This is a genomic window from Taibaiella lutea, from assembly GCF_008629695.1.
GTDB lineage: Bacteria > Bacteroidota > Bacteroidia > Chitinophagales > Chitinophagaceae > Taibaiella > Taibaiella lutea.
In genome coordinates, this window is record NZ_VWSH01000002.1 from 146,753 (window position 1) to 608,125 (window position 461,373).

Genomic DNA, 461,373 nt, shown 5'->3' on the forward strand with positions numbered 1-461,373 from the left:
TTTCATTTTGCTGTTAAGACATATTCTTAGTGGAGAAGTTACTTGCGGAGGCAATGGAAACTGAACGATATTAATATAAACGGAATCTTTTACAGAACCGCAAATTCCGCCGTCTACGGTAAAAGTATAAGTACCCGATTGAGGTATGACAGGATCCGGAAGAGATAACTCTCTGTTTGTTGTACTAAATCCTTGCGGACCATTCCATAGATAAGTAAAATCAGTATTATCGGGAACTATAGCCGGATTAATCAGTATGGGGGAGTGTTCACAAACATTAATGTCGCTTCCTGCATCTGTAGACCATGGTGTAACCAGTACATTAATAGTAACATCACCTGTAAGTGTGTCACAACCACTATCAGGAATATATGCACGCATAATGTAAGTCGTATTTTCTTCAGGATCTGCGATAGGATTTTTAATGTTTTCATTATTTAACCCCTGAGAAGGCGTCCATTTATAAGTAAGGTTATCGTCGCCGTCAACCTGCATTTGAAATGTTGCACCCTGACAAATTGTTGTATCCTGAGAAAGCAGAATAGCATGTGGCGCATCAAAAATCTGCATTTCAACAGAATCAATTATTTCAGTCATGCCATTGCAGCTATAAGGAGCATTCAGGTAAAGCTTAAGCGTTTTCATTCCTGAAGGCGGCGTTATGAGTCCGCTTATCGAAAGTGCCGCCTGTGTTGCATTTGCAGGAATTGTTATAGTATTTGTAATAGCTGAAAAATCTATTCCGTTGACTGCCGTACCGGAGATCTGATAAGAAAGCACTTGTGGTGTCGGTTTTGCAACGGAGCGACTGAATGTAATGCTGCCTGATGAACAACCTTTGTAGATAGATGGTATGCCTGCAACATTTACAGCACCTGCAATATCAAGACCAAAACTGGCTGACTGCAAGCTTCCTGCTTTAATGAAAACCCCTGAATCGTACAAGCCGTTCAATGCATCTGCAATGGTAAGTTTCAAATGATAAGTATCACATGGGTTAACGGCATGAGAAGCCACCAGGACATTTGTCAGCCCGCGATAAGCTACCGTAGCGCCATTCTGATTGTTGTTGTAATAAGTTGTGAATGGCGCTCCCGGTCCCATGGAGGTACAATTGACAATATTGCCATATAGCCCGGGAGTGCCGCTGTTAATGGAATTGACCGCAACCGGAATGGTAGTGCCGGGCACTTGTGCCATATTTTGCAAGCCTGATATTCCGGGACCTGAAATGAAAAATGCAAATGCATCATTATAAGGCCCGCATATAGAGTTGATATACTCTTCAGAACCAAATACATAATCGAACTTAATTGTATCTCCTTTTGGTATCAGATCGAACTGTAGTATACATGCATCGCGAGTTGTAGCAGCTCCGGATAGCGCCTGTAACGCAGGATCGCCATTCGTATTGTTATTAGAACTGGTAAGCCCGGGTTCGCTTCCTGCAACAAATATGGCCTGACCGGTAGTAAGTAATATACCTGTGTCTATGCCAAGATTGCTGGCCACAGCGGTAAACTGTCCGTTTGCCTGAGCAGCACATGTAAGCGATGCATTGATAATTGTAATACCTGAGCCCGCAAGACTTTGTGCCAGCGTATTTGCGCTTTGTGCGGGTGTAATAGTAAGCTGCCCAAAGCTGTGGTTGCAAGCTAACAGCAAAGTCATGCATGTTGTTACAACCTTTAGTAAATATAGATGTGTTTTCATAAGAAATATTGGGAACTGGATGCTGAAAAACCCGGATTGTTATTTAAAATGCTTATTACTTTAATATTGTGTTTGAACAAAATGATGCTATAAATAGGATCTCAATAGATTAAGCCGGTCACTCTTCTTCAGAGCTTCCAAAGCCTTGTCTTTAATTTGTCTTACGCGTTCTCTTGAAAGATCAAAGCGACATGCTATGTCTTCAAGAGGCATAGGGTTTTCACCTCCTATGCCGAAGTATAATATCAATATATTACGTTGTCTTGCAGGCAATGCATTTAAGGAGCGGATAAGGTCTGTGTTTAATGATTCATCGTGTGTAAGTGCTCTGTCAGTATTGGCTGCATTGGAATTAATTAATATATCCATTAATGTGCCTTCTTCGTTTTCAATAATAGGCTCATCAATACTTTTGGGCTTAAAAGTTGTACTGAGCAAGTCTTCCACCACATCTTTCTTTAGTTGCAGATGTTGTGCCAGTTCAGCGACAGAAGGAGTGCGTTCATATTTTTGTTCGAGGACATTGTATTCTCTTGTAAGCTTATTTTTAAGAGAAACTTTATTGAGTGGCAGGCGTACCAGACGGCTGTTCTCGGCCAAAGCCTGTAAAATAGATTGTCGAATCCACCATACAGCATAAGAAATAAATTTGAATCCCTTTGTTTCATCATACCTTGAGGCGGCAGTTATTAATCCTACATTACCTTCATTGATAAGATCACTTAAACTAAGTCCCTGGTTCTGATATTGTTTTGCAACTGATACAACAAATCGAAGATTGGCCATGGTTAACTGTTGCAGCGCTTCCTGATCTCCATTCTTTATTCTCTTTGACACTATTTCTTCCGCCTCCGGAGTAAGCATCGGCACTTTTGAAATTTCCTGTAAATACTTTTCCAAAGAGTGGCTTTCTCTTATGGTAATAGATTTGGAAATTTTCAATTGACGCATGGACATAATAATTGTAACTTTTATAATGCTGTATCAGAAGACCGAGGTGTTATTATTTTCGTTTGAGAAAAAACGACTATTAATAATCACATAATATCAGCACTCAGATAATGCAATTTCTTTATTTATAAAAGCATGTTTTAACAATGCTCTTTGATGGACAAAATTACTTTGGCTTGTATCCCTGGCATATAATCCGTTAGTTATGTAAATATTTTACAAACATGTAGATACGCTGTTAATCAGTTAATTGAATCATTGATTTTTTATTTAGTAACACAACCATAATACTCAAAAATCTATATGCTTTGAGCTATGATTATTTTTAGATTATCATTTGATATCAATGCTGTTAAATGGGTCTTTTAGTGGTTAATTTCGCAGTTGCTACAACTATAAATCTGTTCTCTAAATCTTTTAAAAACATAAAAGAAGTGCCGTTCTCAATCAAGTATTTTTTAAATGGAAACTATCATTCCGGTATCAAAAACAAAGTCGAGAGGCTTCGTCTAAAATCCTTTTTTGAAGGAGAACAGGAAGAACGGGCAAGAGTAGGGCGTGAAATCCATGATGGTATCGGCGCTATGTTATTAACCATGACCCGCCAGTTGGAAGATTACAGGTCCAGGCATCTTACGAATGAAAAGGATAAAGAGATTGAACTTATTATTTCAACAATCCGGGCAACTACAAAAGAACTCCGCAACACTGTTCATAACCTTATACCCGAAGCGATAACCTTGCAGGGACTGGAAGCAACTATAGATAATTTTTGTAAGGAAGTAAGCAAAGGAAAAGGATTGGAGATTCAGTTGTATATCAATGGTGACTGGGCTACGGTGAATCAAACGATCTCTTTTAATATATTCCGTATTGTTCAGGAATCCGTTCACAATATTGTAAAACATTCTGCTGCAACAATTGCGGCTATTAATATTGTGTTATCAGAAGGAGATGTTAAAATAATAATAGAAGATAACGGTAAAGGCATAAGCAGACAATCAGACCGTAAAGGAAACGGACTCAGGAACATAAGCTGGCGTGTAGAATCATTGAAAGGCATCATGAGCATTGAATCATCAAAAGGTAAAGGAACTATTATTCATATTGCCATACCATATAAGCCAACATTTTAATGATAATACCTGTCTTTTTGATGGTTTCTTTTTATAGAAGAACATAGTAATCAACAAACCCCCGAAAACCAAATTGAATCAAATGAAGATTAATACAGCAATACTGGACGACCATCCGGTGGTAGTAAATGGTATAGTGAAGATGTTTGAAGAGGATGAGTTGATTGGCATTACACATACCTGGTCTAATGCTGCTGAATTTTTTGAAGATATCGAAAAAGGAATTCAACCGGAAGTCTTGCTGCTGGATGTTTTATTGCCGGATCAAAACGGAGACCTGATAGCACAGCAACTACAAAAAAATCATCCGGAAATAAAGATTCTTGCCATCAGTGTACTCGACAGTGCCATCAGTGCGAATACAATGTTACGGCTTGGGGCACAGGGCTATATTATGAAACATGCAACTGCAGCAGAATGGAAGAAAGCAATTATAGCAGTCAGCAACAATGAAATCTACATAGAACCCACATTACAGGAGAAGATGGCAAACCTTGGCGAGGGCCGTACCCGGGAAGCTTCTGTTAAAACAACTTTGAGCCCGAGGGAGAAAGAAGTACTTCAATTGATTGCATCCGGCAGAAGTAAAAAGGATATTGCCAAAGAGTTGGGTATCAGCACCAATACCGTAAAGCAATATCAATTTAATCTCTCTTTAAAATTGGAAGTAAATAGTACGGCGGCGCTTGTCGGACATGCTTTGAGAACCGGACTTGCCCAGTAAAATTATTTGTGTTGTGTTAAAGGACATAATAAAAAAGCATGGCAATTATGCCATGCTTTTTTATTATCAATATTCTATTTCAATAAAATAACATCAAGGCTTCTCCATTATTGATTGATTACTATTCGGTTGGCTTATTTCTTTTATCAGATATACATAGGTTGGAAAGTGATCACTGTAACCGTCAATCCAATTACCATTGGAAAAGGAACGATGCGGATATCCTGCATATTGGCCTGATTGGGTTTTCATGAAAGGGCGGTTAAATATCTCTGCTATGTAAAACTGCCATGTTTCTTTTTCAGGTTTTATGAAACCATTTGAAAGAATAATCTGATCAAAAAGATTCCAGCTATCGTTGTAGCCTAAAGTGCCAATCCCTTTTTTATAATAGGCAATCCATGGATTAAAAAAATGCCCTGATTTCATGGCCTTATCCTTTTCCTGTGCACCTATTACTTGTGCCACACTTGGGCTGATAGGATCATCATTCAGATCTCCCATGATAATAATTTTGGCTCCGGGTCTTTGTTTCAGAATAGAGTCTGCTTTGTTCTTGCAAACAGATGCTGCAAGTTTTCGTTTCCACATGCTGGCGCTTTCTCCGCCAAGCCTTGAAGGCCAGTGATTGACCATAACATGTACCGTATCGCCATTGAGCAATCCTTCGACATACAGCACGTCTCTGGTAAATTCATTGCTCCCGTTTCTGGATATATCAACCTTAATCGGCATAGCATTTAATACCTTGAAAAATTTAGGATTATACAGGAATCCAACGTCAATACCTCTTAGATCAGGCGATTCAAAATGTACGATGCGAAGCTTTCTGTCTTTCAATTCCGGCTCCTGGATAAGATCCTGCAACACTTTTTCATTTTCTATTTCTGAAACACCAAAGAAGGCAGGTCCATCAGGCACTTTATCGATTGCTATCTGAGAAAGTACCGTGGCAAGATTATGCAATTTCCTTCTGTAAATCTTTTCGGTATAATGATTGCTGCCGTCAGGTGTAAATTCTTCATCATCCTTGTTCGGATCATCAGCAGGATCAAACAGGTTTTCCAGGTTATAAAAGGCAACCGCATCTATCTGATAGTTTTTCTTTTGCCCGAAAGCCAGATGTGTTGCTAAGATGAATGCTATAAAGTATAGTATTGCTGATTTGGAAATCATAATAATAGTTGTAATACTTCGTGTAACGAAGCGGAAATTATTGATTTTTTATAAGATGGCAGCTTTGTATAGAAGCTCCGTCAATTAATATTTCACGAACTTTTTGTGATACTCTTTTTTGTCTGAAAGCACGCTTAACACATAGACACCGGCAGGTAAACCGCTTACATTCAAACTTACAGCTTCATCATTTCCCTTGACAACTGTAGTCAGTATTGTTCTGCCGTATATATCTCTTATCAGAATGGTTTCATTTAGTCCGTAATTATAGGCAGCTAATTTGAATTGCAGCAACGAACCTCTTACCGGGTTACCATAAATAACTAAAGACAAATCATCTTCAGCAGATATTTTTGGTATGGATGTAACAGCATTATCATTACGGTGATACCAGATAGGAGAGGATATTGTTCTTTTATTTCCAATGGAAATGTCGGTAAAATAATAAGCCGAAGAGCCGTCAGCAAGGTTTTCATCTGTGTAACTGAAAGAATTTGAATTACCTGTGGCAATAAGCGATGCTATGTTGCCATCATTCGTACCTTTATAAATCTTTATTACCGGTTGCTGGCTTGTTGATGGGTCACTGATGGTAACTACCATAGCCGGAGCATCTGCATGTTCCATTTCACTTCCCATATTCTTTCCAAACAACTGGAAATCCATTACAGCAGTACAACTATGTGTAGCATAGAAATTTCTGGAACGCATTGCCTTCATAAAATCATCCTTATTCAGGGAAGGGCTTAATACGACTAACCGTGAACGACTGGTATGGCCGAAAGTAAGATTATGATTATCATGATCTATAGTCGGGCCAATATGATAACCTCTTGCAAGCATGCCTTTATAGTACTGAAGATAGCTCATTGTTGAAGGATGATCATTATAATTGATTTCATCAGAAAACGCAGGGCCGTTTTCCACAGCAGAACCTACTATAGCACTGTCAGCCAATGGTTGATACTGTACAGTTAAGAGGTCTCCGTAATCTGTATCTTCAGGATGTGCAAAGCTGCCGAATGCATTCGTGTTTTTAAATCTGTTGATGGTGTTGAATAATCCGTTATTGCCTGAATAATCATATTTGCCGACATATATGTTATAATTCGGACTGCCGACTAATGTTTCCCAGCCCAATAAACTATCTATGCCATATACAACCACGTGGCCGCCATTGCTTATGACACCAAACTCCATGCCATATAAAGCAAGGAAATTAGCATTATTATTTGTAAATGTATTAGCCTGTTGCAGCCCCTTTGCATAATCGGCTACATGCATACCCGGATTATGTGGCGAAGAATAATGATTATGTTCTGCAATGCCCAGAAAATCCATACAAAGCGCTTCTTTTGCGAAAGCATAATCATCGGAAGGTATAAGACTTGTGTTATCCTGATTACCATCGGAATAACTGCTGTGGCTATGGAGATTGCCAAAATAATGGTTCAGCGACGAAGGGTCCGTAGGCTTCATTGAGCCTGAATAAACGGGGACTTCATTATATCTGATACCTTCAACACAATTAGTGTTGGCAGCATAAATATTAATACGGTAGGTTTTTGAAGATTTTAGATTTAAAGCAACAAATGCAGTAGCTTCATTGCTTGACACAACTGTTCCGGTGCCTAATGCAGTACCGGCTTTGTAATATACACCATCTTTGGGAAGAGTGGGGGACAGATGTTCTTCATCAAAAACGACGAGGTATAGATTTGCATTTTCAACACCTTTAAAGAATCCGTATATCTTATCGTTCTGTAAACTGAATTCTGCGTTTACCGCAGCAAGAGATGGCACTGCACATGCTGTTGTCGGAACTGTTTTTGCCGGTACGAAATTTGCCAGCTCTATGCTATCTGCTAACAACAATTTATACGATCTTATTGCATTAAGGGAATCATTAAAATCACAATCATCTTTTGAATGTTGGGTCTGTGCATTAAGTTGATTCTTGGCTGTAAAACTACATAAGCCTAAAAGGGAAAAAAATACTATTCTTATATTCATGTTTCGTCAATAATTTTTAAACTTCAATGCACAACATTCATTTAACGAAGCAATGTCACATTTCCCTGATAAGATTCAGTAGCTCCATTGATGAAAGTCGCTTTGATTAGATATATATACACGCCTCCGGGTTGGTCTGTTCCATTAAGCTTTCCGTCCCAGCCTCTGCCATTTATTTGTGTTGTTTCAAATATCTTCTGACCCCAGCGATTTACTAATTGCATGGAGAAATCAACAACTGAGGAAGACAATAATTCTCTTGGGAAGAAGTAATCATTCTCTCCATCGCCATTTGGTGTAAAAGCGTTTGGAATATCTATGTAGCAATCCTTTGCAATATGAATCACGTCTGAATTACTGCAATACGGCGTACTTACAGTTAAAGTTATATCACCATGATGTTTTGCTAATATTTCAGGTGTCGTTTCGCCGGTACTCCATTCATACGTTTCGCCGAGACCTTCTCCGTATGTGTTCTTCAACAGAATAGGCGCTCCATGCAGGCAAAGTGATGTATCAGGACCAAGATATACCTTAGGCAATGCATATACATTTACGGAATCATGACCGTTCTTTGTCTCACACCCCGGAGTTGATGCCGTAGTAGTAAAGAAAAAAGTTCCTGCCTGATCATAAGCATGTCTGAGCTCGGTTTGTACAATGTTTCCTCTTTCCTGCACATTATCCCTGTCATCCAGCGAAGCACCTACGCCATCTCCGAAATTCCAATTGAACAACCCGAAGCCTGCCATGTATTTTAAATTGAAAATAACATGCTCACCAGTACAAATGTCCCTTCTGTCCAATGATACCTTAAGGTCCGGCACCGGCGATACCCATATTGATTTTACAGCAGTATCTACGCAGCCATCACTATTGGTTATTGCAAGTGTCACATCATAAATTCCGGGTACTGTATATTGGTGTATATGATTCAGGTCAACATAACTAAAGCCGTCACCGAAATTCCAGTGATTGATGTAATTGCTTCCGAGAGAAAGATTATTGGTTGATAAAGAATCGATGATGCAAAGTGTATCGGCACTCAATGTAAAATCTGCATGAATGCTGCTTACATTGACTGCAATAAGCGCGCTGTCACTCTCGCATCCGTTCACTGTTTGCGTTATATACCATGTCTCAGTATGGCCGGTGCTTGTATTAATAACCGGCGCAACAGGAGAACCTGTTGAAGCCAATGGTTGATTATACCACAATAGATTTTGCCCCTGTGCTGTTAAAGTAATTGCCGGAGCATCCTGACAAATCAATTCCGAAGAAGATGAAACAACAGGTGGCAATGGCTTAGGCTTGATATCAACTTTAATTTCGGCTCTTGGACTTTCACATCCTAAAACTTGTTGTGAAACATAGTATGTATAATTACCTGCGGCAACCGTTGAAGGAGAAGGAGCAATGCTGCTGCCTGTTCCTCCTGTCGGAACATCATACCATAAAAGCGATGTTCCGGTTGCTGCAAGCACAGGTGCAATCGCCTCTTCGCAATAAGAAAGAGGCGAAACAACCGCCGGAGCAGCAGGTATAGGATTTACTATCAGGTTTAATGTCACGATAGAATCGCATCCTCCGCCTGAGGTGAATGTATCTGTATAATATCCCGTAACACTATAGCTGGTTCCATTGAACAGATAGCTTGAACCCTGACAAATCGCAGCATCTGTAGTATCATTATTAGAAGCTCCGCCGCCACCTGATGCATTTAACATGCCATTTATCCATGTTGCATTCGCAGGTGTATTCGGTGCGCCCGGCGTTTCGTTTGCCGGTACGTTTCCTGCTATCCATGAAGCGCTTATATTATATTGGGCATCATTAAGATAAAAAACTTTTTGAGAGCCTGAACCACTCATGTGTACAGGAGATGACACACCGCTACCATAACTTACAGCATGATAAGACGCTGTAAGATTTGCAGGATCAACCGTCTGTACCACATCATTGCTGTTGTTCAAAGCCATGTTTGTCCATGTTGTAGAAGCGCCAAAGCCACTTGAAGGATACGTCATTGACCCGCTGTTTGGCAATGAGTTTTGTAACTCAAGTAAAGCAGACGTGATGGGTACTATATAGACGTGATCATTATTGGCATCAGTAGGATCATCTGCAGGTAAGTTTGCATTGATGTCTCCGCTATTATAAACTACTATAATCGATCCGTAAGGTACACAGGCCCAGTTGGGATCATTCTTAAATCTGTAACAACCCGGAGAAATGGCAACACTGCCATACCAACCGTTATTATCATCAAATATCCATCCTCTCAGGTCTGCACAACTATTGGTGCATGTAGGCTGTCCTTTAACAACAAATTCGAGATATTCCTTATTGCCTGACGCTCCTTGTGAAAATTCATTGACAACAATCTGAGCCTGAGCCCCGCGACTGAAAGCAAGTAAACCAAATAAGACAAAGGCAATAATATATTTGCGATACATTACAAAAGAGATTTAGAATTTGTAGCTGATATTTAAGAAGTAATTAATACCGTAACCATAGAAATATTTATTGGGATAACGATTTGCGTCCTGAGTAGAATAGTCAAAACGTAATTGCTCGAAACCACCATTAATAGACTGGTTATTCAATATGTTATTTACACCTGCATTGATATAGATAAAGGAATTCTTTGAAGCAGCATGAATATATTTATTCACCTTTATAGATATTCCTGCAAAGACGTCCATGGTGAAAATACCCGGAAGTTTTTCCTGCGCCAGAATAGCAGATTTTTCTACGCCGTCGGCTAATAATCCTACAGCTTCGGCAGTACGTCTGCTTGGGTTAATGTCAATGTAATTCCTGTCCATATAATTGAAGTTCACATTGGCATACCAATACTTTGGTGATTTATAATTAAGCCCTAAAGTATAAGCAGATTGCGGCCCTGCAGCAACGTAATAATTCTTGATATAAACTTTGCTTGTGCCAACTTTGCTTGATGTGTCATCATCACGATAGATACTTACATCAGGTTCGTTGGTATAAAAAGCCTGCATCCAGGTAGCAACCGCAGTAGCGCTAAAACTCGGACTAATCTTTGCCTGTAAAGCTAACTCGCCACCTAAATTTCTCATATCCACATTACGCATCACATAGTTTACGAAAGTCTGATAGTCATCATGATAGAAACGTTTGATATCTGTCAGTCCGGTCATATCCGTAACAAAGCCGGATAATCTTCCCGTCAGATTTGGCGAATGAAGCAGATAACCCGCTTCCACTGTTTTTATCATCTCTGTTTTAGGTTCAGAGATAGCATCATTGCGGGTACGCGGCGAAATGAAAGTATTATCAAATGAAGGTGCATTTGTCATTACTCCACCATTTGCATACAGATAATTACGTCCGTCAATTTTATAAGTCAGGCCCCCTTTAACAGCGTATGTAAGGAAATTGAATGTTTCTGACGAACCAAAAGATTTGGTAGGGAAAAGGCCATTCTTGAATTGACCGTCTCTCATGAAACCCTCTGTCCCTACTTTTGCTGTAAGGAACATATCTACCTTATTAAATACAAAAGATGATTGTCCCCACCAGTAAGCTTTATAAAATTGTGATTTATAATCGTAGCTGTATTTATCGCCTACTTTAACTATACTGTTTGGATTATTAAGGTCATTTTGATTGAACTGCACATTACCTACATAAGTACGCTCCGCAAATTGGTTAAGATTCACAAAATAGTCACCACCCAATAAATCATCTACTTTACGGTAACTTTCTGTCATTTGCAACATACCGGCTACCCCAGTTCTGATAGTAATATGTTCGTTTATATTTTTCAATAAATTAGTTGTGAAAGAATAACGATTTACATCATCACGATCTTCGCCAAGTATTACAAGCGATCTTCTGCCGGTAACGCCATTCACCGTTCTTTGATTCATCATGTTATTCTGATAAATTCTGTTCCAGTCAATCTGCATCCTGTTCGGATCTGCTGTCAGATATTCTCTTGTAGCCTCGGCCTGTTCGTAATTAGGGCCATTAGGATCATTTAAGAAATAACTTGGTAAGTATCTGTAATAATCAGGGCGCGGATCAGGATTGTTGTACCAGTCTAAAGAAGTATTGCCATTGTAACCTGTCTGAAAAGCAAAAGCTGCATTCAGGGAAGTTTTCATATTCGGCTTGTATTGATAACTTAAAATCGTCGTTGGCTGAAAGGAATTATTTACTTTGGAATTCCTTACTTCACCATCCTGCATACCCCAGTTAGGATTATAGTAATTATCTCCTGCAAGCGCAATAGCTTCCTTGGTTACAGGTGCTGCTTTTCCTCTGCTTGTCGGCGCGCCGAACGTAGTAAGGTGTATAGAGCTTTTATCATTAAGCTGTTTGCTGACGCCCAGATAGTAAGAATACGCATTGTAATAAGTTCCGGGAACATAACCATCATCAGACCAGCGTTTGGATGCCGAAGCAGAAAATGCCCATCCGTTACGCATCATACCTGTGCTGTGTGTCACCATTACCCTGTTACTGTAAGTTCTGTTGGATGCAGAATAAGAAATGCGCGTTTGTTGCCTTTGAGAAGCTGCAGTAGCATCTATTTCAGAGGAGCCTATAAGGCCGCCAAAACCAGCTTCGCCCGGTTCAAGCCCAAAGGTTACAGACTGATTACGGAAGATATCATTCAAACCTCCCCATTGGTTCCAGGAAGCATAACCCGATTCTACATCATTCATCATAATGCCATTCAGATAAACTTCCATTTGGTCGCGTTTATAACCCCTCAGTTGATATCTTAACGGACCAAAAGTATAAGAACTTGCTGCAAGGAAAGGATCGCGTGAAGCTGTCAAAGCCCCTGAAATATTCTGGTCACTAACGCCGTCATCATCAGAGCTGATAGCGCTTTCTTCCAGGGCAATAGTAGGCAATTGCTGGCTTTCCATAGAGGTAGCCGCGTCGTCTATGGAAACTTCTATCGTTTCGACATCTACGATTGCTTCATTAACGGTAAGTGGAATTGTATCTGTATGGATAAAGCCTGTGGTGGCAATAAGATGGTAATTACCAAAAGGCACATTGCTGAAAACAAAGTCTCCAGAACCATCTGTTATAGCCTGAAGGTTAAGTTCCGGTATATTAACCGTTACTTCAGCTATCTCTCTTTTAGTGCCGGATGAAATAATTTTTCCTTTGATAAGTGCCTCCTGTTGTGCAAACAGACAGTAAGAGCAGAGTAAAAGCAATCCCGTAATAAAGGAATGTTTCATATTGTAAAAAGTGAATAATTTGATTGAAATAGTATGAATATGCCTGTCTTCATTTTCATCAGTTCAGCTTGTTGATGAATGTTTGTTATTACTGGATGTCTGTAAGGTTTCGTACCTGAATTTGTTTGGTAGTACCAAACTGACCTGTAATACCTGTTATGGTTTTTGTACCTGTCGGCAGGTTATCATTAGCAAAAGTTGCGGTGGCTATTGTGTATAATGTTATAGAACCGGAGCCATCACTTATTACTTTATTGCCCGAATAAGAACCTGACGGGAAAGTTACATTTGCAATTTTCACCAAAGTAGATTCCCATGCTTCGAAATTCGAATTGATTTGTGCAATTGTTGTAACACGCGGTACTATTGTACCGGTACCCGATTTAAAAGCTGCGCCTGTTTGTAATCCGCTTATCTGCAGAAGGCTGTTGTATTCTGCCAACGCACCACCGGTAACATTCACAGTTAAAGAATCACCTAAGTTAAAAGTATGCGTTCCTGTAAAACGTAAAACGATACCGCGATCACCTTGTTGCAATACCAGGTTCTGTGGTTGCTGATTTCCTGTCGATTTATCACTGATTACCACCCCTGTTATTTTATAGGTTTCCAGCGTAACAGTACCACCTGTAAACAATTTACGTACACTGTCAATTGTAATTAATGAAGTAGCACCATTACCGCAACGTGGGTTGTACATTCTCACATCAGTTGTATCTCTGATGATCAATTGCGCTGCATCATCATATCTTGTGTACAGACCTACTATTACACCTTGACCTGTAGGAGTCAATATCGGCTGGAAGTTGGCGTAGTTACTGGAGCGGACCACAATACCGCCTGAAGCGGAACATGTAGCAAGGCTTCTGTTGAAAGTGGCAGTTGGCGGTGCATAAGGCACACCTGCGTCCGCATCAGCAAATTGTACGTCTCTTATGGCAACAAGCGTATTAAGCCTGTTTACATTTTGTCCCGGTACCTTTAAGTCACTATAACTTAAAGTATCTACCTTAATCTTGTTCGGGAAAGTTGCTTTGACAATATAGTCACCTACAGTTGTACCATTAATCATTGTAAGCGAGCCTTGTGCATCAGGCGCATTACCTAACTGAGACAAGCCATGATAGCTTCCAAGAGAAAGCCCTTTACATTTAATGTATATCTTACGTCCTACAGGGTAGTCCGTATAGAGATTAGTTTGGTCTATCAATACTTCTATACCACCTGTTGAATCCTGTATTACTATTTTTTTGTAATAATTGCCGCTTCTGTCATCCATACATACAATGCCGGAGATAACAACATTGCTGTCAATCTGTGTCTGGGGAAGGCTCTTCAGTTGCGCAATAGTATGCGTAACCTTCAGATGCGGGTCAACGCTGCTTTCATCAGGCGGCGTATCAAAATCTTTTTTAAGGCATGATGAAAGATTTACTGCCATACTTGCCAGTAACAAAAAGCTTAGGATTGGAGAAAAAATCCGTTTCATTTTATAATGTAATTTTTTTGAATTAAGAGTATAATAAAGGCAAAAAACACCCCACAACCCTTTCAGATTGCAAATGCAGGAACTTTGATGATAGCAGCGTTTTGTAAGATTTAAGCTAATCTCTTGTTCCGGTAAAAAAAGTATTCTTATATTCTAAGAATGAGCACACATTAATGAATTGTGCGCTCATTCCGGTTTTGTTTTGAATCTGATAAATCTTATTGTACAGCAGCTTTAATCACACCTGAATGTGTTGTATCGTTTACACGAATAACATAAAGGCCTTTAGTCAGGTGTACATTTTGAATCCTGTATTGGTTAGCACCTTGTTGCATGTGTTGGCTTGCTTCGTAAACCTTACGGCCTGTAATGTCATAAACGGCAATATTCAAAGTTGTACTCTCTTTCAATGCGATGCCTAACACTATTTGTTCGCTTGTAGCAGCACCCAAAACAGCCAGCGTCATACCATCCGTTTTTCTTTCAGAAATGCCTGTTCCGCTACCTGAACCTGCAGAAATCTTAATATCATCTACTGACCACTCTTGTGCACCACCACTTGTAGCAGCAGAAGTATATTTGAAAGCCAAGTAGAAAGGAGTTGTTTGGTAAGTGCTTAATGATATGTTTGAGAACGCTGTCCAGTCAGTTGAAGTTTCATTGGTAACATCTTTAATAGTTGTCCATATAGCCAAAGCCGGATCTCCTGAACCTGCATAGTTTGTAGAAACAGCTACAATTTTTGTAGTCAAACCTGTATATCTTATTTTTTCCCAGAACTCCAGAACAGGGTTAGTTGTGCTTGAAAGATTTATCGGAGCATTCGTGATCAACCAGTCTTCGTTATCGTTAGCGCCACCTGAGAAACCGCCATTCATGTAAACAGAGTTAGCATCTGTATGTCCTTGTGTACCGCATCTCCAGGTTTGAGAACCTGTTTTGGAAACATATTTGAATGTACCCAACGCAGGATCAAGACAAGTAGAGAACGTTTCGTTCAAGGAAGTCATAGGAGGTGCAATCGCAGTATCTTCTGTTGAGAAGATCCACGCGCTGTTATTGTAAATACCGGTACTCTTAAGGTTTCCTGTAGTACTTACAAATGCAGTAGAATCATAAGTTACATAGTAATGCTTGTTAGAGCCAAGTGTAATGTTATTAATGGTAACATCTTGTCCGCTCACTACAACATCAGAAGAGGTAACAGCTTTATTTTGTACAGAACCATCAGTAACATTATGTAAAATGATATTACCCGTTCCTTTATTTATAGTCTGATTGAATCTGAAGCTCAATGTATCGGTAGCCAAAGGGACATTAGCACCAAGCGGTGTTCTTGCTACAGTTACAACGTTGGTTGCATAACCGTTAAAACCTGTGATAAGAATATCATCTATATCAATTCTTGATGCAGAAGTATCAGCCTTTCTGATGCTTATTCTTGCAGGACCTGAAACGTTGATTGGAATGGTTACAGCTGTTAATGTGCTGCCCGGAGTAATATTGCTGCCCGCTTGTGTCCATGTAGAACCCATATTGGTACTGTAATAAACGCCAAATGTGCTGCCTGTTTCAGAACCGTATCTTCCATGCGACAATGTTACGCTTCCGATACCTTGTTGTAAATCCTCGTTCAATGTCATTGAACCGTTTGCACCTGTCGTGTTATCCACACGGCGCATTCTTGCTGCATGCTGTCCGTTATACTTGTCACTTGTAGGCACCATATCTCCTAAAAACACACCGGGCATAACCCAGTTTCTTCCATTCAGCAATGTAGGCGTCGCTGTTGCATAAGCCTTGATGCTGTCTGTTTCAAAATCTACGAAGTAAGGATATACCTGTGCACTTGCCTTCATTCCCGTTAGTGCAATGCTTGCCACTAATACGCCGGTTTTTAAAAATTTATTCATTGTTTTATTGATTGTATAGTTTGACTATTGTTTTAGATCGGTTTTAATAATAGCTGTCTTAGTTTCTGTTTGAAGGCCAAAATTAGATGCGTTATACATGTTGACCTATAATGCGATTGTTATGTAAAAATTTGCGACATATCTATATTGTTACTTATCAGTAGATTGAACCTATAAGAAATAATTTGGTAACATTTTCATAATAAGAACTTTGAATTACCGAATTATTAAATTCATCAAATGATATTGATATGTTCATTTTATCAGGCGTACATTGTACGCCATTTATTTATATTGGCATCAACCAAAAACGCGGGGCTTTGGATGGCATCCAAAGCCCCGCGTTCTTTTTTTAAAACAAGCAATTGACCAGAGTGCTTATTATTTATTCATGGACAAACCTAATGACATAAACTTCATATCCTGAAGTAACACGTAATAAGTAAATACCTGCAGCAAGATTATCGGAGAGATGGATACGATGGTTTAGTTTGCCATCAGGAGTAGCAGCTTCGTTACGATAAATAATTCGTCCCGACCTGTCTATAATATCTATACCTGCCTTATTTTCAGATACTGTACCTATAACATTAAAAATGCCATTATTTGGATTAGGGTAAAGTGTAAGTTCTTTATTGTTCGCATTGATATCAGCAGTTCCTGTACTGCCGTTACCATCCTGAATAGTAATTGTAATAGTTATCCACGGAGAATAATCCCCATTTGTACAACGTGTCCTTATATGGAAATAATGCACACCCGGCAACATAGCAGATGCATGATAAACAGTATCTGTAGTGAACATGCCTGATGTCGGATTTGTCGGCTGTAAATCCAATACTACCTCATAGCCCGACGCTGCTGCTACATGCGCCCATTTGAATACAGCAGAAGAAAACTGTATATCTGTTGAAATAAGCGTAACAGGCACAAGACATGGCGGAGGAGGTGTTACTACCACCATCGTTACAGGATTGCTTGTTACATCATTCGGGAAAGCGCAGACTATACTACTTGTCAAAACGCAGGTTATGACATCCGCGGAATCTATATCGAAATCTGTATAAGTAGCGCTGTTAGTGCCAACATTGATACCATTCTTCTGCCATTGCAATACAGGCGCAGTGCCGCCATTTGTTATAGTCGCAGTAAAGGTTGCAGGCGTCCCGTTTGGAATTGTACTTCCCGGGAATACCGTAACAGTAATAGTCGGAAGAATAGTTGTAGTCACATTAAGGTTAAGCGTTACAACACTGTCGCAACCAACCACATTCTGTGTATCGTAAACAGCTGCCGCCGGGCCTCCGGAAGTAACAACGATGCCATTCCAGGTATAAGGTAATTCGCTGGCGCAGATAGTAATGTTCTCCGTAGATGCAGAAGTATCTTTTACTGTTAAGTTCAAAGTAACCACACTGTCGCAATTCGCTGTATTATCAGTGGTATAAACAGCTATTCCGGTTCCGCCCGAAGTAACAATAATACCATTCCATGTATAAGGCAATTGATTATTACAAATAGTGATTGCCTGTGTATAAGCAGAAGTGTTATGTACAGTAAGATTCAATGTAACAACACTATCACAGTTAACCGCGTTCGGTGTAGTATAAACAGCTGCAGCAGGCCCTCCTGTTGTAACAGTAGTACCATTCCATGTAATTGGCATCTGATTGCTGCAGACAGCTGAATCGACCGTATGCGCCGATGCGTGTTTAATAAATAAATGCAATGTTACAATACTGTCGCAGCTATGCACCGATTGCGTATTATAAACAGCAGTCGTCGTATTTCCGGAAGATGGAGCAGGTACGGAAATACCATTCCATGTAATCGGAAGCTGATTACTGCAAACAGTATCATTGACTGAAACCGCATATACCTCATTTACAGTAAGGTTTAGTTTTACGATACTGTCACAGCCACCCGCATTGACAGTATTAAAAGTAGCGTAGTTAGGATTTGAATTAGCTGTAGCCGGGATGGTAATACCATTCCATACAACAGGCAACACATTTCTGCAATAAGTTTTATGATCTGTTACAGCAGACGTATCTCTGATAAAAAGTTGTAAAGTAACAACACTGTCACAAAGGTTTGCAGCTGTATCCGTATATACCACAGTAGCTATATTGCCCGTTGGAGGAGCATTTACAGTAATGCCATTCCATATAACCGGAAGGTTGTTACGGCATGTAGTATCATGAACGATAAGCGGTGTAGGCGCGGTTTTTACAACCAGATTCAATAATAATATACTGTCGCAGCCGCCTGCATTTGTTATCGTATCGCTTGCCACTGCCGTTCCGCCTGCTGTAACACTGACGCCATGCCATATATAAGGCAGGTCATTACTGCACACCGTGTCTGTAACAGTCGTAATGGAACTGGCACCTGCAATTACAAGATTAGTACCGTTATTAGGTGCAATTATAACCGGGCTGCTGCTCACAACACGGATGCGGTAACCTGTGCCCGGTGGCGTGTTTAATGGAATAGTTGCATTAATACTACCTCCCGTTGTTCCCACAAATGTTCCGATGTTTACCGGAGCTGCAAAAGAACCCGAAGCATTTGATAATTGAGCGGTAAATACATTGCTTGCATTATAAATCCCGCTTATAGTATAAGGTACGCTGACTGCCGAGCCCGCACAAAAAGGGCCTGTAATTGTAGTACCTGTTATAAGATTTACATTACCGACCTTTACAAGGAAGCCGTCGTTGCTGCCGCCATAAACAGGTTGGTGTGTTCCCGGAATGGAAATACCGGCCGAAGAAGAGGCACCTCCCACCATGTAAATATTATTAAGCGAATCAACAGCGCAGCCATTTCCTGTTTCTGCGTCCGCACCTCCGAAATAACTGCTCCATACAAGACCACCGGCAGGATTGAATTTTGCAAGAATAGCATCATTATCGAAACTGCTGCCCAATGTGTTCTGAAAGCCGCCGTTTGCCAGACCGGAAGAACCGGAAAATCCTGTAGCAATCACATTTCCTGCATAATCTATAATGCCGTTTGAAAATCTTTCCTGACCGGTTCCGCCGAAATAAGTACCCCATAAAATAACAGTACCGAGCGTATTGAATTTTACAAGAAAAGCATCATAAATTCCACCTCCGAAAGTATTCTGTGCACCTCCACTTGCAATGTTCGCTGTGGAGGATGTCTGTCCCATCAGGTACACATTTCCTGCTGAATCAGGAAGGCACCTGTAACTATTTTCGGCCTGATTGCCGCCATAATAGCTGGCCCATACCCTGGTACCCGCAGAATTGAATTTCACAAGGAAAGCATCATAAACTCCACCTCCGTAGGTATTTTGTACGCCTCCGCTTGCAATATTTGATGTGGAGGCTGTCTGTCCCGACAGGTACACATTTCCGGAATCATCTGTAGCCACATTACGGCCAATGTCTTCGGCATTTCCACCATAATAAGTAGCCCATACTCTGTTTCCCGCTGCATTGAATTTAACCAGAAAAGCATCTCTAATACCTCCTGCAAATGTATTTTGATATCCACCGCTGGCCACATCCGGGGCATTTGTATAGCCCGTCAGATAAATATTGCCGTCTTTGTCTGCATCCACTCCCTTGAAGCCGCCCGATACCGTACTTGTATTACTGTTTGCCGCACTCGCTGTGCCATAATAAGTTGCCCATAGCCGCATGCCTGTTGCAGCGTTGAATTTTACCAGATAAATAGTGCCGGCTCCTCCGATTGCGTTTGCATAAGTCACATTTTGAAACCCGCCACTGGCGATGTTTGTAGAGTAAGCATCTCCCGACACTAAAATATTTCCATACCTGTCTGCAGCGCAACTGAAACCATAATCATCTTGCGCTCCCCCGTAATAAGTAGCCCAGATAAGAGTACCGGAAGCATTAAACTTCGCAAGGAATGCATCATTATTGCCGCCAATACTATTCTGAAAGCCGCCATTGGCTATAGCTGTGGTAGAAGCCCCATATCCCGTAACATATACATATCCTAACGAATCCACACTGCAGTCTTGTGCTATGTCATATTGATTACCGCCATAATAAGTAGACCACATAACAACAGGATCAATTGTAAGTGTAGTGCCCGGAACGGTTGTTACATCAAAACCTATAGTCCCGTCGCTGTTTTGTTTAAACCTGCTGGGAACCTGCTTTCCATCCGCAAAGCTCGAAGGCGCATCTTCGCGTATCTCTCCAAGCTTTGTTTGCATCAGCAATTCCCCCTTCTCCGTAATGCTTACCTTTTCGGCATCTTTTATATTCAACCTTATTTGCGAAGGGTCGCCACCCGGATGCACTACAAAGTCATACTTCAGGCCTTTACCCATACTGTATATAACCCAGTCTATATGCGGATATACATTTTCATACACAACCTTTTTATAAGCATCCGCTCCCGTAACCCCCTCAGGTGTATTCCCCGGGTAAAAATTATAAGTCGTTGCACTCTTGTCCTCTTTACGGATGACAACATCCTCATTGGCTCCTGCCAGTTCTAAGGAAAAACGATGCGTTTGTACCTCTCTTCTTTTTGCTAATGCTGTCTGTGTTTTCACATCATGATTCGCAATTGAAGCAGTATAGCCTTCCGGATAAATAATTTTGGTAAACTGATAATAAATACCGGTATGAGAAAGAAACAAACCCGTATTGCCGCTGTTTGCCGTAAACACAATATCCGGTCTCGGTTTGCCGGCCTTATCTGTAATCTGGCCCTTGTTTTCAGTAAACAATAATGGCATCTCATGCATCAGATTTTTTTTATCCGGCATTTTTGTCTGGGCGCTTGCAGCCAGTCCTATGATTAATAATATTGGAAAAAGAAGAAGTATTTTTTTCATCATTACAGTCGGGATAAGTATCGATTGATATGGTTAAAAAGCATAGCGCTTTGGAGTGCAAAAGTATTTTATGGCCTGTTTCCTGCCTATAAGCCGTTGGCTATGTATTTTCCATTCAGATATTTAAACGTTTTAAAAACAGATAGTTGTAATTCCCTTGCTTCCATTAATAACGTTATGATAATATTGTATCATAGATGTTTTTTTAAATACACATTATCTGCTAAAAAAAATGATGACGTGTTGTAATGAAGTATTCAATTCCCGTTAGCTCAGGTCAGTAGAAAATAAACAACCTGTTTTTCCGCTGCAGACAATCAATTTTTTTTAATCCCTTCGTTTGATCTGTATAGTTCTGTTATTAAATCATCATGCTGAACGGTAAAGAAAAATGCGCAAGCTCTTCACAACTACTTTAAGTGCCGGGAATATAGAGTCATTTTTGTAAATGAAATTAAAGACGCGACAATTTGATATCAAAACTTAGTACGACGCATATTGGCATATCCGGACTTTTACTTTGTATCAAATGCTGTAAATGATGTTATGGTTTCACGCCGGCAAACATAACAGACTGATTTATCAGTTTTATCAGAAACCCCATTCAGTTACTCTTTTAAATTGTGCGCACAAGAATTCATTTTTTTCATTTTAAACTTTAAGCTATGATTTTACAAACAATTGCAGATTTGCAAGCCTTATCAACCATTCCTTCAGACAACCATGCACATGTGCTCGGTTACAACACTCCGGCAGACGGCGGTGGTGGTGATTTTTACTGGGATGCAGCTTCTCAGGAACCTTTGAACTACGGAACAGTATTCGACGGGGCTGCCACAACTCTCGTTTCAGGGGTTCCTACTGGAAAATGGGTCAGGTACTACTCTGAATCCATCAATCTTAAATGGTTTGGGGCAGTGGGTGATGGCGCTACGAATGACAGCTCTGCTTTGCAAAAGATGATTGATTTCTGTGAACGGACCGGTGTTAAAGATGTTGTTATTCCATTTGGTTACTTTTATCTGGAAGAATCTGTTCATGTAAAGATTGGCGGCATAAAATTTACTGGACAAGGGAGTTTGCTTCGAGAAGAGAGCGCATGGGAAGTAATGAAAAATGGAGGAAATTCAGCACTGTATCCGGGAGCGGGCTTCCCATTTTATAGCACCTATAATTATAGTGATACCATTGCCTACAAAGGCTCCATGTTTATTGTAGAAAATAATATCTCCGGTATTATTTACGATGCCTCAGTATGTGATTCAGTATATTGGAGAGGCATTGGATTTCGTGCGAAGAGTGGAAGACAGGCAGGCAACACGTATGCTATTGATTTCAGGTCACAATTTAAAGGGCCTACATGGCCATTTAATGTGCATGAATGCTATTTCTCGGGTTTTAACAGGGTCTTTAATTTCAGCAGCGGCGCTGGTAATTTGTATGATATTGCTTCTATTAATATCACTCATTGTGCATTTAAACAAAATGATGAGGTGCTTTATCAGGGATTTTACATTAATCCCGGCAACGGCGTAGAGACAAATGATAGATATATTTGTTGGGGGCTTAATTTTCAAAACAATAAATGCCACGATAACAGCCGCATTATTTATGGATCTTTTGCAAAGGATTTGGTAACTATCAGTGATAACAATCTGGAAGGCAACATTCATTATTCAGATAGCGCAACTCACTATGCCCCTTATGTTATTGATCTCGAGATTAGTTTTTGTTCTGTTAAGTTTCATGGTAATCACTTTGAAGGACAGGCAAGTGATTGTGTTTCCATTTCCTCGCTGCAAAAAAAAGCAGATGATACTTACAAAGGAACAGAGACAAGTACGTACCATTACGTAGATATTTATGGCAACAATTTTGATGGAGTAGTCTGGTATACCGGCTTTAAACCATATACCTTAACCGGCTGTGTCGTTAAAATTAATGAACGTACGCCTATTTATGTTCATGCCTGTGAAATTTTGGAGAATGGTAATTCGCCGGTTTATATGACGCCTTATGCATTGACAAATGGAACCATTATTAAATTTTCCGATAAAAAATGGCTTTCATCCAACTTCGTTAAAGGGATTAATAGTTATGGAATTACCAACAATAGCAATGAACAATCTTTTTTGGAAAATGGTGAACAATTCATCAGAACAACAAGAGATACTTTTGGCTTGGGAAGTCCCCATTCTTTTATTGGTGATGTGAAATATTGCATTTCTGTTTACAAATCAAGAAGCAATCTGCCGCGTACTATAACGCATTCTGCATTATGTTCCTTTAAAAAAGACGGCGTTATTTTAAATCCCGGTTTTAACGGGGCATACGGTATCGGTGGCCCGCCACGTGGGGAAAGTCTCATTGTCTGCATTTTTCCATCCGATGGATTATTTACAAATACCTCAAGTAACAGTTTTGCTGTTGGACTATCTTCTCAGGTAGGTTCATCAGAGTTGGTAGAGTTTAGTTCTTCTACATTTATGTACACAACAAAAGAAAGCAATCCTCTGATTGTTCCTTTATTTGAACCTTCGGAAATTATAAATGAGATTGGAACTTTCGAAAAAGGGCAAACCTGGTTTAATGGCACAGAAACAAGAATAGCAACCGGCTCTGGTACTGTAGGAGCATTCTCCATCCCCGTTACTGTCGAGGAAATATCAGATAACAAAATTCGATTAAACTATGCCTATTTCATTGCAAAAGGACAATTTATTGAAATAAATCATAGTGAATATAGAATTATTGAATTAATAGAAGTGCCCGATACCATAAATGTGCCGGCGCAACCAAGTACCTTTTGGATTACACTTGATGCAATACCATCCGGTGTGAATGTTGGCGATGAGATAACATTTCATGCTCCAACGTTCAGTAACTTGGACTCTGCACCTGATATTTCCTTTCTAAGGATGCCTCCAAACGGAGATTATACGGCTTCAAGATCTGTCTTCTTTACACCTAGCACCACAAATTTTGACAATTTACTTACATCTGGTGTATTCTTTGATGCCAATAATACATCCGGAACTTCTCCTTTCGGTGACCGTTACGGAATATTTTACAATGCTTATGCTGCTGTTGATACCGGATATGGGTTCCAGTTTGGAGCAGATACACACTATGCTTCTATTGATGGAGATAAATTTGTTTATAGAAACAGAGTTGGGACAACCTGGCAACCCTGGAATCAGGTTGCCAGCAGAGAATGGAGTAATCAGGCTTTTATCCAAAATCAAAATACATCTGCTCAATCGGCAAATGCATGGATAAGCGGAAATTTTATAACAGATAGTAAAATTGGCATCGGGACAAGTTCACCCGCGGGAGTCTTAGACATTTCAGGTAGTGGTGGCAATACTGTATCCATAATCAGAAATACTACTGCAACAGGATATTCCGATCTTAGAATAATGAATGACCTGAATAGTACTGTACACATGTTAGCCGTAGGATATACCGGGAGCAGTTATCCCGGTTCATATTGGTCTGGTGGTATTTCCGGTGAAGTTGGCGCAGTAGGTACCATCGGTAATTATCCTTTTGAAATCGGTACAAATAATACATCGAGAATATCTGTTCTTACAAATGGTAATGTTGGTATTGCAACAACTTCTCCTGCACAGAAACTCGATGTAGATGGTACCATCAGACAAAGTGAGGTTACCTCTGCCATGCTGAAAGCCAACAGCAGCGGCGATATTGTTGCTGCTGTATCGGGTACTGATTATGCAAATCCTGCTGATATTGAAACCGGCACATATAACCCAACTATTACGGGCTCTGATACCTATACAGCATCTAAATTCTTATATACAAAAGTAAAAAACCATGTCCATGTTTCCGGGCACGTAGATGTTACACTTAGTGGTCCGACAGCAAACCATAGCTTCGTTATGGATTTGCCTATTAGCGCAAATATAACTGTTGAAGATGACCTTACAGGGACTGTATCTGGTACTTTTTCTTCTTATTATTTGTTGAATATCCTAAGTAATTTTATTGAAGGTAATGTAGCTTCAGATAAAGCAACAGTGCATTTTGTCTCAGGCGAAACAGCTAAAGTTTATGTACAATTTGATTACATCATTCAATAATTGTCTTTATACCAGGAAGGCATGAATTGATTAAAAAGAAAAAACAAAGAACAATAGCACCTGCTTTTAAGCTGGGTGCTATTGTTTTACAGGTTACCGCAACAATATTTGTCATTATCGTAAATATTGTTGCAATTTTCGCAATTATGTTTTGTTTTTACCGTAACACAATTGTGTAACACTTAATCAAAATTGTGTACCTCTTATGTGTAATTGTATAGTTCCTAAGTGTAATTGTATAGTTTGTAAGTGTAATTGTATAACGCTTAATCCAGATTGTGTACCTCCTATGTGTAATTGTATATCTCTTAAGTGTAATTGTGTACCACTTAAGTATAATTGTATAGTTTCTAAGTGTAATTGTGTACCTCTTAAGTATAATTTTGTACCTCTTAAGTGTAATTGTGTACCTCTTAAGCGTAATTGTGTACCTCTTAATCGCACTGATAATTGTAGCAGCTACATTATTAGTTTTAACATTTGCATTTGAAGTTTTAGGTATAGGCTTGCAATTTTTGGCATGATTTTTGATTGTATTACAATATACTATCAAACTAAAAAGAATATTGCAATGCTTATACTCAATCTTAAACCCATTTTTCGGGCAAGAGGAATAGAAGAACCCACAAGATTTCTGATTAAAAACGGTATTCCACGCGATGCGGCATTTTATTTTGTCAATGCACATAGGCCTTATATCAAAATTGCCTACATAGAACGTCTTTGCGAGATATTAATCTGCGAACCAAACGATCTTTTCCTTTGGCAACCCGATAAGGATGTCAGGGTAGTTGAAGACCATCCGCTTTTTGCCTTGTTACGTCCTGCTGAAACGACTGCTGATTTCAAAAGGCTATTGGCCAATGTGCCTTACAGAAAGCTGAACAATCTTTCTCAAATGCTTTCAAAAGAAATTGAAGAAAAAGATAGATAGGCCTTAATGTAATCAATAAAAAAGGCTGCCCTGGAAAGGGCAGCCATAAGAATAACATAAAGAGAAAATATAAACTGCTAAAGCTTATTTTTTAACAAACTTGTCAGTTTTCAACAACATGTTGTTAGTGTCAGACACTGTAACGATATACATACCGCTTACAAGAGTACTAACATCTACGCTCTTGGTATTTTTTACTTCCAACAATTTTTTACCGTCAATGCTGAAGATAGCAACATTAACTGCTTGTGTAGCATCGATATTCAATGTGTTCTCAACAGGGTTAGGATACACTTGTACGTCGCTTGAGTTAATTGCACGGTAAACACCTGTACCTTTATTCAATTCTGCACCGTTACCGATAACGCTGATTGAATTCACCTGGAATGTTGTTGCCGGAGGACCTGCAACGCCATTGTATGCAAATACAACAAAATCATAAGTACTAACATTGTCAACAGTAACAGCAGCAGGGAAAGAAATTTCGCTGTGACTGTAACCGCAATCATCATCCTGTACATTTACCGCAGCAGAAGTTGTCCATGGACCTGCATTTTTTCTGTAACCAAGGTAAGCTTTATAAGCGCCGGAAGGTTGTTTTCTTACAGTAGCACGGATTTGTGTAGTAGTGAAAGAACTTGTCGCTGCTGCTATAGACACACCAACAAGTCCGTTAGTAGCGTCATTCTTAGCTATATCAGTATTAACAAGACCTGAAATACCACCATTACCGCAAGTAGCGCCGCTGGTCCAGTTAGCAGTGATCAGACTTGCTGAAGTACCATTTGCTACGCCGGTTGCACGATATATATTTGTACTGTTACCATTTTCACCAACATAAAGCGCTTTTGTTCCATTATACAATGCAATTGCAGTATCTTTTGATGAAGCAGTGCAACCGAATGGTGCAACACGGTAAGTAAAGATAGCATCACCAGGGATATGAGGTGTAGCTACACCACTGGTTGGATCGATTGATATAACGCTTGTGTCGTTACTGCTCCATGTACCACCGGGAACAGAGCTTGTCAAGGTATAAGTAGAATCAATGAACATACGGCCTTTACCTGCAAGAGCACCTGTACCGTTTATTATACCTGAAATAGTACCGCCATTAGCAGGAGCAAGGCTATATACTACTATTGTTGGGACAGATTGAGCAAAGTTATCACCACTACATGCAACTTGATATCTATAATACATTGTATCGGCAATCGGGCCGGGAGCCAAAGTATCAGTTCCTAAAACAGCGCCTGTTGCACCTGTAATATTAGTATATGAACCAGGAGCATTAGTTGTAGATCTTTGCCATTGATAAGTTATGCCAGGGCCAACAGAAGCGCCAGTACCGATATTTGCATTAAGGAACGTCGACATAGTATCGCAGAAATAAACAACAGAAGGGCTTGAAGAATCAGCCGCATCAGCTTCGTCACAAGCTGCAGAACTTGTTACAACGCCATAAACTTCCAATTGATTCAACTGGAATGTACCACCTGAAGTACCAGGAGCAAATGGATATACTGCAACTTCAAGGCTGTCCATACCAAATACAGTAGGATTAGGATTAACAGGAATACCTGTATTAAAATCCCAGTCATTTTTAATAACATTACAATCACTGCTTACTAAATTAATAGTATTAGCAGCAACTACCCAACCTGATGGTGTGCCCATCTTCCAATATTGGTAAGCAATAACAGCTTTTTGAGCGCCGCTGCTTGAAGTACGTGCACGTGCATGGATACGATACATATTCAAGGCTTTACCTGAATTTGCATATACTTTGTAACCAATGTGTGGACCGTTAGATCTGTAAGCAGTATCTACAGCAGGGTTTAAAGTCAAACCGCTGTAACCACCAGCACCGCATTGTGAAGCAAGTGTACCAAAACCAACAGGAACCAAAACAGTTGTTGTATCACCAGGAACATTGATAACATTTGTATTAGATCCTGTTGAACCTGCATACAAAGCCAATGTATTAGGCCATACTGTATTTACAGTAATAGTTTTAGAAGCAGTACAACCTGTAACGATATCAGAAACCTGATAGCTGATATCAGAAGTACCACCGAATAAACCTGTCATAACACCAGTTGTTTCATCAATGCTTGCAGATGATTCGTTGCTGCTAACCCAGATACCATTAGAACTTGTATCAGCTAATGTTTGAGTAGTACCTACGATCAATGGATTAGTATAACCAGTGATAGGACCAACAGTAACTGTAAGTACATCAAGTTCAAAAGTATTAGAAAATGTAGAACTAGCGCCACAACTTGTTTTTACACGATAGAAAATTGTATCGTTAAGTGTAGTTGGTGTAGTATAAGTCAAACCTGTTTCAGCAGGAACAATATCAGCCCATAAAGTAGAGCCATTTGGAGAAGACTGCCATACATAAGTGATACCGGCACCACCTGAAGCACCTGTAAGTGAAAGCGTAGCAGAAGTTCCTGCACAAACAGGATTAATATCTGCAGAAACAGTACCACCGACAAGTGAAGGACATGTTGCTGAAGCTGTACCGCTAAACACGTCATCAGAAGTGATACGGTTTGTTGCAGTGTTAGCAGTAGCACCTGTCATTACAGCTCTTACGTACAAAACTGATTGGCCTTCAGCTCCTACAGGAAGATCAATGTGCTTCGCTGCGCAACTTGTGCTTACAGTATAGGTATTTAAAGAAAATGTAGTCCATGGGCCGTTAGGGCTAACAGTGCTATAAGAAACAGTACCGGTAGTAGGACCTGCTGCTGCAGATTTCATAGTGCTGAAATCCATATCAATACTTGTGTAACCAGTAGTATTGATTTTGTATATCCAGCATTTGTTGGAACCTACCCAGTTATTTGCATTAAAACCTACTCCTACGCAAGTACTGATAGGGGTTGGAGTTTGTGTACAGCCAAAAGAATCGGTTGGGATAATGGTTGCATTAGCATTGCCGGAAAATAATTGCAAAGCAAGCATAAGCATGCTTCCCAAAAACACGCCGGAAATGCGATTTGTTTTTTGAATTTGGTTCATAAATTTGGTTTTTGTGATTTTCACCATAATGCTGATTTTTTGTTTTTTTCAGCATCTTACTTGAACGCGTATTTTGGTCGGATACTTTATATCGGGGGTCGGATACGATGTAAAAATAGGCAGGATGTTTGCGTAAAGCCTAATTAAAGAATTATGATTGGAACGTTACCAAAAGTGTAAATATGTAATCTATATTTAAAGATATAATTTTATAATTGTTGATAATCACGATAGTGTTGGTAATCCTTCTTGCCTTTATATTTTTGATTTCAGGCACTGTCAACTATTGTGTTTTATGAAAAATTTAGCATCTGGATGAATGTATATTTCGGTCTTATTAAAAAAACATGAGTTACCCTTTTTACTTGTTTTAAAATTCAAAACATCTTTAAGGGTGAGTTCCAGCAGTTGGCTTAATAAGCAGACTAGCAAGGAAATAGGGATGATTTTAAACAAGATTTATAGGGCAACTCATGGCGTATCCGACCGAGATACATGGTAAAGATAGAATGGCTTTTTATCATCAATACAATACGTTAGTTATGTATTTTAAAATGCTATTTGTAATAACTTATATTTGCAATGATCTAAAATTCAGTGGTAACAATAAAACAACATTCGGAAAATAATACTTATTCAAAAAAATAATTACGCAACATTCAGTTGATGCAGGCATAATGCATTCATAAGATTAATTTAAAAAGGCAACTATAATTGATTATGTCTTCAGTAGTGTTTTATTTCATCCTTTTAAAGATGAATAACAAAAACGGCAAGCTATTTAAGCTTGCCGTTTGAATAGTTCAATGTTTTTTAATACTGATTTTTACAGCATATTAATTTGCCAGCGTAACGTCACCTTTTATTACCGACTCTTTTTTCAGTGGATCCTGTAAAGAAAGAATATAATAATAGGTTCCTACATCACATTTTTTGCCGTTAAAGGAGCCATCCCAACCATCACCAAGTTGTTGTTTGGTATAAATGCCATACACCTTTTGTCCCCATCTGTTGAAGATAGAAAAGTTGCGTATGTCATAATCCCTGATGAATTGCGGTCTGAAGTAATCATTCATGCCGTCACCATTCGGTGTGAATCCGGTTGGAATAAAAACAGAAGGCGACTGCAAAATTTTTATGGATAACGTAGCAGTGTCCCTGCAATTACTTTCCGTCTCTCCGGTTACTGTAATGTATGCTGTTCCCTTTTCATGAAAGGTGATACTCTGCTGTTTCAGGGTTTGATTGGGAAAAAGATTTGCAGGCTGCCAGCTTGTTACTTGAAAATCCTGATTTCCTGTAACAGTCAGTTCTACAGGAATACCAATCTCGGCTTCCGTTGTTGAAGCGTTTAATGATAATGTAAAATTCTCGACGTAAACGGTTACGCTTGCATTGCCTTCACAATTAAGTTCATTGACCACACGCGCTATATATTCAGTCGTTTCTTCCGGCATTACATTAATAGTTGCGCCCTGCGGGTAGCCGTCCCATGTTACGGGAAAAGCAGCATTTGCTGTCAGCGTTATACTTGCTCCTTTACAGATAGTTAGATTATCAGAGACGTCGACCTGTGGCGTAGGCAATACATTCAGGTAAACTTTTTTATACACGCTGTCGCAACCCGCCGCAGTCTTAATCGTATCTGTAATCTCCTGGCTCATTGTATAAGGCACGCCATTGTAAACAATAGACTGGCAACCGGACACAGTATCTCTTATTTCAGTTGTAGTTATTGTTTGAATTTGTATAATCATGTTCACAAAAGCGCTGTCACAGCCTAACGCAGACAATAATGTATCGTTTACAACTGTCGATGACGTATAAGTAACCCCAATAAAAACCACAGGTTGACAACTACTTATTATTCCATTTACAACAATAGGAGTTACAACATCCAAATGTAAATGAATGATGCTGTCACAACCCAATAAAGTATTAAAAGTATCGGTATAAATACCTGTTGTGGTTAGTACACTGCCATTAAAATTGTAGGAATTGCCCTGGCCGATGCAGGCATAAATATCATAATCAGCAGAACCGCTCACATTGGTCAACATGCTGTTAATCCATGTTGCATTTGCTGCATTGTTTGGTGCTCCGGGTGTTTCGTCCGTAGGAGCATTGCCTACATTGTAAGCAGCAGATGATGTATATTGATCATTAGTGAGATAATAATTTTTTGCACCGCCCGAAGTCGTTTTATTAATAACAGCGCTTGTAGCGGAAGTCAGGTTGCCATAGGCAATAGAATGTACCGCAGTGCCGGGAGCAGCAGGATCAACAACAATAACAGCATCACCTGTATTGGCAAGGCCTATGCAGTTCCATGCCGGAGAAGCTGTATAAGCAGTGGTTGATGGATAGGAATAGGTAAGCGAAGATGGTGAGACCGGTGTTGCTGTTGTGCCTTCTATTAACGGAGAGACAGAAGATAATACATATACATTGTCATTATTGGCATCAGTAGGATCATCTGCCAAAGTTATTACCGGATTTTTATCACTCATATTGTACAACAATATAATAGAGCCGTAAGGAACACAGGACCAATTGGGATCATTGGAAAAACGTATATGGCCCGGTGCAATTCCTTGTCCTCCCGAAGCGCCGTACCATCCGTTATTATCATCTACAATCCATCCTCTTATATCTATGCAGCTATCGCCTGCGCAGCTTCTTTGGCCTACAACAACCAACTCTATATATTCCTGTGCACCATTGGCCCCCTGTGAAAATTCATTGATAATAAGCTGTGCTCTTGCCGTACTGAAGAAAACAGATAATACAAGTAAAAAGAAACGGAATTTCATAATGATATTTATTGCGCAAGCCTTTAATCCTGATAATTTGATTAGGTTTTAACTTATTGGCTTATTGCAGTTGCATAAGAAAATTTACCTAACGTTGATTTTTTATTTGATACATTGATCTCGCTTAACTCCAGTGTATTCCCTACATTTTTATTGATGCTGAACAGTATCTTGGTCTTAACCAACGGAGCAGATGTCTTTTTTCGGTTCCTTGCTTTACGCAGGTTCTTTTTTGTACAATTCTGTACCTGATTGTACAGTTCCACTAATTCGCGTACTTCTTTAACCTTCTTTGTGTATTCGTTGTAAATCTGTTTTAATGTTTCCAGATTGGTTCTGAAAACAATTAAAACATCTTCCGCTTCTTTAGTTTGTTGATATGTTTCAATATTGTTCAGAATTAATTCACTAAGCCCCTTATGTGTAGCGGGAGTTATATTTGTCATTGCAATTGGTTTTTAAAATAGTTCAACACGAAATCATACACATCAAATGGCCGGGTTGAAATTGAAAACAATCATTTCATTTAACGCAGGACATCTGAGTTCTTTCGTGCAAAATTCACCAAAAGGCAAGCACATACCTATAATTCACTTGTTATGTTCTTAATAGTTGCAATTGTATTTTTTTGTAATTCAATGCATTACAAGAATTAATTCGTGCAACTTAACAGTAACTTAATGTTGATATTGTATTTATCATCCAAGGCTTACAGCTATACTATAAAGCAAAATTCTGCTTTATCAATTTTAATTTGACAGGCTAAAAGAAGACTATATAAGTAATTTAGTTTGGTATGGAAATGAAATTCAACGTTGATGAGAATGTTTATTGTAAAATCATTTGAATATTAAATAGAAACCGGAAAGGAAACCGTAACAAGAAGTTAATCTTTTCTGCCCGAAAAATTGAATCAATTTTGTATCCGTTCTCTTCGAATACTCAATTGAAAATATCTTAAATAAAGCATCATGTTACCTGATGAAAATAGCGCCGGTACAAGGTTGCAAACTGAAAGGCCATGCCCGAAATGTAAAACAGGGACTTTGGATCAACGCCTTCCAAGGTCAGGATTTGTCAGGTTTTTTTTCTTCTGGCTAAACCTTCAACGTTACCAATGTTATAAGTGCATGAAGAAATCTTATATTCTTGTCTGAATCTGTTTTTCAGAATAAGTTGTTACGGAGATAAGAGAAAAGCAGACACCCATAAATCCCTTGCCGGCAAGGGTTTTATGGGTGTCTGCTTTAATATTGATTACATATAAGGCTATTGGAAAAGCTGCTGATAATGGTTAACGAATGGCCTATACTCCCGATATTCAAATCCTGATAATGTTCCATTCTTCATCAATTACTCTTTTATAAACTTTCTGCGATAAGTATTTCCTTTATCATCCGCAAATTCAATAATGTAAATACCTGCAGATAAATTACCGGTATAGGTCGTACTTACGGTAGCTTTTTTATTGGTAAAGATGTTATCCATCTTTTGCCCGTTTATATTCCATACACTTATGGCTTCTACCGGAATGTTGTGTGCCGATGAAATGTTTATATGATCTGTAGCCGGATTAGGATAAAAATTCCAGTCACTTTCTGTAAGTTCATTTATACCCGTTGCAGGATTATTGAAACAAGCCTTAACAGCATGTGTTGCCAATCCAAAGCTGGTATCATTTACGATGGTTGCCCCATAAGGCATCAAAGTATTAAATTGCCCGTCTGTCGGAGCGCCTGGAGTATTGGCGGTCATGTTTCTTATACTGCATTCATCCCTGTTCCATGTCCAGGCAAGCCATCCCACATGATCATTCTGGCAATATTGTAACAGGTAATTATACCAAAAGAGTGTGTCACAATTTGCATCTGCATTGCCTGTTTCGCCCAATATGATTGGGAAGGCTGCCTGGCTTATCTGCCCGGCCATTATACTCATTGTTTGAAGCGTGTTATTCCAATATCCGTGTACACTGATGATAATGTTATGCAAAGGATCGTAGTCTTCCAACGTTGCTCCATTATTTAATGCCATATTTAAGTCAATGCCATAGTTTGTGGCATCAATCATTATAGGAACGGTAACACCTGCATTGCGCATACTGGTTATCGCATTTTTATAATTGCTTACCCATGCCGGTATTTCGGCATTGTAATTAGTATCTAAATTATAATCCGGTGGCGGATACATTGCAGGGCCAAACTCATTGGCAAGGTTTACAATAAGATGCGATTTATGCGAATGAATAAATTGCAACACCTCAGGCTGCAGCCACCATGATAATATCCGGTTGTTAAATTCAGTATAATCCTTAGAGCCCGTCAAATCGTGCAACTCAACAATAGATACAATATTTGCACGATCAAAACGGCTGACCACACTATCCAGATCGCTCAGCGAATAGGCAGGGCGTGAAGATTGCCCGTAATCAGCGTACCATTGAATACGTACGGTGTTAGGGTTTGCCTGTATAATTTGTGAACTCAGTTCACCATTGTTGAGGTTTGAAGGAAAGTTCCAGTCATCCAGCAGGGAATAATTGATACCTCTGGGGATAAAGATATTGCCACATGGATCAATAATGTTTTTCCCGCTTACGGTAAAAGTAACATTGGTTTGTGCAGTAACGATGCTACCTGAAAAGCAAAACATGGCGGCACAGATAAATAAAATTTTCATGGTATTTTATCTTTGAAAGATGGTATTGGTTTTTTTAGGGTGTAAAGATAGGATAGGGGTTTTTAGAAAAACTGTAATTAAAATGGAACCATCGTTAATAAGTAGTAAAAATAGCTACGTTCATAAAATCATTATTAAATCGTTTTTGTAACAGAAAAAATAATATCGCATACGTAAGAGCAAGGCTATAGGCACATTAAAAAACTGCCGGATTTTATACCATTTTCTCCCGCTGATTTAGTCTTTTCATCTTATTTTTATGGTTCAACGACCAGATAATGAGTGAAAGAATCCGTGAAAAATTATCCATTTTAGCAGACGCCGCAAAGTATGATGTTTCATGTGCTTCGAGTGGAAGCAACCGCAAAAATAATAATGGTGGGGTAGGCGATACCGGCAATGGTATCTGCCACAGCTATACCGAAGACGGGCGTTGTGTTTCTCTTTTAAAAATATTGCTGACTAATTTCTGTATCTACGATTGTAAGTTTTGCGTATCGCGCAAAAGCAACGATGTAAAAAGGGCCGCATTTACGGTTGAAGAAGTGGTATCCCTGACAATGAATTTTTACAGGAGAAACTATATCGAAGGACTGTTCCTAAGCTCCGGCATTTTTAAAAATGCAGATTATACAATGGAGCGTATGCTGGGCATTGTAAAGAAATTAAGATTAGAAGAAAAGTTTAACGGATACATACATTTAAAAACCATTCCCGGTGCGAGTGAAGCATTGGTTACGGAAGCCGGCCTTTATGCAGACCGTATGAGCATTAATCTTGAAATGCCTACGGAACAAGGACTGCAAATGGTTGCGCCTGAAAAATCGCATAGGGAAGTAGAGAAGGAATTAAATGTCGTAAGAAATAAATCCATTGAATATAACAGTGAGCGGAAGCTTATAAAATCGGTACCGAAGTTTGTGCCTGCAGGACAGAGCACGCAGATGGTAATCGGCGCTACGTCCGAAAATGATAAAGAAATATTATTAACGGCGGATAGGTTCTATAAAGACTTTTCGTTGAAGCGGGTGTATTACAGCGGTTATATTCCTATCAATAATGATGACAAAAGTTTGTTACCCCTTATCGGTACGCCTCCGCCCGTTATCCGCGAAAACCGTTTGTATCAGACGGACTGGCTGATGCGCTTTTATGGTTTCTCGGTACATGAACTTGTGAATGACGAGCATCCGGACCTCGATCTGGATGTGGATCCGAAACTGAGCTGGGCATTGCGTAATGCGCATTTGTTTCCGGTAGATATTAATTGTGCCGATTATAAACTGATATTGCGTGTACCGGGCATTGGTGTACGCTCGGCGCAGAAGATAGTGGCTGCACGGCAATTCGGTAAGCTTCATATCTATCAGATAAAGAAGATGGGTATTGCTTATAACCGGGCGCAACATTTTATCAGATGTGCAGATTCGCCTTTCAGCCTGAAGAATAAAAATGCCGCTGAAATCAAGCAGACTATTTTGCAGGAAGGGCAAAGCAAATGGGTACCGAAAGCGCCGGCACAGCTTTCACTGTTTTAATACGCTTCATATGATATCTTATATTTTTGACGGATCTTTTTACGGATTGCTTACATGCATTTTTGAATCTTATGAACGCAAACATAAGCAGGTGAAGCTTTGTATGGAAGAAACGTTTGCGGCTGAGATGTTTGGCGATGCTATAACTGTTTATACCAATAAAGAAAAGGCACTGAGGGTGTGGAAAGGATTAAATGAAAAGACAGATGCCACACACCGCCAGGATTTTTATACAGGGTGGTATGCCGATGATATCAGGGCCTGGCAGTTGATGTTTGATTATGCTTTATACATCTTCGATAATGTTGCAGGTATTGATAAGAATTACGGGAATGATTTGGTGCTGGGTTTAAGCCGGATTGCAAAAAAGGTATCGCGCGAGCGGCATAGAATGAAAGCGTTTATACGTTTTCAGAAAGGGGCAAACCGGTTGTATCATGCAGTTGTGAATCCTGACTATAATGTATTGCCATTGGTGGCGGAACATTTTCAGCGGCGCTATGCCGATCAGCCCTGGGTGCTGTATGATGAGCGGCGTCATTATGGTTTGTATTATGATTTAAAGCAGGTGCAGGAGGTTATTTTTGAGGATGCAGAAGCCAATGCCATAGCAGTACCGGAAGATGTGGTACTTGACGACTGCGAATCACTATATGCCACACTTTGGAAAGATTATTTCAATAACACCAATGTCAAAGAACGGAAAAATATGAAGCTTCATATACAACATGTTCCCAAACGGTATTGGAGATATCTTACAGAAAAGCAATGAAGCGCTGTTGCCCTTCATAATGTCACGGTTAAAATCCGGACGTTATTCTTATAGCAGGCGGTGTAAGATGTGTCCGACACCTCAAAAGTGCCGGACGCATTTTAGTTTTATACTGTTTACCTCATCTGCTATACACCCCCGACGACATATACAAATACCTTGGCACGAGATATATAGACCATTGACAACAGATACAAAGACTTTAGCACGAGGTACATAGACCATTGACAGCACATACAAAGACTTTGGCACGAGGTACATAGACCATTGACAAAAGATACAAAGACTTTAGCACGAGGTACATAGACCATTGACAACAGATACAAAGACTTTAGCACGAGGTACATAGACCATTGACAACACATACAAAGACTTTGACACGAGATACATAAACCATTGATAGCACATACAAAGACTTTGGCAAGAGATATATAGACTATTGACGACAGATACAAAGACTTTGGCAAGAGAGAGGTAAAGCATTGACAATATATACAAAAAACCTTCGCATGAGACACGTAGGTAATTTAATGTGTATTAAGGTTAAATATATATTCAATTGATTTTGTCAGCTTGTTTGTTGATGTTCATTCAGCACATTCAACAGATATTGGATTTCTGTTTTTACAGCCTGTTCCATATCCGTTATTTTTTTATCTTCAAACAGAGTCAGTTGCTCTAATTCATAAGCTAATTGCGATAAAATTTCCATACCCGACATCAGCGCGGAACCTTTCAGTTTGTGGGCCTGTTGTTTTAATTCCGGAAGGTTTTTATCCCTGACAGATACGGCAATAGCAGCCATAGACTTTGTCAGTTCCTTTTCACAGATCTTCATCAATTCATGTAAGGCCGGAATATCATCGGGGAAATAAGCTTTCATCACTTCTATATCAAAATGCTTTTTTCCGCTTTTTACGGAAGCTTTCCGGACAGGAGCAGCGGAGCGGGTTTTCCTATGAATTTTGCCGGGTATCTCATTGGTTTTTACCAACCATGATGCTATCAGTCCGACCAGTTTTTCTTCTTCGAAGGGCTTGGCAATAAAGTCGTTCATGCCTGCGGCAATGCACTTTTCCGATTCCTGTGCAAATGCATTGGCAGTAAGGGCGATTATCGGAATCGTATTATCGATATGCTTCCGGATATAGCGTGCGGTTTCCAGGCCGTCTTTGCCTGGCATGTGAATATCCATGAGTATCAGGTCAAATTGCTGTTTTTGGGCCTCTAGAATTTCAATAGCTTTATACCCGTCTTCCGCTTCGGTTACCTGTGCACCGTAATGACTTAAAATGGTTCCGGTCAGCAAGCGGTTCATTTCATTGTCTTCAACGTGCAGTATAGATTTGCCATCCAGCATATTCACATTAACAGGCCTTTGCACTGTAGCTTCTATGTCTTCTCTTTTTGCAACAGGGAAGCTTAAGCTAAAGGATATATTGGTGCCGACGCTTTTTTTGCTCCGGACATGAATGATGCCGCCCATTATTTCAACAAGCTGCTGCGTAATACTCATGCCCAGTCCTGTTCCACCGAATTTCCGTGTGATGCTTTCGTCTTCCTGGCTGAATTTATCGAAAAGATGATGGAGAAATCCGGGAGACATGCCGATGCCGGTATCTTTTACAGAAAATAAAATCTGCTGTTTATTATCGGTTGTTTCTTGTAACTGACAATCCATTTCAACCATACCTTCATCCGTAAACTTAATGGCGTTGCTAAGTAAGTTCATCAGGACTTGGTTTAAGCGGTAAGGATCGCCAAACAGGGCGTCCGCGATATTGTTATCGTAATGCAGCTGAATAGCGACGTTTTTTTCTTCTGCTTTATATTTTACTATTTGTGCAGCATTGCCGAGTAATGTTTTCAGATCGAAGGCTATGTACTCAAGCTTTACGTTACCGGATTCTATTTTCGAGAAGTCCAGCACATCGTTCAGTATGATGAGCAGATTATTAGCTGCATTTCTTATGGTATCGAGATACAGCTTTTGCTGCTTATCGAGCTGCGTCTTTAGCAGCAAACCGCTAATGCCCATAATGCCATTCATAGGCGTACGGATTTCGTGGCTCATATTTGCCAGGAATATCTCTTTGGCTTTTGCTGAGAATTCCGCATCGGCTTTTGCTTTGCGCAATTGCTCTTCCAGTTCTTTATGTGCCGTAATATCGAGGTGGATGCCGATGGAGCCTTTGAATTTTCCTTCTTCGTCGAACGAAGGCGCGCCGCTTATCAGCCACCATTTCAATTCGCCTTTCTTGTTTTTAACCCTGAGTTCGTTGGCATCTGCCTGACCTTCCTTTCTTCTTTTTATAATGTCGGCTACCAGTTGTGTAGTTGTTTCGCTCAATAATAATCGAGTTGCATTTTTGCCTATTAATTCTTCCTGACTGTATCCGCTCATTTTGCAGAAGCTATTATTGGCATAGATAATTTCTTCTTGCGGGTTAACTTCCACAAGCCCCAGATTCATATTTGCAATAATGTTGCGGTACTTTTCTTCACTTTTTTTCAGTGCGCGCTCAGCTTCAATACGAGCCGTTATATCTTGTGAGAAGCCAATTACATAAGGCGCTTCCTTATCGTTGTTGACAAGGTAATTCTGGTAAAGAAGATACAGTTTTTTGTTTTGTTTACTCAAAGTAACCATGATACCTTCGGCTTTGCCTTCCTTTTTTATAACGTCAAGATAGCTTTCTTTAAATGCATCTTTTTTATCTTCCGGTAACAGGTCGAATAAGTAGGTACCTACAAGTTCGTTGGTTTCGTATCCCAGGCTTTTAACAGCCGAACGGTTTACTTCCAATATCAATCCGTTCAGGTCATGCGTGCATATCAATGCCTGGCTATTGTCGAATATGCTGCGGTAGCGGCTTTCATTCAGCTTTACTTTTTCTTCTATTTTTTTTCTTTCGGTAATATTGAAACCATAAATGATCATGATTTCAAATTCGCCCAGGCTGTTGTACACAGGATGTAAAATGCGCAGATGGTATTCTTCCCTGCCGTCTTCGGTAATAAGCTTTTCTTCCCACTCCTGCTTCTTGCCCGACTTTATTACTTCATCGAAATGCTGCCTGCGCTTAATACTGTTTTCTACAGGCTTTCCACGGTACCTGTGAAAGTCTTCATCCGTCCTGCCGATTATCCATTCCCTCACTTCAGGGTTACTGATAGCGGTTGGGTTTACGAATAAATACCGGTGATACTGATTGATGATGGCAATATCAGCCGGTATCTGATTTAAGATCTGTTCATAAAAGGTTTTCTGATCTTTTAATAATTGTTCGGCCTCTATCCTGAGAGATACCTGTGTCTTAAGATAAGAGGCTATATTTAAAAGTTCATTATTGTTTTCAGATAATTGTGTATTGCTTATTTCTGCTACCGCGCCCTTTAATTGAACAATAGAGGCTTCTTTTATTTTGATTTCATTTTTCAGCTGCGCATTGATTTGCCCGTATTCTTCTTCCGTTGTGCGAAATGCTTTTTCTGAAAGCTCTATATCTTTTTCAAAAGCGTCAAAAGAATTACTTATTGCATCCAGGAAGGGTTGCAGCAATTCATTATTACGCAACGCTTCCGGCAATAATTCCTGAAGCTGTGTTTCCAGTAATTTATTCCTCTTCATAAAAAGTAGTTATAGTCATCGCCTTCATTTGTTCCCGACCTGACCAGCGATTGAAGCCTATAAAAGGTTTATTGGTGGTTCTATAAAGATAACAATACTTATATCAAAACAGACATGCAAGCAGCTATTTCATCATCCCGTATTTTTAAAAATTGATTTAGAGGAAACAACGATATGCATACCCAATTGAAGATCAACAAAACAACCCGGAATAAACAGATGTGTATAAGAATAAATGGATGCTTACAATTACTTCTGAATGCAATACAAAAAGAAAACCCTTGACGAGCAAGGGTTACAAGACTAAGTTGCAATGCTTATGTGTATAAATTACTTTCCAATACAGACTTAAGACTCCGCGCAGAAGCTGCCGTTGAATATTGTTAGTATGTGCGGGTTATGGAAAAATTAGGCTACAGAATATCAAGTTAATATTTTCCTTCAACAAATTATTGAATCGAATCATTTCTTAAATTCTTAGCGAAGCATCATAGTCATAATAAGACATGTTTCACTCCTTACTATTTATCTTAAAGTATACATTTACTACTTCCTCAAATTCTTGCAGAGTGGTGTCAATCCTTAATAAAATCATTTTACATTGCTCCTCTGTTAATACTTTAAAATTGTGAGCGAAATCATTTCTTATAAAACTGAAAATCGTCCTTAATTCTCCTCGATAACACTTAATCTCAGCTGAATTAAAATATTCATTGTTTTTAATTATTTCCTCTAAGTGAAATTCAACCAGTCTATGACCAAACAAAGAAACTTTATTATGAAATTGTTTAATAATCGTTTCTAATAATAATGAAGCCTCTCTGATGGCTGTATCAAACCTTCCTATTTTAATTAATGGTTCAGTTAAGTTATGCAGTTTTTCAGAAAGCTTATTTTCATTAGACAGCTTAATTAATTCTTCAAAGCCACATTTTGTCAAGCTTATAGTTCCGGTAATTATTGCACAGCCTTTATTATTCAAGCCATCTTCGTTTTCAGGTATTGGCTTCATATATTTTGTCTCTATCAATTGTCCATTACTACCTTTGGCATAGAGAATAATATTTCCATCTTTATCTTCGTGTAAGTTCTTTCCAACAATCTTCTTGAAATTTTGAAAGCGAATTAATTCAAAATCATAGTCACTTTTTTCGACTACGCCGTCAACAAAACCGCGCCTTTTTAACTCTATCAAGTCACTATGCCATATTGCCAAATGATAATATTTGATATCACATGGATTTGATAGATTTAATGGACTTTGATTAATCAATAATTTGCACCTGTCAATATCATCTATTTCATAGAAGGTTGTATTTGAGGGAAAATTACCTAACGCTTTTAAGGCGAACTGCCACCCAATGCCTGATGGATAATTTGGCCAATCGGCATGAATGGCAATTACTCCACCATAACCCAATAGCCCAGGAAATTTATTAAGCATAGATTATTTTATTGGGTCATTACTCTCAAATTTAGACAAAAAATAACATCTGTAATTCTTCTATCAAACTTTACGGTTTTATTTGAGAGTTTAAATACAGATTATTATGTGAATTCACAAGCAGTTGGTATAAAACAATATGAATATAATTCTCGCAAATCGCCTCTTAAAACAATACAAACCTAATGTAACATTAGATAATTACATTTGAAAACAGAAACTAATAACAATTAGCAATCGTATATTATTGAATTTATCACTTATGAGAAATGTAAAATGCAAGCAATTAGAAGAATATTATAAGTGAAATGCTATTCTTTTTCAGGACTTGTCAAATCAATACCATCAAACAAAGAGCCATATTGATTCCCCGTTTTAGGTGAACCTTTTCCTTCGTTCAAAGTTCCGGATCTATATTCTTCTTCAATTGATGCATTAATCCTAACTGGGTTTTTCGCAGTATGAATTGGATTGATACTAGATTCTCCATATTCATTTTTATCCACCAGCACCATCTGGTCTCTCCTGAGTTTCTTATTCATCAAAATCGTATTATGGGCAATAAATATAAGTTGAGATCCAACAACATTATTTTTTGGACTGTTAAAGGTTTCTATTAAAGTAACAATTAGTTTGGTATCTAAACTCGCGTCAAATTCGTCAACCCATATTAACTGCCCGTTTTTTAATGCAGATGCAAGAAAGCACGCTAAGATAAAATACTTTATTGTGCCGGACGATTCACTTTTTTGAAGATTGAAGTCAATATTTCCTAAGAATTTCTTTTGCTCATCGAAAAGTTTGTGTCCGGTATAAAGCTCAAAATTCTTTTGTTTATCTTCATAGATAACGTTTAATAAATCATTGTGGATATTAGTACTTGAATGAACTTCAGCAATCTTTTCGAAAATAGATTCAAATTCTAAATGAGCACCTTTGATAAATTTCAGAATAACATTTCTGTATTCTACATCGGTATAAATCTGGTATGCTCCGTTATTTACGGAATTGGCATAACTTCCAGTTAAAATAATATTCCCTTGAAACCATTTTGTAATCTCCGTAACCCTAGGAGGCATATTGTCTTGCGAAAGAAGGACAGACAAAAACAAATTTTGTGATGTTGTAAACATCTTCGCATTCTCGATCATATTTTGAGATTCTTTATTCCAAGACTTACTAATCTCGAAAATCTGTTGGCCGACGACCCTATTAAAAAGTAGATTTTCCCTTACGGCTCCATCAGCATAATAAAGCCATTCTTCAGATACACCGTGTCTCGTTATTTCGAAACCATATCTATACTTTGTCTGCTTCAAAATAAATACTGCTTCAAAATGGCTTGGCTTATTTACCATCGAAGTATTTAATCTAAAGGGTTCAACATCGAATTCCGTATTTTTTTTCCCAAAAGAAAATGAGTTAATAATCAGATTCTTATAAAAAGAATAAGCTTTGATCAAATTACTCTTGCCATAAGAGTTATGGCCATAGATTGCCATCGACTTTAACAAAGTCAACTTGGGGTTGTGATGATATGGTATATGCAAATTCCCTTTCTTCTCTTTTAATGCCTCCGCTGACATATCAAGAGTCGTCTTTTCTTTAAAAGAAAGATAATTGCCAACTGTGAACTTTAATACCATATGCCAAACATCAAAATTATGCATAAAATTCGATTTTCCACACCCTGTGCATAAGTATTCATTACAAAGTAAATGATTTGTAATTATTTTGCAAATAGAATACCCTGATAGCAATAAGAAGAACTTAAACACTATACATTTTGACTTAACTAATGTAATCAATGAAAATCACAATGAGATGCCTCCAATTTTATTCCTAATACTTGCTACAGGTCTAGCAATGAAAATATTCAATAAACATAAACTTCAAATCAATAATTCTATGGCAAATTGTCACAATTTATTTTACAGGTTCAACGAGGAAATTTCTATTACGACATCAAAGCGTAATAGACTTATTGACTCCAAGGAGAAATTGCGTGAACGTATTCGCAAATATTTCAAAGAGAATTATCCTGACTACGAACCGAAATTTTTTATTCAAGGTTCGTATAAAATGAAAACTATTATTCGCACAAAAGATGACATCTGTGATCTTGATGACGGTGTCTATTTCTTTCGGGAGCCTGATGTAACTGCTACAACCTTACAAAGTTGGGTTTATAATGCAGTCAATGGCTATACGTCGAATCCTTCACAACACCGAAAAAAGTGTATTAGAACAATTTTCTCTGCCGATTATGAAATTGATATGCCCGTCTATTACAAAGTAGACGGATCAATATATCAAATTGCTATAAAGAACGAGGGGTGGCGAAATGACGATCCAAAAGCCATGGTTGATTGGTTTAAAAGCAAAAAAGGAAAAGAGAAGTATTTATTAAGTGCAGTAAAATATCTCAAAGCGTGGTGTGACAATAAACGAAATGCAATGCCAAGTGGTTTATCTATGACTATTCTTGCCGCAAATGCAAAAGATAAACTTGTACTTGGTGAACGTGATGATATAAATTTAACTGATGTTTTAAAAGAGATTAAGAAAACACTTAATAAACAGTTTGAGTGTATTGTTCCCGTTGCCCCCAATGATAATCTTTTTGCAGATTATGACGAAAAGCGTAGAAGCAATTTTCTGACTGCATTAGACGATTTTATTATGGATGCAGATGCGGCTTTAAAAGAAGATAACCAACTTAAAGCAAGCAAACTATGGCGGAAACATCTTGGAGATCGCTTTCCTCTTGGTGAAGATAAATCAGAGGATAAGAATTCTAATACAAAGCTTATTTCTGGAATTGGACTTTCTTCACCTTATGGAACACTATAAACAATTTTTGAATGACATTAATGAGGTTCTTGAATACTTTCCTGAATTAAATCATATAGATAGAGATGGAGTACCAATTCTTTTAGGTTCTATTAATCTCATTGCAGAGGATGGAGAAAAATTGGACAGGTATGAAATTGAAATCCATCCACCTGCCAATTATCCGAATAGCTATCCATTAATATATGAAACTGGCGGGCGAATACCTCATAACATTGATTGGCATGTATACTCAGATGGCCACTTCTGTATAGCTGTGCCAATCCAAGAACGCCTGGACTGTTTAGATGGAATAAATTTAAAAGGTTTCATACAGAAACAAATAATGGGCTTCTTGTTCAATCAAACATTCAGAAGAAAAAATGGATATTTTTACAGGGAACGGGCTCATGGATTACTTGGCAGATTGGAGTTCTATAAAGAATATTTGAAATTAGAAGATATTAAAGCTGTATCTACTTCCTTACGAATAATTGCAACAGGGCTCGAATTAGGTTCTGATTCCAAATGTTTTTGTGGTGAAAACAGAAAATTTAAAAAATGTCACCGAAGAATACTGCGTGATTTAGAAAAAAAGGCTTCCAATTTGGTAAAAAACGACTTTAACGAGTTTAAGACTATGTTGCTCTATAAAGGGGACAGAAAATAATAAATAAAATCAAATTCTATGCGATCACAAATATTTATTGGTTCATCTGCAGAAGGACTTAGATACGTTGACCAAATATGTACCTATCTTGAACCTGTTGGTGACGTTGTCAAATGGACGACATCATTTACCCAAAACCGCAGTGCTTTGGATAGTCTTATTAAAAAAACAAAGCTATCAGAATTCGCGATTTTGGTTGCCACATGTGATGACCTTACGCTAAAAAGGGACGATATAAAGTCTACACCACGAGATAATATAGTATTTGAGTTCGGATTATTTGCAGGAGCAACAGGCATAGATAGAGCTTTCTTACTGGTAGAAGAAGCCGCAGAACTTCCTTCAGATTTGGAAGGGATTGTTGTTTCACGCTTTTCCGATGACAAGTCCAAGTACAATTCCCTTGAGAAGAAGTGTGCCGAATTAATTGAACATATTCGTAAAGAACAAGAAACATCTCAACTCGGATTGCTTCCCTCAACTGCATTAGCGCTTGGGTATTATCATTCTTTCATTAAAGGTGTTTGTGAGCAAATACGTGATGCAGGTATAATTAGTGTTGACAATCAAACGCTAAAAATAAAGAACTTTGAACTTTACATAATTATTCCTGCTGAGTTAGATAATAATGGTGTTGTAGACTTTAGGCATCAATACAATAAGGCTAAGGGGCTTGAACAAGCCCAAACACTTGCAGCCGCTAATACGCATAGGGGCTATCCCTTTCATTTTAAGATTGACCCCTCAGAGCAAGATCGAACAAAAGAAGTAGAGGTAAAACTATTTGACATTCCCACGACTCTTAATACCATTGTTGAAGCAGTAAAAATTTTCGTGCCAACTGAAAAAATTGGTCAAAATAGTGAACATGAATATTTGGAAAATAGAGAACTAAAGAACTTTGCAAAGGTTTTGAAGTATCTTGTTAAAAAGAATAGCCTCACACGCTCTTTAGTTATTGTCTCTGACAATGTAGTGTTGTAATAACTAATCTAATAGCTCCAAAAGAAAACTCAAATGAACCTATAATCAATTAGGTCATTTCGGTTTAATGTTTTATCGAAATACTGATTGCCATATTCAAATATCAATTGAACGTACAATCAGGGCAATATAACTTCATTAATTATAGAAATAATAGAGCAATCAACCGCCTCACGTATCAGTAGCAACTTGAGTATTGTTTTGTTAGATTACCTTATCCTTCACGACGATTACCCAACCAACATAAAAGAAATTCTAACGGACTTCAATATTATGTTCGATTTGCTCGATCTACTATCAAAGCTTGACACAACTAAATCAGAGAGCCCTCCTCATTAGCATTCCTGATCTTATTTCTCAGTTGTTTTTGATTGATAAAAGAGGGGAAAACCGTCTCACAAAAATGTCAGCAAAAAAAATACAACATAACCTCCTGCCATATTACTATTGGCTAAATAAAGATTCATGTCGTATCATAATGTTTTCAACATGTTTTGGTCCGTCTGAGTGGCCTATATTTTTCGTACCGGTCCATATCTACTTCAAGAAACTGTATCTAACGGATTATTGCGACAACTAGGCACAAAAAGAAAACCCTTGGCGAGCAAGGGTTACAAGACTAAGTTACAATGTTCACAAGTTACTTCCCAATACAAAACTTCCCGAAAATAGTTCCTAAAATATCTCTGTCCACATCTACCTGTCCCGTGATACTACCCAGATGATACAACGCCAGGCGAATATCCTGCGCCAGTAAATCACCGCTGAGATTCATGGCCATGCCTTGTTGTATCTCTTTGATATGTTTCAGTGTGCTTTTAAGGGAGGCCAGATGACGGGTATTATTTACAATGGCCTGATTTTCGTGGGGCAGATTTTCAACCTGCGCCGTCAACATCATTTTTAAGAGGTTAATATATTCCGCATCTTTGGTTGACATACGCATAGCGCCCATTAAATAAGGCATGATGGCGTCATCTGCCTGAATATTTTTTCTGGGTTTTGTATAATCGTGCAGGTCGACTTTGTTTTCAATCAATATGATAATCAATTCTTCCCGGTAAAAGCTTTTCAAATCTTTTAGCACCTCTTCTACAGTTGTATCATTTTCGTCGTACAGATACAACAATATCTTTGCCTGTGCGACTTTTGCTTTGGCCCGCTCCACGCCGATAGCTTCAATAGTATCGGTTGTTTCCCGTAATCCTGCTGTATCAATAAAACGGAATTTATATCCGTTGATGAAAAGGACATCTTCAATGCTGTCGCGCGTAGTGCCGGCTATTTCTGAAACAATGGCTTTTTCCTCGTTGAATAAAGCATTCAATAAAGATGATTTACCGGCATTGGGTTTGCCGGCAATGGCGACCGGTACGCCTTCTTTGATAACATTACCATATTGAAAAGAATCAATCAGTTGCTGTATAACGGTTTCAAGTCTTTCTAATGTATTGAAGAACTGTGTACGGTCTGCAAATTCAACATCTTCTTCCGCAAAATCCAGTTCAAGTTCAATCAATGCAGCAAAGGTTATAAGGTCTTCACGCAGCCTGGAAAGCTCTGATGAAAAACCACCCCGCATCTGATTCAATGCCAGTTCATGTGCAGCTTTGGAATCTGCTGCAATCAGATCAGCAACGGCTTCGGCCTGCGACAGATCCATTTTGCCGTTGAGGAAAGCGCGTTGCGTGAATTCCCCTGCCATGGCAGGTCTTGCGCCGGATTCGATACAGGCATTCAATATTTGCTGTAACACATAGGGCGAACCGTGCCCGCTGATTTCTACGGTTTCTTCTCCTGTATAACTTCTGTTTCCTTTGAATATGGATACAACTACTTCATCAATAATGCTGTCATCTTTCGGCGATACTATTTTACCAAAATGAATAGTATGCGAAGGCTGTGCGGCAAGGTTTTTGCCTTTGAAAATAGCATCCGTAATAGCAATAGCTTCAGGTCCGCTAAGTCTTATAACGCCAATTGCTCCTACACCCGCAGCAGTAGCAATGGCAGCAATGGTTTGTTCATTGGGAATCATGGCTGCAAAGGTAGGTTTTTAGTGGTTAGTTGATAGTGGCTGGTGATTTAGTTGATAGTGAATGAGGGTAATTCGCTATGTTAATATTTTGAAGGTATCTTTTAGCTGTGCCGAAGCAATATTGGAGCATATTATTAGTATAAGGAAGATCTAAAGAGGAAAAGCACCTGTTTTTCTATACATAGATGATTTTTACTAAAATTAAAGACAAAAATTAACGAATAAAATTATAGTTAAGGTTTGTACGAACGGGAAACATGCTTTACCTTTCCTTATTCAAAATTGCAATTGCATATATGTCATCAATATTGATTGCCGATAGTGGCTCATCCAAAACAGATTGGAGCCTTATCGGAAGTAACCATAAAACCAAACATTTTCAAACACCGGGACTTAATCCTTTTTTCAGGACAGAAGCAGATTGCCTGCAGCTGTTGAATGACGAATTGAAAATAAATCCGAAAAAGGAGTCCATTTCAAAAATCATTTTCTATGGTGCGGGTGTTAAGACAAAAAACGAAGCTGACTTTGTTGAAAAGATACTGAAGAAGCATTTTGGTGTAAAAAAAGTGGAAGCTCATTCAGATATGCTGGGTGCGGCAAGAGCTGCCATGGGAGACAAAAAAGGTATCTGTTGTATTCTTGGAACAGGAAGTAATTCCTGTTATTACAACGGTAAAAAAATAATGCAGCAAAATCCTTCTTTAGGGTTTATTATCGGAGATGAGGGCAGTGGGACCTATCTTGGAAAAAGGGTGTTGCAATATTTTTTTTATAACACTTTTGATGATGAGTTAAGAGAAGCTTTCAGGAATAAATATGGAGATGATCTTTCGGATATATTAAAGAAAGTTTATAAAGACCCGTTGGCAAACCGTTACCTGGCTTCATTTACACAATTTCTTATGGAGCATAGAGGACATTACATGGTAGAGAATATCATTGAAGATGCTTTTATCGATTTTCACCAGAGACATGTTTTAAAATACAGGGAAAGCTGGAAACATCCTATTCATTTTATTGGTACTGTTGCCTACGAATTCAAGGATATTATTTACAGTCTGCATGAGCAATATGGATTGGAAACAGGTAATATCATGAAAAGCCCGGCAGAGGGTTTAATAAAGTTTCATAAAGAAGAATTGGAGAAATCCTGAAAGTGTAGATGATATAGGTTTTAGTCCTATCTCTGATTCAATAAATATTACATAAAAGAGAAACCCGCAAATTAATTTGCGGGTTTCTCTTTTATGTAAACTCAATTATTTTATAACGGTCTTCATTGTTTTATCGTCCACTTTTACAGGATATTTTGCTTTGAGACTTGCATCCCATTGCTTTTCAAGATAATCCTGATAATCGGCAACTACAAAACCACGGGCTTCGTCCAGCGTTTTTTGTTCTGAACCAGGATGTAGTTTATTTACAAATACCATTGTGTAAGTTCCATCGTCGTTACGGAATACGCTGCTTGCTTTATCTGCCGCAAAATATTCTTTACCGACAGGGAAACGGGTAAACTCATAACGGCCCGATTGCTGACTAACCTGAATGCCTTCTGTTGTTTTACCTAAAGAGTCCAATGCCGCGGAAGCATCCAAACCTTTATCCAGAAGCGCTTTCAAACGAGACAAATCAACTTCGCCGTTTGCCTGGTAAACAGTTCCTTCAAAACCAGGCTGCCATTGATATTTGGCTTTATTGTTTTCATAAAAAGAAGCAAGGCCTACAGTATCTTTTGATGCTTTTGTCCAGACATTTTTATCCATTAAATCAAACAACAAGATACCATCTCTGTATTCCTGTACCAGATTACGGAAATCTGCATTGTTCTTTTCCAAATCAGATTGCTGTAAATCATTGATAGTCGAAGTCTGATACATTTTATACAAATCACGCAGCGTATTAGCGCGGTTGCCCATTAATGTACCTCTTGTAATACCGGAAGCATACACTACAAAATCATACTGCGTATATTTCTTTCCGGCCAATTCAAACAGGGTAGCAGTCTGTGTTTTAAAACTATCCGCATTGAAGGCATTGGTTTTGTTATCCTGAGCAGGCATTGTAGCAATCAGTTTATCAAGATTCTCCGGATAATCTTTGAAGTTATATTGCTTCTTCACTTTTTCCATGTAAGCTTCTTTGGCAGCTACGGCACGGCCGTCATTTTCTACCTTGCGTGTAAGGTTATCCAACATGCTGTCCAAAGGTTGTAATGGCATTTTCTTAACCAATTTAAGGATGTGAATACCATATTCGGTTTGTATAGGCTGGGATATGTCGCCGGCTTTTTTCAAACCAAATGCCGCGTCTTCAAATTCAGGAGAATATTTACCAACAGAAAACGGATCTAACAAACCACCTTTTTCATTTGAGAATTTATCGTCAGAATAAGTCTTGACAAGTTCTTCAAATTTATCACCTTTTTTCAATGCAGCGAGTACTTCATTCATTCTTGCTTTAGCATCGGTAATGCCTTGCTCACCTTTCGACTTTGGTGCCGCAATCATAATTTGTTCTACCTGTACTTGCCCTTTCGACGGACGACGGTCAATAACCTTTACAATATGAAAACCGAATTGTGTGCGGAATGGTTTTGAAACCTGACCAACAGCAGTTTTATAAGCAGCAGATTCAAAAGGATAAACAACCTGTAATGCAGTAATATAGCCTAAATCGCCACCTTTTACAGCAGAATATTTATCGTCGGAAAACGCCTTTGCCAACTGCCCGAAATCTGCTTTATTGTTTACGATAGCCTTATACAGGCTGTCAATTTTCTGATAAGCCCTTGCAGAATCATCATTGGGACGAAGCGCCACAAGGATGTGCTGTACATGCAGCTCTTCCTTCATACGGTTGTAAGCCTCGTTCACCAATTGTTTGGTCACTTCTTTATCGGATAAATAAGTGCGTGCCAACTGACCTTTATAATTATTCAACTCACTTTTCACGGCTGCATTCGTATCCAATTGCATTACCTCAGCTTCTTTAACCTTCATTTTGAACAAAGAATAAAGATCAACATATTGATTCACAGAGGTTGCACTGAAATCAGGTTTCTTTTGTGAATTATTTTTTTGATAAACTCTTAGAAACTCCTCTTTGCTTACCGGATTAGGGCCGTAAGTAAACAAAGTTTGTGCCTGTGAAGAGAGGGCGGTAAATACCGTACTCACGCCAATGGCCATTGAAAAGATTAAACGCATATTTCTATATTAATAGTTTTTAAATTGGGCGTAAAGATAAAGAAGTATTTATTTTGATTTTGCCATAGGTGTTAACAAGAATGTTAAGGAAAGTTGACATATTTGTTATCAGGTCTATATTATTAAAATGCCCTGCTTACGCCAATAAGCCATCTTGCTCCTAAGTATTGAGGCCTGTCAAACGTAGGCCTGTTAAGCAACAGCGGCATATCAAACCTTAAAGTCAATGGTTTTGCTTTGTCAAAAACACCCCATTTGTAAATCGTAAAAGCCGCTCCTATACCTGCATCCATCCTGAAATCAGAAATATTGCCGGTTGCTTTTATATTCTGGTCTATCGGGTTAATACGGCTCAACTGAATGATTCCGGCATCGGCAAACGCATAAACATTGGCTTTTAACCAATTGCAGCTGATGGCAGGTCTCCACCTGAAATAATTTGTGAAATCAAATTCGGCATTGACAGCTGCCCCGCTTTGGCCTTTATATGCAATATAATTTTCATTATTTCTCCTGTCGGTAACATAATAACCGTTATAACCTCTCAGGCCTAAGCCACCTCCGTATTGAAAATGGCCGGTTGAATATGGATCATAACTCCCCACCCAATCATTTGGAATAAAACCCATACTGCGTACATATTTGTTTTCCATCATTTCTTCAGGACTTGCACCTGCGAGGAATAATGCGCTTTCGGAAGGCATACTATTACCCAATCCGTAACGACCAATCAATCTGGTCCGGATAATCATTCGTCCCAAAATATGGGTGTTTTTCCACTCTAATTGTATGTAATTGTAATTAAAACTATCCGACAGGAAAGGTGCATGTGCAGTGAACAATAAAGAACCATAACCATTAAAATAATTATAAGAATGAGTGTAGTCCAGCTCCAACGCAGTATTGGGATGTGCTAAAGTACTGTTCCATTCTTTTGGATAAAGCAGGTAATCAGTATAGCCTTCATTCCGGTAAAAGGTATGCAACGAGAAATCAAGATTGTTTTTATTATTGATAGCCCAGGTTGTCCCTATTTTATGATACCACAATCCATCTAAAAAGCGGGAATTGAAATAAACACCAAAATCAGGATTGGAAAGGCTTAGCGGTGTACTGAAGTTAATGGTATAATTGACCCAGGGTTGAATGCCGCTTTTTGCAAGGTTGGTCTTAAACCTGTTCCATTCGCCCAATTGGGTATTTGCCCAGACCGTACCATCCAGTTTCAGGTAATTGTTTAAATAGCTACCTTCCCAATGTACGCCAAGCTTTATACCGTCAATAGCATTGTACCAGATATCAGGCCTGATATAGAGCTGATAATGTTTCCAGTCGACGCCTGTATAATATCCGGGATCCCATTTTGTTTTTAAGGACGTGATACGGGGAAATAATCCGGTGGTTCTGTAATTATCCAACATATACCTGTCGGCAAAGCGATGCGTTGTATCTATCTCAACCAGAGCAATACCTTCAGGCGCCTGAATATGTGCCGTGTAAGTTTCATCTAATTTTCCCCAGCCTATCCATCTCGGAAGCCTTACTGCGTCTGTTTCTTTATCAAACCAGGTATTGGGTATATAATAGCTGTATTTATTGCCTTTTCTGGTTGTGACGGTAAAATCAATAGGCATGTGCATTGCTCCTTTGCGCTTGAAAACGATTGCGCTGCTGTCTGTTCCTTTAATTGTATGAATCGATTGGATGCCGTAATTCAGATCTTTTGTAGTTTCCAGCCATTCATCAAAAAACCAATTAAGATCTGCATGTGTGAATTGAATAATGGAATTCCTGAAATCGTCAAAATACGGATGCGCAAATTTCCATTGGGAAACATAGTGCTGCATGGCTTTTGCAAATAAACTATCCCCTAAAGTATATTGCAGGTTATACAGCATTGTTGCTGTTTTAAAATATACCATAGCATAGCCTCCGCCGTGGCCCAATGCACTGTTGAAATCATCGGAATGTGTGTTCAGTTGATGATCGTTCCCGTTGGCAACTTCCTGAATGTATCTTGATAGCACATTGACATCCATCGTTAGCTTGGGCTCGTCAAAATGTTGTTTCCATTTGCTTTTAGGTTTTTCATAAACCATAGTGTCACCCAGAATGTTTCGCAAACCTTCGCTTGTAAGAAATTGTGTGAAACCTTCATCCAGCGATGCCCTGTAAGTTTCATTGCTGCCAATCATGCCATAAAACCAGTTATGTCCGATTTCATGCACCAATAATTTTCCATAATCAGGATTGCGGCCGCCATCCATAGTAATCATCGGATATTCCATGCCGTCTCTTGCATCTGCAGCCACCATTTTCGGATATTCATACATGCCATAATTTTCCGAAAAAGTCTGAACAGTTTTAGCAACCAGTTCTGCGCCATTCTGCCAACCCGAAGCATGTGGCTCCTGAGCAATAGCTACACATTCAATGCCTTTCCAGTAAGTTGTTCCAAGCCTATAACTCGGGTCGGCAGTAAAGGCAAAATCATGTACATTCTCAGCGTAGAAAATCCATTTTTTTCTTTCTCCTTTTTTATAAGGAATAATGGTCGATGGTTTTTCTTCCCAGGGCTTATTTGCAAAGTTCTTAAGATCCAATTGTTCTCTGAGTTCCTTTGGAAGTACTTCTTCACGATTCTGAATGGCTCCTGTTGCTTCTACGACATAATTGGAAGCAAAATCAAGGCTTACGTTAAAAGTTCCGAAGTCACCGTAAAATTCTTTTCCTAAATGCTGATCTGTTTCCCAACCGAACTTCGCATCATATACACATATTTTCGGAAACCATTGACAGCCATTGTAATGCATAAAACCCCAGGCATTGTACATCTGCATCCTGCGCCTGGTGCCACCCATATCAAAATAAGTGTTAAACTTCATTTTGAATGTTACGGACTGGTTTGGTAATAATGGTTTTGACAGGTACACTTTCAGGATAGTGTTATCCAGTTCGGTTTTAAGCGGGACATTTTCAACCGTCAAGTCTTCGATGTTAATACCTAATCCGGCTGCTTCATATTTTCCCAACCTGGACTTCACCTTATTTGCTTTTTCCAGTTGATGCGTATAAGAACCTTTTACAAATGCATTCTGGTATAAATGGAAATACACAAATTCAAGCGTATCAGGGGAATTATTGGTATAAGTTAATGCTTCAGATGCATTTATCTGATTGGTTGTTTCATCAATTCTGGCATCTATATTATAAGCCACATCCTGCTGCCAATAACCGCTGTACGGCTTTCTGTTTTTCCAGTAAAGTTTATTTTCAGGAGAACTGTATTGTTGTGCTGTGGCCTTGTCTTGAATAAAAAGGCCCGTAATAAAAAATAATAATAAAAATCGGTTCATGTATATTTTTAAAAATATTAGGGCTTGAAAATACAAAAAGATAAGTTCTTCAGGAACAGAATCTTGCTGATATAATAAATAGATACATGCTTTCCTTGCTATTTTTATAGTTAAGCACTGCGTTCCGTAATTAATTGTTCATTATCTTTGATCCGATTTTGTAAATCGGAGTTTTATTATTTATCAAACTGTAAAAATGAAAAAAACAATTTTGGCGTTAGCGATTTTGTCTTCTTTGGGGGGGATTTCTTCATACGCACAAGTCAATAAAGGTGGATTGCCTTTAAGCATGATTTTGAATGAAAGTACTCTTCGGGATCAGAAAGTTGAAACAATTTTATATCAGGCACCTGATCTTAAGACTGTTTTGAAAAATGATATTGCGGCTCAGACAATTAATCCGAGGCTGGACAGATGCGGTATTGCGGTATCAACCAATGTATCATTTCCTGAATCAGGTAAGTTTGTATTTGTGAACGGTGCAATGGTTTGGAGAGCGCAAATTGAAATTGCAAACGCACCGGCAATAGGCTTATATTATAATGCCTTCAAATTGCCGGAGGGTGTGAAATATTTCATAACAAACGAAAACAAAAAGCAAGTATTAGGAGCTTATACTAACGAAAATAATCCTTCTGATGGTCTTTTTGCAACGGAAATGATGGAAGGAAATGTTGCTAATCTTGAAATTGACATTCCTGCAGGAACTAATATCAATGATATTCAGTTGCATGTTGACAGAGTCGCTTATTTCTACAAGGGTATTAACTTCCTGAGTCAATATTCAGATAAATCTATTGACGATGGTACAGCACAAAAGCCAACGGACGATCCATGGATTAACGGGTCTGCTCCTTGTCATATTAATGCTATATGCCCGGCAGGTGCAAGTTTGCCTATGTCCAGAAAATCAGTGGCAAGGATAGTAGTTGATGCAGGTGGCGGTTTCTTTGGTTTTTGTTCAGCTACGCTTATAAACAATACAACTGAAGATTGTACGCCCTATATGTTGACTGCAACACACTGTGATGAAGATAACAGTACAGAAAACAGTCATTTCAGCACATGGACATTCTATTTTAATTTTGAATCTCCTCTTTGTGGAGGTGGTGGAAACATTAAAGAAACCAATACCATGTCCGGTGCTGACTTCGTTGCCCGTGCAGATTATGATTCTTCCAGTATTACTATTATCGGTGATTTTATGCTTTTGAAATTGAGGTCGAAAGTACCTGATACTTACGGCGCTTATCTTGCCGGTTGGAACAGAAGCTCAATTTTATCCACTGCAGATTCGTTTATTGGTTTCCATCATCCGAATGGTGACATTAAGAAATTATCTGTAGGTAAAAATATTTCCTCAACAGGTGAATTCAACCAAAATCCTGTAACAACTCCTAATACACACTGGTCATTGAATTTCTTTACAGGTGGTGTTGAAGGTGGATCATCAGGTAGCGCATTATTTGATAAAAACGGATTAATCGTAGGTGATTTAACCGGTTCTCCTCCAGTTAATGCATGCCCTGAAGATACGCGTCCTGATGGCAAATTCAGTAAAAATGGCATTTTGTATAGTAAACTAAGCCGCAATTGGGAATATCCTGAAGGAAATGGTATAACTACAAAACAACTTAAACCGTGGTTAGATCCGATAAATACAAATTCAACTACACTTCAACCAAAGTTGTTTACAGCAGCTTGCCCTACAGCTCCTACTACAGGTATTTCAAACACACCGAAATCAGAGTTGTCAAATGCTGTTTCAATCTATCCTAACCCTGTGACTTCCGGTGTTGTGCGTATGCAGGTTAATCTGGTAAAACAAGCTGATTTGGTAGTAACAATTTATGATATTACCGGAGCTGCAAAAGCAACGTATAATTTAAATAATGCTTCAAAAGGTGAATTTACTTTTGACCTGAGCGGATATGCTAATGGCACTTATTTGATGAAAGTTAATTCAGGAGATGCATCAACCTTGAAAAAGTTTGTGGTACTTCATTAATCTTTTATAATAAAGTCTTTAAAGCAGCAATCATTTGATTGCTGCTTTTTTTATAAATGAAAAACTATAATTGCAGATCATTGCATGACATCATTACATAAATCCGAATATTTTTCAGAAATTTTTACAGTTCATTTCTCCTTCATCTGTTACAAAGACACCTTATCTCATTAAAACATGACGGCTTTACCGTATGTATGTTTTTGGTTTGATTTTTGTGGTACTAATTGAGTTAATTAAAATCTAAACAAAAAGAGAATGAATATTGTTTTAAAACGGTCAATATCATTCTTTCACAATAAACAGAAAGAACAAAGATGAACTTAAATAATTTCACTATTAAAGCACAGGAATCCCTGCAACAAGCGCAACAATTAGCGTTTAATAATGGGAATCCTACAATAGAATCCGGGCATATTCTAAAAGCAATTCTTGAAGATAAGGATGGACCTATCGAATATTTATTAAAGAAGAGTAACGCCAACCTGAACATTATTCATTCAAGACTGGAAGATTCCTTATCGAAGCTTCCAAAACAAAGCAACGGCGATGCGGGACAAATGTTGGGACGTGATGCAAATAATGTTGTATTGCGTTCCGGTGCTGCACTTAAAGAGTTCAATGATGAGTTTGTAAGTGTAGAACATATGTTGCTGGCAATTCTTCGGGGAAATGACGAAACTTCTAAAATCCTTAAAGATGCCGGTCTTACAGAAAAAGGACTTATAGCCGCTATAAAAGATTTAAGAAAAGGCGGCACGGTAAATTCTCAAACCGCTGATACAAATTATAATGCATTGCAGCGATATGCAAAAAACCTGAATGAGCTGGCGCAAAACGGAAAGCTTGATCCGGTAATCGGCAGAGACGAAGAGATTCGCCGTACGCTTCACATTCTTTCACGCAGAACCAAAAACAATCCTATACTTGTAGGCGAGCCCGGTGTAGGTAAGACCGCTATTGTAGAAGGTCTGGCGCATCGTGTCATAAATGGCGACGTTCCTGAAAACCTGAAATCAAAAATCATTTTTTCATTAGATATGGGCTTGCTGATTGCAGGTGCCAAATATAAAGGTGAGTTTGAAGAGCGTTTGAAATCAGTCATTAAAGAAGTGACGGAAAGTGATGGTGCTATTATTCTCTTCATTGATGAGATACATACGCTTGTCGGAGCAGGCGGGGGTGGAGAAGGGGCAATGGATGCTGCCAATATCCTGAAACCTGCATTGGCAAGAGGTGAACTGAGAGCTATCGGAGCTACAACTTTAAATGAATATCAAAAATACTTTGAAAAGGATAAGGCTCTGGAACGCAGGTTCCAAAAAGTAATGGTAGATGAACCAAGCGTGGAAGATGCTATTTCCATTTTAAGAGGATTGAAGGAAAGATATGAAACCCATCATCACGTTCGTATCAAAGATGAAGCTATTATTGCAGCAGTAGAGCTTTCGAGCCGCTATATGTCAGACCGTTTCCTGCCGGACAAGGCTATTGATTTGATTGATGAAAGCGCTGCAAAACTAAAATTGGAAATGAATTCCATGCCTGAGGAATTGGATGAACTGGAACGCAGGATAAGGCAATTGGAAATTGAGCGAGAAGCTATTAAACGTGAAAATGATGAAGAGAAGGTAAAATCACTTTCAACCGAAATTGCAAACCTTTCTGTAGAGCGCGATACATTCAAAGCTAAATGGAATGAGGAAAAAGAAGAGGCAGAGAAGATACAATCGGCTAAGGCTAAAATTGAAGATCTGAAACTGGAAGCCGAAAAAGCAGAGCGTGACGGTGACTATGGAAAAGTAGCTGAAATACGCTATGGCAAAATGAAAGAACAGGAAGAACTGATTGCTGAGTTGACCAAGGAAATGGAATCTTTTTCAGAAAAAAGATTGTTGAAAGAGGAAGTGGATGCAGAGGATATTGCAGAAAACGTGGCACGTGCAACCGGTATTCCGGTTCAAAGAATGATGACCAGCGAAAGAGAAAAGCTGATGCATCTGGAAGACGAATTGCATAAAAGAGTTGTAGGTCAGGATGAAGCGATTGAAGCTGTTGCCGATGCTATCAGGCGCAGCAGGGCCGGTTTACAGGATGTTAAAAAACCAATAGGCTCTTTTATTTTCCTTGGAACAACCGGTGTAGGTAAAACTGAGCTAGCAAAAGCATTAGCCTCTTATTTGTTCGATGATGAAAGTATGATGACCAGAATTGATATGAGTGAATATCAGGAAAAACATAGCGTAAGCCGTTTGGTGGGTGCACCTCCGGGATATGTAGGGTATGACGAAGGAGGACAGCTAACAGAAGCCGTTCGCCGTAAACCTTACTCTGTAGTGCTTTTAGACGAAATTGAAAAAGCGCATCCTGATGTTTTCAATATTATGTTGCAGGTACTGGATGACGGCAGGTTGACGGATAATAAAGGTCGCGTAGTGAATTTCAAGAATACGATCATCATTATGACAAGTAATCTTGGTAGTCACCTGATTCAGGAAAATTTTGATGATATTAAAGAGGGTGATGATATTGATGAAATAGTGGAAAATACGAAGAATGCGGTAATGGGTTTATTACGGCAAACTTTAAGGCCTGAATTTCTGAATCGTGTAGATGAAATTATCATGTTCCATCCTTTGATGAGAAAAGAAATAAAAGGTATTATCCGTATTCAGTTAGACGAGCTTAAAAAGCGCTTATTGCAACAAGGTATTCAACTGGAGTTTTCTGATTATGCACTTGATTATTTCTCTGAACAGGGTTTTGATCCTCAATTTGGCGCAAGACCTTTAAAAAGGTTGATTCAAAAAGATATCATCAATTTACTGAGTAAGAAAATTATTTCGGGTGATTTGGATAAAACAAAACCTGTTTTGATAGATGTATTCGATGGGGTAGTGGTAGTGAGGAATGACGGTGAATAATTGAAAAGTCAAAAGTGAAAATTCAAAAAGGAAGGGTGATTTCAAAAATTGAAATCACCCTTCCTTTTTATAAATTATTTATCTACTCCTGATGCAAAGCCAGTACAGGCGCATTGCTCACATGTGTCAGCAATTTAGTGCGGCTTTTGTGAAACAGATTTTCAAAGAAGCCGTATTTTTTAGGGATTACCAACAGCCAGCCTATTTCATGTTCCTGTAAAAAAGAAGCCACGCCCGTTTCTATATTTTCATCTATAATAGTATGATAAGTAGGCTGAACAGAGCTTAGCATATTGGTTAATTGAGCCGGAGCTTCTAAAACCTGTTCCGGTTTATCAACATGAATAACATCCAGCGTAGCACCTAATTTCTTTGTCCAGTTAATAATTTCAGCAGATGGCGTATGTTCTGAAACCTGGCTATAATCTGCTGCAAAGCAAATTTTCCCTACGGGCTTCCATGTAACATCTGAAGGAACGGCCAATACGGGCGCTTTAAGGTTCCTTAATGATTTTACAGCCATGCTTCCCCACAGCATAGATTCTTCACTATTGCCGGAAGTGCCCATTACAATTAATAAAGGTGGATTTTCATCTATCAAATCTGAAAGGCAATCCACGATTTCGCCTGGTAACACCTTTGAGCTTATTTCAATATCCGGCGCTATGCCTTGTAATCTTGTAAGCTCTGCATTAATGCTATTTTCCGATATCTTTTGAATCTCTTCGAGATTAAGCAACGGAACCGGACTATCTGTATAGGCAAATGGGATAATATAAGCGTGTACCAATTCCAGTTTGACATTCAAAAGCTTTGCCAGATGTAAAGCATAGACAGCTGCATTTTGCGAAGCCGGCGAAAAATCCGTTGCCATTAATAGCGTGTTATTCATATCGGATATTTAGTTTTAGAGAGAATGATATTTATCTGTCCGGTAAAATTGATTGGAACAGAAAAATATTTATTCTTTTGTATTACGCTGAAAATTATGAAATTGTTGCATCACTTGTATGTTAAAAATAGAAGAACATTTCAAATAATTGTTTGTTATTCAAATAGAAAAAGGGTAAAAGCGTAATTTTGCCGGTCAGGCATTTAAAGAATTTTCATACAAGGATAACAGCGCAATAAATCAATGGCATTATTAGGCAATCTTATTTCCCGTTCACTCCGTATCCGAAAAAGTTTTCGAATCAAGGTCGCATCTCCAAGAACTTATCAACGCAATACTTTGCGCAATCTTCTGGAGCGCGGGCAATACACTTCATTTGGTAAACATTATGGTTTCGGAAAAATGCTTTCTGAGTCGGTTGACTGGGAAACGGCCTTCAGGGAAGAAGTTCCTTTCCATAATTACAATAGCATGTTTGCGCAATGGTGGCATAAATGCCTCGAAGGGGAAGAGAATGTAACATGGCCCGGAAAAGTAAAATATTTTGCATTGAGTTCGGGGACTTCAGAATCGGCAAGTAAGCATATTCCTGTAACGCAGGATATGATACGCTCGACCAAGAAGGTAGGTTTCAAGCAATTTTACAGCATGACCCATTTTAAAATTCCTTCTAAAACTTTTGAGAAAGGCGTATTGATGCTGGGTGGTTCTACCTCTTTGATGAAACAAGGCGATTATTATGAAGGTGATATGAGTGGCATCAGTGCAAAAAATATGCCCCGTTTCCTGTCTAACTTTTTTTATAAGCCGGGGCAGAAAATTTCACGTCAGCCAAGGTGGGAAAAACGTATAAAACTGATCATTGAAAATGCCCCGAAATGGGACGTGGGCATACTTTGCGGCGTTCCGGCATGGGCGCAGATAGTATTGGAAGAGATTGTAAAAAAGTACAACCTTAATACTATTCATGACATGTGGCCTAATCTTAGAATATACATTCATGGCGGTGTTGCATTTGAACCATATCGTGAGAATTTCAAGAAATTAATGGGCGTACCAGTAACCTATATTGAAACCTATATGGCCTCTGAGGGTTCTTTCGGATTTCAGGCCAGGCCGGGCGTTCCGGGCATTAAACTGGTTTTGAACGCGGGTATATTCTATGAATTTGTACCCTTTAATTCAACCAATTTTGATGATAACGGCGATATGATTGGTAAACCGCAATCTTATTTCATCGATGAGGTAAATACAGAAGAAAAGTATGCTGTTGTATTAAGTACATGCGCCGGAGCATGGCGTTACCTGATTGGAGATGTTGTCCAGTTTACGGATGTAGAAGAATATGAGATCACCATTGTTGGCCGTACCAAACAATTCCTTAGCCTTTGTGGCGAACATACTTCTATTGATAACCTGAATAAAGCAATTGATGAAGTAAACAAGCAACTGAAAGTTCAGATTAAAGAATTTACGGTTGGCGGTTTCCCTTACGGCACTTTGTTTGCCCATAAATGGTTTATCGGTTGCGATGACCCGATTGATGCAGCCAAAGCAAAAGAAATTATTGATGCCACATTATGCGATGTGAACGATGATTATGCAGTCGAAAGGACTTCCGCATTGAAAGAAGTCTTTGTGGAAATCCTTCCCACTCACACTTTTATTGATTACCTGAAGCATATGGGTAAGTTTGGTGCGATGAATAAATTTCCAAGAGTTATGAAAGGACAAACATTGAAAGAATGGGAAGATTTTCTGAAGGAATATAATAAGGACTGACCGGCAGAAATAACAAATTGCTGTTATTGATTTGAGAAAAGAGGTACAAATAGTACCTTAGCCCAAATTTTTTATTTTGAAACAGTATATACTTTATATATCCGCTATCAGTATTTTGCTTGCTTCCTGCGGAGGCGAAAAGTCGACATCGAAAGGCGGGGCTATTATTCTGGGAGATAGTTCTACCATCGTTACGGAAAAAGATTCTCAGTATCTGAAAGATGATATTTTAGATTTTGAACCTAATAATGTTGTTTCAACGCAATCATCAAAAGCTGATACAGTTGTAAAAGCTGCTGCACCTGTTGAAAAACCTCAGGAACCCGTTCAACAACCTTCAAAAGCTACAGCAGCAGGCTACAGTATTAATTTCGGAAATGTCAAAATTGTATTTGAAGGTATTGCTGCAAATGATGCTACCAGACAAAATGCCGAAAAGCAGGATGGCCTTTCTTATGTAATTAAATCCGGAAGCCTTGCAGGCGCGAAGATTCATGTGTACGGTGCTAAAAATGCAACAATAAGGCAACGTTATCAAAGCAGGTTAATGCTGAACTCAAAATCAGGTTCTGTTGATTTAAGGAATTTAGGTTTATACACTACAGGATGGAAAAATGTGAATGCTTCCAAAACAGGCGCTGAATACGTCTTTGCACTAACGGATCTGAATAACATCTCTTTCTCGAATGTAAACAATGCAAAAATTAAAAATGCTACAGATAAGGAATTACGTAACCGACGCACCAGTAAAAAAACGATTCAAAGCTGGATGAAGGAAATAAGTAAAACAAACAGCGCCAATGATAATCCTTGTGATATTATTTTGGATAACCTTCAATTGCAGATTTCAGGAACAGGTGCCGATGGAAAATCATTCCGGAAGAATATAAGAATGAGTGCATAAGAATATTTATTATGTTTAAAGGGAGATTCAGGTTTTAAAAGCCTGAATCTTTTTTGTTTCAGGAATTCACTATTTTTATAATGGAAACAATCTCAATTTTTCAAAACAAATTATTATCTCATGAACATTTTTGATAAGATGGCTAACGGCTGGGAAATCAGCAAGCTTAGTTTCAGAGTATTAAAGGCTAATAAAAGCCTCATTATTTTCCCTATACTTTCAGGCATTTCTTTGATGGTGATACTTGGTACGTTTTTCTTCGGTATTGTGTCAGCATACGGCTGGGATTTTGGTAATATAGATTTAGGTTCTTCAAATCCTTTGTATAAGTATGGCCTGATTTTCATTTGTTATCTTATAAACTACTCTGTTGTGGTGTTCTTCAACATGGCGTTAATGCATTGCGCCAAACTTTATTTTCAGGGTGAAGAAGTTACCGTTGCAAAAGGATTGGCATTCAGCAGTAGTAGAATTGGTGCAATCCTTTCCTGGTCTGTATTTGCAGCAACAGTAGGGCTTATTTTGAAAATCATTCAGGATAATGTCGGCTGGATTGGAAAAATAATAACCGGTTTGATTGGAATTGTCTGGAGCGTTGCGACTTTCTTTACGGTTCCAATTCTTGCTTATGAAAACGGAACGCCATGGGAGGCGCTCAAGAAATCTTCTCAGATGATGAAAGAAAAATGGGGCGAAAGCCTGGGTGCCACCTTCAGCTTCGGCTTAATGCAATTTGTAGCATTTATATTATTGCTTATTCCTGCTTTTTTAATAGGTTATATGAATGTATTTGCAGGTATTGCAGTTGGCATTATTGGAGTTGTTTTAATAGCAGCAACATTCAGCGCTTTGAACAGCATTTTCGTAAGTGCTGTTTATAACAAAGTAAGAAACGATATAGATGTGCATCTGAATGATTCCATGTTTGATACTTTATTTGAAGCAAAGTAGCATGTTTTAAATGAAGTCAACCAGCATATCATCAATAACACAGAAATAAATATAATCATTGCAAAATAAAAACGGGAAGTACCGGATAATAGCACTACTTTTGCACCCGCATCGCGAGGTAGAGCAGCGGTAGCTCGTCGGGCTCATAACCCGAAGGTCTCAGGTTCGATCCCTGACCTCGCTACTTCAGAAAAGGAATACATTAAACTGTATTCCTTTTTTTTATTGATTTGTGATATCATCGGTTGTGCTTATATCCGCCGTGGCGGACTCAGGTTCGATCCCTGACCTCGCTACTTCAAAAAGGAATACATAAACTGTATTCCTTTTTTTATTTACTGATTTGTGATATCATCGGTCGTGCTTATATCCGCCATGGCGGACCGAGGTTCTATTGCTGAATTTGCTACAGGATTATCTGCCTATTGTGTTTCACATGCGAATAATGTGATGGAGGATTCGAGGAAATTTGATTTTATAGAATAATTCACATATTATTCCTTACAAAGGTGTTTTTTTATCTCACTATAAAGACTATCTTGGCTAAGGCAAATAAACTTTACTATATAGGTGAGCTCCTCTTTTAAATTCTATTCGCAATTAGAATCGATGGACTGCGGTCCGGCTTGTGTGAAAATGGTTGCATCGCATTACGGTGCCTCTTATTCACTCGACTTTCTTAAAGAGCTTACCGACTTCAACAAAATCGGTACCAACTTCCTTTCCATCCGACGTTGCCTTCTTCATTTAGGTTTTAAGGTTACTGCCGTTCAGATTCCGTTTTATTCCACTGACGATCTTCCGGGCTTAAATGAAGCGCCATTGCCATGCATTGTCCACTGGAGGGGAAATCACTTTGTAGTGGTATATGAAATTACAGATAAATACATCCGTATAGCCGATCCGGCGCAGGGTAAAATCAAGTTGACCATACCGGAATTTATAGATAGCTGGTCTGAAAATAAAACGGAAGGACTTCATGGCAAGTCGGGGCATGCATTGATAATTATTCCGGGAGGGGAACTGCTCAAAGAAACGGGCCCTAAAAAAGACCATAGCGTAAAAGCTTTTCTCTGGCCTTACCTGAGATTGTATAAAAAAACAATCGGGTTACTGATATTGGGAATCCTTGCCATCTCGCTTTTGCAGTATGTTTTACCCTTCTTAAATCAATTCCTTGTTGATAGGGGAATTGTGGGGAAGGATATTTCATTTGTAAAGCTGATCCTTTTAGGTATGTTAGGGCTTTTTGCAGGCAGGATCACTATTGAGCTTTTTCAGAACTGGCTGATACTGAATCTCGGTACCGGGTTGAACAATACAATGATTTATGATTTCCTGAAAAAGATCTTGCGGCTGCCCATTATCTTTTTTGACCAGCGAACCAAAGGTGACTTCCTGCAAAGGCTTCAGGAATTTTCAAGGATAGAGCAGTTTATTACCAATCAATTGATCAACTCACTGATTTCTATTTTATTTCTGTTGATTTTTGGAGTTGTTCTCTGGATATACAATAAGTTCATTTTTGTCATTTTTGTGGTTTCAACCATATTATACATTGTCTGGGTTTTACTTTTTATCCGGAAAAGAACCATACTGGATTATAAGCTTTTCGGAAAGCTTTCGGGGCAGCAAAATAACGTGTATGAAATACTGGAAGGTATTCATGACATAAAGATCAACAACCTTGAAGAAAGCAAGTATAACCATTGGAAAAAGGAACAGGATGATCTGTTCCGCATTCAGAAGAAAAACTTCCGGCTTTCGCAGCTTCAGAAAAACGGAGCCACTATTTTATCACAGTTCAAGGATATTATTATTACTTTTTATTCTGCCAGAGCTGTTATAAACGGTGAGCTTACGCTTGGTATGATGTTGTCTATACAATATATCATCGGCCAGATGAATGTGCCGGTAATGCATGTGATTACCTTCATACAGGAATATCAGAATTCGGTGAACAGCATCAGACGCATTGAGGATGTGTTCAGTAAAAAAGAAGAAGCTGCTATTGTCAAAAAAAGTTCTGATGCTGATATATCAGGACTGATGCAGCAGGATATTGTCATCCGGGAATTATTCTTCGGATACAACGAAGAAGTAAACATCCTTAGCAGAATAAACCTTCGCATACCGGCAGGCAAAACAACTGCAATTGTAGGAAGCAGCGGCAGCGGCAAATCGACGCTGTTAAAAATATTGATGCGTTTTTATGACCCGGCAGGCGGGGAGATAATTTTGGGCGACCAATCTGCCTTCTCTATTCCGTTGGAGGACTGGCGGGCAAATTGCTCGGCAGTTTTACAGGATGGTTTTCTTTTCTCTGAAACCCTGCAATATAATATTACACTTTCAGACGGAGCTATTGATAAAGAACGGTTACAGGATTGTTTGCATTGGGCGCGTTGCGAAAGCATAGTGGAAAGATTACCGCAGGGAGTAGATACGAAAGTAGGAAATGACGGTGCGCAGCTGAGCTATGGCCAGATACAGCGGATTCTCATTGCCAGGGCACTATACAAGAATGCACCTTTGATTCTGCTGGATGAAGCCACCAATGCATTAGACACGATCAATGAATCGGCTATACTTATTAATATGAAAGAGCAGTTGAAAGATAAAACGCTTGTAATTGTAGCGCACCGTTTAAGCACTATTAAGAACGCTGATTTGATTGTGGTGCTTGACAGGGGCTTTATCGTAGAACAGGGAACACATACATCGCTTATGGAACTGAAAGGCACTTATGCCGATTTGGTAAATGCACAGGTAAATCTTAATCTCTAAACCTGATATTAATATGATTATTATTTTCTCAGAAGCGTTTGACATGTCAACAGATGAAGTCTGTGACTGGCTTGCATATTATGGAGAGCCCTTTGTAAGGATTAACGGAAATGACTTTTCTGATGAAAGTTTCTCTTATAGTCTTGTTTATGAAAACGGGAAACCGGAAGTCTATTTCAATATGAAGGGGAAGACAATTCATCATACCGACATTTCGTATGTATGGTTCCGCAGGGACGAAATGGTTTCGGAGCCGAAATCCTTCCGTAATATCACTGACCGGAAGCTAAGGAACAAGGTTTCCGAACATGCTTTGCGGGAGCTGACAAGAACTAAAGATTACTTCTACGCCACCATGTTACATTTACCGCATTTGGGCAACCACTTAAAGAAGGAAGTCAATAAGTTTACTGCACTGTTTTGTGCAGCAAAGAACGGCCTTAAGATTCCGGAAACAATATTGTCTAATGATCAGGCGCAGCAGCAGGCATTTTTAGATTCGCACGCCAGCATTATCAAATCCATAAAGGATACCGATTTCTTTACAACCGGTACCGACGTGACTTTCATTAGTTATACTGCTACTGTTGACAAAGATGAAGTCGGCAAAAATGTTTTCCCGAATCTGATACAGCAAAAGATTGATAAGGAAGTTGAAATCCGAATCTTCTTTGCAAAAGGAAAGTGTTATCCGATGGCTATTTTCTCTCAGCTGGATTCAAAGACCTCTGTAGATTTCAGAAGGTATAATTATAAAAAGCCTAACCGCTATGTACCTTATAAATTGCCGTTGCATATAGAAACTGCTTTGATTAAAACCATGCAGGAGCTTGACCTTGATACCGGATCTATAGATTTAATCAAAGCTACGGACGGGAGTTTCTATTTTCTTGAAGTCAATCCGGTCGGGCAATTCGGAATGACATCCAAGCCTTGCAATTATTATATTGAAAAGGATATTGCTCAATTATTAACGCTTAAATAAACCTGCTATGGAAAAGGATATATCAAAACACCTGAAAGATTTTTTAGAACAGAAGGAGCAGTTTGATGACCTGCCGCTTTTTTACCGGAAGCTGGAAGTATATACAGATGATATGGGTACGGCAATGGGCGTGGAAAAACTGAATATGGCGCCTTCGGGTTTTTATCAGACTTCTAAAATAAGTATTGGTTTCTTTTTTAAAAAGGCGGCACATATTGCCTGGGAGGAAGACAAGCTTAAGTTCAGACAACTTTAAATTTAACCAATGAAGACTTTCTTTAAATTATTTGCATGTTGCATACCTGTGAGGGGCTATAGCCGAAGCGTCATCTATGATGTACAGAGAAATGCATTTGAATATATACCCAATGTGTTTTTTGAATTGTTGCAGGAATGCAGGCAATTGAGCAAAGAAGAGATGCAACAGCATTATTCAGCAGAAGATTTTGAAGGCATCCTTAAGTTCCTGGATTATTTAGCGGAACATGAATATGGCTTCTGGACAAGATGTCCGGAAGAATTTCCCGACCTTGACTTACAATGGGATTATCCGGGTAATATCAGTAATGCAATATTGGAGTACCATACCGGCCAAAGCAATTATAACCTGGAACAGGTGCTGAATGACCTGGCGCAATTGGGTTGCAGGTATGTACAACTCCGGATATTCGGAGAAGGGAGCCTGCAGTTATTGGAATCCATAGCAACCATGACAGCCGGCTCCGCCATTAAGGTGATGGATATAATGATGCCTTACTGGCAAAGCCTGGATTGGGAAAGCATCTTTGCATTAATGCGGCAACACCATCGTATCATACCGTTCTCGGTGTACGACTATCCGCAGGATTGTTTGTATCCTGAGCAGATAAAGGATGATAATTTTCTTTCAAGCAGGGTTAATATTACCACTGAGTCTTTTGCTGCGGGCAATGTTAAAGAAGAAAGTAAAGAGGCCAATTTTACTGTCAATACAGATTTCTTTTGTGAGGCGGTAACATACAATACGGGGCTTAACAGAAAAGTCTGCATTGATATAACGGGCGCTATTAAAAATCATATCTCACATGAGGCAGTTTTTGGAAATGCAAGCGTAGACGGCCTTAGCGAGGTTGTAAGCCAATTATCTTTTCAGGCAAAATGGAAAATAAACAATGATAAAATTGAGCGATGCAAGGATTGCGAGTATCGTTTTATGTGTATGGATAACAGCGACATTGAATACCGGGAGGACGGCATTTATAAAAAACAGGATTGTGGCTATAACCCATATACGCAAACATGGGATGCACAGAAAACTGCTGCGATACTTTAACCGGGCAACGAAAAGAAATAAAGTAACTTTTCAAGATCTGCTGCGCTGAAAATGTGCGGAATAAAAATATCATTTATAAAAACAGCAGGTAACTCCGCATAAGGCAAATCCTGTTTTGGCAAACAAAAAGCAGGGAGTGCCTTTTCGCTTATAGCCCTTGCAGAAGCCTCGTTCTGGTGTCCCTTGTCGTTTTTATACCAATCAATCAATAATGCCATCACTGTTTCATCGGAAGGGGCCTGCTCCAGATCGTGGATAAACTTTACATCGGCAGGATCTTCATTGGCGGTATAAAGATATACTTTCAGTTTACTGATTTTTTCTTTGAGATTCTTTTGGACAATGGTTGTAATAAGTGCCGCACAGAAATGACAATGTGTACTAAGCACCAGGGTCAATTCCAAATCGTTCTCTTCAGAAAAATAAAGCGATAGAGGCTGATACAATGCATTTGTTCTTTGCAGGTTTTCATCTTCCGGTTTTGCCAATACATTTTCCAGCAATGCTGACTTTAGGCTCCCTATTTCATCGCCGTTTGCTTTCTCTTTTTGAAATACATTTATAAAGCGTATAGCCTGATGCAGCAATATGGAAGTGATTATAAGGCAGGTTACCCACAGCAAAACTGCGTTATAATTAATCCGAAATGCATTTTCCGATGGAGCGGATAAAAGTAAATACAGGCCGAGGAAAGAAAGAAGATTGATACTGTGTATCCATAAGCACAACCTGCAAAAAGTGCGGATGACAATCATTTTTATGATCAGCAGCAACGAAGCTATCACGGCTACCGCAGATAGGGTTATTGCCCAGTGAATATATGTTTCGGAAGAACCGGCTAAAAGGCTGTAAAGAAATATTGTAAAGTATATAGCCGTGCCGAATGTTGCCAGGCTCAGATTGCCAAACAGCATAGATGTTTTTGAATGCAGCAGCTTGTTGCATCCTGTATATTCCTCCGAATTACAGAACTGTTCGGTAAAGGCATTGAAAATATTATGTTCTTTAAAAAGAATGATACCGGAGATGGCAGCATTCAATAAACTGCTTATTTGTACCAGCAACATGGGTAAGGCAATGCTTTTAAAAATGTCGGCGTATAATATTACTGCAAGAATGGAAAGTGTAATCAGTGAATATTTCAGCTTCGGGCCTGAGGAGGCGACGGTTGAAGCATTACTGATAAAAGAGGCCGCGGCAAGGGCATCTTTATCATATACCATAAAGCGGGCTGTAGTGTTAAACTCGTAAGAGCCTTCTGCAGTATGATTCAGGGAAAATAACAATTGACGGTGGCCGTTTTCCCAATGATAGTAAAAGGTTTGTCCCTGATCGTCCGTTTGTGCCGCAATGCCTGCCATGCTGCTTCCGGATAACCGGTTTACTTCAATGTTTGTGATAACATTGCTTACATTATTTTGAAAGAGGAAAAAAGAGATTCTTGCCAGGGCATCTTTATTCCAGTAATCGTCTGTGGCGCGCGTATAATCCTGCCGGTTGATTGCTTTCCGGTAAAGACCTAAGAATTTATTTAGAATAGGGTAGTCAGGTTGCATAGCTAAATATAAAAAAAGGCCGGAAAATTCCGGCCTTTTTTAAGTTCAATATTTTAAGAACCAGGATTAGGCGGGTCAGCGTCTAATCCGCCTCCGGTAAAAGTGCAATCATCGGTGTCGCAATCTCCGTAAGAGCAGGAAGAATAAAAAATACATGTACCACCACTAACTTTTTGCATTTCTGCAACCTGAATGCGAGTGTTTTTTTCAAATTTCTCGAATTCGTTTAGAAAATTCTTTTTCATAAAACAGTTTTGTATTGGTTAAACAATAATATGAAATTATAAAAATATTATTAATGAAGCCTTTTTTTGTTGTTAATGTTTTGTTGATTGCCTTATACAAATAGATGTGGTATTCAGCGCAGACAAATAACATAGATAAATAAAAAAAGGCCGGAAGTTCCGGCCCTTAATTTGAAAATCTGAGATTTCAGGAAGTTGGATTTCCGCCACCTTTAATCGGATCAGCATCTAAGCCGCCTCCCGTAAAAGTGCAATCATCGGTGTCGCAATCTCCGTAAGAGCAGGAAGAATAGAAAATACATGTACCACCACTAACTTTTTGCATTTCTGCAACTTGAATACGAGTGTTTTTTTCAAATTTCTCGAATTCGTTTAGAAAATTCTTTTTCATAAAACAGTTTTGTATTGGTTAAACAATAATATGAAATTAAAAAAATATTATTAAAGAAGTCTTTCTTTATTGTTAATGTTTTGTTGATGTTTTATACGCAAAACATGTAGTACAAATGTAAATTGCCTGATGTTGAAAGTTTTATGAAATGGGTAAGGCTGCAATGAATGTCTGTTTATACCAGCTCAATGTCCATTGTTTTAATCAGGCCATTGTCGAAAGTATAAATGTGCTTTACAATGCCGTCAAACATTACGTTATCCTGCAGATCCTTTACTATTTGATGGACTTCCACTTCCAGGCTTCCATTCTGCCTTTCGGTAAATACGGTGGGTGCTACCTTTGGGTTTATCTCCTTCCATTGCCTTGTCCAATATTCCTTTATTGCTTCGTGTCCGCTTATATAGCCGCCTTCCCAGGCTTTTGACCATTGCACGTCGGGCTGCATTGTTGAAAGCGCCTTGTCAATATCTCTGTCGTTGAATGCAGCGTATGCTTTTTTAATTAAATCTTTGAATGGTGTTGTCATAATGTTTGTTGGTTTGTAAGCTGACGATGGGTTTGTACCCATCGCTATTGTGTTTCACCCTTTCAGGGTTTTCCTGAACGGGTTGAGCATCTATCAGATTTTCTTGTCCGAAAGGGATTGGTTATCTGATTTAATTCCAGATCTCGTTCATCTCCGTAAGGATAATAGGCTTTCCGTCGGTAACTACAATGGTATGTTCATGTTGCGCCATAAAGCCGCCTTTATTGCCAACCATGGTCCAGCCGTCATTCAATGTTTCGGCATAGGTTGATGTTGTTGCAATAAATGTTTCGATTGCAACGACTGTATTTTTCTTAAATCGTGTCAGATTATACTTATCTCTGTAATTGGCTATTTCATTTGGCTCTTCGTGCAGGCTTCTGCCAACGCCGTGCCCTGTCAGATTCTTAATCACTTTGTAACCGCGTTTCTTCGCTTCTGTTTCAATCAGGTGGCCTATGTCTGCAATACGGACGCCGCCTTTTATGTTATAGATTGCTTTGTGCAAAATCTGCTTTGAAGCATCCACAAGCTTTTGATGCCGGTTAATATCTTCTCCAAGCACAAAGGAATTACCATTGTCCGACCAAAACCCGTCAAGCTCTGCCGAGACATCAATATTGATCAGGTCGCCTTCTTTCAGTATGTTGTTGTCGGAGGGGATGCCATGACAGAATTCGTTGTTTACGCTGATGCAGGTCCAGCCGGGAAAGCCATAAGTAAGGTAGGGCGCTGATTTGGCCCCGAAATCCGAAAGTATTTTTGCGCCGTATTCGTCTAATTGCCTGGTGGTCATGCCCGGGCGGGCATAGTTCCTCATTTCCTTTAAGGTACAGGCTACGGCTTCACTTGCCTTCTTCATTCCCGTTAGTTCCGCTTCGTTTGTTATCGACATATAGGTTGTTATCTGTTCGTTGATTTGAATTTGTAAATATGGCCTGATGGCTAATCCGCAAATATACAGATAACCGCCAAGGGATGGAATGGTATTGCTTGCTGTCTGAGTGTTGAAGGCCGCTGTTCAGGTGTTTAATGCCATGGTCAGAGCGGTGAACGCCATGGTTCAGATGATAAACGCCATGGTAGAGGTGTTAAATGCTATGGTCTTGATGCTGAATGTCTTGGTTCAGCTGCTGAATACTGTGGTTGAAATGTTGAATGCTGTGGTTCAGGTGATAAACGCCACGGTCGAAATGTTGAACGCCATAGTTCAGGTGTTGAACGCCACGGTTCGGGTGTTGAACGCCATGGTCGAAGTAATGAATGCCACGGTTGAGTTGTTGAAAGGGACGGTTTAATGTTAGAAAATACCTTGCAGTTTATCAGAATGAGCGATGCTACTGTTGCTGAACCCATAAGGGTTAACCCTGATATTGATTTTATTTTCTGCTTCTAAGAGGCAAACAACAACGTTTTGATGTTTCAGGGAAAATTCTGGCATGGTTTTTGGTATTGTAATATTATCAATAATTTCTTAAAAATTAAAAAAACCTTATCATGCGTTTAAGAGACAGTAATTATCTGAATATGGCTTTGGCCGTACAAAAAATTCTAAGCGGACACGCAGAGGAAGTGGAAAACCGCAACGTGCTTCCAAAGAAAGTGGATGATATGACCAAATGCATCGAAGCGATACAATATCATCAGGCGGAGGCGGAAGAAGATTCCAAAGGCGCTACGCAATCGAAAAAGAATGTAGCGGAAGAGGCCGTGGAACTTGCCTTAATGCTTGCCGGCAGTGCAGTGGAATATGCCAAGGAAGCAAAGGATGCGGTGAAAGAGGCTCAATTTGATGTGTCATTGCGCGACTTTAATAGTGTACCGGGGGTAGTGGCGGTAGCAAGGCTTATGGAGCTTGTGAAAAATCTGAAGGCGGTGTCTACAGCATTGCAGGAATGGGATGTTACGGAAGCGGAAATCAGGGAACTGGATACGCTGACAGGCCAATTCAACAGCCAACTGGCCGATCCGCGTGAAATAATAGTTATACGCAAGAGCCATAATGATATGGTGCGTCAGGAGCTGAGCAGGTTGAAGAAAATAATAAAATCGATCGATAACCTTATGAGCAGATTCAAGGATACGAAGTTTTTGATGGAGTATGTCAATGCACGTATCGTAGTGGAAGTCGGCACCCGCAAAGGCGGTAAAGACAAGGATGATAAGCCGGAGGGCGATGAACCAAAGGAGCTATAAGTATGTTGCTTAACGAAAACGTGTCGGACACCTCAGAGGTGTCCGACACGTTTTTTACGTTTTTGTTGAGTTACAAATTCGGTAAAAATAGGTGTCCCACACCTCGAATGTGTGGGACACCTATTTTTAACCCATCTTCTCTATCAGCCTTTTCATCAGGGCTATCAGTAATTGCTGTTCTTCACTGTTATTAATTGCCTGATGGAAATGTTCCACCTTACCATAAGTATTAATTTCTTTATTATTACTATTGTTGTGCACTTCAAAATATATCTCACTATCAAAATGTAATATCTTTTGTACGCTTGTCTCCAGTATTTCTGCAACCCTGAAAAGATATTTGGTATTGATATCCTCGCTATGCTCCAGTTTGCCGTACTGTACTGTGCTCACGCCTAAGTTGTCGGCCATGTACTGTTGGGTATAGTTTCTGAGCTCGCGCAGCTTGCGGATATTGTCGCCTATATTGGGGTGTTCCTGTTTCATCTGCATGTTATAAAAGAATAGGATGCTAAGATAAAAATTATAATGGCTTGTAGCGGCATAAGCGTAATACTTTTTACAGTCTTAAAGATGTGTCCCACACCTTCGAGGTGTGGGACACATCGTCCATTATAATTTAGTAAGTTTTGTTTGTATTTTTTAACCTGAACGATTAGGAATTATTTATGAATATGGTTAGTTTTGTTTTAATATCAATAACGATTATTAAATGTAATGATTGATTGTTGTTGTTTATTAAAAGAAAAAACTGATTTTTATTATGGAAAAAGTAATTGCTCCAAGTACAACAACTGCAACGACTATTAGAAAAGCCTATTTTTTATGGCTTTTGCCCTTATTTTTATTTTTATGGATAACGGGTTGCAAGAAGAAACAGTTTAATGAAGAAGATAAAGCAATAGAGAGAATGAGTACCATGAGCGGACAGGCGGCTACCGGAATCCGCATGTCGGACATCATGAAAAAATTACCACAAACCATTTTGTATGCTCTTGGTGACAGCGTCAAATTCTATACCGGAAAATATGAATCGCGGATAACAGATTCGACACTAACGGTAAGGATACCCACAACTACAGACGGCAATCATTTTGTGTATGCCGTACGTTTTTTTAGCAATCCCGCAGATGTAAAAGTATATCTCATCAGCTTTGAGCCTGAACGGGGGTCTACTCCCGCTAATTTTACAGGCAAGCAGATATGGCTGGATATGCAGGACTATAATTATTATGGCATACAGTACGCTAATAATGTAGCACAGGGCTACATGACGCCTGTTAACCTCGCTGACCCGGGCTGGGAAGAGTGTATGATATCAAACGGTTATTTTTCACTGGGGGAAAACGGGGAATTAAACGTAAGCGATGAACCTGCGCAAACAATGAGCATACCAAAATATGGTTGTTGGGAAGAGGGTGGTATGAGCTTTTTCCAAAGATTGAAGAACGCAATTAAGAGGATTCTTGATGCTATTCCCGACGGAAACTCTAACGGTACAATTTTTGGAAGCGGCGGTGGAATCTATTATGGTGGTGGCGGAGTAGGTGGCAGTGCAGGAGGAGGTCCCAACGGCAATTTTGGAGAGGGCGGCAATATTGGCAACGGCCCTGCATTTATGGATGAAAGCGGAAACGGTGGCATGGGGGCACCAATAACGGCTGCACCATCTATTATAAACACCCTTAATCAATATGGTTTTCCTTTAACACAGGTAGAAGTTAACTGGCTTGTGTTCCATAATAATCCGGAGGCTATTGAAATAGCAGGGTATCTTTGGGGGCTTCCGCAAGGATTTTCTCTAAGTCAAAAAACTAAAGCAATAAAAATGCACATTGCGTTAATGACATTAAATTCAAATTATAACAATTTCATTAGTGGTTATAAACAGAATAATAATGGTAGTTGGAATTGGTGGAATAATGAAATTTTGCTTGAACCACGCGGAGGTCTTCCATTTGGACAATGGGCTATAAATTATCTAATACAGAATCCCACTGCTTCTATACAATACATTCTGGAAAATAAAAACGATTTTGATGATACACAAGGAGAAGTAATAGACGATTATGCTGATGGTGGCTACGACAATACTATTTTTCCCCAATCACCTCCAGAACAAAACTGGCCAACTATTGCTCCTGTAATACCAGTGAATCAGTTTGTTGGCTGGGGCTATGTTGGAGTAAGAATGAATTGTATGGATTATGCTAAAGCTCAAATTGCAAAAGTAGGTTATCAAATCTCAAGTTACTATTCTACAGGTCAAACCTATCAAATATATAAGGAACAGACAGGCGTGAATAATACTGCCCTTATACAAGGGTTAAGTTATATTAAGTACGCTTTATCTGCGGGCATTCCAGTTATAGTAGGAGTTGACGATCAACTTGGGAGTCCTAATCCTGGTACAGATAATAGCACCGATCATTTCATTGTAATTGTTGGGATGGGTACTGATGCAACAGGGAAATACTTGCAGTTTTATGATAATGCATCTAAATATGCTACTCAAGGCGCCCATTCCATGAATCGATTGTATTATAATTCTAATACAGGGCAAATAAAAGGTAAGTCTCAAACAGACTATGCTCAAAATCCGGCACTTCACGATTATATTCTTACGATGATTAGAAAAAGCAAACTTATCTAAATCAAAAAAATAATGAAGAAAAAATTTTTCCATATTATAGCATTTTCTCTGTTTTCAGCATATTCGTTTGCTCAAAAAGCAAAGCAAGACAGCGTTATAATATTAAAAGTTCATGACTTTGGAAAGTGTGGTTATCTGGACAAACACTTTTATTTAACTACCGGAATTTCTTCTCGGTATATAACTACTGCGTTCTATTTTCAATCAGAAGGTCAAAAGAAATTCAGGTTTATACCTGTTAATGATAAAGTCTTTAATTATGATTATTTCAATAAATTTATTTACCCATATCTAAACCAAGATGATTCCGTTAAATTAGTAGTAAAAAAATATCTAATAAATGGCGAAGAAATCTTGGTAGCCCAAAAAGTAGAAAAGATGGAATAGAGTTTAATCTATGAAAAAGATATTGACAATATTATTTTGCATTATAATATTTACTCCATATGAATACCTGGCAAGTGAGTTGATCAAGCACTTAATTTTGTCGGGTTACTATACCGCATTAGGCTTTATAAAAGTTTGGGATTTTTGTATCATTTTTAGTTCAATTACAATTCTTTTGATTTTACTATTTTCATACTTAATAAGAAATCAGGCAGCCAATAATTCGATTCAAAAAATAGGTTTGAAATTGGGACTATTGTGTTTTATAGTTTGGTTCTTGTTTTCAGGCTCTGTCAGTTTTGGCTCCTATAATTTTCCATTGGTATTTAGTTTCGCTTTAGCTCATTTTATTATAGGGTTTACATTTCCTATCATATACAAATGGCTTAACAAAAAGCCACTCTTTAATGAAGAGTTTTATTAGTAATCTTAGATTGCTTCGAAACGGAAATTGCGTTATTTCAATAAGCTTTTATCTATGAAAGCAATATTATTTTTCTTTATTAAAACTAATTGCACTAATTGCATTTGCTATTTATAACAGGTTTTGCAGAACCATTTTTACATCATGGGTTCAAATCGTTTTTTAAGAAATAATGTTTATCTGCTGTCTTTTTTACTATTGGCTCCCGGTTTTTGTATTGCTCAAAAGTTTACGATAGAAGATATTCCGCTTACGTGGAATAATTTTACCAGAAAATCAAAATATACGGCAGGAAGTCATACTGCTGCCATCTGTTACTCTATACTTAAAGATTATGAGAGAAAAATCGTTAACGATACATCTGTTTACTACATACGCCTGAACCTGATGCTTCGTCGCAGTTGTTCCTATGTGCGGGAAGAGTTTATGCAAACCGCTTTGCCCGGTGAAAAAGAATTACTGTTGAATCATGAAAAGGGACATTTGATTATTGTTTTAGTGCAGCTTAAACAGATGCAAAATGCGTTGTCGGTTTTTCCCTTTACTATCTTGTATAAAAAAGAAGCAGACAGCATTTGCATGCACTTTGCGGAGAAAATAAAATCGATGGGAACAGACTACGATAACAATACGCATCATGGTACAGCGGGAATGAGGCAACTGATTTGGGAAACAACTGCCATGCTCTATTTTAATGAATTGTATGCAGATGATACCGTCATTAAGTTTGAAACGATCATACCACTTTCCATATCATATTAACAGACCCCAATAATGCAACCTAAAAAAAGTCTTTTTTACTGTCTTGGTCTGTTGTGTTTCACAGCTGTTGCAAATGCACAAAAAGCGCCGGACATCAATCCGAAAGAATATAATCTGCAAAAGAACCTTGTATTTGAAGACAATTTTGATGATGATAAAAACGGATGGCTAAAAGAAGAGGCGGAGGATAGTACGGATACAGACACTTCATTTGTAAATTCAGCGGAAACAAAAATCGCCAAAGGCTATTTAAAATATGATAACAGAAGTAAAAGCGGTGTTTTTGCTGCCGGAATTGAAACAAATATTGATTTCAACCGCGATTTTGAAATTGAAATTAAAGCATTGGTATTTTACGCATCAGATGATTATGCCGGTGTCGGGGTACTCTTTTGGGGAAGAGACAGTGCAAAAAATGCAACCTATCTGTATTTCAATAATTACCAATATTTCGAAATGGTTGATTGTAATTGCAATGATTGGAAGAATTGTAAAGGGAAGGGAAAGAATACAAAAAATCAAAACTTAAATGATTTCAACAAGATAACCATCCGCCATATTGGTAAATACTATTACTTCTTTTTAAATGAGCGGTTTCAAAAGAAATTTTCTTTTCGTCCATTGATAGGACATAGGATTGGGCTTGGTTCTGCTAAAAATTGTACGATGATTTATGATTACATAAAAGTTTATTACTTAAACTGAGTTTGTAAATGTCTCCGCATCGTCTCTCGCAGGGAACGTTGTGGGGGCAAAAATAAAGTTTTATGAAAAAGTGGAATCAAATATTATTGTGTTTTTTTCTTTTCTCTTTGTACAGCTGTGGTAAGAAAACCAAAGAACAATATTCGACTTGGTCGATAGATAACCAACAATATTCAGATATTGCCATTGCTTCTGTAGGTAAAGCAGTAGCTATACTTGGTAATAATAACACGAATGAAGGCTTTAAATTGGTTTTCTTTTTAAACCATTTGCCATTGGGCGATTACCAAAAAGAATGGACTATTATTGGCGATAACCCTGATCAAGATCCAACAGTTGCAGGCCTTTTCTTTTATTTAAGCGGAAACGCTTATTATATCTCTGAACACAATACGACACCTCTAATAGCATCAAGCATTAAAGGTAAAGCTAAGTATGCTTTAAGTGGAGCGTGGTTTGTGAACTATAATAATGCAGGAGACAGTGTATTTATAAAGGCTACGCTTAATGAGCCTTAAGTCTTGGCCTTGTTTGAATAATCACGTTTGTGCCTTCGCAACATCCGCTTTGGGAGACGGTATGGGAACGAAAAGATGTGCCTCACACCTCAGAGGTGTGGGATACGTGAGACCTCGAAGGTGTGGGACACCTCTTTTATAATGCGTGATTTTTGAATTTTGTTTTCAACATGGTTGCAGCCATAGTATAGCCGCCATCGGCTCCGTCCACGAAATGTATGTGGCCGTCTTTCATATCGCGTACATAGCATGACATTATGGATTCGCTGCTCAGATGCAAACCGTATAATATCTTTCCTTCCTGCTCCAGAACATCCAGTGCAGCCTGTAGCTTTTTTCTTTGTGCTTCCGTACCGGATATGACGGTGTTTATTTTACCATCAATAACCAAAGTATCTGACATCTTCACCAGCAGGTCGAGATAGGTTTTCCCTTTTTTGCTTCTGAGATAGAAGTAGCCGATTATATTAATAATCCAGTTCTGAATCAGTTTAAGTGCTTTTATTTTTCCTATCCTGGCAAGCATTTCAAGGCTCAGTCTGTTAAAGGTTGTTTTAAGCTTTAGTTTTGAAACGGATATAGGCTGCCGTTTTTCCGGCGTTCCGTAAATTTCATCTATCAGGCTTATCACACTGCTGAAAACTTCTGATTGCGGTGTGCCGGCTGTTGCAACGACGAGCAAGGTTACTATTTCATTTGTATTATCTGGCGGCGCAATTTTATCCCAACGGCATTGCATTCCGCTCAGATCCGGTTCTTCTTCCGAAGGCGTATGATGCGATAATAAGTAATCTTCTCCCTTGATAATTTTTTCGGCATAGTCTAATCCGTTGCCCAATAAAACGGGAATTGAAAAGTATTCTGAAATGCTGAATTTACTGATGTCGAGGGTATGGCCATGTTGATAAATATCTGCTACGGTAACGGAGCCTACGCGCAATTCAAGATTAAAGTTTGTTTTGGTATTGGCTTTGAATAATAACAAAGCTTCCAGTGATTTGCCGGCAATGGACGGGGGAACAAGGAAAGTTGCGCCGTCGCCGCCAAAGAAAAAAGGTACGCCAATGTTATGCTTGAAAGCAAGGTTAAGCACAGTAACAATACTTCCTGTGGCAATGAGATTCACATTTTCATGCGAACCGTTGAATACTGCCTGAGTTGAATTCCTGATATCTGTAATAATAACGTGCCAGTCCTCAGGTACTTTATGAAACAATTTATTTTGCTTCAGAAGGCTGCTGAGAGAAAGATGGCTGGATTTTAATTTATTGTAGTATTGGCTTGTGTCTATAGGCATGTAATATTGGTTGTTGTATGATTGGCGGGAATATCAAAGTTAAATGGTTTATTGAATCTTTAATTTTTTCACCATTATCCGTTTGTCCTGATTTTTAATATTTTGGAGTGTTTTTAGCAAATCGGTTCCTTAATGAACATAATGCATTAATAATTGTTTAATATTGTTCTCCGCTATAAAAAGAATACATGAATGGTTATTAAATCGATCGGCTTTACCGATAAAGACAGCAAAATAGTAATGCTGTTTCAAAAAGGCGATAAGAGAGCCTTTGGGTTGCTTTATGACCAATTTGCACCGGTATTGTTCAGCGTCATTTCCCGCATTGTCAAAGACGGAAAAATTGCCGAACTTGCGCTTTCCAAAGCATTTATACAAATCTGGCAAAACAGAAAATCTTATTGTACGCAGAAAGGCAGCATAACTGTATGGCTGCTGCAGTTTGCCAGGAATGCGGCATTCTCTTTATCGGAGAAAGGTAATTCCGGCGACCCGGCGAATTTTCATACCGGGGATAAAGAAAATTGTTCGCCTGAATTATTAGATTTGATGCTTATTTATGGAAAAACACCTGTTGAAATCTGTCAGTTATTAAATATTTCACGGGACGCTTTCGGTGCAAGATTAAAATCAGCTATTCAAATAAGCCATACAAAGATTTAAGATGGACGAGGTACAAAAATTACTGGAATCAGGTTTACTGGAATTGTATATAATGGGGGCTGCATCAACTGAGGATGCAGCTTATGTGGCGTTAATGGCTGAAAAGCACAACGAAGTAAAAGCCGAACTGGAATCAATAGAAATTGCATTGGAAGCGTATTCCATGAAGCATGCCATTGCTCCGGATCCTGTTGTCAAGCCTTTTCTTATGGCTACTATCGATTACATGGATCGTCTGGAGAAAGGGGAAACACCGACTTTCCCGCCGTTATTAAATAAAAATTCAAAAGTTTCAGACTTTAAGCCCTGGCTTGACAGGCCTGATATGAATCCGCCGGAAGGCTGGGCTGATATAGCAGCTAAAATAATAGGCTATACTCCTGAGGTAACAACTGCTATAGCATGGATTGAAAATGCCGCGCCTCCGGAAATACATACGGACGAACTGGAAAGCTTCCTGATAATTGAAGGTAGCTGTAACATCCGGCTGGACGGGGAAGACAATTACTTTTCAGCGGGAGATTTCTTTACGATTCCGTTATATGTTTCGCATACCGTTTTAATTACGTCTGACATTCCCTGCAAGGTAATTATTCAAAGAGGGAAGGTAGCTGCATAATTTGCCGTGCTTTCGTTGACAGATGGGATTTGCATCCCATTGTGTTTTGTGTCGTCTTTACAGGGCTTGTAAAATAAATTGTCCCGACAGCATTCTCCGAAAGGTAATATTCCGGCAATCATTAATCGGTAATTTCGTTTTATGCGGCTTATCATTTTCTTTTTGTACTTATGCCTGTTTTCAACTGTTGCAAGGGCTTCTTTAGTTGTTGTAACTGTCGGCAGCGGCGGTAATTTCTTTTCTCCTGCTAATTTCACTATTAATCCGGGTGATACTGTAAGATGGGTTTGGATAGATGGCCATCATAATGTTTCAGGTTACTCGCTCCCGACAGGAGCGCCCACACTATATGGAGATATGACTTTTCTTGACACCGTTTTTGAATATGTGCCTGTCATGAGTGGCTTGTATCAATATACCTGTACGCATCACTCAGGTATGGATGGAACATTTTTTGTATCGGGCTGTTCCTATCCGTCAAAACCAATTGTAAATGCCAATAGCAATACGGGATGTACGGGCGATACGCTTACCTTAAGTGTACCATCTCAGGCGGGAGTCACCTATCAGTGGTTAAGCAACGGATTCAGTATTCCGTTTGCCAATAGTGATTCGCTGAAAGTTGGTGCTACAGGCTCTTATAAAGTTGTTGTAAATCGCTGCGGTATGGATTCGATTTCTGATGCATTTCCCGTTATAATACAGGATCCGCCTTCGGCTTCATTTACTCATACTTCTGACGGCCTTCATTTTATTTTTAATAGTACTGCTGTTGCCGACAGCTATCATTGGACGTTCAGTGACGGTTCGCCTGCTCAAAATACAGCCCAGGCAAGCATTACTTTTGCAGTGCCGGATGCCTATACCGTATCATTGAAGACCATGAATTTTGGTGCTGCGTGTTCAGATTCTTTTACTGCCACTGTTATTGCGCATGCTGCCGTAAGGGTGGAATCGCCTGAAGCGAGGGAAGTTTCCGTTTATCCCAATCCTGCGGATAAGGTAATCAGGGTATGCTGTGAGGGGCTAAGGACGGTAGTTGTTACAGATATGTATGGCCGCTCTTATAACCTGCCTTTCAAAAAAAGCCGTCTGCTGAATGATATAAAAACAGATAAGTTGCCCGATGGGTTTTATAGCATAAGGTTGTTTTCCGATAAGAATATCTATAAAGTTTGGGTCTGTATTAAACATTAATAGACGGTACTATCTGAAAAGCGTACGGGCAATCTGATAATTGCCCGTACGTTTTTAATTTGATTATTATTTCCGCTATTATTTCTTCACAAAACGTTGAACTATTTTCTGATCACCGATGCTGAGTTCTGTAATATAAACACCGGGAGCCAGGTTATTCAATGGGATGTTGATGTTGCCATTCTGATAAGTACCTATTTCTTTTGCATAAACTTTCTTGCCTGAGAGATCAACGATTCTGACATTTACTTTACCTGCTTTATCTGCTGTAAAATCAATATAAAGTTTATCATAAGCCGGGTTAGGATAAATGGTGGCGTGTATGTTGTTATAGTTGGTTACAGTAATTGAGGTAGCTCCTTGTGCCGCTCCTTTGGCACCTGTCGGTATGATAGTACCTTCTATAATGAAGCCATTCACACCTGAATCGGCAGATGTAAAGCCCCAGCCTCCTGTAGTTGTCTGACCGCTGGCATAGTAGCGCAGTGTAACTGTAGCTGTAGACGGTAAGTCTTGCAGGGCTGTGATACCAGACAAATTAATGGGCCCGATGGCTAAAGAAGTAGAGGTGACAGGGCTGCCTATAAGCGTAAAGTTAGTGCCATCAAGGCTGTATGCAAACTGTGATGTAACACCTGTACCGGCAAAGAAAGAAGCGGTACCGCCGAAAGCTGCATTAAGACCTGTAAGTGAAAGCTCATATCCTGACTGCGCTTTTATCTGCGTCTGAAAATAATCGGTATTGGCAGTAGAGATGCCATTATTTTTAAAGCCTGTAGTGCGGAATGAATGTGCACCGGTGCTGGCCGCTGCTGTGGCGCCACGTGTCAGGTTTTTCTGAGATGCAGTTGTATCCAGCTTATCGTCGTAAGTAGTGGCTGCGAAGGTAGCAACATTGTTAGCTGCGGTAAAATTCCAGGCAGCGATTGGTACAGGGCCATTGTCGGTGCTGGCTTCTATAACCGCCTGTATGGGTGCGGCAACATTAGAAAGGTAATCGTAACCTGTAATTGATTCTATGGAATCGACCGTAGTACGGTAGTAGTCCCAGGTGTGGGCATTGGCAGCCTGTGTATTTGGCATTATTACGGCTATGACACGCGTATTAGTATCAACACGGGAAAGATCGTTTGAACCTACGGGCAATACAACTACTATTTTATAGAAATGATCGGGTACGTTGATCTTTCCGGAAGCAATATTATTTGTAGTCCCGCCTGTATCGCCGGAACCACCGGTTCCGTAAGCGCCCGCTATGATGTACGTTTCATAACCTTCGAGTGTGAGCTGGCGGCAATAATCTTCAAGCGCGGCCCAGGTCTGTTCGTTCAATATAGGCGCCTGCGGACTAATGTTTGTCATCTTATAAGTAACGGCATTGTCTGTGTCATTGCCATTACGATCGGCAGAAGGACACAGATGGCCTCTGTCGAAACCTGTATTAGTGTAGTTGCCTGTTGAAGCTTTGTAATAGCCTGCAGGCAATGCTGCATCTTGTGTAAAACAGTTGCAACGCGTGCTTGTGCCTGTCCAGGCGCGGCTCAGGTGCCAGCTTACCCAGTTGGCCATGCCGTTGTGATTATTGTAAGACAGCGTGTACTGGTATTTTGTTATCAGATAATTGTTGCTGTCTGTAGTAGCTGTGGTGGCGCCACTTGGGTTACCCATAGCCAGATTGTTGTCGCGGGTAGGGATAGTGTCTGTTGGAGAAATGATAGTTACGGTAGCTGACTGTCCGCTAATGCTTTGCGTACAACCGAAAGACGAAGTGGCACTGGTAATAGAATAAGTGGTGCTGACTGTCGGTGATACGCTCACTACTGAACTCATACCTGAAATAACAGTAACTGCAGGTGTAGTGCCATCTGTATAGGTTATGGTATCGCCTGTGGTACCTGTAAAGGTAAGATTGGTACTGGCACCTGAGAATATAGATGCAGTACCGCTGATAGAAGGTGCAGGTAAAGGATGGACGGTAATGGTATCTATATTTGAATTACCTGAAAGGCCGGAATTTGAACAAGTAGTTGTGCAGCGATAATAAGCATTGGCGCTGAGTGCAGGTGTAGTGTAAGTAAGACTGTTGGCGCTGCTTATATTTGACCATGCGCCGGAAACAAATGACTGCCATTGGTAAGATATACCTGCGCCTGTTGAAGCGCCGAACAGTGTAAGGGTAGTGGTGTTCCCGCTGCAAAGACTTGTAATGCTTGCGGTAGCCGTACCGTTAGCAGGTGTGCCGCTGCAACCACTGGTGGTGGTGGTTCCGTTCAGGGTAAAATTGTCAAGACGACCTGTGCCGGTACTGCCATGCGTGCCGCCACTCCATACGAGATGTACATTTACAGATCCGGTCAACGCGCTTACTGCTGTTAAGGCCGGGCCTGAAATGCTAATGGTACCTGTACTGGCGCCGGAAGCAGAAACGCTACCGCTGCCGATGACGGTGCCATTTACATCTAATTGCCAGTTGGTATAGCCTGTGGCGCTTGCCCGGTTCCAGAAGCTGAAAGAGGTAAGAGCCAGGCTATGAGCTGCGGTTACGGTAAGGGGGAGCATCCAGGTATTGGTAGTGGCTGTTGCGCTACTCATAGACAAAGCTTCACCGGTAGCACCTGCCAGTGAAGAAAAAGAGCCGGATGCTATAGTCCATGAACCGGTTGAAAGATTGGCATCAAGAGTTGAGGGCGGATCGGCAGGTGATGCAGTGCTTGCGCCAAAGCCATTTACGTACACAGACTGTGCCTGGCTGAACATAGCGATGAGAGCTATGAGAAATGTAAACAATAGTTTTTTCATATTTTTGGTTTATAATGTGAATAATAAAATTCGATCTCTTGTATTAATTAATAGTTTATTTAATATCAATTAAACATTATTTATTATACACCAAGCGGATATTGAAAATTGCACGTAATCCAAAAATGTGCTTATGTAAAAAGGTTGCCGATCTTCCGACCGGCAACCTTTGATTTTATAAAATAAGAGGTATTAGAAGCTATAGCGTAAGCCAACCTGCATTCCCCATGTACTGTTTGTTGAGAATGAACTTCTGAATGGCGACGTAGGCAGAACCACTTTGCCGTTTGCATCCAATATATAGTTCATATTGAAAGTAGGAACACCGTCTGCAGAAGTGCTGACAACTTTTAATAAACCATAATTATACAAACTTCCGTTATTAAGCTCTTGTCTTATGCCCCAGTTTTTGTTAAGCAAATTACCTAAGTTCAGAATGTCTAAGCTAAACTGTAATGTATGGCGACGGCCTTTATTATTGTCAGTTACAAATATGTCCTGCAACAAACGGAAATCCCAACGGTTTAGCCATGGCAATAAGCCGTTATTACGCTCTGCATAACCACCTAAGTTATTGCTAAGGTTTCTGTCGTTGTTTACAAACATCTGATAAGCTTTGTACTGAGTTGCCGCATCGACTGTAACAGACGAACCATCAGAATTTTTAGCAGTGTAATCAACAAATTTTAAATCCAAAGGATTGGTCGGCAGGTATAATAAATCTAAAGTAACTCCATCGTTGTTGATATCATTTGAATAAGTGTAGGCAAAACGGCCCTGGCTTGATCCGGTATATACCAATGAAACGGTAGTAGCTAAATGGTTAAGATATTCTTTGCGATAAGATAATGAACCAACGATACGGTGAGGTACTGCGAACTGCGAATAGCCTAAGCGTTGCTCGTTAGGATCATTTACAGAATAATTATTGCTCCATGCTGAACCTGCTGCAGAGCCCGGATTGCCTGAAATATCTTTCGATAAAGAATAGGTATAAAATAAGGTACCTGAGAATCCTTTCCAATTGGTTAACGTAATACCCGCTGTAGCAGCCATTGAATAACCTTTGCTTGTATTGCTTAAAACCGGAATGACTGCGCCAACGGCATTGTTATATCTGGCAGCATTTGTATTTGTCCAAAGGTCGCGGTCATCACCAGAATAGTTCAACGTCTCTGTTGCTGCTTTCCTGTTGGCATTAAACTGATAAATGGCATTTATGTCTTTAGAAAAAATAACATCGCCTGTAGCTATCAATGGCAGGCCTGGCAACTTGTAATCGGCACCTATATTGGTACGCCATACCTGAGGCATTTTAAAATCAGGAGAAACATAGTTTACGCCGCTTGGTGGCTTGGAACTCGGACTGTTGGGGAAACTGTTTGTTAAATGATTCGGCCAATAAGCAGGGTCAGCTTCCAGATGGGTAATCTGGGCAAGCGTGCCTTTATCTACCGGCTCAAACTGCGCTTGTATTACACCTGCATTGGTAGGCATATTGGTAAACCATACGAAAGGAATGTTTCCGGTAAAGATACCGGTACCACCGCGAACTTTTAATTTGCCGTTACCTAATGCATCGTAGTTAAAGCCTACGCGCGGCGACAATAATGGTACTGATTTAGGCCAGTTGCCGGTGCTGTAATGTGTCGGTTTTCCTTTTTCATTCAATAAGGTAAGCGTATCTGCCGCAGGATTTGATGGAGGATTGTCTAAGAACAATTGCATATCTGCACGTAATCCTATTGTTACATTCAACTTAGGATTCACGGCAATCCTATCCTGTACATAAGCGCCCATCAGGCCAAAATTTACCCTTGCATAGCCATCATTTCCTGCATAAGGATAAGTTGTGGCATAAGAAATAGGAGCTGCGCCTGCAAGGAAATCCGATACATTGTAATAGCGATAGTAAGAAGCTCCTTCACGCATATAGCTATTGCCGTAATTCATCAACTGAAAGCTAAGGCCGGCTGTAAAGTTATGTTTGCCTGTTGTGTAGGAAAGGTTATCGGTAACGGAATAGTTGTTATTGATAACATCGTTATTGTAGGAAAACAATTCCGTACCGAAGCTCATATAGTTGGTGTAATTTCCCTTAACAGTGTCACCGTTTCCAATATCTACAAACGGGAATAAACTGCCCGGAGTTGCACGTGTATCCTGTATTCTGGAATAAGTAGCAATAAGTTGATTGGAAATCTTACTGGTAATAGTACTGTTTAACTCTGCTGTTAAAGAGAAAACTTTGTTCTTATTGGTGTAGTTACCGTTTTCGAAAGTTACGGATTTGTTGCTGACACGGTTTACGCCTGAACGCGGGTTGGGACCTGAATTTCCGTTGGCTTCTCCAAAGCTGGAACCCAGCATCTGGTTATAACGTATGGTGAATTTATTTTTTTCGTTGATGTTCCAATCTAAACGAACCAATGCTTTGGTATTTTTTGTAAAATAGTTATTGGCATAGTTCTCATAAGCACCCGGATCATAACCGTACTTTGTTTTTAAGTAATTGCTTACAGCCTCTAAATCTGAAGCCTGTACTGATGTAACATCAGAGCCTGTCAATCCCGGTCTTGCTGCTAACCAGTTATTACCATTGGATTGCCTGTTTTCATATTCGAAATTGGCAAAGAAAAATAGCTTGTTTTTGATAATAGGACCGCCGATTCTAAATCCTGCGTTAACGTTCTTGTTCCTGCTTCTGTCGCTTAGTTTATTATCTTCAACGTTTAAGCCGGTAAAGCTGCGCGGACGAAGGTAGCCATAAACAGAACCTGTGAATTCATTTGTACCCGAACGCGTAACGGCATTGATACCTGCACCTGTAAAGCCCGTCTGGCGTACATCATAAGGTGCAATGTTTACAGATACTTCTTCAATAGCATCTAATGAAACCGGTTGATTACCTCCTCCCGGTAATGCATCCGAGCTCAATCCGAACCCGTTATTGAAATTTGCACCATCTATCTGCATATTGTTATAACGGCCGTCCCTTCCTGCAAAGCCATTCCCGTTTGCCTGAGGCGTCAATCTTGTAAAGTCAGTAAGACTACGGTTGATTGTAGGTAACTGATTCAGCGTTTTGTTATTAAGCCTTGTAGATGCTCCGGTACGGTCTCCTGCCAATATCGGATTATTATTAGCTACAATTGTTACACCTTCCAGATCAGATTCTTCTTCAACCATTTTTTCGTTAAGGATAAAATTCTCACCTAAAGACAAGTAAACGTCTTTTGCTGTGTCCGGGGAAAATCCTATATTGGTAAGTACTACCATATATGGCCCTCCCGGACGCATGCCCTGAATAGAATAATTCCCGTTTGCCTGTGTAATGGTATTATACACGGTTCCGGAAGATTGATGAATGGCTTTTACGGTTGCTCCCGGAACAGGTTGATTACCGCTGTCACTGATAAAGCCTGTAATACCCGAAGTGGTAACCTGCGCCGACGAGCTAATGGCAAATGCCATAAAAACGCTTGTTCCTAATAGTAGCTTGTGTAGTTGTGTTTGCATGCTTTACTGTTTTAAATAAGCTGCAAAGGTTTGTACCTAATGTATTTAATGTGTTACCAAAAAGTACAATTTTTGTTAAGAATCAGCAGCCTGAATTACTATGTAACTTTTATATCGATGAATTTTAAACCTATAATCCCGGCCATAATCATCATCATAAATAGCACTTCAGGGACTGAGGTTTTTTGATGAAAGAACAATACTTCGCAAATTTTAATAAATAATAGACTTGCGCCTGTCCATACGGCAAATGCTGTTGCCAAAGGAATCTGGCGTGTTGCCAATGAAAAGAAAAATACATTGGCTATACCAAAAACGACATAGCCCGCAAAAGGTGCAAGAATTGTCAGGCCTATATCCGGAACAAAAAAGTTACTCAGGTTTAATTGTTTCAAATTTTTGAATTGCATTGATTTCAAACAATAAGTCCATACAGCTTCAAAGACAGCAGCAAGTATTAAATAAAACCAGGAAAGCCAATTGGCCATATATGTTGTTATTTTTTCAATGTTATGTTGAGTGATGACGATGAATTCAGAATGTTTCAACCTCTTCTGTATTTATCTTTTTATGTTCTGAAAGGCCTGATGCAGCATGTCTTTCGGGGCTATTTGTTTTTTTGAGTGTCTTCCATATTTTTGAAAATATCATCATCAATATATTAGGACGCAGATAATAATACCATCTGAACCAGGCGTATTTTAATAATTTCCTTTCTTCAAACCGCTTAATTGAAAATGCATGTTGCAGGAAATAGTCTTTGGGATAATCATAATACAGACCCCAGTTTTCATTTCTATTGCCGGGCCTGTTTTTTGGAAAATATACTGTTTTGAATAAATAATCCCACAGCGAAAGCTTTGTTGCAAAGTTTGCGTGAAACACTTCCTTATAATTTGCATGATGCCATAAATGCAGCTCAGGGGAATTGAAAATATATTTCAGTTTCCCCATCCGCACATTAATATTCCCATGGATAAACATTCCATACATAGAATCAATCAAAGCCTTTATCGGGATGACTTCAGGAGAAGCCCCCAATAGTATTATAGGTCCGAATTCGATAGTCTGGTTTATAATAATTTCCAGAACATGTGATCTTGAACCGGATAGAAAATCCACTTCTTTGCCGGAATGATGGGCTTCATGTATTCTCCAGAAATATTTATTGCTATGCTGAAATCTATGAAACCAATAGATATAGAAGTCATGCATAACAAAGAAAAATAAAACCTGTAGTGCAACAGGCCACTTGCTTATACCCTGCCATGAACTCCAGTCAAAATGTAGCTGGATGGGGGCAATAATGAAATCAAATATTACAATTTTCAGGACAAAGCTCTGAATGATGGTGTACCATATCAAATCTATCCAAAAGCCTTCCCTGAAAAGAGGAAGGCCTTTGCGATAGGGAGCTTTACGTTCCCATGTTATAATAATGATTGTCCAGATAGCAAGAATAACCGAAGTAATAATTAATAATCTGTCCTGGATCATGCCATTTCTAATGCCGGGTTAATTTCTGTTTGAATGGGATTGATGTTTACGCGCAATCTTTTCATCGGGCCCATTTCTGATTCATATACCTTTTTGATGCCGTCTCCTGCTGCCGTTTCAACATCTCTGATATCTCTTACCAAACGGTGAAAGCCTTGTGGTTCAACAGATGCAGCATGGTCTGAACCCCACATTGCTCTATCTAAAGTAAAGTGACGTTCAACAAAAGTTGCTCCCAATGTCACCGCAGCTACAGTAGTGGATAGTCCTGTTTCATGACCTGAATAACCCACAGGTATGCCCGGGAATTTCTTCATCAGTGTCGGAATCATCTTTAAATTTAATTCTTCCAGCTTGCAAGGATAAGCAGACGTTGAATGCGCAATAAAGAAAGGATAAGATTCATCATAGCTCTTAATCAAAGCTACTGCATCTTCAATTTCTTTTATTGTGCTCATACCGGTTGAAAGCATAAGCGGCTTTCCTGTCAGTAATATCTTTTTTATAAGGTCAAAATCTGTAAGGCAGGCAGATGCTAATTTATACATCACTGTATCAAATTTTTCCATGAAGTCAACAGAGTCAACATCCCATGGAGATACAAACCAGTCAATGCCCTTCTCCTTACAATATTGGTCTATTGCAGCATATTCCTCCACACCGAATTCTGTTTTTCTTTTATAATCTATATAGGTCATCCTTCCCCATGGTGTATCACGCATTACTTCCCATTGATCTTTAGGAACACAAATTTCAGGAGTACGTTTCTGGAATTTAACGGCGCAAGCCTTTGCAGCCACAGCTTCGTCAATTAATTGCTTGGCAATATCCAATGATCCATTATGGTTAATACCAATTTCTGCTATAATATAGCAAGGTTGGTCCTGGCCGATTATGCGCCCATTATTTAAAGTGACTTCGCCTTTGTAATTGACAACGGTTGAACGTGCCGTATTGGCATCAATAATCAATTCTGCAAATTCACGAAAGCAGCCATGACCGCCCATGTGTGAGCATATGTAATCTGCCTGTTCTTTAACTGCATGCAATGCATCTGCCGGGCAGGCAGTTAAGCCGACAAGTTTCATGATTTCAAGATCATTGTGATCATCGCCTATGTAGGCAACGTTCTCTCCTGAAATTTCAAAACGTTCCAGCATGGATTTCAATAATGCGGCTTTATCTTTAATGCCGCCATGTACTTCCACAATATTCAGCTTCTCTGCTCTTTTGAATAACGATGGAGAGTCTTCTCCGGAAATAATGCCTGTTTCAATGCCTGCAAATTGTCTCAGACGGTTAACGGCCATGCCATCGCGAAGATTGAACTTTTTCATGGCCTCGCCTTGCTCATTATAATATACACCGGCATCGGTAAGAACGCCATCGCAGTCAGTAAGCAACAATTGGATTTGTTTTGCTTTTACTTTAATCATTTCTTTGTTCATGTGTATAAATTTTAAAATTAAATTGCTGTCCAGCCACCGTCCACCACCAGATTCGCTCCTGTCATATATTGAGAGGCATCGCTTGCCAAAAAGACTAATGCTCCTTGATAATCGGATGAGGTTGCCATGCGACCCAACAACGTTTTGGCAGCATAGTTTTGAATAAAAAAATCGTCCTGGTTATTTGAAACTCCGCCTGGTGACAATGTGTTTACACGGATGCCTTTGTGTCCCCAGTAAGCGGCAAGAAATCTGGTGAAACTAATTACCGCGCCTTTTGTAACAGGGTATGCAGCCGATTTGTAAAAAATCTGTTCGCCAAATTCATCTTTATAAATATTTTGATCCGGGCCTACTATACCATAAGTTGAAGCAATATTGATAATGCTTCCTGATTCCTGTTCTACCATAATCTGGCCTAATATCTGAGAACAAAGGAAAACGCCTGTAATATTTACGTCTATTGATTTCTGGAAGGCGGACAAAGGGTAATTTTCAAATGCGGAATGTTCTCTTGCCAAAGCCGGATTTTCGAACATGTCGTTTATAGCGGCATTATTTACCAATACATCCAATCTGTCATATCGCTCTATTATGACGTTTTTTAAATCCTGTATGGAAGCTTCGTTTGTTACATCCAGATAAACTCCGGTATGCTCTCTTCCCAAGGATGCCGCAAATGCGATGGCCTTTTCTTCATCTATATCTGCGACTATGACACTTGATCCCGCATCAGCCAAAGCTTCACAATGTTTCTTGCCAATCAGACCCAATGCGCCCGTTACGACAGATACTTTATCTTTTAAAGAAAATAATTCCATCTTATTCTACTGTTGAAAGGGTTCTTGGTTTGATGTTGTAGTCACTTACTTTGCGGAACACGGCTTCAAGTATTTCGCCCTTTAAATAAGATTCAATTTTTCCGTTTTCTATGGCGGTTTTAATTAGAGGTATTACATCCTGGTACGCTTCAATAGTATAGTTGATATCTTCATCTGTATGGCTGAAACACATGTTGTGAAATCCGGCCCACAGAATACCGCGTTTGATCATTTCCTGCTGCATCAATGTTTTCAATGCCAATGCATTTCCGGCTTCAGGAGAAAAAGTAATCATGGTACGGCAATTGTAACCGATACAGGAGGTCATGTTTTCCATACCGTTTTCTCTTGCAATTCTATTGTACGCTTCTTTTATGATCTTTCCTTTTGCATCCAGGTATTCCGGTACCTGTTTGTCTTTTAACTCATTGATTGTTGCGATACAGGCAGCAAGCGATAACGCTTCGCCGCCAAAGGTTGTATAACTGAATACTTCGTTATTAAACAGTTCCATGACATCAGCACGACCAGTCAGGAGTGCAATCGGCATACCATTGGCACATGCTTTGGAATAAACAGCCAAATCAGGTTTTACATTGAAATACTCCTGAGCGCCGCCCAGTGCAATACGGAAGCCGGTCCACATTTCATCAAAAATTACCAGCGTTCCGTTTTCTTTGCAGATGGCAATTAATTCCTGCAGGTAACCTTCGTTGGGTGCTGCAAAAATGAAAGGCTCAAGGATAATAGCGGCAACATCTTCATCCAGCGCAGCTTTCAGCGATTCTATATCATTGTATTCAAAGGTATAGGTCAGCGACTGCGTTGCCTGGGGAACGCCTGAGTTACGGCTTGTGATACCGATATACCAATCATGCCAGCCATGATAACCGCAGCAATAAACCTTATCTCTTCCTGTAAATGCCCTTGCTACGCGAATGGCTGCAGAGCATACATCCGCACCTGTTTTAGAGATTTTAACGGCTTCTGCATTTGGTATTATCTGTTGAATCAATTCAGAAAGTTCTACCTCCTGCGGATGCATTAATGAAAAAGTAATGCCATCCTCCAATTGTTTCATAATAGCCTGATCAACGGCAGGGTAGGCATATCCAAGAGAAATGGGGCCTATAGCACTGTTAAAATCAATATATTCATTTCCGTCAACGTCCCATACATGCGAACCTTTGCCTTTTTGTAAGTATTTAGGAGCAATGCCTTTGGTAAATTGTCCGGGACCCTTTGCAAGTGTTTGTGTTACCGGTTTCTGAACTTTCAATGCTCTTTCGTAAAGTGCATCGGATTGCGTTATCTGCGGAAAATCTGAGTTGAACGAAACTGTATTTGGCATGTTGTTTTTTTACTTTTAAATGAGGTGTTTTATTCTGCAAATGCAGGAGCTTGCATTACTGTTTCTTCTGTATGGATTTTATAGCCTAAAATTTCTTCGGCTATTTGTTTTCCGGTAAAGCCTTCGTATTTCAATACATCGGGCAATAATGCAGGCTTAAACCATTTTTCTGCCAATGCAAAAGGTATTACATCAGCCGTGGTTTTATGTTTCAGTAATGTTTCTGCTACAATAGTGTAAAGCCCTCCGGTTAAGAAATGGTCTTCAACCGTAATCAATAATTTACTGTCTGCAACGGCTTGTAATAAAGCGGATTCATCAAAAGGTTTTAATGAGCGGAAATTAATAAGCCCGACAGATTTTCCTTCCTGTTTAAGGTGTTTCATGGCCTGTAAGCATTGCTCAAACATCAAGCCATAAGTAAGAAATGTAATGTCGGTTCCTGTTGCTACTATTTCGGCTTTACCGGGTTCGTAATCACTATGTATATAATCTGTTGTCCTGGTGTTGATTCTGACATAAGCAGGGCGTGGTGTTGACCATATATATGGCAACATTTTAACTAAATCATCTTCATCGGCAGGTGCATAGACTTCCATGTTCGGAATGCCACGCATCAATGAAATGTCTTCTAAAGCCTGATGTGTAGGCCCATTGCCATCTGACAGGAAACCCGGTATGAAACCGCTTAGTTTTACAGGTAAAGAAGGAATGCCAACGTCGGTTCTGATAAATTCAAAGGCACGCATTGTAAGGAAGCTTGTCAGTGCGTGTACAACGGGAACACGACCTCTTAATGCAAGCCCTGCTGCTGCGCCCACCATAGTCTGCTCGGTGATGCCCGTATCCACGAATCTGTTGCCTAAAACACTGGGAATATTTCTTACCAATGCTCTGTTTTCGGCGGTCATTACAATATATTTATCATCTGCTGTTGCAGTTTGCGTCAATAATTGTTCGTAAGTCATATTATCGTACTACTAAAGTGTTAGATGTAAGAAAGGCCTGCGGTTCTCCGTATAGTTCCTGGAGTAATTGTTCTATTTCGTCGGTGGTGAAGTTGCAAAACCATCTGTCGGCCCTGCGTTCAATACTTGGCAAGCCTTTTCCGCGAATGGTATCGGCGATGATTACCTGAAGTTTACCTTCTTCAAATGGCAAAGCAGAAAATGCTTCATCTATTTGGGCGAAATCATGTCCGTCTATTCTTCTTACCACTGCGCCAAACGATTCAAATTTGTCTTTTAAAGGTTCTAAGGGGATTAAATCTTCGGTTGCCATATTGGCCTGAAACTGATTTCTGTCTATAACAAAAATCAAATTATCCAGCTTGTATGCGTTGGCTACCAGAGCGGCTTCCCAGCAGGTACCTTCGTTTAATTCACCATCGCCAAGTACACAGACTACTTTGTTTTTACCGTTTCTCAACTTGATGTCAATGGCAATACCTATAGCTACGGAAGGTAAGTGTCCCAGTGAGCCTGAATGAAATTCCACACCTTTTATTTTGACATTCGGATGCCAGTAAATATGGTCGTCTAACAACAAATGGTTACCCAATCTGTCACCTTCCAATAAACCCAGCTCCACAAATGTTCCATATAAGGCCGGTACATCGTGTCCTTTGGACAATAATAAATAATCACGTTCCGGATCATTGAGGTTGGCACTGTGGATATTCAGATATTCTGTATAGAGATAAACCAATACATCTACAGCAGAAAGAGAAGCTCCGATAAAGCATCCTCCGTTTGTAGCCATTTTAACTACATGGCTGCGTACTTTCAATGCAATATCTTCAAGATGTTTAAAGGTAGTAGTAGTATGCAGATTCATATTCTTGCAATTTTTTTAAATCAGTTTTGTTTGTCCGGCAGAGACGGTTTTAAGGTCAGAGAGATGATTTCTGTACCAGTTTACACCTATATATTTTTCATTTAGCTGATAGATTTCAGGATGCTCTTCCAGTAGTTGTAATATGTCGTTACAACTAAAGTGTGGCTTAACGGGATAAAGCATTTCGAATACTTTCAGAATGAAGGCATAATCTTCTATATAGTCAATGGTAAAGCGATGTGTCATAGAACAATCAAAGCCTGTCTGCCATATATGATTGCCTATATTGAAATGTTCCGGATGTTCCCATATAACAGGAGTTGTATGCTCCAGCTCCCACGGATTCTTAGCCATTTCCTGCGCCCTTTTCAGGCAATCCATCGTCATTATTTCAACATCATTTCCGTCAGGGTATGTTGCAGGATGAAGGTTACTTACATAATCATATATCCTGCCGTGTTTATAATAAACATCTATGGTTTTGTCAATGACTTTTGCGTCTATCAAAGGGCAGTCTGATGGTATTTTAATAACTAAATCAGCATTATGTAGCTGAGCTGCCTCATAGTGACGTTCCAGAAGATTGTCAAGGCTTCCTCTATAACATGCAATATCATTTCGCTTTGCTTCATCTTCAATTACATCATCGCTCTTGTCTGTAGAGGTTGCTATCACAACAGTTATGGGATATGTTGTCCTTTTAACCCGCTCAATCATCCGCATCAAAAGGCTTTTACCAAGAACAGGCATCAGAACCTTTCCCGGTAATCTGCTTGACGTCATGCGCGCCTGAATGACAACTACGATTTTATCCTGCATACACACACTCATTTTTGATGGATGAATCAAATAATGCTTCCGCATGCTGAGACTTGTATATAGGCATGCTATGGATATTGCTTTGCTGCGTGATCATGCCGGAACACAATGCTGCTATATGTTTTGCAGAGCTTCCATTGTTTTGTACAGGCGCGAGTTTCTTTAACCTTTCAACATCAAACCAGGAATGAACTTTCTTGCCAAGGCTTATCCCTGTATAAACCACTGTCGAGTATTGAGTTATAAGCTCTTCGCAGTTGGCAATCATTTCCTGTGTATTGCCAACTGTAAATATCATGGCGTTGTCCGGTGCGTTCTGCCTTATTTCTTTTATGGCTCTTTCTGTATCCTCATTCGGATGGAGTTTAAACAATAACTGTCTGCCATTAGCAATAGCCACGCATTTCTTTATAAATGCAGGCCTGTTTTCAAATCTTGCAGTTTCGCGCATGTCGCTTGTAGCAACCATTACATAACCATAATGCGGGAAATCGTTGTCTGAATATTGTCTTGCATTGTCATAATTGGGAATGCCGGTTACTACCACTTTCGATGCATCCGTCCCCATTTTAGTAATATATTCTTTGTACCCTTCTGAGGCAGTGCAGTACAGATCGCATTTATTACTTGTGCCGTTCAATGATGTATTGAAAGATAATATAGAAGGTAGTTTGAATAATTTTATCAGGTAACTTATCCATGTTATTTTGTCAATCATACCCTCCTGTACCCAAACCGTTTTTTGTTGCAGCATCCTTTTAGGAACCAGCATATCACTGCAAAATATTACCAGATCATATTGATTCAGTTTTGCTTTGTAATCTATCTTGCAATTATTTTCCTTAAGGTATTTCTCTGTTATGGCTTTAAATGGTTTTGAGATAACTGTACCATCTAAAAGGCGGGTCTTATTGATGAGGAAATTAATGATCCTGTTATCCGTAAATAATTGACTGAACCAGCAATCATAATCTTTAAGCTGGTTGGCGATGCCAATCATCTGAGTTGTTTGATTCATGGATCCGGTAATCAGCAATATTTTCTTTCGATTCACCATGAGGTTGCATTTACTGAGCGCAAACTTATAGCCGGAAATCGTTAGAAATTTCGCAGAAATCAAACATAATGTTTAATTGACATTGCGCTAATGCGGTGTTTCCAATTCGGTAATCAAAACGTAATATTCTGTTTAAAATATATTCATTCAACAATTGTATTTCTTTAGTTGATTTTATTGAAATTCAATGCAGTAAAGGGTTTTACTGAAATATTATTAGTTTAACACAGGGCTCATATTTCGGTTACATTGTCTTGGTTTCTTTGATAAACCAAAAGATATGAAAACATTTCTATCCTTACTGTGTGTATTGGGTTTTGTTTCCTTAAATGCCCGAACAAACACCCAGGTCCCTCCTAACTTATTTATCATTACTATCGACGGAATCAGATGGCAGGAGTTATTTCAGGGCGCCAATGAGGCCATTTTAAATGATGGTTCTTATGTGGAGAATACTGACATTATACGTTCTTTGTTTTGGGATACTGATACATTAGCAAGAAGAAAAAAATTGATGCCTTTCTTTTGGAATGTTGTTGCCAGTAAGGGGCAGGTATATGGTAACCGGGTTTATGGCAATAACATGGATGTTACTAATAACTATAAATTTTCCTACCCCGGTTATAATGAAATATTCACCGGCTATCCTGACTCAAAATTTGTACCCAATACTCCGGTGTTGAATAAGAATACTAACGTGCTTGAATTTTTAAATAAGCAAAGCCATTATCACGACAGCGTTGTTGCATTTACGTCATGGAATATCTTTCCTTTTATTTTAAATGAAGGCAGAAGCAATATACCGATAAACAGCGGTTACGAACCCATTGCAGAAGAAGATAGCCAGGTTGTGAAAATCAATCAGGTTCAGCAATTATTCCCCCAGGAAGATAATACACGATTGGATGCTCTGACTTTTATAGGTGCCAAGAATTATATACAGGCACATCATCCTAAAGTAGCGTTGATTTCGTTCGGAGAGGCGGATGAATTTGCTCATCACGGCCATTACGATAAATATCTGCAATCAATGAATCAGGTAGACCGCATGATTGCCGAGTTATGGTATTATATTCAAACGGATGAATTTTACAAAGACAATACGACGATCATTATAACAACAGACCACGGTCGCGGTTTTAAAACCAATACATGGACAGACCATTTGTTTTTTATTAAAGGGAGCAAGGAAATATGGATGGCGGTATTAGGCCCTGATATTTTGCCATTGGGCGAAGTGAAAACGGAACAAACCATTTATCAAAAGCAACTGGCTGCTACCATTGCCGAATTGCTGGGATTTGAATTTACATCAGAACACAAAACGGGTAAATGCCTTAATCTGCCGCTGAAGGGGCATAACAGATTTGAACGTCAGGATTTGCTTGTACAAAGCCGGTAAGCTGTTTCAATTTTATTTAATTGGCAAGCCATTTGTGTCGGTTGATAACGCATCGCTCATATAATCAAAGAAAGGCCGCATATTCTTATAAGTTTGGTTTACTTCTTTCAAAAAGGAATTGCTTAACACTTCTTCATCGGTAAATCTTCTTATCAGTATGAATTGCTTGTAGCGTAACAAGTCTATTCCATCATTGTTTGTGTCAAAGCCTTTTGGGCTTGTCTTTAGTTGTTCGCCCTGCAAAGCCCCGAAAGTTGTAATAAAGGATTTGCTTTTTAATATCTTTCTTAAGGGTTGGGCATCGTAACCGATATCTTCACGTATGCGTTTCAGATCGTCTGCATTGGGGCCGTGGAAGCCTCCGGTAACATAACTGTTGCCCTGCTCTATATGAAAATAATAACCGCCCCGCCGTTGCTTTGTAGCTCTTCTGAAGCTGCCGCTCCAATTGGTTTTATAAGGTGTTTTATCATTGGAGAAACGCGTATCGCGATAAATGCGGTGAAGGCTTTTTTTGCCGGATGCAGTTTCAATCAGGTCATGTACATTCATTTCGGCCAATAGTGAGTCTGCAAATGCTTCGATAAACGATTGCTGTTTTATAAACATTTCTTTATGTTCATTGAACCATTCCCGATTATTATTTTGTTTTAATAATTGAAGGAATTCAAAGCTGGATGCGGGAATGTTTGCTGCTTGCTCTGGCATGATGACGGAATAATGATTTGTTGCAAAAATCAGGAATATTAAGCAAACTGTTATTGATTTTCCGAATTGAATTTAAATACTGTTATTAATATTATCAATGCTTCCATCTTCAATTGCAGGCATCTTAACTTCTAACTTAGCAGGCAAATCTGAATTAAATCTAAAACAAAACTACAATGCAAGATTCAACAATTGTACAAAACTATACGGAGCAGGTTATCCAACAAGCTATTAACGTCTGGGCTGCACAAAACAAAACTGTTACAAATTTTTTCAATAAATATGACGATGCGGCTTATATGAATGAAATTGCACCGGGTAAAAACAGGGCAATCTATTTGTTAGGCCATCTTATTGCAGTGAATGACGGCATGCAACAGTTGTTTATGCTGGGAGAAAGATTGTTTCCGCAATATGATGCAATATTTATTAAAGCTGCAGATAAAACAGTTACTGATTTGCCATCTATCCAAACATTAAAAGAGGACTGGGAAAAGCTCAATATTGCACTTGCCGATCATTTTGGTAAAATGACCACGGCAGAATGGATAGGAAGGCATGCTTCCGTTTCAGAAGAGGATTTTGCAAAAGAACCCTTAAGGAATAAATTAAATGTGCTTTTCAGCAGAACCAATCATCAAAGCTATCATATGGGACAATTAAATCTTATGCCCGTATAGACGTTTTTGTTTTATAATAAAGCCTTGCAAAATATCTTGCAAGGCTTTATTATAAGATAGGTTGGTGTGATTTAATAAAAACTATCGCAAAAATCAACTAACCTTTTATCAATATTTCATTGCTTATAATTGCGGTACACCCGGCGTATTGCCTGATGATAAAGCCGACGATTTAAGCATCTCTGCCTTATTTGCCTGCTTTAATACTTCCGGCATCCTTTTCATTGTACTGATACTAATATGCGGCCACACAATAGGTGTTACATTGCCTCCAAGTGGAAATACAAGATTGACGGTTTGTGAATATTGCAATAATTCGGTTTCACTACCACCTGAGATATTTTCAAGCCATAACGTGAAATCCATTGTGGTAGCGGTAACATTGGATTGTATAAATGGAATATTAAGTATACCGCCGGTTGCATCCGGATTTTTTGTTGTCAAATCGAATGTGGTCATACTTGTAACTGATCCTGAACCTACAATTTGTTCGAGTGTCGATTGCAGGAAAGTATTAGGGTCAACCTGATTAAACTCGGCAAACTGCGGATCAAGTGTAATATTTTCATTATAACCAAGGCCGCCCGGAGCCGAGCCATCAAGGTTAAATGCCAGGGCGCTGCTTTCAGGGAAAAAAGTTGTTCCCGGATCTGTACTATCTGTTGCATTACCCAATGCCAGTAATGCATTGCCGTGTGGTACCGTACCTAAGCGGGCAATATTAAGACCACTGCTATAATTCGTAATGTAGAGAAACAAACCGGTTTCGGCATGAATGACTGTTCCATTTTTAAATCCCCGCTCATTGCAAAAATCTGTATCGCAAACGCTGATAATCTGCTGCTCGTAAAACAGCCCTGTAATTTCCTGGTTGAACTGCGTGCCGTTGATGACCGGACCGCGGTTTCCGGCTTCTACTGCTACTGCTGAAAATTTAAGGTTTTCCTTGTAGGGGATAACCTCAAATATAAAGCCTTTTTCTGCCGGTACGGATATCACGTTCCATCCACTTGCGGTGGGAGTGGAAGAGCCGGCTTGCGGAGGTAAAACAACACTTTCCCATTGCCCTATTAATTGTCTTAAAGGACCGAGATCGATTTCATCTAACTGGTTTGGCGGAATAAAGCGTGCACCCATTCCGAACTGGTTTAATTGTTCTGTCATGATTGTAGATTTAATTGAATTGATGTGAATACTTGTTATGTTTTGGAGCGATAGCTAACCTTTTATGAAGCAATACTTCACTTGAGTTGTCGATACCTTATGCGTTGAAGCAAAATCGAAAGATTATCAGACTGAACCCAATAATGTGTTGAGTAGTGGAATTTACTGGCTTTCATGGTGGTGATAGTGGTTTAGGGGTTATGGTGTTTTACTAATCACGACACTAATATAATTATTTATTATTAATTTTAAAAATTTCATAAAGATTTTTTTTGATAAAAATATCCTGACATCAAAATAAAAAGCCTTCCAACAATTAAGTTGGAAGGCTTTTTATTTTGTGTCGTTGAGGGCATTGAAATCAATGGCACAAATGATTTTCAATCTTAGTTAAATAGTTTAGATTCATTTACGAAGATTATGGTTTGCTTTCCAATGCAACATAATCCAAAGGCGCATTTATCTTTTTTAATTTCGTTTTTCTCACAAATGAAATGGTTATGGCACAACAAACACAGAGTATTGCAATGACCAAAAAGATATATGAAGTGTTGTGTGTAACATCTATGACTCTTCCCAGCAAAGGTTCACCTAATGCGGCAAATACATAGGCTGTCATGTTCATAATTCCTACACCGGTTCCTACGAATTGTTCACCTAAAAGTTCCGGGCTCATGGGCCAGAAGTTGGCTTGAGGGCCGTACACAAAAAAACCTGCAGAAAGCAACAAAATAGCAATCACTCCAATATTGCCGGCCGGCAGGAAGAAAATAATCAGAGAAATCAGCGCACTCATTGAAATGCCGAAGCGTATAGAAGCAGGGCGGTTAGACTTAAAAATAGTATCGGAAATGTTGCCAAAAGTAAGCGCACCTATAGCCATGCCCAAAGGCACTAAAACGGTCACCCATAAGTAATGTGGGTTGTTGCTCCAGTCTTTGCCCAGATAATGAATAGGCACCCAGAATACCAATCCATACCGGGCCATGCTTTCAAACCCCATAGCAATACAGGCAATCATAAATTTCCGGTTACTGAAAACAACACGGTATCTTTCTTTCCAACTAATTCGGTTTGCTTTGGAGGTTTCTTCATATAAGTCGTCAAAACCAATGTCGGACGGTTTACTTCTTGCAAATAAGAAAAAGACAATGATGCCCAGTAAAAGAAACAGAACCGGCACCCGGAAAAGCCAGCGCCATTCCCAGCCCTGCTGCAATAAAACCACTGACAATAAAAAAGTTATAACTGAAGAGAAACCAGCTGCCATTGTATAAAAACCAAATGCCTTTCCCCGTTCTTCCTTGCCCCACCAGTTTGAAATCAATCTGCTTCCCGGTGCCCATGCCATTGACTGAAAATATCCGTTCAATGCCCAAAGAATCAATATCAACCAAAAAGAATGCGCAAAACTGATTGCAAAATTGCTTGCAATGGAAAGAATACCTCCCAATGGAATCATATAGCGCGGGCTAAACCGATCTGATAAATTACCATTTATAAGTTGCCCGATGGCATAACCAATAAGCATGGAAAAGCTTACCCAACCTATCATTTCAAAAGAAACATGTAATTCCAAAGCCATTGACTTTGCCGCCCATCCAAAATTGTGACGGCCTGTGTAAAAGAACATGTAACAAAACATAGTAAGCAATAGCATCTGCCATTGCCTTTTTCTAAATGCGCCCTTTTTCATATAGTTTTTGTGTTGCTCTTTATAATCGGATGCCGACTCTTAATGGCTTGTGTTTTAATGCGTATTCAAAAGCTTCAGTAGCCTGCTCCAAAGAAAAGTCTTTCGAAACGACATCCATAAAAGGATAATCTTTCCAATGTTTACCAATGAAGGTTACTGCATTTTTAAGATCTTCGAAATTGTAATTATGTAAGCCTTTTATACTAATCAGATTCCTGATTATTCTCTCGGCTTCCACTTGTATTTCCCTGGTATTAAAAACAGCACCCACCCAAACGGCTACACCGCCAATACCCAAATGCTGCAAGCCAAATTCCATTGCATCAGGCGAACCACTCATGTCAAAAGCTATGTCTATATCAGCTTGTATAGATAACGCATCATTTGTTTGAAGATTCAGTTTTTGATGAGCACCAAACTTAAGAGCAGTGTTCAGGCGTTCATGGCTAATGTCAGCTGCTATTACATACGCAGCACCGGCTTCCCGGCACATAGCTGCACAGGTAATACCAAGCAAACCCATTCCTGTTATCAATACTGTTTTATCTTTTACATTACCTGCCAGACGTAATGCTCCCGCAACGGTTGCAATGGCACAATTAATGGTAGATGCTATTTCCAAAGGAAGCTCATCAGGAATTTTAAATACAGCAGTTCCTTTTTTCAGAATACAATACTCAGCAAGTCCGCCATGAAAAATGTCCTCTCCGGAAATTTGCGCATGACCGTATTTAAAAAGATCGTCGCCTTTTTGAGGCATTCCTTCAAGGGAATGTTTTGAATCAGGATCGCTTGAAAAGACAGACCATGTTATTTTATCTCCGATATTTAAAGGAAGGCCGGCTCCGTCCTTACCCGAATGCCGGCTTCCTATCTCTTCAATACAACCTGTTATTTCATGTCCCAGTACAGTGGGGCATTTTTCCTTTCTGATGCCACAATAAGTATGAAGGTCACTGCCGCAAATAGTGGTGTAAAGATTTTTCACCAATATTTCATCGGGACTAATCTCCCTTACCTGTTTTTCCATTGTAATCAATGGTTTTTCCGGCCCTTCGAAGGCAACAATATTTCCAGTCTTCATTATCTTATTTTAATTGCAGAACAACCTCTTCCTCAGCCACGATATCAAGAATATCTTCCAGTTTGTTTATAAGATGTGTATGCCGCTCTCTTAAGAGTTCTGCTTCTGTGTAAGCACCGGTGGTAATGCCAATAACATATTTGCAACCGGCTGCATTGCCTTCCTGCAAATCAGAAACGGTATCACCCACTTTAGCCACTTCTTCAATCGAAGCTATCTGTAGTTTTTCCATAGCCTTATAAATCATATAAGGATAAGGCCGGCCTTCCATTACTTCATCGCTGGTAATGCTGATATCGAAATGTTCGCCTTGTATCCATCCCAGGCGATTGATAATTGCATCTGCAATTTCTCTGGAGAATCCGGTATCTAAAGCTACTCTGATATTCATCTCCCTTAATTTCCTGAATACATATCCTGCACCTTCCTTTTCACGGATGCTTTCATTCATTTCGTAAAAATGAATGATTTCTTTTACAAATACGTCATGGATGCGTGTTACTAAATCATTATCTGAAGCTATTTCGCTGCCTGCATACTGCTCCAGCAAACTCCTGATGGCTATCGGTTTCGGATAACCCATCACTATATTTATATCTTCGAATGTTACCTGGTAATGAAATACAGATAAAGCTTTTTTCAAAGCCTGAGCCACATTTTGATTGTCCTCCACTGTTGTACCCGCCATGTCAAATACAATTAACTTAATCGCCATACTAATGCTGTTTTTTACGTTTATAAATGAATATTTACTTTATGGCAACTATTCATCGAAAGTGAATAGTTGCCATAAAGCCTACTTATGTCTTACTACAATGGCCTTATGCATACGGCCATTTCTTGTATTAAATTCTATATGATAAATTCCGTCAGAAAGCTCTTGTGTCTTTAATTCCACTTTAACTTCTTTCGTTACGGATTTATCAAAAATTACCATGCCAAGATTGTTATACAACGTTAACTTGTAAACACCTGCAGCATTATTGTCCAGTAATTCAATATTTACCTTACCATCCGTCGGGTTTGGATAGATACGTAATTTGCTGTCGGCTCCTGATACCTGGGAAATAGAGGTGGGTGGGGGAGGAGGTGTATGTACACTATCTGTTGTAAATGTGTACGGCCCTTCCCAGCCACTATTAGGCGTAGAAGCGTTGCAATTTGTTTTCACATAAAAGTCATACGCTGTAACAGGCTGTAATCCTGTAAATGCATACCTCGGTTCTGTAGTGTTTTGAGTAATTGCAATCGTTGGATCAGTAAATGTTTGTGATATACCCCATGCAATTTGATATCCTGTGGTTACGGAACCATTATCAGTCCATTTCAAAACTAAAGAACTGGGAGTAATGCTGTCAGCATGAATATTTACGGGAGCAGGACAGGCGTCTACAGTAGTAAACGAGTAAGGTCCGACCCAGGCGCTGCCATTACCATTACTACATGAATCCTGTACATAGAAGTCATAGCTCGTAGCAGGTTGCAATCCGGAAAGTGTTTGAGTATTAACTGTAATAGTTGCTGCTGTGCTGTCTTGTAAATTAAACCCGGCAGGACCATACTTTGTAGCGTGTGTTGATGCTGTTGATGTCCAGGTAACAGTTGCAGATGTTGTATCAAAACCATTCAGGGAAATATTAGATGGAGGCAAACAACCTGCAGGACTGAAATCTGCAAGCAAATATTGTCTTACACCTAAAGCAGCATTTTTTTCAATAGTGTTATTCGTTATATTTTGTACAGCAGGTAACTGTGTCCAGATGTTGATTGCATTGTTTGGCCTGTTATATAAATGTAGGTTGGCATTGCTTGTTGTAGCATTCGTATAATTGCTGTAATCATATTTTACATGATAAGTAGCTGACGCATTATCTGATGTGAAAACACCAAAGTATTTGTTTGTACTACCTATATCGCTGATTCCATTTGCAAAATTCGGAGTACCATTAATTGCATAAATATGTATGCCGGGAACAGCAGCGTCAACAATACTGTCGACAGTAACCATTCCTCTGTCAGAACTATTTAATGATAAAGAAACACCATTCCAACCATTAACAGGATAAACGGTTACACTTGTGTCACCAACAGGGGCAGCACTTATAACATGTGCAATGTTGTCTATATCAGTACCGTTCATCAAACCGGCAGTAGCAATAGCATTATTGATAACAGTTGGTCCTGCCGGTTGGTCCATGCGATAATAAGCAACCAGGCCGGAATCATTTCCTTGTAATTTATGACACATGCTTTCGCGGATTTCAGTTTCGGAAAGCACTCTTTTGAAAATACGTACTTCATCCATGTCTCCGTTAAACGGTACACGGTAGTTGCCCGTACCATCTGTACCTAAATATAATGGCATTGTACCTGCCAGTGTTTTACTTGAATCAGCAGCTACAGAGCCAGCGCCTGAAGCATAAGTACTTGGTTTGTAAACACCGTTTATATAGCCTTTAATGAATCCTTTGCGATCTACTGTGATAGCAAGGTGATTCCATGTAAATTCATTTGCGGCAATCATATCATAATCGCGTCTGGTGCCGCCATTAGGCTTAAAGTTGAAACGGAATACATGTTTTGCAGCATCTCCCCATAAAACAGATGCAGTATAAGTCCAGCAGATACCTGTATTTGCTCCGCTTACATAATCCTTGTCAGCTATCAAAGGAGGGTTACCTGTGTTGGTAGCGCCTACTTTAACCCACATTTCAATTGTAAAATCGGTCTTTGCCAATGAATCGCGCAATACGCTTCCAAGGTTCACGGCTTGCACGGTACTGTTTTGAACGCCTGTACCATTAAAATGCAAGGCATATCCGCTGCCTGCGTTTGAATAATCAGGCAAAGTTGTAAACGTATAAGGTCCGGCCCATGTGCTGGCACCGATACCCGTACATGTGTCCTGAACATAGTATTGATATGTGGTGTTGCCTTGTAATCCCCCTAAAGCATAAGGATTGGTATTTACAGCAGCTACCATAGTGCCGGAACCTAATACGAAACCGGTTGTTCCATACTGAATATTCCACAAAGCAGACCCGCCGCTTGTCCAGGTCAATTGAGCTGTTGTAGCCTGGATATTTATAGCGCCAAGTGCCGAAGGAACATTACAAGTACTTATGAAATTAGCCAGGAAAAACTGTCTGCTACCTTTAATACTATCCAGGCGCATTTGGGTTGTTGTACCATTATTATACAAGTTAGTTTTAGAGCTCCATAAAGCATCTGCATTAAATTGTCTGGTAAAGAAGCCAATAGAATTACTATAAGTTACTGCGTTAGTAAAGTTCCCGTAATTGTATTTTGGATAGTAAGTAAATGTATCGCCGGAAGCAAAAGTTCCGAAATATACGTTATTGTTACTGTAAGGTGTAAGGCCTGAAGTTGAATCCGGAACAGCATTGATTTGGTACAGGTGTAAGTAAGAACCTGCATTTGAAATGCTATCTATTGTGAAGATTCCTTTATTAGCCGTTGCAAGCTGAAGGCTTTGACCGGCCCATGTAGATGTATATAGATTAACAGAAGTATCACCTACCGGAGCACCGCTGCCAATATGACTTGTGGCGTTTACAAAGGTACCGTTAAAAGAACCTGTTGTGGCTGTAGCATTGTTGCTGATTGTTGTGCCGGTTGCCTCATCCATTTTGTAATAAGCCAACAGGTTTGCTTCTGTACCTGTAAGTTTATGACACATATTATCGCGTAATTGTTGCGGTGTCCTTACACTCTTCCAGATGCGGACTTCATCCATTGTACCATTGAAAGGCGCTCTGTATCCGAAAGGTTTACCATCGGTGCCTAATCTTACAGGAAGTGTTCCGGCAAGTGTTTTGGCCGAATCTGCAGATATGTTTTCAGCACCAACGACATAAGCATGACCTGTTGCCACGCCATTAAGATAGCCGATAATGCTTCCTGTACGGTTGACAGTTACTGCAATATGATTCCAACGCTGCGCTATAGACGCGGGAAATACGATATCGTAATCCACACGCGTACCACTGGCAGGTTTGAAATTAAAGCGAAGCGTGTTTGCTGCTGCTGTTCCGCTGGATGCATCGGTAGAAGCATAATAGGATAATACAAAGCCTGTGTTAGAACCGCTGGCCCAATCTTTATCGCCAATAATAACCGGATTCACACTATTGGTTGAACCCATCTTTACCCATAGCTCAATTGTAAAGTTGGTTGTAGCCAAAGAATCTTTTAAGGCTGTACCAAGATCTACATAACTATTGGTAGTTGCGACAGGCGTGGGAGTAAGCACACCCGTTCCAGGGAAGTAAACAGCTCTGACTGAACCTTGAGCTTGTGCTTTTTGTCCGGCAAAGCAGAACAAAAGCGTTAATGCCAACAAAGATTGACAAATAGATCTGATTTTCATTTCAATTTTTTTATTTGGTTTTTTATAAGAAATGGTATTGCATTTTTAAGCATCACTTCCTGTCTTCAAAAGCAGAACAAGATGCCCGTCTATTTTTTAATCATTTTAATAGTAGTCTTAAAATTTGATTGTTGATCCTGCACGTTTATGAAAAATATACTATTTGAAATACCGGAGATGTCAATAGGATATTGAGATAAGCCGGATATTATCTTCACATTTTGACGATTTATTTTCTTCCCGCTCAGATCGTATATAGTTACATTCAACATCGTATTGATTGGCGACGTATAGTTAAGTGTCAGTTGGTTACTAACCGGATTGGGAAATAAAGAAATGTTATTTCCGCTTGTGTTAAATCGAACTGATTTAACAGGGAAATATTTAAACATACCATTGCCCTCAATAGCCTTGATTCTGTAAAAATTGATGCCGGAAAACGGAGCAGTGTCTGTAAATTGGAAAATGTCATTTCCCTTTTCGTTTTTATTATTTGCATCCGCATTTACATTTCCAATGTTTATAAAGACAACCGCATCATTACTTTTTTCAATTTCAAAAGATGCTTCATTTAGGGCATCCGTAACAATCCAACTTAAAAGAGCCTTTGATTGGTCTGCTGTTTTTTCAACATTGAAAGCGATCAAATCAAGGGGAAGCGGATTGGTAATGAAATTGCCGAGTATAAATTCCGATGCTCCTGTCTGTGCAGAATTGCTGAAAGTCTTTAGAAGAGTATCTTTCGCAAAACCTGCTGATGCCCAGGCTAAATCGGCAGTTCCGCGGCGATATAAATCAATGATGCTATTGCTATTTACTGCATCAGGATAATTAGCATAGTTATAAGCTACGCTGTAGGCTGCTGTGCTGCTAACAGGAAACACTGCATAATACTTATTGTCCGGATTTGTTATGCCCGTAGCATTTGCAGGAACATCATTGATTTCATATACCTGTATGCCTTGCATCGAGTTATCCATATTGCCAATGGAGAAACTGCCATGTGTCCCTGTATTAATGGTAATTAAGCTGTCGGATAAATTTGCAGTGTACATAGATACAGATGCATCGCCAACCGGCGCGCTACTGTTCACACGTGACATACTGTTGATCCATGTTCCACTGAATGAGCCTGATGTTGCTGTAGCGCTGTTTATAATTCCATTCCCCGAAGTTTCATCCATTTTATAATAAGCCAGTAAATTGCTCTCCGAGCCGTTGAGCTTATGACACATATTGTCGCGTAATTCCTGCGGTGTTCTTATCGCTTCCCAGATACGCACTTCATCCATTGTGCCATTAAATGGCGCTCTGTAACCGTTTGTTTTACCATCAGTGCCTAATCTTACGGGAAGTGTGCCGGCAAGTGATTTAGCAGCATCAGCCGATATGTTTTCTCCACCCGAAACATAAGCATGTCCTGTAGCCACACCATTCAGGTATCCAATTATGCTGCCACTCCTGTTTACTGTAATGGCAATATGGTTCCAGTGCTGCGCAATAGCTGACGGGAAAGGAATATCATAATCCACCCGTGTGCCACCGGCCGCCCTGAAGTTAAAACGGATATCATTGGCGGGAGCGGTGCCGCTACTGGCATCTGTAGAAGCATAATAAGAAAGAATAAAGCCTGTATTACTACCGCTTGCCCAATCTTTATCTCCGATAATAACCGGATTAACGCTATTGGTTGCACCCATTTTTACCCATAATTCGATAGTGAAATTGGAAAAGGCCAATGAATCTTTCAACGCCGTTCCAAGATCTACAAAACTGTTGGTTGTTGCTGTCGGGCTTGGCGTTAGCACGCCGTTGCCCGGAAAATACAAAGCACGTAAAGAACCTTGTGCATGGCTGCCATTAGCGCAATACAGTAGCAGCAACAAGGCGGATAAGGCCTTGACGTGATGTTGACGTTTCATGAATGTTTAAATTAATTACTGTTGAATATGGTTATTTTGAAAGAACAACTTGCTTAACTGCTATCTTGTCGCCCGCCTGTATTTTAATGATATAATTACCTGCTACCTGATTGCTGAGATCGATGTTAAGCTTTTCGCTCATGCTTACTTTGTCTGCTGCTTTGACTATTTGACCGATTGCATTGATCACTTGATAACTTACAGATTTTCCTTCAGGATTAAACCATAGTGTTATTAAATTAGTAGCGGGATTCGGGTAGATTTTCAATTCCAGATTATTGGACACATTCTTTATTGCTGTAGGTGGTGGCGGTGGGGGCGTTGTGTTTTCTATCATAATAGAATCTAACCACGATTTACCATCAAGATTCCATGCTAAACCCGGAGCAACGGTTTTATTATCCGGGCGCTTACCTGAATCGTAAATAAGATGGTGCAATGCAGTTACCGCAATGTCAGCCTGCACAGGGGCCTTTGCTAATTTGGCTGTATCAACAGGGTTTGAGTTCATGGTGTAGCTACCGGGATCTTGTGCAAAAAGCTGCGCATGTTTTACGTTTTTTCCGGAAGCTACCCACCATATATGGCGTTCCTCATTGGTATTGCCACCATGGGATGTACCAATTCCGCCATGATCTGTAATAACAAATACCAACCAATCTTCATCGTTATAAGTAGGACGGCTTTTCAATGCGGTCATAACCTGGCCTACCCAGACATCCACATTGTTTATAGCTGTCATATAAGATGGATTTGAAGGACTAAAGCCCGAAGAGTGACCTGCCGCATCTATGTTATCAACGTGAAGTACCAACGCATCCAAATCGGGGTTTTGCAACTGAACCTGAGTAGCGGCAAGCATTGCAGCTAAATCATTTGTTGTACGGACGATTTTTTGATTATAGCCTTCATTGTAAACAAGATCGCTCATAGGTGCCCAATCAATAATTTGTACCGCATTAATATTAGGATAAACCTGTTTGGCAAGATTTGGGAAATAAGGATATTGATCGTAATGGCTACCTGCATAACTGTTGTCCGTTACACCGTGTTTAGGATACCAGACACCTGTAAAGATAGTTGACCATGAAGGGCCGGAAACCGTAATACCGAGGCACCATGAATCGTAAGTGTAATATCCTCCTGCAATCAAAGAATCAATATTGGGCGTATTTGCCATTTGTAAAGCGTCGGAACGTACACCATCAAGCCCCAGAATAAGCACTTTACGCTTTTGAGAAGCCGAAACGTATCCGGATAAAAGAACAAGCATAATACTTGCTGCAATTGTGATTTTTTTCATTTTAATTTTTTTTAATTGAAGTTAAATTCTATTGGCAACGACTAATTACTGTTGCTATTTAAAAACAGATCCGGATTCTGAATCATGTATTTCTACAACTGATGACTGTGCAAAGGTGCTTAATATTTGATTAGTATAACTTAACTTTAGTTTACTAAATTGTTAAGTATGTTTAATTTTAATAAACATTGTTTACTGATTATTGGGTGAAGCCCTGAGCAATGAATACAGGAATGACTATTTCAAAAAGTCAAAAATGAAAACAGAACGATATTCAATTATCACCATACGCGTCTTAAAATTAAAACAGACATATAATTCAGATATCAACACATCTGACTCTTTAATAATTACGGTATAGATTTATTTCTTATTGAAAAAGGAACAATTAATACAATGTATTTTGAAAGCCGTATTTAGTAGTATATACAAACCCGTTTTTCATAAACATAAGGCAGCAGAAGCCTTTCAGCACCTTTTTCTAAAAGGAGCATGTATCTATAAACATCAGAGATATCGGTATTATTTAATTGTTATCAGGCAAATTTGATTACCATAAAAAGCAAGTTTAAGCTTAACAATTTGGTAAACGTAAGTTCAATTACACTAAACAATTGTTCACTAATTTTGCTTCATTCAAAATCATAAGATGAAACATTTATTAATAATAACTGCCGCATTTTTTGCTGCAGGAAGTGCTGTTGCGCAGAAGGGTAATATTAAAGGTGTCATTGCAGACAAATCCGATCCGCTTCCCGGTGTTTCGGTATCTGTCGAAGGTAAAGCAGGTACGCTTACTGACATGGATGGCTCTTTTCAATTGATAGCCGTAGATACAGGTACACAAACTATCAGGCTGACTTATTTGGGATATAGCACACTGGAAAAAAAAGTGCATGTACAAAATAATGAAACGGTTGATTTGGGAAGCATTGCTTTAATGCCATCCAATAGTGTGATCAATGAAATTTTAATTACAGGAAATTATCGCCAGGGTGGTCAGGCAAAAGCTATTAATATGACTAAGGTTTCTGACAAGTCTGTTACAGTTCTTTCTTCTGAAAGTATTGGTAAATCGCCTGTGAAAAGTACTGCTTTCGTAATACGGCAGGCTCCCGGTGTTTCTGTTAAAGATGATAAGGTTTCACTACGAGGTACCCCTGTGGACTGGACAGCTTCTTTATTAAACGGGGACAGGCTTCCTACAGCCGACGAAAAAGATGCTTCACGTGTTTTTAATTTTGAGGTATTTCCATCCAGCCTGATTGATTACATTATAGTGAATCGTACTGTAACACCCGACATGGAAGGAGATAATATAGGGGGTGTCATTGACTTTATGACAAAAATACCAGCCAGTGAAAAAACATTCAATTTTGACATATCAACAGGATATGATATCATGACACGTAAACCATTATTGAACGGTAGCCTGGCATTAGGTAATATATCTGAAAACAAGAAGCTTTCTTATACATTAAACGGAAGTTACAGTGCTGATAATTATGGAAAAGATGCTCCCAGCGTGGCTTACGGTACAAATTATAATCATAGCCTTGCGCGTTTGCAACTGGATAGAGACAGAGGGTTAAGACAGACGGGAGGCGTGAATGCAGCTGTCGATTATCAGGTAAATGAAAATTTTAAATTAGGCGCCAATGTAATGGGCGGCTATATGACCGAAGATGAGCGCGGCGACAGGATGAGTTATAATTGGTCTGACGGATCGGGAGCCAGGATAAGGCTTCAGGATAAAAGAGGGAAGTTTGATCACTTGTTATATGGAGGTGCCCTGAACGCTTCATGGAAATTGTCCGATAAATTCAAGGTCGATGCACGTGTAGCTTCTTACTATAACCGGTTTCAATACGGCCATACTCCTCAGGCAGATCAAGGCGGCCCTGATGGAGATTATACGGTTGAATTTATAAGTCCGTTATTGCATTATACGGATATGATTCAGACTAATTTCTTTGGTGGTACTTATGATCCTAATAACGCTAAAGATCCTAATCCATATCCTTATAAGATGCTGGATATTGATAATCCTTATCATAATGGTGGGGATCATTATGATAACATTCAGCCTAAATATGAAAACCTGGATGGAAGCAAAAGCACATTGACGGCTTCCGATTATTACCTGAGCAGTGTTTTTGCTGATCTTAACACTACATGGGAAAGAGATCCGATTGTCGGCAGATTAGACTTTTCCTACAAGGTCAATAATAATTTGAAATTTAAAGCAGGCTTTAAATACAGGGATAAAAATGGCGCACGTAATATAAGCTTCTTTGAATATCAGATTAATCCTATGGTGCCGTTTATGTACTTATCTGATCAGCAAACAACCAGCTATGACCCGCATAATAATTATCTTAGTGAATGGGGAACGCCGTATAGCGGCACATTCTTACCGGTGCTTACAAACCAGCAACTTAATTCTTTTGTAAGCGACAATATCGGGAATTTCAAGGCGAAGCCGATGGATATTAACAACAATAATTTCAGGCAATGGGCGGGTTCTTCTTACACCTATTCTGAACAAACAATAGCTGCTTATGTAATGTCGGAATGGAAGCCATTTGAAAGACTATCGCTTACAGGTGGTGTCAGAATGGAACACACGATTCTTGATGAAACCTCTGACACTCTTGTAGATGATAACAATACCGCTATTGGTATCAACAAAGAAGCGGTAAGCATTCACAAATCTTATATGGCAATTTTGCCTTCACTAAATGCTTTGTTTATTCCCGGTGATAATTCAAATATCCGGGCCGCTGTTTCCAGAACTTTCCACAGGCCAAACTTCGAACAAACAAAACCGGGATCGGCTCTGTTCAACAGAGACCAGTACATGTATATATTTGGCAACTCAGCCTTAAAGCCTACTTATTCACTGAACTTTGATTTCTCTTACGAACACTACTGGGGAACTAAAGGAATGTTCTCTTTGGGCGCTTATTATAAAAAGGTAACAGATCACATTTTCCGCACCAACCAAATTGACGGCAGTCAAAGTATTGACGGATATGTAGTGAAGAGTTATGAGAATGCAAGCAATTCTTATGTTACAGGTTTTGAAGCCTTGATAGACCGTAGATTCGAGTTCCTGCCAGGCTTTTGGAAAGGCTTTGGCGCATCCGCCAATATTACGCTTTCATATTCGCGTATGAATGTGCCCGGCCGTACAAAGAGTCAGCCATTGACAGAGCAAACGCCTTTAATGTATAATGCTGCTTTGTTTTATGAAAAAGGAAAAGTTAGTACAAGAGTAACATTGAATTATACCGGTGCATACAGCACGGAACTGAATTTATTTTCTGACATCAATACTAATGCAGTTGTACATGATAATACCGATTACGATGTGTTTATGGGAGCAATGTATTCATTGGATTATCAATTTGCATATGCTGTGTCCCGCCGCATTAATGTCTATGGAACTATTAACAACATTCTGAATGCGCCTTACAGAACCTATATCGGGATGCCGGAGCGACCATTGTTGACAGAATATTACCGTCAAAAAGTTTATTTGGGTGTCAAGTTCCACCTGTAGGTTTGTTTAATATTGCCCTGATAATACAAAGGCCTTACTATTATTGGTAAGGCCTTTGTATTTGTTTCTTCTTAAGTTCAAAAATTAGTAGCATTATTTCTTCGGAACAAATGATAATGTTGTGAACGTCGTTAAAAAGTATGTTTCCGACTGTGGAAGGCATGTAGTAATTGATCTTTTTTTCTTACAGAAACCTGAAGTACAACTTTATCTTTCATTACTACATAACCACCGCCAATCTTTCCTTTATTGTACTCCGCTACCTGTCTGATGTTGATCAGATGTTTGTGATGTATTCTGATAAACCCGTATTCCCTTAATTCCTCCTCATAAGTTGCCAGTGTTCGGGAAACTGTTTTAGGCCCCTCCTTGTCAAAATACAAAATGGTATAATTATCGGTAGCCTCGCAACGGGTAATGTCATCAATATCAGCAAGAATAAATCCGTGCAGCGTTGGTAATTTAATTTTCCTGATAATCATCTGGTTATGGAATCGGGTAAGCAGTTCGGAGAAATTATTTGCCGGTTTGTCGTTATCCCTGCATTTTGCCAGAGCCTTATGAACTGCCTGTCCGAATTCATTTTCACTTACCGGCTTCAATACATAGTCAATAACAGAAGCTTTTATTGCTTTAAGCGCATAGTTGTCAAAGGCTGTGATCAGAATAACCTGTGAGTTTAAAGAAATATGCTGCCTTAGGATGTCAAAACCGGTGCCATCAGGTAATTCTACATCCAGGAAAATAATATCAGGTACTGTTTCTGAAAGTAATGCCACAGCGTCTGCTACTGTGCTTGCCTGGCCTGTAACATGAAGCTCGGGGAAAGATGCTTTTATAAGGTGCAGGATGAATTGTTTGCTATATTCATCGTCATCAATGATAAAACAACTGTAAATGTGTGTGCTCATGATATAATTGGTATTTTTATTTGTACAATAGTGCCGCTCTCATCGGAACGGATATGTTTTTTATTATGAAAGATGATTTGAATTTTCATGTCGAATAACTGATTATAGGTTTCGGCGCGGCTGCCGGAAAGCCGAAGCCCAAGGGAATTTTTGTCGGTATTATATTCCGGCGTAAAACCCATTCCGTCATCCTCTACACTTATTTCCAGCAGGGTCTTTTCAGACTTAGCAAAGCGGATAATAACGTTCCCTCCTTCTTTTCTGGCTGCAATCCCATGTTTCAATGCATTCTCAACATAAGGTTGTACCAACATAGCCGGTATCATAAGTTGCCCGTCAATATCATCAGCAACTACTATGCGGTATTGGAGACGTTCCCGAAATCTCATTTTCTCCAATTGCAGGTAATTTTCCAGATACGCTATTTCCTCAGTTATCGAAATAAAAGTCTGGCGCGAATATTGTATTGTGAAGCGTATCAGCCGCGCAAAAAGATCAAGATATTGCCTCGATAAATCATGTTGTTTCTCGTAATTAAAATATTGAATCGAGTTAAGGCAATTATATATGAAATGGGGATTGATGTGCGCTTTAATGGCCTCCAACTCCAGTTCAGCCAACCTCCTTTCCTGCCTTGCCTGCTTGTATTTGCGCGATGCCAACCGGTTAATCCTTCTCCTGATAAAAAAGTAAAACAGCAAAGCTGTTACTAAGCAGACAACAGCTTTAAAAAGCAGTGTTTGCCAAAATGCTGGTAAAATACGGATACTGAGGGTTACGGGCATTTTACTGCTAACTCCTTTTGCATTACTTGCATAGGCTTTGAACAAATAAGTCCCTGGTGAAAGCCCGGAAAAATATATTTCAGCATTATTGGTTTCTGTCCATTCATCGCTAAGCCCCTCCAGTTTATAATGGTAACTTATATTACCGAAACTTTCGTAGGAGATAGCGCTTAGCGAAATCATGAACTCATTTTGGCGGTAAGAAAGCTTATTCAGGTTTACCTGCCGGTTCGGTAATGTATCCCGCAAATGAATGGAATTTATATATACAAGCGGTGGGGTCATTTGCAATATGGTAGTGTCTAACAGCGGTATGATACCCGGCCCTTCCGTAGTTGTGATAAAGGCGGTATCTCTGTACACATATACGCCGGTAATATTGTTGGATGGAAGCCCGTCATAAAAAGTATAGTTCCGGATATGTTTTACATTACATTCCTTATCCAACTGCACTTCATAAGCACCTTTTTCTGTTGCCAGCCAGTACAGGTTATCGTTTTGTTTAAATATCCGGCGAACAATTATTGCATCATGAAACAACCGGATAGCTCTGGCTGTTCCGTTCCGGGAATTGAAATAATAAACTCCCTGGCCGTTTGTACTGAGCAAAGCGCCATTGTCACCTTTGCCTGAAATGTCGGTAATGTTGATATGGCTCAGTTCGGGATGGTTAATCCTGAAAGCCTTTGCCCGAAGGTCCTTTTTGATGAACAGGCCATCGGGAGTACCTACCAGTACCGTACTGTCAGATAAGGATGCGATTGAAGAAGTTCTGCCTTCAAAAATGATTTGTTTATTGCTGTCCGTCAGGCCCGATGTCATGTTCTCGGGACGGAGATAAAATGCATTATTCTGGCTGGCTACCAACAGGCCTCCGTCTGCATAAAGAGACATGTCTTTATAGGTAGACGGGCTATTGAAGTAATGAATACTGTTCTTGTGGCCATCTACCAAAGCAAGATCCTTATCCATAATCAGAAAGCGGTTGTCACCTAAAGGGCAAATGCAGCGCACGCCTTCATAAAAATTCTGATTAAGCCGGTAATGTTTCAGTTTTCCGTTTTTCCTGATGGAAAAAATCTTTTCATTTACATAGCCGAATGCAATGTTCCCCTGATTATCGCCATTAATAGATTTCGGAATTGCGGGACACGGTAGTACATCATGTACCCGAAGCGCATTCTGAAAATGGTTATAAGATAGAAAGTACAGGCTGTTATTTTGCCCCGTCATCCAGATGTTTTTCTGCTGATCAACAAATACGTAATTGATCACTGTTTTGTCCATGAAATAGAAAGGATGAGCAAAGGAGCTGTCCTTCATGCCTGAATAAGCGACGCCGCCATTCAGTAATTTAAACCAGATATTCAATGAGGGATCTGTAAAAATCACTGATTTTTTGCGGGAAGGTAATGGAGGAATCGTTTTTATAAGATATAGCGTACTGTCATTTGTGAATGTATAGATATCCGTTTTTTGTTCAGACGATCCAGTTACAAAAATATATCTGCCGTCTTCCCTCGTTTCAACCAATCCTTTACATAAAACCGGTTTCATCCGGCTATTATAGATTGGTTTGTAGCGCTGCTCTTTAAGATCATATTGCTTGAGCAGTCTTTCCTTCCTGCTGTAGCAGATAATACGGTTATCCCTTACCGCAACTATAAGTGCGCCAGAATCGGGCACATCAATTCTTTTTATATCATTTGCTGAAAAAGAGTATAAAGTCCTCAGTCTGTTCTCGTCGCTTAACCAGATATTTCCGGTGAAAATATCAGTAAAAATATTGTTCTGTCCTATATTCCGTATAAGGGTTAAGCGGTGGTCCCTGCGACCGGAAATGACCTCACCATCTTTGTAATAAGCAATATTATTGAGCAGGGGTACCAGAAGAACCTGATCCTTTCCGTAAGGGTTACAAGACAGTATTTCCTGATCTGCCGGCATGGACCTGTCGCGGAAAACCTGAAATTTTTTTCCATCAAACCGCAGGGCGCCGTTGTCGGTACCAAACCATATATAACCTCTTTGGTCTTGTTTAATTACGTAACCGTTGGTAGCTGTGTAACCATCAAGTAAAGTGTACTTACGCATAACAGGTGTCTGGGCTTTTACTGTAAAAGCTTGTCCGGAATAGATATAAGCAAGAAGAGTTAAGAAATATATTTTAATATTAAAATATGATATATTCACTAAGATTTGGGTTTGGTCCTGTCAATTTACAATAACTTTTTTTTGAAATTATCTCATTAGTTTAACTTTTCACACTTAACCTATTCCATATGTATATATTGTAATTTGTATTGACATTGTATAGCAAGGTTCTCTTGTAAGAATGCTGTTAAACAGTGAGATCAACAATTAACAACTGTAAAAAAGTTTGCCGTATTTATGACTATAATTATCTGCTCTGATGCCGGATAAATTAATCAACGTTATAAGGATTAACGAAAATCGTTTTGCCAATTTCCGACACTTACAAAGACTAACACGACACTTGCTCATTAGTGCTTGTATGACCACTATCTAATGATCTACCTTGTAAATATATTTTCCGGAAATATAATTCATTAACCAAATCTAAAAAACCATTCATTTCTTTTATGAAACTTCATTCACTTATTTCAAAATGTACCATGGCTGCATTGCTGCTTTCCGGTACTTTGTTTCAGGCGGCAGCTCAAAATCCCCAACCAGGCTGCCCTGTTCCTCCAACCACACTTATTAACGGCGAATTGAGCATGGCTACAGCCGGAAATGTTAACACCGGCGGTGGTACTGATGTAACAGGCTGGTATGTTTCCCATGGCTCGCCAAGCACCGGCGCACCGGCACCCGGCGGCGGTTCCAACGGTATTTGGATGTGGTCGTACAGTGGCAAAGGAGAAGGTATATATTCCTGTTATAAATTCGAACGCGGCAAAACATACCGTATTTGTTTCTGGGTACAAAACACCCGTAATTGCAGTAACAATCCCGGCAATCTTATGGTATTTGCTGCCAACGGACTTACCGGTTATGGTCCGGGCAGTACCGCTATAGCTGTTCCTGCTTCTTCTCAACTCATCAGCAGCAGCTTTACTTATAGCGCCAGCTGGGTATTGGTAAGCTATACCTTTACTGCCAATAATAATTATAGTCAATTATGGATCTATCCTTACCGTTCAGGACCATCCATTGATTACCTGCAATATGAGCTGAATATTGACAGAATCCAATGTTCGCCTATAAGCCAGGGCCAGGAATGTCAGACTCCACCGCCGCCATGTAACGCACATTTCCAAACCACTATTTCCGGACTTATCATAAACGGCAATCCTACCAGGATCTTTACCGTCGATTCTTATGATCCAAGTGCGACATACACCTGGGATGTGGATGGCACGACATACACTGTAGCAGGTTCCAGCTTCAGCATGGATTTCACTCAGGGTATTCATACCGTTTGTCTGACCGTAATCAACAGTGACGGTACCGAATGCCGCTATTGCCAGACTTTCTGTGTTATCTTAGAGGAAATAATACTGCAACCTGGTGACGGAGACAATCCGCAAGGCCGTCCAGCTGCTCCTACAGGTATTATACAACTCAACGGTGATGATGCAAAAGCTTACAGGCTTTATCCTAATCCTGCAAGCACTGAGCTTTCACTGGAATATTTTACCAATAACAACGAAAAGGTAAAAGTGCAGTTGATTGATATGACCGGACGGTCCCTGAAAACTGTAGAAATGCAGGCACAAAAGGGCAATAACGTTATTAAAATGGATATCAATGGCGTATCTAATGGTAACTATACCATTAAGGTAGACAGCGATAACAGCAGCAAAGCGCTACCGTTTGCTATTGCAAAATAAAATATAACCGACCTGATACCGTAGGGCTGCCTGTTAACAGGTAGCCCTACGTTTTTTTGAAAATATTTTCTTGTTTCGGATTCCAATTGTTCAGTCATATTTCACGAATGATAAAAGCCTTTCAGCAAAATGATGCTGAAAGGCTTTTATATGGAAACAAGCGGGAAATTGCTGAACAGACGATATTGAAACAGAACGACAAAGAAAGAAGTGTCTGACATCTGGACTTTTCAACACAATAAATTTGGACTTTTCAACAAAATGAGTTGCTTTTTTTAGGTTGACCTTTGCAGTATAAATTTAAAAGAAATGATAAATTCAAATAGTACTCAAACAGTTTTAGTAACAGGCGGTTCAGGATTTATTGCGGTTCACTGTATTTTAAAATTGCTTCAACAAGGTTATACTGTAAGAACAACCCTTCGTTCACTGAATCGACAAAGCGAAGTAAAAGATATGTTGAAAGTTGGTGGCATCAATTCGTTTGACAATCTTTCATTTGTTGAAGCAAACCTTTCTGAGGATAAAAACTGGAGTGAGGCTGTTGATGGCTGCGAATATGTATTACATGTTGCATCGCCGACGCCGGCCATCAAATTTAAACATGAAGACGAATTAATTATTCCTGCAAAAGATGGCGTATTACGGGTTTTAAAGGCTTCGAAAGATGCAAATGTAAAACGGGTGGTGCTCACTTCTGCTTTTGGCGCAATTGGCATGGGGCATAAAAATCGCACAACTCCATACACTGAAAAGGATTGGACAGACATCAACAGCGACATTCCGCCTTATCAAAAATCTAAAACCATTGCAGAGAGAGCAGCATGGGATTTTATAAAGAATGAAGGAGGCAACCTTGAATTATCAACTGTAAACCCGGTTGGAGTAATGGGGCCGGTTTTGGGAACGGACTATTCTCATTCCAATCAATCGATAAGGCAAATGTTAGAGGGTGAAATCAAAGTTTGCCCTAAAATATCTTCTTGTTATGTTGATGTACGCGATGTTGCCGATTTACATTTACTTGCAATGATACATCCGGAAGCAAAAGGTGAAAGATTTTTGGCATCTTCAGGGGAGGCGCTCTCAATGTTGGATGTTGCGAAGATTTTGAAACGCAGATTAGGCGATGACGCAAAAAAAGTACCGACCAAGGAAGTTTCAAACTGGCTAATGCAAATTGCGGCGTTGAGAAAACCATCATTGAAAATGTTGGTTGCTTTGTTGGGACAATATATGCAAGCCAGTTCCGACAAAGCAAAGAAAGTACTAAATTGGAAACCGATTTCAGCCGAAGATGCAATAATTGCAACGGCTGAAAGTTTATTGAAATTAGGGTTGATTAAAAAGTAAAGGATAAAATGAGCTATGTAACGAAGTTAATTCCAATTGAATTTTTTATGGCGAATTCCATAATCTATCCCTATAATTCAGGGATGGTAAAAAAATAAAACACATGAAAGTTATTATTACGGGCGCAACAGGAATGGTGGGTGAAGGCGTTTTGTTTGAATGTCTGGAAAACCCAAAGGTAAAAGAGGTGCTGATAGTAAGCCGTAAACACTACGATTTGAATAATCCTAAATTAAAAGAATTGCTTGTGCCGGACTTTTCACATCTGGAAATTTTTTCAGAAAATCTAAAAGGATACGATGCTTGTTTTTATTGTGCAGGTATCAGTTCGGTTGGGATAAAAGAAGCGGAATTTAGTCGTATTACTTATGATACCACACTTGCTTTTGCAAAGCAACTATTGCAGCTAAATCCAAATATGGTATTCAATTTTATTTCAGGAAACAGGACAGACAGTTCTGAAAAAGGGAAAGTAATGTGGGCAAGAGTAAAAGGCAAAACAGAAAATGCATTGATGAAATTACCTTTTAAAAGCCAATTTAATTTCCGGCCGGCGCTTATGAAAGCAACGAAAGGACAAGTAAATGTAAAAAGGATTTATAAAATACTTGCTCCATTGATCGCCCCATTCTTTCCCCAAAAGACATTAACGTTAAAGCAAGTCGGACAGGCAATGATTAATTCAGTTTTGATAGGTTATCCTAAACAAGTTTTGGAAATTAACGACATTGAACAATTAGCTAAACAATAATTTATGACGAAGGAAACGGCTATCTCTGCCTGCTATGTAAGCCCATCATTGTCCACAGAACAGTTTGTGCCCGATCATTGTTTTATGTATCTCATATCCGGATCAATGCTCGCTTATGACGGAAGCAAAGAGTATAAAATAAAAGCCGGGGATTATGGAATTGCAAGAAGGAATCATTTGGCAAAATATACCAAGCAGCCTGACAACGGTGCGTTTAAAAAAATCTATATCTTGTTTGAACAAGAGTTTCTAAAAGAATTTAACAGCACTTATAAATTTCAGGTAGAAAATAAAAAAATAGCCGGCGGAATTATACCGTTAAACAACAATGTTTTAGTAGAAAATTTCATCCAATCGCTGATGCCATATTTCAATGATAAAGGAACAATTGATGAACATTTGTTGAATGTGAAGCGTAATGAATTGCTTTTAATATTGTTGAAAGCCAATCCTGAATTGGCAAATATTTTCTTTGACTTCAACAATCCTGAAAAAATTGACCTTGAATCATTTATGAACCGAAATTTTAAATTCAATGTAAGCATAGAACGATTTGCCTATTTAACAGGACGTAGCCTGTCAGCTTTTAAAAGGGATTTTGGAAAAATATTTAATGCTACGCCAGGCCATTGGTTGGTGCAAAAGCGATTGGAAGAAGCCTACTATCTGATGGATAAGAAAAACAAGAAACCGTCTGATATCTATCTTGATTTAGGCTTTGAAGACTTGTCACATTTTTCGTTTGCATTTAAAAAGCTCTTCGGGCACTCGCCGACAGACCTTATCAAAACGAAAAAAAACGATAGCTAACATGGGATTGGCGTGCTCCTTGATTCATGGATTTTAAAGGAGTCTGCGTTTGTTGTATCTATTTTTGACCCAAAGAAAAAGCCTTTCAGTTTTTACGCTGAAAGGCTTTTATGTGGTGTGGGCCGGGATCGAACCGGCGACACAAGGATTTTCAGTCCTTTGCTCTACCGACTGAGCTACCGCACCATTTTTCTTTACGATTTTGCAAAGAAACAGTCATGAAACTTTTGAAAACAAAAGCCTTAGATTTCTCTAAGGCTTTTATGTGGTGTGGGCCGGGATCGAACCGGCGACACAAGGATTTTCAGTCCTTTGCTCTACCGACTGAGCTACCGCACCATTCCTTTCTTTCGGTATCCGAATCGCTTCGTTGTTGAAAGGAGTGCAAAGGTAAACGGAATTTTTATTCTGCCAAATTTTTATTTTAGTTTTTTTGAACGATACGGGTAAAATTGTACAGAATAGTAGCACCAAAAAAACTATCTTTGCACACGATTTCATAACCCTTTATTCTAAATCTATTTATGCACTTTATTGTTTCCTCAACTTCATTGTTGAAAAATTTACAACTTGTAGGCGGCATTATCAGTGCCAATGTGGTACTTCCGATTCTTGAGGATTTTTTATTTGAATTAGATGGAAATGGCTTAACCCTTACCGGTGGCGATATGGAGACAATGATTAAGGTGCAGATGGAAATCCAGCGTGAAATTACAGATGCTGAAGGCGATAAAACCGGCCGTATCTGCATTCCTTCCAAAATCTTATTGGAATATCTTAAAAATCTGCCGGAACAACCGGTGCATTTTACCATTAATAAAGATGATAATTCAATAGAAATTTCAAGCAATACAGGTAAATATAAAATCGGTGGCGAAAAAGCAGATGAATATCCTAAAGAGCCGCAACCGAATGATGCAACTTCTTTTACATTGCCATCTGTACGTCTTGCAGAAGCTATCAATAAAACATTATTTGCTACAAGTACCGATACTTTGCGTCCAGCAATGACAGGGGTTTATTTTGAATTGGCACAGGATGGTATAACATTTGTAGCAACCGATGCACATCGTCTGGTGAAATTAACCCGCAATGATATCAATTGTCCTGAAGAAGGTGGCATCATTGTACCGCGTAAGCCATTGCAACAACTAAAGAACATTATTCCGGGCGATGACAGTCCTTTGGAAATATCTTATAACAGCAGTCACCTGTTCGTTCAAAACAACAAAATAAGATTGAGTTGCCGTTTGATTGAAGGTAAATTTCCGCCGTATAAAGCGGTCATTCCTGCCGATAATCCATTTAATCTTATTATCAACAGAAACGACCTAATCAGCTCTTTGCGTCGCGTGAGCATTTTTGCAAACAAAAGCACATCACAGGTTGTGTTCGATATTGTTGGAAATACCGTAAGCATCAGCGCTCAGGATATTGATTTCTCTTACGAGGGTAAAGAGCAATTGAACTGCCAATATAATGGTGAGGATATGAAGATTGCTTTCAATGCGCGCTTGCTGATTGAGATGCTAAACAATATGGAAGGTGAAGAAATCAAACTGGAATTGAGCATGCCGTCCCGTGCTGGTATTTACCGTCCTGTTGAAAAAACAGAAAACGAGGATTTGCTCATGTTACTAATGCCTTTGATGGTTGGGATTTAATAGTTGTTAGTAAATATAGTCGATAGTTGATTGTGAGGTGGTGGTGAATAAAGAAAAAGTAAAACCAAACCGGTGGATTGCCGGTGAACTATAAAAATAGAAATGTTACAGAACGAATCCATTCCTTCTAAAAAGAAAAAAATCATTGTGTTGGGCAGCGGCCCGAATCGTATCGGACAAGGTATTGAGTTTGATTATTGCTGCACGCATGGTTTATTGGCCATCAAAGAATGCGGCTATGAAGCTATTATGATCAATTGCAATCCTGAAACGGTTTCTACAGATTTTGATATTGCAGATAAGCTTTATTTTGAACCTGTTTATTGGGAACATATCTGGGAAATAATTGAACATGAGCAACCGGAAGGTGTGATTGTACAGTTGGGTGGACAAACAGCACTAAAACTTGCAAAAAAACTGCACGAGAAAGGCGTAAAAATAATAGGTACTTCTTTTGATGATATGGATATTGCAGAAGACCGCGGCCGTTTCAGCGATTTGTTAAAAGAGATGCATATTCCTTTCCCTAAATACGGAACTGCTTACTCCACAGATGATGCAATTGAAGTGGCGCAGGAAGTTGGTTATCCTGTCCTGGTGCGTCCTTCTTATGTTTTGGGTGGTCAGCGTATGCGTATAGTTATCAATGATGATGAGCTTGAGAAAAGCGTTTTAAGTTTATTAAGACATTTGCCTGGCAATAAAATTTTGATTGACCATTTTCTTGACCGTTGTCAGGAAGCAGAGATTGATGCTATATGCGATGGCGAAGAAGTTCACATCATGGGTATCATGGAGCATATTGAACCTGCAGGTATTCATAGCGGCGATAGCCATTCTGTCTTGCCTGTATTCAATCTTGGTAAATTGGAAGTGGATGAAATGGTAGACATTGCAAAGAAGATTGCTTTGAAATTAAATATCAGAGGGCTTATAAATATCCAGTTTGCAATTAAAGACGGTAAGGTTTATGTAATTGAAGCCAACCCGCGTGCAAGTCGTACTACGCCATTTATAGCAAAAGCTTATGGCGTTCCGTTCCTGAATATTGCAACACAGGTGATGTTGGGAGAAAAGAAACTGAAAGATTTTGTGATTGAGAAGAAACTGGAAGGTTATGCTGTAAAAGAACCCATATTCAGCTTCAATAAATTCCCGAATGTAAACAAGGACTTAGGTCCTGAAATGAAAAGTACAGGTGAAGCAATCCGTTTTATTAAAGACCTGCGCGACCCCTGGTTCCGTACTTTATACAAAGAACGCAGCATGCACTTAAGCTAAGTAGTTTAAGCAACTATAAAAACTAAAAATTCCGAAGAACATAATGTGCTTCGGAATTTTTATTACGGTAAGATTAAATTGAAATTGCCATGCAATCGTTTAAAGAAAAAGTAAGCCACTTTTATATTGTGTCTGTTTCTGATAAAATTAAAGCGCTTCAAAAACAGCAGGAAGATTTATTAGATAGCTTAAAGCATGAAACAAAGAGCACAGCCGGGGATAAGTATGAAACGTCGAGGGCTATGTTGCATCAGGAGCAGGAAAACATTGCAGTGCAATTGTCAGTACTGTTCAGGCAAAAAGCAATACTGGAAAGCATTTCATTAAATAATGATTCTCAGGCCGGCAAAGTTCAATTTGGAAGTGTTATAAGGACCAATAAAGGAATTATTTTTATTGCCGCAGCTTTGGGAAAGGCATTTATTGAAAATCAAACTGTTTTTGCAATATCGCCCGAATCTCCTTTAGGCAAACTATTGATGGAACAATCTATTGGCCAAATCATAAATGTCCAGTCTGCAAACTATATTATTGAAGCTATTTTGTAATAAACAAAAGGGTTGCCAATATTTTAAAAGTTGGCAACCCTTTTCCTGCTCTTTGTTATCTTACCAGAGTAACATCTCCTTTAAAGGTTATTTCTTTTTTCAGCACATTTCCGCAAAGAATCCTGACATAGTAGAAATAAGTACCTGCATCTACAGGCTTGGCATTAAACGTTCCGTCCCAGGATTTATTAATATTGGAACTTGAGAAAATCCTTTGCCCGTAACGATTGTAAACATACATTTCTTTCAACTCCATATCGCCTTTAAATTCTACTTTAAAAGTTTCATTATTATTGTCTCCGTTAGGAGAAAAGGCATTTGGTATAAACGGCGTACAGCAATTATTGTATAGAATTTCTACAGTGGCCGATTCGCTGCAGCCATTGGCATCAATGATTTCTATAGAATATTTACCATTCACCAGACCTGTTATTCTGGGCGTATGTAAATCGGCATCATGCTTCCAGTTATATTGGAACGGAGCTGTTCCACCGGTAACTTTAATGTCTATGGTACCTCCATTGTCCACGCCATTGCAATCATTGCCGGTTAATGCCGTGTCTATATTAAGTTTGTCAGGTTGAGACAGAAAAACCAATGTATCCTTCATACACCCGTTTTCATCTTTAACGCTGAGTGTATAATTACCGGATGATCTGCTCGAAAATACAGGGCTTGTATTCCATATATTGCCGTGGTCTATATTATACATGAATGGTGGCTTACCCCCTGATGCATTCAATGTCATTTGTCCATCTGCAGTGCCGTTACAGGTAGGTAATTTAAAAGAAACGCCATCCAGGATAATATGCGGGAAGCCTGTCAGCGTTATGCTTGTATCTATTTCGCAACCATTATTATCTCTGGCTTTGAAAGTATAAGTGCCTTCTGCAATCAAAGTAAAGTTTGCGGTACTCCCAAACGAGCCGTTGTTAAATGAATATTGATACGGTGACGTACCGCCTTGTGCAGCCATTGTTACGCTTCCGTCCGTAAATGCTTCACAAGTAGGATACACCAGATTAAATGTTCCGAAAGTAATGGCTGTAGCGGGTTGAGTGATTGTAATGGTTGTATCTTTTGTACAATTGTGTGCATCTTTCAAATGAATGACGTAGGTGCCTGCATTTAAACCGGTAAACTGATTATTGGCCTGAAAAGCATTTGTACCAATAGCATATTGATAAGGCAAAGTCCCACCTGTTGCATTAACAGTTACCAGACCTGTATTTTCATTGAAACATAAAATGTTGTTTACATCTAAGCTGAAATTTAAAAGTGTGGGTTGCACCAATGCAATACTCGTATCTTTTAAACAGCCATTCTGATCGCTCGCATGCAATACATAAGTTCCCTGACCAAGATTATTAAAAGTGTTGGTAGTACTGAATGTACCTGTGCCTAATGCATAGTTATAAGGTGCTGTAGCGCCTGATGCTGTTAATGTAATAGCTCCGTTTGTATTTCCAAAACATTGAATCGGTGTAACAACTGTTTGCAGTGTCATTTGCATAGAATCAACCAATGTTATGATAGTATCTTTAGTGCAATTATTTGCGTCCTTTACATGGATCGTATAGGTTCCCGGCGCAAGCGAAGCAAAGGATGCATTGCCTGAAAAGACACCTGTATTGATGGCATATTGATAAGGTGCTGTGCCGTTTATAACATTGCTGACCGCAATCTGGCCATTAGTAACGGGTGTACAAACCGGTTTCTTCACACTCATATTCAATACCATTTGTAAAGGATTGATAATAGTAATCGTTGTATCCTTAATACAAAAGGCAGTATCTTTTACATGTAACACATACGTTCCGGCAGCAAGTCCCGTAAAGCTATTGTTGGCCGAATAAGGCTGTGTGCCAATGGCATATTGAAAAGGGCCGCCATGATTTCCACTACCAATAATTGTGGCAGTTCCGTTGTTCCCGTTGTAGCAAACCGGCGCTGTCCAGCTTGCCTGAGCATTCAATATTGAAATAAAATTAATAGAGATGGCCGTATCTTTTGAACAGCCATCCGCATTGGTGATGGTAAATATATAATTACCCGGCGCAAGGCTGTCTGTAACAATGCCGTTAATATTAGTAAGGTTTAAAACCGTAGTTGCGCCTTGCGTTACATTCAATGTATAAGGTGCTGTTCCGTTTAATGGAGTGACATTAAATTTTGCCTTTGCTACACAATTAGCCTGACTGATTAGACCGTATGTAAGATTAGGTTTCGGTGCTATAATGATGGTAAAAGCTTTGGTTTGCTTACTTGCTAAAGGACAGCCATCATCTGAAAAAGTCAAAAAGAAAGTGTACGTACCCGGCGTAGCATTGCTAATGTCCCAGCTTAATGAAAAAACAGGATTGGGCGACCCGTTATTTGTGAAGTTGGTTATGACACCTGCAGGCAAACCTTGAGTAGAAAGTGTAACATTATCACCGTCAGGATCGGAGGCATTTATGTTGAAAGATATAGTTCCGTTAAATTTGCAAACCTTCAGCGTTGAAGCATTCACAATCGTCGCATTAATTACAGAAGCAAATACGCCGTCAGGTGGTGTGTTTGTGCAAATGTCCAATACTACAAAAGTCATTTCACGCATACTCGTGCCAATTAATATTCCATTCCTGTATTCAGATACTTTGCTTACAACCAATGCCCGCTGAACAATATTCGGTGTGAAACTTAACTGGCCGGTAGTGTTGCTGAAAACATAAGTGCCCGGAGCGCAGCCTAACGGTGCAGTAGCAGTGAACGGCGCTATATAAGCAACATTTGTACTCGGAGTGGTACTTGCATCTAAGCCGGGCACAAGACTATAAGTTAAGCTGTCTCCGTTTGGATCAACCGCGCCCTGGTTATATTCCTGAGGTTTGTTCACACAAAAAAACGGGGTGGGAATAGTGGTGTAGGTTGGTGAAGAATTGGTGGCGAATGTATTATTCAGCGTGGCTTCCAGGGACATAAGCGAACCTGCGAGCGGAATAGTAACATTTGTCATAGAATTGCTTCTGCCTGCCAATGTGCTGTTCTGCATTTGCCCTGTGGTTCTGAACTTCCAGTTTGCAGATGTCCCGGTAAAAGTATAAGAACTTGTGTACACATATTTCTTGATGCCGGGTAATGTGCCGTTTGGCGTACAGGTAGTGTTATTTATTTCATCGGGACAAACAGGCGATACCAATACTCCCGCACCCGATTGTGGTTGCAGATAGATAGTTGATACCAATGCAGCTCCGTTATAAACCTGTACTTCAGGCGTGGCAGTTATCAATCCCTGAAATGCAGCAGGAGAACCTGCACAATCACCATATATGATTAAGGAAACGTTATAAGTATTGCCGCTGACATAAGTGTAAAAAAGCTCACCCCCTAAAATGTGAGATGCTCTGGCTTGCAAACAACCAAAAACCAACAAACATGTGATGAGTATTTTTGAAAGTAATAAATGGAATCTCATTTTCAATTTTATATTGACTGTATAAAGTTAATGTTTTATTAAATGAAGTATGAAAATAAAGCTTAAATTAATTGCTATATGATTGAAATAGAGGTAAACCAATTAAAATTATAGGTAAATTTTGTTGTAAAGACTACCTTGAACGGTACGCCGGTTTGGCAAGCCGGTAAAATATACCTGAGAAAATATTAGATTCTTATAGAAACGTTGGCCCTGTTTAAGATAAAAAAAAGACGCATTGTTATGCGTCTTTCAAATCAATCAATATTTTTAAAATTGTTCATACAGCTTTCGTAATCGTTCCCTGCTCATTTGCTCCTGCCAGTTTTTGCCTAATGCATTTTCCCATAACGGCACCAGGCCCAAAGATACATCTATCATTTTCTCAAAATCGGCATCAGTCAGACCTTTTGTGATACCCTGCGGAATTTCGATATTATGCAGTTTCACCATCTCCTTAAATTTGGCCACACCTTCCGGATAAAATTCTTCCAACTTATCAAAGACAATGCAATTACCTATTCCATGCTTGGTGCCCAATACATAAGAAAGGCCATAGCTTACTGCATGTGCCACGCCAACCTGCGAATAAGCAATGCTCATGCCGCCTGCATAAGAAGCCATCATCAGTTTCTCATCCGATTCTTCATCCCAGTCAGAACGATGCAGGAATATTTCTTCGCACATGTCCTGCGCCTTTTCGCCATAAGCTTTGCTGAATGCATTTAAATAAGTGCCGGTCAAAGATTCCACGCAATGAATAAAGCAATCCATAGCCGTGTAAAAACGCTGATTTACCGGAACTGTTTTGCACAACTCAGGATCCAGCAAAATCTGATCAAATGGGGTGAAATCAGAATTCATGCCCAATTTACGAACCGGTCCCGTAAGAACAGTGGTGCGGCTTACCTCTGCGCCTGTACCTGAAATAGTGGGGATTCCCGCTTTATAAACTCCGGGAAATTTCACCAGATCCCAGCCCTGATAATCGGCAGATGAACCCGGATTAGTCATCATCAGCGAAACAGCTTTGGTCATATCCATAACACTGCCGCCACCAATACCAATAATGCCGCTGATAGTGCCGAATTCATCCTTTAAATCGTCACGTAACGCATCAACATAAGTTGTCTTCGGTTCATGTGTAACATCAATATAAACTACTTTATCTTTTCCAAGCAATGGAATACGGGCAAGGAATGCAGCATCATTCTCGAAATAATGATCGACAAAAAATATCATAGGTGCATCGTCTTTGCGTTGCGGCGCCAGTATTTCGTTTAGTTGGTTGAATGCACCACGACCATACACCACGTAGTCAACCATTTTAAAATTTCTGAATGTCATATTTGGATTTGAGATTTGTATTTGAAAATTTGAGCTTTGACCAACCCACTATATCCGGGTTGAAATTTTATTCACGTATTTTTTTAAGATACGCTTCTGCCTTTATTAAATCTTCCGGTGTATCAATTTCCACACCCATGTATTCTGTAATAACCATTTTCATTTTGATGCCGTTTTCCAGATAACGTAAGCATTCTATCTTTTCGGCTATTTCCAGCGGGCTCATGGGCATTTGTGTGAAATCTATTAAAGTCTTTCTCCGGAAAGCATAAATCCCGATATGTTCATAATAGACCGGTGTCAGGTTCTTCTCTCTCGGATATGGAATAACAGAACGTGAAAAAAACAAGGCATTCATTTTTAAATCCACAGCCACCTTTACATAGTTAGGATCCTGGATAGCCGATTCCTCTTTCAAAATCTGCATCAGAGAAGCTACGCCAATCTCCTTATTGTCTTCCTCTTCAAAAACCTGCAATAGTTTTTGCATTGGTTCCTTTTGTGTAAAAGGCTCATCTCCCTGCACATTCACAATAATTGAAGCATCGGGAAAATAAGGTAACGCTTCGGCAATTCTGTCCGTCCCGCATTCATGCTCTTGCTGACTCATAATAGCTTTACCGCCGTTGGAAGTTATTTCATCGTAAATAATCCTGCTATCGCAAATGACAGCGACATCATCAAAAAGGCCTGTATTCACGGTTGATTCATACGTGGTAAAAATGACCGATTTGCCATTCAGCTGCTGCATAAGCTTTCCGGGGAAACGGGTTGCGGCATATCGTGCAGGTATTAAAGCTATTTTCTTCAAAAAGGAATTATTTTTTTATTATTATTCAAATGAATCCAGTTGGCAAAGGTCGTAATTTAAGTAGTATTTCTGCAATGGAAAATTGCAATCTATAATAATGTATATCTCATGCTCCCCATGATCTCTAACATGTAATTATCCGATTTTAATTACGTTATTATGCTTTGCGAAGACATTATAAATATGCGTTATTTATGAAAGACATGTTTATGTTGTATTGCCGGTAATTTTACTACAAATCCGATTAAATGGTCTTATTTAATCAGTAATCCACCTTTTTTATTTTATGATATTGTTATAAAAAATGTCATTTGCTCATAATGATTTTCTTCAACTACTTTACTCCCAACCAATTAGAGTTAAAGAAATGTCCATGTGTGGTATAAAAGGATAAACCATGCCAAAACTTTTCTATTATTTAACCATTTGCTGTTTCGTTCTATTTTCTGCGGCTGCCGAGGCCCAGATTTCAGGTACTGTTTTTAACGATGTTAATGGCATTACTGACAACACAGTGAATGGCACCGGTGCCAATGCCGGTGGACTAAATGCAGTATTGGTTAATGTTACTACAGGAAACGTAGCTGCTACAACAGCTGTTGCTGCTAACGGAACTTATTCGTTTGCTTCAGTTACAAGTGCAAACTACAATGTGTTAATCACTACGAACACTGCAACTGTAGGCAGTGCGCCGCCAATTGTGGCTTTACCTGCCAACTGGGTTGTTACAGGTGAATATCTGGGAACCGGAACAGGTAATGATGGTACCGTTGATGGTATTTTACCTCTTGGCACCACTGCTTCTGTTACGGATGCAAATTTTGGCATAGAACAAATGCCAAGCACAACTACAAATACAGCTTTGGCCCAACCCAATCCCGGAGGAACAGTGGCTGTAACACTTCTTGCAACAGATTTTGGTGCGACAGATCCCGATGCCGGTACAATCGATTCCATTCAGATTCCTTCTTTTCCTACCAATACGACTACACTGGGAGTTAATGCCGTAAATTATACTTCTGTAACCTTTCCTGCAGGCGGTATTAAAGTGCCTGCAAACACAAACGGCCAGCCAACACAAGCAATAACTTTAGATCCGGTGAATGGCGGTATCAGCGCTGTAATTACTTATGCCGCTATGGACAATGCCCGTAAGCTGGATGCTACTCCTGGCACGCTCACTGTTCCATTTACCGATTCAATCAGCGGTAAAGTTTTTAATGACATAAACGGACTTATCGGTACTCCGTTAAATACCGTTGACGGGACAGGCACTAATGCCGGCGGACTGAATGCAGTATTGGTTAATACAACAACAGGAAATGTAATGTCATTTTCGACCGTTGCAGCCAATGGTTCCTATTATTTAAATGCGCCCAATGGTTCTTATGCCGTTTGGATTACTACCAATACGCCAACAATCGGTAATCCTCCGCCTGCTGTGGTGTTGCCAACGAATTGGGTCAGCACAGGTGAAAATCTTGGCACCACTGCCGGTAACGATGGTACAGTAGATGGCACATTGGCTTTACCTACAATCACCGGAAATGTTATTAATGCAAATCTTGGTATCGAGCAATTGCCAAACACCAATATCGATACGGCAGCGCTCCAGGCCGATCCGGGCGGTACGACTCCCGTTCCTGTTCCTGCAAATAGTTTTGGCGGTACCGATCCCAATGGCGGTGATATGGACTCACTTCGTATAATAAACTTTCCAAATAATACAACCACAATAGTTATAAACGGTGTTACTTATACCAACCTGACATGGCCTGCAGGTGGCGTGGTAATCCCGACCAATAATGCAGGTCAGCCAAGCTGGGCCATAACTTTAGATCCGGAAGGGCCTGGTTATGTAACTATTGATTATGCCGAAATTGATAATGCAGATAAAGCCGATGCGACACCGGGCTCCCGTACATTGGTATTTGGCGGTATGCAGGTTACCGATAACCGGACTGCACTGCAATTGGCTCAAAGCCTTACCGGTTCCGGTGTCGTGGTATTGAACCCAACTTTGAATTGTGCAGGATTGGCTAATGGCATTTTTGATGTAATCGGGGTGCCTCCGGCTTTGAATAACCTGAATCTCGACAGCGGTATTGTGCTTACAAGCGGTTGGGCGAAAACCACAGGCCCCGCTCCTAATATCGGTGTGAACGGACCTCAGGTGAATGCCGGTCCCGACCATGCTTTCTTCACGCCCGGCGATCCGGATTTGAATACGGTTTTGATGGGTATTACAACCAATGATGCATGTAAATTGGAATTCGACTTTGTGCCGGCAGGAGATACTGTTAAATTTGATTATGTCTTTGCTTCTACAGAATATGAAGGCTGGTCCTGTTCGCAATTTAATGACGCTTTCGGTTTCTTTATCAGTGGTCCGGGTTATGCTACTCCATATAATATAGCAAAAATACCGGGTACCACTATTCCGATTTGTGTGAATAGTACCACAGGTGTTACTTCCGGCGGCGGTTGCGCCAGCATGGGGCCGGGTTCGCCATTCAGTCAGTATTATGTAGATAATACCGGCGGACAGTTGGTAACTTACAAAGGCTTTACAACTGTATTTACCGCCATTGCAGGTGTTATTCCTTGCGATACCTTCCACTTAAAGTTGGCAATTGGTGATGGTTCGGATGAAGCTTTAGACTCAGGCGTATTTTTAAAAGCAGGTAGTTTGAGCTCTACAGCCTTGGCGGTACATACTTATGGTGGTGCAGGTCTGGAAAGGCCATTTACAAATACCGTGCGTGGATGCCCTCCGGGTGTTATCCGTATAAGCCGTAACGGAGGTTTGAGCCAGCCAATAACTTTCCCTGTTACTTATACAGGTACGGCTGTAAACGGAGTGGATTACAATCCGTTGCCGACCACTGTCGTTATTCCTGCAGGAGATAGTGTTATTTCTTTAAATATCAGTGGTATTCCTATTACTCCTGCTACCGGACCTAAATCAGCAATCATTTCAATTATATCTCCTTATACCTGCGGTAATGGTGATCCGATTATTTTGAGCAGTGATACCATTATGATTTATGATTCTATCTACGTTAAGATTCCGACTCCTGATACTGCAATATGCAGAGACAAGCACGTGGATATTAATGCAGATGCTGATTCTTTCTTAGACGTTGCGTGGACGCCTGCTGCTACAGTAAGCGATCCTACAGCCCTTGATGTAACCCTTTCACCGACTCAGCCTACTAACTATACACTTACCGTAATGATTCCGGGTTCTTTAGGCACTGGTTGCAGTGCATCATCGGCGCATATATTTGTGGATGTAAAAGATACACCGGTGGTAGATTTGGGGCCTGATAAAGTAACCTGTGGTACAGGTGTTCAGCTGAACGCGGCTACCACGCCATTAAATGATGATGAGACGTTCTCCTGGACGCCCGTCACGAACCTGAGCGATCCCGAGATCCGGAATCCTTTTGCATCGCCGACAGCCACTACCCAATATACAGTAAAGGTAAATCCGGGTGCAGTGGGTTGTGATGGTTATGACTCTATTATTGTCCGGATATTACCCGATCATATAACGGTGCTGAATAATGATTCCGTAGTCTGTGCAGGCTCGCAGGTAGTCTTACGGGCAGATGCAGATACCAACTTCAGTTTTAACTGGACGCCTGAAAACGATATTGTAAATCCTATTGCTGCAAATACAATATTGAATGCACAGTCTTCCGGGTATTATACGCTTACCGCTTCTTATCCGGGATGTTTGCCGATGCCTGACAGTTTCTATCTGGAAGTTCAGCCTGTACCGAGAGTAAATATCGGCGCAGACAGATATATATGTTCTTATGATACCATTCAGTTCATAGGTTCTGTTACTCCTGCCAATTACGGTAATTATACATTTGACTGGACGCCCGGTCTGGATCTGAACGATTCTACTATCCAGAACCCGGTATTCAGCGGCGATAACTATGTTCCTGAAATGACATTGAAAGTAACCACTCCGATTGGTTGTACCGGTTCCGATACTATGATGATTGTTGTTTATCCGGGAGATTTCCTTACTGCATCTACAGACACTGGAACTTGTCCTCCGGCTATGATTCAGTTAGAGTCAAGCGGAGCACAGACTTATTCATGGTCGCCGTCTTATGGCTTAAATGCAATAGATATACCAAATCCTGTGGCGACTCCGGTTACTTCTACCGAATACACTTTACTGGGAAGTAAAACATACAACGGCCATGTTTGTTACGATACGCAAAGAGTGGCAGTGAACGTTTATCCTGCGGCAAGCCTTAATTTGCCTGACAGCGTACAACTCTGGCCGGGTGAAAGTTATCAGATGAATCCGGAGGGCAATGGTTTGTATTATACATGGTTCCCGCCTTCGGGTTTAACTGCTGCCAATATTTCCAATCCTGTAGCAAGCCCTGAAGTGCGCACACGTTACTTTGTTACATCAGTTACTGAAAATGGTTGTATCGTTAAAGATTCTATTGATATCCTTGTAAATACAGAAACCGCTCTGGATGCGCCTAATGCATTCTCGCCAAGCACCGGGCCATTTAAAATTGTAAAAAGAGGTATTGCAACACTTCAATATTTCAGAATCTATAACCGTTGGGGCAATAAAGTTTTTGAAACCAGCAATATAGATGAAGGGTGGGATGGCAACTATAATGATAAGCCGCAACCGATGGGTGTTTACGTTTATACTATCGAAGCTGTTTCCAGTACCGGTAAACCATTTAAGAAAAATGGCAATGTTACTTTGTTACGATAAACAGATGATTTAAAATAAAAGAACGGGGCTTTGATGTAAATATCAAAGCCCCGTTTTAATTTGATTTAATTGACTCCCCGCATGTAGGAAACAAGATCGATCTTTATCCCCAAGGGATGCAATATCAGTAGCCTTTGAAAATATTAATGATTGCAAAACCATATTGCACCTCAATACGTATATGCCGTGATTAGGAATTGCCGTTAATCACCATTACGAAAATACTCTCCGGAGTAGTAAAAGACGGAATCATCTGGTGTTAAGCCGGATGGTTCTCATTCTTTATTGGGATATATAGGTAAAATTGTCTATGAATGTTTTTAAGTAACCCGAACTTTTACATCATTTCGATGTTGCTTTAATTCAAATTTCCGGATAATAGTGCAGTTTAAGTATTAAACTCTATATTTACAAAGAATCCTAAAACGCTTGCAGCCAAATCCTAAACATACAGAATCCGAACTTGTGGCTTTGCTTAAAAACAAAGACCAGCAGGCATATAATTATCTTTATGATAATTATGCAGGTGCGCTGTATGGCATTATCATGAATGTAATTGGCGAAGAAGAAATGGCCAAAGACGTTTTACAGGAGGTGTTTGTGAAAATATGGAAGAATATAGAACATTATGACGAATTGAAAGGCAGGCTATATACCTGGATGTTGAATATTGCCCGGAACAGCGCTATTGATGTGTTGCGTTCTGCAAAATATAACAGAGATAAAAAAACTGCCGGCATAGATAATAACGTACATATGGATAACAGCTCATTATCTGTTACGATTAAGACCGATCATCTTGGCATAAAAAAAATCGTTGACGGGTTGAAAGATGAATACAGGCAGATTATTAATCTTGCCTACTTTAAAGGATATACGCAGGAGGAAGTGGCAGAAGAGTTGAACATACCTTTGGGAACCGTAAAGACTCGTTCAAGAAGTGCTCTAATACAATTAAAGAATTTAATGCAATAATTTAAGGTGGACGTTCAGCAATACATATCATCAGGCATCATTGAGACATACGTTTTAGGTATGGCCTCGGAGGAAGAAGTGCGTGAGCTAATGATGTTGTGTGAGCAATACCCCGAAATTAAAGAGGCTTTGTTATCCGTGCAGGCTGATATGGAACAATATGCAACCTTGCATGCTGCCCAACCTCCTTCCGGTATGAAAGAGCAGATTTGGAATGTGTTGCAGGAGAATAATAATATTAATTCAGACAGTCCCGCAGATAGCAGCATAGTAAGTAATGTTATTGCCTTTAAAGAACCTGAAAAGGAAAAGAAAGCCTTCCGTTCAATGATGGCAGCAGCTGCTGTTATTGTAATTATTGCAAGTGTGGGGCTTAATTTCTTTTTCTGGAATAAAACACAAAGCACGCAACAGGAACTGGCATCGATGAAAACCGAACAGCAGCAAATGCTGGCATCCAACAAAGCCTATCAGGAAAAACTGGCACAAATCAACAGTATGTTGCTTGATCCTGCCATGAAATCTATGGTGCTTGCAGGGGTAGGCAATCATGTTGGTACGAATGCCATGTTGCTATGGAATACCAGTTCCAAAGAAGTATATCTGTCGCTTAAAAATATGCCGCCGCCGCCAACTGGTAAGCAATACCAGTTATGGGCCATCGTAGATGGCAAGCCCGTTGATGCAGGCGTATATGCTTTGGATTCCAAAGATGACATGCAGAAAATGAAAGTTATTCCAAGTGCGCAGATGTTTGCCATAACAATAGAAAATGAAGGTGGCAGTGCTGCGCCAACCCTTGACCAAATGGTGGTAGCAGGTAAGGTTTAAAAGAGAAATAATTATAGGAATTAAAGACGGCTTCAAAATGAAGCCGTCTTTTTTTGTGATTGTTCAGCAATGTTTTTTGAAATTCCACGCTTCTGTCTATATTTATTGCGCAAACCAATACTAACTATGATATCTATACCATCATCCATTATCCAGGTACAGCAATTGCTGAATACAGAACAACTGCAGCAAATTGACGCCCTCTTACAGCAAATACCCTTTGAAGACGGTAAAACTACAGCAACAGGTACCGCTAAAGAAGTAAAAAACAATTTGCAGGCTACCCGCGAAGAAAATCCTTATAAAAGACAGTTACAACAAATTGTGTTTGCCGCCGTTGCAGGGCATCCGCTTGTACAAACGGCCGTCATGCCTAAAAATATATTGCCGCCTATTATAAGCAAGTACAGTAATGGCATGGAATACGGCTGGCATACAGATAGTCCGGTTATGACTATTGATTATACCGTACGTGCCGATCTCAGTATGACTTTGTTTTTATCCGATCCGGATACATATAAAGGCGGCGAACTTGTGATTCACACGCCTTCGGGTTATGTAAGTTATAAGCTCGCGAAGGGAGATGCTGTTATTTATCCGACTACAAGATTGCATTGTGTAAATCCGGTAACAGAAGGTGAGCGTGTGGCATGCGTTACCTGGCTGCAATCATTAGTAAAAGATACGGAGAAAAGAGAATTGCTGTTTCAGGTAAAAACAATACAGGAACGCATTGCGGCAAAAGATATGAAATCGGAAGAAAATCTTTTGTTATTACAGGTTTATAGCAACCTTATGCGCATGTGGACTGATTTATAAACACGGAAAACAATGGAAGGGCGTGAGGGGATTGTCTATAATCCCTTCCTCCTTTTGCCTTGAAAAGAGATAAATGCTCCGCTTATCTTACCTTTTCTTAGGTGGTACCTTACAATTTCTTAGGTATCACCTTACTTTTTCTTAGGTATCACCATATAATTTCTTAGCAGGACCTAACCTTTTCTAAAATATCACTTAACCTCTTTAATAGGCACCACCTCGTATTTTAGCAGGTATTGCCTTCGAATTTTGTAGGCAATACCTAATACTCCTCATAGGTGCCACCTCCTGTTTTTTTAGGATATGCCTCGTTTTTTCGTAGGTATCACCTAATGCCTTTCATAGGTACCACCTCGTTTTTTCTTAAGTATCACCTTGCCATCTTGATAAGTACTGCCTTGTTATTTCTTAGCTGGTACCTCCCGGTTTTGGAGGGGATACCTAAGGAAACCTTAGGTAGTCATATTTCAAATCCGGATGTAAATAATCTGGTTCAAAAAATATTAATAGACTTTAAAACCATGAAGTATAAACACTCGTATATGCCATTAACTAAAACGAAATTTTATGAAAATGAATCAGCTTAAATTACTTGGAGTTATAGTAATGGCTTTGGCTTCCTTTCCTGCAGCACATACTTATGCCCAGAAGGAAAAAACTGTAATGGTTGGCGGCGCCGCAATGTATCCGTCAAAAAACATTGTTGAAAACGCAGTCAATTCTAAAGATCATACAACATTGGTTGCTGCGGTAAAAGCTGCAGGCCTTGTTGAAACATTATCAGGCCCGGGACCATTTACCGTGTTTGCCCCGACAAATGCCGCATTTAACAAATTGCCCAAAGCCGCAGTAGATAAGTTAATGATGCCTGAAAGTAAGGCAATGCTTGCAAACGTATTGACTTATCATGTTATAGCTGGTAAGCTGGATTCTAAGGATCTCATGATGAAAATTAAAGCAGGAAAAGGGAAAGCTGTAATTAAAACCGTACAGGGTGAAAATCTGACATTCATGCAAAAAGGTAATGAGCTATGGTTGATGGATTCGAAAGGTAATAAGGCGTTGGTAACTATTAAAGATGTTTATCAGTCCAATGGCGTAATACATGTTATCAATACAGTATTGATGCCGTAGGTTTTATTTGGTGGTTATTAAAGATTGTGTGTTTGTTTGATTTGTGTTTATAGCAGTGGCTGCCTTACAGCCGCTGCTTTTTTATTACCGAAGAAACATTATTGACTGTAAAGTATTGTTAATAAAAAATTGATTTATCAAAAGCAAAAACTAAGAGTTATTTCTCCTCGTATATCATGATTATGAATTAACTCTATAAAATAAATTTTATGAAAAGACTCCAGCTTAATTTCAGGCGTTTATGCAAAAGCATAGCCTTGATGAGCATAGTTGCTGCAAGCCATTCGGCCCTTGCATCGAGCCACAGAGAAGCACCGCTTATCTCTAACGACCCGCAGGCAGATAATACAGATCTCTATGCTTTCCGCAGTCCGGACGATCCCACAACTATTACCATCATTGCAAACTACATTCCATTTCAACTGCCGGAAGGCGGACCTAATTACTACACATTCGGCACCAACGTACGTTACGAGATTCACATCAAGAACAAAACAACCTCAACTGGAGACGATATTACTTACAGATTTACATTCCAGCAAACCAACCAGGATAACACTACGTTTTTCAATATCAGGTTGGGTCAGCAAAATTTAAAAACTACTTACACCTGTGAAAAAAGTACAGATGGTGGCGCTACCTTTACTACCATCCTTTCAAACGGAATAGTGCCACCGCCAAATATCGGGCCACGTTCTATAAACAGTACACCGGTAGGTCTTGGCGCTCCTTCTTATGATGATTTGATTCAGAATGCCATCACTACTTCTTCTACAGGCGAACGCTTGTTTTGCGGACCGGTAGATGATCCTTTTTTCGTTGATCTTGCAGGCGCGTTTGACGTAGGTAATTTCAGGCCCAATGGCAATACCGTTAATGCCCCTAAAGATGGCCTTGCACGTTTTAATGTAAATACAATAGCAATAAAAGTACCAATTGCACTGTTGCAAAAAGATGGTAAAGATGTTTCGCAGGCAGTGAATATTCTTGATCCTGATTTTGTGATAGGCGTATGGGCTTCTGCAAGCCGCTTGCAGATTAAAACACTTAACAACGACGGTTCAACTTCAGAATCAGGCAACTGGGTACAGGTTTCGAGATTAGGTATGCCTTTAACCAATGAAGCCGTGATTCCTGTAGCAAGTAAAGACAAATGGAACGCTACAACTCCTTATAATGATCTGCAATTTGCTGCAAACTTCAGTAATCCTGAGTTAGCGCTTTATATGGACGATTCTCAGTTTGGCGGTGCAGTACCTTCATTAAGCGCATTAAGAATCCAAAAAGCATCGCTGGGTTCTTATGATTTCAGAAACGGTAAAACAGGTTTGTTCCCGCTGAAAGGAACAGCTGCAGTTGCCGGTACTGCATTGGACGAGGCTTTGTTTGGAGGCGTGTTATTGCCCGACAATCATAGTCCGAGAGCAGTTGACCTTTTGCCTATCTTTTATACAGGCGTTCCTAATTTGAGCCCGTATCAATTGGCAACAGGCAAAAACGGCAATCCGCTTGCAGCAGGAAAACCTTTTGTAAATAACTTCCTGCCCACCTTAGGCGACATGCTTCGTTTGAATATGGCCGTTCCTGTTACGCCTCGTAACGATCCTAACTTTAGCTCTTTGGGATTAATTCAGGCAGCAGTACTCGGCCTTACCAACCCTGCTTATAATACCAATACCAATCTTGAATTTATTCCGAACATGGATGGCTTCCCGAACGGACGCAGACTGGAAGACGATGTAACTACTATTGAACTTCAGGCTGTATCAGGCGCAGCCCTTGCTGCTATTGGTTTGTGGTATGATGATTATAGTGCTGCTTCCGGTAATCCTGTTACACCGCAGCTATTAGGCGTTCTTGGATTTACAGCAGGTGTTACACATAATGATACTACGTTTAAGGCTTCATTCCCCTATGTTCAGCAACCATGGAGAGGATATGATTACACTTTGCAAAGCAGATTCTAAAATCAAATTACTTACTCAAAATATTCCAATATGAAAACTTATATAAACAAACTCATGGCCGGGCTTGCTATATGCATGCTGCCTCAGGTGCAGGCTGTGGCTTCTTCGCATAGAGAGGCTCCGCTTATTTCCAACGATCCCTTAGCGGATAATACGGATTTATACGCTTTTAAAAGCCCTTGTGATTCCAATAAAATTGTATTGATTGCCAACTATATTCCATTTGAACATCCTGCCGGAGGCCCTAACTGGTACACCTTTGGAGAGAATATACGTTATGAAATCCATATAGATAACAACAGTGCTACACCCGGCGATGATATCATATACCGGTTCACGTTTCAAAAGACCAATGAAGACGGCTCTACTTTTTTTAATATCCGCTTAGGCAAGCAAAATATTAAAACAACGTACACTTGCGAGAGAAGTACAAACGGCGGCGCATCATTTACCACTATAATAGCCGGTGGTACAGTGCCTCCTCCGAATATCGGACCACGTTCCATCAATAATGCAACCGTTGGATTGGGAGCAAGCTATACAAGCCTGATGAATGCAGCTATTCAAACGCCTTCAACAGGTGAAAAGATTTTCTGCGGCCCTATTGATGATCCTTTCTTTGTTGACCTTGGTGGCGCATTTGATGCGGGTGGCTTTCGTCCTGCTTCTGAAGCAAGAGACGGTCTTGCAAAATTTAATTGCCATTCTATTGTAATTGAAGTTCCTGTTGCTACATTGCAAAAAGATGGCAAGAATCTTTCTCAGGCTTCAAATATTCTTGACCCTGATTTTGTAATAGGCGTATGGGCATCTGCAAGCAGACAACAAATTACTACTTTAACTACAAACGGCGACGCACCTGCAACTTCAGGAAGCTGGGTTCAGATAAGCCGTTTAGGCATGCCGTTGACTAACGAAGCCGTTATTCCTATCGGAAGTAAAGATCAATGGAACAGGACCAATCCTTATACCGGCGATATGGCTTATGCTGCGAATTTCAAAAATCCTGAATTAGCATTATACATGGATGACAGCCAATTTGGTGCTGCCGTTCCGGGTTTAGCTACATTAAGAATCCAGACCAATTCTTTAGGTGCATTCGATTTCAGAAACGGTCATCCCGGTTTATATCCGCTTAAAAATTCATTACAGGTTTTAGGTACTGCTTTAAGTGACTTGTCTTATGGTACTATACTGTTACCCGATAACTCAAGCCCGCGTGCAGTTGATATTCTTCCTATCTTCTATACAGGAGTACCTAACATGCGTCCTTATCAACTGGCTACAGGTAAAAACGGTGATCCTCTGGCAGCAGGAAAACCATTTATAAATAACTTTTTACCTACACTTTCCGATGCATTGAGATTAAACATGGCCGTTCCTGCAACACCAAGAAACGATCCGAAATTCAGCTCATTAGGAATTGTATCTGCCGCTGTTTTAGGTCTTACCGATCCGGCATACAATACTAATTCAAATCTTGAATTCATTCCTAACATGGATGGATTTCCAAACGGAAGAAGATTGGAAGATGATGTTACGACTATTGAATTACAGGCAGTATCAGGCGTAGCGCTTGCAGCCATCGGATTGTGGTATGATGATTATAACGGAACAGGCTCGCCCGTTACGGCACAGCTTGCCAGCGTCTTAGCATTTACGGCAGGAGTAACTCATAACGATACTACCTTCCAGGGTTGTTTTCCTTATATACAGGAACCATGGAGAGGCTTTGTGGGAGATTCTTACACAGGCCCTGCCCCTACAGGCATACATGGTGTAACAGGTGCTAAAGAGTCTATCATGGTAGCTTATCCGAATCCGTTTACAAATACGGTAAGCTTACGTTATAGAATTGCAAGCAAAGGAACGGTAATTATCCAGGTTGCCGACCTTACAGGTAGAATTGTTTCTACCATTACTGAAGGTAATAAAGCTCCGGGTGAATATACTGTAAGATGGGATGCTGCCAACTTAGCGGCAGGAACCTACTTCGCTAAAATTTCACTGAATAATCAATCATTCGAAGGTGTTAAAATAGTAAAGAGTAAATAATATCAGTACCAAATTCAGCGGCGCTGCAAAGCGCTGCTGAATTTATATTTCTACAAACACAAATCACACAAACAATATTTTTATGAAAAAACTTACTTTTTATCTTAGAAACTTCTTGCTATACGGCGCACTGTATTTATTGATAAGCATGAGTTTCAGCGCATGTTCGCAAAACAGGGAAGACAACGAAGAAGTTGTTATCAATGATGCTGTTTCCGTTCCGAAACTATTGCCGAGAAAAACTGCAACCGGTACACAAGAGGAAAATGCTCAGATTGTCAAAACATATAATGAAGCGCTCGAAGCATTGAAGGTGAATGCCGGCGATTCAAAACAATATTTAAAACTTGCTTCGGTATATATCACGGAAGGACGTGTTACCGGTAACAATGGTTATTACAGTGGCGCTGCCCTGAAAATGCTGGACAAGGTTATCAGCAGTAAACCGGAAGACAGCAATATCCTGTTTGAAAGCCTTAGCCTTAAATCTGCCGTATTATTGAATTTACATCAATTCAGAGAAGCATTGGCCGTTGCGGAAGAAGGCAGGAAGCTGAATGCTTATAATGCAGGTATCTATGGTGCTTTGGTTGATGCAAATGTGGAGATGGGTAATTATAGCGAAGCGGTGAAAGACTGTGACCAGATGCTGACCATTCGTCCTGATTTGCGTTCTTATTCACGTGCTTCTTATTTAAGACAGATATACGGTGATAACAAAGGTGCAATCACAGCTATGCGTATGGCTGTAGAATCGGGTGTTCCGGGTATGGAATCAACAGAGTGGAGCAGAGTAAATTGGGGCAACTTATATTTAAATACGGGACAGCTGGATACTGCCAGAATGATTTACGAAACAACCCTGAGCTATCGTCCCGGCTATGCTCCTGCAGAAATGGGATTAGCAAAAGTATATGCCGCTCAAAAGAAATATGATGCAGCGGTAATACATGCCAAAAATGCAATACGGGTTCTGAGTGAAGCGTCTTATGTAGCATATCTTGGTGAATTATACATGATGATGGGCGACAAGGCTAAAGCTATGGATGTCAATAAAGAGGTGGTTCGCCTGTTGGAAGAAAATGAAAAAGAACAGACTAAAGGGACAATTGCAAAACATAACGGTAACCGTGAACTGGCATTGGCCTATCTGAATGTCAACGAATATGATAAGGCATTGGAGTATGCAAGTATCGACTATAAAATGCGCCCGAATAATATTGATGCCAATGATTTGATGTCATGGATTTATTATAAAAAAGGGAACTATACAGAAGCCAAAAAATATAGCAGCGTTGTATTTCAGACAAAAATAAAGAATGCCGATATGCTTTATAAGTCAGGACTTATATATGCTGCAGCCGGCGATCAGACTACCGCCGCAAAGCTGAAAAAAGATGCGATATCTGTCTCTCCTTATATTGACGCAAGCTATCAATAATCAATTCTGTATCATGAAACGTTTATTCATTCTCTTGTTATGCCTTACGTTGGGAAGCATTGCTTTGCACGCTCATGTAATTAATTACGAGCTTGATGAAATGAAGAGCCATCAGGTAATCTGGAATTATATTAAGATTGGCTACCAGCATATTATTCCCTTTGGATTAGACCATATACTGTTTATACTCTGTGTCTTTTTCCTGAATACGAATATAAAGCAGATTGTGTTGCAGGCTTCCATGTTTACCGTTGCACATACGCTTACATTGGGTCTTGCTATGTATGGCATCATTCATCCTCCCGGCAGGATTATCGAACCCCTGATTGCATTATCTATTGTATTACTGGCTCTGGAAAACATATTTTCAAAGAAAGTAAAACCCTGGAGACTTGTAATGGTATTCATTTTCGGGCTTGTGCATGGCATGGGTTTTGCAGGCGCCTTGTCTCAATTAGGTTTACCGTCTTATGCATTTGCCACTGCACTTATCAGTTTTAATGTGGGTGTTGAGTTAGGGCAGCTCAGTATCATATTGTTGATGTATGCTTTGGTGGCAAAGCCATTATCGCATAAAATGTATTATCGGAAAGTCATCGTACTCCCTTCCTCTATTCTTATAGCAGCTGTCGCGGCCTTCTGGACTATCGAAAGGATTTATGCCTCTTTCTAAAAAGAAAATCTCATGAAAAAGACTTCTACCTATTTCAGATACTTTTTATTTCTATCCTTTTTTATACTGCCTTGCATTGGCTTTGCCCATGAGGGAAGTATGAGGGGAAACATATCTGACAGCCAATCGGGAAAGCCATTGGAAGGCGTAAGTATTTATATAAAGGAATTGCGCAGAAGCGCCGTTACCAATAGTTTCGGGCAGTTTATGATAATGCATGTGCAGCCCGGCGATTATAACATTGCTGTTACACATATTGGTTTTGAATCAATAGAAAGGAGCCTTCATATAGACGACGGTGTTACTACAGACCTTAATATTTCAATGAATACTATATCGGCAAACCTGCAGGAGATAACCATCAATTCAGATAAGCCTCAAAGTCTTACAACCATTAGTGACATTGATATTAAGCTGCGACCCATTAATTCATCACAAGACATGATGCGCATGATTCCGGGTTTGTTTACATCACAACATCAGGGTGGGGGAAAAGCGGAACAAATGTTCCTTCGTGGCTTTGATATCGATCATGGCACAGATATCAACGTAAGTGTGGATGATATGCCTGTCAATATGGTTTCGCATGCGCATGGCCAGGGTTATGCCGATTTGCATTTCCTGATTCCTGAGCTAGTGCAAAACCTGAATTTCGGTAAAGGGCCTTATCAGATTGACAAAGGTGATTTTGCTACTGCAGGCTTTGCGGCATTTAAGACTTATGATTATCTGGATAAGAGCTTTGTAAAACTTGAGGGCGGCATGTATGACCATTTTAGAACAGTTGCGGCTATAGATTTATTAAACGGGCATAATGGCGATGGTAAAAACAGTGCATATATAGCCGGTGATTATACCTATAACAAAGGCTATTTCGATGCGCCGCAGCATTTTAACAGATTGAACCTTATGGGCAAATTCAGTTCTCAATTATCAGAAAATAAAAGACTGAACATTACTTTATCCGCTTTTGGGAGCCAGTGGGATGCATCGGGACAGATACCGGAAAGAGCTGTGGAGGAAGGTTTGATAAGCAGGTTCGGGCAATTGGATCAGGAAACAGGAAAGACCAGCCGTTACAATTTAAATATTGAATATTTACAGTCTGTCAATGCAAACAGCATTTTTAAAAGCAATGCTTATGTAAGCTATTATGATTTCGATTTGATATCTGATTTCACTTTTTTCCTGAAAGACCCCGTTAATGGCGATCGTATAAGACAGAAGGAACAACGCTTATTAACCGGCTACAATGCAAAATATACAACTGATTATCATATCGGTAATTTAAAGACAACAACAGAAGTAGGTATAGGCTTCCGGCATGATGATGTAAATAATGATGAACTCAGCCATGTAGATGCAAATTATCAATTACTTGACAGGCTTGCATTTGGTGATGTCCATGAAACCAGTATTTTCGGATATGCAAACCAGACAATCTATTTGCTGCCGCAATTAGTGCTGAATGCGGGTGCGCGCCTTGATTATTTTGTTAATGAATATAATAACAAAATGCCGGATGATATTTCAGTACAAAGTTATTCGGTAGCCAAAGTCAGCCCTAAAATGGGGCTGTATTATAATTTCAATAATAGCGCACGTGTTTATTTTAACTATGGCTCCGGTTTTCATAGTAATGACACCAGAGTGGTTGTAGCTCAGAAAGGAGAGAATATATTGCCCAATGCCAATGGTTATGATTTGGGAGTAGTTCTGAAACCAATACCCAAGCTTTTATTTTCCGGAGCATTATGGATGCTGGACCTGCAATCTGAATTTGTGTACGTAGGAGATGAAGCAGAGGTTGAACCAAGTGGAAGAAGCCGCAGGATGGGTTTTGAAACTTCATTGAGATATGAAGTCTTCAAATGGCTATACCTTGACGGCGATTTCAACTATACCCGTGCAAGGTTTACAGATGAAATGAAAGGGAATGATTTTGTTCCCCTTGCTGCGAAAGTTACGGCCATTGGCGGAGTAACTTTTAAGAAAAACAGTTGGACAACAAGCCTCAGGTTCAGGCACCTGGGCGATCGCCCGGCTAATGAAGGCAATACGGTTATCGCAAAGGGCTATACCGTATTTGATGCTGTGTTGAGCTATAAAATAAGGAAGTTTGAATTTGGCGCACAAATAGAAAACCTGTTTAATACGGAGTGGAATGAAGCACAGTTTGACACGGAGTCCAGATTGCAAAATGAAGCAATGCCCGTTTCAGAAATCCATTTTACGCCGGGAACGCCTTTTGCGTTCAAGCTGACTGCGATGGTTTCATTTTAATTTTCAATAAAACTCAGGAAGGCATTTTTGTAAGCATCCCGCTGTAACATCTTTCTCATTTCCATAAAGCTGTCAAGTGGTCCTTGTGAAGATAAAGCATTAACTGCCCAGGCCGGGATAATTCCGCCCGGATCTACCTGCAGGCTATAATCTACTTTTACTTTTCCGTTCCCAAGTGGCGTTATAGTCCAATATCCCAAAGAGTGACTCACTCTGACTATGCCTTTTTTGACGCCAACGATGCCGGGAATTGCCGGTGCATCAACGGTCACTACTTTGGTAGTTTTATCCTGCGTCACTTTTACATGCGCTACAAAATCTCTGTTTTCTAATGGCCAGGGCAGGCTCACTTCGGAATAATAATATAATTCAGCTGCTGATACACGCTTTAATAAAGTGCAGGATTTGGTATGAGATACCCATTGTACGGTGGCAGGCACATCAAGCAATAAAGTAACCAGGGCGGATAGCGTTGTATTTAGCGTGCAGGTTACCCTGAGCGCCTTGACTTTTGATTCCGGAACAGATTTAGAATAAACTTTTATCCCGTCTTTTTCCGTCATAAACTTCCATGAATCCTGTGCCGATGTTTTTGATAAAGAAATCAGTAATGCAAATGAAAAACAGAAAAATACTTTGATTTTATGAAACTTCAACTCAATTAAAATTTTAATGAGCCGCAAAAATATAAGAAAAAATACTGAGCATTATAATGGTAAACAATGATTTATTTGATAGCATCTTTGAAATAAATGATTAGTATTTAACATAAATCATTTGAAAGCAACCTAAATATTTATTGATTTAAGACAATTTTTCTTTTTATTTCCTCTGTTTTTATTCTTTGGTATGAATTTTGCAATACATAGTATGGTTATGGCGCATAACTATTTTTTTTACCACATTAGAAAAAGATACTATGGATTCCTCGCAAATAAGAAGAAATATTAAGCGTTTACGAAATGCAAAAGGGCTAACGCAGAAAGAAATGGCGAAAGCGCTGTTTATGGATGAACGCACTTATTCAAATTTTGAAAGAGGCATAAAAAAATCAATAGATGTAAAATTGCTTTTTGCTATTTCAGACATTCTGCAAATGGATATATGCAACCTTATTATCAATCCTGCAAAAGAAAAAGAGGTTCTTGCCGAAGAAAGGTTTCAAAACATACTCAATGAAATCAACAATCTGAAAGCATTGTTTTTATCGGAGCTTAAAGAGATAAAAAAAGAGCTGGGAATAGAAAAAACAGCTTAGCTTTCTATATATTTTGGCGTCTAAGGGGTAACCCTGATTTAGTCCGGAGGCCTTTAATAATCGGATTCTTTGTGGTTTCTTTGCTTCATAATTATCAATCAGTGCAACGCTTGATAATTTATTGAACCAACAAAACCGAACCAACAATGCGAGTACAACCAACAACCAAACCGATTAAAGTATTTATCGCAAAAGATTACGAAACAGCCGGAATTATCCAGGATGAAGTTGTGGCGATAGGCGAAAACAAATATAAAAGCATAAAATTCAGGCATACCATTTACAATGAAACCGACTTCAACTACAGCCTTGCTGAAGCAGAAGCATTTGTAAATCAAAAGTTTGCTTCATATACACCACCTATTCTTATCAGGCTGGAAAAAAGTATTTCTCTTCTTGCAATTTAAGAGAAATGGGGGTTTAATGTTATAATTGCAAAATGGTTTTGATGTCCCGCTTTCGGTTGGCGGGACATTTTTATGCCATAACGTCCCGGACTTAATGTTTTGTATCTTTGAAGCATCTTATAATAAGTGCTAAAACTAAACATTATTTCAAATCAGGTTATAATCTCCCGGACACAGAAATGGCTCAAGACCGTTGTAATCGGCTGCCATTTTTGTCCTTTTGCAGCACCCGTGTTTCAGGCCGATAATATTCACTACGACATAGTTGCTAATGGTACTGTACGGCATTACCTCGATACATTATTAAGAAATTTAAGGCATCTTGATACGCATCCGGAAGCAGAAACTACTTTAATTATCTTTCCGGAAAGCTTAGGTATGTTTCAGGAATACCTCAACTTCGTAAAGCGGGCAGAAAGTTTTCTTATTTCCAAAGGCTATGAAGGAAAGTATCAATTAGCCAGTTTTCACCCCGACTATGTATTTGCAAATGCATCGCAAGATGATGCGGCTAATTATACCAACAGGTCCATTTATCCTATGTTACACATCTTGCGTGAAAAAGGCATATCAAAAGCTTTGCATAGTTTTCCTCAGCCTGAAAACATTCCCGAAAGGAATATGGCTTACGCAAGAAAGAAGGGATTGGAGTATATGAAGCAATTACGGGAAGATTGTTTTGATATAAATGAGACATCCTGATGAAAATTCTCTTTGAATTTTCATCAGGATGTCTATATGTGTTTTAATAATCTTTTTAGATTTTCTTTACCAAAACCGCAGATAATCCGCGTTTTCCGTTTGCTACCTCAAAGGTTACTTTATCTTTTTCTTTAACCGGTCCGTTAGTCAGTTCATTAGCATGAACAAATATGCTTTCCTGGCTTTTTAAGTCCTTTATGAAGCCATAACCCTTTCCGTCGTTAAAATAGGTAATAATACCATTGCGTACCGCCTCCTCTTCTTCCACATCTCTGCTCGGAACTCCCAGCATAATGTCTTCCGCTTTAATTACTTTTTTCTTTTTAGGATCCGGTGGTGTATCGGTAATGTTTCCGTATTCATCCACATAAGCCATCATATCGTCAAGACTCTTGCCTTTATCCGAGTTGGCTTTGCGCATCTCTTTTTTCTCTTCTTTGTCTTTCCTTTTCTGGATTTTTTGTTTGGTTTTTTCTTTTTTACCTGTGGTTTCTTGTGATCTGCCCATTTGTATGTTTTAATTAAAAAATGTCCGCTATTCCTGAAGGATGGAAGAAATGAAACAGATGTGATGGAGAGAAAGATAATGAAAGTGTTTTCTCAAACAAGAGCGTCAAATACTGCGGAATTCGAAATAGGGTACAAAGTTCCTATAATTATCCCGTATTTCCTATTCGATTAAAAAGCTTACTATTATTGTATTGAAATATTCTATCGGTCGGAAACCTTTATTGAAAAATATTTTTCATCGTTTCCAACCACTGAGTCCGGAACGTACTCTATATATAAAAGATTAAGACGTGATCAATGAAACATTAATAGCAGCATGCAAGGCAATGGACCGAAGCGCCCAGAGACAGCTTTATGAATATCTGGCTCCCAAATTATACCAGACCTGTAAACGTTACCTGAAACAGCAGGAAGAGGTGGAGGAAGTTCTGGCAGATACTTTTTACAGCATTTTTACCAAGATGGATCAATTAAAGGAAACAGCTGCTTTCGAAGCATGGGCACGCCGTATAGCCGTTAATGGCTGTCTGGCGGCTTTGAGAAAGAAAGGCAACTTACTGGTATATCTGGAGGAATTGCCGCAGGGAAGTTCGCATTTTGAAAAGCCGGCAAGCATGGGAGAAAAAGATTTGCTGAAGCTGCTGGATCAGTTGCCCGATGGCTGCAGAACGGTCTTTAATCTTTTTGCTATTGAAGGTTACAGTCATAAAGAAATTGCAACGATGCTGAATATTTCGGAAGGGACATCCAAATCGCAATTGAATTTCTCGAAGACGAAGTTGAAAACCTTAGTCAATCAATTTTATTATCTAAACGAAAACTAATTTATGGAAGCCCAGGATAAAATAACAGAGCAAATGAAAGAGGCTGCCCGTAATGCAGAATCGCAGCCATTTCCGGGTATGGAACGTGTATGGGAAAAAGTTACGGAAAGGTTAGACGAAAAATCTGAAAATAAAGCAATGCCTTTTTTCTCCTATAAAAAAATTGCAGCCGCTGCAGCTATATTAATTGCCATTAGTGTAGGCACCGCTTATCTTTTAAACGAAGAGAAACACGAAGTCAGTGTGGCAGTCAATAAGCCTGCTGCAACTATCAGCACACCGGAGAAGGTATCAGTTGATACGGACAAAGCTATTGCAAGCATAGAACCCGTTGCGCACCCGCCAAAGAATCGGCTTGCAGCACAGCATCGGATAAATGATAACAGCAGTATCAGCATGGCTGAAAACAGCGGGATAACTGAGAATGCTTCCGAAGCGGTTATAAGTTATCAGTCACCCACCCAAGCTGCGCCCCCGCTTACAATCCCCTATGATGGCAAAATTAAAGGACAGGTTGTTGATCAAAACGGAGAGGGTATTCCCGGTGCATCCATCAGGTTGAAAGGTACCATTGCGGGAACTATGACAGACGTTGACGGAAACTATGAATTGGAGGTAGCAGATTCCAATCCGGTGATTGAAATAAGCGCCATGGGAAGTGCAACAAAAGATATCGCTATTGCCGGAAATTTTAATGTTGGTATTACAAAACTGGAACCAGGTAATAATGCATTATCAGAGGTTGTTATAGCTCAGCCTTATGGACCGCCTATACAAAAAAGAAGTTACGTAGGCGCTGCAGATGTTGTAACAGCTGAACAGATTCAGAAAATGCCGGTAGCGGATATAACTAAAAGCCTTGAAGGTGCATCGCCGGGTGTTCAGGTTACAAATGGCGGCGGCATGCCTTCAGGTACTCCAAATGTGGCAAGCAATTTTACTGTAAGTGATATTAATCCATACAGAGGCAATCAGTATGCTTTAAACCAGAATTATAATCTTGGTTATAGCACAACTCAACCCAATAACTATTCTGCTTACAAGAAAAAGCAAGATGCAAAATCGAAACCGGTTGCAGTAACTACCGGAAATGGCCAGCCAGGCTCCGGCTCATCTATCAGCGTTAGAGGAATGGCTTCTCTTAATAATTCAACAGCTCCATTAATTATTGTAGATGGCGCCCCTTATGATGGTGATATAACTAATATCAACCCGACAGAAGTTGCAACGATGAATGTTCTGAAAGATGCTACATCCACAAGTTTATATGGCTCAAGAGGCTCGAATGGAGTTATTGTTATCACTACAAAAAATGGTTTGAAACAGGCTGAGAGCAATAAGAAGAAAAAATTCAGCATCTGGGATTTATTCGGGAAGTCAAAACCAACGACTTTAGTTCCACAGGCGGCACCGCCGGTAGCAATAATAGTTCCGCAGGCTGAAACACCTACACAGGAAGATTATGATCCTTATATTGAAAACCCTTTTGAAAGCCCTGCACAGTCGCCGCTTTCAACCTTTTCTATTGATGTAGATAATGCTGCTTATACAAATGTGAGAAGGTTTATAAACAATGGGCAAAAAGTGCCGAAAGATGCAGTGAGAGTAGAAGAGATGATTAACTTTTTTCATTACAGATATCCGCAGCCCGAAAGCAATGATCCTTTTTCCATCAACACGGAATACAGTGATGCGCCCTGGAACCCGCAACACAAGTTATTGAAGATAGGCTTGCAGGGAAAAATTATTCCGCCGGAACAGCTGCCTGCTTCCAATTTCGTTTTTCTTATTGATGTTTCCGGTTCAATGGATGAACCTAATAAATTGCCTTTGTTAAAGTCATCTTTAACCATGTTGGTTGACAAGCTAAGGAAAGAGGATAGGGTAGCGATTGTTGTGTATGCGGGAGCAGCAGGCCTGGTATTGCCATCCACGAGCGGAGAAAACAAAAAGGCAATCCTTGATGCGTTGAATAATTTACAGGCGGGCGGCAGCACCGCAGGCGGAGCGGGTATTGAACTGGCTTATAAAATTGCACAGGAAAACTTTAAGAAGGAAGGCAACAATCGCGTAATACTTGCTACAGACGGAGATTTCAATGTAGGTGCATCTTCCAATACAGATATGCAGACATTGATTGAAGAGAAACGTAAGAGCAATATTTTTCTGACCTGTTTAGGATATGGTATGGGCAATTATAAAGATTCGAAAATGGAAATACTGGCAGACAAAGGCAATGGTAATTATGCCTATATCGACAACCTGCAGGAAGCGAACAGATTTCTGGTGAAAGAGTTTTCAGGTTCTATGTACAGTATTGCGAAAGATGTAAAAATTCAGATTGAATTTAATCCGTTGTTTGTACAGGCTTATCGTTTAATCGGGTATGAAAACAGAAAACTTAAAGCAGAAGATTTTGCAAATGATACCATTGATGCCGGAGAGTTGGGCAGCGGACATACGGTAACAGCTTTATACGAAGTAATTCCCGCAGGTGTCAATAGTGAGTTTACAAAAGCATTGCCATCGTTGAAATATACACCTGCTGCTGCTTCGGGACAGAACTATAAAGATGAATTGGCAACTATCAAGTTCCGGTATAAAAAGCCCGACGGAAATAAAAGCATTGAAATGACAGATGTGATCAGACATGAACCAGAAAGTTTTAGCAGCATAAGTAAAGATTATAAATTGGCTGCTGCTGTTGCCTGGTTCGGGCTTAAACTGAGAGATTCCAGATTTATTTCCAATAAAGGTAAAAAGGCCATTCTGGATTTGGCAAAGCAAGGTGTTGATAATGATACGGATGGATATAAAGCAGAATTGGTAAGATTAATAGAAGCAGCCCCTTAAACGTGAGCGTGTGTGTGAATGAAGAAGAGATCCGGTATAATACCGGGTCTTTTTTTGTTCGGATATTGCGACTCTCCCTTGTTTCGTCTTTGACCAATAAATAATGTCGTACAGAATGTTTTTCAATTGTATTTAGAATTTACTTATGAATTCTTTGGGTTTTCCTTAAAAACATATTCAGGTAGCAGGTGTTCTATATTCGAATCAAATGAATTGAAAACGATGAAAAAGTTATTGATATTTATGGCTGTAGCCACATCTTGCGGATGGTTACTTACTTCCTGTAATAAAGATTATGATTGTGTTTGTACTTATAACGGTGTTGAAACCAATCGTTATTCTGTACGTGCAAGCAATAAAAATGCTGCCGAAGATGAGTGTAATGAAAAACAATCATCTCTGGGAAATACTTATCAATGCAGAATTGAATAATGCTATTATATCAACAGGTCATTTCTTTGTTCCTGTTGGAATGGAAGATAAAATAAAGCTGCCGGCAAATTTTGCCGGCAGCTTTATTTTATTATTTGATTTATTTAATGAATTCAACAGAACCATTGGCATATACGATTTCCAGCTGTATCAGATTCAGCGTTGCAAGTTGCTGATTTTTAAATACTTTATCAATAACAATCGTTTTTGTTTCATCAGGCAGGATGCTTTCCGTCACAGACTTCCTTCTTATAGTACGTATGCCACTGCTTTGCAGTATTACGCCATTTTTTGCCTGGCCGGTAAAAAGCGCCGTTATTGATTTTATTTCCAGTTCTGAATTGTTAGCAATAATGATGCTTGCCCGTGCAATACCTGTTGTTTTGTCAAATGTCCATTCGAAGCTATTTATGACTATTTGTTTTGATCTTAAATGTGTCTCTTCTTTATGTACCTGTGCGCATATAGTTGCACAATAAGTAAAACTAAGGGTGATAACAAGACAAGAAACCTTCAGAAAATTAAACGTCATTATTTATTTTGATTAATTATAAAAACCGGATAACGCAAATATATTTCAAAATTTTTTTGAAGCGCGAATCGTTGACTCTGAAAAGGTATATGACGATGTTAAAATGATGCTTATCAATAAGTGAAACTATCAATTATTCAAGCCTTAAAGATTCTGTAAATCAGCGGCAGTGCGATTTTTTAAAACAATACCTGCTAAAGGCAGCATCTTGATCGACACAAAAAAACAGCAACAAATTTGTTGCTGTTTCTCCATGAATTTCTATTTATTCCACTCCGTGGTTGGTATTTCTTCTATCGGTTCGCTGGTATCGCTATTCCTGACAGGGTTTCCGGCGCTGTCAACTTCTGCGTTAGGGTCACCGTAATATTCGCCGCCTGTTGCACCAAGATCGCCACAATTATTGAAGTTAGGCGGCGGCACAAATGTGGCTGTTCCCGTAATGCCTGTTTTACTGTCTGACCTTAATTTTTTAAAGAAGTATGCCCAGATAGGTAATGCTGCTGCAGCGCCTTGTCCCTGTGCTTCACTACTGAATCTTAAGAACCTGTCATCGCATCCGACCCACGCGCCTGCCAATAGTTGAGGGGTATAGCCAATGAACCATGCATCGGACTGATCATTAGTAGTACCTGTTTTGCCTGCCATATCGCCATCAAGGCCGTACCTGTAACGAAGCCGCTTTGCAGTACCTATTTCGGTTACGCCTTTCATCATCTGTACCATCTTGTAAGCCGTTTGCGCATTGACAATCTCCTTTTGGATAGGTGTATAATTCTGCAGCATATTGCCATTCTTGTCTTCAATCTTTGTGATGAAAATGGGTTCGGTATTAATGCCTCTGTTGGGGAACATGCTGTAAGCCCAGACCATTTCAAAGAGCGAAATATCAGACACGCCTAAAGCAATGGAAGGCACCTGTTCTATATTGCTGCTGATGCCGCATTTATGGACAAAGTCGATAAAGCTGTTAATGGTTACCTGATTAAGCAGATATAAGGAGGCATTGTTGACAGACATTGCCAAAGCGAATTTCATGGAGATATTACCGTATTTGGAACCTCCGGCATTATAAGGCGCTTTTTGTCCTGCAAACTGTTGCGGTTCGGTGCTTACAGAGCTACAGGGCGAATACCCGTTATCTACTGCAAGGGTATAAAGCAAAGGTTTTATGGTAGAACCTACCTGTCTTTTGGTGCCGATGTTTACGTGATCGTATTGAAAAAAGTTATGATCGATACCGCCTACCCAGGCTTTTACTTCGCCGGTGAAAGGATCCATTGCCATAAAACCGGCAGATAAAAAGGCTCGCATGTATTTGATGGAATCCAAAGGCGACATAACAGTATCAATAGTATGCGTTTTGCTTTTCCATGAAAATATCTTCATGCTTACAGGTTTATTGAATTCTTTCATGATATCTTTTTCGCTCATGCCGTCTTCCTTCATGTTGAGGTACCTGTCAGAGCGTTGTACCATGCTTTTCAATGCTTCCTGCGGATGGCCTGAGTTCCAGATGGTTCCGTTTTTTATTTTCGGTTGCGCAACGAAAGCAGCCTGCAAATCCTGCATATGTTCTTCCACGGCTTCTTCGGCATAACGTTGCATACGGGAGTCGATGGTGGTATATATCTTCAGGCCGTCTTTGTATAAATCATAATTGTCGCCGTTATCCTTCTCATGTGCCTTACACCATTTCTTTACTTCCTGCTCTACCACCTGGCGGAAATAAGGAGCAGGGCCTTCATGGTTATCTATGCGTTGGTAATGCAGTACCAATGGCGTCTGTTTTGCATCTGCCGCAGTCGATTCATTTATATAGCCATATTTCAGCATCTGGTCTATAACCGTATTCCTTCTTGCCAGCGATCTGTCCGGATGCCTTCTGGGGTTATAAAGCGTATTTCCTTTAAGCATGCCCACCAATACGGCTGCTTCTTCGAGCGTTAGCTTATCAGGGTTTTTATTGAAAAAGGTAAGCGATGCGTTCTTGATGCCGTAAGTATTGTCTCCAAAGGGTACAGTGTTCAGGTAAAGCGTAATGATCTCGTCTTTGGTAAGGTTTTTTTCCAGCTTAACAGCCACTACCCATTCCTTCAGTTTTTGTACTATTCTTACTATTTTATTGGAAGACCGCTGGTCGTTAAATAAATTCAATGCCAGTTGCTGCGTGATGGTGCTGCCTCCGCCTTTTGTTCCTAAAAACACCACAGCTCTTAATACTGCCATGCCGTCAATGCCGGAATGCTCCTTGAAACGTTCGTCTTCGGTTGCTACCAGGGCATTGAACACATTAGGCGAAATTTCTGCAAAGGTAGAGTTGGAACGGTTCTTGATATAATATTTACCCAGCAAACTGCCATCGGAAGCATATACTTCGGATGAAACGGCGCTTTGCGGGTTTTCAAGTTCTTTCATAGATGGCATATAACCCAGCCATCCGAGGCTGATAATGGTTATAAGCACCACAAAGAAGGCTAAGCCGCCAAGAAACACACGCCATAAAATTTTTACAGACCTCGACATAGATATTCCGATATTTTATTTTGCGCGGCAAGATTTAAAAAGTGACGCACAAATGAAGATGTAAAAAAAACACTTTTTAGCCTAACGGCAAAGAAAATGAAGCAAAGGCAATTGGTTTAACGTTTAATGGGGTGATAATGGTTAAATGGTTTGATGGTTAAGAATGGTTGAGATGGATTGATGATTAAGAATGGTTAAATGGTTATGATGGTTGGATGATTAAAATGGCCGGTGATGCTGTGTTGTTATTATATTTTAGCTTTTCAGGGTCATGAATAGCTGTTACACAAAGTATCACAAAGATTCCACAAAGTTTCACTAAGAAGGTGGACAATGGCTTTCAATGCATTGCTATTATATTTCAGCTTTCATAATTCTCTTTAACAGAAAGAGTCAGTTATCTTTGCAGACTTAAAACAAGATAGAAATAACGGCAATGTCTTATCAATATATAGGAAAACTTTCAGGGTCGCATGGTTTGGACGGAAAACTGGTGCTCAGGCATCAGCTGGACGGGAAAAATATATGGAGTAAAATACCGCATATTTTTGTGGAGGTGCGCAGGGAAAGCTATATCCCCTATTTTATTGAATCGCAAAGCGTGCTTAACCACGAAGAGGTATTGCTGCAACTGGATGAAATAGATTCTATGGAGCTTGCCAAGACGCTTGCGGGCAAGAAGGTGTATCTCGAAAATGAGGTGTATGCCAAATTAAAACCAAAAGCGGTGAGCGGCGATATGATAGGTTTTAAGGTTATTGATGAGGCATTAGGTGAGCTGGGCATTATTGAAGATATGTTTGAAACGCCCGGCCAGGTCGTAGCTACTATTCAATACCAAAACAAGGAGGTTATCATTCCGCTGATAGACTCTACCATAAAAAGCATTGACGGCGTTACAAAGACTATTGTGGTTTCTTTACCGGATGGTTTACTGGATGTATATTTATAAGTGTGTACAACAAGGCTGTTTGTAATAGTTATTAATAATCTTGCCTTTTAACCCCTGCTATTGGTGCTATTACTACATCGTCAACACTTTTAACCCTGCTTTTATAGTTCGGAATATTGCATCACGATGCAGTTAAAACATATAAAAAGATAAAGCGAAACAGCCAATCCAGCTGTTTCGCTTTATTGTAAAACGTTTAAATTCAGTCTTATTTGTCTTTCAGTTCCGCTTTAGCAATATATTTCTTTTCTCCTTTGGCGTTAATGTAATAGTATTTACTGTGATTGTCTATGTACACAGTCTCGCCGTTAGGGCCTTGTTTACCGTCATAAGTTTTGTCAACGATTTTTGCAACACCTTTCTTAGTGGTCGTCTTCGTTTTTAAGGCAACCGTATCGGCGGTATTGGAAATACGCTTACCTACTGATTTACTTTTTGTTTGTGCATCAGCGGAAAAAGTAAAAGAAAATGCAATTGCACAGATAAGGATAGTGAGCTTTTTCATAATAAAATATTTTTTAGAATACGTTTAATGGCGTAAAAAGTTCATTTTAAAATCTGATCGATGCCTATATGAAAAAATCGCCGGGCATTAAAAATATCCGGCGATTTTTTTTATTTCTTAAAAGTGTTTAAACAAACAGTACGCAGTACTTAAATCTCCCCTCTATACGCTTTGCTGATTACTTCTGCCTTGCTGTTTACATGTAGCTTGCGGTAAATATTTTTGATGTGGAAACGAACCGTGTCCATAGACATGCCAAGCTTGTCGGCAATCAGCTTATAACTTAAGCCTTCTGTCAGGGCCTCGATAATTTGCTTTTCTTTTGGCGTAAGGTTTTCTGTTTTGAATTTGCGTTCAGGCATGAAGTGGTTCATTACCTTTCTTGCAATGGATGGCGACATATAGCTGCCACCTGCCTTGATTTCAAGAATGGCTTTATATATATCGGGCATCGGTGTGCCTTTCAATGCATAGCCGGTTGCGCCTGCGCAAATGGATTTGAATATCTTATCGCCGTCACTGAATACAGTCAGCATAATAATATCTGTTTCAGGAAACAAAGTACGAATCATTTTAATGCCTTCAATGCCATTCATGCCAGGAAGGCCTATGTCATTCAGGACAATGTCCGGCGGGTTTTCCGAGCTGCTTTTTGCAAAAAATTCTTCCATGCTGGATGCCGCCAGTACAGAATTGATATCGTCCTTGCTTTCAAGATATTCCCTCAGGTTTTCTCTGATATCTTCTACATCCTCTATTATTGCAATGTTCAGCTTATTATTTGTCATTTGGTTCTTTTTTGTATGCTGGTCTTATAAGTTTAGTCCTTTAACTCAATAATGAAATTATCATCTCTTTTTTCCACTGTAATCTGCGCCCCGATCTTTTTAGCCCTCATCTTCATATTGTCCAGGCCCTGACCGGTTGAAATTTCGCTTACCGACTCTTTTATGCCGTTGTTGGAAATCTTCAGATGGAAATGCCTGTCATGGAAACTGTAATAAATTTCTACATGCGTAGCGTTGCTGTGTTTAGCTATATTATTTATGGCTTCTTTAAATATCAGGTATATTTCCCCCCTGGTATCGGAGTCAATATGCCTTTTAAGGTCGTTTACAGCCAATACAAAGTTAACATCTATTCCTAAAGGAAAAAGCATTTCCTCTGCATGTTCGCGCATCCTGTCAAGTAAATTGCCAGCAAAATCATTGCGCGAGTCTATGGTCCAAAGTACGTCACTCATTGATGCTACTGCATTCCGGCTCAGCACCGCAATTTTTTCGAGCTTGATATTACGTTGTTCTTCATTGTTTTTGCTGTATCTTAAATTCTCTGAAAACATGGTTATGCGGGTTAGCAAACTGCCCACTTCGTCGTGCAAATTGCTTGCAATCTTCATTCTGAGGTGAAGTACCTTCTTAAAAGACTGATATTTGATGAGATAAGCGCCGTAAAAAAGCAGACCGACAGTTAGTAACGCCAATGCAAAAAACCACCATGTTCTGTAAAAAGGTTGACGGATATTCAGGTTGTAAAGCAGGATATTGGAAGATGCGCCGCCACGTGCATTGGTGGCTTTTACTTCCAGTGTATATTTACCATAAGGCAAGCCGCCGATATTCAAGGTATGTCTTTCCTCCAGCGAAATCCAATTATTCGAAATTTCCCTGATGCGGTAGCTGTAAGCATTTCTTTGCGGATCGGAATAATCGGAACAGCCAAAATGTAATTCCACTAATTGATCCGAAGGGCTTTTCTCGATATTACTGCCCGTTTTAAGGTCCTGCAGGAATAACTGTACAGATTGTGATTTTTCGTCCCATCTTGAAAGGCCCGCAAAATAAATATGGAATGGGACCTGCCGTACAAATTGTTGCGGCCTGAAAGTGGTAATGCCGTTGATGCTTCCGAAATAGAACTGGTTTTCTTTTGTTTTGAGAAAAGAATTATGGTTAAATTCATTGGAGCTTAATCCGTCTTCTTCAAAGAAATTGGTGAACGAATTTTTATCTTTCTGGTACCTGTCCAGTCCGTTAAAAGTTCCGAACCAGAAAATATTATCGCTTTCCTGGATCATGCTGTATACCACTTCTGAACTCAGGCCGTCTTGCCTGCGGATATATTTTATTTCCTTTCCGTTTGCGGAAATCATATTGATACCTCCGCCGTTCGTGCCAATCCATATATTATTTCTGTTATCCTTACTTACAAAAAACACATCATTATTGCTGAGCGCCGGAACGCTGTTGGTAGTATAGTGTTTTATCAGGCCCTTATCAACATCCAGCACAAACAAGCCATATATACTGGCAGCATACATTTTGTTATTGGCCTTGTCATGATACAATTGTTTTACCCTGATCCTGCCTATGTCAAATTTATCTTTCCTGTGAAAAGTAATTGTATTTGTCTGAGTATCATAAATTGCTAATCCGTCTGAATTGGCCAGCCATATCTTACCGTTCTTATCCATTTCCATGTCGGCAACGCTGTTCAGCACTTCAGTTGAATCGGCATAATTGATTTCCAGGTCTTCGAACATTTTTTTCTTAATGTCGAACTTTAAAATATTATGTGCATCCAGGCCAACATAAAAAAAGTCGCCCGCCGGATGTAGCAGCAGAGATATGGGTTGTATATAGCCGCCGCTGACAACCATGTTTTTAATATTTACCGAGCTTTGGGTGCCGTATTTTTTCCAGACTTTGGAACCATGCTGCAAGTACCAAAGCCCTGCATAAGAACAGGCATACATATCTCCGTTGCTGCATTGGTAAATTTCTCTCGTGCTTACCCTCTCCGGAATATTGGATAATTCTTTGCTGAAACTGATGGAGCGCTCCTGAACTTTAATAATACCTTTATTGGTACATATCCAGGCAATATTATTTTCATCTATAGAGAGGGAAGCAAATACTTTTCCTTCAAATATATCGGGATATTTACGTGAAATGTCATCAATTTTATTGGTTGCAAGGTCAAGAATGAGGAAACTATAATTTTCACAAAGACAATAAAGCTTGTTATCATTTAATGATGCTGTGATGAGCTTATACGGAAGCTTATATGACTTAATAGTCGGATTGGAAACCGGATTTCCTGCTATGCTTTTGATATTTGCTATGTAAACCTTAGAATCTTCTCCGCAAAATAGCAGGTTATCTCCCTTTTGTATCAGAGAATGCAGCTTCCCCAATTTCTCAAAAGCTTTTATGGATTCTGACTTACCGGTTCTTAAATCAACTAACTGCAAAGAACCGTTATTGGCAATTAAATGGTCTTTATCGTAAGGTACTAATTCGTTGATGACCGAGCCTGAATCGGGAAGCCTGCAAACTATCTTGAAAGCCTCATTATTAATGACCTTTGCTATATAACCACGGCCAAAAGAGAAATAGACTTCCTGATCGTTCAGGCAAATAGCCTGCGTCTGGGAAATAGAATAAATAGATTTACGATCGCCAAGATAATTGACCTTGCCGGTTTTCAACGTACTGAGATTTATTTTGAAAATTCCAGTAGCGGTACCTACCCAAAGCTCATTGGTCTTAGGATTGTTTTTGAGTTTTGTAATAAACTTATCGGATAAAGGACCCTGAAATTTTGAGAAAGCATACCCGTCAAAGATATTGAGTCCATAAAAAGTTCCTATCCAGATAAGTCCTCTGGTGTTCTTTGAAATACATTTTACGTCATTACTGTTCAATCCGTCTCTTCCGTCATACAGAACAGCTTTGGCTTGTAATACCGAAGGATGTATAAGATGAATTAAAAAAAGGAACGATACAATAATCAGATATTTCAGGCCTGCACCTGGATGTCGGAAACATGGAATCATCTTTGGAGTACAATTGGCGTTTTGGCTAAGATAAACAATTGTGAGATGATAATGAAATGTACTAAATCACAAGTCCTTTATAAACAACGTGATAACAATAAAAAAGACAGAAAGTTTTCACGTTATAGCAAAAATTTTCTGTCTTTTTTATTTTAAATAATACTATATCTGCCCTGCCAGCTCGGTAAAGATAGCCGACAGCTTGGGAGCGGCAATATTTGCTGCAGCCAATACTTCTTCATGGGAAACTTTTTCAGGAATCTCCATGCCGCCCATATCGGTGATAATGCTTGCCGCAAAGACTTTCATGCCACCGTGAATGGCCACAATCACTTCCGGCACCGTGCTCATGCCTACCGCATCGCCGCCAATGGTATGGAGCCACCTGTATTCAGCCGGTGTTTCAAAAGTAGGCCCCTGTAATCCGATATACACACCTTGCTGAACGGGGATGTTTAATTGTGCGGCGATAGAAAGGCCTTTGGTAAAAAGATTCAGGCAATAAGGTTCGCTCATGTCAGGAAAACGTGTACCAAGCCTTTCATCATTTTTACCACGTAAAGGATGCTCGGGAAACTGGTTGATATGATCGGATATAAGCATAATATCACCCACTTTGAATGCAGGATTCATTCCGCCTGCCGCATTTGAAACCATCAGCGTCTGCACGCCCAAAGCTTTCATTACCCTTACCGGAAATGTTACTTCCTGCATATCATATCCTTCATAGTAATGGAAACGGCCGGCCATCATTATCACATCTTTTCCATTCAGTTTTCCAAACAGTAACTTGCCGGCATGGCCTTCTACTGTGCTTTGAGGAAAGTTGGGTATTTCGGAATAAGGGATTGTATTTTCTACAATCAGCGCATTTGCCAGTTCTCCTAAACCGCTACCCAGTATGATTCCGATAGTTGGTGTTGATTGTATACGGGATTGTATAAATGCTGTTGTTTCTTTTATTTTATCAAATAGCATGAGTGTGAAAAAATGTGTGTGTGATTTATATCTTTATTTTACAATAAAATATCGTTATGTGGTTTTGGGTTTTGTATTACAATAGAATCTGTGTCGGAAGGTAATTCCAGTTCGTAGCGTTGCTCAAAAGAATTTATGACTGCTTTACGATGCAGCATTTGTTCTGCCAGCGATTTCATATTACGGCCTGCTATGTTCAATACCGTATTCTTCATTCTTATGGAAGCAAGCATTCTCGTAATTACGAAAAACAAAATTCCCGCGAGCGCTACCAGAGCTATAATGGCCCAATGCAATAAATCAAAATCTGCGAAACTATAATGTTCTCTTAAGCTTGAATCATGGATAAGGCGATTCAGGATATGAAACGGTGTAATCCGATCCATTAAGAATATTAAAGCAATACAACCGAGAAACAGGAGCCAGGCAATTATTTCAAGCAGAATGATTACACCATTGTGAAAAAGTCTTTTGGCGGCAGGTTTGCGCAAAGAAGCCGCCATGGGGTCAATAAGCAACAATTGTTCATTGATGCTTTTTTTCTGATCCAGAAAATCACGGATTAAGTCTTCCTTTAAATTATTTGACACCATAGAAAAAACGTTTTGATACAAAACAATGAGCGAAAATATTTATACTATGATGAATTATCAAAAGAAACGTTAAGAAGTTATACACATATTTGAGCTATTCTTTAAGAAAAAGAGAAGGAGGATAATTCAACAGGAAATTTTTTCTAAAAATGAACGTTCATTCATTTTTTTGCTTAATATTGTTTTATGGATAAAAAACAGGCCATTTTAAAAAGTGTGCTCAAGCTGGTGAACCGTGAAGGGTTTTATCATTTGAACATGAAAAACATTGCAAAAGAGGCAAATGTGGCTGCAGGTACCATTTATCTTTATTTTAAAGGTAAAGAGGATTTGATAAATGCGTTGTATTCCATGATAGTAAATGAATTTAACCAACACGTACTGCAAGGTTATGAAGATGAAAAGCCTGTAAAAGAAAACTTCTATGATATGCTGAACAATGCCATAGAATTTTACCTGACACAACCCGATAATTTCAGCTTCATAGAGCAATACACCTATGCCCCTTTCCTGTTTAAAGAAAATCAAAATGATAATTTCCTGTTGCTTTCGCCCATATATAAAATGATGAGCGTTGGTAAAAAGGAAGGTGTCATCAGGAATATCCCTGATTCCATTTTACTTTCTTTGATTCATGGCCCGATGAACACTATTATAAAATTGCATTTGGCACATAAAACAGATTTGAATAAAAGAGGTGCAAAGCAGAAATTCTTTGACGCAGCCTGGAGTGCGATAGCTGTTGTTTAGAAGAAATAACAAATTCCAATTTCAAAATTCCAATTTCAAACATAATGAACAGAATAATAAAGAAAGTTGCAGTATTAGGCTCCGGAGTGATGGGGAGCCGTATTGCATGTCACTTTGCCAATATAGGCCTGGAAGTGCTTTTGCTTGATATCGTTCCAAAAGATGTAAAAGAGGGTGATGCAAAATCAAGGAACAAAATCGTGAATGATGCGCTCGCTTTTGCATTAAAGTCGAATCCTTCGCCGATATACAGTAAATCTTTCGCGAAAAGAATCAGTACCGGCAATTTCGATGATGATATGCCGAAAATTAAAGATTGCGATTGGGTGATTGAGGTAGTGATTGAAAGACTTGATATTAAAAAGCAGGTTTTCGAAAAGGTGGAACAGTTTCGTAAACCCGGCTCTCTGATTACTTCCAATACCTCCGGTATTCCCATTCATTTAATGGCAGAAGGCAGGAGCGAAGATTTCAAAAAGCATTTCTGCGGCACACACTTTTTTAATCCGCCGCGCTACCTGAAATTATTGGAAATCATTCCTACAGCGGACACATCATCTGAAGTCATTGACTTCCTTATGCATTATGGTGAGAAGTATTTAGGTAAAACAACTGTACTTGCAAAAGATACGCCTGCATTTATAGGCAATCGTATAGGTGTTTTCAGCATGATGAGCTTATTGCAATATGTGGAGAAAACAGGCATGACAGTAGAAGAAGTTGATAAGCTTACGGGGCCTGTTGTTGGTCGTCCGAAGTCAGCAACTTTCAGGACAGCAGATGTTGTTGGTATAGATACATTGGCTTTGGTCGCAAACAGTCTGGTTGAAAATGTTCCTGATGATGAAGCTAAAGAAATGATTAAAGTACCGGCCTTCGTCAATAAGATGATTGAAAACAAATGGCTTGGAAGCAAGACGGAGCAGGGATTTTTCAAGAAAGTAAAAGGTGAAGGCGGTAAAAGCGAAATTCATGCTTTGGATTTAAAGACATTGGAATATAAGCCATCTCAAAAAGTAAAGTTTGCAGCGTTGGAAGCTACCAAACCAATAGATGATTTAAAGACGCGTCTTAAAATGCTGATAGCGGCAAAAGACAAAGCCGGTGATTTTTATCGTGCAACTCTATTCCCTTTGTTCGCTTACTCCAGCAACCGTATTCCTGAAATATCGGATGAACTTTATAAAATTGATGATGCTATCAAAGCCGGTTATGGTTGGGAATTAGGCCCTTTTGATACATGGGACGCATTGGGTGTGGATGCTACTGTCAAGGCAATGGAAGCATCCGGTAATAAACCTGCGCAATGGGTTTACGATATGTTGTCAGCCGGTAATACGTCATTCTATAAAATTGAAAATGGGCATCGTTTGTTCTACGATATTCCGACCAAATCATACAAAGTAATTCCGGGTACGGAAGAATTTATATTGCTGGAAAATATAAGAGAAAGCAAAACGGTCTGGAAGAACAGCGGTACAACACTTACTGATATCGGTGATGGTATTCTGAACCTGGAATTCCATACCAAAATGAATAGTATCGGTGGTGAAGTTATTGAAGGAATTAATAAGGCAATTGATATCGCAGAGAAGGATTATAAAGGGTTGGTCATATCTAATGAAGGCGCCAATTTTAGCGCCGGAGCCAATGTAGGCATGATTTTTATGATGGCGGTAGAACAGGAATATGATGAGTTGGATTTTGCCATCCGTCAGTTTCAGAATACCATGATGCGCGTGCGGTATTCGGCAATACCAGTCATAGTTGCACCACATAACATGGCTTTAGGTGGTGGTTGTGAAATGTGTATGCATGCCGATGCTGTTGTAGCACATGCAGAATCTTATATCGGATTGGTAGAATTCGGCGTTGGCTTAATCCCCGGCGGTGGCGGTTCCAAAGAATTTGCTGTCAGGCTTTCCGATTCATTACACGAAGGCGATGTAGCATTGAACACATTCCGTGACAGATTCCTCACCATAGGACAGGCAAAGGTTTCAACATCAGCGCAGGAGGCATTTGAATTAGGCTATTTAAGACCAGGGAAAGATAAAGTTGTTATTTCATTGAATCGCTTATTAGCAGAGGCTAAAGCTACTTGTCTGGAAATGGCCAACGAAGGATATGTACAACCCGCGCACAGAAAAGATATTAAAGTACTTGGCAAAACTGCATTAGGTTTAGCTTACCTCGGTGCCAACTCTATGTTGACAGGAAACTATATCAGCGAACATGATGTGAAAATCTCTCAGAAATTAGGTTACGTATTAGCAGGCGGCGATTTATCGCAACCAACCGAAGTCAGTGAACAGTACCTGTTGGATTTGGAAAGAGAAGCTTTTTTGAGTTTAACAACAGAGAAGAAAACATTGGAAAGGATACAGTCGATATTGACAGGTGGAAAAGTGTTGAGAAATTAATAATAACCGCAGAGGACATTAAGTATTACGCAAAGAACACAGAGACTTTGCGAACTCTGCGGAAGTCTTTGTGAACTCTGTGGTAAAAAAACATCTAAAAGATATGAACGCATATATAGTAGCAGGATTCCGCTCGGCTGTAGGGAAGGCCACCAGAGGAGGTTTCCGTTTTACACGACCTGACGTTTTAGGGGCAGATATAATAAAGCATTTAATGGCTTCTGTCCCACAAATTGATGCAAAGCAAGTCGATGATTTAATTGTCGGGAATGCGATGCCGGAGGCAGAACAAGGTTTGAATTTTGCGCGTTTTGTTTCGCTTATGAGTTTCAATACGGACAAAGTTTCGGCCATGACGGTAAACCGTTATTGTGCTTCGGGGCTGGAAACCATTGCCATTGCAGCTTCCAAAATCCATAGCGGTATGGCAAACTGTATTATCGCAGGCGGTTCTGAAAGCATGAGCCTGATTCCAATGGGTGGCTGGCGTGTAGTACCCGATGCAGATACAGCATTGGCGCATCCCGATTATTACTGGAACATGGGACTGACTGCAGAGCAGGTTGCAAAAGAATATAAAGTAAGCCGCGAAGATCAGGATGCTTTTGCTTATAACTCCCATCAGAAGGCAATAAAAGCGATTGCTGATGGTAAATTCAACGAACAGATTGTTCCATTAACCATTAAGGAAACTTATATCGGAGCTAACTGCGGAAAGAAAAAAGAAAGAGAATTTACGGTTGCTATGGACGAAGGCCCGCGCGCAGATACTTCATTAGAAGCACTTGCAAAATTAAAACCGGTGTTTGCCGCAGGTGGAAGTGTAACTGCAGGAAATTCGTCGCAGACAAGTGATGGAGCTGCCTTTGTGATGATTGTAAGCGAACAATTCCTGAAAGAAAATAATCTTACTCCTATTGCACGTATGGTCAGTTATGCTTCGGCAGGTGTTCCGCCACGCATTATGGGTATTGGTCCTGTTGAGGCCATACCAAAGGCTTTGAAGCTTGCAGGCATGAAAAAGGATGATATTAATCTGATTGAATTGAATGAAGCATTCGCATCACAATCTATAGCTGTTATCCGGGAGTTGGGATTGAACCCTGATATAGTGAATGTTAATGGTGGCGCAATTGCATTGGGACATCCTTTGGGATGCACCGGCGCTAAACTGACCGTTCAGATATTGGATGAATTGAAAAGAAGAAATCAGAAATACGGTATGGTAAGTATGTGTGTCGGAACAGGGCAAGGCGCTGCTGGAATTTTTGAAATGATGTAAATGAATAACCGCAAAGAGCTTAAGAACCGCAAAGAAATTATTTAAGGTATAAGTTTTTTTAAAAAAAAAGACCACAAAGATTAATTCCTTTAAAAAAACAATGAACTAATGAAATGACCGAGAATGAATTATCAAATAAAGTGATTGGACTGGCATTGGATGTACATACAGCTTTGGGGCCTGGTCTCTTGGAAAGTGCCTATCAAGCTTGTTTGTATTATAAACTGAAAACGGCTGGATTGTATGTTGAGATTGAAAAACCGATGCCAATTTCATTTGAAGGGGTAGAATTGGATTGTGGATACAGGATTGATTTATTAGTTGAAAAAAAGTTAGTATTGGAATTGAAAAGCGTAAAAGAGTTGAATGATTTGCATTTGGCACAAGTCTTGTCTTATTTGAAACTTGGTAGGTTCAAGCTCGGCCTATTAATGAATTTTAATGTTCTAAGATTGAAAGATGGAATCAGAAGAGTAGCTAATGGAATTTAATAATGATGTTAAACCGCGCTAAGCGTTAAAGTAGGAGCTGTAAAAAATGAGTCAAATAATGCTATAGCATTCCTTTGTGGACTTTTTTTCTGTCTAATAAATCATCTTACCTCTGCGTACCTTAAAAGAACTTTGCGGTTAAAAATAAATAACTAAATAACTACAAAATATAAAACAAGATGTCAGATAATAATCTCAATTCTCAAACCTCAAATCTTACTTCTATCAAAGGAGGCGAATTCCTCATTAAAGACACTTCCGCACAAGATATTTTTATTCCTGAAGATTGGAGTGAAGAGCAGGTCATGATTGCTGAAATGTGCCATGATTTTTTAAAGCAAAATGTAGACCCAAACCTCACCCGCATTGATGAACAGGAAGAAGGTTTGATGCCATCATTGCTTGACAAAGCCGGTGAATTGGGATTGTTGGGTATGAGCGTACCCGAGGAATACAATGGCATAGGAAAAGATTTTGTAACATCTATGCTTACAACTGAAATCCTTGGTGCCGGACATTCCTTTGCTGTAGCTCTTTCTGCACATACCGGTATCGGTACTTTGCCTATTCTTTATTACGGCAACGAAGAACAAAAGAAAAAGTATGTCAGCAAATTAGCCACCGGAGAATGGAAAGGATGTTATTGTCTTACAGAACCAAGTGCAGGTTCTGATGCTAATTCCGGTAAAACAAAAGCGGTGCTTTCGGCCGATGGCAAACACTATATTCTGAATGGTCAGAAGATGTGGATTACCAATGCAGGTTTTGCAGATATTTTCACCGTATTTGCAAAAATTGATGACGATAAAAATTTAAGTGCCTTTATTGTTGAGAAAGGATTTGAAGGGCTTTCTCTGAATGCGGAAGAACATAAGATGGGTATTAAAGGAAGCTCTACCCGTCAGGTGTTTTTCAATGATTGTAAAGTGCCTGTGGAAAATCTTTTATCCACAAGAGAGAACGGATTTAAGATTGCGGTTAATATCCTGAATCTGGGCCGTATTAAATTGGGTGGTGCCGCCATTGGTGCAAGTAAAGCCGTTATTTCCACTGCGGTAAATTATGCGAATGAACGCGAACAATTTGGTCGTCCTATCTCGAAATATGGTGCTATAAAATATAAACTGGCAGAGCAAGCTATTCGTACGTATGCTTCCGAAGCAGCCACTTATCGTGCTTCCCAGAATATTGAAGATGCTACCAACGCCTATATTTCCGGCGGCATGGATGCTGCACAGGCAAAATTGAAAGGCACCGAACAATTTGCAATTGAAGCGGCCATTATTAAAGTTCATGCATCCGAAGTACTGGATTATGTTACAGACGAGGGGGTGCAGATATATGGAGGGATGGGCTACAGCGCGGAAGCGCCAATGGACAGAGCTTACAGAGATGCGCGTATCAACCGTATTTTTGAAGGTACAAATGAAATCAACCGTATGCTTTCCGTTGATATGATGCTGAAACGTGCGATGAAAGGTGAATTGGATTTGATGGGGCCTGCTCAGAAAGTAGCTGGTGAGCTGATGAGCATTCCTGACTTCGGAGCTGCGGAAGAAGGAATGTTTGTAAAGGAACATAAATACATTTCAGGGTTCAAAAAAGCAATCCTGATGACTGCCGGTGCAGCCGTTCAGAAACTGATGCAATCCTTAAGCAAGGAGCAGGAGGTTATCATGTATCTTGCGGATATGCTGATAGAACTTTATGTAAGTGAATCTGTGCTATTACGTGTTGAGAAATTGGTTGGAAAAATCGGTGAAGCTGCTGCTGCAGAGAAGGTTGCAATGGCTAAAGTTTATATTTTTGATGCTGCACAACGCATCCATACGGCAGGACGTAATGCATTGAATACATTTGCCGATGGCGATGAGCGCCGTATGATGCTGATGGGCTTGAAACGCTTTACCAAAACAGATGAATTCAATACTACTGAAGCGCGCAGAATCATTGCAGCAAAGCTTATCGGGGCTAATAAATATTGCTATTAAATAAATTACAGAAGGAATACTTTTGGTCATTCCTTCTTTTTTATTTTAAAAATTGCTACCTTGATTATTATCAAAGCAAATTAATATCACTCATTAATAAACAATCAGACAAATGAAAAAAATCTGCACATTAACTGCAGCCGCAATTGTTGCCTCATCAATGGCATTTGGCGGTAGCTTTCAACTCAATTTGCAAGGTATCCGACAAACAGCGATGGGCGGTACGGGAGTTGCCTGGCCATGGGATGCATCAACCATCTTTTTTAATCCGGGTGGTCTGGCAAGGCTTCAGGGAATACAAGCTTATGGAAGTGTAAATTTTGTACAGCCTAATGTAAAATATATTCAAACGCCTACCGGTGGCTATTCTTCTTCAACACAATCTCATACCTCTACTCCTTTTGCAATTTACGTGGGTGGGCCTTTAATGAAAGACAGCAGGCTGGCTGTAGGTGTAGGTGTTTATACCCCATTCGGTAGCAGATTGGATTGGGGAAATAATTGGGCAGGCCGCTTTATTGTTGAAGATATTTCTTTGCACAGTATATTTATTCAGCCGACAGCAAGTTATGCCATCAATGATTATGTTTCAATTGGTGCAGGGTTTGTGTATGCCATTGGTACCGTAGATATCAATAAAGCGATTCCTTTGCAGGATTTGAATGGTAATAACGGACAAGCAAGACTCAACGGAAATGCAAGTGGCTATGGTTACAACCTTGGTGTGCAGGTCAAAGCGACCAAAGATTTGCAGTTTGGCGTTTCTTACCGCTCTAAAGTAAATATGGAAGTAAACAACGGCGATGCAACTTTTAATGTTCCTTCTTCTGTTGCAGGTAATTTTCCTAATACAAATTTTGCTACAAAATTGCCTTTGCCTTCTATTCTTACTGTTGGGGCAGGATACAGGTTTTGTGAAAATTTCATGGTGCAGGCTGATGTTGTTTTTGCAGGTTGGAAAACATATGATTCTTTAAGTTTTGATTTTGCTGAAAACAAAGCCGTTCAGGATACACATGATCCCCGTTCTTATAAAAATACAGTTGCTTACAGGTTAGGTGTACATTATGATGTCAGCAAGAGTTTCGCTGTAATGGCCGGTGGTGCTTACGATCCTACTCCGACAAAAGATAATTTATTGTCACCGGATGCTGTAGATGCAGACAGAATTACATTGTCTTGCGGCGCTACTTATCAGCCATTACCGAAGTTAACGATTATGGCTGCGCTAAACTATACTACAACACCAAAACATGAAGTGAGTTATGATCCTGCAAGCTTTTCTGGTGCTTATCAAATCAAAAGCTTATTGCCTGCTATCGGACTTTCTTATTCATTTTAATTGCTCTACAAAAATACTACAATGAAAAAATCATACCTTCTAATAGCAGCAAGCGCTGCACTTTGCATAGCCTCATGCAAATCAAAAATCGAACCGGAAAAACCAACTGCCGGCGATGCTGATTTTTCCAATTATATCGCTATCGGTAATTCATTGACATCCGGTTTCTCAGATGGAACTTTATACAGAAGCGGACAGGAAAATTCTTATCCCAGTATGCTTGCAGCACAATTCCAGCTGGCAGGCGGCGGTGAATTTAAGCAACCATTGTTGCCGGGTGAAGCCGGATGGCCTATCGTTCCTGCGGCAGGCTACAACCCAAGACGTGTTATGGGATATAGTACCGATTGTCTGGGTGTTAAAAGTCTGAGCCCTGTTTTTTATGCCTTGCCGATTGATACTGCCGGAAGCTCTGCAAGCATTGCTTCACAAGGGCCATTCAATAACCAGGGCGTGCCGGGCATCCGTTGTATTGATTATACTTTGACTGGTTATGGCATCTTTAATCCTTATTCAGCAAGGTTTTATACAAATCCAGGTTCTACAAAACCACTTGATCAGGCTTTATTGGCTAAGCCTACATTCTTTACAATGTGGTTAGGCAGCAACGACGTGTTAGGTTATGCTACATCAGGCGGTACTGGTGCCAATGGTGGCGTTGCAATTGGTGATATTTCTCCTTTGTCTGTATTTAAAGCAAGCTATGAAGCTTCTGTTAATGCTTTGATGGCATTGAATGCAAAAGGTGTTTTGATTAACATTCCGGATGTTACGGCTATACCTTATTTTACGACCGTTCCAATTAAAGGCCTGGTATTAACTCGTCAGGGACAAGCAGATTCATTGAATGCTGCCTATGGCGGATTGAATGGTATTCATTTCAATGTTGGCGCCAACTATTGGGTAATAGCCGATTCTTCTGTTACCGGAAATATAAGGCAGATTAAAGAAGGTGAATACGTTTGTTTATCCATTCCTCAGAATAATCTGAAATGTTTGGGATGGGGTAGTGTAGTGCCTATTCCTGACGGTTATGTTTTAGACATGCAAGAGGTAAATAATGTTAAGTCTGCTACCACAGCTTTCAATTTGGTAATTGAAGATGTTGCAACCAAAAACCATCTGGGATATGTAGATGCCAACGCTTACCTTAGTTCGCTTCAATCAGGCATTACCTGGAACGGTGTGAGCTATAACCCTACTTTCGTTACCGGCGGTGCATTCTCTTTGGATGGCGTGCATTTAACACCTCGTGGTTATGCATTGATTGCCAACGAAATTTTAAGAGTTATCAATACTACCTATCATTCCACATTACCAATGGTTGATATCAATAGTAAGAACGGCGTATTGTTTCCATAAATTATCAGATAAGTGTATGGGAGCTATTTCCATAGCATGCCCGTTTTTAATTTTCGTGCGGATCAAAGAAGAACAGATGAATAAAGTGTTTCTTAAATCTAAAGTTTTATGGTCGCAGATAGATGCCAATATGCATCTGCGCCATAGCGCTTATGCTGACTTTGCTGCACAGGCAAGGGTCGAAATGCTGGAAACATTGGGAATGACAGCCGGCGTAATGCAACAAAATAAGATAGGCCCTATATTGTTCAGGGAAGAAAGTATTTATTATAAAGAAGTAAAACCGGGAGATACGGTTAGCGTAACCTGTTTATTGACGAAATGCCGCGCCGATGGCTCCCGTTGGTCATTTACACAGGAAATTTTCAGGGAAGATGAGGTACTTGCTGCAAGAGTGAATGTTGACGGTGCATGGATCGATATGATGAAACGTAAGCTGGCGGCTCCGCCGGGTGATTTTAATAAAAAATTTCTGGAAGAATTACCAAAGGCTGAAGGTTTCATTTTAGAAGCTGTAACAGAGAAATAGCATCCACATGAATTTAAAACAGCAATTCGGCAAAGCCCGAAAAAGTAGTTTCCATTTGTGGTTGCTGAATGCAGGATTATTGCATGCTGTGCCTTTCAATAAACCGCATGGCATAAAGATTGTTGAAATAAATGATGATGGCGTTTTGGTAAAAGCAAAAAATGTCCGCAACAACCAAAATCACATAAAGAGCATTCATGCATGTTTATTGGCAACACTCTGCGAATATGTTTCAGGGCTGAGTTTGTTGACGGCATTGAATCCTAAGGAATATAGAATTATCCTGAAGAATATTCAGATGACTTATCATTACCAGGCAAAAACAGATGTCTTTGCCGCGTTTGGATTAACGGATAAATTCCTCAATGAGGAAATAATAACCCCGCTTCAGCAGGAAGCAGCCATTTTTAAAGAATTTACGGTTGAAGTATATGATGAAGCAAAAAATCATATTTGTACCGGGCTTATTAATTGGCAGATAAAAGCATGGAAACATGTAAAGACAGTTTGAATATTGATTTATATTGTTTGAGAAAATAAACACGTTGTTACCCGGCAATTAATCCTGTTTGTTCCCTGACATCTAACTTCTAAAATCTAAAATATTATGACAAAGAAAATTTCGGCATTTATATTAAGCAGTTTATTGTTGCTGTTGGGAACCACATTTGCTGCCAATGCCCAAAAAGAAAAAGTGGAAGGCAATTGGCTGAATCAGGAAAAGGATGCCAAGATTGAAATTTATAAAGCGCGGGATGGTAAGTTCTATGGTAAAATCGTATGGCTAAAAGAACCAAACCGTGACGGGAAGCCCAAAACAGATATCAATAATCCGAAGGAAAACATGAAAGCCACACCCATCATGGGATTGCTTATTCTTAAAGGATTTAACAAAGATGACGATACTTCTTATGAAGACGGAACTATTTACGACCCTAAGAACGGCAAGACCTACAGCTGCAAGATTACCGTTAAAGATGCCAATACCTTGTCTATCAGAGGGTATATAGGTATTTCTTTAATTGGCCGCACAACAACATGGGTACGAAGCAACTAAGATTACATTATAAAATAGTGACTGATGAATTTAAAGGAAAAGTTTGACCAGGCTGTAACGGACAGCAAAACACTGACATCCAAACCGGACAATGACACTTTATTGAAAATATACGGATTGTATAAGCAGGCTACAGCAGGCGATGCACCTGAAGAGACTGATTTTGGCATGTTTGATTTTGTAGCGAAAGCAAAACACGAATCATGGAAAACGTTGAAGGGCAAGGGTTTTGATGAGGCAATGCAGGAATATATTGATTTGATTCAAGCTTTAAAATCCGAATAACAAGAATAATATAGGTTTCGTTGATAGAATTGTTTCGTCATTTGAACCGCATTTCGACAATTCTACATTATCTTCGACGCACACAAATTTTAAGCCTACTTAATGTCCATTATTATTTCCGGAACGGGAAGCTATATACCTGAAAAAGTTATTGATGAAAAGGAATTTCTGGATCATACATTTTATGATATCGATAAATCCCGGATTGATCAAGACAATGAAAGGATAATCAGTAAATTCAAATCTATTACAGGTATTGAGCAAAGGCGGTATGCGGAAGATGAACAGCAAAATTCAGACCTCGGTACAATTGCCGCTCAACGTGCACTTGCCGATTCCGGTGTTGATCCCGAAACGTTAGACGGTATTATTGTTGCTCAGAACTATGGAGATGTTAAGTTTGGTAATAAACAATCGGATACGGTTCCTTCCCTTGCTTCAAGAATTAAATTCAACCTTAAGATTAAGAATTCTAATTGTGTTGCTTTTGATATTATGTTTGGCTGCCCCGGATGGGTGGAAGGCATGATTATTGCGCAGCAATTTCTTCAGAATGGCACTGCGAAAAAGTTTATGGTTGTTGGTACGGAAACATTATCAAGAGTAACCGATCCGCACGACAGGGATTCTATGATATATGCTGACGGCGCAGGTGCAACCATATTGGAACATGTGGAAGGCGAAGGCGAAGGCATACTTAGCATGTCGCACCAGACACATACTTATCAGGAAGCTAACTATTTATACTTTGGTGAATCGAATAAAGAAGGCCATGAGCCTGAAACCCGCTATATAAAAATGCTGGGCCGTAAGATTTACGAATTTGCATTGATAAACGTTCCCGCCGCAATGAAAGATTGTTTTGATAAAACCGGTCTTCCCATTCAGGAACTAAAGAAAATATTTATTCATCAGGCAAATGCAAAAATGGATGATGCCATTATAGAACGCTTTTACAAACTCTATGGCATTGATACCCCACCGGAATCCATCATGCCAATGACCATTCATTATCTGGGAAATAGCTCTGTAGCAACCATTCCGACCTTATTCGACCTTGTTCGCAAAGGGAATATGGAAGGGCATAACCTGAATAAAGGCGATGTTGTTTTGTTTGCATCAGTGGGTGCGGGCATGAATATCAATGCGATTGCCTATCGTATCTAACCTCTTAAAAACTCCAATATGGGTTTGTTTGAAAACAGGACTTTTTTTATCACAGGCGCCAGTCGTGGTATAGGTAAAGCAATAGCATTAAAACTTGCCGGAGAAGGCGCCAATATTGTAATTGCAGCAAAATCAACAGAAGAAAACCCGAAACTGGGCGGTACTATTTTTTCTGCGGCAAAAGAGGTAGAAGATGCCGGAGGAAAAGCGCTGGCAGTTCAATGCGATATCAGGAATGAAGAAAATATTCAGGAGGCCGTTGCAAAAGCTGTAGCTCATTTTGGCGGCATAGATGCTGTAATCAACAATGCTTCTGCAATATCACTCACAAATACGGAAACTACCGAATCCAAACGTTTTGATTTGATGCATGATATCAATGTAAGGGGTACTTTTCTGGTTACCAAACATTGTATTCCTCATTTATTAAAATCAGGTAATGCGCACATTCTTACGCTTTCTCCTCCGATTGATCTGAATCCGAAATGGCTTGGAGCGCATATAGCTTATACCATGAGCAAATATAACATGACCATGATGGCAATGGGATGGGCGGAAGAGTTTAAAGGCAGGAATATTGCTTCCAATTCATTATGGCCGGTAACCACAATTGCAACCGCTGCAGTTAATAATCTGCTTGGCGGCGATTACCTTATTCAGCGCAGCAGGACTACCGATATCATTGCCGATGCAGTATTTTATATCATGCAGCAGGCATCCGGAACCTTAACCGGAAGGCAATTGCTGGATGAAGAAATACTGAAAGAAGCCGGTATTACAGATTTTACGCATTATGCAGTGAATACGGCAAACGGACTGCAAAAAGATCTTTTCCTGTAGCATAAAGGAATCCTATTTGTTGCCTTTGTGAAAAAAGGTACATTTACAGCCACAAAATCTACAATCATGTCCGTACACAGCGAAGTAAAACGCGTTACCACACATACTTTACAAAAGATGAAAGAGCGTGGCGAGAAGATTTCCATGCTCACAGCTTACGATTTTTCCTTTACCAAAATATTTGATGAAGCAGGAATAGATATCCTGTTGATTGGCGATTCTGCATCCAACGTAATAGCAGGGCACGAAACTACTTTGCCTATTACATTAGAGCAAATGATCTTCCTTGCATCAAGCGTAGTACGTGGTGCACAACGTTGCTTTGTAATCTGTGATTTGCCGTTCGGAACCTATCAGGGTAACAGCAAAGAGGCGCTTAATTCTTCCATCAAAATCATGAAGGAAAGCGGGGCCCATGCAGTGAAGCTGGAAGGCGGCACCGAAGTTTGTGAATCTATTGCACGTATTGTTTCTTCCGGTATTCCGGTGATGGCGCATCTGGGCTTAACGCCCCAATCTATTTATCAGTTCGGTACTTATAATGTACGTGCGAAAGAAGATGCGGAAGCTGAATTATTGTTGAAAAATGCACATGCGGTGCAGGAAGCCGGTGCATTCGCATTGGTCCTGGAAAAAATTCCGGCAGCATTAGGCAAACGTGTTGCAGAAGAATTGAAGATACCCGTAATCGGTATCGGTGCAGGCATGCACGTTGACGGACAAGTATTGGTAATGCATGATATGCTGGGCATTACAAAAGATTTCTCACCGCGTTTTTTACGTCGTTACCTGGAATTGTATGATGCCATTAAAGGTGCTACAGCACAATATATAGCCGATGTAAAGGCGAAAGATTTTCCGAACGATAAGGAACAATATTAATTCAATTCATTATTATGCAAATGGCTGTCAATATTTTTATTGACAGCCATTTGTATCTATATCTATTAACCCTTTATATAAGGCATCATCTCATCCTCGATATCTTTCCTCAGTTCCATCAACTTCAATGCATAATCCCGCATGGCAATCTCCGTTTCGGTTTTCGGCGTGAATTCTTTAATGGCTTTTGGTTTTCCTGCTTCATCCAACGCTACAAAGACAATAACACAATGTGTGTTTTTTACGAATTTATCTTTTCCCACTTGTTTTGAAAAGGCATCTACAGCAATATGCATGCTGGTCTTTCCTGTATAAATAATCCGCGCTTCCATCTTTACCAGATGGCCGATGCTGACAGGATGATAGAAACGTATACCGCCTACGTAAACAGTTACGCAATAAGATTCGCTCCATTGCACCGCGCAGGTATAAGCCGCCTGGTCAATCCACTTCATCATCATGCCTCCATGTACTTTCCCGCCAAAATTTACGTCCGACGGTTCACTTAAAAATTGAAGCTCGATATGATTTCTGTCTGCCGGCATGTTATTTACATTTTGTATTGTTATTAAAATCAGGAATTCTTATCCGTGATAAACCCTTGAAGCTACAATTTTATCATTCTTTATTTCCAGCACTTCCGCCACTAACATATCTTCTTCACCCGGCACCTTTCTTATATACTCCATGAATACTCTTTCATCATTTGCAGTCAATGTAGTATAGCTGTAATGCAATTCAGGCAAGCGTTCGAAGGCATCTTTCCACCAGGCACGCAACGCATCTTTTCCTTTCACCAATCCATTGGTTTCAGGTTGCCGTATTTTTAATTTAGGGCTGTAATGTTTTGCATCCTCCGCATATAAAGCTAAAAGATTTTCAAGGTTATGTTCGTTAAAAGCATCAAACCACTGTTTTGCAATAGCTATAAATGTATCATTCATTTGCGTGCTGTTTTATATTTCGTAAAATTCAATCGGCAAATCATCGGGATCTGCAATAAAGGTAAATCGCTTTCCGGTGACTTCATCTATCCTGACCGGTTCTGAAACTATATTTTTTTCATCGAGGAATTTTATGGTTTTATCCATATCATTTACCTCAAAAGCCAGATGCCTTAAACCCGTAGCTTCCGGTCCGGAAATGCGTTTTGGAGGATTGGGAAACGAAAACAATTCAATCATATAATTATCGTTTAATGCCAGATCCAGTTTGTAAGATGCCCTTTCCTGCCTGTACGTTTCCTTTATGATAGTAAGCCCTAAAATTTCAGTATAGAATTTTTTAGAAGTTTCATAGTCAGAACAGATAATTGCAATATGGTGGACTTTATTGAGGGATAGCATATCAGATTTTTCAGTGATTAAGATTATTCAGAACAAATAGTTAACACCTATTTGCAAGGACCTGATAGTTAAAGAGTAAGCGAGGTAATTAGAATTGTTTGAAACAGGTAAATTGTATTTCCCAAAAATGTCTATTTTTTTATTAAGTATAATGCCTGCCCTGATTGGTGCTGACAATGAAAAATGCTGGTATTCAAACGGCGTTTTCAATTCGTGTGAAATGCCATAATAAGTATTGATTGCGTAACAATCGTCATTAGTGAAAAAGGAATAATCAAAACAAATACCTACACCTATATTGAACTTAAAGCGGTCTTTATTATAGATATTCATTAAGAATTGTGGGGCAAAGCTAATTTTATATTGATCAAATTTGTGGTAATACACGTGAGATTCTTTAGGGCTGACTTCATTAGTTTTTTTAGTTTCAAAACTTGAGCTACTAACGCTAACCTCCATTCTCATCATATATCTTCTGATTACAGCATTTGTATAGAAGTCTAATCCTGCATTAATGCCCGGCCTGTAACTTGGCGTACGGGGAGCGTCAGCCAATGGTGTTTTTTCTGAATAACTTGCATCACTTCTTTGTAGAAACAAACCAGCAAAAGGCTTCATCTCGAATTTGGTATTGGTTTTTGTTGCATTTTCAGCATTCAGTAAATTCACAATTTTCGTAAGCGCATCATACGAATAAGTAGCACGTTCGAGTAATCTCATTACTTTATTTTGATTATTTGCCATAGAGTCATGAGCGAATATTGATAATTGGCCTTTGTATTTATTATTGTATTCAATATTAAACATGGTTCCATCCGGATAAAATTCGTCGTAAATAAGTTCGGATGTCTGCTGCTTATAGTTATCTTTTATAAAGAATTTTGTACAGTATTTATTTTCATAAACATATAAATTCAAGAACTTACCTGAAGTGACGAGCCTTATGAAAATAGTGTCTGTTAGGGGTTTCTGGTTGCCTATTTTAATATCACTTATGGATTTGGCTTTGCCTGAAGTTTTAGTTGTAAAAATAAATCGCTCAAATGTTTCAAGCTTATTAATTGTAAAAGATTCAACGTCCTGTATGCCTAATGTTTGCTGCCCCTTGTCATCTTTGAATGAAAAAGATTTCGGATTGCTGTCCCATTCTTTGTAGTTAATATAACCAACCAATTGTTGGTGATTTAGTAAAATAACTGTTGCAGGTTTGTAATTACTTTGTGCAAAAAAGCGGAGGGGTAATAAAAGTAAAAGAAAACTCAATGAAATAATTCTATTCATATTGACGATGTTTTGAATCAAAAATAGATTTTTAACACTATAAAATGATTATTCTGGTGATAAATGGAATGTTTTTGTAGATTCGTGAGATATAGTTTAAAGTTTTTTTCATGAAAATATCTTTCCTTTTATTCCTGATAGCAATCGCTATGCCCGGATTCGCGCAAACAAAAAGCATACATCCATGTGCTGCAATGAAAAAGCATGCTTATAATGATGTTGCAGGGAAACCGACTGTAGAAGACGCGAGAGAATATGATTACGATGTCAAATATGTGCATCTTAACCTTGACGTGAACAATCTGAATACGCAGATTAATGGTATTGCGACCACCAATGCAATAGTAATAGTTCCTTCCATGGGCGAATATGTCTTTGAGCTGACGCAACAGATAACAATCGATTCCTTTAAGTTTAACGGTACCTTATTACCCGTTACAGGTTCCGGTTATCTGAGAGTTGTCAGTCTCCCTCAATCTGTAACGCAGGGAACGTCATTCACAGCTGTAACTTATTATCATGGTGCGCCTTCCGGAGCTTCAGGCTTCTATGGCGGCGGTATCCAGAACGCGGTTTCTCCTACATGGGGCGCTCATGTAACCTATACCTTAAGCGAATCTTATGCTTCAAGAGACTGGTGGCCTGTAAAGCAGGCTTTACAGGATAAAATAGATTCATCTGATGTATGGCTGACCGTAGGTGCGGGACTGAAAGCCGGCAGTAACGGTATGCTGAATCAGGTAGTTAATTTGGGCAATAACAAATCGAGGTATGAATGGAAAAGCAGGAATGCTATTGATTATTACCTGATATCTTTTGCAGTTTCCACTTATACAGACTATTCCCATTACATGCATTTTGATAATAGTGCTGACTCTATGTTGATTCAGAATTATGTGTACGATAATCCGCAGACACTTCCTTTCTGGCAAGGTGAACTGGATTCTACAAGCCTGATGGTAAATCATCTTTCCGGTTTGTTCGGACGCTATCCATTCTGGAAAGAGAAATACGGACATTGCATGGCGCCGTTGGGTGGGGGAATGGAACATCAGACTATGACGACGCTCGGTACTTTTGAAACCTCGCTTATCGTGCACGAATTAGGGCATCAATGGTTTGGAGATAATGTTACCTGCGGTACATGGAGCGATATATGGCTGAACGAAGGCTTTGCCAGTTATATTGAATATCTGTTTGAAGCAAATTTTCACGGTGCCGCCGCGGCTACTGCCAAAATGAATAGTGTGCATTCCAATGTAATGTCTGAACCGGATGGCTCGGTATATTGTACCGATACTATAGATGAGAACCGTATATTCGACTCAAGGCTGAGTTACGATAAAGGCTCGGCTGTAATACACACTTTGCGGTTTGTAGCAGGCAATGATGATCTGTTTTTCAATATGCTGAAACATTATCAGGTTCAGTTTGAAAGAGGTACGGCAACTACAGAACAGTTTAAAAATTTTGTTGCAGGTGAATACAACATTAATATGGATACCTTTTTTAATCAATGGATATATGGAGAAGGCTATCCTACCATTTCTGCCAAATGGAACCAGGTAAATAATCAGGTAACAGTTGCGTTAAGTCAGCAAACTTCCGCTCCGGCTTCTGTAAGTTATTTCAATACACCTTTAGAGCTTAAGCTTAAATCTGCAAACGGCGACACTGTTGTTAAAGTGAATTTTAATGCAGCCAATAAGACATTTGCTTTTTCATGGGATAAAAACATGAATGGCATAACCATTGACCCTAACAACTGGATATTAAACAAAACCGGCACAATAGTAAAAGACCCCGCTTTAGCAATAAACGAATTGCAAGCCTCCGCTTTTGTAGTCTATCCTAATCCTACAAACAATTTCTGGAATGTGAAGAACTTGCCGGAAGGATGCGATATGATAGTGAGCGACCTCAGCGGACGAGTTTTGCTTAACATTCAATCGGGCAATAAGAAAGAAATAAGTATTGATTCCAAATCTTTGCCCAGTGGAATTTATTTATTGCGGATATCTAAAGCAGGTTATAGCAGCGAAGCTTTTAAACTTGTAAAAATGCATTAGCAGAAAATCAGGTGGTTTTGAATAAATTAGAATATGCTCAGATTGCTTATTAAACACATTATGATGAAAAATTGCAGATACATCACTATTTCCATCATTGCACTATGCTTAGTGATAGTGCTTCCATCCTGTGCTACGTCACGCAAAGCGCGTGGCTGCGGCTGCGGTATGTCTGAAAATATGAGACAAAGAATATAGCTGATACCAATCTTATTATCTCTTTATGGCTACAATCCGAAAGGAAAAATAATACAGGAATCTATTTCCTTAAAAGCAAAAACGCCCCGATAAAACCGGAGCGTTTTCTTTTTGATTTATATGAAGAAGGCATCTTGTATCTATTGCTAAATACAGTATACCTGAATCTTCTATTAATAACCCATATCCATTCCACCACCCGGCATTTGCGGCATAGCGGCACCTTTTGGTTCCGGTTTGTCAGCAATTACGCATTCAGTAGTCAAGAACATAGAAGCGATGGATGCAGCATTTTCCAATGCAACACGGCTTACTTTAGTAGGGTCTATAACACCTGCAGCAAATAAGCTTCCGAACTCTTCCGTACGGGCATTGAAACCGAAGTCTTTTTTACCGTCTTTGATTTTCTGAACAATGATAGAACCTTCTAGGCCTGCATTTTCAACGATAGTGCGGATTGGAGCTTCCAATGAACGACGGATGATAGCGATACCTGTATTTTCGTCGGTGTTATCACCTTCTAATTTAGCCAAAGCTTCAATAGCGCGGATGTAGGCAGTACCACCACCTGCAACGATACCTTCTTCAACCGCAGCACGGGTTGCATGTAAAGCATCGTCAACGCGGTCTTTCTTTTCTTTCATTTCAACTTCAGAGCCACCGCCAACGTACAATACAGCTACACCACCGCTTAATTTAGCAAGGCGCTCCTGTAATTTTTCGCGGTCATAATCAGAAGTAGTTGTTTCAACCTGAGCTTTGATTTGATTTACGCGGGCAACGATATCAGCTTTTTTACCTTTACCACCAACGATTGTAGTATTGTCTTTATCGATAGTAATGCTTTCTGCAGTACCTAAGTAAGCAAATTCAGCATTCTCCAGTTTGTAGCCTTGTTCTTCGCTGATTACAGTACCGCCCGTTAATACAGCGATATCCTGTAACATTTCCTTACGGCGGTCACCAAAACCCGGAGCCTTAACAGCAGCGATTTTCAAAGAACCACGTAATTTGTTTACCACCAAAGTAGCCAATGCTTCACCATCTACATCTTCAGCAATAATCAACAAAGGACGACCTTGCTTAACCACGCTTTCCAGAATACCGATGATGTCTTTCATTACACTGATTTTTTTATCAAAAATCAGGATATAAGGATTGTCCATTTCTACCTGCATTTTCTCTGTATTGGTTACAAAGTATGGAGATAAATAACCACGGTCAAATTGCATACCTTCCACTACTTCAACAGTAGTATCTGTATTTTTAGATTCTTCAACAGTGATAACACCTTCGTTACCCACTTTAGCCATAGCCTGAGCGATTAACTTGCCGATTTCGTTATCATTGTTAGCAGAAATAGTACCTACCTGTTCAATTTTTTCGTTGTCGTTACCTACTTTCTGAGCTTGTTTTTTCAGGTTAGCCACAACAGCAGTAACCGCTTTGTCGATACCGCGTTTCAAATCCATCGGATTAGCGCCTGCAGCAACGTTTTTCAAACCTTCGCTGATAATAGATTGAGCCAGGACAGTTGCAGTAGTAGTACCGTCACCTGCAATATCAGCAGTTTTGGAAGCTACTTCTTTCACCATCTGAGCGCCCATATTCTCGATTGGATCTTCCAGTTCGATTTCTTTAGCAACCGTTACACCATCTTTAGTAATAGAAGGAGCGCCGAATTTTTTCTCGATAACAACATTACGACCTTTTGGTCCTAAAGTTACTTTTACGGCGTCAGCCAATGTATCAACGCCTTTCTTCATTCTGTTGCGGGCGTCTATATTGAAAAGGATTTGTTTAGCCATTTTATTATTGTTAGGATTGTTTTATTGTTAAATTGATAAATTGTTTTATTGCTGAATTGCTTTATTGTTTTCTGCGTAATGATTTATTTCTAAATAAAATCAACCATTCAGCCATTTAACCATAAAGCCATTAAACGAATTAAACAATAGCAAGGATATCGCTTTCACGCATGATCAAAAGTTCTTCACCGTCTAAAGACAATTCAGTACCCGCATATTTACCATAAAGAACAGTATCGCCTGTTTTTACAGTTACCGGTTCGTCCTTCTTGCCAGGTCCTGCCGCAACTACAACACCACGTTGTGGTTTTTCTTTTGCTGTATCAGGAATAATAATGCCGCCGGCAGTTTTTGTTTCTGCAGCAGCAGGTTTCACGATCACTCTGTCGTGAAGAGGGGTAATGCTTGCTTTTTTTGCCATAATTGAAATGGTTATTTATTTTTTTATTGTTTAAATGTTTGAACATGCCGAAATGTGAAATCCGTTCGACAAGTAACTCCCCGCTAAAAATGTGCCAATCATTGAAAATTGACATAATTGCAGGAAATGGCTTAAAATTTAAAGTTCCCGTAAAATGCAACGGTCAAAATTACATCTAATTTCAAAACAAGGAGGTGAAAATGGCAGTTGGAATATCTTCAGATGATTTGTTCTGACTTCGTCTATTCGTTTTAGAGTTGTGCATATAAAATACTATTATTGAATTAAAAGTTTAAAAATAATACAACTATCAGCATATAAAAATGCTAATTTTACATTTTTAATTAAAATTTACTATATTTACACTGATATTAGACAATACAAATGCATTTTGATTCATAAATTCAAATTTTCTGTATGAATTAATGTGCTTATTTAATTAAATTAAAATCATATAATTATGAAGAAAAAAAACACACCCTGTCTGTCAATTATTAAAAAAGGGCTAACAATAACTTTGATTGCTGCTTTTTTATGGCCGGGACAGGTATTCGCACAGGACACACTGCTTTTGTCGCCCACAGGTGACGGCGGCTTCGAAAACGGTATGGACTTCGCTTCCAATGGCTGGACGGTGGAAAATTATACCGCCAACAATACAAATAAATGGGCAGTAGGCGGCGCCAGCGCGCCCACCCAAGGTACGATGGCTGCGTATATTTCAAATAACAACGGAACGAACTATACCTATACCACAAATCAATTCTCAAGAGTCCTGTTTTGGAGAGACATAACATTCCCTGCCGGTTACACAGTCATAACATTAACTTTCAAGGTGAAAGTACAGGGAGAATATGGCGGTACCGCGACTTCTTATTATGATGTGTTATTTCCTTTTTTTCAATCATCGAATACAGCCCCCTCGGTTACGCAGCCGGCTTATTCTTCATCAAACAGCCAACCTGCCATTTCCAACGCCACCAGGATTGCCAGCTTAACAGAATTGGGCACGGGGTATGTAACGCGGACGTATACACTAAATGCAGGAAATGCAGCAGCTGCCACCACCCGGAGGCTTCTCTTCTATTGGCGTAACGATAATACCGGTGGGGCTCAACCTCCGGCAAGCATAGATGAAATATCCATAACAGCAACAATGCCACCTGTAAATGATAATGCCACCGGAGCAATAATGCTTACTCCCGGAGCAGGATGCGGTACTTTTTACGATAATACTTTAGCTACGGCAAATACGGGCGAACCTACAGCCTCCTGTAGTTGGCACCCGACCAGAAAACCGATATGGTTTAAGTTTATAGCGCCTGCATCAGGCGCAGCCAGGATCTCGTCCGACAATGGCGGAACACTGATATCGACAAGGATGGCACTTTTTACTGCGACTGATTCCAGCAATTATACCACATTTAATATTATACACTGTTCCAGAGAAAACGGCGTTACCGCCGCCGGCAACAATATTATGTATCCTACAGGACTCACACCGGGGGCTACTTATTATATAGCACTGGACGTTTATGACGCTGCCACTTCAGGTACCGTTTGTATAACGGTCGATGAATTCAACAACACCATGCTGTCGACCACTACGGCAGACTGCGTAGCCGGAAAAGTTTTAGATAACACAGGAGCCCAGAATTACAATGGCTGGATATCGCTTACCGACAATCAAGGCAAACTGAATGCCAACGTACGTCCCGTTACAGGATATGACGCCGATTTTTCAAGTAGCCTGACAGTTAAGTCCGGAGCGCCGCGGACAGACATAAACGGACAGGCATACCTTAACCGCAATTACCTGATAAATAGTTCTGACCCGATAGGCACTGGCCTGACTTCAGCAGACGTTCAATTTTTCTTTACGGATGCGGAGCTAACCAATTTGGGCGTATCACTTTCAGGCCTGAATGTAACGAGAGTAAGCGGCACAACATGCAGCGCTGATTTCATGGATGGCACCGGCACAAACAGTCTGCTGACCCAAACGGCAAATGGTTCCTTTAATGGTGTTCATTATATACAAGTGAATACACCGGGCTTTTCCAATTTCTACATCCATCAAGGTACTACTCCCTTGCCAATTGTATGGAACAATGTTTCTGTCACCTTAAACCGCCGGCAACAAGCGGTCATCAACTGGAGCGTTGCTGAAAAAGAAACGGCAGAATACCGAATCGAAAAAAGCGTGGATGGCAATAAGTTTGAAAACCTCTCTACCTTAAAAAGCAAAGGCAATGGCAACAATACTTACAGCTTTACGGAACAAACAGCATTGTCAGGGAAAGCATGGTACAGGATAGTGCAGGTAAGTAAAGAAGGCAAAGGTGAATACAGCAGGATCATGGAACTACAAAACAGCAACATCTATGGCCTCATCAGCGTTTACCCGAATCCTGCAACACAGGTATTGACTGTAGAAACAGCATCTAATGCTTCCTACAACATATACGACTTGCAAGGCAAAGTTATCATGAAAGGCAATTTACAATCAGGCAAAAACACTTTGAATGTATCAGGGATTGCCAAAGGTTTTTACACTATAAAAATCGGCGACTACAACCAGAAGATTGTGTTGCAATAAAAGAGCAATACCATATTAAAAACGAGGGTTGTCCCAAAAGGACAGCCCTCGTTTTTAATATTAGAAAACCATTAAAAATGTCTGCTTCTGCATGCTTAGGTAAAATTCCAGGCAAATAGTTGCAACATAACTATTGATTCATTCAGAAAAATCATTTTAACATTTTGAATAATTTTTACATAAAAATGTGGTTTTTGGTTTATAACATCATATATTCGTACCATAAAGATGTAGTTTTAGTTAAATATTTTACAATGTACCACATCTTAATGTGATTGATAAATAGCGAAAACTAACCACTACAATACTGATTTACCATTAGTCAATAATTTAACAAAGGATAATAGTACTGACAAAAAATTTAACCCAGTATACCCTGACATTTTAAAATTCCAACCTTTTTGATTTAGAGCTGCATTAAAGCGAATAGCTTTTAAACCTCTTTAACTAACAGGAAATTCATGTCCGTTCCCAATAAAGCGGCATATTTTACTTGTCGGGTAATATGAAATATTTCTTTCATTATTAACTTCAAAAAACGACTGACATGAAGCAAATTAACCTATGCTTTTTATTGCTCATTACCCTATTGGGGATCAGGGCAAATGCACAAACCAATATAGATATTGGTACTGGCAGTAGTACTTCCGACAATTCGCCAATTCAAAGGAACGCAAACTATTCTGCCAGTCAATTACTATATCTGAGTTCAGAAATAAATAATTCCGGATTAATCAGCGGATTAGGTTTTTATAAAGCAAGTGGGCTTAGTACAGTAACTATCGACAGTGTTTACATTTATCTAAAAACTACTACCGATACTTCTTTCGGAACCTCCACTACCACAGCATCAACTAATGGTTACACCTTGGTATATCAAGGCCCATATCCAAATACAGTAACAGGATATTCAACTGTAAATTTTAATGTAGTTCCTAATTTTAGCTACTACACTTATATGGGTAATCTTGCAGTCCTTATCGTAAGACCTTATCAGGCTTCCACAACAAGTCGCCCATATTATCGCTATACAACTTTTGCCGGTTCTTCGAGAAATGCATGGTATGCAAACTCCTATGCATTTTCTGATACAACAACTTTAGCGATTTCCAATTGGAGACCTAATATAAGGTTAAGAATTACTGCTACCTGCCCGGCACCAACATCGCCCACAGCAACAAATCTTACTGCATTTACCGCAGACCTTAACTGGACTTACGCCAATAGTCCTATGACTTATGAAGTAAAATACGGCCCGCAGGGATTTAACGTAAATACGGCCGGAACTTCCGTTTATACGGCAACAAAACCTTACACCTTAAATCCGCCGCTGACGCCATCCACCTCTTATAGTTATTATGTAAGAGCAATCTGTACTGTTGGCGATACCAGTGCATGGTCGGCTGTTACCAATTTTGCGACACCGGCAACCTGCGTTGCGCCTTCGGCTCCAACCTCAACCGGCATTACAAAAAATTCAGCCATATTAAACTGGACCAATACCGGTTCACCCATTAATTTTGAAATAAAATACGGAGTACAAGGCTTTGATGTAAATACAGCCGGAACTTCTGTTTTTACCACTACTAAGCCTTATATCTTAAACCCGCCGCTGACGCCTTCCACCAATTACAGCTATTACGTAAGGTCGGTGTGTACGCCAGGCGATACCAGCGCATGGTCTCCTGTAAAAAACTTTACTACTTTATGTGACTATCCTTCCATCCTCTCCGCTACTGACGGCACGGCCTGTAGTGGTGGCACGGCTACTTTACAGGCAACAGCAGATGCAGGTGGATCATTTAAATGGTACAATGTTGCCACAGGGGGTACCGCTTTAGGCACAGGCAATAGTTTTGTGACACCTGTTTTGACAACTTCAGATACTTTCTTTGCTGAATCTTCCCAATTGACTACTGCCGGAATTGCAGGCGTTCAGAATTATTCAACTACTAATGGCGGATTTATTACTGTAGGAACAAATATCGGCATGGGTATCAAATTTAATGCATTAAAGAACATTATTGTTGATAGTATAGGTATGTGGGTGAATGATACTATAGCAAGCCAGATGATCCTTCGATTGTACAGCAACACTACTACAGTGGTACGCACCGATACAATACAGATAGCCGCTTTTAATCATCCTGACGCTTCTAATCCTATAAGTACTGCTAACCCATACAAACTATACATACCTCTGGGCTATTCCCTTTCGCAGGCAAACAATTATGTCTTGGCAGCTTTACCGGGATCGACCACTGTTTTTCACAGACGAGGTGGCAGTGGTAATAGTCTATCTTATCCGTACTCAAATACCGCAGTATCCATAACTGCTAATGTTGTAGGTGGGCCTTCAAGTACTAATACAACCCAGGTGTATTGTATTTATGATTTAGCAACATCTACAGCCTGCACCAACCCGACCCGTCAACCTGTGATCGCAACCGTAACTCCTAACCCATTAGCACTGTTGCCTGATACATCAGGTACTTGTAACGGCATTGCAGCAACATTAAACAGCGGTTCTGCCAATACTACATGGACACCTGCAAATGTGTTATATACCGATGCAGCCGCTACTACAGGTTATACAGGAGCTGCATTACAAACCGTATATGCTAAAGTTACTACGCCGACAACTGTTTACGCAAATACTACTTCAGGCGCATGTGCTTTCAACGATTCGGTATATATAGACCTTCAGACAGGTACAGCCGTAACTATTACACCGGCTACAGCTGCCATGGCTTGCGGCGATGTAACACCTGTAGCATTAACGGCTAATACCCCTGTAACCTGGGCTTTGAATGGCGGCAATTTATATACGGATGCCGCTGGCACTACTACATATACAGGAACAGCAACCACCGGTATTTATGCTAAATCCAACAATAACCGTAATGTAATAGGTGCCTATGAAATCGGTGGCTGTACATTTGCAGATACCGCTGTTGTAATAGTTAACAACCCTGCATCCTCTGTAACCATAGCCAACAACTCAGGAGCCGGCAATACAGATTCAAGTGTAGTTGCAGGAACAATGGCAAACCTGCATAATGCTGATTGCGAGCTGATGGCATCTGTAACGCCGACAGGAGGCGCACCGCTAAATGGTGTATTGAACGGAAAAATTATTATGGATGGTTCTGTACAAAATACAGCTACCGGTCCTTATGTAACACGTCATTTTGAGTTGACACCTGCAAATAATGCAGCTGCAGCCACGGCCAATATCACCTTGTATTTCACACAAGCTGAATTTACGGCTTACAATACTTTTGTAACGAACAATGGCAACCCTGCGGTAAATCCATTATTGCCCACAAATCCGTCCGACCCGACAACTAATATCCGGATTGATAAATTTAATGCAGCAAGCGGCAGCCCAAGCCCGACCAATAATAACAGCGTAGTCGTTATCTCTCCGACATCCGTTACATGGGATGCAACGAACAACTGGTGGGCTGTTACTTTTCCTACAACCGGTTTCAGCGGCTTCTTCCTGCATACTAATATAACAGCAACACCATTGCCGATTGTCTGGAAAAATGTTTCAGCTACATTGAACCGCCAGAAACAAGCAGTCATCAACTGGACGGTTGTTGAAAAGGAAACAGCCGGATACCGTGTCGAAAAAAGCATGGATGGCAATAAATTTGAGAACCTTGCTGCCATAAACAGCAAAGGCACCGGCAATAATGCTTACAGCTATACAGAACCTGCGGCATTAAACGGCAAAGCATGGTACAGGATAGTACAGCTAAGCAAAGAGGGCAAGGAAGATTACAGCAAGATCATGGAACTGCAAAACAGCAGTATCTATGGCCGTATCAGCATCTATCCTAATCCTGCTACACAGGTATTGACCGTGGAAACAGAAACAACTGCAGCTTATACTATCTATGACCTGCAAGGTAAAGTTGTATTGAAAGGTAATTTGCAATCAGGCAAAAACACGTTGAATATCTCCGGTCTTGCCAAAGGTTTTTATACCATAAAAATCGGTGATTATAACCAGAAGATTGTGCTGCAATAAGAAACAGCAATATTTAATATTAAGGCAAGGGCTGTCCGGATTTTCCGGGCAGCCCTTGTTGCTTGTTTTTCATTCGTTCAGTCAATCGTTTAGGTCTCTTGATAATACATTTAGCTGTTTCAGTCAATTGTTTAGGTCTTTGGATGATGCATTTAAGTCTTCCGATGCTGTTTTTAAGCCCTTTAATAATGTTTTTAAGTCTTTTGATGATGTCTTTAGCTTATTTGAAGGAGTGTTTAGGTCTTTCGAAGAAGTGTTTAGCTTTTCTAATGAAAGGAAATGCTCTCGTACTTCAAAAAAGCTAAACAATTAAGGCCCGCAGCTAAATTTTTAGCTGCGGGCCTTAATTGTTTGAAAACAGGCTTGAAAATTTAAGCATTGTCCTCTGTCGGCTCTTCGGATTTTTTCCGGCTGCTACGCGGGAAAAACTGCTTAAGGTCTGCTACCTTTTCGGCAAATCCCGGAAGCCCTCTTCCTTTCTTGTATTGCGCATAGGCATAATCTGCCAGGGCATCTGAATAGTTATCATTATCATGCATCATTTTGGTGCTTTCCATCTGATAAACAAGGCTTGCAAGGCGGGTTTTGCGCGTCTCAAGGTATTCCCTTGACTCAAAATCCGATTCAAACTCTCTCCAGTCTACATCGTCGGCACTTAAACCGGGTTTGTTTCTGTTGTAATCATGTACTTTGTTAACAAACAACTTATTCTGTTCGTTAATCATCCCTACGGCCTGACGTTGCTCTTCGGTGAGCGCCACCAGGTTGCCGTTCAGGAGGTTCTCCAGCTCTCCTATTTTTTGGTCGATTTGTTCACGCAATTCAGGTTCCAGTTGCGTTCTGATTAGATCTTTCATATTCAATGTTTTTTTAAAATTGTTTATAATATTCTATTAACTGCATTTTATTTATTTTATTATGTAGTAATAATTATTTTTTTAAACAAAAAAATACAGTTTTAAATATTCAATGAAGTTCTTTTAAGCGTTTTTTTAGAATTTATCAAGGTTACACTTTTTTATAAAGAAGAGCCGGATAAGGTTAACATTGGTTCTTTGTCTAAAATAAAATAATATGTTTATTGGTTGTAAACAGTATTTTTTTTTCACTATTACGTATTTTTTATAGACTGAGTAAGGTTTTTGAAAATGTGCACGCCTTGTCATTTTTAAAAAATAGCTCACGCTATTTCTTTCATCTATCTGGGATGTTGCCTTGTAAGTTTTAATTTTAATTGTTTTCAGATTAAAAAAATAATGTACTTTTATGCTTAAAGTATAATTAAAAGTGTTATTTTTGATTTTAAGGTTATATTAAATCAGGCTTTTTATTCCTGAAAAACAGATAATCGTTGGGAAAAATACAAATATGATTAGGTGAAACTATAAATTTTACATATCAATCGTTTTTTTTTATTGCGTATTTTATACCTCTTCCTAAATGGTATTTGTTGACACCATTTACTGTTAGCTCTAATCTTATAATAATTTTTTTCATATTTTTTAATCTATAATTTAATACTTATGATTTCACTCACTACAAAAAAAAGGGCGAGATTACTGCCCTTTCTTTTCGGATTCTTACCTGCAGTTTTTTGCAGTGATATAACCCATGCGCAAAGTGCCGAGGTACCGGTCACGGGCTTTAATGCAGATTTTGTTGCCGATGGAACTGACAGCCTGGCCTCTGTTTCCACCACAGCAACCTTTGGCAACTATGTTGTGGTCAGCTCCACTTTTGGCACAGGGGCAACTGCCTGCGGTACTGCGGCTAATACCCTGCCTGCCAATAACCAGGTGACGAGTACCAATACCACCAACAATACAGGCATAACCTATACTTTACAGCCATATGGTAATGGGGCAGCAACCCATAATAATACCTTAAATGTCATTGCCGGAAGCTCGGGTACATTCACATTGGTTACGCCTGTATCGGCCGGTGTGTTATACCTTGTAGGTATGGGAAATGGCAGCTTCACCGCAACCATCAATTATACCGATTCCACCACTGAAACAGTAGCCGGACTTTCTATGCCGGACTGGTGCTCCGGTGCGGCTACTTACAGGCTTACAGGAGCCGTACTAAACAGGATAAGAGTGGACCAAACTAATTGTGGGACCTGCCCTTACCTTTTTGAAGTGCCCGTAGCTATTAGTCCTGCTAACTTTAGTAAGACAATCGCTTCCATTACGATAAACAATACAGGTGCTAACCCAATTTTCATATTTGCAGTCGGAAAGAAAGACCCATGTACCACTCCGGCAGCGCCCACAGCGTTAAGCTTTGGCACACCTACCTATACAAGCATAAGCGGTTCCTTTACTGCAAGCGGGGCAACCAACTATCTGGTAGTTCGTTATCCGTCAGGAAGCATGCCAACTGCGCCGGTTGATTTTACTACTTATTCAGCGGGTATGTCCTTAGGTACCGGAACTGTAGTCAGTGCGGGGAACACAACCGGCTTTACCGCAACAGGATTGTCCACCCAAACGACGTACGATTTTTATGTTTACGGCTATAATGGCGGCGCTTGTGCCGGCCCGGTTTACAGTACAATGACACTTATGGGTTCACAAGCTACAGCGTTTTGTGCTGCAATAACAAGCACGACACCTGATACCATTTGCGCAGGGATGCAAGCCGGTTTACAAGCTACTCCTGATGCAGGAAGCACAATAAAATGGTATTCGAATGCAACGGGCGGCACAGCGTTGGCAACGGCAAATAGCTTCACGACCCCTGCGTTGAATGCTACAACCAATTATTATGCCGAGGCAAGCAAGATAGTACCTGAAGGCTTTGCAGGCAAAACTCAGGGAGGGGGAACTTCTAATTCTGCGCAATTTGGTCTGCAGTTCAATGCTTTGACAAACATCAAGATTGACAGTGTTGCCGTATGGGTAGGTGGCAACGGCCAAATCGCAATCGAAGTAAGGAATGGAACAAATACGACTTTGATGCAGAAAACTGTACAAATTACCAATTCAGGTGGCACTCCCGGCACCCCTGTCAAAATCTATGTCCCCCTGAATTTCAATGTACAGGCAGGAACCAATTACAGGTTGGTAACAGGTACTTCCAACGGTGTTGCAATGCTCAGGGAGTCAACCGGAGTAACAGGTTTTCCATATACCATCCCTGATGTAATAAGCCTGACTGCAAGTATAAGTAGTAATGGAACTAGTATTTTATCTAACAGATATTATTACTTCTATGAAGTACACGTTTCCACGGCGTGTACTAATCCGACCCGCCAGGCAGTTACAGCTACCGTAACCGAAGCTACCGTTGATGTGACAGCTGCAACTCCCAATATGAATTGTGGTGCGACAGCTGTAAGCATAACATCGAACTCAGCCGTTACATGGACCATGGAAGGCGGCAACCTTTATACAGATTCCGCTGCAACCATGCCTTACACAACAGGAACGGCAACAACGGATGTTTTTGGAAAAGCTGTAAACAACAGGTATGTAAAAGGGACTTATATTCTTGATGGTTGCAGCTTTGCGGATTCCGTCCTGGTAACCGTAAGTAATCCTGCTGTAGCTCCGATGCTGGCTAATAACACAGGCGCAATAAATACAGATTCAAGTATAGTAAGTAATACTGCAGCAGACCTGCACAATGCCGATTGTGAACTGATAGCAAGATTAACACCCGCAGGCAGCTCGCCTGTAGCAGGTTGGCTTACAGGAAAAGCAATTATGGATGGTTCTGTACAAAACACCGCTACCGGACCTTACGTAACACGCCATTTTGAATTGACGCCGAAAGCTAATGCCGCCGGTTCCTCTGCCATGGTCACTTTATATTTTACCCAGGCAGAGTTTGATGCTTATAATACTTATGTAACAACCAACGGCATGAATGCTGTCCATCCACTGTTACCGGCAAGTCCCGCCGAAAGTGGCAATACAGCTAATATATGGATAGACAAGTTTAATGCTGCAAGCGGAAGCCCGGGCCCTGCTAATAACAATTCCGTTATAGTTATTGCACCAACGTCGGTTACATGGGAGACAGCCAATAACTGGTGGGCGGTAACTTTCCTGAGCACAGGTTTCAGTGGCTTCTTCCTGCATACCAATGTAACGCAAACGCCTTTGCCGGTTAACTGGATTGCTACATCAGCTACTCTGAACCGTCAGAAACAAGCAGTCATCAACTGGAGTGTTGCTGAAAAAGAAGCAACCGGATACCGTATCCAAAAAAGTGTTGACGGCAATAAGTTTGAAAACCTCGCTACTGTTAACAGTAAAGGTAACGGCAACCATACTTATAGTTATATGGAAGAAAGTATCCTTAACGGCAAAGCATGGTACAGGATAGTACAAACAGGTAAAGATGGCAGGGAAGATTACAGCCGTATCATGGAACTGCAAAACAGCAGCATCTATGGCCGTATCAGTATTTACCCTAACCCTGCAAAACATGTACTGACCGTAGAAACAGAAACAGTTGCAGTTTATGGTATCTATGACTTACAAGGCAAAGCTGTAATGAAAGGTAACCTGCAATCAGGTAAAAATACTTTGAATGTATCGGGTCTTGCAAAAGGTTTTTATACCATTAAAATCGGCGATTACAATCAGAAGATTGTATTGCAATAAAGAAGACATCTCTGTTTATTCCAAGCGGCTGCATTCCCTGAATGCAGCCGCTTTTTTCTTAATATATATCAGGCAGATGTAGCATTGCCTTAAAATACATATATCAATTACGATAACAGCAATTTTCCAATAAATATTCAGCATCGCTTTAACGAGCCACAAAATTCAATTTCCTATCTTTGCCGTCCTTAAATAGATACTATGCTTTCCAATGATGTTTTATTGAAAGCCTATCGCCTGATGATGACCGCCAAAGCGATGGCCGATATATACGAGAATAACAGACCCATTTGTAAATACGTTCATTCCACTTCAAGAGGCCATGAAGCCATACAATTAGCCACAGGCTTTTTATTAAAGGATTATGATTGGGTAAGCCCTTATTATCGCGACGAGAGTCTGATGCTGGGCATGGGTTGGAGGCCTTATGAAATGATGCTGCAATTACTGGCTAAAGGCGACGATCCATATACCGGAGGCAGGGCATATTACAACCATCCGAACAGCCGCAAAGAAAATCTTCCTAAGATTATTCATCAAAGCAGTGCAACCGGCATGCAAGTAATCCCTACAACCGGAGTGGCACAAGGCATTGATTATATTGAATCACAAAAGTTAAAAGAATATCCGGAACCGCCTGTTGTCATTTGTTCACTGGGCGATGGCAGTGTTACGGAAGGCGAAGTGAGTGAAGCATTTCAATTTGCCGTATTAAAGAAACTGCCGATTATTTATCTGGTACAGGACAATGATTGGGGTATCTCGGTAAGCAGTGACGAAGCGCGTACGATGAATGCTTATGAATACGCAGCAGGTTTTAAAGGCATGGAGCGTATGAGCTTTGATGGCAGTGAATTTGAAACCTCTTATAAAGGCATGCAGGATGCCATAGCTTATGTCAGAAAAAACCGCGCTCCTATATTAGTGCATGCAAAAGTGCCTTTGCTCGGACACCATACCTCCGGCGTACGTAAAGAATGGTACAGAACGGAAGAAGACCTTGCGAAGCATTATAAAAATGACCCTGCTCCGAAATTAAAATCATTACTGATAGAAAGAGGCATCACGCCCGATGCTTTAAATAATATAGAAGCGGAAGAAACTGCTTTTATCAAAAATGAATTTGACCTGGCAGTAGCGGCTCCGGAACCTGACCCATCAACGGTTTCAGATCATGTGTTTGCACCAACTCCCGCAACGGAAGAGAAGGGCCACCGTTCTCCTGAAGGAAGGGAAAAGGTTGTAATGGTAGATGCGGCTTTGCATGCGGTAGAAGAAATTTTAAGAAAACATCCCGAAGCATTGTTCTTTGGTCAGGATGTAGGACGCAGGCTGGGCGGCGTTTTCAGAGAGGCGGCTACATTGGCGGATAAGTTTGGCGATGAGCGCGTTTTTAACACCGCCATTCAGGAAGCTTATATCGTTGGTTCTACAGCGGGTTTGAGTGCCGTTGGTTTAAAATCCATTGTTGAAGTTCAGTTTGCAGATTATATATATCCGGGCATCAATCAGTTGGTGACGGAATTAAGTAAGTCCAGTTATTTAAGCTGCGGTAAGTTTCCGGTAAACATGATTTTGCGTGTTCCGATCGGTGCTTATGGCGGCGGCGGTCCTTATCATAGCGGCAGCGTGGAAAGCACTATTGCTACTATTAAAGGTATCAAGATTGCTTACCCTTCCAATGCAGCCGATCTGAAAGGCCTGATGAAAGCGGCTTTCCTTGACCCTAATCCGGTAATTATGTTTGAGCATAAAGGGTTGTACTGGAGTAAGGTACCGGGAACGGATGAAGCCAAAACCATTGAACCGGATGAAGATTATGTATTGCCGTTTGGTAAGGGCCTGCTTGTATTGGAAGCCGACGCAGCACAGGTTGATAATGGTAATTCCATTTGTGTCATTACCTATGGAATGGGTGTGCATTGGGCAAAAGCCGCAGCCAAACATTTCCCGGGAAGTGTTGATATCGTTGACTTACGTACTTTATTCCCACTGGATGAAAACCTTGTTTATGAAACCGTAAGGAAACATGGTAAATGTCTGGTACTTACGGAGGAGCAATTGAACAATTCTTTTGCAGAAGCCCTTTCCGGAAAGATTGCACAACATTGTTTCACGAGCCTGGATGCACCGGTTCAGACATTAGGTGCGTTGAATCTTCCCGCAGTGCCAATGAATATCGGCCTGGAAGCAGAAATGTTACCAAATGCAGAGAAGGTGAAAGAAAAGATGGAATGGTTGTTGAATTATTAGTTTTCAATAAAGGAAGTATCCCATAAAACAAAAACCGGCGCAAGCCGGTTTTTGTTTTATGATTATTACGAATTTAATCGACGTGAATACATTATACTTTTATTAGTTATTTTTGCAGCAATAGCCTTTTCCTGCTTCTCTTTCAATAAATCTGTTAAGAATGAAAAAAACTTTACTTACACTTATCTTATTAAGCTCCGTTGTTTATGCTGTTTATGCTGCTAAGCATGAAACGATTTCCGCACCTGCTACATCAACTATTAAAACGGCAGAAAATGACGATGAGGCAAGCGCTGATAATAGCGATGACCAGATGTCTGCAGACATAACGTCTCAGAACATTGTCAAGATGAATTTTTCATCTTTAGTGGTAAAAAACTTTTCATTTCAATATGAAAGAGTGCTTGTACCAAAGTTGTCTGCCTGTCTGGGCATCAGGTTTATGCCTAAATCCGGATTGCCTTTTTCGGGTACAGTTGCTTCTAAAATAGAGGAGGATGATGATAACGATGATGCAACAACACAATTCATCAAAAAAATGGATATGGGAGGTTGGGCCATCACACCTGAACTGCGTTATTATTTTGGCAGGGGCAACGGAAAAGGCTTCTATGCAGGACTTTTCGTGCGCTATGAACGTTTTGACCTGAATTCTGTTTATGTGTATAAGGACGACAATAATGTTACTACCAATATCGGATTCGATGGCCATTATTCCTCAGCCGGCGTTGGTTTGATGATAGGCAGTCAGTTTATGTTGAGTAGTCGCTTTACTTTGGATTGGTGGATATTGGGGCCTTATTATGCAAAGCCTAAAGTTGAATTGAGTGGTTCCGGTTTCAATTTATCTGATAAGGACAGGGACCAGCTAAACGAAAATCTTAATGGAATAGAAATAGATTTTTCCTCTTTTAAGACAACTTCGGTAGTCAGCAATACAACAGCCAGCCTTAAAGTAGATGGAGGTAGCCTGCCACTTGTTCGTGGGTTTGGCTTGTGTCTTGGCTTTAGGTTTTAGATGTTTAGATTTTTTGATAGATAGATAAAATATTGTGTTATGAAAAAGATCCTTTTCCCGCTTACGCTTGTTGCTGCAATATTATTGCTGACGTTACAGTCGTGCGATAAAGTTAAAGACATTGTAAAAGCCAATGTTCCTGTTACAATGGAGTATGATATTGTTATTCCGCAGGTAACAGATGCAAGTCAGCCCGCAAGTGTAACAACTGATCTTGCTTTTGATATAGATGCTGCCATTAAAGATGCCAATAAGCAATTGGGCGTAGGTAATGTAAAATCAGCAAGCCTTTCTTCCGTTACTTTAAGCATCCTGCCTGAAAACCAGGACCCACAGGATAATCTTACAGCTTTGTCTATGCTGAACTTAAGCATGTCTTCTGATCAGAAACCTGAATGGGTTTCAATCTGTAGTCTCAACCAGGCACCGACAGAACCTTACGAATTGAATTTACCCGTTAATCAGAATGCTGATTTGTCGGGCTATTTTACTTCCGATAATTTTCATTTCAAAGCTGATGTAAAAGCGAACCGCACTACTACCAAAGTAATCAAATGCAAGGCTACCATCAAGTTTATAGTAGTGGCTTCTTTGTAAGTGAACATTGATTGAATCAAGAAGAACAACAGTAATAAAAAGATTTACAGTTTTCCTGTAAATCTTTTCTATTCTATAGATTTATAAAGCGGGTTGAATATTTTGGAGGGTAAAATTCTTTGGCCTGTGTGACGACACAGGTCAAAAAAGGTCTTTTAATCATGTCTTTCCTGCTATTTTATTTAGAAAATGAGGAAAGAGAAGTAATAACGTTAGTGCATCTTACTACGCTTCATGCTCCAGGAAGCGTAAGCACCGCCTGCAATTACTGCAAGAATTACAATACCCAACGTAATCCAGAATTCAGATGGTAAGCCTTCAGAAGATAAAAGAACATTTCTCATTTTGAAAAATTTTTTGTTGAGTAAAGTTATTCTTTATTTATTCCGATTTTTAATAAATTAAAAAATTAAATTTTCATTAACTACTCAACGCTAGGTATCATGCATAACTCATATTTGACAATTGGTTTTATTTTTTAATAAATAATCAACCAATTGTAAGACGATTATATGATTTTTGTCAACTTTTTTGTTTTATCCGGCGCGTAAATAGCTATAATTTTTAAGCCTGAATCATTCTCTTTTATAGCTTGAATTATGAACGAACGTTCAGTTTGAAAAAGGATCTTAGCGAGAATAAGGAAGGCTTATTGGTTTCCGGAATTCATAAACCGGGAATTATGAGTGCTACAAACTATATTTTCTAAACGACTATCTGCATGCAGGAAACAGCAGACGATAAACCGAATTTATCCCCGTAGGGATTTAATATTGGTAGTAATGTAGATTACGTATTATTGGTTTGTCCTGTAGGGACAAGATCGGATAGCATTGTCCATTTGTAATGTTGCAATGTGACCCCGCCGGGGTCTTAACAGAGCGGTTTAATATATTCTACCAATATTAAATCCCTACGGGATAATCTGAATATTTTGTTTCCTGCATGCAGATAGCCAATTTTTCTAAATGAAAAAACCTTACAGAATTTCAAATCCTGTAAGGTTCCGATATTGATTATTCAAATAATTACATTCCCAGCAAATAAGCAAAAATCAAAGGAGCTACAATGGTAGCATCGCTTTCAACAATGAACTTAGGTGTATGGATATCTAACTTGCCCCAGGTAATTTTCTCATTCGGAACAGCGCCGGAATAAGAACCATAAGAGGTTGTGGAATCAGAAATCTGGCAGAAATAAGACCAGAACGGAACATCATGCCATTCCAAATCCTGGTACATCATGGGAACGACGCAAATCGGGAAATCACCTGCAATACCGCCGCCAATCTGGAAGAAGCCTAAACCCTTGCCGGTGCTCATTTCACGGTATAATTCCGTAAGCCAGACCATATATTCAATGCCGCTTTTAACGGTGCTTGCTTTCAATTCGCCTTTGATGACATAGCTTGCGAAAATATTACCCGTAGTGCTGTCTTCCCAACCCGGAACGATAATCGGAAGATTCTTTTCGGCTGCCGCTACAATCCAGCTGTTCTTAGGGTCAATTTCATAATATTCTTTCAACTCGCCGCTTAATACAATTTTGTATAAAAATTCATGCGGGAAAAAACGCTCGCCTGCTGCTTCTGCATCTTTCCATGCTTTTTCCAGATGTTTTTGTAAACGACGGAATGCTTCTTCTTCAGGAATACAAGTATCTGTAACGCGGTTGTAATGGTTTTCCAATAAATCCCACTCGTCTTGCGGTGTAAGGTCGCGATAGTTCGGAACACGTTTGTAGTGCGAATGCGCCACAAGATTCATTACGTCTTCTTCAAGGTTTGCACCTGTACATGAAATCATGTGAATCTTATCCTGGCGAATCATTTCAGCTAAGGAAATACCTAATTCGGCTGTACTCATGGCACCTGCAAGCGATACCAGCATTTTACCGCCTTCCGTCAGGTGTGTTTCATATCCTTTGGCAGCATCCACCAAAGCGGCTGCATTAAAGTGACGGTAATGATGTTCGATAAACTGAGAAACGGGACCTTTACTCATATTGTGAATTTTATTTTAATGTAAATTTGGTTTGCAAAAGTATGATTTTGTAAGTTCTCTGCCATATTACCTTCCTTAAAATTGTTTTGCACTGTATTAAAGAAAAAAGCGCAACCCATACAGGTCGTGCTTTTCGTCGAATATTAAATTTTATTTTACCACAATCTTAATTGTTCCGGATCCATTATTGGTAAGCATTTTGATTATATACAAACCTGCATGGATATTCGCATTTTCAATCAGGATTTGCCGATGTCCGGCTTTGCCTTTATTGTTTTGCTGATAAACAATTTTTCCTGTCATATCATACATCCGGATGCTCAAATCAGTATCCGAAGTCAGGTTAAAGTCGAGGATAATTTTTTCGGAAGTCGCTTCCCCCAGCACTTTTAAGCCAATGTTTCCGGTTGCAGGCGTGATGATATTAAGCGGATTATCTGTCACTTTAATATCATCATAAGACAATTCATAAGCTCCGCCCGTATCGCAGGCATAAGTAAAAGCTAAAAAGAACGGCGTACCCTTAAAGTCTGTTAAGTCAATGCCATTTACTTGCGACCAGATATCGGCATCAGGCCTGTGGCTCATATCCTGCACCTGAAGTATGGTCCAAGTTGCACTGTCAGGAACCGTACCTGAAATATAATTTGTTGAGATTTTAATGGTTCTGATGACGGTTCCTTCAAATCTTCTTTTTTGCCAAAAGCTAAGTACAGGCTTTGTCATCCCTGAAAAATCATAAGGTTCGGCAGAAATAAGCCAATCTTCATTTGTGTTTGAAACAGCTATAGCTACTCCACCGCTCATGCTGATTGCTGCGCTGTCATCATGCCCGTTGACATTGCATTTCCATGTTTTTGTTCCTGAGACATTATACTGTACAAAAGTTCCGATAGCTGTATCCGAACAATCCGAAAAACTTTCGTTCAGCATGGATGGCAATACAGGAACGGGTGGCGGGGTAGTATCGACTGTGGAAAATGTCCAGTAAGCTGTGTCTGTAATGGCATGGTTTGGTAAAGTATCACTTTGCTTTAAAAATGTTCCTGCCGGCATCAGCACATAATAACTTGTATTGTTTTCAAGGTTGATGCCATTAACTATTGCGGTAGAATCATTGATAGTAATTGCTGAAGAAGGTACGGTAAAACTTGTTGGTAATAGATTTCCTGTTTTATATAAATCAATTTGTCCTGAACCGGGCTGAATGAGATTATCATAATGTAAAGTCAGTTGGTTTGTGGAAAGCGATATTGCGGTATCTGTAGGCGTTTTTGACAAAAGTTCTATATTGGCCTGTGGAGGCATAATGCTCCACGATAAACTAAAATTGTCAATGGCAGATGTTGTCCTGTTGCCTGTTCCTGTTGTCGGGAGCAAGGAAACGATTCTTATATAAACAGGTTGTGATTTGTTATTCAATGCATTTCCGAAATCAACCGTAATCGTCTCTTTTGAAAATTGATTGCCACCTGTAGTCATTATTCCTGTGGTTGAAACAGGTATAAAAGACGCAGGATTGTTGCCAATACCATAATCTACACTCCATGTGGTAACGCGACTTGCATTGGAATCCAGCGATTGCAGATTGAAGGATAGCATGAAATTCTCGAAACCTGTTGTGTTGGCTATTTTTAAAACAAAACCTGCATTTTTGTCGATTGCGGTATTTTGACGGACACCCAATGCTCTGTTGCTTTGCCCGGATTGTGAAGCGCTTGTTGCGTCGGCAAAAAATGTATAAGGAATGCCGGATGCAACATTCTTGAATCTGCCTGTAGTATTGCTCCAGCCAGTATTTGCAGCAGGTACATTATTAAAGTAAGTGGTGCTTACATCATTGCCTGAAAACGAAGCAGTCATTCCTGTGTCAACTGTCCAGCCGGTAGGCATAACATTAGCAATGCTGTCAAAATTTTGTGTATAAATAGTGCCTGTAAGTATAACCTGTGCTTGCAGGCTTGTTTGGTATAATATGAAAATCGGAAATAGCCAGACTACAAGCCTCATTCCTTCCAAATATTTTGCTGATTTTTTCATAATGAAATAATTTTATTTATAGTACTGTTTAATGAGCAATTTTATTTAAATATTTTCATTTAACCATAAATAATGCATTGTTTTTTATTTTTCGATAACATTGAATTTCGTTGCTGTGGAAATAATCCTGATAGAAAGCATTATGCTTCCCAGTCTCAATTCCTTATTTTTGCGCAGCGAATCATTTTATATTATGGCAGAAGAAAAAGTAATGGTAGAGTATAACGAAGACAGTATCCGGTCGCTGGACTGGCGCGAGCATATACGCCTGCGTCCCGGTATGTACATTGGTAAGCTGGGCGATGGCAGCAGTATGGATGATGGTATATACGTGCTTGTGAAAGAGGTGGTGGACAACTGTATTGATGAATATACTATGGGACACGGGAAGCAGGTGAATATTACTATTGCCGATGGTTCCGTAAGCGTACGCGATTATGGCCGCGGCATTCCTTTGGGTAAAGTAGTGGATGTTGTAAGCAAAATAAATACCGGTGCAAAGTATGACAGTAAAGCCTTTCAGAAATCTGTAGGTCTGAATGGTGTGGGTACCAAAGCGGTGAATGCATTGAGCAGCTCTTTTACCGTGACATCTTACAGAGAGGGTAAAGCAAAAACCGCCGAGTTTACACAGGGCCAGTTAATCAAGGAACATAAAGAGGTTAATACCACAGAAACAAACGGGACTGAAGTAAACTTTACGCCGGATGCTACTGTATTTAAAAACTACCATTTCATCAACGAATATGTAGTCAATCAAATATGGAACTATTGTTACCTGAATGCAGGCATGGCCATTGTTTTTAATGGCAAAAAATATGTTTCCAAAAATGGTTTGCTGGATTTGTTGAGCAATAAGACAAATGCGGAAGATATACGTTATCCTATCGTTCATTTGAAAGGCGAGGATATTGAAGTGGCATTTACACATACCGGCGATTACGGCGAAGAAATTTATTCTTTCGTAAACGGACAACATACAACGCAGGGTGGTACGCATCAGGCTGCTTTCAGAGAGGCTTATGTAAAAACCATCCGCGATTTTTATAAGAAGGATTATGAAGCTTCCGATATTCGTCAGAGTATCTGTGCAGCTATTTCTGTAAGAGTACAGGAACCTGTTTTTGAATCGCAGACCAAGACCAAATTAGGTTCCATTACCACTTATGAGAATGGCCCTTCCATGAAGTCGTTTGTGTTGGATTTTCTTTCAAAAGAGCTGGATAATTTCCTGCATAAAAATCAGGCTGTTGCAGATGCTTTAAAGAAAAGAATTGAGCAGAGCGAGCGTGAAAGAAAAGAACTTTCGGGCATTCGTAAACTGGCAAATGAACGTGCCAAAAAAGCCAATCTTCACAACAAGAAATTACGGGATTGCCGTATTCATTTAAATGCGGAACCTCCCGCAAAAAATAAAGAAGAGTTTCAGGAAAAGCAATTGCTTTCCACCATATTTATTACGGAAGGGGATTCTGCAAGTGGTTCCATCACAAAAACCAGAAATGTAGAAACGCAATCTGTATTCAGCTTGCGTGGTAAGCCTTTGAACTGCTTTGGCCTTACTAAAAAAGTGGTGTATGAAAATGAGGAATTCAACCTCTTGCAACATGCTTTGAACATTGAAGAAGGTATGGATGGATTGCGTTATAATAATATTGTAATTGCTACCGATGCCGATGTGGATGGTATGCACATCCGTTTGCTGATAATGACTTTCTTCCTTCAGTTCTTTCCCGATTTGGTACGAAATAACCATGTCTATATTCTGGAAACGCCGTTGTTTCGCGTAAGAAATAAGCAGAAAACTATTTATTGCTACAGCGAAGAAGAAAAGCAGAAAGCGGTGGCAGAATTAGGTAACAAGCCTGAGATTACCCGATTTAAAGGCTTGGGTGAGATCTCTCCGGATGAGTTTGGCAGGTTTATTGGCGAAGACATGCGCCGTGAGCCTGTTTTGATTACCAAAGATGCACATATCCAAAAGTTACTTCAGGATTTTATGGGTAAGAATACACCGGAAAGGCAGAAATTTATTATTGAAAATCTGGTAGTGGAAAAAGATATTGTAGAAGCAGTATAGTTATTAACAAGTTTAATATTTAAATAAAAATGTCGGCCTTAAGGGCCGACATTTTTATTTAACCTAAAATGACCAATTGCGTAACAATCGGTTAATGGTGATTTCACATCGGCTTAATATAGCTCGGCTACTTTCGCATCCAAATAGACTAAATTTTTTATGATAAAAGTTTACAAAAGCTGTACGGTTGCGTTTGCGTTAGCATTAAGTGCCTTTAGTGTAAATGCACAAATGCGCATAACCGAATACCAATATGATGGTTCTGAATTTATAGAGTTTACCAATGTAGGCTCAACTAATATAGACATGACAGGCTGGAAGTTCTCTGATAATAGCCGTGCTACCAGTGGGACTAATGCTACCAGCCTTAGCGCCTTTGGAGTTGTAACCGCAGGAGAATCTGTTATTCTTACGGACGTTACGGCAAGTTCGTTTCGTACCACCTGGAATTTATGTGCCGGTGTGAAAGTTATAGGAGGCAATGCTGTTAATCTCGGAAGAAGCGATGAAATTAATCTATATGATAATACTGATGCTTTAATAGACAGGCTTACCTATAACGATCAAGGTACAGCTCCTCTTGGCGGCCCTCGTACCAATACTAAAAGCGCCTGGGTACCGGCAACAGCACTTGGTACCAATGTGCACAACCAATGGGTATTATCAGCACTTGCTGATGCTGAAGGTTCTTTTACTGCCGCCTCGGGTGGTTATATAGGAAGCCCGGGGAAAAGTGCCAGAGCAACGGTTTATTATAATCCCTGTGCGCCGAAAATGCGTATAACCGAATACCAATATGATGGTTCTGAATTTATAGAATTTACTAACGTTGGTTCAGTTGACATAGATATGACAGGTTGGAAGTTCTCTGATAATAGTCGTGCTACCAGCGGAGTCAATGCCACAAGCCTTACTGCATTTGGGACTGTAAATGCAGGAGAATCTGTTGTACTTACAGATGTTACCGCAAGTGCGTTCCGTACAACATGGGGATTATGTCCTGGTGTGAAAGTTATAGGAGGCAATGCCGTTAATCTCGGAAGAAACGATGAGATTAACATATATGACAATAATGATTCACTGATAGACAGGCTTACATACAACGATCAGGGTACAGCTCCTCTTGGCGGCCCGCGTACTAATACTAAAAGTGCATGGGTACCGGCAGTTGCAATGGGTATCAATGTGCACAACCAATGGGTATTGTCAGCAGTTGCTGATGCCGAAACTTCCTTTGCTGCTACTACAGGTGGTTTTATAGGAAGCCCGGGAAAAAGTGCAAGAGCAACGGTCGTATATGATCCTTGTGCCCTTCCGTCGGGTGGTAATCCTACCATTGTGATGGATACGGCTACTACAAGCAATTTGATTGACGGAGGTGTAAGTACTTTACCGCTTACTCCATTCGCAATAAGCGGCGTTATGAATGATGCAACAGACCCGTTGAGCACTGTCGGAATTAATTTTACAATCGGAGATGATGCTACTGCGGTTAATAGCCTTACGGTTACTGCTGTCAGCAGTAATATCACTGTTGTTCCTGCGACTAACATTATTTTATCCGGAACAGGAAGCAGCAGAAACATTAAGATAAACCCGGCTGCTGTTGGCTATGCCGATATTACTGTAACCGTTAATGACGGTACCAATAATACTATTTACGTCATTAACTACGCAGCTTCTGCTGCTGCCACGGATCCTGCCAATGCAGTTTATCACACCGGTTATTCGGATGCTTCTACTGCTGTTGCTTTGGATGATAATTACATGATTATTTCCGACGATGAAAAGAATATATTGAATGTGTATAGCAGGAGTCAATCAGGTTTGCCAGTAAAATCATTTGATTACAGCACACTTTTAGGACTTACAGATTTAAGTAGTGGTGCACCAAGGGAGATAGATCTTGAAGCTTCTGCAAGAAGCCTTACGGATAACAACAAAATTTATTGGTTAGGTTCGCATAGTAATAAGAGCACACCAAGTTTTGATCTGCGCCCGAACAGGAACCGCATTTTTGCTACAACCGTTACAGGTACCGGAGCAACTACTGCTTTCACTTTCGCAGGTTATTATGAGGGTTTGAGAAATGCCGTAAGCACCTGGAGCAATACCAATAGCCTTGGCTTGGTAGCAAGCATGACCGCTGGCTTTGACCCAAAACAAATTGATGGTTTTAATATGGAAGGTATGGCATTTGCTCCTGATAATACGACGATGTATATTGGTTTCAGGGCGCCTTTGGAACCAACTACCAACAGAGTAAATGCTTTGATAGCACCGATTCAGAACTTTGAAACATGGTTTGGAACAGGTACAACAACTGACCCTGTTATCGGAACTCCGATTCTTCTTGATTTAGGAGGGAAAGGTATCAGGGAAATCACCCGTATTTCTCAGAATTCATTTGTGATTGCCGCCGGAGATTATGGCGATGACGGACTTATTGCAAGTGCTCTGTACAAATGGAATGGTAATCCTTCAGATGCACCTGTATTGCTTTCTGATTTTAATGTAGCCAATTTTAATCCGGAAGGTGTGCTGCCTGTATATTCCGGTGGAAATTTGTTGACGAACCAATTGGAAATTATCAACGACAACGGAACGGTTAATTATTATAATGACGGAACTGCTGCAAAAGATTTAAGCATAAATACTTTCAAAAAGTTCAGTTCAAACAAACTGATAACTTTAGGTTCACCGCTTCCTATTGTCTTCCAGAATTTTAATGCAACATACGCGGGCAAAGGAATCGCGGCATTAAAATGGAATGTTGATAATGCTTCAAACTATAGCAGCTTCGATGTAGAGCGTTCTGCTGATGGTATTTCGTTTGAAAGAATTGCAAGTGTAAAAACAGATAATACAACTACTTCATACACTTACAATGATAAAGTTTGTTGTGTTGAAAGTTACTTGTACCGCATAAAAGCCATTACAAAATCAGGTGACAATGCCTACTCTGCTATAAAATTGGTTCGTTTACCGGATGCTGCAAAAGCTGCCAATATAGTGCATGCCTTAAACAGCGATTGGCTGGAAATTACTACATTGGGTAATGACAATATGAAAACCCTGAATGTTTATAACATGAATGGTCAGCGTATCATCGGACTTAATTTTGCAGATACCGAAAAATCAATCAATATATCCGGTATTGCACAAGGTATGTATCTGGTAGAAGTAATTCAGGACGGAAACGTTACCCGCAAGAAAATTGTGAAATAAATCTAATATCATCCTTAATAAAATAAGGCTGCCTGAATTCAGGCAGCCTTATTTTATTAACTTTTATAATTGAAAATATCATTTCCTGAATTTGCTATGGAGTGTTCCTGCTCATCGTCTTTATTTAAATCATTTTTCATTACACGAATATAAAACACAGCAATTAAAGCTATCAACACAATTGTTGAGGCAATTGAAAGTTCTTCCCTGTAACTCCAATGCAATATCCAGAACATAGATGCAACAGCTTTTATAAATACAGCAAATACTTTTATCCAATCCAATAATTTCTTTTTCCGTTTTATAATAAAATGAATAGTATACATCACCGTGATCGCAGTGAGGCCAAACAGGATTAAAATTCCGCTATACGGCCAATGCTGTAATTTGAAGAATAAACCGATAATAAATATTGAAATGGCAATGTAAGAAAGTCGTCCTAATACACTATTTTTTATTGTCCCGATGGAATACATATAAAAGAAAGACAGTAAAAAGCATGCATTCAATAAAATATCTGCTATAAATAATCCAATTAAAAGAAACCGGCAGATAAGCGCAGCAAAGAATAATATGGGAGTTGCAACTAAAAAGAACTTTCGCATGGTAATATTATTATTTCGTTTGGAAAGATAATAAGCATCTCCCATCTTTTCAAAGAAATAACGAATGTTCAAACGAAGGGTATGTATTTTTGCAGAAAATAACTCCCTTGTCAAATTTTCTTACGAAGAATCCTTCGCTTCAAATTAAGGAATTCAGATATTATCTCGCTATTCGCTTCGGATTGATTTTTGCTTTGGCAATGCAATTTACTATTGTTTCTTACTGGGTATATCATCTTACCAATCAAAGCAAGATGGCGCTTGGTTTTGTGGGCCTGGCAGAAGTGGTTCCGGTAATCAGTTGTGCGTTGTTTGCAGGGCATTTTGTTGATCAACAGGAAAAACGCGGTTTGCTTTTAAAGCTGTTAATTGGTTATATTGTTCTGGCCTCGGGGTTGTTCTATTTATCGACGCCGCTGGCTTTTTCTCATCTTGGCAATAGTGTAAGATTAGGCGCTGTTTTCTTTGTCGTTTTTTGCGGAGGGATTTTAAGAGCTTTCTTAAGTCCCACCTCTTTTTCGTTATTGGGGCAAATAGTACCGAGAGATTTATATCCGAATGCTACTTCATGGAGCAGCATGTCCTGGCAGATAGGTGCCGTATTAGGGCCACTGATTGCAGGCGCTGTCATCGCTGTTTTTACCCCTTCCATACCGGTAGATTTATCGCATCATATTGAAGCTGTAAGCTTGTTGATGGCTAATAGTAAGGGAATTGTTTTCGCTTCAGGTGCGGTATTTGTTATTGAATTATTGTTGCTCCTGCCTTTAATGCGCATTCAACCCAAACCTATTTTAAAACAAACGCGCGAACCCATATTGACAAGTATCGGCGAAGGGCTAAAATTTGTTTTTAAAACACCGACTTTGTTAGGCGCACAGTGTCTGGATATGTTTTCGGTTTTGTTTGGTGGTGCGGTTGCCTTGCTACCGGCCGTACAGCAGGAATTTTTCCCTGATAACGGAACATTTTTCAGCGGTGCCAATGCATTTGGTTTTTTACGTGCGGCGCCGGGAATCGGAGCATTATTGACTTTAGGCTTGCTGGCTTTTATTCCTTTAAAAACAAAACCCGGTAAGAAACTATTTGTATGCGTAGCAGGTTTTGGCCTTTGTATTATTGCTTTTGGCTTGTCCAGAAATTTCTTTTTGTCATTTGGTATACTGATTCTTTCAGGCATGTTCGATGCCGTAAGTGTTGTAATCCGTGGTACCATACTTCAATTGGTAACACCGGATGCGATGCGGGGCAGGGTATCGTCTGTAAATACCATTTTTATCAGTTCTTCCAATGAACTGGGTGATTTTGAAAGTGGCGTTATGGCAAGTGCATTGGGTACAGTGACGGCTATTGTAGTGGGTGGCTGTATTACTTTAGGAGTGGTTGGCATTACTTATTTTACTGCACCGACTTTACGTAATTTTTCCTTTAAGGACAGGGATGATAAGAGTTAGGCCTATATCAATTCGGCTACATGCTTCCTGATGTTCTGCGACATTTTCTCCATTGGTAAATCATTGGGGTCTTTGCCGAAGGGTTCTTCAATTTCTTCCGCAATCAGCTCCAGGCTTGCCAAAACGTAAAACACAAAGGTTACAATAGGTGCAACAAAATAACCTAAGGTAAATACATAACCCAATGGCAAAGTCAGCACATACACAAGAATGAATTTTTTGATGAACGAACTGTATGAGAAGGGAATAGGTGTATTTTTAATACGTTCGCATGCGCCGCATATGTCCGTAAAGGACGAAACTTCTCCGTTAATCACAATAAGTTGGTCGCCGCTTATTTTCCCCTGACGATAAAGCTCCTGCACTTTTGAAATCATTAGCCCCGCTAACTGGTTGGGAATATGTTTTTCAGTATCAATCCGCCCTAATTCGGGATGATCAGTGGCATCAAGGCTTAATCTGGTTGATTCAGATTGTAAATGGTCTTTTAATGTAAATGCATACAAGGCAATTGTTTCTTTAAAAAAGAGCCTGCTGTCCAGATCGTTTTCATCTAATATAGCATGAAGCTTCATGGCAAGATTTCGACTGTTATTTACCAGAGAGCCCCATAATTTACGGCCTTCCCACCAACGATCATACGCAGTATTTGTCCTGAATACCAATAATAGCGAAATAACAAAACCCAGTAGGCTGTGCATGGCAGGTAATCCTTTTGCCCAACTGTTTTCGCTCAGCTTCAGGTAATGAATTTCCCAATAGGCTATTCCGAACGAGTATAAGCAGATAACAATCAAAAGCGGGAACAGCTTTATCAGTGTATCTGATTTCTGTATGAAAAACAAGATTTTATACCATTCTTTTGGATTGTAGGCTTTCATGTATCTGAATGTTAGAACGAATCAAATTTATATAATTTGGAGGAATGTCGTCCTTAAATTGTTCATTTAATATTGATTGTCGGAATATAAAAAGACTCCGGTTGTATCATACAACCGGAGTCTTTTTATGTAATTTCTAAAAAAATTAATTTTCACTTACATCACCCAAACGAGCCAGGTATTTATCAGCCTGATTGCCTTGTTGTGAGTAAGGATATTTTTCTTTTACTTCTTTATATAATTTTTTAGCTTCGTCAATTTTACCTGCCTGTTCAGATGCTAATGCAGCACGAAACAAGTATAAAGGAGAAGTATAAATATCTTTTTCATTTCCGGCAGCTTTCTTGTACATGTCAATGCCTTTATCAGCCTGACCCTGATCCATATAAGCATCACCCATTGCACCATAAGCCAGATATTCCAAAGGTGTTCCTTTACCGTCAAATTTTTCTAAATGCTTTACCGCATCCTGAGGTTTACCTGTACGCAGGTAACTCATGCCGGCATAATACTGAGCAAGGTTTCCTGCTTTTGTACCATCATATTTTTTGATAACATCCAAAGCACCTTTATGTTGACCATCGCCGTTCAAAGTATAATTCAGTGAATCTACTTCAAACCAACGTGCAGCGCTGAATAAAGCGTTTGCAGCTTTTTCTTCATTTGGTTTCTGGATAAATTCTTTATATCCGAAAAAGCCACCAACCAATACTACCAAGGCTACTACAGCTCCAATAATAACTTTTTGATTTTTTTCAAAAGAAGATTGCATGTTCCTCAATGTGTCCACGCCACTGGTTTCTTTTACAACTTTAATGTTTTCCGTGTTTGTAGTATTTGCCATTATTCAAAAATAAAATAATATAAATGTGCGCAAAGGTAATTTTTTTTCTCAATTTGTCATGCACAAAAACGCATTGAGCCAATATTTTTTTGAGTAGCGAATGTAAGTAAATTTTTAACTCAAAAGAAAACCTTACAGGTTTTTGTCACCTATAAGGTTTAATATTTTATTTTGTAATAAGAATGTAATTAATCTTTAATAAAAGGATAATCTGCTTGTACATAAATATCCTTATATAATTCGCTGTCGTCAGGATAAGGGCTTTCTTCTGCAAATTTTACAGATGCTTCCACTTCTGCCTTGATTTTTTCATTGATTGCTTCCAATTCTTCTTCTGTAGCCCAATTATTTTCTTTAATCTTTACCAAAGCCTTTTCAATAGGGTCCTGCTCCTTATATTCTTCCACTTCTTCTTTGGAACGATATTTCGCAGGATCACTCATGGAATGTCCTCTGTAGCGGTAAGTCTTAATTTCCAGGAATGTAGGGCCGCCTTTTTCTCTTGCACGTTTTGCTGCACGTTCAATGGCTGTATGTACCGATTCCGGATCCATGCCATCAACAGTATCTCCCGGCATATCATAAGCATCTGCAATCTGGGCAAGATTCAAAACTTTGGAAGTACGTTCTACTGAAGTTCCCATTGCATAATGATTATTCTCACAAATGAAAATAACAGGTAAATTCCATAAAACCGCCATATTGAATGCTTCGTGTAACATACCCTGGCGGGCAGCACCATCACCAAACATACAAATAGTTACACGGTCGTTGTCGTTGTACTGGTCTGCAAACGCAATACCCGCGCCCAAACCGATTTGTCCGCCTACAATACCATGACCGCCAAAAAAACGGTGCTCTTTGGAAAAGAAGTGCATGGAGCCACCTTTACCACCTGTGCATCCGGTTGCTTTTCCGTATAATTCAGCCATACAAGCATCGGCAGTAATACCTTTTGCAATGGCCAAACCATGATCACGGTAAGCAGTAATAAGATTATCATCAGGACGGATGGCAGACATGATACCTACTGAAACAGCTTCCTGTCCTATATATAAATGACAAAATCCGCGGATTTTTTGCATACCATAAAGCTGGCCTGCTTTTTCCTCAAAACGACGTTGAAGCAACATGCTTTCGTACCATTGCAGGTAGATCTCTTTTCCGAATTGTGTTTGCAACTTGATTAATTTTGTGCGAAAATATAAAAACTTTACAGAAATGCCTTCGCATTTCGCAAAATACTACAGCATGTTTACGCAAATGATTGCGCTTAACATTTACAGGCCATTTTCATTCCTATTAAATTTTTGTTCTTTCATTTTTAAAATGGATAAACGATGTAACCATTTTAAATGGTGAAAGAGGATTACAAATGTAACCCTCTTTCTCTTGATGGCAATTAATGCTTTTTAATTACAACTTTGTCCTTAAATAATGATTTATCATTACTCCGGATTTCATATATGTATATACCATTTAAATACGGTTGGATATCAACACGTAATTTATTGTTATCAGTTATCTCTTTATTAAAGACTTCTCGTCCACTCATATCATATAGATACAATGTAAAACTATTAGTGCCCATTTGATTGTCTTTATTGTGCACTTCAAATTCTATATATTCAGATGCGGGGTTGGGTATAGCGGTTGCGAATATATTTTTGCCGATAGTAGTTTTACCTTCTGTTGTTTTGGGTTCATCTTCATTTCTACCGGGCTTTCCTCCTGTTTTTGTGCATGAACACTTTGTTTCCGATGAAATCGATTCTGTTCCATTTGCCATTACAGCCACAACTCTCCATGAAAAGCAAGCGGCAATTGTACTGGGGACAAAACCTGAGGTACTGGTAGTTGTAATCATTCCACTGGTAGGGCTGGTTCCGGGACAGCACAAAGGATCATTTTTAATATAAAACACCTTATATGAAACCGCTCCGGCAACAGGATTCCAGGAAATCACACTGCCATAGCTGCCATTCATATAATTAGGAAAGCAGTTTAAACCGGTCGGGGGCATTTGAACGCAGGAACATTTTTTCTCTGACCTTTCCGAACTTGAACTATCTGACATTATAGCCGTTACCCACCAGGAAAAGCAATAAGCAAATGAATAAGGTACAAAGACGTTTGAACTATATGAGGTCCACACAGCGGAAATAGGATAAGGGATTGGTGAAGTGTCACAACATCCGGGATCATATTGATTAAGAACTACTTTATAATAAGCTGCACCAGGAATTGGAGTCCAGGAAAGCATATTACCACCAGCCGATGCATTACAGTCTAAGCTGTCAGGAGGCGGAGGAGGTGGTGTGCAGGAACACATTTTAAAGGAAGTCGCTTCACACCTGTCCGGCATTACTGCCACTACTGACCAGGAAAAACAATGAGCGTAAGAATCAGGTACAAAGAAATTTGTGAGGCTTACGTTGTCAACTGTTGATATAGGATTAGGAGGATGCGGGCCTTCGCAGCAAGATGGATCATATTGGTTCCTGATCAATTTATAGTATGATACTCCGGGAACAGGGTCCCAAGAGAGCTGACTTCCGTTTATGGACGGAGTGCATCTTAAATTAACTGGTTTGGAGGCATCGCAACATAAGACATCTGTGCATATATCATCTACATAAGCATAGCCAAAATGGCCACCACCGCCACAATCTGCTACGAAAAATTCAATAGTATAAGTTTTATTTGCAGCAATATCAAACTCAATAAAATCACAGCCCCAATCCCTCCAGCTTACAGGATAGCCTTGCTCACATCCGGGCACATTTGCGATTACAGTTTGAATTAATGGATCAATACTATTAGGGTGTTTGCAAATTCTTGTACCAACTTCCACTCCGAGGTTATTCAATACCCTTGCTACAAAAAAAGGATTTCCGTCATCTGGTTTTTCCAAAACCAGCGCATAGGAGAAGTTGATTCTCGCAGTTCCTGATACAGATGATGAAAAAGATTTTTGTAACATGTCCAAGCCATTATCCCGCCAGCAAGGTGTTGAAGCATTTATTCTAATGGCATGATTGGAATAATTATGAGTTTGATTGAGTGATGGAATTATAGGATCCGGAGCATTATTAGTTAGTAAGAAGTCATCCGGGTTACCAAACCCAATATTAGTGTAAGCAACATTTGTCGTCGGAATGAAATTACATAGGAAACCATTATAGTTTACCGGTGATTCATAACCATGAAAAGATGCTCCTATTCCCGATTCAAAATTACCTTCACTACATTGAATGCTGATTGCAGATTCATCTCCGGGTTTGGCATTGTTTTTTTGATCTGTTGCTACTCTGCCCGGATTATATATTTTCTGGGTATCAGGGTGTAATTCAAAATATTTTTTACGATAATAATCCTGAACATATTTATCCGCAAATTTGGGTAAATCAGCTTTGCTTATTTCATCGTGTTTTTCAGATATTAAGAATGATCTTTTCAAAGAATCGTTTAATGTTACATTCTTCATCTGTTCATTTACATAAGCTGTTATTTTTTGTTCTTCTATTTTCATTTGTTGCAGCCACTCATCGTTAGTTATGCCTTCTGTTTGAGCATGCAGAAAAGATGATAAAATTGATGAAAATAAAATACCGATAATAACTAGTAGTTTGAGTTTTTTCATAAATGGTTTGTTTTTAAAAAGCAAATAATCATAAATGTAATTTATAATTATTGATAATGAATGTCTGTTTTGAATACGCATGGAAATATTTTGATAACGTAATCCGGTACTTTAAAACACCCTTATTTTTCGGTTACTCTTTCTTTCTCTCTTCGTAAATGTGGTTATCTTCGCTCATTGTTTTAAATAGAAATATTCCATTGCCATCACTAAAAAAAATATCCCTTACCCAATTCCGGAATTTCGATTTTCAATCCTTTCAGTTCAATGCAAAGGTTACAGGCATCACGGGCTTGAACGGTGCAGGAAAAACAAATTTGCTGGATGCCATTTATTATTTGTGCTACACCAAGAGCTATTTTCAGGGAAGGGAAATCAATAATGTAAAATACGATACAACCGGTTTCAGGATTGAAGGCGAATTTGAAAATGAAACGATTGTATGCAAATGGAAAGAAGGCAAAAAATCCATTGAACATGATGGCATCGTGTATGAAAAAGTAACGGAGCACATAGGAAAATACAGTTCCGTAATGATTGCACCGGATGATATAGAATTGATTAATGACGGCAGCGAATTACGAAGGAAATTTATGGATGGCCTGCTTTCCCAAAGCGATTCCAATTATCTGGAATATTTGCTTTTATATCAAAAGATATTGATACAGCGTAATGCTTATTTGAAGCAAACGGCAACTCCCAATATTTCGCACGACTTACTGGATGTTTATGATGAACAATTGGCGCAATATGGTTCTTACCTGATTCAGGAGCGGAAAAGGTTATCATTGCAATTACCACATTGGGTGCAGGAATATTATGGCATATTAAGCAATGACGCCGAAAGGGTGGGGCTTATCTATAAAAACAATGCTGAGCCGGAAGACATTAAAGAGGCTTTGCATAAATCCAGGAGGCGGGATCTGGAATATAAACGTACGTTGGTAGGTCCTCATACCGATGACTGGCATTTTCAGATCGGAGATAATCCTATGAAAGCACATGCTTCACAAGGACAGAAGAAATCGTTTCTTATCAGCCTGAAACTGGCACACATCAAATGGCTGGAGCTATTGAATAAAAGACCCTTTCTTTTATTGGATGACATTTTTGAAAAGCTGGATCGTAAAAGGTTATTGAAATTATTTGAAATGCTGGAACAATTCAAGTTGAGCCAGATTTTTTTGACACATACTTCAGAAGCGGATTTGTTGGAAACCTTACAGCAATTTTATAAAGATATTCAGATAATAAAGCTATAAGAAGACTTTAATTATAACACGTACCATTAAACTTCTGTAGCAATTTATATTCTAAGCGGGGGATGCAATTCTTAGCTTTGCGATATTTTAAAAATTATTATAAGCAATCAAAAGCCTAAGCTATTCAGTAGTTTTTCCTATCATTGTACCTCTAAATTATAAAAAGCAAAGAAGTAAATGACATTATTATCTCTTTTCGGAGCCGATAAAATTCCGATGGACTTAATTCATCAGGTTGAGAAAAATGCACCAAATCTTATTGTCTGGGCTGTACCGGCAATGGTTATTTTTTCGGTTTTGGAAATGTATATTTCTTATCGCCAGGATAGAAAATATTATGAAAAAGCAGAAACCATTGGTTCTATTTTGGTAGGCCTTGGTAATCTGATAGTAAGTGCCGGTGTCAAAGTTGTCCTGCTTTATCTGGTAGTTTTTTTATACAACCTTGTTCCCTGGCGTATGAATCTGAAATGGGATGAAGCTCCCTGGAAATTGGATTCTTATTGGTGGCTGTTCATTCCCTGCTATGTTATTTATGATTTGTGCAGTTACTGGGCGCATCGTGTTTCGCACGAACAACGTTTTTGGTGGGCAACACATGTAGTGCATCACAGCGGTGAAAATTATAACCTTGCCGTATCTTTCAGGTTAAGCTGGATTCAACATATAAAAGTAATTTTCTTTTTACCTATTGTCCTGATGGGCTTTCATCCTATTGTGTTTTTTGTAACCAATCAGGTTGCCGTTTTGTTTCAATTCTGGGTACATACCGAGTACATCCGTAAATGTCCGAAATGGATGGAGTATATTTTTGCAACGCCTTCCAACCATCGCGTACATCACGGTTCTCAGGAACAATATATCGATAAAAATTACGGCGCTACTTTTATTTTCTGGGACAGAATATGGAAGACTTACGAACCTGAAGATGAAAAAGTTATTTATGGAATTACTACCAATATTCCGAACAAAGCCAATCCGATCTTTATTAATTTTCATGAAATAAAGGACATGATTCAGGATGTGAAGCATGCAAAAGGTTTCAAAAGGAAATGGTTTTTTATTTTTGGCAGCCCGGTTAAGATTATGATGGAAAAAGAAAGACTGAAAGCTGAAAAGCAATTAAAGCAAATGCCGGAACCCGTAGAGAAAGACCAACCCGTTTATGCTTAATCCTGTCTTTTAAAATAAATTCATTCCCTGTTTGTACTTTCAAACAGGGAATTTTTGTTCAATCGTAATAACTACGGTACATTTACCGTTATTATTTTTTGTTACATTTTTTGCAAATATGCTATCCGTTAAATTTTATAAACGCCTTTTCCCTTTAGTTCTGATAAGCTTTGTTATCATCCTGTCGGCATCATGCAGGAAAACAAAAATATTGACAAATGGAGGCGAAGTTGCTTTTTCGATTGATACTTTATTGTTTGATACCGTATTTACTGCACAGGGCAGCGCTACCCGCAGCCTTAAGATTTACAATAAACAGAAAGAAGATATAACCGTCTCAAGTATCAGGCTTAAGAATGGTGTTAATTCAGCTTACCGGTTGAATGTAAACGGTATCTCGGGAACTGAAATTAAAGATGTTGATATTGCAGGAAATGACAGTGCATGGGTATTTGCGGCCGTTACCATCGACCCTACCGATGAAAACAAACCGTTTGTTGTGGACGATAATCTGATTGTTACCTTAAATGGAAAGGAATTTTCTATTCCTGTAATGGCTTATGGCCAGAATGCTTACTACATAAGGGATTCTACGCTTCAGACACAGGAATGGAAAACAGATAAGCCTTATGTTATCGTAAATAATGCTTTGGTAGATGAAGGCGCGACATTAACTATTCCTGCTGGTTGCCGTGTGTATGTGCATCAGGATTCTCGTTTGTTCGTATTGGGAACACTAAAAATTACGGGAACACAGAGTGATTCTGTTGTTTTTCAGGGCGACCGTTTAGATCCCTTGGTTTGGATTGGCGAATATGCCGATGTTCCGGGACAATGGGGTGGGCTTTATTTTTTCGATAAAAGTCATGATAATGAAATTAATTACGCTGTTTTTAAAAACGGCGGCGCTCCTACCAAACTTGTTATAAATGATACACCTCAGGCTGTGCAAGGCGCTACCATTCAGTTAGACCCTTCCGTTCCGTCAATAACCGTTCCTAAATTAAAAATGACCAATTCCGTTATCAGAAGCTCATTAGGATATGGTATTGTGGCTTATAACAGTTCGCTTTATATGGAAAATTGCAAAATTGTGGAATGCGGTGCTGAAAACGTTTGTTTGTTCCAGGGCGGCAGGTATGATATCTTCGACTGTACCATTGCTACTTATGGCGGCACCTATCTCAATCACTCCAAAAATATAAGCCTTGCGGTTTTGAATTATCTCCCCACTTCCGAAACAACTTATATAAGCAATGATTTAACGGCTACCATCAAAAACTGTATCGTTTATGGGTCGTTGGAAACAGAAACCGTTTTCGATAAAAAGGATGATAATGATGCCAATGTGGTTTTAAGTAATTGTATATTGAAGTCGAAAGACCCTTTGCCGTCATTTGTTCAGCAGACTGCAATTAAACTTAATGAGGATCCGATGTTCAAAGATTATTCAAAAAATGATCATCATTTGCAGGCGGGTTCTCCTGCAGTTGGTACAGGTATTAACGCAGGAACCATACCTGAAGATTTGGATGGTGTTTCCCGTTTAAATCCCACTTCAATGGGTTGTTATGAATTTAAACCTTAAATAGCTATTTTTGCTTTCTTTAGATTGCTCCAAAAAATATTTTATAATCAGAATTAAGAATTAAAGATGAAGAAAATTATCAGTGTACTGGCCTTAGCTGCCATTTGTACTTTTTCGGCCAACGCACAATATTCCAATGAAACTATTAAAGTAGGACAGGTTGCGCCCGAGCTATCTTTTAATACGCCTGAAGGCAAACCCCTTTCTTTAAAAGCTGTTGGTAAAGGTCAATACGTTTTGCTGGATTTCTGGGCAAGCTGGTGTGGTCCTTGCCGCGCATCCAATCCTGCTGTTGTGGCTACTTACAATAAGTACAAGTCCATGAAATTCAAGAATGCCAGTGGTTTTACGATTTTCAGCGTTTCCTTGGATAAAAACAAAGATGCATGGATGGCAGCTATAAAGAAAGATGGCTTGGTATGGCCTTATCATGTTTCCGACTTAGGCGGATGGCAAAGCCAGCCTGCTACCATTTACGGCATTCAATATATTCCGCAGGCTTTCCTTATCGGACCTGACGGTAAGGTGATTGGTAAATATAATGATGCCCGTGAAGCTGCTGCCGATCTTGCAAAATATGTTAAGTCATAATTCATCTTGTATTTAACTACAGAGTATTATAAAGTCAAGAATCATTTAACTTTGCAATCAAATAATTTGAAAACCTGTTTTATCCAAAACAGGTTTTCCTTATAATAACAGCACCTGTTTTCGGTATTATAACTACAATAACATTGAATAAGATCATTATCATTACAGCACCTTCAGGTTCCGGTAAAACCACTATAGTTAAACAATTGCTGCAACGCTCACCCAAACTGGCATTTTCCATTTCGGCCTGCACGCGCATGCCAAGACCGGGTGAAGTGGATGGTAAAGATTATTATTTTTTGACGGAAACAGCTTTCAGGAATAAAATTGAGGAAGATGCTTTCATCGAATGGGAAATGGTTTATACCGGTAAATATTACGGGACACTTAAAACAGAAGTAAACCGCATCTGGGATAATGAACAGGCGCCGCTGGTGGATATTGATGTGATTGGGGCCTTGAATATCAAAAAGCAATATGGCGAAAAATCTATCTCTATTTTCATAAAAGCCCCTTCTGTAGAGGAATTGCGTAACCGCCTGGAAGCAAGAGGAACAGAATCGCCGCAAACCTTGCAAGAACGACTGGATAAAGCAGCTTATGAATTAAGCTTCGCTGAACAATTTGATACGATTATTGTAAATGATAATCTGGACAGAGCAATAGAAGAAACATTGCAGGTTATTGATGCTTTCATCAGGCAATAATTTTTTTCATTTTGAAAACCGATGTTTATGAAAAAGTACATTCTTTTATTTGTTACAGCCTCCTTCCTGATACTGACTTCATGCGGTTCCTCATCAGATACTAATGAACAAGAACGGACTCCGGGGCAAAATTTAGACACAGCTATACACGATGTAAAGCAGGCATCGGACCAAGGCAAACAAGATATTAAAAATGCGGCTTCAGATACCAAAGATGCTGTGCAGGACGTTGCGCATGATGTTAAAGAAGGCGTAAGCGATGCTTATCATGATACCAGGGAGGCTGTTAAAAAAGGCGCGAAAAAGGTGGATGAAAAAGCAACAGAGGTAAAAGAAGATATGAAAAAGGATAAGTAAAATCGCCTGACATTTATAAGTATGTTTTTGGGTATGAATTGATATTTTAAATATATATATTTTGCAGCTTTTCCCAAATATAGATTTGACAACTTTTAAAAAGTTGTCAAATCTTAAAAGTTATTAACTGATAAAGTTGTCAAATCTTAAATCTTAGATTCGTCAAATCCTGATTTTTATTAAACCTATTTCAATATCCAATCCAGACTCCCGAAATTATAAGCCTCAATGCCCATGTGGCTTAATAATATCAATTGTCCGTTCGCATTTACCTCCTGTACATAAGCCTCAAAGTGTCTGCCATTACTTCTTTCTATAAAGCTAATTTCCTTTCCTTTTCTGAAAAGCAGGTTATTGTAATCGTTCAGTAGTTTGTTATTATTATCGGTTTTTGTAGTTCTTATTAAGTTCAGCAAACCTGTTCTGATATCTGTGAGCATTTCCTTTAAATTATATTCCTGTCCTGAAATCATCGACATCGATGTCGCTGTCGGTAAATATTCGGTGAATTTCTTTTGGTTCACATTCACCCCGATACCGATTACTGCATATGCCCAATTCATGCCACGAAATACATTTTCAATCAAAATGCCGCATGTCTTTTTGTCATTCAGGTAAATATCATTAGGCCATTTTATGGCAACGTGCCATTGTGCCGATAATGCCTGTAAATATTTTGCAATCGTAACTGCTGTTTGCATGCTCAGCGTGAATTGCTTGTCAGCATTGATTTCCGGCTTTATAATAAGGCTCATCAGCAGGCTGCCGGCATTATTTTCCCATGTTTTTCCTCGTTGACCCTTGCCTTTTGTCTGATAATCGGCCCAGATCACCTGCCCGTGATATGCCAATCCGTCGTCAATCAACTGCATGGCATAATTGTTGGTACTATCTATAGTATCAAAATGATGGAGCCAGGCAGGAAAAGTAGTTTCTGCGTTTTGTGCCAAAAGTTTCCTTAATTTTGAACGCAATATAATTCAATAACGAATATTAGCATTAGCATTGGAGAAAATTATCAGTTCACTGAAAAGCCGCACCAAATCCGAAGTAAGAGTAAGCCGCGACAGCAGTTTATTTCAAACCATCTTAAAAGCCATCCATGATAAAAAAGGAGAAAATGTTGTTTCATTAGATTTGAGAAAAATCGATGAAGCTGTTGCCGACTTTTTTATCCTTTGCGAGGCACAATCTCATATCCAAATCAATTCGATTGCTTCTAATATTGAAGAAGAAGTAAGATTGCAATGTGACGAAAAGCCCTACCATGTTGAGAATGGACAGTTGTGGACTTTGGTGGATTATGTAAACATTGTTGTCCATGTATTCCAGCGTGATGAACGTAAGTTCTATGATTTGGAAGGTTTGTGGATGGATGCCGAAAAAATGGAACATCCTGCGTCTTAGGTAAAATCTATTGTTTAAGTAATTCTATTTTTTGGATTTAAACAATAAAATTTAATCGTTGTTGTTTTAAAGGATGACAGAAATTACAGCGAAGTATAGTTTATAGGTTTTTGCCCGTAAAAAAATCGATAGAAGGCAAAAACAAAGTTTGGAAATCATGGAAGATAATAAAAGAGGTGGCGGGTTGCCGCCGGGATTTGATAAAAACAACCCGAAAAATAAAGGTCCGAAATTCAATATGTATTGGATTTACGGGCTTATTGTTGTTGCATTGATTGGATTGAACCTTTTTGCACCAAGCCTTCAGGCACCTGAAAAACAAACTTCATTTCTCGATTTTAAGAGAGATTTTCTTGATCAGGGAAAAGTTGCAAAGGTTATTGTTGTAAACAAGGAAAATGCGGAAGTCTTTCTTACGCCTCAGGCACGTGCAACACAACCGAAGCCGGGTAATCCCATGTTTGGCAGCAGGTCGGAAAATGAACCCGACTTTTCGTTCAATATCGGTGATTATGAAGTTTTCGACCGGAACTTTCAGGAAGCAATGAAGCCTTTGGTGGCAGCAGGACAAAAAGAAGTACCCGTTTTTGTAGAAAACCGCGGCAGCTTTTTGCGCGATTTTTTTGCAGGTACTTTCCCGATTCTGTTAATAATGGTAATCCTGTGGATTTTTGTTTTCAGGAAAATGGGACCTGCCGGCGGTGGCGCCGGAGGCGGCATCTTCAGTATCGGTAAATCCAAAGCTCAATTATTCGAAAAAGGTACAAAAGTAAATATCACTTTTAACGATGTTGCAGGTCTGGACGAAGCCAAAGTAGAAGTAATGGAAATTGTGGATTTCCTTAAAAATCCTAAAAAATATACTACACTTGGTGGTAAAATTCCAAAAGGCGCCTTATTGGTAGGTCCTCCGGGAACCGGTAAAACTTTATTGGCAAAAGCAGTGGCAGGCGAAGCGCAAGTGCCATTCTTTTCTATGTCGGGTTCTGATTTTGTGGAGATGTTTGTGGGTGTAGGTGCCAGCCGTGTACGTGATTTGTTCAAGCAGGCAAGAGATAAAGCGCCATGTATTGTATTCATTGACGAGATTGATGCCATTGGTCGTGCCCGTGGAAAGAATGCCGTAATGAGCAATGATGAAAGGGAAAATACACTTAACCAGATGCTGGTTGAAATGGATGGATTTGGCGGAGATAGTGGTATCATCATCCTTGCAGCAACCAACCGTCCTGATGTATTGGATTCGGCTTTGTTACGTCCGGGTCGTTTCGACAGGCAGATTACAATTGATTTGCCGGATGCAAAAGGCCGCGAAAGAATTTTTGAAGTGCATTTGGGACCTATCAAAAAGTCTAAGAACCTGAATGTTAAGAAACTGGCTCAACAGACACCTGGCTTTGCCGGTGCAGACATTGCGAATGTATGTAATGAAGCTGCTTTGATTGCCGCCAGAAATGGTAAGTCAGAAGTGGATATGCAGGATTTCAATGATGCAGTTGACAGGATTATCGGTGGTCTGGAAAAGAAAAACAAAATCATTCAACCGGATGAAAAGCGTGTTATTGCATTTCATGAAGCCGGTCATGCCGTTGCAGGATGGTTCCTGGAACACGCACACCCATTAGTAAAAGTTACTATCGTGCCTCGTGGTACTGCCGCATTGGGTTTTGCCCAATATTTACCAAAAGAAAAATACCTTACGCTTACTGAAGAACTGGAAGATGATATGTGTATGACACTTGGGGGCAGAGCCAGTGAAGAGATTTTCTTCGGAAAAATTTCGACAGGTGCATTAAGCGATTTACAACAAATAACACGTACTGCTTATGCTATGGTTAGCATCTATGGTATGAACGAGCAGATTGGTAATATATCTTTTTATGATCCGGCAAGCGAAGGCAGTTTCCAAAAACCTTATAGTGAGGAAACAGGAAAACTGATAGATCAGGAAGTTAAAAAGCTATCGGATGTAGCTTATAAGCGTGCAAAAGCATTATTGGAATCCAAGAAAGAAGAAGTAAGGATTATTGCAGAGGAATTGCTTAAAAAAGAAGTTCTTTATAAAGATGATTTGGAACGCCTGATTGGTAAACGCCCGTTTGCCGAAGCGCCGACGGATGATGATGACATCATGTTGGCTCCGGATAATCTTCTGGCAAATGAAAACGCACTTTTGAAAGCTAAGCCATTCAACCCTGAAGATACTGCAAGTGCAGCTGATACGGCGGCTCTTGATAGCTAATGAGTAGTTATAACACTGATATTTTTATTATAAAAGCGAAGTCGTCAGGCTTCGCTTTTCTGTTTAACTTATTTTGTCAAATGAAATCAATAATTGCCTGGTTTTTGTTTCTGTATTTTATGATAACAAACATAGGAAATTACCAAAATGATAAACAGTATAATTGCCAATCCCGCATCAGGGCCAAAACCGTCGATATATAAATGTCCTATAAGCGCGGAAATATATACAATGCCCAGCGCAACATATGCCCATTCTTTAAGACGCGGACCAACGAATGGCAATATCAATAATAAGGCACCGATTGGTTGGCCATAACCTACTTCCAGAGAAAGCCATTTGGGTATCTGCATGTGAGCAATACCATCCAATGCCACCTTGCTGTTCAGAAAGAAAACACCGGGGATGATAAATAATGCTAATAGAGAAGTTGTAATCCAATAAATGATTTTTGCTGCTTTGTTGTTCATAATGGAAAGTTTTGATTTGTAGTTCAAATATAGAAAAACGAATTGCAAAGTTCAATAGCGAGTACCTGATTATAATTGAATTTATATTAGCCTAAATAATAAAGCAGATTCTATTCAGGAATCTGCTTTATTATTTAGGCTATGCATTTGGGAACAAACTATTGATAAGTCCTGAAAGGACGATATAAAACAGGATAGGAGTTTTAACCCTATCATTATTTCACCTGCTGCAAGTAATCTTCCGCCATTTTCCTGTAATAAGGACGCAAAGAAGGCGGAACCGTTTTATACAAATCCAGCAAAGCCTGATGACTTTGCAGATATTGTTGTAATTCAGGTGGCATAGGCCGTTGCTCATCCTTACCTGTATTCGCATTGCGTTTATTGTCTTCTTCCTGGTTGCGGATGGATTTTTCCGCTTCCAGTAACCTTGTCATGATTTCCTGCTGACGTTGAATCAAAGTTGAATTCATTCTGCGGTTTACCATGTCTGTTTCATTTTTGTCCATTGCGTCCTGAATGGCTTTAAGTTGTTGCGCATTTCCGCCCATGCCTTTGCTGTTCAGCAGGCTTGATAATTCCTGAATTTGTTTGCGTAATGCCGCCTGTTGTTGTGCCATGCGCGCTATCTGTTCCGATTCGCCCTCTCCATCACTGCCTTCGCCGCTACCGCCGTTTCCTGATCCGCCCGGGCTATTGCCACCTTGTTGCTGCCCGCCGGGTTGCTTTCCCTGTCCGGGTTTCATACCCTTACCCAACTTTTGCTGCCCTGTAATAATATCTTTCATCATCCCCGAAGCATCGCCTTTTCCCTGACCCGGTTTAGGTTTGCCCATGCCCGAGCCCGAACCTTGCGATTCTGCCTGGCTTTGCATCAGATTACTCAATAATTCATTCAATATCAATGCAAGATTATTGGCGCTTGTCATGGCATATTGTTGTCTTGTAACGCCTTCGCTTAATCTTCTGTTTTCAAGCGCATCAATAGTATTATCAATATTCGCAGTCAGGTCAGAAGTTTCTTTATTGACCGATGCAGCTATTTGAAACACACGCTTGCTCAATGCAAACAAGCTGTCTCTTATCATTTTTGCATTCCCTTTCAGCCTGTTTTCTTCCTGAATGTTTAGTGTATAATTAGGACTGCCTGGCGAAGTCTGTTTCACTTTAGACATAAGCTGCTCCTGATCAAATGAAAAGCGGATTAAATTAGTAAGGATTTGCCTGGTGGCTTTGATGTCAATGTCAATCTGTTCCGGATCCATGTCCTGAGCCATCTTTTTCATGCCTGCAGCCATTTGTTGCAATTGTTTCTGAGCTTTGCTTTGCGATTGACTTGCCTTTGAATTATTTTTTTGTTGCAATTGATCACTGCTCTCCTCCATGCTTTCCTCTGCATCTTTACCTTGCTCCTTTGCTTTGTCCAGATCTTCAGGTTTCTGCTGCTGCTTGTTTAGTTTATCCAGTTCTTTCATATCCTGCTGAAGCACGTTCTGCAGGTCTTTTTGGATGTCCTTTTGTTCCTGATTTAATTGCGCATTGTCTTTGCTTTGGGCATCCGTATTCTTTTGCAAATCACTTTCCTGTTTCGCCAAATCCATAAGCTTGTTCGCCACGTCCTCCATCTTCATTTGCATTTCCAACTTGCGCATCAATTCCTGAATACGCTCCATGTCCATATTAAACAATTTATTGTCCTGCTGCATTTTTTGAAGATTCTGAAAAGCATTGTCCTTATTCATGTTCTTCATCATCTCCTGCAATTTCTTTAATTGCTCTGCCAGCTCTTTGTTAAGCAAATTATCTAATTGTTTCTGAACCGCTTCCTGTTTGTCTTTTACATCCTGGCTATAATTTTTTTGTTCGCTTTGCTTTTTTTGTTCTTCAAATCTCTTTTTGATGGCCTCCACCTGATGCTTTAATTGCTCCTGCTTATCCACCAGCGATTTCATTTGTTGCTGGCTTTCCCAGTTCATATTGTCGGATTGCAGGATCTGGTTTTGCATTTCCTTCATGTCATTCTGTAACTTCTTCGCCTGGTCTGCACTGTTGCTTAAACCCTGATTGATTTGCCTGGAATTCTGATCCATAGCGCTGTCCACCTGCTTTAAATCCAGCATGCGGTAAGTATGGATTTCGCTGCGGCCCATTTTGCTGCCATTCACTGCATCATTGTCCCAGCATTCTATATAATAATTTACCTCCTGCCCCGGCGAGAGATTCAGGCTTGCAAAGTCAAAATATTGCTGAAAAGGTACAACGGCTCCGGGAGTCATTTTTACAGGAATGATTTTGTTTGCCAGCAATTGCTTTTTCCCGTCGTAAATAGCGTAATGAAAATTTAGTCTTGAAATACCGTAATCATCACTTGCATTTCCCGTAAGCAAAACCTGTTGTCCCGTAATGCTGTCCTTCATTTCCTGCATCTGAACCTGTGGATTCAAATCAGGAATCACCTCCATGTGATACGTGAACGAGTCGGAACGTGGCATAGCCTTGTTACCAAGGAAAATAGTATACGAAGTATCTCTGTAAAAACGCGCCATCGCCTTCCACCTGTCATCTGTTTTTTGAATAGGAACACCGCTGCCAACGGCTCCCATACGAAGACTGATGCTATTCGTGTGTTTGGCCTTCAAAGCCCATCGTAATATAGTTCCTGCCGGAACGCTCATGTCGCTGAGGCTTTGCAATTCCTCGTTCTTCTTACCCGTATATGACGGATATTCCACGCTTACGCTGAACGATTCCAGCATCGGTTTTTCTATAACAGACAATTGGTAATTTTCCGAATAAACATCAGCTGCTGTCAGCTTGAAATCTATTGGCTGTGCCACCCTTGAGAAAGTATAACTATACCGGTTCTTGCTTATTTTTTGCATTTCAAGTTGCTCATCGCCAACTTGCACATACACTTGATTAGGAAGTTTAGAACCATTCACCTCTGCTTCCAGCTTATAATCGCTGTACATCGGTACTTTCATTTCATTGCTGATAATATGGAAAGCAAATGGTGCCGGCGGTGCAAAGTTTTCAGAAGGTTTCAATAATCTTTCGGAAGCATCGCGAAATACGGAAGGCACGATTATTAAAATACCAAGCCCCAATATTACAGGTATCAAAAGATAAGGCAGGTACTTTTTGTTTTTTCCGAAATCGACTGCTTTATTAAACGGTATTACGGAAATCTGTTCTGCTTTTTGTTGAATGCTGGCTTCAATTAAAACCTTGCTGGCATAATTATTCTGGTCTTGCCTCAGTTGAAGGATATTCAGCAATTTGTCGCTTACCTCGGGGAAATGTCTGCCTATTATTTGTGCAGCCTGTTCATGCGAAATAATCTTGCCCAGACGTTGCATTTTCATCAAAGGAATAATGATCCAGATGATAAGCGTGACAATACCCGCAAAAATTAAAATCCCAATGATGGATAGTTTCAGCCAGGCAGGGAAATATAAAAAATATTCGCCGATGCTGATAAGTAAAAGATAAATAATTAAACAGGAAAGAAAAATAAGCACTCCGCGAATCAGTCGGTTCGTATAGAACTTACGTGTAAATGCATCCAGTTTTTGTATCAGTAATTCGTAGTTATTCATGTATAGCAGGAGTAGTCCCGGTTGCGGGGGGGCAAAATTAAAAACTCAGATAAATAGGATCTGTTTTTATGACATTGCTTTTATGCTCCTTGTCATCTTTAATATAAACATTGTATGTCAAGGTATCTTTTCCCATTGCAAGATGAAATGAATCAGGCAATATCCTGGCGAAATATTCACGACCCAGATTGATAAAAATGCTTCCTTGCAGACTGCCGTTATCAGGGCGCATATTGGCGGAAACATATGGGAAAGGATATGTAAAAGTAGAATCGCCGGCAGTTGTGTCACGGGAATCTTTAATATAAATTCTGTTTTTTAATTCCTGTTGATCCGTTCCCAAATCCCCGTCGCCATCGTTAAATTCCAGAATAATACGGACATATGCAGCTGTATCTGAAAAATTCACCGTATCGGGTTTAATTCCTTTATAGTAAATTTGTGGTTCAGGCGGGAAATAGTTATATGGTTTTTTTTGACAGGCAGTAATTATTATCACTGAAACAAGCAAAAGAAATAATATCCTTTTCATCTTTTTATTTTTCTTTAATTCCTATTTATAAATTTGCTTAGAGCTTTACAGGTATAATAAAACGTACTACAAGAGCAGACAAGTATATTCCAATCAAATTTAGTAAATGTATATCAATATTGAACAGTTAAAGGAAAAGGATTCCTGGCTTGCCGAAGTAAATGATAGAAATTTTGAAGAACATGCTATCGCAATGTTTCATTTTCAGTATGTTAATTGTATTATTTACAGGGAATTTGTAGATGCGTTGCGCATTAACCCATTCGATGTAAACTTTCTTCACCGCATTCCCTTCCTGCCTATTTCTTTCTTCAAAACTCATGAAGTGATGAATGGCTTCTTTAAGCCTCAGGTTACCTTCGAAAGCAGCGGTACAACGGGCATGCAGAGCAGCAAACACTATTTAAAAGATACAAGGCTTTATGAGCAAAGCTTTATGCTTGCGTTTGAACAGTTTTACGGCGAGCCGGATGATTATGTTTTTCTTTGTTTACTGCCGTCATATCTGGAACGGGGAAACTCTTCATTGGTTTTTATGGCAGATGCATTGATTAAAAAAAGCAGGCACAAGGAAAGTGGTTTTTACCTGGACGAGTGGGCGCAACTGGCTGGAACGTTACAGGCGTTGAGGATTTCGGGAAGGAAAGCAATGTTGCTGGGCGTAACATTCGCCTTGCTTGATTTTGCGGAAAAATATCCGATGGATTTAGAAGGCATTGTCGTAATGGAAACCGGTGGAATGAAGGGGAGGAGAGAAGAATGGACGAGAGAGCAGGTACATGCTTTTTTAAAGCAGCAATGGAGCCTGAAAGAAGTACATTCCGAATATGGCATGACGGAATTATTGTCGCAGGCATATTCTATAAGAGGCGGCCTTTTTAAGCCTTCCAATACAATGCGCGTATTTGTAAGAGATGAGAATGATCCTCTGGATATTAAATTGACAGGTACAGGATGCCTGAATGTTATTGATCTTGCCAATCTACATTCCTGTTCTTTTATTGCAACAGACGACATTGCAAGACTTTACATAGATAACAGCTTTGAAGTTATGGGTCGTCTTGACCATTCTGCTTTAAGAGGCTGCAGCCTCATGGTAGTGTAATGCCTTTATTTAAGAGCAACATAGCCTGGCATTGCCTGCCGCTTTATTCATAAGTTTTATTCCAGCCCCAGGGTTCTGTCTTTTTACCTACGTTGAAGAACTTATTTAACTGAAAACTTAATCCTAATTCATTGTAAGCACCCGCAGAACCATAATACGAACGGGCATACCTTACTACCATTTTATTAAGGTTGATGCCTGCACCAAAAGAAAAACCTGCCGTTCCGGTTGCATCTTTAACACCTAATTCTCCTCTGCGCAGATGATTGTAAGCTGCCGAAACAGTAATGCGTTTACCCAAAATCAATTCTGCTCCAAAATTCAGGTGTCTGAAAATCCTGTCAATAGTATGGCTTCCTTCCGCTGTATCTGAACTTGAGCTGATAATGGTTGTAACGACCTTATCGGCAGGATTATTGTAGTAAACATCCCATTGATATAAGTGGTGTGCCGTAACATATAACCTCAGCGGAACATTCTTTAATCGTTTCGATATACCCAGTTGCAAATCGAAAGGTAACGGTTCCATATCATTTTCAGGATTATACTGCTTTAACTGGATGCCCATGTTTTTTGCAACTACTCCTATATTCCAGCCATTGGCAGTGTCTTCGTAGCTGATACCTACATCAGCCAATACAGCCATGCTGCTTCGGTCAGATAAGAAAGAATGTGCCCACTTTACAGTTGCACCATAACGCCAGCGGTTTAAGTACTTTCTGGAGGCAGAGAAATTCAGTGAATAATCTGCTGCATATATCCTGCCCAAATCATTGCCCTGCGCATCCGTATTCGTCATGTTTCCATAATTCAGATATTGAATACCGACACCGAAATCCGTGTTTAACGGCTCTACATGATAGCCATACTGAAGATTGGCAATACCGATGCCTGCGTAATAAATATTATAATTAACCGCAAGCTGGTTGTGCATGGAAGGCCTTAGCAAAGCGGGATTCTGCAAAGTGAAAGAAACATCATTATCCTGGCTTGCAGGCACATAGCCACCCAAAGCCGTTACATGCGGACTATTGCTCATGCGCAGATATTCAAAAGCATTCTGTCCTCCTGTTACTTGTGCACCGGCCTGAAAAGCAGCTGATGCCAGTAATATTCCTCCTAATAATCGGAAAATTCTACTCATGGTCCTAAAACGAAATTACGTCTCTAATATTGTATAAATTTAGGAGATTACTCCGTATGTTTATTAAAAAACCTATAAGGTTTTGGACCTTACAGGTTTTTAATAGATCTATATCCTTTCGGGAAAATTATTTACCCTGAGTCATTTCCTGCATAATGCCGTGGCTCACACCCGTAAAAGAGAAACCTCCGTCGTGGAAAAGGTTCTGCATTGTAACCATTTTGGTCAGATCACTGAACATTGCAATGCAATAATTTGCGCAATCTTCTGCAGTGGCATTACCTAACGGCGACATTTTTTCGGCATAGCTGTAAAAACCGTCAAAACCCGTAACGCCCGAACCTGCTGTTGTCGGAACCGGAGATTGGGAAATAGTATTCACCCTTACTTTTTTATCAAAACCATATTGATATCCGAAGCTGCGTGCAATGCTTTCCATGAGCGCTTTGGCATCAGCCATATCATTATAACCCGGGAAGGTACGTTGTGCAGCTATATAACTCAAAGCTAATACAGAAGCCCATTCGTTCAGCGCATCCAGTTTCTTTGCAGTTTGCAATACTTTATGGAAGGACAGAGCAGAAATATCTAAAGTCTTTTGGAAATTGTCATAATTGGTAGCATCATAAGCAAAACCCTTACGCATGTTGGGAGACATGCCGATGGAATGCAATACAAAATCCATTTTACCACCAAAATGTTCGGTAGCTTGGTTAAACAGACTTTCCAAATCTGCAACGGATGTGGCATCAGCGCCAATTACAGGAGCATTATTGCAAAGGGCAGATAATTCTTTAATAGTACCCATACGCAATGCAACCGGAGCATTTGACAATACGATTTCAGCGCCTTCTTCTACTGCACGAAGTGCTACTTTCCATGCGATAGAACGCTCATCCAATGCACCAAATATAATTCCTTTTTTACCTTTTAAAAGTTGATTAGCCATAGTAATTGTTATGTAATTTATGGCGGTAAAGGTAATGAAATTTAGATGTAACGGAAAAAAATGCTCATCAGAAGTGGCTGAGGCTTTGTACGCAAAGGCAATACACTTTTATCCTAAACGGAATCCAATAGCCAACCGGAAATTCAGAGGTGGCCCGGGGGCATAAACCCAATCAGTATCATTGTATTTTGAACCGAAGTTGATATATTTTCTATTGGTAAGATTATATACATTGAAATTCAAATACCATTGCCTGTATGCGTAACTCAATCCGGCTTCCAGTAAGGTATAGCCGGGCAGGTAAGAATTTTCAGAGTACGAACTGCTGAATTTATCTTTATACTGCAGTCCCGCTGAAAATGACAAACCCTTTAATGCCTTATCTGTAAACTTATATTTAATAAACAAATTAGCAATATTGTGCACAGGCGAATTGAAGGTATAAAGGCCTATTTCTGCTAGATTATTGCTTTTTGTAACACGGGAATCCGTGTAGGCGTAGTTGGCAAGAATGCTGATGCTTTTACTTATCTGTCCAATTATATCCAGTTCTATGCCTTTAGTAACCGACTGACCTGTAGCTTTCTGAAAATCGGGATAATCAGGATCGATGGCCAGTGCATTATTACGCACGGTGCGATATACAGTAAGGTTAATACAAAATTTTCTTTCAAACCAAAAAGATTTCAAACCTATCTCTTTGTTATTGCCTGTAAGCGGCTCAAATTGCCTGCCGGCAAAGTTTCTGCCGATTTGCGGCACGAATGCTTCGTCCGTTAACGCATATAATGATAGATTGCTGTTGATTAAATAAGTAAGCCCCAGTCTTGGTGTGATTTTTTTATCAGTTTGTGTCAGTGATTTATCAGAAGAGGACGGTGTACGACAAATGGTATAACGCATAGCCAGCGTAAGAATCACTTTGTTGTAAATTTTCAGATGGTCTTGTAAATACAATGCTTCATAGTGGCTGGAAGCAATATTTTCGTATATCGTAGCCTCAAAATGATTTAGCGCTTGGGTTGGTATGTGATAAGCCGGGTCTGGATAATAAAGGTTATGCTTGTTGTCCGTTTTTACAAAAAATGAATCTCTTGCAAACCTTTTACCAAAATCTAACCCTATGAGGATATTGTGTTGCAAATGCCTGCCGGTATTATATTCACCTTGCAAAAAAACAATCGCATTGTAAAGCTTATTGTCATATTTGTCTTTGTAAGTATAACGGTAAATTGTATCATCCGAAACTATATTGTTATGGTGGATCTCATCCAGCTTCATTCCATTGGCATGCCATTTTCCAAAAACAACACCGGCATGTGTATTCAGGCTCCAGTGTTTACTAAATTTATGATATAGGTTCAATTTAAAATAATGGTCATGGCTGCTGACGCCCGATGCATTCGGATCGGAAATAAGGATGTCATTCGGCACAACGAAGAGTTTGCCGTTAACACTTGGCAAATATCTTACATCATCAAGGCTTTTGCCTTCCATGAAGTTATATTCAAATACAAGGTTGGTGCTTTGTTTGATGTCATATTGAAATGCGCCCGCTATAAAATATTTGTTGAAATATCCGTAACGATAGTGACGCCTCTGACGCTGCACGCCTGCATTGAACCTGTAAGTGAATGCCCTCCTTTTTTTAATTTCACCTCCCAAATCAATTGAAGTCCGCAGCATATTCCAGCTGCCATAGCCTGCTTCAACACGCAGCGTTTTTTCATGAACCGGTTGTTTTGTAATGATATTTATGATCCCTCCCGGGTTGGCATTGCTGATCATGAAGCCTGCTGGGCCTTTTATAAATTCCACCCTGTCAATCATAGCAGCATCGGGATTCATGTTGTAATAATACCCCGAACCAACGCCATTGCGCAAAATGCTGTTCTGGGTTGTTGAACCGCGTATCATTGTATAAATATCCTGGCCCGCATTATTGCCGGGCAATACACCTGCTGCAGTTCTGAGAATGTCATCAGTGGTATTGACTCCGATGTCTCTTATCGTTCTGGCATTTATAACTGTAATATTTTGAGGAACCTCTATCAATGGGCTTCCTATACGCAAAGAGCCGGAGGGCTTTTCCGTGACATACTTTGTATGCGAACCATTAATCATTATCTCTGATAAATATTGCGAATCAATGCCAGGAATAACAATGTTTGTCTCTGCGATATTATTTGTAGTAACAGATATTGTTTCAGTTTTAATTAACTGCTCATCTGTGGATATATTAATAGTATAATCTCCGGATTTCAGGTTCAGAATTTCAAAACGACCTTTAGCATCTGTTAATGTACTTGAAGAATTTTCCGGTAACGTAATCCGTAAATTACAGACCGGCTTTCCATCCTGTAGCATGACATATCCGTTTATGCAGCCTGTTTGGGAATAGCAAGGAGTTAAACCAGATATAAACAACGTTAATGTCAGAATAAACTGGTATATAGTTTTTATTTGAGCATAAATATGTTTCATATTGACATTTTGAATGAAACCTTTCATCACTGCAGATCACTGCATTTTGCAACGGATGTAAACCTTAATTGGCATTAGATTAAGATGTAGGGGAGTAACTATTTGTCAGGGCCAATAAACAGGTCGTATTGGAGTAATAAACTTGTCTTAAAAATACGAAATAATACTTAATGCAATATTGAGAATGAGAATATTTAGTAATTGTACTAATCAAGTACAAATGCATATATTGTTTTTATGCAAGGAATTGTAAGGTACAACAAGTCTCATCACCGTTTATCGTTTCAAAAGTTATATTGACTCCTATTTTCCTGCTTAATTCGTCAATTATCAATAATCCCAGTCCATTTGTCAATAATTCTGAAGTATGTGCCCGTTGCAGCGCTTCCAGATAGTTTTGCTGAGTAAATAAAGCACCTTGATTTATTATTTTAAGACAAGGTTTAGTACAGGCCGATTGTTCGTATTGAACAACAATAGAGCCTTTTTCAGGTGATGCTTTGATGGCATTGTGCAAAATATTGCGCATGATAGTCATCAGAAAATTGACATCCGTTTCCAGGATTGCATCCGGAGCCATCCGGATATCGATGGTTAATTGCTTATCGCGGATGATGTTCTCCAATAAACTTATGCTTTGATTGCACAAACTGTAAATATTTACCGGTTCCTTTACTACATTAAGTAAAAGCATCTGGGTTTTGCTCCATATAAGCAGATCCTCCATATTGTCTAATAAGCCGGAAGCGGCTGTTTGTATTTGCTTTTCAAGCTTGGCCTTTTCATCAGTTCCGATTAATGTGTTTTGAGATTGCTGAAGCTTAAGAAATTGGTATATCTGGCTTATCGGCGACCGGAAATCATGGCTTATAATGGCGAACAGCTTAGCTTTTGTTTGGTTAGCTTCCTTAAGTTGCTCATTCAAATGTTGCAAGACGGCATTCTGCTTGTCCAGTTCAAGTGCGGTTTTTCTTTTGTTCTTATAAAAAATAATCAGCAAAACAGACAAGCATAAAAGTGCTGCCGCCACTGTAAACAACCAAAGCCGTTGCTTCCGGACATTTTGTATAATCAGGCTTTTGATATATACGTTGTCCTGCGTTATTTTACGTTGATATTCAGATTCTATATCTGTTATTATTTTCTTTTCGTTGACAACAAGCAGGCTGTCTGTATAAAGCATATACTTTTTATAATAGAAAATTACCGAATCCTGATTGTCGAGTTTTTCATGGCAATCAGCAATGGAGATGGTGTAATTTATCAGCTGATTCAAAGTAAACATTTTAGCTGTGCCTGCTATATTCATGAATGTAAATAAAGCACTGTCATACTTTTGATCGCGTAGCAACAAGTCTCCCTTTAACCATTGTAAATAACCACTGATGACAGGATTTATGAGGCTGCTGTCATACTTGATTGCATCGTTAAAGTATTTCCAGCTGCTATCGGTTTTATAGTTGTTTTTTGAAAGAAAGAAATGAACATCACTTATAAGAATATTGCTTTGAATAATAAGGTCGTTAAAATTATGTCCTGTTTTTTTTGCCAGATTGATCAGGCTATCCCGAAATGTAACAGCATTGTGTATATTATTTTTGGCTTTTATGGAATGAATATATATAACCCCGTGGTAGTATTTGGCAAGCAGGTAACTGTTGCTGCCCATCCATTCTCTTGCCAGAAGTAAGTATCGTAATCCTTTTTCTATATTGCCATGTTCAACATAACGTGTTGTGTTCAAATATATGGAGCTTTGCCATAAATAAGGATCGGAAAGTCGAAGGTAACACAGCGCCATATGGAGAGAGTCTTTATGGCTTACAGTGCGATTCAAAAGATGTGCTTTCAGAAGGTTTAATTCCTGGGAAGAAACATATACGCTCATCTGATACCTTCTGTTTTTGAAGTAGAATTCAGCCAAACCATCAAGAATCAACGCCTGTGTTGAAATATCCAATGTCTTTCTGTTGATATTACTTACAATGTCAAACAGTTTTTGTCTTTCGGTTGCATACGCTTCAGATTGGGAATATACTTTCAGCAACCAGACTGCCTGTTCAACCCGAAGTTCTTTATTATTTATTTTCAGGCTTAAATCATAAGCAGCTTTTGTATAATAAACTGCTGAATCAAAATGAAAGGAATATTTGTAACTCTTGCCGATATAGCCATACAAATACGATTTTTTGTAGTAATCGTTTTCAGAGGTTGATCCCAGCATCTCAAAAGAAATAGCCCTTGCTGCATCATTCTTTTCATATTGTAACAAGGAATCGATTTTTTTAAGGTTTTCATCATTCAATGATGTTACATTTTTTGAATGATCTTCCTGTAAGTTGCAGGAAAACAGAAGGCCGAGAAAGAAGCATAAACCGTATAAATGGCGTCTCATAATTTTAATTTCGAGATGTCAGTACGGTAAGTTTTGCCGATAGGCAATTCAAAATTCTCTCCAATGATTCTGTCTTTCTTTAGTATTTTTATCTGGCTGCTTAACATAGCATAGCTACGGTGAATGCGGATGAAACCAAAATGAGCATTTTTATTTAAAAAAGCAGAAAGAGTGCTGTTGGCCAGATAATTTTTATTAACAGTTACAATTTTAGTGTAATCCTGCATAGCCTGCAGGTATAAGACTTGCTGCACCGGCAATTTGATTTTGTTAAACCCATCCTTAAATACAATGGTTTCTTTTTCTGATTGTTCTACTTGTAAACTGGCCAGCATACTCATTTTATGATACCCCATTATATGCCTGTAAGTAAGTGCAAAACGTTCTTCGGATATTGGTTTAAGTAGATAATCCAACGCAGAAGTTTCAAAGCCTTCCAAAGCAAATTCGGAATGAGAGGTGACGAAAATAATGATTGGCTTTTCATTTTTCATCCTTTTGGCAAATTCAATGAATAAGCCATCAGGCATTTCTATATCCGCGAAAATAATATCAGGTTCCTGATGTTTAATGAAAGTTTGAGCCTCAATAATGCTGCCCGCTGTAGCAGCATGCTGCAAGAGAGGATATTTGGATAGAAGGTCAAGTAAAGATAATTCATCCAACCTGTTATCTTCTATAATTATATATTTGAGTGGTCTCATGGCTTGTTCCGGTTAATAAAAGCCATTCAAATATACATAAATTTTGTAGTATTTAAGACTGAAAAATGGATTATTTTATTATTTTATGATTAATTGGATGATTGGGATATATGTATCTATTGATAATTACAGGGAAACTAAAGCTCTTCAACGTTTACTAATTTGTGCTTTATAGCGTAAACTGCCATACCCACAATGTTTTTCACATCCATTCTGGCCATTATTTTCTGACGATGGTAATCCACCGTTTTCTCACAGACATAAATAATTTTACCAATTTCTTTTGCTGTTTTTTGCATGCAGCAAAGTTTTATAATTTCAATTTCACGCGATGAGTAGCCTTTATATTGTAACTCATTCGCCATTTTTGGGGATGCATTCATGCAATATTCCAGAATAATTTGTGAGGCGGGTTGCATGTAATACTCCTTGCCTTGTTTAATACAACAAATAGCTGTCTTGAAGTCATTTAAATCACAGTGTACTGATATTAAACCATTTACACCGGCCTTAAATTGACCGATAAGCCGTTCCTTGTTCTGAAATCTGGAAAAACCAATGATGGATGCTTTCATGTTCATCCTTCTTATATCCACTATCTGCATTTCTGCATTGTTTTGTGTATCGTCCAGGTCCATTACCACATAGTGTGATGTGTGTAAACCATTTCCGTTTTCTATTGCTTTTATGTTTGTTGCTTCCCCCACTATTTCACAATTGCCCATAGATTGTATCATATTTTTCACTCCATTTCTGAAAATAGTGCTGCTGCCAATGGTTAAAAACTGTTCCATAATCTTTCGTTCTTATTGAATCAATATCGGATTAGATATAATTGATGCGCCACCCGGTACTTAATCTTAGCCCCAATATTCGATGTAATTATGGATGTAAGATTCCCGAATGTGGTTAATTGAAACAAATAAAATCGATGAATGGCATTTTAAAAACTATGAACGGAGGTTATATAATCATTATTTTTATTTTTTGTTAATGTTGATTAACCATATATCTTATGCTATGTTAACGATAAAGTAAAGTATTAAGTGTTACAAAGAGTATTCAGTTCTAAGATCCGGGGCGGTATTTTTTGAAGCAAAAAGATTTATAGCATTTTCTGTAAGTTTATTTTACAATTAATGAAAAAATGATAAAATAAAGGTTGAATGATCTCTGAATGTTGTTTTCATAAACTGGCGTTTTGACTGTTTTTTTATTTTCTATTCTGATATTTTAAACTATGAAATGAAGTTTCGGTCTTAATAAAACATATTTCAATAACGCTTAAACATTAATTACATGAAAACAAAAGCCTTTTCTTCTGCAATGCTTTGCAGTGCTTTCTTAACAATGACTACACTCGTTGTTAATGCACAGCAGAAATCTGTTTCCACCACCGAGCCGCAAATTTCAGTTTCAAAGAATACCTCAGTTCCTCCTGTTAATAGTACTGTTTCCGCGCCATCTATATTGCCGGGTCGTACACAAAACCCTCAGCCTGCGCAACAAGCCATTTTATCGGATGCAGAAATAAGAAAAACGGCAGCAATAAATAAGAAAAAAGCTATTGAAATTGAAAGAAGCGCAGTAAAAGATAACCGCCAGGGAATGATCACATTAAATTTCGGCGCAGTTAAACAGGGGGAAAGCATTACTACATTCTTTCCGTTTAATATTAAAACATTGGAAAAAGAAGCAACAATACAAACACCTGTATTAGGACCGGGCTCATTTATCAGGTATTTCAATTATAACAATCCGAGCGGAATATCGGATGTAAGGTTAGCTTTTGGGAAAGTAAAACCATTAAACCTGACAGAAACAGGTGGTACAAAAGGAAATGGATTTAATATCACTTATTCGCCAACCACCCAGTCAGGTGCTGTTGATGAAACGATTATGGTTTATACTACAATGGGAAATTTACAATATAGATTAATAGGCTATGTATATGGAGCGGATGCAGAAATAACTGTTAGGAAGTAAATAATCTTAATTCAGTTTATCAGAATAGAAAGCCTGATCAATGCTTAATAGGAATGGATCAGGCTTTTTATTTAAGAAAAGTCTTTTACGCTACACTTAAATTCATTTTCTGATATTAATTTAAAATCCCTACCTTTGCACCCTCAAAATCTAATTTTAAGTTTTAATAATTCTAAACTGTCATGGCAGATTTACGCTTACAGCGCAATTTCGGTATCGCCGCGCACATTGATGCGGGTAAAACCACTACCACAGAACGTATTCTGTACTACACTGGTGTAAACCACAAAATAGGTGAAGTACACGAAGGTGCAGCTACAATGGACTGGATGGCTCAGGAACAAGAGCGTGGTATCACCATTACTTCTGCAGCTACTACTTGTTTCTGGAATTTCCCTACCGTTCAAGGTAAAGCGCTTCCTGATTCTAAAAAATACAAATTCAATATCATCGATACTCCGGGTCACGTGGATTTCACTATCGAGGTTGAACGTTCTATGCGTGTATTGGATGGTCTTGTTGCTTTGTTCTCTGCGGTTGATGGTGTTGAACCTCAATCTGAAACTGTATGGCGTCAGGCTAACCGTTATAAAGTACCGCGTGTAGGTTTCGTTAACAAAATGGACCGTATCGGTGCAGACTTCTTAATGGTTGTTCAGCAGGTACGCGATATGCTTGGAGCTAAAGCAGTTCCATTGCAATTGCCAATCGGTGCTGAAGATAATTTCAAAGGTGTTGTTGATTTGATCACAATGAAATCTCTTGTATGGGATGACGCGACTCAAGGCATGACATATGTTGAAGGTGAAATTCCTGCTGATATGATGGAAGAAGCACAACAATATCGTGCTGAATTGGTAGAAGCAGTTGCTGAGTATGATGATTTATTGATGGAGAAATTCTTCGAAGATCCAAACTCCATTTCTGAAGAAGAAATTCACGAAGCAGTACGTAAAGCTACGCTTGACTTAAGTATCATTCCTATGCTTTGCGGTTCTTCTTACAAAAATAAAGGCGTTCAAAAGATGTTGGATTGCGTAATCCGTTACCTGCCTTCTCCTTTGGATGTTGACGCTATCACTGGTACTGATCCGGATGATAATGAAAAAGTATTGGTACGTAAACCGGATGCAAAAGAACCATTCGCTGCATTGGCGTTTAAAATCATGACCGATCCTTTCGTAGGTCGTCTGGCGTTCTTCCGCGTATATTCAGGTGGATTGGATGCAGGTTCTTACGTATTGAACGTACGTTCCGGTAAAAACGAACGTATCTCCCGTATCATGCAGATGCATGCTAACAAGCAAAACCCTATCGACCGTATTGAAGCGGGTGATATCGGTGCGGCTGTTGGTTTTAAAGATATCAAAACAGGTGATACCCTTTGCGATGAGAAAAATCCTATCGTATTGGAAAACATGTTCATTCCTGATTCCGTAATCTCTATCGCTGTTGAGCCTAAAACTCAGGCTGATGTTGAGAAAATGGGTATGGCTATCGCTAAATTGGTTGAGGAAGATCCTACATTGCGCGTTAAAACAGATGACGAAACAGGTCAGACTGTATTGAGCGGTATGGGTGAGCTTCACCTGGAAATCATCGTTGACCGTATGCGTCGCGAGTTTAAAGTAGAAGTAAACCAGGGTGCGCCTCAGGTTGCTTACAAAGAAGCATTGACTTTGAAAATAGAACACCGTGAAGTTTACAAGAAACAATCAGGTGGTCGTGGTAAGTTCGCAGATATTCAATTTGAGATCGGACCTGCTGACGAAGAATTCTTAGCGCTTGATAAAGGCCGTTTCCAATTCATCAACGATATCTTTGGTGGTTCTATTCCAAAAGAATTTGTACCTGCTATCCAAAAAGGTTTTGAAACCTCTATGGCTAACGGTGTATTGGCCGGTTTCCCATTAGAAAACATGAGAGTTCGTGTATTTGATGGTTCTTTCCACCAGGTCGATTCAGATTCTATGTCATTCGAGCTTTGTGCTAAACAAGCTTACCGTGAAGCTGGTCGTAAAGCAAAACCAATCATTCTTGAGCCAATCATGAAAGTGGAAGTTTTGACTCCGGATCAATACATGGGTGATGTTACAGGTGACTTGAACCGTCGTCGTGCCATGTTGGAAGGTATGGATACACGTAACAACTTACAGGTAATCAAAGCAAAAGTTCCGTTGAGCGAAATGTTTGGTTATGTAACGCAATTACGTTCTCTTTCTTCCGGTCGTGCATCTTCAACAATGGAGTTCAGCCACTACGCTCAGGCTCCTAAGAACATTGAAGAAGAAGTAGTAACAAAAGCAAAAGGCAAAAAAGCTGCTGAGAACGCATAATTTTCAGATAGCTGATTTATAGAAAAGCCGTTTCCGAAAAGGAAACGGCTTTTTGTTTATTTACGTATTATCATTTTATCGTGAAATAAGATTCCATTTTCATCTGCTATCTGAATAATGTACATGCCTGAAAGGAGTTTACTGATATCCAGCGGTTTTTTAGATTGAAAAGTTGTTTTTAATAAAACCTTTCCGGATAAATCCAGAATAGATATAATGTACTTTGAATTTTTTACTCCTGAATAATCAATTGTAATTTCTTCATTAGCAGGATTTGGATAAATATGGAAATATTGGTCACCTGATTCTCCCAACTCACTTACAGCAGTAATATGGTTACAGTCAGTTAGATCTGACAAAGGAGTAGTATTGTTATTCTTGAAACAAACTATATAATGCAATCCTGTTGAAGTCACCCATTGACTGGTTATTATTGGCCCCCAATATGTTCCAATTCCTTCAATAAACTCATAATAGCCATCAAAACCTGATATTGGGTTCATGTGAAAGCGCTTGTGCCATGTATTATTTATTTCCGTGGAATCTATTGAAAGAACAACATGTTTACTAAACATTTGTGAAGAAGGTACAGAGCCATCTGTAATCGGTAATGTCAATGTATCATTGACTTGCAGATCATAATCGAAATATAAAAACTCATTTGTGGTATCATTAAAATAAGTAGCAATTGAGTAATATCTCTTATAAGCTCTGAGAAAGACTTTATTTCCTTCTTCTCTGATTGAAAAATTAGAGTTATTCCCTATTTGAAGGTAATTGTATGTGTGGCCATTGGTATTTACAATTGTGTCCTTGTATTTGAAATTAATATAATCATAGTAGTCCGGCTCCAAGCCCCCGTCTACAAATCTACGGGTAATCCACAGGTTTGATGTATCTGTTATATGTATCTTTTGTCCTGAGGCACAAAGAGAACAGAGCAAGCATATAGGGAAAGCTAAAGTAAACAGGGCGTTTTTCATAGTATAGGTATTTAATCAATACGAATTTAATAGAAAACATGTAAATATCATAGAAAATCATAAGTATATTTCTTGCCTGTACAGGATTTATATAAAACAATACCAACGATTTGAATAATTGCCATGTCTTTTACTATATGTTTATGTAGGTATGTTTATTTACATTTAACTTGTGTAAGAACTGCAATGACGTAATAATACATTATTGCAGTTCTAAGCCAAATTATTAATCAGATAACGTCACGCTTATGATAAAGAGAGCTTTGTTTACAATACCGTTAATATTATCATTTCAATATTCATTTTCGCAAAATTTAGTTCAGAATGGCGATTTTAATGCCAATGCTGCGAACTGGACTTTCTTTGCTCCTGCAACAGATGCCGAGTGCAGTAACTTTGAAACCACTTATGGTGGTGCAGTTGCAACAAACCATGTTGCTGAAATAGATTATGGTTCTAATATAAGACAAAGCAACATTGCCGTAACACCCGGAAATACTTATGTTATTTCCCTTCGTCATTCCAGAAGAAATATTGCATCCAATCCCAATAATATCAACCTGAAAATTTATAATGGTGCGACCACATTTCTTACTCAGGATATTGTTTCAGCCAACGCAGCCTGGCTTTGGCAATGTAAAACATTCACTTTTGTACCTACTACTGCCAGTATAGATTTGGACATTACGAACGTAACACCCGGTAATACGGCCACATTGGGTACTATTATTGACGATGTTACTATTACGCCCCAACAACAAATCATTACTTCCAGTGGCGCAGTTTGCCCGGGAGGAAGTATTACGCTTACGGCGCCTGTATCTACACCCGGAGCTGCTTATACAAATTATTCATGGACAGGCCCCAATGGTTTTGCAGCAGCAGGCAATACAGCTACAATCACTAATGTACAAGCCGGGCAAACAGGAACTTACACCTGCACCATGAATGTAAATGGATGCGCCAGTGTAAGTGGCACATTCGATGTGCAGTTATTGCCGAAGCCCGATGTTACTTTAACAAGTACGGACACCATTAATATTTGCCCGGGTGGGAGCGCTGATATCTCATTGGCCAACCCTAATGCCAATAATGCTTATCAATGGTTTAAAGATGATGTAATAATTGCAGGAGCTACAAATTCTATGTACACAGTAACCGCTTCCGGCAATTATAAAGTTGTTGTGACAAGTGCTGCGGGATGTACTGACACTTCTCAGACAGTACATGCTACTTTTAATTCGTTGAATATTGATTTTACCATTACAGTCAATAAAGCCTGTACCAGTGATACTGTTGTATTTCATAACTTGAGCGATAGCGGGCAATATTTTTGGAATTTCGGAGACATGACACCCGAAAGCAATGCAACTGATCCGACTCACATATACCAAAGCCAGAATATCTATGTTGTAAGATTAAAAGTCATTTCTCACGAAGGCTGTTTGGATTCCGTAATTAAAACAGTGGACGTAACGCACCCTTTGAATGCTGTCTTTACGCAAAGCGCCGATACAATCTGTTTGAGTGCAGGAATGCCGGTAACATTTACAGATGCATCGGTTGGCAACATAAGCAACTGGAACTGGAATTTTGGAGAAGGGGTTTCCTCAACAGCACAAAACCCAACGTATATATTTACGCAGGCAGGAAGCCACACCATACGATTGGTTGTAAAAGAAGATAACCTGCCTTGTTATGATACTGCTTACAGTACGGTTCAGGTAGATGCAGTACCTTTTTTCAACATTACACAGGATAAACATGTCATCTGTGCAGGGGAAGCTGTGAATTTTGATGCTGATTATGATGTAAATACTATCAGGAGCCTTGCATGGGATTTTGGGGACGGCACTCAGTGGAACCAATTCGGCGCATCCACACACCATTATGAAAATCCGGGCATTTACTGGATTACGGCTGATGCCGACTTCGGTGCCTGCGGCATAAGCCATGCTACAGACTCTATTGTAGTAAATGCGTATCCTTTTGTGAATCTTGGTCCGGACAGTGTGCTTTGCCTTGACGGCCCTGCTCTTACTGTGTCAGATTTAAATAATGCTTCGGATCCTTCTATAACTTGGTATTGGAACACAGGAGCTACAGCACCTTCTATAAACATTGCTCATCCCGGAACATATTCGCTTACAGCAACGAAGAATGGATGCGCTACGACTGAAACTATTGAAGTTAATAAAGATTGCTATACCGATGTTCCGAACGTATTTACGCCAAATGGTGACGGTGTAAATGATTACTTTTATCCAAGGCAACTGTTAAGCAAAGGTATTGTAGGATTCAGCATGACCATTTTCAACAGATGGGGACAAAAAGTATTTGAATCCAACACAACAAATGGCCGTGGATGGGACGGTAAGTTTAACAGCAAAGACCAGCCGGTGGGCGTTTATATTTATCAGATAAGTGCCACTTTGAAAAATGGACGTAATGAGAATTATACCGGAAACGTAACATTGATGCGATAGGTTTTTAAATCATGATTAAAATAAAGCGACTTTCTTATCACATAGAAGCCGCTTCGTTTTTAAAAATTAAACCATCGTGATTTCATAATGAAAAGTTATTAGATGGCTCTAACCTAAACTTTTCCACTTAATTTAAATCTATAATACGCAACTTTGCAGCCGAAAAACTGTTAAGCATTTGTAGGGTAATAGAATAGCCCGTCATTTATTTTTAAATTTAAAAGAAGAATATGAAAAAGCTCCTTTCTTTATTATTAGTCGCAACAACATTTATTTCCTTTCAATCTCAGGCACAGGACGCAAAAGCAAAAGTCGTATTAGATAAGCTGAGCTCCAAAGTAAAGTCAATGACGTCTTTAAAAGCAAACTTCGTATTTACCATGAATGATGCAAAAGGTGCTTCAAAAGGCAATAAAAGCGGTACCTTTCTGATGCAGGGCAATAAATTCAGGGTGAATATGACGGGACAGCAGATTATTTGCGATGGCCGCACACTTTGGACATACCTGGTTTCTGATAAAGAAGTACAGGTTTCAAATTATGACGCCAACTCTCAGAGCATTTCTCCTGCAAAATTATTTTCGGGCTCTTATACCAAAGATTATAAATATACCTATGGAGGTGCAAAGACCGTTGCAGGTAAATCTGTTGACGTAATTGAACTTACTCCTGTAAACGGAAAATCTTTTAAGAAAATACTTTTATACGTAGATCAAAAGACTTCTATGGTGAATGGCGGTATCATGTATGATAAAAGTGGCAGCTCTTACGGCTATACTATTTCAGGTGTAACGCCGAATGCAAAAGTTGCAGCAACTGATTTTACTTTTGATGCAAAGAAAAATCCGGGTGTTGAAGTAATTGATTTGAGATAATTAAAAATGTTTTAATGAAAATGCGGCTTCTGATTGGAAGCCGCATTTTTTTATTGTTAGAATCCTTGGCAGGACACGCTATTACACAATCACTCTTTCCACCCAATTTTCTCCAAAGCTGTAAGGCAGATAAGCCAGTGAAGAAACAGGCTTTGTAATAATCAGGCTTGCTTTTTTACCAATAGCAATTGTACCCATTTCATGTTCCATTTCCATTGCCGCCGCTCCGTTAATTGTTTGAGCATTAATAGCCTCTTCAGGTGTCATTCTCAATTGTGTACAAGCCAGAGACAACAGGAAATTCATATTTCCGGAAGGGCAGGAGCCGGGATTGTAATCGGTGGCCAACGCTACAGGCAATCCGGCATCTATTAATAAACGCGCCGGCTGATAATGCATATTCAGAAAAAAGGCTGCACCGGGCAATAAAGTTGGAATAGTATTGCTGCCACGCAATGCTTCAATTTCCTCCTCACCCATACTTTCCAGATGATCAACGCTGATAGCATTATATTTTACGCCAACCTGCACACCGCCTGAACGGTGCAATTGATTTGCATGGATTTTTGGTTTTAAATTATATTTCAGGCCCGCTTCCAATAATCTTGCAGTTTCATCTACAGAGAAAAAGCCTTGTTCGCAAAACGCATCCATATAATCTGCCAGCCCTTCATCGGCAACCCTTGGCAGCATTTCATTGATAATAAGGTTAATATACCCTTCATGATTTTCCTTATACTCCGGAGGAAAGGCATGTGCAGCTAAAAAACTTGCTTTTACGGGAATAATGTTTTGCTCTTTCATCTTTCGTATGACACGCAACATCTTCAATTCACCTTCGAGGCATAAGCCATATCCGCTTTTGATTTCAATAGCACCGGTGCCTTGTGCCACTACAGCATGCAATCTTTCAAGCGAATCATCATAAAGTTTTGACTCGTCCGTTTCATTCAATTTTCCAGCCGAATTTAATATGCCACCGCCTCTTGCTGCAATCTCTGCATAAGTAAGTCCGTTTATCCTGTCCACAAACTCCTGTTCGCGCGGAGCTGCAAACACCAGATGGGTATGGGAATCACACCAGGAAGGTAAAACCAGTTTTCCCGTAGCATCCATAACTTCATCAGCACGTATTTCAGGAATATCTTTCATGCTCCCGAAATCTTTTATAATTCCGTTTTCTGCCAGCAGCCAGGCATTATTGATACCCGGTAAATGAGCCATTTCCTTTCCATAAACCCTCGATTTACGTTCCGATCCTTCCTCTGTTTGGAGAAGGGTTTTAATATTTTTAATAAGGATGTGCATAAATATTTAATAATTTGGAGATTTTTGGCACACTTTTTGCAAAGTAAATAAAGATAACCGACAAATAACTTTTAATTACCTCATTTTCAATTTAATCATTAAATAATATGACAATAATTAACCAACTTTGCGCGTTAATTTCGCGTCTATAAGATAACTAAAATCAAAAAAAGCCGGATTTTAATATATTTTTAAAAGAACAATTTATCATTTAGTTTAAATACCATTTCATGCGTTTTCTTAGTTTTTTATTATTGGCTTCGGTTGGGTTCGTATTACCCGTTCAAGCGCAATTATTACCTGTTAACCAACCCGAACAAGATGCCTGCAACGCTTTGCAGCTTTGCGGAAATACCTTTACAACACCCTTTAGCTATCAGGGCAACGGTTTGGAAGCAGATTTAACACAAACTCCCTGCGGTGACGCTTTTAACCCTTGCGGCGAAGATAATGTTGTATGGTTGAAATTAGTTGTTAGTACTGCAGGTTCTATTGTCTTTACTATTACTCCGGTTGATCAGCAGGATGACTATGATTTTGCCATTGTAAATGCAACCGGAATTAATTGTAACAACATTACTACCGCCAATGTGATAAGATGCAATTTTAATAACAACCAGCCTGTATTTAATAATGGCGTTTTGGGTCTGAATACCACCTCAACATTGACATCTGTTCCCGGCGGTACTACAGGAAGTCCCTTCCTTCAACAAATAACTGCTGCTGCAGGTGATGTTTACCTTATTATGATAAATAATTTCGGTGCAGGTGGCGGTCCGAGTTCCGGCTTTACCATCAATTTTGCGGGCTCTACAGCTACCTTTAATGATAACACTCCGCCGCATCTTAACAGCCTTACTTCTGCAACTTCATGTACTTATAAAAACACTGTTACCGTTCATTTGAATACACCGGTTGCCTGTAACTCCATTACAGCAACAGGTTCTGATTTTCAATTGACGCCGGCCGGCACAATAGTAAGTGCTTCGGGCGTAAACTGTAACGGTGCGAATGGCTATACCGAAAATATAGTTTTAAATTTTGCGCCCGCCTTGGCTCCCGCCAATTATACCTTAAAACCTAAGCTCGGAACAGACGGCAATACGTTGCTGAATCTCTGCGGAACTGCAGTACCTGTAACAGATGCCCTGACTTTTTCAGTAAATGCAAATGCTGCTTTTGCGACTGCCGCTTTAAACTGTACCACACTGACACTTACAACCAATGTTCCTGTTCAATGCGGTTCTGTTGCTGCCAATGCATCTGATTTTAATATTACAGGCCCTGGAGGCCCCGTAACAATTACAAATGCGGTAGGCGTCAATTGCAATCCTGCAGGTTTTTCAAATACAATAAACATTACGCTTGCTAATCCTGTTACAACCACAGGCACTTATACCATTCATGCTCAGAACGGCACAGATGGCAATACTTTACTGGATGATTGCAGCACAGGTATTCCTGTAGGCAACTCGGTTACATTTAATGCTGTTGCAAAACCGGTTCTTACATTACCCGCTACCCTTACTACCTGTATTAATGACGGCGTAGTGCTTCCCCTGCAAATCACTAATCCCTCACCGGGAGTTGTTTATACTTATAACTGGACGCCTGCCACAGGATTGAATAACGCTACAATCGCACAGCCATTGGCAGATCCTACAGGCGACCAGAACTATACCGTTACCGTGGGCAGTACCAATACAAGCATGTGTACATCAACTGCAACAGTTGCGGTACACAGCCTGCAAGGCTTTGATATTACGAACAATAATGCCGTAGTATGTGAAGGCGCCACTGTTCAGATAAATGTTACAGGCAGCGATGAATATACTTATACCTGGACACCTACAACAGGTGTGTCAAACCCAAATATTAAAAACCCGGTTATTACGCCGCCATTGGGCTCTACCATATATATGCTGACTGCATCGCATCCAGGTTGTACAGACAGTTCGCAAACCATTACACTTCAGGCCGAGCCTAACCCTGATGGTATTGAGATATTTGCCGATAAGACTTCCGTTTGTAAGTATGATACAGTAGCATTACATGCCATAGCAAGCCCTTCTACTTTTAATTTTACATATACCTGGGCGCCCGCTGCCGACATGTTATTTAACGGCGGACCCAATAACGCTTATATCGGAAATACGTCCGGAAACATTACAGTTACAGCTTCAACTCCCATTGGTTGCACCGCTTCTGCAAATCTTTTCATAACCGTATTTCCAGGCGATTTTTTACAGGTTAACACAAACGATACCGGCTATTGTGTTACCGGCGAAATACAACTCGAAGCAAGCAATGCCGTTTCTTATAAATGGAGCCCCCCTATGGGTTTGAGCGCAACTGATATTGCCAATCCCGTTGCATCACCTCATACCACAACCAACTATATGGTTATCGGTAAAGATGTTCACGGTTGCAGGGATACGCAGAATGTTGTGGTAGGTGTTTATCCTGCTGCGGCCGTTAATATGCCCGACAGTGTAAGGTTATATCATGGTGAAACATATCATCTGGAGCCAAATACCAACTGTACTTATTTCAGCTGGTTCCCCCCTGCAGGAATTGACGACATACACAGCGGCGATCCGACCTTTAATCCGGAAGTGCGCACCCGTTATTTTGTAACGGCTTCTACAGGACATGGTTGTTCTACTGTTGATTCTATCGATATCCTGATTGAAGAAACCGTTATAGATATGCCTAATGCTTTTGCTCCCGGTACAGGAGGCCCTAATGGTGTTTTCAAACCATCAAAAAGAGGTGTTGCAAAACTTAAATCATTCAATGTTTATAACCGTTGGGGACAAAAAGTATTTGAAAGCTCTAACATTGACAAAGGCTGGGATGGTACTTTCAATGACAAGCCACAACCCATGGGCGTATATGTTTACACAATAGATATTATAACCGATTCAGGAAGCGCCTTTACAAGGCAGGGAAATGTTACGCTGGTAAGATAATAATTGCAAATAGTAAGAAGCCGCCCATCGGGCGGCTTCTTTAGTTTAATCCGGTTATAATTCTCTTTGAATCCCCCATAAAGATTTACTGGCGGTATTTCTGTACCATAAACAACCAAATGCCGCTATAAAGTTCTCCGTCTTGCTTAATAAATAGCCAAACCGATGAACAAAATTATTTTACTATTTACACTCTTACTAAGCTCTTTATTATCAAGAGCACAAACATTTACCTTAACCGATTCAATGCGTCAGGGCGCTTACGGTACTGCCGCATGGGGAGACTATGATGGCGATGGCCGTAAAGACTTTGTGTATATAGCACAAACTATGAATGTGGACAGTCCGGATATATTTCTCGTCTATCATAACACAGCAACCGGTTTCGTCAGACTGCCCCAGGCATTTCCCATGATGTTTACACCCGCCGCTTCCTGGGCCGATCTCGATAATGACGGCAAGGAAGACCTGATAGCTTCCGGCCTTGTGGACAGTAACAAAATTCATATTTACAAAAGCAATGGTGATGGTACTTTTGAGCTTATCAACGATACTTTACCGGGACTTTCCGCCGGAAGCATTGCTGTTGCCGATTATAATAATGACGGTCTGAAAGATATACTGGCAACAGGTTTCAATAATGCCGGTACAGCATCCGCTTATTTGTTTAAAGGCACGGGCGGCTTTCATTTTGACACAGTCCCGGCAACATTACCCGGCATATATTTCAGTGATGTAAAATGGCATGATTACGATCATGATGGCAGGCCCGATATAGCCATGACAGGTATTGGTCTTTTATCCCGCACCTATATCTATCATAATGAAGGAAATGACAGTTTTAGTCTTGCAAGTCCTTATATGAATGGTGGGGCAGGTACCGTTGATTGGCTTGATTATGATGGCGATGGTTGGTTTGATTTATTGACAGCAGGCAATGATAGTTCCGGTGTGCAGAACTTCACAGATATGTATCATAATAACGGCAACGGAACCTTTACGATGGTAACTACAAATTTGCCTGTCTTTGGAGAACCAGTTGCTGCAGATATCGCGGATTTTAATAGCGACGGTAAACCTGATATTTGCCTCAGTGGCGGAAATCCTGATTTTATTGCTACATTTTCTGCTATGGCTTTAGGTTCCGGGACTACCAACTATAATACCACAGCTTTCAAACAAACGGATATTACCAATTGCATTGTAGCTGCTGCCGACTATGATAATGACGGCGATCCGGACGTGCTATTCGGCAATTATATTTATAGAAATGATGGTGTCCCAACAGGTACAAAAGATGTGGCCAATCCGGCATCTGATGTAAGTGTATATCCTAATCCGGCAAAGGAAGATTTATTTATCGAAACACCCGAAAAACACTTGCAGCTCATGCTTACTGATAGAAGCGGCAGAGTATTGCAGCAGCAAAAGCTGCTTCCCGGCAAGAATAAGATACCTCTGCAGCAGCTGGCTGCCGGAACTTATTTATTAATATTCAGCAATGAAAACAAGATAAATGTTCAATCTTTTGTAAAGCAATAAATGTCCGGCACCTTGAGGTGCCGGACATTTATTTTTTGGGTACATCCAGGAACAAAAGCAACTATTTTTTCCTTTCCCTTAAGGCCCTACACTGCCTGTCTTCACCTCGCCTGCCCGCTTGTAATTAGCCATAATCACTCCAGCAGGCGTAACGGAGCTATCTGTTAATTTAAATGCTGCCGGAATAGCATTGTCATTAAACAAATTTTTTCCTTTGCCAAGAATCAAAGGATAGATTTTAAGCCGTAGCTCATCCACCAAATCATGCTTCAGCAACAAATGAATCAGTTCGCTGCTGCCCCAGACCTGAATGTCAGGGCCTGTTGAATTTTTCAGCTCTTTGATGTCTTCAACACTTTGCAGAAAAACGGAGTTTGCCCAGTCCGATTTTTTCATCGTATTTGACAGGACGTATTTTGTACCATCGTTTATGCCCGGCCAGAAATCTGCATGTTCAGGCCAGTAATCAGCCCATATATCAAATGTTTTCCTGCCTAAAAGATAATCCGCAGGTTTTAGCTCTTCTTCAAGAGCCTTGTCATAAGCTTTGTCGCCATACGGAGCGGTCCAGCCGCCATACCCGAAACCTCCCGATGTATCTTCTTCGGGCCCGCCCGGCGCCTGCATCACTCCATCCAGTGAAATCATAGATAAGACAGTTATTTTTCTCATATTGATTTACCCCCTTTTTCTTTTGGTTTAAAACGCGTTATCAGAATTTCTTTTATTCTAATGCAAATTCTGATAAAAAAGTTCACTCCGTTGATTAATGGAACTCTTTGTTTTATAGCAATTAAGCCCTTTTTAGATCCCACTTCAACGAATATTAAATGGAACCCTACGAATATTGATTGAGTCATTGTGTTCGTATCGGCGCGTAATACTTTCGCATCAGGAAGACAAGCCAAAACCTGATTTAACTAATTTATTTTCCTCAATATTTAATTTCTGGCACGGTATTTGTAAGTACATATACTAGTCGGATACTTTGATAACTAATTGATAATTGCTACTGAAAGTAATTTCAATAAGAGGTAATGTATGCGGCAAATAACCAACATGTAATGAATATGAAATGTTTTAATGATTTTTCTTTGCTCCGTTTTAAATATGGGTTGCTGTGTTTGATTTTCATAATCGGATCAGTAACATCCGGTTACGCACAAGTTAAAATAGGCGATAATCCGACGGTTATTAATCCCAACTCGTTACTCGAACTTGAAAGCAATATGAAAGGCTTGCTTTTGCCGAGGCTTAACCTTCTTTCTACCAATAATCCTGCCCCCATGACTGTATTCGTGGAAGGGATGTTTGTTTACAATTTGGCTGTTAACGGCGCCGCAGATACAGCAGTTTCCCCCGGCCTGTATTATTGCGATGGTGTAAAATGGATAAGATTAGGCGGCGGACAGAATAATGCAACTCAGGTACTAAAAACAGAATATACCGCCACTGCCGGTCAGTTGCAATTTCAAACACCCGCAGGCATAACCGATATGAATAAAATTACAGTTTACCGCAACGGCATTATCATCAACAGCATACAGGTAAACGTAAATACGATTGCTACCGAAGTCAGCTGCATTCAGAATGACAACATTAAAATAGTCCAGATTCTTTAATAACCATCTTAACCAATAAATCTTAATCAAATTTTAAAAAAAACAACAAATAGAAAATGAAAACTTCAATGACACAACTGACTAAACAATTATTGCTGGTAGCAATAATGTTATTTTCCGCTCAGGCTTTTGCCCAAAAAGTAACCACTAAAGCTGTGGATAATAAAGGTACCATTGTATGGGTTATCGACTCGACATCTACCTTTATCACGCCGGCCGACACCGCCGGTATGCTTGCCAACTATCTTGAAAATGCATCGAACGGTGTACGTAAAGACGGCGATACCGTTAAACTTGGCGGTACACTGACAGAAGTTACCACTATTACCACAACAGCTACGGAATTCCTGCAAATCATGGGGCTACAAGGTGGTACAACAGCCGACAGCCTTGTTGTAATTGATCCGGCAACAGGTCAATTGAAAAGAATGTCTGTTCAATCATTATTAGGCAACATTACCTACAAAAATGGTATAACCCGTAGCGCTGACAGCGTAAAATTAGGTGGAGCTTTAACAGAACCAACAACCATTACTACCGACGGCACCAACACATTATCCATCCCGGGATTACAGGCAGGTTCAGGTACGGACAGCATTGTAGTAACCGATCCGGCAACAGGTGTTTTGAAAACCGTATCTGCATCCACTTTAATGAATAACCTAGATGTAGCCAACGGCCTTACCAAAACAGGCGATTCCATTAAATTGGGCGGAACGTTGAATCAGGCTACCACTATCGGAACAAACGGCCACAACCTTACCATTGGCGTTGGCGGTGCGGCAGGCGATTCACTGAATATTACAGGTTTGTCTTCAGGTAACCTGGCTACCGACAGTATCGTAGTAGTGAACGGTGCTACAGGTAAAGTGGCAAGAGTTTCTGCAAGTACTTTGTTGCAAAGCGGTGAATCTGTATTCAATGCTGCAGGCGGTGCTTCTGAAATGTATGCAGTACCTGGTTTGCCTGAGAACGTTACAAAAGTATGGGTATTCAGAAATGGCGTTAAACTACTGACAACTACAGATTATACTGTAACAGGCGGAAATGTTACCGTTGCAATACCGGGTGTTAGCCTTGTTGCAGGTGATGTTATCGAAGTTCAGTGGGTTAAATAAAACAATATGACTATACGCATGTAGGAAACAAAACAGCAAACAATAAACCGAATTTATCCCGTAGGGATTTAAATATTGGTAGCAATGTAGATTACATATTATTGGTTTGTCCTGTAGGGACAAGATTAGATAGCCGCATTTGTTTTTGTCCATTTGTAATGATGCAATATGACCCCGATGGGGTCTTGATAGAGCGGTTTAATATATTCTACCAATATTTAAATCCCTACGGGATAATCTAAATATTTTGTTTCCTACATGCGGATAAGCAATTAAAACAAAACAAAGCAATAGCATGAAAAACATTTGGGCATATATCTTTTTACTGGTTATTGGTATAACGGCACAGGGAGCATATGCCCAGATGTATAACTATGGTTCGCTCTATATTGATACAGGAGGAAAAATAGGTATCCATGCTGATTTTACGAACACCGGTACCGCTACCCTTACAGACAAAGGCAACATTTATGCCTTAAAGAATGTAAAACAGGACGGTATCACAGGTTATGACGGCGGCACGCTCCGGTTAGTGGGCAGCAATTTGCAGACCATAAGCGGACAGGAAGCCTTTAAGACAACCGGGTTACAGTTCTCAAATACAGCAGGCTTTCACCTGTTGAAGAAAATAAGTGTATCGCAGGATGTTGAATTTACAGATGGCATTGTTCTGGCCGTTGACAGCCTGGAGCCACTCGAATTTAATCCCGACGGAACGGGCGCCACTGCTATATTGCCGGTTACGCCCTCCGATGCCTCCCATGTGAACGGATATGTTTCGCAGACAGGTACGGGAAATTTCGATTATCCGGTAGGCGACGGCACAAGGTATCAGCCTGTAAAAGCCAATATCAGTATGAATCCCGAAGGGCTTATGGCAAGGTACTATCCTGATGACGGAGGAGATGCACCCCGTTTGACCACCGGACTTGAAGCTGTTCCCCTGCTTCATTACAATCAGATGGAATATTGGGATTTACAACCCGTAAACAATGCCGGTGTTACAGCAGTTGTCACCGTATATTACGATGACTATCACAATGCCGGAATCGGTACCGATTATCTTTCTGCTTTAAAGGTGGCACATAAAATCGTTCCCGGATGGCAGAATGAGGGCGGTGTTGTCAATGGTACACAAGCCTCCGGAAGTGTAAGCAGCATAGGCGCACTCTATCCGCAAGGCAAGTTTACCTTAGGCAGCATTACAGAGCAGACTCCCTTGCCCGTCGTTTTGTCCGGTTTCGAAGCATTGGTTGTGAACTGTAATGTAATACTGAAATGGCACAGCGGTTCGGAAACAAACGTTGCAGGTTATTACATTCAGTACAGCACAGATGGCATCAGTTTTGCCGATATAGACAGCACGGATGGACAGGGCGATAACAGCAGTTACAGCTATACACACCAGCCGCAGCAAAAAGGCATGTTGTTATACAGGATAGCCGTTAAAGATAAGAACGGCAACCTTGCCTATACCGATGTTGTGAGCGTAATGGTAAACTGTGGCAGCCGCAGTATAAGCATTTATCCGAATCCTGTTACCTATGGCAGCAATCTGTATGTGGTATTGGATGGTTATGGAGCAGCAGCGGCGGAAATATATGATATGCTCGGCCGCAGGATACTGGACCACTTACCGCTGAATGATGGTAAGAACGTAATTGATGTCAATACCCTTGCTGTTGGCGCCTATCACCTTATTGTCTATTCAAAAGACAGCAGGGAATCCTTTAAGATAGTGGTTGAAAGATAACAGCCGGTTATTAAATTTGTAAGATTCAATTTTATATTATGAGAAAAGCCATTATACTACTGCCGCTGATATTACTCAGTTTGTTAGCCAACGCACAGCGCGTTGTCGACAATAAAGGCACCAGGCAATTGGCAGATACCACCAATGACAGCTGGAAGAACAATGCAGACAGCACACGGGTGGAACTGACCTATAAATCCGACGGCTCTTCAGGCAGGCCCGCAGGAACGGAATTTATAATTAAAGATAACGGTAGAGTAGGTGTTGGAACGACCAATCCTGCTTGGCTATTAGATGTTCAGGGGTCGGGTGCTATTGGTCAGTTTAAGCGTTTTTCAACCGCCAACACCTCTGCTGCAGGTTTATTCTTAGCACGTTCACGCGGTTCAATCGGTTCGGAAGCAGATATTGTTGCGGGAGATTATCTGGGGAAAATACAATTCAGGGGCCGTACGGGAAGTTCTGATGAGGATTACGGTACATTAACATACATAGCAAAAAGCACCACTCCAGAAGATGGCCGTTTCGCTTTTTTTAATGGAGATGCTTTAGGTGGAAACGCAGAACTGATGAGCATTCTTAGTTCCGGCAATATAGGTATAGGCAGGATTAACCCACTTAATAAGCTAGTTATTCGGGGTACACATAATCAACCCACAACAGGTATTTCAGAGCAAACCAATGCTACATTCAGGATAGAGGGAAATTCCTTTCACAATCTGGATTTTGGGACTTTTGCAGATAGTCCGTATGGAGGCTACATCCAATCGCACAATAATGTTTCTGCCATCGGCTTACCATTAGTATTGAACCCAACGGGAGGGAATGTGGGTATAGGCACTGTTTCACCTTCTGCTAAATTGCATGTAGCAGGCCAGATACGTGCAGACAGCACTGTGTCGGCACCTAATTATACGGCCACCGTACAGACGACCGCTACCGGCAACGCTTACACCTGGGATTTGAATCTGGGAGCCAATACCGCATGGACCCTTGCGGGCGGCGCCAATACGCTTACCATTGCCAATGCCAAAGCAGGGATGTTCGGGCTTATCAGAGTGATTAATAACGGTACAAGCACCATAAACCTTCCGTCCGGTTCTAAAGTGATCAATGGCGGTACAGGAGTGGTATCTTTGACACAGACAGCTTCCGCAGTTGATATATTGACTTTCTATTACGATGGTACTAATTATTGGTGGACTTACGGAAATAATTATAACTGATGAAACCATTACAGATTCTTTTTTGTCTTTGCTTTTTCCTTTCAGGGACTTGCTTTGCACAAACCCCCATACAGAAGTTCTGGGCTTTAAACCAGAATAAAACGAAGAAGACAGCATTGGATTCCATAACAGGCGCTTCAATGGCTTACAGCGTACGAAAATTGAGAGGAGGATATACCGGCCCGGCAATGAGAGTACGTAAAGGTACAGGAACGGCCCTGGCCAGAGCAAATGTTAGCTTTAATGCTGCCGGGGTGGTGGATACCAACAGCATCATTACAATAGATTCTGCCGGGACAACCAGTGGTTATACCGTTGGCGCTACCATGTCGTTTAAAACATTTTACGGCACCGCATCTATCTTTGTAGATACCTGGTATGACCAGAGTGGAAATGCAAGGCATGTCAAACAAACTATCGAAAATAGACAACCCCGGATTGTAAATGCAGGAGCCATAGAAGTTGAAAATTCAAGAACAAGTATATGGTTTACCAGTTCCTACCTGCAGGCCACCACAGCGGCAACGGCTGTGTTTGGATCAGGATATATCGGTACTGCGGCAGCAGTTTTAGAAGCATCCAATTCAGGGTATGCCTTTGGTTATTCATCAGGAAATTCAAGGTGGCTGAGCATCATTAATTTTTCAGGGAGCTGTTACCTGGATGTAGGTAATACATATAAAAGAATTTCGGGAGTAAATAATACAGTCGGAAGTTTAAGAAATTATATGATGCTGGCATCTTCCACATCTCCTTATTTACAGATATTAGTAAGTGGAGCAAGTATTGCCAGTACCACTACATTGATTCCGGCATCACTTGCCGGCACTGCCACCACATTTACCATTGGCGGCGATGACATTGGAGGAGGGTACCATGCAGGGCATGAATCGGAGTTAATTATTTTCCCCACTGTGCTGACATCAACAGAAAGAAATATTATTGATAACAGCCAAAGCACTTTTTTTGGCACGCCTTAAAGAATGGCTATCGTTTAATTGCAGCCCGGCACAAGTCTGTAGTTAAGCCTTTGCAGCGCAGGATAATTGTGCCTTTTTTATTGCAATACCATCCTGTTTGCCTAAAATAAATTCAGCTGGGTGCGTGCTTGTAAAGGCTATGCTGTATACCTGAATTGATTTTTTTTAAATTATTATACACTCGTTCCAATGAGATGCAGGTCGCTGTCTTTCAGAATTGCGATTTTATTTAAGGCATCTCAGAGAACGGACTAAAGCTATCCTGTTTTCTTTGTTGCAGCAACCTCAATTAAACGGCTGGCAAAATCCTTAAAAGATTGCTGTGCATCAGGCATCAGTATTTCTGAAATATTTTCATGCTTTCCTCCGGGTATCAACCTCTCTATCGTATTGATATTGCCATAATGAAAAACATAAGCTTCATCAAAGGTTTCAGATACTGCTTCGTCTATATATTGCTCCACTTCAAATATTACTTTGATGGTTGCCGGGCTGATTGTTTCGATGGATTTCACATGGTAAGTCATAGCACAGCCGCCACCGCAGCTTATCACAAAGTCGCCCAAAATGCCTGCAATCGGTTTTTTACCGGATTGGCCTGTTATCTTTTTTGTAGTATCAGGATGGTTTTGCACAGTGTCGGCCTTGTCCGATGTTGAGTCGTTGCAGGCTGCGAACAGGAAAAGCATCGGAAGCAGTATCGCTATATTTGGTTTTCTCACAATCATTGTGTTGTTTTTTACCGGTTTATTTTTTCTTCAGGAATATTGATTACACCACAGCCATCCACCAGCCATATATCTCCTGCACGCTTTACTTTTGTTACCAACAAATCCTCCTTGTTTTCTGATATAGTGAATGTAAAATAATAATCCCTTAAACCGATGGACTGTAATTCGATTTTTTCAGGGCAATCCTGTGCACTGAGTACAGGGTCAAAATCCGGTTCCGGATTTTCCCGGTAAAATTGCTGATAGGCCGATTTGAAACCATCTGTAACATCAGTGCTTGCCAATACCCAATTCATGGTTTCTTTCAGGTTCTTATTTTGATTGCACAATTTAATATATCCGTTCAGAAACTGCATCAGATGTCGTTGGTTTTGTTCCGATGTTAAATCATCTTTATCGTTCATGAAATTTTCCCATTCAGCATCCGAGTTAAAAATCATCCACTCGTTCCATTCCTTTTTTTCTTCAGGATATTCCTTCCGGCTTCCGTCAATCAACAAGGAACCGTCATCCAAAACCACATAAGTGCCCATTGGCTGCATCTGTAGCATTCTTTCTACGCTACCGGGATAAGGGTCGCAGCGGGGGCAGCCCACAACTGTACCGTCATTGAAGTAACCCACCAATCCTCCGTTCGAATAAAACAAATAACGCAATCTGCGTAGCTCCGGGTTTATATGATTGACAAATGGCTTGATGTTTAAAGGCTTAAAGGATTTCATATAAGCCTGTTTGTACTTGACTTCACTATCTCCGCCGGAAGTAATTTCTTTTTCCTCCCATTCGCAATAGAACATAGCACTGCTTTGCAGGCCGGAAGGCCTATCCCATACAATCGCAACTGTATCCGCTGTTTTAGTAAGAAAGAGTCCATAATGATTGTCTTCGTTTTCTCCTTCCATCAGATATTGTAAAGTATCCGTCTGAAGATTTACCGGCACAAAACCGGTTGTATCCGTTACAACCGGTTTTCCTTGCTGCTGTTTCCCATTGCAGGCAGCGAGCAGTAATAGTATTGGAAGCAGTGCCGCTGTACTTCTTATGTTTAAAGCGTTTAAAATCATTGCAAGTGTTTTAATGTCATTTGTATAAGGACTGAAGCAAAGCATTGCTTGTATTTATGGTATTTACAGGAACGTTTCGCACCGTCTGCTTTGAGAGACGCCGCGGTACGGAATCAATTATCCAGTAGCTTTAAGAACCTTCTGTCTCCGGTTCTTTTTACAGTCTCCGTAATCATATCGGGAACGGTTCGGCCATAAATATCAGCCACATCAGTCCTTGCTCCTTTTTGCAGTAGCAGCACTGCAATATCGTACAGATTATACTGTATTGCTTTTAACAGCGGCGTTTGCTTGTCTGCATCGGCATGGTTTACACGGGCACCCCGGCTTATAAGCAAAGCAACAATATCTATGCTGTTTTCACTCAGGATAGCTTCCAGCAAAACCGATTTACCATTATCCTTTTCGATATTTGCATCAGCGCCATTGTCAAGTAAGTATTTGGTAATATTAAAATCCACATTAAAAACCGCTTCCGTAAGCGGTGATACACCACCGAAGCCAATGCTCTTTTGATTAATATCGGCATTATGTGCAACTAAAAATTTTACCTTCTCTATACATTTGCTGCCTGCCGCTTCTATCAATGCAGAACGCCCGTAGGTATTGGCAATATTTACCTGCGCTCCATGGCCCAGCAATTCCTGCATCAGCTTCACAGAACAAGAGTCATTTCCGGCAACAGATGAAAGTGCAGTGCTTCCATTTTTGGAGATAACACGGACATCTGCACCCTTATTAAGCAATACGTTTATAACTTCAGCATAATTCCCGGAAGCCGCAAACATCAGTGCAGTCTCACCTTCCGGATTTGTATAGTGAATGTCCGCACCTTTGGAAATAATATCAAGAATCACATCTGTTGAAATGGAATCACTATAAATTGCATCCAGCAACGTATTCCGCCCTGTGCTTTTCGAAATGCCGTTTACAGACGCTCCATTTGCCAGCAACTTCCGGGCTATGTTATCCCAGTCATAATTAAGTGCCCATTGCAAGGTTGTTGTACCATCATAATCTTTACAGCCTATGTTTGCATTTGCTTTATGTTCCAGCAAAAATCCTGCCATAGCTTCACTTCTGTTGGCACACGCAAGATATAATGCAGTATGCCCGGCGGCATTCCCGTAGTTTAAATCTGCACCATACTTGAGCACGACTTTCGCAACCGGCACTTTATCATAAAATGCCGCTATCATCATCATAGTCCATCTTTGATTCGTATTATCATCGTCATTGATGGCGCGTCCGCCCCGGTAAAATCCTGTCATAGGACTGTTGACATTCAATCCTTCCTCCAGTAATTTCCTGAGGCCCGTTGTGTCTCCGTCACTGATGAGCTGAACAATTTTATCTCTTTGTATTGAGTCAAGTATGACCGCACTATTATTGGCCGGAGCTACTGCGAATGTATCATTAGCAGTTATATATGCAGTTGTAGTGCTATTATTACAGGAAACCATTAAAAGCGTTAGTAAACTAATGCTGAGCAATGCATAAGTATATTGCCGGAAGCGGAATTTTAATATCATAAGATTTAAACACTCAAATATCGTGCCAAATTAGAATAACCTCAATTTATATCAGATAAGCGCTGAATTTCGCCTTTGTTGGCATGGTCACCAACAAAAAACGGATTGGATAATTTCAGTATGATGTGAATGATCTGTGTTAATTAATTAACGTTAAATTCGTCAAAGTCGTGATAACTGTAAACTTTAATTTCAGGGTGATTATTATGAATCTTCTAATTTTATTGAGCGTTACTAATCTCAATTCATTATTATCTGCTGACATTTTTGCTAACTCGTTTACAGGATGCTGCTTGTCATTAAGTTCTATTCTCATGTAATAGGCGTCTGCTATATAAAAAAGCCATTTGTCATTTACTTTTAAGGAAACACCGCAATGTCCTAATGTGTGTCCGAAAAGAGGAATAAGATAAATTTCCGTTTCAATATCTGCTTGTATTTTTCTTGCTTCAAATCCAAACCAATTAAAATCTGTATTTTGATATGTTTTGATAATCGGGTTGTGATTTAGTGGTGTTTTCAAATATCTCGGATTGTCTGACTTGAAATTTTCAAACTCCTCTGCCCCAAGATGAACAGTTGCATTCGGAAAGTCTGGAAGGCCGCCTATATGGTCGTTGTCCAAATGCGATATGATGTAGTCTGTTACTCTTTTTGAGTCAAACCCTAACTTTTCAAGTTGCCTGATTGCGGTTAAATTTTCATCAAACTTATAACCTACCAAATCAATAAGATATTGCCCAATTCTCTCGTTTGGGTTAATGGTATCTTGAAGCCCGATACCTGTATCTATTAATATTAATTGTCCTTTTTCATTAATCAACAAACAGTGCCCGCAAACATTGTCGTTAAATGGCGAAACTATTTTTACACAGTTTAGATGATGTATTGCTGTCATGTATTTTTATTTTGCGTTGTTTAGAAAAACAACCGGAGCTTCAAACCACCCCGATTGCTTTTACATCATCCTTTAAAAACCTATCCCTCCTTATCCTCTGGCCCGTCATCCTCAGCATCCTCATCACTTCCTTTACCCGGCCCGCCTTTACCGTGGTCTATTACGATGCGTGCGCGTGTATACTCACTTTCAAATTCCGTCTTTTTAAATTTCGAGATCAATTTGTCCATATCCTTAAAATTGCTTTTCAGCTCCACTACAGTAGCAGCCACAATTTCGTTGCTCTTTGCCCTGTCCACAATAAAAGCCCTCGGGCCTGCCACCTGACCTTCATAATCTTTAATAGCATTGGCCAAAGCGTCTAATTCCTCTCTTGAAACATAGTCTTGCACATCGTACTCAATGGCTTCCATATTTTTCAGCAATTCCTTAAGCTTGCTTACACTCAGTATTTCCTGTACATGCGTCAATTTCTTTTTGGGAATGTAAAACTGTGCTTTAAGCGTCTCACTGTCAATCGACTTGGCATAAACATACGCGCTTCCTGCCAGGTCTATTCCCATCTCAATAGCACGATTCGCTGCATGGTCTTTGTCCAGTGTCACACCTCCCGAACCGTCTTCCGTGTTTTGTTGTTGCAGCTTTATCAGGTCAAGATATTGCCGCATTAGCCCCACATGTTTCGAGAAACCATTGTGGCTGCTCCACAGATTCTCATACTTGTCAATTACTCTTTGCACTGCCAGTGCCATGTTGATTTGATTACCGTCTGCTGTTCGCATAAGATTTTCGGATTTAATAGTTTAAAAAAATTATTTCATAATAGATATATACCAAAAATCGTGCCAAACTCATCCTCCATCCGAAAAATTATCCGGAAACCCCTCTATTTGGCCCAAAATGAATGATTTATCTAAAATATCTTCTCCAAGAAATCCTTCTCAACCGTAATCTCCGCTCTTTTCAATGCTACTGCATCCTTCCCAATCACCACACACAGTTTATTGAACAGATATCAATACCATGCTTCCAACTGCTTTTACCACGCTTCCAATCTCTTTTACCACGCTTCCAATCTCTTTTACCACGCTTCCGACTGGTTTACCATGCTTCCAACTGGTTTTACCACGCTTCCAATCGACTTTACCACGCTTCCGACTGGTTTTACCACACTTCCGATCGGTTTTACCTTGCTTCCAACCGGTTTTACTATGCTTCCAACTGGTTTTACCTTGCTTCCAACTGGTTTTACCATGCTTCCAACCGGCTTTACCACGCTTCCAACTGGCTTTACCGCGCTTCCAACTGGTTTTACCACGCTCCCAACTGGTTTTACCGCGCTTCCAACTGGTTTTACCGCGCTTCCAACTGGTTTTACCACGCTTCCGACTGGTTTTACCTTGCTTCCAATCGCTTTTACCGCGCTTCCAACTGGTTTTACCTTGCTCCCAATCACTTTTACCATACTTCCAACTGGTTTTACCACGCTTCCGATCGGTTTTACCTTGCTCTCAACTGCTTTCGCGATGCTTCCAATCGTTATCGTCACGCTTTCAAATATTCCTGATTCCGGGCTATTACCACAAGCCTTTAGAACGTTATCCGGTTTCTGTAGTAACCAGAACTATTTTGGATAGCCGCACCCAATGTTAACAAAACGGCCTATCGGCACATTTTTTTTGGTTAATTCAATTATTTGACAGTTATCTATGCTATACATTTTAATATGTGTAGATATAAATCATTATTTTTCAATGTAAAACACCTGAATTTTTTAAATCTGTTCCTTTTTTTGTAAAAAAATTCTTAATGCTCCCGTAACCATTCCTTAACGTTCCCTTTCTTATTTGGAAACATTGGCCCGATACTTTTGTCAAAAAATTGTCACAAAATGAATAAAGTTTTACGAGCGATTTTGGTAGGCACTGCTGTTGCCTCCATGACCTCCGTCAGCACTTTTGCACAAATTACCCTGTTGCAGGATTATCAGAATAACAATTCTGCAACCATTGGTACTTTTCAGGGTATTACCTTTAAAGAGGCTGGTTTCTCTACCTTATTTCCCATTGCCGGCACAAACGGCAAGGAATTCTGGTTATGCTCGGACAGGGGCGTAAACGTGGATTGCGCAAGCGCTAATCCCGCAGCTTGTCATCCCACTTACGACAAGATGTTCCCTTTCCCTGATTATTCTCCCAAAATTCATCGTATCCGTATTCAGGGCGATTCAATCCAAATCATCCGTACCATCACAATGAAACGTCCGGACGGTACAGGTGCAACCGGAAAAATCAACCTTGTTGGCTTTGGAAGTACTGTTGCTGAAGTTGTTTCTACAGACACCGTAACCAATTGTGCTGATTTCAGTACTAAAACATCTCCTAAAGATATCTGGGGTATTGATCCGGAAGGATTGGTAGTAGATAAAGACGGTAACTTCTTTGTAAGTGAAGAGAACGGCCCTACTATCTGGAAGATCAATCAGAATGGTATCGTTACAAAAAGATATTCACCTTATGCAAACCTTCCAGGTGCCCAACCACAGGATGTTGCAATAGATACCGTTTTTAAATACAGAAAAAACAACCGTGGTTTTGAATCAATGGCGCTTGCGCCTAATGGTAAGCTTTACACCATTATCCAAAGCCCTTTATTGTTCCCTAACGCTACAGTTGGTAATGCTACACGCGTTCACCGTATTCTGGAAATAGACCCTGCTACAGGTAACCAACGTATGATGGCTTACCTGAACGACGGTGTAATAGGTACCGGCGCAAACCAGGTAAAAATGAGCGACTGGAAAATCGGTGATATGGCTGCTATCAATGACAGCACCTTTTTGGTGATTGAAGTTGCGGCAAAAGGAACGACCGATATTAAACGTGTTTACAAAATAAACATCAACAACGCTACTACGGTAACTTCAGGTTTATATGGCGGTCTTGCTTTGGAAGCTTTGGTTGACTCTGCAGGTCTTGCATCTAACAGTATTGTTCCGGTAACTAAAACATTAGCTATCGATTTATTGGCAAATGGCTGGCCTGCCGTATTGGATAAAGCAGAAGGTATTGCTATCCTGAACGACAGCACTGTTGCACTTGTAAATGATAATGATTACGGACAGGTTTCTGCAAATGCCGATGGTATTGCAACTGCTACAGGAAAGAAAAGCCACCTTTTCCTTTACCGCTTGCAAGGTGCAAACAAATTAAACAATTTTGTACCTACAAGCCCTACTATTTTACAAGGTATCACTGGTCCTACAAGCAGCCAGGCTCCATATTTAGTACCTACTATTCCTGGTGTTGATTATACAGCCATTCTAACTGCAGGCGATAAAGTGAACGGATATATGATGGCAGGTTTGCCTGATGGATTAGGTGCTTATGATAACAACGACGACAGTACATTTACTTTGTTGATGAACCACGAATTCGGAACTGCTACAACCGGTGCTACACACGCATGGGGTTCAAAAGGCGCTTTCGTTTCAAGATGGAAAATCAGAAAATCTGACCTTGCCGTATTAAGCGGTCAGGACATGACAAACACCGTTAACCTTTGGAATCCGCTTACATCAAGCTATATAGCTTACAATGCTGCTTTCCCTTCTGCAAATGCAGGTTTCGGACGTTTCTGCTCTGCTGATTTGGCTGCAGTTTCTGCTTACTACAATGAAGCTACAGGAAAAGGTACTACAGAACGTATCTTCCTTGACGGAGAAGAAACAGGTAACGAAGGAAGAGTAATGGCGCATATCGCTACAGGCCCTGAAGCCGGTATCGATTACGAATTGCCTTACTTTGGTAAAGCTTCATGGGAAAATCAGGTAGCTAACCCACGTCCGAGCGATAAAACTATCGTTGCTGGTATGGATGATGCTACTCCGGGTCAGGTTTATTTCTATGTAGGTGAAAAACAAACTACAGGTAATACAATTGAGAAAGCAGGTTTGAACGGCGGCCATTTGTACAGTATTGCTGTTGACAATATGTTGCTGGAAGATAATGCTGCGCCTTGTGCTGCAAACACACATTTCTCTACAATTGATTTAGGTCTGGTTCAGAACATGACCGGTACTGCTGTAAACACAGCGAGCAATAATGCAGGTGTTACCAACTTCTTACGCCCTGAAGACGGCGCATGGGATCCAAACAATCCAAATGATTTCTATTTCAATACTACCAATGCTTTCAATGCTAACAGCCGCTTGTGGAAAGTGCATTTCAGTAACCTTGACAGCATTATGGGTGGCGGTACTGTAACAGCAGTATTGGATGGTACGGAAGGTCAGCAAATGCTGGATAACCTTACTATCGACAACTCAGGTCATATCTTGCTGGTAGAAGACGTTGGTGGTAATGCACATTTAGGTAAAATATGGCAGTACACTATTGCAACTGATGCAATGACTCAGATAGGTGTTCACGATTCTACCCGTTTCTTAACCGGTTCTGCTAACTTCCTTACAATAGATGAAGAAGCATCAGGTATCCTGGATGTACAACACATTTTAGGTAGCGGTAAATTCTTAACTGTTTGTCAGGCACACTATACCGTTGCAGGCGATCAGGTAGAAGGTGGTCAGTTATTGGCTTTCAATAATCCTTCATCTGCTTTAAGCAATCCTAACATGCTTGTTCAGGGTAACAACGTTACTATCCAGAACGGAGATGCAACACCTGCAATAACAGATAACACTGATTTCGGTTCTATCAATACTGCAACCTCTGTAAACAAAACATTTGTTATTAAAAATGATGGTCCCGGCCCATTGTTGATTAACGGCATGAATATTACAGGAGCCAATGCAAGTGCATTTACTTTTGTTACAGCGCCTGTTTTCCCGATGACTGTAGCAGCAAATGCCACACAAAACGTGGACGTTAAATTTACAGCAGCAGCAGCAACAACTTACAATGCTTCATTGAAAATTATGAGCAATGACCTTAACAACGGAAGCTATGTTTTCGGAATGAAAGGTACAGGTGTAACGCCTCCTCCTCCTCCAACAGGTGTTGAAGACGTAAAAGGAAATGTTGCTGATATCAAATTGTATCCGAATCCTACAGGTGACGAAGCTACTATTGCAATGTTGTTAAGCGATGCACAACAAGTTGTTGTAAGCGTATTTGACATGAACGGCAGAGAAGTAATGCAACCGGTAATTAAACAATTCAGTGCAGGCGAGCAAAAAATGACTATCAGCACTAAGTCGTTGAACAGTGGTATCTACTTCGTACAGGTAGCATCTGCTAACCAGACTGTAAAAGTGAAATTGGCTGTAAGACATTAATCTTCCGGCAAAAGATAATAGTGCCCATCCCATTGAAATGAAAGTAATTGTCCTATAAGGTTCTTTAACCTTATAGGACTTTACAATAAAATCAGGATGAGCAAAATGTTCTTTTCATAATAGTTATTAAAAACACCGTCATCTCAACCGGAGTAAAATCATGCAGCGACAGCAAATGATTTTACGAAGCGGAGAGATCTCCCAAGGGCTTAGTTTAGCTCATCCTTCAGTATTTATTGGGTGAATAGGAAGGAGTTTTTTTTACCAAGGGCCGAGTTAAACCCATCGTTCAGGAGATATCTCGACTACGCAGTTTTATTACGCTTTCGCTTCATAAAACAGCTTCGCTCGATATGACGAAATAAAACGGCATCGCACGATAGGGCGAGTGAGTGAAGAGAACTCAGATAATAAAATTTAAACAGTACAATTAAACGTCAGAACGGTGAAGAGAAAAATTACAATTATATCCATTATTTTCAGTCTTGCATTTGCATTGTTATCATTCAACAGTATAAATGACAAAACACCTTATGAAGCGGAATACTTCAATAAGCTCAATGACCTGAAGACAGAACAATCCGATCTGCTGCAGCTTATACAGCAAAGCGAATTGACACCGGATGGCATAGCACATATAAAAGGCCGGATTCAGCTATGCCGCAACAAGATGAAAGGTATTGATTTCTGGTTGCGCTATTTAGAACCTGTTTCCTACAAAAGCATCAATGGCCCGCTACCTGTTGAATGGGAAACCGAAGTATTCGAAAAATTTGAAAAACCTTACAGACGTGATGGGGCAGGTCTTACATTAGCCTCGCTTTATCTGGATGAATCAGACATAAACAAAGACACATTACTCCATCTTATACAGACATCTTTGAATGTCATGGATGTTTACAAAGCAGATACCGTTGTAAGCCATTTAAAAACACCCGACCATTTCTTTTTGTGTAACAGGTTATACCTGCTTAACCTTGCTGCCATTTACACCACCGGCTTTGAATGTCCCGATCCTGCGCAGGTAGTACCGGAGTTACGATTGATGATGCATGAAGTGAAAAACATTTACAGCATTTACAACCTAAGCTTTCCTGATAAAGCCTTGCCTGATGAATATCTTGCTCTTTATGAGAAAGCATTAACCTTCGTTGATGCTCAGAACAATGACATGAATAAATTCAATCATTATGACTTTATCCGTGAATTTGTAAACCCCTTGTTTACATTGAACCAGCAATACATTCAGCAATACCATGTCTTCTCCAAAAGCATGGTCGATTACTCCCTGAATAAGAACGTAACCTCTATCTTCAGTAAATCACTTTACAACGGACAGAATGCCAAAGGCATTTTCCTGAGAGTAAAAGATTCTGCTACTCTTGCAGAGATAGACAGGGTAGGGCACCTGTTGTTTTTTGATCCTATTCTTTCGGGTAATAACCGCAGAAGCTGTGCTTCCTGTCATAAGCCCGAACAATATTTTGCCGATACACTTGGCAGCAGCAACCTGCAATTTAATAATACAGAGGCATTGCCCCGTAATACCCCCTCACTGGTCAATGCAGGATATAACCACCTGCTTATGCTGGATGGCAAGCATACAAGCCTTCAGAACCAGGTGCATGATGTAATAACCAATAAAGTTGAAATGGGCAGCGATGAAAACGAGGTATTGCAAAAAGTATTAAGCTGCAAGGAATATAAAAAAGTATTTACAGCGTTATTGAAGCTTACGCCGCAGGAAAAAGAAATCACTATCGAACATATTGCTTCCGCTATCACCTATTATTATTCTAAATTCAGCCAAACCCAGTCTCCGTTTGACAATGCGATGAACAATAAGAGCAGCTTAAGCGCCAGCGAAACAGAAGGATTCAATCTTTTTATGAGCAAAGCGCAATGCGGCACTTGTCATTTTGTACCCATGTTCAATGGTGTAAAGCCGCCTTATGTCGGTTCCGAATTTGAAGTATTGGGGGTACCGGCAGATACTAACTTCAAAAAGTTAAGCCCTGATAATGGCCGTTATGTTGTATTCCAGGCTGATGAAACCAAAAATGCTTTCCGGACCGGAACCATACGTAATGCCGCAATGACAGCGCCTTATATGCATAATGGCGTGTTTAAGAATCTGAATCAGGTCATTGATTTCTATAACAACGGCGGTGGTGCCGGTAAAGGCCTTAACGTGCCGAACCAGACATTGTCAAGCGATTCCTTAAAGCTGACAGTGATGGAGAAAACGAAATTAATAGCATTTATCAAAACATTGAACGAGCCGCTAAGGCCTGAATTACCACCAAAGTCTTTACCGAAATCAAGCAATCCTCTATTGAACAATCGTAAAGTCGGTGGTATTTATTAAAACATTAAAAGCATGAAATTAATCGTTACAATTTTTATTTTATTATCGGGCATTTACAGCCTTCAGGTTTTTGCAACAGATAAGAAAGACAAGACAGCAGAGCTGTATGAATTCCCTGATGCCATGGCGCAGCCTGTCCGTAACCAGTTTATGGTGCTTTGCGAAAAGGGCCGGATTTTATATGATATCAGTTGCGGTAAATGCCATAACACCAAAGTAAATGGCAAGACAATCATACCTGATTTTACTATCGAGCAATTAGGGGCTTATTCCATTCGCGTCGCCAATCAGAAACATGAAATGAATGTTTCCGAAGAAAACGTTTCTGCCGAAGAATTGGCGCTGATAACAACTTATCTGACCTATAAGAAGAAGAATCATTAGAACTTACTTATACTATTCCCTTTTACACTAACCCAATATTTCATAGCAAGATATCTATTCTTCTTTCCGGCATCTCCTTATCATCCTTCTTGTGTGATTTTGGACTATTTTGAATTAAGTAATAGTATTACACCATAATAAAAGGGCGCAATAATTGCGCCCTTTACGTTTGTAGAATTATTGCGCTCAACTTCTTTGTAATAAAATTGTTTATAATGCTGTGTTTGCTCAATCCTCATTATTTGTTTTATGAAATATCTGTTCTTATCTATAGCTTCCACGGTATTATTAGCATCCTGTTCGGGTAATAAATCCTCCGGCCAGGACAGCAGTGTAAAAACATCGACAGGCGTAACTGATTTACCAAAGCCTTATGACACCAAGTCTTCCGTCAACTTTTCAAAAGTACTCGGATGGCCGGAAGGTCTGACGCCCAAAGCTCCGGCAGGATTTACCGTTACTCCCTTCGCATCCGGACTTAATAGTCCCCGATGGATTTATGTTGCGCCCAACGGCGACATATTTATATCGGAAGCGCGTACACAGAGAAAAGGCGTAAAGAAAGTAGTTGCAAAGGTTATTGGCCAGGCTTCTTCTTTAAATGAAAATGACCAGCCAAGCGGCAATGATATTGTTTTGTTGCGTGATACCAATAATGACGGGGTTGCGGATTTTTCCGCTGTTTTCCTGAGTAACCTTAATCAGCCCTTCGGAATGTTGGTAATCGGCAATTCCTTTTATGTTGCCAATACCGACGGCTTGTGGGTTTATCCTTACAAAGCCGGCATTACTAAAATGACGGAGGCAGGCAAGAAGATAGTTTCATTACCCGCAGGTGGCTATAACAATCACTGGACACGGAATATTATCACCAATAAGGACCAGTCAAAAATTTACATTACAGTTGGCTCGGGCAGCAATGTTGCCGAACACGGTATTGCTAATGAAGTAAGGCGCGCCAATATACTGGAAGTAAATCCTGACGGTTCAGGTGAAGTTGTTTATGCTTCCGGTTTGCGTAATCCTGTAGGCCTGGCCTGGGCAACAGGTACACAGACATTATGGACGGCAGTAAATGAAAGAGATGAATTGGGCGATAATCTCGTTCCTGATTATCTGACAAGCGTGAAAAGGGACGGATTCTATGGCTGGCCTTATTCTTACTGGGGGCAGCACCCAGATCCGAGGATGAAAGGCGCAGGTCAGGAATTTGTCCGGAAAGCTATTGTGCCGGATGTGGACCTCGGCTCGCATACTGCTTCTCTCGGGCTTGCGTTTGATACGAAAATGCTTTTGCCGAAACCTTTTACAGGTGGCGCTTTTATCGGGCAGCATGGCTCCTGGAACAGATCCGAATTAGTTGGCTATAAAGTAGTTTTTGTTCCCTTCGCTAATGGTAAGCCAACAGGTAAACCTCTGGATTTTCTTACAGGATTCAGAAAAGATGCGAGTAAGGATGAGGTTTACGGAAGGCCCGTAGGTGTTGCGATTACACCAAAAGGTTTCATGCTTGTAGCAGATGATGCAGGGAATACTATCTGGTGTGTACGCGCTGTTAAGACTAAATAACAGATATTCAATTTTCAAACTATCCCGTCATCTCGACCGAAGTGCTTTTATACAGCGATAGCGGAATAAAAACACGTAGTGGAGAGATCTCCCAAGGGCTGAGTTAACTCAACGCCTGGGAGATCTCTCCACTCCATAAAAATCAATCGCTGCCGCTGCCTGATTTTTACTCCGGTCGAGATGACGGGACATATATAAATAAATAGAGCCGTTGCAATCGCAACGGCTCTATTTATTTATATAAAAGAATTTAACGGCAGGAATTATCCCATTTCCGGATACAAACTGAATCCTCTCATAAACTCATTCACTTCTCCTTTCACAGCAGCAATAACCGTTTCGTCATCAGGATTCATCAACGTCTTATCCAGCCAGTTAACAATAAGTTTCATGTCATTTTCCTTCAAACCACGGGTTGTAATTGCCGGAACACCAACACGGATACCGGAAGTTACAAAAGGAGACTTGTCATCAAACGGAACCATGTTTTTATTTAATGTAATATCGGCTTTCACCAAAGTATTTTCTGCTTTCTTACCTGAAATATTTTTATTGCGAAGGTCAATCAACAACAAGTGATTGTCCGTTCCTCCGGAAATAATATCGTAACCTTTTTCTAAAAATGCATTTGACATTGCCTGCGCATTGCTTTGCATCTGACGTGCATAAGCTTTGTATTCATCCTGCAATATTTCGAAGAACGAAACCGCTTTGGCAGCAATCACGTGTTCCAACGGACCGCCCTGTAAGCCCGGGAATACAGATAAATCCAGCAAAGAACTCATCATTCTTACGTTGCCTTTTGGATCTTTTATGCCCCATGGATTTTCAAAATCCTTACGCATCATAATAATACCGCCACGTGGGCCACGTAAAGTTTTGTGTGTGGTAGAAGTTACGAATTGGCAATGCTCGAAAGGGTCGTTCAGCAAGCCTGCAGCAATCAAACCCGCAGGATGTGCGATATCAGCCAATACTAAAGCGCCAATTTTATCAGCAACAGCGCGGATGCGTGCATAATCCCAATCACGGCTGTAAGCGGAAGCGCCACAGATAATCAATTTAGGTTTTACCTCCAGAGCTTTAGCTTCCAGAGCGTCATAATCCACACGTCCATCTTCTTTCTTAACGCCATAATGATGGGCCTGATACATCTTGCCGGAGAAGGTTACCGGAGAACCATGCGTTAAGTGGCCTCCCATGCTCAAATCCAGGCCAAGTATGACATCGCCATGCTGCAATACCGCGAATTGTACTGCTGTATTGGCTTGCGCACCGCTATGCGGTTGCACGTTTACATATTCAACATTGAAAATCTGTTTGGCTCGGTCAATAGCCAGCTGCTCGCTTTTATCCACCACTTCACAACCACCGTAATAACGTTTGCCGGGATAACCTTCGGCATATTTATTCGTCATTACATTTCCCATAGCCTGCATTACCTGCAAACTTGTAAGGTTTTCAGAAGCAATCAATTCAAGGCCGCGGCGTTGACGATCCAGTTCCTCACTAATGAGGCCAAATATTTCAGTATCTTTTTGCATGATTTGAATTTGGTTGCAAAAATAGATTAGAAAGAAGGGAAATGCAAATTAGAGTTTACGGAATAGTTATACTGTTTCGTTAATTTGCAAAGCCTGTGTTTCTTAATTGAAGCTATTTTAAATATAAAATGTTTTACTGTTTCGGTTATATTTGTAAGCAGAATAAACCTCTGAACCTTACCAATATATCATACCATGAAGCAAAACCTGTTTGTTCTTTTCTTTCTGTTTTTTTTGAGTTTTGCAGGCAGTATTGCAGCCCAGCCAAGCAGAATATGGGCCAGTTATGTTGGCCAGGGATTCAGCAATAATGCAGTCAGCTGGCCACCGTCAGGTACCAATATTTCACAGACCATTTATCATAAAGGATATATTTATATTGCCGGAACAACACTGGATACAATTCATATTGCTACTGCCGGTACTTTCCGGCCATCGTTTAATAAGGCTGATTATAATGAAGCATTTGTAGCTAAGTATGATACTTCGGGACACTTAATATGGGGCACATATTTTGGCGGTACTTCCCCTTATATCAATGATATTTTTAAGTACAGCCATCTGAATATTAAGCCGCAGATAGCAATGGATAATAGCGACAATATATTTCTTACCGGTTACACAACCGATAGTTCCGGTATTGCAACAGCAAATAGTTTTCTTCCCGATTTTCCTGCCGGTGCCGCACCTATAACAAGCTACATTGCCAAGTTGAATAATAACGGACAATTACAATGGAGTAGTTACTTTCCTGATTTAATATTTGCTATTGCATGCGACGGAAATGGCGATTTATATGTATCCGGAAGTTCTACCAGAGACACAGGCATTGCTACCGCCAATACATTTAAACCTGACCGCACCAATGGTCTTTGTCAGACGTATCAGACTGCTGATGCTTATTTAGTGAAATTTAATACCAACGGGCAGCGTATCTGGGGGACTTATTATGGTGGTACTTCAAGTGATGCCGGACTATGTATCGGTATTTTGCCAAACAATGATGTTATATTAGGCGGTACCACTTCAAGCTCTGATCAGATAGCCACACCGGGCACCCACCAGACATTTTCAGGTCCTGCAAATTGTGTTCAACCTAAGAACTTCATCGCCCGGTTTACCGGCAATGGGCAACGTATTTGGGGTACTTATTATTGCGATACTACAACCTTTGTCTCTAATAACCATCCAATGAAAATTTTGTGCGATAAAGATGAGGATGCGTTTTATATTGCAGGTTACACTTACGATACTTTTGGTATAGCAACTCCCAATAGTTTTAAGTCTTTTAATAGTGGAAAGGGAGATTTGTTTCTTGCAAAATTCACTAATCAGGGTCAGTTAGATTGGGGCACTTATTACGGAGGAGACGGCTTTGAAACGCTTGTGCCTGAAAATGATTTTAATGCCAACATGGATTGGCCAAGGGTATCACTTGATTTTAATGAGGTTGGTGAAATATTTTTATCATCCGCAACAACAAGTACGGACAATATCAAAACCAATTGTTCTTATAATCCTGTTGATACAAGTTATGGTTTTATAGCCAAGTTTAATGCACAAGGGCAAAGGCTGTGGGGCAGCTATACAGATGCCAATGCAGGAGGTGTTACATTGGCAGTAGGAGAGGGGAAAACGTTTTATGTTTCAGTCAGCACGCGCATAGATGGAAAAGCAACATCAAATGCACCGATGACCACAAAATTACCCGGACTTATGGCAGGCTTGTTAGCTAAATTTGAAGATACATTTGTTTGTGTTCAAAGGAATATAACCATTCAGGCAAGTGATTCTATGTTGCGTGTTGATTCCGGTTTTATGACTTATAAATGGTATAAAAATAGCACAGAGCAAAACAATCCCAATGGCCCCGTTTTTCAATTGCATGATTCAGGAACTTATTACGTTGTGATAACTGATAGTTGCGGATGTGTGTACACCAGTAATACAATTAATGTAAATCCTCACGGGGCTACCGGTATTCATGAATCAGATAACAGTAAGAGCTTGACTCTTTTCCCAAATCCTAATACAGGGCATTTTATCATAAAGCTTAATCAATGGCATCAACTGAATAATAAGGGGTCTGTTCAGGTAATAAACGTTATCGGAAATACGGTTTATCAAGCTGAATTTAAATGCTCATCTGAGATACCTTTTGATCTCTCTTCTTTAATACCAGGCGTATATACAGTCAAGGTGAAGATTGGGGACAGTTATAATGTTTTGAAAATGATGAAGCAATAGTTTTTTGTTCAGGATAGCATTAAACACCTAACCTCAATTTTGATAGTTTTCATATCATACAACAAATACCCCGAAAACGTTATAGTCTTCGGGGTGTTTGTCTTCTCTAATGAGGGAGGCTAAAAAAAGGTATTAATTTTTCAAATAAAATTTCAGGCATCGGAATCTTTCTTTTTGTTTTAGGATCAAAAAAGACAAGCGTTACAATACCTTCATTCAATAACTTGCCTGCTTCGTTGTATAAATCAGAATGGAACTGTATCTGAGAGCTTTCTTTATCTAAAACTTTCAGGCTCGTTTTTACAGTTACCAAATCATCATACAAGGCCGGACGGTAATATTTTGCATTCATTTCAACAACCGGCATCATAACTCCGGCTTCTTCCAATTCCCTGTAAGTAAAGCCCAACTGGCGAATTGCTTCCGCTCGTCCCTGCTCATAATACAAAGCATAAAAGCCATAATACAAATAACCCATCTGATCCGTTTCGCCGTATCGTACTCTTATCTGGGTTGTTGAGGTGTACATTTATTTAGTAGATAGTTGTTAGTAAATAGTCGATAGTTAATTGAATTGCTATACTAACAACTATACACTATCGACTAACCACTAAAATTAAGCCATATTATGAAACACACGCTGAACATCATCATCCTGCTCAACACGTTCTATTAATTTGAAAACATCTTCAGCTTGTTCATCAGTTACTTCAACGGTATTTGATGGAAGCCATTCTGTTTCAGAAGAAATAGGCGTGATTCCTTTTTCTTCTAATGCTTTTTGCATGTTGCCAAAATCGGCAAACTCACAACGAATAATCAGATTTCCGTCACTGTCTTCACCTAATTCATCCAGTCCCGCATCAATCAATTCCAATTCAAGTTCATCGGTGCTCAAGCCTTCGGGGTTCAATTTAAACATACCTAAATGACGAAATGTAAAGGCTACAGAACCACTATTTCCAAGGGTTCCGCCGGTTTTATTGAATAAGGAACGGACATTGGCAACTGTTCTGGTTGTATTGTCTGTTGCAGTTTCTACCAGTATAGCAATGCCATGTGGAGCATAACCTTCATACAAAACCTCCTCGTAACTGCTGGTATCTTTTCCCAAGGCATTTTTGATGGCCGCTTCCACACGGTCCTTAGGCATGTTGATGGCTTTGGCATTTTGCATACAGCGGCGCAATGCTGGATTTGTTTCAGGACTTGCACCACCTTTTTTTACCGCGATAGCGATCTCCTTTCCTATTCTGGTAAAGCCTTTCGCCATTTTATCATAGCGGGCAAACATTTTAGATTTACGAACTTCAAATATACGTCCCATAAATATGGATGAATTTTTTTAATAAGGTTGCAAAAATAATTAAAATTTGGCGGCATTCAACCTCTTATCCCTTTTTTCGTGAACAGGATAAAAGATGCTATTTAGATGGGACAAACATCTTATTATTTATCAAAGCGCCATTATAAATCTGTACAAAAGCTTCCCAGTTCCGCATTGCTTTTTGTGCTTCTTTAATTGTGTCAATGGCATTGACAAGATTGTTTTTTCCCAAAGAATCCACCGGATACTGGTATGCCTCAATAATCTTATTATCTGAAATTTTTAATTGATAACCATTGTTCACCCAATTATAAATGCCGCTCAGTTTTGCAGCCATGAATTTAGGTTCATTGGTTGCGAAAGCGCTGCTACCGAAGGAAAAGAAAGGCTTTTTATAGCCTAAATAATCTAAAATACTTGGCTGGATATCGATTTGCTGCATTAAAGTCTTGTTCATGCCCTTTAAGCCTGAATCTCCCGGTGCAAAAAATATAATCGGAATCTGGTAGCGGCCTAATCCTGAAGCATAATAATCATTGCTTGCATAAGGAGAGCAATGATCGGCAGTTATAACAAAGAGTGTATTTTTATACCAGGCCTCTTTGCTGGCTGTTTCAAAGAAGCGACGAATAGCAAAATCGGTATAACCGATAGATTCCTGCACCGGCATAGTGCCTTTTGGAAAGGTATTTTTATATTTTGCAGGTAATGGGAAAGGGTGGTGGGATGTAACCGTAAAAACCGTTGTCATAAAAGGTTGTGGCATATTATTCATGCCCTTTATGAAATACTGCAGGAAAGGTTCATCATAGATTCCCCAGCTTCCGTCGTAGTCTTTTTCATTATTATATTCTGTCCTGCCGAAATACTTTTGATAGCCTGCTTCCTTCGAAAAAATATCAAAGCTCATGGAGCCATTGGTAGCGCCATGATAAAAGGCCGTTGTGTAATTTTCTGCATCAAGCAAAGCGGGTAGGGCAGTGAAATGATTATTGCTGTAAATAGAGGTCGTAATCGGTTCTTCCATCAATGCAGGAATACTTGCGACAATTGCAGGCAGGCCTTCATTAGAATGCAAACCATTGGCATAAGCATTACTGAAAGTCATGCTTTGGTCCATCAGGCTATCTAAAAACGGCGTATAGCTTTTAAAGCCGCCTAATTTTGTAAATTCCTTGGAAAGCCCTTCCACAATGATTATTACAACATTTTTTTTCTGAAAATCCTGGTTATTATTATATTGCTTAACCGGATTTATGAGTTGCCTTGCTGCTTCATCAGGCATAAAATGCATTTCTTCCAACCTGTCGCCCTGCCAGGAATTGATGATGCTGAACGGTGTATTCAGCACAATAGCTGTATATTTTGGCGGACTGACTTCTATAGCATTTCTTATATTGATTGGAATGAACTGAATACCACCGCGTATGCCAACTACAATCAATGCTGAAGTAATTAATAATATGCAGAAACGCAATAAAAATAGTAAAGGTGTCTTTAGTTGGTGCTGTTCAGGCTTTATGTTTGAATGTGCTTTTTCAAATTTTCTGTCGATGTTTTTATACAGCCTTGCATATAAATAAATGACTGCAATGATAGGTATCAGCAAATACCAGTACAACCTGATAAAGTCAGGTAATAAAGAAAGAAAATCGCCTTTGGATGTTATTAATGCAAGAATATCTATAGTCGCACGCTTATGATTAAAAGCAAAGTAAATCCAGTCACTTGCTTCAAACAACAATGCAATACTATTAATTATTATAAAAAGCAGGCCGATGATTTTTTGAAAGTTCCGGTATTTTAAAGTGTCGAAGGGAAGCAATAAAAGAAACGCAAGTAAACCATTCAGTGCAAGAATGGCTGAAAGATCAAATCTTATGCCATGAAGCATTAAGGCTATAAAATCGACGAAAGATAAATCTGTAAAGGTATTTTGATTAAAAAGAAAAAAGCAGATCCTGAATACAGCATAGAATAACAATAAGCTGAAAATAAGACAACAGGCTTTTGAAAGTGCTAAAAAGTAACGCGACATTGATGATTAATATCGTTAAAGTAAATTTATTGGTGAAGTTTTGATAAAATAAAGGTAAAGCTATTCTATAAATTGTGTCCTGATTTTTGAAGCAGGCACTCTTTTCTGACAAAGTAAAAATTTGGATTTTGAAAAATGCCTTTGTATAAAACCTTACATTTGCAGCTATTATTGCACAATTATAAATGAATAAAATTAAAATAAACGATCGCTCCGAATGGAATGTTTCTGTTGAGAACGATATAGCACAATTAAACGAATCTGCTGTTTCATGGGACATGAAAGCATTGCCTGATGGTACTTTCAGCATTCTTGCAAATGGAAAGAGCTATAATGCCATTATTGAAAATATTGATCGCGATGCCAAACAAATGAAGCTGAAGATTAATGGAAATATATATGAACTTTCCATTAAAGAACCGATTGACCAGCTTTTGCAAAGCATGGGCCTTAATATTTCTACCGTAAAGAAAGCAGATACCATTAAAGCGCCAATGCCGGGCCTGATATTAAAAATATTGGTGGAGGAAGGCCAGAACATTAAGAAAGGAGAGCCTGTATTGATTCTGGAGGCTATGAAAATGGAAAATGTTTTTAAAGCTCCGGCAGATGCAATTGTAAAAGCTATTAAAGTTGAAGAACGTAAAGCTGTGGAGAAAGGTGAAGTGCTGATTGAATTAGCTTAATTGCTATGACGCAAAAAGATGAACCGATGAAAAAACATATCCTGTCTATACTTTTATTGTTGGCCTTTTCTGTTAATACCTTGATGGCCAAAGATTATGCTTATATATATATAGAAGGTGATAAGCAAACACCTTTTTATGTAAAGCTGGAAGGACAAATGATGCCAAGGTTAGGTAAGAATTACTGTATTCTTCCCAATCTTGATGCGGGTGTAACCAATATAGAAATCTTATTTCAGCAGAATTTGTTTCCGCCTCAAAAGTTCGTTGTAAAAATCCCAGAAGGTGGCAGCAGAGGTTTTCTGTTGAAGAAAATAAATGACCGCCAGTTTGCTTTGTATGATATGCAGCAGGGCTTTTCATTGGTTTCGGGTAATGATATTAATGATGATCGGCTATTGCCCGTAAACACCGCAGCCGTAAATGTACCTCCTGTTACTTCATCGCAGGTAAATACGACGGAAACTTTACCTGCATTTGTACCTTCTGCAAAAACCAAATCGAAAAAAACGAAAACCGATGATGCCGTAAATCAGGCGGAAACTCCGAAAGAGCGCAAGTTTATTCCTGACATGGAACTGAACACTGCCGGTGGAAGCATACCTCCTGCTACTGTTCCTGTAGCAACTGTTCCCGTTGCAACCAGACCGGGACGTACTATAGAACCTGATACAGATAACAGGCTTGCTGCTGCAGATGCCGATGAATTTGAAGAAGATAAGAAAGAGGCCGGCAATAATACTTTAGTTGCTCCTGGTATTCCGAATTCAGATTGCAAAACCGCAATGTCAAATGATGCTTTTGAAGATTTTGCAACGAAAATTCTTGATCAGGTAACCGATGATGACAAATTGAAAGTGCTGAATAAGGACAAGAACAGATACTGCTTCACAACAGAACAGGTACGGATTATAGCTAATAATCTTGAGACGCAGTCAGGAAGGTATGAAGTAACGAAAATCCTGTTTTCAAGAACAAGCGACCAGGATAATTATCCAAAACTGGAAGCGCTATTCAAAACAAACTATCTGAAAGAGAAGTTTAAGGAGATAATTAACCCGAAATAAAGTTCATCGCCTTAGATTTGACAACTTTTGAAAGGGATAAACAATCTAAAAAAGGTTATCACTGTAGAATTTGAGATTTGACAACTTTTTAAAAGTTGTCAAATCTGTAAAAAATAATAGATTCACTTCTCGCAAAAAGACGCTTATTTTTTGTTTGCTTTAAAATTCAGTCCGAAAAACAGGTATTCTTTTCTGAGTTTGCTTTTTTGCTGAATTTCATTTTCCATTTTCAAAAGAGTTTCAGGATCCGTATTCTTATACCTGTAAGGTAAAAAGTAACGTACATATTGTATCGACTTTTTATCAACTTCAAAATGATTGTTTGTCATCAGATGGTTCCATTCTTTAAGGCTTCTGATGTTTTCATTGCCGATTAAGATATCCTTCTGCAACTTTTCATCCCAATGCTTGATAATACGTTTATTACCTCTGTATTTATAAAGCTTAATATTTTGGATAATGTTGCTGCCGTTTTCCTCGATGGCAATTATATTGCCTTCCTTTTTTAAAGCTTTATGAAAAATCCCTAAAGCATCGTCAATTGGTTCCAGATGATGAAGCGTATCCTGAACTATGATGCAGTCGTAGCTTTCAGCCGGTGGTGGCGCATCAAATAAGTTTTCATACGAACAGGTAAATAAATTGGCATTCCCGAACTGATTCCAGTATCCGTAACGTTCATTTACACTTTCAAAATAAAACTCCAGGGTTGTACCATGTACTTTTATGCCATTCATGGCAAGGAACAGACCTGTTGTTCCATAGCCTGAACCACAATCCCATACCGCTTTTGCCGGATTATTAATATGCGCGGCTATGTATCTGAGTCTTTCTAAAAAATAATTCTTTCTGAAATGAAAAGAGGAAGGCTTACCTAAAAATTTATAATAACGATGCATCTCTTCATGCTGCTCCAGCTCTTTCAGGAATAGCTCAAAAAAATGTTCGGGGGTCATTTGCATTGGTTTTTACGATTTTTGCAAATCTAAGGAATAGGCTTTGAATCAATGGTACTAAGTTTGTCAGGAATACTGCTTCGTGTTTTAGCTACGTGCTTTTATTCTGTTTTGTTTAATGCGTTGTACAGCTATAATTATTTATTCAATCGTTATTTGCAATCTTCCTCACTGTTTTGGAAAGAGAAGTACCTTTTAAAGGTATAAAGAATGAAATTTATACACTATTTTTGAAGGCTTAAAAAGAACAATTTCCATCATAGATTATATATTCTGTGAAATAACTTATATGTCCGTTTCAAGATTCCTCTTTCATTCGTTGTCCAAAATATTAGCGACTAAAAGCTTATACCTGACCAAATCGCTCAATTATAAATCGAGCCAAAGTCTGCCGCCTAATTATGACTATGTGCGCTTTTCAACTTTGGGGCTTTGCTATGAAGAAATTATTAATAAAGGTGTGAAGGGAAATATAGCGGAAGTAGGCGTTTATAAGGGTGTTTTTGCAAAGCGCATGAATAAGTTGTTTAGCGACAGAAAACTTTATCTCTTTGATACTTTCGAGGGCTTTGACGGAAAAGATGTGGAGGTTGAAAAAAATAGCGGGTATTCAAAAGGTGATCAGGATTTTTCCGATACAAGTGTGCAAATGGTAATGAGTAACATGCCTTATCCTGAAAAGTGTATTGTGAAAAAAGGCTTTTTCCCTGATACAGCTTCAGATGTAGAAGATTCTTTTTGCTTCGTTAGTCTGGATGCAGACCTTTATGAGCCCATTCTTCAGGGGTTGATTTTCTTTTATCCCAGACTTGAAAAAGGTGGTTATATTTTTATTCATGATTTTAATAACGATGAATATAAAGGCGCCCGCCCGGCTGTTTTGAAATATTGTAATGAGAATGGAATCAATTACGTTCCTATTCCCGATAGCGGAGGAACGGTTATAATTACGAAATAAGACGATTTTTATTCTTCACATCCTCGATTATTTATATCCTCGATTAACGCTATATAGGAATAAACAATTATCTGTTTCTTAACAAACCGATTCTTTATCTATGGGATAAATTTGTATTTTGTTTTTCTAAATTTTCAAAATATGAAAAAAACGTTCCTACTTTCATGTGCGGCAGCACTATTATTGGTTTCCTGCAACAATAATGGAAATCAGAATGAGGCAGTAAAAAATGATACTGTAACTACTGCAACTAATGATGCGAAGACTGAAGAGGCCTGGGTTCCGGTTGATTCGGCAACTATGATGCAAAAGTGGATGGAATATGCTACTCCCGGAGAAATGCACAAAATGCTTGCTTCCTGGGAAGGATCATGGGAAGGCGATATGACTTCCTGGGATTATGAAGGTTCGGCTCCCAGGCAATCAAAAGTACATGCCGAATATAAAATGATTCTGGGTGGCAAATATCTTAGCAGTACCCATAAAGGAGATATGATGGGAATGTCTTTTGAAGGTCATGATTTGTTAGCTTATGACAATGCAACTAAAAAGTTTGTGGATATATGGGTAGATAATTTTGGTACAGGTGTGATGCATTTAACCGGTGATTATGATGCTTCTGCTAAAACTTTAACGCTTTCGGGAATGTCTCCTGATATTTGCCATCCGGGTAAAGAATGTGAAACGAAACAAGTAATTAGTATTGTTGACGACACACATCATAAAATGGAAATGTACGGCCCGGATCCTAAAACGGGAAAAATGTTTAAAATGATGGAGATTAGTTCAACAAAGAAAATGTAATTACTCCTGTAAATAAAAGAAAAACTCAAGCTTTAAAGCTTGAGTTTTTCTTTTATAACAAGTATTGTTATGTGCTTATAAATGCGCACCATGGCACGCTTTGTATTTTTTGCCACTACCGCATGGACAAGGATCATTACGGCCAATCTTCGGTTCTGCAACCATTGGCTGACGCTTTACCGGTGGTGCAGTCGGTTCTGTATAATAATCATTTTCATCAGCTGCATATGCACTTCCAGCCGCATCAATCTCTGCTTTATTGTTATGCATCTGGCTCATGTCAGTACGTTGCTGAGGCACTTGCTGAACCGGTTGTGGTGGCGCTTCCTGCATAGGAATACCTGCACGGAACAAGAACGAAATGATATGCTGATTGATTTCCAATAAAGCTTTCTTGAATAATTCAAAGGCTTCGAATTTGTAAATCAACAACGGATCTTTTTGTTCGTAAGAAGCCATACGTACGGACTGGCGTAAATCATCCATGCCGCGCAAATGGTCTTTCCAGGCTTCATCAATCATGGAAAGCGTGATATTTCTTTCCAATGTTTCAACGATTGGTTTTGCTTCTCTTTCAATAGCATCCTGCAGTCCGACATACAATTGCATGCCTCTGATGCCATCTGTAAATGGTATAACTATGTTTTCAACACGACCGCCTTGTTCTTTCTGGATATTTACAAATTGCGGATGTAAATGCTCACGCATGCTATCCATTTTGCGTTGATAGAATTCCTTAGCCTGATGATATAATTTATCGCCTGCTTTCGCGCTGTCTTTCAAATCTTCAGGCTTCATATCCGGCTCCATAGCCAATTGCTTTACCACTTCCAGTTTGAAGTTTTCGAAATCTCCGCCAAATTCTTCAGCAATATTTGCGCAAACATCATACATGGCATTATCCAAATCTATAGCCAGACGTTCTCCGAATAAAGCATGGCGGCGACGTTTGTAAATTACATCACGTTGAGTGTTCATTACATCATCGTACTCCAGCAAGTTCTTACGGATACCAAAGTTGTTTTCTTCTACTTTCTTTTGTGCTCTTTCAATGGATTTGGTAATCATGCCATGTTGCAATACATCACCTTCTTTATGACCCATTTTGTCCATCATGGAAGCAATACGTTCTGACCCGAATAAACGCATCAAATCATCTTCCAGAGAAACAAAGAATTGAGAAGTACCCGGATCTCCCTGACGACCGGCACGACCACGTAACTGCCTGTCCACACGACGGCTTTCGTGGCGCTCTGTACCAATGATAGCCAAACCACCCGCTTCTTTTACGCCTGCACCTAATTTAATATCCGTACCACGACCCGCCATATTGGTAGCAATAGTAATAGCGCCTGCCAAACCTGCTTCGGCAACTACTTGTGCCTCACGGGAGTGCTGTTTTGCATTCAGTACATTGTGCTGAATTTTCTTTTGCTGCAACATACGTCCCAGTAATTCAGAAACTTCAACTGAAGTTGTACCCACCAATACCGGGCGGCCTATTGCTCGCATTGCTTCAATCTCATCAATAACAGCTTTGTATTTTTCACGTTTAGTCTTATAAACCAAATCCTGACGGTCATTACGTGCAATAGCGACATTGGTCGGAATTGTTACCACATCCAGTTTATAGATTTCCCAGAATTCACCTGCTTCTGTTTCAGCCGTACCTGTCATACCGCAAAGCTTGTGGTACATACGGAAGTAATTTTGCAAAGTAACTGTAGCAAAGGTTTGTGTAGCAGCTTCTACCGTTACATTTTCTTTTGCTTCAATCGCCTGGTGCAACCCATCGCTGTAACGGCGGCCTTCCATAATACGACCGGTTTGTTCATCAACGATTTTTACTTTTTCATCCATTACCACATACTCTACGTCTTTCTCAAATAAAGTATAGGCTTTCAACAATTGCTGAACGGAATGGATTCTGTCAGCTTTGGCTGCATATTCCTGAAGTACCGCATCTTTGCGTTGTAATTTTTCTTCAGGAGTGACATCAGCCTTTTCAATATCAGCTAATGCCACACTGATTTCAGGAAGTATGAAGAAGTTAGGATCTTCACCGGCACCTGTAATCATTGCAAGGCCTTTATCTGTAAGGTCAACGCTGTTTTGTTTTTCATCAATATAGAAATACAATTCTTCGTTTACTTTAGGCATATTGCGTTGTTGCTCGCCTATGAAATGGTTTTCTGCTTTTTGTAAAATTTGCTTGTTACCTTCTTCACTCAGATACTTAATGATTGCAGTATTTTTAGGTAAACCTCTGTAAGCACGATATAAATGTAAACCACCGTTATCCTTATCTGTTTTACCTTCTGCAATTAATTTCTTTGCTTCGGTCAAGCTTTGGTTTACGATGCGTTTTTGAGCTTCAATTATTTTTTCAATTCTTGGTTTAAGGATATGAAATTGTTGTTCATCGCCTTTTGGAACCGGGCCGGAAATGATAAGCGGTGTACGTGCATCATCCACTAATACGCTATCCACCTCATCCACCATTGCAAAATGATGTTTGCGTTGCACCATTTCTTCAGGATTATGCACCATGTTATCACGCAGGTAATCAAAGCCGAATTCGTTATTGGTACCGTATGTAAGATCCGCCATATAAGCTTTACGGCGTTGCGGAGAGTTTGGCTGGTGTTTATCGATACAATCAACAGTAAGTCCCAGCCACTCAAATACAGGTCCATTCCATTCCTGGTCACGACGAGCCAGATAGTCATTCACCGTTACAACGTGCACGCCTTTGCCCGCTAAAGCATTCAGATAAGCAGGTAGGGTAGAAACCAATGTTTTACCTTCACCTGTCGCCATTTCGGCAATTTTACCCTGATGCAAAACTGTACCGCCAATCAACTGAACATCATAGTGCAGCATGTTCCAGGTTACAGGAACGCCGGCAGCCGACCATGTATTATTATAAATAGCTTTATCGCCTTCAATACGAACATAATCTTTGGTTGCAGCTAAATCTCTGTCTAAATCTGTTGCTGTTGCAATGACTTCAGTATTTTCCTTGAAGCGGCGGGCTGTATCTTTCATTACTGCAAAAGCTTCGGGCAAAATGCTTTCCAAAGCTTCTTCCAGTAATTCGTTACGTTTCTTTTCTAATTTATCAGCGTCATTATAAATTGTTTCGCGTTCATGTAGATCTGTGATGCTATCTGCTTCTGCTTTTTTAGAAACGATTTGTGCATCAACATCAGCTAAATGCTTTGCTATACGATCACGAAAAGATTGTGTTTTTGCACGCAATTCATCATTGGATAAAGATTGATAGCTTTCAAAATGCTGATTGATTTCCTTTACTAAGGGCTGAATTTTTTTTACATCTTTTTCGGATTTGCTACCACCGAAAATTTTATTGATAAAACCTAACATTGTTTGTGTTTTGAAATTTGAAAATAGAAATTTGAGTTGGCAAAATGCCACTGACTCATTAAAGCGTATAATAAAATTACACTTCAACAACGGTCCGTTTCTGATGAACCCTAATGAAATTCTATATCAATAAAATAAGATTTCTGCACGCAATATCTTTTCGGATATCGGCTGCAAAAAAAGGAAGAGATATTTTGTCAGATTGACTATATGACTTGGAGTGCCGAAAGGAAATATGGTCCGGATAACTGTCAAAAATGGCAGAGCCTACATGGCCTCTGTAGTTTTTGTCAACAACCAGAATAAGGTTGAGTACTTTTTCTTTTCCCGAAGACGCCGCCTTTATTTGAAAAGTGCCGGCTTTGAGACCTTTATTTTTTAAGAGCCTTTGAAGTTTAAGGTTATAGTCTGTTGAAGCGTCTTCATACTGAAAACCAAAATCAAATAACTCATGTTCGCTTAGTGCAGCAACAATCGTATTAAAATCTTCGGGAGAAATTGTATTCGCATTTGCTTTCTGACACGAACTTACGGTAGCCATCGTGGTGATAGCAACCATAAAGGTGAAATAAGAAATACGTTTTACAATCATTGTTTAATTTAAAATTCAAAATTGAGATTGACCTTTTGAATTTTGCCTTTTTTATTATTGATCAAATATCGTGCAAAAATACTTATTGCTGACAAATAGACATTCCTGCAGAAGGGTCACAAAGGTAGGAAAAGATTGAAAATGGAGACGTAGTTAATTATTTGGTTATTTTAGATAAAAAAGAGACAACTTTAAAGTAGTTGTCTCTTTTAGCTTTATCGAATAAAAATACCGTCAATCTCTATTATGATTTCGGCACTTTGAAATATCCTTCTGTAATATTAAAAGTAGTGTCACTGTTAGATGGAGTTCCGTAAAAATAACCTTCTACTTCGGTTGAGTTATTAGTAATAATTTTAACTTTTCCTGGTCCATGAATGCTTACATTAGGCAATTGGTATTGGACTGTGCAAGAATAGATATTGCCAGCCGTTGCGCTAGAGTTAAACCAAAGACTCAAATGGGTACTGGTATTTATATCCCAATAGCCAACATTAATTTGACCAAAGTTATTGCCATATGGCATGAAACTTTCTGGATCAATCACAAATAAAGTACCATCAACTTTCGCTGAAAAAGGCGCAGTTCCCGTCCAGTCAAATTTGCTGGTATTATTATTTGAGCCATTGGAATTATTCCCTGCACTACTTCCACTACTATTATTGCTATTATTGGCATTCATATCAATAACGGTTTTTTTGCAGGAGACAATTGCCAAAATGCTAAGTGTAGCAAAAGCTAAGTATGTAAATTTCTTCATGTGATTTTAAAAATTTCAGCTAATTTATAAGAAATTCTGTATAAATGAAAATTTGATCTGCAAAATGATTTCTATAGTAATGGTATTTGCCAGGATTAAGAATGTCAAACACATTTTATTGCTATCTTAACTTAATCCTCGGATCAATTTTTGTATAGAGCAAATCTGTTAACATATTTACCAGAACAAAAATGGTAGCGGTTATCAGAATGGCGCCCATTACAATCGGAAAATCAAATTTGTCTAAAGAATCGACTGTTAATTTACCAATACCTTTCCAGCTGAATATAAATTCCACAAAGAAAGAACCTGCCAGCAATTCCGCCAGCCAACCGGAAATTGCAGTTACAACAGGATTTAAGGCATTTGGTAAAGCGTGCCTCCATATTACCTGATATTTTTTCAGGCCTTTGGCATAAGCGGTTCTGATATAATCCTGTGAAAGCACGTCGAGCAGAGAACTCCGGGTTAATTGCGTAATAATAGCTAAAGGACGGATGCCTAAAGTTAAAGCAGGCAAGATCAGGTTTTTCACAGAAAGATAGCGTCCGCCGAATGTATCATATTCCCAAAGGCTGCCAACCATACTTAAGCCCGTAATATCGCTCAAAACATAACCAAAAATATAGGCAATCAACAACCCGGCAAAAAATGACGGTGCCGAAATGCCTGCTACACTTGCCAGGATAGCAGATGTGTCGAGCCAGGTGTCTTTTTTTAAAGCTGCCAGAACACCTAAAGCAATACCGAAAATGGTTGCAAAAACAATGGCGGCAAAAGCAAGGATAATGGTTCCGGGCAATGCATCAGACAAAACATCCCATACCAGTCTTTTACTTTGATAAGAGCGGCCGAGATATGGATTTTTAAGAAGAAGTTCTTTGTTTTTACCAATATGAAAAGAAAGGTAGGGTTTGTATTTCGCAGTATTGTCTTTTATGTTCTTATGAAGACTTACCGGAGACAAATCATTTAAATACAGCAAATAGCGCATGCCGACGGGCTTATCAAGATTTAGTTCCTTTCTTACATTTTCTACAGAAGCCAAATCACTTCGTTGTCCCAGAGTAAGCCTTGCCGGATCATCAGGCAATACATTGAAAAGCAGGAACACTAAGGTTACGATACCCCAGATTACGGTGAAGCCATAAAAGATTTTCCGAAGGAAATAACGAATCGTCAAAACACAGGTTTTATTATTGCAGCAATTTAAAGGAAAAAAACAGAATGATATTAATAAGAAACGGATTGGCTGTTTCGTTTCCGTTAAAATAAATAATAATTGGAGCCATTTTTTTTGAAATAGCGGAAAAGGCATTATCTTACCCTTCCATTTTATATGATAACGAAACCTCATATTTCTCCGTCCTTTTCCTACATTCCATTGGAAGAAACGCTGGAAATCATTCCACGCCGGAAACGTCTGTTTATTGGTATTCCAAAAGAAACCTCTTTTCAGGAAAACAGGATTCCGCTGACGCCCGAATCGGTTAATATTTTAATTCAGAATGGCCATGAGGTCGTTGTGGAACATAATGCAGGCGAGCATTCCTTTTATTTTGACAATGATTTCAGTGAAGTCGGCGCGAGAATTGTCTATGACAAGGCTGAGGTGTATAAAGCTGATATGATTATAAAATCAGCTCCTATTTCAGAAGAAGAAATCGGACTATTACAACCCAATCATGTTATAATTTCACCTATACACCTTCCTTTTCTGAAAGCATCTATGGTAGAGGCTTTGATGAAAAAGAAAATTATTGGTATTACTTTCGATTCTATTAAAGATGATTCCGGCATTTATCCTATTGTCCGTTCTATGAGTGAAATTGCAGGAAGTTCTGCTATACTGACTGCGGCCAAATATTTAGGTAATGTACATAATGGTAAAGGTATATTGCTTGGCGGCATTTCAGGCGTGCCACCGGCTAAAGTAGTTATTATAGGTGCAGGTGTAGTGGGTGAATTTGCTTCGCGTACAGCTCTTGGCCTGGGCGCTTCTGTAAAAGTTTTTGATAATTCTATTTACAGATTGATGCGTTTGCAAAATAATATCGGCAGGAGATTATTTACATCTGTCATTGACCCCAGAGTGCTTAAGGAAGAATTGGTAAATGCGGATGTGGCGGTAGGTGCGCTAAAGCCGGTGAATGGCATAACGCCGGTAGTCGTAACCGAAGAGATGGTGAGTCATATGAAGTCAGGCTCGATTGTAGTGGATGTAAGTATTGATCGTGGTGGCTGCTTTGAAACTTCAAGAGCTACCTCACACGAGCACCCGACTTTTAAGAAATACGATGTCATTCATTACTGTGTTCCCAATATCGCATCGGGTGTTTCCCGTACAGCATCAAGGGCTATCAGCAATGTTTTAATGCCCATTGTGCTGGAATGTGCCGACATGGGAGGCGTGGAACATTTATTGCAAGCCAAGCCCGGCATCAGAAATGGCGTCTATCTATATAAAGGTTGCGTAACGAATGCTCCGATTGCCAAAAGATTTAATATCAAATTTACAGATCTGAATCTTTTAATGGCAAACCCGATTTAGGATAAAGATGTATTATTTGTTTGGAGTTCAATATTGGTGCCAACCGACCAATTAATAACCGTTAACCCCCAAGAATTTATTGAATGCCGAACAACAGGACGAACAAAACGATAGCAGGTTACCATTTATTGATGATATTAGCAGCGGCGGATTTTAGATTTAAGACTTCAGAAGATATGGTAATAAGGGCTTATCTGGAACAGGAATTTCCCTTCCACGTAAGCCTCGATAACGAAATGGCCATTATCAGCAACTTGACTCCCGATCAATGGGAAAGCCATTTCATTAAGTATATGGATGATTTTTATGACGATGCTACTCCGGAAGAAAGAAATAATTTACTTCAATTTGCATTAGATCTTACAAAGGCCGACGGTATTATTACCGTTGAAGAAAATCACTATCTGCAATTATTGTTTGATAGCTGGCATAGCGAATAGGAAGGAAATTTATGAATGGCAATCGTGTTTCTTATTGAAATGATTGAAACAACAGCAATGCCTAAAAAAGAATCAAAGTCAGACAAGCCTATTCCAAAGGCAAATCACTGCTGTTAACAGGAATGGAACCACGTTGGTTCTTTATGATGACGTGGCTAAAATCCTGATTAGCTTCAAGCCCTTCGCCCCAAACTATTTGATCTTTGGTGGTAATCCTGACAAACTTTTCGGTATAGAATTTTTCCAGTTTCCGGTTCCAGATTAATTCTTCAGATTGCAGTTTTTCACCCTTTGCATTACGGGCCACTACGCTGTCTTTGGCTATCACATTGCCATCTTTGTTGTAATAACGGGCCGTTTTGGCTGTAACTATATTTTCAATCTTAAGATTTTCATCAAAGAGTTCCATTCTTACACCTTTCTTAAAATCAATATAAGGCGGTTTTGCATTTTCATTGCCAACAAATTCTTTGGTATATAGCTTTGCTTTTGTCTTTCCGTTTTCGCTGTAAATAAAAGTCACTTCCGAAGCTCTGTCTGCATCCAGATCTTTAAGGTCGCTATTGCCGGGCAATTTCGATAAATCATTTTCACAACTATTAAATATAAACATGGCAGGAAGCAAAATCAGGATCCCTGTTTTTTTAATAAGATGGAATAGCCGCTCGGATGATATCATGATTGGACAAAGATATTGGGTTTAACAATAAAAAAACCACTCTTCAAAAGAGTGGCAGAACAACGGATAATTCCATATAGATATTATGTTGCAAATTCCAGATATCCGGAATCTATCTCACATTATGTCTTAAGATCACATCCAGGCCTTTTAGTAAAAGCTGCGAATCGTGTGCAATCTGATTTTTTATTTTATCTGCAAATAAAGGAGCATTGCCGCCGGTCAGTGTTACGTTCAATGTCGGATATTGCTCTTTATAGAAATTGATCATGCCATCTATTTCTGCTGCAATACCCATCATAACACCACTTCTGATGCTGGTTTCGGTATCGTAACCCAATAAAACCAAATCACCTTGTTGGGCTACCAAAGGTAACTTGTCGGTGAATTCATGCAGCGCTTTAAAACGCATTTCCATACCCGGAGTAATATTACCGCCTCTGAAAGCACGGTTTTTAGGCAGGAAATTATAGGTAATAGCTGTACCAAGGCTGATGACAAGATTGTCATATTGAGGAAACAAATGATTGGCAGCAACTGCCAGTGCCAAACGATCAGCGCCCAAAGTATCGGGACTGTGATAGGCATTCATAATCGGCAAAGAAGTATTGCTGTTCAGGATTATAAGTTTGGCATGATCCTGAAGCAACATTTTCAATTCAGGCGGATAGTTTGCAACTGCACTTAAAATAACAGCCTTAGGCTTATGTGTCTCCATCAGACCGACAATACCTGTAAGGGCTTCATCTTCTGAGAAGTTGTAATCTTTTACTATTTTTTCATCCTGAAAAATGGCTGCTTTAATACGGGAATTACCCCAATCGATACAAAGGCGCATATTGATTGATTATTTAAGGATTGGTAAGATATAATTTTATGCCGGAAATATCCAATAAAAACCTTTTTAATTCAGGTTCATTCTTGATTTAATGAGTTCAATATCATCCACCTCCGGCATAATGCCATTCATATACCTCCGCAAAAATTCCATCCTTTGCACTTCATTAAAAATAGATAACAATTCGTATTCCTGCTCTCTGGTCAGCCCCAGTTTATGTGCAATTTCATAAGAAGACCAGTCCTGCATTTCGGACGGGAGTACATTCTCAATATTTAATTTTTCAAACAGGTTTTTAACCTCGTCAATGATAAGTTTGGAAAGGCTTGGATGCACTTTCATCTTATCGTTTTCAGGATAAGATACTATAGCGCCGGAATATTTTTTTTCAGGAATATCATGAATCGTTTCTAAAACCCTGAATACTTGTAAACCTTTTGCTTTAACGTTGATGTAATGTTCTTCCTGATGTTTTTCCAATTGGGTTATTTCAATCAAAGTACCATATTCCATGGTTTTCCCATCAATAATTACCTGAATACCTAATTCTTTTTGCTCTTCAAAACAATCATTTATTAATTGAATATATTTATGGTCGTTAATGGTTAATTTGATTGTCTCTTCAGGATAGACAACTGTTTCAAGCGGATAAATAGGAACGAAATTGGTCATTGTAAAGGCACTGAAAATAGTAACGAGTAATTATGGTTTGTCAAACCGCAATATAAAACAAAATCAGTAAATTCAACTATAGGCGAATGTTATAAGGGTTTGGTCCGGTGTAAATAATGCAGATTTGAAAGCCTAATTTTGCAGCCTGATGTAATAGAAACATGGAACAAACGGAGATTAATAATTTACAGACGATACAGGATTTTTGGAACAAAAGGCCATGGGTCATTGCCGGACCATGCAGTGCCGAAACAGAAGAACAAGTAATACGCATAGCGCAACAATTAAAAGCCACAGGCAAAGTAGATGTTTTGCGGGCAGGTATCTGGAAGCCGCGTACGCGTCCCGGTAATTTTGAAGGTGTTGGCAGTAAAGGCTTGCCATGGTTGCAAAAAGCTAAACAATTGACCGGGTTGCCATTCGCAATAGAAGTAGCAACTGCAAAGCAACTGGAAGATGCCTTAAAACATGATACCGATATTATCTGGATAGGCGCACGTACAACAGCTAATCCCTTCAGTGTGCAGGAAATGGCCGATGCTTTTACGGGACTGCAGTTACCGGTGTTGATTAAAAATCCTGTCAATCCTGATTTGGAGCTCTGGACGGGTGCAGTAGAAAGAGTATTAAAGTCGGGCATAGAAAAAGTTGCATTGGTGCATCGGGGTTTTTCATCTTATGGCGATACCGAATTCAGGAATGCGCCTATGTGGCAACTGGCTTTGGAAATGAAACGCAGGTTCCCTGATTTACCTTTTATAATTGACCCTTCTCATATCTGTGGCAACAGGCATATGCTGCAAAGTGTTACTCAAAACGCTATTGATCTTGATTACGATGGTCTGATTATCGAAAGCCATATTACACCTGATGAAGCCTGGAGCGATGCAAAGCAGCAGATAACTCCTGAAAAACTGGATGAATTATTAAATGCTATTGTATGGAGAAAAGAGCGTGTTGAATCACCTTTGATTCATGAAGAGTTGGAGAAACTCAGAAGACAGATAGACAGACTGGATGATGAATTGCTGCAATTATTATATCACAGAATGAAAGTATCTGAAGAAATCGGATTCTATAAAAAAGAACATGATATTACTATTCTCCAAACGGAAAGGTGGAATCAGATATTGGAACGTGTTTGTCGTAACGGTGCATTGGCAGGACTTAGCGAAGAATTTATTAAAAGATATTTTGATGCTATTCATCTGGAAAGTATCAAGCATCAGGATGCCGTGATGAATAAAAAATAATCAATAACAAGTAAGGCTATTAATTAATTTAAATACATGCATCATCGGACCTATAACATTTCAGGCAATACAACGCAGCTATATTTTGATGCTTCATTTGATTTATTAAAGCAATTGGCGCCACCGGAAAGCAGTTTTATCATTACTGATGAAAATGTAATGCTGCATTATCAAAAGCAATTCAAGTCCTGGAAAGTAATTACAATCCCTGCCGGTGAAGCATCTAAAAATCTGGAAGCTTTAGATGACATTATTCGTCAGTTGATAGCATTAGAGGCAGACAGAGATGCGACGATTATAGGAGTCGGAGGTGGCGTTGTTACAGATATCGCGGGGTTTGTTGCAGGCATTTATAAACGTGGCGTAAAATGCGGGTTTGTACCAACTTCGGTATTAGGAATGGTAGATGCATCATTAGGCGGCAAGAATGGTTTGGATATTGGCGAATATAAAAACATGGCAGGTTTGATTCGGCAGCCTTCATTTATTTTATACGATTTTGATTTGCTGAAAACCTTGCCCAAAGCAGAATGGATAAATGGCTTTGCTGAAATCATTAAGCACACCTGTATTCTGGATGCTGATATGTTTGACAATTTGAAAGAACATTCCATTGAATACTTTCAGAAAGACAAAGAAGCTTTAGCATTATTGATTGAAAGAAATGCTTTGCTGAAAATGAAGGTAGTAGAGGAAGATGAATTTGAAACCGGCATTCGTAAAATATTGAACTTCGGCCATACTTTGGGCCATGCTATCGAAAATGTATATGAACTGCCGCATGGTTATGCTATAAGTATCGGAATGGCCTTTGCAGCAAAACTTTCATCAGCATTAACGGGATTTGAAAACACAGAAGATGTGATAATGCTTTTGAAGAAATATCATTTGCCTGTTCATTTCGGTTTTAATATAGAAACAGCATTGGCTAATATTCAGAAAGATAAAAAAAGAAAAGGAAGCGATATTCAGTATGTATTGTTGACTCAGGTAGGAACGGCCACGGTAGAACCTCTCGATATAGTAACGATAGAAGGATTTTTAAGAAAAGATATTCATGCAGATAACCATTAATCCTACATTAATAAAGGGAACAATACATGCGCCTGCGTCGAAAAGCGTAATGCAACGTGCTTGTGCGGCCGCTTTACTTAGAAACGGCATTACCATTATTGACAATTACGGACAATCAAATGATGATAAAGCAGCTATAAATATCATTCAGCAATTAGGCGCTAAGGTGACTTATACAGACGCACAAAAACTGGAAATTACTTCAGATGGCCTTCCCAAGGTATCTTCGTTTTCCATGATTGATTGTGCTGAAAGCGGTTTGTCATTGCGCATGTTTGCTCCTATTGCTGCATTACTAAATACTGAAGTTACATTCGTCGGACATGGAAGTCTGTTGAAAAGGCCTGTGCATTTTATCGAAGCATTTTTATCGGGTTTGGGCGTAACTGTTTTTTCGAATGAAGGCTTGCTCCCTTTGGAGATTAAAGGTCCTTTGAAGCCTGTTAATTGCAATGTAGATGGCAGTATTACATCACAGCTTCTTACCGGAATATTATTTGCATTCGGAACAAGCGCAAAAGAAGATGTCAGTATTGAAGTAGATAATTTAAAGAGCAAGCCCTATATTGACCTGACGCTGAAGGTAATGGAGGATTTTGGTATGAATGTCCCTGTAAATGACCAATACCAACGATTTATTTTTAAATATAAACCTTCAGATAGCATCGTTAAAAAGACTTTGAATTATACAATTGAGGGAGACTGGAGTAGTGCTGCTTTCTTTATGGTAGCCGGAGCCATTGCCGGAAATGTCATTATAAAAGGTCTGGATGTTTTTACAACGCAGGCGGATAAGAAAGTGTTGGAAGCTTTACAGGACTGTGGTTGCAGGCTTTCCATACAGATGGAGCAGATTGAAGTTACAAAGCATGAGTTGAAAGCATTTCATTTCGATGCAACCGATTGCCCTGATTTGTTTCCGCCATTAGTTGCGCTGGCAGCACATTGTAATGGTACCAGTGTTATTGAAGGTGTCCACAGGTTAGAACATAAAGAGAGTAACAGAACATTATCATTGCAAGCAGAGTTTGAAAAATTAGGTGTGCACATTACCATTCAGGATGATAAAATGATCATTGTAAGGCAAACAAAAATATCAGAGCCTTTAACGCTTAACGGGCATAACGATCATAGAATCGTAATGGCTTGCGCCATTGCTGCACTGGTTGCAAAAGCACCTGTAGCTATTGATGGCATTGAAGCAGTAAATAAATCTTATCCTGATTTTTTCAGGCACCTTATGTCAATTCAAAAGTAAAAAGCAAATAAGTTACGAATCAACTATAATCCTAACATCTATTTCCTAATATCTAAGAAATGAATTCATTTGGCAATATTTTCAGAGTAGCTGTTTTTGGCGAATCGCATGGAGCTTGTGTTGGCGTGACGCTGGATGGCGTTCCTCCAGGTATTCCGCTTACGACAGAAGATTTTTTACCTGATCTGGAACGAAGGAAAGGCGGCATCCAAAAGGGAACTACACCGCGAAAAGAAGACGATTTGCCCGTTTTTAAAAGCGGTATTTTTAATGGTTTCACTACAGGCGCGCCGATTACTATTTTATTTGAAAACAGTAATATCAGAAGTCTGGATTATGAAGCCCAGAAAGCGATTCCACGTCCCGGGCATGCGGATTTTGTTGCCCATGAGAAATTTAACGGATTTGAAGATTACCGGGGCAGCGGACATTTCAGCGCAAGATTGACGGTTGGTTTAGTGGCAGCCGGTGTTATTGCAAAGAAGATACTTTCAAAAATTGATATTAAAGCGACAATTATAGAAGTAGGCGGCGAAAAGAATATAGAAGCAGGCCTGCAAAAAGGCATTGATGCAAAAGACAGTGTAGGCGGCATTATTGAATGTATTGCCAAAAATATTCCGGTTGGTTGGGGCGAACCCTTCTGGGATAATATGGAATCAATGATAGCACATGCTATGTTTGCCATTCCGGCTGTAAAAGGTGTTGAATTCGGCGCAGGCTTTCAAGCTGCAAAAATGTTTGGTTCCGACCATAATGATGCTATTATAAATGAAGAAGGTAAAACAAAGACGAATAATGCCGGTGGCATTGTGGGCGGCATTTCAAACGGCAATGACCTGATTTTCAGGATTGCAGTAAAGCCCACTTCTTCTACGCCTAAAATGCAGGAATCTTTTAATGTTGAAACCAGAAAGATGGAATCATTTTCTGTAAAAGGCCGTCATGACTTATGTGTTGCATTAAGAGCGCCTGTTATTGTAGAAGCTATGACAGCACTGGTTTTGGCAGACTTTTATATGATTGATAAGCTAAGGAAATAGATAATAAACCGGCATTTTTACCGTTTTTAGCCAATTGTATTGTTTCTGTAAAATCATCATTAAATAATAAGCCTTAATTTCGCAGCCTATATGAAGTCCATCCGAATTGTTACTGTATTATTGGTTTGTGCTATTTTACCGTCCCTGACAGGATGCGGTGTGTATAGTCTTACAGGGGCAAGCATTACAGGTAAAACTATCAATATTCATAATCTGGAGAACAGGGCGCCTAATGTGGCTCCTTCTTTAAGTGCGGTAATGACCGGTAAGATGAGAGAAAAAATCCTTTCTCAAACAGGGTTGGCGTCTGTTAATACAGATGCTGCGGATTACGATATGGAAGGGACGATTACTGCCTATAATGTAAGTTATACCGGTGTGCAAACAACAGCGGCAGGGCAGACTCAGGCATCCCAAAACAGGTTGACCATAACGGTTGAAGTGGATTTTAAGAACAAAAAAGATGATAAGGCGAGCTTTAAGCAATCTTTTACCAGGTTTGCAGATTTTCCGGGCGACCAACAGTTGTCTGCAGCAGAACCAAAGCTAATTGATGATATTTCTACTTTGCTTGCACAGGATATTTTTAATAAAGCGTTTGTAAATTGGTAGCAATCTTTTCTTCAGGAATTAAAATATTTGAACTTGATTAATACAGAAAGAATATCGGCATGGCTACAGGAGCCGCATCATTTACAGGAAATTGCTCCGGAAGCTATTTTGCAATTGGCTGCAGATTATCCTTTTTTTGCCCCGGCTTCTTATTTTTTATTAATTAATGGAAATAAGGACGCAGCTGCTTTTACACGCTTGCAACAAATGCATCCCGTAAATCCGGTTATGTTGCATCACCTTAAAGCAGGGGCAGCGGCGAAACCGGAACCACTGGAAATTACAATTTCAAAAGAAATCCATATTAACGCCGGTAATCTGGTAATCGAAGAAAAACAAGAAATAAATATTGAAATGACTGATGCTGCGGCAAAAGAAGAAACATTAGTGATTCAACCTGCATCAAGCGAAGATTATTTTTTACAGCAAGGCATTGTCGTTTCAAATGATATGCCGGAAATGGATGATATTTTACCGGAACAAACAGAGGAAGAAAAAGCACTTATGGTAGTAATGAGTTTTGCGGAATGGTTGAAGCATGTCAGCGTAAAAAGCAGGAAAGCAAAAGAAGAAGAAGCAGATCAGAAAGCATTGAAAGCCATGTGGCAACAACAAAAACTGGCAGAGGCAATAGAAGAAGAAAGCGAAGAAATTCCTGAACAGGTGTTTGAAATGGCTGTTAATTCCATTGCGCGGAAAGAAGAGCTGGTAAGCGAATCATTGGCGAAAGTTTATGCAAAACAAGGCAAAATTGGAAAAGCCATTGAGATGTATCAAAAATTAAGTTTGCAGAATCCTGAAAAAAATACTTATTTTGCTACCCAAATCGAAAATTTACAAAAAGAAATATAAAAGATGACAAGTGTTTTAATCATAGTAATATTAGTGGCTTGCGTGGTATTAGGCTTTTTCGTTTTGGTTCAGAAACCAAAAGGTGGTGGTCTTTCAGGCTCTTTCGGAAGCATCGGTTCTCAGGTGATGGGCGTTAAGCAATCCGGAGATGTTATGGAAAAAGGTACATGGTACACAATGGCTATTATTGCTGTATTGTGTGTCGGAACTGTTTTTACATTAGATATCGTTAGCCCTGAAAAAGCGGCTAAACAAGAACAGCAACAGCAGCAAGGTCAACAAGGCGCCGGCCAGCAACAAGGCGGTGCACAACAAAATGCTCCTCAAGGCGCAGGTAAATAACCCGCCTAAAAATAAATTGTTAAAGGCCCGTCGTTTCGACGGGTTTTTTTATGCCTGTAAACCATTAAACAAATCTTTTGTCTATATTCGTACTGCTTCTAATTACATTAAATATTAAAATAGTTTTTGCAATGCGTGTTTTTTTGAAATATATAATTGTTGTTTTGTTAGTCTCATTATGTGTAAATAATAGTAATGCTCAATTTGGTTCTGCTCCTCCGCTTAAATCCACACCTCAGAATCCTGTCAGCTGGCAGTTTTCGATAAAGAAAATGGATAACGGGGCCTACAGGCTTGAAGCAAAGGCAACACTTGCAAATGGATTTCATATCTGGGCGCAAGATCCCGGTGGCGACGGCAGTTTAATTCCGACAAGCTTTACGTCCGAACAAATGCAAAGTGGGAAATGGATCAATGACTGGAAAGAAATGGAATCGCCCAAATCAGAGAAAGTATCAGTTTTTGGTGATGCCGTTGTGCGCTGGTTTGAAAAAACAGTGACTTTTTACAGAGATTTCAACGCTAAAAAAGGAGATAAAATAAAAGGTGCGGTTCAATACCAAAGCTGTAATGACCAAATGTGTTTTCCTCCCGCTATTCAGAATTTTATGGTGGTTGTGGACTAAAACAACCTGAAACTATATTCAGACAGGCTTTTCGATATACGAAAAGCCTGTTTTTTTATTGTAGAAATTATATTGAATTTAGATTTTTCTTCCTTTTACCATTTCCCAAAGCACTACGCCAACCGTTACGGAAATATTCAGGGAATGCTTTGTGCCCCATTGCGGAATTTCAATACAGCCATCGCATAAAGCCAAAGCTGCATCGCTGACGCCGGTTACTTCATTACCGAAAATCAAAGCTATTTTTTTATCGTTGCCAAAACTACAGTCCTGCAGCGAGATGCTGTTATGCGCCTGTTCCACAGCCCAGATTTCGTAACCTTCCTTTTTAAGTGTCTCTATTGCCATTGTAATATCTTCTTCAAATTTCCATGGAACTGTTTCCGTTGCGCCCAGGGCCGTTTTGTGAATATCCCGATGGGGCGGACGGGGAGTGAAACCGCAAAGAAAAATACCTTTGGCATGAAAAGCGTCGGCAGTGCGGAATGCAGAACCTACATTATGCATACTTCTCACGTCATCCAAAATAACAAAAACAGGAAACCGGGATGCATCTTCAATGCTGCCGGCTTCGGCTCTTTGAAGTTCATCCATCGTTTTTTTGCTAAAATTTAATTTTTCCATAAGAATGCAAAGAAAAGAAATGTTGCAATCATAATAGGATTGTTTCCTAATTTTGTAGGACTGAAAGAATAACCAAATTTAAAAAAATCGTAAATCATGGAACCGTATCAAAAAACAATGTTGGAATTCAATCCCTGGAAACAGGAGCAATTGGATGCCGATGTGTTGGATGCGCAATTGCATAATATCATTATCTGGAATGATGATGTAAATACTTTTGATTGGGTAATCGAATCCTTAGTGGAAATATGTGAGCATAGCCCCGAACAGGCTGAGCAATGTGCTTTGTTCATTCACTATCAAGGGAAATATGCGGTTAAAAAAGGAGATTTCGAAACCCTGCGACCTAAGTGCGAAGCGTTGATAGACAGAGGCATTAATGCCACAATTGATAACTAATAAAAAGAGAGACGCGAATCAATCGCGTCTCTCTTTTTATTGCAGTACATTACATTGTGTAAAATTAATTTACGGCTGCATTCTGCAAACCGGGAACAGGCTGAAAAGCTTTACCTGATGATTTTCCGGAAAAAAGAAACAGAAATAAAAACGTAAGCGCCGCATTTATAATCAGTAATTCCACACCAATTTTATAGCCGCCGAAAATGTTTTCGGAAAGCTTAGTAAGCATAGCTTCTGTTGAAGGAGACAAACCAAACTTTGGTACATACCAACTATAATTATTTACCATGTCTATTGCAAGTGTAAGCAACATTGCAATCATACAAAGTATGAATGGCATTTGCTTCTGAACAGTGCGGCGTGTAAGTATTCCGAAAGCAAATAAGCCAAGCAAAGGGCCGTAAGTAAAGCCTGCCAGTTTCAATAATACATCAATCAGTGAACCATTATCAACAACCCTGAAAAAGAAAATACAAAAGAGGAATACCACTGCAAATGCATTGTGAACAATAAGCCTTGTCTTTGTTTTTTTCTTTTCTTCCTGCAAGCTGTCGCCTTCAATTTTTGCGCCATGCTTGCCCATCTTCATCCCCAGAATATCAATGCAGAATGAAGACGTCAATGCAGTTAAAGCGCCGTCAGCACTTGGAAATAAAGCAGAAATCAGTCCGATTACAAAACATATTGTTATAAAGAAAGGCAAGCCGCTTTGCAATGCAATGGCCGGAAATAATTGATCGCCCTTGGCATCAATGCCATTTTGCGCAGCATAAATACTAAGTACGCCACCTAAAAACAAAAAGATGAAAACAACGATCATTTGCATAGTTCCCATCACCACCATGTTTTTTTGTGAATCTTTCAGGTTGCTTACGCTGATGTTTTTCTGCATCATTTCCTGATCCAATCCGGTCATGGCAATAGTTATGAATGCGCCGCCCAATATCTGTTTCAGAAAGAAATTGCCGGGTAAAGGATCTGTTGCAAATATTTTTGTCATTCCGTTCTTTGAAACAGCAGCCCAGGCTTCGGATAAAGAGAAATGCAACTGGCCCGAGATATAAAACAAGCTTACCAGTAAAGCCAGCAGCATGAATGTGGTTTGTAAAGTATCGGTCCAGACAATGGTTTTTACGCCGCCTTTGTAGGTGTAAAGCAATATCAATACAAGAATGATAACAGCTGTTGCTTCAAAAGAAATACCCAAATCCTTTAAAACAAAAAGCTCCAGTACTTTAATTACCAGATATAAGCGAAGCGTTGCCCCTAATGTCCTTGATAGAATGAAAAAGAAGGAACCCGTTTTATGGGCATTCACGCCAAGCCTTTTTTCCAGATAAGTATAAATTGAAGTAAGCTGCATTTTATAATAAACAGGCAGCAACACATAAGCTACAATAAAGTATCCTATCCAATAACCCAATGTTACTTGAAAATAGCCGAACGCCCCGCCGCCAACCGTTCCGGGAACACTGATGAAGGTCATGCCTGATAGCGACGTGCCTATCATTCCGAAAGCCACCAGCCACCATTTACTGCTCCTGTTACCAACAAAGAATGATTCGTTGTTGCTGCCGCGTGCTGTATAAAACGCTACACCGAGCAGTAAGGCGAAATAAGAAAGGATAATTATAAGTAAGATGTGTTGCTGAGACATTGCAGTATTAAAATAAATTCATTCAGAATACAAGGACGCAAATGTAAGGCTAAATAGAAAATAATATAAGCTTAAAGCTAATGAATGGAAAACATCATCAGCAAGACAAACCCAATCATCAAAACCGTGAATACTATTGAATTAAGGAAAATAATAATGGTCGCTTTGAAAAAAGATGTCCCCATGCTTTCTTTATATAATTTCCGGTGACCGCGATAAAAATAATATACGCTCCAGAACCAGCCGATAATGAAAGTCAGGAATGTTATTACAGCCGGATTTACAATATAATGCCAGGGAATTAAATGACTGATGACCGTAAAAATGGTAGAAATTAAGAGCAGGAATGAAAAATTATGCAATGTGAAAATGGCATGATCAAAGTAATACCATCTTTTTTTACCATGAAACAGCCAGACTATAAATGCAAATAATGGAAGATAGATAAAGAGTACTTTAGGAAAATTATGTTTTACACCTTCAATGAATTCCTTTTTCGTTTCTTCGGTTGACAGGTTATGGCCCGCATCAAGGAATTGCCTGTTAAGGAAGTATGTCAGGCCTTTATCCCTTTCCTTTACAGGTAAGGCGTTCTGCGCCGAATCATACTCTTCTGCCGTCTGGAAGCCGCCTATATTGGAAGTCGTGATTTTTGCATCTTCTCCTAAAAGATTTATAGTGTCATGTTCTATCCCTTTCAATGAATCCAATTCCTTCTGAACAGTACTGTAAGTACTTCTCGATATTTCCGGATTTAGCTTTCTTTCATACTTCTCGTTTAAATTCGGGATGATAGCCGGCAAAAAGAAAGCAATAAAACTTATGAAGAGATACAGCCTTACCGGTGCAACATAAGTCATTCTTTTACCTGACAAATAATGTTGGGTCAGCAATGCCGGACGAAATAAAAGGTACTTTATGGTTTTCCAGAAATTGCTTTCATAATGCGTCAGGTCTTCCATAAAATGCCTTACCAGATGCCCGAAGGTCTGGCGTGTTTCCACGTTTTCCTGTCCGCATCTGCTGCAATAACGTTCCTCTACAGTATGGCCGCAATTTTCACAGGTTTTATCTTTTCTTAAATGGTGTTTGCCCATTGGTTTTTTGGTTCTTGGATTACTTCAGAAGAAGATTCAGCAATAAAGGTCCCAAATTAGAAAATTACCCTGTAAAAAAAGAAGCCAGGCTTTTAACCTGGCTTCTTTTTTATGCTTCAATAATTTTAAATGCCTATCGCAAACCCTACTCTCAGAAAAATGCCGCCCGCATAAGGACTTAGAGAAACCTTTTGTCCCTGAAAGTCTCTGGTATTGGAAGAAATATTCTGAAGCACATCATACATCGCCATCATAAAAAGATAAGACCCATTTCCCAATGGCTGGCGATAACCGCCGCCTAATAATAAACTTGGAATAGTAACCCTGTGTACATCGGGAATAGCCCAACCATCTTTGTCAAATTTGGATCCGGAAGTCTGGTAATCTCCCACATTATTCATTTCAAGCTCTGCCTGAAGCAAGATGTTTTCAATGATGGTATAACGTGTCCAGATACTTGCCGAATAAATAGACTGCGACAGATTCATAGATTTCTGGGCACCGGTATTGGCATTATAGCTGGTATAATAATCCTTTATATTCAGGTAATTATACCCTAAAGAAATACCTGCCGCAAAATTGTCTGTAAGTCTGTACCCTACAGATGGTGCAACATATATGTTTGTATAAGTACCGAAGCCGAGGCCGAGGCCGCCGCCAAAAATAAGGCGGTGCGGGTCAAATCCTTTTTGTTCCGCATTTTCCTTATATCTTGCCTTTCCGGCTTTTCCGCTGCTGTTGTATGTTTCCTGAGCAAATGCCGAGCCTATGCCCAGACATAAAATGCTTAATAATATTATCTTCTTCATTTGTTTTTCGTCAAAATGATATTTGCAAAGTTAGTCTAAATCAGCATTAATACGTTTAATCATGTCTTTTACGGGATGCAATTTTATAAATGCATCTATAGCTAAAATATTTTTCCCGGATTCAGGATGCCTTTCGGGTCAAAGATTTGCTTTATTTGCCGCATCAGGTTCATCTGAACTTCATTGAAAACGATATTCATATAAGGCTTTTGCACATAGCCAATTCCATGTTCGCCCGAAATGGTGCCTTTTACAGAATGTACGTATTCAAAGATCTCCCGGATTGCAACAGGCAGCCCTTCATTCCAGAATTCATCAGACAAATCGCCTTTCACAATATTCACATGCAGGTTTCCATCTCCCGCATGACCATAACAAACGGATTTGAATCCATATTTATTGCCTGTTTTCTTTACGAAATGCAACAATTCAGGTAAGTAAGAGCGTGGCACAACCGTATCTTCTTCCTTATAAACAGAACTATGCTTTACCGCTTCGCCAACAACACGCCTTAGGCGCCAGAGCTCATTTTTCTGTTCGCTATCCTCCGCAAAAAGAATTTCACCCGTTGCAAAATCTTCCATCAAAAATGAAATGTTTTCCATTTCTTTAAACAACACCTCTTTATCGTTACCATCCACTTCAATCAGTAAATGCGCCTGGATATTTTCAGGGACTGTAACATTGCTTCCTGAATAATGGATAGCACAGGTTAATGCATCCTTTTCCATAAATTCCAGGGCAGAAGGCGTATGGCCTGAAAGCATTATTTTATTGACTGCTTTTGCGGCATCTTCGGCAATTTCAAATGGTACTAACATCAAAAGATTTTCCGCAGGGTAGGGAATAAGCTTCAGTACAATCTGGGTTACAACAGCCAATGTACCTTCGCTGCCGACTATTAACTGTGTAAGATTATAACCCGTAGCATTTTTCAATGTATTAGCCCCCGTCCAGATGACCTCACCATCGGGCAACACTATTTCCAGGTTCAGTACATAATCTTTTACGGTGCCGTATTTCACCGCCCTCGGGCCACCGCTGTTTTCCGCCACATTTCCGCCGATGAAGCAGGAACCCTTACTGGCAGGATCTACAGGATAAAACAAACCTTGCTCCTTTATAGCATTCTGCAATTCTTCCGTAATAATGCCGGGTTGCGTTATCACCTGAAAATTATCGACATCAATAGATATGATTTTATTCATCCTGCGCATATCCAGGCAAATGCCGCCGTGGACAGGCAATGCGCCGCCGCTAAGTCCTGTGCCTGCGCCGCGTGGCGTAACCGGAATATTATGCTCATTGCAATAACGCATGATTTTACTGACCTCTTCAGTTGAAGCGGGTTGCAGGATTATTTCAGGAGGGAAAACAAAATCCTCCGTATTATCTGAAGAGCATCTTTCGATATTCTCCTCATCCGCAAGAATGAAAGAAGCCGGAAGTACTTCCCTGAAAAAATCAATATCGGAGGGTGTTATTTTGTTGAAAGACATGTTTTGTGCGGACATTAATATAAATGGCTGTATTCCTGCAAAAGTCGATAAAAATTGCATTAAACGATAGATGCTGTCCTGCTTACTGTATCTGAATGAAAATAAAGGCTGCATAAACCGGCAGTCCTTTGGTTGTTTGTGGTTTGCGTTTTTATTTAAACCCTAATAATTGCCTTAAAAGGGGCTTTCAGGGACGTATTAATGGTAATTTCGTTAACGTTTCAGGAAGGTACTGCAGTTATGGTTGTATAAGATTTTTATGCATTTCAGGACGATCCTATTAGGGCAATATTCCGGATTAAAGAAAATAATATTGTTAGAGGTTGCTTTTAATTAATGCCTTTTTTCATTTTTTGTTGCTGTAAGCCTTACCTTTGCAGCCTTAAAAAAAATCTGAAAATAATTTTACGTGGAGTTAGAACTCGAAACTACTATGCAATTTAATCCCTGGCACACAGTAAACTATGGCGATATTTCAGGAGATGTGGTAAACGGCATCATTGAAATTCCAAAAGGTTCGCGTGCAAAATACGAACTACACAAAGAAACAGGCTTGCTGATGCTTGACCGTGTTTTATATTCATCGGTATATTATCCTGCCAATTACGGCTTTATTCCCCAGACTTATTGCGATGACGGCGATCCGTTAGACATTCTTATTTTGTCTCAGATTGACATTCAGCCGCTTTGTATTGTTCCGGCAAAAATTATCGGCGTAATGCGCATGTTGGACCAGGGAGAAGCGGATGATAAAATCATTGCTGTTTGTGCAAACGACATGAGCGTTGCCCATATCAACGATATTTCCGAATTACCGCAGCATTTCCTTGCCGAAGTGCGTCAGTTTTTTGAAGAATATAAAACGCTGGAGAAGAAGGTAGTTAAGATAGAAGAATTTCAGGGGGCAAAACTGGCCAAGAAAATTTTCCAGCATGCTGTGAATGATTATAATGAGAAAATCAGGCCTACTTTAGAAGATTAGTAAGCTGAAAATACGATTACAATAGATTTTTTGGAATGTCAGCAGGTCTGAGCAATTTCAAATGCCATAAATACTAAGCGACAGTCTACAACTGTCGCTTTTTTCATTTGATTTGCTGTTGGTCAAAGACCCGTATTGTATCGAAGGTCAAAAGACATAACGGCCGCGTTGCCGCCCGAATATTATCCGTAAATTCGCACACTTGTTATTTTTATTGAACAAATAATAGAAATTACGATGCCTGATGTCTAATATCCAACATCTGACATCTGATATCTAAAATCTAATATCCAACATCTGACAATGTCTGATAATAATAAAAAACTATTCTTACTCGATGCGATGGCATTGGTGTACCGTGCTTATTATGCCCTGATTCGCAGCCCGAGGATTACAAGCAAAGGCCGCAATACCAATGCACAATTTGGTTTCACCAATACATTGGTAGATTTAATCAATAAAGAAAGGCCGACACACATGGCTGTGGTTTGGGACACACATGCGCCAACGGAAAGGCATATTGATTTTACCGATTATAAAGCCAACCGCCAGGAAGCGCCTGAAGACTTGATGAGCGCTATTCCCGATATTAAAAGAATTGTTGAATCCTTTAATATCCCATGTGTGGAACTGGATGGCTATGAAGCTGATGATATTGTCGGCACGCTTGCCATAGAAGCTGCGGATATGGGATACACGGTTTTTATGGTTACACCGGATAAGGATTACGGGCAGATTGTACGTGAGAATATTTACATGTATAAACCAGGCTTTAAAGGCGGCACATTTGAAATATTGGGCGAGAAGGAAGTTTGTGAGAAATGGGGTATCAATAATGTAAACCAGGTAATAGATATGCTTGGTTTAATGGGCGATGCGGTAGATAATATTCCCGGTATTCCCGGCGTGGGCGAGAAGACGGCAGCAAAACTGCTGGCTGAATACGGAACGCTTGAAAATATTCTGGACAATGCGCCGCATATTAAAGGCAAATTAGGCGAGAAAATAGCTGCAGGAAAGGAAAGTGCGCTGATGTCCAAGAAGCTGGCAACTATTATTACCAATGTCCCGGTTGAATTTCACGAAGAAAACTTCAGGATAAAGGAAAAAAATGAGGCGGAAATGAGCGCCGTTTTTGCCGAACTGGAATTCAGGACCTTGGCGAAGCGTATTTTAGGAGAAACGCCGGCGCCTGCCAATGCAGCAGATTCTAAACCTGTAGCATTGGACTTGTTTGGAGATCCGATTGAAGAACCTGTAACAAGCAGCACTGCATCATTCGGGCAGATAGATTTGTTTACCGAAGCAGAGAATTTCAAAAATATAAGCGATACAGCACATCAGTATCATCTGGTTCAGTCCGAAGAAGATTTGCAACATTTTATTGCACAGGCATTGCAACAAAAGGAAATTTGCTTTGATACGGAAACCACCGGAACTGATGCCATGCAGGCGGAATTGGTAGGCCTGAGCTTTAGCTGGGAAAAAGGTGAAGCGTTTTATATTCCCTGTACCGATAAAGAAGCAGAAGTTAAAGAGTTGCTTGAAAAACTGAATGTACTCTTTACAAAAGAAGATATTCTTTGGATAGGTCAAAACATAAAGTACGATTTACTTATGCTGAAAAATTATGGTTTCGACTTAAAAGGCAAGCTTTTCGATACCATGATTGCGCACTATTCGTTTGAGCCGGAAGGTAAGCGTGGTATGGATTTGCTGAGTATGCGCTATTTGCAATATGAACCTGTAAGCATTGAAACCCTGATAGGCAAAAAAGGCAAAGGCCAGGGCAATATGCGTGATGTGGAAGTGGAATTGATAAAAGAATACGCTGCGGAAGATGCGGATATTACATTGCAATTAAAACAGCAGTTTGAGCCATTATTGAAGGAAGCCGAGGTAGAAGATTTGTTCTATAAAGTAGAGAATCCTTTAGTGCCGGTTTTGGCGCAAATGGAATTTGAAGGTGTTGGCCTTGATGTCGATTTCCTGAAAAACTATTCGGATGCATTAGGCACAGCTATTAAGGAAGCAGAGCAAAAAGTATATGAACAAGCCGGTGTACAGTTTAACCTTGCATCGCCCAAACAGTTGGGAGACGTGCTTTTTGACAAGATGAAGCTGGATGAAAAAGCCAAGAAAACAAAAACCGGTCAATATGCCACCGGCGAAGATGTATTGCAGAAGCTGCGCAATAAACATGAGATTGTTGACAGCATTCTGGTATTCAGGGAATACAGTAAACTGAAATCAACCTATGCCGATTCGCTGCCTTTGATGGTAAATCCTAAAACAGGCCGTATCCATACTTCCTTTAATCAGTCTGTAGTTGTTACAGGCCGTTTAAGCAGCAATAATCCCAATCTTCAGAACATCCCGATTAAGACCGATATGGGACGTGAAATAAGAAAAGCATTCAAGGCTTTTGACGATAATCATGTATTGCTTTCGGCAGATTATTCGCAGATAGAACTAAGGGTAGTGGCGGCTGTAAGCGGCGATGTAAGCATGATTCAGGCGTTTAAAGATAAAAAAGATATTCACCGGGCAACCGCTGCAAAGGTTTATGGTGTGCCGGAAGAAGAAGTGACTTTTGAACAAAGAAGGAATGCAAAGGCTGTAAATTTTGGTATCATATACGGCCAGTCGGCTTTTGGGCTTGCAGAGAATTTAGGCATCAGCCGTACGGAATCGAAAGAAATAATTGATAATTATTTCAAGGAATATTCCTCCGTAAAGAAATACATGGACGATTCGATTGCTTACGGGAAAAAGCATGGCTACGTCAAAACATTGATGGGCAGAAAAATCAAGTTGGCAGATATTAATTCCTCCAACCAGACAGTGCGTGGTTTTGCCGAACGTGTTGCCATTAACGCGCCCATACAAGGTTCTGCCGCCGATATGATCAAGCTGGCTATGATTAAAATAAGTGATGCTATGAAAGCGGCAAATGTAAAATCGAGGATGGTATTGCAGGTGCATGATGAATTGGTATTTGAAGTGCCATTGAATGAAGTGGAGCTGATGAAAGCTTTGGTAGTGGAAAACATGCAATCTGCCTTAACTTTGCCAAACGATGTTCCTGTTATTGCGGAATCCGGAACGGGCAGGAACTGGCTGGATGCGCATTAGGGATTGTTTTATTATTGAATGGTGAAATGGTTGAATGGTTCAATTTAACCATAAAACCATAATTATAAATTGAGAAGAAATGAGTGATGTAGTTGAGAAGCATTTAAAAATAGTTCAGGAGCCGTTTTGCGGAATTGCAGGGCATTTTCTTTCCTGTGCAAGAATGTGTGAGTTTAAGAAGTGCTGCAAGAAATACAAACATGGCAAGCGCTGCAAGAAATGCCCTAAAGGAAAGGACGAAAAATAGTTTCCGGCTTAACAGGCGGTAAAAATTACAGACTCTTAAAAAATTTTTCAGGAATCTTTGCGTTTATATATGATGCAATCAAAGACAAAATTGGTATTTATTATATTGGCCTTGCCGGTTATTATCCTTTATGCCTGCAAGAAATACAAAGATCCGCCCAATGCAGAACCCGACCCCCGATTGGCGGAAAGAGGTTTTTATTGTAATGATCCGAGAGCTATAAACTATAATTGGAATTTCCCTGCAATTTCAGATAGTTCTATTTGTATCTATCCTGTCGATTCTTTTGTAGGCACATGGACTTTTCACGATACCATTTATTTACAAAGCGGCGATACGGAAAGCGTACAGATAAAGCAACTGATCTTTACGGCTACCGAAGATACTTTAAAAGCCCATCTGGCTGTTAATGGCTGGTGTGGCGGAAATGTTCCTTTTTATGTTACTGCTTCCAAATATAACAGGGCAGATGTAGATACTATTCCCGGCGGAACTTTCGGACAATTTTTATGTGGTGTACAAACCGATACCTTGAACGGCTTTATTAATAAAAATACAGGGGACCGTAATACCATGAAAATTGATTTTACTATTAACAGCCCCGAAGGTATAAAGTATCACAGAGGAACCGCCGTAAGAATGTAGCGATACAAGGAAATCAGCATCTTTTTTTTAATCAAAATCAATTCCAGGTTATAATGTTTACCGGTATTATAGAAACCTTAGGTGCTATAAAAGATATTCAACACGAAGGCAGCAATATTCATTTTACTATTGAAAGCGAAATCAGCAAAGAAGTAAAGATAGATCAGAGCGTAGCGCATGATGGTGTATGCCTGACCGTAACTGCCTGCAATGCTGAAAGCCATACGGTGACCGCCGTTGCCGAAACCTTGCAGAAGACAAATCTTGGTTCCTGGAAGGCCGGCAAGACAGTGAACCTCGAAAGAGCTATGAAACTGGGCGACAGGCTTGACGGACATATTGTTCAGGGCCATGTAGATACCACAGGCAAATGTCTGGAAAGAAAAGAAGTCGATGGCAGTCATCTGTTTCATTTTGAATTTCCGGGAAGATTTGCCGCGCTTGTGATTGAGAAAGGCTCTGTTTGTATAAATGGTGTAAGCCTTACTGCATTCAATGTGGGCAAAAATACTTTTTCAGTTACCATTATTCCTTATACCTTGGAACATACAACGTTTGGAAACCTTCAGCCAAACGATATTATTAACCTTGAGTTCGATATTCTGGGGAAATATATGTTGCGTATGAAAGAAGTGGAAATTTCCAATTCTAACATCTAACATCTGATATCTAATATCTAATATCTGAAATCTGATTACCTAAAGTCTAATCATCTAATACCTGAAATAATGTTACACCTGATTTATCCTCCTCATGATTTTAAAATCAGACAGCAGGAAAATGGCAGGTATATTTTTGATTTTATCAGAAAAAAATATGTGATGTTGACACCGGAGGAATGGGTGCGCCAACATATTCTGGTTTATTTGTGCGAAGTAATGGAATATCCCAAAGGGCTTATTTCTGTCGAGAAAGAAATAAAAATCAACAACCTGAAAAAACGCTATGATATTGTTGTTTATGACTATGATCATAAACCCTGGATGCTGATTGAATGTAAGGAGCCCGATGTTCCTGTAAGTGATATCACGCTTCAGCAGTTATTGCGTTATCATCATGTCTTACAATGTCCTTATTGGTTTTTAACGAACGGTGCGAATCACTTTTGCGCAGCGGTTAAAGACAATACGGTAAAATGGTTAGAGGCCATTCCTGCCCACAATAGCTGAATATTCGTTGGAATTCAAAATCCTTAAGGCCCTTTGAACCATATTGTCATCCTTATTTATTTCCTGATAATAGCCATTGGTACGGAACAGCATTCTTGCAATAGTGGCTTTTATATCGTTTTGTAAAGTAGCCATGGCTGCGGCATCATTCCATACTTTATTGCTTTGCGTACTGTATTTTACAGACAGATTGTTTTTAAGCGCCTTTAATAAGGCGTCATTTATCTTAAACGATTTATCAAACTGAGCAAAGGTTTTATAATAAGCAAACTCTGCGGCATGCCTGGAGAAATAATCGTAAATGGTATTTGGTAAAATTTCGGAAGAAAGCAGATCGTACAACTCACCTGCATACCGTTTGCTTTCATAAGGCACTACAATATCCGGTTTGATACCGCCTCCGCCATATACAATCCGGTGCAGGGCTTTTGTAAAATACCGCATGGTATCAGATGACGTCAACGTATCATCACTCGTCAGCGAACCATTGGTAAACCTGTTTTCAAAATCATTTTCATAAGCCTCTTTGCCTTTGCTGTAAGACCTTTGAATGCTTCTGCCTGATGGTGTATAATAACGTGCCACCGTCAGCCTTAAAGCAGAGCCATCGCCCATATCAAATTGTTGCTGCACAAGGCCCTTGCCATAAGTCCTGCGCCCCATAATTACACCTCTGTCCCAATCCTGTACAGCGCCCGATAAAACTTCACTTGCAGACGCAGAACCTTCATCTACCAAAACAACCAATTCGCCTTGTTCAAATTTTCCTTTCTGCCCTGATAGATATTGTTCCTTTTCGCTTGCTCTTCCCTGCGTATAGACCAATAATTTTTCACCGCTTATTAATTCGTCCGCGATAGCCGTTGATGCATCCAGATAGCCGCCGGGATTATCTCTCAGGTCAAGGATCATCTTTTTCATGCCTGACTTTTTCAGGACATTCAGCGCTTTCATGAATTCACGGTAAGTAGTTGCACTAAATCTGTTGATTCTGATATAACCCGTTGAAGCATCGAGCATATAAGCCGCATCCAGGCTGAAAATAGGAATGGTGCCGCGTTTTACTTTAAGATCTATAAACTCGTTATTGCTCGGCCTGTATAATTTAAGATTCACAATACTTCCTTCCAGCCCGCGAAGCTTGGTAATAATATCGTCGCCATTTATACCGATCCCGGCTACAACACTATCGCCTACTTTAATTATCTTGTCACCGGGCAATACGCCCGCATCTGATGAAGGACCGTTTTTTAAAACAGAAGTAACCATTAAGGTATCGTTCAGAATATGAAATTCTATACCGATGCCCTGAAAGTTCCCTTCAAGGCTTTCTGTAACAGAAGCCAATTCTCTTGCCGGAATATAAACTGTATGCGGATCCAGATGTTTTAAAATGCCCGAAATAGCATCTTCATAGAGAGAATCGGTTGAAACCGAATCGACGTATTTGGCGTTGATAACATCGATGATTTCTTCCAAACGGTCATTGCGGTCTGCGTCATTGATGATGGAGCGTTTATTGAACAAATATTTATTAAGCTGAAAACCGATAAGTATGCCTAAAATCAGTATTACAGAAAAAGTAAGAGGTGTCCAGATGTTAAATCGCTTCGGGGAATCGGCCGGCATGACGCATTAAAAGTATGCTGCAAAATTAGGTATTATAATGTGGATTTTTTGAAAATGTTTACCGGGAGGAACGTAAACCTTAAATGTTTGATGAAAAAAAGAATTGCTTCTATTTGTTACTTAATTTTGTAATGTTAGCCTGTGGAGTTAAAGAATTGTTTTAAAAGCAGCAGATGATAATTAAACAAATAAAGACTTATGCAACACTTAATGCTTCAAATACCGGACAATAAGATGGACTTTTTTATGGAACTCGTAAATAGTCTTGGTTTTGTGAAAGTGAATAAAAAGACATCAAATATTTTGTCACCGGAGCAAATAGAAACGATAGAAGAAACGCGCAATAAGATTAAAGAGAACCCCGATAGTCTTATTGATTGGGAAACTGCTGAGAATCAAATTGATTGGGACGCATGTTGAAGTTAAAAGTATCTACAGATGCCATTCGGGATTTGCAGGAAGCTGTAAAATATTATAATACACAACAAGCTGGCCTTGGTAGAAGATTTGAGAAAACTATAAAACAATCATTTGAGAAAATACAACAAATGCCCCAAGCTGCTTCGTTTGTTTATGATACGGTAAGATATAAAGTTGTTGATAAATTCCCCTTTATAATCACCTATGAAGAAACTGAGGTTGCAATCATTGTTCTTCGTATTTTTAATGAACAACAAAATCCGGAAAAATTAAAATAGGATTAGAGCTGCTCTGTTGTATTTATTTGAAAAATGTGGATTTTTTGAAAATGTTTATTTGTTGAAATAAAAAAGCCATGACATTCATACATGTCATGGCTTTTTGAATTTATTTATTGAAGGTTATTGTTGCTTTCCCTGTGAGGAAATCCTTGAATTTTGAGCAACCGACATTAATTCTTTCATGGTTCTTTGCATACCATCGTTGCTGCCGTCAAGGAAGATAGTATTACCTTTCCCGTTTTCCGCAAAGTGTTTGATAGCGTCCGTCCACATGGAATACAAAATAAAAGAAGCATCCAGGTTAGCCTGTTCCATTTCTTTTGCCGCCTTCGCCATACCATGTGCAACCTCTTCCCGGAATAACGCAACACCCTGGCCACGCAATTGTGCTGCCTGCCTTTCCGCCTCTGCCTGAATTTTGATAGCATTACCGTCGGCCTCTGCAGCTTTGGTTTTTGTAATTAATAAAGCCTGGCCTTCGTTTTCTGCAGCAGCTTTCAGGTTGTTGGAAGAAACCACCTGTGCCATAGAGCGCATAATGACTTCATCAAAAGCAATATCATTTATCTGAAGGTCGATTAGATGGTAGCCCCATTCCTCCAGTATTTTATCAAGCTGATCTTTTACGTGCAAAATAATTTCGCCACGCAGGCTTAATATTTCCGCCTGCTTTTTTGTAGCTACAAATGCACGTATAGAACCTTCTACAGAGCGCACCAGGGCCTGCATCAGGCTGCGTTCATCCATGAACTTAAAAGCTACATTTTTGATGGTTTCATCTTCCTGTCCGAAAACAGCATAAAGCAACATGGCCGAGAAGTTTACATTGGCCTGATCCATTGTAATGGCCTGAAATTTCAACTCTATAGAACGGTTTTGAATGCTGATTCTTCTGAAAATCTTTTCAATAAGCGGAATCCTGAAGCTCAGGCCAGGCCTTAATATCCTTCTGAATTTTCCGAAAACAGTAATAACGGCAACAGTACCCTGTTGCACCGTTACAAAGCAAAAGGCTAAAAGGACTATAAGGATAATAACTACGATAATTCCGGGTGACATACTCATTTCATGTTTTATTTGACCGGAAAATTAGCAAAAAAGATTGAATGCAGATTTCCAATAAAAAGAAACAGGAGAATATCACACCCAATATGCCAAATAATTGCAAACTTTGCACACGGTAATTATGGCAAAACTTATACTCAATACGGAAGACGTTGAAGAAGATTTTTTCTCGGACTGCAGGCTGTTGGCTATAGGTGCAGCATTGCCGGGTTATACCTTGTGTTGGTGGCTGAATCATGTATGTGATTTTGATTTTGTCCGTGAACCGGAAATGGATGTTTGCGTTCAGGAAGGAAGGACTTTTTACAAAAAGGGCGGGAACCTTTTTGATGAAGTGCCGGAAGTACAGCAAGAGCTTTTTTATTTTCCGGTTTACAAGCATAGCCTTCCTTATTACGATTCTTGTGTTTTACTGTACACTAATACGGTAGATAATAAGAAACTGATGCCTGATGTGCGTTTCGCAGATTTTCTGATGCTGATTCCTTTTGCATCTTATATTGAACCGGATACAAATGTGTATAATGATTTGATTAAAGTTCCTGATATCTCGTGGGTGCGTGAAATTGATCTGGAGCCATTGAAGCACAAACGAAATCTGATAGTGTAATAAATTTGTTTTAACTCCTTTTTGCGTTTATAATAATGATTTAGCCTCTTAAAATGTTTAAATTTGTAATAAAGTAAAAATAATGATACAGGCACTAGACAAGCAGATACTGGCATATTTGCCTTTATTGGGAACAGAAGAAAAGGAATCTCTAATCAGTGTGATTAAATCCTTTTTGCATTTGAAAGAAGAGGCTTCTCTGGGAATCAGTATTGAACAATATAATAAAGAACTTGATGAAGCCGAGGCTGCATTTGAGCGAGGTGAGTTTATTAATAATGAAGAAATGCTGAAAGAGATTAGGAAATGGTAGATAATAAATTTTCTATTGTTTGGACAAAACAGGTACAATTTTAATTAAAACAGATACACGATTATATAAGTAAAGATTCTACACAAAACGCCGCAAAAGTTTTAGAGGATATTTATTTCGCAATGAAAAAAGCTGTGACTAATCCTGAAATATATAATTCAGATAAGTTTAAAATCAATAATGATGGCAGCTATCGGTCCTTTGAAAAACATCATTACAGAATTTCTTATCGGTTTAAGGGAAATATAATAAGGGTTTTACGTGTCAGGCATACAAGTATGGAGCCCAAATCTTATTAAAATTAGAATATCCACATAACTCTCCATTAGTGGTTTTCGCTGCTGATTCCACATATTGTGCACTACCGTTATCCTTTGCGTCAAAACTTTTTGACGAATTGTGCATTCAGTTTCATTTTTATTACTTTTGTCCGATTATTTTTCAAAACACATCATTAAATATTGTTTAGCGTTATGGCTGAAAAAATTAAAGTAGCCAATCCGGTTGTTGAATTGGATGGTGATGAAATGACACGAATCATTTGGAAATTCATTAAAGACAAATTGATCCTTCCTTATGTGGATGTGGATGTAAAATACTATGACCTTGGCGTGGAACACCGCGACGCTACAGACGATCAGGTAACGGTTGATGCTGCAAACGCTATCAAACAATACGGAGTAGGTATCAAATGTGCAACTATTACTCCGGACGAAGAACGTGTAAAAGAATTCAGCTTGAAGCAAATGTGGAAGTCTCCCAACGGGACTATCCGTAATATCCTTGACGGGACCGTATTTCGTGAGCCAATCGTAATTGATAATATTCCTCGTCTGGTGCCAAACTGGACAGCGCCTATCTGCATTGGCCGCCATGCTTTCGGTGACCAATACCGTGCTACGGATTTTGTTACAAAAGGCAAAGGGAAACTGACCGTTAAGTTTGAAGGTGAAGACGGAACAACCCAGGAATTTGAAGTATATAACTTTAAAGGTGATGGTGTAGCATTGACCATGTACAATACCGATGAAAGCATAGAAGGCTTTGCACGCGCATGTTTCAATCAGGCATTAAGTAAAAAATGGCCTTTGTATCTTTCTACCAAAAACACCATTTTGAAAAAATATGATGGTCGGTTCAAAGATATTTTTGAAGGCATTTATCAGAATGAATTCAAAGCTAAATTCACCGAAGCAGGTATTACTTATGAGCATCGTTTGATTGATGACATGGTTGCTTCTGCTTTGAAGTGGAACGGCAATTTCGTTTGGGCTTGTAAAAACTATGATGGTGATGTGCAGTCCGATACTGTTGCGCAAGGTTTTGGTTCTTTGGGCTTAATGACCTCTGTATTGGTTACGCCTGATGGTGGAACTATGGAAGCAGAAGCAGCGCATGGTACCGTAACCCGTCACTTCCGTGAACATCAGAAAGGAAACCCGACTTCAACAAATCCAATCGCATCTATTTTTGCATGGACACGTGGTTTGGAATTTCGTGGTAAATTAGATAACAACCAGGCTTTGATAGATTTCTGTCATGCTTTGGAAGCAGTTTGCATCGAAACCGTATCAAGTGGCAAAATGACTAAAGATTTAGCAGTTTGTATTCATGGTAATAAAGTAAATCATGGAGAACATTATCTTTATACAGAAGAATTCCTCGATGCTTTGGATACTAATTTAAAAGCTAAATTAGGATACAACTAATCTGAATTTAATATTTTGGGTGAAAATGCCGGAACCATTTATGGTTTCGGCATTTTATTTTATTGAAATAAATTATGTCAATATGAATTAAATATGTAAATAGTTTTTTATTTTGCATTTGCAAACAAAGTACATGAAACTATTTCCGGTTATTTTTTTTAAAATCATTTTCTGCATTTTTCTATTTGCTTTTTCATCCTGCCTGAAAAAGAAATATGAAGGCCCGCCCGATACCTCAGGCTATGATCCTGAACTAAAGGTTACATCAACTATTGCTGAATTAATAACAACGCAGCAAGGTATTGCTATTCCCGGCGATATCATTATTGCCGGTCTGGTGGTGATGGATGATAAAAGCGGTAATTATTCCAGAAAAATAGTGATTGAAGATAGCACCGGAGGCATTGAAGTTCTGTTGGACCAAAGTAACCTATATAATGACTTCCCTGTAGGAAGGAAATTATACATTAAATGCAAAGGACTGTATGTCGGAAATTATGGTGGTAATCCTCAATTGGGGTATACGCCTGATAATACAGGAAGCGTCTCAAGCATTCCTGCTCTTTTAATAAGCGACTTTGTTGTTAAGGCAGATTATCCCAACAAGGTTATTTCTGATACATTAACTATTGCAGATCTTTCGAAAACCAGTGCGGCCAAGTATTTGAATAAGTTAATAACTATCAGGGATATAGAATTTGTGGACAGTACTGTTGGTATTCCTTACGCTCAGTTGGCAAGTATTGCTTCTGCGACAAGCCTGAGCATGAAAGATTGTAATGGGAATTTAATAATGCTCCGGACAAGTGGCTATGCAAGATTCCAACCGTATTTGACGCCCGGCGGAAATGGTACGATTACAGGCATTTTCAGTAAGTACAAAGATGAACTGCAGCTTTCCATCAGAGATACAACTGATGTATATTTCAGGAATGTCCGGTGCGATGGAAGTTCCGGTGGTGAAATATTATTTAGTCAGGACTTCTCGGCTTTAACTGATAATGCTGAAATAGCGTTGACAGACTGGATAAACTTCTCAGAGATTGGGGAAAGGAAATTTACAAAAGGTACTTTTCAGTCAGATGTTTATGCAAAGATTACTTCCTATGGCGGAACTGTTCCCGCAATTGTAAAAAGCTGGCTGATAACACCATCTATTAATCTTGCCGGGAAGTCTAATTTGAAACTGACATTCAGGACCAAAGACGGTTTTGATAACGGAGCGACATTGAAGGCTTATGTTTCTACCGATTATTCCGGTTCTGGTAATCCTGTTGACGCAACATGGACTGATTTAAATGCCGTAATAAGTAGTGGTCATGTAAGCAATTATGCAACAGAATGGACTGTTGCAAACGTCCATTTGAATGATACCGGATCCATACGGATAGCTTTTAAATATGAAGGAGGAGATGATAAAACAACCACCTATGAATTAGGCTATATAAAAATAACTACAGATTAGTTCCCAATAAGATGGCGCCGCTTTCAGCGGCGCCATCTTATTGGGAACAGAAATTATATATCATTCTATTTTTCTTCCAGAGAAAACAAACTATCTACAAATTCATATTTATTGAAGATCTGTAAATCCTGCATTCTTTCACCAACGCCGATATATTTTACCGGAATTTTGAATTGATTGGCAATAGCCAATACTACGCCGCCTTTTGCCGTTCCATCCAGTTTGGTAATAGCTAATGATGTGACATCTGTCGCAGCAGTAAAATGTTTTGCCTGTTCCAATGCATTCTGACCGGTAGAACCATCTAATACCAACAAAACTTCATGCGGTGCATCAGGAATATTTTTGCTCACTACACGTTTGATCTTTGTAAGTTCATCCATCAGGTGTGCTTTGTTGTGCAAACGTCCTGCCGTATCAATGATAATAACATCAACGCCCTTCGCAATACCGCTTACAACCGTATCATAAGCTACCGAACTCGGATCGCTTCCCATTTCTTTCTTTACAATAGGCACATCTACACGCTCGCTCCAGATCGTTAATTGATCTACTGCCGCAGCCCGGAATGTATCTGCCGCACCAAGCATCACGCTTTTGCCATTCTTTTTGAAGTTATAAGCCAGTTTACCGATTGTTGTAGTTTTGCCCACACCGTTTACGCCAACCACTAAAATGATATACGGCTTTTTATCGGCAGGAACATCAAAGGTTTCAAACTCATTAGTGGGCGCTTTTGTCAAAACGCCGGCAATCTCTTCCTGTAAAATGCGGTTTAAGTCCGAAGTACCCAGATATTTATCTTTGGCAACACGCGCCTCAATCCTTTCAATAATAGTAACAGTAGTTTCCAGGCCAACGTCAGCCGTAATCAGCGCTTCCTCTACATTATCCAGCACTTCTTCATCCACAGTGCTTTTACCTGCTACAGCTTTTGTCAGTTTAGAAAAGAAACTTTGTTTGGTCTTTTGCAAGCCTTCATCCAGGGCTACCTTTTGTTCTTCCTGCTCTTTGTTTCTCTTAAATAATTTATCGAAAAATCCCATTTTCTATAGATGCGCTGCCGGATTTGATATAGGCATTGCGGTTGCAAAAATACTTTTTTAACGGGTAAGGAAAAATTTTCTTATTTGTTACTTTTGAAGCCTAATTTAGAATATGGAACAAGAAGAATTTATACCGGTCACATTATGGATTGCCGGACGGGGATACCGCATCCGGATTAAAGCAAAAGATGAAGCAGCAGTGAGACTGGCCGTGAAAATTGCCGACGAACGTGTGACTGAATTGCGCAGCAGCTTTGCAGGGAAGGACGATCAGGATTTTATTGCTATGTGTTTGCTCATGTATGCCACAGATCAGGTTACGGACAGCGGCGAGTTAAACCCTGTACAAAAAGAAATGATAAGTGACATGATTGGACGTATTGATAAAGTAATAAAAGAATAATGAAGTATTCATTTCTGAAATTGCCGGTCATTTTTTTATTGACATGCCTGATTTCTTCTAAAGTCTTATTTGCTCAGGATTCTGTTAGCCTGCGAATGCATTTAAATACATTATGTTCAAAGAGCTTTTCCGGACGGGGTTATGTTAACGACGGCATGGGAAAGGCTGCTGATTATATTGTAAATCAATTCCGGTCAGATAGCCTGCAGTCTTTTACAAAAGATTACCGGCAGGCTTTTACCTATCCGGTCAATACCTTTACAAGTGTGATGGATGTTAAAATTGATGGCAGAACCTTGCAGCCCGGTGTGGATTATTTGGTTCATGCTGCAGCAAGTGGCTATTATAAAGAATCGATGAAGGTAAAAATCATTGACGGCCTTGATTTTGCAGAGAAGGTGAAAAAGAAAGATACGGTTCTGATTAAGGATTGGGAGAAATGGTCGAAACAACTGACAAAGGAAAAGTTTGCTTTTGTTTTGCAAAATATCGATACTATCAATAGTCTCATGCAGTGGAAAGGCAATAAGGAATTTGTAAAGCATTTGCCCAAAGGTGTTTTCTTTATTCCTTATCACAAAAAGCCTATCTGGACTGTATCTCAGGCTGCTATGCCTGCAACGGTCATAGAGTTTTATGATACAAATTTTGTTTTCAAAAAGAATAAAATATCTGTTGCTGTTGATAATAAGTTTCTAACAAAATTTGAAGCTGATAATATAGCAGGTTTTGTGCCGGGAAAAGAAAGCACCGACAGCTTTATTGTTATTACAGCACATTACGATCATCTTGGGAAAATGGGTAACAGGACAATGTTTCCCGGAGCAAGTGATAATGCAAGCGGCACTTCCATGATGCTGGAACTGGCAAGATATTATGCTGCCAACCCGGCAAAATACACAATGGTATTTATAGCTTTTGCGGGAGAAGAAGCAGGTTTGCTGGGCTCAAAGTACTTTACCGAGCATCCGTTAATGGATTTGGGTAAAATAAAATTCCTGATAAATATTGATATTATGGGTGATGCCACCAGTGGTATCTCTGTTGTGAACGGCAAAACACATGAAACCGAGTATAACATACTTGCCGGTTTGAATAAGGCAGGTATAGATGGATTTTCATTTAAAGAGGTACGTCAGGGTGGGGCAGCAGCAAACAGCGACCATTATTTTTTTACAGAAAAAGGCGTGCCTGCATTTTTCATTTTCTCTATGGGTGGCAAAGGTTATTATCACGATATATGGGATAAAGCCGATAAGGTTACACTTCAAAACATTCCGCAATTCGGAGAATTAGTAAAAAGATTTATTGCAACGTTTTAAGATAAGGTCAACGATGTGAGATTTGGCAACTTTTTTAAAGTTGCCAAATTTTTATAAAAATCAAAACTTATTTTCAGAAAATTTTGAAAATAAAGAAATGTATCTTACTTTTACATTATGGAATTACAGGAAGCAAAACAGCATTTTATACAGAGTTGGGGCGTATTTGGTTCTTCATGGGGCATTAACCGGACCATGGCACAAATTCATGCATTGCTATTGATTGCTCCTAAACCATTGAATGCTGACGATATTATGGAGGCCCTGCAAATAAGTCGTGGTAATACTAATATGAATGTAAGGGACCTGATGAACTGGAATATTGTGGATAAGGTTTTGATACCGGGAGACAGAAAGGAATATTTTGTAGCGGAGAAAGATATCTGGAAAGTGGCAATGCGCATTATGAAAGAGAGAAAGAAACGCGAATTGGACCCTATTATTCAAACAATGGAGCAGATTAAAAATATTGAAGGCGATAAAAAAGATGCCGAAACAAAAGCTTTCATTGATATGGCTAATCAGATTCAGAAGTTTGCCAAACAAGCTGACAGCGCATTGGCCGGATTGATTAAAGCCGATGAAAACTGGTTTACAGGTACTTTATTAAAGATGTTTAAGTAGATAATTTTTTTTATAAAACCGGTTCGCCGGTTTTTAAAAGCAAAATAAATTTCAATATTTTCTGAAAATATTATTTTTATAGAATTTAAAATGTTGTTTTATGAATGCCTTCAGACAAAAAATGAATCATATCGCTTTCTTCAAGCAATTAGATGCCGGCTTACAAGTAATTGCATTTGTGTTTTCCATATGGGCAATGTTCCAAACAGGTTACATTGTTCTTGGATTTTTGATATTAACAGGGCTTCAATTAATAAGTAGTACTATCTGGAGTTTATTTTTTCTGACTGCTATTCCTAAACGCAGATTGGGTTTATGGACAAGGAGAATTTATATCATCTCAATATTATTTGCTTTTTTGGCCGGCGTGTTAAATCATGGTGCGTTTGGAGGGTTATTAATGATCTGGATTTACCTGGCTCCCTTTCTTTGTATTGCTTATTTTTTAGTTACTATGAAAGAAATTGTCTATTATTTGAACATCAGAAAGCCTTATTATTTACTTTAACCCATATTTTAAAATAAGAAGCCAGTCACAAAATAAACAAAGCCCTCATTTTACAATGAAGGCCTTATCTACAATTAACCAATTAAAAAGAATTACACTTGCACGTGTGCCCAGTTCTCTCCCGTCTTAATACGATGTAATTGCATCTCGCTGATGCCGAATTTTTTTGCCAGAATCTTTAAACGTGTTTTACGATTAGGATCGAGCAATTCCTTTTTTATAAATTTTACTTGCGTAAGCGTAAGTTTATGTCCGTTTTTAAATTTCTTCTCTTCCAGAACTTTTTCTCTGGCAGCTTTCACAAACGGGCTTGTTCTTTGGTGTTCCAGCATTTCTTCTTTTGTTGCCCATCTGAGATTTTCCACAAAATCATTGGCACGGTTGCGATCTAAATGAAGCACATACACCTGGTCATCCGATTTTTTCTCCAGAAAATAAGCGGCAACCAGTTTCGCCATGAACAAATGCTTGTTTTTTATCTTTCCATCCACTCTTGTCTTATATCTGAACAGCCTGTAACCATCCTGGGTGCTGCCTTTTATGAGACGACCTTCTTCCATCTTGTTCAAAAAACTTATCAGCCTGCCATAGTTGGAAACTGCATAACGTAATTGAAGCGGATCTTCAATCGTAATTTCTTTAAACTTTTCAGTAGCAAAAAAACGAACCATAAGACAATAGTGTAAATCTTAGCAAATGAGTAAACAGAGAATTCCAACAAAGGTTCTGATTGGTTAAATCGTTGGTTAATAATATAGACTTGAAAGGTTTAACTAAGTTTAACGTTTCTTTATATAATTATGGTTATGATACGAAAATTGTTGAATCCGAGCAGAAGCGGAAATAAAAACGGCCATCTATATTCAATATAGATGGCCGTTTTAAGTAGATTGAAGCGTTATTTTACAGGAACAGGCGGTTCCATAACCGTACCGCATTTTTCGCATGTTCTTTTCTTTTCGTCAGCATAAAATGCATTCATAACCGGAGGTAATTGATTTACGATATCATTCACCGGCATGAATTCCTCATATAACTTGTGTGAACAATTTTCGCAATACCAGGAAAACGAATCCATCATATTGCCGTCACGTACTTTTTCAATTACCAATCCTACCGTATTGGGTCCGCGTTGCGGAGAGTGCGGCACCTTGGCAGGCAGCAAAAACATATCGCCCGCTTTTATTTCTATCGGAACTATTTTTCCGTCTTCAATAATCCTTACAACGATATCGCCTTCCAGCTGATAAAACAATTCTTCTGTTTCATTATAATGAAAATCTTTACGGCTGTTAGGCCCGCCGACTACCATTACTATAAAATCCTGTACATCTTTATAAACCTGCTGATTGCCAACCGGCGGCTTCAATAGATGACGATGTTCATCAATCCAGTTTTTAATATTAAAAGGGCGTATTACTGACATAATATGATATTTGGCCTAAAGGTAGAAAATTTTGAAAAAAGGATTAATAGACTTATTTTTATTTTTAAATGGAAGAGCAGACACAAAAGAATGCAAACAAGTATGGCAATGCCATGAAATACGCTGCTGTAGGCACCCAAATGATGGTGCTTTTAGGTTTGGGCGTTTTCGGTGGTATGAAGCTGGATGAAAAATTAAATACTTCACCGCTTTTCCTTGTTGTATTTCCTGTTGTCGCTTTGTTTGTCAGTCTTTACCAGTTATACCGCCAATTGGTGAAGAAACAATAATCCGTTTAATGAAAGATAATTGAACCATATACTGCGCTGAATTTTTTAAATCTAATTCAGATGCAACAGATTTTTGATGATTTTCATCTCACCCGCAAGACCAGAGCCGGAGCTTTGGCATTATTGATAATATTGATTTTACTGGTTTTGGTCTGGCGTATCATGCCGGTTATAACGAAACCTAAAGTCGATAAGGATGAAATTGCCCTGCAAAAAGCATGGTCTGAATTTCAGGAAAAGCATATTGATACACCCGTAAGTAAGTCTGAACCTGCTTATGCCCGTTCTGATACAGATGAAGGAGCTTCTTCATCTGCAACGCAGCAGGCCGAACTATTTCCCTTCAATCCCAATACCGCTTCGGAAGCCGATTTACTAAAATTGGGCTTACCCAAACACACCGTTAATACCATTCTGAAGTATCGTGGCAAAAATCCAACTGCCTTTAAAAAGAAGGAGGATTTGCAAAAACTTTATACCTTAAGGAAGGAAGACTACGAGCGTATTGCACCATATATCAGTATTCCTGAGAATGCTAACGTTCCTGTTGAAAACTATATATCACGTTCTGCTCCGCAAAAAATTGCCGCTGTTGAACTGAATACTGCCAATCCGGAACAGCTTATGTCCTTGCGTGGTATTGGTCCGGCATATTCCAAAAGAATAGTCAACTTCAGAGATGCCTTGGGTGGTTTTCTGAAAGTGGAGCAATTGAAAGAAGTGTATGGTTTCCCCGACAGCACATATCAGCAATTGAAAGATAAGTTTACAATAAATTCATCCCTCGTTAGAAAAATAAACCTCAATATCGCAGATGAAAACAGCCTGGGCAGGCATCCGTACATCGGTAAGAAGCTGGCCGTGGCCATTATAAAATTTAGAAATGATATTGGTCAATTCAGCGATTTGGAACAATTAAGGCAAGTTCCTTTGATAAATGAAGAAAAATATCGTAAAATTGCGCCTTATTTGAGTACTCACTAACCGGAGTATATTTAATTATTTAAAAATATGGATTTTCAAAAGACCGAAATGCAAACGCAAATCACAGAAATGATACGTGATTTCGCAAACAAACACATTCGCCCTGAAATGATGGAATGGGATGAATCTCAAACTTTCCCTGTCGAAGTGTTCCGCAAGTTGGGTGAACTTGGTTTGATGGGCGTGTTGGTACCAACCGAATATGGCGGTTCCGGCTTAAGTTATTTTGAATATGTAACTGTTGTAAGTGAAATTTCAAAAGTTTGCGGTTCTATCGGTCTTTCCGTTGCGGCTCATAACTCACTTTGTACAGGGCATATTTTGTATTTCGGTAATGAAGAACAAAAGAAAAAATACCTTCCCAAGCTGGCAACCGGCGAATGGATCGGCGCATGGGGCCTGACAGAAGCCAATACAGGAAGCGACGCAGGCAATATGCAATGTGTTGCTACCCGCGATGGTGATGATTGGGTTCTGAACGGAACCAAAAACTGGATTACACACGGTAAAAGCGGTAACGTAGCTGTAGTATTGGCACGTACCGGCGAACCCCGCACCAAAAATAACGTAACAGCCTTCATCGTTGAACGCGGCACACCGGGTTTCAGCGCAGGTAAGAAAGAAAATAAATTAGGCATGCGTGCTTCTGAAACCACAGAGCTTGTGTTTGATAACTGCCGTATCTCCGATGCACAACGCATGGGTGAAATAGGCGAAGGATTCAAGCAAGCGATGAAAGTATTAGACGGCGGCCGTATCTCTATTGCAGCATTATCTTTAGGTATTGCAAAAGGCGCTTACGAAGCTTCTTTGAAATACAGTAAAGAGCGTCATCAGTTCGACCAGCCAATCTGTAACTTCCAGGCTATTGCTTTTAAGCTGGCTGATATGGCCGTTAAGATTGAAGGCGCCGAATTATTGATCTACCAGGCGGCAGATATGAAAAACCGCGGCGTGAAAATGACAAAAGAATCTGCAATGGCTAAATATTATGCTTCTGAAGTTTCTGTTGAAGTTTCTACCGATGCGGTTCAGATACACGGCGGTTATGGCTATACCAAAGATTTCCCTGTTGAAAAGTACTACCGCGATTCCAAGCTTTGCACTATCGGCGAGGGAACTTCCGAAGTTCAGAAACTCGTTATTTCAAGAGACATTTTAAGTATGTAAGCATTGAATAAGTTATATGAAGCGTCCCGAATGGGGCGCTTTTTTTGTTTGATACTGATTGCGCTACAGCCAATATAATGATGTCTGCCTGTTTTTGATTTGTATTGAATTCGTAACCTATGAGGTTTTCAAAACCTCATAGGTTTACAAAACTTCACAGGTTTTCAAACCTTCACAGGTTTACAAAACTTCACAGGTTTTCATTGGCGCCCGAGTAAATAACATCGAGTTACAATTAATTCAGCACAAAATACAGACACCTAAAATACATTTTCCGATCCCATCGGTAGTGCCATGAAGGATAATTGGTTATCTTTAGACAATAACAATCGCAATGCTTAATGTCTCTATTTCGGCTCATACCTGACAAACACGATGTACTGCAGGACCAGAATATACCTGAAGAAAAATATGCTTTAAGGAGAAAAATCTATATTATTATCTTTCAGAGCAGCACCCCTGCCGGCAAAGCATTTGATGTCGGGCTGTTCATCCTGATCATTGCCAATATTATCCTGCTGATACTCGAAAGCGTAGCTTCGCTTGCAGCAAGATACCATGAGCTGTTCCGTTTTCTGAACACTTTTTTCATGATTGTTTTTACAGTCGAATATTTATTGCGGTTGTATTGTGTAAAAAAGCCGAAGGTTTATGCAAAAAGCTTCTATGGCATCGTTGATTTGCTTTCCGTCATTCCCCCTTATGCCGAATTTTTCCTGCCCAACTGGCACATGCTTATGATTATCCGTTCCTTCAGGCTGCTAAGGGTATTCAGGATATTCCGGATGGTCAGGTTTCTGGACGAAAGCAGGTATATGGTCTTATCGCTGGTGCGCAGCTTCAATAAAATACTCGTCTTCCTTTTCTTTATCGTATTGCTTACCGTTTTTCTGGGCACCCTGATGTATGTACTGGAATATGAGCATAATCCCGGCTTCCATAGCATACCGCAAAGCATTTACTGGGCTATCGTAACCATTACAACAGTAGGCTATGGCGATATAGCCCCCATAACTGCTGTCGGAAAGATAGTTGCATCCTTCATCATGATTTTGGGTTATGCTATCATAGCTGTGCCCACAGGTATTATGTCTGCATCGTTAGTGTCCAAATACAGGGAAATGGATAATGACGATAAAACCTGTCCCAATTGTAAGAACAAAAACCATGCTTCGGATGCATTGTTCTGTAAAAAATGTGGCACTAAGCTTGCTTAGATAGGATACGATTGCATAGCAGCAGCTTGGTTTTAACCTTAAAATGCGAAACCGATGCTGAAACCAAAATAGGGCAGGACCGCAAAATTATTTACGACAAGGTTGGCCTCCCATGTGTAAGTTACCTGTCTTTTAGCATTTAAATGTCTGAACCCTAATGCCGGAATGTAATTTATATAGGCGTTTTCGGGCTTATCCCGTTTATCCCGGTATTCAATAATCGCATATAAGGTTACATCTGCTTTACAATAAGTAGCCGATGCACCGATACCAACATAATTTCTATTATGCTTCGATAAAGGTTGCCAATATCTTACACCCAGTGGCAATGTTAAATACGTTTCTCCGCTCTGAACATAATAGCCTATTCCTCCATTCAACCATAAATTGAAATCGGGCAACACTTTTCGTTCGTACTTTATAGACATAAGCAAACCATCACCTAATAATTGATAGTTTACTACGTTTGAATTGGATTGCGCTTGCGTACGTAAACAAAACAACGTACTTGCTGATAGGAGTGCCAGAAATGAAAGTCTTCTTATTTTTTCCATAAATAAATTCTGAGTTTAGCATATGGAGATAATAATCTCAATACAGGTAAACGCTTTTGGTTCTTGTTTGCTGTTCGTTTCCGTTTTTGAATCTGACCTTTATATCAAATTGAATATTAGGGTTGAGCGTAGGTCTTGCATTTAAATAAAGCGGAAAATAATAACCGGGATAATAGGAATGGGAAGGCTGATTTGAATAAAAATATGCAACAGTGTTCTTCCGTACTTTATTGTTGGTGTAATCGTTATCTACATACACAAAATAGCCGGTCACATCTTCCCCTGAAAGGTGCTGTTCATCAAAATCGTTAATCGTTGTAATTGTTACAGAAGATACGGAATCGTGGAAGAAGTAATCATCATCTATATAACACTTACAGGCATAAGCAGTGTTGACCAATGAAAACGATGGTTCCGCTTTAACGATAGTCCCTATGAAATTCAAATTAATTCCGTAGCTATCATACTTCATGGAGTCAGTCTCTATCGGCGTGAAGTTAAACGATGTATCGGCCTGAAAGCTATAAATAAGCATGCTTGTGTTAATCTCGCTTACTATTGCGTTGAAGTTTTCTGTAGGCTCGCAATTACATGTGCATGCACTTACAAAAATGAGTACATAGTATCCTGTCAGAATGAGGAGCAATTTTTTTATCATTTTACGAATGTTTTGATGTGATAGATACAGATCATAACGATCTTGTTTAAGCGTGGCAAAGAATCCTCGAGATTAGTTTTATTGCCTATTCCCTGGCATCTAAATAATCTTGTTCTGTGAAGATGTATTTATGCACATTAGTGTAATTATCATTTTTATCTTTTATTCTGGTGAATTCGTAGCTAATTGTCGAATTCCATAAATTACGTGGATTATCATAGAGATAATAATTGCCTTTTAAACTATCAGGTACATAAGTATAATGCATCATTTTATATTGATTGTCAAATAATACTAAGGTAGAATCAACTGGGCCATTAAATCTGTTCGAAACAAAACCGGGATTTAAGACATCTCCGTCGAAGATACCTTCAGCCAACAAAAAACTATCTCCTTCATTTAATTTAATGGTATCTGTTGAGTTCACAATTCCATAGATGAATGGCAAAATTGTAATCTTGTGTCCGGAAGAATTGTAAATAGTTGCTGTATAATAGGTCATCTTTTCTTTTATACAACCAGTTATCACTTGCACAATTAAAATTATACTTATTTTTTTCATCACTTAAATAATTAATAACTGTTTAAAGTGGGCTTATTTGCGCATCTGTAACTCCATTGGGCTTATTAGCCTTCAAATACTATAGAACAGAATAAGAAACAGGACTGTCCCGAACTTCGGGACAGTCCTGTTTATATCTAATCCTTGGCATCTAAATAATCTTGTTCTATGAAGAAGTATTTATGCACATTAGTGTAATTATCATTTTTATCTTTTATTCTGGTGAATTCGTAATTATCTCTGTTGATAATGTTTCTACCTGATGAAAATGCATAATATTTTTCAGGCAAATTAGACGGTAGAGTAACGAAATGCGATATTTTATAGGCGTTATCAAAAACAACATTAATAGAATCGTTTTCACCAACTGCTAAATATTCCGATTCAAAAAAAGGTGTTTTAACTTCTCCTCTCATCCAACCTTCACCTACTAAAAAACTGTCACCAGCATTTAAAATAACTGAATCAGAAGAATTTACAGCTCCTCCCTTAAATGGAAGAATCATGACAGAGTGTTCTGTACGATTATAAAGTACTGCTATATAATTGGTGATTTTATCTTTAGCACAACTTGACCATATTATGCTAATAGTTAATAACCTAAAAAATAATTTAATTTTCATAGTTTTTCTTTTTTTAATAGCTACTTAATAGTAAGTCTATTTGTGCATCAGTTACTCCATTGGGTTTATTTATTTTTAAAAGTTCGGACAATGAATTAGGATAGGGCCCGCCGCTGGGATGCGTTCTCGCTACAAACTTCAGTATAGATGATTCTATGCTTTGCAGCGTATAGCCTGAAACTTGATCATTAACTTGACCAAATAAAGCTACATTCGGAAACCAAACCCCATTTTCATTAAAATCATCTATCAAATTTATGAACAAACTGGTGTAATCATTGCCCAGGTTTGCGTTCCAATATTGATAAGCGAATCGGTTAGGATATTGTGGCGGGTTAGATGGATCATATTTTCGCTCTCCGTAACCATCGAATGCGCCGGGCGAGGTAGCTACAAGGCCGTTTTCTTTATATTCCATACCGGTAACAAACCATTCTACCGCCACACACCAGCTCTCGCGTATCTGGTCGGTAAGATAGACGTAATCTATCGAGCCCAGGTCCATCGTTTTGACATGTGCGGTATGCGCCAGCTCATGTATAGTGGTGCTGAAAATTTCATCCGTACCACATTCCGACCCGTTGTTGTGATAGCGCCACACTTTTAGTTTCGGCCATGCAATGTTGTTTATGCCCGAACCGCCTGTGGCGATTGCATCGGCGCCCACAAGTATTTGCTTGAAAACAGGCCGTGTCGGTCTTTGTAGGCCTCCCACATCGCCATAGTTATATCGGTATGCCGCGCGGAACATGGTGGCAAACATACGTTCCATGCCGCTTTGTATGTCAATATCGCAATAGGTTCCATTGGCCTGCCTTGCTACGTAAGCATTGTCAAAAAAGTTCTTCCTGATGGTAAAATCATTTTTCCGCATTTTTACCAGGACGATAGCGTTGCCCGAATACCAGTTGTCAAGCCAGTATTCTCCGTTGTTGTCCGTAGTGCCGTGGTAAAATGCCATGCCGTTTAATGTAAGGATATCGGCTCCTTTTAATGGTACCATCCGGTTCAGCCTTGTATCAAATACCTGTACAAAACCATCTGAACCGCCGCCACCGCTGTCCATAAGCTGGTCATCTACTCGCTTAAACCTTGTAAACCTGTCGTTGGGTGCATTCATGCCGTAAGTTTCATACAGCAGTTGCTGTATATAGGTATAATCATCTTCAAGTTCCGGGTCCAGCTCCGGCAGGTACAGCCGGTCAAGAATTTCGAAGTTTATATTTTCATTAAACCGGAAGCCTGAAGGAAGAGTGGCGTATTGCGGGGTAGGCGTGGATTCGTCCAGCCCCGGCTCGCGGTACCCGTTACCAACTACCTGAATGTCATAATCCAGCGGGAAGTCAACAAGGTCAAGAGAATTGTCGGACATCAATTCGTTGTATTCATCCTCATTTGCAGGCTTGAATTTTACATACAGGTGCGTTTCTTTTACCGTAAAAGTCTGTTGGGGGTGAATGCCTTTGGCCGCCAGGCTGCGCTTTCCCTGTTCCATATTGGCAACGGTATATGGGTTTATCAATTTGTTGCCCAGTACGGTCGGACCGTCATTTGCCGCAGTGCCACCGCCGCTCATAAGCTTTGCTGTTGCAGGTGTTTCGCCGGGTTCGGCAGTATTGCGTTTTTTACAACCTGCAAGGCTAAGAGCCACAATGCCGCCAATAACTGCGGCACACCATAATTTTTTCCTCATTCTGAATGTTCGTTTAAAAAGATTAAAAAAATCGGTCTTTTTATCCGCCATTATCTCTTCGCAGAATTTGGTTTATTTTTTAAAAAAACAGCCGGCTTTCTAATCTCCAATCCGGAATATGCTCCCCGCATCCCCTCACTGTTCCGGACTTTGATTAACGAACCGATATTGCTATCTTTTAAATTTTGGTTTTCCAAATGTAACTGTTAAAAAAGTATCATATTGCATAATATATTTTTTTAACAGAGATTTTTATTTTAAAAATGCCGAAAATGTTCTCCAAATCCGTTTTTAAAAACATAATGAATGTAAAAAAGATAATAATGTCCCCCGTTTTTATATTGGTTTTTTAGCATCCGTTTTTTTTGGCATGAAATTTGCCATAGTTATAGATACAGGAATCTCCTGAAATTTTTGGTCCGCGTTCCGAAACCTTAACTATAAAAAAATAAAAAATTAAAATGGCAAACATTATGCAAAACCGCATTGACGCGGTAATGGCTCCCGATCAGATAAATCAGATCAAAGCGTATTTTCAATCTATCATCAACGCATTGCCCGAAAGCGGGAACCTTACGCTCAACGACGACGAAAGGGGCAGCCTTACATCCCTCGATGTGGACAACAAGATCTTTGTGGAAGACGCCGTAAACGAAATACGCAACAACGGCCAAAACATTATACCTCCTTTTATCAGTGCAGAGCAATTGCAGAACGACCTGACGCTTTTTGAACAAATGGATGAATTGCGCAGCATACAGAACAATGTTCAGGAATGTATTGAAGCTATACTGCGCATAGCTGCCACAGAAGCTTACGGCGTAAGCAATGCGGCTTACCAGTTCTTCAAATCGGCTGCTGAGGCAGGCATTCCCAATGCACAAAGCAGCTACGATAAATTAAAGCAGCGTTATAAGCCTAAGGGCGGTAAGGGTAACGAAGAAAAACCTTTAGAAAATCAATAAGAGCATTATTCATTGCATTATTATCAATCAAATACTGATCGGTTTTGTCAATGACAATCTATAATAGCTGTAAAACACGGTTATTATGACTATGAAACACGGCTATCATGACTATGAAACACGGCTATCATGACTATGAAACACGGTTATTATGACTATGAAACACGGCTATCATGACTATGAAACACGGTTATTATGACTGTGAAACACGACTATCATGACTGTGAAACACGGCTATCATGACTGTGAAACACGGCTATCATGACTGTGAAACACGACTATCATGACTGTGAAACAGCGGTATTATAGTAAAACGTTGCGATTATAATTAAGAAATAGATTTTCAAGACATCTTATTAAAATGCATGTATGGTAAACAGGTCACCTAAATATGTAATGAATCAGGTTGAAAAGCAATTTCCTTCAACCGGCCACATATTGTCAGAGGTTATTAAAAAAAGGAAAATAAATATAGCTGCGTTGGCAAGAATATTGCAAAGGAGATATAGTACCGTAAGGTTTTATTTTAAAAACGACAGTATCCAGACTGCTATCCTGTGGGAGATCAGCCTGATATTAAAGCACAATTTCTTTGCCGATATAGCAGCACAGTTGCCTCCGGATTTTGCCGGTGGTACAAAAAGCGAAGTGCTGGCTGCGAGAGATGCGGAAATTGCGGAACTGAAACAAACCGTAGCCAGGCTGCAGGGCGAAAAGGACTTGCTGATGCAGGTAATGAAAAATAAGTAACAAAAGATTGAAACATGTTGGCCTGTAATGCATTAAAGCCCTTGTGCTGTATCCTGACGGCTGGGTTAGACATAGTGTACCTGCTTTGCTTTTGTCTACAGGTAAATACTCATTGAAGTAAAGGTACATACAGGGGAGTGGCGGCTGCCAGAGTGCCGCCATTTTTATAAAAGAAATTACAAGCGGATGAATAAATGCCGGTTAAAAATATATTTTTTCGATTGCCAGCCTACAGCAATTCATGCATAATCCCTTGTGCTGCATCCTGGCGGCTGGGTTAGACAAAGTGCGCCTGTTTTTATTTCTGCTGTAGGGTTCTGTTTGTAGGATAAAAGGCGCATACAGGGGCGGGTGGCTGCCAGAGTGCCGCGTGGTTTTGCCTGCAATTATTTGCAGACAAAAACGGCCCCGGTATTCCGGGGCCGTTTTCTTATCGGATATTCAATTGAATATATTGGAAAGCTGCAGGTTAGTTTTTTACGAAAGATTTTGTAACCATAATATTTCCTTCCAGTTGAATCTTCACATAATAAACGCCATATTGCAGGGCTGTAATATCAATTGTTTTTGAATTGCCGGCCCATACCTGCTGGCCAACCATGTTGAACATTATTACTTTTTCCACTTTTTGTTCCGTACGTATATTAATCTCCTGTTTAGCAGGGTTAGGATACAATGTTGTATTTGCTGCAATTTTATTGATATCATTGACACCGACAGGCGCTATATATTCTGTTTTACCCTGTACGTAAAGCGATAAGGGGAAATTACCTTGCCCACCTACAAATTTGGCATCGGGTACGGCTATTTTAAACGTGTGTGTACCCGGTGCAAGATTGCCGACATTAATCACGCGAATTGGAATATAAGCGCCGGGGCACCAGTTACTGAACGATTGCCATTGGGCATCTGACCTTGGAGCACTTCCGTAAATACCATTTCCCTGCGTATTATAAATCCTGTATGGCTCACAGGTCGGGAAACCCGGTTTGTATTGCAATACCTGTGTGCCGTCAAAATACACAAAATGGTTGCGCCTGTTATATTCTTCACCACCGCTGTTAGCGCCATGATTGGAAGTAATCAGGTAGATACTGGTATTATAACTACTGTCAGAAAGATTGAACGTAACAGTCTTAACGGTAGTAGTCAATGAATCGGTTGCATTGGCCTGGTAATTATTAAATGACTTTTGATTGTAAATAGGTATGATGATATTATTATTTTCTCTCGGGGCGCTTGCATCTGTTATCAAATCAAGCGTGCCGTAAAAAACATCGCTTCTTCCGCTGCAACCCGGAATTTCATTATTGGCAGCATAAGGCACACCAAAAATTTCAAGCTCCATCCATATATCATAAATGTCTGTAATCTTATTTTCTTTTAAGATAGATGCTACATTATTGATTTCATAATTATAGGGAACCGTATCAGGCTGCAGGTTCTTATTCATAAATGGCGTAATAAACCTGGCTATCTCAAGGCGTTTTACTGCCGTGTCGCCGGTAGTGTAGGTAGTGTCTCCTTTCGGCACAAATGCAAGGCTTACGTGTCCGCCTCTGTCATAATTATCGCAGGAGGCTTTTACAAGCACTTTCATAGAAAGTGAATTGCCTATTTGACCTAAAACAGCTTCCGAAAGTTTTTTAGAATAAAGTGATGTTTTGAGCCTTACTGTGCCCGGAGGAGCCGGGGTAGTTGCAGTGCTAAGACCGGCATAACCATCATAAAACAACGCAGTATCATAGATTCTGATAGTTGTTTGCGCATTTGTCTTGTGTGAAAAGGCAGCTATAGCCGCAAGGGAAAGAAGTGCAAATATTTTTTTCATAACTACATTTTTATGGAGTAAATATACATGAAAATGTGGGTATTGAAAAATATTTTTACTTGTTTATAAGGTAAGATATTGCAGATAAACAGCCCTGTCCATCATTTCTGCGCCCATGCTCATCAAGTGTGGATTCGGAATCTGGCAGTCGATCAACCGGTAGTTCATTTGTGTACAAAGTGCAATTAAAGCAGCTTTTGAAGCATTTGGATAAGCGCTGAACATGCTTTCACCGCAAAAAATATCATTGATTTCCACACCGTACAATCCGCCAGCAAGCTCATCGCCTTTCCATATTTCTATGCTTTTCGCTATTCCTTTCCGGTTCAATTCAATATAGGCCTCCTGCATATCATCGTTGATCCATGTACCGTCCTGTCCCGGCCGCTGTATAGCTGCACAACTGCGGATAACGGATGAAAAAGCTTTATTGACCGTAATATTAAACACCTCTTTCCTGAACAGCCGCTGCATGCTCTTACTGATATTTATTTTATCAGGAAAAAGGACGCAACGCATGGGTGGCGAATACCAGAGAATAGGATCATCATCGCTGTACCAGGGAAAAATGCCGGAGGCATAAGCCAGCGTCAGCCGCTCTGCCGACAAATCGCCGCCAATGGCTAAAAGGCCGTCATCCTCCGCCAGCGCAGGATTGGGAAAGGCAATAACATCGTTTCTAAGCCGGAATAACATGGTTAAAAATTCAAATTCCAAATTCCAAATTCCAAAAGATCAGATTTTGAACGGTGTCTTGAAGAGTAATCACAGGAATTTTAGTGTTATCTGTAAAAGCTCTTTATGGTAATTACTCAAAAAAGACAGATTCCCGTTTTAAAAATGGAAATCTGTCTCTTTTATTAATATTGATTCAAAAATGCAACCGCTTTGGTTCTTGATTTTTGGAATTTGCTTCCTGGAATTTTAATCCAATGTTGTCTTTTTGATGTTTACAACATTGGTAGGTGTTGTAATCCAGTCAAACATAACATTTGCTGTTTCTGAAAGATAAACATCTTTCTGCAATGCTTTCAACCAGTCTTTATTTTTTGCTTTAGACGTAGTATCCACATTGATTCTGCTCATGTCTGCATTCAGGTTGCTTACCGTAATCGGGCTTGCAATTTTATCAAGATCTTCAATTTTCTTTGATAATGCCTGTGATTCTTTTTGTTTCTCAATGTATTTTGCTTCATTCAGCGAAACCACATTGTTGTCTTGTTGTTTCTTCAGTCTTTCGCCTGTTTGCTGAATGATTTTGAATGTTTCATTATCTGCAACTCTTTTTTCGCTGTTCTTTCTTAAGAAATCAAGCGCGGGCGGGGCAGACCATAAGCTGTATTCAGACGGATTAATTTTGTCCCAGGGCAATGCGGCAGGATCTTTGCGTTCGCCTATATTATCCAGTTGCTCATAAGGATCGGGCAGGTTTACATCGGGAGCCACACCTCTTAACTGTGTGGAACCGCCGTTTATCCGGTAGAATTTCTGAATAGTTAGTTTCAGTGAACCGATGCCATTGTATTGTGCATCGCCGCCTTTGGCTTTATTGAATGCTGCAATAATCTGATCTCTGATGTCGCCGTTTACAAACTGATCCAACGAAACCAGTTTTTGTACGGTACCCTTCCCGAAGGTATTGGTACCGATGATAACTGCGCGACCATAATCCTGCATAGCAGCAGCCATAATTTCAGATGCTGAAGCGCTTCCGTTGTTGACCATAATGGCAAGCGGACCTGTATATATAGGTTGTGAAGCCTGACTTTTCAGCGTTACGGACTGGTTGCCGCTGCCTCTTACCTGCACCACAGGACCTTTACCTATAAAGATACCCGCCATATCCACCACATCGGTCAATGAACCACCGCCGTTATTTCTAAGGTCTAATACGATGCCATCTACTTTTTCAGTCATCAGTTTTACAACCTCATTTTGTACATCGCGGGCACTGCTGTGACCACTTCCGTTGCCGTTAAAATCGGCGTAGAATTCAGGCAGATAGATATAACCTATCCTTTTGCCTTTGTTTTCAACAATTGCAGATTTTGCAAAAGTGTCTTCGAGGTCAACTTTACCGCGTATAATCGGAATAACTTCCGTTGTTCCATCGGCGTGTTTAACGGTTAACCTTACTTCCGTATTTTCTTTTCCTCTTATTAGTTTTACCACCTCATCGGTTTCCATTCCGTCAATATCAACAGGTGCCTGTTCGCCCTGTGCCACTTTAAGAATGATATCGTCTGCTTTCAGGTGGCCTTGTTTCCATGAAGGGCTGCCTGTAATAATAGCAGCTACTTTTATTTTGCCGTCTTCCTGTTGTTGTAAGGATGCACCAATACCTATAAAGCTACCTGACATCATCTCATCAAAGCGTTTTTTATCTTCAGGCGGTAAGAAATCAGTATGCGGATCTTCCGTTCCCGTAATGCTGTTGATGAACAAAGCAAAACGGTCATTGTCATTTAATTTTTTCAGGCGTTTGAAGAATCTGTCCTGTATTTTTAAAGTATTGTCGCGCGCTTCTTTTTCAAGTGTTGCAAAGTTTTTCGCTTTGTAGTTGGCTGAATCTTTTACTTTTTTGTCTTCGGCATCTTTCAGGTCTATGTATTTAGCCAGTACATTGTATTTCAGGTATTCCTCCCAACGATTTTTCATTTCAGCATCGTTTTTAGGATAAGTCGTTTTCTTGCTGTCCAGCTCTAATTGTTCGTTGCCGTTAAATGTAAAGGGCTTTTGTAAAATGGCCTTGTAGTAACCTTCGGCATCGTTGACGCGTTTAACGAAAATGGCATTTACGGCATCAAAGAATTCCAATGAATTATCTTTTATTTCATCGTCAATCTCGTTCCTGTATTTCTGCAGGCTATTGATATCTTCCTGTGTGAAAAATTTCTTGCCGTAATCAAGGTTTTCTAATGTCTTGTCATAAACGGATTGGGAAAAAATATCGTCAATAGCGCGTGGTGCAAAATGGCCTTTATCCAATACGGCCATTACGGTATTTAAAATTACTTTGTTTTCATCTTCGTTACCGGTCGTCTTTGGATCATCGCCACCTAAATACCTGAAAGAAAAAAATACAGCAAGGGCTGAAAGTATTAAGGTAGGTATCAGAATCTTGTTTCTCATGAATCGCAACATATCTGTATTAATAATTGTTTTTTTGATTAAACGTCAATAGCAAATGTAAAGTATTTATGCGTTAAGAAAAGGTGAAGCAGCAAAATACCCCGATTAGGGGTATAGCCTATATCTATCATAGCTTTAACGCAATAAGACTCAATGGTTTTGACACGGTTTTAGAGACAAATTCTATTAAAAATTGTTTAAACAAAAAGGTTAAATAGCCGCATTTTGGAAGAATTAAATTATCTCTTTGCTTTATAGGATGCAAAATCTGCGATAATCAGTTATTTGCTTAAAGTGAAAAGCAGGGATATCAAAAAGCCACGCAATCGCGTGGCCTTACAACTATTTTGTTTTGATTTTAGTTATCATCATCATCATCTTCCATCACTTCATCGTTCCCAATAAACATTTCTTTCAGGATGGCTTCTTTTTCCTTTGGCAATTCCTTGTTCAATTTGAATTTCAGGTAATGAATCCGGTTGCTGCCCGCAATATCAAGCCCTTCATAATGTGTTTTGATAGAAAGCTCCGCAGATGCATCGCCTTTGGCATAAATATTGTCGTCATCGACCAGAATTTCTAATTCATACAGATCAATTACAGCTTTGGTGAAATTATATAAATCGGGACTGTCAGTTTTCAGGTTGATGGTAGCGTCAGGTGTTGTGATTTGCTGATACAAACGCAGGAACCTTGGGTAAGTAAGGCGTTTTTTCATCCTTGAGGCACGCAATTGCGGATCTGGGAATGTTATCCAGATTTCATGCACTTCGCCGGGGGCAAAATAATCGGTAATTTTATCTATATGCGAACGCAAAAAAGCAACATTGGTCAACCCGTCGTCTATAGCTGTTTTGGCGCCGCGCCAAATCCGGTTGCCTTTTAAGTCTATACCGATAAAATTTCTGTCAGGATATAAACGTCCCAGTCCTACAGAGTATTCACCTTTGCCGCAGGCCAATTCAAGTGTAACCGGATTATCATTTCCGAAATGATTTTTCCAATTGCCCTGCATATCTTTAGGATATTCCAATACATTGTCAAAGCCCTTTATAGCTTCAAAGCGGATTAATTTCTTTTGTCCCAATCTTGATTATTTTGAAGAAGGGCAAAATTAGTTTATAGTTTTTGAATTTTGAAGATTATGGATAATTGTTAAAAACCTAAACGTTTTTCAATGTAATACAATAGTAAATGATGATAAACAGATATTGCTTCATTTCAAAGATGATTTTAATACAAATCCTCGATCAGATATTTTCTGTCGTTAAACTGAAAAGTATCGCCCTTTTTCAAATCTTTCATCTCCGCGTAAATCGGAGCTTTGGTAGAAATGCCAAATATTGTTTTTTCGCCAACTTCTACTTTTTCACTCGACACGGCAATGAAGAAAATCAAATGATTGGTAACCACTATTGCGCCGGGAGCTACAACGTTGTTTTCTGTTTTGTCATCCAATAAGGTAAGATATGCCATCTCCTGTTTTGCAAAAGCAAGCTCATTTTCCAATGCAGCTAAAATGTCCAGCTTTGTTCCGCTCCGGTTTTCAGTTTGACTGGCAGATTCGTTGCGGCTGAATGCATCTATATTTCTATCAGCAACTCTTTTGGTGAAATTTTCTATCAAATCCTGTTGTTTTTGAATGCATGCCTTCAATGCCGTCGATTTACTTATTCTATGTTTCATTTTGCTTTATTTATTTAAATTTAGGCATAAAGATATATTGTTTTAGATTATCAATGTTTTTTGAAAAATAAAAAGCGACTCTATTTAATTGCATAGCGCGTTTTGAATCTGATCGAAGTGCTTAATCAAAATGATTTCTTATGCTTAATAAATGCTGTGCAGTTATTGCATAAGTCTTGTTTGATGCTGTATAGTTTCTTGCTATTATAAGTTGGAAGGTTCGTCTTTTGAAAAATTTGTGTTTGAAAAATTTTAAAATTCGAATTTTAACCAGGTTATTTCCTGATTTTAACTTTTTCTAAAATACAATGCAGGCTTATATCTGACTGCTACAAATGTGATTTTTTTTTTAAAAAATTTTATGAGTAAATAATTGTCTATCAAACAAAATTAAACACTTTGCGTTTTGTAGATAAATGATTCAGAATAGTGAACAGGAGATTTAGCCAAACATTTGGGGGATCGCTTTCTTAATTTGATTTTAAAAGATAAGAAAGTTGCGGACAGCTTAAATTTCCCTCCAGATTCAGGTAAAAATAAAAAGCTCGATTTGTGGATTTATTCACTATTTTTAAAAGTACAAAAATTTAACCGCGTCTCTATTTTATGTTTATGGCAGTAACTGATGCAAATGAAAATCATGCATTCAGACATGAATCTTTGCAAAAAACTTTAACCGGTATTCCGGGATTGGATGATATAACGATGGGAGGCCTTCCCAAAGGCAGGCCTACATTAGTCTGTGGCGGACCTGGCTGTGGCAAGACTTTATTTTCATTAGAGTTTATAGTAAAGGGTGCTTTACAATTTAATGAACCGGGTGTATTCATGGCTTTCGAAGAAAAAGCCGACGAACTTGCTGCGAATGTGGTATCCTTAGGATTTGATTTGGAAGAGTTGCAGCGAGAGAAGAAAGTGAAGATTGATTATGTCCATGTTGATAAATCAGAAATAGAAGAAACGGGAGAATATAACCTGGATGGTCTTTTTATAAGATTGGGCTACGCAATTGACAGTATTGGCGCCAAACGTGTAGTACTGGATACTATTGAGAACCTTTTCTCAGGATTATCGAATGAAGGGATTTTGCGTTCAGAATTAAGAAGGCTGTTTCAGTGGCTGAAAGAGAAGGGTGTGACGGCTATCATTACCGGTGAAAGAGGTGAAAATACGTTGACACGTCAGGGTTTGGAAGAGTATGTTTCCGATTGCGTTATATTGTTGGATCACAGAGTCATCAATCAGATATCAACCAGAAGATTAAGGATTGTAAAATACCGCGGTTCTTTACATGGAACAAATGAATACCCTTTCCTGATTGATGATGAAGGGATTTCTGTTTTACCTGTTACATCTCTTACATTAAACAAGAAAGTTTCAAGCGAAAGTATTTCATCCGGCATTGATGAGCTGAATAATATGATGAGCAAGAATGGCTTTTTCAGAGGTTCAAGTATTCTGGTATCAGGAACGGCCGGTACGGGGAAAACAAGTATAGCAGGCAGCTTCATTGATGCTTCTTGTAAGAACAAAGAAAAATGTCTGTTTTTTGCCTTTGAAGAATCTCCGGCACAGATCATACGTAACATGTCTTCCATCAATATAGATCTTCAGGCTCATATTGACAGCGGATTACTGGAATTTTTTGCGTCGCGGCCAACGCTATATGGTTTGGAAATGCACCTTGTAGCTATTCATAAAGCTATTAAAAAAAGCAAGCCTTCCGTTGTTGTGCTGGATCCGATTACAAACCTTATAACGGTAGGGTCGGTAAGTGAAGTAAAAGCAATGCTGGTAAGGCTTATTGACTTTTTACAGGAAGAACAGATAACAGTAATGTTTACCGCTTTGAGCATGAATACTATTGTGAACGACCAGACAGATGAAGGCGTTTCTTCATTGGTAGATTGCTGGCTTATGATTAAAGATATAGAAAGCAATGGTGAACGGAACAGAGGGTTGTATATCATGAAATCGAGAGGAATGCAGCATAGTAATCAGATTCGTGAGTTTGTTATTACTGACCACGGACTTGAATTGATAGATGTTTATCTTGGCCCTGACGGAATATTGACAGGTTCGGCGAGAGAAGCTCAGATATTGCAGGAAGAAACGGGTGAGGTATTGCATACAAATGCTTTGGGAAGAAAAGACAGAGAATTGCTGCGCAGAAGGAAGGTGCTGGAAGCTAAGATCGATAGTTTACGCTTTGAGTTTGAGTCAGCTGAAGAAGAATTGAATAAGGTATATATAGAAGAAGAACTGAAGAAAGAGTTTATGGAGCAGACACGTCAGAAAATGACGGACATCAGAAAGGGTGCAGGTTACAGAAATGAAAAATAGTGGGGATAATTATTACAGCAAAAAATGAATAACGTGGATAAATCGTATGAACTAAGGTTATATGTTGCAGGTAAGACATCGAAATCAATAGCTGCTTTGAACAATCTTAAGCGTTACTGTGAGGAACATCTTAAAGGCATATATAGTATCGAAGTAATTGATCTTTTAGAACATCCTCAATTGGCGGAAGGAGATCAGATTCTTGCTGTGCCGACATTGGTAAAAAAAGTGCCGGAACCGGTTCGCAAGATTATCGGTGACCTGTCGAATGAAGAGAAAGTTTTGGTGGGATTAGATATCCGGAGTAAAATTCAAATTTAAAAGGTATCTATGACTGAAGGTGATCTGTTGACAGCAATGCCCGAAAATGAAGATGAGCAAAAATATGTGCTAAGACTGTTTGTTACAGGGGCTTCGCCTGTTTCTGTACGCGCCATCAATAATCTGAAGGTTATTCTGGAAAAACATTTGAATGATAATTACGAACTTGAAATCATAGACGTGCATCAGCAACCTTTGATGGTTAAAGATGAAGATATAACTGCGGTACCTATGCTTTTAAAAAAGTTTCCTTTACCATTCCGAAGATTGGTTGGCGATATGTCGGATTACGAAAAAGTATTAAGAGGATTAGGATTAAAATAACCGGAACTGTTTGAAGTCAACAAAAACATATCAGGAACTCTTACAAGAGAATGAAGAATTGCAGCTTCGTCTTGAAGAAGCTACAGATACGATTGATGCTATCCGTATGGGTAATATCGACGGTCTTATTGTACAGACCGATAAAGGAACGCAACTTTATACGCTCAGGAATTCAGACCAGACTTTCAGGATATTTATAGAGCAAATGAATGAAGGTGCTGTAACGCTTAATCATGATGGCGTAATTCTGTACAGCAATTCGCGTTTTGCCGATATGATATGCCTTCCTCTGGAAAAAGTTATAGGGCAGCCGTTCTTTCTTTTCGTAATGCCGGAATTTAAAGAAAGGTGGAAGACGCTGATGACGGCAGGATGGGAGGACAATGTGAAAGACGAAATAATACTTGCAGGCAATAATATTCAGTTACCGGTATTAATGTCATTGAAAACATTGATGCTGGAAGATGGCGTTTCCCTGAGCGTTGTGATTACAGATCTGTCCAGCCAGAAAGAAGCACAAAGGATACTTACAAGAAAGAATGCAGAACTGGAGCATGCACAGAACATTGCGCTGCATTTGAATACTACATTGGAAAGCACAGTTCAGCAAAGAACCATAGAGTTGAAACAGAGGACGGAGGAACTGGAGCGCAATATTATACAGAAATCGGATGTAGAGAAACAACTGCGCAGTAATGAAGAACATCTTCAGCTTATTCTGGAAACAATGGCGGAAGGCATCGGCATTTTCGATAAAAAAGGCAAGATGACGTATGCCAATCCTATGGCCAGAAAGATATTGAGATTAGGTAAGAATGAACTATACAATTACAAAAAAGAGCAACACTTTAAATTAGACGGGAAACCCCTGGAAATAAAGGAACATCCGATTGCGATTACACTTTCAAGTGGCAGCCTTCTGTTTGACTTTGAGATTTCCATTATTTCTGAAAGCAAGGAAGCAGCATATATATCCATAAATGCTGCGCCGTTAAAAGATACTAACGGAAGCATTGACGGATGTATCGTCACATTTATGGATGTTACGCACAGGCGTAAGGACATTCTTCAGAAAGACGAGTTTATAAGTATAGCAAGTCATGAATTGAAAACACCTATCACCAGTCTTAAAGCTTCTTTACAATTCATGAATCAGATGAAAGAGCAACCTTTTTCCTCTGTTTATGTTGAGATGCTTAATATGGCAAACAGAAGTGTGGACAAGGTTTGCGATCTCGTAGAAGACTTGCTGAATGCCACAAAGATGAAAGAAGGCCAGATTACATTAAAGAAAGGCTCTTTCAGCATGTATGAAGCTATTGAAGAGATTGTGCCGAGAATCGGTACTAATACAAAACAAAAAGTGATACTGAGCGGAAACAAGAGTTCCATTGTGTTTGCAGACAGAAATAAAATAGAACAGGTTATTGTCAACTTTTTAAATAATGCCATTAAATATGCTGCTTCTTCTGAAGAAATTATGGTGTCGATAGAACCATTAAATAATGCGATTAAAGTGAGTGTTATTGATAAAGGACCGGGTATACCGCCTAATAAATTGCCTCATTTATTCGACAGGTATTTCCGGGTGGATTTTAACAGCATCCAATATTCAGGATTAGGATTGGGTCTGTACATTAGCTCCCAGATTATCAAAAAACATGGCGGAGACATTGGCGTGGAAAGTGAACCCGGAAAAGGCAGTTGTTTCTGGTTCTCCATTCCGGTATAATTCTACATCAAAATCCCTGCAATGCTTGCAGAAAGATAAGAAGCGAGCGTGCCGCAGAATAAAGCTTTTAACCCCAATCTTGCCAAATCTGCCCTGCGTTCGGGAGCCAGTGCGCCAATTCCCCCAATCTGCATACCAACACTGCTGAAGTTTGCAAAACCGCAGATGGCTGTGGATATAATTACAATGCCTTTGGGTGTTTGTATATAATTGGGAATAGCAGTAAGGTTCTTAAACGCAAGAAATTCATTAACAGTAAGTTTTTGACCCAATAAAGTTGCAGCATGGCTCACATCGGTTTCCGGAATACCCATTGCCCAGGCAAAAGGATAAAATATCTTACCGAAGATCCAATCTAAAGTCAAGTCAAAGTGCGGATTGAATAAATGACCTATATGCAACAGCGTAAAATCAATCAATGCTATCAATGCAATAAATCCAATCAGCATGGCAATGACATTCATAGCAATCTTAAAGCCGTCGCCCGCACCATGACTGATGGCATCTATAAGGTTGGTATATTCTTTGTGGACGTTTAACTTTATAGTCTGCATCGTTTCTGAAACTTCAGTCTCGGGAAATACTATTTTTGAAATAACAAGCGCCCCCGGCGCGGCCATCAGGCTTGCCATTATAAGCGTAGGAGCAAGATCCATACCTGCCTGTGCGCCCATATTGGCATATACTATAAGAATACCACCGGCTATGCAGGCAAGGCTGCCGCTCATAGAAGCCAGTAGTTCGCTATTGGTCATGCCTTTTAAGTAAGGACGAATCATAACCTGTGCTTCTATCTGGCCTACGAATGCGCTTGCCACATTACTCAAAGCTTCAGCACCGCTTACTCTCATTATGAAATTCATGGCTTTGGCAATAATGGCAACAATACGCTGCATGATGCCCAGATGATAAAAGACAGCCACCAGTATGCAAACCAGGATAATAGTTGCCGTAACATTAAAAGCAAAGACAAAAACATGCGGTGTATTATAATTTTGTACGCTCCCGTCAAAACCAACAGCAGCCACTCCGCCATATACAAAATCCACACCTTTTTTTGCAAATTGCTCGATATGCTGCATGCATCTGCCAAGGAATCCAAAAACATCGCGTATTGGCTGTACTTTCAGAATCAGGATTGCAATAACAATCTGCAAAGCCAGTCCGGATATTACAAGACGCAGATTTATCTTTCGTTTATTGTTTGATACAAGAAATGCTAAGCCTAATATGAGCGCAATGCCTATCAGCCCGGTAAATCGTTCCATGAATGCAGGAGTTTGGTTGGTTGTTCTGGTGTATTTTAGTTCAGAAAAATAAAGTTTTTTATCAAGAATACCACGTTCGGATTATTATAAAATCGTTTCTACAAAAGATTTACGAACTTTGCTGCCTTTTTGGGCTAATAGCCTCAGGAATTATTTATAAAGTAGCGAATCGAAAAATGAAATATATAAACGAAATTAATCGTCGTAAAACCTTTGCCATTATATCTCACCCCGATGCCGGTAAAACTACATTGACAGAAAAGTTTCTGTTGTTTGGTGGTGCTATTCAGGTTGCCGGTGCGGTAAAAAGCAATAAGATTAAAAAAGGTGCAACTTCCGATTTTATGGAGATTGAACGCCAGCGTGGTATCTCGGTGGCTACTTCGGTAATGACTTTTGAGTATAAAGACACATTGATTAACCTGTTGGATACACCCGGCCACAAGGATTTTGCCGAAGATACTTACAGAACATTGACCGCGGTAGATAGTGTTATTCTTGTAATCGACAGTGTGAATGGGGTAGAGGAACAAACAAAACGTTTGATGGAGGTTTGTCGTATGAGAGATACGCCGGTTATCGTTTTTATCAATAAAATGGACCGCGACGGTAAATTTCCTTTTGATTTGCTGGATGAAATCGAGAAAGAACTGAATATTTCCCTGCATCCTTTGACATGGCCTATAAATAGCGGTAAGGAATTTAAAGGTGTTTATAATTTGTATGATAAAAGCCTCAACTTATTCACCGCAGGACAAAAATCTACGGAAGAAAATAGTGTTCCGATTCACGATTTGGCGGAGTCTTTATTAGATAAAACGGTAGGTGAACGCAATGCAAATCAATTGCGTGAAGATGTAGAGTTAATTGAAGGTGTGTATGGTGAACTTGACCCGGAAGATTACCTGCAAGGCATTGTAGCTCCGGTTTTCTTTGGTTCTGCCGTTAATAATTTTGGCGTAAAGGAAATGCTGGATACATTCATTCGTATTGCACCGACACCGGAACCCCGCCATACAAGTATTGAAACAGATATAAAGCCGACTGATGATAAATTCAGCGGGTTTATTTTTAAAATACATGCTAACCTTGATCCAAGGCACAGGGACAGAATTGCTTTCTTACGAGTTTGTTCCGGTAAGTTTGAGCGTAATAAAAGCTATCATCATGTCCGCCTGGATAAAGATGTAAGGTTTAATGCCCCCTATAGCTTTATGGCGCGTCAGAAAGAGGTTATTGATGATGCCTTTCCGGGTGACGTGGTGGGTTTGTTTGATACGGGTAATTTCAAGATTGGCGATACTTTGACTGAAGGTGAAAATTTCTTCTTTACAGGGATGCCGAGTTTTTCGCCCGAGATATTTAAAGAGGTAGTGAATAAAGACCCGATGAAGACCAAGCAATTGGAAAAAGGCCTGCGTCAACTGACAGACGAAGGTGTGGCGCAATTATTCACCCAGCATGGCGGCAACAGGAAAATCATAGGTTGTGTGGGCGATTTGCAATTTGAAGTAATTCAATACCGCTTATTACAGGAATATGGAGCATCTGTAAATTTTGTTCCGTTGGCATTCTACAAAGCATGCTGGATTACAGGCGATAAAAAGAAAGTAGAAGATTTTGTACGCTTTAAGCAAGCTAATGTAATGGAAGATAAAGACGGGAATCTGGTATATCTGGCGCAAAGCGAATGGTTCCTGAATACGGAAAGGCAAAACAATCCTGATATTCAATTCCATTTTACCAGCGAATTCTAAACTTCTTTGTAATCCGGATGTATAGAAGATATGAGGTTGTGTTTAATTAACGACAGGCCTCTTAATGAGTTCTTAAAATACAAACCGCAGAAAACTTAATTTTCCATGCTGTGAATAATTAAGTATTTTGCCTGCAATTCATGAATTACTCAGAAGCAATTATAAAAGGCATACTTCTTGGTTTATTTATGGCGATTTCGGTGGGGCCTACGCTCTTTGCCATTATTCGCTATAGTATGCACCATAGCTATAAGGCAGGTATCGCCTTCATTTTTGGTGTGTCCTTCAGCGATATTATTTACGTTACACTTGCCAATATTGCAACCACCTGGCTGGAATTCCTTGAAGATCATCAGGATATAGTAGGTTATGTAGGTTCCGGCTTGTTTATAATTATGGGTCTGGTGAGTTTACTGAAAAAATATAAACCCAAAAGACCTAAGCAAGGTCAGCCTATTGCTATGAGCAAAGGCGCTTATTTCAAGATATGGGGAACAGGTTTTTTAATGAACGCCCTGAATCCTGCCGTGATCCTGCTTTGGGTAGGTGCCACTATTTCAGTAGCAGGCACAACATTGCCGCCGCGTATCGTTTTCTTCGGAAGCTGCTTGGGTATCGTTTTAGGGTTTGATATAATAAAAGTATTATTGGCAGACGGCATACGCCGAAGGCTCACACTTCGCCGGATTTTGTATCTGAACAGGATTTCTGCCGTTTGTATTCTCGCCTTTGGGTTTATATTATTTGCAAAAGTGTATTTCCATATTTCATTGGGGCATTAATTTTAATTTACTTCGTTATATAAATTGGACAACTTTTAAAAGTTGTCCAATTTTTTGGATAACATACGACCAAAACAGATTATACCAGATTCTAAAATCTGATATCTAACCTCTATTCCTCAATATCCAAAATCTCATCCCTCAAATCTTATATCTCAAATCTATTCTCGTAACTTTGCGTTTTCTAAACCATGAGTTGAAATTGGAAGTTTGAAATCCAGGATTAAATTCAAAAAAATCTAAATTATTTCATGCTGAACACGATTGAAGAAGCATTAGAAGACATCAGGAATGGCAAGCTGATTATTGTAGTTGATGACGAAGACCGCGAAAATGAAGGTGATTTTGTTACCGCTGCACGCAATGTAACCCCTGAAATTATCAATTTTATGTCCAAATACGGACGTGGATTGATATGTGCGCCCATTACAGAGGAAAGGGCTGCTGCATTGAACCTTAACCTCATGGTGGAAGACAATACTGTGCTGCACCAGACTCCATTCACCGTTTCTGTCGATTTAATCGGGCAGGGATGCACGACGGGTATTTCTGCGCACGACAGATCCAAAACAGTACAGGCTTTGATTGATCCGAATACAAAACCGGAAGATTTAGGCCGCCCCGGACATATCTTTCCTTTGAGAGCTAAACAAGGTGGTGTTTTACGTCGCATCGGTCATACAGAAGCTACCGTGGATATTGCACGTCTTGCGGGAATGGAGCCAGCCGGCGTATTGGTCGAAATTATGAATGACGATGGCACAATGGCGCGTTTGCCACAGTTGCTTGAAATCGCAAAGCAATTCGATCTCAAAATTATTACCATCAAGGATTTGATTAGTTACAGGCTGGATAAAGAAAGCCTTATTGAAGAAGAGGTGCGTGTAAAGATGCCTACCAAACACGGCCTGTTTGACCTGGTTGCTTTCCGTCAGAAAAATACGGGTGAACAGCATGTGGCTTTAATTAAAGGCACATGGAATGAAGATGAACCTGTCCTTACGCGTGTACATAGCTCTTGCTTTACAGGTGATATTTTGCATTCCCTTCGTTGTGATTGCGGCGAGCAATTGACTGCTGCCATGGAAATGGTGGAACGCGAAGGCAAAGGCTGTGTTTTGTATATGAATCAGGAAGGACGCGGTATAGGACTGATTAACAAGTTGAAAGCTTACAAATTGCAGGAAGAAGGTAAAGATACGGTTGAGGCTAATCTTGCATTAGGTTTCAAAATGGATGAACGCGATTATGGCGTAGGTGCGCAAATTTTGCGTCATTTAGGCATTACCAAACTGAGATTAATGAGCAACAATCCACGCAAACGCGCCGGATTATTGGGTTACGGCATTGAAATCGTTGATACGGTTCCGATTGAAATCATTCCGAATGAACACAATGAATTTTATCTTCAGACCAAGAGAGATAAATTGGGTCATGAAATTTTAAAATAGTCTTTTAGAAATAATACTTGTAAAGTCGCGCATTGCGCGACTTTTTTTATTGGATGTAAGAAGCAGGATATCTATTGAAACTGTTATTTCATCGATTCGGATTCGCTTTGAAATTAACTTTTATTATATTTAGTTAATATTTAAATCGTAGATGCTGATTCATAATCTTAAACATCCAAATCATGAAAAGAAACAAACTTTCCTTGCCTGCTATATTTATAGGCATTTTCTTCTTTTCTTCCTGTTATTCCATCAGGGTTGCTACTACGATGGGGCAGGCAGAACCGGATCCCACTAATTATGCTGATGGTTTTTACAGATTAAAAAAAGTACAGGTAATCGACACGGTATTGAAATTAAAATTGCTTGAAAACGATGCCATGTTTTTACAGAACTGCTCTTCTAATGGCATCTATTCTTTGGAATACAGGGTTACGTTAGGCGATGTGCTTTTGAATGGCATCACCTTTGGCAAACATCGTAAAGTAAGAGTGAAAATGATATGTCTTAAAGAATCAAACTAAAAACTTTTATCATGGCAAAAACAACTGTTACTCCTATCGGCAATTGGTCCACTTATCATGACAACGGACCTTTCCCTACCAAAAGCCTGTTGATAACAACGCTTCAGAAAAATACAGGCATGAGCGCTATTGAGAAATACAATGACGCTACTGTTGAAATCAGAAGACTATTGCAAAATTGTATTGATAAAAAAGAACGTTTCCGCGCCTTTGGATCGGCATGGTCTTTATGTGATATTCCGCATTGCAGCGACCAGATGCATTATAACGGTAATATGAATCTGAAATGGACATTTCAGCAAAGCGACTTACACGCACAAAGTACTTTAGATGCAAAGAATCTTTTTTTCTTTGAATGTGGCAATACGATAAAAGAGGTTTCCAATTTCATGTTCAGCAACGGTAAGTCCATAAAAACTACCGGTGCCAGTAACGGTCAGACTATCGCAGGAGCCATTTCAACAGGTATTCACGGTTCGGCATTTGATACCGGTTCGGTACAGGATTTCGTTGTGGGAATTCAATTGATCATAGGGCCCGGGCCGAATGATGTAGTATATATAGAAAGTGCATCTAAAACGGGCTTGAGTGATAAATACATCAAAACATTAAATGCAAGGGTCATTCGCGATGATGCCATGTTCAATGCTGCGCTGGTAAGCCTTGGTTCTTTCGGGTTTATTCACGGAGTTGTTATTGAAGCAGAAGATTTGTTTTTACTAAAAAGATATACAAGGCTTATCAGCCGGGAAACCGCACTGGAATTGGCTTCTAAACTTGGCAACAAACCTTCCGATAATTTTCTGACAGGTACCAATATTGATGCAATGGAAAACGGAGCGAAACCATTTCATTATAAATTTTACGTAAACCCTTACAATAAAAAGGATAAATACCTGATGGAGATAATCTATAAAAAGCCCTACAGGGAAGATTATCCCAATCCTATTCCGCAGATACAGACATTTATATACAAGGATTTGCCGGAGTTCATGTCAATATTGGCTGCAAAATTCAACAGGCAGATTCCTTTATTGATGCAGGCTTTGAAAAGCAGTATTTTTCCTGCGGCAGATAAAGACACCGAAGGCCGCCTGGCCGAAATATTCTATGATACTTATCATGCAGGGCCTGCTTTTGGCATCTCGCTTGGAATAGATTACAAACAACTGGAAAAGGGATTGGATTTATTTATAAATATTGCCAATACAGTTGGTCCGGTACCAGGTGCAATGGGTATTCGTTTTGTAAAAGCATCAAAAGCAACATTGGCATTTACAAAATTTCCCATTACCTGTATTTTGGAAATGGACGGCATTACATGGAAAGGTAATGACCATATTGTTTCTTTACTGGAATTCGAAACGAAATTACTGGAAGCATTCAGAGCTAATAATATTCCGTTCACGTTGCACTGGGGTAAAAATTCGGCTTGGGGTATACCAGGTTTAGTTAATAACATGTATGGCGCCGCCGATGATGAATGGAAAGTGCAAAGAAGTAAATTGCTCAGTAAACAAATGGCTGATATTTTCAGTAATGATTTTCTGAACAGAACAAAGTTGTCGGAATATATAAGGCTCTTACCATAACACCCTTTCAATATTTACAAAACCTCTACGGTTTTGTAAATATTGTTTCTGATATAAAATCAATAATTTGCAGGCTGTTTCATGAAGATATTATTTACAGCCAACCGCTTCCCATACCCGCCATACAGAGGTGATAAACTCAAAATTTATCATTTAGCCAAACGCCTTGCTCAAAAGCATGAAGTGCATTTGGTTACGTTTCTTCAGGATAAAAATGACTTACAATATCTTTCTGAACTCCAAAAGATTTTTACCGAGATCCATTTAGTGCCTTTAACCAGGCTGCAATCTTACACCAACACGCTTTTCGGCTTTTTATACAAAGAGCCTTTTCAGGTGCGCTATTTCCATTCCCGCAAAATGGAAGCCAAGATTCAGGAGCTGATTACGCTTCATGATTATGACGGCGTGCATGTGCAGCATCTTCGCATGGCACCATATTGGGAGTATTACAATGATGTTCCGAGGATTCTGGATTTGCCCGATGCCTTTTCTCTGTATTGGAAAAGAAGGATTGCTTCGAGCAAAGGTTTGTCAAAAATCTTTAACACCATTGAACAGAAGCGTGTTTTCAATTATGAAAAAATATTGGATAAGTACGATCTTTCATTGGTCTGCTCCCGTGAAGACCAGGCTTATTTGCAAAGCGAAAGAGGTATAAAGAATATTGAAGTGCTGCCCAATGGGGTAGATGTTTCCACTTTCTCCTCTGAAGGACATAATTATAATCCGGATAAAATCATTCTTTTTACGGGCAATATGGACTATGCGCCCAATGTAGATGCAGTCCAATATTTTGTGCAGGATATTTTTCCGCTTATACGTAAAGAAATACCGGATGTCGAATTTGTCATTGCAGGGCAGAGGCCGGTAAAGAAAGTGCTGGAATTAGCCGGCAATGGCGTAACCGTTACAGGATTCGTGAAGAACCTGCAGGATATGTACGCGAAAGCAAGCATCGTGGTGGCTCCATTGCGTTTCGGTGCAGGTACACAAAATAAAGTATTGGAAGCTATGGCTATGGGTGTGCCGATTGTAAGCCATAATATTGGTTTTAATGGCCTGAACATCCAATCCGGCGAAGGCGTTATTCTGGCGCCGGAAAAGGAGCAATTTGCAGATGAATGCGTTGCGCTGCTTCGATCAGCCTCTAAAAGAGAAACAATTGGTAAAGCCGGAAAAGAAATTATCAGAACCAGATATGACTGGGATGTGGTTGCAAAGAAGCTGGAAGGCTATTTTCTTTCTATACGCAAACCCTAACTTCGTTTTTTTCGTTTATTATGGCTAAAGTGTTTTTCAACTGCTTAACCTAAGAAATTCCTTCATATCAACATATCAGCTTAACTTTGCCGTCCTATGCAAAATACATTCGATAAATCATTGCCTGTGGCAATTGGCAGCGACCACGCCGGTTTTCATTATAAAGAACAATTAAAAACCTGGTTAACCCAGCAAGGTTGGCAGGTGGACGATAAAGGAACGCATTCAACCGACTCTACAGATTACCCTGATTATGCTCATCCAGTTGCCCAGATGGTAGAGGATGGAAAAGCGGCTGCAGGTATCCTTATTTGCGGTAGCGGTAATGGTGTTTGTATGACTGCCAACAAGCATAAAGGTATTCGTGCCGCGCTTTGCTGGAACGAAGAGTTAGCTTCCCTTGCACGTCAGCATAATAATGCAAACGTGCTTTGTATGCCCGAAAGATTTGTACCTTATGAAACAGCGCAGCGCATGGCAGAATTGTTTCTGACTACCGAATTTGAAGGTGGCCGCCATGAACGCAGGGTTGAAAAGATTTAGTCTTTAAGGTATTTGTACGTCGTTGTTAGTGTTATCGCAAGCAACATCTTAAGTCATATATAAAACTCAATCCCTTGGGCTTTTTCAGTAACTTTTTTGCAAAAAGAAATGGTGGCGGTGCTGGTGAAATGGCCTTTACAGACCACATCGAAGCATTGCGTTGGCACATTATCCGTTCTGTGATAGTAATTGCAGTAGTTTCTATTGCAATATTTTTCAGGATAGAATGGATATTTACGCATATTATTCTCGGCCCTGCAAACGACGATTTTATTTCCTACAGGATGCTTTGCAAATTTGGGAAAATGATGCATATCGATGCGTTGTGCATGGAGACATTGAAGATAAGATTTCAGAATAATGAACTTTCCGGGCAGTTTATGATGAGCTTTTCGGCTTCGTTCATGATTGGGTTCATTCTTTCTTTTCCTTATGTTTTCTGGGAATTCTGGAAATTCCTGAAACCGGCTTTAAAACAAAGTGAGCTGAAATATGCGCGGGGTATTGTTTTCTGGTCTTCGTTATTATTCTTTATAGGTGTTTGCTTTGCTTATTTCCTGATAGCGCCTTTTACCATTAACTTCTTTGCGAATTATCAGCTGAGCCCGCAATTTGAAAATATTATCACGATTGATAATTATTACGGTACCATGAGCGATTTGATTTTCGGGCTTGGTATTGTATTTGAATTACCGATACTGGTTTATTTTCTTTCAAAAATCGGCATCCTTACACCGGCCTTTATGCGTGAACAACGCCGTATTGCCATTGTAATCATCATGGTTGTTGCAGCGGTCATTACACCTCCGGACTGGTTTAGTATTTTCCTTGTAGCCATACCATTAATATTATTGTACGAGGCAGGTATCATTATCTCTGCAAGGATATTAAAGGAGAAAAAAGCTAAAGAAAAATTGGATTGGTAGCGGTTTTAGGAGATGGTCGATAGCGGGTAGTCGTTACTCGATAGTTTTTAGTGATAAATATTTATAAGACCGGCAGGATAATTCCTGCCGGTCTTTGCTTTTAATCACGGATAAAACCTTTCCCCGGACTTTGAAACGCTTTTAACTTTGGATAAAACCTCGCCGGAACCTCAGGGATATTTTTAACCACGGATAAAACCTCGCCGGAAGTTCAGGGACACTTTTAACTATGGATAAAACCTTGCCGGAAATTCCGGGATACTTTTAACCACTGATAAAACCTTGTCGGAAGTTTCGGGACACTTTTAACCATGGATAATAAGTTAATGCTATACCGCTGTATTATCCAGACACAGATAAATCTCATATCTGACATCTAACATCTGAAATCTAATATCTCCCCTCTAATATCTTCAATCTAATAACTGAAATCTAAAAGGCATTATTTACCTTTGGCAATCTTATTCCGCATTCAAATTCTTTATGAAGAAAAAAATTGCTCTTGTTGCCGGCGGCTATTCCGGTGAATACGTAATCAGTCTGGGAACTGCCGTTACTATCGAAAAAAACTTAGACGCCAGCCGTTTTGATGTTTATAAAATCATCATCGACCGTAAGGAATGGTATTATGAAACTGCTTCGGGGCAAAAAGTACAGATAGATAAGAACGATTTTTCCCTGAATCTGGAATCGGGTAAAGTTACATTTGATGCGGCTTTTATTGCCATTCACGGTTCTCCGGGCGAAGATGGCCGCCTGCAGGGATATTTTGATATGATCGGGTTGCCCTATTCTACCTGCAATTCAATTGTGTCGGCATTGACTTTCAATAAAAGTTTTTGCAATAAAGTATTGAAAGATTTTCATGTAGTAAATATTGCAAATTCCGTAGTGCTTTACAGGCACGTACCTTATTCTTTAGGCGCCATTATGGAAAGCCTGAAATTGCCCGTATTTGTAAAACCCAATGAAAGCGGTTCCAGCCTTGGTGTCAGTAAAGTTACCAGCCCGGAACAATTAATGGGCGCTATTGAAAAATCATTTGCAGAGGATAACCAGGTTTTGATTGAGGAATTTATAGAAGGCAGGGAATTGACTATCGGCGTGTATGCTATTAATGGTAAAATTCATACTTTGCCGCCTACTGAAATCATTTCCAAAAATGAATTCTTTGATTATGAAGCCAAATACCAAGGGGCCAGCAATGAAATAACGCCGGCTCAGATTCCGGAAGATTTATTGAGTCAACTGAATCGCAAGGCTGAGAATATATATCTGCACCTGAATTGTAAAGGCGTAGTAAGAATGGATTTTATACTGAACAAGCATTCCAATGAGCTGTACTTCTTAGAAGTAAATACTATGCCCGGCCAGAGCGAAAACAGCATTGTTCCGCAGCAGGTAAGAGCAACAGGAATGAACCTGATGGACTTTTACGGCAGGTTGCTGGATGAAGTATTCAGAGTTAAAGGAAGTCGTTAGTTGACAGTAAAACATATTGGCACTAATGACTATCGACTAACTAATAAATAAAAAATATGTCAAAACCGTTTCAAAAAACATTTATAGGTAATCTTGCCATCATCGCTGTAATCTGCGCAGTTTTATACTGGGCTTTCTTTGCCTCTTTAGGTTTTATAACCGGCCATGGCAAAGAGGTAACCGTTCCGGTTTTAACAGGTAAAAGTGTAAAGGAATCTATTGCGATTCTTGAACAGCAGGGATTTGAAGTAGATGTGGATTCCTCCTATATGCCCGAACAAAAAGCGCTGATTATTTTAAGTCAGCAGCCTGCAGGGGGCACCACCGTAAAAAAAGGCCGGACTATTTTCATTATTGTAAATAAATTGACGCCACCGCAGACGCCGATGCCAAATCTGGTAAACATGTCATTCAGAAGCGCTGAAATGTTGCTGGTAAGCAATCGCCTGGTTTTGGGCGACACCATTTTCAAGCCCGATATTGCACAAGGTGCCGTATTGAACCAAATGCTTAATGGCAAAGACATTGCGCCCGGTACTATGATTCCGCAGGGTTCCAAGATTACATTGGTTATCGGAGACGGTTTGGGTAATAAAGAAATCAATGTACCCGATTTGAGCGGTCTTTCTTATCCGGAAGCGCTGGCAATACTAAGCGGCAGCAATCTGAACTATACGGTTGTTTTTGACGGAACTATATCGGATACAACTACTTCTGTTGTTTATATACAACAACCTGCAGCTTTTAACGAATATAACGAGCCTAATAAGATTTCCGAAGGTGATAATGTTGACATCAGGGTGAAACAAAATATGGATGAACAATAGACTTATATAGATAAACGAAACGGTAGAATTTTGGTTACAAAGTTCTACCGTTTCTCATTTATATAGCTTCTATAATACCCGTCAGAGGCGAGCTATCTTATCAGTGTTATCTCGCCCTTAAAGGATTTCTTGGAATGGTCAATGAATTCTATGTCTATGTAGTAATAATAGGTCCCTGCATTGGCCGGTTTTTCACCATTTCCGTAATTACCATTCCATGCTGCTTTTTTAGTTGCACTTGCCTGATAAACCAATTTTCCCCATCTGTCAAAAATCTGGAAACGCTTTACCAAATAGCCGCTTTTATTTACGAAGAAAGGTTGAAACTCATCATTCAGCCCGTCTCCGTTTGGAGTGAATGCATTGGGCATTAATGCAACCGGTATAAGAGAATCAGGTTTAAGAAATATAACGGCAGTATCTATGCAACCTGTTTCTGAGCGGCCAATTACCCAGAAAGAATCTTCCTGCTGTATTATAAAGCTTTGCTGATTGGCTCCCTGGTTTTCAAAATTATCTGCCGGTAACCATTTTAAGATTTCAAAAGGAACATTTCCAACCGCTGATAAAACCAGATAGTCGCCCTTAACCGGTTGTGGCGGATCTGCTGCAATGGAAAGATCTAAATTTCTGACAACAATATGTGTAGTTCTTAACACGCTGTCGCAGCCTAACTGTGTCTTTAATAAAGTGGTTATGGTTGTATCCTGCAGGTAAGTTTTTCCTTCATAATTAACCACATCGCAGTCTGAAACTATTTCTTCTGCTTTGCGTGGCTGGCTGTTGGGATATACAATGATATGATAATTCAAAAACACGCTGTCGCAATTATTCACGCTGCGTAGCGTATCGGTATAAAATCCGGATTCGCGATATATTCTATCTTTGAATGTAATATAGCCGCAGCCGACTGTGTCAATATTTATTGTAACCGGATTGATGGCCGGGAATATAGTAATATTAATGTTTCTGTATAGGCTGTCGCAACCGAAATTACTTTTGACCGTATCCATAATATTTGCGGACTGCACAAAAGTATTGCCTTCAAAAATCAAGGACCCGCAACCGCTTAGGCTTAATGCCTGATGTTGGGGGGAAATAACATTAAGGTTTAATGTGGCAACAGAATCACAGCCATTGGCAGACAACGAGTAAAAAGTGGATACATTTTGTCCCGGAGCATTTATCACATTGCCATTCCATGAATAAGGAAGTTCGGCACTGCAGATAAACCGCGTTACACTGCCTTTTAATGTATCCTGAAGATGGATGCTTAACCTTGAAACCGAATCGCAACCAATGAGGCTTGTTGATGTAAATTCACTGACATTATTACCCGGGTTATTGATTAACTGGTTATTCCAGTTATAAGGCATTTGTGAAGGGCATAATGTCAACAGTACACTTGAATCAAAATCGCCCACTACAAAGGGTATTTTTTCTCCGACCGGAATCTGATCTCCGCAGAGATCAACCAATGTGTTTCCGTCGGTGCCTTCTTTTATTTTTAATTCATAGTTACCGGGCTGGGTGATGTACGGCGCAAATTCCACACGAACCGTATTCGTTACAAGGTTTGTGGTAGTGCAGCCAACCCCGATGGCTAAGTATAAATTGGCATTCGGTAACTCAAAATCGCTTGCAAGGTCTTGAATGGAAGAGCATAAAATAGGTTTGGAAAAATGAAGGTTTACAAACTTGTTATTAGTACAATTTAATCCTACACTATCAATGGAGGCCGGCCCTCCCTTTATAAAGGTGCAGGTAGAGCCTGTAAAGTCAATTTTGTAACCCCTGGTAGGCAAATAGCAATCCCATAAACAAGGGATTGGTTTCGTCGGGCCATAATTATTTATTAAAATATAAATGGTCTGCCCTGATGTAACATCCAGGTATTTGCTGAATGTGTTGGTACCGGAAAATTCAGAAGTACTTGTATTATTCAAACCTGTTTCTCCAAAAAAAGTAATAACAGGAGGAGCGCTGTTACCTCTTACTGCTTGCATACTTTGCACATCGCTGCAATTATCGCCATCTTGCTGAAAGACAAAAAAATTGTAGTTGTCTGCGTAGGTGTTATTAACAAGTTTCGGCCTTATTTTAAAAACCAATTTTCCGGGAGCACCTATTTTTACTTTAAGCCAGTGAGCATATTCTTCGTATGGTTCAGTCACCTGGCCAACACCGTGGTAACTATTTGTAGTGGAAAAGGTATCAATACATAACCAGATTGCTCCGCAGGCATCTTGTTCAGGTTGGTTGTCAGGCAGGAATTCAGCTGTCTGAGCATTTGCATTGCCTGTGATTAAAGAACACCATATAGCAAGTAAAACGACAATGTAGAATTTTTTCATTATTACGGAAAAGATAGTTTATAAAGATAAGGATTTTAATGGTACGGACAGATGACAAACCAATTGATAATACTTATTGACTGACTCATTTGTTTTAAAATAGTTTAATAATATTTATCACCCGAAAGCTGAAAACTTTATATCTCGAGCTATTTGAGTTTATGCTGAACATTATATTTTATTACGATAACCATTAACTCTGATCAGAATGCTGTGCAAGTGAATGAATATTCTTAACATTCATCAAGAAAATACACTCACTCATCAGAAGTTGAAAATTTAATAACAATCAGACCAATATTCTCAACATATTATTCGTCTTATAAGATGAACATTGTGTGTGTGTTTCTTTGTAATATAGAAAGCGTTGCCGGAATTTTGGCAGCGCTTTTCTTTTGTAAGAAAAATGAGAGAGCATTAAGATCAACAGTAAACAATCTTATAAAAGAAATAGCCCGATGTAAACCGGGCTATTTGGAAAGACTATTAATTTCACAGGAGAATTACCTTCCCGATTTTATCTTGTTACTTCAATTTTCCTTGCTACAGTTCCTTTGTCCGTATAGATTTCAATAGTGTACGATCCTGCAGCAACATTGCTTAGATCTAATGTGTGTTTGTCGTTAGCATCAGCATTGGAGTGGTATATTACCTGACCCAATATATTATAAACCTCAACCCTCTGCATTTTCAGATTTCCCTTATTCAGCAACGTAACAATGCCTTTAGCAGGATTTGGGTAAGCTATAAGCTCTTCATTGCTTACATTAATCTGGTGAATGCCTACAATGTGGGCGGCTAATGTATCATCCGTAAATCCGCAAGTACTGCTTAGTCGTAATTTTACGATATAATCTCCTGCATTTGCATAATCATGATATGGAGAAGCCGAAAAGCTGTGTAAAGTACCATCGCCAAAATCCCAATCAAAACCTATGACATTTTGTGGGTCAACTGCTGTAAAATAAAACCTTTTCGAACCATCATTTGAAACCTGAATTCCCTGGATGCCCGGCAACTCTCCCTGCATTCTTACATGAATGGTGTCAGTTGAAATACACCCGAGCGCACTCGTAACAAATACATTATAATCTCCCGTTGATGTAACGTCTATTGTCTGTCCCGTCTGTCCGGTATTCCAGAAATATTCAATGCCTTCATTTCCTGCATTTAGTGAAAGTACAATACCGTTGCATACTGTTGTATCGTTTCCTAATTCTACAGCAGGATTTTCGCGGAGTATAACATTAATAGTATCGCTGCCTCTGCAAGTGTACATATCTGTTACTTCTACACTATAAGTGCCGCTTGTGTTAACTGCTCTTACCTGACTACTGCTTTCATCGTCCCACAAGAAAACAGGCGAATTCGGATGATTGCCTGCATCCAATACGATAGAACTGTTTTTATCCACGCATATATTGATATCTTCTCCGAGATCAACATTTAAAGGTTGCGGCGATACTAAAAATGCCGCTGTCGAATCTGCATCGCCTGAAACACACTTTACGATGCATCTGAACTTTGTTTCCTGGACGATAGCAGGTGTAGCCTGATTATCGGTATTGCTTCCAAAGTCAATCCATGCCCCTGTTATAGTGTATTGCCATTGATAACTGATTCCGGGTCCTGCTGTATTCCCTGCCAGATTCAGTGTAGCCGGCGTATTACAAACAACCGAAGCCGGTCCATTCACTGTACCGGCGGTCGGGGCGCCCGAGCATGCCATCGTCAGGGTAGGGGAAACTGTCGGAGCAGCCTGTTGATCTGAAGAACGGAAGATATAAGTTGTAGAAGGCGCTGCATTTGCAGTCGGCCTGATTACCCATTCATATTCTGTCTTGTTACCATTAGTTAGATTTACGGCAGCTCCGGGATTTGATATAACCCTTCCTGCTGAAAAAGTGCCCGCGGTTGTATTAGGCAGTTGCTGAGTTGTGTTTGCTCCATTCGCTACAAATGTGCTTGCCTGATAAGTGAAAGCATTGGTAGCGGGATTATTCATTATAGTCCAGCTGGTACCTCCATTTGAAGAATATTCCAATGTTTGTGTTACAGGGCCAGCGCCTGTTCCTGTATTTGCCAGTTCAATTCTTAATCGCAGCACGTCGGTTGCCGTTGCAATTACCGGAGCATTAACCGCTGCTTTCCAGGTTGCTGTTGTTTGATTGCCATCATCATTGCGCCATCTATACTGCGTCTGCCCTATAGTAGGGGTAGTAATGATAATGGCATGCAACTGTGTTACAGAGAAGAGAAGACAGAGGAGGGGGAGAAAAAATGATTTCATAATTGCGGTTCTTTTTGGTTTTGATGATTAAATAAAACAGAAGAAAAGAATAATTAGACCTGAAATACATAAAACGAATATGCTGAAAAAATAACATGGTGATACAAAATTGTTTGGATAAAGCATAGCTGTTTGGGTATATCCATCTTCCTGATGGTTCATAACGACTATTTCTCCCGTGGCAGCTATTATTCCTGAGATGCCCATATTGCAACTCGCCGCTATGTCTTTACGCGCTTCCACTGCCCGTAGCCTGTTCTTAAAAAACTGATGACTCACTATTCCCGGAGCTTTGGCAAACAATACATCATCGCTAAGGCTTACCAATATCTGAGCCCCGTTTTCGATACACTTTTTTGTTGCATCCGGAACATACAATTCACTGCAAATAAGCACTCCTATCTTACCATGAGCAGTAGTTATTACACTATTGTCGTTTCCAGGTTTGAAGTAATTACGCTCTTTACTGTTTTTTAATACTGAAGATGAAAGAAACGGCATTGCACGTTCAGCCATTGCAACCAGGAAATGCTTGTCATGCCTGCCTTTAACTGTTCCATCCGGTAAAATGCAATAAGCCGAATTATACATATTCTTGTTGCTGTCTTCCGTTTTCATCCCCATTATATGACAAACCCCGGGATGAGAAGCAGAACTTTTCAATACTTCTTTTAATAAATCATCATCCGCACGATAAGGCCATGGCACAATTCCCTCCGGCCACAAAACAATATCCGGACTGGTATTTAAGGCAGATTCGTTAAGCGTCAATAGGTTTTTTGCAAGAAAATTACCAGTCTCCTCATTCCATTTTTCATCCTGAGGAATATTCCCGCTCAGCAGTGCTACAGACACCGGTTTCCCGGATACTATAACCCGTTCTTTGAAATCAAGCAATATACCCCAACCGATTCCCATGTATATAAGAATTAGGCCTAAAGGAATGAATGCCTTTTTCCATTGACTTTGTTGTATGAAAAAGGCGAATAAATAATTTACAAAAACAACAACGAAATTCAGCAAACAGATACCGCCGAATGACGAAGGTTGTATAGCGTACAGGTTATCAAATATTGCATTACCGATATCATAAGAAAACCACGGCATGCCTGAAAAAATAATTGAAAGCAGGAAAGCTCCTATTGTCCAGATGGCAGCTATTAAAAAGGCATTAATCCAGAGTGGCTTCTTTTTTGTTTTAAGAATGGAAAAGCACAATGCAAGTAATCCAAAATAAATGGCCATAATTGCAGGAACCAGCAAGCTCACCAAAATTGCACCCGGAATATTGTCACTTGAAATAGTAAGAATCGCAACAGGCATCCAATAATATATCACGCAATAAAACACAAAACCAAAAAACGCACCTGAAAAAAATGCAGCCTTCCTTTTGTCATCCCTGACAGCAATGAAAAATGGAATAAGACAAATCCAGGCCAGATAAAACTGAACCAAATTCAATGCAAGCCCATACAGAATCGCAGCAATAATGATAAACAGGCCTTTTTTTAAGCAGTTATAGTTCATCGTTTTAATGTGTATAAACACAATATAATCTTTCCGGACTTTATTTTCTCTTATCCTCTTTAACAATTTAATGTAGTAGACGTTGGGAATTCGTTAATCAGTTGGTTTTTTAAGTTAATACGCTGGAAAATCGACAATTGATTTATGTCATTTTTTTAATGCTTTGTTTCAAAATGTCTTCATTTCGGCTCTGGAATTGCGTTATTTATCATAAATTTAACATAAAAATCTAACTTTAACATTTTTAAAACTATTTTTAATGCTAAATAAATGTTAAACATTCTACATCTCCTCTTTTTATCAAAAAATTTGTTCATTAATTAAAACATATTTACCTTTGCTCTCCCTTATTGGGAAGAACGCACGTGCAAATTTTCTATTGGTCCAGAATTTTTAAAATTTATTGCTAAAACCTATTTCAAAAAGAACCTTCTTTTTGGAGTGGGAATATTTTGTTTTTTACAAATAACAAGGTGTAAAATACTATGTCTAACGTCACAAAACGCACACAAACAGGTCGTGTAAATTTCGCTAAAATCCATGATGTAGCGGCTACACCTGATTTGTTGGGTATCCAGCTTCAGTCATTTCAGGACTTTTTCCAACTCGAAACCACGCCCGATAAGCGTGACGTAGAAGGATTGTTCCGCGTGTTTAAGGAAAACTTTCCTATTACAGATACGCGTAACATCTTCGTTCTGGAATTCCTTGACTATTTTATTGACCCACCCCGCTACACTATTGAAGAGTGTATGGAGCGTGGTTTAACGTATTCCGTACCGCTGAAAGCTAAGTTGCGTCTTAGCTGTAACGATGAAGAACACGTTGACTTCGAAACCATCGTACAGGATGTATTCCTTGGAAACATTCCGTACATGACACCTCGCGGTACTTTCGTAGTTAATGGTGCAGAGCGTGTTGTTGTATCTCAATTACACCGTTCTCCCGGCGTATTCTTCGGACAAAGTACACACCCGAACGGTACCAAAATTTATTCTGCCCGTGTAATTCCTTTCAAAGGCGCATGGATGGAGTTTGCTACTGATATCAATAACGTAATGTATGCTTACATCGACCGTAAGAAGAAATTCCCGGTTACTACATTATTACGTTCTATCGGTTTCGAAAATGATAAAGACATCCTTAACTTATTCGGAATGGCTGATGAGGTGAAAACCGACCGCAAGTCATTGGAAGCAAATTTAGGCCGTCGTTTGGCTGAGCGTGTTTTACGTAGCTGGACAGAAGATTTCGTGGATGAAGATACCGGTGAAGTTGTTTCTATCGAGCGTAACGAGGTTATCCTTGAGCGTGACAGTGTATTGAGCGAAGAACATCTGGATACCATTATTGAAATGGGAACAGATTCTATCTATATACAAAAAGAAGAGTTGAGCGGTGATTATTCCATCATCTACAACACTTTGAATAAAGATACTTCCAACTCAGAATTAGAAGCCGTTCAGCATATCTACCGCCAGTTACGTGGTAGTGATGCGCCGGATGATGAAACTGCACGTGGTATCATTGAAAAATTATTCTTCTCTGACAAACGTTACGATTTGGGCGAAGTAGGTCGCTACAAAATCAACCGTAAACTGGAGCTGGATCTTGCCAACGAAAAGAAAGTTCTTTCTAAAGAAGATATCATTGCCATCATCAAATATCTGGTACGCCTTTCAAACGGTAAAGCCGAGATTGATGATATCGATCACCTGAGCAATCGTCGTGTTCGTACAGTAGGTGAGCAATTATATGCACAATTCGGTGTTGGTTTGAGCCGTATGGCCCGTACCATCCGTGAGCGTATGAACGTTCGTGATAACGAGGTCTTCACTCCAATCGATTTGATTAACGCAAGAACGCTTTCTTCTGTAATCAACTCTTTCTTCGGTACTTCCCAGTTATCCCAATTCTTAGACCAAACCAATCCATTGTCAGAAATTACGCACAAACGTCGTATTTCCGCTCTTGGACCCGGCGGTTTGAGCAGGGAAAGAGCAGGTTTCGAGGTGCGTGACGTTCACTATTCTCACTATGGCCGTCTTTGTACCATTGAAACACCGGAAGGACCAAACATTGGTTTGATTTCTACCCTTTGCGTACACGCTAAAATCAATGATATGGGTTTCATCGAAACACCGTATCGTAAAGTTAAAGGTGGTAAAGTAGATTTGAAAAACGAATACTACTTGTCTGCAGAGGAAGAAGATGATAAAAAAATTGCACAGGCAAACGTTCCTTTAGATGATAAAGGTATGTTCCTTGAAGATAAAATTAAATCGCGTGAAACAGGTGACTTCCCTATTTTGGATCCGGGTGAAGTAGAATTCATGGATGTGGCGCCAAACCAGATTGTTGGTTTGTCAGCTTCCCTGATTCCGTTCCTGGAGCATGATGATGCCAACCGTGCCCTGATGGGTTCGAACATGCAACGTCAGGCAGTTCCATTGGTACGTCCGCAGGCTCCGATTGTAGGTACCGGTCTGGAAGGCAAAGCAGCTCGCGATGCACGTATCCAGATTCACGCTGAAGGTACAGGTGTTGTTGAATATGTTGATGCTAACGAAATTCATGTTCGTTATGACCGCAGCGAAAAACAACGTCTTGTTTCTTTCGAAGATGATTTGAAAGTTTATAAATTAACGAAATACAAAAAGACCAACCAAAGTACAAGTATCAACTTGAGCCCTGCGGTACGTAAAGGTCAGAAAGTAGCTGAAGGTGATTTCTTAACTCAGGGTTATGCTACGCAAAACGGTGAGTTGGCATTGGGACGTAACTTAAAAGTAGCGTTCATGCCTTGGAAAGGTTACAACTTTGAGGATGCGATTGTAATCAATGAAAAAGTAGTACGCGAAGATTTATTTACATCAGTTCACATTGATGAATATGAATTGGAAGTACGTGATACTAAATTAGGTGAAGAAGAACTGACTGCTGATATTCCGAACATTTCTGAAGAAGCTACAAAAGATTTGGATGAAAACGGTATTATCCGCATTGGTGCAAAAGTTACCGAAGGAGATATCCTTATCGGTAAAATCACACCAAAAGGTGAATCTGACCCTACTCCGGAAGAAAAACTATTGCGTGCCATCTTTGGTGACAAAGCGGGCGATGCAAAAGATGCTTCTCTGAAAGCTTCTCCGTCTGTAGAAGGTGTTATTATCGACAAGCAATTGTTCCAACGCGCCAAGAAAGATAAGAACGCTAAAGTGAAAGAGAAAGGTGAACTGGAGAAAATTGAAAAAGTACACAACGTAAACGTAGAAGAAATCAAAAAGCTTCTATTGGAGAAATTGGGTGTATTGCTTGCTGACAAAGCATCTGCAGGTGTTACCAATACTTATGGCGAACCGGTTATCTCTAAAGGCGGCAAGTTCTCTTCCAAAGTATTGAACTCTGTTGACTTCCAGAATGTAAATCCATTAGGTTGGACAGGCGAGCAGGAAGCAGATGATTTGGTAAACCAATTGTTGCATAACTACAACATCAAATACAATGAAGAATTAGGTCGCTACAAACGCGAAAAATTCAATTTGTCTATTGGTGATGAGTTACCGACAGGTGTATTGAAGCTGGCTAAAGTTTACCTTGCTGTTAAACGTAAGTTGAAAGTAGGTGATAAGATGGCGGGCCGTCACGGTAACAAGGGTATCGTTGCCAAGATTGTACGTGCAGAAGATATGCCGTTCCTGGAAGATGGAACGCCGGTTGATATCGTATTGAATCCGCTGGGTGTACCTTCCCGTATGAACTTGGGTCAGATTTATGAAACCATTCTTGGATGGGCCGGTGAAAAATTAGGTTTGCGTTTTGCAACTCCAATCTTCGACGGTGCTTCCGGTGATGAAATCAAACATTATATCGAAGAAGCAGGTTTGCCTTCATTTGGTCACACCTATCTTTATGATGGTGAAACCGGTGTTCGTTTCGACCAGAAAGCTACGGTTGGTATCATCTATATGATTAAGCTTCACCACATGGTTGACGATAAGATGCACGCACGTTCTATCGGGCCATACTCTCTTATTACGCAACAACCATTGGGTGGTAAAGCTCAGTTTGGTGGTCAGCGTTTTGGTGAGATGGAGGTTTGGGCTCTTGAGGCTTACGGTGCATCTAACATCTTACAAGAATTATTGACTATTAAGTCAGATGATATTGTAGGCCGTGCCAAAGCTTATGAGTCTATCGTTAAAGGCGACAACATTCCGAAAGCAGGTATTCCTGAATCATTCAACGTATTGGTTCATGAGTTACGCGGCTTAGGTCTGGAACTGACTTTCGATACAGACCCGGCAAAATAAGTAATGAAACATTGAGTCATCATAAATAAAATTCCTGCGGCATCGCTGTGATGCTGCGGGAAAAAATAAAAAGAGCCTCAACTATTGTTACTGAACTGAATTGATTTTTTGAAACAATATATTTCCGGGGTTACTCAAAAATATATTGTCCCTGATAAAAATATTTTTAAAATCTTTTTAAAATTCCTTTGCTAAAATGGCAATTAAAAAAGACAACCGACCAAGATCCGGTTTTGATAAAATAACGATTAGTCTGGCTTCCCCCGATGGAATCCTTGATCGTTCTTATGGTGAGGTGTTGAAGCCTGAAACTATAAACTATCGTACTTACAAACCTGAGCGTGATGGTCTTTTCTGCGAAAAAATATTCGGACCCGTTAAGGATTACGAATGTTATTGCGGAAAGTACAAACGTATTCGTTATAAAGGAATCGTCTGCGATCGTTGTGGTGTAGAAGTTACAGAGAAGAAAGTACGTCGCGAGCGTATGGGCCACCTTAAATTAGTGGTTCCCGTTGTTCATATCTGGTATTTCAAAAGCTTGCCGAATAAAATCGGTTACCTTTTGGGCTCCTCTTCCAAAAAATTAGAAAGCATTGTTTACTACGAACGCTATGTTGTAGTTCAGGCAGGTGAAGCTGAAGAGCTTATCCGTCAGAAACTGAGCATGAAGGATAGTGAAGATACTTACATGGCTTTATTGTCAGAAGACGAGTATCTGGACATCGTAGATGCTTTGCCAAAAGAAAATCAATATTTACCTGATGATGATCCAAATAAGTTCATCGCGCAAATGGGTGCTGAAGCAGTTCAGTCCTTATTGAGCCGTTTGAACCTGGATCAGATGTCTTATGATCTTCGTAATGCTGCAGCAAACGAAACTTCACAACAACGTAAACAAGAAGCCTTAAAACGTCTTGGTGTTGTGGAAGCTTTCCGTGATGCAAACACACGCGTAGAAAATAAACCTGAGTGGATGGTGATGCAATACATCCCTGTTATTCCACCTGAGTTACGTCCGTTGGTTCCATTGGATGGTGGCCGTTTTGCGTCTTCCGACCTTAATGACCTTTACCGTCGTGTTATCATCCGTAACAACCGTTTGAAAAGACTATTGGAAATCAAAGCGCCTGAAGTAATCTTACGTAATGAAAAACGTATGTTGCAGGAAGCGGTAGATTCCCTGTTTGATAACTCCCGTAAATCCAACGCCGTTAAAGCTGAAGGTGGACGTGCTTTGAAATCCCTTTCCGATGTATTGAAAGGTAAGCAAGGTCGTTTCCGTCAGAACTTGTTGGGTAAACGTGTGGATTACTCCGGTCGTTCTGTAATCGTTGTAGGACCTGAAATGGCTTTGCATGAGTGCGGTATTCCTAAGGATATGGCGGCAGAGTTATTCAAACCGTTTATCATCCGTAAATTAATTGAAAGAGGTATCGTTAAAACGGTGAAATCTGCCAAGAAATTAGTAGAACGTAAAGAAGCCGTTGTTTGGGATATTCTTGAAAATGTGTTGAAAGGTCACCCTGTAATGCTGAACCGTGCCCCTACGTTGCACCGTTTGTCTATTCAGGCCTTCCAGCCAAAAATGATTGAAGGTAAAGCGATTCAATTGCACCCATTGGTATGTTCTGCGTTCAACGCCGATTTCGATGGTGACCAGATGGCCGTTCACGTGCCTTTGAGCAACGCTGCAATCATGGAAGCCCAATTGCTGATGCTTGCCTCTCATAACATTCTTAACCCTCAAAATGGTACGCCAATCACGCTTCCTTCTCAGGACATGGTATTGGGCTTGTATTATTTAACAAAAGGTAAAAGAAGCAACGAAACCGAAACCATCAAAGGCGAAGGCAAAACCTTCTACTCTGCTGAAGAAGTTATCATTGCAAACAATGAAGGAAGAGCTGACCTTCACGCATGGATCAGGGTTAAAGCCTGGGTTCGCGGTAAAGACGGCCAGTTAGAATATAAGTTAATCGAAACTACAGTTGGTCGTGTATTGTTCAACCAGTTTGTACCAAAAGATAACGGTTACGTAAATGCTCTTTTGACTAAGAAATCATTGCGTGAAATTATCGGTGCAATTCTTAAGAACTCTAATATCCCTCAGACTGTTAAGTTCCTGGATGATATCAAGACACTTGGTTTCCGTACGGCATTCCGTGGTGGTCTTTCCTTTAACATCAATGACCTTACTATTCCTGAAGTAAAAGAAAGATTAGTGGCAGGTGCGCAGGAAGAAGTGGATGAAGTTTGGGAAAACTACAACATGGGTCTTATCACCAACAACGAGCGTTATAACCAAATCATCGATATCTGGTCGCGTGTGGATACCCGCGTAACAGAAACGTTGATTCATGAGATGGCAACAGATAAGCAAGGTTTCAACTCTGTTTACATGATGCTTGATTCAGGTGCGCGTGGTAGTAAACAACAGGTAAAACAGTTGGCCGGTTTGAGAGGTTTGATGGCTAAACCGCGTCGTAGTGGTTCATCAGGTTCTGAAATCATTGAGAACCCGATTCTTGCAAACTTTAAAGATGGTTTGTCGGTATTGGAGTACTTTATCTCTACCCACGGTGCGCGTAAAGGTCTTGCGGATACGGCATTGAAAACGGCAGATGCGGGTTACCTTACCCGTCGTCTGGTGGACGTTGCGCAGGATGTTGTTATCAACGAAGTGGATTGCGGCACATTGCGTGGCCTTGCAACTTCTGCGTTGAAAGACAACGAAGAAATCGTAGAACCATTATTCGACCGTATTTTAGGACGTACTTCATTGCATGATGTTTACCATCCGCATGAAAATACATTAATCGTTGCTGCAGGTGCAGGAATTGACGAAGACGTTGCCAATGCTATTGAAGAAGCAGGTATCGAAACTGTAGAAATACGTTCCGTATTGACTTGTGAATCTAAACGCGGATGTTGCGCATTGTGTTATGGTAAAAACCTTGCAACAGGTTACCACGCACAAAAAGGTGATGCAGTTGGTATCATTGCAGCGCAATCCATCGGTGAGCCGGGTACACAGTTGACACTACGTACCTTCCACGTTGGTGGTACGGCATCTTCTACTGCAATTGAATCTACCATGTATGCCAAGTTTGACGGTACCGTTCAGTTTGACGGTCTTCGTACAACCAAACATACTAACGATGAAGGCGAAGATGTGAATGTAGTTATCGGTCGTACAGGTGAGATGCGTATCATGGATATGGAAAATGACCGCCTGATGATTACCAATAACATTCCTTACGGTTCTACCCTGAAAGTAAAGAATGGCCAGAAAGTGAAGAAAGGCGATGCAATCTGTTCATGGGATCCGTTTAACGCCGTTATCATTTCCGAGCAGGATGGTACCATTGACTTTGAAAGCGTATTGGAAGGTATTACTTTCCGTGAAGAATCCGATGAGCAGACAGGTCACCGCGAGAAAGTGGTTATTGAAACGAAAGATAAAACCAAGATTCCGTCTATCATTGTAGAAGGAAAAGAAAATAAAACATACAACTTACCGGTTGGCTCGCACATTGCCGTAAGCGTTGGCGATAAAGTAAGAAGCGGTCAGGTTCTTGTGAAAATACCACGTGTAATGGGACGTTCACGAGATATCACCGGAGGTCTTCCGCGTGTAACAGAGTTGTTCGAAGCACGTAACCCATCCAATCCTTCGGTAGTTGCCGAGATTGACGGTGTTGTAAGCTTTGGCGGTATCAAACGTGGTAACCGTGAAATCATGGTTGAAGCGAAAGAAGGTATGGTTAAAAAGTATCTTGTTCCGTTGTCCCGTCAGATTACCGTTCAGGATGGTGACTTTATCAAAGCAGGTAACCAACTTTCCGATGGTTCTACCACGCCAAGCGATATCCTTGCCATTAAAGGACCACACGCTGTACAGGAATACCTTGTTAACGAGATTCAGGAAGTTTACCGTTTACAAGGGGTGAAAATCAATGATAAGCACGTTGAAGTTATCGTTCGTCAGATGATGCGTAAAGTAAGAATCATTGACCAGGGCGATACCCGTTTCTTAGAAGACGATACTGTTGATAAGAACGACTTCATGAACGAAAATGACTGGATTTACGATAAGAAAGTAGTGTTGGATTCAGGTGACTCTGAAAAATTACATCCGGGTCAGATTGTAACCCTTCGTGAAATCCGTGAAGAAAACAGTTCTCTGCGTCGTAACGACAAGAAAATTGTGGAACACCGCGATGCACAACCTGCTACATCTTCACCGTTGTTGTTGGGTATTACCAAGGCTTCACTTGGAACACAAAGCTGGATTTCAGCAGCGTCCTTCCAGGAAACAACCAAAGTATTGTCAACTGCGGCTATCACAGGTAAATCTGACAATTTGTTAGGCTTGAAAGAAAACGTTATCACCGGCGGCTTAATCCCTGCAGGTACCGGTAACCGTGACTTCAACGAAATGATTGTTGGTTCTAAAGAAGAGTACGAATTGTTGCTTGCCAGCAAAGACGTTCTTGAATTTGATGATGAAGAATAATAATCTTCGGTAAATTCAGGTATAAAATTTCAAATTACAAACGGGTCGCTTTGAGAAAGGCGGCCCGTTTTGTAATTTGGCTATGTGCTTTTTTTTCTGTTAAATAATGTATGTTTGCCCGCTAAAAAATCCTTCCAAAATAAAAACCTTGTCAATGAAGAAATGCATACTATTATCAGTTTTGCTATTTATCAGCACATTTAGTTTCGCTCAAAAATGTAAATACTTTTTAGAAAAGAAAGATCCATTTACGGGTAAATTAACACTCGGAATGTCATGTGAGCTTCTGAAAACCTGGAGAATCGGTTTAGCAAAGACAGACACAATTTATTCAATGGATTTACAGGTAACATTTCCAGGAGTTATGGAAGAGAGCATAAATAAAGGTGACACATTAATGATAGCTTTAGAAAATGATAAGCCACTTATTTTATTTGCTGTCGATAAATCATCCTTTGCATCTGATGTGGTAGGAATTGGAAATGGCAGATCTATTATATCCATCTATAACCCTTTCTATGCAGTAACAAAGGAAGATATTATAAGATTATCTGCCAATAATATAATTGCAGTTAAGGTTTATTTGGGGCCATCAGCTTATTCTATAGATATTCCGGAAAAAAATGCTAAAAAAATAACTAAGGCCGCAAGTTGTTTATTATAGTGTCTATTAAAATAGAACTCAACAAGTGTCCCACACTTCAAAAGTGTGGGACACCTGTGATCAAGCGCCAAATCAATCAGCAAATCAGACTCGTAAACAAAAAAGTCTTAAATTTATATCAAAACAGATAGCTATGGATACGGCAATGATAAAAGAACAGCTTCATAATTATATTGAACGTGCAGATGATAAGCATTTGGAGGCTATATATGTATTGCTGGAAAAAGAAATAGATACTGATGCGCTTAGGAAAGAGCTTATTCAGAAAGAAAGAGCTAAATATCTTAATGGAGAAGAGAAATCTTATAGTCCTGAAGAGGTTAAAGCAATGGCATTAAATAAGTCTGAACGGGATGCAATATAAGATTCCCCCGCTTGTGCGGACGTGCCGCCTGTTCAGCACACGTAATCATCGTTCTTTGTCATTCCGTTAGGAATCTATAATACCCACAATAGATTCCTGACGGAATGACAATAGGTTGTGTTTGTCCCCGCAGAGTGTCCTGCAAGGCGCTCTACGGAAATAAGCCATTCACCCGACGCACAGGACCATTCACTCGACGCACAAGGCCATTCACTCGTTGCATGAGGCCATTCACTCGACGCACAGGTCCATTCACTCGACGCACAGGTCAATTCACTCGACGCACAAGGCCATTCACCCGACGCAAAGGTCAATTCACCCGACGCACAGGGCCATTCACTCGACGCACAAGGCAATTCACTCGTTGCACAAGGCCATTCACTCGTTGCTTTACCGCCGAACTTACGTTTTCATGACTATTTCAAATAAAAACAATCAAATCACTCTGCCTTCAACCTCGTAATAACAGCTTTGCTCAAACCCGTTATCTTCATTATAGCCTCTATAGCATAACCTTCTTTCTTCATCTGACGGGCAATTTCCTTTTTGCCCTTTTCCTCTGCTTTCTCAATTTCCTTCGCCATCTTTTCTAACCGCTTTTTAATCTCATAAGCAGGCACATATTTAAGGCTTTGTTCCAGTTCGTTCAGTAAGCCACTGTCCAGAAAGCTGTAATAATCCGTCTCGCTGATGATCAGGTGATCTTTTAAAGGCACATTCATTATCCTGCCCACCTGTATCAGTTGGTCGGTAATGTCCTTGTCACGCTCACTCGGCTTAAGCTCGCCGCTGGGGTGGTTATGCACCAAAATAACCTTAACCGCTCTTTTCTGCAACGGAATGCTATACACCTCCATCGGTTCCACCAATGTCTTGTTGACCGTTCCCAGACTTACCAGTTCAATGTTCAGTATGCGGTAAGCAGTGTCCAGGCTTACCGTCCACAAATGCTCGCGGTTGCGGTCTATCCTGCTTTCACGCACCAATATACGCTGCATAATGCCGTACAGATCCTCAGCACACAAAACCTTTATCTTCTCCTCTTTTTTTAAACGTATGTTCATTGCACACTCAGTATAAGGCATAAATATAAGGCTTTCCATGAATTGCAGAAAACCTTGTTCCAACATCGGGGCAAATTGTTAATGCCGGAAAATAGAAAAAACATTAATTGACTATCCGCATGCAGGCAACAAAATATTTAGATCATCCCGTAGGGATTTAATATTGGTAGCATATTTTAAACCGCTCTGTTAAGACCCCATCGGGGTCACATTGCATCATTACAAATGGACAAAAACAAATGCGGCTATTCAATCTTGTCCCTACAGGACAAACCAATAATATGTAATCTACATTGCTACCAATATTAAATCCCTACGGGATAAATTCGGTTTGTTGTTTGCTGTTTTTGTTTCCACATGCGGATAGTCAGTAAACATTAATCATTTAGCGATATTCCTTAAAAAATTAACCTACTGTACCTAAAGTTTTAGCTGATGAGGTTAGTTGTTTAGCTTTTTTCAGTTGCTTAAATGCTCCATTTAGCCGAAAAAGCCAAATACATCATTAAATAAGCCAAACGCATCATCGAAAGACTTAAACACATCATTAAATAAGCCAAATACATCATTAAAATACTTAAAAACTTCATCAAAAGACTTAAACGCCTCGTCAGGGGAGTTAAAAATATCATCAAAAGGCTTAAACATATTATGAGGTGCTTTAAAAATATGGCGAATAGACCTTAAAATTTAGGATGGAAAGTCAAATATTTGCTAACTGCTTTCAATTTTCTGTAGGTGCACGAATCCTCGCTTGTGCGGGCGTGCCGCCCGTTTAGCATTCGGTTAGCTTGCAATAGACGCATAATTATTAGCCATTAGCCATTATTTGTTTGTGATAAATACATAATTATTCTACAGGTATTTTGCTTTTTCATGCAATGTAGGGCATGATTATGAGGTGTTTTTTAGTTATTGAAATTATTTATATTCATGTTATATTGATTTTTGGCATAATTTTTGTAGTACTTATATGCATAGACCTTTTTAACCTTAAAAGACTGCATATATATTATGAAAAATATACTACTAATCAGCGTTTTAATCTTAGCATCAACAGGCAATTCATTTTCTCAGGACTATCTCGGATTATCTTCCGGTAATTACGGAGGCATTCAATCCGTAATGTTACAACCGGCAAATGTAGCCGACAGCAGATATCAATTTGAAGTAAACCTTGTTTCTACATCATTAAGTTTCCATAATAATTATGTCGGGCTTTCCCGCAGCTTTTTTACCCAAAACTTTTTTTCTTTTAAGGGTTATGATAATTTCAGCGACTTTAAGGCGAAGGAATTACGGAAAGATGATTATCTGAGAGAGAATGTTTTTGTAAAAGCCAATAACCGGATTAATTTTCCTTCCCTTTTACTTACAACCGGAAAAAATTCAGGAATAGCCTTAAACATCCAATCAAGAACCGGAATAAGCATAGAAAACCTGAATCCTTTATTGGCCGAACAAGCCTATGATGAATGGGGCAATGCCTCGCTATACGGACAGAACTATATAACCGACGGCCTGGATATAAATGGCCTCAACTGGATTGAAATCGGATTTACCTACGGCAAGGTTTTACTCAACAATGAAAGGCACTTTTTGAAAGCCGGTGTTACTGCAAAATACTTAGGCGGCGTGTCTTCGTTTTATTTCAATTCGGATGATTTGAATGTAAGAGCAGACAACGATTCCATGCTTTATATTCAGTCTCCTGAAATCAGGTACGGGCATAGCGCCACAAACATATCGGCTGGTATCAATTCCTCATTCAGGCCCGATGCATCTGCTTTCGGTTTTGATATGGGTTTGGTATATGAGTTCCGCGGACAAATAGAAAACTTCAAATTTCTAAAATATGATAGTGACTACAATTTGAAAGTTGCAAAACGTCGGGACAGGAATAAATACACCTTTAAAGTAGGTGTATCCTTACTCGATGTCGGTAAGTTTAACTTTCAGTCCACACCCGAAGCCCGCAACTTTTCTATCAATGATCAGATAAACCTGAATACCATCAATACCAAAAACCTGAAAGACCTCGATGCTGTAATTGCTGATCATGGTACTTATACTTCAGGCGCAAAAGAGTTTTCAGTGGCTTTGCCAACTGCTTTTTCTGCTCAGGTCGATGTGCATTTATACAGAGGTTTTTATATAAACGGAATGATGTACAAGCCCGTAAAAGCATTTAATAATAATTGCTGATTTCAGGATCAACACACCCGATTATTATGCCGTTACGCCCCGTTGGGAAAGTAAAACAGCGGGTATATACATTCCCGTGGCCATTAATAACCGTAATGAAATCAGTGCAGGCGCCACAGTGCGCGTAGGGCCTGTATTTGTAGGTACTTCCAATTTGTACTCCATGCTGAGGAAAGACAACATCAAAAGAGCAGATATACACGTAGGGTTGAAGATTCCGTTGGCATTCGGCAAACCAAGCAAAACAAATATGTGGCTGAAAAAGACATTCAGTGATAATGATGATAATCACATGCCTGATACAACCAGCATAGATAATGCCGTAGACTCTGTGGCAGCACCGGAGAAACAAAAGGTAAAAGACATGGCAGTACCGCAGCAGCCAGAGGTAAAAGAAACGCCTCCTGCTCCTGAAAGGAGTCAACCTGCTGTGCAGCCTATCAATATTATCATCAACAATTATAACAGTCCCGGCACTATGCCTGCTTCGGTTCAGACATACAGTGTTCAGCCGGCTGCAAACATGGGCAGCGACTCTGTAATTATTAAAGTTCCGGTTGCAAAACCAGATTCAGGCAAGGCTGAACTGGACAATATTCAAAAACAGATTGACAGCCTTAAACTGCAAATGGAGGAGAAAAAGAAAGTATTGGAGAGAATGCAGCAACAGCAGCAGGACAGCATCAATAACGGAGCCCTACAACCGGGCAGTAAAAAAAAAATGACACAATAACCGGGGCACAGATAAATCAGGCTTATGGCTTATCAGGTAATGAAGAGGATAGCCTGAATAATGCTTATTACAATAAAAGAATGGCAGAGTTGCAGGCACAGCTTTCCAGCCTTGTAATTCAAAATGAGGCTTTGGATAGCCTGGCGGATGCTACGCAATGGATAATTTCCGGCAGCAATGTTCCTGATTCAGATACTTTGGCTCGGTCTTACATCCGGGAAGAAACATTTAAAACAGTTGTGGACACATCAATTGTTGACAACAAAAGAGATATTGTCGCTGATGCTGTAAAAGACAGGATGTTGGAGGTTCAAGATAATACACAGGTTATTTCATTGGAAAAAGATTCTTTGATAAACCAGCCGGATACCGCTGAAATTTTTGACGAAGTGCTGATAGCCAAAAACAAAGAGATGGTTTCACAATTGAAATCAAATGACTCTTTGATAAATAAAACGAATGCCGGTAAAACCCCGAACGGTTTACTGACTATTTCAGGCACCAGACAAGTTTCACAATCAAATGATTCATCTGACAGTAAAACCAATGTCAATAAAGGTTCAAAAAGTTTCCTGACAGGTAATCCTGTAATTGGTCCTGTGGTAAATAAAGAAGTAACAGATACAGTGTCGGACGAATTGGTGCGTGTCAAAAAAGATACGATGGAACTTCAGGCACGTATTCCGTATCCGGCAGATTCATTAAAGAATACTACCAATATCGGTAAAACTTCGAACGATTTACTGACTATTTCAGGCACCAAACAAGTTTCGCAACCGAATGATTCGTTGAACAATAAAACCAATATCAGTCAAGGCTCAAAAAGCTTCCTGACGGGTAATGCGGTGGCCGTTCCTGTTGTAAATAACGACAACAAAAGCAACGAAGATATTGCCTTACTTCAGAAACAGATCAAAGTTTTGGAAGATTCCTTAAAAAACAGCGCTGTTGTCAGCAAAAACACTCTGCTTACAGCTTCCGATACAAACGCGATTTCGCCACAACAATCGAAGGATTCAGTCAAAAATAAAATGGATGCAGGCAAAGCTTCAAAGAATTTGCCTCCTGCTTCGGATAACGATGAAGTTTCAAAGTTGAGGGCTGAACTTTCCGCTTTGCAAAAAGAGAATGAAAGCCTGACTAATCAACTGGATAAAACCACAGTCACTCCTGCAAATTCGCCTGATAAGAGCAATCAGCTACCCGGCAGTGGAAATGTCGACTCAGAGAAAGGCATAAACGCATTGAAATCAGAAATCAGGTCTTTAAAAAGTACTATTGAAAATAATAACAACCAGGCTACAAGCTCCCGAAGAAGCCTTTTGCCAGCTGTTGTTCCAGCTATTGGTATTGACGTTGGCAAAACCAAAACAGAAACGGTAATTCAGCATGATACCGTATTTGTAGAAAGGCCTTCGGACACTATAAGCCACATTGATACGGTCAGACTTACAGATACAATAATGGTTAAAGATACCCTTAGAATATCGGACACCGTAGAGCAAATAGTTCGTGACACTGTTCAGCAAACTATAGTAAAAGATTCTGTAGTAACTGTAACTAATGTTATCGATAAACAAAAGGAATCTTTACTGGCATTGCCACCGTACGTTATTTTGTTTGATTTAGGTAAAAGCAATGTGAAATTAGTGTATCGTAAAAGGCTTGATTACTATGCTTCGCAATTAATGCAGCATAAAGATTTAAAAATTGTTATAACCGGCCATACGGATAAAACAGGAAGTGTTGCAAACAATTTAATCCTGTCCGAAAACCGCGCCAAAAGCATTTCTGCCTATTTGAACAGTAAAGGTGTAAGCAGTGATGACATGCAGATTAGCAGCCTGGGGGAGGCTGAACCTATTGTAGAAAATGACACTAAAGAAGGACAAAGTCAAAACAGAAGGGTAGAATTAATATTCAAAGAGAAATAAGCCGGAATAACGGTAATGTTTAAGCAAAACAGGCTAACATGAAAGTGTTAGCCTGTTTTGTTTATTTGGGATTTACTTACTTCACCCTTGAAATAAGAAAATTGAAACTTCCTTCTGTAACGTTTATAAAAGGATAAGTTGAAATAGTTTGATAAGGTTGCAAAAAAGCGTTGCAGGTACCGTTTATTACATACACATCCACAATGTTGAAGATAGTGGTATCTGTCTTTACATAGCTGATTGAATTTACTTTGACGCTAAGATTGTTTGTGGTAGTATCAGAAGTATAATATTGCTCCGAACCATTGGTGCTGCCGCCATCAAATTCCATATAAGGATTAGGATAAGAACCGTCGAAATGGTAAGTATTTCCTGCCAGGCTTAAAACCTCGCTTTCTGTGGGATGATGGTCGTATTTGAAGGAAAGGCTTATGGATGGATAAGTAAGGAAACTTGTTTCCTGAAATCCACCGATTACATTTTCATCCGATGAGATATACTGTGGCGTTGCCGAACTGAAATTGTAGGCGGTACCATTTGCCTTGAAATTAAAATAATAAGGATTGGTGGGAGTTGGGTCTGGGTTATTATTGTCGTCATCTTTTTTACAACCGGAAACCATAGCGGCCATGCTCAGGGCAAGCCCAGAGTACAATAGGATTTTTTTCATTTTAAGGATTAGAATTAATAATAAATACGCGGGCCGAATGTAGTAAATACTTCGATAAAAATTGGCAGTAATGTCTGATAAATGAAAATAAAGAATGGCTGCTTCTCCCGCTTATTAAATCTAATGCACCTGTATTTTATTTTTTGGCATAACCGATTATCTTTGAGGCTTATCCCTATATTGTATTTTACAAGCAGGTGAACCAAAACCAACCATTATGAAGAAGCTTTTTTTTACATTGCTTTTTTTATTGCCCTTTTTTTGTAATGCCCGGGAAGTGCTGCATCTTGATACGGTTTTGTTGAATAAATATTCAGGTAATTCCCTTATCGAAAACTGGAAATTTACGGCTCAATATATACCGGGTAAAGAACCGATTGATTTATCTTCCTGGAAACCACTTTCAACATTGTCAGGCGAGGATCTCAATGACACTTTGCATAAACTCGGTTTCACAGGCATTGGCTGGTTTGCCAAAGAATTTTATATTGATTCGGGGTTAACCAATAAACCACTTGCTTTTTCCTTTAACGGTTATGGCGCTTTTGATATTTATCTGGACGGTAAGCTTATCCATACTTTCGGAACTTTTAAATCTGTAACTACTAAAGCGAAATATGTAAACCCAAAGCTGGAGCCGGTTATTTTTTCTCTGGCTCAACCGGGTAGACATGTATTGATGCTTCACCTGGAGAATTATTTTGTAATTACACCGGGTGCCAACTCCCTTGCTTCTGATTTTTCAGTTGCCATAAATGTCAAATACGCCGACGCTGCTGTAGAGCTTTATGCGAACGGGCTCTATATTTCTTTTACTATAATGTATGGCGTGCTGATTTTATTTTTAGCATTGGCATTTGTGCATTTCATGTTCTATTTGTTTTACCGGAAATCAAGTGCCAATCTGAATTTCGGCCTGTTTAATCTTTCCATGAGCGTGATGTTCGGTTGTATTTTTGCATTAAGCAACATCAAGTTTGAATGGGTGCATACAATAGCGCTGTTTGCAATGCTGATAGCTTTGTTTACCGCCTGCCTTAGTTTGCATGCTTTTGTAAATTCCCTTTATTACAGAAAAAAGTGGGGTTTTATATTGATTACTGTTTTGGGTGTGCTGTTATTTCTGTCTTCTTTTTATAATAATGATATTGTAGGCCAATCCCTGTTTATTTTCCTTGTTATATTTACTGCAATTGATGCTGTTATTAAAATCATTATTGCAATGAGAAAGAAAATACCAGGCTCCCATATATTAGGTTGCGGTATTTTGTTTTTCTTTTTTTCCATTGCAGGCTTGTTTTTATATGGCTTTCTTACCTCCGGCCATTTTGAGGTCACTCCGGCTACATTGCAGGGAATATTATTGATTATGCTTCTGATATTAATCTTATTCAGCATACCTTTTTCTATTTCCGCTTACCTGGCCTGGGAATTTGCGTATCTGAATAAAAGCCTCAGCAAGCAATTGCAACAAGTGGACAGACTTTCACAAAAAACAATTGCGCAGGAAAAAGAAAAGCAGGAAATTCTTGCCAATCAAAACGAAGTATTGGAGCAGGAAGTAAAATTAAGAACAGAGGAAATAATTGCCGAGAAGAAAAAATCGGATGATTTGTTATTGAATATTTTACCGGCAGAAGTAGCAAATGAGTTGAAAGAAAAGGGTGAGGCAGAAGCAAAATTGTTTGATCATGTAACCGTGCTGTTTACAGACTTTGTAAACTTTACACAAATGTCCGAACGCATGAATCCGCAGCAACTGGTTGCGCAACTGCATGAGAACTTCAAAGCTTTTGATGAAATCATGGAACGCAACGGGCTGGAAAAGATAAAGACAATCGGCGACGCTTATCTTGCGGTCAGTGGCATGCCTGTTGCAAATGACAAACATGCTTACAATGCTGTTAAGGCGGGGCTGGAAATTGCGGCATATATCAGAAACCAGCAGTATGAAAACAGATTTGAAGTACGTGTCGGTATTCATTCCGGCCCTTTGGTAGCGGGCATTGTAGGTGTAAAGAAATTTGCTTACGATATCTGGGGAGATACTGTGAATACCGCATCACGCATGGAAAGCAGCAGCGAAGCAGGTAAAATCAATATTTCCGAAAGCACTTACAGATTAGTAAAAGACGACTTTACATTTATACATCGCGGTAAGATAGATGCGAAACACAAAGGGGCTATTGATATGTATTTTGTAGAAGGAGAAGTGCGCAGTATTTAATTACGATTCTAAATTTCAACATGAAAAAACTAATACTATTTCTTCTTCTGTTATTACCCTTTGCATTGAAGGCTCAACAGCCTGCCGTTCCGGCAATTCAGGTAATCACTTTGGATAGCTTTACGCAAAAGCATAAAGATGTACGCCTTTATGATTCATGGAAATTTCATTCCGGTGATGATATTAGCTGGGCTTCTCCTTTATATAACGACTCTTCCTGGAAGCACACTGCCACATTGTTTGAGGAAGACAGCTCTAAGCAATTTATAAAGGCAGGCTTCAAAGGTATAGGTTGGTTCAGGAAAGAGATATACATTGATTCCAACATGCTTGGTAAATTGATGGCATTCACGCTTTCAAATGACGGAGCGATTGCTATTTATATGGATGGGAAATTATTGCATCAATTTGGTAAATTTCAAACTGCTCAGAAGCATCTTTACATTGATCCGCAGGAATATCCTATTGTATTTAGCATCGACAAGGCAGGTCCGCACTTGCTTGCAGTAAAATATGAAAACTATGAAGTGGTTGACAATAGTAACTGGTTTTCATCAGACGGTGATTTCGGTTTTCATGTGAGGTTAAAAGTAGGAGAAGATGCTATTGAAAGTTATCGCAGTAAAACGCTGATTACTTCTATTTTTATTTTTGGCAGCGCCTGTTTGTTTGCTACGCTCGCCTTTATTCATTTCATGCTTTTCTTCTTCTATAAGCGTGGTACTTCTAATTTTTATTTTGGTCTGTTTAACTGTTCTATTGCGCTATTGGCATTTTCAATTTATGTAGGATTAACGGCCGGTAAGATGCAATATATCGCTTTTGCAATGTATGCTACAATATGGGCGGTTATACTTGCAGCTTATTCGCTTAGTGCATTTGTAAACAATCTTTTTCAGAAGAAAAAGTGGAGCCATTATCTTGTAATATTATGTTGTGTTATAGTCGCAGTTTTGTTCATCCTGTCAAATAATATTACACCACTTGCTGCATATATACTAGTTATCTTTTCATCTTCGGAAGCTATAGTGCTCATTATTCTGGCTATGATAAAAAAGATACCCGGCTCTAAAATCTTAGGTGCCGGAATCTTATGCTTCTTTTTGTTTTTATTTGTTGTAATTCTTATTTCCTCAATTTTAGTGCCAGAACTGCAATGGAAGAGTCTTACAGGCTTTTTAATTGTTTTACTTGCCGTTTCTGCGGTGTTCAGCATTCCTGTTTCTATCTCTTTTTATCTGGCCTGGAGTTTTTCCAGTATTAATAAAAACCTGAGCAGGCAATTAGAACAGGTGGAACAATTATCTCAGAAATCATTGAGGCAAGAACAAGAGAAACAGCAATTGCTGGAAGGCAGGAAAGAAGAACTGGAAAAAGAAGTGGCGTTTCGTACTATTGAAGTAATGCGTCAGAAAGAGCAAATAGAGTTACAGCACGATGCACTGAAAACAGAGAAGAAAAAATCGGATGATTTGTTATTAAATATTTTACCTGCAGAAGTAGCAAATGAACTGAAAGAAAAGGGTGAGGCAGAAGCAAAATTGTTCGATCATGTAACCGTGCTGTTTACAGACTTTGTAAATTTTACACAAATGTCGGAACTCATGAACCCGCAGCAATTGGTAGCGCAACTGCATGAGAACTTCAAAGCTTTTGATGAAATCATGGAACGCAACGGACTGGAAAAAATAAAGACAATCGGCGACGCTTATCTTGCGGTCAGCGGCATGCCGGTTGCAAACGAAAGACATGCTTACAATGCTGTTAAAGCGGGCCTGGAAATTGCGGCATATATCAGAAACCAGCAGTATGAAAACAGGTTTGAAGTGCGTGTCGGTATTCATTCCGGCCCTTTGGTAGCGGGCATTGTAGGTGTAAAGAAATTTGCTTACGATATCTGGGGAGATACTGTAAATACCGCATCACGCATGGAAAGCAGCAGCGAAGCAGGTAAAATCAATATTTCCGAAAGTACTTATAAATTGGTAAAAGACGACTTTACATTCATGCATCGCGGTAAGATAGATGCGAAACACAAAGGCGCTATTGATATGTATTTTGTGGAAGGATAAAATTTTTCTGCTTTAAGAATGTTTTACTATATTGTTATTGTTATTGTTTGTTTAGATGCTTGACCTTGGTATGAAAAAAATTCCGGTATTGCTGTTATTATTATTTCCTCTGTTCCTTAAAGCGCAACAGTCTTCGGAAATAATGCAGATTACCAAAGATTCTATATTGCAGAATGAAGTATTGTCTATCAGAGAAAATTGGTTGTTCAGCACAGGCGATAATGCACTTTGGGCAACAAAAGAATTTGATGATACCAAATGGATGAAAGGTTTTAATTCCTTAAAAATTGCCCCCAAGGATACCAGCTTAAAAACTGTCTTCAATGGCATTGGCTGGTTCCGCTTTCATTTTCATACCGACAGTACATTGACAAAAATGCCGCTTGCGCTTACCATATCGCACCCTGGAGCTTCAGCTATTTATCTTGATGGTTTATTGATCAAACAATATGGAACATTTTCTAATAAAGGCAGACATGAATACATCGATCCCGACCATAGTCCTGTTCTTATACTGATATCGGATACAGGTATGCATGTTCTGGCTGTCCGTTATGAGAATTATGATATCCTCACCTCCCGCGAAAAATACGAAAACGAATACGGAGGATTCAAAATGAATATAGCCAAGGCAGACGTAGCAATAGATGCATACCGTTCAAGAGTCCTTAGCAATACAGCCATTCTGCTGACAAGCGGATTTATCTTCCTGACCTTATTCGTGGTACACCTTGTTTTGTTTTTGTTTTACCGTTCCGACAAATCAAACCTGTATTTCAGTCTGTTTAATTTTGGAATCGCTTTGTCTATCATTATGCGGTATTTAATTATAATAGCACAAGGCGTAAAGTTTGCGAATTTTATTGGCAATCTTACTTATATATCCACGAGCGTGGCATGTGCTGCCATAAGCATGTTGGTGAATTATCTTTTCGGAGGAAATAAAATCCGCCCTAAAATTATTTTGCTATTGTGTTTCGTTGGCATGGTTTCTCCTTATATAAATTACGTTTACGCCGATTACTATTATGTAGGTTTGGTTGTTATATGCGCACTGGAAGCTGCTGTTTTGCTGTCTGTTGCCATGTATAAAAAGAAGCCGGGCTCACGTATCATAGGTGTCGGAATTCTGTTTTTTGTTTTATTTTTTGGTATTGTTATGAGTCTTGCCGCTATAAATAATGGCTTGACCACCGATAATCCTTATTTAGGCGGTTTACTTATCGGCTTATCTATTCTCGCCATTTTCAGCGTTCCCTTATCTATGTCTTCTTACCTTGCCTGGAGCTTTGCAACAGTTAATAAGGTGCTGGGTGAAAAGTTAGTTCAGGTAGAACAATTATCCAAAGAAGCAATGGAACATCAGCAGGAAAAACAACATCTTTTAGAAAGCAGAAAAGGAGAATTGGAAAAAGAAGTAGCATTGCGTACTACAGAAGTTATTTATCAGAAAGAACAGATAGAAGTGCAACACGAAGCGCTGAAGTCTGAAAAGAAAAAATCGGATGAATTGTTATTGAATATACTTCCTGCTGAAGTTGCCGAAGAGCTGAAAGAAAAAGGACAAAGCAAGGCGCAGTTATTTGACGATGTTTCTGTATTATTTACCGATTTTGTGAATTTCACACAGATGTCAGAACAATTAGGCGCTGAAGAATTGGTTGCTGAACTGCATGAATGCTTTAAGGCTTTTGACAACATTATGGAACATAATGGCCTGGAAAAAATAAAGACCATCGGTGATGCTTATCTTGCGGTCAGTGGTATTCCTGTATATAATGACAGACATGCTTACAATGCTATAAAAGCTGCTCTGGAAATTATTACTTTTATGAAAGAAAGAAGCAGGCATACAAACACTTTTGAAATCAGGATTGGTATTCATTCAGGACCATTGGTGGCGGGTATTGTGGGCGTAAAGAAATTTGCGTACGATATATGGGGCGATACCGTAAACACGGCATCGCGTATGGAAAGCACAAGTGAAGCGGGCAAAATAAATATCTCTGAAGCGACCTATAAATTAGCAATCAACGACTTTATATTTACTTATCGCGGCAAAATTGATGCCAAACATAAAGGTGAGATAGATATGTACTTTGTAGATAATATCATTAATAAATAATTTTATTTCAGGCTTAAACGGTTTTATATGCAATACGAACAAGCAAAAGAAATTATTCTTAAAAAACTCGAAAATGAATTGCCGCAACATCTTTCCTATCACAGTGTGGCACATGTTAAAGATGTATGCAATGCTGCAAATGAAATAGCAGTGAATGAAGGTATAACGGGTGAAGACCACACGCTGCTGATGACAGCGGCATTATTTCATGATTCGGGGTTCTTGTTCGGAGCAGCAGAACATGAGCGAAAATCCTGTGAGATAGCAAAGCAATATTTGCCGGAACTGGGTTATACTGACGGGCAGATTGAAAAAATCTGCGGCATGATTATGGCAACAAAAATTCCGCAGACTCCGCACAATCATCTCGAAGAAATATTGGCAGATGCCGATTTGGACTATCTGGGCCGCGATGATTTTTTTACAATAGGCGAAAGGCTCTATGAAGAGTTGGCCATGTTTGGTATCATAAATAATAAAGACGACTGGAACCGTTTGCAGGTTAGGTTTTTAGAGAATCATCATTTTTTTACACAAACAGCTATTCAATCCAGAAAGGCTAAGAAAGAAGAGCATCTGGCACTTATTAAATCACAATTAGAAAAAAATGAGTCAGCATAAAAGTAGCGCAACACCCGTTCAGGATATTATTTATTTAATATTGGGCGTATTGTCGGCAAGTTTTGCATTAAGAAGTTTTTTGGTGCCTAATCATTTTCTGGATGGTGGCATCACCGGTATTTCACTTTTGTTGCACGAAGTATTTCACTGGCATCTCGGATTGGTAATTGTGTTGATTAATATTCCGCTTATTATAATGGGAATGTATCAGATAGGAAAGCATTTTGCTATAAGGACTATGCTTGCCGTTATTGCTATTGCGATATGCCTGCAATACATGCCTTTTCCTGAAATTACGCACGATAAATTATTGGTGGCTATTTTCGGAGGTTTCTTTCTCGGTTTGGGTATCGGCCTTTCCATGCGTGGCGGTGGCGCCATTGACGGTATAGAAGTCCTGGCGCTTTTTACATTGAAAAGAAGCAGCCTTAGCATCACAGAAATCATTCTTGGCCTGAATGTTGTTATCTTTTTGATTGCAGCTTTTTACCTGCAATTAGAAGTTGCATTATATGCCATGCTTACCTATTACATTGCAGGACAGACTACCAAGTACGTAATTGAAGGTATAGAAGCTTATACAGGCGTAACCATTATATCTGCAGAAAGTGATAAGATAAAAGCCGCTATGGTATTGGCTTTGGGAAGGGGAATTACTATTTACAAAGGCGAACGTGGCTTCATGAAAGACAGTTTTGAAGTGAGCGCTGATTGTGATATTGTATTTACAGTAGTTACTCGTCTGGAAGTAAGAAAATTAAGAAAGCTTGTTGCAGAAATAGATTCCAAAGCATTTGTATTTACACATACCATCAATGAATCTTCGGGTGGCATTCTTAAGAAGATCGTGAAGCATTAATGGATAAGGGTAGCTTGCTCAAGCTACCCTTATCCATTAATGCTAAACTTAAATTAAGCGCTATTTTATCCTCGAAACAAGAAAATTGAAACTGCCCTCTGTTACGTTCAGATGAAGATTAGCGTCCTGATCATTTTCAAGATAAGCTTTACAGGTGCCGTTAATAACGTAAACATCTACAATGGTTGTATTGATGGTATCGGTTTTCTTATAGCTGATGCCATTAACTTTTACATTGTACGCAGATGCTAAGGTATCTACGGAATGATATTTCTCAGCGCCCGACATTGCTCCACCGTCAAATGTTACAACCGGACCAGGAAACGAGCCGTCAAAATAAAATGTTTTTCCGGCAAGGTCCAATACTTCCGCTTCTGTAGGATTATGGTCGTATTTGATAGCAAGGCTTATATTAGGCTTGTTGGTATTATTACTCATCTGAAAGCCGCCAATCTGATTCATGTTGTCATCTAAATATTTTGGCAAATCAGAATTGAAATTATAGGCAGTTTCATTTCCTTTAAAGTTGAAATAATACAGGCCTGTTTCATCAGGTTTTTCTTCTTTATCCTTTTTACATGCTGTCATCGATATAGTTGCACAAAGAACTATAACTCCCGCCTGAAGAATTTTTTTCATTGAGTGAAATTTTTGATAATGTCCGTCCTAAATTAGTCAATTTTAATTTGTTTTGGTATATTTATAATATTCTCTTTTTGCATACTATTTGTTTTTATGTTGATTATCAACTTTTTACTTTAAATTTTTAATGCACATTTTTGCAAATCAATAGCATGGTCCAAGTATTTTCAGAGAGATAAAATTTTTATTTATGGAGGAATTGAATCAATTATTAAAAGGCAACATTGTTAATATCGGAAAATTGGTAATAACCGGATGGGATATTATCATGATTGTACTGATAATTATAGGAACGAAACTAATGTTGTTTTTTATCAGGCGATGGATATCAAGATACAATATACGTCGAAACAGAAATGTATGGGATGGAAATACAAATGCTATTTTTCAACTGATTAAATATTTTATTTGGGTATTGACCATTGTCGTCGTACTTGATGTCGTAAATATAAATTTATCATTTTTATTGGCCGGTTCGGCTGCATTGCTTGTTGGTATTGGTTTTGGCCTGCAGCAAATATTTCAGGACATCATTTCGGGTATCTTTATTTTGATTGAACGAAAAGTGAAAATCGGTGATGTGATGGAAGTTGACCAGTTCATTGGTCGCATCACTGAAATAGGCATCAGGACTTCAACTATTGTTACACGCGATGGTACCAGTATTATTGTTCCCAATCATAAATTTATAAACGATAACGTACTGAATTGGAGCCATGCGGATGCATTAATGCGGTTTAAAATAAGTATTGGAGTAGCTTATGGCAGCGATGTGGGGCTGGTTGCTGCATTGCTGCAAGAGGCTGCTATTGAACATACTGATATTTTTGAAGATAAAGACCATCCCAATATTGTAAGATTGGTTGAATTTGCAGACAGTTCATTAAAGTTTGATTTGCTTTTTTGGACTACTCAGAAATTCAATGTGGAAAATCTGAAAAGCGAATTGCGTTTCGCAGTATTGAAGAAATTGAATGAGAACAATATAGAAATTCCGTTCCCACAAAGAGATTTAAATTTGAAAACCGGTTTTCAATCTGAAATGGTTAAATAGATAACATACAAGCTGCAAGACCAAAATATTTGTTTTGTCTTTTGCAGACGCCGTGTAAATATATTTTATAAAAGGGTTTATCCGGAATAAAGTAGTTTTGCGCAAATCGTTATTGTTGTAATGATTTTTTCAAATCTGGCTGATTGCATGGCGGCAAAAATCACTCACTTCATCTTTTACGGCAATTACTTTGTGGGCTTATTAGCCGTCGCTTTGAGCATTGAAGCTACATTACAATTAAAGTTACCATTCAACACAGCGCCTTATTTTATATTATTGTTTACCGTTCCTACGGTGTATTATACTTATGCTTACGCAAAAGCAAGCATAGGACAGCCTTTGAGTAATTTAAGAGCACAGTGGTATATCAGGCATAAACATTTCATCAACGCAAGCCAATTAACTTTATCAGCTCTCAGTCTGGCAACTATTGCCTATTATATTTTTAAATATTACCGTAATATTGAATCACTCTCTGTTTTCTACTGGATTGTGATGTTAATTATTATATCTTCCGGAATCCTTTACTATGGCCTGATTCCAAAGTCTGTTTTCAAATACAATTTGCGCAATACCGGTTGGGTAAAAGCTTTTGTCATTGGCTTTACCTGGGCTTGCTGTGCCAATATTGTGCCATTAATTTTTCTGAGAATAGAAAATGGCCTGGGTTATTTCAATCCATATATATGGACATGGTTATTTGTAAAAAACTGGATGTTCTGTACAGTCAATGCTATTATGTTCGATATCAAGGATTATCCTACAGATGCCAACCTGCATTTAAGAACATTTGTAGTAAGATTCGGGTTAAGAAGAACTATTTACTATATTCTTATACCACTTTCTACCATTGGTCTTATATCATTTTGTGCGTTCGGTTATTTTCATCATTTTACCGCGTTGCAGATGGCTATTAACATATTGCCGTTTCTGCTGACAATATATTTTGCTCATACATTACATAAAAGGAAAGGTCTGTTGTTCTATCTTATGGCGATAGACGGCATTATTATGTTTAAAGCGCTTTGCGGCATTATTGCAGTTCAATTCTCGCATTAAAATATGAAGAAGTCATTAACCAATAACTTCGATATTGTTGCGCCTGTTTATGACAGGCTAAGCAGGTTGGTTTTTGGCCGGGCTCAGATGAATGCACAAATACATCCATTGAAAAACATACCTCCTGATAGCCATGTATTGATTGTCGGCGGAGGTACAGGTTGGATTTTAGAATCTATTTCAAGGCAATATAATAGCGGTTTGAAAATAACCTATGTCGAAATTTCAGGAAAGATGATTAAGCTTGCAAAAACCGCAGATACGGGAGATAATCTTGTTGAATTCGTACATGCAGCGATAGAAGGCTATCAAACCGAGTTAAAATTTGATGCTATTCTTACTCCTTTTTTATTCTGTAATTTTCTGCAAGGAACAACTGCACTGGTTTTCAATAAGCTTCATTCATTCTTAAAACCAAAAGGTCTTTGGCTTATAGCAGATTTTACTGTAAACGAAGGCAAAGGCAAATGGTGGAAATCGCTTTTGACTAAAAGCATGTACCTGTTCTTTAAATTATTCGGAATAGTTGAAGGTAATGCTCTGACCAATATGCAACCTGTTTTCTTTGCGCATCAATATGTGCTGAAAGAAGAAACATTTTACTATCGGGGTTTCATTCAAAGTGCGGTATATATAAAACCCTGATGCTATTTCTTTCCTTCCCTGATTCTCTTATATAGCTTAATAGCCATCATTAAGACAATTACAAATAGTATCAATCCCACCAATCCCCATACCCAGCTTACGGCATTTTTTACAACAGCCAGCATTACTATTACCACCAGAAAAATAGTTGCGACTTCATTCCAGATGCGAAGTTGTTTGGAACTGAACGCAAAGATGCCTTTTTGTTGTTGCGTGAAAATTTTGTGCAGCGTAAAGAAATAGATATAAAGCAAAATAACAAAAACCAGTTTGACCTGAAGCCAGGTTGAATCATGGAATAGCTCCCAGTAAGGGCTGTTATACCATAACAATGGCCCGAAGATTAAAGTAAGTATTGCAGAAGGAAAAGTAATGCCATACCACAATCTTTTACTCATCAGGTTATACTGTTTCCCTAAAATTTCGCGTGCAGGTTCATCCTGTTCATTTGCTTCAGTAGCATAAATAAAAAGCCTGACGATATAAAACATACCGCTGAACCACGTAACAATAAAAATGATGTGAAGGGCTTTTAAGTAGAGCATTTTTTGAATTGTTTTATTGCTGAATTGTTATAGCCATTTGACCATAAAATCATTAACCATTTTTAATCCATCAATTCATTCGCCCATTTCACCACCGTATCTACCCAATCTGCATTATCATTCAGGCAAGGGATATAAATTAAATCTTCTCCGCCATGTTCTACAAAATCTTCTTTTCCCTGCATTTTTATTTCTTCCAAGGTCTCAAGACAATCGTTAATAAATGCGGGGCAAACAACCAGTAATTTCTTTACACCTTCATTGGGTAAATCGTTTAAACGTACTTGTGTATAAGGCTTTATCCATTCATTACCTGCCTGTTTCAACCTTGACTGAAAAGCCGTTTCATATTTTCCTTCAGGTATATTCAGCAGCTTTACAACTTTATCTGTTGTTTCCAGGCATTGTTTCTGGTAATTATAAGCGGGCATTTTAAAACCTTCTTTCCCTGTTGCATTCTGTATTTTAATATCATCTTTAACCATATGCCTTTCAGGCAGGCCATGATAACTGAACAGAATTTTATCATAATCCTGCGCTAAAAAAGGCCTGATGCTGTTGGCTAATGCATTCAGGTAATCTTCCCTGTTATAAAACGGATTTACGAACTTCAATGTAAAAGGATACTTATATTTCTTATGAATTTCCTGTGCATAAACCACAGCTGTTTCATAGCTCGACATAGTATAATGCGGATACAGAGGTAATACAACCACTTCTTTAATATCCGGCTGTTCCTTTAATAAATCGTCGAAAGCTTTTTTGGGCGAAGGATTACCGTATCGCATCGCAACTTTTACAGGGAACGCAACTTTTGCTCTTACCGCATCTGCAAGCTTATTGGTAAGTACTACTAAAGGCGAACCATCTTTTGTCCAAACCTTTCTGTAAGCAGTTGCTGTAGCTTCCGACCGGAATGGTGTAATAATGCCGCGTACCAAAACATATCTGAAAACCGGATTAAAATCCAAAACCCTGTTATCCATCAGAAATTCGTTCAGATAACGTTGGACCGCTTTTTTTTCAGGAGCATCAGGCGAGCCAAGGTTCATTAATAATAATGCTTTGTCAGATGTATTGGTCATTTTTTAATATTGTATTTTGGCTGCAAAGGTAAGTGGAAGCATCGTTTTACTGCTATAAATGTATAGATTTTTAAATTACAATCTTATGACAAAAGAGGCATGGATGTTCCACAATTGCGAGGTACTTTTGCAGCAACTACTAAGGCAGCATGTATATAGAAGAAAAGAAATTACTTTCGGATTTTTGGGTGATAGGAATAAGTTATCATAAGTCCGACACCGCTTTGCGAGGTAATTACGCTATTGACGAAAATCAATATTCTGCTATACTCAAAACTGCCCCGGCTCAAGGCGTACACGAGCTTTTTGTTCTTTCTACCTGCAATCGTACCGAAATTTATGGCTTTGCAAAATGTCCCAATGATTTGATAAAATTATTGTGTCAGCACACTGTGGGGTCGCACGAAGATTTTTTCCGGAATGCCTATATCAAAAACGGGAACGATGCTATTCATCATATTTACAATGTATCTGCCGGTTTAGATTCTCAGATATTAGGCGATTATGAAATTGTAGGTCAGATGAAGCAGGCCATTCAGGTAGCAAAAGAACATGGGCGTGTCAGCTGGTTCATGGACAGGCTTTTTAAATCTTCCTTGCAATCTTCCCGCGAAATCAGAAGCAAGACCGAATTAAGTACCGGCTCTGTTTCTGTGGCTTTTGCGGCAGTGAAATTTATAAAGAATAATTTAGGCCAAAATAACCATGCTAAAATTTTGGTGATTGGTGCGGGCTCTATCGGCCGTACTACTTGTCTGAATTTATTGCAGGAATACGCGCCATTACAAATCTATATTACCAATCGTACACAAGAAACTGCGGAGCAACTGGCTAATAATTTAGGCTTGCAGACATTGGATTATAATAATGTAAAAGAAAGTCTTGTCCAGTTTGAAGTTATTGTAGTGGCAACCAATGCAAGAAATTACATTCTTGGTAAAGATGATTTTGCATCTGATGCACAAACTATTTTGGTAGATTTGGCAGTGCCTCAGAATATTGATCCTGCAGTACTATTGAATAAAAATATTGCTTTGGCCAATGTAGATGATTTGTCAAAAATAAATGATGAAACATTACGTAACAGAACTGCCGAAATACCAAAAGTGAATGCAATCATTGGATTCCATTTTCATGATTTTATTGAATGGTATTCCATGCGTCAGAATGTGCCTATTATTAAGGCTGTAAAAGAAAAATTACATGAGCTGAATGTTTTATTGTTTGATACAGACAAAAGCAAAGATAAATGTGATGTCCAGAAAGCCCTGAACACAATGGCCATGGAGCTAAAGAAAGAAGGGGAATTCAAGCCCGGTTGCCGGTATATCGAAACAATGCATAAATATATTTCCGAATCAGTTTCTTGAAACTGATTTTTGTTTTTAATAAATGAAACCAACAAAACCAATCAGAATCGGTACGCGCGACAGTCGTCTGGCGCTTTGGCAGGCGCAGCAAGTACAACAAATTCTTTCCCGTCATAATATACCAAGCGAACTTGTTCCCGTAAAAAGCGATGGTGATTTAGATTTAGTTACGCCTTTGTACGCAATGGGCGTAGAAGGCGTGTTCACCAAAACACTGGACGCTCATTTGTTGAGTAATCGCATTGATATTGCCGTACATTCTATGAAAGATGTACCCGTTCAATTGCCGCAAGGTGTCATACAATCGGCCGTTTTGGAACGTGGACCCACCGGAGATGTACTGGTTGCCAAAAATGATGATTATTTGAACTGGAAAGAACATGAATTGAATGAACGTATCATTGCAACAGGCTCCGTTCGCAGAAAAGCTCAATGGTGGCATCGTTTCCCAAATCATAGGTTAGAAAATATCCGGGGCAATCTTCAGACCCGCATGAAAAAACTGGAAGCTGAAACCTGGCAAGGCGCTATCTTTGCTGCCGCCGGTCTGCACAGGATGGAGATGATGCAGGAACATACTTTCGAACTGGATTGGATGTTGCCGGCTCCCGCACAAGGTGCTATTATGGTAGTTTGCAGGGAAGAGGATGTAATGTCAAAAGAATGCTGCAAAGTTTTAAACCATGAACAAACGGCAGCCTGTGTTCAGGCCGAACGTGATTTTCTTGCTGCATTGATGGGCGGATGTGCTACTCCGATCAGTGCTTTGGCGACAATCAGGAATGGTGTTATGTCTTTTGAGGGAAATATTCTTTCCCCTGACGGAAAACAGAAGTTTGAAGTGAAAATGCAGTTTAGTGAAAAAGATTTTGAAGAAGCGGGAAGAAAAGCAGCAGCCGATATTTTAGAGCAGGGCGCAGAAGCAGTTTTGGCTTTAATAAGAAAGAACAAATTGAAATAGGATAATCCTTCAGGTTCCTGATAACGCTAAAGTACAAAACCAAAGAATTAATAAATTAAAATCATCGATTCATTCATAAATATACTAAGTACGCGTGTAATGCAGGCCAGTAGCCGTATTATAGCTTCTTCGTATGGTATCGAAATGGATGAACAACCTTTTATCCGCGTCGATTCTTTATATGCACCTGAATTAGAGCAAAAAATCATTAATGTAGGATTAGGCAAGAGAACGGTAATTTTCACCAGTAAAAATGGTGTCGCTTCTGTGGTTCAGATGCTTAGAGGCAAGCAGCCTGAATGGGATATTTATTGTCTGGAGGGCGCTACAAGACAAGCTGTTCAGCATTATTTTGTAAAGGCTACCATTAAACAGGATGCAAAAAGCGCCGGAGATTTGGTACGGACAATCGATACAAATGAAATCAGCAAATCCGTCATTTTCTTTTGCGGAAATAAAAGAATGGATACTGTTCCCGAATTAATGAAAGGTATGGGTATTGATCTGGAAGAGGTTATTGTGTATCAGACCTTATACACACCCTCCATCATAATGAAAAAGTATGATGGCATCTTATTCTTCAGTAAAAGCGCAGTGGAAAGTTTTGCAGCAGCAAACAGGATTCCGACTAAAACAGCATTGTTTGCCATTGGCGATACAACTGCAAAAGCGCTGAAAGATTATGTAGGCAATACTTTGCCGATTATCCAAAGCCCAAGCCCAAGTGAAAAAACTTTAATTGAAACAATAATAGATTTTTATAAACGATGAAAAATGATTTGCTGTTAAAAGCCCTGAAAGGCGAAGCCGTTAGCCGCCCTCCGGTTTGGATGATGCGTCAGGCCGGCCGTTATTTGCCTGAATATATTAAGATTCGTGAAAAGTATGGTTTCTTTGAAAGATGCCAGACACCCGAATTGGCCTGTGAGATTACTTTACAGCCGGTTGATATTATTGGTGTGGATGCAGCAATTTTATTTTCAGATATATTGGTTGTACCGCAGGCAATGGGCATGGAAGTACAATTGGTGGAAAGTGTTGGCCCCTTATTGCCCAATCCCATAAAGATTGCAGCGGATTTGCAACGTATCTGTGTGCCTGATGTAAATGACAGATTGCACTATGTTGCTGATGCAATCAGATTAATTAAACAGGAATTAAACGATCGTGTTCCTTTGATTGGATTTGCAGGGGCTCCCTGGACTTTGCTTTGCTATATGGTGCAAGGCAAGGGCAGTAAAACTTTCGATGCTGCAAAAGCATTTTGTTATACACAGCCTGAAGTTGCGCATCAGTTATTGCAAATGATAACAGATACTACTATTGCTTACCTCAAAATGCAGATCAATGCAGGTGCCGATACCGTTCAGCTGTTTGACAGTTGGGGCGGCTTGCTCAGCCCGCATGACTTTGAAGAATATTCTCTGAAATATATGCGTCAGATTGTTGCGGCTGTAAAAGATGAAGCACCCGTAATTGTTTTTGCAAAAGGCGCATGGCATTCTTTAGAAGAGATGGCTGCAACAGGTGCTGCCGGTTTGGGTATTGATTGGTGTATAAAGCCGCAGGTAGCACGTGCTATGGCAGGAGACAACATTGCATTACAAGGTAATTTTGATCCAGCAAAGTTATTGGCTCCGATACCTCAGATTGAAAAAGAAGTTAAGGAAATGCTGGATGGCTTTAAAGGTAACAGCCGCTATATCGCCAACCTTGGACATGGCATCTTGCCAAATGTTCCGGTTGACCATGCAAGAGCATTTGTAGAAACAGTAAAGAATTGTGAATGGTAAATTTCAAAGATAAATGGATAAATTTTATTCATTCTCTACAAGACGAAATATGTGCAGGACTCGAGTCTGTGGATGGCAAAGCACTGTTTGTTGAAGATAAATGGGAGCGCGCAGAAGGCGGTGGCGGAAAGACAAGAGTTATTTCTAACGGTGGTGTTTTTGAAAAAGGCGGTGTAAATACTTCTGTTGTTTTTGGTACTGTTTCTGAACAGATGAAAAAGCAATTAGGCATGGATGGCCATGAATGGTTTGCATGCGGTCTGAGTTTAGTATTGCATCCTTCAAATCCTTTTGTGCCAACGGTTCATGCTAACTGGCGCTATTTTGAATTATACAATGATAAAGGTGAAGTCATTGACCAATGGTTTGGCGGTGGCTCTGATTTGACACCTTATTATTTATTTGATGAAGATGCCCGACATTTTCATCAAACCTTGAAAGATGCTATTACTCTTTTTGATGAAACATTATACGCTTTGTACAAAAAGCAGTGCGATGGATATTTTGTAAACTATCATCGTGGAAATGAAACGAGAGGTATTGGCGGTGTATTCTATGATCATCTGAAACCTTCTGTTGATAAGGATCTGGAATGGCTATTTAAATTCCAACAGGCAAATGGCAATGCATTTTTAAAAGCTTATTTGCCTATTGTAGAAAAAAGAAAAGACACAGCATATAGCGAAGCAAATAAATATTGGCAGGAGATTAGAAGAGGCAGATACGTAGAGTTCAATTTGCTGCATGACAGAGGTACTATTTTTGGTTTAAAAACTAATGGCAGGACGGAAAGCATATTAATGAGTTTGCCACCTACCGTTCGTTTCGATTATAATTTTGAACCCGCCGAAAATAGTGAAGAGGCAAGGCTATCGGATGTTTGCAGAAAGCCAATTGATTGGATCTGATATTTTAATTGTACATAATTACATGATATTCTTTGTCATTCAGAATGACAAAACAAATAGAAAACATTTATTGTAATTCGAGAACACAATAATACAAATTTGGAATATGATACTTCAAAAAAGAAACAGGATACTCCGTAGTAGCGCGGCTTTAAGAAGTCTCGTTGCTGAAACGACTTTAACGCCTAATGATTTCATAGCACCTTTATTTATTGATGAAGGCGATAATATAGCGCATGAAATTCCTTCTATGTCAGGATATTATCGCTATTCTTTGGATTTAACCATTAAAGAAGTAAAAGAGTTATGGGCATTAGGAATAAAAAGCGTTTTGCTTTTTATTAAATGTAAAGATGAGCTGAAAGACAATACAGGAAAGGAAAGCTGGAATAAAGATGGTTTAATGCAACGCAGCATTAAAGCTATAAAAGAAGCAGTTCCGGGAATGATTGTAATGACAGATGTTGCATTGGATCCTTATTCCGAATATGGTCATGACGGTATTGTGAAAGATGGTAAAATTGTGAATGACGAAACAGTGGAAGCTTTGATGCGTATGAGTTTAAGCCATGCAGAAGCAGGTGCCGATTTTGTGGCGCCAAGTGATATGATGGATGGCAGAATCGGTGCTATCCGAAATATACTGGAAGAGAATAGTTTCAGGGAAGTAGGTATTATGAGTTATAGTGCCAAATACGCTTCGTGTTTTTATGGTCCCTTCAGAGATGCGTTGGACAGCGCTCCCGGTTTTGGTGATAAAAAGACTTATCAGATGAACTACGCCAATCGCTTGGAAGCCATAAAAGAAACCGGGCAAGATATTGAAGAAGGCGCGGATATCGTAATGGTGAAGCCTGCTATGGCTTATCTGGATATTATCAGAGAGATTCGTAATCAATTCAACGTGCCTGTAAGCGCCTATCATGTAAGCGGTGAATATGCCATGATTAAAGCAGCAGCAAAAATGGGATGGATTGATGAAAATAAAGCTATCATCGAAAGTCTTACTTCTATTAAAAGAGCCGGCGCTGATCTGATTGCAACTTATTTTGCAAAAGATGCGGCGAAATTATTGAATGCATAAAAGCGTTGCCAATTTTTCAAAAGTTGCCAACGCTACGTCATATTTAAAATAACATTTCCAAAATGTATCAAAGTAGCAAATCCCTTTTTGAACGTGCCCAACAATCTATTCCGGGTGGTGTAAACTCTCCGGTGCGTGCGTTTAAAAGTGTAGGTGGAACGCCTGTATTTATTAAGAGTGCCAAAGGTGCTTATATGGTTGATGAAGATGGCAATCAATATATAGATTACATCAACTCTTGGGGGCCGATGGTTTTAGGACATGCCTATGAGCCTGTAGTAAAAGCTATTCAGGCGAAAGTTGCATTAGGCACTTCTTTTGGTGCACCAACAGAATTGGAAATAGAAATTGCTGAATTAATCAAATCAATGGTGCCAAATGTTGACTTGATTCGGATGGTGAACAGTGGTACAGAAGCCTGTATGAGTGCAGTACGCTTAGCTCGTGGTTATACAGGACGTAATAAGATCATTAAGTTTGAAGGTTGTTATCATGGACATGCCGATTGCTTTTTAGTGAAGGCAGGGAGCGGCGTTGCTACTTTCGGTATTCAGCATGTGCCGGGTGTTACAGCTGCTGTCGCAAATGATACGCTTACCTGCGCTTATAACGACTTAAATGCTGTTAAAGCATTGTTTGCAAATAATAAAGAAGAAATTGCTGCTATTATAATAGAACCTGTTGCCGGTAATATGGGCTGCATTCCGCCTGCAGAAGGCTTTCTGGAAGGCCTGAGAAGTCTTTGTACTGAAATGGGCTCCTTGTTAATCTTTGACGAAGTAATGACGGGGTTCAGATTGGCAAAGGGTGGGGCACAGGAACGCTTGAAGATTGATGCCGATTTGGTTTGTTATGGAAAAGTAATAGGAGCCGGTATGCCTGTTGGTGCATTTGGTGGCCGCAAGGAAATAATGGAACATATTGCTCCGCTTGGGAATGTTTATCAGGCCGGAACCCTTAGCGGTAACCCTTTGGCAATGATTGCAGGTTACACCTTATTGCATGAGTTGAAAACGAATACTGACAGGTTTTCTTCAATAGAAAAGAAAGCGGATTATTTAAAGGACGGATTAATAAAAGTATTAGATGCTTCAGGATTTCCTTATCGCATCAATCATTTGGGAAGTATGCTGAGCATACATTTCAGCGAAAATGATATTACTGACTTTGAAGCGGCTGCGTCGGCCAACAATGCAAGATTCAATCAATTTTTTCATGCTATGCTGAAACGTGGTATTTACCTGCCGCCATCTGCATTTGAAACATGGTTTATCAGTGACGCGTTAAGCTATGAAGATTTGGATAAAACTATTGAAGCGGCAAAGGAAGCATTAGCAGAAATTGAATAAATAATAGCTTGCCGGATTTGAGTTAAAAGAGTTGCCAACGTTTTAAAAGCTGGCAACTCTTTTAGAATTGTTTATTTCCGAAGGATTAATCAAGATGATATATCTCCATAATATCTTTCAGGATTTTTTCGAAATCAATTTTCAAGTCAATCAACTTTCCTGTTTTTATATCAAAAACCCAGCCATGTACTTTTAAGCCTCTCTTTTTATAAGCCTCCTGAACAGCTGCGGTTTTAATAAGGTTAACACATTGTTCCTGCACGTTTAATTCCACTAAACGATCATACCTGGCAGCTTCATCCAATGCATTCATTTCATCTTTGTGTAAACGATAGACATCTCTGATGTTTCTCAACCAGGGGTTTAACAAGCCTAAATCTGCAGATTGCATAGCAGCTTTCACGCCGCCACAATTATAATGCCCGCAAACTACAACGTGATTCACTTCCAGATGTCTCACGGCATAATTGATAACCGACATTACATTCAGGTCAATATTGTTTACAAGATTAGCAATATTACGATGCACGAAAGCCTCTCCCGGCTGTATTCCCATAATATCTTCTGCTGTAACTCTGCTATCGGAACAGCCAATGTATAAGAATTCAGGGTTCTGTCCGCTTGCTAATTTTTCAAAATATTGCGGATCAATCTTTAACTTTTCTTCAATCCATGCCTGATTATTTTGGAAAACATCTTGAATATTCATCAGAAATTTTGTTTTATAATTTTCTCAAATTTTACACCTCGAAGATAAAGTACATAAGTGATTTAATGGCATACGCGGAAATTTAATTATTTCAATTCCTGTTTAAATGAAAATGCAATTGCTACCTTTATGCCAGACAGCCAACTATAAATGCTTTGCTGTGTTATTCTTCCGTAAGTAAATGAGAAGATAAACCAAATAATTAAAGAAATATGGCACATAAGAATAAAAAGAAAAAACAATCGGTTCCTAAAAAGCAAAGAGCTAAATCGCCGCTTTCAGGTAAAGATGCTGTTGGTATTTTAGATGTATCGAAAGGCGGACTTGGCTTTGTAAAAGTAGAAGGCTGGGAACAGGATTTGTTAGTGCGGCCTGAAAATATGGGTACTGCTTTTCATGGCGATAAAGTGAAAGTCATTGTAGAAAACGTTAATACCAAAGGAAGGCCGGAAGGAAGCATTAAAGAAGTTATTGAACGCAGGCAGATAGAATTTACAGGTAAATTAGAAGTGACTGAAAAATTTGCATTCCTTATTCCTGACAAGGAAAATATGCGTGTAGATATTTTTGTTCCTCCTCACAAATTAAAGGGAGGAAAAACCGGTGATCATGCTATTGTAAAAATTGTAGAATGGCCCATCAAATCCAAAAATCCTGTCGGTGAAGTGGTAGAATTATTGACCAATCAACGTGTCAATGAAATTGCAATGAAAAGCATTCTTGTAGAAGCCGGCTTTCCGTTGCATTTTTCAGATGATGCTATGGAGGAAGCGGCACGTATTCCTGATATATTGGATAGTGAAGAAATCAAGAAAAGGAAAGATTGCAGAGATGTATTCACCATTACTATTGACCCGGCTGATGCAAAGGATTTTGATGATGCCATTTCTATCCGTCCCTTAAAAAGCGGCTATTATGAAGTTGGCGTACACATTGCCGATGTAAGTTATTATGTGCAACCCGACACTGAATTGGATAAAGAAGCTTATGAACGTGCAACCTCTGTTTATTTGCCGGACAGGGTTTTGCCTATGTTGCCCGAGCATATATCAAATGTGCTTTGTTCTTTACGCCCCAACGAAGATAAATTTACGTTTTCCGCTATTTTTCAAATGAATGAAGCAGGTGATGTAAAACAATACTGGATAGGCAGGACAGTTATTCATTCCAACAGAAGATACGCTTATGAAGAAGCACAACAAATTATAGAAACAGGTAAAGGCGATTATGCCAAAGAGATATTATTGCTTCATAAAATTTCACAAAACCTCAGAGCAGAACGTTTTAAAAAAGGAGCCATAAATTTTTCTTCACAAGAAGTAAGATTCAAATTAGATGCCGAAGGTATTCCTGTCGGTATTGAAATAAAAGAAAGTAAAGAGGCCAATCAATTAATAGAAGAATTGATGTTGCTGGCAAATAAAACAGTTGCAGGATTTGTGCAAAAGAAAAAAGTGAATAAAGTTGATATTCCTTTCCCGTATCGTGTGCACGATGCACCAAATGAAGATAAGTTAGCAGTATTTGCTGCATTTGCATCTCGGTTCGGTTATAAATTTAATCTGAACGATCCTGATAAAATTGCGGAATCATTTAATCAGATGCTGGCGGCAGTACAAGGAAAACCTGAACAACATGTGTTGGAACAATTAGGCATCCGCACAATGGCCAAAGCTATTTATACCACTGATAATATTGGCCACTATGGCCTGGGATTTGAAAGTTATTGCCATTTTACTTCGCCTATCCGCCGCTATCCTGATGTGATGGTACATAGAATAGTGCAGCAATGTATTGATGACAAAGTGAAGATTGATAAGAAAATGGAAGCTAAATGCCGCCATTGCAGCGATCAGGAACGCAAAGCAATGGAAGCAGAACGCGGTGCCAATAAATACAAACAAGTTGAATACATGCAAAAATTTGTGGGCGATGTATTCGATGCTGTTATCAGTGGGGTTTCTTCTTTTGGGTTCTGGGCCGAAACGGTGGAACATAAATGCGAAGGCCTGGTTGGCTTAGCCGAATTATCTCTTGCCTTAAAAGATGAATTTACTTTCCTCGAGAATGATTATGCTTTGGTTGGAATGCATACAGGTAAGCGATTCCGGATAGGGGATAAAGTGAAAATTCAGGTTTTGGCTGCCAATCTTGAAAAACGCCAGATAGACTTTGGTTATGCTGCAGAAGATGGTAAAACACAGGAAAAGCCTGCGTCAAAAGTCCCCAAAAAGCCTAAGTCAGAAGGAGGAAAAGGTCCTAAAAGGAAAAAGGAATAAAAATTGAGGCATTTACTAAGGGTTTTTCCACAATCTCTTGTCTTTAAGAAAAGAAGCAGAAAAATGCTTTTTAAAAATTAAGAGAAAAGAAAAATTATTATTACATTTACCTCCGTTCAGCAAAACATTAATTCGAAAAATGAAAAAAGTAATATTTGCTTTGGCTATATGCGCCTCGATAGTTTCCTGTCAGAAAGAAGAAGACACCAAACCTATTGACGTTTCCAAAACCGTTTATTTAATGGATAAAAGTTGGGTTGTGAAAGCGTGGAGTATCAGGCCTGATGTGAGTGATACTTTATCAGCTCCGGATTCCACTTATTTTAACTCAATAAACGGATGCGAAAAAGATAACTATTTAGTTTTCAATTCATCATCAAGAGCTTCTATTCATGAAGGCAGTTCAAAATGCGATCAACAAGCGCCTGACAGTGTAATGTATGGTTATACCTTAAGTAATAATGATAGTCATATCCTTATATTCACTAATCCGGACGAAGTTGATCATGGCACTTATATTGATGGAGAGATAAAATACGCTTCAATCGATACATTCTCGATTAAATACAGATTGCCAAAACCAGGCGATTCCTCAATAACTCAGGAATTTATCAAAACTTACGTAAAACATTAATAAAATAATTTAATTTAAAGATAGCCAGGTTAATGTCTGGCTATTTTTTTGTGCCGGCTAAATAAGAGTTATTCAATGCTTACACCAATTAAATAACTTTAGGCCAAGGTAATTTTAGGTGCACTTTTTTCACGAGGCAAAATATCTTACCAGCTATTTGCTGTTGTTATTTTTTACCATCAACATTAAAATGGTTTTTCAATTACTATCAATCTGATTCAGTCAAAACAAAAGGCGAATCAATACTACATTGATTCGCCTTTTATAATTTAAATGAAGCTCGTTTTATTCTTCATCATTGTAAAATAACTGTTCTGTGTTGTTTTTAGCTAATTTCTTTTTGTATGAAATTTTGGTAATTACTACAAACAGAACCGGCACAATAAAGATGGCCAGACTGGTAGCAGCAAGCATACCTCCTAAAACAGTTACACCAATTGTATTTCTTGCAACGGAACTGGCTCCGGAGGCAACCGCCAACGGTAAAACGCCCAGCACAAATGCAATCGACGTCATTAAAATTGGTCGGAAACGAAGTTTGACCGCATCTAAAGTCGCTGAAATAATAGGTTCTCCATGATCAACCCGCTCTTTTGCGAATTCAACAATCAAAATTGCATTTTTTGCAGAAAGACCGATTAATGTAATCAAACCGATTTGCGCATATATATTATTGGACAATGTCGGAATAAGCGTCAGGGCAAGAATTGCACCAAATACACCGACAGGAACTGCAAACAGGACAGAGAATGGAATAGACCAGCTTTCGTATAATGCAGCAAGGAACAAGAATACAAAAGCAATTGACAAAGCAAATATGTAAGTAGATGTATTGCCCGATTTTATTTCCTGGGCGCTTAAGCCGGAAAATTCATATCCATAACCATTCGGTAAAGTTTTGGCAGCCACACGTTGCAAAGCCTCAATGGCTTGTCCGCTACTGTATCCTGCTTTCGGGTTACCATCAACTTCCGCACTCCGGTAAATGTTGAAATGCGAAATCAATGGTGCAGATTCTGTCGGTTCATAAGTCACGATAGTACTTAACGGTACCATCTCTCCCGATGAATTTTTTACATAATAATTACCTATGCTATTGATATCTTTTCTGTAAGAAGTATCCGCCTGTGCAACCACATAGAAATTTCTTCCGAAAACCGTTAACTGATTGATGTAAGAACTACCCATATACATTTGCATGGTACTGTAAACGTCCGAAAGGTTAATGCCCAGTTTCTTACATTTTTCCCTGTCTACATTTACTTTATAACCTGGCGTATGCGCAGAGAAGAACGTAAATGCACCACCGATTTCAGGTTGTTTATTTAATTCACCCACAAAATTGTTGACTACCTTTTCAAACGTTTTTATATCATCATTGGATTCCTGTTGCTCTATCTGGAAGCTAAATCCGCCTGTACTACCCAAACCAGGAATGGCCGGTGGCGGTATTACTACAATTTTAGCTTCTTTAATGACGGCAAGCCGTTTATTAAGCTCGGCAATAATACCCATTAGCTGCTCGCTTTTCTTTTTACGTTCATCCCAGGGTTTTAATTGCATGAAAATAGTACCGCTATTGGATTTGGTAGCAAAGCTCACTACGTTCAAACCGCCTAGAGCCGCAAAGTGAGCTACACCCGGCACATCTTTAACAATACTCATTACACTATCCAAAACATTGATGCTTCGTACAGTTGATGCAGCTTCCGGAATCTCGTACGTAATGTAAATACGTCCGTCATCTTCAGTCGGAATAAAGCCGGTAGGTTTGCTTTTAAACAAGAATACGTCAGCGATAACCACGCATATCAATAATACAATAACCAATGGCGCACGTTTTATCCATCCTTTCACGCCCAGGGTATAATTCAAACTGAATTTTCTGAACATCTTATTAAAGCGGTCAAAGAATTTATCCAATCCTTTCGGGTTCGTTTTGACTGTATGTTCACGTAACATAAGCGAACATAAAGCCGGTGTAAGTGATAATGCAATAAATGCTGAAATCAAAACGGAGATTGCAATCGTAATTGCAAACTGTTGATACAGTTTACCCACAATTCCCGGAATAAATCCTACAGGCACAAACACCGCTGCAAGAATTAAAGCAATGGCAATTACGGGCCCTGTTATATCTTTCAAAGCCTTTTCCGTGGCTTCTTTTGGGGAAATATGTTCTGTATCTATATAATGTTGTACCGCTTCTACAACCACAATAGCATCATCTACCACAATACCGATGGCTAATACAAAACCAAACATGGTAAGTGTATTAATAGTAAATCCAAGTGGAATGAAGAAAATAAAAGTACCCACAATAGCCACCGGAATCGCCAATACCGGAATAAGTGTGGAACGCCAGTTTTGAAGGAATAGATAAACAACTAAAGTTACAAGCAAAAGCGCTATGATTAAGGTCTCAACCACATCGGCAATAGAAACTTTCACAACAGTCACGGATTCGAAAGGAACATTATAATCGATATCGGCAGGAAATGTTTTCTTCATTTGATCCATAGCCTTGTAAACACCGTCTGCAGTAGTCAATGCATTACTTCCCGGCGCCTGATATACCAATAAATAGGATGCCCTTTTGCCATCTACAAACGAATTGCTCGCATAACTTACTTTACCTAATTGAATACGCGCCACATCCTTAAGATGTACAACAGAGCCTTCATTGGGATTGGAGCGGATAATGATATTGCCAAAATCTTCCTCAGTTGTCAAACGGCTGTTTGTAAATACAGTATATTCAAAAGTAGATGAAGATGCCTGAGGAGGTGTTCCTGTGGAACCCGCTGCAGCTTGCAGGTTTTGTTCATTGATTGCATTCTGAACATCTGAAGCCGTAATGCCTAATTGTGCCAGTTTATCAGTTTTCAACCATACACGCATACTGAAGTTATCGGCCCTGCTAATAATGTCACCTACACCCGGTACGCGCAAAAGTTTATCTCTTACATAAATATTGGAATAGTTATCCGTAAATGGAACGCCATGAGTTCCTTTGGGAGAATATATAGCCACAAGCATCAGAATGCTCGGATTTTTCTTTAAAGTTGTAACACCTAATTTCTGAACCTGAGCAGGAAGGGTAGGTGTGGCAATGCCTACACGGTTTTGAATATCCAATGCAACGATATTTGGATCAGCTTCAATATTCAGGGTTGCTGTTATGGAAGACTGGCCATTATTAGCACTGTTACTTTGCAGATAAGCAATGCCGGGTACACCGTTTACCTGCGATTCGATAGGTGTAGTAGTTGTTTGTTCTACCGTTTGCGCATCTGCTCCTGTGAAGTTTCCGGTAATCTGAACTGTTGGCGGAGTGATGTTAGGGTATTGGCTTATGGGCATATTCATAATTGCCAAAGTACCTACCATCAATATTACTATTGAAATAACAATTGCTGTTATTGGCCTTTTTAAAAATATATTGGAACGCATCTATCGCTATTTTGAAAATGAACTGGCAATAAAAATTGTAAAATAAAATCAGGGTGAAAGACCTGTTGTTACTTACTTTGCTGGCGCAGCAGGCGCAGGGCCTATCTGAACAAACGAACTGTCTTTTAATTTCTGAACGCCATCCGTAACAACTGTTTCTCCCTTTTCAAGACCTGACAGCACAACAATATTTTCATCTGCTTTATTGCCTAAAACTACTTTGCGTTCTGAAACCTGTTTACCATTAAATACCACAAAAACAAAGTTTTCTCCAAGTTGCTGCACGATGGCTTTATTCGGAATCAGCAGGCTCTTATCTGTGTTATTATGTTTCACTAATACATTGCAGGTAATACCGGCTTTTAAATTTTTTTGTCCGTTAGGGAATACCAACCGGGCTTTTAAGGTACCTGTGTTAGGATCCACGGAACGGTCTAACAAAGCAAGATGTCCGGATGAAGGATATACAGAACCATCAGGCATTTTCAAAGTAAAAATAGAATCCTGTTCTACTTCCTTGTCTTTGCCTAAATAGCTTATGAAACGCGCGATCTTTGTCTGGTCGATGGCAATATCTACCGCCATCGGATCATCCGAAGACACTGTATTCAATAAAGATTGCTGATAAACTGAAGTGCCTACCTTTACCTGCGAGATACCTATTGTACCGTCAAAGGGCGCATAAATAGATGCGTATTTGAGGTTAGTTTGAAGGCTGTTAACCGTTGCCTGTGCTGCTTTTACCTGCATTTTGGAACTTTCCAGATCGGCAAGGGCATGGTCTAATATTTGTTTTGCAATCGCATCTTTTTTATCCAGTGCTGTATATCTGTCTGCGTCTTTCTGTGCTTTGTTCAGATTGGCCTGAGCCACAGCCACATTGGCCTGCGCCTGATTTACATTGCTTTGATAGGCTTGTTGGTCAATTGTATATAATAACTGGCCCTTCTTTACCTGTTGCCCATCCTGAAAATGAATAGCAGTTATATAACCTGCTACTTGCGGACGGATTTCAACCTGATTTAATGCAGTTACGGTACCCGGAAAATCTTCCAGATATACGGCATCGCCTTCCGTAACTTCTGCAACAGATACAGATGTTGGTGGTGGTGCTTTAGGTGCTTCTTTGCCACCGCAAGATGCAAGTGCTGCAATAGATGTAAGAGATAGCGCTATGTTTGATAAACGTTTCATAAGCTAAAAGCTATTCAGTTTTTTTGATTGTCTTAATTAATAGTTACAGTACCTAAGGCTTTTTCCAGATCAAATTTACTTGCCAGTAATTGATATAATGCGTTAGTGAAATTCAATTCAGCAGTTCGTAAATCTGTCTGTGCGGTAATGACATCCAGATAAGTTTTTATACCTGATTTATATTGTAATTCTATAGTATTAAATACATCCTGAGCCAGTTCCACATTGGTTTTCTGATTATAATATTCAATCAGGTTACTTTTATAATTTGCAAGCGCCTGTGCTATTTCCGTACTGACTTCAAGCTTCAATTGGTCAATATCATAATTAACCCTGTCGCTTTGAAGTTTTGCCTGCTTCATATTCTGCACTCTTCTGAACCCCTGAAACAAAGGCACGCCTATACTGATGCCAACAAAGGAGTTAGGGTAGTTGTTTTGATACACTTCATTGAATGTATTGTTGAAATAATTTAAATTATAATTGGCATAACCCTGAACTGTAGGAATAAATTGCCATTTATAATAATCATAGTTCAGTTCCTGCAACCTTTTTTGTGTAAGCAATTGCTTGTATTCAATACGGTTCTCCAAAGCGAGGTTAGCGGAAGTATCAGCAAGTGCAAGTGTTTCCATGTCAGACTTCTCTATTTTTAATAATAGTGTAACACTGTCTGCATAACCCATTTCCATTTTTAAATAACTATATTTCGCTTTAAGTAATTCATCTGAAGACTTACGTTGCGCCGTAGCATTATTTAATGAAATGGTTGCTCTTTTGTAATCCACTTTATCAACAATACCTGCTTCATATTGATTGTATGCATCTTGCAGGCTTTGATTAAGTCTGACAATGTTTTCATCCAGAACATTTATCTGTTCAGTGGTAAGCAATACATCATAATAAGCTTTAGCCACGTTTACAGTAATATCAATTTTGTTGGCCACCGTATTTTGCTGTGCCTGTTTTCTTACTTCACCGGCACTACGGCTTGCAAGGAATGCGCTGCTGTTAAAAATGTTTTGGGTTAACCCGAATTGGCCATAGGAAATATTATGTGCCCCTGTCTGAATAACATTTCCGTTATTGAACCCTGACTGTAATTGAAAAGTATGCTGCAGGTTATAATTGAATCCTATTTGAGGATACCATGCAGAAAGCTGACTTTTTATGCCGTGTTCGGTTATTTCCTGATCAAGCAGTGATTGTTTTAATAAAGGACTATTGCTGTAGGCATATTGGATGCATTGGTCCAGGTCAAAGCTATCCGTATTGGTTTGTTGTGCAAAGCCTCTTACAGACGACAACAATAGTAACAATGAAAGTAATTTTCGCATGGAATTCATTACCATTTATATTTAAAAAGATAGACCCCAAAGAATCCGGCTATCGGGAAGGCAGGCAAAGGTAAAAATATTCTTAACTAATTAAACGTTTGTTTAAAGTTGTAATGCTAAGATTTTATTATTTTACCCTGAAAGACGTTTGTAAATAGGATGTTATTGAACTGTAACCCTGTTATTTGCTGATTTTCAGTAAATTGAAAATCTGTTTATTGTTTAAAGTAAAAGTTTAATTCCTTCGCAATAGATAGATTCAATGGAGTGATTTAATAATTGTGAGCACTAAAAAGGATACACGTTCAACGATTGTTTCTTTAATAAATACGTTCCATTTACAAATGTCAATTATTCTTCTTCAAAGAAATCCTGAAGTGCCTGCATATAAACTTCATTCCAACCTTCTACCATATCATCATAGGCTTCATCCGGAATATTTGTATGTTTTAATTCAAGTGAAGTGCCTTCTTTATGCGGATGTAATTTAAGTGTAACAATAGATGGCGCTTCTGGCTCATCGCCAAAATACCATTCCTGTACTATTTTTTTGCCTTCTTCAAATTCAATATTACGGCCTTCTATGCTGCCGTCAAAAATGGAAAACTCCGAATCCGGCTCTGTACTCATTGTTGCGGGATCTCCGCTCCAAAGCTGTATAGTAAAAGGATTCGTCAATGCAATATAGAGTTCCTCAGGAGCTGAGGATATGATGTAGTATTTTTTATAGTCTTTCATTTTTTTATTGTTGAGTCAGTAACTTAAAACGGATAATCCTTTTAACAGAAGCTTCCAATTGTTTACTCATAGCATCTTTTTTGCTTAATGCATCAGCTATCATTTTGTTCAGCAATACTGCATTTTTGGGCATTAAAACCAGGTCCACTCCGGCTTCTACGGATTTCCAGTCTGCATTACTGACTTTTGCTGCTGCAACCATGTTTAAAGCATCTGTAGTAATAATACCTTCAAAATGCAATTCCTTCCTTAAAAGATCGGTTACAATTACTCTGGATAAAGTGGATGGAAGGCCATTCGTATTGTATTTTTCATTGTTTTTTACCACAATATGTCCCACCATAACTGCAATGGGCGGTTCATCAGCCAGTATCAATGCCTTGAAATTCGGAAGTTCGGTTAATGCACCATCAATGTAAACCGATTGTTTATGGGAATCGCCGCTGACAGCTCCGTGGCCGGGAAAGTGCTTTAATGTAGCGCCCAATCCCGCTTGCTGCGTAGTTTCCACAAACTGACCTGAAAAAGTTATGATGTCTTTATTGTTATTTCCGAACGAACGCTTATTGATAACAGATTTGTTTAAAGCAATATCAACCACGGGTGCAAAGTTCAATTGAATGCCAACCTCTTCGATAACCTTATTGATTTTATTTGTATTTTCTATTACTACCTGTGTAGTTTTTTGCTCTGATGCCGGAGCAATGTCCGTTATATCCGTGAATTTACCGGGTAACAGGGTAGGCTCGCAATCGCAAGCCAGCAGCGGTTGTAGTTTATGCTGCTGTAGCCTGGTAGTATTGAACTGATTAGCTTCTTTTCTGAAATCTGTGCTACTTCCCTTAAGAAAAACAACATTTGCAGCAATATCCTTGCTTACCATATTCAGCGCCGAATTGAACGGATAACCTAAATTGACAGCCGTACTGCTTGCAGTCATAATCATTTGGGAAGCACGTTCCTGCAGGCTCATGGCATTATAAACCGAATCTACCATTTTGTTAAGCTTAGCATCAGGATGATAAAAGGCTTTACTTAATGTAGATGGATGATGCTTCCCTTTTGTTGATTCTTGTGAAAAAACAGTTGCAAAAGAAAGCAGCAAAAAGATAAAGGACAATGTTATTCTTGGCATAAGTTTTACTTATTGATAAGCGAAAATAAGCTTTGTTTATGAATACTTAAGGCATACTAAGTTTACCAATGGCATACAAAAAACCGCTTCCTGAAAAGAAAGCGGTGCTTTTTTTAACCACTATATAAAAGCCTCTTTAAAATTACCTCTATTGTTTTACAAACTTAAAGGATAAATTAGACGACAATCCTGAAACCTGAAGTATATATTGCCCTGCTGCGATACCGGCTACATTTAAATCATATTGTCCGCTAAAATAAGAAGCAACCGTCTTATTCATGATTTCTTTGCCATTCAAATCCATAACCTGAATTTTTATATCATTTTTCAACTCAGTTATTTTTAAAGACAAAATACGTGTTACCGGATTTTGAATAATACTGATTTGATTACCATCTTTTGTGTTCTCAATTGAAACTACATTTGAATACTGAAATTTACCATTTACGTTTACTGATTTCAATCTATAGTAATTCAATCCGGCCAACCAGTTTTTGTCTATATAGAAATAGGAAGTACTTTTATTTTTACTTTCTGCGCTTGCCTTCATTTCCCTGATGGATTCATATTTTTTACCATCCCCACTTCTTTCTATTACAAAATAACTTAGTTCTCCGGATGCAGCCATAGCCCAATCCAGTCTTGCTCCGGAATCAATTGCACCTGCGTGAAATGAAGTAATGTTTAAAGGCAATGGTGTGCTTACTATAAAAGTTCCTGCCATCATTGGAGCATGAATCGTACAATCGTATTCGTAAGTGCCGACTTCAGTCGGAACATAAGAATAGGTATCTCCGGATGTGGCAAGTGGTTGATCCCAGGATGCCGCTCCGGCAGGAATATTAATACTTGTCGTGGTATGGTGGCCTACATCCCAAACCCATGTAATAGTATCACCCAATGGGAAAGATAAACTTGCGGGAACAAAACTCATGCCATCGCTACCACCTACTAACACGATATGGTTTGTTTCGGAAACAGCACTGGTGACCGTGAAGGTTCCGGACATCATAGGAGCATGGTAAGTACAATTGTACTCATAAGTGCCTACAATAGTTGGTACATAGGAATAAGAATCTCCGGAGGTTGTAATTTGCTGATCCCAGGATGCTGCTCCGCCCGGAATATTAATACTTGTTGTAGTATGAAAACCTGCATCCCAAACCCATGTAATGGTATCTCCTAATGGGAAAGATAAGCTTGAAGGCACAAAACTCATGCCGCTGCTACCCCCAACAAGGACTGTATGATTTGTTGCATGAAGCTTGTTGACTGTTGAAAATGTAATCAGCACGAGAAAAACCCATGTGAAATGTTTGTAGTTGTTGTGCATATAGTCAGTTTATGGTTAAGCTTAAAAATACATTCCTTATAGGGTATTAGAAAAGCAAACAATACGAAACGGTAGTGTTGGTATTCCAATATGGAAAATCATGCTTCAAACCTTGAATAACTAATATTCGCCGCTATAACCCTTAGGCTTCACAATGGTGAAAACCCTGGAGATATTGAATCCGAAATGGATATCGCCTTTTGACCATCTTCCCGAAGTTTGTCCGATAACAACTCTTTCATTAATAGCATTTGCATTAGTGAAAAGCAACTGGAAGACATGGCCTCCGGTTTCTATATCAAGGCCGACTGATAAGGCATTATGATAACCTTCTAAGCTGGCACCGGGAATTACATAATAATATTCACCCGTAATAGCCATGCGTTTTGTTACTTTCACACGACCCGCTGCACCAATTGCAAATATGTTATTAGGTTCTGATGATGTAGGAACTACATTATAGTGGATATGTGTCGGCATTAATTGCAGTGAAATATGACTGCTGAATTTTCTCGCTATCAGCAATTGATTCATATAGCTCAATCTGTTGCCGAAAGGATAAGATTCTCCATTAGGCAAATTCATCTGAAGTGTCTGAAGGTAAATGCCGCCCACATAACTAAGGCTTACAGGCATTTTGTTATCTTCTGTCTGACGCACGATTTTAGCTTTGACAAAGCCATTATATTCTTTCTCATAAGTCCCGCGCCCCACACCAATCGTAAGCCAGTCCAATAAGCCGTAATCAAATGAAAGCTTTGTTACGGCATTGTCTAAGCCGAAGAAGTTATTGAAACTTTGATTTAATGTTCCGAACCTATGTGAAACTTGAAAATCAAGCACTCCTTTACCAAGATTTTCGATGCTTTGCCCATTAATGATACGTGTACTTTTAAAAGTTGCAACAGTGTAATTGGGGCCCGACGGCTTTTGATTTTCATTCAGCATATTTAATAAACTGTCTGCATGATCATCTTGCGCATTGGTGTCCGAAATACTAAAGCATCCAAATATTAATAGTAAGAAAGAGAGGCGTAACAATCTATTCATGTTTGTAGTTTGAGTGATGATTGGGGATTATCGTTTGTGTAAAAGGGCATTCATACTGATTTGTACTGTTTTGGCAATTTTGTTTCTTACCAGGGATGGGATGCTTATCTGATAATCTTCAGGTGCTACAGAAAAAGTTGATGTTACTGTAATATCATTCCCTGTAACCTTTATATTAGCGGGTATAGATATATCGCGGGTTACACCGTGCATTGTAAGCTTACCATTGACATGTACCTGATAAGTGCCGTCTTTTGCAAAATCAACCTTGTTGATATCAGTTATTTTACCTCTGAAAGATGCTTTCGGAAATTTATCGCTTTCCATATACTCTTCATTGAAATGCTCCTGCATTAAGGTAATCTTAAACTTGAAACCTTTAATTAAGGTTTCTACAATAACATCTCCTGTAGCGCCATCCAGAATGGTAGCGCTTTCATTATTTACCGGATTGATCGTTTCCAGAGGTGTAGATGCAGTAAAACTTATCTGACCTGTTCTCGTCAGGTATTTTTGTGCAAAGAGCATATTGCCGGATGCCCATAATACCAAGGCTAAAAGAATTATTTTTTTCATTTTTTTGAATTTAGTTTTTAATTGTTAGGAGCTCCGATTGCCACCCATTGTGTAATTCTTGCGATATCGCAATCGGATAATTTGGCACTGTTTTGCGGCATCGCTATAAATCCCGATTGATGATTGATAGCGCCTATAAGCCGCTCATTTTGTATAGCCATATGAAACCCGCTATAGGTTTCAAAAGAATAACCTCCGGCCATCGTTGCATTTGTATGGCAACCGCTCAAAGTGCAATTCTGCTGGACAATAGGATTTATATCTCCTGAAAAAGTAAGGTTTGCGGTATCGCAGGTTACCGGGGTTACCGGTTTAACGGAATCAGCTTTATTATTTGTACAGCCATAGATGAATGCGGCAGTGACAAAAAATAATAGAAATGTCTTTTTAGAAAAAAAATGCATGAAAACTTTGTTTTGATTTAAAATGTTTTAAGGAGTTATCTGAGAAGGATGCAATCAGTAAGGCTTACGCCTGTTATGGTTTTTCCGACGCAGAAACCTTTAATAGTTACAGATGTACCGGTTTGTAATCCTGTTGTTTTTTCTCTTAATGCCGATTCTATATAATCGATGCCATTGGACGCTGAAAAAACCAGCATAGTGCCACCATCAAGATTATCAGATATCTCATTTATCTGGCCTTTGACTTCAATAGCTTTATTGAGGTATAGCTTATTAGCCATCGTTTCGTTTGTACTAAAGTCATGACAAAGCTTATCAACACTCATGACAATGCCTTCTTCGCTTTCTACCTTCTTCTCAGGTTTATGCCACATCCAATAGATTATTGAAATTCCTGTAATCATCAGAACGCATAAACTTATCAGAATGTATTTCCTTTTCATAAAAACATTGAATAGTGTGTCTAATCAAAATTAATTTACCCAAAAGAATTACAAATGAGGAAGTGGATAAAGCGGTAATTGCGCAGGATGAACAGGTGCAATTACATCAATTGATTTGATTTGATTTGTTTTTAAAGTTCACCACCAAGCCATTTTTTGAACTTGGCAGATTTTTCAGAACTAACAATAAGGCTTTCGTCGATAGCGGGTTGTAAGGCAAGAAAGACCCTTCCTTTGCTATAGGTTTTCATTTCCTTAATGGCACGGATATGTGTTATAAACTGACGATTGACACGAAAGTAATCCATAGGGTTCAGCATTTGTTCCAATGCATCCAGGTTGTAATCTATCGGATAAACCTGACCTGCAAAGGTGCATGCACAAGTAGCTTTATGGCTGCTGAAACAGTAAGCAATTTCTTCTACATCCAGTGTTTTGATATGTTCTCCGAAACGCACAATAAAGCGTTTTTTTAATGTTTGTGTGTTAACTTTTGGAGTTTCTTCTGTTGTTTCTTTTTGTGAGAATAATTTTGTGAAACGATTTCTTTTTTGCAAAGCAAGCAGCAGGTCTTCCTTTTTTATGGGTTTCAGCAAATAGTCCAGACCGTCTGTCTTAAATGCTTCCAATGCATATTGGTCGTACGCTGTCGTGAAAATAATAGGACAATCGGGTTTTACTTTTTTCAGAAGATCAAATGCGGAACCATCTGCCAGATGAATGTCGAGAAATACTACATGTGGTGTAGGATTATTTTGCAGCCATATTAAAGATGCTTCAATGCTATCCAGATGCGTAAGAATCTCAATCTTGTCTCTGGTAACCTCCTGCAGCAATTTGGAAAGACGTTTATACGCAGGTAATTCATCTTCGATAATAATAACTTTCAGGGTATAGTCCAAATCCTCCAATACATAAGTATCTGATGATTGAAATGATGCTTCTTCCTGAAGGCTTACTGGCGTTGCAATGTCCATAAAAGTATATTTTAAAGATGATTTATACTTCGAACTTTTGGTTTTTAATGGTGATGCTTATCTTTACAATAAAGGTAAGCAAACAATATAATCATTATTCTCTATCCCAAAGATAACAGGCTTTTTGGTTAAAAGAAGATAACGTTTCTGAATATTCAGTAATGCAATGCCTGCTCCCTTTTCCTTGCTCATTTTCGGTCGTAACGGATTCCTTACAATAAGCATTGTATAGTCAGACATGATAGTTATTTTCAGTGGTTGGGATAATGAAACGATATTGTGTTTAATTGCATTTTCCACTAACATTTGTAATACCATTGGGACTACTTTTTTTGTATTCATGAGTTCCTCAGGTATAGAATATTGTACCTGTAATGCCGCTCCGAACCGGCAATTCTGAACATACAAATAGGTAGATAAGATTTCGAGATCTTCTTTCAGGGTTATTAAATCGCGGCTGCGATAAGCTAATATATTCTGATATAGATCCGCCAATCTTTCGGTATAAGAAACAGCCGCTGCCTGGTCTTCTTCAATGAGATTGGTAAGCGTGTTCAGGCTGTTAAACAAAAAGTGAGGATTGACCTGGCTTTTAAGATGTTCGTATTCAAACTCCATTCTTTCTTTTTGTAATTGTGACTTTTCTTTTTGCCGCTTACCGATTATTTTTATTATTGCATAAACACATAATGCAAAAAAAAGTAAGACCAATAAATAGAACCAGATACTTTTCCAGAAAGGAGCTTTAATGGTGAATGTATAAAAAGTACCGTTTGCCAATTCATAGCTGCCATTTATAGTTGCCTGAATTTGAAAGGTATAAGTACCCGGGGGTAAATTTGAAAATGTTACAGCGTCGTCATGTGTTATAATCCATTTATCACCAAAGCCCAAGAGCCGGTAGCGGTATTGTAAGCGTTCCGCATTGGTAAAACTTATGCCATCGTATTTTATACAAATGTAGTTTTCATCAGCCTCAAACTGATTTTTATTGTTTGATAATTTACCGGATAGGGTGGCAATGCTTGTTATGGCTACTTCCGGACGAACATCGTATTGTTTGTATTGATTATTGAAGAATAATATTCCGTGCTCATATGGAATGAAAATATTGCCTGTATTATCTTTGGCGAAACAGTTCAATACATCTGAAGTACTGTCGATACCGACTTCCATCCTGAAATTAAAATGCCTGAACTGTTTGCTTCGTGGATACCATTCATCAATGCACCGTTCATAAACGGTTAAAACCTCTCCGGTGGCATTGGATGTAACTGTAGAAAGGTTTGCATCCGTAAGACCTTCAACCATTTCAAATTTATTACTGCCTTTTTTGATATGGTATAAGCCTTTGAAATAGGTACCAACCCACATATTCTGATTGGCATCTTCGGTTATGCTATAAGCTACTTTTGTCTGTTGATTTTCAGGATTACTCCAATGAAAATATTGGTTGCCATCAAACATGCAAACGCCCGCACCGTCAGTTGCCATCCATAACCTGTTTAAATGATCAGGATATAGATAATAAACATAATCGCTTCCGATACCTGTTTGTTTATTATGATGCCTCAGCAATTCAAGTTTGGGCACCTGGCCATCTGTTATATAAATTTCGTCTACACCCGTAAGCGTCGATATCCAAAGCTTATCCTCAATAGTAGTAATGCTGAGTATATTGCTGTTTGCAAGGCTTGCAATAGTTTTATCTTGTTTGAAAACACCTTCAGTATTCCTGTACCATAAACCTTTTCCCATCGTCCCAATCCATAATCTGTTATGCTTATCCTTATACAGGCAGGTTATTAATGCGTTGGGATGAAAAACAGGTTTCAATAATGATCCTGAATCATTTATACGGGCTTCATGCAAAACGCTATCCTGGGTAAGCCACAACCTGTTTTTATCTGCCCAGCATAAAGCAGTTACTTTTTTTAATTGATAAAAATCCGGCAGTTTTATTTGAGATAAATAATTTGCAGTTATCATACTCAAACCATTCTTGGTGGCGCACCACAAGTTGCCTGCGCGGTCACAAATCAGTTTTTTAAATTGATGGCCGGGATAGTGATATCCCTTTATTTGCAGGTTTAGGTTATTGTCAAGTTCAGCTTCCAGCAAATAACCTTCTCTTGTAATTATCCATGCTTTTGAATGGGAAACGGGAAGGATATCAGTCACTTGCCCATAATTCCATAACGCTGATTCGGGGAAGTTATGGATCGTTTTGCTTTCACTATTATACAGCGCAATACCTCCTTGCTGCATACCCACCCAATAGTATTTTGAGTCCGGTACTTGTTTGATGATCTGTACAATATTATCTGTCAGGCCGTTGGCCGTGCTAAGCACAGTAATTTTTGGTTTCCCGTTTATGAACTCGATATCATTTATGCCATTGTCTGTAGCAGCTATTAATCTGTTATTAGGTAAATAGCAGATACTATAAACAAAATCATCTGATAAGCCTTTGGTATTGTCGAGTTTGATAAATTGCCTGCCTCCTGAAAATGCAATAATCCCAGTTTCTGTTCCGATCCAAAGTGTATCTCCTTTCAGGTTTGAAGCAATGCAACGTATTCTTGAACCGTTACGTTTTAGAAGATATTGAATTTTGTTTTTAAATTGCCCCGTTAGCTGGCTGATACTACCTTTTTTATTTCCAATATAAAGATTGCTTTCAGTCGATGATAATGTAGAAACAGCCTCATTGAAACCTTGTATTTTTGAGAAGTCGGAACCGTTAAAACGAAAAAGTCCGTCATCGGTACCAATAAGGATATATCCTGTATTATCCTGGAGTATGCTTTGTACATTGACAGAGGCATATTGTTCATTTAGCCAGAAATCGCGAATAAAAGGTATCTGGGCATAGATATTTATTTTACTGCATAACACTAAAACAAAAATCAATCCTGCAAAAAACCTTTTGTTCCTATATGAATCTATTCTTGGCAATACGGATTATTTTACAAAAGTTGCTGATACGGAAACCTTAATTTCTTTCGATAAATTATTGTCGACTATTCGTGGTATTTTAATTTCATAATCTGCCAGCATAACTGTAAAGTCCGACTGTACTGTGATTTTACTATCAGTTATGTTTACAATTGCTTTGATAATTCTTTCCTGTGCTATGCCATGTATTGTAAGCTTTCCTTTAGTTCTTATCGTATAGATGCCTTTCTTTGAATAATCAATAGTTTCAATGATTTTGCCTGTATAAGTTGCTTCCGGAAAAACCTCTGTTTCCATATAGTTTTCATTGAAATGCTCCCGCTGCAGCGGATTATTAAAGCCTGCAAAAGTTGCAATGGAAACCTTGAATGCAAAAACGCTTTTGCCGACATCAAGTATTCCCTGAAGCTGATTGGAAGATGCTTTAATCAGCTCCAAAGGCGCATCTGATGAAAATTCAACATGCCCTGACCGGATTTGAAGAAAAGCTGTGTTCTGACTATAGCCAATGACCGGAAGAAGCCACCAAAAAAGCAATAACAGATTTTTGAACCTCATAATAAAGCATTTATATTTTGCTTATCTGCGGCTTAAAGATAAATAAAGCCCGGAAATTCCGGACTTTATTTTCACACTCACTACATGCAAGAAAAAGCACTAACTTTTGTCGTTTCGTCTCTATCGTCCTACGATTATTCTCTTTGTTGCCGACTTGTCACCAATTTTCATTTCAAGAATGTAATTACCGGCAGGAAGCGTGCTTATATCTAATGTGCTGGAGTTACTGTTCTTACTCAAGACTTTAGGCGCAGCAAAACTTCTGCCTGTTATATCATAAATTTTAAAAGTTGCGTTTCCTTGTTTGTATGTTACTACAATTTGTTTGGAAGCAGGGTTTGGACTTACTTGTAATTGTAAATCAGTTGTATTTATGTTTTGAACAGATGTTGGCGATCCAACTGTGATGGTTTGCATTGCCATCGCACTGCATTGTGTACCAAAAGAATCTGTTGCAGTCAGATGTACCATATAAGAACCTGCTGTTGCATAAGTATGCGTAGGACTTTTTGCGGTAGATGTCTGGCTGTCGCCGAATGCCCAATCCCAATGTAATCCTGTACCAACGGTAGTATTGGTGAATGTATAGGCCATTTGGCTGTTGCTTACTGTGAAAGCAGGAACAGGGCTTGGGTTGATAGTAACAACAACGGCATTTGAAGTTGCATTACCACAACCGTTAACGGTTTTACAAGTGTAAGTGCCGGAAGTATCAGGCAAAAACTGAGCGCTTGTAGCTCCTGAAACCGGACTTCCGTTTTTATACCATTGAAAAGTTGCACCTGCAACAGCACTGGCAGTTAAAGTAGCAGTGGCATCGCCTTTACATTTTGTAATTGGTCCGGCGGGAGTTACAGAAGAGGCAGTAGGCGGGGTACAGACAACGTTAAATACACCCAACATGCCCATGCTTTCATGTGGAATACATTTATAGTTATAAGTACCTACCACCGCCGGTACATAAATATAAGTTGTGCTGGAAGAATTAATATTCTGGTTCCATGCTGTAGCACCCGCAGGTATAGTAGTGCTTGTCGTAGTATGGCTTCCGTTTTGCCATTGGAATTTAATAGTATCACCTAAGTTAATAGTTACGCCGGTTGCAGGTACGAAACTCATGCCGCCGGGGCCTCCCACCATTATTGTCTGAGTTGTTGCAAACATGTTATGGGAAAGCAGGAATGTAATTGCCATTAAAATAATGGAAGGATAAATTTTGTAATGTAGCTTCATTTTGGTTTGGTTTTAATTGTTCGTGTTTATTGTTGAACTAATAAGACCACGATTCTGAAAATAAAGTTAGGTGCCTCAGTAACTATCTCGAAGCTATATGATATGAAACGAGAGTCTTTGGGATTTAAGATGGAAATTTGAGGATTGAAAAGGGAAATTAAATTTTGACTGAAACCCCGACACTAAAAATGCTCCGGGAATGTGTGAAAACAATAATTGGTTAGGAAATTCATTTTTTTCTTTTAAAAAATTGGAAAATTAAAAAGCGTCGCTTACCTTCGCACTCCCAAAAGCAATAGGGATATAAAGTTCTTAATTGGAGGCATAGCTCAGCTGGTTCAGAGCATCTGCCTTACAAGCAGAGGGTCCGCGGTTCGAATCCGTGTGCCTCCACTCCAATTTTAACAGGAAGCATAGCTCAGCTGGTTCAGAGCATCCCGATTAATCGGGAGAGTTCGCGGATCAGATTGTTATATTTCTAAGCTCTTTTTAACAGGAAGCATAGCTCAGCTGGTTCAGAGCATCTGCCTTACAAGCAGAGGGTCCGCGGTTCGAATCCGTGTGCTTCCACTTATTACCTTTTCAGGAGGCATAGCTCAGCTGGTTCAGAGCATCTGCCTTACAAGCAGAGGGTCCGCGGTTCGAATCCGTGTGCCTCCACATAATAAAACCGCACTTTAAAAAGTGCGGTTTTTTGTTTTTAGCATGTTTTATTTTTATATTCTCTACTCAGCAATTTTAGATAAATTCTATATTGGGATGACGAGTGATTCTATTGATGAAAGATTACGTCGTCATAATACAAATCACAAAGGTTTTACTGGTAAAGCAAGCGATTGGGAAATCGCATACACTGAACTGTATCAATCAAAAAGTGAAGCTTATTCCCGGGAGCGTTTAGTCAAATCGTGGAAAAGCAGGAAACGTATAGAGGCATTGATTAGAGGTGCAAAATTTTCCGGTTCATAGCATCCCGATTTTCAATCGGGAGGGTCCGCGGTTCGAATCCGTGTGCCTCCACAAAAAAAGCCGCTTCATTAGCGGCTTTTTTATTTTACTCAAATACATCTTATGCTAAGATGATTAAATAGCATAGATCTTTACGGATGCATTGTTTCAACAAGTGAATTTACGGCCGAATAGCCAAATCCAATTTCATTCAATTCATATTCGGACATTGGTATAGGATTTCCCGTAAAGATAATTGCTTTGAGTTGCAATTGCCAAAATGAGAGTGCGTCAGTTTCAGTTGTTGGCCTTACTCTTGGGTCATTACCGCCATTAGTGTAAATGCTGTTTGGGTTGGCCCACAAATTAAATGAAGATTCTAATATGGATTTATATCCGTTTACACCTTGTTGTTCTTCCTGAGTTAACGAGTTTAACTCATTTAGTCTTTGCATTGATTTTGATATAAAATTTGGGTCATTCTGAAGTGATAGGTCGTGGATATAGAAAAAGGCCTCTTGAAGCTCCTCATTAGGAGTCTCATTAATTGTTGCTTCTTTTAACTCATTGCTTGCTTTTAAGATCCCATTTTCAAAAGCATGTGATGCATCAAATACTTGCATCATTTTTTCAGAAAGCTCAGTAGCTATAAAGTTTTCCAATAAGCCTTGTTGCTCAGCTATTAAAGCAAATCTTCCGCATATAGTTTCAACATCAGCAATTGTAATGGAATTGTCAATAACGGCTCCATATTGTGCAAGATATTCTTCTACTAACAGGTTGTGTTTTTGGCCCAACGTCATCGTCTGCTGAGCGTTAATCAGGCTCTTTTTAGGAGTTGAGGGCACCGGGGAATTTTTTATTTTTTCTTTGTTGCTGCAAGAAGAAAGTAATAACATAGCAATTATAAACACTGAATAAATTAGGTTGTTTTTCATAAAGTTGTTTTTTAAATTTATTTGAATTATTTTTTTAGGATATTATTTGAAGAATTATTTTTAAAAATGGGGGGACCTTTGTTATTTATGTTATGACTTATAGTGACTTTGCTGTAATGCCTTGACATTTAACACAAAAATTGGAATTGAACGATTACCAAAATAGCGCTTATGAATTGATATTGGCATTTAACGTTGATAAAGCTATCTAAATGTTCTATTACCCCCCAAACCAGTTTATTAACGGTCGTTTTTGTTTATAAACGGTAGAAGAAAACGTTAATCACATGGGCCTTATCTGCAGAAAAAAGACTGCCTCCAAACATAGAGACAGCCATTAAAAATATTACCAAATAATAATCAGCTCTACTATTTGACCACTATAAATTTCATCTTCTTATTATATTTCGCACCTCTGATCTCAACAAAATAACTACCGCTTGAAAGTTTTTCATTTAATTTAATTGATACCTGTTGCTTGCCAATCACTTTTTGTTCATATACCTTACTGCCTATCAGATTCATTACTATAATAAGGTAATTATCCGCTTTAGGCATTGTTAAAGTAAAATTGCCATCGTTAGGATTCGGGTGTAATAGTATAGCAGTATTTCCTTCTGTATTAATTGATGCATTATTTGATGGTCTGCTTACAATGGAATCATCTGGAGGAGGAGGTGGTGGCGGGTTTCCTGGAACTTCATTACCTGACATTTTAATACAATGTTCAGGGTTAATCTCTCCCAAAAAGTATTTCCCTGGTTGAATTTCAATAGAAACATTGTCGCGCATATCAATATATTCGCTTGCTTCATAGTCGGTAAAGGCTGTTGTTTGATTTTGCACGACTCCTGAACCTGCGGGAAAAAAACTTCCGATTTTAAAGAACCTACGATAGTAACCATCATTAGGTAACATGCCCGAACTATATGTGACACCATCTTCCAGTACCCTGCAAATTGTTACCCAATCGATTGCACACGTATACTGGTAATAGTAATCCGGATTAGACAAGGGATATATCCATATTTGCCCGTTCGGGTAAGGATTATAAAAGTCATCGTCAACTAACCAGTTCACAACTGGATACCCTAAGCCAGGAACATATGTGCTCCATTCTCCAATCAACTGTTGCGGGACTACCGGCACGCTACTACCGGTTCCAATGCCAGTGTTTGGTGTTAAACCATTTGCTGCTAATACTCTTATTTTCCCACTACCATTGGGAGCTTCCCTGATTCCCACATTGATTTTATACTTACCGATTTTCAGGAAAGCATTATCCTGATAAATGCCTTCACCGGCAGTTGTACTTGCATTGCTTCCAGCCCACATCCAAATCAAGCTTGTATCCCAATTAGGCGATCCATGAGAACGTTGCCAATTCCCCGGGAATCCGTTAAACGTATAAGGTGAGGAGCCTCCAACAGGAGAACCGGGTGGATCATCAAAATGATGATTAACTTGTGTATATGCGTACTTACTCGCAAGTAGGAGCAACAACAATATTATTTGTTTCATAATAAAGAATTTAAAAAATGAGAGATAATGTTTTAGTTTTTCAATTTCTTTCTCAATTCTTCAATTTCTTTCTGTTGTTGTATTAAATATAATGTCAGCTCTTCTACTTTCTGCAATAATTTTGCATCCATTTGCGCAAGGTCCAACCCTTCTTTATGTACTTCTGCTGTAGATGGTATTTCAGGTAAATGGTTATTTTGCTCAATGTATTTTTCAACATCGCATAAAGGCATCAGTTCGTAATCGTTATCAAATACAAAATCAGACCAGTTTGTTGCATCAGAAGGTAAGGCTACTTTTATCCTTTGGGTTAATATACCTCCATCTACATATAGTTTGTAATCGCCGGGCGTTGGAAGTGTTTCTGGTCCAATTGCCACTTTGCCATTGCTGAGAACACGCATATGAGATCTCCAAATGGTTGTTGTCGGATCGAAATTCCAGAATTGCACTCCTCCGCCAGTTGCCTCAGGGCCATAAGATATGAATCGCACTTGTCCTTCGCGTCCACTGGCATTTGGTCCGGACAATTCGATGGTGCTACCATCACTACTTTCTGTATTTGCTGCAAGATACAGTACACCGCTATTGCTACGAGATCTGATGTATCTCCACCGTGAGTCAACCGGTTGGGTTAAAGTCATATTTCCATTTACAGTAAGCATATCTGATGAAGGGGAACCGGCGGCCCCCACTTCTCCTATGGTAACAGAACCGTCTATGTTTGCTTCTCCGCCGACATCCAGCGTTCTTCCGGGCTTTTTATTTAATCCGAGCTGCCCATTATTGTCAACTACAAATTTTAGTTGATTTCCAAAGCTTGGAGCCCCGCTTGGATAATGCTGACTCCATATTTCCATAATATTTGATACGTTTGGTGGAATGCCAAATCCACTTGTATATAAATTTCTCTGTATGAGGAATCCGGGTATTAAGTTCAGGCTATAGTTTGAAGCTGGGTCTGCATTAGTGAGAATATGCAATCTTGCATCGCTAACCGGCCCTGGCACCGTTCCAATTCCGACGTTGGACTGCGTATATGTATTAACTGGTGGGGCAGAACCATCCCATTGCGCGAATAAATAGTTTGTGTTCAGCATAAGTAATGCCAATACTGATAATTTGAATGTCCTTTTCATAATTGTGTTTTTTAATGAATCATGAAACTACATCCAACAATACGCTGTTTCCAAAACGAGTTTATTAACGGTCGTTTTTGTTTACGAACGGTAAGAGATGGTTAATAAAACACGCGTACCATTTGCATGGGAAGCATCGGTATAATCGCCTATTTCAAAAGATATATCTATATGGTGGGTGATGCTGAGGGCATCAATACGCTTCCTTAAAGCGCCTAAAGCAAAAGAAGATTCCCTGCCTCGCGATTTGCTTATTCCTATGCCATTGTCTGTTATTTCAATCCTTGCTGTTTCATTATTTCCGGTAATTTTTATACTTATGCGGCCTTCTTTATTGTTGAGTGGTAATATGCCGTGCTTAATGCTATTTTCTACCAATGGCTGTATCAGCAGTGGCGGAATCATGATTTCGTCAAGGTCTGCTGCAGGGTCTATGTCTATATCGTAGGAAATATTACTGAATCGTAAGCACTGTAATCTCAGGTAGCTTTCCACTATTTTCATCTCCTCTTCAAGCGTCACCAACTCCTTTGATATATTCAGCATATTTTGACGTATCATGTCCGAAAAAGTACGAATATACTCATTTGCCTGCAGTTTGTTGTCGGCATTAATGAATCCCTGGATATTATTCAACGTATTGAAAATAAAATGAGGATTCATCATGGCATTCAGCGATTTAAATTCAGCATTTAGCACCTTGATTTCTGCGCTATGTTCCCGCTCCTTGCGTTTCAGGGCTCTTTGTATAAAAAAGTAAAAGAGTAATCCTGTTATAACTATTGAGGCGAGGACAATCAGGCCAATTCCCCACCATCTTGCCCACCAGGGTTTTGATATAACAATAATGAATTGTTTTGCTTCGCTGCTTGTTCCGCCCTGTGTTCTCACGCGGGCATATATTTTAATAGTGCCGTAGCGGGGCAAAACTATGTTCAGTTCTTTATTGGTTAATAATTCCCAATCCGATGGCTTGTTGCCATCCTGCGCTATGCAATATTCATTTATTACATCAACCGCATTAAACGCAAGCACATCGAAGTTTATACGCGCTTTAGCAAAATACTTATCAGGTAATATGAGTGTAGAATCGTTGTCGCTTAACCTGAAAATGCTGTCTCCCACAACCACCTTATTAAAATATATTGCCGGTTTCGGCACATCTTTAAGTAAATCCTCTTTGGCAACAATGGTTATATCTCCGTTTTTAAAGAAATAACAATGGTTCTTATCGCTCAGGAAATATTCCGCATCAGTTGGTAGAAACGGGTTTTCTACAGGCTTTGGCAGGATTGTATTTTTATGGATGTTTACCAGTGGCAGGATATAATAATGCTTATCTGAACTAAGCAGTAACTTGTCGGACGATAAAGGATAGGCATTGTTCCAGAGTACTTTTCCCGATAAAAAAGAATCAGTTATTGTATTCTTTCCTTCAGTTGAGAATACATATAAACCGTTAGTTGAAGTGCATCCTATAAGCTTGTCATTCCAATATTTTAGCCATACAAACAACCTCTTTCCATATTGCGGTTGCAAGGTTGCGTCGCTTCCTGAAGAAGCGTAAATGCCGTTGCGTTGTGAATGTAAAATACTTTTATTATCTGATGTTGCAGCAAAAATTCTGCTGTAAAAAGTCGTACAGAATATTTGACGGACAGATGGGCCATTGTTAAACGAAGTATACGGAATAAAATTGCTGTACCAGGTTGAAACAATATTTAAACCGACGTATGTGGCAATTATGGATTTCCATCTATCTCTTATTATACCTTCTCTCTGTTCTTTAGGTAAAATGAATTTTTGTGTTCTTCCTTTCAAAATATCATACGTAAAAATATTGCCGCTACTACTTAAACAATAAAGGATATTATTGTTTATACTGCAATCAATATGGTTTCCCTGGTTCCTGATTTTTTCTGCACCTTTTGAAAAGTCCAGTATCGTTTTTATGGTCCCGTTTTTTGCTTCATATAATTGCCTGTCGTTCGTAGCAAAATATTCTTTCCCGTTATAATCACAGGCATATGTCACCACACCTTTGTAGGCATTTCTTATGACCCCGTTCTTTCTGAAATCCTTGTTTATGTTATATACTCCATCACCTATTGTTGACATCCAGTAATTACCTGCTATATCTTGTGTTGCCGATGTTACCCGTTTGCCTTTAAGTAGCATAAGCTCATTGTTTATATACATGCCATCGTCCGTTGCAATCAGGTAGTTTTTTCCGTCGAAATAAATCCGGTGTATATTTACTGATGATTTTTGTAAAGATGCAGGTATGGGGTATATTTTCTTGTAATTTTCATTATAAATAAACCCGGTATCGAAAAAGTATTTTTGATTTTGAAATGTGGAGCAAAATATTTTTTGATGGAATATCCTGTATATAATGGCGTCGGTATATACGTTTAATTGGCAGGTCTCGTCCCGGTTTATGACGCAATAAACACTATCCGATATTTTATCAATATTCATAAGCAATGTTTCTTTGCCTTTTGCCTTCCCTCTTTGATATATCCTGCAGCTGTCCTCTTGTATGTTAATGAAGTAGGACAGGTTGCGATAGCAAATAGTAATGGTACTGTCTTTTTCTAAGTTAATCCGCAGAGGATGTTCTAATTTGAGGGGTACCCTTAAAAAAAGTGTATTCTCAGGATTATGAAAAAAGCCGTTTTCATAGTAACATAATGTTCCTGAATAAGTAGCCAGCCATATACGGTGCCGGTAATCTTCCTGAAAAGAGAAGATCTCATTATCGGGTAAGCCGTCACCTGAGTTAAATATTTCAAAGGATATGCCGTTGTACCTCGCCACTCCTTTACTGGTGGCAAACCATATAAAACCCCTGCTATCTTTGTAAACAGTATATATAGTATTACTTGGAAGCCCGTTATCCTTTGTATAATGAAGCATCGGGTATTCACCGGCAAGTGCCCGTAAATGAGACAACATAAAGAATAGCAGGCCGCAGCCTATCCGGACAATATTATTTTTTATTGAGTTCATAGGTTTTAATAAACTCCAGCATGAAAGGATAACGCCTTCTGCTGACGGGAATATGATAAGTATCGTTTATTTCTAAAGACACATAATGATCCTTTGTTACCTTTTTGATGTAACGGCAATTAATCAGGTAAGACTTATGTATCCTGAAAAAAACATCTTTCGGAAGAAGGTCTTCGTATTCCGCTATAGAATGGCTCATTACAATTTGTTGCTCTTTGCCATCCCTCAGGAAGTTGAGCTTTGAATAACTTCCCATTGCTTCTATAAAATAAATATCTGCGAAAGCTACTGCCACTATATTGTTCAGCTCTTTTAAAAATATCTTTTTGGGTTCATAATTGCCTGTCATTTGGGCAACCAGTTCTTTGTATTCCGTGCTTCTTTCTTCCGTCAGTTTTTTATAAACAATTTTCTCAAGCAATCTATCTGTTGCTTGCCTGATCTCTGTAATGCTTATGGGCTTTAGTATATAATCTATCGCATTCAGTTTAAATGCCCTCACTGCGTATTCATCAAATGCGGTAACGAAAACTATCTCAAAATCGAATGGGTATATCCTTTCCAGAAAATGAAAAGCATTTTCGGCTGGCATTTCAATATCCAGGAATAATGCATCGGGCTTATATTGCTGTATGTAATAGGTTGCTTCTTCCGTATTATGCGCTATGGCACATATATCTATATTGCGGTCAATGTGTTGAAGCAATGTGTTTTTAAGATTGTTGCAGGCTGTTGGTTCATCATCTACTATTATTACTTTCAGTCTGTCGCGGCTGCTGTTTTGCATGTTTAACGTATGAATTATTCACTTTTTAAATTTTCAGATATCTTATGGCAGAAAGTTTAAGAACTTCTGTCGTTTTTAAAACGTCGCCTTTAAAGGAGTAAGTTGCTATTTTAATAATCCGGAAATCCGGTAACAGTCGGCTAATGGCTTACATCGCCTCAAAATGCTGTGGTTAACTTGGGCTTGCAATGCCGCAGTAATGATTCACGAAGATGATTAACGCATTGTCTCCCCATAAGAAATTCATTTACATTAATCTATGTACAAGTTTATGGAATTATTTTGTTAATTAAATAAATGTTTAAAATAAATATTTAAAATCACACCTGTGTAGATTGTCGATGCTAAGTGAAATATGCTCTAAAATGATGAATGTAGCTTTTCCTAAAACTTCAGACTCAAATTGATAAAGTAGTTTCTCCCGTAGCCATAAATATATTTTGAAGGAAAACGTTCAGGATTATTATTTTTTGAATCAAGTCTTAATTGCTCAAAACCCGCTGTGGGGATGTTTTTATTATTTAATAAATTGTTCAGGCCAATATTGATAAGTAAGGAGCTACTTTTGGGCAGCCATTTCATTGATTTATTCAGCAATACACACTTACCTGCAAACAGATCTATGGTAAATGCAGATCCCATCATTTCCTGATCAACAATAGCATGCCATTGTTCAGAGCCTGGTGTTAATAATTCAACAGCTTCTTTTGTTCTCCGGCTCGGATTGACATTTATATAATTCCTGTTTAAATAATTGCAGTTCAGGCTTACATGCCATAGTTTCGGTGAACGATAATCAGTGCCAATCGTATAAGCAGACTGCGGGCCTGCGTCCACATAGGTGTTCTTAAGATAAGCAGTACTTTGCGGCACATTTTTTGAAGTATCGTTATCGCGGTAAATATTTATTAGAGGATTAGAAGTATAAAATACCTGCATCCATGCAGTAACAGCTGTAACAGATAAAGATGAAGATAACTTAGCCTTTAGTGCCAACTCACCACCAATATGCCGTACGCTGACGTTTTGCATAACATAGTTTACAAAGCTGTTATAATCTTCATGATAAAAACGTATGATTTCGGTTGAGTTGCTTACTTCTGTTGCAAATCCGGTCAGACGGCCGTTAAGCCTTGGTGTATGAAGCATATAACCGCATTCTATGCTTTTAATTTTTGTAACCATCGGCATGCCTGCAATTTTGTTTCTCGTTTTGGGCGAAACGAAAGTATTGTCAAATGTAGGCGGATCGGTCATTAAACCGCCATTGACAAATAAATAACTACTTCCGTTTAGCTTATAACTAAGCCCACCTTTTAACTGATAATTGAAAAAATTTTGCTTTTGCGATAAACCATAAGAATCATCAGCAAATAGTCCGTTCTTATATAGCCCTTCCCGCTGAAATGATTCCCGACAAAGCCTTGCAGCAATAAATAAATCTATTTTCTTTTGAGAATATAATACTTGTCCCCAGGCAAAAGCCTTTGTAAATGTGGCTTTATAATTATAGGAATATTTATCACCCGTTTTTACAATGCCATTGGGGTTATTCAAGTCATTCTGATTAAAGGAATTATTTCCAACATAAGTCCTTTCTGCAAACTGATTGAGATTCACATAATAATCACCACCTAACAAGTCCAGCATTTTTCTATAGCTATCCATCTGTTGGCCTGTCACAGTCAAGCCTATGGAAAGGTTGATATATTCGTTAATCACTTTCCTCATGTTTGCACCGAAACTATATTTTTTGATATCATCTCTGTCTTCGCCAATCATATAAACTGAACGTTTTCCGCTCATTCCATTTATAACGTCATAATTCAGCTTGTTGGCTGCATATAAAGCATCCCAATCAATCTGGCGATAACTTTCATCAGTCAGCCACTTGAGTTTATAGGCAGCGGCGATATCGGGATTCGCAGTTTGCAAATCGCTTTCATAATAGCTCGGTAATCTTTTGTAATAATCCGGACGGGGATCCTGTGCATTATACCAGTCTAATGCACTGTTACCGTTATAACCTATTTGATAAGATGCAGCTAATCCAAACTTGGTTTTATGGTCCGGGATATAATCGTAATTCAACATAAAGACAGGCTGAAAATAATGATTCATTTTTGCGTTTCTTTTTTCTCCGTTTTGATAGCCCCAATTAGGATTATAAAAGTGGGTTCCTGACAAATCCATTGCTTCTAATGTGGCGGAAGCAGCCTTGCCGCTTTTCGTCGGGACGCCGAATGCCGTGAAATGCAGCATAGATGCAGCACTCAGCTTCCTGCTTATACCTGCATAAAAAGCATAACTATCGTAAAAAGTGCCGGGTACATAGCCTTCCCCGGACCAGCGTCTGGAAAATGAAACTGCATAAGCCCAGCCATTTGTCATCAGGCCTGAACTATGGCTCATCATTAACCTTTTTCTGTAAATCCTGTTTGTAGCGGTATAAGTAAATCTTGTTTGGTTGCGTTGCTCCGATGCTGTTGTATTTATAGTTGTAGAACCGGATAAGCCACCGAAGCCACTTTCAGAAGACTGTAATCCAAAAAATGTACTTTGTTTTTGAAACATATCATTTAAGCCGCTCCAGTGGCTAAAAGAGGCTGCACCGGATTTGGCATCATTCATTTGAAGGCCATTCAGATAAACTTCCAATTGGTCGCGATTGTAACCTCTTGGCTGGTAGCGGAAAGCAGCGAAATTTAAAGCTGCGGCTGAAATATAAGGATCGCGTGATGCGCCTAATATTCCTGATATGCTTTGATTTTCCATGCCATCGTCGTAATTATTATTATCTTCAATGATAGCCGGATGCTGGCTTGTAATAGTATTGATATCCGGATTTTGCCTGAAATCTATATTCCCAATGTTTATAAGAGGTACGTCAACCAATATTTTAATGAAATCGTGTGAAATGCTATTGCTTATAATTAATGTATAGCTGCCGTATTTCACTTCTGCAAGCTCGAAAATGCCCGAAGTGTCTGTAGCAGTATGTATTTTCAGGTAAGGAATGCTGACGTTAATATTCGAAATGCTATTGCTATCTGTGTCAGAAACGATTTTACCGGTGATGCGGGCGTACTTTTCGGGTTGAGCATTTGTGTAAATTGATATAAATAGTAATAAAAAGAATAGCACTTTTTTCATTTGGAAATAATTCAGATCAGTTTCAAAGATAAAATTTATTATCAAAATTCATAATAAATGTACATTGTTATTTTAGATTAATCATTTAAGCCAAATTCTTTGTTAGTAAAATTCCTATCCATTGTAAATCCTTACTTTTGGAAGATCATACTTGATATTCATGACAGAAAAAACGACAGCTAAAAAACCTTTATTTGAAGAGGATAAATTATCAGCATTAGAAGCACTTGACAGGGCGCAATTCATAGCCTTTGCGCCTTATGTGTGGGAAGCTTCAAAAATCTTACGTGACAAAGGCATTTTACATTTAATAGAAGCAGCGAGAGAGACAGGCATTACTATTGAAGAAATCTGTAATAAAGTAAACATATCGCAATATGGCGTAAGAATATTGTTGGAAGCCGGTTTGGGCATACAGTTGCTTTACAGGAAAGAAGGCAAATATTTTTTAGCCAAAACGGGACACTTTCTATTGAATCATGAAATGACGAAAGTCAATTTTGATTTCATGCGCGATGTATGCGTGGAAGGTGCGCCGACTATGGAGCAATCTATTGAAACAGGCAAACCTACAGGCCTGAAAACATTAGGAAACTGGAATACTTTGTATGAAGGACTTTCCTCTTTTCCATCGCCTGCAAAGGAAAGCTGGCTTTCATTTGACCATTTTTATTCCGATAAAGCATTTCCTGAGGCGCTTGAAATTGTATTTACCAATCCGCCGAAAAAAATGCTTGATATAGGCGGTAATACAGGCCGCTGGACTTTGGAATGTTTACAATTCAATCCTGATATTGAAATGGGTATTGTTGACTTAAAAGGTCAGTTGGAAATGGCTGAAGAAAATATGATTGCTGCCGGTTTTCAGGATAGGGTTCAATATCATGAAGTGAATATGCTGGATAATTCAAAGTCTTTGCCCGCAGGTTACGATGCTATCTGGATGAGTCAGTTTCTGGATTGCTTTTCGGATGAAGAGATTGTAAGCATTCTTGGAAAATGTTATGCGGTTTCTGATGAGAATACGAGAATATTTATCAATGAAACTTTTTGGGATCGCCAGCGCTTTGCCACATCCGCCTTTTCGCTTCAAATGACTTCATTGTATTTTACCAATATCGCCAATGGCAACAGTCAGATGTATGACAGCAAAGTATTTCTCGCATTAATAGAAAAAGCAGGATTTGATGTCATTCAACAACATGACATGGTTGGTGTAAGCCATACCATTCTTGAGTTAAGAAAAATTATTTAACCACACGAACCAATATTATCTATCCAAACTACCAATAGAAACAGTAATGATACAAACAGATGTTTTAGTTATAGGTGCCGGACCATCCGGAACTGTAGCTGCAGCAATTATTAAGAAGGCGGGTTTTAAAGTCAACATTGTAGAAAAATTGCAATTCCCGAGATTTGTAATCGGCGAAAGTTTATTGCCCCGTTGCCTGGAAGCCTTGGAGGAAGCAGGTTTTATGGATGCTTTAAATGAAAAAAAATTTCAGGTGAAGTCGGGTGCCAAGTTTGTCCGTAACAATGAGATCTGTGATTTTACTTTCGAAAAGCAACATACAGATGGCTGGAAATATGCATGGCAAATGCCAAGGGCGGATTTTGATTTTACCCTGGCAAACGAATGTGAAAAGCAAGGCATTCCCGTTGCTTATAATCAGGAAGTGATTGATATAAAAATAGCAGAAGATGGTTCAAGCATCACAACTATTAAAGAAGAGAATGGTGCAACTTATGAAATACAGGCAAGATTTATTGTTGACGGAAGTGGCTATGGTCGCGTAATTCCAAAGTTATTCAATCTGGAAAAACCATCTTCGCAGCCTGTAAGAAAAACCATGTTTGCACATCTTACAGATCCACGGAGATTGGAGCAGGAAGAACCAAACAGGATTGTGGTGTATGTTCATAGCGATGATTGCTGGATTTGGACCATTCCTTTCAGCACCGGAATAACATCTGTGGGTTTTGTTTCAAGCCCCGCATTTTTTGATAAATACAATGGCGAGCCGGAGCAAATGTTCAGGGCTATGCTGGCTGATGAACCCGCACTGAAAAGAAGATTTGAAAAAGCTGATTTTATTTTCGAGCCACGCACATTACAAGGCTGGAGCGCTACTACTGATACCTTTTGGGGAAATGGTTTTGTATTAACCGGAAATGTTACTGAGTTCCTTGACCCTATATTTTCTTCAGGCGTTACGCTTGCAACTGTTTCGGCGCAAACCGCAGCCAAACTTGTTATCAGGCAATTGAACGGTGAAAAAGTAGATTGGCAAAAAGAATATACAGAGCCTACAAATCATGGTGTTTCTGTTTTCAGGACTTATGTAAATGGCTGGTATGACGGTACATTGTTCAAAATATTTTTCGCTGACAATAAGAGTGAACAATTCAAGGAACAGATCTGCAGCGTGCTTGCGGGATATGTCTGGGATATGACAAATCCTTTTGTGAAAAATCATGAAAAATCTGTACGAACGCTTGCAAAGTATCTGGATAGTACAAAGACGGAAGTATCTTAGAAAGCCTGAATAATTACCTATCTTTGTGCATCTTAAATTAAAAAGTAAATGAAGAAGTATAGTTTATGTTTTATTGCGATTGTTGCAATGGCATCCTGCAATGTAAAAGTCAGTACTAATGACGATAACAAAGATGCAGCTACAGAAGAAGCTACATCAACAGAAACAACAACAGCTGCTAAAATTAAAGATCCTGTTTGTGGCATGGAAATGGAAGGCGAGCACTGGACTGAAATGAACGTAACAGGAACGGATACCACTTGGTTTTGCAGCCCGCATTGTAAAGATCAATACACTAAAGACCCGGGAAAATATAAAAAGCAGGAAAGCCCGAAAAGCTAAAATATAATTTACTAAAGACGCATTCATTGCGTCTTTATTTATTCATTCATGGTTTCAGATAAAGAATATATGCAACGCTGCCTTGAACTTGCAATAAAAGGTTCGGGCAATGTTTCTCCCAATCCTATGGTGGGGGCGGTTCTGGTATATAATGACCGTATAATAGGGGAGGGCTGGCACCGGCAATACGGACAAGCCCATGCAGAGGTGAATTGCATCGCTTCCGTAAAAGAGGGAGACAAGCAATTTATTGGAAAGAGCACCATTTATGTAAGTCTTGAACCTTGCGTCCATTACGGAAAGACACCACCATGTGCAGATTTGATTATTCAGCATAATATTCCCAAAGTAGTTATTGGCTGTACAGATACGTTCAATGCTGTTTCCGGAAAAGGCATTGCTAAATTGAAAGAAGCCGGAATTGAAGTTGTGATGGATGTTTTAGAGCATGAAAGCCGTTGGCTGAACAGAAGATTCTTTTGCAGGCAGGAAAAAGAAAGGCCTTATGTTATATTAAAATGGGCAGAAAGCGATAACGGTTATATTGCGCCGCTACATGGAAACAGAGTCATGTTATCCAACGAATTTTCGCAGAAATGGGTTCATAAAATGCGCAGCGAAGAAGATGCCATTTTAATAGGACATAATACAGCGCTTTTGGATAATCCGGTTTTAAACAATCGTTTCGGAGAAGGTAAAAATCCGGTTCGTGTAGTGCTGGATTTTAATGCATCGCTTCCTCAAACGCTGCATCTTTTTGATACATCACAACAAACTATTGTTTTTAATTTTGTCAAAAATGAAAAGGGAGAAAACCTTGCATTTATTAAGTTGGATAAAGAACAGGAATTAGCTGCGCGGGTACTTAAACATTTACAGCATATCAATTCGGTAATTATAGAAGGCGGCAGCAAAACATTACAATTGTTTCTGGATGCAAACCTTTGGGATGAGGCTTTTATTATCAGCACGTCAACCATAATAAATGATGGTACGGCAGCCCCGAAAATGAATGCCGGAAAGCTTTTGGATGTATTACGGTTACAGGCAGATACGATAAAACACTATCAAAATGAATATTCCGCAAAACTATAAGGCTATCAATAAAGATGCATGGAACAAAAGAACCGACGTTCATGTGTCCTCTTCGTTTTATGATGTAGAAGGGTTTTTTAATGGTGCCAGCTCGTTACAAACGACGGAATCGGCATTACTTGGTGATATACATGGTAAGTCTGTATTGCATCTGCAATGTCATTTCGGTATGGATACTTTATCTATGGCTCGCATGGGAGCAAGTGTAACGGGCGTTGATCTTTCTGATAAAGCTATTGAAAAGGCAGAAGAGCTTAATAGAACTTTAGGGCTGAATGCCAGATTCATTTGTTGCGATTTATATGACTTGGAGCAAAATCTCGATGAGCAATTCGATGTAGTTTTCACGACTTACGGCACTATCGGCTGGCTGCCGGATTTGGAAAAATGGGGCGCTATTATTCAACGTTTTTTAAAACCCGGTGGTAAATTTGTTTTTGCCGAGTTTCATCCTGTTATGTGGATGTTTGATAATCAACTGGAAAAAATTGAATACAGTTATTTCAACAGAGAGGCCATTGTAGAAGATTCAACAGGAACTTACACTGACAGAAATGCTCAGATTGAATATACAGAAATAAGCTGGAATCATAGTCTGGATGAAGTTTTCAGCGCATTGCTCCATCATGGGATTAGTATAGAACAATTCAGGGAATATGATTTTTCTCATTACAATTGTTTTTCAAACCTGAAGCAAATAGCACCTGATAAATACCAGCATTCCGATGTCGGTGGTAAGATACCTATGATGTATTCTATCGTTGGCCGGAAGTGTAATTAGCGTTTTCAACTTTTAAAAGGTTGACAACGTTCAGCTCCGAATAATAAACATGCAATTAACTTACAAAACAATAACAGGCACAACGCAGGCTGAATTCAAAGACAGGGGAAGCAAATTTATTGCCTGTTCCTTTTCCGTCAATAACACAGAAGATATAAAAAGGAGCCTGCAATTATTGAAAAAAGAACATCCCAAGGCTGTACACCATTGCTATGCTTACAGGTTGGGAACCGATGGCCTGCAATACAGGGCGAATGATGACGGAGAGCCTTCGGGAAGTGCGGGCAGGCCTATATTAGGGCAAATTGATAGTGCAGGTTTAACAAATGTCCTGGTAGTAGTAGTACGGTATTTCGGAGGAACATTGCTGGGCGTTCCGGGGTTAATCAATGCTTACAAAACAGTCACTACGGAATGTTTATCAACTGCAACAACAACAGAAAAAAATATAGAATACGTTGTGACGCTTGACTTTGATTATTCTTTAATGAATGAAGTAATGCAGGTGCTAAAGCAAAATGATGTTTCTGTTTATAAGCAGGACATGCAGCTATTTTGTATTTTTGAAATAGGCATTCCGCTTATCCATAAAGAACAAACATTGCAACGGTTAAACGACATACACGGACTGGAAATAAAAGGGCATAAATAAATTTGGTTATAAAAATCTTTTCAAACTTAATTTAACAGAAATGACTACGTTACAAATAACAAGACCCAGTGAATGGCAGAACAGAATCAGGAAGTATAAGGTCTATATTGACAACGAACAGGTAGGGATACTTTCAAACGGAGAAACAAAAGACTTTTTCCCGACAGAAGGCGCACATACTATTCATGTAAAAATGGGTTGGTATGGCAGTGCTCCATACCATTGCAACCTTAACAAAGAAGATATTCAATACTTAAAAGTGAGCAGCAGCGCGATGGCGAAATGGCTACCGTTTTCCTTAATACCTTTTGTATTATTACATGTTTTTTTTAAAGACGTTATCGGAGAAGGCCTGTCGTTGCTATTCTTTATTCCCGTGCTTTTGATTGTTATTTACCTGCTCACTTTGGGCCGGAATAAATATTTAACGCTGACAGCCTTTTAAGGAATTGTGTTATAGAGTTTTGCAATCCTGATATAAACGCTGTCCCTCATTTTCTTATTACTTTCGCATTTGAAATAAAACATCCGAATCTTGGAAACTGTCTGTTTGCCTCATAATAAGACCCATTTTTTCTCCAATATCAATATTGATTATCTGGCGGGAGATAAGAAGTTAGAAGCGTTCTATAATTTCAAACCAAATGACGAAGGGCTGAAAGCAGCTATAGAAGCCAGAAAAAGCTATCCGATCAACAGATCCGTTTTAGTTGAAGCGCTGCAAAAGCAATACGATGGCTTTACACTTCACGAAGCTGTTTCCGATAATATAGAGCTGTTAAAAGAGCCGCATACTTTTACTATCTGCACCGCACATCAGCCGAACCTGATGACAGGATATTTATATTTCATCTATAAAATACTGCATACCGTAAAGCTTGCGAGGCATTTAAAATCCATTCAACCGGCATATAATTTTGTGCCGGTATTTTATATCGGTTCGGAAGACAATGATTTGGACGAATTGGGGACATTCAGGTACAATGATGTTAAATACAGATGGAACACGGAACAGAAGGGCGCTGTAGGCCGGATGAACACAAAAGATTTGCAACCATTGTTACAGCAATTGATAAGCCTTTTAGGCCCTCCGGGAGATAATACGGAACGCCTGAAAGAAATCATTGCAAAGGCTTATGCGCCTAATCATACTATTGCAACTGCAACCAGGCATCTGGTAAATGAATTATTGGGCAGTTACGGTGTTGTGGTGATTGATTCGGATGATGTTGCGTTGAAGCAGTTGTTTATTCCGGTTCTGAAGCAGGAATTGTTTCAGCCGGTATCGGATGAAATAGTGCATCAACAAACTTCGGATTTAAACAAAAGCTATGCGGGACAGGCCTTTTCAAGGCCGATTAACCTTTTTTACCTGAAAGATAATATAAGGGAGCGCATAGAACAAACAGCAACAGGCTGGCAGGTGCTGCATACCAATATTCATTTTGATAAAACAGCATTGGAGCAGGAAGTAGAGCAGCATCCTGAAAGATTCAGTCCTAATGTAATTTTAAGAGGTTTGTTTCAGGAAAGCATTTTACCTGATATAGCCTTTATTGGCGGTGGCAGTGAAGTGGCATACTGGCTTCAATTGAAAGGTGTTTTTGAGCATTATAAGGTTTTCTTTCCTGCGCTTGTTTTAAGGCAATCCTTTTTGATTTCAAATAATGACAGTAATAACCTGCAGAAGAAACTTGGCTTAAATGATGAAGAAATATTTCAACCGACGGAACAACTGGTGCAATATTTTGTGAAAAAGCATTCCGCTCATGATCTGGAACTGTCCAATCTGGAGAACGAAATGCAAGCTGTTTTTGACCGGATAAAAGAAAGGGCTACGAATATTGATGCGACATTAAGAGGCAGCGCTGAGGCTGCTCTGACAAGAATGAAGCATCAGATGCATGTAATGGAGAAAAAAATGCTGCGTGCCGAAAAAAGGAACATGGCCGATAAAATTGCGCAATTATACAAATTGAAAAACACGCTGTTTCCCAATAATTCATTGCAGGAACGCTATGATACCTTTATGCCTTTTTACCTGGAAAAAGGGCCTTCTTTTTTTGATAGCCTGCTGGCGGCAACCTTACCTTATGGCCAGCAGTTTGTAATACTGAAATAAAGAAACAAGCATAAAACAAAACCCCGCAATTTGCGGGGTTTTGTTTTATAAAACTGAATGTGTGATTCAATTACATCATTTGCTTTTTCAATGTGTCTGCATTACGCTTGTATTCAGCAGCGTAAGGTGTAGAAGCAGCAAGGTCTGCAGATTTTTGTGCAGCAGCTATAGCTTCTGTTTTCTTGCCTTGTTTCTGATAGATACGGGCTTTTAACCAATACAACCAGAAGGCATCTTTATTTTCAGCCAAAGCTTTGTCAGTATATTCGATAGCCTTGTCTAAATTCTGATTGGTTTCAAGATAATAATTGGCAGCTTGTTGGTACGGGCGTTTAGGGCTGTTGATAGAAGTTTCAAGATACTCCGTGATTTTTTTATCATTATCAGCAAATACAGGAATAGTCACTTTTGTGTTTTCCCAACTTAAAACCAAATCGCATTTATTGCCATTCAGGTTATCTATAGCAATGGTAAAGGATTGTACTGCTTCCGCTGTTTTTTTAGCAGGAACATCAAACTGAATCACATCGTCTTTTTCGTCGAAGCCGGAAACGCCCCAGTTGCTGATGCCTTTGTTGATGATAACTTTCCAGCTATTTTCACCCGGAGTAGTATATAAAGCATAAGTGCCTGCCTTTAAGGGTTGGCCTGCAAGCATTACATCTTCACCAAAGCTGATTTTTGTAGCTGCATTGGCACCGGTACGCCATACTTGTCCGAAAGGAATCAGGTCGCCGAATATTTTACGTCCGCGCATAGATGGGCGGCTGTAAGTGATTTCTATAGATGATGTAGAGAAATCCTGTTTGATTACCGTTGTCGGGCTTGGCGCGGGAAGTTTCATGTCCTGGCTGAAAGCGTTGACAGATAAGGATAAACCGAATAAAAATGTGATAAAAATCTTTTTCATAAAAGGAAATGTTTTGGATTGTAAAGGTAGCAATATCAATTCGATTAAAAATTAACATTTATTATGCTTTTTAGATTAAATAATGTATTTATGTTTGAGCTATGAAAAACTTTTTTATGAACTTAAATTTAAATTTAAACTCTTTTGCAAAGGCTTACAGCTTTATTTCACGTTGCAAAAAGCAATCAGCCTTAATGTGCTGCTTAATAATTTCAAGCTTAAGTTATGCTCAGATTGCTGCCAAATGGACTTTTGAAACATCACAGCCGACATCTGCCGGGCCGATTGATGCTGAATTTGGAATGGGACAGGCAAGTTGCTTTCATGCAAGCGGCTCTGCAGCCTTCGGTAATCCTGATGGTAATGGCTCTGCAGAATCTTATGGAAGCAATAATTGGGTTGCCGGTGAATATTATCAATTCCATACCAGCACATCGGGCATGACGAATATTGTCTTTGCTTTTGATCAGACAAGTAGTAGTTCAGGTCCGAAAAGCTTCTTCATACAGGTTTCTACTGATGGTACAAATTATACAAGTGTTGCAGGAAGTAATTATGATGTTACTGCAGATAACTGGTCGCAAACTGCTTCTAATTATTTGTCAGCTTCTCACCATTATTTTTTCCTTCCTGTCTTAGATAATCAGGCTGATGTTTATATAAGAATTGCCTTGGCTACTGGCAGTACAGCTGCTAATGGCGGCACTATTGCAGGGAATGGCACAAGCCGCGTGGATAACGTTTCAATCGGTACTTCAAATGTAGTGCTTCCCCTTACGCTTCGTGAATTTAAAGTAACACAATCGTCAACAGGTAATCTGCTTCAATGGAAGACTGCAATGGAAAAGGATTTGAATTATTTTTCCGTTGAAAAGAGCCCGGATGGAAAAACATTTAAAGAAATAAGAAACGTAACAGCAAGTAATAATATTTACGGAGATAATTATCAGATATCTGATGAAGAAACGGGACAAAATGCTTGTTACAGACTCAGGATTTTTAAAAGAAATGGTAAGAACTCATTAAGCAGTATTGTGTACGCTGGTAGTCTTATAAGCAACAATGTTTCTTGTCCTTATAACGTACTTGTAAATAATCAGCCTTTATTGCTGTATATTGACAATGGTAAATTGATTTATTCGATTGTAGATAAGGAAGGCAAAATCCTTGTCCGTGGTGAGAATGTGAACGAAGGCATGAGAAATATTTTGATAAATTTTGATGCCTTTTCAAAAGGTATTTATTTCCTTAAAACGCAATTAAATGGACAACAACAAACATTCAAAATCCTGAAGCAATAAATAGTACAGATTAATATCGCATGGAAGGATAGGGTTTAGACCCTATCCTTTTCTCTGTCGTCCTTTCAGGACTTGTAGCATCAATCGTTTGCTTAATTCAAAAACAATAAAGTTATAAAAACCAATGCCATTAATTCAGGAGTTTAATTAAACCTATGAGGTTTTCCAAACCTCATAGGTTTCCTGAAATCAAAAACAAACAGCATCGGTAGATTAATTAAGTTAATGGAATGGGATAAAATCCTATACTGTCATTGCTTTTCGGAATCAGCTTTGGCCTGATTGCCTATTAAACAAGAAGCGCAATCATTGATTGCGCTTCTTGTTTAGTTACTCTTCGATATCGTATTCTTTAATTTTTCTGTAAAGCGTTCTTTCAGAAATACCTAATTCCTGTGCTGCATCTTTACGTTTGCCTTTATGTTTCTGCAATGCCTTAATGATAAATTCTTTTTCGCGGTCGATGAGCGATAAAGATTCTTCCACTTCTTCATGGTGGTTCAAATCATTGCCGGAATGGTGTATCACGTAAGGGTTTGATTTTTTCTCTGCTCCCTGATAATTGGTAATAGAAGGCGTGTTGAAAGTATTGTCAGGTATAGCGGCAGGTTCAAAGTTGCTTAGTATAGGCTCTGCGCTATAAGGGTTGTGCGTTGCAGGCGTGAAGTTCCCGCCCTGATGGGCTAATTCAAACATCATCTTTTTCAAATCATTCATATCCTTTTTCAAGTCAAAAAATAATTTGTAGAGTATTTCCCTTTCGGTAGTACTGCTTCCCTGTTCGGAACTGCTTCCGGATGCAAAACTCGGGACAGGCATACCATTCTGATGAGAAATGGCCGGCATCCTGTTCTGCATTTCTTTGTTTGGCAAAAACTGAGAAAGCTGATTTGCATTTACAGTGCGGTCTTTGGCCAAAACAGATATTTGCTCTGCTATATTTTTTAATTCACGCACGTTTCCAGGCCAGCCATAAGTCATCAATAGCTGACGCGCAGACTCATCTAACTGCACGGGCAGGCTTTTATATTTCTCTGAGAAATCGCCGACAAATTTCCTGAAAAGCATAGGGATGTCTTCTTTCCGCTCACGCAAGGCCGGAACTCTTATGGGAACCGTATTCAGACGATAATATAAATCTTCCCTGAACTTTCCCTGTTGTGTCAATGTCAGCAAATCTTTATTGGTAGCGGCTATTACGCGAACATTTGTTTTCAGGACTTTAGAAGAACCTACACGGATAAATTCGCCGGTTTCCAAAACGCGTAATAAACGGGCTTGGGTACCGATGGGCATTTCACCGATTTCATCCAGAAAAATAGTACCACCGCTCACTGTTTCAAAATAACCTTTACGTTGGTCGCTTGCACTGGTAAAAGAACCCTTTTCATGGCCGAATAATTCCGAATCAATGGTTCCTTCAGGAATGGCGCCGCAGTTTACCGCAATGAAAGGATTGTGACGGCGGGAAGAAAGATTATGTATAATTTGAGAGAAAACTTCTTTACCAACGCCACTTTCACCAAATATTAAAACGCTCAGATCGGTATTGGCAACCTGTTCTGCAACCTGCAAAGCATAGTTGAGCTGAGGGTCATTGCCTATAATTCCGAATCTGTTTTTTATGCTTTGTAAATCCATATTTAGATTTGAGATGTTAGATTTAAGATTGAAAATGCTATTTTCTTTCCTAATATTATTTTAAACAGATTGTTTGTGTAGTTGTTTTATCCGACCACTTCCACAATTTCACCCATCAATGTACCTGATGTGGCTTTATTCACTTTCACTAATACATAATCGCCCTTCTGTAAGTTGTAATCTCCTTTAGGGAAAACAATCACTTTACCTTGTGTATTACGACCGCTCCAGTCTTTATCGCTACGGCGGCTATCTGCTTCAATCAATACTTCAAAAGTTTTACCGATTTCCTGTTCGTAATTTTTTGCAGACCATGCTCTCTGCACATCAATCACTTCTGTCAATCTGCGTTTCTTTACTTCTTCCGGTACGTCATCTGCGTAGCGGCGCTGGGCAAGCGTACCGGGTCTTTCGCTGTAAGAATACATATAGGAAAGATCATATTTCCCGAAATTAATCATGTCCAGCGTATATTGATGGTCTTCCTCTGTTTCTGTGCAGAAACCGGTAATAATATCGCTTGTAATGGCACATTCCGGCATAATCTCCCTGATTCTCTCCACTTTCTTCATATACCATTCGCGCGTGTAGGTACGGTTCATTAACTGTAAAATCCTTGTGGAGCCGCTTTGAACGGGTAAGTGGATTGCTTTACAGATGTTATGATATTTTGCCATAGTAAACAAGACATCATCCGTAATGTCTTTAGGATGCGAAGTACTGAAACGGACTCTTAACTTAGGATCTATCTGAGCCACCATTTCAAGCAATTTGGCAAAAGTTACTTCCTCTTCGCTGTCGTGTGTGGTGTAATAATAACTATCTACGTTTTGCCCTAAAAGCGTTACTTCTTTATAGCCTCTGTCAAATAAATCCTGTGCCTCTGCAATAATGGATTTGGCATCCCGGCTGCGTTCGCGCCCTCTCGTAAAAGGCACAACACAGAAAGTACACATATTATTACAGCCACGCATAATGCTTACAAAAGCGCTTACGCCATTTGAATCCAGTCTTACCGGAGCAATATCAGAATAAGTTTCTTCCCGGCTCAGCAGTACATTTACGCCTTTCTGGCCTCCTTCCGCTTCTGCAATAAGATTGGGCAGAGAACGGTAGGCATCCGGCCCGATAACCATATCCACCAGTTTCTCTTCTTCTAATAATTTCCCTTTCAGGCGTTCGGCCATACAGCCCAAAACGCCGATAAGCATATCAGGTCTTTCTTTTTTGAAAGAACGGAATATATTAAGTCTGTTGCGGACAGTTTGTTCTGCTTTGTCTCTGATAGAGCAGGTATTCAACAATACCAGATTGGCTTCTTCCATGAATTTGGTAGCGCCGAAACCTTCTTTATTTAATATGGAAGCGACAATTTCACTATCGTTGAAATTCATGGAGCAACCATAACTTTCAATATAAAATTTCTTTTTATATTCATTTGAATCCAACTCAAAAGGAGCATAAGCTTCGCCTTGTCTTTCTTCGTGTATCACTTTGCCTTGCAATTCCAACATGGTACTCATATTTTAAGGCTGCAAAGTTAATAAAAGCAACGACAAAATGGCAGTTTTTTCTAAATGGCTGTATAGAAACGGGCAATGTTTTCTGAGTTTACAAGACATTCAAACCATTAATTTTAAAAACAATATTTTTGTAGGAAACAAAAAAAGATGACAGCAGCGACCATACGCAATAAATTACATAGCTATTTAGAAGTAGCGGATGCAAAAAAGCTAAAGGCACTTTATACCATAATAGAAGCAGAGATAGAGGAAACCTTGTCAGCAGATGTATTAACTGATGAGCAAATGGAGGAAATAGAAACAAGAAGGGCTGATTATTTATCAGGCAAATCAAAAGTACATACCTGGAAAGATGCTAAAGATTCTATCGGCTAATATTTATGAGCTATAAAATTATAATTGAAGACAGAGCATTACAAGAGGCTCAAACTGCATATGATTTTTATGAAAAGAAACAAAATGGCTTAGGAGATAGGTTTAAAATAGAATTAGAAAAAAGTATAACACGAATTGAGGCTAATCCAAAACAATACAAAAAAGTTAGTAGAGAGATTCGGCAAATCCTACTTCACAAATTCCCATTTGTTATTGTTTATGAAATTTTGCAAGATGTCATAATTATATACGCTGTTTTTCATACAAGCAGAAATCCTAAAAAGAAATTTAAAGAGTAGTAAGTGAAATACAGAAAGCCCTTGTTTCAAATAAGAAACAAGGGCTTTCTGTATTTATAAGAACATTCTTATTTTTTTACAAACTGTAAAGTCTGGTTTGCATCTTTGTTTTGAACGGTAAGATTGTAAACGCCATTTGCAAGATTTGAAATATCCATATTCATTTCTCCGCCATTAAAATTACTTTTTGTGGTAAGCATTGATTTTCCGTCAATAGAAGTAATCCTGATATCATAACTGCCGCTTGTCAATTTATCCAATTGTACGCGAAGTGTATTTTGCGCAGGGTTAGGGTAAACTTTAAACAAATTACTTTTTGCAACATCATTGATGCCTGTAGTTGCTTTTTCGGTCAATGTAGCAATAATTTGATTTGGAGTATCATCGCCCGGTATACCATTATGATTATTGGCCATCATTCTGGCATAAATTTTTGCAGTACCCGATCCTGCAGCAGGAGCAGTCCATTTAAAAGTTGTAATAAAATCATTACCTGTTTTTGGTAAAGGAGCCGTGTGTTCAACAACGGTTATGCCACTTGCATCTGCTGTTGCTGAATTAGCAACTGCCGGATCTTTAGCTATTGTTCCTGAATTTGCATTGGCAGCATTTACGGCTGAAGCCTGAAAGCCAAGATGTGTGTAGTTTGCAGCACCCGAATAAACGCCTTTGAATGCAATTGTATAAGTATGGCCGGGTGTATATTTACCGTCTGTTACGGTTACACCGCCTGCATCATCTACAATTTGAAATGATAATGCAAGGTTAGGATTGTCACCCATGTGACATCCGCCGGTAGAGCAACCGAGAGAGCCGTTGCTTCCTGTACGGTTGCCTGCGCCGCCATGTGCCGGGCCGTTTTGATAACTGGATAATGCAATAAGTCCTAATCCTAATCCTAATGTTGTTAAAAGTACTTTTGATTTCATAATCTTTCTGATTTTAATAATGTTATTTTAGTTAATGGTAGACCGGCAATCTCTGCTCTAAGTTGGTGAATAAATAAGTCATTTTTTGATTAAAGAATTATAGTACCCTAAATGGGAAGAAAAGTACCATAAAATTCTGCTGTTACTATAGACGATTATTTCTTTGAGAACCTTAGACAAGGTATATAAATAAATATTGAAAACAAAATACCTGCTCCGGCAATTATATAATTTCCTAAAATAAAATAGTAATGTTTATAAGAAACTATATTTGCTATGAGTAGTTAAAAGGCTTGAGCATTTATATGAAAAAGAAAAAGAAAAGTACCAACAAAACAGGAATCATTATTATCATTATCCTGCTTATTGCAATGACAGGCGGCGGTTATTTTTATTATAAAAACTGGCTGCAACCCAATACAGTAAAGGCGGGTAAGCTTTATATACCTACAGGCTCAAATTACGACCAGATGATGGATTCCCTGCGCCCTTTTCTTAAAGACGCAGCAAGCTTTGAATGGCTTTCCAGACAAAAAAAATATCATGACAATATAAAACCCGGCCGTTATACCATCCATAAAGGAGAAGGGAACAATGCCATCATCAGCCGCTTACGGATAGGCGAGCAGGATGAAATTGCTATTAAAATAGGCAACTATTCAAGCATATATGAACTGGCAGGAAAAATGGGCGCCTTACTGGAAACCGATTCGGCAAAGCTTATGGAGGCTATGACGCAGGCAGACTTTGCGCAGGGCTATGATCCTACGGAATTGATATTTTTCTACTTCCCGGATACTTATAACTTTCATTGGAATACTTCCGGAAAGCAATTTGTAAACAGGATGAAAAAGGAATATGATAAGTACTGGACAGATGCAAAAAAGCAGGAAGCTACAAATATGAATATGACTCCGTTGCAGGTTACAACCCTGGCTTCCATTGTTCAGCTGGAATCGGCAATATTGGAAGAGCAGCCCCGCATTGCAGGCTTATACCTGAACAGGCTGAAAATAGGCATGAAACTGGATGCCGATCCGACTGTTATTTATGCTTTGAAAAAAGCGCAGGGTTTTACTACAAAGATTCAGCGGGTTTATTATAAAGACCTTGCTATCCAATCGCCTTATAACACATATAAAAACAAAGGGCTGCCACCAAGCCCTATTTGTATGCCCAATAAATCGGCAATAGAAGCGGTATTGCATCCGGCAAAACACAATTATCTGTACTTCGTGGCAGATCCGCAAAAGCCCGGTTACAGCATCTTTGCTGCTACACTGGCCGAGCAGGAAGTAAATGCCGCGCGTTATCGCGACTGGGCCAATCAAAATAATGTGAAGTAAAATTATCGTCATCTTGTGCGAGCTTGTATATATGTTGGGATATCGCACCACTTCATCATTTTATTCTATTTCATTCCATAAAATGATTCCGGTCGAGATAACGAGTAAAGTTGGGCTTGTATTACAATATAAAAAAAACAATAATATCATCATGGCTTATACCAAAAGGGAATTTTTGAAGATAATGGGTCTGGGCTTGGTTTTCATGCCCTTTATAGGCTGTTTTAATTCGGAAAGCAAAAAAGAAGAAGGTCATTCAGGCATTGGCGCTGCCGGTGTGAATGAAGATAAGGGAAATGAAACCATTGATGTGACCGAAGCAGATGTTTTAATGCTTACGCGCAATGACGAAGCTTATGAAAAATTCAATCAGGGATTTAATAAGCGTCTGCATTTTCTGCCAAAATATATAGCTATCTGTAAAACCGAAAAAGGCATTCAGTTTGCTATAAGAAAAGCAAGAGAAGAAAAACTACAGGTAGCCGTGAAAAGCGGCGGGCACAGCTTTGAAGGCTTCTCCAGCAACAACGGTGGCATGGTTATTAACCTTTCGCAGATGAAAAAGATAACATGGCTTGAGAATAATGAGGTGGAAGTAGAGCCGGGGTGTTTATTGCAGGATATACAGGCTGCGTTTTTTGCGAAGAAAAGATTACTGCCCGCAGGTTCCTGCGGAACAGTCGGTATTGCTGGCCTTACTTTAGGTGGTGGCTATGGTTTTTTCAGCAGGAAGTACGGGCTGACTTGTGATAATCTTTTGCAGCTAAAAATGATTGCGGCCGACGGAAAGGTATATGATACGGCTGAAGACAAAGAATTGCTATGGGCCTGCAAGGGTGGGGGAAATGGTAATTTTGGTGTGGTAACTTCTTTCAGGTTCAGGACGCATGATATGCCGCCGGCATTCGACAGCTATGTATTGAAGTTCAGAAGCATGGATGCAGCTAAGTTTGAACAAACCATTAATGCATGGTTTGATGTAAGCGAGAAGTTGCCGCAGGATGGCTTTGCCGCTTATGTGCTTAATAACAATACGCTGACGGTTTTAATAACCAATTATAACCATCATGCCGATTTCAGCAATATCATTTTACCATTAACTTCTATTGCAGATACCGTAAGTCCTACCTTACAGGCTGATTTGCCAAAGGCTATGAAACGTTATTACGGCAGAAAAGGACCTATTTACTTTAAGAATGCTTCTGCCGGATTGTACCAGGGTAAAGATGATATCCTGAAGATAAAAGATAGCCTTTTTAATACGGTGCTTCAGAATAAGGGAATAGTCTTTCAGATAAATACATTGGGCGGCATGATTGCAGATGCCGCATTTGAACAAAGTTCCTGCTACCCGCACCGGCATTTACCTTATTTGGGTGAGCTGCAGGCTTATTGGGATAATGAAAGCCAGGAAGCAAAGCTTGTAGCTGCATTTGAAAACATTCAGACTTTATTCAGGGAAGGTGGCGTAACGGCGCATTACAGAAACTATCCGGATATTAATTTTAAAGATTGGGAAGCCTCTTATTACGGCGATAATTATGCCCGCCTGCAAAAGGTAAAATCCAGATATGATAAAGAGGAAATGTTCCGGTATCCGCAGAGTGTAAGACCGGCTTAAGACACATACCGTCATCTCGACCGAAGTGTTTTTGTGAAGTGGCAGCGGAATAAAAATGCGTAGCGGAGAGATCTCCCTGACGTTGAATTAACGCACCTTTAAGAGATTCCTCCGTTCCATAAAAATCACTCCATTGTCATTGCGTTATTCCGGTCGGGATAACGAACAGAAACTATTTAACAACTTGTAACCGTAATTGTAGTTTAGAATTGACAACTTTTTAAAAAGTTGTCAATTCTTTTATGTGATAGATGAGTTTAACAGAATGATTTTTATTCCGGTCGGGATGACGGGTGGGGTTATTTGACCACCTGTAACCGCAATGTGACGTTTTCTTTTTCTGTTGTAAAAGTTATGAAATAGCTGCCGGTAGCAAGATTGCCTGTTTCTATTTCAACGGTATTGTTTCCGGAATGCATTTGTTGCGTTGTGCTGAAGAGCTTTCTGCCTGCAATATCCGATACTGTTAAAACGGTCTTTCCTTCGTCTTTTATTTTAACGCTAAGATAGCTTTTGCCTGATGTAGGATTAGGATATATAGCAGCCCCTTCTATACCACTTTCTATATTTGTTATTGCTGTACTGTTGCCCAATGCGGGTAATAAAGTTGGTGATGCGCTGGAAGCCGTATTCATAACAGAAGTATTGTTGCCATTAATAAATAGCGCTACATATTGCAGGTTATTTGTCTTCCATTCACTGTTTAATGTTGCTGTTAAGGTGTCTCTATACACCGTGCCTGCAACTAATGTGGAAGGCAGGTGTCCGCTATTGCCGCCTGCCGAAGGAGTTATGCTGCGTGCTACAAAGTGAAAATATACGCCGTCCACATGAGAGGCTTCATTTTCCCATCCGCCCATTACGCCACTGCCTCCGCCTGAATAGTAATTGTTCTGCGGCCAGTTGGAACCCGATCCTTTCACATTGCTTTCTGTTATTACCAAAGCCAGTTTAGGGTTAGTAATCGTTACTACCGGTTTAATAGCCACAGGTATGGAAACCGTGTTGCCATTGATGATCGGGGCATCCATTATAAAGTCTGCAAAGCTAAAATTATTTTGCGCTATAATAAAAGCGCTATCGATATCTCTGGGGTCTTTTACAATGGTACGGTCAATAACGAGATTTGGAAAGCCACCCGCATAATTAGCCATATAGCTATTGTAATCAGCTACCATCATGGGGTCATTGTTATGGACGGCAATCTGGCTGGCAACGCCATTGGAATGATTAGCATGAAATTTATCCATAAACACAGCTCCGCGCGGGCACCAGCCGCACCAGGTACCTGTGCCTTCTTCAAAAAGGGGCCTTTTAACAGGAAGGTAAGGTATGCCAACAGTTGTGAGAGAGGTCGTATCGTTGGTATGATCCACATCACCTGCTGCTTCTATCCAGGCTTTAATGGAATAGCTATTATTGGCAGGTATGGCTACTGTCAGCCCTGCCGGGAAGTTTACAGAAGCTAAAGGTGCCAAAGGGGTCGAAATTAATGAAGATGATTGTACTGCGCCGGTGCCAACTTTGTATTTAATATGATAACTATTGATGGTAACAGAGCCTGTATTTTTAACTGTTCCGGTAAGTGTGGCACTGGAGCCTGAAAACTGATAGCCTATGCCGGTTGAAGGATCGGGATGGTCTCCTGCAAAAGCCGTAATCACCTTACCGTCAATACCATTTACCAATTTAATATTATCAAGCGCGGCTCCAATCAGATTGCCACCCTGATTGTTATACCGAAAGCCGAACTTAAGATTGCTCTGACCGGCATAAGTACCCACAGGCAATGACCTTGTTTCCCATAACATGCTGGCGGGATCGCTT

General features: G+C 39.4%; 358 protein-coding genes and 7 tRNA genes (2 of these 365 only partly in view). 201 read left to right on the forward strand and 164 right to left on the reverse strand.

Translation table 11 applies throughout. The annotated features are described in order from the left end of the window. Positions 1 to 1,713: the 5' portion of a choice-of-anchor L domain-containing protein gene (locus F0919_RS07925; protein ID WP_150032219.1), read on the reverse strand. The gene continues 456 nt to the left of window position 1, outside the view; the window shows 1,713 of its 2,169 coding nt (coding positions 1-1,713); the start codon lies at positions 1,711 to 1,713; its stop codon lies beyond the left edge, outside the window. Positions 1,714 to 1,800: 87 nt separating this feature from the next. Next, a complete protein-coding gene (locus tag F0919_RS07930; protein WP_150032220.1) occupies positions 1,801 to 2,664 on the reverse strand; it encodes a sigma-70 family RNA polymerase sigma factor in 864 nt (287 codons plus the stop codon). 356 nt (positions 2,665 to 3,020) lie between these two features. Here F0919_RS07930 and F0919_RS07935 point away from each other — a divergent pair, with 356 nt between their 5' ends. After that, entirely contained in the window at positions 3,021 to 3,800 is a 780-nt protein-coding gene (locus tag F0919_RS07935; RefSeq protein ID WP_150032221.1) for a sensor histidine kinase, read from the forward strand. Between the two features lie 82 nt (positions 3,801 to 3,882). Then, positions 3,883 to 4,524, forward strand: a complete 642-nt coding sequence (locus F0919_RS07940) for a response regulator transcription factor (protein WP_150032222.1) — start codon at positions 3,883 to 3,885, stop codon at positions 4,522 to 4,524. A gap of 93 nt (positions 4,525 to 4,617) precedes the next feature. On the opposite strand, the gene F0919_RS07945 is transcribed toward F0919_RS07940, so the two are convergent. The 7 genes from F0919_RS07945 to F0919_RS07975 all read right to left on the reverse strand — a co-directional run bounded on the left by F0919_RS07945 (position 4,618) and on the right by F0919_RS07975 (position 21,207). Next, a complete protein-coding gene (locus F0919_RS07945) occupies positions 4,618 to 5,700 on the reverse strand; it encodes an endonuclease/exonuclease/phosphatase family protein (protein WP_150032223.1) in 1,083 nt (360 codons plus the stop codon). Positions 5,701 to 5,784: 84 nt separating this feature from the next. Then, complete coding sequence (locus F0919_RS07950) at positions 5,785 to 7,713, reverse strand: T9SS type A sorting domain-containing protein (protein WP_150032224.1); 1,929 nt, start codon at positions 7,711 to 7,713, stop codon at positions 5,785 to 5,787. A gap of 41 nt (positions 7,714 to 7,754) precedes the next feature. After that, complete coding sequence (locus F0919_RS07955) at positions 7,755 to 10,169, reverse strand: T9SS type B sorting domain-containing protein (RefSeq protein WP_150032225.1); 2,415 nt, start codon at positions 10,167 to 10,169, stop codon at positions 7,755 to 7,757. Between the two features lie 12 nt (positions 10,170 to 10,181). Beyond that, positions 10,182 to 12,956 carry a carboxypeptidase-like regulatory domain-containing protein gene (locus F0919_RS07960; RefSeq protein WP_150032226.1) on the reverse strand — a complete coding sequence of 925 codons (2,775 nt, stop codon included), beginning with the start codon at positions 12,954 to 12,956 and terminating at the stop codon, positions 10,182 to 10,184. An 88-nt stretch (positions 12,957 to 13,044) separates the two neighbouring features. Next, positions 13,045 to 14,445, reverse strand: coding sequence for a DUF5689 domain-containing protein (locus F0919_RS07965; RefSeq protein WP_150032227.1), 1,401 nt, complete (start codon positions 14,443 to 14,445; stop codon positions 13,045 to 13,047). 218 nt (positions 14,446 to 14,663) lie between these two features. Next, positions 14,664 to 16,358, reverse strand: coding sequence for a T9SS-dependent choice-of-anchor J family protein (locus F0919_RS07970; RefSeq protein WP_150032228.1), 1,695 nt, complete (start codon positions 16,356 to 16,358; stop codon positions 14,664 to 14,666). 385 nt (positions 16,359 to 16,743) lie between these two features. After that, the gene (locus tag F0919_RS07975) at positions 16,744 to 21,207 is read right to left on the reverse strand and encodes a DUF7948 domain-containing protein (RefSeq protein ID WP_150032229.1); all 4,464 of its coding nucleotides are present in this window, start codon (positions 21,205 to 21,207) and stop codon (positions 16,744 to 16,746) included. A 662-nt stretch (positions 21,208 to 21,869) separates the two neighbouring features. On the opposite strand from F0919_RS07975, the gene F0919_RS07980 reads away from it, so the two are divergent. Continuing rightward, positions 21,870 to 25,307, forward strand: coding sequence for a hypothetical protein (locus F0919_RS07980; RefSeq protein WP_150032230.1), 3,438 nt, complete (start codon positions 21,870 to 21,872; stop codon positions 25,305 to 25,307). 571 nt (positions 25,308 to 25,878) lie between these two features. Further along, entirely contained in the window at positions 25,879 to 26,241 is a 363-nt protein-coding gene (locus tag F0919_RS07985) for a hypothetical protein (RefSeq protein ID WP_150032231.1), read from the forward strand. An 84-nt stretch (positions 26,242 to 26,325) separates the two neighbouring features. Here the strand turns inward: F0919_RS07985 and F0919_RS07990 are convergent, their stop codons facing one another. From F0919_RS07990 to F0919_RS08005, 4 genes are all read right to left on the reverse strand, one after another. Continuing rightward, the gene (locus F0919_RS07990; RefSeq protein ID WP_190277314.1) at positions 26,326 to 29,274 is read right to left on the reverse strand and encodes a T9SS type A sorting domain-containing protein; all 2,949 of its coding nucleotides are present in this window, start codon (positions 29,272 to 29,274) and stop codon (positions 26,326 to 26,328) included. 836 nt (positions 29,275 to 30,110) lie between these two features. Beyond that, positions 30,111 to 32,087 carry a T9SS type B sorting domain-containing protein gene (locus F0919_RS07995; protein WP_150032233.1) on the reverse strand — a complete coding sequence of 659 codons (1,977 nt, stop codon included), beginning with the start codon at positions 32,085 to 32,087 and terminating at the stop codon, positions 30,111 to 30,113. Positions 32,088 to 32,140: 53 nt separating this feature from the next. Further along, positions 32,141 to 32,533 carry a hypothetical protein gene (locus tag F0919_RS08000; RefSeq protein WP_150032234.1) on the reverse strand — a complete coding sequence of 131 codons (393 nt, stop codon included), beginning with the start codon at positions 32,531 to 32,533 and terminating at the stop codon, positions 32,141 to 32,143. A gap of 907 nt (positions 32,534 to 33,440) precedes the next feature. Continuing rightward, on the reverse strand, positions 33,441 to 34,766 hold the full coding sequence (locus F0919_RS08005) for a cellulase family glycosylhydrolase (protein ID WP_150032235.1): 1,326 nt from the start codon (positions 34,764 to 34,766) through the stop codon (positions 33,441 to 33,443). A 278-nt stretch (positions 34,767 to 35,044) separates the two neighbouring features. Here F0919_RS08005 and F0919_RS08010 point away from each other — a divergent pair, with 278 nt between their 5' ends. Together F0919_RS08010 and F0919_RS08015 are read left to right on the forward strand one after the other, a co-directional pair. Then, positions 35,045 to 36,304: a putative DNA modification/repair radical SAM protein gene (locus tag F0919_RS08010; RefSeq protein WP_150032236.1), complete on the forward strand. Its 1,260-nt coding sequence runs from the start codon at positions 35,045 to 35,047 to the stop codon at positions 36,302 to 36,304. Between the two features lie 10 nt (positions 36,305 to 36,314). Then, complete coding sequence (locus F0919_RS08015) at positions 36,315 to 37,076, forward strand: TIGR03915 family putative DNA repair protein (RefSeq protein ID WP_190277315.1); 762 nt, start codon at positions 36,315 to 36,317, stop codon at positions 37,074 to 37,076. Positions 37,077 to 37,644: 568 nt separating this feature from the next. Here the strand turns inward: F0919_RS08015 and F0919_RS08020 are convergent. The 3 genes from F0919_RS08020 to F0919_RS08030 all read right to left on the reverse strand — a co-directional run bounded on the left by F0919_RS08020 (position 37,645) and on the right by F0919_RS08030 (position 43,821). Beyond that, on the reverse strand, positions 37,645 to 40,707 hold the full coding sequence (locus F0919_RS08020) for a PAS domain-containing hybrid sensor histidine kinase/response regulator (RefSeq protein WP_150032238.1): 3,063 nt from the start codon (positions 40,705 to 40,707) through the stop codon (positions 37,645 to 37,647). A gap of 511 nt (positions 40,708 to 41,218) precedes the next feature. Then, positions 41,219 to 42,151: a hypothetical protein gene (locus F0919_RS08025; protein ID WP_150032239.1), complete on the reverse strand. Its 933-nt coding sequence runs from the start codon at positions 42,149 to 42,151 to the stop codon at positions 41,219 to 41,221. Positions 42,152 to 42,462: 311 nt separating this feature from the next. Then, positions 42,463 to 43,821, reverse strand: coding sequence for an AAA family ATPase (locus F0919_RS08030; RefSeq protein ID WP_150032240.1), 1,359 nt, complete (start codon positions 43,819 to 43,821; stop codon positions 42,463 to 42,465). Between the two features lie 154 nt (positions 43,822 to 43,975). Here F0919_RS08030 and F0919_RS08035 point away from each other — a divergent pair, with 154 nt between their 5' ends. The 3 genes from F0919_RS08035 to F0919_RS08045 are packed head-to-tail and all read left to right on the forward strand — an operon-like array spanning position 43,976 to position 46,637. Beyond that, on the forward strand, positions 43,976 to 45,004 hold the full coding sequence (locus F0919_RS08035; protein ID WP_150032241.1) for a cyclic GMP-AMP synthase DncV-like nucleotidyltransferase: 1,029 nt from the start codon (positions 43,976 to 43,978) through the stop codon (positions 45,002 to 45,004). Beyond that, entirely contained in the window at positions 44,991 to 45,653 is a 663-nt protein-coding gene (locus F0919_RS08040) for a hypothetical protein (protein ID WP_150032242.1), read from the forward strand. Before F0919_RS08035 ends, F0919_RS08040 begins: the two co-directional genes overlap by 14 nt. Positions 45,654 to 45,671: 18 nt before the next feature. After that, on the forward strand, positions 45,672 to 46,637 hold the full coding sequence (locus tag F0919_RS08045) for an STING domain-containing protein (protein WP_150032243.1): 966 nt from the start codon (positions 45,672 to 45,674) through the stop codon (positions 46,635 to 46,637). A gap of 640 nt (positions 46,638 to 47,277) precedes the next feature. Here F0919_RS08045 and mnmE read toward each other — a convergent pair. Next, the gene (gene mnmE, locus F0919_RS08050; protein ID WP_150032244.1) at positions 47,278 to 48,675 is read right to left on the reverse strand and encodes a tRNA uridine-5-carboxymethylaminomethyl(34) synthesis GTPase MnmE; all 1,398 of its coding nucleotides are present in this window, start codon (positions 48,673 to 48,675) and stop codon (positions 47,278 to 47,280) included. Positions 48,676 to 48,971: 296 nt separating this feature from the next. Here mnmE and F0919_RS08055 point away from each other — a divergent pair, with 296 nt between their 5' ends. Next, positions 48,972 to 49,832, forward strand: coding sequence for a BadF/BadG/BcrA/BcrD ATPase family protein (locus tag F0919_RS08055; protein ID WP_150032245.1), 861 nt, complete (start codon positions 48,972 to 48,974; stop codon positions 49,830 to 49,832). A gap of 105 nt (positions 49,833 to 49,937) precedes the next feature. Here F0919_RS08055 and F0919_RS08060 read toward each other — a convergent pair whose 3' ends face one another. Further along, positions 49,938 to 51,887, reverse strand: a complete 1,950-nt coding sequence (locus tag F0919_RS08060) for a peptidylprolyl isomerase (RefSeq protein WP_150032246.1) — start codon at positions 51,885 to 51,887, stop codon at positions 49,938 to 49,940. A 122-nt stretch (positions 51,888 to 52,009) separates the two neighbouring features. Beyond that, entirely contained in the window at positions 52,010 to 55,243 is a 3,234-nt protein-coding gene (locus F0919_RS08065) for a M1 family metallopeptidase (RefSeq protein ID WP_150032247.1), read from the reverse strand. 196 nt (positions 55,244 to 55,439) lie between these two features. Between F0919_RS08065 and F0919_RS08070 the strand changes: the two genes are divergently transcribed. Continuing rightward, entirely contained in the window at positions 55,440 to 57,251 is a 1,812-nt protein-coding gene (locus F0919_RS08070) for a T9SS type A sorting domain-containing protein (protein ID WP_150032248.1), read from the forward strand. 317 nt (positions 57,252 to 57,568) lie between these two features. Then, the gene (gene clpB, locus F0919_RS08075; protein ID WP_150032249.1) at positions 57,569 to 60,175 is read left to right on the forward strand and encodes an ATP-dependent chaperone ClpB; all 2,607 of its coding nucleotides are present in this window, start codon (positions 57,569 to 57,571) and stop codon (positions 60,173 to 60,175) included. Between the two features lie 82 nt (positions 60,176 to 60,257). Here the strand turns inward: clpB and F0919_RS08080 are convergent, their stop codons facing one another. After that, entirely contained in the window at positions 60,258 to 61,067 is an 810-nt protein-coding gene (locus F0919_RS08080) for a universal stress protein (RefSeq protein ID WP_150032250.1), read from the reverse strand. Positions 61,068 to 61,310: 243 nt separating this feature from the next. On the opposite strand from F0919_RS08080, the gene F0919_RS08085 reads away from it, so the two are divergent. The 8 genes from F0919_RS08085 to gwsS all read left to right on the forward strand — a co-directional run bounded on the left by F0919_RS08085 (position 61,311) and on the right by gwsS (position 69,788). Then, positions 61,311 to 62,849 carry a GH3 family domain-containing protein gene (locus F0919_RS08085; protein ID WP_150032251.1) on the forward strand — a complete coding sequence of 513 codons (1,539 nt, stop codon included), beginning with the start codon at positions 61,311 to 61,313 and terminating at the stop codon, positions 62,847 to 62,849. Positions 62,850 to 62,925: 76 nt separating this feature from the next. Next, positions 62,926 to 63,753 (forward strand): hypothetical protein, encoded by an 828-nt coding sequence (locus tag F0919_RS08090; protein ID WP_150032252.1) that lies wholly within the window; start codon positions 62,926 to 62,928, stop codon positions 63,751 to 63,753. A 120-nt stretch (positions 63,754 to 63,873) separates the two neighbouring features. Next, positions 63,874 to 64,704: a DUF6159 family protein gene (locus tag F0919_RS08095; protein WP_150032253.1), complete on the forward strand. Its 831-nt coding sequence runs from the start codon at positions 63,874 to 63,876 to the stop codon at positions 64,702 to 64,704. A gap of 112 nt (positions 64,705 to 64,816) precedes the next feature. Continuing rightward, positions 64,817 to 64,888: transfer RNA gene (locus F0919_RS08100), tRNA-Met, on the forward strand. Between the two features lie 386 nt (positions 64,889 to 65,274). Beyond that, positions 65,275 to 67,491, forward strand: a complete 2,217-nt coding sequence (locus F0919_RS08105) for a peptidase domain-containing ABC transporter (RefSeq protein WP_262713947.1) — start codon at positions 65,275 to 65,277, stop codon at positions 67,489 to 67,491. 13 nt (positions 67,492 to 67,504) lie between these two features. Then, entirely contained in the window at positions 67,505 to 68,476 is a 972-nt protein-coding gene (gene gwsG / locus F0919_RS08110) for a grasp-with-spasm system ATP-grasp peptide maturase (protein ID WP_150032255.1), read from the forward strand. 7 nt (positions 68,477 to 68,483) lie between these two features. Then, positions 68,484 to 68,732, forward strand: a complete 249-nt coding sequence (locus F0919_RS08115; RefSeq protein ID WP_150032256.1) for a hypothetical protein — start codon at positions 68,484 to 68,486, stop codon at positions 68,730 to 68,732. A 9-nt stretch (positions 68,733 to 68,741) separates the two neighbouring features. After that, complete coding sequence (gene gwsS, locus F0919_RS08120) at positions 68,742 to 69,788, forward strand: grasp-with-spasm system SPASM domain peptide maturase (protein WP_150032257.1); 1,047 nt, start codon at positions 68,742 to 68,744, stop codon at positions 69,786 to 69,788. Here the strand turns inward: gwsS and F0919_RS08125 are convergent. The 5 genes from F0919_RS08125 to map form a co-directional block, all read right to left on the reverse strand. Further along, positions 69,785 to 71,344, reverse strand: a complete 1,560-nt coding sequence (locus F0919_RS08125; RefSeq protein WP_150032258.1) for a vitamin K epoxide reductase family protein — start codon at positions 71,342 to 71,344, stop codon at positions 69,785 to 69,787. The two genes, gwsS and F0919_RS08125, sit on opposite strands and share 4 nt — an antisense overlap. 53 nt (positions 71,345 to 71,397) lie before the next feature. Then, a complete protein-coding gene (locus F0919_RS08130; protein ID WP_150032259.1) occupies positions 71,398 to 71,589 on the reverse strand; it encodes a hypothetical protein in 192 nt (63 codons plus the stop codon). 187 nt (positions 71,590 to 71,776) lie between these two features. Continuing rightward, a complete protein-coding gene (locus tag F0919_RS18420; protein ID WP_190277316.1) occupies positions 71,777 to 71,914 on the reverse strand; it encodes a hypothetical protein in 138 nt (45 codons plus the stop codon). Between the two features lie 241 nt (positions 71,915 to 72,155). Further along, entirely contained in the window at positions 72,156 to 72,509 is a 354-nt protein-coding gene (locus F0919_RS08135) for a nuclear transport factor 2 family protein (RefSeq protein WP_150032260.1), read from the reverse strand. Positions 72,510 to 72,639: 130 nt separating this feature from the next. After that, a complete protein-coding gene (gene map / locus F0919_RS08140) occupies positions 72,640 to 73,404 on the reverse strand; it encodes a type I methionyl aminopeptidase (protein ID WP_150032261.1) in 765 nt (254 codons plus the stop codon). 109 nt (positions 73,405 to 73,513) lie between these two features. Between map and F0919_RS08145 the strand changes: the two genes are divergently transcribed. Beyond that, positions 73,514 to 73,807 (forward strand): hypothetical protein, encoded by a 294-nt coding sequence (locus tag F0919_RS08145; protein ID WP_150032262.1) that lies wholly within the window; start codon positions 73,514 to 73,516, stop codon positions 73,805 to 73,807. A 199-nt stretch (positions 73,808 to 74,006) separates the two neighbouring features. Continuing rightward, the gene (locus F0919_RS08150) at positions 74,007 to 74,705 is read left to right on the forward strand and encodes a hypothetical protein (protein ID WP_150032263.1); all 699 of its coding nucleotides are present in this window, start codon (positions 74,007 to 74,009) and stop codon (positions 74,703 to 74,705) included. 126 nt (positions 74,706 to 74,831) lie between these two features. Here F0919_RS08150 and F0919_RS08155 read toward each other — a convergent pair whose 3' ends face one another. Further along, positions 74,832 to 75,191, reverse strand: coding sequence for a helix-turn-helix domain-containing protein (locus F0919_RS08155; protein ID WP_190277317.1), 360 nt, complete (start codon positions 75,189 to 75,191; stop codon positions 74,832 to 74,834). 277 nt (positions 75,192 to 75,468) lie between these two features. Here F0919_RS08155 and F0919_RS08160 point away from each other — a divergent pair, with 277 nt between their 5' ends. The 5 genes from F0919_RS08160 (at position 75,469) to F0919_RS08180 (ending at position 80,154) form a co-directional block, all read left to right on the forward strand. Then, the gene (locus F0919_RS08160) at positions 75,469 to 77,358 is read left to right on the forward strand and encodes a hypothetical protein (RefSeq protein WP_150032265.1); all 1,890 of its coding nucleotides are present in this window, start codon (positions 75,469 to 75,471) and stop codon (positions 77,356 to 77,358) included. Positions 77,359 to 77,370: 12 nt separating this feature from the next. Next, complete coding sequence (locus tag F0919_RS08165) at positions 77,371 to 77,745, forward strand: hypothetical protein (RefSeq protein ID WP_150032266.1); 375 nt, start codon at positions 77,371 to 77,373, stop codon at positions 77,743 to 77,745. Positions 77,746 to 78,313: 568 nt separating this feature from the next. Further along, positions 78,314 to 78,931 carry a hypothetical protein gene (locus tag F0919_RS08170; RefSeq protein WP_150032267.1) on the forward strand — a complete coding sequence of 206 codons (618 nt, stop codon included), beginning with the start codon at positions 78,314 to 78,316 and terminating at the stop codon, positions 78,929 to 78,931. Between the two features lie 12 nt (positions 78,932 to 78,943). Next, entirely contained in the window at positions 78,944 to 79,636 is a 693-nt protein-coding gene (locus F0919_RS08175; RefSeq protein ID WP_150032268.1) for a hypothetical protein, read from the forward strand. A 62-nt stretch (positions 79,637 to 79,698) separates the two neighbouring features. After that, the gene (locus F0919_RS08180) at positions 79,699 to 80,154 is read left to right on the forward strand and encodes a hypothetical protein (RefSeq protein ID WP_150032269.1); all 456 of its coding nucleotides are present in this window, start codon (positions 79,699 to 79,701) and stop codon (positions 80,152 to 80,154) included. A 136-nt stretch (positions 80,155 to 80,290) separates the two neighbouring features. On the opposite strand, the gene F0919_RS08185 is transcribed toward F0919_RS08180, so the two are convergent. Beyond that, on the reverse strand, positions 80,291 to 81,451 hold the full coding sequence (locus F0919_RS08185) for a DUF3095 domain-containing protein (RefSeq protein ID WP_150032270.1): 1,161 nt from the start codon (positions 81,449 to 81,451) through the stop codon (positions 80,291 to 80,293). 192 nt (positions 81,452 to 81,643) lie between these two features. On the opposite strand from F0919_RS08185, the gene F0919_RS08190 reads away from it, so the two are divergent. From F0919_RS08190 to F0919_RS08200, 3 genes are all read left to right on the forward strand, one after another. Then, a complete protein-coding gene (locus F0919_RS08190; protein WP_150032271.1) occupies positions 81,644 to 82,114 on the forward strand; it encodes a sigma factor in 471 nt (156 codons plus the stop codon). 1 nt (position 82,115) lies between these two features. Further along, a complete protein-coding gene (locus tag F0919_RS08195; protein ID WP_150032272.1) occupies positions 82,116 to 82,733 on the forward strand; it encodes a cupin domain-containing protein in 618 nt (205 codons plus the stop codon). Between the two features lie 141 nt (positions 82,734 to 82,874). Next, positions 82,875 to 83,930, forward strand: a complete 1,056-nt coding sequence (locus F0919_RS08200) for a hypothetical protein (protein WP_150032273.1) — start codon at positions 82,875 to 82,877, stop codon at positions 83,928 to 83,930. Between the two features lie 78 nt (positions 83,931 to 84,008). Here the strand turns inward: F0919_RS08200 and F0919_RS08205 are convergent, their stop codons facing one another. The 11 genes from F0919_RS08205 to F0919_RS08255 all read right to left on the reverse strand — a co-directional run bounded on the left by F0919_RS08205 (position 84,009) and on the right by F0919_RS08255 (position 99,077). Further along, the gene (locus F0919_RS08205) at positions 84,009 to 86,729 is read right to left on the reverse strand and encodes a DNA/RNA non-specific endonuclease (RefSeq protein ID WP_150032274.1); all 2,721 of its coding nucleotides are present in this window, start codon (positions 86,727 to 86,729) and stop codon (positions 84,009 to 84,011) included. Between the two features lie 192 nt (positions 86,730 to 86,921). Further along, complete coding sequence (locus F0919_RS08210) at positions 86,922 to 90,248, reverse strand: TonB-dependent receptor (protein WP_150032275.1); 3,327 nt, start codon at positions 90,246 to 90,248, stop codon at positions 86,922 to 86,924. 98 nt (positions 90,249 to 90,346) lie between these two features. Next, the gene (locus F0919_RS08215; protein ID WP_150032276.1) at positions 90,347 to 90,736 is read right to left on the reverse strand and encodes a DMT family transporter; all 390 of its coding nucleotides are present in this window, start codon (positions 90,734 to 90,736) and stop codon (positions 90,347 to 90,349) included. A 46-nt stretch (positions 90,737 to 90,782) separates the two neighbouring features. Then, positions 90,783 to 91,745 (reverse strand): sterol desaturase family protein, encoded by a 963-nt coding sequence (locus F0919_RS08220; RefSeq protein ID WP_150032277.1) that lies wholly within the window; start codon positions 91,743 to 91,745, stop codon positions 90,783 to 90,785. Next, entirely contained in the window at positions 91,742 to 93,193 is a 1,452-nt protein-coding gene (locus F0919_RS08225) for an N-acetylneuraminate synthase family protein (protein ID WP_216629396.1), read from the reverse strand. The genes F0919_RS08220 and F0919_RS08225 overlap by 4 nt, the downstream gene beginning before the upstream one ends. Positions 93,194 to 93,210: 17 nt before the next feature. Next, positions 93,211 to 94,014 (reverse strand): SDR family oxidoreductase, encoded by an 804-nt coding sequence (locus F0919_RS08230; RefSeq protein WP_150032278.1) that lies wholly within the window; start codon positions 94,012 to 94,014, stop codon positions 93,211 to 93,213. A 1-nt stretch (position 94,015) separates the two neighbouring features. Then, positions 94,016 to 95,365, reverse strand: coding sequence for an aminotransferase class III-fold pyridoxal phosphate-dependent enzyme (locus F0919_RS08235; protein WP_150032279.1), 1,350 nt, complete (start codon positions 95,363 to 95,365; stop codon positions 94,016 to 94,018). Positions 95,366 to 95,394: 29 nt separating this feature from the next. Continuing rightward, entirely contained in the window at positions 95,395 to 96,333 is a 939-nt protein-coding gene (locus F0919_RS08240; protein WP_150032280.1) for a transketolase family protein, read from the reverse strand. Position 96,334: 1 nt separating this feature from the next. After that, positions 96,335 to 97,201 carry a transketolase gene (locus F0919_RS08245; protein ID WP_150032281.1) on the reverse strand — a complete coding sequence of 289 codons (867 nt, stop codon included), beginning with the start codon at positions 97,199 to 97,201 and terminating at the stop codon, positions 96,335 to 96,337. Between the two features lie 15 nt (positions 97,202 to 97,216). Further along, positions 97,217 to 98,020, reverse strand: coding sequence for a cytidylyltransferase domain-containing protein (locus tag F0919_RS08250; RefSeq protein WP_216629397.1), 804 nt, complete (start codon positions 98,018 to 98,020; stop codon positions 97,217 to 97,219). After that, entirely contained in the window at positions 98,010 to 99,077 is a 1,068-nt protein-coding gene (locus F0919_RS08255; protein ID WP_150032283.1) for a UDP-N-acetyl glucosamine 2-epimerase, read from the reverse strand. Before F0919_RS08255 ends, F0919_RS08250 begins: the two co-directional genes overlap by 11 nt. Positions 99,078 to 99,357: 280 nt before the next feature. Between F0919_RS08255 and F0919_RS08260 the strand changes: the two genes are divergently transcribed. After that, complete coding sequence (locus F0919_RS08260) at positions 99,358 to 100,479, forward strand: alkaline phosphatase family protein (protein WP_150032284.1); 1,122 nt, start codon at positions 99,358 to 99,360, stop codon at positions 100,477 to 100,479. 12 nt (positions 100,480 to 100,491) lie between these two features. Here F0919_RS08260 and F0919_RS08265 read toward each other — a convergent pair whose 3' ends face one another. Further along, the gene (locus tag F0919_RS08265) at positions 100,492 to 101,187 is read right to left on the reverse strand and encodes a DUF2461 domain-containing protein (RefSeq protein ID WP_150032285.1); all 696 of its coding nucleotides are present in this window, start codon (positions 101,185 to 101,187) and stop codon (positions 100,492 to 100,494) included. A 176-nt stretch (positions 101,188 to 101,363) separates the two neighbouring features. On the opposite strand from F0919_RS08265, the gene F0919_RS08270 reads away from it, so the two are divergent. Further along, a complete protein-coding gene (locus tag F0919_RS08270) occupies positions 101,364 to 101,867 on the forward strand; it encodes a DinB family protein (protein WP_150032286.1) in 504 nt (167 codons plus the stop codon). Positions 101,868 to 101,990: 123 nt separating this feature from the next. Here F0919_RS08270 and F0919_RS08275 read toward each other — a convergent pair whose 3' ends face one another. From F0919_RS08275 to F0919_RS08305, 7 genes are all read right to left on the reverse strand, one after another. Then, positions 101,991 to 103,031, reverse strand: coding sequence for a heme-binding protein (locus F0919_RS08275; RefSeq protein WP_150032287.1), 1,041 nt, complete (start codon positions 103,029 to 103,031; stop codon positions 101,991 to 101,993). A gap of 418 nt (positions 103,032 to 103,449) precedes the next feature. Next, positions 103,450 to 104,727 (reverse strand): MFS transporter, encoded by a 1,278-nt coding sequence (locus F0919_RS08280; protein WP_216629398.1) that lies wholly within the window; start codon positions 104,725 to 104,727, stop codon positions 103,450 to 103,452. Positions 104,728 to 104,746: 19 nt separating this feature from the next. Next, positions 104,747 to 105,811, reverse strand: coding sequence for a zinc-binding dehydrogenase (locus tag F0919_RS08285; protein WP_150032288.1), 1,065 nt, complete (start codon positions 105,809 to 105,811; stop codon positions 104,747 to 104,749). A gap of 4 nt (positions 105,812 to 105,815) precedes the next feature. Beyond that, positions 105,816 to 106,526 (reverse strand): HAD family hydrolase, encoded by a 711-nt coding sequence (locus F0919_RS08290; protein WP_150032289.1) that lies wholly within the window; start codon positions 106,524 to 106,526, stop codon positions 105,816 to 105,818. A gap of 81 nt (positions 106,527 to 106,607) precedes the next feature. Beyond that, the gene (locus F0919_RS08295) at positions 106,608 to 110,201 is read right to left on the reverse strand and encodes a LamG-like jellyroll fold domain-containing protein (protein WP_150032290.1); all 3,594 of its coding nucleotides are present in this window, start codon (positions 110,199 to 110,201) and stop codon (positions 106,608 to 106,610) included. Positions 110,202 to 110,290: 89 nt separating this feature from the next. Next, positions 110,291 to 112,123 carry a LamG-like jellyroll fold domain-containing protein gene (locus tag F0919_RS08300; protein WP_150032291.1) on the reverse strand — a complete coding sequence of 611 codons (1,833 nt, stop codon included), beginning with the start codon at positions 112,121 to 112,123 and terminating at the stop codon, positions 110,291 to 110,293. Between the two features lie 31 nt (positions 112,124 to 112,154). After that, on the reverse strand, positions 112,155 to 113,426 hold the full coding sequence (locus F0919_RS08305) for an alkaline phosphatase family protein (protein ID WP_150032292.1): 1,272 nt from the start codon (positions 113,424 to 113,426) through the stop codon (positions 112,155 to 112,157). 649 nt (positions 113,427 to 114,075) lie between these two features. Between F0919_RS08305 and F0919_RS08310 the strand changes: the two genes are divergently transcribed. Then, on the forward strand, positions 114,076 to 116,991 hold the full coding sequence (locus tag F0919_RS08310; RefSeq protein ID WP_150032293.1) for a TonB-dependent receptor: 2,916 nt from the start codon (positions 114,076 to 114,078) through the stop codon (positions 116,989 to 116,991). 131 nt (positions 116,992 to 117,122) lie between these two features. Here the strand turns inward: F0919_RS08310 and F0919_RS08315 are convergent, their stop codons facing one another. Together F0919_RS08315 and F0919_RS08320 are read right to left on the reverse strand one after the other, a co-directional pair. Continuing rightward, positions 117,123 to 117,902 (reverse strand): LytR/AlgR family response regulator transcription factor, encoded by a 780-nt coding sequence (locus F0919_RS08315; protein ID WP_150032294.1) that lies wholly within the window; start codon positions 117,900 to 117,902, stop codon positions 117,123 to 117,125. After that, complete coding sequence (locus F0919_RS08320; protein WP_150032295.1) at positions 117,899 to 120,880, reverse strand: sensor histidine kinase; 2,982 nt, start codon at positions 120,878 to 120,880, stop codon at positions 117,899 to 117,901. Before F0919_RS08320 ends, F0919_RS08315 begins: the two co-directional genes overlap by 4 nt. Before the next feature lie 410 nt (positions 120,881 to 121,290). On the opposite strand from F0919_RS08320, the gene F0919_RS08325 reads away from it, so the two are divergent. The 4 genes from F0919_RS08325 to F0919_RS08340 all read left to right on the forward strand — a co-directional run bounded on the left by F0919_RS08325 (position 121,291) and on the right by F0919_RS08340 (position 125,458). Further along, positions 121,291 to 122,544, forward strand: a complete 1,254-nt coding sequence (locus tag F0919_RS08325) for a T9SS type A sorting domain-containing protein (RefSeq protein ID WP_150032296.1) — start codon at positions 121,291 to 121,293, stop codon at positions 122,542 to 122,544. Positions 122,545 to 122,853: 309 nt separating this feature from the next. Continuing rightward, positions 122,854 to 123,897, forward strand: coding sequence for an SDR family oxidoreductase (locus F0919_RS08330; protein WP_150032297.1), 1,044 nt, complete (start codon positions 122,854 to 122,856; stop codon positions 123,895 to 123,897). A 103-nt stretch (positions 123,898 to 124,000) separates the two neighbouring features. Then, positions 124,001 to 124,648, forward strand: coding sequence for an NAD-dependent epimerase/dehydratase family protein (locus F0919_RS08335; protein ID WP_150032298.1), 648 nt, complete (start codon positions 124,001 to 124,003; stop codon positions 124,646 to 124,648). A gap of 3 nt (positions 124,649 to 124,651) precedes the next feature. After that, positions 124,652 to 125,458 (forward strand): helix-turn-helix domain-containing protein, encoded by an 807-nt coding sequence (locus tag F0919_RS08340; protein ID WP_150032299.1) that lies wholly within the window; start codon positions 124,652 to 124,654, stop codon positions 125,456 to 125,458. A gap of 113 nt (positions 125,459 to 125,571) precedes the next feature. Here F0919_RS08340 and F0919_RS08345 read toward each other — a convergent pair. Beyond that, positions 125,572 to 125,644: transfer RNA gene (locus tag F0919_RS08345), tRNA-Phe, on the reverse strand. 80 nt (positions 125,645 to 125,724) lie between these two features. Further along, a tRNA-Phe gene (locus F0919_RS08350) sits at positions 125,725 to 125,797 on the reverse strand. Positions 125,798 to 125,982: 185 nt separating this feature from the next. On the opposite strand from F0919_RS08350, the gene dnaN reads away from it, so the two are divergent. The 3 genes from dnaN to F0919_RS08365 all read left to right on the forward strand — a co-directional run bounded on the left by dnaN (position 125,983) and on the right by F0919_RS08365 (position 128,951). Further along, positions 125,983 to 127,122, forward strand: coding sequence for a DNA polymerase III subunit beta (gene dnaN / locus F0919_RS08355; protein WP_150032300.1), 1,140 nt, complete (start codon positions 125,983 to 125,985; stop codon positions 127,120 to 127,122). 102 nt (positions 127,123 to 127,224) lie between these two features. Continuing rightward, the gene (locus F0919_RS08360; RefSeq protein ID WP_150032301.1) at positions 127,225 to 128,403 is read left to right on the forward strand and encodes a carbamoyl phosphate synthase preATP-grasp domain-containing protein; all 1,179 of its coding nucleotides are present in this window, start codon (positions 127,225 to 127,227) and stop codon (positions 128,401 to 128,403) included. Between the two features lie 89 nt (positions 128,404 to 128,492). Next, positions 128,493 to 128,951 carry a hypothetical protein gene (locus tag F0919_RS08365; RefSeq protein ID WP_150032302.1) on the forward strand — a complete coding sequence of 153 codons (459 nt, stop codon included), beginning with the start codon at positions 128,493 to 128,495 and terminating at the stop codon, positions 128,949 to 128,951. 55 nt (positions 128,952 to 129,006) lie between these two features. Here F0919_RS08365 and F0919_RS08370 read toward each other — a convergent pair whose 3' ends face one another. The 3 genes from F0919_RS08370 to kdsB all read right to left on the reverse strand — a co-directional run bounded on the left by F0919_RS08370 (position 129,007) and on the right by kdsB (position 134,566). After that, positions 129,007 to 132,408 carry a T9SS type B sorting domain-containing protein gene (locus F0919_RS08370; RefSeq protein WP_150032303.1) on the reverse strand — a complete coding sequence of 1,134 codons (3,402 nt, stop codon included), beginning with the start codon at positions 132,406 to 132,408 and terminating at the stop codon, positions 129,007 to 129,009. 270 nt (positions 132,409 to 132,678) lie between these two features. Next, on the reverse strand, positions 132,679 to 133,755 hold the full coding sequence (locus F0919_RS08375; RefSeq protein WP_150032304.1) for an iron-containing alcohol dehydrogenase family protein: 1,077 nt from the start codon (positions 133,753 to 133,755) through the stop codon (positions 132,679 to 132,681). A gap of 67 nt (positions 133,756 to 133,822) precedes the next feature. Further along, positions 133,823 to 134,566 carry a 3-deoxy-manno-octulosonate cytidylyltransferase gene (gene kdsB, locus F0919_RS08380; RefSeq protein WP_150032305.1) on the reverse strand — a complete coding sequence of 248 codons (744 nt, stop codon included), beginning with the start codon at positions 134,564 to 134,566 and terminating at the stop codon, positions 133,823 to 133,825. Between the two features lie 397 nt (positions 134,567 to 134,963). Between kdsB and F0919_RS08385 the strand changes: the two genes are divergently transcribed. From F0919_RS08385 to F0919_RS08430, 10 genes are all read left to right on the forward strand, one after another. Continuing rightward, a complete protein-coding gene (locus tag F0919_RS08385) occupies positions 134,964 to 139,331 on the forward strand; it encodes a choice-of-anchor L domain-containing protein (protein WP_150032306.1) in 4,368 nt (1,455 codons plus the stop codon). Positions 139,332 to 139,760: 429 nt separating this feature from the next. Continuing rightward, complete coding sequence (locus tag F0919_RS08390; protein WP_150032307.1) at positions 139,761 to 140,306, forward strand: RNA polymerase sigma factor; 546 nt, start codon at positions 139,761 to 139,763, stop codon at positions 140,304 to 140,306. A 6-nt stretch (positions 140,307 to 140,312) separates the two neighbouring features. After that, entirely contained in the window at positions 140,313 to 141,137 is an 825-nt protein-coding gene (locus F0919_RS08395; RefSeq protein ID WP_150032308.1) for an anti-sigma factor, read from the forward strand. A gap of 126 nt (positions 141,138 to 141,263) precedes the next feature. Further along, the gene (locus F0919_RS08400; RefSeq protein ID WP_190277318.1) at positions 141,264 to 141,956 is read left to right on the forward strand and encodes a Fe2+-dependent dioxygenase; all 693 of its coding nucleotides are present in this window, start codon (positions 141,264 to 141,266) and stop codon (positions 141,954 to 141,956) included. A gap of 567 nt (positions 141,957 to 142,523) precedes the next feature. Next, positions 142,524 to 143,090, forward strand: coding sequence for a fasciclin domain-containing protein (locus tag F0919_RS08405; RefSeq protein ID WP_235903477.1), 567 nt, complete (start codon positions 142,524 to 142,526; stop codon positions 143,088 to 143,090). Between the two features lie 209 nt (positions 143,091 to 143,299). After that, positions 143,300 to 145,057: a DUF4331 domain-containing protein gene (locus F0919_RS08410; protein ID WP_216629399.1), complete on the forward strand. Its 1,758-nt coding sequence runs from the start codon at positions 143,300 to 143,302 to the stop codon at positions 145,055 to 145,057. A gap of 30 nt (positions 145,058 to 145,087) precedes the next feature. Next, complete coding sequence (locus tag F0919_RS08415; RefSeq protein WP_150032310.1) at positions 145,088 to 147,112, forward strand: DUF4331 family protein; 2,025 nt, start codon at positions 145,088 to 145,090, stop codon at positions 147,110 to 147,112. A gap of 82 nt (positions 147,113 to 147,194) precedes the next feature. Next, positions 147,195 to 148,553: a tetratricopeptide repeat protein gene (locus tag F0919_RS08420; protein WP_150032311.1), complete on the forward strand. Its 1,359-nt coding sequence runs from the start codon at positions 147,195 to 147,197 to the stop codon at positions 148,551 to 148,553. Between the two features lie 13 nt (positions 148,554 to 148,566). After that, positions 148,567 to 149,226 carry a HupE/UreJ family protein gene (locus tag F0919_RS08425; protein ID WP_190277319.1) on the forward strand — a complete coding sequence of 220 codons (660 nt, stop codon included), beginning with the start codon at positions 148,567 to 148,569 and terminating at the stop codon, positions 149,224 to 149,226. Positions 149,227 to 149,238: 12 nt separating this feature from the next. Continuing rightward, entirely contained in the window at positions 149,239 to 151,509 is a 2,271-nt protein-coding gene (locus tag F0919_RS08430; protein ID WP_150032313.1) for a TonB-dependent receptor, read from the forward strand. Here the strand turns inward: F0919_RS08430 and F0919_RS08435 are convergent. After that, positions 151,506 to 152,165: an START domain-containing protein gene (locus tag F0919_RS08435; RefSeq protein WP_216629400.1), complete on the reverse strand. Its 660-nt coding sequence runs from the start codon at positions 152,163 to 152,165 to the stop codon at positions 151,506 to 151,508. The two genes, F0919_RS08430 and F0919_RS08435, sit on opposite strands and share 4 nt — an antisense overlap. A gap of 263 nt (positions 152,166 to 152,428) precedes the next feature. Between F0919_RS08435 and F0919_RS08440 the strand changes: the two genes are divergently transcribed. The 3 genes from F0919_RS08440 to F0919_RS08450 all read left to right on the forward strand — a co-directional run bounded on the left by F0919_RS08440 (position 152,429) and on the right by F0919_RS08450 (position 153,876). Further along, positions 152,429 to 152,767 carry a helix-turn-helix domain-containing protein gene (locus F0919_RS08440; RefSeq protein ID WP_150032314.1) on the forward strand — a complete coding sequence of 113 codons (339 nt, stop codon included), beginning with the start codon at positions 152,429 to 152,431 and terminating at the stop codon, positions 152,765 to 152,767. Positions 152,768 to 152,913: 146 nt separating this feature from the next. Then, entirely contained in the window at positions 152,914 to 153,174 is a 261-nt protein-coding gene (locus tag F0919_RS08445; protein WP_150032315.1) for a hypothetical protein, read from the forward strand. A 126-nt stretch (positions 153,175 to 153,300) separates the two neighbouring features. Next, positions 153,301 to 153,876, forward strand: coding sequence for a DUF1415 domain-containing protein (locus F0919_RS08450; RefSeq protein ID WP_216629401.1), 576 nt, complete (start codon positions 153,301 to 153,303; stop codon positions 153,874 to 153,876). A 55-nt stretch (positions 153,877 to 153,931) separates the two neighbouring features. Here the strand turns inward: F0919_RS08450 and F0919_RS08455 are convergent, their stop codons facing one another. Continuing rightward, positions 153,932 to 154,384: a cold-shock protein gene (locus F0919_RS08455; protein ID WP_150032316.1), complete on the reverse strand. Its 453-nt coding sequence runs from the start codon at positions 154,382 to 154,384 to the stop codon at positions 153,932 to 153,934. A gap of 292 nt (positions 154,385 to 154,676) precedes the next feature. On the opposite strand from F0919_RS08455, the gene F0919_RS08460 reads away from it, so the two are divergent. The 3 genes from F0919_RS08460 to F0919_RS08470 all read left to right on the forward strand — a co-directional run bounded on the left by F0919_RS08460 (position 154,677) and on the right by F0919_RS08470 (position 158,495). After that, positions 154,677 to 155,210: an RNA polymerase sigma factor gene (locus F0919_RS08460; RefSeq protein ID WP_216629402.1), complete on the forward strand. Its 534-nt coding sequence runs from the start codon at positions 154,677 to 154,679 to the stop codon at positions 155,208 to 155,210. Positions 155,211 to 155,213: 3 nt separating this feature from the next. Continuing rightward, on the forward strand, positions 155,214 to 158,063 hold the full coding sequence (locus tag F0919_RS08465; RefSeq protein ID WP_150032317.1) for a VWA domain-containing protein: 2,850 nt from the start codon (positions 155,214 to 155,216) through the stop codon (positions 158,061 to 158,063). A 222-nt stretch (positions 158,064 to 158,285) separates the two neighbouring features. Further along, positions 158,286 to 158,495 carry a hypothetical protein gene (locus tag F0919_RS08470; RefSeq protein WP_150032318.1) on the forward strand — a complete coding sequence of 70 codons (210 nt, stop codon included), beginning with the start codon at positions 158,286 to 158,288 and terminating at the stop codon, positions 158,493 to 158,495. 100 nt (positions 158,496 to 158,595) lie between these two features. Here the strand turns inward: F0919_RS08470 and F0919_RS08475 are convergent, their stop codons facing one another. Then, a complete protein-coding gene (locus F0919_RS08475; RefSeq protein WP_150032319.1) occupies positions 158,596 to 159,027 on the reverse strand; it encodes a hypothetical protein in 432 nt (143 codons plus the stop codon). 261 nt (positions 159,028 to 159,288) lie between these two features. After that, complete coding sequence (locus tag F0919_RS08480) at positions 159,289 to 161,553, reverse strand: penicillin-binding protein 1A (protein ID WP_150032320.1); 2,265 nt, start codon at positions 161,551 to 161,553, stop codon at positions 159,289 to 159,291. Positions 161,554 to 161,989: 436 nt separating this feature from the next. Here F0919_RS08480 and rimM point away from each other — a divergent pair, with 436 nt between their 5' ends. Continuing rightward, on the forward strand, positions 161,990 to 162,505 hold the full coding sequence (gene rimM / locus F0919_RS08485; protein ID WP_150032321.1) for a ribosome maturation factor RimM: 516 nt from the start codon (positions 161,990 to 161,992) through the stop codon (positions 162,503 to 162,505). Between the two features lie 208 nt (positions 162,506 to 162,713). On the opposite strand, the gene F0919_RS08490 is transcribed toward rimM, so the two are convergent. The 5 genes from F0919_RS08490 to F0919_RS08510 all read right to left on the reverse strand — a co-directional run bounded on the left by F0919_RS08490 (position 162,714) and on the right by F0919_RS08510 (position 168,419). Continuing rightward, positions 162,714 to 163,010: a hypothetical protein gene (locus F0919_RS08490; protein ID WP_150032322.1), complete on the reverse strand. Its 297-nt coding sequence runs from the start codon at positions 163,008 to 163,010 to the stop codon at positions 162,714 to 162,716. A gap of 149 nt (positions 163,011 to 163,159) precedes the next feature. Then, entirely contained in the window at positions 163,160 to 163,798 is a 639-nt protein-coding gene (locus F0919_RS08495) for a response regulator (protein ID WP_150032323.1), read from the reverse strand. A 32-nt stretch (positions 163,799 to 163,830) separates the two neighbouring features. After that, complete coding sequence (locus F0919_RS08500; protein ID WP_150032324.1) at positions 163,831 to 166,848, reverse strand: ligand-binding sensor domain-containing protein; 3,018 nt, start codon at positions 166,846 to 166,848, stop codon at positions 163,831 to 163,833. Between the two features lie 162 nt (positions 166,849 to 167,010). Then, positions 167,011 to 167,826 (reverse strand): purine-nucleoside phosphorylase, encoded by an 816-nt coding sequence (locus F0919_RS08505; protein ID WP_150032325.1) that lies wholly within the window; start codon positions 167,824 to 167,826, stop codon positions 167,011 to 167,013. Between the two features lie 38 nt (positions 167,827 to 167,864). After that, positions 167,865 to 168,419 (reverse strand): hypothetical protein, encoded by a 555-nt coding sequence (locus F0919_RS08510; RefSeq protein WP_150032326.1) that lies wholly within the window; start codon positions 168,417 to 168,419, stop codon positions 167,865 to 167,867. A 186-nt stretch (positions 168,420 to 168,605) separates the two neighbouring features. Here F0919_RS08510 and F0919_RS08515 point away from each other — a divergent pair, with 186 nt between their 5' ends. The 14 genes from F0919_RS08515 to panB all read left to right on the forward strand — a co-directional run bounded on the left by F0919_RS08515 (position 168,606) and on the right by panB (position 182,820). After that, positions 168,606 to 169,169 carry a TetR/AcrR family transcriptional regulator gene (locus tag F0919_RS08515; RefSeq protein WP_150032327.1) on the forward strand — a complete coding sequence of 188 codons (564 nt, stop codon included), beginning with the start codon at positions 168,606 to 168,608 and terminating at the stop codon, positions 169,167 to 169,169. A 44-nt stretch (positions 169,170 to 169,213) separates the two neighbouring features. After that, positions 169,214 to 171,592: a 3-hydroxyacyl-CoA dehydrogenase/enoyl-CoA hydratase family protein gene (locus F0919_RS08520; RefSeq protein WP_190277320.1), complete on the forward strand. Its 2,379-nt coding sequence runs from the start codon at positions 169,214 to 169,216 to the stop codon at positions 171,590 to 171,592. 103 nt (positions 171,593 to 171,695) lie between these two features. Next, entirely contained in the window at positions 171,696 to 172,874 is a 1,179-nt protein-coding gene (locus F0919_RS08525) for an acetyl-CoA C-acyltransferase (protein WP_150032329.1), read from the forward strand. Between the two features lie 113 nt (positions 172,875 to 172,987). Next, positions 172,988 to 173,365, forward strand: a complete 378-nt coding sequence (locus F0919_RS08530) for a GxxExxY protein (protein WP_150032330.1) — start codon at positions 172,988 to 172,990, stop codon at positions 173,363 to 173,365. Positions 173,366 to 173,544: 179 nt separating this feature from the next. Next, positions 173,545 to 175,356 carry an acyl-CoA dehydrogenase family protein gene (locus F0919_RS08535; RefSeq protein WP_150032331.1) on the forward strand — a complete coding sequence of 604 codons (1,812 nt, stop codon included), beginning with the start codon at positions 173,545 to 173,547 and terminating at the stop codon, positions 175,354 to 175,356. A gap of 112 nt (positions 175,357 to 175,468) precedes the next feature. Continuing rightward, a complete protein-coding gene (locus tag F0919_RS08540) occupies positions 175,469 to 176,698 on the forward strand; it encodes an OmpP1/FadL family transporter (RefSeq protein WP_150032332.1) in 1,230 nt (409 codons plus the stop codon). 21 nt (positions 176,699 to 176,719) lie between these two features. Next, positions 176,720 to 178,060 carry an SGNH/GDSL hydrolase family protein gene (locus F0919_RS08545; RefSeq protein WP_150032333.1) on the forward strand — a complete coding sequence of 447 codons (1,341 nt, stop codon included), beginning with the start codon at positions 176,720 to 176,722 and terminating at the stop codon, positions 178,058 to 178,060. A gap of 76 nt (positions 178,061 to 178,136) precedes the next feature. Next, positions 178,137 to 178,589 (forward strand): acyl-CoA thioesterase, encoded by a 453-nt coding sequence (locus tag F0919_RS08550; RefSeq protein ID WP_150032334.1) that lies wholly within the window; start codon positions 178,137 to 178,139, stop codon positions 178,587 to 178,589. Between the two features lie 7 nt (positions 178,590 to 178,596). Then, on the forward strand, positions 178,597 to 179,100 hold the full coding sequence (locus F0919_RS08555; RefSeq protein ID WP_150032335.1) for a DUF4442 domain-containing protein: 504 nt from the start codon (positions 178,597 to 178,599) through the stop codon (positions 179,098 to 179,100). A 96-nt stretch (positions 179,101 to 179,196) separates the two neighbouring features. After that, positions 179,197 to 179,646, forward strand: coding sequence for a DUF2147 domain-containing protein (locus F0919_RS08560; RefSeq protein ID WP_190277321.1), 450 nt, complete (start codon positions 179,197 to 179,199; stop codon positions 179,644 to 179,646). A gap of 24 nt (positions 179,647 to 179,670) precedes the next feature. Then, complete coding sequence (locus F0919_RS08565; protein ID WP_150032336.1) at positions 179,671 to 179,931, forward strand: acyl-CoA-binding protein; 261 nt, start codon at positions 179,671 to 179,673, stop codon at positions 179,929 to 179,931. A gap of 102 nt (positions 179,932 to 180,033) precedes the next feature. Continuing rightward, a complete protein-coding gene (locus F0919_RS08570) occupies positions 180,034 to 181,098 on the forward strand; it encodes a 3-oxoacyl-ACP synthase III family protein (RefSeq protein ID WP_150032337.1) in 1,065 nt (354 codons plus the stop codon). Between the two features lie 18 nt (positions 181,099 to 181,116). Next, complete coding sequence (locus F0919_RS08575; RefSeq protein WP_150032338.1) at positions 181,117 to 181,938, forward strand: SDR family oxidoreductase; 822 nt, start codon at positions 181,117 to 181,119, stop codon at positions 181,936 to 181,938. 66 nt (positions 181,939 to 182,004) lie between these two features. After that, positions 182,005 to 182,820 (forward strand): 3-methyl-2-oxobutanoate hydroxymethyltransferase, encoded by an 816-nt coding sequence (panB, locus tag F0919_RS08580; protein WP_150032339.1) that lies wholly within the window; start codon positions 182,005 to 182,007, stop codon positions 182,818 to 182,820. Positions 182,821 to 182,885: 65 nt separating this feature from the next. Here the strand turns inward: panB and F0919_RS08585 are convergent, their stop codons facing one another. The 4 genes from F0919_RS08585 to F0919_RS08600 are packed head-to-tail and all read right to left on the reverse strand — an operon-like array spanning position 182,886 to position 185,447. After that, entirely contained in the window at positions 182,886 to 183,365 is a 480-nt protein-coding gene (locus tag F0919_RS08585; RefSeq protein ID WP_150032340.1) for an acyl-CoA thioesterase, read from the reverse strand. Positions 183,366 to 183,404: 39 nt separating this feature from the next. After that, complete coding sequence (locus tag F0919_RS08590) at positions 183,405 to 183,764, reverse strand: nuclear transport factor 2 family protein (RefSeq protein WP_150032341.1); 360 nt, start codon at positions 183,762 to 183,764, stop codon at positions 183,405 to 183,407. A gap of 12 nt (positions 183,765 to 183,776) precedes the next feature. Then, positions 183,777 to 184,166, reverse strand: coding sequence for an SMU1112c/YaeR family gloxylase I-like metalloprotein (gene gloA2, locus F0919_RS08595; RefSeq protein ID WP_150032342.1), 390 nt, complete (start codon positions 184,164 to 184,166; stop codon positions 183,777 to 183,779). Between the two features lie 27 nt (positions 184,167 to 184,193). Continuing rightward, positions 184,194 to 185,447, reverse strand: a complete 1,254-nt coding sequence (locus F0919_RS08600) for a hypothetical protein (protein WP_150032343.1) — start codon at positions 185,445 to 185,447, stop codon at positions 184,194 to 184,196. 110 nt (positions 185,448 to 185,557) lie between these two features. Between F0919_RS08600 and F0919_RS08605 the strand changes: the two genes are divergently transcribed. After that, a complete protein-coding gene (locus F0919_RS08605) occupies positions 185,558 to 187,516 on the forward strand; it encodes a M1 family aminopeptidase (protein ID WP_150032344.1) in 1,959 nt (652 codons plus the stop codon). A gap of 371 nt (positions 187,517 to 187,887) precedes the next feature. On the opposite strand, the gene groL is transcribed toward F0919_RS08605, so the two are convergent. Together groL and F0919_RS08615 are read right to left on the reverse strand one after the other, a co-directional pair. Next, on the reverse strand, positions 187,888 to 189,522 hold the full coding sequence (gene groL, locus F0919_RS08610; protein ID WP_150032345.1) for a chaperonin GroEL: 1,635 nt from the start codon (positions 189,520 to 189,522) through the stop codon (positions 187,888 to 187,890). Positions 189,523 to 189,661: 139 nt separating this feature from the next. Then, positions 189,662 to 189,943: a co-chaperone GroES gene (locus F0919_RS08615; RefSeq protein WP_150032346.1), complete on the reverse strand. Its 282-nt coding sequence runs from the start codon at positions 189,941 to 189,943 to the stop codon at positions 189,662 to 189,664. A 460-nt stretch (positions 189,944 to 190,403) separates the two neighbouring features. Between F0919_RS08615 and F0919_RS08620 the strand changes: the two genes are divergently transcribed. Both F0919_RS08620 and F0919_RS08625 read left to right on the forward strand, forming a co-directional pair. Further along, entirely contained in the window at positions 190,404 to 192,542 is a 2,139-nt protein-coding gene (locus tag F0919_RS08620; protein WP_150032347.1) for a T9SS type A sorting domain-containing protein, read from the forward strand. A 547-nt stretch (positions 192,543 to 193,089) separates the two neighbouring features. Continuing rightward, positions 193,090 to 196,581, forward strand: a complete 3,492-nt coding sequence (locus F0919_RS08625) for an Ig-like domain-containing protein (RefSeq protein ID WP_150032348.1) — start codon at positions 193,090 to 193,092, stop codon at positions 196,579 to 196,581. A 371-nt stretch (positions 196,582 to 196,952) separates the two neighbouring features. On the opposite strand, the gene F0919_RS08630 is transcribed toward F0919_RS08625, so the two are convergent. Next, entirely contained in the window at positions 196,953 to 197,438 is a 486-nt protein-coding gene (locus tag F0919_RS08630; protein WP_150032349.1) for a hypothetical protein, read from the reverse strand. Positions 197,439 to 198,104: 666 nt separating this feature from the next. On the opposite strand from F0919_RS08630, the gene F0919_RS08635 reads away from it, so the two are divergent. The 4 genes from F0919_RS08635 (at position 198,105) to F0919_RS08650 (ending at position 205,065) form a co-directional block, all read left to right on the forward strand. After that, positions 198,105 to 201,197 (forward strand): Ig-like domain-containing protein, encoded by a 3,093-nt coding sequence (locus tag F0919_RS08635; RefSeq protein WP_150032350.1) that lies wholly within the window; start codon positions 198,105 to 198,107, stop codon positions 201,195 to 201,197. Between the two features lie 201 nt (positions 201,198 to 201,398). After that, positions 201,399 to 203,450: an alpha-ketoacid dehydrogenase subunit alpha/beta gene (locus tag F0919_RS08640; RefSeq protein WP_150032351.1), complete on the forward strand. Its 2,052-nt coding sequence runs from the start codon at positions 201,399 to 201,401 to the stop codon at positions 203,448 to 203,450. A 160-nt stretch (positions 203,451 to 203,610) separates the two neighbouring features. Next, a complete protein-coding gene (locus F0919_RS08645; protein ID WP_150032352.1) occupies positions 203,611 to 204,468 on the forward strand; it encodes a DUF3575 domain-containing protein in 858 nt (285 codons plus the stop codon). A 39-nt stretch (positions 204,469 to 204,507) separates the two neighbouring features. Next, positions 204,508 to 205,065, forward strand: a complete 558-nt coding sequence (locus F0919_RS08650) for a hypothetical protein (protein WP_150032353.1) — start codon at positions 204,508 to 204,510, stop codon at positions 205,063 to 205,065. A 212-nt stretch (positions 205,066 to 205,277) separates the two neighbouring features. On the opposite strand, the gene F0919_RS18720 is transcribed toward F0919_RS08650, so the two are convergent. From F0919_RS18720 to F0919_RS08660, 3 genes are all read right to left on the reverse strand, one after another. Beyond that, positions 205,278 to 205,409, reverse strand: coding sequence for a flagellar basal body-associated FliL family protein (locus tag F0919_RS18720; RefSeq protein ID WP_262713948.1), 132 nt, complete (start codon positions 205,407 to 205,409; stop codon positions 205,278 to 205,280). A gap of 684 nt (positions 205,410 to 206,093) precedes the next feature. Then, on the reverse strand, positions 206,094 to 207,068 hold the full coding sequence (locus F0919_RS08655) for a deoxyhypusine synthase family protein (protein ID WP_150032354.1): 975 nt from the start codon (positions 207,066 to 207,068) through the stop codon (positions 206,094 to 206,096). A gap of 150 nt (positions 207,069 to 207,218) precedes the next feature. Beyond that, positions 207,219 to 209,108 (reverse strand): T9SS type A sorting domain-containing protein, encoded by a 1,890-nt coding sequence (locus F0919_RS08660; RefSeq protein ID WP_150032355.1) that lies wholly within the window; start codon positions 209,106 to 209,108, stop codon positions 207,219 to 207,221. Between the two features lie 193 nt (positions 209,109 to 209,301). Between F0919_RS08660 and F0919_RS08665 the strand changes: the two genes are divergently transcribed. Both F0919_RS08665 and F0919_RS08670 read left to right on the forward strand, forming a co-directional pair. Then, entirely contained in the window at positions 209,302 to 211,188 is a 1,887-nt protein-coding gene (locus tag F0919_RS08665; RefSeq protein ID WP_150032356.1) for a DNA topoisomerase IV subunit B, read from the forward strand. A gap of 159 nt (positions 211,189 to 211,347) precedes the next feature. Further along, positions 211,348 to 214,416 carry a lamin tail domain-containing protein gene (locus F0919_RS08670; RefSeq protein ID WP_150032357.1) on the forward strand — a complete coding sequence of 1,023 codons (3,069 nt, stop codon included), beginning with the start codon at positions 211,348 to 211,350 and terminating at the stop codon, positions 214,414 to 214,416. A gap of 56 nt (positions 214,417 to 214,472) precedes the next feature. On the opposite strand, the gene F0919_RS08675 is transcribed toward F0919_RS08670, so the two are convergent. Beyond that, positions 214,473 to 215,093 (reverse strand): GldL-related protein, encoded by a 621-nt coding sequence (locus F0919_RS08675; RefSeq protein ID WP_150032358.1) that lies wholly within the window; start codon positions 215,091 to 215,093, stop codon positions 214,473 to 214,475. 35 nt (positions 215,094 to 215,128) lie between these two features. On the opposite strand from F0919_RS08675, the gene F0919_RS08680 reads away from it, so the two are divergent. After that, positions 215,129 to 216,475: an MFS transporter gene (locus tag F0919_RS08680; RefSeq protein WP_235903478.1), complete on the forward strand. Its 1,347-nt coding sequence runs from the start codon at positions 215,129 to 215,131 to the stop codon at positions 216,473 to 216,475. Between the two features lie 2 nt (positions 216,476 to 216,477). On the opposite strand, the gene F0919_RS08685 is transcribed toward F0919_RS08680, so the two are convergent. From F0919_RS08685 to F0919_RS08700, 4 genes are all read right to left on the reverse strand, one after another. After that, positions 216,478 to 217,356: a bestrophin family protein gene (locus tag F0919_RS08685; RefSeq protein WP_150032359.1), complete on the reverse strand. Its 879-nt coding sequence runs from the start codon at positions 217,354 to 217,356 to the stop codon at positions 216,478 to 216,480. Positions 217,357 to 217,501: 145 nt separating this feature from the next. Next, complete coding sequence (locus F0919_RS08690) at positions 217,502 to 218,200, reverse strand: tetratricopeptide repeat protein (RefSeq protein WP_150032360.1); 699 nt, start codon at positions 218,198 to 218,200, stop codon at positions 217,502 to 217,504. A 188-nt stretch (positions 218,201 to 218,388) separates the two neighbouring features. Continuing rightward, on the reverse strand, positions 218,389 to 219,381 hold the full coding sequence (gene pdhA, locus F0919_RS08695) for a pyruvate dehydrogenase (acetyl-transferring) E1 component subunit alpha (RefSeq protein WP_150032361.1): 993 nt from the start codon (positions 219,379 to 219,381) through the stop codon (positions 218,389 to 218,391). A 221-nt stretch (positions 219,382 to 219,602) separates the two neighbouring features. Then, positions 219,603 to 221,843: a T9SS type A sorting domain-containing protein gene (locus F0919_RS08700; RefSeq protein ID WP_190277322.1), complete on the reverse strand. Its 2,241-nt coding sequence runs from the start codon at positions 221,841 to 221,843 to the stop codon at positions 219,603 to 219,605. 200 nt (positions 221,844 to 222,043) lie between these two features. On the opposite strand from F0919_RS08700, the gene recF reads away from it, so the two are divergent. The 6 genes from recF to F0919_RS08730 all read left to right on the forward strand — a co-directional run bounded on the left by recF (position 222,044) and on the right by F0919_RS08730 (position 227,521). Continuing rightward, positions 222,044 to 223,105, forward strand: coding sequence for a DNA replication/repair protein RecF (gene recF, locus F0919_RS08705; protein ID WP_190277323.1), 1,062 nt, complete (start codon positions 222,044 to 222,046; stop codon positions 223,103 to 223,105). 177 nt (positions 223,106 to 223,282) lie between these two features. Continuing rightward, on the forward strand, positions 223,283 to 224,278 hold the full coding sequence (locus F0919_RS08710; RefSeq protein WP_150032364.1) for a sterol desaturase family protein: 996 nt from the start codon (positions 223,283 to 223,285) through the stop codon (positions 224,276 to 224,278). A gap of 118 nt (positions 224,279 to 224,396) precedes the next feature. Beyond that, entirely contained in the window at positions 224,397 to 225,866 is a 1,470-nt protein-coding gene (locus tag F0919_RS08715) for a right-handed parallel beta-helix repeat-containing protein (RefSeq protein WP_150032365.1), read from the forward strand. Positions 225,867 to 225,932: 66 nt separating this feature from the next. Continuing rightward, positions 225,933 to 226,457 carry a TlpA family protein disulfide reductase gene (locus tag F0919_RS08720; RefSeq protein ID WP_150032366.1) on the forward strand — a complete coding sequence of 175 codons (525 nt, stop codon included), beginning with the start codon at positions 225,933 to 225,935 and terminating at the stop codon, positions 226,455 to 226,457. Positions 226,458 to 226,600: 143 nt separating this feature from the next. After that, positions 226,601 to 227,164 (forward strand): guanylate kinase, encoded by a 564-nt coding sequence (gene gmk / locus F0919_RS08725; RefSeq protein WP_235903479.1) that lies wholly within the window; start codon positions 226,601 to 226,603, stop codon positions 227,162 to 227,164. A gap of 27 nt (positions 227,165 to 227,191) precedes the next feature. Next, positions 227,192 to 227,521: a hypothetical protein gene (locus F0919_RS08730; RefSeq protein ID WP_150032368.1), complete on the forward strand. Its 330-nt coding sequence runs from the start codon at positions 227,192 to 227,194 to the stop codon at positions 227,519 to 227,521. 185 nt (positions 227,522 to 227,706) lie between these two features. On the opposite strand, the gene F0919_RS08735 is transcribed toward F0919_RS08730, so the two are convergent. Continuing rightward, positions 227,707 to 228,471 (reverse strand): biotin--[acetyl-CoA-carboxylase] ligase, encoded by a 765-nt coding sequence (locus F0919_RS08735; RefSeq protein ID WP_150032369.1) that lies wholly within the window; start codon positions 228,469 to 228,471, stop codon positions 227,707 to 227,709. Positions 228,472 to 228,526: 55 nt separating this feature from the next. On the opposite strand from F0919_RS08735, the gene rsfS reads away from it, so the two are divergent. Beyond that, positions 228,527 to 228,928, forward strand: a complete 402-nt coding sequence (gene rsfS / locus F0919_RS08740) for a ribosome silencing factor (protein WP_216629403.1) — start codon at positions 228,527 to 228,529, stop codon at positions 228,926 to 228,928. Between the two features lie 157 nt (positions 228,929 to 229,085). Beyond that, entirely contained in the window at positions 229,086 to 231,170 is a 2,085-nt protein-coding gene (gene ftsH, locus F0919_RS08745) for an ATP-dependent zinc metalloprotease FtsH (RefSeq protein WP_150032370.1), read from the forward strand. Between the two features lie 86 nt (positions 231,171 to 231,256). Here ftsH and F0919_RS08750 read toward each other — a convergent pair whose 3' ends face one another. From F0919_RS08750 to F0919_RS08760, 3 genes are all read right to left on the reverse strand, one after another. Then, complete coding sequence (locus F0919_RS08750; protein WP_150032371.1) at positions 231,257 to 231,640, reverse strand: DoxX family protein; 384 nt, start codon at positions 231,638 to 231,640, stop codon at positions 231,257 to 231,259. Between the two features lie 215 nt (positions 231,641 to 231,855). Beyond that, positions 231,856 to 235,239 carry a DUF4175 family protein gene (locus F0919_RS08755; protein WP_150032372.1) on the reverse strand — a complete coding sequence of 1,128 codons (3,384 nt, stop codon included), beginning with the start codon at positions 235,237 to 235,239 and terminating at the stop codon, positions 231,856 to 231,858. Between the two features lie 37 nt (positions 235,240 to 235,276). Continuing rightward, positions 235,277 to 235,771, reverse strand: a complete 495-nt coding sequence (locus F0919_RS08760; RefSeq protein ID WP_150032373.1) for a hypothetical protein — start codon at positions 235,769 to 235,771, stop codon at positions 235,277 to 235,279. 106 nt (positions 235,772 to 235,877) lie between these two features. Between F0919_RS08760 and F0919_RS08765 the strand changes: the two genes are divergently transcribed. Further along, positions 235,878 to 236,876 (forward strand): acyl transferase, encoded by a 999-nt coding sequence (locus F0919_RS08765; RefSeq protein WP_150032374.1) that lies wholly within the window; start codon positions 235,878 to 235,880, stop codon positions 236,874 to 236,876. 43 nt (positions 236,877 to 236,919) lie between these two features. On the opposite strand, the gene porQ is transcribed toward F0919_RS08765, so the two are convergent. The 6 genes from porQ to F0919_RS08795 all read right to left on the reverse strand — a co-directional run bounded on the left by porQ (position 236,920) and on the right by F0919_RS08795 (position 245,346). Continuing rightward, positions 236,920 to 238,020 carry a type IX secretion system protein PorQ gene (gene porQ, locus F0919_RS08770; RefSeq protein WP_150032375.1) on the reverse strand — a complete coding sequence of 367 codons (1,101 nt, stop codon included), beginning with the start codon at positions 238,018 to 238,020 and terminating at the stop codon, positions 236,920 to 236,922. A gap of 127 nt (positions 238,021 to 238,147) precedes the next feature. Beyond that, positions 238,148 to 238,969, reverse strand: a complete 822-nt coding sequence (locus F0919_RS08775; RefSeq protein WP_150032376.1) for an enoyl-ACP reductase FabI — start codon at positions 238,967 to 238,969, stop codon at positions 238,148 to 238,150. Positions 238,970 to 239,077: 108 nt separating this feature from the next. Next, on the reverse strand, positions 239,078 to 241,480 hold the full coding sequence (locus F0919_RS08780) for a TonB-dependent receptor (protein ID WP_317132540.1): 2,403 nt from the start codon (positions 241,478 to 241,480) through the stop codon (positions 239,078 to 239,080). Between the two features lie 208 nt (positions 241,481 to 241,688). Then, positions 241,689 to 243,848 carry a sensor histidine kinase gene (locus F0919_RS08785; RefSeq protein ID WP_150032378.1) on the reverse strand — a complete coding sequence of 720 codons (2,160 nt, stop codon included), beginning with the start codon at positions 243,846 to 243,848 and terminating at the stop codon, positions 241,689 to 241,691. Next, positions 243,845 to 244,552 carry a LytR/AlgR family response regulator transcription factor gene (locus F0919_RS08790; RefSeq protein ID WP_150032379.1) on the reverse strand — a complete coding sequence of 236 codons (708 nt, stop codon included), beginning with the start codon at positions 244,550 to 244,552 and terminating at the stop codon, positions 243,845 to 243,847. Before F0919_RS08790 ends, F0919_RS08785 begins: the two co-directional genes overlap by 4 nt. Positions 244,553 to 244,689: 137 nt before the next feature. Beyond that, entirely contained in the window at positions 244,690 to 245,346 is a 657-nt protein-coding gene (locus tag F0919_RS08795) for a response regulator transcription factor (RefSeq protein WP_150032380.1), read from the reverse strand. Positions 245,347 to 245,851: 505 nt separating this feature from the next. On the opposite strand from F0919_RS08795, the gene F0919_RS08800 reads away from it, so the two are divergent. Both F0919_RS08800 and fusA read left to right on the forward strand, forming a co-directional pair. Beyond that, on the forward strand, positions 245,852 to 246,538 hold the full coding sequence (locus F0919_RS08800) for a hypothetical protein (protein ID WP_150032381.1): 687 nt from the start codon (positions 245,852 to 245,854) through the stop codon (positions 246,536 to 246,538). A 182-nt stretch (positions 246,539 to 246,720) separates the two neighbouring features. Further along, complete coding sequence (fusA, locus tag F0919_RS08805; protein ID WP_150032382.1) at positions 246,721 to 248,874, forward strand: elongation factor G; 2,154 nt, start codon at positions 246,721 to 246,723, stop codon at positions 248,872 to 248,874. Positions 248,875 to 248,930: 56 nt separating this feature from the next. Here the strand turns inward: fusA and F0919_RS08810 are convergent, their stop codons facing one another. Further along, complete coding sequence (locus F0919_RS08810; protein WP_150032383.1) at positions 248,931 to 249,857, reverse strand: T9SS type A sorting domain-containing protein; 927 nt, start codon at positions 249,855 to 249,857, stop codon at positions 248,931 to 248,933. A gap of 248 nt (positions 249,858 to 250,105) precedes the next feature. On the opposite strand from F0919_RS08810, the gene F0919_RS08815 reads away from it, so the two are divergent. Next, entirely contained in the window at positions 250,106 to 252,343 is a 2,238-nt protein-coding gene (locus F0919_RS08815; RefSeq protein WP_150032384.1) for a PKD domain-containing protein, read from the forward strand. A 230-nt stretch (positions 252,344 to 252,573) separates the two neighbouring features. After that, positions 252,574 to 253,218, forward strand: a complete 645-nt coding sequence (locus F0919_RS08820; RefSeq protein WP_150032385.1) for a LolA family protein — start codon at positions 252,574 to 252,576, stop codon at positions 253,216 to 253,218. Between the two features lie 81 nt (positions 253,219 to 253,299). Here F0919_RS08820 and hutI read toward each other — a convergent pair whose 3' ends face one another. Further along, on the reverse strand, positions 253,300 to 254,526 hold the full coding sequence (gene hutI / locus F0919_RS08825) for an imidazolonepropionase (RefSeq protein WP_150032386.1): 1,227 nt from the start codon (positions 254,524 to 254,526) through the stop codon (positions 253,300 to 253,302). 230 nt (positions 254,527 to 254,756) lie between these two features. On the opposite strand from hutI, the gene F0919_RS08830 reads away from it, so the two are divergent. Together F0919_RS08830 and F0919_RS08835 are read left to right on the forward strand one after the other, a co-directional pair. Beyond that, the gene (locus F0919_RS08830; RefSeq protein ID WP_150032387.1) at positions 254,757 to 257,498 is read left to right on the forward strand and encodes a T9SS type B sorting domain-containing protein; all 2,742 of its coding nucleotides are present in this window, start codon (positions 254,757 to 254,759) and stop codon (positions 257,496 to 257,498) included. Between the two features lie 165 nt (positions 257,499 to 257,663). Beyond that, complete coding sequence (locus F0919_RS08835; protein WP_150032388.1) at positions 257,664 to 259,040, forward strand: T9SS type A sorting domain-containing protein; 1,377 nt, start codon at positions 257,664 to 257,666, stop codon at positions 259,038 to 259,040. A gap of 78 nt (positions 259,041 to 259,118) precedes the next feature. On the opposite strand, the gene F0919_RS08840 is transcribed toward F0919_RS08835, so the two are convergent. Then, entirely contained in the window at positions 259,119 to 259,712 is a 594-nt protein-coding gene (locus tag F0919_RS08840) for a dihydrofolate reductase family protein (RefSeq protein ID WP_150032389.1), read from the reverse strand. Positions 259,713 to 260,164: 452 nt separating this feature from the next. Between F0919_RS08840 and F0919_RS08845 the strand changes: the two genes are divergently transcribed. From F0919_RS08845 to F0919_RS08865, 5 genes are all read left to right on the forward strand, one after another. After that, complete coding sequence (locus F0919_RS08845) at positions 260,165 to 260,662, forward strand: hypothetical protein (protein WP_150032390.1); 498 nt, start codon at positions 260,165 to 260,167, stop codon at positions 260,660 to 260,662. 56 nt (positions 260,663 to 260,718) lie between these two features. Beyond that, entirely contained in the window at positions 260,719 to 261,780 is a 1,062-nt protein-coding gene (locus F0919_RS08850; protein WP_150032391.1) for a hypothetical protein, read from the forward strand. A 295-nt stretch (positions 261,781 to 262,075) separates the two neighbouring features. Beyond that, the gene (locus F0919_RS08855) at positions 262,076 to 263,533 is read left to right on the forward strand and encodes a T9SS type A sorting domain-containing protein (protein ID WP_150032392.1); all 1,458 of its coding nucleotides are present in this window, start codon (positions 262,076 to 262,078) and stop codon (positions 263,531 to 263,533) included. Positions 263,534 to 263,571: 38 nt separating this feature from the next. Continuing rightward, positions 263,572 to 264,759, forward strand: coding sequence for a hypothetical protein (locus F0919_RS08860; RefSeq protein WP_150032393.1), 1,188 nt, complete (start codon positions 263,572 to 263,574; stop codon positions 264,757 to 264,759). Next, positions 264,759 to 265,739 (forward strand): hypothetical protein, encoded by a 981-nt coding sequence (locus F0919_RS08865; RefSeq protein WP_150032394.1) that lies wholly within the window; start codon positions 264,759 to 264,761, stop codon positions 265,737 to 265,739. Before F0919_RS08860 ends, F0919_RS08865 begins: the two co-directional genes overlap by 1 nt. Positions 265,740 to 265,996: 257 nt before the next feature. On the opposite strand, the gene F0919_RS08870 is transcribed toward F0919_RS08865, so the two are convergent. The 5 genes from F0919_RS08870 to F0919_RS08890 all read right to left on the reverse strand — a co-directional run bounded on the left by F0919_RS08870 (position 265,997) and on the right by F0919_RS08890 (position 270,746). Next, entirely contained in the window at positions 265,997 to 266,467 is a 471-nt protein-coding gene (locus F0919_RS08870; protein WP_150032395.1) for a hypothetical protein, read from the reverse strand. Positions 266,468 to 266,478: 11 nt separating this feature from the next. After that, positions 266,479 to 267,579, reverse strand: coding sequence for a hypothetical protein (locus tag F0919_RS08875; RefSeq protein ID WP_150032396.1), 1,101 nt, complete (start codon positions 267,577 to 267,579; stop codon positions 266,479 to 266,481). A 68-nt stretch (positions 267,580 to 267,647) separates the two neighbouring features. Then, on the reverse strand, positions 267,648 to 269,066 hold the full coding sequence (locus F0919_RS08880) for an ankyrin repeat domain-containing protein (protein WP_150032397.1): 1,419 nt from the start codon (positions 269,064 to 269,066) through the stop codon (positions 267,648 to 267,650). A 139-nt stretch (positions 269,067 to 269,205) separates the two neighbouring features. Next, positions 269,206 to 269,964, reverse strand: coding sequence for an MBL fold metallo-hydrolase (locus F0919_RS08885; RefSeq protein ID WP_216629404.1), 759 nt, complete (start codon positions 269,962 to 269,964; stop codon positions 269,206 to 269,208). 80 nt (positions 269,965 to 270,044) lie between these two features. Beyond that, positions 270,045 to 270,746 carry a hypothetical protein gene (locus F0919_RS08890; protein ID WP_150032398.1) on the reverse strand — a complete coding sequence of 234 codons (702 nt, stop codon included), beginning with the start codon at positions 270,744 to 270,746 and terminating at the stop codon, positions 270,045 to 270,047. A 122-nt stretch (positions 270,747 to 270,868) separates the two neighbouring features. Between F0919_RS08890 and F0919_RS18600 the strand changes: the two genes are divergently transcribed. From F0919_RS18600 to F0919_RS08915, 5 genes are all read left to right on the forward strand, one after another. Next, positions 270,869 to 271,531, forward strand: a complete 663-nt coding sequence (locus F0919_RS18600) for a hypothetical protein (protein WP_235903480.1) — start codon at positions 270,869 to 270,871, stop codon at positions 271,529 to 271,531. Between the two features lie 324 nt (positions 271,532 to 271,855). Continuing rightward, a complete protein-coding gene (locus tag F0919_RS08900) occupies positions 271,856 to 275,260 on the forward strand; it encodes an esterase-like activity of phytase family protein (RefSeq protein WP_150032399.1) in 3,405 nt (1,134 codons plus the stop codon). A 445-nt stretch (positions 275,261 to 275,705) separates the two neighbouring features. Continuing rightward, a complete protein-coding gene (locus tag F0919_RS08905) occupies positions 275,706 to 277,628 on the forward strand; it encodes a cytochrome-c peroxidase (protein WP_150032400.1) in 1,923 nt (640 codons plus the stop codon). 12 nt (positions 277,629 to 277,640) lie between these two features. Then, on the forward strand, positions 277,641 to 278,012 hold the full coding sequence (locus F0919_RS08910; RefSeq protein WP_216629405.1) for a hypothetical protein: 372 nt from the start codon (positions 277,641 to 277,643) through the stop codon (positions 278,010 to 278,012). A gap of 249 nt (positions 278,013 to 278,261) precedes the next feature. Further along, positions 278,262 to 279,581: a PQQ-dependent sugar dehydrogenase gene (locus F0919_RS08915; RefSeq protein WP_150032401.1), complete on the forward strand. Its 1,320-nt coding sequence runs from the start codon at positions 278,262 to 278,264 to the stop codon at positions 279,579 to 279,581. A gap of 263 nt (positions 279,582 to 279,844) precedes the next feature. Here the strand turns inward: F0919_RS08915 and F0919_RS08920 are convergent, their stop codons facing one another. Continuing rightward, positions 279,845 to 281,125 carry a serine hydroxymethyltransferase gene (locus F0919_RS08920; protein WP_150032402.1) on the reverse strand — a complete coding sequence of 427 codons (1,281 nt, stop codon included), beginning with the start codon at positions 281,123 to 281,125 and terminating at the stop codon, positions 279,845 to 279,847. 195 nt (positions 281,126 to 281,320) lie between these two features. On the opposite strand from F0919_RS08920, the gene F0919_RS08925 reads away from it, so the two are divergent. Beyond that, positions 281,321 to 283,372, forward strand: a complete 2,052-nt coding sequence (locus F0919_RS08925; protein ID WP_150032403.1) for a T9SS type A sorting domain-containing protein — start codon at positions 281,321 to 281,323, stop codon at positions 283,370 to 283,372. A 106-nt stretch (positions 283,373 to 283,478) separates the two neighbouring features. On the opposite strand, the gene F0919_RS08930 is transcribed toward F0919_RS08925, so the two are convergent. The 3 genes from F0919_RS08930 to F0919_RS08940 form a co-directional block, all read right to left on the reverse strand. Then, complete coding sequence (locus F0919_RS08930) at positions 283,479 to 283,901, reverse strand: acyl-CoA thioesterase (RefSeq protein WP_150032404.1); 423 nt, start codon at positions 283,899 to 283,901, stop codon at positions 283,479 to 283,481. A gap of 87 nt (positions 283,902 to 283,988) precedes the next feature. Next, positions 283,989 to 284,699, reverse strand: coding sequence for a YebC/PmpR family DNA-binding transcriptional regulator (locus tag F0919_RS08935; RefSeq protein WP_150032405.1), 711 nt, complete (start codon positions 284,697 to 284,699; stop codon positions 283,989 to 283,991). Between the two features lie 97 nt (positions 284,700 to 284,796). Beyond that, entirely contained in the window at positions 284,797 to 286,737 is a 1,941-nt protein-coding gene (locus F0919_RS08940; protein ID WP_150032406.1) for an LTA synthase family protein, read from the reverse strand. Between the two features lie 185 nt (positions 286,738 to 286,922). On the opposite strand from F0919_RS08940, the gene F0919_RS08945 reads away from it, so the two are divergent. Further along, entirely contained in the window at positions 286,923 to 287,423 is a 501-nt protein-coding gene (locus F0919_RS08945; RefSeq protein ID WP_150032407.1) for an acetyl-CoA carboxylase biotin carboxyl carrier protein subunit, read from the forward strand. Positions 287,424 to 287,449: 26 nt separating this feature from the next. Continuing rightward, positions 287,450 to 288,490 carry a DUF4476 domain-containing protein gene (locus tag F0919_RS08950; protein WP_190277326.1) on the forward strand — a complete coding sequence of 347 codons (1,041 nt, stop codon included), beginning with the start codon at positions 287,450 to 287,452 and terminating at the stop codon, positions 288,488 to 288,490. A gap of 143 nt (positions 288,491 to 288,633) precedes the next feature. Here F0919_RS08950 and F0919_RS08955 read toward each other — a convergent pair whose 3' ends face one another. Further along, entirely contained in the window at positions 288,634 to 289,446 is an 813-nt protein-coding gene (locus F0919_RS08955; RefSeq protein ID WP_190277327.1) for a class I SAM-dependent methyltransferase, read from the reverse strand. Between the two features lie 289 nt (positions 289,447 to 289,735). Here F0919_RS08955 and F0919_RS08960 point away from each other — a divergent pair, with 289 nt between their 5' ends. Together F0919_RS08960 and F0919_RS08965 are read left to right on the forward strand one after the other, a co-directional pair. Then, positions 289,736 to 290,404, forward strand: a complete 669-nt coding sequence (locus F0919_RS08960; RefSeq protein ID WP_150032410.1) for a TylF/MycF/NovP-related O-methyltransferase — start codon at positions 289,736 to 289,738, stop codon at positions 290,402 to 290,404. 141 nt (positions 290,405 to 290,545) lie between these two features. Next, positions 290,546 to 291,208, forward strand: a complete 663-nt coding sequence (locus F0919_RS08965) for a DUF1579 domain-containing protein (protein WP_150032411.1) — start codon at positions 290,546 to 290,548, stop codon at positions 291,206 to 291,208. Between the two features lie 75 nt (positions 291,209 to 291,283). Here F0919_RS08965 and secA read toward each other — a convergent pair whose 3' ends face one another. From secA to F0919_RS08985, 4 genes are all read right to left on the reverse strand, one after another. Further along, positions 291,284 to 294,595, reverse strand: a complete 3,312-nt coding sequence (gene secA / locus F0919_RS08970; protein WP_150032412.1) for a preprotein translocase subunit SecA — start codon at positions 294,593 to 294,595, stop codon at positions 291,284 to 291,286. Between the two features lie 121 nt (positions 294,596 to 294,716). After that, positions 294,717 to 295,187, reverse strand: coding sequence for a hypothetical protein (locus F0919_RS08975; protein WP_150032413.1), 471 nt, complete (start codon positions 295,185 to 295,187; stop codon positions 294,717 to 294,719). Between the two features lie 244 nt (positions 295,188 to 295,431). Further along, a complete protein-coding gene (locus tag F0919_RS08980) occupies positions 295,432 to 295,947 on the reverse strand; it encodes a hypothetical protein (RefSeq protein ID WP_150032414.1) in 516 nt (171 codons plus the stop codon). 121 nt (positions 295,948 to 296,068) lie between these two features. Beyond that, positions 296,069 to 297,130 (reverse strand): ABC transporter permease, encoded by a 1,062-nt coding sequence (locus F0919_RS08985; RefSeq protein ID WP_235903481.1) that lies wholly within the window; start codon positions 297,128 to 297,130, stop codon positions 296,069 to 296,071. A 156-nt stretch (positions 297,131 to 297,286) separates the two neighbouring features. Here F0919_RS08985 and F0919_RS08990 point away from each other — a divergent pair, with 156 nt between their 5' ends. Together F0919_RS08990 and F0919_RS08995 are read left to right on the forward strand one after the other, a co-directional pair. Beyond that, positions 297,287 to 298,498, forward strand: coding sequence for an alanine dehydrogenase (locus F0919_RS08990; protein WP_150032416.1), 1,212 nt, complete (start codon positions 297,287 to 297,289; stop codon positions 298,496 to 298,498). 83 nt (positions 298,499 to 298,581) lie between these two features. Beyond that, complete coding sequence (locus F0919_RS08995) at positions 298,582 to 298,938, forward strand: tellurite resistance TerB family protein (protein ID WP_150032417.1); 357 nt, start codon at positions 298,582 to 298,584, stop codon at positions 298,936 to 298,938. 88 nt (positions 298,939 to 299,026) lie between these two features. Here F0919_RS08995 and lptC read toward each other — a convergent pair whose 3' ends face one another. The 3 genes from lptC to F0919_RS09010 all read right to left on the reverse strand — a co-directional run bounded on the left by lptC (position 299,027) and on the right by F0919_RS09010 (position 301,127). Continuing rightward, on the reverse strand, positions 299,027 to 299,617 hold the full coding sequence (gene lptC, locus F0919_RS09000) for an LPS export ABC transporter periplasmic protein LptC (protein WP_150032418.1): 591 nt from the start codon (positions 299,615 to 299,617) through the stop codon (positions 299,027 to 299,029). A gap of 112 nt (positions 299,618 to 299,729) precedes the next feature. Beyond that, positions 299,730 to 300,455, reverse strand: coding sequence for a type III pantothenate kinase (locus F0919_RS09005; RefSeq protein ID WP_150032419.1), 726 nt, complete (start codon positions 300,453 to 300,455; stop codon positions 299,730 to 299,732). A 66-nt stretch (positions 300,456 to 300,521) separates the two neighbouring features. Then, complete coding sequence (locus tag F0919_RS09010; RefSeq protein ID WP_150032420.1) at positions 300,522 to 301,127, reverse strand: LON peptidase substrate-binding domain-containing protein; 606 nt, start codon at positions 301,125 to 301,127, stop codon at positions 300,522 to 300,524. A gap of 161 nt (positions 301,128 to 301,288) precedes the next feature. On the opposite strand from F0919_RS09010, the gene F0919_RS09015 reads away from it, so the two are divergent. From F0919_RS09015 to F0919_RS09050, 8 genes are all read left to right on the forward strand, one after another. Next, positions 301,289 to 302,380, forward strand: coding sequence for a chorismate mutase (locus tag F0919_RS09015; RefSeq protein ID WP_150032421.1), 1,092 nt, complete (start codon positions 301,289 to 301,291; stop codon positions 302,378 to 302,380). A 36-nt stretch (positions 302,381 to 302,416) separates the two neighbouring features. Further along, the gene (gene aroB, locus F0919_RS09020) at positions 302,417 to 303,454 is read left to right on the forward strand and encodes a 3-dehydroquinate synthase (protein WP_150032422.1); all 1,038 of its coding nucleotides are present in this window, start codon (positions 302,417 to 302,419) and stop codon (positions 303,452 to 303,454) included. Continuing rightward, positions 303,438 to 304,712: a 3-phosphoshikimate 1-carboxyvinyltransferase gene (aroA, locus tag F0919_RS09025; protein WP_150032423.1), complete on the forward strand. Its 1,275-nt coding sequence runs from the start codon at positions 303,438 to 303,440 to the stop codon at positions 304,710 to 304,712. Before aroB ends, aroA begins: the two co-directional genes overlap by 17 nt. A gap of 59 nt (positions 304,713 to 304,771) precedes the next feature. Then, entirely contained in the window at positions 304,772 to 305,755 is a 984-nt protein-coding gene (locus F0919_RS09030; protein ID WP_150032424.1) for a chorismate synthase, read from the forward strand. 90 nt (positions 305,756 to 305,845) lie between these two features. Continuing rightward, positions 305,846 to 306,367, forward strand: coding sequence for an LPS assembly lipoprotein LptE (gene lptE / locus F0919_RS09035; RefSeq protein WP_150032425.1), 522 nt, complete (start codon positions 305,846 to 305,848; stop codon positions 306,365 to 306,367). A gap of 33 nt (positions 306,368 to 306,400) precedes the next feature. Beyond that, the gene (locus F0919_RS09040) at positions 306,401 to 307,219 is read left to right on the forward strand and encodes a hypothetical protein (protein WP_150032426.1); all 819 of its coding nucleotides are present in this window, start codon (positions 306,401 to 306,403) and stop codon (positions 307,217 to 307,219) included. Between the two features lie 3 nt (positions 307,220 to 307,222). Beyond that, complete coding sequence (gene secG / locus F0919_RS09045) at positions 307,223 to 307,561, forward strand: preprotein translocase subunit SecG (protein ID WP_150032427.1); 339 nt, start codon at positions 307,223 to 307,225, stop codon at positions 307,559 to 307,561. 131 nt (positions 307,562 to 307,692) lie between these two features. Next, positions 307,693 to 308,187 carry a protein-disulfide reductase DsbD domain-containing protein gene (locus F0919_RS09050; protein WP_150032428.1) on the forward strand — a complete coding sequence of 165 codons (495 nt, stop codon included), beginning with the start codon at positions 307,693 to 307,695 and terminating at the stop codon, positions 308,185 to 308,187. 78 nt (positions 308,188 to 308,265) lie between these two features. Here the strand turns inward: F0919_RS09050 and F0919_RS09055 are convergent, their stop codons facing one another. Continuing rightward, complete coding sequence (locus F0919_RS09055; RefSeq protein WP_235903482.1) at positions 308,266 to 308,811, reverse strand: RNA methyltransferase; 546 nt, start codon at positions 308,809 to 308,811, stop codon at positions 308,266 to 308,268. A 96-nt stretch (positions 308,812 to 308,907) separates the two neighbouring features. Here F0919_RS09055 and F0919_RS09060 point away from each other — a divergent pair, with 96 nt between their 5' ends. Further along, positions 308,908 to 309,210, forward strand: coding sequence for an ATP-dependent Clp protease adaptor ClpS (locus tag F0919_RS09060; protein ID WP_235903483.1), 303 nt, complete (start codon positions 308,908 to 308,910; stop codon positions 309,208 to 309,210). A 64-nt stretch (positions 309,211 to 309,274) separates the two neighbouring features. Here the strand turns inward: F0919_RS09060 and F0919_RS09065 are convergent, their stop codons facing one another. The 4 genes from F0919_RS09065 to F0919_RS09080 form a co-directional block, all read right to left on the reverse strand. Continuing rightward, complete coding sequence (locus tag F0919_RS09065; protein ID WP_150032429.1) at positions 309,275 to 310,870, reverse strand: sodium:solute symporter; 1,596 nt, start codon at positions 310,868 to 310,870, stop codon at positions 309,275 to 309,277. Positions 310,871 to 310,947: 77 nt separating this feature from the next. Continuing rightward, entirely contained in the window at positions 310,948 to 311,967 is a 1,020-nt protein-coding gene (locus tag F0919_RS09070; protein ID WP_150032430.1) for a DUF3667 domain-containing protein, read from the reverse strand. Between the two features lie 125 nt (positions 311,968 to 312,092). Further along, positions 312,093 to 312,776: a hypothetical protein gene (locus F0919_RS09075; protein ID WP_150032431.1), complete on the reverse strand. Its 684-nt coding sequence runs from the start codon at positions 312,774 to 312,776 to the stop codon at positions 312,093 to 312,095. A 101-nt stretch (positions 312,777 to 312,877) separates the two neighbouring features. Beyond that, complete coding sequence (locus F0919_RS09080; protein ID WP_235903484.1) at positions 312,878 to 314,389, reverse strand: FAD-binding oxidoreductase; 1,512 nt, start codon at positions 314,387 to 314,389, stop codon at positions 312,878 to 312,880. A gap of 295 nt (positions 314,390 to 314,684) precedes the next feature. Between F0919_RS09080 and F0919_RS09085 the strand changes: the two genes are divergently transcribed. The 6 genes from F0919_RS09085 (at position 314,685) to F0919_RS09105 (ending at position 320,453) form a co-directional block, all read left to right on the forward strand. Further along, on the forward strand, positions 314,685 to 315,257 hold the full coding sequence (locus F0919_RS09085; RefSeq protein ID WP_235903485.1) for an inorganic diphosphatase: 573 nt from the start codon (positions 314,685 to 314,687) through the stop codon (positions 315,255 to 315,257). Between the two features lie 303 nt (positions 315,258 to 315,560). Beyond that, entirely contained in the window at positions 315,561 to 318,392 is a 2,832-nt protein-coding gene (gene polA / locus F0919_RS09090) for a DNA polymerase I (RefSeq protein WP_150032432.1), read from the forward strand. 79 nt (positions 318,393 to 318,471) lie between these two features. Beyond that, positions 318,472 to 318,639: a hypothetical protein gene (locus F0919_RS18425; RefSeq protein WP_190277328.1), complete on the forward strand. Its 168-nt coding sequence runs from the start codon at positions 318,472 to 318,474 to the stop codon at positions 318,637 to 318,639. A gap of 69 nt (positions 318,640 to 318,708) precedes the next feature. Further along, the gene (locus tag F0919_RS09095) at positions 318,709 to 319,284 is read left to right on the forward strand and encodes a hypothetical protein (RefSeq protein WP_150032433.1); all 576 of its coding nucleotides are present in this window, start codon (positions 318,709 to 318,711) and stop codon (positions 319,282 to 319,284) included. A 53-nt stretch (positions 319,285 to 319,337) separates the two neighbouring features. Then, on the forward strand, positions 319,338 to 319,943 hold the full coding sequence (locus tag F0919_RS09100) for a riboflavin synthase (RefSeq protein WP_150032434.1): 606 nt from the start codon (positions 319,338 to 319,340) through the stop codon (positions 319,941 to 319,943). 69 nt (positions 319,944 to 320,012) lie between these two features. Continuing rightward, positions 320,013 to 320,453: a type I restriction enzyme HsdR N-terminal domain-containing protein gene (locus tag F0919_RS09105; RefSeq protein ID WP_150032435.1), complete on the forward strand. Its 441-nt coding sequence runs from the start codon at positions 320,013 to 320,015 to the stop codon at positions 320,451 to 320,453. Here the strand turns inward: F0919_RS09105 and F0919_RS09110 are convergent. Then, positions 320,424 to 322,082, reverse strand: a complete 1,659-nt coding sequence (locus F0919_RS09110; protein ID WP_150032436.1) for a S41 family peptidase — start codon at positions 322,080 to 322,082, stop codon at positions 320,424 to 320,426. The genes F0919_RS09105 and F0919_RS09110 overlap by 30 nt on opposite strands. Before the next feature lie 198 nt (positions 322,083 to 322,280). On the opposite strand from F0919_RS09110, the gene F0919_RS09115 reads away from it, so the two are divergent. Next, the gene (locus F0919_RS09115) at positions 322,281 to 322,502 is read left to right on the forward strand and encodes a hypothetical protein (RefSeq protein ID WP_150032437.1); all 222 of its coding nucleotides are present in this window, start codon (positions 322,281 to 322,283) and stop codon (positions 322,500 to 322,502) included. Continuing rightward, positions 322,496 to 322,780, forward strand: a complete 285-nt coding sequence (locus F0919_RS09120; RefSeq protein WP_150032438.1) for a type II toxin-antitoxin system RelE/ParE family toxin — start codon at positions 322,496 to 322,498, stop codon at positions 322,778 to 322,780. Before F0919_RS09115 ends, F0919_RS09120 begins: the two co-directional genes overlap by 7 nt. A gap of 123 nt (positions 322,781 to 322,903) precedes the next feature. Here the strand turns inward: F0919_RS09120 and F0919_RS09125 are convergent, their stop codons facing one another. Next, positions 322,904 to 323,842 (reverse strand): SPFH domain-containing protein, encoded by a 939-nt coding sequence (locus tag F0919_RS09125; RefSeq protein WP_150032439.1) that lies wholly within the window; start codon positions 323,840 to 323,842, stop codon positions 322,904 to 322,906. 127 nt (positions 323,843 to 323,969) lie between these two features. Here F0919_RS09125 and F0919_RS09130 point away from each other — a divergent pair, with 127 nt between their 5' ends. The 5 genes from F0919_RS09130 (at position 323,970) to F0919_RS09150 (ending at position 327,945) form a co-directional block, all read left to right on the forward strand. Then, complete coding sequence (locus tag F0919_RS09130; protein WP_150032440.1) at positions 323,970 to 324,458, forward strand: IPExxxVDY family protein; 489 nt, start codon at positions 323,970 to 323,972, stop codon at positions 324,456 to 324,458. A gap of 82 nt (positions 324,459 to 324,540) precedes the next feature. Beyond that, on the forward strand, positions 324,541 to 324,771 hold the full coding sequence (locus tag F0919_RS09135; RefSeq protein ID WP_216629407.1) for a hypothetical protein: 231 nt from the start codon (positions 324,541 to 324,543) through the stop codon (positions 324,769 to 324,771). 53 nt (positions 324,772 to 324,824) lie between these two features. After that, the gene (locus F0919_RS18830; RefSeq protein ID WP_150032844.1) at positions 324,825 to 325,070 is read left to right on the forward strand and encodes a type II toxin-antitoxin system RelE/ParE family toxin; all 246 of its coding nucleotides are present in this window, start codon (positions 324,825 to 324,827) and stop codon (positions 325,068 to 325,070) included. A gap of 174 nt (positions 325,071 to 325,244) precedes the next feature. Beyond that, on the forward strand, positions 325,245 to 326,480 hold the full coding sequence (locus F0919_RS09145; protein ID WP_150032442.1) for an NADP-dependent isocitrate dehydrogenase: 1,236 nt from the start codon (positions 325,245 to 325,247) through the stop codon (positions 326,478 to 326,480). Positions 326,481 to 326,613: 133 nt separating this feature from the next. Then, the gene (locus tag F0919_RS09150) at positions 326,614 to 327,945 is read left to right on the forward strand and encodes a DUF5689 domain-containing protein (RefSeq protein ID WP_150032443.1); all 1,332 of its coding nucleotides are present in this window, start codon (positions 326,614 to 326,616) and stop codon (positions 327,943 to 327,945) included. 65 nt (positions 327,946 to 328,010) lie between these two features. Here the strand turns inward: F0919_RS09150 and ftsY are convergent, their stop codons facing one another. Then, entirely contained in the window at positions 328,011 to 328,991 is a 981-nt protein-coding gene (ftsY, locus tag F0919_RS09155; RefSeq protein WP_150032444.1) for a signal recognition particle-docking protein FtsY, read from the reverse strand. A 112-nt stretch (positions 328,992 to 329,103) separates the two neighbouring features. Between ftsY and F0919_RS09160 the strand changes: the two genes are divergently transcribed. From F0919_RS09160 to F0919_RS09175, 4 genes are all read left to right on the forward strand, one after another. Then, on the forward strand, positions 329,104 to 329,394 hold the full coding sequence (locus F0919_RS09160; protein WP_150032445.1) for a cell division protein ZapA: 291 nt from the start codon (positions 329,104 to 329,106) through the stop codon (positions 329,392 to 329,394). Beyond that, positions 329,394 to 330,716, forward strand: coding sequence for a M28 family metallopeptidase (locus F0919_RS09165; protein WP_150032446.1), 1,323 nt, complete (start codon positions 329,394 to 329,396; stop codon positions 330,714 to 330,716). The genes F0919_RS09160 and F0919_RS09165 overlap by 1 nt, the downstream gene beginning before the upstream one ends. Positions 330,717 to 330,833: 117 nt before the next feature. Further along, entirely contained in the window at positions 330,834 to 331,340 is a 507-nt protein-coding gene (locus F0919_RS09170) for a GbsR/MarR family transcriptional regulator (protein WP_150032447.1), read from the forward strand. Between the two features lie 100 nt (positions 331,341 to 331,440). Beyond that, positions 331,441 to 331,848: a hypothetical protein gene (locus tag F0919_RS09175; RefSeq protein ID WP_150032448.1), complete on the forward strand. Its 408-nt coding sequence runs from the start codon at positions 331,441 to 331,443 to the stop codon at positions 331,846 to 331,848. A gap of 92 nt (positions 331,849 to 331,940) precedes the next feature. Here the strand turns inward: F0919_RS09175 and F0919_RS09180 are convergent, their stop codons facing one another. Beyond that, positions 331,941 to 332,519, reverse strand: a complete 579-nt coding sequence (locus F0919_RS09180; protein ID WP_150032449.1) for an NUMOD4 domain-containing protein — start codon at positions 332,517 to 332,519, stop codon at positions 331,941 to 331,943. Positions 332,520 to 332,746: 227 nt separating this feature from the next. Next, entirely contained in the window at positions 332,747 to 333,274 is a 528-nt protein-coding gene (locus F0919_RS09185) for a 3-hydroxyanthranilate 3,4-dioxygenase (RefSeq protein WP_150032450.1), read from the reverse strand. Positions 333,275 to 333,342: 68 nt separating this feature from the next. Here F0919_RS09185 and F0919_RS09190 point away from each other — a divergent pair, with 68 nt between their 5' ends. From F0919_RS09190 to F0919_RS09205, 4 genes are all read left to right on the forward strand, one after another. After that, positions 333,343 to 333,564: an AtpZ/AtpI family protein gene (locus F0919_RS09190; RefSeq protein WP_150032451.1), complete on the forward strand. Its 222-nt coding sequence runs from the start codon at positions 333,343 to 333,345 to the stop codon at positions 333,562 to 333,564. Between the two features lie 60 nt (positions 333,565 to 333,624). Beyond that, positions 333,625 to 334,548 (forward strand): helix-hairpin-helix domain-containing protein, encoded by a 924-nt coding sequence (locus F0919_RS09195; RefSeq protein WP_150032452.1) that lies wholly within the window; start codon positions 333,625 to 333,627, stop codon positions 334,546 to 334,548. Positions 334,549 to 334,596: 48 nt separating this feature from the next. Then, positions 334,597 to 335,718: an acyl-CoA dehydrogenase family protein gene (locus F0919_RS09200; RefSeq protein WP_317132537.1), complete on the forward strand. Its 1,122-nt coding sequence runs from the start codon at positions 334,597 to 334,599 to the stop codon at positions 335,716 to 335,718. Positions 335,719 to 336,059: 341 nt separating this feature from the next. Then, positions 336,060 to 336,935, forward strand: a complete 876-nt coding sequence (locus tag F0919_RS09205) for an ion transporter (protein WP_150032454.1) — start codon at positions 336,060 to 336,062, stop codon at positions 336,933 to 336,935. Between the two features lie 38 nt (positions 336,936 to 336,973). Here the strand turns inward: F0919_RS09205 and F0919_RS09210 are convergent, their stop codons facing one another. The 5 genes from F0919_RS09210 to F0919_RS09230 all read right to left on the reverse strand — a co-directional run bounded on the left by F0919_RS09210 (position 336,974) and on the right by F0919_RS09230 (position 341,025). Further along, the gene (locus F0919_RS09210) at positions 336,974 to 337,489 is read right to left on the reverse strand and encodes a hypothetical protein (protein WP_150032455.1); all 516 of its coding nucleotides are present in this window, start codon (positions 337,487 to 337,489) and stop codon (positions 336,974 to 336,976) included. 37 nt (positions 337,490 to 337,526) lie between these two features. After that, positions 337,527 to 338,147, reverse strand: coding sequence for a DUF5034 domain-containing protein (locus F0919_RS09215; protein ID WP_150032456.1), 621 nt, complete (start codon positions 338,145 to 338,147; stop codon positions 337,527 to 337,529). 85 nt (positions 338,148 to 338,232) lie between these two features. Further along, positions 338,233 to 338,649, reverse strand: coding sequence for a hypothetical protein (locus F0919_RS09220; protein WP_150032457.1), 417 nt, complete (start codon positions 338,647 to 338,649; stop codon positions 338,233 to 338,235). A 197-nt stretch (positions 338,650 to 338,846) separates the two neighbouring features. Then, the gene (locus tag F0919_RS09225) at positions 338,847 to 339,332 is read right to left on the reverse strand and encodes a hypothetical protein (RefSeq protein ID WP_150032458.1); all 486 of its coding nucleotides are present in this window, start codon (positions 339,330 to 339,332) and stop codon (positions 338,847 to 338,849) included. Positions 339,333 to 339,345: 13 nt separating this feature from the next. Next, positions 339,346 to 341,025 carry a hypothetical protein gene (locus F0919_RS09230; RefSeq protein ID WP_150032459.1) on the reverse strand — a complete coding sequence of 560 codons (1,680 nt, stop codon included), beginning with the start codon at positions 341,023 to 341,025 and terminating at the stop codon, positions 339,346 to 339,348. Positions 341,026 to 341,498: 473 nt separating this feature from the next. Here F0919_RS09230 and F0919_RS09235 point away from each other — a divergent pair, with 473 nt between their 5' ends. Continuing rightward, entirely contained in the window at positions 341,499 to 341,990 is a 492-nt protein-coding gene (locus F0919_RS09235; protein ID WP_150032460.1) for a hypothetical protein, read from the forward strand. Between the two features lie 369 nt (positions 341,991 to 342,359). Further along, a complete protein-coding gene (locus F0919_RS09240) occupies positions 342,360 to 342,740 on the forward strand; it encodes a hypothetical protein (protein WP_150032461.1) in 381 nt (126 codons plus the stop codon). A 469-nt stretch (positions 342,741 to 343,209) separates the two neighbouring features. Here the strand turns inward: F0919_RS09240 and F0919_RS09245 are convergent, their stop codons facing one another. The 5 genes from F0919_RS09245 to F0919_RS09265 form a co-directional block, all read right to left on the reverse strand. Further along, positions 343,210 to 344,571: a peptide-N-glycosidase F-related protein gene (locus tag F0919_RS09245; protein WP_150032462.1), complete on the reverse strand. Its 1,362-nt coding sequence runs from the start codon at positions 344,569 to 344,571 to the stop codon at positions 343,210 to 343,212. A gap of 63 nt (positions 344,572 to 344,634) precedes the next feature. Beyond that, complete coding sequence (gene aat, locus F0919_RS09250; RefSeq protein WP_150032463.1) at positions 344,635 to 345,267, reverse strand: leucyl/phenylalanyl-tRNA--protein transferase; 633 nt, start codon at positions 345,265 to 345,267, stop codon at positions 344,635 to 344,637. Between the two features lie 228 nt (positions 345,268 to 345,495). Continuing rightward, a complete protein-coding gene (locus F0919_RS09255) occupies positions 345,496 to 347,703 on the reverse strand; it encodes a carboxy terminal-processing peptidase (protein WP_190277330.1) in 2,208 nt (735 codons plus the stop codon). A gap of 358 nt (positions 347,704 to 348,061) precedes the next feature. Beyond that, complete coding sequence (gene trmB, locus F0919_RS09260) at positions 348,062 to 348,790, reverse strand: tRNA (guanosine(46)-N7)-methyltransferase TrmB (RefSeq protein ID WP_150032465.1); 729 nt, start codon at positions 348,788 to 348,790, stop codon at positions 348,062 to 348,064. Positions 348,791 to 348,936: 146 nt separating this feature from the next. After that, entirely contained in the window at positions 348,937 to 349,389 is a 453-nt protein-coding gene (locus tag F0919_RS09265; protein WP_150032466.1) for a hypothetical protein, read from the reverse strand. Between the two features lie 612 nt (positions 349,390 to 350,001). Here F0919_RS09265 and kaiC point away from each other — a divergent pair. From kaiC to F0919_RS09285, 4 genes are read left to right on the forward strand one after another with little or no spacing between them, the layout of a single operon-like run. Next, complete coding sequence (gene kaiC, locus F0919_RS09270; RefSeq protein ID WP_150032467.1) at positions 350,002 to 351,732, forward strand: circadian clock protein KaiC; 1,731 nt, start codon at positions 350,002 to 350,004, stop codon at positions 351,730 to 351,732. Positions 351,733 to 351,756: 24 nt separating this feature from the next. Further along, positions 351,757 to 352,053 (forward strand): circadian clock protein KaiB, encoded by a 297-nt coding sequence (gene kaiB, locus F0919_RS09275; RefSeq protein WP_150032468.1) that lies wholly within the window; start codon positions 351,757 to 351,759, stop codon positions 352,051 to 352,053. 9 nt (positions 352,054 to 352,062) lie between these two features. Next, positions 352,063 to 352,377 carry a circadian clock KaiB family protein gene (locus F0919_RS09280; RefSeq protein WP_150032469.1) on the forward strand — a complete coding sequence of 105 codons (315 nt, stop codon included), beginning with the start codon at positions 352,063 to 352,065 and terminating at the stop codon, positions 352,375 to 352,377. A 10-nt stretch (positions 352,378 to 352,387) separates the two neighbouring features. Continuing rightward, a complete protein-coding gene (locus F0919_RS09285; protein WP_150032470.1) occupies positions 352,388 to 354,109 on the forward strand; it encodes an ATP-binding protein in 1,722 nt (573 codons plus the stop codon). 2 nt (positions 354,110 to 354,111) lie between these two features. Here the strand turns inward: F0919_RS09285 and F0919_RS09290 are convergent, their stop codons facing one another. Next, positions 354,112 to 355,377, reverse strand: coding sequence for a NupC/NupG family nucleoside CNT transporter (locus F0919_RS09290; RefSeq protein ID WP_150032471.1), 1,266 nt, complete (start codon positions 355,375 to 355,377; stop codon positions 354,112 to 354,114). Between the two features lie 176 nt (positions 355,378 to 355,553). Here F0919_RS09290 and F0919_RS09295 point away from each other — a divergent pair, with 176 nt between their 5' ends. The 10 genes from F0919_RS09295 (at position 355,554) to F0919_RS09340 (ending at position 366,524) form a co-directional block, all read left to right on the forward strand. Next, positions 355,554 to 357,134, forward strand: coding sequence for a peptide chain release factor 3 (locus F0919_RS09295; protein WP_150032472.1), 1,581 nt, complete (start codon positions 355,554 to 355,556; stop codon positions 357,132 to 357,134). Between the two features lie 140 nt (positions 357,135 to 357,274). Next, complete coding sequence (locus F0919_RS09300; protein WP_150032473.1) at positions 357,275 to 357,916, forward strand: LysE family translocator; 642 nt, start codon at positions 357,275 to 357,277, stop codon at positions 357,914 to 357,916. A gap of 251 nt (positions 357,917 to 358,167) precedes the next feature. Further along, entirely contained in the window at positions 358,168 to 359,367 is a 1,200-nt protein-coding gene (locus F0919_RS09305; RefSeq protein ID WP_150032474.1) for a bifunctional 3,4-dihydroxy-2-butanone-4-phosphate synthase/GTP cyclohydrolase II, read from the forward strand. A gap of 182 nt (positions 359,368 to 359,549) precedes the next feature. Further along, a complete protein-coding gene (locus F0919_RS09310) occupies positions 359,550 to 359,891 on the forward strand; it encodes a hypothetical protein (protein WP_150032475.1) in 342 nt (113 codons plus the stop codon). A gap of 11 nt (positions 359,892 to 359,902) precedes the next feature. Then, positions 359,903 to 361,483 carry an FAD-linked oxidase gene (locus F0919_RS09315; RefSeq protein ID WP_150032476.1) on the forward strand — a complete coding sequence of 527 codons (1,581 nt, stop codon included), beginning with the start codon at positions 359,903 to 359,905 and terminating at the stop codon, positions 361,481 to 361,483. Between the two features lie 81 nt (positions 361,484 to 361,564). Beyond that, the gene (locus F0919_RS09320) at positions 361,565 to 362,746 is read left to right on the forward strand and encodes a glycosyltransferase (protein ID WP_150032477.1); all 1,182 of its coding nucleotides are present in this window, start codon (positions 361,565 to 361,567) and stop codon (positions 362,744 to 362,746) included. Positions 362,747 to 362,842: 96 nt separating this feature from the next. Next, positions 362,843 to 363,289, forward strand: a complete 447-nt coding sequence (rpiB, locus tag F0919_RS09325) for a ribose 5-phosphate isomerase B (RefSeq protein WP_150032478.1) — start codon at positions 362,843 to 362,845, stop codon at positions 363,287 to 363,289. Between the two features lie 74 nt (positions 363,290 to 363,363). Continuing rightward, positions 363,364 to 364,215 carry a twin-arginine translocase subunit TatC gene (gene tatC, locus F0919_RS09330; RefSeq protein ID WP_235903486.1) on the forward strand — a complete coding sequence of 284 codons (852 nt, stop codon included), beginning with the start codon at positions 363,364 to 363,366 and terminating at the stop codon, positions 364,213 to 364,215. Between the two features lie 483 nt (positions 364,216 to 364,698). After that, the gene (locus F0919_RS09335) at positions 364,699 to 365,697 is read left to right on the forward strand and encodes a D-alanine--D-alanine ligase (protein ID WP_150032479.1); all 999 of its coding nucleotides are present in this window, start codon (positions 364,699 to 364,701) and stop codon (positions 365,695 to 365,697) included. A gap of 56 nt (positions 365,698 to 365,753) precedes the next feature. Beyond that, positions 365,754 to 366,524 (forward strand): PASTA domain-containing protein, encoded by a 771-nt coding sequence (locus F0919_RS09340; RefSeq protein WP_150032480.1) that lies wholly within the window; start codon positions 365,754 to 365,756, stop codon positions 366,522 to 366,524. A 92-nt stretch (positions 366,525 to 366,616) separates the two neighbouring features. On the opposite strand, the gene F0919_RS09345 is transcribed toward F0919_RS09340, so the two are convergent. The 3 genes from F0919_RS09345 to lnt form a co-directional block, all read right to left on the reverse strand. Beyond that, the gene (locus tag F0919_RS09345; protein WP_150032481.1) at positions 366,617 to 368,878 is read right to left on the reverse strand and encodes a T9SS type B sorting domain-containing protein; all 2,262 of its coding nucleotides are present in this window, start codon (positions 368,876 to 368,878) and stop codon (positions 366,617 to 366,619) included. Between the two features lie 517 nt (positions 368,879 to 369,395). Beyond that, positions 369,396 to 371,168, reverse strand: a complete 1,773-nt coding sequence (locus F0919_RS09350) for a T9SS type A sorting domain-containing protein (protein ID WP_150032482.1) — start codon at positions 371,166 to 371,168, stop codon at positions 369,396 to 369,398. Between the two features lie 27 nt (positions 371,169 to 371,195). After that, positions 371,196 to 372,695 (reverse strand): apolipoprotein N-acyltransferase, encoded by a 1,500-nt coding sequence (gene lnt / locus F0919_RS09355; protein WP_150032483.1) that lies wholly within the window; start codon positions 372,693 to 372,695, stop codon positions 371,196 to 371,198. Between the two features lie 485 nt (positions 372,696 to 373,180). Here lnt and rpoB point away from each other — a divergent pair, with 485 nt between their 5' ends. From rpoB to F0919_RS09375, 4 genes are all read left to right on the forward strand, one after another. Further along, positions 373,181 to 377,008, forward strand: a complete 3,828-nt coding sequence (gene rpoB, locus F0919_RS09360; RefSeq protein ID WP_150032484.1) for a DNA-directed RNA polymerase subunit beta — start codon at positions 373,181 to 373,183, stop codon at positions 377,006 to 377,008. A gap of 196 nt (positions 377,009 to 377,204) precedes the next feature. Next, entirely contained in the window at positions 377,205 to 381,527 is a 4,323-nt protein-coding gene (gene rpoC / locus F0919_RS09365; protein WP_150032485.1) for a DNA-directed RNA polymerase subunit beta', read from the forward strand. 154 nt (positions 381,528 to 381,681) lie between these two features. Then, entirely contained in the window at positions 381,682 to 382,191 is a 510-nt protein-coding gene (locus F0919_RS09370; protein WP_150032486.1) for a hypothetical protein, read from the forward strand. A 133-nt stretch (positions 382,192 to 382,324) separates the two neighbouring features. Next, positions 382,325 to 382,555, forward strand: coding sequence for a hypothetical protein (locus F0919_RS09375; protein WP_150032487.1), 231 nt, complete (start codon positions 382,325 to 382,327; stop codon positions 382,553 to 382,555). A gap of 74 nt (positions 382,556 to 382,629) precedes the next feature. On the opposite strand, the gene F0919_RS09380 is transcribed toward F0919_RS09375, so the two are convergent. The 3 genes from F0919_RS09380 to F0919_RS18430 all read right to left on the reverse strand — a co-directional run bounded on the left by F0919_RS09380 (position 382,630) and on the right by F0919_RS18430 (position 384,267). Continuing rightward, positions 382,630 to 382,911, reverse strand: a complete 282-nt coding sequence (locus F0919_RS09380) for a hypothetical protein (protein WP_150032488.1) — start codon at positions 382,909 to 382,911, stop codon at positions 382,630 to 382,632. An 84-nt stretch (positions 382,912 to 382,995) separates the two neighbouring features. Then, positions 382,996 to 383,619 (reverse strand): JAB domain-containing protein, encoded by a 624-nt coding sequence (locus tag F0919_RS09385; protein ID WP_150032489.1) that lies wholly within the window; start codon positions 383,617 to 383,619, stop codon positions 382,996 to 382,998. A 480-nt stretch (positions 383,620 to 384,099) separates the two neighbouring features. After that, on the reverse strand, positions 384,100 to 384,267 hold the full coding sequence (locus tag F0919_RS18430; protein ID WP_190277331.1) for a hypothetical protein: 168 nt from the start codon (positions 384,265 to 384,267) through the stop codon (positions 384,100 to 384,102). 366 nt (positions 384,268 to 384,633) lie between these two features. On the opposite strand from F0919_RS18430, the gene F0919_RS09390 reads away from it, so the two are divergent. The 3 genes from F0919_RS09390 (at position 384,634) to F0919_RS09400 (ending at position 388,491) form a co-directional block, all read left to right on the forward strand. After that, positions 384,634 to 385,824: a DUF5723 family protein gene (locus F0919_RS09390; protein WP_150032490.1), complete on the forward strand. Its 1,191-nt coding sequence runs from the start codon at positions 384,634 to 384,636 to the stop codon at positions 385,822 to 385,824. Between the two features lie 76 nt (positions 385,825 to 385,900). Continuing rightward, complete coding sequence (locus F0919_RS09395) at positions 385,901 to 386,557, forward strand: hypothetical protein (RefSeq protein ID WP_150032491.1); 657 nt, start codon at positions 385,901 to 385,903, stop codon at positions 386,555 to 386,557. Between the two features lie 80 nt (positions 386,558 to 386,637). Next, a complete protein-coding gene (locus F0919_RS09400; RefSeq protein WP_150032492.1) occupies positions 386,638 to 388,491 on the forward strand; it encodes an OmpA family protein in 1,854 nt (617 codons plus the stop codon). Positions 388,492 to 388,567: 76 nt separating this feature from the next. On the opposite strand, the gene F0919_RS09405 is transcribed toward F0919_RS09400, so the two are convergent. After that, positions 388,568 to 389,161: a hypothetical protein gene (locus F0919_RS09405; protein ID WP_150032493.1), complete on the reverse strand. Its 594-nt coding sequence runs from the start codon at positions 389,159 to 389,161 to the stop codon at positions 388,568 to 388,570. 217 nt (positions 389,162 to 389,378) lie between these two features. Here F0919_RS09405 and F0919_RS09410 point away from each other — a divergent pair, with 217 nt between their 5' ends. From F0919_RS09410 to F0919_RS09430, 5 genes are all read left to right on the forward strand, one after another. Beyond that, complete coding sequence (locus F0919_RS09410) at positions 389,379 to 391,388, forward strand: adenylate/guanylate cyclase domain-containing protein (protein WP_150032494.1); 2,010 nt, start codon at positions 389,379 to 389,381, stop codon at positions 391,386 to 391,388. A 20-nt stretch (positions 391,389 to 391,408) separates the two neighbouring features. After that, on the forward strand, positions 391,409 to 393,460 hold the full coding sequence (locus F0919_RS09415) for an adenylate/guanylate cyclase domain-containing protein (RefSeq protein WP_150032495.1): 2,052 nt from the start codon (positions 391,409 to 391,411) through the stop codon (positions 393,458 to 393,460). A 70-nt stretch (positions 393,461 to 393,530) separates the two neighbouring features. Continuing rightward, complete coding sequence (locus F0919_RS09420) at positions 393,531 to 395,585, forward strand: adenylate/guanylate cyclase domain-containing protein (RefSeq protein WP_190277332.1); 2,055 nt, start codon at positions 393,531 to 393,533, stop codon at positions 395,583 to 395,585. A gap of 27 nt (positions 395,586 to 395,612) precedes the next feature. Beyond that, the gene (locus F0919_RS09425) at positions 395,613 to 396,206 is read left to right on the forward strand and encodes an HD domain-containing protein (RefSeq protein ID WP_150032497.1); all 594 of its coding nucleotides are present in this window, start codon (positions 395,613 to 395,615) and stop codon (positions 396,204 to 396,206) included. After that, complete coding sequence (locus tag F0919_RS09430) at positions 396,193 to 397,065, forward strand: YitT family protein (protein ID WP_150032498.1); 873 nt, start codon at positions 396,193 to 396,195, stop codon at positions 397,063 to 397,065. The genes F0919_RS09425 and F0919_RS09430 overlap by 14 nt, the downstream gene beginning before the upstream one ends. Positions 397,066 to 397,125: 60 nt before the next feature. Here the strand turns inward: F0919_RS09430 and F0919_RS09435 are convergent, their stop codons facing one another. Next, positions 397,126 to 397,704 carry a hypothetical protein gene (locus tag F0919_RS09435; protein WP_150032499.1) on the reverse strand — a complete coding sequence of 193 codons (579 nt, stop codon included), beginning with the start codon at positions 397,702 to 397,704 and terminating at the stop codon, positions 397,126 to 397,128. A 193-nt stretch (positions 397,705 to 397,897) separates the two neighbouring features. Here F0919_RS09435 and F0919_RS09440 point away from each other — a divergent pair, with 193 nt between their 5' ends. From F0919_RS09440 to F0919_RS09450, 3 genes are all read left to right on the forward strand, one after another. Next, positions 397,898 to 398,761 carry a mechanosensitive ion channel family protein gene (locus F0919_RS09440; RefSeq protein WP_150032500.1) on the forward strand — a complete coding sequence of 288 codons (864 nt, stop codon included), beginning with the start codon at positions 397,898 to 397,900 and terminating at the stop codon, positions 398,759 to 398,761. 120 nt (positions 398,762 to 398,881) lie between these two features. Continuing rightward, positions 398,882 to 399,820: a UbiA prenyltransferase family protein gene (locus F0919_RS09445; RefSeq protein ID WP_216629408.1), complete on the forward strand. Its 939-nt coding sequence runs from the start codon at positions 398,882 to 398,884 to the stop codon at positions 399,818 to 399,820. A 3-nt stretch (positions 399,821 to 399,823) separates the two neighbouring features. Next, positions 399,824 to 400,465, forward strand: coding sequence for a class I SAM-dependent methyltransferase (locus tag F0919_RS09450; RefSeq protein ID WP_150032501.1), 642 nt, complete (start codon positions 399,824 to 399,826; stop codon positions 400,463 to 400,465). Positions 400,466 to 400,467: 2 nt separating this feature from the next. Here F0919_RS09450 and F0919_RS09455 read toward each other — a convergent pair whose 3' ends face one another. Both F0919_RS09455 and hemH read right to left on the reverse strand, forming a co-directional pair. Then, positions 400,468 to 401,010, reverse strand: a complete 543-nt coding sequence (locus F0919_RS09455; protein ID WP_150032502.1) for a CopD family protein — start codon at positions 401,008 to 401,010, stop codon at positions 400,468 to 400,470. A gap of 62 nt (positions 401,011 to 401,072) precedes the next feature. Next, complete coding sequence (hemH, locus tag F0919_RS09460) at positions 401,073 to 402,095, reverse strand: ferrochelatase (RefSeq protein ID WP_150032503.1); 1,023 nt, start codon at positions 402,093 to 402,095, stop codon at positions 401,073 to 401,075. 149 nt (positions 402,096 to 402,244) lie between these two features. Here hemH and hemA point away from each other — a divergent pair, with 149 nt between their 5' ends. From hemA to hemL, 7 genes are all read left to right on the forward strand, one after another. Further along, complete coding sequence (gene hemA, locus F0919_RS09465; RefSeq protein WP_150032504.1) at positions 402,245 to 403,465, forward strand: glutamyl-tRNA reductase; 1,221 nt, start codon at positions 402,245 to 402,247, stop codon at positions 403,463 to 403,465. Between the two features lie 22 nt (positions 403,466 to 403,487). Continuing rightward, on the forward strand, positions 403,488 to 404,426 hold the full coding sequence (hemC, locus tag F0919_RS09470) for a hydroxymethylbilane synthase (RefSeq protein ID WP_150032505.1): 939 nt from the start codon (positions 403,488 to 403,490) through the stop codon (positions 404,424 to 404,426). A 99-nt stretch (positions 404,427 to 404,525) separates the two neighbouring features. Next, positions 404,526 to 405,197, forward strand: a complete 672-nt coding sequence (locus F0919_RS09475) for a uroporphyrinogen-III synthase (RefSeq protein ID WP_150032506.1) — start codon at positions 404,526 to 404,528, stop codon at positions 405,195 to 405,197. Next, on the forward strand, positions 405,194 to 406,219 hold the full coding sequence (gene hemE, locus F0919_RS09480) for a uroporphyrinogen decarboxylase (protein ID WP_150032507.1): 1,026 nt from the start codon (positions 405,194 to 405,196) through the stop codon (positions 406,217 to 406,219). The genes F0919_RS09475 and hemE overlap by 4 nt, the downstream gene beginning before the upstream one ends. Next, positions 406,213 to 407,127, forward strand: coding sequence for an oxygen-dependent coproporphyrinogen oxidase (gene hemF / locus F0919_RS09485; RefSeq protein ID WP_150032508.1), 915 nt, complete (start codon positions 406,213 to 406,215; stop codon positions 407,125 to 407,127). The genes hemE and hemF overlap by 7 nt, the downstream gene beginning before the upstream one ends. A 106-nt stretch (positions 407,128 to 407,233) precedes the next feature. Then, on the forward strand, positions 407,234 to 408,211 hold the full coding sequence (hemB, locus tag F0919_RS09490) for a porphobilinogen synthase (RefSeq protein WP_150032509.1): 978 nt from the start codon (positions 407,234 to 407,236) through the stop codon (positions 408,209 to 408,211). A gap of 62 nt (positions 408,212 to 408,273) precedes the next feature. Next, positions 408,274 to 409,560, forward strand: coding sequence for a glutamate-1-semialdehyde 2,1-aminomutase (hemL, locus tag F0919_RS09495; protein ID WP_150032510.1), 1,287 nt, complete (start codon positions 408,274 to 408,276; stop codon positions 409,558 to 409,560). Positions 409,561 to 409,645: 85 nt separating this feature from the next. Here the strand turns inward: hemL and F0919_RS09500 are convergent, their stop codons facing one another. After that, a complete protein-coding gene (locus tag F0919_RS09500; RefSeq protein WP_150032511.1) occupies positions 409,646 to 410,269 on the reverse strand; it encodes a carbonic anhydrase in 624 nt (207 codons plus the stop codon). A gap of 212 nt (positions 410,270 to 410,481) precedes the next feature. On the opposite strand from F0919_RS09500, the gene rnr reads away from it, so the two are divergent. Next, a complete protein-coding gene (gene rnr / locus F0919_RS09505; RefSeq protein ID WP_150032512.1) occupies positions 410,482 to 412,548 on the forward strand; it encodes a ribonuclease R in 2,067 nt (688 codons plus the stop codon). Between the two features lie 139 nt (positions 412,549 to 412,687). Then, the gene (locus F0919_RS09510; protein WP_150032513.1) at positions 412,688 to 413,182 is read left to right on the forward strand and encodes a hypothetical protein; all 495 of its coding nucleotides are present in this window, start codon (positions 412,688 to 412,690) and stop codon (positions 413,180 to 413,182) included. 285 nt (positions 413,183 to 413,467) lie between these two features. Here the strand turns inward: F0919_RS09510 and F0919_RS09515 are convergent, their stop codons facing one another. From F0919_RS09515 to F0919_RS09580, 14 genes are all read right to left on the reverse strand, one after another. Next, on the reverse strand, positions 413,468 to 416,635 hold the full coding sequence (locus F0919_RS09515) for an efflux RND transporter permease subunit (protein WP_150032514.1): 3,168 nt from the start codon (positions 416,633 to 416,635) through the stop codon (positions 413,468 to 413,470). A 72-nt stretch (positions 416,636 to 416,707) separates the two neighbouring features. Continuing rightward, positions 416,708 to 417,829, reverse strand: coding sequence for an efflux RND transporter periplasmic adaptor subunit (locus F0919_RS09520; protein WP_150032515.1), 1,122 nt, complete (start codon positions 417,827 to 417,829; stop codon positions 416,708 to 416,710). 32 nt (positions 417,830 to 417,861) lie between these two features. Next, complete coding sequence (locus tag F0919_RS09525; protein ID WP_190277333.1) at positions 417,862 to 419,166, reverse strand: TolC family protein; 1,305 nt, start codon at positions 419,164 to 419,166, stop codon at positions 417,862 to 417,864. 351 nt (positions 419,167 to 419,517) lie between these two features. After that, a complete protein-coding gene (locus tag F0919_RS09530; protein ID WP_150032517.1) occupies positions 419,518 to 419,904 on the reverse strand; it encodes an SRPBCC domain-containing protein in 387 nt (128 codons plus the stop codon). A gap of 4 nt (positions 419,905 to 419,908) precedes the next feature. After that, positions 419,909 to 421,039, reverse strand: coding sequence for a glycoside hydrolase family 3 N-terminal domain-containing protein (locus tag F0919_RS09535; protein WP_150032518.1), 1,131 nt, complete (start codon positions 421,037 to 421,039; stop codon positions 419,909 to 419,911). A 148-nt stretch (positions 421,040 to 421,187) separates the two neighbouring features. Next, positions 421,188 to 422,372: a plastocyanin/azurin family copper-binding protein gene (locus tag F0919_RS09540; protein ID WP_150032519.1), complete on the reverse strand. Its 1,185-nt coding sequence runs from the start codon at positions 422,370 to 422,372 to the stop codon at positions 421,188 to 421,190. A 120-nt stretch (positions 422,373 to 422,492) separates the two neighbouring features. After that, entirely contained in the window at positions 422,493 to 423,422 is a 930-nt protein-coding gene (locus F0919_RS09545) for a DUF5777 family beta-barrel protein (RefSeq protein WP_150032520.1), read from the reverse strand. 27 nt (positions 423,423 to 423,449) lie between these two features. Continuing rightward, complete coding sequence (locus F0919_RS09550) at positions 423,450 to 423,998, reverse strand: YceI family protein (protein WP_150032521.1); 549 nt, start codon at positions 423,996 to 423,998, stop codon at positions 423,450 to 423,452. Between the two features lie 17 nt (positions 423,999 to 424,015). Beyond that, positions 424,016 to 424,402 carry a hypothetical protein gene (locus tag F0919_RS09555; protein WP_150032522.1) on the reverse strand — a complete coding sequence of 129 codons (387 nt, stop codon included), beginning with the start codon at positions 424,400 to 424,402 and terminating at the stop codon, positions 424,016 to 424,018. A 35-nt stretch (positions 424,403 to 424,437) separates the two neighbouring features. Beyond that, complete coding sequence (locus F0919_RS09560) at positions 424,438 to 424,845, reverse strand: OB-fold protein (protein WP_150032523.1); 408 nt, start codon at positions 424,843 to 424,845, stop codon at positions 424,438 to 424,440. Between the two features lie 131 nt (positions 424,846 to 424,976). Beyond that, positions 424,977 to 425,822 (reverse strand): LytR/AlgR family response regulator transcription factor, encoded by an 846-nt coding sequence (locus F0919_RS09565; protein WP_216629409.1) that lies wholly within the window; start codon positions 425,820 to 425,822, stop codon positions 424,977 to 424,979. 63 nt (positions 425,823 to 425,885) lie between these two features. Continuing rightward, on the reverse strand, positions 425,886 to 428,735 hold the full coding sequence (locus F0919_RS09570; protein WP_150032524.1) for a sensor histidine kinase: 2,850 nt from the start codon (positions 428,733 to 428,735) through the stop codon (positions 425,886 to 425,888). Between the two features lie 51 nt (positions 428,736 to 428,786). Then, positions 428,787 to 429,338 (reverse strand): YceI family protein, encoded by a 552-nt coding sequence (locus F0919_RS09575; protein ID WP_150032525.1) that lies wholly within the window; start codon positions 429,336 to 429,338, stop codon positions 428,787 to 428,789. Positions 429,339 to 429,458: 120 nt separating this feature from the next. Continuing rightward, on the reverse strand, positions 429,459 to 430,571 hold the full coding sequence (locus F0919_RS09580; protein ID WP_150032526.1) for a PKD domain-containing protein: 1,113 nt from the start codon (positions 430,569 to 430,571) through the stop codon (positions 429,459 to 429,461). A gap of 318 nt (positions 430,572 to 430,889) precedes the next feature. Here F0919_RS09580 and F0919_RS09585 point away from each other — a divergent pair. The 5 genes from F0919_RS09585 (at position 430,890) to F0919_RS09605 (ending at position 431,591) form a co-directional block, all read left to right on the forward strand. After that, positions 430,890 to 430,964 (forward strand) — tRNA-Val (locus F0919_RS09585). Between the two features lie 102 nt (positions 430,965 to 431,066). Beyond that, positions 431,067 to 431,141 (forward strand) — tRNA-Val (locus F0919_RS09590). Positions 431,142 to 431,156: 15 nt separating this feature from the next. Then, a tRNA-Val gene (locus F0919_RS09595) sits at positions 431,157 to 431,231 on the forward strand. A gap of 45 nt (positions 431,232 to 431,276) precedes the next feature. Then, positions 431,277 to 431,540 (forward strand): GIY-YIG nuclease family protein, encoded by a 264-nt coding sequence (locus tag F0919_RS09600; protein ID WP_150032527.1) that lies wholly within the window; start codon positions 431,277 to 431,279, stop codon positions 431,538 to 431,540. After that, positions 431,502 to 431,591: transfer RNA gene (locus tag F0919_RS09605), tRNA-Glu, on the forward strand. Before F0919_RS09600 ends, F0919_RS09605 begins: the two co-directional genes overlap by 39 nt. Before the next feature lie 80 nt (positions 431,592 to 431,671). Here the strand turns inward: F0919_RS09605 and F0919_RS09610 are convergent. The 6 genes from F0919_RS09610 to F0919_RS09635 all read right to left on the reverse strand — a co-directional run bounded on the left by F0919_RS09610 (position 431,672) and on the right by F0919_RS09635 (position 442,069). Then, positions 431,672 to 432,457, reverse strand: coding sequence for a hypothetical protein (locus F0919_RS09610; protein ID WP_150032528.1), 786 nt, complete (start codon positions 432,455 to 432,457; stop codon positions 431,672 to 431,674). Positions 432,458 to 432,826: 369 nt separating this feature from the next. Next, entirely contained in the window at positions 432,827 to 433,978 is a 1,152-nt protein-coding gene (locus F0919_RS09615; protein WP_150032529.1) for a T9SS type A sorting domain-containing protein, read from the reverse strand. A gap of 32 nt (positions 433,979 to 434,010) precedes the next feature. Then, a complete protein-coding gene (locus F0919_RS09620; RefSeq protein WP_150032530.1) occupies positions 434,011 to 435,117 on the reverse strand; it encodes a hypothetical protein in 1,107 nt (368 codons plus the stop codon). An 81-nt stretch (positions 435,118 to 435,198) separates the two neighbouring features. Beyond that, positions 435,199 to 438,129 (reverse strand): sensor histidine kinase, encoded by a 2,931-nt coding sequence (locus F0919_RS18765; RefSeq protein WP_150032531.1) that lies wholly within the window; start codon positions 438,127 to 438,129, stop codon positions 435,199 to 435,201. Further along, positions 438,110 to 438,916: a LytR/AlgR family response regulator transcription factor gene (locus F0919_RS09630; protein WP_150032532.1), complete on the reverse strand. Its 807-nt coding sequence runs from the start codon at positions 438,914 to 438,916 to the stop codon at positions 438,110 to 438,112. Before F0919_RS09630 ends, F0919_RS18765 begins: the two co-directional genes overlap by 20 nt. Before the next feature lie 384 nt (positions 438,917 to 439,300). Then, positions 439,301 to 442,069, reverse strand: a complete 2,769-nt coding sequence (locus F0919_RS09635; RefSeq protein WP_150032533.1) for a carboxypeptidase-like regulatory domain-containing protein — start codon at positions 442,067 to 442,069, stop codon at positions 439,301 to 439,303. A 160-nt stretch (positions 442,070 to 442,229) separates the two neighbouring features. Between F0919_RS09635 and F0919_RS09640 the strand changes: the two genes are divergently transcribed. The 8 genes from F0919_RS09640 to bshC all read left to right on the forward strand — a co-directional run bounded on the left by F0919_RS09640 (position 442,230) and on the right by bshC (position 449,601). Then, a complete protein-coding gene (locus tag F0919_RS09640; protein ID WP_150032534.1) occupies positions 442,230 to 443,324 on the forward strand; it encodes an ArsR family transcriptional regulator in 1,095 nt (364 codons plus the stop codon). Between the two features lie 46 nt (positions 443,325 to 443,370). Continuing rightward, complete coding sequence (locus F0919_RS09645; protein WP_150032535.1) at positions 443,371 to 444,609, forward strand: NAD(P)/FAD-dependent oxidoreductase; 1,239 nt, start codon at positions 443,371 to 443,373, stop codon at positions 444,607 to 444,609. Positions 444,610 to 444,657: 48 nt separating this feature from the next. Next, positions 444,658 to 444,951 carry a hypothetical protein gene (locus F0919_RS09650; protein ID WP_150032536.1) on the forward strand — a complete coding sequence of 98 codons (294 nt, stop codon included), beginning with the start codon at positions 444,658 to 444,660 and terminating at the stop codon, positions 444,949 to 444,951. Between the two features lie 48 nt (positions 444,952 to 444,999). Then, positions 445,000 to 446,046 carry a bifunctional diaminohydroxyphosphoribosylaminopyrimidine deaminase/5-amino-6-(5-phosphoribosylamino)uracil reductase RibD gene (gene ribD, locus F0919_RS09655; protein WP_150032537.1) on the forward strand — a complete coding sequence of 349 codons (1,047 nt, stop codon included), beginning with the start codon at positions 445,000 to 445,002 and terminating at the stop codon, positions 446,044 to 446,046. Then, positions 446,024 to 446,827, forward strand: coding sequence for a class I SAM-dependent methyltransferase (locus tag F0919_RS09660; RefSeq protein ID WP_150032538.1), 804 nt, complete (start codon positions 446,024 to 446,026; stop codon positions 446,825 to 446,827). Before ribD ends, F0919_RS09660 begins: the two co-directional genes overlap by 23 nt. 49 nt (positions 446,828 to 446,876) lie before the next feature. Continuing rightward, on the forward strand, positions 446,877 to 447,479 hold the full coding sequence (locus F0919_RS09665; protein ID WP_150032539.1) for an IMPACT family protein: 603 nt from the start codon (positions 446,877 to 446,879) through the stop codon (positions 447,477 to 447,479). A gap of 40 nt (positions 447,480 to 447,519) precedes the next feature. Further along, a complete protein-coding gene (locus F0919_RS09670; RefSeq protein ID WP_150032540.1) occupies positions 447,520 to 447,924 on the forward strand; it encodes a hypothetical protein in 405 nt (134 codons plus the stop codon). A gap of 90 nt (positions 447,925 to 448,014) precedes the next feature. Further along, positions 448,015 to 449,601, forward strand: a complete 1,587-nt coding sequence (bshC, locus tag F0919_RS09675; protein WP_190277335.1) for a bacillithiol biosynthesis cysteine-adding enzyme BshC — start codon at positions 448,015 to 448,017, stop codon at positions 449,599 to 449,601. 70 nt (positions 449,602 to 449,671) lie between these two features. Here bshC and F0919_RS09680 read toward each other — a convergent pair whose 3' ends face one another. Next, positions 449,672 to 450,511 (reverse strand): DUF2911 domain-containing protein, encoded by an 840-nt coding sequence (locus F0919_RS09680; protein ID WP_150032542.1) that lies wholly within the window; start codon positions 450,509 to 450,511, stop codon positions 449,672 to 449,674. A 194-nt stretch (positions 450,512 to 450,705) separates the two neighbouring features. On the opposite strand from F0919_RS09680, the gene F0919_RS09685 reads away from it, so the two are divergent. Further along, complete coding sequence (locus F0919_RS09685) at positions 450,706 to 451,812, forward strand: T9SS type A sorting domain-containing protein (protein WP_190277336.1); 1,107 nt, start codon at positions 450,706 to 450,708, stop codon at positions 451,810 to 451,812. Between the two features lie 330 nt (positions 451,813 to 452,142). Here the strand turns inward: F0919_RS09685 and F0919_RS09690 are convergent, their stop codons facing one another. Both F0919_RS09690 and miaB read right to left on the reverse strand, forming a co-directional pair. Continuing rightward, positions 452,143 to 453,453 carry a sigma-54 interaction domain-containing protein gene (locus F0919_RS09690; RefSeq protein ID WP_150032544.1) on the reverse strand — a complete coding sequence of 437 codons (1,311 nt, stop codon included), beginning with the start codon at positions 453,451 to 453,453 and terminating at the stop codon, positions 452,143 to 452,145. An 86-nt stretch (positions 453,454 to 453,539) separates the two neighbouring features. Further along, positions 453,540 to 454,976 carry a tRNA (N6-isopentenyl adenosine(37)-C2)-methylthiotransferase MiaB gene (gene miaB, locus F0919_RS09695; RefSeq protein WP_262713950.1) on the reverse strand — a complete coding sequence of 479 codons (1,437 nt, stop codon included), beginning with the start codon at positions 454,974 to 454,976 and terminating at the stop codon, positions 453,540 to 453,542. 147 nt (positions 454,977 to 455,123) lie between these two features. On the opposite strand from miaB, the gene F0919_RS09700 reads away from it, so the two are divergent. Further along, positions 455,124 to 455,351 (forward strand): addiction module protein, encoded by a 228-nt coding sequence (locus F0919_RS09700; RefSeq protein WP_150032545.1) that lies wholly within the window; start codon positions 455,124 to 455,126, stop codon positions 455,349 to 455,351. Positions 455,352 to 455,356: 5 nt separating this feature from the next. Next, the gene (locus tag F0919_RS09705) at positions 455,357 to 455,650 is read left to right on the forward strand and encodes a type II toxin-antitoxin system RelE/ParE family toxin (RefSeq protein ID WP_150032546.1); all 294 of its coding nucleotides are present in this window, start codon (positions 455,357 to 455,359) and stop codon (positions 455,648 to 455,650) included. A 68-nt stretch (positions 455,651 to 455,718) separates the two neighbouring features. On the opposite strand, the gene F0919_RS09710 is transcribed toward F0919_RS09705, so the two are convergent. Then, positions 455,719 to 456,579 (reverse strand): T9SS type A sorting domain-containing protein, encoded by an 861-nt coding sequence (locus F0919_RS09710; RefSeq protein WP_150032547.1) that lies wholly within the window; start codon positions 456,577 to 456,579, stop codon positions 455,719 to 455,721. Positions 456,580 to 456,884: 305 nt separating this feature from the next. On the opposite strand from F0919_RS09710, the gene mltG reads away from it, so the two are divergent. Both mltG and F0919_RS09720 read left to right on the forward strand, forming a co-directional pair. Further along, entirely contained in the window at positions 456,885 to 457,925 is a 1,041-nt protein-coding gene (gene mltG / locus F0919_RS09715; protein ID WP_150032548.1) for an endolytic transglycosylase MltG, read from the forward strand. Between the two features lie 13 nt (positions 457,926 to 457,938). Then, positions 457,939 to 459,546 (forward strand): FAD-binding oxidoreductase, encoded by a 1,608-nt coding sequence (locus F0919_RS09720; protein WP_150032549.1) that lies wholly within the window; start codon positions 457,939 to 457,941, stop codon positions 459,544 to 459,546. 299 nt (positions 459,547 to 459,845) lie between these two features. Here the strand turns inward: F0919_RS09720 and F0919_RS09725 are convergent, their stop codons facing one another. Then, positions 459,846 to 461,373, reverse strand: the 3' portion of a protein-coding gene (locus F0919_RS09725) for a T9SS type A sorting domain-containing protein (protein ID WP_150032550.1). The gene runs 455 nt beyond the window's last position; the window shows 1,528 of its 1,983 coding nt (coding positions 456-1,983); its start codon lies beyond the right edge, outside the window; its stop codon occupies positions 459,846 to 459,848.

Bases quoted from the DNA above. Each gene is read 5' to 3' on its own strand.
- F0919_RS07930 (WP_150032220.1), bottom strand. From the start codon at position 2,664: ATGCGTCAATTGAAAATTTCCAAATCTATTACCATAAGAGAAAGCCAC.
- F0919_RS07935 (WP_150032221.1), top strand. From the start codon at position 3,021: ATGGGTCTTTTAGTGGTTAATTTCGCAGTTGCTACAACTATAAATCTG.
- F0919_RS07940 (WP_150032222.1), top strand. From the start codon at position 3,883: ATGAAGATTAATACAGCAATACTGGACGACCATCCGGTGGTAGTAAAT.
- F0919_RS07945 (WP_150032223.1), bottom strand. From the start codon at position 5,700: ATGATTTCCAAATCAGCAATACTATACTTTATAGCATTCATCTTAGCA.
- F0919_RS07950 (WP_150032224.1), bottom strand. From the start codon at position 7,713: ATGAATATAAGAATAGTATTTTTTTCCCTTTTAGGCTTATGTAGTTTT.
- F0919_RS07955 (WP_150032225.1), bottom strand. From the start codon at position 10,169: ATGTATCGCAAATATATTATTGCCTTTGTCTTATTTGGTTTACTTGCT.
- F0919_RS07960 (WP_150032226.1), bottom strand. From the start codon at position 12,956: ATGAAACATTCCTTTATTACGGGATTGCTTTTACTCTGCTCTTACTGT.
- F0919_RS07965 (WP_150032227.1), bottom strand. From the start codon at position 14,445: ATGAAACGGATTTTTTCTCCAATCCTAAGCTTTTTGTTACTGGCAAGT.
- F0919_RS07970 (WP_150032228.1), bottom strand. From the start codon at position 16,358: ATGAATAAATTTTTAAAAACCGGCGTATTAGTGGCAAGCATTGCACTA.
- F0919_RS07975 (WP_150032229.1), bottom strand. From the start codon at position 21,207: ATGATGAAAAAAATACTTCTTCTTTTTCCAATATTATTAATCATAGGA.
- F0919_RS07980 (WP_150032230.1), top strand. From the start codon at position 21,870: ATGATTTTACAAACAATTGCAGATTTGCAAGCCTTATCAACCATTCCT.
- F0919_RS07985 (WP_150032231.1), top strand. From the start codon at position 25,879: ATGCTTATACTCAATCTTAAACCCATTTTTCGGGCAAGAGGAATAGAA.
- F0919_RS07990 (WP_190277314.1), bottom strand. From the start codon at position 29,274: ATGAACCAAATTCAAAAAACAAATCGCATTTCCGGCGTGTTTTTGGGA.
- F0919_RS07995 (WP_150032233.1), bottom strand. From the start codon at position 32,087: ATGAAATTCCGTTTCTTTTTACTTGTATTATCTGTTTTCTTCAGTACG.
- F0919_RS08000 (WP_150032234.1), bottom strand. From the start codon at position 32,533: ATGACAAATATAACTCCCGCTACACATAAGGGGCTTAGTGAATTAATT.
- F0919_RS08005 (WP_150032235.1), bottom strand. From the start codon at position 34,766: ATGAAAATTTTATTTATCTGTGCCGCCATGTTTTGCTTTTCAGGTAGC.
- F0919_RS08010 (WP_150032236.1), top strand. From the start codon at position 35,045: ATGAGTGAAAGAATCCGTGAAAAATTATCCATTTTAGCAGACGCCGCA.
- F0919_RS08015 (WP_190277315.1), top strand. From the start codon at position 36,315: ATGATATCTTATATTTTTGACGGATCTTTTTACGGATTGCTTACATGC.
- F0919_RS08020 (WP_150032238.1), bottom strand. From the start codon at position 40,707: ATGAAGAGGAATAAATTACTGGAAACACAGCTTCAGGAATTATTGCCG.
- F0919_RS08025 (WP_150032239.1), bottom strand. From the start codon at position 42,151: ATGCTTAATAAATTTCCTGGGCTATTGGGTTATGGTGGAGTAATTGCC.
- F0919_RS08030 (WP_150032240.1), bottom strand. From the start codon at position 43,821: ATGCATAATTTTGATGTTTGGCATATGGTATTAAAGTTCACAGTTGGC.
- F0919_RS08035 (WP_150032241.1), top strand. From the start codon at position 43,976: ATGCCTCCAATTTTATTCCTAATACTTGCTACAGGTCTAGCAATGAAA.
- F0919_RS08040 (WP_150032242.1), top strand. From the start codon at position 44,991: ATGGAACACTATAAACAATTTTTGAATGACATTAATGAGGTTCTTGAA.
- F0919_RS08045 (WP_150032243.1), top strand. From the start codon at position 45,672: ATGCGATCACAAATATTTATTGGTTCATCTGCAGAAGGACTTAGATAC.
- mnmE (WP_150032244.1), bottom strand. From the start codon at position 48,675: ATGATTCCCAATGAACAAACCATTGCTGCCATTGCTACTGCTGCGGGT.
- F0919_RS08055 (WP_150032245.1), top strand. From the start codon at position 48,972: ATGTCATCAATATTGATTGCCGATAGTGGCTCATCCAAAACAGATTGG.
- F0919_RS08060 (WP_150032246.1), bottom strand. From the start codon at position 51,887: ATGCGTTTAATCTTTTCAATGGCCATTGGCGTGAGTACGGTATTTACC.
- F0919_RS08065 (WP_150032247.1), bottom strand. From the start codon at position 55,243: ATGAACCGATTTTTATTATTATTTTTTATTACGGGCCTTTTTATTCAA.
- F0919_RS08070 (WP_150032248.1), top strand. From the start codon at position 55,440: ATGAAAAAAACAATTTTGGCGTTAGCGATTTTGTCTTCTTTGGGGGGG.
- clpB (WP_150032249.1), top strand. From the start codon at position 57,569: ATGAACTTAAATAATTTCACTATTAAAGCACAGGAATCCCTGCAACAA.
- F0919_RS08080 (WP_150032250.1), bottom strand. From the start codon at position 61,067: ATGAATAACACGCTATTAATGGCAACGGATTTTTCGCCGGCTTCGCAA.
- F0919_RS08085 (WP_150032251.1), top strand. From the start codon at position 61,311: ATGGCATTATTAGGCAATCTTATTTCCCGTTCACTCCGTATCCGAAAA.
- F0919_RS08095 (WP_150032253.1), top strand. From the start codon at position 63,874: ATGAACATTTTTGATAAGATGGCTAACGGCTGGGAAATCAGCAAGCTT.
- gwsG (WP_150032255.1), top strand. From the start codon at position 67,505: ATGATTATTATTTTCTCAGAAGCGTTTGACATGTCAACAGATGAAGTC.
- F0919_RS08115 (WP_150032256.1), top strand. From the start codon at position 68,484: ATGGAAAAGGATATATCAAAACACCTGAAAGATTTTTTAGAACAGAAG.
- gwsS (WP_150032257.1), top strand. From the start codon at position 68,742: ATGAAGACTTTCTTTAAATTATTTGCATGTTGCATACCTGTGAGGGGC.
- F0919_RS08125 (WP_150032258.1), bottom strand. From the start codon at position 71,344: ATGCAACCTGACTACCCTATTCTAAATAAATTCTTAGGTCTTTACCGG.
- F0919_RS08130 (WP_150032259.1), bottom strand. From the start codon at position 71,589: ATGAAAAAGAATTTTCTAAACGAATTCGAGAAATTTGAAAAAAACACT.
- F0919_RS18420 (WP_190277316.1), bottom strand. From the start codon at position 71,914: ATGCAAAAAGTTAGTGGTGGTACATGTATTTTCTATTCTTCCTGCTCT.
- F0919_RS08135 (WP_150032260.1), bottom strand. From the start codon at position 72,509: ATGACAACACCATTCAAAGATTTAATTAAAAAAGCATACGCTGCATTC.
- map (WP_150032261.1), bottom strand. From the start codon at position 73,404: ATGTCGATAACAAACGAAGCGGAACTAACGGGAATGAAGAAGGCAAGT.
- F0919_RS08150 (WP_150032263.1), top strand. From the start codon at position 74,007: ATGCGTTTAAGAGACAGTAATTATCTGAATATGGCTTTGGCCGTACAA.
- F0919_RS08155 (WP_190277317.1), bottom strand. From the start codon at position 75,191: ATGAAACAGGAACACCCCAATATAGGCGACAATATCCGCAAGCTGCGC.
- F0919_RS08160 (WP_150032265.1), top strand. From the start codon at position 75,469: ATGGAAAAAGTAATTGCTCCAAGTACAACAACTGCAACGACTATTAGA.
- F0919_RS08165 (WP_150032266.1), top strand. From the start codon at position 77,371: ATGAAGAAAAAATTTTTCCATATTATAGCATTTTCTCTGTTTTCAGCA.
- F0919_RS08170 (WP_150032267.1), top strand. From the start codon at position 78,314: ATGGGTTCAAATCGTTTTTTAAGAAATAATGTTTATCTGCTGTCTTTT.
- F0919_RS08175 (WP_150032268.1), top strand. From the start codon at position 78,944: ATGCAACCTAAAAAAAGTCTTTTTTACTGTCTTGGTCTGTTGTGTTTC.
- F0919_RS08180 (WP_150032269.1), top strand. From the start codon at position 79,699: ATGAAAAAGTGGAATCAAATATTATTGTGTTTTTTTCTTTTCTCTTTG.
- F0919_RS08185 (WP_150032270.1), bottom strand. From the start codon at position 81,451: ATGCCTATAGACACAAGCCAATACTACAATAAATTAAAATCCAGCCAT.
- F0919_RS08190 (WP_150032271.1), top strand. From the start codon at position 81,644: ATGGTTATTAAATCGATCGGCTTTACCGATAAAGACAGCAAAATAGTA.
- F0919_RS08195 (WP_150032272.1), top strand. From the start codon at position 82,116: ATGGACGAGGTACAAAAATTACTGGAATCAGGTTTACTGGAATTGTAT.
- F0919_RS08200 (WP_150032273.1), top strand. From the start codon at position 82,875: ATGCGGCTTATCATTTTCTTTTTGTACTTATGCCTGTTTTCAACTGTT.
- F0919_RS08205 (WP_150032274.1), bottom strand. From the start codon at position 86,729: ATGAAAAAACTATTGTTTACATTTCTCATAGCTCTCATCGCTATGTTC.
- F0919_RS08210 (WP_150032275.1), bottom strand. From the start codon at position 90,248: ATGCAAACACAACTACACAAGCTACTATTAGGAACAAGCGTTTTTATG.
- F0919_RS08215 (WP_150032276.1), bottom strand. From the start codon at position 90,736: ATGGCCAATTGGCTTTCCTGGTTTTATTTAATACTTGCTGCTGTCTTT.
- F0919_RS08220 (WP_150032277.1), bottom strand. From the start codon at position 91,745: ATGATCCAGGACAGATTATTAATTATTACTTCGGTTATTCTTGCTATC.
- F0919_RS08225 (WP_216629396.1), bottom strand. From the start codon at position 93,193: ATGAACAAAGAAATGATTAAAGTAAAAGCAAAACAAATCCAATTGTTG.
- F0919_RS08230 (WP_150032278.1), bottom strand. From the start codon at position 94,014: ATGGAATTATTTTCTTTAAAAGATAAAGTATCTGTCGTAACGGGCGCA.
- F0919_RS08235 (WP_150032279.1), bottom strand. From the start codon at position 95,365: ATGCCAAATACAGTTTCGTTCAACTCAGATTTTCCGCAGATAACGCAA.
- F0919_RS08240 (WP_150032280.1), bottom strand. From the start codon at position 96,333: ATGACTTACGAACAATTATTGACGCAAACTGCAACAGCAGATGATAAA.
- F0919_RS08245 (WP_150032281.1), bottom strand. From the start codon at position 97,201: ATGAATCTGCATACTACTACTACCTTTAAACATCTTGAAGATATTGCA.
- F0919_RS08250 (WP_216629397.1), bottom strand. From the start codon at position 98,020: ATGCAGGATAAAATCGTAGTTGTCATTCAGGCGCGCATGACGTCAAGC.
- F0919_RS08255 (WP_150032283.1), bottom strand. From the start codon at position 99,077: ATGGTGAATCGAAAGAAAATATTGCTGATTACCGGATCCATGAATCAA.
- F0919_RS08260 (WP_150032284.1), top strand. From the start codon at position 99,358: ATGAAAACATTTCTATCCTTACTGTGTGTATTGGGTTTTGTTTCCTTA.
- F0919_RS08265 (WP_150032285.1), bottom strand. From the start codon at position 101,187: ATGCCAGAGCAAGCAGCAAACATTCCCGCATCCAGCTTTGAATTCCTT.
- F0919_RS08270 (WP_150032286.1), top strand. From the start codon at position 101,364: ATGCAAGATTCAACAATTGTACAAAACTATACGGAGCAGGTTATCCAA.
- F0919_RS08275 (WP_150032287.1), bottom strand. From the start codon at position 103,031: ATGACAGAACAATTAAACCAGTTCGGAATGGGTGCACGCTTTATTCCG.
- F0919_RS08280 (WP_216629398.1), bottom strand. From the start codon at position 104,727: ATGAAAAAGGGCGCATTTAGAAAAAGGCAATGGCAGATGCTATTGCTT.
- F0919_RS08285 (WP_150032288.1), bottom strand. From the start codon at position 105,811: ATGAAGACTGGAAATATTGTTGCCTTCGAAGGGCCGGAAAAACCATTG.
- F0919_RS08290 (WP_150032289.1), bottom strand. From the start codon at position 106,526: ATGGCGATTAAGTTAATTGTATTTGACATGGCGGGTACAACAGTGGAG.
- F0919_RS08295 (WP_150032290.1), bottom strand. From the start codon at position 110,201: ATGAAAATCAGATCTATTTGTCAATCTTTGTTGGCATTAACGCTTTTG.
- F0919_RS08300 (WP_150032291.1), bottom strand. From the start codon at position 112,123: ATGAAACGTCAACATCACGTCAAGGCCTTATCCGCCTTGTTGCTGCTA.
- F0919_RS08305 (WP_150032292.1), bottom strand. From the start codon at position 113,426: ATGAAAAAAATCACAATTGCAGCAAGTATTATGCTTGTTCTTTTATCC.
- F0919_RS08310 (WP_150032293.1), top strand. From the start codon at position 114,076: ATGAAACATTTATTAATAATAACTGCCGCATTTTTTGCTGCAGGAAGT.
- F0919_RS08315 (WP_150032294.1), bottom strand. From the start codon at position 117,902: ATGAGCACACACATTTACAGTTGTTTTATCATTGATGACGATGAATAT.
- F0919_RS08325 (WP_150032296.1), top strand. From the start codon at position 121,291: ATGAAACTTCATTCACTTATTTCAAAATGTACCATGGCTGCATTGCTG.
- F0919_RS08330 (WP_150032297.1), top strand. From the start codon at position 122,854: ATGATAAATTCAAATAGTACTCAAACAGTTTTAGTAACAGGCGGTTCA.
- F0919_RS08335 (WP_150032298.1), top strand. From the start codon at position 124,001: ATGAAAGTTATTATTACGGGCGCAACAGGAATGGTGGGTGAAGGCGTT.
- F0919_RS08340 (WP_150032299.1), top strand. From the start codon at position 124,652: ATGACGAAGGAAACGGCTATCTCTGCCTGCTATGTAAGCCCATCATTG.
- dnaN (WP_150032300.1), top strand. From the start codon at position 125,983: ATGCACTTTATTGTTTCCTCAACTTCATTGTTGAAAAATTTACAACTT.
- F0919_RS08360 (WP_150032301.1), top strand. From the start codon at position 127,225: ATGTTACAGAACGAATCCATTCCTTCTAAAAAGAAAAAAATCATTGTG.
- F0919_RS08365 (WP_150032302.1), top strand. From the start codon at position 128,493: ATGCAATCGTTTAAAGAAAAAGTAAGCCACTTTTATATTGTGTCTGTT.
- F0919_RS08370 (WP_150032303.1), bottom strand. From the start codon at position 132,408: ATGAGATTCCATTTATTACTTTCAAAAATACTCATCACATGTTTGTTG.
- F0919_RS08375 (WP_150032304.1), bottom strand. From the start codon at position 133,755: ATGACATTCAGAAATTTTAAAATGGTTGACTACGTGGTGTATGGTCGT.
- F0919_RS08385 (WP_150032306.1), top strand. From the start codon at position 134,964: ATGCCAAAACTTTTCTATTATTTAACCATTTGCTGTTTCGTTCTATTT.
- F0919_RS08400 (WP_190277318.1), top strand. From the start codon at position 141,264: ATGATATCTATACCATCATCCATTATCCAGGTACAGCAATTGCTGAAT.
- F0919_RS08405 (WP_235903477.1), top strand. From the start codon at position 142,524: ATGAAAATGAATCAGCTTAAATTACTTGGAGTTATAGTAATGGCTTTG.
- F0919_RS08410 (WP_216629399.1), top strand. From the start codon at position 143,300: ATGAAAAGACTCCAGCTTAATTTCAGGCGTTTATGCAAAAGCATAGCC.
- F0919_RS08415 (WP_150032310.1), top strand. From the start codon at position 145,088: ATGAAAACTTATATAAACAAACTCATGGCCGGGCTTGCTATATGCATG.
- F0919_RS08420 (WP_150032311.1), top strand. From the start codon at position 147,195: ATGAAAAAACTTACTTTTTATCTTAGAAACTTCTTGCTATACGGCGCA.
- F0919_RS08425 (WP_190277319.1), top strand. From the start codon at position 148,567: ATGAAACGTTTATTCATTCTCTTGTTATGCCTTACGTTGGGAAGCATT.
- F0919_RS08430 (WP_150032313.1), top strand. From the start codon at position 149,239: ATGAAAAAGACTTCTACCTATTTCAGATACTTTTTATTTCTATCCTTT.
- F0919_RS08440 (WP_150032314.1), top strand. From the start codon at position 152,429: ATGGATTCCTCGCAAATAAGAAGAAATATTAAGCGTTTACGAAATGCA.
- F0919_RS08445 (WP_150032315.1), top strand. From the start codon at position 152,914: ATGCGAGTACAACCAACAACCAAACCGATTAAAGTATTTATCGCAAAA.
- F0919_RS08455 (WP_150032316.1), bottom strand. From the start codon at position 154,384: ATGGGCAGATCACAAGAAACCACAGGTAAAAAAGAAAAAACCAAACAA.
- F0919_RS08465 (WP_150032317.1), top strand. From the start codon at position 155,214: ATGGAAGCCCAGGATAAAATAACAGAGCAAATGAAAGAGGCTGCCCGT.
- F0919_RS08470 (WP_150032318.1), top strand. From the start codon at position 158,286: ATGAAAAAGTTATTGATATTTATGGCTGTAGCCACATCTTGCGGATGG.
- F0919_RS08475 (WP_150032319.1), bottom strand. From the start codon at position 159,027: ATGACGTTTAATTTTCTGAAGGTTTCTTGTCTTGTTATCACCCTTAGT.
- F0919_RS08480 (WP_150032320.1), bottom strand. From the start codon at position 161,553: ATGTCGAGGTCTGTAAAAATTTTATGGCGTGTGTTTCTTGGCGGCTTA.
- rimM (WP_150032321.1), top strand. From the start codon at position 161,990: ATGTCTTATCAATATATAGGAAAACTTTCAGGGTCGCATGGTTTGGAC.
- F0919_RS08490 (WP_150032322.1), bottom strand. From the start codon at position 163,010: ATGAAAAAGCTCACTATCCTTATCTGTGCAATTGCATTTTCTTTTACT.
- F0919_RS08495 (WP_150032323.1), bottom strand. From the start codon at position 163,798: ATGACAAATAATAAGCTGAACATTGCAATAATAGAGGATGTAGAAGAT.
- F0919_RS08500 (WP_150032324.1), bottom strand. From the start codon at position 166,848: ATGATTCCATGTTTCCGACATCCAGGTGCAGGCCTGAAATATCTGATT.
- F0919_RS08505 (WP_150032325.1), bottom strand. From the start codon at position 167,826: ATGCTATTTGATAAAATAAAAGAAACAACAGCATTTATACAATCCCGT.
- F0919_RS08510 (WP_150032326.1), bottom strand. From the start codon at position 168,419: ATGGTGTCAAATAATTTAAAGGAAGACTTAATCCGTGATTTTCTGGAT.
- F0919_RS08515 (WP_150032327.1), top strand. From the start codon at position 168,606: ATGGATAAAAAACAGGCCATTTTAAAAAGTGTGCTCAAGCTGGTGAAC.
- F0919_RS08520 (WP_190277320.1), top strand. From the start codon at position 169,214: ATGAACAGAATAATAAAGAAAGTTGCAGTATTAGGCTCCGGAGTGATG.
- F0919_RS08525 (WP_150032329.1), top strand. From the start codon at position 171,696: ATGAACGCATATATAGTAGCAGGATTCCGCTCGGCTGTAGGGAAGGCC.
- F0919_RS08530 (WP_150032330.1), top strand. From the start codon at position 172,988: ATGACCGAGAATGAATTATCAAATAAAGTGATTGGACTGGCATTGGAT.
- F0919_RS08535 (WP_150032331.1), top strand. From the start codon at position 173,545: ATGTCAGATAATAATCTCAATTCTCAAACCTCAAATCTTACTTCTATC.
- F0919_RS08540 (WP_150032332.1), top strand. From the start codon at position 175,469: ATGAAAAAAATCTGCACATTAACTGCAGCCGCAATTGTTGCCTCATCA.
- F0919_RS08545 (WP_150032333.1), top strand. From the start codon at position 176,720: ATGAAAAAATCATACCTTCTAATAGCAGCAAGCGCTGCACTTTGCATA.
- F0919_RS08550 (WP_150032334.1), top strand. From the start codon at position 178,137: ATGAATAAAGTGTTTCTTAAATCTAAAGTTTTATGGTCGCAGATAGAT.
- F0919_RS08555 (WP_150032335.1), top strand. From the start codon at position 178,597: ATGAATTTAAAACAGCAATTCGGCAAAGCCCGAAAAAGTAGTTTCCAT.
- F0919_RS08560 (WP_190277321.1), top strand. From the start codon at position 179,197: ATGACAAAGAAAATTTCGGCATTTATATTAAGCAGTTTATTGTTGCTG.
- F0919_RS08565 (WP_150032336.1), top strand. From the start codon at position 179,671: ATGAATTTAAAGGAAAAGTTTGACCAGGCTGTAACGGACAGCAAAACA.
- F0919_RS08570 (WP_150032337.1), top strand. From the start codon at position 180,034: ATGTCCATTATTATTTCCGGAACGGGAAGCTATATACCTGAAAAAGTT.
- F0919_RS08575 (WP_150032338.1), top strand. From the start codon at position 181,117: ATGGGTTTGTTTGAAAACAGGACTTTTTTTATCACAGGCGCCAGTCGT.
- panB (WP_150032339.1), top strand. From the start codon at position 182,005: ATGTCCGTACACAGCGAAGTAAAACGCGTTACCACACATACTTTACAA.
- F0919_RS08585 (WP_150032340.1), bottom strand. From the start codon at position 183,365: ATGCCGGCAGACAGAAATCATATCGAGCTTCAATTTTTAAGTGAACCG.
- F0919_RS08590 (WP_150032341.1), bottom strand. From the start codon at position 183,764: ATGAATGATACATTTATAGCTATTGCAAAACAGTGGTTTGATGCTTTT.
- gloA2 (WP_150032342.1), bottom strand. From the start codon at position 184,166: ATGCTATCCCTCAATAAAGTCCACCATATTGCAATTATCTGTTCTGAC.
- F0919_RS08600 (WP_150032343.1), bottom strand. From the start codon at position 185,447: ATGAATAGAATTATTTCATTGAGTTTTCTTTTACTTTTATTACCCCTC.
- F0919_RS08605 (WP_150032344.1), top strand. From the start codon at position 185,558: ATGAAAATATCTTTCCTTTTATTCCTGATAGCAATCGCTATGCCCGGA.
- groL (WP_150032345.1), bottom strand. From the start codon at position 189,522: ATGGCTAAACAAATCCTTTTCAATATAGACGCCCGCAACAGAATGAAG.
- F0919_RS08615 (WP_150032346.1), bottom strand. From the start codon at position 189,943: ATGGCAAAAAAAGCAAGCATTACCCCTCTTCACGACAGAGTGATCGTG.
- F0919_RS08620 (WP_150032347.1), top strand. From the start codon at position 190,404: ATGAAGAAAAAAAACACACCCTGTCTGTCAATTATTAAAAAAGGGCTA.
- F0919_RS08625 (WP_150032348.1), top strand. From the start codon at position 193,090: ATGAAGCAAATTAACCTATGCTTTTTATTGCTCATTACCCTATTGGGG.
- F0919_RS08630 (WP_150032349.1), bottom strand. From the start codon at position 197,438: ATGAAAGATCTAATCAGAACGCAACTGGAACCTGAATTGCGTGAACAA.
- F0919_RS08635 (WP_150032350.1), top strand. From the start codon at position 198,105: ATGATTTCACTCACTACAAAAAAAAGGGCGAGATTACTGCCCTTTCTT.
- F0919_RS08640 (WP_150032351.1), top strand. From the start codon at position 201,399: ATGCTTTCCAATGATGTTTTATTGAAAGCCTATCGCCTGATGATGACC.
- F0919_RS08645 (WP_150032352.1), top strand. From the start codon at position 203,611: ATGAAAAAAACTTTACTTACACTTATCTTATTAAGCTCCGTTGTTTAT.
- F0919_RS08650 (WP_150032353.1), top strand. From the start codon at position 204,508: ATGAAAAAGATCCTTTTCCCGCTTACGCTTGTTGCTGCAATATTATTG.
- F0919_RS18720 (WP_262713948.1), bottom strand. From the start codon at position 205,409: ATGAGAAATGTTCTTTTATCTTCTGAAGGCTTACCATCTGAATTCTGG.
- F0919_RS08655 (WP_150032354.1), bottom strand. From the start codon at position 207,068: ATGAGTAAAGGTCCCGTTTCTCAGTTTATCGAACATCATTACCGTCAC.
- F0919_RS08660 (WP_150032355.1), bottom strand. From the start codon at position 209,108: ATGAAAAAATCAGCAAAATATTTGGAAGGAATGAGGCTTGTAGTCTGG.
- F0919_RS08665 (WP_150032356.1), top strand. From the start codon at position 209,302: ATGGCAGAAGAAAAAGTAATGGTAGAGTATAACGAAGACAGTATCCGG.
- F0919_RS08670 (WP_150032357.1), top strand. From the start codon at position 211,348: ATGATAAAAGTTTACAAAAGCTGTACGGTTGCGTTTGCGTTAGCATTA.
- F0919_RS08685 (WP_150032359.1), bottom strand. From the start codon at position 217,356: ATGAAAGCCTACAATCCAAAAGAATGGTATAAAATCTTGTTTTTCATA.
- F0919_RS08690 (WP_150032360.1), bottom strand. From the start codon at position 218,200: ATGGCAAATACTACAAACACGGAAAACATTAAAGTTGTAAAAGAAACC.
- F0919_RS08700 (WP_190277322.1), bottom strand. From the start codon at position 221,843: ATGAAAAAACTCAAACTACTAGTTATTATCGGTATTTTATTTTCATCA.
- F0919_RS08710 (WP_150032364.1), top strand. From the start codon at position 223,283: ATGACATTATTATCTCTTTTCGGAGCCGATAAAATTCCGATGGACTTA.
- F0919_RS08715 (WP_150032365.1), top strand. From the start codon at position 224,397: ATGCTATCCGTTAAATTTTATAAACGCCTTTTCCCTTTAGTTCTGATA.
- F0919_RS08720 (WP_150032366.1), top strand. From the start codon at position 225,933: ATGAAGAAAATTATCAGTGTACTGGCCTTAGCTGCCATTTGTACTTTT.
- F0919_RS08730 (WP_150032368.1), top strand. From the start codon at position 227,192: ATGAAAAAGTACATTCTTTTATTTGTTACAGCCTCCTTCCTGATACTG.
- ftsH (WP_150032370.1), top strand. From the start codon at position 229,086: ATGGAAGATAATAAAAGAGGTGGCGGGTTGCCGCCGGGATTTGATAAA.
- F0919_RS08750 (WP_150032371.1), bottom strand. From the start codon at position 231,640: ATGAACAACAAAGCAGCAAAAATCATTTATTGGATTACAACTTCTCTA.
- F0919_RS08755 (WP_150032372.1), bottom strand. From the start codon at position 235,239: ATGAATAACTACGAATTACTGATACAAAAACTGGATGCATTTACACGT.
- F0919_RS08760 (WP_150032373.1), bottom strand. From the start codon at position 235,771: ATGAAAAGGATATTATTTCTTTTGCTTGTTTCAGTGATAATAATTACT.
- F0919_RS08765 (WP_150032374.1), top strand. From the start codon at position 235,878: ATGTATATCAATATTGAACAGTTAAAGGAAAAGGATTCCTGGCTTGCC.
- porQ (WP_150032375.1), bottom strand. From the start codon at position 238,020: ATGAGTAGAATTTTCCGATTATTAGGAGGAATATTACTGGCATCAGCT.
- F0919_RS08775 (WP_150032376.1), bottom strand. From the start codon at position 238,969: ATGGCTAATCAACTTTTAAAAGGTAAAAAAGGAATTATATTTGGTGCA.
- F0919_RS08780 (WP_317132540.1), bottom strand. From the start codon at position 241,480: ATGAAAGGTTTCATTCAAAATGTCAATATGAAACATATTTATGCTCAA.
- F0919_RS08785 (WP_150032378.1), bottom strand. From the start codon at position 243,848: ATGAGACGCCATTTATACGGTTTATGCTTCTTTCTCGGCCTTCTGTTT.
- F0919_RS08790 (WP_150032379.1), bottom strand. From the start codon at position 244,552: ATGAGACCACTCAAATATATAATTATAGAAGATAACAGGTTGGATGAA.
- F0919_RS08795 (WP_150032380.1), bottom strand. From the start codon at position 245,346: ATGGAACAGTTTTTAACCATTGGCAGCAGCACTATTTTCAGAAATGGA.
- F0919_RS08800 (WP_150032381.1), top strand. From the start codon at position 245,852: ATGAAAACAAAAGCCTTTTCTTCTGCAATGCTTTGCAGTGCTTTCTTA.
- fusA (WP_150032382.1), top strand. From the start codon at position 246,721: ATGGCAGATTTACGCTTACAGCGCAATTTCGGTATCGCCGCGCACATT.
- F0919_RS08810 (WP_150032383.1), bottom strand. From the start codon at position 249,857: ATGAAAAACGCCCTGTTTACTTTAGCTTTCCCTATATGCTTGCTCTGT.
- F0919_RS08815 (WP_150032384.1), top strand. From the start codon at position 250,106: ATGATAAAGAGAGCTTTGTTTACAATACCGTTAATATTATCATTTCAA.
- F0919_RS08820 (WP_150032385.1), top strand. From the start codon at position 252,574: ATGAAAAAGCTCCTTTCTTTATTATTAGTCGCAACAACATTTATTTCC.
- hutI (WP_150032386.1), bottom strand. From the start codon at position 254,526: ATGCACATCCTTATTAAAAATATTAAAACCCTTCTCCAAACAGAGGAA.
- F0919_RS08830 (WP_150032387.1), top strand. From the start codon at position 254,757: ATGCGTTTTCTTAGTTTTTTATTATTGGCTTCGGTTGGGTTCGTATTA.
- F0919_RS08835 (WP_150032388.1), top strand. From the start codon at position 257,664: ATGAACAAAATTATTTTACTATTTACACTCTTACTAAGCTCTTTATTA.
- F0919_RS08840 (WP_150032389.1), bottom strand. From the start codon at position 259,712: ATGAGAAAAATAACTGTCTTATCTATGATTTCACTGGATGGAGTGATG.
- F0919_RS08850 (WP_150032391.1), top strand. From the start codon at position 260,719: ATGAAAACTTCAATGACACAACTGACTAAACAATTATTGCTGGTAGCA.
- F0919_RS08855 (WP_150032392.1), top strand. From the start codon at position 262,076: ATGAAAAACATTTGGGCATATATCTTTTTACTGGTTATTGGTATAACG.
- F0919_RS08860 (WP_150032393.1), top strand. From the start codon at position 263,572: ATGAGAAAAGCCATTATACTACTGCCGCTGATATTACTCAGTTTGTTA.
- F0919_RS08865 (WP_150032394.1), top strand. From the start codon at position 264,759: ATGAAACCATTACAGATTCTTTTTTGTCTTTGCTTTTTCCTTTCAGGG.
- F0919_RS08870 (WP_150032395.1), bottom strand. From the start codon at position 266,467: ATGATTGTGAGAAAACCAAATATAGCGATACTGCTTCCGATGCTTTTC.
- F0919_RS08875 (WP_150032396.1), bottom strand. From the start codon at position 267,579: ATGCTTTGCTTCAGTCCTTATACAAATGACATTAAAACACTTGCAATG.
- F0919_RS08880 (WP_150032397.1), bottom strand. From the start codon at position 269,066: ATGATATTAAAATTCCGCTTCCGGCAATATACTTATGCATTGCTCAGC.
- F0919_RS08885 (WP_216629404.1), bottom strand. From the start codon at position 269,964: ATGACAGCAATACATCATCTAAACTGTGTAAAAATAGTTTCGCCATTT.
- F0919_RS08890 (WP_150032398.1), bottom strand. From the start codon at position 270,746: ATGCGAACAGCAGACGGTAATCAAATCAACATGGCACTGGCAGTGCAA.
- F0919_RS18600 (WP_235903480.1), top strand. From the start codon at position 270,869: ATGATTTATCTAAAATATCTTCTCCAAGAAATCCTTCTCAACCGTAAT.
- F0919_RS08900 (WP_150032399.1), top strand. From the start codon at position 271,856: ATGAATAAAGTTTTACGAGCGATTTTGGTAGGCACTGCTGTTGCCTCC.
- F0919_RS08910 (WP_216629405.1), top strand. From the start codon at position 277,641: ATGAAATTAATCGTTACAATTTTTATTTTATTATCGGGCATTTACAGC.
- F0919_RS08915 (WP_150032401.1), top strand. From the start codon at position 278,262: ATGAAATATCTGTTCTTATCTATAGCTTCCACGGTATTATTAGCATCC.
- F0919_RS08920 (WP_150032402.1), bottom strand. From the start codon at position 281,125: ATGCAAAAAGATACTGAAATATTTGGCCTCATTAGTGAGGAACTGGAT.
- F0919_RS08925 (WP_150032403.1), top strand. From the start codon at position 281,321: ATGAAGCAAAACCTGTTTGTTCTTTTCTTTCTGTTTTTTTTGAGTTTT.
- F0919_RS08930 (WP_150032404.1), bottom strand. From the start codon at position 283,901: ATGTACACCTCAACAACCCAGATAAGAGTACGATACGGCGAAACGGAT.
- F0919_RS08935 (WP_150032405.1), bottom strand. From the start codon at position 284,699: ATGGGACGTATATTTGAAGTTCGTAAATCTAAAATGTTTGCCCGCTAT.
- F0919_RS08940 (WP_150032406.1), bottom strand. From the start codon at position 286,737: ATGTCGCGTTACTTTTTAGCACTTTCAAAAGCCTGTTGTCTTATTTTC.
- F0919_RS08945 (WP_150032407.1), top strand. From the start codon at position 286,923: ATGAATAAAATTAAAATAAACGATCGCTCCGAATGGAATGTTTCTGTT.
- F0919_RS08950 (WP_190277326.1), top strand. From the start codon at position 287,450: ATGAAAAAACATATCCTGTCTATACTTTTATTGTTGGCCTTTTCTGTT.
- F0919_RS08955 (WP_190277327.1), bottom strand. From the start codon at position 289,446: ATGACCCCCGAACATTTTTTTGAGCTATTCCTGAAAGAGCTGGAGCAG.
- F0919_RS08960 (WP_150032410.1), top strand. From the start codon at position 289,736: ATGTCCGTTTCAAGATTCCTCTTTCATTCGTTGTCCAAAATATTAGCG.
- F0919_RS08965 (WP_150032411.1), top strand. From the start codon at position 290,546: ATGAAAAAAACGTTCCTACTTTCATGTGCGGCAGCACTATTATTGGTT.
- secA (WP_150032412.1), bottom strand. From the start codon at position 294,595: ATGTTAGGTTTTATCAATAAAATTTTCGGTGGTAGCAAATCCGAAAAA.
- F0919_RS08975 (WP_150032413.1), bottom strand. From the start codon at position 295,187: ATGATTGTAAAACGTATTTCTTATTTCACCTTTATGGTTGCTATCACC.
- F0919_RS08980 (WP_150032414.1), bottom strand. From the start codon at position 295,947: ATGAAGAAATTTACATACTTAGCTTTTGCTACACTTAGCATTTTGGCA.
- F0919_RS08990 (WP_150032416.1), top strand. From the start codon at position 297,287: ATGATAACGAAACCTCATATTTCTCCGTCCTTTTCCTACATTCCATTG.
- F0919_RS08995 (WP_150032417.1), top strand. From the start codon at position 298,582: ATGCCGAACAACAGGACGAACAAAACGATAGCAGGTTACCATTTATTG.
- lptC (WP_150032418.1), bottom strand. From the start codon at position 299,617: ATGATATCATCCGAGCGGCTATTCCATCTTATTAAAAAAACAGGGATC.
- F0919_RS09005 (WP_150032419.1), bottom strand. From the start codon at position 300,455: ATGCGCCTTTGTATCGATTGGGGTAATTCCCGTATTAAAGCAGCCATT.
- F0919_RS09010 (WP_150032420.1), bottom strand. From the start codon at position 301,127: ATGACCAATTTCGTTCCTATTTATCCGCTTGAAACAGTTGTCTATCCT.
- F0919_RS09015 (WP_150032421.1), top strand. From the start codon at position 301,289: ATGGAACAAACGGAGATTAATAATTTACAGACGATACAGGATTTTTGG.
- aroB (WP_150032422.1), top strand. From the start codon at position 302,417: ATGCATCATCGGACCTATAACATTTCAGGCAATACAACGCAGCTATAT.
- aroA (WP_150032423.1), top strand. From the start codon at position 303,438: ATGCAGATAACCATTAATCCTACATTAATAAAGGGAACAATACATGCG.
- F0919_RS09030 (WP_150032424.1), top strand. From the start codon at position 304,772: ATGAATTCATTTGGCAATATTTTCAGAGTAGCTGTTTTTGGCGAATCG.
- lptE (WP_150032425.1), top strand. From the start codon at position 305,846: ATGAAGTCCATCCGAATTGTTACTGTATTATTGGTTTGTGCTATTTTA.
- secG (WP_150032427.1), top strand. From the start codon at position 307,223: ATGACAAGTGTTTTAATCATAGTAATATTAGTGGCTTGCGTGGTATTA.
- F0919_RS09050 (WP_150032428.1), top strand. From the start codon at position 307,693: ATGCGTGTTTTTTTGAAATATATAATTGTTGTTTTGTTAGTCTCATTA.
- F0919_RS09055 (WP_235903482.1), bottom strand. From the start codon at position 308,811: ATGGAAAAATTAAATTTTAGCAAAAAAACGATGGATGAACTTCAAAGA.
- F0919_RS09060 (WP_235903483.1), top strand. From the start codon at position 308,908: ATGGAACCGTATCAAAAAACAATGTTGGAATTCAATCCCTGGAAACAG.
- F0919_RS09065 (WP_150032429.1), bottom strand. From the start codon at position 310,870: ATGTCTCAGCAACACATCTTACTTATAATTATCCTTTCTTATTTCGCC.
- F0919_RS09070 (WP_150032430.1), bottom strand. From the start codon at position 311,967: ATGGGCAAACACCATTTAAGAAAAGATAAAACCTGTGAAAATTGCGGC.
- F0919_RS09075 (WP_150032431.1), bottom strand. From the start codon at position 312,776: ATGAAGAAGATAATATTATTAAGCATTTTATGTCTGGGCATAGGCTCG.
- F0919_RS09080 (WP_235903484.1), bottom strand. From the start codon at position 314,389: ATGCAGCCTTTATTTTCATTCAGATACAGTAAGCAGGACAGCATCTAT.
- polA (WP_150032432.1), top strand. From the start codon at position 315,561: ATGTCTGATAATAATAAAAAACTATTCTTACTCGATGCGATGGCATTG.
- F0919_RS18425 (WP_190277328.1), top strand. From the start codon at position 318,472: ATGAGTGATGTAGTTGAGAAGCATTTAAAAATAGTTCAGGAGCCGTTT.
- F0919_RS09095 (WP_150032433.1), top strand. From the start codon at position 318,709: ATGATGCAATCAAAGACAAAATTGGTATTTATTATATTGGCCTTGCCG.
- F0919_RS09100 (WP_150032434.1), top strand. From the start codon at position 319,338: ATGTTTACCGGTATTATAGAAACCTTAGGTGCTATAAAAGATATTCAA.
- F0919_RS09105 (WP_150032435.1), top strand. From the start codon at position 320,013: ATGTTACACCTGATTTATCCTCCTCATGATTTTAAAATCAGACAGCAG.
- F0919_RS09110 (WP_150032436.1), bottom strand. From the start codon at position 322,082: ATGCCGGCCGATTCCCCGAAGCGATTTAACATCTGGACACCTCTTACT.
- F0919_RS09115 (WP_150032437.1), top strand. From the start codon at position 322,281: ATGCAACACTTAATGCTTCAAATACCGGACAATAAGATGGACTTTTTT.
- F0919_RS09120 (WP_150032438.1), top strand. From the start codon at position 322,496: ATGTTGAAGTTAAAAGTATCTACAGATGCCATTCGGGATTTGCAGGAA.
- F0919_RS09125 (WP_150032439.1), bottom strand. From the start codon at position 323,842: ATGTCACCCGGAATTATCGTAGTTATTATCCTTATAGTCCTTTTAGCC.
- F0919_RS09130 (WP_150032440.1), top strand. From the start codon at position 323,970: ATGGCAAAACTTATACTCAATACGGAAGACGTTGAAGAAGATTTTTTC.
- F0919_RS09135 (WP_216629407.1), top strand. From the start codon at position 324,541: ATGATACAGGCACTAGACAAGCAGATACTGGCATATTTGCCTTTATTG.
- F0919_RS09145 (WP_150032442.1), top strand. From the start codon at position 325,245: ATGGCTGAAAAAATTAAAGTAGCCAATCCGGTTGTTGAATTGGATGGT.
- F0919_RS09150 (WP_150032443.1), top strand. From the start codon at position 326,614: ATGAAACTATTTCCGGTTATTTTTTTTAAAATCATTTTCTGCATTTTT.
- ftsY (WP_150032444.1), bottom strand. From the start codon at position 328,991: ATGGGATTTTTCGATAAATTATTTAAGAGAAACAAAGAGCAGGAAGAA.
- F0919_RS09160 (WP_150032445.1), top strand. From the start codon at position 329,104: ATGGAACAAGAAGAATTTATACCGGTCACATTATGGATTGCCGGACGG.
- F0919_RS09165 (WP_150032446.1), top strand. From the start codon at position 329,394: ATGAAGTATTCATTTCTGAAATTGCCGGTCATTTTTTTATTGACATGC.
- F0919_RS09170 (WP_150032447.1), top strand. From the start codon at position 330,834: ATGGAATTACAGGAAGCAAAACAGCATTTTATACAGAGTTGGGGCGTA.
- F0919_RS09175 (WP_150032448.1), top strand. From the start codon at position 331,441: ATGAATGCCTTCAGACAAAAAATGAATCATATCGCTTTCTTCAAGCAA.
- F0919_RS09180 (WP_150032449.1), bottom strand. From the start codon at position 332,519: ATGGTTCGTTTTTTTGCTACTGAAAAGTTTAAAGAAATTACGATTGAA.
- F0919_RS09185 (WP_150032450.1), bottom strand. From the start codon at position 333,274: ATGTCAGTAATACGCCCTTTTAATATTAAAAACTGGATTGATGAACAT.
- F0919_RS09190 (WP_150032451.1), top strand. From the start codon at position 333,343: ATGGAAGAGCAGACACAAAAGAATGCAAACAAGTATGGCAATGCCATG.
- F0919_RS09195 (WP_150032452.1), top strand. From the start codon at position 333,625: ATGCAACAGATTTTTGATGATTTTCATCTCACCCGCAAGACCAGAGCC.
- F0919_RS09200 (WP_317132537.1), top strand. From the start codon at position 334,597: ATGCAAACGCAAATCACAGAAATGATACGTGATTTCGCAAACAAACAC.
- F0919_RS09205 (WP_150032454.1), top strand. From the start codon at position 336,060: ATGTCTCTATTTCGGCTCATACCTGACAAACACGATGTACTGCAGGAC.
- F0919_RS09210 (WP_150032455.1), bottom strand. From the start codon at position 337,489: ATGGAAAAAATAAGAAGACTTTCATTTCTGGCACTCCTATCAGCAAGT.
- F0919_RS09215 (WP_150032456.1), bottom strand. From the start codon at position 338,147: ATGATAAAAAAATTGCTCCTCATTCTGACAGGATACTATGTACTCATT.
- F0919_RS09220 (WP_150032457.1), bottom strand. From the start codon at position 338,649: ATGACCTATTATACAGCAACTATTTACAATTCTTCCGGACACAAGATT.
- F0919_RS09225 (WP_150032458.1), bottom strand. From the start codon at position 339,332: ATGAAAATTAAATTATTTTTTAGGTTATTAACTATTAGCATAATATGG.
- F0919_RS09230 (WP_150032459.1), bottom strand. From the start codon at position 341,025: ATGAGGAAAAAATTATGGTGTGCCGCAGTTATTGGCGGCATTGTGGCT.
- F0919_RS09235 (WP_150032460.1), top strand. From the start codon at position 341,499: ATGCAAAACCGCATTGACGCGGTAATGGCTCCCGATCAGATAAATCAG.
- F0919_RS09240 (WP_150032461.1), top strand. From the start codon at position 342,360: ATGGTAAACAGGTCACCTAAATATGTAATGAATCAGGTTGAAAAGCAA.
- F0919_RS09245 (WP_150032462.1), bottom strand. From the start codon at position 344,571: ATGAAAAAAATATTTGCACTTCTTTCCCTTGCGGCTATAGCTGCCTTT.
- aat (WP_150032463.1), bottom strand. From the start codon at position 345,267: ATGTTATTCCGGCTTAGAAACGATGTTATTGCCTTTCCCAATCCTGCG.
- F0919_RS09255 (WP_190277330.1), bottom strand. From the start codon at position 347,703: ATGAGAAACAAGATTCTGATACCTACCTTAATACTTTCAGCCCTTGCT.
- F0919_RS09265 (WP_150032466.1), bottom strand. From the start codon at position 349,389: ATGAAACATAGAATAAGTAAATCGACGGCATTGAAGGCATGCATTCAA.
- kaiC (WP_150032467.1), top strand. From the start codon at position 350,002: ATGGCAGTAACTGATGCAAATGAAAATCATGCATTCAGACATGAATCT.
- kaiB (WP_150032468.1), top strand. From the start codon at position 351,757: ATGAATAACGTGGATAAATCGTATGAACTAAGGTTATATGTTGCAGGT.
- F0919_RS09280 (WP_150032469.1), top strand. From the start codon at position 352,063: ATGACTGAAGGTGATCTGTTGACAGCAATGCCCGAAAATGAAGATGAG.
- F0919_RS09290 (WP_150032471.1), bottom strand. From the start codon at position 355,377: ATGGAACGATTTACCGGGCTGATAGGCATTGCGCTCATATTAGGCTTA.
- F0919_RS09295 (WP_150032472.1), top strand. From the start codon at position 355,554: ATGAAATATATAAACGAAATTAATCGTCGTAAAACCTTTGCCATTATA.
- F0919_RS09300 (WP_150032473.1), top strand. From the start codon at position 357,275: ATGAATTACTCAGAAGCAATTATAAAAGGCATACTTCTTGGTTTATTT.
- F0919_RS09305 (WP_150032474.1), top strand. From the start codon at position 358,168: ATGCTGAACACGATTGAAGAAGCATTAGAAGACATCAGGAATGGCAAG.
- F0919_RS09310 (WP_150032475.1), top strand. From the start codon at position 359,550: ATGAAAAGAAACAAACTTTCCTTGCCTGCTATATTTATAGGCATTTTC.
- F0919_RS09315 (WP_150032476.1), top strand. From the start codon at position 359,903: ATGGCAAAAACAACTGTTACTCCTATCGGCAATTGGTCCACTTATCAT.
- F0919_RS09320 (WP_150032477.1), top strand. From the start codon at position 361,565: ATGAAGATATTATTTACAGCCAACCGCTTCCCATACCCGCCATACAGA.
- rpiB (WP_150032478.1), top strand. From the start codon at position 362,843: ATGCAAAATACATTCGATAAATCATTGCCTGTGGCAATTGGCAGCGAC.
- F0919_RS09335 (WP_150032479.1), top strand. From the start codon at position 364,699: ATGAAGAAAAAAATTGCTCTTGTTGCCGGCGGCTATTCCGGTGAATAC.
- F0919_RS09340 (WP_150032480.1), top strand. From the start codon at position 365,754: ATGTCAAAACCGTTTCAAAAAACATTTATAGGTAATCTTGCCATCATC.
- F0919_RS09345 (WP_150032481.1), bottom strand. From the start codon at position 368,878: ATGAAAAAATTCTACATTGTCGTTTTACTTGCTATATGGTGTTCTTTA.
- F0919_RS09350 (WP_150032482.1), bottom strand. From the start codon at position 371,168: ATGAAATCATTTTTTCTCCCCCTCCTCTGTCTTCTCTTCTCTGTAACA.
- lnt (WP_150032483.1), bottom strand. From the start codon at position 372,695: ATGAACTATAACTGCTTAAAAAAAGGCCTGTTTATCATTATTGCTGCG.
- rpoB (WP_150032484.1), top strand. From the start codon at position 373,181: ATGTCTAACGTCACAAAACGCACACAAACAGGTCGTGTAAATTTCGCT.
- rpoC (WP_150032485.1), top strand. From the start codon at position 377,205: ATGGCAATTAAAAAAGACAACCGACCAAGATCCGGTTTTGATAAAATA.
- F0919_RS09370 (WP_150032486.1), top strand. From the start codon at position 381,682: ATGAAGAAATGCATACTATTATCAGTTTTGCTATTTATCAGCACATTT.
- F0919_RS09375 (WP_150032487.1), top strand. From the start codon at position 382,325: ATGGATACGGCAATGATAAAAGAACAGCTTCATAATTATATTGAACGT.
- F0919_RS09385 (WP_150032489.1), bottom strand. From the start codon at position 383,619: ATGAACATACGTTTAAAAAAAGAGGAGAAGATAAAGGTTTTGTGTGCT.
- F0919_RS18430 (WP_190277331.1), bottom strand. From the start codon at position 384,267: ATGTTTAAGCCTTTTGATGATATTTTTAACTCCCCTGACGAGGCGTTT.
- F0919_RS09390 (WP_150032490.1), top strand. From the start codon at position 384,634: ATGAAAAATATACTACTAATCAGCGTTTTAATCTTAGCATCAACAGGC.
- F0919_RS09400 (WP_150032492.1), top strand. From the start codon at position 386,638: ATGGCAGAGTTGCAGGCACAGCTTTCCAGCCTTGTAATTCAAAATGAG.
- F0919_RS09405 (WP_150032493.1), bottom strand. From the start codon at position 389,161: ATGAAAAAAATCCTATTGTACTCTGGGCTTGCCCTGAGCATGGCCGCT.
- F0919_RS09410 (WP_150032494.1), top strand. From the start codon at position 389,379: ATGAAGAAGCTTTTTTTTACATTGCTTTTTTTATTGCCCTTTTTTTGT.
- F0919_RS09415 (WP_150032495.1), top strand. From the start codon at position 391,409: ATGAAAAAACTAATACTATTTCTTCTTCTGTTATTACCCTTTGCATTG.
- F0919_RS09420 (WP_190277332.1), top strand. From the start codon at position 393,531: ATGAAAAAAATTCCGGTATTGCTGTTATTATTATTTCCTCTGTTCCTT.
- F0919_RS09425 (WP_150032497.1), top strand. From the start codon at position 395,613: ATGCAATACGAACAAGCAAAAGAAATTATTCTTAAAAAACTCGAAAAT.
- F0919_RS09430 (WP_150032498.1), top strand. From the start codon at position 396,193: ATGAGTCAGCATAAAAGTAGCGCAACACCCGTTCAGGATATTATTTAT.
- F0919_RS09435 (WP_150032499.1), bottom strand. From the start codon at position 397,704: ATGAAAAAAATTCTTCAGGCGGGAGTTATAGTTCTTTGTGCAACTATA.
- F0919_RS09440 (WP_150032500.1), top strand. From the start codon at position 397,898: ATGGAGGAATTGAATCAATTATTAAAAGGCAACATTGTTAATATCGGA.
- F0919_RS09445 (WP_216629408.1), top strand. From the start codon at position 398,882: ATGATTTTTTCAAATCTGGCTGATTGCATGGCGGCAAAAATCACTCAC.
- F0919_RS09450 (WP_150032501.1), top strand. From the start codon at position 399,824: ATGAAGAAGTCATTAACCAATAACTTCGATATTGTTGCGCCTGTTTAT.
- F0919_RS09455 (WP_150032502.1), bottom strand. From the start codon at position 401,010: ATGCTCTACTTAAAAGCCCTTCACATCATTTTTATTGTTACGTGGTTC.
- hemH (WP_150032503.1), bottom strand. From the start codon at position 402,095: ATGACCAATACATCTGACAAAGCATTATTATTAATGAACCTTGGCTCG.
- hemA (WP_150032504.1), top strand. From the start codon at position 402,245: ATGTATATAGAAGAAAAGAAATTACTTTCGGATTTTTGGGTGATAGGA.
- hemC (WP_150032505.1), top strand. From the start codon at position 403,488: ATGAAACCAACAAAACCAATCAGAATCGGTACGCGCGACAGTCGTCTG.
- F0919_RS09475 (WP_150032506.1), top strand. From the start codon at position 404,526: ATGCAGGCCAGTAGCCGTATTATAGCTTCTTCGTATGGTATCGAAATG.
- hemE (WP_150032507.1), top strand. From the start codon at position 405,194: ATGAAAAATGATTTGCTGTTAAAAGCCCTGAAAGGCGAAGCCGTTAGC.
- hemF (WP_150032508.1), top strand. From the start codon at position 406,213: ATGGTAAATTTCAAAGATAAATGGATAAATTTTATTCATTCTCTACAA.
- hemB (WP_150032509.1), top strand. From the start codon at position 407,234: ATGATACTTCAAAAAAGAAACAGGATACTCCGTAGTAGCGCGGCTTTA.
- hemL (WP_150032510.1), top strand. From the start codon at position 408,274: ATGTATCAAAGTAGCAAATCCCTTTTTGAACGTGCCCAACAATCTATT.
- F0919_RS09500 (WP_150032511.1), bottom strand. From the start codon at position 410,269: ATGAATATTCAAGATGTTTTCCAAAATAATCAGGCATGGATTGAAGAA.
- rnr (WP_150032512.1), top strand. From the start codon at position 410,482: ATGGCACATAAGAATAAAAAGAAAAAACAATCGGTTCCTAAAAAGCAA.
- F0919_RS09510 (WP_150032513.1), top strand. From the start codon at position 412,688: ATGAAAAAAGTAATATTTGCTTTGGCTATATGCGCCTCGATAGTTTCC.
- F0919_RS09515 (WP_150032514.1), bottom strand. From the start codon at position 416,635: ATGCGTTCCAATATATTTTTAAAAAGGCCAATAACAGCAATTGTTATT.
- F0919_RS09520 (WP_150032515.1), bottom strand. From the start codon at position 417,829: ATGAAACGTTTATCAAACATAGCGCTATCTCTTACATCTATTGCAGCA.
- F0919_RS09525 (WP_190277333.1), bottom strand. From the start codon at position 419,166: ATGCGAAAATTACTTTCATTGTTACTATTGTTGTCGTCTGTAAGAGGC.
- F0919_RS09530 (WP_150032517.1), bottom strand. From the start codon at position 419,904: ATGAAAGACTATAAAAAATACTACATCATATCCTCAGCTCCTGAGGAA.
- F0919_RS09535 (WP_150032518.1), bottom strand. From the start codon at position 421,039: ATGCCAAGAATAACATTGTCCTTTATCTTTTTGCTGCTTTCTTTTGCA.
- F0919_RS09540 (WP_150032519.1), bottom strand. From the start codon at position 422,372: ATGCACAACAACTACAAACATTTCACATGGGTTTTTCTCGTGCTGATT.
- F0919_RS09545 (WP_150032520.1), bottom strand. From the start codon at position 423,422: ATGAATAGATTGTTACGCCTCTCTTTCTTACTATTAATATTTGGATGC.
- F0919_RS09550 (WP_150032521.1), bottom strand. From the start codon at position 423,998: ATGAAAAAAATAATTCTTTTAGCCTTGGTATTATGGGCATCCGGCAAT.
- F0919_RS09555 (WP_150032522.1), bottom strand. From the start codon at position 424,402: ATGCATTTTTTTTCTAAAAAGACATTTCTATTATTTTTTGTCACTGCC.
- F0919_RS09560 (WP_150032523.1), bottom strand. From the start codon at position 424,845: ATGAAAAGGAAATACATTCTGATAAGTTTATGCGTTCTGATGATTACA.
- F0919_RS09565 (WP_216629409.1), bottom strand. From the start codon at position 425,822: ATGGACATTGCAACGCCAGTAAGCCTTCAGGAAGAAGCATCATTTCAA.
- F0919_RS09575 (WP_150032525.1), bottom strand. From the start codon at position 429,338: ATGAGGTTCAAAAATCTGTTATTGCTTTTTTGGTGGCTTCTTCCGGTC.
- F0919_RS09580 (WP_150032526.1), bottom strand. From the start codon at position 430,571: ATGAAGCTACATTACAAAATTTATCCTTCCATTATTTTAATGGCAATT.
- F0919_RS09600 (WP_150032527.1), top strand. From the start codon at position 431,277: ATGTTTTATTTTTATATTCTCTACTCAGCAATTTTAGATAAATTCTAT.
- F0919_RS09610 (WP_150032528.1), bottom strand. From the start codon at position 432,457: ATGAAAAACAACCTAATTTATTCAGTGTTTATAATTGCTATGTTATTA.
- F0919_RS09615 (WP_150032529.1), bottom strand. From the start codon at position 433,978: ATGAAACAAATAATATTGTTGTTGCTCCTACTTGCGAGTAAGTACGCA.
- F0919_RS09620 (WP_150032530.1), bottom strand. From the start codon at position 435,117: ATGAAAAGGACATTCAAATTATCAGTATTGGCATTACTTATGCTGAAC.
- F0919_RS18765 (WP_150032531.1), bottom strand. From the start codon at position 438,129: ATGAACTCAATAAAAAATAATATTGTCCGGATAGGCTGCGGCCTGCTA.
- F0919_RS09630 (WP_150032532.1), bottom strand. From the start codon at position 438,916: ATGCAAAACAGCAGCCGCGACAGACTGAAAGTAATAATAGTAGATGAT.
- F0919_RS09635 (WP_150032533.1), bottom strand. From the start codon at position 442,069: ATGAAAAAAGTGCTATTCTTTTTATTACTATTTATATCAATTTACACA.
- F0919_RS09640 (WP_150032534.1), top strand. From the start codon at position 442,230: ATGACAGAAAAAACGACAGCTAAAAAACCTTTATTTGAAGAGGATAAA.
- F0919_RS09645 (WP_150032535.1), top strand. From the start codon at position 443,371: ATGATACAAACAGATGTTTTAGTTATAGGTGCCGGACCATCCGGAACT.
- F0919_RS09650 (WP_150032536.1), top strand. From the start codon at position 444,658: ATGAAGAAGTATAGTTTATGTTTTATTGCGATTGTTGCAATGGCATCC.
- ribD (WP_150032537.1), top strand. From the start codon at position 445,000: ATGGTTTCAGATAAAGAATATATGCAACGCTGCCTTGAACTTGCAATA.
- F0919_RS09660 (WP_150032538.1), top strand. From the start codon at position 446,024: ATGAATATTCCGCAAAACTATAAGGCTATCAATAAAGATGCATGGAAC.
- F0919_RS09665 (WP_150032539.1), top strand. From the start codon at position 446,877: ATGCAATTAACTTACAAAACAATAACAGGCACAACGCAGGCTGAATTC.
- F0919_RS09670 (WP_150032540.1), top strand. From the start codon at position 447,520: ATGACTACGTTACAAATAACAAGACCCAGTGAATGGCAGAACAGAATC.
- F0919_RS09680 (WP_150032542.1), bottom strand. From the start codon at position 450,511: ATGAAAAAGATTTTTATCACATTTTTATTCGGTTTATCCTTATCTGTC.
- F0919_RS09685 (WP_190277336.1), top strand. From the start codon at position 450,706: ATGTGCTGCTTAATAATTTCAAGCTTAAGTTATGCTCAGATTGCTGCC.
- F0919_RS09690 (WP_150032544.1), bottom strand. From the start codon at position 453,453: ATGGATTTACAAAGCATAAAAAACAGATTCGGAATTATAGGCAATGAC.
- miaB (WP_262713950.1), bottom strand. From the start codon at position 454,976: ATGAGTACCATGTTGGAATTGCAAGGCAAAGTGATACACGAAGAAAGA.
- F0919_RS09700 (WP_150032545.1), top strand. From the start codon at position 455,124: ATGACAGCAGCGACCATACGCAATAAATTACATAGCTATTTAGAAGTA.
- F0919_RS09705 (WP_150032546.1), top strand. From the start codon at position 455,357: ATGAGCTATAAAATTATAATTGAAGACAGAGCATTACAAGAGGCTCAA.
- F0919_RS09710 (WP_150032547.1), bottom strand. From the start codon at position 456,579: ATGAAATCAAAAGTACTTTTAACAACATTAGGATTAGGATTAGGACTT.
- mltG (WP_150032548.1), top strand. From the start codon at position 456,885: ATGAAAAAGAAAAAGAAAAGTACCAACAAAACAGGAATCATTATTATC.